Here is a 461,373-nt window from a genome sequence, read left to right on the forward strand (position 1 = left end):
TAGACCTACGGCATTGGCTTCACCGCCAACAGCCGTTGCTGAGTTTAGACCTGCATTGGCTTTATTACCAACAGCGACCGTGTCATTGGTGCCACCAGCCATAGCGGCTTCACCGACTGCGGTAGAACGAACACCGCTTGCATTGGCCAAATGACCGAAAGCTTGCGCGCGTTCGGCAGTGGCTTTTGATTGCCAACCGATAGAGGTTGAGCCTAGACCTGCGGCATTGGCTTGACCGCCGACAGCCGTAGCAGAATTAAGTCCTGCATTGGCCATATTACCGATTGCAACGGTATCATTGCTGCCGCCAGCAGTGGCTGTATTGCCAAGAGCGAGGGCAGTAGTGTTTGCGGTGGTTTGTGCATTTGACGTTTGATAGTCAGCGCCTGTTGCCATAGTCGTGCATGAAGCGGTGGCAGCGATGGCTAAAGTAAGGGCACACGTTTTGAGTGCTAAGTTTGGTAAAAAGTCCATTTTCATCATGCTAAATCCTTTTAGACAAGCCATCTTGGCTTAGTAGGGGGTTTGAGTAAAAGCTGATAGATCACAATCCTTGCAATATCAGCGTACTCTGGCATAAATAACTTGATCATATGTAGAGTCCGCAATATTAATGTAACACTAATTTTTAGCCATTATTCAAATAATGATGATGTTATATTTTTAAATATCATTTAAGCCGACGAATGAACAGTTATAATATAAAGCAATCGTAAAGGGGAATGCTGGTGTTGTACAACTTTGATGAAATAATAGACAGACGTGATACGGGGTCGTTTAAATGGCACTATACCGATGACACGATTCCGCTATGGGTCGCGGATATGGACTTTAAGGCCGCCCAGCCTATTTTAGCGGCGATTGAACAAGAAGCGCAGCATGGCATATTGGGTTACACCGTGCCGACCGAGCCGTTGTATCAAGCGATTATCGACTGGCATGGCAGTCGTTATGACTTGTGGCTGGATAAGCAGGATATCCTGTTTTCTCCGGGTGTCGTGCCAAGTTTGGTGCTGATGATGCAAGTATTTACCGAGGCAGGGGATGCGGTACTCATCAATGATCCTATCTATACGCCTTTTATGACCAAGGTTTTGGACAATAATCGTAAGCTGGTGACTTCTGTATTACAGGAGATTGAGGGGCGATACCATCTGGATTTAGCTGATATAGAAGCCAAAATTATCGAGCATAAAGTTAAGCTATATTTGTTCTGCAATCCGCATAATCCGGGCGGGCGGGTATGGACAGCGGATGAGCTTGAAGCGCTGCTTTTCATCTGCAAAAAGCACGATGTGGCGATTGTGAGTGATGAGATTCATCAAGATTTAACTTTGAGTGGTCACACCTTTATTCCTTTTTTAACCCTAGCAACAGGCTATGAGCACAAGGTGGTGAGCCTAACCTCGATGACTAAAACCTTTAATATTGCCGGTATTAAAGGCTCGATGATATTTGCTAAAGACAGCGCATTAATGAGTAAAATTAACCAGCAGCAGCGTTTAAGTGACGAACATGAGCTAAATTTATTCGCTTATACGGCGATGCGTAGTGCTTATGAGCAAGGTGGTGAGTGGTTGGCGCAGTTGCTGACTTATATCGAAGCCAATATTGACTTAACACTACAATTTTTAGCAGAGCATTTACCTAACATTAAGGTGATGCGCCCAGAAGCTTCGTATTTGATTTGGCTAGATTGTTCGGCATATGCTGAGGACGATCAAATGCTTTATGACAAATTGCGAGCCGCTAAGGTTGAGCTGAGCGCAGGTATTAAATATGGTAATGAAGGACATCTTAAAATGCGCCTAAATGTGGCGTGTCCTAAAGCGCTGCTGATAGAGGGGTTAAATCGTATGCGCATTGCCTTAATTGGAGATGATTTTAAACAGTAATATCATTTAGCTGGATATCCCGTGATGTCCTGAATGCTTTGATATAAAGGCTTTAAGCGCTCATACATTTTGAGATAAACCTCATTATAAAGACGTTTGTAGAGCTGGACATTGGCTTCGATAGGTAAGAACCCATCACCCAAATGGGTCATGGCCTGAGTTGCGGTTAAATGGTCGGGATAAACGCCAAGTCCCACCGCACAATTGATAGCAGCGCCTAAGCCTGAGGCTTCATAAGTATGCGGTCGATAAGCGGGCATACCGAAGATATCTGCCGTCAGTTGCATCGCTGAGTCACTTTGGGAACCACCGCCAGACACACGCAGATGTTTAATGGCTTTGCCTGTACGCTTCTCAATGGTATCAAAACCAAGCTTTAGCTCATAAGCCAGCCCTTCTAATATAGCTCGATAAACATGCGCTCGCGTATGTACGTCGCCAAAACCAATAAGCGCACCTTTGCCTTCAAGACCTGGATGACGAACACCGGGCGACCAGTACGGCTGCATCATCAAACCCATACAGCCTGCTGGAATGTCTTTGACTGCCTTGTCGAGTAGTTTTTCAGTATCAACACCCTGCGTTTTTGCCAGTTGCTCTTCATACTGGGCAAATTGCTCTTTAAACCAGCTAACCATCCAAAAGCCGCGATAAATCATATACTCATGATTGTAGTAATTTGGCGCGGCGGCGGTATAAGCGGGCATGTGCTTGAGTATCTCAATATAACGGCTCGACGTGGTATTGATAGTCGCAGTAGTGCCAAAGCTTAAGCAGGCGGTATCGGCGGCAAGTCCGGCGGAACCGAGTGCTTCACAAGCCTTATCACTGGCGGCAGCAATCATTGGCGTGCCTTCAAGAATACCAGTAGCAGCGGCAGCGTGAGCGGTAATATGACCAAGTAGCTGCCCAGGTGGCATAAGTCTGGGCATTTGCTCTAGTCGGCAACTGAACAGTCGCCATTTGATGTTGTTTGGCTTAAACCATGCTTGCGCTTTGTAATCGTAAGGCAGGTAGCCTAAGGGATGACCAGTAGAGTCGGCAATCTCGCCTGTGAGCTGATAGGTAAGGTACGCTGATAAATTGACATAATAGGCTGTTTTCTCCCATATCTCTGGTTCATGATGCGCAAGCCAGTTGCAACGTGCTTTTTGCTGTGCCTCTTGTACCAGCTCGCCCATACCGATGACTTTGGTGAGTGGACCTAGAAAACCTATGTCATTGTTCTCGCCGCGACGCAAATCCATCCACACAATGGCTGGACGTAGCGGTTGTTTATCCTTGTCCAAACATATCATGGTATAGCGCTGGGTGGCGAGACTGACGCCGGCAATTTGCGCTGGCGTGATATTGCAATTTTGCCACAACTGCTGACAGGCCTCGCTCAATTTTTGCCAATAGTAATCGGCATGTTGCTCGGCAAAACTAGGCTGCTCAGAAAAATACGGCTCGATAGGGACGCGTGCTTTGGCTATCTCGGTGCCGAATTGATCAAAGATGAGCGCTCTCACGCTTTGGGTGCCATTGTCGATCGCTAAGAAATAAATAGGCGCATCAAAGTTGTCGGTCATAGTCATCCTTAACTATGTGGGAATATAGGTTGAAGCTAACTTAGAGTATCAAGCGGAACGGGTATTATTTTTTTTAGCTTGCTGTGCCTACGCCGACAGAGGCTGAAAAAATTCATCCCAGTTCCGCCATATCTTTTCAACACTGAGTTTAGTATAGATAAATTAGGATATAAAAAAGCGCTAAGCCGCAGGCAGATAATAGTAGCGTTGCCATAAGGCTTGATAACGGTCAGCCTCTTGCTGCCATTTTTGCTCATCCCAGCCTAGCTCCTGCTGACATATTTGCTTGACTCGCTGACTGATTAGCGGGGTCATCGCACCATTGGGCAATATAAGACCCAAGCGCGTGCGTCGTAGTAATAAATCATCCAAATGAATAACCTGCTCATAGCGAGCAGCAAAGCGAATCTCCGCCCAAATGGTATTGCTATCAGTCACATAAGCCAAGTCATCGTCATGAGCCAGCTCTAGCAAAGTATCGAGCTGTAGGCCATAAAAACCTTTTAAGCGCTGTTGTAATGGTAGCGGCAGGGCAGTAAATTTAGGATTGGTTGAGGTTTGCTTGCTAAAAACTTGGCTGCTATATAACACATTACCTTGAGTAGCTGATTCATCGAGTTCGAGCACCTTTTGACAGACTTTTAGTACATCAAGGGCGATTAGGCGAAAGGTGGTTAATTTGCCACCGCTTACAGTGACCAGATTATTATCCAACCAGACGCTATGATCGCGTTTTTCCTTACTAGGACTGACGCGCTTACCATCATTGCCATCAGAAATCAGTGGACGCACGCCTGCCCATGAGCTGATGACATCCTTGCGGCTAATATCTACATCATCAAAAAGATCATTGGTCGCCGTCAACAGATAGTCCACCTCAGCATTGGTAATGCCGACTTCTGTATCATCTAAGGGTGGATGGTCCAAATCAGTAGTACCAAGAACGGTTCGGTTCTCCCACGGAAAGACAAAGATTGCTCTTTTATCGACAGGATGCAAAAAGGTATAGGCTTGATTGAGCGGTAGGCGCTCTTGACTGACCACCAAATGACTGCCGCGCGATGGACGAATTTGCTTATGAAAGGTTTGTTCCGTTTGCTGACTGGCTTGCATCCGTAATGTATCTGCCCAAGCGCCCGTGGCACTGACCACGACTTTGGCCCGAACGTCGTAAGTATGAGTGCTATGTTGAGGAGAGCTGTCTTTTAGAGTAGCCCCCACCACTAAGCCTTGTTCAGTGGTTATGAGTGATTCTGCTTTAAGATAGTTAATCGCGTGCGCACCATCATGAATAGCTTCGTCCAATACCCGCATCACGAGCCGTGAGTCATCGGTCACAGCATCACTAAATTGACTGGCACCCAAAAATTTATCTTGTTTAATATGAGGGTTAAGGCTAAGAAAGGCGTCTTTTTTAAAGTACTTAAAGTAGTGCTTACCCGCGAGCTTATCATATACCCTAAGTAGATTATTAAATATCCATGGCGGTGGAAACTTGCCTTTGTAATGGGGCATGACATAGTGCATCTCATTAACGAGGCCACTCGCTTCATTCAGCATGCGTTCACGCTCGCGTACGCTGTGCAGTGTCGTCTTGAAATCGCCTGAGGCAATGTAACGTAGCCCGCCATGTACCATTTTGCTTGAGCGGCTGGAGGTGCCCCAAGCGAAGTCTTTTTGCTCAATTAATAGTACTGCTAAGCCGCGTCTTGCTGCTTCGCGAGCAATACCAGCACCAGTGATCCCGCCACCGATAATGAGCATATCCCATGGTTCAGAACGAGACAGTGGTCCTAATGCTTGCTGGCGTTGTTGATATTGATTAGCTCGGTTCATAGACGACTCATTTTAATTGTTACTTAATTTCAACTATGTATGTTATCCAAATAATCTAATTCATAGTCGTTACTAAATAAAATAAATACACTATATTATAATGCGCGACTGGTATTAATTTTCCTTGCGTGCTGTGCCTACGCCGACAGAGGCTGCGAAAAATCAATGCCAGCCGCGCTGTAACGCTCTTAAACCAAACTAACTATAAACAAGGTTTTTGAATAAAGTTATTATTCAATCAAAACACCCGGATTCATACGCTGCTCAGGGTCCAGACTTTTAAGCATATCACGGGTAACCTGAATACCTAGCTTACCCTTTTCAGCAGTGAGGTAAGGGGCATGGTCACGACCGACACCATGCTGGTGCGATATTGTCGCTTTACCATTTGCCAAACTTGAGCTGGCACCATGCTTGATTTTTTGCCAGCGACTTAAGGTACTGGCGTGATCTTGTGCCGCTCTAAAGAAGTAGGTAGTATAAAGGCTAGCACCTTGCTTATAAACGTGTGAGATATGCGTAAATGCCATCACGGCTTCGCCTTCGTCTGCCAGTGCAGTTTGCACCGCTGCTTGCATCTGCTGCATTTGCTCGTCGATATTATGCCAATTGGTCGCGGTCTCAAAGGTATCCACCATGATGCCTTTTTCCCACAAAGTACCGCGCAAATATGGAAATTTAAAACGTCCATGTGACCATATCTTGCCCATCAGATTGGCAAGCTTGCCACTGATGCCACCATGCTGCTTTAATAGATTTTTGAACTGCGTCAGTGCCAGCGCATTCTGTGCTTTATCACCTGATAGGCCATAAGTAAGCATGACTTTTTGAGAATCTAGCCCGCGGGCTTTTAAATAAGTACTAATAGCTAAAAACTGACTGGGCGTCGTGCCCAAATGTAGATGAGCATCAGTCTCGACCGCATTGCTCAGGCGTAGCATCGATAGGCGGATGTTTTTTTGTACTGCTTGTCTGAGCACTTCTTTACCCGCCTCCCAATTTGGCAAAAATACCACTTTGAATAGCTCTTCTTCCGGTTGTGACAGCACGCGCATTTTGACTTCGGTAAAAATACCGGCGCGGCCTTCAGTACCCATCATCATTTCACGCAGATCAGGCCCTGCTGCTGACGCTGGAATATCAGCGATATTGAGTACACCTTGCGGCGTGACCAACGTACCACCAGCAAACATCTGCTCGATACGTCCGTAACCTAAAGACTGCTGACCGCTAGATCGTGCTGCAATCCAGCCGCCAAGCGTCGATAGCTCCCACGACTGCGGATAATGTCCCAAACAGTAACCGTGAGCATTTAATTGCGCCTCGACTGCTGGACCTTGTGTACCTGCGCCAAAAGTAGCAATTTGGCTCTCTATATCCAAGTCAATCAGCTGATCCATCCTATTCATAGCGATAGTCAATACAGGGCGTGAACCCTTTTGCGGATTGATATGACCAGCGACTGAGGTACCACCACCAAAAGGAATGACGATCAGATCGTACTCGCTTGCTAGTTTTAATAAGGTTTCGACATCAGCGGTAGATTGCGGATGCGCCACGCCATCAGGAAAGACTTCAAAGTCGCCACCATGCATGGCTATCCAATCCGGAAAGCTTTGACCACGGGCGTGTCTGAGTCTTACTTCGTTATCGACAGATACAGTATCAAGCTCAATCATAGCAGCAGGTAAGCGTGATTTTGGAACGGTTTTGAGCACCTTTTGTAAGCTGACAGAAGACAGTTTTTTGGTTTTACCAATGTGTGACTTGATCAGTTTTGCCCCATGTGGCGAGACTTTTTTATTGATACTGACATTGCCCCAGCCATTCCAGCGCGTTTGCTCTATCGGCGTGTTGGCGGGTGTAGTGACGGACGTATCTATTTTTGAGAGCGTATCTAAACTGGTATTATCAATAGGAGAGGTCGTTGAGATAGAGGCAGTTTTAGACGTTTTACGCATAAAGGATTTAATTTTGCTCATAGTAAATTTAACCTATCGATTTGTAATCACGGTTTGAGTGTCGCTACTGTGGCTATCTCATTACTGTGGCTATCTCATTGTCCATAATCAGGCAATGAGGATATTGTTCTTTATCGAATTAGCATATCACAAATGATCTGATTATTTGATATATGCTAAACATTAGTAGAATAATTTAAAAATAGACAATAATAAACGTATATCTAACCGCCACTACATTCGTGAAACTTGTTAAAATAGCGCACCAATTTATTTATTGATGGACACTACGTTATGACAACTGCTGCCAACGTTCCTACTATTAAAGAAGATCGCATCTTAATTCTCGATTTTGGCTCACAGTACAGCCAGCTTATCGCCCGCCGTGTCCGTGATTCAGGCGTATTCTGTGAGATGTTTCCTTATGATATCGACACTCAGCGCATTATCGATTTTGGCGCAAAAGGCGTTATCTTATCTGGCGGTCCTGAGAGCGTCCACGCAGATGACAGCCCACGCATCAATGATGCCGTATTTGATCTAGGCGTACCAGTATTGGGTATCTGCTATGGTATGCAAGCGATGGCAGATCGCTTCGGTGGTAAAGTTCATGCCAGTGATATCCATGAATTTGGCGCAGCAACCATCAATATCGATGGCAAATCAACGCTGACTGATGGTATCGAAGACGCAGCAGCGAAGCTAAATGTCTGGATGAGTCATGGCGATAAAGTGGTCGATGCCCCACAAGGTTTCGATATCGTCGCCAGTACGCCAAGCTGCCCGATTGCGATCATGGCAGATGATTCGCGCCATTATTATGGTTTGCAGTTCCATCCTGAAGTGACGCATACCGCCCAAGGGTCTGCATTACTTGGTCGTTTCGTCCATGAAATCTGTGGCTGCGCCGGTAGCTGGACGCCTGATAACATCATCGATATGCGTATTGAGCAACTGAAAAAGCAAATCGGTGATAAGCAAGTATTGCTAGGTCTTTCAGGTGGTGTAGATAGCTCAGTCGTCGCAGCATTGCTGCATAAAGCGATTGGCGATCAATTAACGTGCGTATTTGTGGATACTGGTCTGCTCCGTCTGCACGAAGGCGACCAAGTGATGCAAATCTTCGCTGAAAACATGGGCGTAAAAGTCATTCGTGTCGATGCTGAAGAGCTATTCTTAACCGCATTGGCTGGCGAGTCTGATCCAGAAGCCAAGCGTAAAATTATCGGTAAAACCTTTATTGATGTCTTTGCCAATAGTGCCCGCGAAGTGAGCGAGCAGAGCGATGGTAAAGTCATCGAATTCTTAGCGCAAGGGACGATTTATCCAGACGTGATTGAATCAGCGAAGTCGCATCAAGGTAAAGCGCATGTGATTAAGAGCCATCATAATGTGGGCGGTTTGCCAGATGATTTGGCGTTTGAATTGGTTGAGCCGCTACGTGATTTGTTTAAAGATGAAGTGCGTAAACTGGGTATTACCCTTGGCTTGCCTGCGAAGATGATTAACCGTCATCCGTTCCCAGGACCGGGTTTGGGCGTGCGTATCTTGGGCGAAGTCACCAAAGAATTTGCTGATATTCTGCGTTCTGCTGACGCTATCTTTATGGAAGAGTTAGAGCGTTCAGGCTGGTATGAGAAGACCGCGCAAGCATTTGCGGTCTTCCAACCGATCAAATCGGTCGGCGTGGTCGGTGATGGTCGCCGCTATGCGTGGGTGATTGCGCTACGTGCTGTTGAGACTGTAGATTTTATGACCGCACGCTTTGCGCATCTACCGTATGATTTGATCGAGACGGTATCGAATCGAATCATGAATGAAATCGCTGAAGTTTCACGCGTGACTTATGATGTGTCGAGCAAGCCACCTGCGACGATTGAGTGGGAGTAAGACTCTTAGCTAGTTGAACATAGATTTTAAAGTTAGAAAAAGGCGCTCAGGTTGAGTGCCTTTTTTATGAAAATTAGAACTACCCAATATTTAAAATATATATTATTTCTCTAATAAGGCTTATTAAATGTCTGATAAACCCTACAGTAAGTCTAGACCATCAATTCCAGCAGAATTAAGGCGCGCTATTGAGGTGGAAGCAGGTCATACCTGCGCTATAAAAGGTTGTTATGAACATACTTATCTTGAGATTCATCATATAGATCTTAATAGAGAAAATAATACTTTAGAAAATTTAATTTTATTATGTGATAAACATCATAAAATGTCTCATGCTGAAGTAATTGATAGAAAGGCATTAAGAGAGTATAAAAAACTATTAAATAACAATCATGATTCGACTATTATAGAAAAAATAGAAGAGTTGAAAGCGTTGATTAAGAATCAAAAAGCAAGTAAACCTATACCTCAGCCTACTAACTCACAACCTATAGACCCTCAAATTAGTAGATTAGCTCCTCATCGGTCAGATGTACTGCATTTCGCTCTCTATCATGTTGCAATAGCGTTTTATGAAAAACGAAATAATTTGTATTTTGAGCATCAAGTAGAGTTTATCAAAGATGAGTCACACTTAATACTTGATGCTTTACGTCAGAATGATAACTTATCAAAGGATATAATCATTGAGGTACACTACATTAGGAAGTCTTACTTAGACTCTATAATTTATAGTCAGCAGATAGAAAAGAAAATTGAAATTTATAAATTATTAACGGGGCGAGAAGCGCGAGGAGTACTATTAATTGTTGTAAGTAAGGAAAAGATGAAGACTGAAACTAATCTTCAGTATACATATAAAGGTGTAGAAGTTAGTAGTGAAGATATAACAATAGAAGTTTTCAGTTGCGATGAAATCGGTTTTCATCCAGGATCTGTGAGTGCTGCAACAATTCAATCAGACTTAGAATAACCTTCAAAAAATAAAAAAAGCAGCACCTCAAAAGAGATGCTGCCTTTTACTTATAAACCTAGTTCTTAAAACCCTAACCCCGCACATTCACCACATAACGCCCAACCGTTTGACTCGCCATAAAGCGATCTAAGTATTCCGGCGTTTGCTCAAGCGTAATCTCTTCACCATAGCTCTCTAGGTTAGGCAACTTCATATCAGTAGCAACGCGCTGCCAAATCGCTTTTTTATCCGCCAGTGGAATATAGACCGAATCGATACCCAATAACGACACCGCACGGGTGATAAAAGGTATCACTGACATCGAAAACTCAGCGCCGCTCGTCAAACCACAACTGGTCACCGCGCCGCCAGCTTTGGTTTGCTTAAGTAGGTTCGCCAAATAATCGCCGCCAATCGTATCAATAGCGTTTGCCCACAGTTCACGACCGGCAGGTTTATCTCCGACCTCGTTAATGGTATCGCGATGACGGATTTCACTTGCACCAAGCTCTTTTAGATATTCGCTCTGCTCAGGTTTGCCAGAGAAGGCGATGATGTCATAGCCTAGCTGACTTAAAATCGCGATACTGATACTACCGACGCCGCCCGTTGCGCCCGTGACCGCGACTGGACCATCTTCAGGTTTTGCACCCATTTTTTCTAGCTTTTGGATACTTAAGGCTGCAGTTAAGCCGCCAGTACCATATATCATCGCTTCTTTTAGCGTTAAAGAAGATGGGCATTCGACCGCCCAATCGGCCGGTATAGAGATCATCTGACTGAGACCGCCATCGGTATCCATGCCCAAATCATAGCCAAAGACCACGACTTCTTGGCCTGCGGTAAACGTGCCAGACTTATCACTGACCACCACGCCTGCCGCATCGATACCAGGGGTATGCGGATAGTTTTTGGTGATTCTTTTATTGCCTGATGCCGACATGGCATCTTTGAAGTTTAGTGATGAGTAATGCACTTCGATTAATAAATCGTTTTCAGGTAAGTCACTGACGCTGCGTTCTTGAATACTTTTACTAAAAGTGCCATCAGCATGTTCTTCGACGACCAAAGCTTTAAACGTTGTCTGTTTAGACATAAGGCTATTCCTAATTGGATTTTTTATATAGATATCCATTTGCGAGTAGAGAAAAATGCTCGAAACCTTAAGATATAAAATGAATCTTAAGGTTTTAACAGTACCTTACCGTTTTTTTCTGACTGCATTTTCCCGTCAACTGCTTTTAAGATATCAGCCAAATCAAAGGTCGCTTCAACGGGCAGTTTTAAATTGCCATTGTTAGCACGCTCGATCAGCTCATCAACCAAGCGTTGCTTATTCTCAACGCTCATTTCTTGACTGATTTTACTGCCCCAAAAGCCTTTAATCGTCGCTTGTTTAAAAATAATGTGGGTTGGATTTAGCACCATTGGTTTGCCTGACATGATGCCAAACGATGCTAATGTGCCACCATGACCCAGTAATGCCAGCAGATCATTACTAGACTCACCACCGATAGAATCAACCGCAGCACTGATTTTTTCATCACCAAGGATGGCTTTTACTTGATCTTTCCAGTCGTCATCTGAGGTATTGATATTATGCTTAATACCCAGTGCTTCTAATTCCTTGATAGCATCGCCACTTCTCACGACATTAATGGTGTTAATACCACGCGCGGCAGCTAGCATGGCGAGCGATTTGCCGACCGCGCCATTGGCAGCATTATGGATAACCCACTGACCGCTTTTTAGTTCTAAGAACTCAATCAGCATCAGCGCGCTCAGTGGCATTGCAATCAATTGTGCTGCCATTTCGTCATCTAAGCTGTCGGGCATCGGGAATACCATATCTTCCACAGCGACGAAATACTCTGCCCACGTCGCTTGTACACTGGCGGCTGCGACACGCTGACCGACTTTTAGATTCTTAACATCGCTGCCTACTGCATCGATGATACCGACCGCTTCACTACCACCGATGGCAGGCATTTCAGGTTTAAAGCCATATTGACCGCGAATGGTTAGTAGGTCATGGTTGTGGATAGAGGCGAGTATCGTTTTGACTCGGACTTCATTGGCTTTAGGCTCTGGAGTAGGGCGGTCGCCGATGCTGAGTACTTCCGTTGGTTTGCCAAAATGATCATAAGTTGCGCTACGCATGATAAATCCTTTTTTTAGTTTTTAGATATTTGTCTAAGAAGTGAGTTGATTTGCAACCATCAACAGTAACAACTCTGCTTACCAGTTATCAGTACTTGTTTGGTTAAGGAACGTTGTTATGTACTTATTATCGTATGACTCAATAAAACTCAATCCGACTAAGCACGTGCTCTTGTACCAGATACGCACAGATATAGGCGCTCGGCCACGCAAAGACAAAGGCCAGCACCCACGAGTGCATTAATTCCATAAAGAAGCCATCGACAAACCCTACTTTAACCAGTAATAAAGCGGATGAGATAATAAGTGACATCATCAGCGCCATCAGACCAGTAAAGATAAGACGGTAGTACTTGCGCCTTGCGCGTATTCTGATAATAGGGAAGTTTGCCATAATGTTGAATTTTCCTACATGATAATAGTGAGGCTCAATGAACGATGATGAATAGCATTATGAGGCGTCGTTATTGACTATCATAGCGTATGCTGGTGAGTGGATAAAATCGTTGTTATTAATAGTGACGTTCGTTACATTTTAATGATCGTTATTTCTTTTCTAATAATGAGAATATTCTAAATATTGGCAACTTACATTCAGCAGACTTATTGATTCATAGTGTCGACTTTGCGCCAATTGGCGAGTTACAAGCCCAAGGCAAGTGGGAAGAGCTGGGTGATGTCATGGTAAACAGTGGTAAGCGCTTACAAGCGGCTGGTGCCCAAGGTTTATTAATTGCGACCAATACCATGCATAAAGTAGCGGAGCAGGTACAAGTGGCGACGAATTTGCCACTGATACATATTGCTGATGCGACCGCAGATGCGATTAAGCAGCAAGGTTTAACCAAGATTGCCTTACTCGGTACACAATTCACCATGACTGAGGACTTTTATACACAGCGTCTGATTGATGCGGGCTTGCAGGTGCTGATACCAGATACCGATGCGCGTGCTGAAGTCCATCGCATCATCTATGATGAGCTGTGCCAAGGACAATTGCTTGCCAGCTCACGGCAATATTATACGCAAGTGATTAATGAGTTAGCGGCACAAGGCGCTGAGGGCGCGATATTAGGCTGTACCGAGATTGGATTGTTAATTAGCCAAGCAGATAGTCCAATCCCCGTGTTTGATACCACCGCTATTCATGCAGCCGCAGCGGTACAGTTTTTATTAGGTAATGAAAATTTTAGTTAAAGATAAAACCAGTTTCGGTATTTGCAGTAGTAGGTAAGTATGATGAATAATGTACTCGCCCATGCTAATGAGCAAAAGCCGCTCGACTAGGCGTTATGCGTGTATATATAAACCACGTTATTATCGTTTATTCTTTTTTATCACACGGAGTCTATGAAGATGAAGTCTTCTATGAAGTCGTCGATGCAACCTTGTGATACGGCGCAAAGGTGACAGCTTCCATACAGTCGTCGGTACAAGATCTCGAAACGACGCACTGGTGCCTGTATGCGCGCGAAACTCCTCAGACCTTTGCGCAGCTTCCTCTGCGGGCAAGTGTTTGCCTTTGCGCCATCCGCCGTACAAATATAGTCCTGCTCCCATCACGGCGGTTGCCACCATGCCTGCTGGAAAGGATAGCCAAAGGGCATCGGTTCCAAGTAGAGGATAAAGCCCGAAAGCAAATCCAAGACGCACTGGATACATCGAAATGACCATGACAATCAACGGCCAAATCACATAGCCGTTTGCACGCATGGTGCCAAACAAAACCTGCGCTATCCCAAAAAAGATAAAACCCCATGTCGCCATTAGCTGAATATGACGCCCAATCGGCACCGCTTCACTGTCACTGCCGAGGAAAAGTCCCAAGATAGTCTCATCAAAAATGGTCAGCAGTATGATAATAAAACCGGTCAATGCCAGATTAAAAATCAGTCCCCAGCGTGTGATCCCTGCGATTCTGTGCCATTGATTGGCACCGATGTTCTGTGCAACCATCGCACTGGCCGCAGCACTTAGCGCCATTGCTGGCATCTGCACGTAGGTCCAAAGCTGCTGGGTTGCGCTGTAAGCGGCTGTGGTCTGTACACCTTCGCGATTAATCAGCGATAACATTGTCAATGCTGCCGAAGAGATGACGATCATCTGTAGACCCATCGGTAACCCCTTAGAAAACATCGACTTCAGGATGTCTCGGTCTGCGCGCAAAAAGCGAAGCTCCGGCAACTTAAGCGTTAGCACAGAGCCACGCAGATACATAGTGGCTAACATGCCAATGAGCGCTAGCGTATTTGCGACAGCTGTTGCGAAAGCCGAGCCAAATATGCCCCACTCGGGAAATGGTCCTAGACCCAAAATCAGCGTCGGCGTCAAAATCAGATCAATCACGACCGATATAATGATAAACCAAAGCGGCGTCGTCGAATCACCTGTCCCGCGCAGTGCCATCATTATCAGCGTAAACGTAAGTGTGACGGGCATCGCAATAAAAATCATGCGCAGATAGGTTAGGGCAAGCTCTACAGCACTTGCCGGCGTGCCAAGCAGCTCAAGTAGTATCGGCGCAAATATCCACCCTACTGCCGACACTATTACGCTTATCGGAATAATGCTGCCCAGCGCCGTGCCCATGGTTTTCTTAACCATAGCGTTATCACGGCTGCCCATTGCCTGACCAATCAAAATAGTAGACGCCATACCGAAACCAAACACGAAGGAGATCAGTATAAACATCAAGATATTGCCGTTGGCCGTCGCTGCTAACGCTTCCTCACCCAAAAATCGACCTACCCAGACAGCATTGATCGAGCCGTTCAATGACTGTAATGCAGATGACCCAAGGGTTGGTAATGCAAATAAAAGCATGGTTTTAGGGATCGAGCCTTGGGTGAGGTCACGCCGTTTACCAATGGAGGTATCTGTTTTACTCAATGTTTATCCTTTTGCAATATGCAGGGCCAACTAAACAAAAGCGCTTATCATAAACCAGAAAGCGTCTATGGTCTTTATTAGAGCTGTAACCCCTCGGCAAACGCTATGATTATTTGCCTGTCATTTTTTTGGGCGATTGTCGAGCAATTTATAGGGGGAGGGTGGTTATTATAAGTTCTTAAACTTAAAATACTCTTGTGCTAGGATGATGCTTTTTACTTCTTACTTCATTTTTCTAGTTTTCAAAAAGGATATTTCGATGCTATTAAAACGCCTAGGCCTTGCCACTTTGTTAAGCTTTTCAGTCGTTGGTTGTACCACAGCGCCCAATACCTTGGCGATAAATACCACCCAAAAGATTATTCAGTATGAACGCTCAAAATCAGACCTTACGACTCAGTCATTTACGTTAAGCTCTGGCGATAAAATAGTCTATGCAGAAAACGGTAATGTCGCGGGCGAGCCTTTATTATTGATTCATGGCTTTGGCGGTAATAAAGACAACTTTACTCGTATCGCTCGGCAGTTAGAGAACTATAATCTGATCATTCCTGATTTGCTCGGCTTTGGTGACTCTAGTAAACCGATGGCGGCTGACTATCGCTCGGAGGCGCAAGCGACGCGCTTACACGAGCTACTGCAAGCTAAAGGCTTGGCATCTAGCATTCATGTCGGTGGCAACTCAATGGGTGGCGCTATCAGTGTGGCTTATGCTGCGAAGTACCCTAAAGAAGTCAAAAGTCTGTGGCTGATAGATAGTGCGGGCTTTTGGTCAGTGGGTGTGCCGAAATCCTTAGAAAGTGCAACTCTTGAGAACAATCCACTATTGGTCGATAAGAAGGAAGACTTTTATGCTATGTATGACTTTGTTATGTCTAAGCCGCCTTATATTCCTAAGTCTGTAAAAGCCGTATTCGCGCAAGAGCGTATCGCTAATAAAGCATTAGAATCCAAAATACTCGCGCAAATAGTTGAAGACAATGTTGAGCAGCGTGCCAAGGTTATCGCTGAATATAATATTCCAACACTAGTGGTTTGGGGTGAGGAGGATAAGGTCATCAAGCCTGAAACAGTGACGCTAATAAAAGAAATTATCCCACAATCACAAGTGATTACGATGCCAAAAATCGGTCATGTACCGATGATAGAAGCGGTGAAAGATACGGCGAATGATTATAAAGCGTTTCGTGAAGGGTTAAAGAACTAGTCATTTACATATGATATTTTAAGGCGTAAATGATCCAACGTTTGACTAGATATGAGCTGTAGTTAGTCTTCAATGAGATAAGTACAAACATTATAAGGTGCTACTGGTATCAAATTTTGTTGCTTACTGTGCTTACGCAGACAGAGGCTGCGAATAATTAATCCCAGTAGCATTGTATTCTTTTAAAACTGTATCTACTCTATTGTAGGCTGAGTTAAAAATCAGCCTACGTCGATCAAAATAACTCTCTCTTACCAGTCGCTCTAGCAGTTCAACCGTGCGCTCTTGTCTGACCAAAGTGACACCTTGTCCTGCCCATAAAGATTGATGTTCGGCATCGCGGTTTTTGGTTGCATGGGCACGCAAAAATTTGGTCATCGCATTTAATTGTGGGTAAGGCGGTAGCTCATGCGCGCTCTCAAATTGAGCAAAATCATGCAAATAATCATTTAATAAACCACGAGCCTGTTTCCCTGAGAATAATCTGGTTAAGCGCGTCTCAGAACTGCGTCCACCTTGACTGGCATCGAGTAGCGCTTGCTTATAAATGTCATTGATTCCGCATTTATCTGTGGTCAAAAATGCTGTTCCGATTTGCGCAAGCTCAGCACCAGCTGTTTGAACTGCTTTGATGTCCTTTCCGTTCATAATGCCACCAGCCGCGATTAAAGGAATATCGGTGCAGGCACGCGTTTGACTTATTAGCGTCAATAATCCCAATGGATCGTTTTCACTTTGCGGCAACCAACCACCGCGATGCCCACCCGCTTCGACCCCTTGCACGCATACCGCATCTGCGCCAATATCTGCCCATGCTTTTGCTTCCAATGGATGATTGGCAGTACCGACGACCCGTGTGCCTAGACTCTGCAAACGCTGCACCTGCTCAGCGCTGATAATGCCAAAGGTAAAACTGGCGACAGGAACGGGATTGTCATAGAGCACTTGTAGCTGCTCTGCAAAGCTTAGCGCTGGGTGCTTCGGTAGAGTAAATTCAATATTTTTCTCTTGATAGTAGTTACTTAGCCAAGCAGGGATTTCGCTATCCAAAGCACTAGATTCATACTCTGATAACACCATCAGATTGACCATAAAAGGACGATCGGTGAGCGATTTAATGGTGTTGATTTCACTATTTAAAACGTCTGGCGCCGTCATGCCAGCCCCCAATGACCCTAATCCACCAAACTTACTCACCGTCGCCGCCAGCTCAGGGGTGGTTGCTCCTGCCATCGGCGCTTGAATAATAGGGTAGGTCAAATCAAGGGTATTCAGTAAGGTCATGACAGGCTTCCTTGTTATTTTATGAAGAGGTTTGCATGACTTACTTTAGCAAAGCTGGATGGCGTGCGTGTTAGATAATGTGTATTTAGTTGCTGAATATAGAAGGTGAGGTTTGACTATAAGACTGTTGCCAATACTTATCATTCAAACTGGGAATAAGGTTAGAAATCTAGAATTTAACGCCAAAAAATAAGTCAGCTCTTAAGTTATCAAAAAGATAATTAAGAAAACTGACCCATTTTTATATACTAATTGCTTAGCTTAAACGCTTAATTCAACTGCAAAGATCCCTTAGCATTCATCAACAGCTCAACCACATCATCGCCACTGATGACCGTGAAGCGCTTATCAATGGCTGATTCTTCTACGCCACCATGTTTCATACACGCGCCGCAAACCAATACTTGACCGCCTTTTTCGATAAAGGCTTCTAGTAATTCGCCAGCAGGTTCAAAGGGATCACCAATATCGACATTATCTAAAGCGTTCGGCAATGCCAAATGCACCGCGTCCACCATCAATATGACTGATGCAGAGTGACCTTTTTTAAGCGCCACACCCGCCATAGTAAAAGCTAAGGTGATCTTGCTTGGGTTTGACTCACTATTATCAAACAGCGTACCGACATAATCCGTATTATTAACCATATTATTTTCCTTTATTAGACTGTTTCTAATTAGATAGTATTCAGTTGAGTATAAAACTCACTACTATCCTAACATTGATTATATTTATTTATATAATGTATTGTTAGCAAATAGTAGTTATAAGGTTAACTGATTGTGAATAGCTGTCTATGAAGAAGTTGATCATAACAAGCGGATTTTGACGAAGCGCTGCGATGCAAATGGTTAAATAACCAGTCCTTATTTTGAGGTAAGCCTAGCAAAAACCTAAGATTGTGGCGGCCATGGACGATCGGCATCACTGACAATCCATTCTGCCACATAGCCGCTCGGCGGTAGCTGCCAATCCGATTGATCTAAAGCTGCCAGTACTCGTGCCGTCTCGATGACCTTACCGCCTTTGGTGACGCCTGTACGTAGTAGTGCCGACGAGCAAGGCTTGCCTTTTACCCACATCGATTGCTCAATATATATCCAGCGCTCATCGAAGCCGACGATTTTGGTCTTCATGGTGACTTTTTCAAAAGCACGGATGCGTTTGCGATATTGGATGGTACTACCAGCGACGACCAAGCCCCAACGCTGCTTAAGCAGTTGCGTGCCAAGCCCGCTCCGTACTGCAAAGTCGGTACGCCCCATATCATAAAGGGTCAGCACGCGACCATTATTCATCTCTAAGAAATTATCAATATCTGTCAGACGGCAGCGAAAGGTAATCTCACTGATTTCTTTAAACGTTAAAGTATTGCCTTTTTTCACTTGCAGCGCGGCATGGGCGATGGTGCTGGCGTAACGGATAAACGGATACATAAAGCAGTCTCAAAATATTTAAAGATAAAAACGATGTTTTTTATTTTATAATTTATCTAGTTTTATTAGATGGTACGCCAATATGATTAAAGTAGGCACTCACGGTTTCAGGTATCCAGTTGATATCAAACTTTGATTTTTTACTTGGAGTTTTTACATTGCTATTGCTTGTACGATAACGCAAATAGCCAATATGACCCCCGTGTGTCGTATCTAATATAGTGACACTGTCTGAAACATCATTGGGCGTGGCAGTAAAGCCAATAAAAGGATCGTCTTTGGCGCTAATAAGCAACAGCGGGCGTGTGACATTCCTTAAGTGAGGTAGGGCAGAGGATGAATGGTAGTAATCATTATTAGAGCGGTAACCATGCCTAGGCGCAGTGAAGATATTATCAAAATCGCTAATGCGTTTTACCGCTTTGATAGAAGCAATCTCGTCTGCAGTAATTTCATTTGCCAAGGCTTTTTTAATAATCGGGTTGAGCAAATAAGGGGTATAGATACGATGACTCAAAAAGCTATGCATCGTAATAGCAGCCGATGACATATCAACTGGCGCAGATATTACCGCTGCGCCGTCGCATAGCGCCTCATCACCATATTCACCCATATACTTTGCCAAGGCATTACCGCCAAGTGACACACCAACCCCATAAATATGGGCGTAATTCTCGCGTAAGTTCTCTAACATATGATGCACCTCGCCCGTGTCACCAGCGTTATAGAACACTTTGCCATTAGCGGGAATACCACCACAACTGCGAAAGTGAGCGACGACAAAATGCCAGCCTTGCGCGTGCATTTGATACGCCAGCGCACGCGCGTAATGGCTATCACTGCTGCCTTCCATCCCATGAAAAAGTACGATTAATGGTGTTTGTTCAAGTTTGCCATTTTCTAAATCTTGGACAGGATGGGCGTCATAAAAGTCATAAGCGATATCTGTTTCGCAAAGTGAATCTTGTTTAATCACGCGTCGGTAATTTGGTGTTTTTGGCGCAAAAAACTTCGGTAAAATACTTTGCAAGTGCGGATTGGTGAGCCAAAACGGCGGTTTAAAAGGGGCAGGTGCGAATGGTTTTGTCGACTTTGAGGTTAGCATATTTTAGTCTTATTTTATGTTTGTTAAAAAATCGTCTTTGAAAATCAGTGCCTTATCATATCCAAGGTCGTCGTCAAAACCAACGGTTTTCAGTGAACGCATGATTACTCATTTAATTTTAAGACTTATCTAATACGCGTCCATCCATCGCAAGGCGTTCTTTTAAATGCTCGATATTTACCTCAGCGAGCGTCACAGTCAAGGTAACTTGCTTACTATAGGCGACATTTTCGATGCTGCCGTTTAAGCTCTCGACGACATAGCGGCACTGGGCTTCGGTGGCGAATTCTGCCAGTATTTCTACCGTGATCATAGGAACATAAGGGCTTAGTATCATCTCGTCCACTGCCGCTTGCGCTGAGCCTGCATAAGCACGGGTCAAACCGCCAGCACCGAGCTTGATACCACCAAAATAACGGACGACGATAATAATGACATTGCCGATAGATTTATGTTGCAAGACATTTAATATCGGTCGTCCCGCAGTGCCATTGGGCTCGCCATCATCGTCAAACCCTGCGCTGGTGGTGTTATTGGGATCGCCAATAATATACGCCCAACAGTGATGACGGGCATCAGCATATTGCTCACGTAGTTGTTCCACATGAAACATTGCCTGCTCACGCGAGGTCACTGGATAAGCATAGGTAATAAAGGCAGATTTTTTGATTTCTAAGCGTGCAGTGACGACACGTTTTAGCGTTTGATAGCTCATATTTCATCAGGCTTAGGTTGGATATGGTAAACTTGTCTAACTTTCACTGTTGTCCGTATTTGGCGCAGTGTAAATTTCATTTTTCATTATAGTACCACTTCTGACCATTGAAGATAGCCAACAACAGACGTGCACATGCATGCATCGTTGGTCTTTGATTGAGAGTGAGTATCCCAAAACGGATGGTAGGCAAATCGTATGCGTCTAGATAAATTTCTGAGTAAAGCCACTGAGCTGTCGCGTAAAGAATCCAAAAAAATTCTGCACGCTGGTGAAGTCACAGTAAACGAGCAAGTCATTAAAGATCCCGGTGTACATGTCGATATTGTTAATGACGATGTACAGTGGGCAGGCGAGCCATTGTCGGTCGCCACTGGCAATCGCTATATCTTACTTCACAAGCCTGAAGGCTTTGAATGTACCCTAAAGGCCAAAGAATACCCAATCGTTACTGACCTTATTGCGGTGCCAGAGCTTGGCAGTTTACGTATTGCTGGGCGTCTTGATGTTGATACAACTGGTGCATTGCTCATCAGTGATGATGGCGGCTGGCTACATCGCGTAACTAGCCCAAAGCATGAACATGCCAAAGTCTACGAGTTGACGTTAGCAGATGCTATGGATAGTGACGCTCAAGCCAATGCTACTAAGGAAGTGGCTGAAGGCATCCTTTTAGAAGGTGATCACGAAGAAACCAAGCCTGCGACCCTCGAGTTCATCGATGAAACTCATGCGCGTTTAACCTTAGAGCAAGGTAAATACCATCAAGTAAAACGTATGATGGGCTATTTCGGTAATAGAGTGGTTGAGCTACATCGTGCTAGTGTCGGTCATATTACTTTAGACGGATTGGAAAAAGGCGACAGTCGCTTCTTAACACCAGAAGAAGTAGCAAAATTTTAGAGTTATAGCCTATTAGGTTATAAAATTATGCTTTAGAAAAATTACTTCAAAATCAGCAGCCACTCAATAGTGTGCTGCTTTTTGCGTTCTGCTACTCAGCTATTTCTGTTAATTAGCATTAGCGGCTGCCTGTGTTGCCTATCTCTTAAAGCTCAGTAGCAGTTTTGCAAAATTAAGTCTTTAATACTTTGAAAAAAACCTCCTTGTGCTACAGTCAGCCTATCTTTTTTAATCTATATTTTTACATAATGTTATTTACTGCTCTTTTATTAAATAGGCATGAGTGAATAACGATCATTATTAAAAACCAGATAGGACGGTCTCTGTGAAACTCCCTGTATTAAAATCCGCAAGTTTGATTGGTGTTATGTTGTTAGCAACCACTGCTTGCGCGCAGCCGAACACTGCCGATATGACCAATAAAACAGTCAGCCAAAAAGTTAACCACAGCGCCCAAGCTGGCCAGAATACGAAAGCTATTGGTACAGTCAGTAAATCTGTTGATAGCCGTTTGCGCCAATTGCTGACCCAAGCAGGTATCAAAACGCAGATAACCTCGATTGTACCCTCTAAATTACCCAATATGTATCAAGTCAATTTGGCTGAGCAATTGCCGCTACATATTACTGAAGATGGTAAATATGTCATTCAAGGCGAGCTGCAAAAGAATCCAAGCAAGCGAGTAGTAACCAAAACGCCAGCGCGTAGCACCAGCGCGCAAATAGGTAAGCCTGTCAGTGCCAGTATCAAATCTGACATACTGGCAAATATGGGCGCGCTTAAGAACATGAGTAACAAAACACCGTTCTTTTACACTGCAGTACCGGGTGTGATTTGGGGTGCGACTTTAGAGGGCGTACCGTTCTTGTTATCAGATGACGCCCAGTACATCACCGATGGTGAGATATCAGTCATCGAAAATGGTCAGTTTACTGGGCTTGATAACCGCTTTGAAAAGCTTAAAAATCAATCTGTCCTAACCACATTGGATACTAAGCAGCTGATTACCTATCCTGCCACTAGTGCTGAAAAAGCGGTGATTTACGTAGCAACGGATGTCAATTGCCCTTATTGCCGCAGATTACATAAGCAGATGCCGATGCTTAATGCCAAAGGCGTGACGATAAAAACCATTGGTTATCCGATTTATGAAGCGTCGCCTGAGCAAATGCGCGGTATCTGGTGCCAAGGTAATGAGGATAGTCGTCGTAAAGCGCTTGATCAGGCGATGCTACATGGCAAGATGACACCAGCGCCCGCATCTTGCAAAACTGATGATGTGGCAGGCAATCGTGAAAAAGCGGCAGGTTTAGCTGTCATGGCAACTCCTGCTATTTATCGTGAAGATGGCGTATTGTTTCAAGCGAGCTTTGAGAGTCCTGAGTTTTTGGAATTCTTAGGAGTAAAATAAGTCGTTGATATTTCTATAGTGTGATATTTCTATAATAGTTATGATGGATATCATATTGAATAATGAATAAAACCCCGCCCTATAAACATAGCTCATAGGGCGGGGTTTTATTCATATAACAGTTGATGGTAGCAAGTCTATTGCGGCAAGACGATATCGACGATTTTCCAGTTAATTAAACTCTCACGCTGCATCTCTATAGTCAAAGGATAGCCTTTTACTTGTCCACTGATGGTGAAGCAATTGATACCGCAGTAACTTAATTGGGGTTTGTCACTATCTGTCCCTTGGGCTGCCTGCTGTTCAAGCTCATCAGCCTGCTTTTCCATGATTTGCTGCATCTGATTTTTGACCACAGCATTAACATCACCGCGATGAATAATCAGATTTTGAATGAGATTTTTTAAATCTACTTGATTGCTAGCGATTGCCCACGCTGCCGCCAGCTCTTTAGTGGCAGTGTTGGCTTGACCTTGGGTATTGATGACTTTTTCAATGTTTTGCGGTGTGATGGCACCAGCGACTGCTTGCATAATAAAACCATTAGCCGCCTCTTTTAGTGGCTCGCCACCAAGCTCAGCGACCAATGGGTATTTTGTCATGGTCACGGCAAATTGCTCAGTGAGCTGGTTTTGCATACTTGGGCGTACTGTCTCATAGTCGATAGCTGCCGCGATAGTCGCACCATCTTTGGCATCATAAGCCTTTTTAAGCTGATAAGCGCTGTAATAAGGCGAGCCTGCATAAATAGTAACGGCAATGACAATCAATAAAATAATCAGCTTTTTCATAAAAACGATACCTTGATACAAGCGTAATGGCGATGAGTATAAATAGGACTTTAAAGAGTAATGTTCGAGTACAGTTGGCTTAAAATAAAAGAGCATCACCTTTAGTGGTATTCATGTTTTAAACGGACTCGACTACCGCTATCTATATGGCGATAAATACTAGCATGGCTGAGCATTATGTAGGTATAAAAACCTTTGTTCATTCCTTAATGAATTCTTTTTAATATTAACTAAAGAGTCTAATTAACACTTTGTACTTCTGCCAACTTGATAAATGCTGCTGCCATCTCCATAAATAGCGCAAACTTTTAATAATTGATTTGACTAAGCAGCACCCCACTGTATTCGCTGGTAAGATTTATACGATTGTCATCACTGTTCTCTGTCTTCCGCTATGTTTCATGTGAAACATTTTTTGCGATGATGAGCAGTATTGAACGATAAAGCAACCAAGCGGTGGACTGTGAAGACGATAGGAGAGCCCATGAGTAAGCGCGATTTTTATGAAATACTAGGTGTCAGTAAGACCGCTGATAACAAAGAGATCAAGCGAGCCTACCGCAAGCTTGCCATGAAATACCATCCAGACCGTAACTCTGAAGACCCAGATGCTGAAGAAAAATTTAAAGAAGCATCGATGGCTTATGAAGTATTAAGTAGCGAAGAAAAACGCTCAGCCTATGACCGTATGGGTCATGCTGCTTTTGAAAACGGCATGGGCGGTGGTGGTTTCGGCGGTGGCGGTGGTGGGAACTTCCAAGATATCTTTGGTGATATCTTTGGCAACTTTGGTGATATCTTTGGTCAGTCACGTGGCGGCGGCGGTGGGCGTTCGCGTCGCGGCTCAGACTTACGTTATGTGATTGAGCTGACTTTAGAAGAAGCGGTACGCGGCTGCAAAAAAGAAATCAGCTTTACAGCTCCTGCGCCTTGCGATACTTGTGATGGTAAAGGCGCAAAAAATGCCTCTGATATCGTGACTTGCCAAACTTGTCATGGTCAAGGTCAAGTTCGTATGCAACAAGGCTTCTTTGCCGTTCAACAGGCCTGCCCACATTGTGGCGGTACTGGTAAACAAATTAAAAACCCTTGTTCTGACTGTCATGGTAATGGCGTCAAAGACAAGTCACGCACGCTAGAAGTTTCTATTCCAGCAGGCGTTGATGATGGTGATCGCGTCCGTTTAGCAGGCGAAGGCGAAGCGGGCGGCGCTGGCGTACAAAACGGCGACTTATATGTCGAAGTACGTGTCAAACAGCACAACGTCTTTACCCGTCAAGGTGCCGATTTGTATATGGATGTGCCAGTTAGTATCACTGATGCAGCACTCGGTAAAGAAGTTGAAATCCCAACCTTAGATGGCAAAGTGAAAATCAAGGTTGCAGAAGGCACACAAAGCGGTAAATTATTACGTGTCCGTGGTAGAGGTGTGACACCAGTACGTACGACGATGAAAGGTGATTTGATCTGCCGTGTGGTCATCGAAACACCAGTGAATCTGACTCGTGAGCAAAAAGATTTGCTACGTCAATTCCAAGATACACTGGATGGTGATAGTAAGCATCAGCAGTCACCACATAAAAAATCTTTCTTTAAAAAGATTGGCGATTTGTTTGACTAACAGTATTTTGTGTTTGAATGGATAAATGATAAAAGCTCGATAGTTTCACGTGAAACTATCGAGCTTTTTATTGGTGCTATAAAAAACCATTCATAAGCTGATATTTGCTAAACTTAGCCTAATAAATTTAAAAACCAGCGTATTAAAAATAAAGTACTTAGGATAATTATATGAGTCAGCCAGAGAATAAAAAAATGATTAATGTCGGTGTCATCGGTGCAGGTGGACGTATGGGACGTATGCTTATCGAAGCGATACAAGACAATCCACAAACGATATTAACTGCAGCGATTGAGCGTCAAGGTTCAAGTTTAGTTGGAGCTGATGCGGGTGAAGTTGCTGCGGTCGGTCGATTGGATGTGCAAATAGTTGATGATTTACAGTCAGTGATTAATAAGATTGATGTATTGATTGACTTTAGCTTGCCTGCTGCTACTGAACAAAACATGCAAGTCTGTGCTGAGCACAACGTCGCCATGGTTATCGGCACGACAGGATTTAATGAGCAGCAAGAGCAAGTATTGGCAAAAGCGAGTGAGCAAGTTGCTATCGTTTATGCGGGTAACTATTCAACAGGCGTTAATCTGTCATTAAAGTTACTAGGTATGGCTGCCAAAGCTTTTGGCACTGATGCTGATGTAGAGGTCATTGAGGCGCATCATAAGCATAAAATCGATGCGCCATCAGGTACTGCTTACATGATGGCAGAAGCTGTAGCAGAAGCACGTGGACAGAATCTAAAAGACGTCGCTGTCTATGGTCGTGAAGGACAAACTGGCGAGCGCGAAGCAGGTACGATTGGTATTCATGCGATACGTGGCGGTGAAATCATCGGCGATCATACTGTGATGTTTATTGCGGATGGCGAAGTTGTTGAAATTACCCATCGCGCGCGCGCAAGAATGACTTTTGCTGCTGGCGCTGTGCGTGCCGCTACGTGGATTGTTCAGCAATCGGCTGGACAATATAATATGCAGGATGTCTTAGGTTTGAATGACTAGGCTTTAACGAGTAAGGTTTGAATTATTAAGTTTTTTTCTCATGGTTTGGTAGCTACTGAGTATGGCTTTTGATAGCGTTTAACTATTGCTAGAGGTCAATTATGAATAAGTTTAGTGAAAATCTGATAGCGAGTCTTGGTCGAAAGCTGGCTATGATAAAAACTGTCAAAACCATAAATTATGGACGCCAGATAGCATTTATCCTAAGTTTAACTGTAGTGCCAATAGTCGTACAAGCAGCTGCTTATCAAACCTATGTCATTCATACGTATGGCAGTGATGCATTGCTACCTTCCGTTCGTCAGCAGTTAAATGCTAGTCGCGACGGCGGCACGGTATCGACTTATCAAGATAAGCTAGTGCTTCGTACCACTGCCAGCAACTATCAGGCAGTACAAAAGCTATTGGCACAGATTGACCGTCAGTCACAGGCATTGACGGTCGCTGTGCGTGTTGGCAATAATAGCAGTGCTCAGGATAATATTCAGCAAGGGCAGGTCACTATTAGTAATAGCGGTATCCAAGGCGTAGGGATTATTAACCAGAGTAATAGCCAACAACAAAATAACAACTTATACCAAATCCAAACCTTATCGGGTAGCGCGGCAAGCATCAGCACTGGTACACTCTACGCACTAGATCAAAGCTATACTGCCAATAGTTATCCAACCTATCCAGCTTACAACCGTCCAGTAGGAAGGATTGTTATCCAGCAGCAGGTCTTATTGCCAACGAGCCAAGGTATTGCGGTCACGCCAAGACTGTTACCGAATGGACAAGTCGAAGTACAATTGACCCAAGTTGAAGAAAAGCTCGTGCGCGCCAATCCTTCATACAATCGCTATGGTTATAATAGTAGCGTGCAAGGGCAAAGATTGCATAGCACCATTATTGTGCCACGTGGACAGTGGGTGACTATCGGGCAAATCTCTCAAAACAGCCAAAATCAGACCGCAGGTTATGGTGGCAACCAAAATAACAGCCTTAGCAATGATGTGCCAATATCGCTACTAGTACAGTAGCTAATGATAAATACTATAGCGAAATAAACATAAAAAAGCGCGGCACTGTTATTCACAATGCCGCGCTTTTTATAGTAACGATTATTTATCACAAATTAGTCAACATAGACCACTTCTAACGGTGGAAAACCATTGAACTCAATAGATGAGTACGAGTTGGTATAAGCACCCGTAGTTAACCAAAATATCTTGTCACCAATCTCTAGCTCTTCTGGTAGCTGATAACCTGCCTCTTCATACATAATATCAGTTGAGTCACAAGTAGGACCTGCTAATACCACCGTACCCGCGCTGGTTGAGGTTTCCATTTTAGGTGTATAAACAGGGTACTTGATGGCTTCACCTAAGGTTTCAATTAAACCTTGAAATAAACCCACATCGGTATAGACCCAACGTGTCAGATCAGTATGCGATTTACGAGAAATCAATACCACGTCACTAACCAGTACGCCTGAACCGCCAACCAATGAGCGACCGGGCTCTAAAATAATCTCTGGCATATCTTCAGCACTATAGTCATCGCTTAAGTAGCTTTGAATCTCTTCAGCATAGACTTTGATAGGATTGACTTCGCTCAGATAGTTTGCCGGAAAGCCGCCACCCAAATTAATCATTTGAAGCTTAATGCCTTCTTCGTTCTTCATCCAATCAAACATATATTTAACTTTGGCTAAAGCATCATCCCAAGCGGCAACGTCTTTTTGCTGACTGCCCACATGGAATGAGATGCCATAAGGTACCAAGCCCAATTCTTGCGCTTGAATCAATAGTTCAATCGCCATATTGGGGTGACAACCAAATTTGCGTGACAATGGCCATTCAGCGGTATCTGAACCTTGTACCAAGATACGTACAAATATTTTTGAGCCAGGTGCATGTTTTGCGATATTTTTTAAATCTGCTTCTGAGTCGGTTGCATACAAATCAACCCCTTTTTCAAAGGCGTATTTGACATGTTCAGGCTTTTTGATGGTATTACCATAAGAGATACGTGAGGGCTCAACGCCGCAGTCAAGCACGCGATCAAGCTCATAAATCGATGCACAGTCAAAGTTTGAACCAAGCTCAGCAAGCAGATTGATGACTTCAACAGCAGGGCTTGCTTTCATCGCATAATGGATTTTAGCATGAGGAAAAAAACCAACCATTTCATGATATTTTATTTTAATGCGATTAAGATCAACCACCAAAAATGGTGTTTCACGACCTTCAGCCGCTTTAGTAAATTTCTGCCAGCCGGCAGGGTCAAAATATTGGTCGATTTTAATCATAGTAAGACCTTTAATAAAAACAGTATTTAATGAGAACAAGGAATGAAGCTAACAAGGAGTGATGCTAACCAGAACTAATAATAAAAGCCAAACTCTTTACGCTAAAATCTAAGCGTTCAATCGTCGCCTTATCGCTGCGCTATGTGCAGTATCTAAAACAGACAGCGTTTAAAACGTAGCATAAGCCATGACAAAACCACTTGACGATAAACGTATGTAACAATCAGCTTATCAAAGAAATAGATTAATAGTTTGCTGGCTGTGGCTCTTTTTCCGCCACTTGCTCACCTTGTTTTTCACGTATTTTAAGGACTTTACGCACCTTATCACGCGCACGTGTCTGTTTCAAACGCGACAAATAATCGACGAAAATCACCCCATTCAGATGATCCATTTCGTGTTGGATGCAAACGGCAAGTAAGCCTTCTACTTCTTCATCAATCTTATCACCATTCTCATCTAGTGCTTCGATACGCACTTTGTTTGGACGCTCAACCTTGTCATAGACGTCTGGCACGGACAGACAACCTTCTTCATACGGCTGCTTTTCTTCAACCAATGGCGTCACTGTTGGATTGATAAACACTCTTGGGCTGTCTTTATCTTCTGATAAATCTATCACGATAAGCTGGATATGGTGATCCACTTGGCTTGCAGCCAGACCGATACCTTGCGCATCGTACATGGTCTCAATCATATCGGTGATTAAGGTTTTGATTTCAGCAGTGACTTCCTTGACAGGCGTTGCAATCGTACGCAGACGCGGGTCGGGATAGCTTAAAATAGGGAGTAACGCCATAAGGCTCACCTCAATGATAAAGATAAAAAATAGGTTTGATATTATAAGATAAATGGGGACAAAAGTAATGCTTATCAATAGCTAAAGAGAGATATCCTGACTGATAAATATAAGAAAAATATAGTAATAATGTATTGATAGAGGAATTTGAAACAATAAAAAAGGCCTTGATTGCACAAGACCTTTATTTTATGTATTCGTTATTGAAATATATTAGCTATTTAGCTGTGTCCAATTATACGCGACGTTTACTCATAATCATCTCATAGATGAACAGTAATATAATCGCACCAATTACTGAGAAGATTAGACCAGTGAACCCGCCATCAGCATTGATACCAATTAGGCCAGCAACAAAACCACCAAGCATCGCACCAACGATACCCAATACAATGGTCATAATCCAACCCATAGGATCGCTACCTGGCTTAATCGCACGTGCCAATAAACCTGCAACCAGACCAACAATAATCATCCAAATAAAGCTCATATCAATTCTCCTAAAGTGTCTATCATTTATAATGGTTTACTTATTTTGTTGAATCCATTGTAAACATTATCGAGATCGAGAAATAAGCAAAAAATGTTACCTATGTATGGGCTCTGTGAGGAAAAAGCGATATTTGCTATTTAGCAGGGGAAATAGGTAAACGGGGTGTTACAAAGGTAGTAAAGTCGCTAATGAAATGACTATATCTCTCTATAAAAGTAAAAATATTTTTTTATAGGTATAAAAAGAAATAAACAGGCGTAGCTCATTATTAATGAGCTACGCCTGTTATTCTACAGGGTTATAGAGCCAGACTAACTATTAGCTAAAGCGGTTACTAAACGCTGATGAATACCTTCAAAGCCGCCATTAGACATAATCACAATCGCATCACCAGCCTTGGCATATGTGCAAATATGAGTAATGATATCTTCTACGCTAGAGAGTACCTGTTGGCTGCCAATATCTGGATTTGCGATAGTGGCATTATTAATGACTTCTTTTAGACCCCACTCAAGTCCGGTAGGCTCATACCATAAGGTATGATCGGCGAGAGCAGCAGACTCAGCCAAGCTGTCTTGATGAATGCCCATTTTCATGGTATTACTACGTGGTTCAATAATTGCCCACAGTCGTCTATCAGCTAGCTTTTTCTTAGCACCATCCAAAGTAGTGGTAATTGCCGTTGGATGATGAGCAAAATCATCAAAGACCAAGATATCATTTACATTACCTATAAGCTCCATCCGACGTTTAATACCCGCAAATGCTGATAACGCCGCGCAAGCAGTTTTGACACTGACGCCGATGTTATAAGCCGCTGCGACAGCAACCAAGGCGTTATTCACATTGTGAATGCCGCTCATCGACCAATCGACGACTCCCGTGGCTTCTTTATCAGCAATATCAGCCGCAAAACTAACCGCAAATTGACCACCATCTGCGCTGATAAGTTCAGCTTGCCAATCGCTACTATCTTTTGCGTGGGTATTATTTTTTGCATAGGTATTATCTGTTGCATAGGTATTATGTGCCGCTGAGTCCAATACTGCTGTCCGCCAAACGGGTGTCCAAACACCTTTCGCTAACGTTTCCTCTAAGCTGGCAGTCGCTGTGGGCATAATGATTTTGCCAGTGCTTGGAATCATGCGCACCATATGATGAAATTGGGTCTGAATAGCATCAAGATCCGCAAAAATATCCGCATGATCAAATTCAAGGTTATTTAAAATAGCCGTACGCGGACGATAATGTACGAACTTTGAACGCTTATCAAAAAATGCAGAATCGTATTCATCTGCTTCGATAACGAAATAGCCAGTATTTGCCGAATCGTCATTATCAATTTTGTCAGCACCCAAATAACTGCTGTGTGCAAAGACGTGCTGCAAGTGTGCATCAGCAGTATCAACCAGTGGCACACCACCGATTAAAAACCCCGTGTCGATACCGGCATAATGCAGTATCCAAGCGAGTATGGTAGTCGTCGTGGTCTTACCATGAGTACCTGCCACTGCGATGACATGGCGAGATTGCAACACTTGCTCAGATAAAAATTGGGGTCCAGAGGTATAGCGTAGACCTGTGTCTAGCATATATTCGATGACATCCATACCGCGCTTCATGGCATTACCAACCACGACTAGATCTGGTGCTGGTTGCAGATGCTCTATAAGATAGCCTTGCTCAATGGTCACGCCCGCGTTTTCCAGTTGGGTAGACATCGGCGGATAAACGTTGGCATCTGAGCCCGTGACCGTATGTCCAAGCTCACGCGCTAGCAATGCCAGTGAGCCCATAAAAGTACCACAAATACCAAGAATATGAATATGCATAGACGTTCCGTACGAGCTTGAATAAGAGGAATGAAAATCTAACGTAAGCCAATAAAAGAGATTGCTATATTTTGGCTGAGCTAATATTTATCTTAGCAAATTACTATTTAAGCCAGTACTCTTTTATGTTGAGCCAACGACCGTAGCACAGCAGGCAAGCGCTCATTGTAAAGTAATCATGGTTCATTGACCAATAAAAAACGCCTAGTAAATAGGCGTTATCAAAATTATAAAGTAGTCGGATTTAGTGTCATCTCAAAGATGCTATATGGCGTTGCCATTCACGCATTTATTGACGTGCTAAAGCATAGTTTTCATCAGGATTTTTATACTCATCCATCATGATCAAGTGATTGTCTTGAATTTGATAGGTTTCGATATTTTTTTTCTCATAAACGATAGTAATTACATCATTGTCTTGACGATAGACACCGGATTCTATCAAAGGCGGTTGCGGCGTTTTAGCCTGATTAAAAACACTGGTTTTCAATACTGAACCGTCAGCGAATAAGTTTAGCGTGAGGTCGATACTGCCACAAGATGGGCAAGGGACAACGCCACCATAATCGCCCATCAAGGTCGCTTGCAACATACTGTCGCTATTTGCTGCTGAAATCATCGGTGAACGTGCTGAATTATCATTCGAGTTTGCTGTTGCAATAAGTGCCTGTCCTTCTTGATCACTGTCTTCATTAGCTGATGCTTTAGCACTATTGTCTTCTAAGGCAGGCTCATCATTATTCGAAACGTTACTTTGGTCGCTGTTAATCGGCGCACCTTGGGTATTTTTATTTGTAGAAGAAGAGGCACTGTCACAACTCACCAGGGCGATACAGACCGGTACGGCTAATAATAGGCGTAGACAGCGGTTGTTAAGCGAGGAAGCAGAAAATACAGGCGAAAAATTTATCATAGTATTACCACAGAGCAGATTTTTAAACAATATTGCTAATTACAACTGATGTCATTTTGACTCTAAAATCAGCGTAAAAACCACATAGAACGAAAACGACTAGAGTAACGACAATAAGCCCGCGTTGCGAGCTTGATTTCGTTAAATTATGTGATAAAAATGGAGAAACTATGAATAGCGCGCCGTGCGTTATTTATCGAGCGAGAGGCTTAGGAGTAGCAGGACGTACGATACGCCACAAGATTAGCAAATGGGTCAGTATGAGAATACTAAATAAAATCAAGGATTGTTCAGGGATGCTTAAGCCCAGAAACGTCCAGTCAATAGAGGCGCATTCACCAGAGCCCGCAAATACTTCTTTTAATACCTGTTGCATAGGCAAGGTATCAAGCCAATAATCCAAACCCGGACCACATGACGGGACTTGATCTGCTGGTAAATGCTGTAGCCAGACATGACGTCCTGCGACTATCGCCGCCCAGCCGATACCCGCTAAACTACCAAGCCAAAGTAGTAGTCTGATAACCATCGATTTTGGATGAAACAAAGCGGCGATTAAAGCAAACCCGCCCATGATCATCAGACCAATCCGCTGAAAAATACAAAGCGGACAAGGTGAAAACCCCATATAACGCTGTAAGAAAAATAGTGCAAAGCTCATGCCTATCGCGGTCATTATGACTAAAAACACTTGCAGATTGCGGTAAGTGGTTAGCTGTAGCATGGGGCAGATACTCTTATAAAGTGCTTGTTAATAAAGGACAGAAAGATATGAAAGATTAACGATACTGCTGCAAGAAATCCATGAAATCTTCTGTTTCAGCTGCTTCTATCTCCGCTTGTTGTAAGATAGATTTTTCGGCGAGCACTTCATATTTTGCTTGGGTATTTGGACTGAGCGTCTGCTGCAATAACGAGTCGCGATGCTGCTGCGCTAAAGTAAAGCCCAACTGCCATAAACTGCCCAAGCGCTTGCTATCAGAGTTCACTTGCGCTGAAATAGTTGACTCAGAGTGACCAGCTTTGCCTTGCATCAAGGCAACAGCCGCCCGATAATCATTGCCGCCATAGTGGGCATCTAGTAGTGCCGCTAACGGCTGCATACGGTTCAAATGCATTAGCATCCAGCTCTCTAATGATTGCTCGGCACCATTATTAAGGATTTGTAAATTGTCACGGCGACCTTCATTAACGACGCGCTCAAGATTGATAGCGAGCGCATCTTCTTCCTCAGGCATTAATTCAGGGGAATCACTAAGCAAGCAATAAAGCGCCATCACTTCTAAAAAGCAGGCACTAGATAAGCGGATACCGATATCGCTATAAGGGTCCAAATCAATCGCACGAAACTCAACATAAGCGATACCACGACGCTCAAGTGCTTCAGTTGGGCTTTCGCCACTCATGGCTATTTGTTTAGGACGAATAGGGCTGTAGTATTCATTTTCTATTTGTAAAATATGATTGTTGATTTGAATAGGATTGCCATTCTCATCATCTAAGCCGAGTTTCTCAAAGCTTTCGTGCGGGGTTTGAATCGCACGGCGCAGACCTTTGACATATTCAGGCAAATTGTTGTAGCGGATATCAAGGTGCTCTTGCACACTATTGGTGTAACCAAGTTTACCCATACGCAGGCTGGTAGCAGTTGGTTTATAATAGGTTGAATTATTGAACATCTCAAGGTCGTGCTCAATCCCTGAAACAAAGCACGGGCAAACACTCGGACTTGCACCCAATAAATACAGAACCAAACTGGTCAGGCGCTTAAAGTTACGAATCAGACCCAGATATTTATCGTTTTTAAACTCTGTTAATGTCAGAGATTGTGCAGTAGGCGTTTGTGTTTGCCATGCAGTGAATAAATCGTCACCAAATGATAAATTATAATGTAAACCTGCAATGGTCTGCATCCGGCGACCATAACGAACACCAAGTCCACTACGGTACAAAGTTTTCAATTTACCCGTGTTAGAGCTACCATAGTCCGCGAGCGGAATATCTTCATCATTTGATGATAGCATACAAGGCATAGACAGCGGCCACATCAGCTCATCTTCAGGCATACCTTTATAGACCAATAGATGCAGCTGACGCAGCATGTTTAGCGTCTCTTTTGGTGATGACTTGGGGTCGGTAATCAGCTCAAGTAAGCTTTCAGAGTAATCCGTCGTAATAAAAGGATGAGTCAGCTTGGAGCCGAGTTTGGCAGGGTGCGGCGTTTGGGCCAAATAACCATCAGGCGTAACACGCAATCCTTCTTTTTCGATACCACGTAACATGCCTGCTAAATGCTCGCTGGCAAACCAGTTTGGAATATCAAAATCGACAAAGCTACTCGCAAAATTACTCATAAGGATCATCTGTTGTTATTGGTTATTATTGATTAAAAAACCATCAATGGCTAATCGGAAAATAGAGAATAGTGACTTCAGTTTAGCCCAAAGACAGGCTAAAAACCACGCACGATTACAAATACGGTCAGTTTTACTGAAGGTGAATTCCACACTGTTTGGCAGAAAATCTAGCCATAAAATAGCAGTAAAGCCCTAAGAAAGTTGTGACTTTAATTGATCGTTTGTGCTTATTTTCTTGAAAGCTTTTATGGAGGGCAATTCTATTTTTATCAATAGCCAATGCACCCAAATTTTTACAGGAAAAATATCTGAAATAAAAAGCACCTACCAATCGGATAAGTGCCATAGCAAAACAATTCTTTATATAGTCATTGAATATTAAAATATACCAAAGCGAGTATTTAGATCGAGAATGACGAGCCGCAGCCACAAGTGGTCGTCGCATTAGGGTTGGTTACGATAAAGCGTGCGCCTTCCAAACCTTCGGTATAATCAACGGTAGAGCCTTGCAGGTATTGATAGCTTAATGAGTCAACGACCAAGGTCACATCGTTATTATCGAAGTTGGCATCATCTTCATTGAGCTCATTGGCGAAGTTAAAGCCATAAGAAAAGCCCGAACAGCCGCCGCCCGTCACATAGACGCGTAGCATCAAGTTGCTATCACCTTCTTCTTCACGCAGGCGACGGACTTTTTGCGCCGCACTGTCAGTCAGGTTCAGAACCGTTGGATCGACAGGTTGGCTTGAACTTGGATTAAATTGGTTGGCTGGTTGGTTCATATCTACCTCAATTGCTAAAATCAGATGTTATTATTTTCACGTATGCGAGGTCGTCTATTGATACAGGCTAAGATGACTTGCCAGTAGCTTTTCATAGCTGCTATTCATGACCTACCGGCAACTGCACTATTCTTTATGCAAGGTATCGCTATTTTTTGACAACCACTGCGATATAGACAGCATAGTAACTAGGCTTTAATTGAGAATATCAGCACTTAACTGCCTGATGTCAATAGTGTTTTGCTAGTATAACATAGTTGGGCTAATGATTAATTTGTCAAGGGTAACAGTAGCGTTTGCTATTATAACGTACTTATATATGCCCTTTGTTGTTTGTTAATACAAGGGAATTAGTAGCAGTATAAAGGTTTGAATTTAAAATACTTATTTAATTGTTTGCCTATCGGTTATGCGTTTGAAATAATAGCCGCCAGTAAACACGCCAGATAAGTGTTTTTCCTATTGCCTTATGTTTTATATTACCGCTGAGATGAAGAAATTATATGATCGAATTTAAAGACGTTGGTGTTCGCCGTGATGGTCGTGAGTTGTTTGCAGGGGCAAGCTTCCAGCTACATCCGGGCCACAAAGTTGGCTTAACGGGCAATAACGGGACCGGAAAATCGACCTTATTTGCCTTGTTATTGACACGAATGGGTACCGGCGATACCGAAGTGACCCTTGATAGGGGTGAAGTGAGTATCCCTGATAGCTGGCACGTAGCGCACATGGCGCAGGAAGTTGGCGCGACCACACAGACGGCGATTGATTATGTGCTAAGCGGTGATGAGCAGTGGTACGAGATTAATGCTACGTTAAATGATTTGAGCAGTGTCAGTGATGAGCAGATTGGTGTGCTGCATCAGCAGTTTGATGAGATTGATGGCTATCGTACGCCAACCAAAGCCGCGCAAATTATGGCGGGTCTTGGTTTTAATACCAACCAGCACGAACTGCCAGTAGAAGGTTTTTCGGGTGGTTGGCGTATGCGCTTAAACCTTGCTAAGACCTTGATGAGCCGCGCAGATTTAATGCTACTAGATGAGCCAACCAACCATTTGGATTTGGATGCTATCTTGTGGCTTGAGACGTGGATTAATGCCTTTACTGGTTTGGTCATCGTGATTTCGCATGATCAAACGTTCTTAGATAACACCGTTGGTCATATCTTGCACGTTGAGCAGCAAAAAATCACCCTTTATACCGGTAACTATCAGCAGTTTATTCGAACCCGTCATGAGCGTATGGCGCAGCAGCAACAAGCTTTTGAGAAGCAAGAAGCGACCAAAGCACATTTGGATGACTTTATTCGTCGTTTCCGTGCTAAAGCCAGTAAAGCAAAGCAAGCGCAGAGCCGTATCAAGCAGCTTGAGCGCATGGCTGAGCTGTCGCCGATGATGGCAGATAACCCGTTTTCGTTCCGCTTTTATGAGCCTGCTAATATGAGCTCGCCGCTGATTGAGCTGACTGATGCGGATATTGGCTATAGCGACATCCCCCTACTTTATAATGCAAACGTACAAGTCACTCCTGATACTCGTATTGGGCTGCTTGGAATGAATGGCGCTGGTAAATCGACCTTGATTAAAGCCTTGGTCGGTGAGCTTGGCGTATTAAAGGGCAGCTATAACGTTTCTGATACGCTAAAGCTTGGCTACTTTAACCAGCATCAAATGGACATCCTTGATCCCAAGGCAACGCCGATAGAGATGTTGCGTCGTCTGGCAGGCAAAACGTCTGATGCGATGTTACGCTCGTTTTTGGGTAGCTTTGATTTCCGTGGCGACCGTATCGATACCATAAGCGAGCTATTTTCTGGTGGTGAGCGTGCGCGCTTAACATTGGCTTTAATTGTTTGGCAACGTCCGAACGTGCTGGTACTCGATGAGCCAACCAACCATTTAGACCTACAAATGCGTCAAGCCTTGACGATTGCTTTGCAAGGGTTTGAAGGGGCAGTAGTACTAGTCTCGCATGATCGCGAGTTGATTGCCAATGTCTGTGATGAGCTATTTTTGGTACATGATGGTCAAATCGATGAGTTCGATGGTGACATCAGTGACTATGGTAAATGGCTTGCTGAAAAACGTAAACAAGAAAATTCGCAAGACAAAAATACCAGTAAGAAGAAAAGTAAAAAAGAGAGTAAGAAGTTTGTTTCACGTGAAACAGATGCTAATTCAGTAGGTAGCCAAGCAAGCAAGCAAGTGGGTAAAGATGCGCAGCGCAAGCTGGCCGCTGAACAACGCAAATTAACCGCGCCTATTCGCCGTGATATTGAAAATACAGAAAAGACCTTGGCAACAATTGATGGAAAGCTGCTGGTGTTAGAAGAAAAGCTGGCGAATACGGATCTTTATGAAGAAAGTAGTAAGGCTGATTTGATGGTATTGCTGAATGAGCAAACCGCGCTACAGCAACAACATAGTCAAAATGAAGAAAAGTTGCTACTGGCAATGACAACCTTGGAAGAAATGGAAGCCAATATCGGCTAATACCGTGAGGTTTTTATCAATTAGTTTTTAATCGAAACCAAGCGATAAAACTCAGTCATTAAAAAAGGGAAGGCTTACGCCTTCCCTTTTTTTACTTTATTGCCTTACTCTCTACGATATCGACCATCACCATAAGATAGGATTTCCATCGTAGTAGTACAAAGCTGACAGTTTATTTGACCAGCAGCAGCTTTAGATAAATCAAGGATGCGACCTCGTATAAAAGGCCCTCTATCTGTAATTTTCACAATCACACTCTGCTTTGTCTTTTTGTTGGTCACTTGTACCTTCGTACCAAACGGCAGCGTTCTATGTGCGGCTGTCAGGGAGTTCATATTGAAGATACTACCACTTGCCGTACGCTTACCGTGGAACTTGCTACCGTAGTAGCTGGTATTGCCGGCGAAAGCAGTGGCGCTCAATAGTATTGATAAAGTGATGACTAAAGACTTGATTAAATAAGACATTTAAAACCTTTTTGCTATTGAAGAAATAGACAGATATTCTTGCCTATGTTATGCATACTCCCTATGAGTACAAATAATATAAAACATCATACAAGAAATAACTTTTCACATTCTTACAGCTCTGTAAAAAAACTCTTTAGGTCAAAAACGCTGTTTTAACAGTAAGTTATGATATATATACCTATTTTGCTATATTTAGATTGCTGTCAATATAAACAATTTATTGGTCGATTCTCTCATTATAAAATCAGTTAAAAGTAAAAATTTTTCGTATTAAATAGTATGTTTCAGAGAAAAAGATCCCTTGCATACTACTATCCGCCTAGCAGAGACGATAATAATGTATAGCAAGTGCACGGTATCGCTTTTAAGTTGAATCCCCTATATTGGTAATATTTCTATAATGGTATTTGGTTTTTTTAGCGCTATCATTGTAAGTAGACTAGGGTCACAATCTGTTATATCGCCAACCTAATTTCGATTACTAGCGTTTACAATTGGCATTTCATTATTATTAATAGATCTTATTTTGAGGAACATAACATGGCAGAAAAAAACTACTATGACATTTTAGGGGTCAACAAAGACGCCTCAGACGCCGATATTAAAAAAAGATATCGTAAGCTCGTCCGTCAATATCATCCAGATGTCAGCGATGCGCCAGATGCCGATAATAAGATTGCTGAGATTAATAATGCTTATGAAACCATCAGAGATAAGGACAAGCGTGCTGAATATGATGCGATGCTAAACAATCCTTTTGCTGGTCAAGGTGGCGGTTTTGGCGGGCAAGCAGGTGCTGGTCAGGGCGGCTTCCGTTGGGAAGATATCAAAGATCAGTTTGGGGAAGGTGAGGCTTACGGCGATGGAGGTTTCCGCTTCGATGATATTTTTTCGGCATTTGGACGCGGCGCACGCGGACAAAATAGTGGTCAGTCACAGTATGGTGGCTTTGGCAACCAAGATAGCAAAGGTCAAGATCAACATGCCGAGATTACGGTTGATTTGGCTTCGGTATATAACGGTGATGACTATAGTATTAAGTTAAATGTTCCGGTGCGTCAGCCAAATGGCAGTGTGGGCTACGATAATAAGACCCTTAAAATTAAAATTCCTAAAGGCATTACGGATGGCAAGCAAATTCGATTGGCTGGACAAGGAGCGGCTGGCAGCGGTAATGGTAAAAATGGTGATTTATTTTTAAAGGTTAAAATCAGTCATGCTTCAAATATCCGTATCGAAGGCGCAGATATTTACCAAACTGTAAACATCGCCCCATGGGAGGCAGCACTGGGTGAAAAAATTCATGTTAGTACGCCAGCGGGCACGCTGGGTGTAAGTATCCCTAAAAACAGCAAGTCAGGTAGTAATTTACGTCTAAAAGGCAAAGGTATTCCTGCTAAAGAAGCAGGCGATTTATACTTAACCCTAAATATTGTCAATCCGGATATCAATAGTGAAGCGGCGACCAACGCTTATGAAGCACTAAAACAAGCCTTCACTGACACAACTATTGAGCGATAAACAAATAGATTTATAAAAGCTGTTTAATACCCTAATAGAGATGTAGACGATAACGATAAAATAAAGAAAAACGAGGATAATCGCTATGAAACACTCGCCTGAATTTAATGACATTATCATGAGCTTAGATGAGCTGATATCTGCCTGTGGTCAAGAGCGCCAGTGGGTGATCGAGCTGATTGAAGAGAACATTATCGAATATGATGTACCAGAGCGCGAGCAGTTTACTGGCTATCAGCTGACGACTGTGCGCCGTGCGTCCCGCCTAAGTCGCGACTTTGAAGCCAGCGTGCCAGCAATTGGTCTGATACTTGAGCTGCTAGATGAAATCGAGCAACTGCGCCAACTAAAACGCCAATTGAATATGCAAGCACCTGTTATTGAAGTCACGATTGATCAATTAAAATAGTTAAATGAACAGTAAAAGCCGATCATAAAAAAGAGCCCAATCATTGATTGGGCTCTTTAGTATTTAAGCATACGATTTTATAGCAAATTAACGAGCATATTTTGGATCAGCAGCAGCAGTAAATAAGACGTCTGTTGATGAGTTCAGAGCGGTTTCTGCAGAATCTTGTATGACGCCGATGATGAAGCCAATTGCGACCACTTGCATCGCAATGTCATTTGGAATACTAAATAGGCTTGCCGCTAATGGAATCAGTAGCAATGAACCACCAGCAACACCAGATGCGCCGCAGGCACTAATCGTCGCGACCAAGCTTAATAGCAGTGCTGAGGCAAACGTCACTTCGATACCGAGCGTATGAGCAGCAGCAAGCGTTAAAACGTTAATGGTGATTGCAGCGCCCGCCATATTGATGGTAGCACCCAGTGGAATGGTAACTGAATAGGTGTCTTCATGTAGACCCAATTTACGCGCAAGGTTCATATTGACAGGGATGTTTGCCGCTGATGAGCGTGTAAAGAATGCAGTGATACCAGATTCACGTAAGCAGATAAACACGAGCGGATAAGGATTTTTTCCTGTCTTAACTAAGATAATGAGCGGATTGACGACTAGCGCGATAAATAGCATACAACCGACCAATACCATTAAGATGCGTGCATAGCCAGCTAAAGCTTCAAAGCCTGTCTCAGCAACCGTATTGGCAACCAAACCCAAAATACCAAAAGGCGCTAAGGCAATAACCCATTTTACCACTTGTGAGATGGCATCAGAAAAATCCCCGACCACGGTACGAGCAGTATCACTCGCCTGACGTAAAGCAAAACCAATGATAATTGCCCATGCCAAAATACCAATATAGTTGGCTTCAGCGATAGCCTGAACGGGGTTGGCGACCAAATTCATCAGCAAGTTGGTCAACACTTCTTTTAAATTTGCTGGCGGTACTTGCTCAATGACCGCATTGACTAAAACCAGCTCGGTTGGAAATAAGAAGCTTGCCCCTACAGCAGTCAGCGCTGCTAAAAAAGTGCCAAACATATACATGATTAGCACGGGTTTAACATAGACCTCGTTGCCACTACGATGTTGGCTAATGGCTGCCATGACCAAAACGAATACCAGTATCGGCGCGACGGCTTTTAGTGCCCCCACAAATAAAGTACCCAATAATCCTAATGCAATACCAACATTTGGTGCCAACCAACCTATTAATACCCCTAATACTAAACCGATAATAATAAGCGGTACCAGTCCTATACGCTGATACATCGCAATTAATGAACGCATCTATACACCCTCAACCTTGTCAATAAATAAGATATTTATAGCGAAAACAGAAAAATAATCGGAGGATGGTAGCATTTTTTGGGATAAGCGCCTACCTTTAACCCGCATCTGACTGGGCTGATAGAGCTAAAGAAAAGGCGTTATATGTGACAAAAATAATGATTTTACCGTAACAAATAAAGCGGTTTGAAGAATTAAACTTTAAAGTGAGTCAGCTCATAGCCGAGTTGTTGGTAGCTTTTATATTTATGACGACCTTCTTGCACACTAGCTGCATCAGGTTTTATCAGCTCAAGGACGCGAGTAGGTTTCGCATTGATAGTAGCTGTCATAAAAGTGCTTACTGGATGTATAGTGGTATTAAGAACCATACCTTTAAAGTTAGCAGGCATATAATTGCTAAGAAGTACAGGCGCTAACGCTTTATGATTGATATCAGTATCAGCATTCAAAAGGCGTTGATGGGGGATAAAGCTAGTAGCCTCTTGTTCCCATAGCGCCTTATCAAGCGTCGATAGCAATTCATCATCGTCGATAAAAATTAACAATGATTGATTGCTTTTATTAAGCGCGGTTTGGGTCAGCTGACAAATAAAGCCCAAGAAATCTTGGGCTTTATTCTCAGTTAATACATAGAAGCTAACGTTCATAAACTGATTTTCATTAATTGGTTTTCATTAATAAGTTATGCCATGTTTGCACTATTTCTCAGATATTGCATAAATAACGGTACAGGACGACCAGTCGCAGCTTTGTCTTGACCTGAAATCCATGCCGTACCAGCGATGTCTAAATGCGCCCATGCTTGGCCTTCTTCTATAAAGCGCGATAAGAAACATGCGGCAGTAACAGCACCAGCACCTTTACCACCAATATTTTGAATATCAGCGATAGGCGAGTCAATCTGCGCTTGATACTCGTCATCCATCGGCATGTGCCAGATAAGATCACCTGATAAATGACTCGCGTTTTCTAAGTCGAACAATACATCTTCGTCATTACTAAAAACTGCTGAGCGGACGTGACCTAGCGCAACCACACAAGCACCAGTCAAGGTTGCGACATCGATGATGGCTTTTGGCTGATAATACTTCTGTACATAGCACAAGGTATCGCACAGTACTAAACGACCTTCAGCATCGGTATTTAATATCTCAACTGACTTACCGTTCATTGCTATGATGATATCGCCAGGACGCGTCGCCTCTCCTGATGGCATATTTTCAGCACAAGCTAGCGCACCGACGACGTTGATAGGTAGACGCGCTTCACATAATGCTTTTAGGGTACCGAGTACCGCAGCAGAACCGCCCATATCAAATTTCATCTCATCCATCGCCGCACCCGGTTTGATTGAGATACCACCTGAATCGAAGGTGACGCCTTTACCAACCAATACGATAGGCGAGTCGTCATTTGCAACTTGCACATCATCATTACTATCTTGTTTCGCGTTTTTAGCGGCTTTTTTGCTAGCAGCTTTGGTTGGTAACTTATCAGCCAATGCTTTTAAACCACCCGCTACTTTTGCGCTGTTGGTAGTGGCTTTGCTAGTATCGCCATCAGCATTGACACTAAAATTAGACTTGCCACGATATTCCATTAACACCAGCTTGCCCTCTTTGGTCGAGCCTTGCGCGACCGATAAGAAGCAGTTCATACCTAATGCTGACATCTCGTCTTCACCTAATACGGTGACTTTTAAGAGGTCAGGATAAGTGGCTGCCAATTCCTGTGCTTGCTCAGCCATATACGCTGGGAAACAGATATTCCCCGGCTCATTGGCGACATCACGGGTTAAGCTTTGACCAGTAAAGACCGCCTGTGCAAAGTTTAACGAATCCTCTAAAGATGGCTCTGCCAATAAGTAGATGTCCGTTAAAACAGGCGTTTGCTGCTCAGATTTGTACTTGTCAAAACGATAGCTTGCTGCCAGTAGGCTCAGCGCGAATTGACTAAAATGGTTTTCTTCTAAGCTATCGCCCAGCGCAACAGTGATAGAGTCAACACGCTTTTGCGTGCTCTTATAAATGGTATTGGCAATTTTTTCTAGAACGCTATGACGTAATTTATCAACATTACCCACACCGACCAATAGCAGCTGTACTGGATTTTCTTTGGTGGTTTTTTTATCGCCAGCCAGCGCATAGTCAGCAACCGTCTCACAAGCTTTGCCATTAAAGTGCGATACTTCAATCAATTGCTCAATACGGGTTTGATAATCACTTAATACCGACTCAGCTAAGATATTTTTCTTATCATCAATTAAGACGACGAGGCAAGCGGCATCTTTGCTTTTAGCTTCTTTTTTAAGAATTTTTTGTGTATGGGTTTTCGGTAAACTTTGCGTTAATTTAATATTCATATATTGTTATCCTTATTAGATGAATGCATTTTTTTAAAAGCGTGAATACAGTAAGGTGTCAAATTTAAAAAGATATCAAATTTTAACTGCTAACGCATTTGAATCGGTAGTGTATTCTAACTGCTACTTATCTTAAATAGCACGCCTATCAAGCAAGCATAGTAGTGTAGCATATCGGCATACAGTACGCAGTTAGCAAGGGTTAGGTAATGTTTCTGGAGCTATTTCTTGCATTATTTTAGCGTCAGTCATTAGTTGTTAGTCAACTTATCAGTCGCTACTAGAGCGGCAAATCTATCTTGAAGTGCAGCCATCGCACTATCATGCACAGTACTAGCCATTATGACTTGTCCTGCAACACTAGGCAGATCGCGCGTGGCACAAGCATCATGACACACGAAATTTTCAAAACCCAAATCAAAGGCTGCTCTGACGCTTGAGCTGACGCACATATGGCTCATAAAGCCTGCAAAAATAATTTGTTGCTTACCAGCCGATTTTATTAGCGCTTGCAGCTCGGTATCATAAAATGCATTAGGGTGCATTTTAACAATGGTTTTTTCGTCATTAATGGGCTGCAGGCTATTAATAATATCTACTTTTGATGATAATGGATTGAAAATTTTATCATTATCCTGCCCGTGATGAGTAACATGAAATATCGGGATAGCTTCGCTTCTAGCTCTATCGAGTAGCAGGCACGCGTTCGCAGTAGCTTTACTACCGGCATCACCTAACGGCATCGCGCCGTCAACATATTCATTCTGAAAATCAATCATGACGATAGCGCAATTTGACCAATCAATCTCATTAAATTGACCACCAGCTAATCCAAGTAAAGTAGAGGGAATAGACATTTTATGCTCCGTTAATTAGTAAACGATATAAGTGTAGATGCTAAATCTTAAATAATTTTGAATGTTAACTAACGTTAAATACTAACAACTAATGCTGATAGTATTCAGTACGTGATACGTACAGTACACAAATTCAGTTAGAAAGCATGTATGAGAGACTTACTCGTGATGTCTGAGTTAAAGCGCTTATATCTTATATAATGCGATTAGGTTTTAAATAGCGCAGTTACGTCCCCATTTAGCCCTGTTGATGAGTGAGTACTAAATGCGTTATTGGTAACGGCTAGGTAATGTTTCCAAACACATTTCCACGCTATTTTTTCTAGAAATATGCTAGCATTAGCGGTTATGTCTATCGTCTCTGGTCAAGCTTAACTGTCCTTATCAATACAGTCGCGATGAACCGCATGAACGCCAACTTCTACAACCGCTAAGAGTGCCTACTGTGATATTACGCCGCTATATGACCCAACAAGTTGCCTCAACGACCGCATTAGTCTTGGGGTTTTTAGTGGTGATGATGCTTGGCGGACGTTTGATACGCTATTTTGGTATCGCAGCTGAAGGTAATTTAGACATCGGTTTGCTGTTTACCATCATTGGTTATAACCTACCGTATTTCTTAGAGCTTATCCTGCCATTGGCGTTCTTTATTGCCCTAATGCTGGTATTTGGGCGCCTATATGTTGACCAAGAAATGGCAGTGATTAATGCCAGTGGCGTGTCGCGCGGTCGGCTTGGGCGCTTGATGACGCCATTGATTTTGGCATTGTTCGTTGGTGAGGCAGCATTATCCATCGTTGGTAAGCCATGGGGCGTGCGTTCATCTGAGAATGTCTGGCAACAGCAAGCGTTGACCAGTGCCTTTGACTTAATTCGCCCCAATCAATTTATCAGCAGTGGCAATTATCATCTGTATGTGGGCAGTTTAAGTGATGATAAAAAACAATTACAAGATGTGATATTGATTCAGTCTGAGCCTGAAAAAAAGGGCAGTGGGGCTAAAAATAATACTGCTAAAAATAGTGCCATGGATCTTGAAAATAACATCGATGTCGAAACTACCGAACAGCTTAATATTCCAGAATTGCCCACAGCGCTTGCCAATAATAATATTAGCAAAGACACGATTACGCTTGCCAAACGTGCTGAACAAGTAGATACGGGCAATAGTGGCGTAACCCAATTGGATTTGTTCCAAGGTCGCCGTTATGAAGTCGGGGCTGGTAGCTTGAAATACAATCAAGTAGGTTTTGATCGCTATCGTATTACCTTGACGGAGTCGTCTAAAGAAGTCATCACTGAAGACAATATCGAGACGCAAGCGATTGGACCGTTATGGCAAGCGGCAACAGGCAATGCGCAAGTGGGCAGTAATAATGCCATGCGTGCGGCCCAAGGCGAGCTTGGTTATCGTTTATCGTTACCATGGCTGATGATTATTGCGCCGATGCTCGCCGTACCACTAGCGCAAGTTCGTCCACGTCAAGGTCGTTGGTTACGCCTATTTCCCTCTATTTTACTGTTTGTCAGCTGCGCGCTCGGTATCATCTCGCTCAAAAATGCTGTCGGTAAAGGCAGTGTAAGCGTGTGGGCCTATGCATGGCTCATCTTAGGGTTTATGGCATTGGCACTGTATATGAATTGGGGTAGCCGCGTGCAGCACCGATTGCGCTTTCGCAAGCCAGAGAATGAGCTTTTGACGGTTACCGACAATCAAAATAGTAGCTCACAAGGAGGACAATCCTAATGAGTGCTCTATTCTCTAAATCATCGAAGCCGAATTCGCCAAATGCTAAATCGCTACTTAGCCCAAAACCGACTAACCTCAAAGTGCTTAGCCGCTACGTTAAGATAAATGCTTTATTAGCGATTATAGCTGCGGTCATAGGATTGTGGGCATTACAGCTGGTATTCTCTTATTTATCTGAGCTTGATTCGCTAGATGATAGCTATACGATGGGAGAGGCAATCAGATATATCTTTTATCGCTCGCCTTATTTTTTAGAGCAATTTACCCCAACAGGGGCATTATTGGGTGCGGTCGTTGGTTTGGGCTTGCTGGCTAATAACAGTGAGCTGGTCGTCATGCGAGCTGCTGGTATTAGCGTTTATCGAATCGTCAGTTGGGTATTGCAGCCAGCTATGATTTTTGTAGTATTAGCATTATTCATTAACCAGTTTGTGTTGCCGTATTCCAATCAATTGGCAAATGAGATTAATAGTGAGGATAACAGCTCGCTAGTGACTTCAGTACGTGGTTACTGGACAGTGCAACCACGCTTTGAGAATACAAAAGACGGCAGTGCCAAGCCGGATGGTAGTGATATCTTGTATATCGATTATGCTGATGTCAAAGGGAATATCGGTCAGGTAAAGCGTTGGCACTTAGATAATAACGGTAACTTGCAAACCGCCATTCATGCTGAAGGTGGTAAATATATCGGGCGCGAGGCGCTTGCTACCGCTAGCAGCAAACCGAGTGAGCAATATCGTTATGAGTGGCAGCTGAACAATATGACCAAACTGATGATTAATCAAGGCTTTGAAAGTAGCCAAGCCATATCGCCCACAGACACATTGAGTTTACCGTTTGCCCCTGAGTCTGTGTATTTGCTCACGCGTCAAGCTGAGGATTTATCTCTTACGCAACTTTATGAGCATCGTCTGTTTATGCGTCAACAAGGCACTCGCTCTTTAAGTCATGAGCTGGCGTTTTGGCAAAAGCTATTATCACCTTTATCAATTCTGTCACTAGTGATTGTCGCCTGCTCGTTTGTCTTTGGCTCCCTGCGTACGCACAGTCTCGGCTTGCGAATTGTCGTGGCATTATTGTTTGGGCTGCTATTTAGCTATGTACAGGATTTGGTCGGTTTTGTGTCACTAGCAACGGGCTTTTCGCCACTACTGATGGTGATACTGCCAATTATTGCCAGTGCATTGTTGGGTGGATATTTACTGAAACGGCAGATGTAACTCTCAAAATGAGGTAAATCTAAAAGTTTAGCCATAAAAAAGCACGCTAGATCCTTATGATCTAGCGTGCTTTTTATTTGTCTGATTCTAGGATTTAATCTTTGGTTGCCATGGTAATCGTATAAGTCTTGCCCTGCTTTACCTTTTCGCTATTACCAAAGACTTCGGTAAATGAGCGTTTCATAAATTGACGTAAGCCATTAATCGTCACCACGTAAAAGCGTCCACCTTTACGCATACGCGCATGAGCATCTAGGAAATAAAGGTAATGCTGCTCTTTGCCTACTTTGGCTGGTAAGTTTGACATCACAAGGCTAAAGTCTTTGTCTTTGGCCACGTGATTAAAGCCATTTGATAAATGTACATCGACATTTTTTAGACCATTCTTTTCACAATTAAGGCGTGCATATTCTACTGCCATAAAGTCTTTATCAATCAAAGTATGCTGACCATTAGGACATTCGCGCGCTGCTGCCATACCCAGAACGCCGTAGCCACAGCCCAAATCTATCGAGTCATCATCCGCCTGAAAATCCACATAATCAAGTAACATCAAGCTACCGTCATCGAGCTTTTGTGGTGAAAAAATACCCCACGTGGTCGCAAAATCAAACGGCTTGCCGAGTACGTCTTCGCGAAAATTAATATCTTCACGCCAGTATTTGGCTTTTTCTAATAGATCGCTAGGTGGTCTATGGCTCATGGATTTCTCGGATTATAGGTAAGTAAAAGGTGGTGCATTGCTCAAATGAACAGGGTGCACATTATGATGAGTATTGTAACGATAAAAGGGAAGATTTGCAGCTACGTATTAGTGGAAATTGTGATGGGCACTAAAGGAGGGGTATTTGACAGGAACCATTATCAGATTTATGTCAGGTTGAAGTTACCCATTTACGCATTTATATCGTAAATGCTATAGCATCCTTATTGAAGCTATGGAATACTAATAAAGCTAACTAATTGGTCAACTATTTATTGTAGTGTCTTCTTGATATGAAGAATTACGGTCATACTAGGAGTTGTACCAGCTTACTAAGATTAAACTCACCAAGCTTTACTTAATTAGAAAGGATGCTTAAATATGAAGTCTAAAATCAAAACGAAAATAAATCCAGCGCAAGAAACATTTATTCATATCGTGCATAGTAAGCGTATTAAGCCTCTCAAAAAACAGCCGGGTGTCAAATGTGTGGAAGCAGTAAAAACTATCGATAAAGCTTATCTGGCTGAGCTATCTGGTTGTGATGAATATGTGTCTATCGCTTTTTGTTATAAAAACTATAATGAAGAGAGCAAGCCTCGTCTTAGTGAAAATGAAAGCTGTGCTGTGATTAGTGTGGCCAAAGCCAAAGAGCTATTAAATACCACAGAGTTGGCTGAAGAAGCATTGTCTGCTGTCAGTATTATTCTGTTTAGCGCTGTATCACAGACGTTTGGTGGCTTCTTAACGGATGGGGAAACCAGTAAGCGTTATGTACTATCAAAAGGCACAGAATATGCAGGCTTGTCCTCATTATCGCTATAGCATATAAGCAAGCTTACGTTTCTACTAAGTATGAAAAAACGGCAGTATTATTATAATATTGCCGTTTTTTTACTTCAATATATAAGTTTTTATATTGGTAATAATATCTCGTAGATCAGTAAGCTAACCCCTTGGATGATGTTCAGCATGGAGTTTTTGCAATCTAGCCGTCGCCACATGGGTATATATCTGCGTCGTCGATAAATCACTATGTCCAAGCAATAACTGCACACTCCGTAAATCGGCACCGTGATTGAGTAAATGGGTAGCAAAAGCATGACGTAAGGTATGCGGTGACAGCTCTTTATCAATACTGGCAACTTTGGCGTACTTCTTTAGCAGATACCAAAAGTTTTGCCGGGTCATATAGCCACCTTGCGCAGTTAAAAACACTGCTTGGCAATTTCCTGCTTTTAAATGGGCTATCAAATCACCACGTCCATGCGTCAAATAATCTTCAAGCGCATCTGCTGCATATTCCCCTAAAGGCACTAAGCGGGTTTTATTGCCTTTCCCCGTGATTTGTAGCCAGCCTGAGTTTAGATTCACTTGTTCAAGAGACAAGTTAACCAACTCACTAACGCGCAAACCGCAAGCGTAAAGTACCTCTAACATGGCTTTATCACGTAGCCCTAGCGCAGTACTGCTATCGGGCGCGGCAAGGAGATTATCGACGTCAGCTTCTGCCAAATCTTTTGGCAGTGGACGACCAAGTTTTGGGCTTTTAATACGCTCACAAGGATTGTCTTCACGTAGGTTGCTGGCAATCATCCACAGATAAAACTGACGCAAACTTGAAAGCATGCGCGCTTGCGTACGCGGCGTTTTCCCATCTTGAGTAAGAATAGACAGGCAGTGCAGCACATCTTCGGGCTTCCAACGCGTTAATGCCGCGTGATTGGTCAATTCGCAGGAGCGCAAATCACGCACATAGGCATTACGGGTACGCGTGGCCAAACCACGAGCCAGCATTGCTTGACGAAATTCGGTTATATAAGCCTGTTCATCATCTACGGCCAGCGCTTTTGGTTGGCGCTGCTGTACGGCACGGTCGCGGCTCATAAGACATACTCAGTAGTGGTATAAGAAAATCCGAGTTAATATAGACGATATTTTTTATTTTAAACTGATTATCAATTAATAAAATTTGGCAAAGTCATTTTTACCCTTTAAGTATTAACAGCTACTAAACACCATAGAGAAGTGACTTCCGCATTACGCGCTGCAAATAGTGGATCAGTATCGTCTTGGCTTCGACCGTGTTTAGGTTGGGTATCGAGACGGTATTTTACTTCTAAACCAGCATTAGCAAACCAGCCCAATAATTCATCGCGGCTGCGCAACTGCAAATGTTCTGCCAAATCTGACAGAATCAACCAGACCTCTCCTTGTTCAGCTAAATGCTGCTTTGCGCCTTGCAAAAACCCACGCAACATCGTGCTATTGGCATCATAGACGGCGAATTCTAAGGGCGAGGTTGGCTTGGCAGGCAACCAAGGTGGATTACAGACCAGCAAATTAGCCAATGGCGCATCATTCGGATACAAGTCTGCTTGCTGCAATTGCACTGCAGGTAAATCTAAACGTGTAAGGTTGTCACTAGCGCAGGCTAATGCACGCGGATTTAAGTCCGTCGCAATCACTTGCTTCACACCGCGCTGCGCCAGAATAATAGCAAGCAAACCGGTTCCGGTACCGATATCAAAAGCAACATCATAACTTGCTGGCAACGGTGCATCGAGCAACAGCTGTACATACTCATGACGAGTCGGTGCAAAGACGCCATAATGCGGGAAAATTGATAGACCCAAATTTTCGATTGCCACGCCTTTTACACGCCACCCTGCCGCACCTAAGGCACCTTGCAGGTCACGAAATGAAATTAGACATGACTCATTCAACTCACCAAAAGCAGCGGTACAAGCAGCACTGACATCAGGGGCGCGGCGTAACTGGCTGACATAACCTGCATCAAGCTCTAATAATAATCGGCTTAATAGGCGCGAACGCTGAGATTGGACTTGGCGTTGCTGATGAAAAAGATTAGGGATGTCTTTAGAGGGTGCCAAAGTCTCATCTGTAGATTTAGCGGACTTAGCAGGTTTATTAGCTTCTTTATTAATTTTACGCTGCTCAGAACGCTCATTCGCACGGTCAATGCGTCGAGTGATGGCTTGCAGTAGTTGCCTTGCATTATTAAAGTCACCACGCCACAGCATTGACGTTCCAGCACAAGCCAAGCGATAAGCCTCATCGGCTGTCGTTTTGTCGTCGACCACAACAATACGCGCAGGCGGCACATGATTGCTTTGAGACAACCAGCGGGCATGACGTAAGGTTTCATTTTCGTGCCATTGCACGTACTGTATTTCTGTTGCTAACACGCGACCTACCTTTCAGATGTGAATGATGTATTTTTATAACGCAAAGATATTTCTGCATTATATATTGCGCTAAGCGCTCTTTTTCTTGACTAAATAACGATAGGTTGGCGCATCGTTTAGCGTTTCTTGATGGACAAGGGTATGTCCCAAGTGCCGGCAGAAATTAGGAATGTCACGCGTAGTGGCAGGATCAGTGGCTAATATCTCAATCACATCGCCGCCATCCGCTTTACGAATTGTCTTATGTAGCATCATGACTGGCTCAGGACAAATCAGTCCTTGGGTATCTAGATGATGGTGAATAGTCGTGTCTAATATTGAAGTCGTCATATTTTGTTTTATAAACCTAATAGATAAGTTTGGTAGCTGGATACTTGTTTATTACTAATCTTGTAAAGGCGTATTTTCTGCATCAGTAGGGGTAATAATTTTATTATTTTCAGTTATTTCGTCATTCTCAGGTAAGTCGGCTAGGGCTAAGAAATTAAAGAAGCGCTTAAAGCTCACCTTAAATAAAAAAGCCACACCGAGCCACGATGCCAATCCTAACCAAGCCGTATCGGCAAATAACAGCCCGCCGATCAGGATAATACTTGAGACACCAATGGTCATAATAACCATCGAGGTTTGATTGAGACGATAGCGATAGATAATAAAGGCATTATATAGCGTCAGTGGAATGGTCAGCGCCACCAAAGCATAAGGTAAGTTGTAGAATAGTTGATACAGGAGCTGATTGTCATGAAAGGCTTTGATACTAGCAATGGTGCCAAAAACCATAAAAGCGATAATAGCGGCATAAATGAGATAGACGGCTATTTGGTTGACACGTTGGGCGCCTTTGATACGCGCAATAGCAAGCGGTGCAAAACCATGTCGTGAGCTATTGTGCAAAGAGTGGTCTGAGACAGAGGTCATAATAATCAGTCATTTATTCGTTTGGATTGAGGAGGTACAGTTAATTCACTTTTAAAAGGGTACAGAACTACTGGAGTTAATTATTCGCAGCCTCTGTCTGCGTATGCACAGCAAGCAAGGAAAATTAACCCCAATAGTGATTGATAACATTTGTATTTCTTTTATGTAGAACCGACTATATCAGGTATTGATGGGACATTAAAAAGAAAGCTAATGCTCAATTAATCTGCTTTGATGGCGTCGATGGCGATACTGCTATGAGGATCAGCAAAGTAGGTCGACATTAAAATACAGGCAGAGATATCATCAATCGGAGCGCGCTCATGTTTAATCCAGCCATTTTCCCATGCTATCTCACGCGCGGCGACCGATGTTAGGCGCTCATCGCATAGAGATACGATGACAGGTAAATGCTGCTCCATGATTCTATGTGCCAGACGACGGGCAAATTTATGTGCGCGTTTTGACAGCATAGAGCTGCTACCGTCCATATTTAACGGCAGTCCGACTACTACCTTTGCCACGCCCCAAACCTTGATAATACCGAGTAGATTATCCCAATCAGGTTGCCCATTATTCATCGCTAAAATATCAAAGGCACGCGCCGTTTCTGTCAAGCTATTACCGAGTGCCATGCCCATTTTTTTAACCCCATAATCTAAGGCTAAGATAAGGTGTGGCTTAATCGCTGGCTCAGCAACGCTAGTATCAGTACTGTCTTTTATAAGAATGCTATCTACCATAATAAGGGATGTTTCCTATTTTTAGTTCTGTATTCGTTCAGCATATGAGATTAAGCATGACCGATGTCGCTACTTAAATAATCAAAATTAACCCCAATCTTATCGGCGGCCATTTGCCAACGTTCCTCAAATGGTGTATCAAACAATAAGTTTAAATCAGCAGGGCATACCAGCCAGTCGCCGTTAGCAAGCTCACGATCGAGCTGTTTTTTACCCCAGCTGGCATGACCTAAACAGAGCTGATAATGACCAACGCCTTGACCGGCTGCAATACGTTTGAGGATATCTTGGCTGGTAGTGATGCAGACATTTTCTGAAATCGCAAAAGACGATGCCCATTCTGGCTGCCCTGTATGCAGTACAAAGCCAACCTCAGGGTACATAGGTCCACCTTCTAATGCCAGATCTTCCATCACCTGTGCGTCTGTAACCTCAATATCCAGATCTTCTAGCAGTTTTCCCACGCGTGCCTGCTCTAATGGACGATTGACCATCAGACCGAGGGCACCGTGTTTATCATGACGGCAAATATAAATCAGCGCCTGCTCAAACCGTGGGTCTGACAGCTCAGGCGCCGCGATTAAAAAATGATGGGTCAAATTGGCTTTGGACATAGAAACAAATGCAACCTACTAATAAAGGTAAAATAACAGAGCTGACACCACTATATGGCGATAATGAATAAAAAATCAACTAAAGCAAGGATTTAGCAATAAAAAGGTGTTTATGGTGGTCAATCAATGATCATTTAACATCGCTCAATAAACTGCGCGCATGGTCACGAGTGACATCGGTGATAATAACACCACCAGACATACGTGCCAGTTCATCTACTTGCGCGCGCTCGGTTAAGATGACAAGCTCACTTTCAGTTTGCTCGTCATGGTGTTTTTGTACCAAGATATGCTGATGCGCTTGCGCAGCGACTTGGGCTTGGTGGGTAATGGCGAGTAATTGCTGCGTTTGCCCAAGGGCGCGCAACAGCTCACCCACCACTTGTGCCGTACCACCACTGATACCGACATCAACTTCGTCAAAGACTAGCATAGGTTTTGCCGCATTATTATCTGCATTGGTCGCTTGCAATACCTGCATCACTAGCGCCATACGTGATAGCTCACCGCCTGAAGCGATTTTGTGTAGCGGCTGCATTGGCATACCGACGTTGGCGCTGAATAATAAGTCTATATCATAACAGCCTTGTCCATTATATTGGCTGACATCGGTCTTTTTGGTAAAAACGAATTCACAACGTGCATTAGGTAGGGCAAGCGGCTGTAGTTGCTTAATCAGCTGTTTACTGACAATCGGGGCAGCTTTAGCCCGTTTTTTATTTAGCTCAGTTGCTAGTGCTATATACTCTTGCCATGCTTGCTCAATTTGTGCCGCCATTGCATCACTGCTTGGCTCGTTTTCTAATTGTTCTAATTGCGCTTCCCAGCCTTTTGCTTCATGAATCAAGTCGCTCGCTGGCAAGTTATGCTTACGTGATAGGCGATGACCTAAACTGATTAAACTGTCTAATGACTGCAAACGCTCAGGGTCAGGCAATTGCTGCTCAGCATAATCTGACAATAAGCCAGTCACTTCAGTGATTTGCTGCTGCGCCAAATGCAGCTGTTCTGAGGCTTGCTCAAAGGTTTGGCTAACGTTCATTTGATTATCGCATAGTTTAATTGCTTGCCCGAGCAAGGTCATTATATCGGGCTCATCGGTATCATTATCGAGTAAATGCAAGCCATGACTGGCCTCAATCATTAGTGCTTCAATATTGGATAATTCTTCGTGTTCTGCTTCTACTTCTGTATAATCAACGACCAATAACGGTGCGATATCTGCTAACTGGCTTTGCAACAGTTGAATACGATCTTGGCGCTGAGCTTCACGGCTAGCGAGATCGTCAGCGCGGCGTTTAAGTTGCTGATAAGCTTGATAGCTACTTGAGGTCTGCGTAGCAAGAGAAGTTATCTGTGCCATTTCATCTAGCCATTGCACTACAAATTGTGGCTTGAGTAGCGCCTGCTGAGCATGTTGACTATGAATATTGACCAGCAATGCACCCAAACTCTTAAGCTCAGCCAAACTGACAGGTGTGCCATTTAACCATGCTTTTGAGCGCCCTGTATTACTAAGTTGTCGACGAATCAATACATCTGGCTCTTCTAAAGCCCGTTCATTTTTGGCAAACCATTCAGCAATGATACTATTGTTTTCTACATCAAATTGCGCGTAGATATCCGCGTGCGCCGCGCCATGCCGGACCATTGCACTGTCTGCGCGCTCGCCGATACATAAAGACAGCGCATCGAGTAATAGTGATTTGCCAGCGCCTGTTTCACCAGTGATGACATTGAAGCCTTCAGCCACACTCAGCTCATGCTGAGCAATTAACGCAAACTGATTTAAAGTTAATGATACTAGCATCAACGCCTCTCATGACAGACAACAAACCTCAAATACGATGTAATGTCGTACAAGGAGGTTATCTCTACAATAGGTTAAATAAAGGAATGAATCGGTTCAGTTCATACTGCAACATAGATAAATGCAATTGGCAAATAGTATGGTGGCAAATAATCTTAAATACAAATATTAAAGGTAATCAATAACATCACTTAAAGCCATCATAATAAGCGGAACTTTCTTGCCGCTGTAACAAACTTTATAGATATAATGTGGTAGCATAATCTCACATAATGATAAACTCTTACCACCAGATTTTCGTGCATTCTATGACAGATCAGTTAGCTTGTAGAACATGATACAAACCTGTGTGTCAGTAACTATCAGTAATAAATGGTTATTTTTAAACCTATAAGATAAATCAATTCTATAATCAGCGCACAGCAAAGTAAAAATGATTTAGAGTCGATGGTAAAAGGTAGATATAACAACGCTTATCTAAGCATTTGCTTATCTACACATTCAATTTGGTTTTTTAGTTGGCAATAATTATTTGATAAGGAAGCCACTATGACAGCGGCGCAATTTACTAATGTAACAGTCAATGCTCAAGCCACGATATCCTATGATGGTCGTTGCTCAAGCCATACCATTATGTTCGAGGACGGTCGTCATAAAACATTAGGTGTTATCTTGCCTTGTGATAATTTGGTCGAGCATTATCACTTTAGTACCAATACATCTGAACGTATTGAAATCACTAGCGGTGAGTGCGAAGTCAAAATAAATGGGGAAGAGGAGTTCAGCTACTACCGCGCAGGACAGTCATTCGTGGTTGAAGGTAATAGCGGTTTCAATTTACGCACAGAACAGATCGTTCAGTATATCTGTCACTTAGAAGGCTAATACGCCTTAAATTGTCGTTAAATAATTGATGACGCCAAAAAGCCAATGATTCCAAAGAAATAAATCTTATCAGGTTTATTTCTTTTTTTTGCTGACATTATTTAGATGAAGCTGGTCATTAATTGCTACAATTACACATCTCTATTTTTATTGCATGTTTTTTATAACACTGTGCAATACCCACTTTATAATCAATAGGCCTATTATGGCAAAACCTACCTATTTTTATGGCATTCATGCCATTGATGCCTTGCTCGAATACCGTCCTCTTGATGGACTGAGCTTGTTTGTACAGCAAGGGCGCGAGACTGACAGTCATGTACAGTCTATTATGGCGCAAGCACGTGATAATGGCATCAGTATTCAACCAACGCAAAAAGACAAACTTACTCAGCTGTGTGGTAGCCCGCAACATCAAGGCGTAGTGCTGAACGCCCGTCCTTTAGGCTTCGCTGATGAAGGTTTGCTAGATACGCTTGCTGGTCGAGATGATTGTTTGTTACTGGTACTAGACCAAATTACGGACGCCCATAATTTTGGCGCTTGTTTGCGTACAGCAGTAGCCATGGGTGTCGATGCAGTCATTTGTCCGAAACATCATGCAGCTAGCTTGACGCCAACGGTTGCCAAAGTATCAGTCGGCGCGGCTGAAATGATGCCTATTTTTAGCGTGACCAATCTGGCACGCACGCTGACAAAAATTAAAAATGCCGGCGTTTTTGTGTTTGGTACCGCTCTTAATGCCGATGCCAAACCAATCCATGCTGCAGATCTGACTGGTAAAACGGCTATTATCATGGGTTCAGAAGGTGAGGGGATGCGTCGCCTGACAACAGAAAGCTGCGATGAGCTGGTTTATATTCCGATGTCAGGCAACGAGCATGGCAACTTGCAAAGCTTAAATGTCAGTGTGGCGACAGGTATGGCTTTGTATGAGATTAATCGGCAGCGAACTTTAGCTGCTGGGCAAGCTTAAGATAGTCTTGATGGAGCGGCTCTAATTGTACATATAGGGCCGCAAGATCACTCTCATTTAATACCACATCATCCGCATGACGATTGCGCTCTTCACGGCTAAGCTGATTGACCATAATGGCTTCAATTTTTTGCACACTTAGCGCATCACGTTGACTGGCTCGTGCAAGTTGGGTATTTTCTGTGGCATCCATCACCAAAATACGTTGACATAAATTGGCAAGCCCAGCTTCTGCCGCTTCAATCAATAACGGCGCTGACAACACCACATACGGCGAGGTACTCTCTGCCAATTGCTTTTTTGCAGCTTCGCGTATCGCGGGATGGGTAATCGCTTCAAGCTCAATTAGAGCATCAGGATAAGTAAACACATGGGTTCGTACAGCGGCGCGGTCCATATTACCATCAGCATTTAGCACCCAATCTCCAAATTTCCTCTGGATTTTGCGCAACGTTGAGCTGCCTTTGACCACCACTTCATGTGCAATGACATCTGCATCGATAATATCGATTCCCTGCTGTGCGAACCAGTCACTGGCGGCTGATTTGCCACTGCCGATACCACCCGTTAAACCCACTACCAATGTTTTACTTTTATGCTCAGGCGTTTGCGGCTGATGCGAATAAGTTGAAGGTGCTGCTACGTATTTTGACATAATGATGACTTATCTGACTGATAGAAGGATAATGACTGTAATCAATGAAAGGTTAAACATAACTATTGGGAAATGGCTACTGCTTAAGTATACATACCTAAATACCAATTAACGATATCTGAGCCGTATAACAATGCCACAATACCAGCAATGGCAATATAAGGACCAAAGGCAAAAGGCTTGCTCTCGCCTTGTTTTTTCATCAAGATAATCCCAACGATAGAGCCGAGCAATGATGATAATAGAATAATCAAGGGTAACATCATAGGTCCAAGCCACGCACCCAGTACTGCCAATAATTTAAAGTCGCCTTGTCCCATACCATGCTTTTTGGTGATTAAATAAAATATCTTGACCACTATCCATAACGATAAAAATCCCAATAACAAGCCCCATATCGACTGAGTAGGGGGCACAAACCAACCTTGTGAATTGACCGCCAGTCCTAGCCCTGCTAATGGAAAAGTCAAGCGGTCAGGCAATAACTGTGTATCAAAGTCGATACCAGTTAAGGCGATCAGTGTCCAGACTAAAACTAATGCCGACAGCCCTACCATGTTGACGCCAAAATGATAAATGACTAGTGCAGATAGCAGAGCAGTGACCAGCTCAACGATAGGATATCGAAGCCCGATAGCCGCTTTGCAATCTGAGCAACGTCCGCGTAGTAATATCCAGCTGATTAAAGGGATGTTCTCATACCATTTAATTTTATGGGTACAGTGCGGGCAGCGTGAAGCAGGATGGCTTAAGGTAATAGGTGTATCAGTGGCAACAATATTAAATAGTGGCATCGTATGCTCACGCGGCATATCTGCTTGCTCATACGTAAACTGGCTACACTCTTGTCGCCAAGCCGATACCATCATCAATGGAGTGCGATGAATTACCACGTTTAAGAAGCTACCGACGCACAGCCCTAATAGACCAAATATGACCAAAGCGATTGTCATATTTTCTTGTAGTAACTGTATAAATTGCATGAATTAGCTGTCCTTTAATTAGCTTTCAACCTACTACTGAGCCCATCTGGAAGATTGGTAAGTACATGGCAATGACCAAACCACCAACTAATACGCCAAGTACCGCCATAATAAGCGGCTCCATCAAGCTGGTCAAACCATCAACAGCGTTATCAACTTCGTTTTCATAATAGACTGCTACTTTATCGAGCATCTCTTCTAAGCTACCAGACTCTTCACCGATACCTACCATTTGAATAGCAAGACTTGGAAATAAATTGGTTGAACGTATTGAGAACTGTAATTGTTGTCCCGTAGAGACGTCATTTTTGATTTGCTGAATAGCGTTATAGAAAACTACATTATTGGCTGCACCAGCAGTAGAATCGAGCGCATCAATAAGCGGTACGCCGGCAGCAAAAGTCGTAGACAGCGTACGAGCAAAACGCGCAATCACCGCTTGGTAAGCGATATTGCCGAATATTGGGGCTTTTAATACTGCACGGTCTAAGACATCGCGAAATTTCTTTGAACGCTTCTTAGCTTCTGAAAACCCAATAATAGCGCCACCAATAAATACAATTAAGATGAACCACCATGCTTGCATCCACTCAGACATACCTACGACCATCTGGGTAAAAGCAGGTAATTCTGCCCCAAAAGAGCCAAATAAATCAGCAAACACTGGAACGACTTTAACAAGCAGAATGATGGTGACAATAATAGCAACTACAACGACTGCGATAGGATACTTCATGGCTTTTTTAATTTTAGCTTTTAACAGCTCGCTTTTCTCTTTATAAGTCGCAACTCGCTCCAGCATGGTTTCTAACGCACCTGACTGCTCGCCAGAATCAACAAGCGAGCAAAAAAGATCGTCAAAATAGCGGGGATGGCGACGTAATGCCGATGCAAAAGTACCACCAGCCTCAATATCGGCTTTGATTTGTAACACCAGATCTTTCATACTTGGATTATCGAGAGAGTCAGCGACAATCTCAAAGGACTGGGTTAATGGCACCCCAGCTTTCATCATGGTTGCCAATTGACGTGCAAAAATAGCAATATCGATAGGCTTGATAGACTTTTTAAAGGTGTATAAGGGTTTTGGCTTTTTCTTGATACCTTTAACCGTAATACCTTGTTTGCGCAACGTGGCTTTGGCAAGCTCTAAGCTACGACTGGTCGTCTCACCTTTTACCTTTTGCCCGCGACGGTTGACGCCATCATATACAAAGTCTAGCAGCATGTCGGTCTTAGCTTTTGCCATGTCCGTTCCTTCAAAAAATGGTCTGATATAGTCCAATATAGATAATGCCTGCTATAAAACGTAGTTAACCCATTGTTTTAAGCGGATATACTTTATTTTAGCGCAAAAAACCAGTGTTTATCTGTTTTATTTTTCCTACTGGCTATTATTGTTTAATAGTAATTAAACAACAAGTTTTACGGACATAATGAAATTTACTCAGAGCAATATCTGTACCAAACTTTTCAGCCAAATATACTATTCAGAAGTTACGCGCATCATTTCTTGAATACTGGTGACACCTTGTAAAACCTTTAAAACACCAGAGCGACGTAAGTCTCTAAAACCGTTTTTTAGCGCCGCATCTTTGATGTCTATCGCGTTACCATCTTCCATGATAATACGTGAAATATCTGGAGTGACTTTCATCACCTCATAAATGCCCACACGTCCTTTGTAGCCTTCACGGCACTCATTACAACCGACTGGCTCGTAGATGACATTGTCTGTATTGTCCAAATCTGCATCTGTAAAGCCAAGCTCAAGCAGACTTTGACGTGGGATACTAATAGGTTTTTTACAGTTTTTGCATAAGCGCCGTGCCAATCGTTGGGCAATGACCAAGTTCACGGAAGTGGCAATATTAAAAGAAGCGACACCCATATTGCGTAATCGCGTTAACGTTTCAGGCGCTGAATTGGTATGTAAGGTTGAAAGTACCATGTGCCCTGTCTGTGCTGCTTTAATCGCAATCTCAGCAGTTTCAAGATCACGAATCTCACCAACCATCACAATATCAGGATCTTGGCGTAAGAAAGACTTAAGGGCGGTGGAGAAAGTCAGCCCCACTTTTGGGTTGACGTTGACCTGATTAATACCTTCAAGGTTAATTTCGACAGGATCTTCAGCAGTCGAAATATTGGTCGAACCCGTGTTCAAGATATTAATACCAGTATAGAGTGAGACGGTTTTACCAGAGCCAGTAGGACCTGTGATAAGAAGCATCCCTTGCGGTTTATGTAACGCCTCCAAGAACATATCTTGTTGGTCAGGCTCATAGCCCAACGCTTCAATACCAAGCATGGCTGATGAGGGATCTAGAATACGCAAAACCAGCTTTTCACCAAACAAGGTAGGTAGGCAGCTTACCCGAAAGTCGATGGCCTTATCTTTAGATATCTTAAGCTTAATACGACCATCTTGTGGCACCCGGCGCTCTGAGATATCCATTTGTGACATCACTTTTAAACGCGCAGCAATTTTCCCCGCGAGTTGTACGGGCGGGTTGGCCATTTTTTGCATGACCCCATCAACTCGAAAGCGCACTCGATAGCTTTTTTCATAGGGCTCAAAATGTAAGTCGGACGCACCCATACGAATGGCATCTACTAGCATTTTATTAACAAACTTGACGACCGGTGCTTCCTCGACGCTATCAGAGATTTTGGTCTCGCCGTCATCTTCTTCTTGATTCTCATCAAAGCCAATATGCAAATCACTATTAGAAAAGCTATCAAAATTTTGCATGCTATCAGCATAGAAGCTTTCAATACGCCTTTTAAGCTTATCTTCTTCGACTACAACGGTTTCAATTGACAAGCGAGAGTTAAAGGCAATCGCATCAATCGCATCGATACGGGTCGGATCGCTCAGTGCCACAAATAAGCGTTGCCCACGCTTAAACATTGGCAAAGCATTAAACTTACGGACGATTTTTTCGTCGACCAAGTCTTTTGGGATGACCTCTGAGCTTAGCGCATCAAGATCAAATAAAGGATCGCCGAATGCTTGCGATAGCATTTGAGCCAATTGATAGGCATTGGCGAGCTTATGCTCTACCAGATAAGAGACCAGTCCTACTTGCTGCTGCTGCGAATCAGTCTGTGCCGCTTTCATATGCGCTTCGCTTACGATACCTTCGCTAATCAGCTGCTGTGCTAAGCCACCGTATTTACTGGTTGTGATAGACATTAAGACTTCTCCTTGCTCGATATCTGGTAGGCGATAGATTTACCTAAATAGCAGGCTATTCACCATGTTTTACTTATTGCCATTTTATCGTTGATAGTTGAGCTAATTATTAAAATAGTTATTTTAAATATGGCTTTGAGATAAAAAAATCGATTGTCTGCACTTTATCCTATATTGAGAAAATCATATAGGGATTTACGTGAGCGCAAAGGTTTTATAGAGTGTAGGGCTCGATTCGCTAATAAAAAATAATTATTCAGCAATAGTTACTAAAGCAACGGTTGAAAGGTCAGTTTTGATTTGGGGCGCACTATACTATAGCACTTGTGAAATATTTGTTATACTTGCGCGCATATTAGCCATATTGGCAGCCATATATAAGACAAGGTAGAGAAGAATGCAAGCTTGGGTAATTGGAAATTGGAAGCAGAATCCAGCAACGAGCCATGACGTAAACGCACTACTGGACGACTTATGCGCTGCTATTAGTACAACCAAGCAAATGAGCCACGATAACTCCGCGCGTTGTCAAATAATGGTAGCACCAAGCTTCATACATTTAGCAGCAGTGAATGGTCGCCTAAAAGACACCTCAATACTGTGCGCAGCTCAAGACGTTAGTGGACACAGTGCCAGTGTTGGTGCTTATACAGGTGAATGTTCAGCGCAGCAGATAGTCGATGCTGGAGCGACTTGGACAATCCTTGGTCACTCAGAGCGCCGTCAGTATCATCAAGAATCTAACGATTCTTTATTGCAAAAAATGATTCATGCGTTGTCACAAGATTTAGGCGTGGTATTTTGCATTGGTGAAAGCCAAGCGCAATATGATACCAAGCAAACGCTTGAAGTCATTGATAATCAGTTAGCAGTTATCAAAGAATTCATTACACAGCAGCCAGAACTTATTGAGGCATTACCGACTCGTCTCATTATTGCTTATGAGCCAGTATGGGCAATAGGTACAGGTAAAGTGCCAACGGTAGCAGAAGTCAGCGCCACTCATAAGCATATCAAGCGAACGTTGGCAGGATTTGCCGACTCATTGTCTAATATGACGGTTTTGTATGGCGGTAGTGTCAATGCTGATAATGCTAATAGCTTTGCTGCTGATCCTATGATTGATGGCGCTTTAGTTGGCGGTGCTTCATTGAAAGCTGACAGCTTTCTGACGATTGCCACTGCTTTTAGCCAAGCCAGTATCTAGTAGATTCTTGATAGATATAATAAAAACGTGAGTCTTTATTGTAATTGTTATTCACAAAATGTCTTTATCAGTTGGCAAAAGTGGGTTTAACAGTGCCCTTGCAATCGTGTACAATACGCCCTATTTATATCATCGATATGGCAACATTTACCGCCAATCTTTATCACTATTACACCATACGATTTGTTTTTCGTTATCAGTCGTCATTACGCGGCAAAAGAGGCCACCATGTTTACGTTTATATTAGCCCTGCATATTATCGTGGCGATTGCCATGATTGGCTTGATTTTGATACAGCATGGTAAAGGGGCAGATGCAGGGGCTTCTTTTGGTGCCGGCTCATCAGGTACAGTATTTGGTGCAGCGGGCACTGCCAACTTCTTAACACGCGCGACAGCCGTATTGACCGCCATCTTTTTTATCACTAGTATGACCCTTGCGGTCCATGCTCGTAAGCAGGCAGAAGATCAGTTTCGTCTAGATGCACCGGTTTCAGCACCACAAACGCCGCGGCCTTTGACACAAAATCCTCAGTAGCTGCTGTTACTCTACTTTTTTAAGTAGGCAGCCCTTGCTATTTGAAAGCGTTACATTTACAATGCTTTTTCTGTTTTTACAAGTCTTAGACCTTTGATGCTTACCTTACGCGTCAACTATAATGGGTATTGAGAATATAGAGAGAACAGTTAGAGTAATGCGATTGTGGTGGAATTGGTAGACACGCCATCTTGAGGGGGTGGTGGCGCAAGCTGTGGGGGTTCAAGTCCCCCCAATCGCACCAAGTTTTAAAGTTGTATCGTATTAAGTGAGTCGTTCATAAATAGCTAAGATTTTTAATTTAAATTATTTTTAAATAAAGATTGACACTACTATAAAACCTCCCTATAATACGCGTTCTAGATTGATGCGGGGTGGAGCAGTCTGGTAGCTCGTCGGGCTCATAACCCGAAGGTCGTTGGTTCAAATCCAGCCCCCGCTACCACTTTTTATACTGATGTTTTGCACACTAAATTTGTCAGTAACAATTAGCCCACCATTATGCTTGTGGGTTTTTTTGTATCTGGCGGTCTGTGTAATCGCGATATCTATCCTACTTATGCTAAGCTCTATGTCTATAGAGTGCGATACCATTTATAGAAGCTTGTCATCACATGTCATTCATGGCGCGATGATACTTAAGCACACTATCTTTTATTCCTCACTCTTTTATCGATAGTACTGCTTTATAAGTAATAAAAGCATAGCGCGGCTGAGCTTGATATTTGTTAAGCTTACCCTGATATAAACACCCGGTAGATATCATTTGTGTTTATGCTTTAAGCATAAGACAATCACTGTGGTTTAAATAACGATAGGTTCTTATTAAATAATGATGAAGAAAAACTTCAGCAGGATTTATTAAGTAAGATAGATAAGTGAATAGGAAAATATAAATAGATTATGAAGCTTTCGACCAAAGTTACAGAATTGACTAATATCATTGCCCCTGCCGTCGCGGCTTGCGATGTGGCACTATGGGGTATAGAGTTTGCACCACAGGGCAATCGCTCTTTGTTACGCATTTATATTGAGGCATTGCCAGAAGAGCAAGCTCAAAATAAACAAGTAACGATTGAAAACTGTGCAGCAGTGAATCACCAAGTGAGCGGTATTCTTGAAGTTCATGACCCGATTTCCGGTGAGTTTATTTTAGAAGTCTCTTCACCTGGTTTTGACCGTGCGTTCTTTTCAGATGAGCAAATGCATGCTTATGTCGGTCAGACAGTGAGCTTGCGTTTGATACAAGCGATTGGTGAAGGTGATAAAAAACGCCGTAAAGCAACTGGTACTCTAAACAGTATCGATGCCACCTCTTTAAAGCTGACTGCCACTGATGGTGAGCAGTTTGAGATTGCATTAAGCAATATTGATAAAGCCAATTTGATTTACGAAGATGCTTAATCTATTCGCTATTAGACACTTTTAGTGTATGAACGCGGTTAGTCTAATAGCTTAGATGACTGATGGTGAAAATATAGAGTAAGTCAAAAATTATAAAATTTAAGTCAATTAAAAAATGATAGGACAGGCATAGTATGAGTCGTGAAATCTTAACGGTAGTAGAAACTGTCAGTAACGAGAAGGGCTTAAATCCTGAAGATATCTTTGAAGCAATCGAAGATGCTTTGGTCGTCTCGACTAAGAAAAAAGTATATACCGATCAGCCGGAAGTAGAAGTGCGGGTCTCAATTGACCGTACAACAGGCGATTATGATACTTATCGTTATTGGACAGTGGTTGCAGATGAAGACCATGAAATGCCTGCTTGTCAGCTTGCGATTACTGACCTTGATCAAGAAGAATGGTCAATCGGTGATATTAAAGAAGAGCAAATTGAGTCGATCGAGTTTGGTCGTATTGCTGCCACTCAAGCCAAACAAGTTATCATCCAAAAGATTCGTGAAGCTGAGCGTAATTTAGTAGCAGATGCTTTTGAGCCACGTGTTGGCGAGATGATGTATGGCGAAGTCAAAAAACAAACCCGTGATGGTTACATCATTGACTTAGGTGATAATGCTGAGGGTTATCTGTCACGTGATCAGATGCTACCACGTGAGCAATTGCGCGCAAAATCGCGTATCAATGCCATCTTATATCATGTGAACCGTGAAAATCGCGGCGCTCAGTTGCTTCTATCACGTACTCATCCTGAAATGCTCTCGGCATTGATGCAAAAAGAAGTGCCTGAGATTGCAGAACAAATTATCGAAATCCGTAACGTCGCGCGCTTACCGGGTACTCGTGCTAAAATAGCGGTTAAGACCAACGATCATCGTATCGATCCGGTTGGTGCTTGTATTGGTATGCGTGGTACACGTATCCAAGCAGTACAGCAAGAGCTTGATGGCGAGCGTATTGATGTAGTGGTTTGGTCAGATGATCCTGCCCAATTTATCATCAGCGCTTTAGAGCCTGCAGACGTAAGCAGTATCATCCTAGATGAAGATACGCAAACGGCTGATATTATCTTTAGTACCAATGATCAGCTAGCACGTGCGATTGGCTCACAAGGTCAAAACGTACGCTTAGCTTCTGAGCTGACTGGCTATAAGCTAAATATGATGCTAGAAGAAGAGTATCAGCAGCGTCAAGCAAACGAATCTAAAGCATTCATCGAACTATTCTATGAACGCCTAGAAGTGGATAAAGACTTAGCACAAGCGCTTGTCGATATTGGTTTTACCAGTATTGAAGAAGTGGCTTATGTACCTGTCGAAACCTTCTACGATATTGAAGGATTAGATGATGAAGCGATTGATATGATCCAAGAGCGTGCGAAAGAAGTCGTTATTGCAGACGAATTGGTCAAACAACAGAACATGAAAGAGCCAAGTCAGGAACTACAAGATCTTGAAGGAATGACAGTCAGTTGGGCTTATAAAATGGCTCAAAAAGACATCATTACGGTGGATGACTTGGCAGAACAAGCCGTCTTCGACTTAGAAGATATCGAAGACTTAGATACTGAAACCGCAGGAAAACTCATCATGAAAGCTCGGGAATCTTGGTTCAATGAATAAGCGGTAACTGCATATCGCTGTCTTTTGGTGATATGCTATCGATAATAAAGTGTTGGTATGAGCAAAATTTATATCAGCCTTACCCCAATCATTTGTAGCCAACAACTGAATTGAACATATAGCAAATAATAGACAGTAGGTGATAATAAATGGCAGATAAGACCGTCAAAGAACTGGCAGATATGGTAAGCAAAACCGCAAGTGCTGTACAACAGCAACTGGTAGATGCTGGACTGCCTGCGCGTGCAGAGGGTGACTTAGTCACTGAGCTTGAGCAGGAAAAGTTGGTGACGTATTTAAAGCAAAGTCATGGACAGGAAGAAAAGCGTCGCATTAGTCTGAAGTCTAAAACGACTAGTACTGCGCGTGTGACTGGCTCTTCGGGCAAATCTAAGAGCGTCAATGTTGAAGTGCGTAAAAAGAAAGTGTTCGAGAAGCCTGATCCAGAAAAGATGGCTGAAGAATTGGCTGCACGTGAGCAAGCGATGATTGAGTCGCAAGCGCGTGCTGCTAAAGATGCTGAAGACCGTGCTGCTACTAAGAAAAAATCTGAGGAGCGTCAAGCTGCTACTTTAGCTGCGATGCGTGCAAGCCTTGGCTCTAGCAAAAAGTCAGACGACAAGAATGACGATATTTCAACGTCAGTGGTTGTGAAAAAAGGCGGCAAGACTACTATTGAAGTTAAGCCGAAAGACCAACCTAAGAAGAAAGTTACAGCGACAAAGCCAAAAGTTGAGACGGCAGTTGAGCGTAAAGCTCGTGAAGTGCGTGAAAAAGAAGAAGCTCGTTTACGCGAGATCGAAACTGAAACACGCCGTACCCAAGCTGAAGAAGCGCAAAAGCGTACGCTTGAGCAAATGCGTAAAATGGCTGGTCAATATACTGATCAGCCCGCAACTGAAGTTCGTAAAGATGAGCCATTGGCAGAAGGTTTGGTCGGTGACGCATTAGAAGAATCGTTTGAGAAAGAACGTCGTGAAATCAAGCGTGGCACCAGTACCACTAGTGCCCGTGGCCGTGGTCGTCGTAAAAATCAAGACGAGCGTGAAATTAAGAACCGCAAAAACGGTCTACGTTCAAGCCAGTCTTCACAGCATAAATTTGAAAAGCCTGTCGAAAAAATTGTTTATGATGTAGAAATCAGTGAGCAAATCACGGTTTCTGATCTTGCCCAGCGCATGGCAGTGAAAGCTCGTGAAGTGACTAAGTTACTCATGAAAATGGGTGAAATTGCTCGCGAATCAGACATGATTGATCAAGCAACCGCTAGTCTAATTGTAGAAGAGATGGGTCACAATCCAGTACCCGTCAGTGATACTAAAGTTGAAGACGATCTACAAGATGCTGTTGATGAGCGCAGCAGTAACGTACAAACGCGTCCACCAGTAGTCACTATCATGGGTCACGTTGATCATGGTAAGACGTCATTACTAGATAAAATCCGTGAAACGAAAGTGGCTACGGGCGAAGCAGGTGGTATTACTCAGCATATCGGTGCTTATCATGTGAAAACAGCACGTGGTGTTATTACTTTCCTTGATACTCCAGGTCACGCTGCCTTTAGTGCAATGCGCTCACGTGGTGCTCAAGCGACAGATATCGTTGTATTGGTCGTTGCTGCAGATGACGGCATGATGCCGCAAACTGAAGAAGCGATTGATCATGCTCGTGCTGCTGGTACGCCGCTGATTGTTGCTATCAACAAAATGGATAAGCCAAGTGCTGATCCTGATCGTGTTCTTAACGAGCTGACTGCAAAAGAAGTGGTATCGGAAGATTGGGGTGGCGATACTCCTATGGCTCGTATCTCAGCCAAGACAGGTGATGGTATTGATGAGCTGCTAGAGCTTATTAGCTTACAAGCTGAGCTAATGGAATTAGAAGCACCATTAGATGGTCCTGCTCAAGGTGTGGTTATTGAGTCAAGACTCGAAAAAGGTCGTGGTCCTGTTGTTAGTGTTCTTGTCAAAAAAGGTACATTAAAACAAGGCGATTTAGTCTTAGCTGGTGAATATTACGGTAAAGTTCGTGCGATGACTGATGAACATGGCAAACGTATTCAATCAGCTGGACCTTCTATCCCTGTAGAGATATTAGGCTTACCTGAAACGCCAGCAGCTGGTAGTGAATTCTTAGTCTTAACGGACGAGAAAAAAGCCCGTGAAGTCGCAGACTTTAGAACCAACCGTGAGCGCGAGCGTCAGCTTGAGCGTCAAAACGCGATGCGTCTAGAGAGCATGTTTGATCAGATGGAACAGGGTAATGTTTCATACCTAAATATTGTTCTAAAAACCGATGTTCGTGGTTCGCTTGAAGCACTACTTGCCGCATTGAATGAGTTATCGACGGATGAAGTTAAAGTTCGTGTGATCAGCTCAGGCGTTGGTCCTATCTCTGAGTCAGATGTGACGCTAGCAGAATCTAGTGAAGCGGTATTGCTAGGCTTCAACGTTCGTGCAGATGCTACCGCACGTCGTAAATCAGATTCTGCCAACATGGATATTCGCTATTACAGCGTTATTTATGGCTTGATTGATGATGTGAAAGCGGCAATGAGCGGTATGCTTGCGCCAGAACATCGCGAGAAAATCTTGGGTGTTGCAGACGTTCGTGAAGTATTCCGCTCTAGTAAGTTTGGTGCAGCTGCTGGTTGTATGGTGGTTGAAGGCACGATTTATCGCAACAAACCTATCCGTGTATTACGTAATGACCAAGTTATCTTTACTGGTCAATTACAGTCATTACGTCGCTACAAAGAAGACGTTAATGAAGTACGTACGGGCATGGAATGTGGTCTAGCCGTTCGCGGTTACGATGTAGAAGCTGGTGATAAAATCGAAGTCTTTGAGATTCAAGAGTTCGCACGTACTATCTAAAGTCACTGGTAAAATTAGGATGGTGCATCATGCAATCCGCTTTATTAACTGCGCATGGCATGATGGATTAGCTATCTTATAAATATTCAGCTGTACTTAGGCCTAACAGGTACATCCTGCTAGGCCTTTTTTAACAAATATTAGGCGTTAAACTTATTAATAAATGATTATATTGATCAATAAAAACAAGGTAATAACATGAACCAACGTTTACAACGTTTAGCTGATCAGATTCAGCGTGAGCTTGCTGTCCTTATCCGTGACGCGGTCAACGATCCGCGTCTGACAGGTTTCGTCACTATCTCTAGCGTTAAGGTCAGCCCAGATTTGGGCTATGCTGATGTGTATGTGACCATTATGGAGCCTGAGCTCAATGATGCCATGACCATGTCAAATCATGAAGAAAGCATCAAGGTACTAAACAAAGCGGCAGGCTTCTTGCGTACTGAGCTGAGTCATAGTTTGAAGACTCGCACAACACCGCGTTTGCGCTTTCATTATGATGAAGTGACTGCCCGTGGTAATTACATGATGGATTTAATCAGTAAAGCGGTTATTAAAACTGAAGAAAATGAGTCTGACGAGCAAGAAAACAAAGAGTAGAAGGGTAAAAGTCATTATGTCTATCGCATCTACGCAAGCGGGTAAAAAGTCTAGTAATCACCCTAACAAGATTAAAGTTTCTGGTGTTATTTTAGTCGATAAGCCTCAAGGTATGACTTCTCAGCAAGTGGTTTCAAAGGTAAAATATTTATTTAAATCGCCTAACCATGACAGCAAGAAAGCAGGTCATACCGGCACACTTGATCCAATGGCAACGGGATTATTGCCTATCTGTTTGGGTGAAGCGACCAAATTTAGCCACTATCAGCTTGATGCGGACAAATCTTATCAAGCAACCATTCTACTTGGTAGTCAAACTGATACCGGTGATGCCGATGGGCAAGTCACTGCTGAGGCACCGATTCCAGCGTTTGATGATGCGCTGTTAGACAAAGTCGCCCAGCAGTTTTTAGGTGCTCAGCAGCAAATTCCACCGATGTATTCTGCCTTAAAGAAAGATGGCAAAAAACTCTATGAATATGCTCGTGCTGGTATAGAAGTAGACCGCCCGCCAAGAGACATTGTCCTTAAAGCCATTGAGTTAAAAGCAATCGATGAGCAGAAAATCCAGTTAACAGTAACCTGTTCAAAAGGCACTTATGTGCGTGTATTGGCAGAAGATATTGCCAAAACTATGGCTACACTTGGACATTTGACGGCACTACGCCGTCTACAAGTAGGTGACTTCAAAATCGATGAGATAATTTCGCTTGCAGATTTAGAAGCATTGCCATTAGAACAACGTCAGACATATCTATTGCCAGTAGATGCCTGCATTGATATTAGTGCTGAGCTGACACTATCGTCAGAGCAGTGCGAGCGCGTACAAATGGGTCAACGCTTGAATGTTATCGATCAGTTGACTGATGATGTGCAAAGTTATATCACAACAGCTATCGATCAGCATTTAGCTGCTAACAATAACAGCGCTGCCGATAGTCAAAATATTGAAGATACTAACGATGATAACGAGCAGCAATTGGTACATGAAATACCGATAGATATTCGTCTTATCGATGAGCAGGGCGCGTTTATTGGTCTAGGGGCAGTGAGTTTAAATGGTCGATTGCAACCTAAAAAGCTGATTCAGTTGTAATTTCAACACGTAAATTTGCCTAGATTTATAACTTAAAAGCGGCAAAACTTACTAAGAGTTCACACAAATCACATATCGTCACATTTTATTGCAGGTTTCACCTATAGTGAAACCTGCTTTTTTTGTATCTTGATTAAGTCAGCTAGGGAAAGCATGACATGGATGAAAATAATAAGAAAGTACAATATAAGAGGGTGATAATAATACAAAATGGATTTACTATAAATTTCGTTGAATAAAATAATAAATTTGAGCAGTAAAACTAAATAAAAATAACAAGATATCAATTCATATAAATTAATTTTTACAATTATAAGAAAGTTATTCAATCATAAATATAATTTATAAATAAATAGGAAGTATTATGAAAACGATTGCTTTTTTACTTCATAACCACTTTGAACAAGCAGAATATGAAGAGGTTAACAACAAACTAAAAGCTAAAGGTTACATCACACTTCTAATAACGACCAATAAAGAAAAAGAAGTTCAAGGTATGCAGCAAGACGTCAACAAAGGCGATACTTTTACTGCTGATATTTTTGCAAAAGACGCAAAACCTGCTGAGTATGATGCTTTAGTTTTGCCGGGTGGTACGGTCAATGCTGATACCATGCGTGGTAACGAAAATGCACATAGGATTATTACTGCTATAAATGAGGCTGGTAAACCGCTTGCTGTTATCTGCCATGCGCCTTGGATATTAATCAATACTGGTATAGCTAAGGGTAAAACGTTAACGGCTTATCATACTTTACAACTTGATTTAGAAAATGCTGGGGCAAAATTCGTAGACGAAAGCGTGCAGATAGACGGTAATCTGATTACCTCACGCAACCCAGATGATATTAATAATTTCGTCGCAGCGATTGACAAAGCTTTAACATAAGTTCCAATCGTTTCAAATTAGAGTAATTTTTATTCATTATCTATAAGGATATAACACGATGACACAGCCTAATCCAAACGATACCAAATTTGAGCAACAACGTTCTGATTCTGCCAAAGCAGCGCTTAAAAGCCAGACGGAAGATAATCATACAGAAGACACTGAAGCTGCCGCAGAGCGTATTGTTGATAACTTGGAAACGAAGGAAGATAAATAGCTTCTTAAGTATGAATATATGAGTTAAATGTAAATAGGAGTTACTATGAGCAATTCAGTAAAAGATATGGATGAGCAAGAACAAGAGATTAATCAACTTGTAGAAGATATCAATCCTCGTGCTGATAACTCTCCTGATAGTTTAGCAGAAGCTACGACTGTGCCTTTAGCAGACGATGAGCTAGGCGGTACGGCTAGCGAAGAAGATATCCAAAAAAATAAATAAGTCTTAGATTATAAGGCTGGTATCTACATTTCATGTTTACTTTTGATGGGCACTAACAATGTAGTCAACTTACTTACCAATAATCAAATATTCTTAAAACCATAACAAATAACTGCTGTTAGCCCAGCAGTTTTTTGTTATAATTGGCGTCATATTTAAATACGGTTTAGATTATTCTAAATGGTTTTAAATGACAGTTATGACTCATTGAGCTTGTCGTACACTAGGTCAACTCTAGTAATGCAGGGTTGTCCTGAATGACGTACAGGCTATTTTATTAACTATTCTATTGCTCCTCGATACTTAAACTTCTAAGATTATCTTGGTGCTCTTAGCATTGCCGGAGAGATTTATGCTAACTAATGCCGATCGCGAACAAATCATTGCTCAATACCAACGTGGTGAAAGTGACACTGGTTCACCAGAAGTTCAAGTAGCTTTGTTAAGTGCTCGCATCAACGATCTACAAAACCATTTTAAAGCACACAAAGCGGATCACCATAGCCGCCGTGGTCTTATCCGTATGGTTAATACCCGTCGTAAACTGCTTGATTACTTAAAAGGTAAAGATCTTGGTCGCTATACCACCCTTATTAGCCAGTTGGGTCTACGTCGTTAATTTGACGACAGTAGTACAAATGGTTGCTAAAACGAGATATGCCTTAACTGGGAAGTATTTTAGATTTTTTGCGCAGCTATTTGGAACTTGCTTGTTGATATCGATAAAATAGATTTTTCTAAAAACGGTGTGGAATAGTTTCACGCCGTTTTTTTATGCTTATCAGTATGGTATGAGTTTAAGTACAGAAACAAAAGCTTATATTTAACTAATTATTAAGAAATAGATAGTAGTGCATTAGGTTGGTCAATGACCATAAATCACTGTAAAATAATGCCTTAGTCGGTTTTTGCACTGTTTATGATAGGTAAACATGCATAGGTAAAGTAGTTAAAAGCCTCCATAGATGGAGTGGTTTTGATGCTATAAAAATCCAAATGATCGTTATAGCAAACCGAATCTTAGCAGCAACCAATATGCAGGGCTAAGCGAGCTAGACAAGCCAGTAGCATAAGATAAATATTTGATAATAATAGTTTCGATAGACAGGATTTATAACTGTAAAGACAGTCGATTAGAAGCTATATACAAAGAATTTTAATGACAGATATCAGTGTTTTTTGTGCTGATATTATTTCGTCAGTCAATATTAGGAAAATTATATGACAATGTTTAATACCATTAAGCGCGAATTCCAATACGGTAACCAGCAAGTTGTTATCGAAACAGGACGTATTGCGCGTCAAGCCAACTCGATTTTAGTCCATATGGGCGGCGTTACTGTATTGGTAGCAGCGGTTGTAAAGTCTGATGCCAAAGAAGGTCAAAACTTCTTTCCATTGACCGTAAACTACCAAGAAAAAATGTATGCAGCAGGTAAAATTCCAGGTGCTTACGGCAAACGTGAAGGTCGCGCGAGCGAGTCTGAAACCTTAACCTCGCGTCTGATTGACCGCCCAATCCGTCCACTATTCCCTGAAGGCTATGTAAACGAGATTCAAATCACAGCGACGGTTGTGTCATCTGACAAAACTCAATCAGCGGATATCGCAGCACTAATCGGTGCTTCAGCAGCGTTAGCTATTTCTGATGCCCCGTTCAAAGGTCCTGTTGCTGCGGCGCGTGTTGGTTTTATCAATGGCGAATACGTACTGAACCCGACCCTTGAAGAGCTTAAAGAAAGTGATCTTGACTTGGTCGTCGCTGGTACCAAGTCTGCGGTATTGATGGTTGAGTCTGAAGCTGCAGAGCTATCAGAAGATCAAATGCTAGGTGCGGTCTTATACGGTCATCAGCAGCAGCAAATCGTTATCGATAACATTGCCTCAATGGCAGAAGAAATTGGTACTGCTAAGCAACAATATACTGCTCCTGTACGCGATCAAGCATTAGAGACCAGCATGAAAGAGCAGTTCGGTACGCAAGTATCTGACGCTTATACCGTTACTGATAAGCAAGCTCGTTATGCGAAACTTGACGAAATCAAAGACGCTGCAATCGCGGCGCTTGCTGGCGATGCTGAATCAGAAGCGTATAGCAATAATGTTGCTGAGCTTAAAGAAATCTATAACGATCTAAAATATCGTACTGTTCGTGACAATATCTTGTCAGGCAAGCCACGTATTGACGGTCGTGATTTAGAAACCGTTCGTGCCCTTGATGTACAAGTGGGCGTATTACCATTTACTCATGGTTCAGCATTGTTTACACGTGGTGAAACCCAAGCATTGGTAACGACTACCCTTGGTAATACTCGTGACGTCAATATGATTGACTCACTAGCGGGTACCATTCGTGATCATTTCATGTTGCATTATAACTTCCCGCATTTCTCAGTAGGCGAAACGGGTCGTGAAGGTATTCCTAAACGTCGTGAAATCGGTCATGGTCGTTTAGCACGCCGTGGTGTACAAGCGATGCTGCCTGATAGCGATCGCTTCCCATATGTTATCCGTGTGGTTTCTGAGATCACTGAATCAAATGGTTCATCGTCTATGGCCTCTGTTTGTGGTGCAAGTTTGGCATTGATGGACGCTGGTGTGCCAATTAAAGCACCCGTCGCTGGTATCGCTATGGGTCTGGTTAAAGAAGGCGAGCGCTTTGCTGTATTGTCTGACATCTTAGGTGATGAAGATCATCTTGGCGATATGGACTTTAAAGTAGCTGGTTCTAAAGACGGTATTACTGCTCTACAGATGGACATTAAAATCGAAGGTATTACCCCAGATATCATGGAGCAAGCGTTAAAACAAGCTCATGCTGGTCGTATCCATATCCTAGATGCGATGAACAAAGTATTGCCTGAAAGTCGTACTGAAATCAATGCTCATGCACCTAACTATGCCGTAATTGAGATCAATCCGGATAAAATCCGTGATGTTATCGGTAAAGGCGGCGCAACGATTCGTCAGCTAACGGAAGAAACTGGCGCGGTTATCGACATTGATGATGCTGGTACCATCCGTATCTTTGGTGAAAATAAAGCGGCAACCAAAGCAGCGATCGCTAAAATTGAAGCAATCACGGCAGAAGTTGAAGTAGGTAAAACTTACGAAGGTACGGTTGCTCGTATCGTTGACTTCGGAGCCTTTATTAACGTATTGCCAAATACTGATGGTCTCGTCCATATCTCGCAAATCGCAGACGAGCGCGTAGAGAATGTATCTGACTATCTAAAAGAAGGTCAAATCGTTAAAGTATTGGTTCAAGACGTTGATAATCGTGGTCGTATCAAGTTGACTATGAAAGGTATTGAGCAGAGCTAATGCTTGATATTTGATAGCGTTAATATTTAAAGAACCGCCTTGAATCACTTATTATGAGTGCTCAAGGCGGTTTTTTTATGGACGTAAAATATAACTAAAATTAGAAAATATGCTATATGGCAACGTCTTTAGGTACATGGATATCAATGCGAAGCTTAGGTAAATTTGCTAAATAATGGGCTATGAGAGGCAATATATCAATATGCCAATCTAATGGAAGCGCGTTTGTTATAAGAGACTCATTCGTCGAAGGATTGGCTTCATTGCGTGAATGGTTGTAGATAAGTGGACGGGCAAGCAGAGCAATGTGACGGATACCTTGATAGCGTATCAGCGTTGTCAGTTGTTGTCGTAAATCTACTAAAGCTGCCGTCAACCAGCGTACTCTTACTGGATGATAAGGGTGATCTGATATAACAAGGTTAGCAATATAACTGGGTTGGTTGCCATTACTACTGACACTAAGCCCAGCTTGCTCACGTATGCGTTTATGCAGCAAACAGCTACCAACCATTAAGCTACCATCACGGCACGCACGATAGTAACGTTGATAATTATCAGGATATAGGGTTTTTGCGCGAGTCAAAATAGGATCTAAAAGGAGACCAGCGCTATTAACAGGAAGTATGAGCAGCTGAGCGCTGCTATTTAGAATAGGATTATGAGTGAGTTGCAAAGATGCCATCATCAACCCCTGAATAAAAGCATACATTATTTAGCGATAACTGCTAATTAGTGTTGGTTTTAACCGCAGTATCAGCCTCTAATTGGGCAATTTGTTGCTCAAGTAATGCGATTTCTTGAGCCTTAAGTTCGGTTAATTGTTTGGTCATGGCAATCTGTTCAGCAGCGAGCTTTTCTTGTTCGGCTAAGCGCTTACGTTCATCTTCTAAACGATCAATTTCTTCTTTGGCTAAGCTGTTCGTTTTTGGTAATGGGGCTTCTAAGATGGCTTTAGCATCTGAGATATCAGAATCCGTTATGTTAGCGCTACCTTGATTTTCATCATCAATAATATTATTAACGTCATCTTCTAATGGTACAGAAGCAATCTGTGTAGGCTTATCTTGTTCGGAAGTCACCGGCAAATTTTCAGCAGAGCTCTGATTAGATTGAGGTACCGTGCCTTTCCAAACGAAATAACCGATTAACAGCACAATTAATAAAATACCAAACCACCATTTTTGACGTGGCTTAGCAGAATGGGTAGATTTTTTTGAGACTTTATGGGAGAAAGGACGCATTTTTTTGCTTTTCATACTACGTTCAATTTAGGTTAAAGATATCCTGCCATACTATAGCAAACTCGAAATAAAAAAGCCCATCTATTGATAGAAGGGCGATTAAATACAGCATTGTTTATAGCAATCATGAGATATGACTGTCTGATCGTCAAATATAAAGAATTATTCTTTGAATTTGACCGTCCCACTGGTTCCGGTAATCATAGCGTCACGAGTTAATTGGTCTTCAAGATGGTTCTTTGCGCTGATCTCATCAGGATCAGGGCGATGTTCAGTATGCCCGCATAGCGTACATTCAATATATTCATCAAGCGCTGGCACAACGATATTGACTTGTACTACCGCATCCATGACCTGACATTTCGGACAGCGAACGCCCGCTAAAAACTGCCGCTTTGGACGCGTTGATTGATAGCGCATTTAAATCACCTCGCGTGTTATTGAGGCATTGGCAGCCGTACTACTTTTAGTCTGGTCTTTAGTATCAGAAAAACCGCTATGACGTAGCAAAGCATCAATACTGGCGCTACGACCACGGAAATTTTCAAAATTCACCTTAGCTGGAAAACTACCGCCCACTGATAAAATAGTCTCACGGAAGGCTTTACCTGTGATGGGATTAAAAATGCCGTCTTCTTCAAATTTACTAAAAGCATCAGCAGACAACAGCTCTGCCCATTTATAAGAATAATAACCAGCGGCATAACCACCAGCAAAAATGTGACTAAAGCCATTGGCAAAGCGGTTGTAATCAGGCGTCTGTAAAATGGCAATATCATTACGTACGCTGTTAAGCGTAGTCAAAATACCTTCATAATTAAGCGCTGGCGTGTGCGCATGGATCAACAAATCAAACAAAGCAAATTCGATCTGACGGAGTGTTTGCAAACCACTTTGGAAGTTTTTGACTGCCAATAGCGCATCGAGTTTCTCTTTTGGTAATGGCGCGCCAGTTTCGACATGACTGCTAATAAGAGCAATACCTTCCGCGTCCCATGCCCAGTTCTCCATAAACTGGCTTGGCAGCTCGACCGCATCCCACTCAACGCCATTGACCCCAGCGACATCACCGACCGTCACTTGGGTTAATAAATGATGGAGACCATGACCAAACTCATGAAACAAGGTGACAACTTCATCATGAGTCAATAAGCTTGGCTTACCATCGAGTGCTGGGGTGAAGTTACCGACCATAAAGCACACTGGTAGCTGTTGGTGGTTTTGCTCTTCATAACTATAACGTGACTGAAAGCCACTCATCCAGGCGCCGCCGCGTTTACCACTACGGGCAAATAAATCAAAATAAAAACCGCCAAGCAAGTTATCATCAGCATCAAATAACTGATAAAAACGCACCTCATCATGCCAGCGTGATACGGATTCATTTTGCTCTTGTACTTTGATACCGTATAAACGCTCAACGATAGCGAATAACCCGCTAATCACTTTTGGTAATGGGAAATACGGGCGAATCTCTTCTTGTGATAAGCTGAACTCGCTTTGTTTGACCTTTTCGGCGATATAAGCACTGTCCCACGGCTGCAAATCTTCAATATCATAATCTTGCGCATATTTTTGCAATTGCGCCAAATCTTGCGCAGCAGTTGGCGTTGCTTGCACTGCTAAATCACGTAAAAAGGTTTCTACTTCTGCCACGCTGTCTGCCATTTTGGTCGATAGCGATACCTCTGCATAGTTATCAAAACCCAATAGTCTGGCTTTTTGTTCACGTAACTGCAAAATCTCACTCATGATATTTGCGTTATTTAGAGATTGACCTTTAGCATTAGTATGCTCATCAAACTCAGAGGCGCGAGTGACATAGGCACGATATAACGTCTCACGTAAGTTGCGATCATCGGCATGGGTCATAATGGCAAGATACACAGGAATATTTAAGCTTGCCACATAATAAGGCGTCGATAAGGTATCAATCTCTGTTTGCGTGAGCGAACCATTTGCAAGCTGGCTTGTTTTGTACTGCTCACCAGCATCGGCTATTAATGCCAAACCACTTTCAGTCAAACCTACTAACTGCCCTGTTTTAAGCGGCAACGCATAAGCTTGAGTGGCGTCTAAAACATGGTCTGAGAAAGTGGCTGATAACGTAGATAGCTTACTTTGAATAGCCGCAAATTTATCTTGCTCAGCTTTTGGTAATGCGACTCCTGATAACTCAAAGCTACGTAGCGCAAGCTCAATAGCTCGTACTCGTGCCGGCTCAAGCGCTGCGAAGAAAGCTTTATCACTGACAATCGCTTGATAACGACTAAATAGCGGCTGATGCTGCCCAACGCGCGTACCGTAAGCTGATAGCTTTGGTAACAGCTCATGATGGACATGGCGGATCTCATCATTACTCATGACACTATTCAGATGCGACAAAATGCCCCAACTTCGATCCAATGCCAAATTGATGTGGTCAAAGTTTTTTATATCAATTAGCGCTTGCTCAGCGTCTATCGAGGTAGACGTATCCTTGCTATCTGTACACACCTTCAACTCATCTAAAAACGCATTAGCCGCATCAATGGCGCTGATTACTTGCTGTTGTAAAGTGCTTGGTGCAGTATCGGCAAAATCGACAAGATGTAACTTTGAAGAAATAGAAGTCATAAAAGGTTCCGTTATAAATAATGGGTTTGACAGATAAAAGGGTTTAATTTGGCGTAATTATTCAAATCGTTCAAATGATTAACAGGCGTTACTGTTTATATTTTAAAGATATATTAAGATCAAGGTTTCTCAAAGTTAAATAGCTTGATGTGAGAGTAATAGATATGGTGTATTGATAACCATTGTTAATAATCAGCATTGTAATATTTAAATAATGGGTCTTCATTAATGAAAATACAAGCTGGAAGCTTGAGCTCTGCTAAGCTGTTAATCAAGTGACCTTTATTAAGGCTACTGTTATTAAGGTTATTGTGGCAAGCGTTGATATTATTTACAAAGCATCATCATTTGCTTGCAAATTAACCCTATAGCTTGTGTGGTCAAGTTGGTAGTGTAATAGGATAACAGGCGTTAATAGTGCTGTAGTATGAATAGCCTGTTAAGCATGCTATGTTATTAAGAGTATGCAGTCGCCTGACCGCAAAAATCTAGAATAAGTAACAGGCAAGGCGTACCAAAAGTAGTATTGGAAATTTATAGTCATAAAACAAGGAGTATTAAATGAAAGCAACTCTTAAAAGCTTACGTGAGACAAAGGCGAATCCAGCAGTCAGTATTTTTGTCAAAACGCACCGCGAACACCCTGCTAATGACAAAGACCCTATTGCCCTAAAAAACCAATTAAAAGTCGTCGAAGAACGTCTAACCAATGAGTATGACAAGCGTACGGCAACCACTATCTTAGACAATATCCATGCTAAGACCAAAGAGCTGAATCATAATCTTAATCTAGATACCTTAGCTATTTTTGCTAGTACTGACGATGTGCAAGTGATCCGTATGCCTATTGATACCACTGAGCGTGTGGTTATCTCACATCGTTTTGCGACCCGTGATTTAGTGCGTGATATGGCAAGCGCTGTGCATTATTATACTTTGGTATTGACTCGTGATAAGGCACGTTTAATTGAAGCCTCTAATGATCGCGTGATACGAGAGTTCGATCTAGACGATACTGCCCAAAATAATATGGAAAACATTCCTTTTCCTATCGACAATAATGGACTTCATACGACAAGCGATGGCGGATCAGATCGCTCAGCGAATAATGAGAGTAGTGCGTTAAAAGAGTTCTTTAACCAAGTAGATAAGAGTGTCCAAGAGCTGTGGGGCGAGCATAAAATGCCGCTAGTCGTAGTCGGTGATAGCAAAAATATTGGCTACTATAAAGATGTTTGTGACCGTCCGGATAATATCATCGCTACGGTATCAAATGCCACCAATCTAGATGAGGGTGGTGCACAGCATGTTATCAACAGTGTACAAGAAGCAGTAGAAGGTTATCGTACCTCCTTACACCAAGCGGCACTGGGCGAGATTGATAAAGCGCGCGGGGCAAACAAACTACAGACTGATTTGCAAGAAGTCTATCGCAGTGCTTTTCAGGGTATAGGCGATACCTTGTATGTCCGCCGTGGCTATATTCAACCAGCCAAAATTGATGAAAAAGCGCAAACGCTAAGTCTTGCGGATGATTCAAGTGCAGAAGGTATCACTGATGATGCTATTGGTGAAATCATTGAGCATGTCATTCATAATGGTGGTAAAGCGGTCTTTATGCCACAAGATATTATGAATGCAGACCAACCGATTGCTCTTGTCACCCGCTATTAATAGATGACATAGGCTCAGTAACGAATTAGCCATTGGTCATTGATAGCACATAGGTATAGTATGAGAGCATTGGTTCAGTATGAGCCAATGCTCTTTTTATATGTATGGTTTTATATAGTTAAAATATCTCAAAAAAGCTACAGTGCTGCTGGTATAAATTTTTTGCAGCCTCTGTCTGCGTAGGCACAGCAAGCAAGAAAAATTAATATCAGCAGTACTTGATGTATCGATATTACTTTTTCCTGACTATGGTGCCTCGATTATATTTTAAACGATTATTTTTTATTTTGAGCTGACCACATTTAAAACCCAATATCTACTCTATAAATACTGAGTTTATGACTACTACCATTATGACTAATACCACCTCTTTTGTACTCACAAGCTATAACATTCATAAAGGCATGTCGCCGATGAATCGCCAAGTCAAAGTTCAGGGTATTGCCCAAGCACTTGATATTATTGGTTCGGACATACTCTGTCTACAAGAAGTACAGGGGCAAAACCTTAAGCGCAATATTCAATACAACGAGTACCCTGACCAGTCTCAGCACGAATGGTTTGGTGAATATCTGCAACTAGAAAACAGTTATGGCAAAAATTCAGAGTACGATAACGGCCATCATGGCAATGCGGTGTTGAGCCGATTTCCACTTGATCCCAAGCACAACGTCAATATTACGGTCAATAAGCTTGAGCAGCGCGGGGTTTTGCACTGTGAAGTGCAGCCGGTAGGTTGGGAGGTGCCAGTGGTGGTTTTATGCGCCCATTTAAACCTATTTGAGCGCGATCGTATCAAGCAATATGAAGCGATTTCTAACTATGTCCGAGATGAGATTGCCCCTGACCAGCCACTAATTTTGGCCGGCGATTTTAATGACTGGAAAAAAATGTCTTGTGATAGATTGGCATCAAGCTTGGGTATGACGGAAGCTTTTAAACATTGTCACGGCAAGCTGCTGCCTACCTTTCCAGCAAAGCTACCTGTATTGAGCTTAGACCGTATCTATGTCCGTAATCTCAGAATAAAGGATGCTTGGGTACATACGGGTAAACCGTGGTCAACTCTGTCTGACCATCTGCCTTTGAGTGCAGAACTGGCGTTGCTATAGAATAAAAATTATTAATGGAATAAAGAACGCTAAACTAAAATAAACAAGGATGATAAACAATGTCTGATAAAAGCATACCAATGACTCAAAATGCCGTACTCATACGTGAGTTTGGTGAACCTGAAGTCATGATATACCAAGATGATGTTGCCGTACCTGAGTTGACAGATGCTCAAGTGCTGGTAAAAGTTGCTTACGCCGGTATCAATCCAGTCGATTATAAAACTCGTCAAGGCAAAGGCTGGGGCGCTACTAATATCCAAAAAGATAAGTTTGATCATAATCAACCAGCGATTTTGGGTTTTGATATGTCAGGCACAGTGGTTGACAGTCAAAGTACGAAATTTGCCGTTGGTGATAAAGTCGCAGCATTAACTTTTAACGGTGGATGCTATGCTGAATATGTCGCTGTTGATGCTAAAATGCTGGCACGTGTACCTGAAGCTGTCACCTTAGAGCAGGCAGGCGCATTACCTTGTATCGGACAAACGGCGCTACAGTTTGTTGAGTTTGCTGATATCAAAGAGGGCGAGCATGTAGTGATGAATGCCCCAGCAGGCGGTGTTGGTCATCTATTGATACAGCTTTTGATGAAAAAAATCGCTAAACATAATATTAAAGTTACGCTTATTTGCTCAGCAGAAAAGTATAAAAAACTGGATAGCTTGATAGATACTAGCCAGCTTACAGGCTGGATTGACTACACCAAAAATGATCCGTTCCCTGAGCTGCAAGCCGACGTCTTATTGGATTTGGTCGGTGATGAAGCGGGTGTAAGGGCGCTAGACGTTGTCAAAGAGTCTGGACGTGTATATGTACTACCAACAATTTGGGTAGATAAACTCAAAGAAGCAGGCAGTCAAAAAAATCTAAGCGTTGAAGGTTATGCGGCTCAGCGTAATGGTAAAGATATGGCACGAGTGCTACAGCTGGTAGCAGATGGTCAGCTAACTTTACGTTTGCAAAAGACTTATCCATTGTCAGAAGTCGTTACCGCCCATCATGAGCTGCAAAAAGGCGATGCTTTTGGTAAATTGGTATTGAAAGTCAGTTGAGCCGAGGTTGATTGGATAATAGATTTAGCTAATGATTAGCTTCGATTATTTGGATATATTTTCCGAAAAGTTAAGCTAATGCGTCCTGTGGTTACCTTTTTAGTCTTGGTAATACTGTGCTTCCAAAAGCTCTGGGTATCACCATGCATGACAATTAGCTGACCTGACTCAAGATAAAGCTCAACTTTATCTTGAGTTTTTTTATGCTTAAAGACAAATTTACGCGTAGCACCAAGGGATAATGAAGCAATAACTGGTTGCTCACCAAGCTCTCGTTCATCATCGGCATGATAGCCCATACCATCCTCACCAGAAGGATAATAGTTAAGTAAACAGGAATTAAAATTAACATCAATTCCAAGTATTAGTAGCTGCTGCTCAACATGTTGTTTCACATGAAACACAGTATCTGTCCAAGGTATGGTTTGACGCGTATGACCAGAGTACTGATAGTCAATATCGCTATCACCCATCCAAACGATTTGACGCGTTGTGACATGTGTCTTGCCAAATAAAGTAACGATATCTTCTTGCCAAGGTAACTCAGTCACCAAGTTATAAAATAAGGGGCTGGGATAATCGATCACAATTCCTAAGTCATTTACCTGACCGTCATAAGGCAACAGGTTGTCAGTCGGTTTGGGCGCAAAAAGGTCAGTCATAGGTCAGCTTATTTATTGCTCTGATAATGCTCATTGATAATTTGAGCGCAGATTTCTGGCGCCTCCATGGGTAATAAATGTCCATACTCTGGTAAGGAAATAATACTGCTATCAGGAACAAATTTGTGCCATTGTTTACGTACTTTTGGATTGATAAATAAGGTGGGCTTGCCAGTAATCAAAGTGTAAGGGCAGCTTAATTTCTTAAGTGCAGCATCAATATGAGGGGCACCAAAATAATTAGCTAACTCTTGTTCTGGTGAGAATAGCAGAGTATAGCTACCGTCATTATTGATGCTCAAGCTTTGTGTAGCAAAGGTTTTCAGGTTTATATCGCTAATACGCTGATATGCCCGCTGCGCACGCAGATGCTCATAATATTCTTGAGTACTTGCCCAAGTGGTTTGCTTAGTTACTGTACTTTTAAAGGGTTCTTGGCTTAGTAAAAACTGCCGCGGCAACAGATTATATATTCTTGCTTGTTTTTTGGTAAAGGTAACAGGCTCGATAAGATAGAGCTCTGAGAAAAGCTCTGGACGCTTTGCTGCCGCTATTGCAGTAGCAGTTGCACCCTGCGAATGTCCAATGCCAACAACTGGTTTATCTTGGGTTTTTTCTAAAAACTCAATCAGCATCTCAGCATCTTGCTCACGCGTTAGGCGGCGTGCTTGCGGTTTATCGTACCAATAGCCGCGTAATGCCAATGAGCTCAGCTCAAAGCTGGCTGCCAGCTCATTTAACAATGGCGTATAGGTACCAACGGTAAAGCTATTACCCCCATAAAAATGGGCAGGCGCACGTTTGTAATCAGTTTGATTGGCTGACCCTAGTTGCTGTAAGTCATAATAGCGAGCCTGTCTACCAGCAAGGTTGATGCGATTTGTATAAGCTTCCATAAAATAAACACGTCCGTGTGAGAAGTTGCTCTTAATAAAGCGCTTTTAATTAACTGTCTTCACCTAAGAAGCCACCACTTTGGCGATGCCATAATCGTGCATAGATACCATGTAGATTCAATAGTTCATCATGGCTGCCTTGCTCAATAATTTGGCCTTTATCCATCACAACCAGTCTATCAAGAGCGGCAATGGTTGATAAGCGATGGGCGATGGCAATAACTGTCTTGCCAGTCATAATATCGTTCAGGCTTTCAGTAATTGCAAATTCGATCTCAGAATCGAGCGCACTGGTGGCTTCATCTAACAGTAGAATAGGCGCGTTTTTTAGCATAACACGTGAGATGGCAATACGTTGACGCTGCCCACCCGAAAGTTTGACGCCGCGTTCACCAACTTGAGTATCCAGCCCCATGTTGCCTTTATCATCATATAAATCTTTGATAAAGTCCCATGCCTGAGCTTGTTTTGCTGCGATGATAATCTGCTCGTCAGTAGCATCAGGACGACCATAAGCAATATTTTCGCGTACGGTACGATGTAATAAAGAGGTATCTTGGGTCACCATGCCGATTTGCTGACGTAAGGACTCTTGGGTCACCTCATCAATCGCTTGACCATCAATGAGGATTTTACCTTTATCGACATCAAAGAAGCGTAAGAGTAGATTGACCAAGGTGGATTTGCCGGCACCTGAACGTCCAACCAGACCGATTTTTTCGCCGGGTTTGATGTCCAAGTAAAAATTATCGAGAAGTTTGATAGTAGACGTGGCTGATAGGTTGCCGTCGTTTAAATTTCCACCATCATTATTGTCTGCATCATCGCTGTCATTCTCATAACTGAAATCGACATGATCGAAGACGATACGACCTTCTGTGACTTTTAAAGCTGGTGCATGGGGTTTGTCAATGATGGTTTGCGGTGCAGATAAGGTACGCATACCGTCCTGTACCGTACCGATACTTTCAAACAAACTTGCCGTCTGCCACATAATCCAGCGCGTTAAACCATTCAAGCGTAGCGCCATGGCAGTTGCAGCAGCAATAGCACCGACACCAATGGCTTCTTGTTGCCATAAATACAAGCCGATACCGGCAGTACTACTGACCAAAACAACACTAATCAAATGCGTTGAAAACTCAAGATAGCTGACCCAGCGCATTTGTGCATGGACGGTACCCAAAAACTGCCCCATGGCGTTTTTGGCGTAACTGAGCTCACGGCGCGAGTGACTAAACAGCTTGACGGTCATAATATTGGCGTAAGCATCAGTAATGCGCCCCGTCATCAAGGCGCGAGCATCTGCTTGTACAATAGCCGTTTGTTTGAGTTTAGGTATGAAATACCACATTGCAAGCCAAACTAATACAAACCATGCGATAAAGGGGATCAGTAGCAAGCTGTCAAGGTTGAAGAGAATGATACCTGAAGTAATAAAATAGACAGCGACATACATAAACATGTCAGTAACTGTCATAACGGTATCACGTACTGCCAATGCCGTTTGCATCACTTTAGCAGAAACGCGACCGGAGAATTCATCTTGATAAAACTGCATCGATTGACCAAGCATACGCTGATGAAAACGCCAGCGCATCTGCATGGGGAATACCCCTTGCAAGGTTTGAAAATGGATAAATGAGGATAAGGCAATCCATAATGGGCTGACAATCATCACCGCCAGCATGAGCAGCAGCATGTCACCTTTTTCTAGCCACAGATTTTGCGGGGTATAAACCCCAAGCCAGTCAACGATATTTCCAATCCAAGCAAAGAGCATGGCTTCGTAAATACCGATACCGGCTGACAAAATCATAAATAGCAGTAGCCAGCCGCGTAAACCATTGGTGCACGCCCACAGAAACTTTAGCATACCATCACGAGGTGAGGGTAGTGGCATCGGTGTTTCAGGGAAGGCCGGCAGGCGATTTTCAAAAAAGCGAAATAGAGCGTTCATAGGCAATAGCAATACGTCAAGAAAAGCGTGAATAGACGCAATCTTGAGCAATTATATAGGTGAGTGAGTAGTGTGCTATTTTAGCAAATCTTGACCAACACGCTTACAGGCTAATTGTAATTTGAACGCATCAGACACTCATAGAACCATCTGATGATACATGGGCATAAATAGCTTGCTGCATAAGAAATATATTGTTACATTCTATGGTTTTTCTCCTTTTAAATTAACACTGATATATGCCCTCGATATAATGGATGACTAAGGTAAAGCGTTATGATGTATTTAACGATAGCAGTGCTGTGTAGCGTTGCCGTCTCTGTGTTACTTAAAATATTGCGCCAACGTGATATTGATATTCGTCAAACCATCGTTGCCGGTTATCCGGTCGCCTTTTTATTGACTTGGTTTTTATTGAAGCCAGATGTCAGTGACATGAGTGCCCTTGGCGGAGCATGGGCAATTATTATCGGCCTTGGTGTACTACTGCCTGCGGTATTTATTATACTCGGGCGCGCGATTGAGGCAGTCGGTATGGTAGCTACTGATGCCGCTCAGCGACTGTCCTTGATCATTCCTATTGTCGCCGCCTTTTTATTATTTGGTGAAGTGCTCACCGGCACACGCATTTTTGGCTTATTGCTCGGGTTTTTGGCGCTCGGGGCGCTGATTTATCGTCCGCAGCAGGGTGAGATTAGCAAACAAGCCAAACATACACCGCTATGGTTGTTTGGCGTCTGGGCAGGCTATGGCGTTATTGATATTCTATTTAAACAAGTTGCCAAGCAAGGTGCTGCCTTTCCACTGACATTATTTGTCAGTTTTGGGTTGGCAGGTCTGCTATTGTTGATTTATCTGCTCATCATGCGCGTACGCTGGCAGGGCACTGCACTTGCAGCAGGGATATTACTTGGTGCGCTAAATATGGGTAATATTTATGCTTATATTCGCGCTCATCAAGTATTGTCAGAATCGCCAAGTATCGTCTTTACTGGGATGAACGTTGGTGTAATTGCTGTTGCTACTCTTATAGGCGTTGGAGTATTTAAAGAATCACTCAACCGTATCAATATATTGGGTTTATTATTGGCGATTTGCTGTGTCGCAGTCTTGTTTTTGCCGTAGATATCTTTGGCGTAATATAGGTATGACAATAATTTTATAAATGCTTTTGCCGTTCAGTTATAGGCACATATAGCATCCTATGGTAAGGTTATCTACGAACAGTTAAACTAATATCAGCTAAAAATATCATTTGTGACACTTGACCTCAATAAATAAAATAGGATGCTCTTTCCATGGAATACCAAAAGCAATTACAACGTATCAAAAATGGTTCAGGATTTATCGCAGCCCTTGACCAAAGTGGTGGCAGCACGCCAAAAGCGTTAGAGAATTATGGGGTTATGGGCGATGCCTATGACAATGACGAAGCCATGTTTGACCAAGTGCATGAGATGCGAGCACGTATCATGACGTGCGACTGCTTTGATAATGAGCGGGTACTTGGCGCAATTTTGTTCGAAGATACCATGGAGCGCGCGGTCAATAGCAAGCCCACTGCCAACTATTTATGGGAAGACAAGCAAATCGTCCCGTTTTTAAAGGTGGATAAAGGCTTAGCAGAGCGTATGAATGGCGTGCAAGTCATGCGCCCAATGCCAAATCTAGATCTATTATTGGACAAAGCAAAAAACTATCCAGTATTTGGTACTAAAATGCGCTCCGTGATTTTTGAGCCAAGTGTTGATGGCATTGAGCTAGTCGTCCAACAGCAGTTTGACGTAGCAAAGCAAATCCTATCAAAGGGTCTAATGCCGATCGTTGAGCCAGAAATTGATATCAATAGTGAGAAAAAGCATGATTGTGAGCTGATTCTTAAAACCAGTATTTTGCACAATCTTGAGCGCTTAAATGATGAGCAACAAGTGATGCTCAAGCTGACCTTACCTGAAGAAGCCGGATTTTATCAAGAACTGATTGACCATCCAAAAGTACTTAAGGTCGTCGCATTATCGGGCGGCTATAGTCGCACGGATGCCTGTGCAAAATTGAAGCAAAACTCAGGTATGATTGCTAGCTTCTCGCGTGCCTTTACTGAAGGTTTGAGCAAGCAGCAAAGCGATCAAGAGTTTGCTGATACCATTTATACCTCGATTGATGAGATTTATCAGGCGTCGAAGGTTTAGGTTTAAATAATTTAAGTTAAAGAATAAATTATAAGTATAAAAAAAGCTTGAACCTAATTTAATTAGATTCAAGCTTTTTTGTTTTATAACTATTTACATACTAAAAAGTCGTTTGTAGGGCGATGCTCGCGCCTTGCTCATCGTAGTTATCACGCCATTCTCCGCGATAGCCCGCTGAGATCTTCATATTAGCAGTCGGACTATAGCTAAGACCGATACCAGCGATACCAATCTCGCGACCAACTTCCTGACCAACGGTCGTGAACTTGTCATTCGGCATACCAATGAAACTGGCAGTAATATCAGAATGTTGATCGCCGTTTTCAATGGCGGCTGCTAATTGACCAGTCAAAGCAAGTTTTGGCGTTAATAGTTGTGATAAACGCAGACCCGCTGTCCAGCGCATTGATTCATATTTATTTTCATCGACATTCAAGTTATAGACACCAGCACCTGTTTCTTGGTAACTATCACTTTTCGCTTGTGCGTAGTTAAATTGAGCAAATGGTGTTATATGACGCTGCTCAGTACCGACGCGATGACCAACACCCACTCCTGCTTGCAAGGTATCAACAGAGTAGTCAGAGGTAGCAACAGCATTGGTTAAGATAGATAGATTGCGTTCGCCTTTCACATCACTGCTACCAGCACCGGCATGGAAGTTTACATTCGTCGCTTCACTCGCAGCATAGTTACCGTAACCGAGAATTTGCCAGTTTTTAGCGGTCAAATCATGATCTAGATTACTGCCATCGGTATTTGCATCAGTATTGATATAAGAAACCGCAACACCTAAGTTGAGATTGCTATTAATCGGTGTATCTAACCCAACGATAGCACCATAACCTTCAGTCTCATAGCCAGTAATACCATTTTCCGCTTCATGAGTGCCGTTATTACCGATTATTTTTGCCCAAAGATTGCGCTCAAGCGTAGTTGTACGATGTTCCGTAACTGCTTCGCTAACGGCATAGTTAGTATCGGTAATGATACGATTGGTTGCACCCATAAACAATGGCTGCAATTGGTTCGCTGCTGCCGCCAGTTGAGATTGGTTAAAGTTAATGGTTGAGCTAATAAGGTCATCAGCTAAATCATTGTTGCCATTCGCTACACGATCTTGAATAGCTCTATCTAAGACGTAAGCAAGGCTTAGATCATTTCGGTTAAATTGGCTCAGTACCGATTGAGCAAAGGTGGTGTCAACAACTGGCGGTGTAACAACTGGCGGTGTAACAACTGGCGGTGTAACAACTGGCGGTGTAACAACTGGCGGTGTAACAACTGGCGGTGTAACAACTGGCGGTGTAACAACTGGCGGTGTAACAACTGGTGGTATGACAACTGGTGGTGTGACAACTGGTGGTGTGACAACTGGTGGTGTGACAACTGGTGGAACAACAACTGGTGGAACAACAACTGGGGTTATTCCCATTTTTAGATTTACAGCATTTGGATTGCTATAATCTGCATAGAAGCTTACCAGTGGGCTATTATCGCTCACAGTTCTAAATTCACCTCTGCGAGTATTTGCCTTTATGACATCTTTAATTAAATTATCTGTCTTTACTTTAGAGATATCTTCAGCATAAACATATAGGTCTCCTTCACTAATATCAATATTACCATTAACAATAAGCTTGCCATACTCATTGTTATCAATGATGCCGTTGCTATTATTATCATATACGCCAATGGTAAGTGTTTCATCTTTTGCCATTGAGTAATCACCGTTAATTTTAAGTGTACCTTCTGCCACACCTAAATCTCCAGTCCACTGCTTACTGCTCATAGAAAACTCGAGATTACCTGAGCCTGTCTTTACAAAACCGCCACCGTCCTTAAAAGAAATCTTGCCAACGTTTCCTGTAATGACTGCATTTGGATTGATGACCACATCAGTTGCAATATACTCATCAGGCTTATCAGCACTAAACACAAAAGCTTCAGTATCAAAAACGACGCCCTTATTACCTAGCTGAATAATATTGTCCTTAGTGAAATTTGCAAACAAGTTTGGTTGATCTGCTTTGATTTCAACAGTTGTACCATCTAGATAAATATCAGACTGCTTTGATGCTATATTTCGTTCTATACCTTTGACAGATAAATAGCTATCTATTCCGCTAGCCTTGAGTACACCGGAACCAGTATTACCAATTACAAGATTACCTGTTCTAAATGAGGCATTATTAATATTTAACGCCCCTTTAGCTTCTTGAGCGTTTTCACCAAAACCTCCAACGTAAGTAGTGTCGCTGATACTGACTTTACCAATACTGTCAGGCTCATTATTCACATTCAGCGTACCATTACCTTGCTGTCCTACAATCATGTTTGCACTGTTCAAACGTGATGCGCTTAGCGTGACATTTCCTACAGCGCCTTTGTTTTTTCCGATCACAATGTCATTAGAAAACGTAGATACTGAACTATCTCCTTCTAAATTCACATTCGCAACGCTATCTACACCATTAGCGATAATGATATTCTTATCAGACCGCAAACGTGAATCCGCGCTCAAAGTAACGTTAGCGACCGTACCATCGCCATTAGCGAGAATAAAATCATCTTTAGAAGATACTGAGCCATTATCTAAGTTAAGACTCCCTGAGCTACCCGTTTGATTAGCGACGATAAAATCACTATTGGACCTAACACTACCAGAAGTGGAGATTTTTAGAGCACCTTCACCTGCATCACCTATTATAATTTTGCTAGCATTAATAAATGAATGAGGTCCACTCCTGCTTGGTGTTGACACTTCAACTAGGTTATTTTTGCTACCTAATTTACTACCTACGATAAGAGCTTCTTCGATATTCACTACGCCTATATTTTTGACGGTGAAATTTCCAGTACCTTCATTTCCAACATATACGTTTTGTCTAAAAATTACATCAGCTCCGTCACCATCAATCACTACTTTACCATCACCCGTACTCTTATTCCCTATATAAGCGTCTTTGTAAATGAGAAGGGTACCAGTACCACCTGGTTCTGCATTCGGGTCATCATTTTTTAATGTGAACAAACCTTTACCAGCATCGCCAACGGTCAACGTATCATCAAGATAAAGCCGAGATTTGTCTTTAATTAAAACCTCACCATTCGCGCCTTCGTTTTGGCCAATAGTAAGTGTAAATGTGTTTAAAACCCCATCATCAACTAAGGTTAATTTACCGTTGCCATCTTTACCTACAATCGTTGGAAATTTGGCTTCTATTTCAGTACCTTTACCACTAACAATAACATCTTCCGAAATAACATAAGGGTTATCATCAATTACGTGAACCTTGCCATCATCATAGGTAACTGCCATTGCGGTTCCTGATAATCCAAGCATAGATATAGTCAGCGGGGCAAGTATAAGCTTAGTAGCAACTTGAGATTTGCCTGAGGATTTCCCGCGTGATTTAGCAAGCTCAGACACGCACTGATAAACACCTAAAGAATGATTGAAAATGACACGGTAAACATGATTCATACAGAGACCTTAAGGATAGTTATTTGTTAAGTAACACTTTATTACGTATTTAGCATTATCTTACCCTAAAATATTTTCCTGTCTATCTTTCTTTACACAATTGTTCATATTCCAAAGAGAGCCATTATCCTTCGAAATTTTCCTTTGACAAATATGATTTAGCCGCTATATCAGAAGCTTGGATAACTAATTAAATATTCACTTGTTGAATGTTATGGTCAGCAAAAAATAGATTGATTTTCGTTTTGACAAGATAGTGTTAACTTTGAATTCAAAACATAAAAACCCCTGTTAAATAAGTATTTTTTACTTAAATAGCAGGGGTTTTCTTTATATGAAAATAACGTAGTGTTAACTAATCTAAGTGCTGTCTATAAAAATCTACGCTTCTTTGCTTTTTAGTCCTTTGGCATACTCACGAACATTCTGAGTGATTTTCATTGAACAAAACTTTGGACCACACATGGAGCAAAAGTGTGCCGTCTTGTGTGCATCTTTGGGTAAGGTTTCATCATGAAATTCGCGCGCGGTATCAGGATCAAGTGCCAAATTAAACTGATCATCCCAGCGAAACTCAAAACGCGCTTTGGATAACGCGTTGTCACGTGCCTGCGCACCGGGGTGTCCTTTGGCAAGGTCAGCAGCATGAGCGGCGATTTTATAAGTGATGATGCCATCTTTGACATCTTTCTTATTCGGCAGACCCAAATGCTCTTTTGGCGTCACATAACACAGCATCGCCGTGCCAAACCAGCCAATCATCGCCGCGCCTATCGCACTAGTGATATGGTCATAACCCGGTGCGATATCGGTGGTTAAGGGTCCTAGTGTATAAAAGGGCGCATCAGCACAAACTTCAAGCTGCAAATCCATATTCTCTTTAATACGGTTCATTGCCACGTGTCCCGGACCTTCAATCATGACCTGTACGTCATGCTTCCATGCCACTTGCGTCAGCTCGCCAAGGGTACGCAGCTCACCAAACTGCGCTTCATCATTGGCATCTTGCAAGCAGCCCGGACGTAAGCCATCGCCCAAACTAAATGCCACATCATACTGTTTCATAATCTCGCAGATGTCTTCAAAATGAGTATATAAAAAGCTTTCTTTATTATGAAACATGCACCACTGTGCCATGATAGAGCCACCACGCGAGACGATACCGGTTAAGCGTCCGGCAGTTAGCGGAACGTATTCAAGCAATACGCCAGCGTGAATGGTGAAATAATCAACACCTTGCTCGGCTTGCTCAATCAAGGTGTCACGGAAAATCTCCCACGTTAAATCTTCGGCTACGCCATCGACTTTTTCTAACGCTTGATAAATCGGCACCGTACCAATCGGTACAGGTGAATTACGAATCAGCCATTCACGGGTTTCATGAATATGGTTACCAGTAGACAGATCCATGATGTTATCTGCGCCCCAACGCGTCGCCCATGTCATTTTCGAGACTTCTTCATCGATAGAAGAACCCAGCGCTGAGTTACCGATATTGGCATTAATTTTCACCAAAAAATTACGCCCGATGATCATCGGCTCAGATTCAGGATGGTTGATATTGTTAGGGATAATAGCGCGACCAGCAGCCACTTCACTGCGTACAAATTCTGGGGTGATAATCGCTGGCGTGTGCGCACCAAAAGTCTCGCCTTCGTGCTGGCGCATATCAGTCAGCTCATGCTGTTTTTGGGTTTCGCGGATAGCTATATATTCCATTTCTGGGGTAATAATGCCACGGCGAGCATAGTGCAATTGAGTAACGTTACCTACTTTCCCATCAACAGCTTTAGCACGGCGAGGCTTGTCAATATGAGCAAAGCGTAAGTTTGCAGTACTGATATCACGTGCGCGCGCCAGACCGTATGAGCTTGATAAACCAGCTAGCTGTTCGGTATCACCGCGCTCATCTATCCAACCTTCGCGTAGTTTTGGCAGACCTTTGGTCAAGTCAATCGTGGCATTGGGGTCGGTATAGACGCCTGAGGTGTCATACACATAAAACGGTGGATTTTGCTCCCACTCGGACTCGGACACGCTTTGGATAGGAGTAGGGTCTAGGGTAATCTCGCGCATTGGCACTTGAATATCAGGGCGTGAGCCTTCGATATAGACTTTGCGAGAGGCAGGCAAAATGCGATGTAGATCGCGGGCGTCTTCTTCAAAACGGGCGTCAGTTTCGCTGCGATGGGCGGGAGTTTTTAGTGCGTCTGCTTTGCTTGCTTTTACAGGGGTATGTGTGGTGGCTTGCGAGCCAATATCTGAAATAGTCATATGCTGTCCTAGCGTGTTGGTTTTTGAATAAAATCAACACCGCCAGTATCTGCGGGGCAAGCCTATCCCATATCGATAAATTCAATCACGAAACAATAATGCTATCAAAATTTATTTTGATAGCTTATCTATAAAGGATTGGTGGGCATCATTTTATTTATTGGCATACAGCAATATAAAGCGCTGCTAGATATGAACAATAATAAAAAGGCATTTCCGCGCGCCCTTTGTACGATACAACATAAGCTTAAGACTTCCCTGCGTCGGTACTAACCGCATCAGGTTCGGCGGGTGGTTTCTCAGCGACCATACGTCAACTGCATATTAAGCAGTCAATATATATCGCACCCCGAGTCTGTCAGTGTTGTGAATCTTCTTAATACTATCAAACTTCGACGACAAGTCCTAGTCATTTACCGATTTGTTAGTACCGTTTCAATATTAACTTTCTGGTGTCCAGCCCTGAGCACGCTCATAATCTTCATTATCTAAAAATTTATCACGCTGCTCAGTCAAAAATTGCTTCGCTTTTGGATCCAGCATACTAAGATGGTTTTCGTTAATCAGCATGGTTTGCTGCTCAAGCCACTCTTTCCAAGCCTTTTCAGACACGGTTTCTTGCAGTTCTTGACCTTTTTTATTCGGAAAAGGCGGATGCGGCATTTTTGGTAACTCTTGCTGATATTTGCGGCAAAAAACGGTATTGGCTTGTGGGTTAAAGGTTTCGGTCATGAATGACTCCTGTTTATAATGGCTTTTTTAATGAGGTTAATAACAAATGATATTACCTAATACTGTACCTGATTATGCTCAAAAAAACACCCGCAACAAAGGCGGGTATTTTTAATAATGAAGCGCTAATACTATTAAACAGATATTAAGCGAATAATTCCAATCGAGTACGACCACGGCTGATAGCTTGTTTAACCTGATTAGGTGCAGTGCCGCCCAAATGGTCACGTGCGGCAAGTGAGCCTTCTAAGGTCAAATACTCAAACACGTCTTCACCAATCGCATCGCTGAACTGCTGGAGTTGCGCAAGAGATAAGTCGCTTAAATCAACGCCCTCAGCAATGCCCAAAGCGACGGCATTACCGACCACTTCATGAGCATCACGGAATGCCACGCCACGGCGCACCAGATAATCCGCTAAATCAGTTGCAGTTGCATAACCTTTCATCGTGGCGGCGCGCATATTTTCTTTATTCGGCGTGATATTTGGTAGCATATCAGCAAATGCTAGTAATGAACCGGTCAAGGTATCAACACAATCAAATAGCGGTTCTTTGTCTTCTTGATTGTCTTTATTATAAGCAAGCGGCTGACTTTTCATTAGGCTAAGTAGCGTCATCAATTGACCAAATACGCGTGCGGCTTTACCACGAACCAACTCTGGTACATCAGGGTTTTTCTTTTGCGGCATGATAGATGAGCCGGTACAAAAGCGATCAGGAATCTGCACAAAGTTAAATTGCGCTGACATCCAAAGAATAATCTCTTCGCTCATGCGTGACATATGCATCATTAAAATAGATGCTGCAGAAGTAAACTCGATGGCAAAATCACGATCTGATACCGCATCTAGCGAGTTCTGGCAAATACCTTCGAAACCTAATAGCTCAGCGGTAATGGTACGGTCAATTGGAAAAGTCGTACCAGCAAGTGCCGCGCTACCAAGCGGCATTTGGTTAATGCGGCGACGGGCATCGACTAGGCGCTCGGTATCACGGTATAGCATTTCAAACCATGCCATGACATGATGACCAAAGCTGACCGGCTGCGCGGTTTGCAAATGGGTGAAACCTGGCATGATGGTATCAGTATGTTGCTCAGCCAAATCTAGCAAGCCACTTTGCAAGCGCACCAATAGCGCAATGATATTATCGGTCTCTTCGCGTAACCAAAGACGAATATCAGTCGCCACTTGGTCATTACGGCTGCGACCCGTATGCAGCTTTTTGCCTACCGCGCCCACGATATCGGTCAGGCGCGATTCGACGTTCATATGCACATCCTCTAACGCAATCGACCAGTTAAACTCACCGGCTTCGATTTCGCGTAGCACTTGATGCAAACCATCAATGATCGTTGCAACGTCATCAGCTTCCAAGATACCGCATTCTCTGAGCATGGTCGCATGGGCAATTGAGCCTTGAATATCGTGGCGGGCAAAGCGCTGGTCAAAGCCAACCGATGCGGTAAAGGCTGCCACAAAGCTGTCGGTCGCTTCACTAAAGCGTCCTCCCCACATCTGCTGACCCTGACTACTAGTAGTAGGGCTGTTCTGTGCGGCAGCGTTTGTTATAGAAGCATCTGTGCTAAACTCAGAAGCAGATGAATTTTTATTTGAATCGGGATTACTAAGGTTTGAAGAATTGGCGTTCATATCAGTCTAAGACAAGTCAAGAGAATAAGAACTCAAGTATAGCAAATGATGAGGTTGCCTTACTAGCGGAGCGCTTAGAGTTTTTTATACCCAAGCTCATGGAAATCATGAAACCTTGGCAATGGCTGCTGGTAATATTTTTTTGGTCGCTTTTTTTAGCGATTGTCGATCGTCATAGCGTTGTCAATGAAACACAATTTGCCATAAAAATGACGGCAAGATTTATCCAAACCACCTTAACACTACTGCCTTCCTTTTATCTCATTGACTATCTACGCCCTGTTTTTAAACGTATGCGTACATTGAAGGTGAGCTTATATGTTCTGTTCATCATTACTATCAGTGCCATTATCACGTTGATACTGGTTCTATTATTGATGATCAATACAGGCGCCTTTACCTTTACTCTCACTGCTTTTATTTCAACCGTTATCTTTAATACTTTAATTATTGCAGGATTTACTATTACGGGATTGCTGATCTTTTTACGTCGTTATCGTGAGATGACGGCGTTGAAGCAATCGTTTGAAAAAAAGCTTGCCGCACAAAATGATGTATTAAAAGCGCGTCTGGCACCGCATTTCTTTTTTAATACCATTAATACCTTGATGTCACTGATTGAGACCAATCCTTCTCGCGCTGCTGATTTATTACAACACGTTTCAGTATTATTTCGTGCCAGCTTTAATGGTGCGCGCGAGATCAGTTTTGCAGAAGAGGTGGCACTTTGTGAGCATTATTTGGCCATTGAGACGATTCGATTGGCAGACAAGTTGGTAGTAAGTTGGCAGCTGCCTGATGAAAATATCATGTATGACATGGTCATCACCGCTTTGAGTTTACAGAGCGTGATTGAAAAAATGCTGCTGAATGTGGTTGAGAGGAGCACTGAGACTGTATATATCGATATTCATGTCACGTGGCTGCAGCACCGTGTGGCAATCACCATTAACGTGCAATTACCTAAAAATAGTTTAATGATCCATCATGATTTGCGCCAGCATATGGATTTTCATATTCAAGCGCAGCGCTTACAAGCGTATTTTGGTCAGAGTGCAGATATCCAAAGTAAGGTGACAAGCAAACAGATTATGACCACTATCGATTATCCGCTACAGGACGTTAGCTTATAGCTTTTTTAACCGTGGCATATTTATTGCAGCATTTATTATATCGCACGAATAGTATGGACAGATGATAAGTCTGATTAAGGTAAATCTATTATCAAAAACCATTATTTCCCTATACTAAATGATAGGTTATAAGTGCTAATATATTATTAATATTTTTAAATATATGTTCAAAGTATGCCCTTGAAAGGAGCTTGCATGCGGATCGTAGTTTGTGATGATGAACCATTAGCTCGTGAACGTTTGGTTAGGATTGTTAAAGAGTCAGGTCATGAGGTGGTTGCCCAAGCAAAGACGGGTATCGAAGCCATTAGTGCCGTAAAATCTCAGCAGCCAGACATCATATTGCTAGATATTCGTATGCCTGAGATGGATGGCGTACAGTGTGCGCAAGAGCTTGCTAAGCTGCAACATCCGCCCGCAATCATCTTTGTGACGGCCTATGATCATTATGCCATTGCCGCTCTAAAAGCCAATGCTATTGGTTACTTGCTAAAGCCTGCCAATAAAGATGAGTTGCTCGAAGCCCTAGAAAAAGCCACCAATCTCAATGCTGCGCAGCTCAATGAGATTCGTAAACTTGAAAGTCCAACGTCTCGTCCAGTGCGCGAACATATTGCAGCGCGTACCCATCGCGGTGTTGAGCTGATAAAACTCAAAGACATCTACTATTTTACGGCAGATCAGAAGTACGTCAAAGTACGGCACAAGGATGGCATCGTGCTCATTGATGACACCTTAAAAGAGCTTGAGCAAGAGTTTGAAGACAAGCTGTTCCGGGTACATCGTAACGCTATCATCAATATCAAATATTTAGATTTTTTAGAGACTTTAGAGGCTGGCCAATATCAGTTACATTTTAAAGGAATTGATGAGACTTTGGCAGTGAGCCGCCGCCATTTACCAGGGCTGCGCGAAAAGATTCAAAACATCTAAGTATGCCTCACTTTGTCTTCTAAAATAATCACGCCATATCATCAAACCCTTATTTATGCTTAAATAGGGGTATTTTTTTTGCATTATTATCGTTATAAACCATTTTTATGCCCCATCTTGGTCGAAAAACTCACATTATCGTCGAGCAATGACCGTTTAGTATTAAAATTATTGAGGCCTTTTATGAGCACCATGCAGCAACCTGCTTTGACTACCTTAAATATCGCTACGCGCCAGAGCCCACTGGCATTATGGCAAGCTGAGCATATTCGTAATCGATTACTAGCTTTGTATCCTGAGATGACAATTAATCTGCTAAAAATCGTCACTAAAGGTGACAAAATTTTGGATACGCCACTGGCTAAAATTGGTGGGAAAGGTTTATTTGTTAAAGAGCTTGAGCAAGCACTGTATGACAAGCAAGCAGATATCGCGGTGCACTCACTCAAAGACGTGCCAATGGATTTACCAGAAGGGTTGACGCTAGGCGTTTATTGCAAACGTGCTTCACCAACCGACGCTTTTGTATCGAATACTTATCATAGTATCGATGAGTTGCCACAAGGGGCGGTAGTCGGTACTGCAAGTTTGCGTCGTCAGTGTCAAATCAAAGCTTATCGTCCCGATTTGCAAATTAAAACCCTACGCGGCAATGTCGGCACGCGACTAAGCAAGTTAGATGCGGGCGAGTATGATGCGATTATTTTGGCGACTAGTGGTCTAAAGCGCATTGAGCTTGATGCACGTATTCGTAGTGAGTTGGATATCAATATTTGCTTGCCAGCGGTTGGGCAAGGCGCGTTAGCGATTGAATGTCGTGAAGATGATGCTGACGTATTAAAATTATTGGCACCACTCAATGACGACAAAGCCCGTATCCGCTTAATCGCTGAGCGCGCATTAAATCGTCATCTGCAGGGCGGTTGCCAAGTACCTATCGCCGCTTATGCTGTATTACAAAAGGCAGAGGCATTGGCTGCTGATAATGATAGCAATTATAATGATAATGACAATGGTAACAACGATGCTGGCGATACCTTATGGCTGCGCGGTCGCGTTGGTCAAGAAGATGGTAGTGAGCTGCTTAAGGTGGACAAGCGCCAGACGTTGATGGGCAGTCAAGCTGAGCAAGAAGCCCAAGCAAACCAGTTGGGTATCGAAGTTGCTGAGATGTTATTACAAGCAGGTGCTGGTGAGATTTTATCAGCGATCTATCATCCTGAGTAATAGCTAGTCTGTATAACACTGGATCACCATTATCAACTCAGTCATAGAGTTATCATGGTTTAGATGACTCTATGATGGTGCTAACTCTATTTGCTTTTTTCACGGTATATTTATGTCTTGGTCATCATCTAAGTCCACGGATTCAAATCAACCAATTAATACGCCATTATTGCTGCCGCAACTTGTCATCAATACGCGCCCAGTCGAGCGTGCCGCCCCACTGACGCGACATTTACAAGCGGCAGGTATGTCGGTTGTTGATATGCCGATGTTGACACTGCAACCGCGTTTGACCACTGATAGTGATATGATACTGATGCGCCAGTGGCTAGCAGGCGAGTATCAAGCATTGGTCATCGTTAGCCCGACAGCGGCAGCCTCAGGTTTGGCTATTTGGCAGTTGCTTGAGCGTGAGCACCAAGCTAATGGCGCGACTGATAAAGCAGTAGAGGCTATAGAAGGTAGCTCTAATATTTCAGTAGCGCCAAGCCATCTGATTGCGGTTGGTGAAGCGACTGCTGCTGTGTTAAATGAGGCAAAGTTATCAAACGCCAGTTATCAAGTACTGCAGCCTGTTATTGCTAATAATGAAGGTATGCTGGCGATGCCTGAGATTGATAGCCTGCAGGCGGGGGATAAGCTACTCGTGTGGCGAGGTCTTGGTGGACGACGATTATTGGTTGATACTTTGCAAGCGCGCGGTGTGCATATCGATAGCATTGCTTGGTACGAGCGCAAAATGCCTATTGATGCCATGATGCAGTATCAGCAATGGCTACAAGATTTCAATAATCGAAATGCGACCGTTGGCATAACCGCGTCACAGCAAGGAAAACCCATTGTCATTGTAAGTAGTGGTACCGCATTTGAGCATTGGGAAAGTATCGTTCAGGCTGCCAAAACATTCGATGTAGCAGCAGAACACCAAGTAATGTCAGTCAATGCGCCACTTAAACTATCAGACTTTTCTTATGTGGTATTGGGTGAGCGCTTAGCCAATATGGTTGCTGAGCAAAATTTAAGTTATTGGCGCGTAGAGGATTTGGCACCAGAAACCATTCTCACTGCTATTAAGACAACCAGTTTATAATATTTAACATATAGTAAATTTGAGATAAAAAAGAGACGTTTAGCGTAACGTGCTACTACTCTAAAATTATTTAAACTACTTGCTCAACTGTTTACGCTTAACCTTATCAATCATGAACGGTGTGGCCTTATGCCAATGAATTCTGAATCGTTATCGAAAGATCCTTCTGCTCTTCAGCAGCGCCGGCAAGCAAATATGTTCTTGTTACGCTTGCAATGGGTGGTTATTTTATTGTTGATAGGCGTCTTACTGTGGCTATATATCAGTCAGCAGCGTTTTCAGCATACGGTCAATGAGCGCTTGCAAAGTAATGAGCAAGTTGTCAGCCGTTTAAATGAGATGGACGATCGCTTATTTGCGATGAGTCAACAAACGCTGCCAGCGACTAGTACAGCGGTCAATAGCCAAGCTCAAAACCAGCTGGATTTATTGCGTATCCAGATACAAGCTGCTGATAGGTTGTTGGCAGACAGTAATGGCAGTGCGGCGATTGATTTATTGCAAGGTCTACATTGGCAGCTTTCACAAAAAAGTAATGAGATTGCGCCCGCGCTAACGGTTGTTATTAAACAAAGCTTGGTTAAAGATATTGAGCGCTTGCAGGCGAGAAGCGCTCAGCCAAGCTCTTGGCAGCTGCAAAATCTTGCGATTCAAAATATCCAAGATTTTTTATATCGCCATGAGCGTGCTGCTAATACTGAGCTCAACAGTACGTCCCAGAAAAACACAGCGACGATACAATCTGCTGACAATAGCCGTTTAACGCGTCGGCAGCTAACGATTCATGAAGCCATCATGACCTTAAATCTAGCCAGCCAAGCCAGCAACATGCACGATCGTGATCAGTTAGTCATGTATTTAAATCAAGCACGTAAGCAGCTGCAAACGCTGATGCCTAAACAAGCAGAATCACAGGCTTCTATCGATAACAAGCAACAGTCAGACAAAAATGACTTGCCGACCAAATCCTCTCCTAAGAATATGCCAGAAGTGATCGAAGGTTTGGATAGACTGATTGTTAATGCACCAAAAACATCGCCATTATTAACCTCACAGATTTTAAATAAGCCGCAACGTTAATGCACTACGGATTTATAAGATTGTTTTAAAGTATTTAAAAATAAGAGACAGGCAGTTATGGAACTTTTCAATCAAACATCTATCATTGATAATTTGGACAATCATCGTCCTGAAGAGCTAGCGCATTATCCTATTATCCATCAGCAGCCGATTCATTGGGGTGAAATGGATGCCTTTAATCACCTAAATAATGTGGTGTACTATCGCTACGCTGAGTCAGCCCGTATTGGCTATTTACAAACGCTGGGCATGTTTGATGGCAATATGGTTACGGTATTGGCACAATCAAGCTGCCAGTATTTGCGCCCAGTGATTTTTCCTGATACCTTGTTATTAGGCGTTCGTTGCCAGCGTTTGGGTACCACCAGCATAGTAATCGAGTACAGCTATTATAGTATGGCACAAGCTGCCATCGTTGCGACCGCTGAGGCAGTGATAGTGCGCTTAGAGAGCAATGGTCAAGATAAAAAGCCATGGACGAATGAGGAGCGTGAACGACTACTAGCTCTAGAAGCAACATTCGGTCATATCCCACAACTCTAAGTATGATGCTTTGTGATTGAGCTTTGAGCAAATAAGAAAAAGGCGCATCAATCTAAGCTGATGCGCCTTTTTTATTGATCATAAGTTTTTATTAATTAAGCCTATTAATCTTGCTTTGGTGCATGGACAAAATCAACCACGTTCAAATCAAAACCTGATAAGGCATAAAACTTCATTGGTGATGACAAGAGGCGCATATCACGTACCCCTAAATGACGCAAAATCTGTGCGCCAACACCAATACTGCGATATGGTTGCTGTGTGATGGTGGATAGAGCTTCATTCAATGCCGCCTTATCCAAGGCATCACCTAAGTCAGTCGGCTCATGATTGCCAATCCAAACCAAGATACCACGCTCTGATGCACTGATCTCTTCTAATGCTGAGCGTACGCTCCAGCCGCTACGACCAGTGGTATCATTTTTGGCAGCAAACAAGTCGCGTAGAGGATGGAAACCATGGACGCGAACAGTGCTAATACCTTGGCTCACATCGCCTTTAACCAAGGCTAAATGGGTTTCAGTCGCACCGAATTCACGGAAACGATGTAAGGTAAAAGTGCCATACTCGGTCTCAAACGGATGCGAGGCAATCTCTTCGACAGTTTGCTCATTAGCAATACGGTAGTTAATCAAATCAGCAATCGTACCAATTTTTAAATCATGTTCCTTTGCAAATACTTCAAGATCATCACGGCGTGCCATTGTGCCATCCGCATTGATAATCTCTACAATCACCGCTGCTGGCTCAAGTCCGGCAAGACGTGCCAAATCACAACCTGCTTCGGTATGTCCGGCGCGGTGCAAGACGCCGCCATTCTGTGCCATGATTGGGAAAATATGCCCAGGCTGAACGATGTCTTCTGGCTTTGCTGAAGAGGAGACAGCTGCTTGAATGGTACGCGCGCGGTCAGCGGCTGAGATGCCTGTAGTCACGCCTTCAGCCGCTTCAATAGAAACGGTAAAATTGGTACTAAATTTTGCCTCATTACGGTCAGACATGAGTGGCAGTGCCAACTGCTGGCAACGTGCTTGTGACAAGGTCAAACACACTAAGCCACGTGCATGAGTAATCATAAAGTTGATATCTTCAGGGCGCACGTGGGTCGCTGCCATGATAATATCGCCTTCGTTTTCGCGGTCTTCATCATCCATCAAGATGACCATTTTACCTGCACGAATGTCTTCGATAATCTCAGGAATAGTATTTAAACTCATAGGATGTCTCAATATTTTATTATATAAATAGGTGTCAATATGGGATATAAAGCGTTATCTGCCTATTGTAGCAGTAGATGCGACAAAGCGCTGTTGTGGTCAAGCAAAACGCGCTGGATCAAATTGATCAACTGTAGACGTTATCTAATCATTGCTTATACATCATTATGAGGACATTTTAACGCTTTTCATCCCACTGTGCTGCCTCATCTCGAAACTATATAGGCCAGTCTGTCTAAAATCGTGATTAGTATCACTAATGATAACGACAATTGATAGATCAGTGCATATAATCAGTCATATTTTGAGTGATTAGTCATTACTGGCCGCTTGGTCTTTCAGCCAATCGATAAACTGCTTGCTATGCTGCTCACGCTGATTGTCCGCAAATTCATAAAAGCGCGTATCGATTAAATTGTCTGGTAAGTAGCTTTGCGCATAATAATGGTTGGGATAATCGTGAGGATAGACATAGTCCTGACCATAACCTTGATTACGCATCAGTTTGGTCACGCCATTACGTAGATGTAGCGGCACAGGAGAGGCGTCTTTTTCTGCCAAGCTCATCGCAGCATTGATAGCGTTGTAAGTGCTATTACTCTTGGCACTAGTTGCCAGATAGACCACCACTTGCCCCAAGATAATACGTGATTCTGGCATACCGATGGATTGGACACTGCGCAATGCCGCATCAGCAAGGAGTAGGGCATTAGGGTTGGCATTACCGATATCTTCACTGGCTAAAATCACCAAGCGCCGCGCGATGAAGTCGGCAGGCTCACCGCCCACTAGCATGCGCGCCATCCAATATAGTGCCGCGTCAGGATCTGAGCCGCGCACTGACTTTATCATCGCTGAGACCATATCATAGTGCTGCTCACCATCTTTATCATAGCGTACGAGTGCAGTCTGGGCGACACGAGCGACTAAGGTATCGTCGATAATGATCGGTGATTGCTTGGTATCAGCCGTTTGAATCGCTAGCTCTAATAAATTAAGGGCTTTTCGTGCATCACCATGTGCCAACTGGCTAATCGTATCTTGCGCCTGCAAATCGACCGATAGGTTTTTCAGTATATTATCTTCTAAAAGCGCCCGCTGTAATACCGCACTGATTTGCTCAGGTGTCAATGGCTCTAGGCGATACACTTGGCAACGTGATAACAGCGCATTATTGACACTAAAAGAAGGATTTTCGGTGGTCGCGCCAATCAAGGTGATATCGCCAGACTCTACTGCACCAAGTAGCGCATCTTGCTGAGCTTTATTAAACCGATGAATCTCATCAATAAAGACCACCGGCGACTCAAAACTCAATGAATCCTTAGTGTCTAATACTTCACGCAACTGCTTAACCCCAGTATTTAAAGCAGATAGTGCATGGAAGGGTCGTTCAACGGCATCCGCCAAAAGCATAGCGATGGTTGTTTTGCCAATGCCTGCTTCTCCATGCAAAATAATAGACGGCAGGTGTCCTTGCTCTACCAAGCGCCGTAATGGAGCACCTACTGCTAACAAGTGCTCTTGACCAATAATGGCATCAAGCGTGGTCGGGCGCATACGCTGGGCGAGGGGTGTATCAGCATGAAAATTAGGTGGCATAAAATTCTCTATATCTTCTGTGATTCAAGGCTTTTTATTGTAAGATTAAACAGTTATCCACAGTATTCAAAGTCAAATTACTGTTTTCCATATTTATCTTTGTAATGCTGTCCTTATTGCGATTAAGCAATTAGTCATAAATAAGGTAATAATTCATGATGTTTTTAACATTATTATAAAAGCTAGGCTAACGCAGATTCACGTTAATAAAAGTCAGCTAAATGTACAGCTTATGTCTTTAACGCTTTATTTATATCTATATTATCCCTATTAAGGTGTTAACTAACTTTACGAAAATGATAGATCACAGATAAAGGATGATAGTAGTCATGTTGCAGTCGATTTTTAAGCGTCTATTAAATCGTAGTTCGGTATCTGCTAACTTAGGAACTGCTAAACAACAAGCGCGGTCTCTTACTGAAGGTGAAATTACTCTTGCACGTTCGGTTTTTGGTGACAGCCTCAGACTTGATGACGTTCAGCTGAAAACAGCATGGTGGGTACTCAAACATTACGCTGTGAGTCCTAATGGTCATATTTATTTTCATGCATCAGATTGGATAGATGATTTCAGCCAAGCGCCATTGGGCAAACAAGGTTGGCTGATACATGAGTTGACACATGTGTGGCAGCTGCAACAAGGCTTGAAGGTGGTACGCGGTGCTATTATCGATCGTCGCTATAATTATGTACTAGAAATGGGTAAGCCTTTTTTTAAATATGGTATCGAGCAGCAGGCACGCATAGTACAAGACTATTTTGTTCGTCGTCAGCGCGGACAATACTGTCAAGATCTTGCAGGCTGTATTCCATTTTTAATGGTTTAATTAGCGACTAATCTTGAGCCTAGTAGACCATACCGCGACTGATTCTTAACCTCTATATAGCTATGTGATATTTTTGTTTTTAACACAGGAAATAAATTCAGATGTTTAAATTTTGGCTAGTAAAACATGATAATGGTGTCTATGGTAACCTTACCAATAAAGGTATTGAGTGTCCACAGCACTCAAATGCCTTACTGGCGGCGGCATTGACTGGTGTCTTATTGTTAAGCGGATGTCAGCAGCAAGCAGCAGAAGAAAATGTAGCGGATAAGCCCCAAACCAGTGAGCAAACAAGTGAAGAAGACAGCCAACCGATGGCGCAAAGTGATTCTGCTGCCGCACGTATTGAGCAGTTCCAACCTTTATATGTTACCCAGTTTCAGGCATTGCAGGGGCGTCTGCAAGCAGAGTACGAGTCTCTACAAGCTGCTGATATCGCAGACAGTGAAAACGCTTTATTAGTCGATGAGCCTACTGTTGCAACTGGCAATAATCAGCCAGCTAACAGCGATCAAGGAGCTATAGCTGCTACGCCACAACTAACACAAGATCCGGTAGCAGCTGTAAAGGATGCAGAAAATGGCAACTCTGGGACAGATACTGACACAAACGATGAAATTAACATCAGTACCGAAGTTGGTGAGCGCGATTTAACGGTATTAAAGCGTATTAGCTTAGAGCCACGTAAGCCTATGATATTAACTGAAAAGCAGATTATAGAACGCTATAAGCAAGCAATGGAAGCGCTTTATCAGCCAGTGACCACGCCACTGAATGCGCAGGATACGGATACTTTGATTAATATCGCCACTTTAGTACCACAGCTTTTTGAAGATGCAGAAATTGCTGGCAGAGTCAGTGCTAAAAGCCCTGCATTGGCACGTTTAATTATTCAGCATCAAGTTTGGGAGCAGATAGAAGCCCAGCAAGTACTAGATATGCAAAAAATGAAACAAACCCAACAACAAGAATTTGAGATGCTAATGGCGAAATTCAATGAAACGATTGAAGGGTATGATGAACAAATCGCTAAATATGAGCAAACGCTAAAAGAATTTAAGTAATCCGTTAAATTTAGCCATAAAAAAATCTCGCACATGGCGAGATTTTTTATGGCTGTTTATTTTTACAAATGCTTAATTACTATTTACGATCTTCAACTTTAACAAAATCGCGCTGCGTTTCACCAGTGTATAACTGACGTGGGCGACCGATTTTGAACGGTGCGCTGTGCATCTCTAACCAATGGCTGATCCAACCAGAAGTACGAGCTAGTGAAAAGATAACGGTAAACATTGACGTTGGGATACCGATGGCTTTAAGGATAATACCAGAGTAAAAATCAACGTTTGGATACAAGTTACGCTCAACGAAGAACGAGTCTTCTAAAGCGATTTTCTCAAGTGCCATAGCAAGCTCAAGCTTAGGATCATTGATGCCCAATGCGCCTAGTACTTCGTCACAAGTCTCTTTCATCACTTGTGCACGTGGGTCAAAGTTTTTGTAAACACGGTGACCAAAGCCCATTAGCTTCACTTCACGGCTTTTCACTTTTTCCATAAACTCAGGAACGTTTTCTACTGAACCGATTTCATCTAGCATCTCAAGTACGGCTTCGTTAGCGCCGCCATGTGATGGTCCCCAAAGGGCGGCGATACCAGCAGCGATACAAGCGTAAGGATTGGCGCCAGTAGAACCTGCTAGACGTACGGTAGACGTTGAAGCGTTTTGTTCGTGATCAGCATGCAAAGTAAAGATTTTGTCCATAGCACGCGTGATAACGTCGTTGGTTTTATAATCAACATCAGCAGGGGTTGCAAACATCATGTATAAGAAGTTTTCCGCATAATTGAAATCATTACGTGGATACATGAACGGTTCACCTTGTGAGTACTTATAACTCATTGCCGCAAGTGTAGGCATTTTAGCAATGAGGCGAATCGCGGTAATTTCACGATGTTCTTCATTGCTGATGTCTAAATCTTCATGATAAAACGCGGATAAGGCACCAACGACACCAACCATAATTGCCATTGGATGGGCGTCACGACGGAAGCCTTCAAAGAACTTACGCAATTGATCATGAACACCAGTATGCTTACGAATTTTTTCAAAGAAATCGGCTTTTTGCTCAGCGTTAGGCAGATCACCATGAATCAGTGCATAAGCCACTTCTAGATATTCTGCATTGTTTGCTAACTGGTCAATAGGATAGCCGCGATGCAATAGCTCGCCTTTACCACCATCAATGAAGGTAATTTTCGATTCGACAGGAGCAGTTGCCATAAAGCCTGGATCATAGGTCCAGTAGCCAGCTTGTTGGAAAGCAGCAACTTCGATAACTGACGGCCCTAAAGTACCTTCAGTAATAGGAAGTTGGTAGTCCTTACCATCTACGGTCAATGTGGCTTGATTATCAGCCATAATTTAATCTCCATTGTTTTAACTTGTTAGAACAAAAATAATAGTGACGCACACCCTCGCGTCATAAATAGTCAAATGGCCAAAATGAATGTGACCTATTTAATATGCAGGCTATATTAGCAGTTATTACTTAAGTTTTGAAAAGACTTTTACTTGCTAGACCACCAATAGACGTGCGCCAATAGTGCTTATCGGTTGTAAACTTTGTATCAAAATATGTCTAGTAGGTAATTTGACTGTAAACCATCTTATTTATCATAGCGTAATGATTATTATTAACCTAGATATAAAGAGACAGTTTTAACCAAGTACTCTGTTGAGATATCTTCTAATATTTACTATAAAACAGACAGAGCATCATTAGCTGATACATTCGTTTGGCTTTATAGGTCACTAAGCCTGAGTAATACTAATGAATTCATATTGCAAATAGCCAGTTTTTTGTTAATAAATCTCTAATAACCACTATTTAGGGGATAAATTTGTAATTAGGGCTCAGTCATTTTATAATTAGAGGGATTTAACTGGCACTAGCTTTGCGCAAATTGATGACTTGTCCTAATAAAGTAGGTAAGGGGCTTTGCTCCACTCATACTTTGTTACGATTGAATAATCACTTTGTAGACCAAGACCGAGCTTATCGCTTGAATATTCTTGTTAACTGTTCTATTTTTAAATAGCCTACAGTGAAGTTTACCTTAACAAAAAAGGATAACATAGAGATGACTCCATGGCGTTGTCTTTTTTTTGTTAATGGGAACCAGTAAAAATAGAATAGTTAATCGATTTATCCCGTGCTTCGTTTTGTGGTCTGTTAATATGTAGAAAGCTTATTGTTGAAAGGGTTTGTTGAGCGATAGTTGAATGCCCATAATGACCCTGTCAATCTTCGTATGCTTTCAGATTTAGCGCAAATTAAATGACGTCAGCTAGCTCTTCCTTCCTTACTTTATTCGTCTTGTGTGGTGCTCAGTGTATTTGGCAGACGATTGCTAAATCATAAGTAACTACCAGACATAACCGCAAAAAGGATGCCCGCTGTGAAAAGCAACCGACCTATTGATCTGCCCCTCAGCCAAGTGATTAGTGTTAATCGATCACCGATTGCGATTGCTTCAATCTTGCATCGTATCTCTGGCATCATTTTATTTTTACTTATTCCAGTCATGCTGTGGTTATTGCAGAATTCTTTGGCATCGCCTGAGAGTTTTGAAACTGTTTTTGACAATGTTTTAGTGCGCTTTTTGGCATGGATTTTCGTCGCCGCCATCGCTTATCACTTTGTGATGGGTATGAAGCATTTATTTGCTGATATGGGCATGAATGAAGAGCTGAAATCTGGCCGTGCCGCCTCTATGATCAGCTTTGTAATTGCAGCGATATTAATAGTCGCGTCATTTGTATGGGTGATGTTCTAATGAGAAACGATTCAGGAATCAAAAGCGCAACCAGTCTAACCGGCTCAGGCTCACGTGATTGGATAGTCCAACGTATCAGTGCGGTGGTTTTAGCAGTTTATAGTGTGGTGCTATTGGGCTTCTTTTTGACCCATGGCGATGTGAGCTACACGGAATGGTCAAATTTTATGACCAGCTTACCGATGCGTCTATTTAGCTTAGTAGCAGTTCTGGCCCTTGCGGGTCATGCATGGATTGGCATGTGGACCGTATTCACAGACTATATCACTACCGGTAAATTGGGCGCGAGCGCAGCTGGCCTACGCTTGGTCTTACAGACATTAATGATTATTGCCGTTTTTGTATTTTTATTCTGGGGCATCATGATTTTTTGGGGTAACGGCTTCGGTGTCGTTGCTGTTTAACGCTCAGATAGATATGCACATTTTAGTAAGTGGTTGAAGGCGGCTTAGATACCCAGTTATATACAATTACATCATCCATATCCGTGCTTTGAGTCGATGATTCAGCTCGGAGTGTATGACTGGTTAAGCAGTCCTTGTATTTACTTCGCAAGTATTAACAGGCATTAGGAAAACCGTAATGGCAACTAGACAAGACAATACCATTAGCAATATCAAAACCCTAAACTATGACGCGGTCATCGTTGGTGGTGGTGGTTCAGGTATGCGTGCATCATTGCACTTAGCTGAAGCCGGCATGAAGGTTGCAGTCTTAACCAAAGTATTCCCAACCCGCTCGCATACCGTTGCAGCTCAGGGTGGTATCGGTGCAAGTCTCGGTAACATGAGCAACGATAACTGGCATTTCCACTTTTATGACACCGTTAAAGGGTCAGACTGGTTGGGTGACCAAGACGCGATTGAGTACATGTGCCGTGAAGCGCCAAAAGTAGTATACGAGCTTGAGCACATGGGCATGCCGTTTGACCGTAATGAAGATGGCACAATTTATCAGCGTCCATTCGGTGGTCATACCTCAAACTATGGCGAAAAAGCCGTACAACGTGCGTGTGCTGCTGCTGACCGTACCGGTCATGCACTATTACATACCTTATATCAAAAAAACCTGCAGCAAGGTACTGAATTCTTTATCGAGTGGATTGCGCTTGATTTGATCAAAGATGAAGCTGGTAATATCAATGGCGTTATCGCGATTGAACAAGAAACTGGTACAGTTGCTGTATTCCAGTCACCAATTACTGTCCTAGCGACAGGTGGTGCTGGTCGTATCTTTGCCGCATCTACCAATGCTTACATCAATACTGGTGACGGTATTGGCATGGCAGTTCGTGCAGGTATTCCATTACAAGATATGGAGTTCTGGCAGTTCCACCCAACTGGCGTTCATGGTGCTGGCGTACTATTGACCGAAGGTTGCCGCGGTGAAGGCGCTATCTTACGTAATAAAGATGGCGAAGCCTTTATGGAGCGTTATGCGCCAACCGTAAAAGACTTGGCACCACGTGATTTAGTATCGCGCTCTATGGACCAAGAAATCAAAGAAGGCCGTGGTTGTGGTCCAAATGCTGACCATATCGTGATGGATATGACGCATTTAGGCGTTGAAACCATCATGAAGCGTCTACCATCAGTATTTGAGATTGGTAAGAACTTCGCCAACGTTGACATCACTAAAGAGCCAATTCCCGTTATCCCAACCATTCACTATATGATGGGTGGTATTCCAACCACGATTCATGGTCAAGTAATTGTTCCGGATCTAGAAGCGGGTACGGATGAAGACGGTTTATATGCTAAAGGCAACGTGGTTAAAGGTCTATATGCAATTGGCGAATGTGCGTGCGTCAGTGTTCACGGTGCCAACCGTTTAGGTACCAACTCATTGCTTGATTTATTGGTATTTGGTCGCGCTGCAGGTAAGCACATCGTTGATGAATTCCATCATGCGGATCATAACTATAAGCCACTTGATCCTCGCGTCCTTGATTACACAGTCGGTCGTTTAGACAAGCTGCAACAGTCAACTTCAGGCTACAATGCGCAAGACGTTGCCGATGAGATTCGTGCAACTATGCAAACGCATGCCAGTGTATTCCGTACACAAGCGATGATGGATGAAGGCGTTGCAAAAATCCTAGCGCTAGGCGAGAAGATTGATCAGATTCATTTGGCTGATAAATCACAAGTCTTTAACACTGCTCGTATTGAAGCCTTTGAAGTAGGCAATCTTTACGAAGTAGCAAAAGCGACGATGATATCGGCGGCCCAGCGTCATGAAAGCCGCGGCGCGCACAGTGTCTCTGACTATGATCGTCCTGAAGATGATGAATACGCACCAAACGGTCGTAACGATAATGATTGGATGAAGCATACCTTATGGTATTCTGAAGGCAATAAGATTATCTATAAGCCGGTTCGTAAAATTCCATTAACGGTTGATTATATCGAGCCAAAGGTTCGTGTCTACTAATTCAGACGCCTTGCGCCTGATGTGTATAGACAGCATAAACGTTTTATCCTTTATTCATTTATTAAAAAGGTGACCGCCAGCTACAAGCTCATGCCAGCGCCCTATTAATCAGTATTTGATCATTCTTGTCAGTACAGATTAATAGCCAGCGCGACTATGTTGCAGTCCTTGTATGCCCGCCATCACCGACGTGTGGAGTTTAGCATTATGAGCCGAGGTACTCGCACCATCGAAATCTATCGCTACGATCCTGATCTGGACGCAGCGCCGCGTATGCAAACTTATACGATTGAGCTATTAGACTCAGATCGTATGTTGCTTGACGTGTTATTACGCCTAAAGAAGGAAGATGAAACTCTTACCTTCCGTCGCTCGTGCCGTGAAGGCATCTGTGGCTCTGATGGCATGAATATTAACGGTAAAAATGGTCTAGCATGTTTGATCAACATGAATACTTTGCCAGAAAAAGTAACCGTTCGTCCGTTACCAGGTTTGCCAGTGGTTCGTGATTTGGTCGTTGATATGAACCAATTCTACGAGCAGTACGAAAAAGTACATCCATTCTTAATTAATGATCAGCCAGCGCCTGCGACTGAGCGCTTGCAGTCACCTGAGCAACGTGACAAGTTAAATGGTTTATATGAATGTATTTTATGTGCCTGCTGTTCAACCAGCTGCCCATCATTCTGGTGGAATCCTGATAAGTTCTTAGGACCATCAGCACTACTGCATGCTGATCGTTTTGTTTCTGACAGCCGTGATAGTGATACGCGCGCGCGTCTGGCTCGTTTAGACGATCCATTCAGCTTATTTCGTTGCCGCGGTATCATGAACTGCGTATCAGTATGTCCAAAAGGCTTGAATCCAACCAAAGCTATCGGTCATCTGCGTAATTTGTTGCTTGATCAAGCAGGTTAATATACCTTTTAAGCTCAATTAGCTTTATAATAGCGCTATAAAAAACACCACCTGAGATAAGGTGGTGTTTTTTATTCGTTAAAATAAGCAAAACAATAGCGTAAAGTAACCATGCTTTTTAAGTTGTCTTAGAACAATATTTGAATTTGAATCAGAATAATGATGACAAGTAAGGCCATACTAACAATACGTTGCTTATATGTAAGACAACCTGTTATCTGCTCCATCTGCCTATATAATTATAAGTAGTAATGGCTAAGCATAAAAAATGCTTGGTTATTATAAGATTATAGGGGTGAATGACGATGATAGAAGGTATATAATACTGAGGTTAAAACGGATGCATAGCAGTGATGTGTGAATATGCAGGAAGTCAATCACCTATGAATGGCTTGAAGCGATCATAGATATTCATTGTGTAAATACTTAGTATTGAACAAACAAACTATGGCTGTAAAGGTAGGCATGTTACGCTATACAGCAGTGCATAATTTGTCAAATAGCCATTGTAGAGCTACAATAGCCAAGTTATCCAGCAGAAATGGCTTGTAAATAAGCCAGCTGAACAAAAAAATTTTGAAAAAAATGCTATAAATAACGATTTAGTTATAACTGACAGCATTATATATAAATTAATGTTTTGCGACGAGCGACATAAGAAAACTGAACGTTCACAAATAATTTGAATGGTGTTCTATGTCGATTGTTGATTGTTAAAAAGCTATTTATTCAATAGCTGAGCCGCCTATATCTAACAGATTTCACAATAATAAGCACGATTCCATTCATTTATCTATCAAATAGACGATTATTATGAATAGTATAACTAAAGAAGCAGCGAGCGTAGATCAAACAGAATTGGCCGCTGATAATGCCAATTATATTGATATTCTCTACGAGCAATACCTAGAAGATCCTAATAGTGTTGGCAGCGATTGGCAAACGTATTTTGAACAATACAAATCGCCAAATGATGCGCCGCACAATGCCATTAAAGACCAGTTTTTATTATTGGCCCGTAATCAGACGGCTAATAAGGTCAGCACCGACACCAGTAGCGCGACTACTAGTCATAGCAACAATGTTGGTGACAATAAGCAAATGGGTGTACAGCAACTCATCTCAGCTTACCGTCGTCGCGGTCATCGCCGTGCGCAGTTAGATCCATTAAGTCTACACCCACGTGCGGAAGTAGAGGATTTGACCCTTGCCTATCACAATCTTTCTGACGCGGATCTAGATACAGTATTTCCGACTAATGATCTAAATATCGGTAAAAATGAAGCACCGTTACGTGAAATCATTGAAATCATGGAGCGCGTCTATTGCCGTTATATCGGCACAGAATATATGCACGTGACCACCAGCACAGAAAAGCGCTGGATGGAAAAATATCTAGAAACCAATCTAGGTCATATCTCTTTTGATACAGAAAAACGTTTGTCTATTCTTGAGCGTTTGACGGCAGCAGAAGGCTTAGAAAAATATCTTGCTCGTAAATATACGGGTGTGAAGCGTTTTGGTCTGGAAGGCGGCGAGAGCTTTATTCCAGCGATCAATGAAATCATTCAACGTGCTGGCGGTTATGGTACCAAAGAGATGGTAATTGGTATGGCTCACCGTGGGCGTTTAAACTTATTGGTAAACATCTTGGGCAAAAACCCTGCTGATTTGTTTGATGAGTTCGATGGCAAAGTTCAGCCAGAAAAGGGCTCAGGCGATGTGAAATACCACAACGGTTTTTCATCGAACGTGATGACACCAGGTGGGGAAGCGCATTTAGCGTTGGCATTTAACCCGTCACATCTTGAAATCGTTGCGCCAGTATTACAAGGCTCAGTACGTGCACGTCAAGTACGTCGTAACGATCAGCCACTTCATGAAAATAAGACGGGCAATTCAGTATTGCCAATCGTCATTCATGGTGATGCAGCGTTTGCTGGTCAAGGCGTGGTACAAGAGACATTCCAGATGTCACAAACCCGTGCGTATACGACGGGCGGCACCATCCATATTGTGATTAATAACCAAGTTGGTTTTACCACCAGCCGTCAAGAAGATGCACGCTCAACTGAATACTGTACTGATGTGGCAAAAATGGTTCATGCGCCAATTTTGCATGTTAACGGTGATGATCCTGAGTCTGTGGTATTTGCTGCGCAATTGGCGTTAGATTATCGTCATGAGTTTGACAAAGACATCATCATAGATCTCTTTTGCTATCGCCGTAACGGTCATAATGAGGCGGATGAGCCTTCAGCTACTCAGCCACTCATGTATGCAGTGATCAAAAAGCTACCGACGACTCGTACTATTTACGCGAAACAGTTAATCGAAGAAGGTTTGCTGAGTAAAGAAGATGAAACGCGTTTAGAAGATGAGTATCGTGAATCGTTAGACCGCGGTGAATATGTTGCTAACTCATTAGTAAACGAGCCTAATGAGCAGCTATTTGTCGATTGGAAACCTTATTTGGGTCACGATTTGGTTGATGATTGGGATACCAGTGTCGACATCGAAATGTTGAAAGGCTATGGTCGCCGGATGGCACAAATGCCTGAAGGTTACAAGCTACAGCGCCAAGTACAAAAAGTGGTCGAGCAGCGCTTAGCGATGCAAACTGGCGAAGAGCCCTTAAACTGGGGTGCAGCTGAGACATTGGCATACGCATCACTGGTTGATAACGATAAAGTGCTGGTACGTATTACTGGTGAAGATGTAGGGCGTGGTACGTTCTCACATCGTCATAGCGAGCTATATAATATTGAAGATGGCGGCATGTATGTGCCACTTGCTCACCTGAGTGAAGATCAAGCACGCTTTGCCACTTATAATTCATTGCTATCAGAAGAAGCGGTACTAGCTTTTGAATATGGTTATGCGACCACGGTGCCAAATGCATTGGTTGTTTGGGAAGCACAGTTCGGTGATTTTGTTAACGGTGCTCAAGTAGTTATCGATCAGTTTATCGCCAGTGGCGAGACCAAATGGCAGCGCGTTTGCGGCTTAACCATGTTATTGCCGCATGGCTTCGAAGGTCAAGGTCCTGAGCATTCATCAGCCCGTCTTGAACGCTTCTTGCAGCTATGTGCTGAAGACAACATGCAAGTCATCACACCAACGACGCCTGCACAGATTTATCATGCGCTACGTCGTCAAGCGGTTCGCCCGATTCGTAAACCGTTAATCGTGATGTCGCCAAAAAGCTTGCTACGTCATAAGCTTGCGACTTCTCAATTAGAAGAATTGGCAAATGGTAAGTTTGAAACGGTATTGCCAGAGATGGATCAGCAAAATCCGGACAACGTGACTCGTATGGTGCTATGTGGCGGTAAAGTTTATTATGACTTGCTTGAGCAGCGCCGTGCTTTAGGTCTAGACCATGTAGCAATCGTTCGTATTGAGCAGCTCTATCCTTTACCAGAAAAACGCTTAATTGCTGAAATTGAAAAATACAGTAACTTAAAAGAAATCGTTTGGACGCAAGAGGAGCCGTTGAACCAAGGCGCTTGGTATTACTTAGCACCACATATGTTCCGTATTGTTGTACCGCATCCAACCAGAGCAAAAGTGATGGAGCCAGTTGCACGTCCTGCCAGTGCAGCACCTGCAACAGGATCAGCAAAATTACACGTTAAGCAACAACAAGATTTAATCGCTGGTGGTCTTGGTATCAGTGTAGATGAGCTGTCTATTTAATAGCTTATCTAAATAACAGATTGTATGTAATCAATGAATCAGGCGATGACAGTCAGTACCCAGTAAGACAATTTAAATATCACATTTTAAATGGCACTGACTGCCTATCACGACTTAATTATAAATAGTAATATCCAAATCTAAGGAGTATATCGATGGCTGAAATTAAAGCCCCCGTTTTTCCAGAATCGGTTGCCGATGGTACAATCGTTGAATGGCATGTCACTGAAGGTCAGCAAGTAAACCGTGATGACCTATTAGCTGAAATCGAAACTGATAAAGTTGTATTAGAAGTGGTCGCGCCTGATAACGGTGTTGTAACCCGAATCGTTAAGCAAGTAGATGACACCGTATTGTCTGATGAGCTGATTGCCGAATTTGAAGCTGGTGCTAGCGCCAGTGCTGAAGCTGCTCCTGCCGTTGATCCAGATCAACCAGCTGCGCCAGTACAACCTAAGCAAGCAACAGATGGCGGTGAGCCAGTACAAGCGTCTGCTGAATCTGATCATAAAGATCAAAGCCCTGCGGTTCGTAAAGCAGCCAAAGAGTCTGGCGTAGATCCTAAAAACGTTGAAGGTAGTGGTCGCGGCGGTCGTGTGACTAAAACTGACATGTCAAACCCAACGTTGAAAGCGGATAGCTCAATCACTTCTGATAGTGGTCGTCCTGTTGCTGAAGCAGTTGGCGAGCGTACTGAAAAACGCGTACCAATGACACGTCTACGTAAAACAATCGCGAATCGTCTACTAGCTGCTTCTCAAGAAACGGCAATGTTAACGACGTTTAATGAAGTCAACATGAAACCGTTGATGGATATGCGTACTAAGTATAAAGATCAGTTCGAGAAGCGTCATGGCACACGTTTAGGCTTTATGTCTTTATTTGTAAAAGCGGCGACTGAAGCTCTAAAACGCTATCCAGCTGTGAACGCGTCATTAGACGGTGATGATATCGTTTATCATGGTTACTATGACATCGGTGTTGCCGTATCTTCTAACCGTGGTCTAGTCGTACCAGTACTGCGTGATACTGATCGCATGAGCATGGCAGATGTTGAAGCCAAGATTCGTGAATTTGGTGGTAAAGCACAAGAAGGCAAACTTGGTCTAGAAGACATGGTTGGCGGTACATTTACCATCTCAAACGGTGGTGTATTTGGTTCACTGATGTCAACACCTATCTTGAACCCACCACAAACCGCTATCTTGGGTATGCATGCCATCAATGACCGCCCTATGGCAGTTAATGGTGAAGTTAAAATCTTGCCAATGATGTATCTTGCACTGTCTTATGACCATCGTATGATTGATGGTAAAGAAGCGGTACAATTCTTAGTAACACTGAAAGAATTGGTTGAAGACCCTACTATGCTACTTTTAGATCTTTAAGTTTTTAGGCTTGTATCAGTATTGACTGGTACAAGCTTTTTAGCTTTGTATAGATTATCTTTTAATGCCTTTTAGCTTTTTCAGTTCTATCTTATGAGCAATGAGCTAAGCATACTCAGCAACTATCTTTATCGTCTTTTTAAACGCATCTATTATCTAGCATTTAGATATCGTATTGGTTATCGAATGGATAAGTCGATGGTTTACTAACGAGATAAAATTGGTTTATATGATACCTAACATTAAACTAAAATTAAAATAGGAACGTATTATGAAAGACAGTTACGATTTAGTCGTCATCGGCGGCGGACCTGGTGGTTATGAAGCAGCAATCCGTGCAGGACAGCTTGGCATGAGCGTCGCTTGTATCGAAAAACGCGTTTATAAAGGCGAGCCTGCACTTGGCGGTACTTGCTTAAACGTCGGTTGTATCCCATCAAAAGCATTGCTTGATAGCTCACATCGCTATGAAGCGACTAAGCACGACCTTAATGAGCATGGTATTACTACTGGTGACGTTGCTATCGATATCGAGCAAATGATTGCTCGTAAAGAAGGCATTGTTAAGCAGTTGACTGGCGGTGTTGCTGCGTTATTGAAAGGTAATGGGGTTGACTGGCTACAAGGCTGGGGCACATTAGAAGATGGTAAAGGTACTGATAAAAAAGTTAAATTTACCGCTCTTGCTGATGAAGCAGAAACGACTATCACTGCTAAAAACGTGATTCTTGCAGCTGGTTCAGTACCGATTGATATTCCAGTTGCCAAAACTGACGGCGATCGTATCGTTGATTCTACTGGCGCGCTTGACTTCACTGCTGTACCTAAGCGTTTAGGCGTAATCGGTGCTGGCGTAATTGGTCTTGAGCTTGGTTCAGTATGGCGTCGTCTAGGTGCAGAAGTTGTCGTATATGAAGCACTACCTAGCTTCTTGGCTGCTGCTGACAAAGATATCGCTAAAGAAGCGGGCAAAATGCTGAAAAAGCAAGGTCTTGATATCCGTGTTGATACCAAAGTGACCAATGCTGAAGTGAAAGGCGATCAAGTCATCGTTACTAGTGAAACCAAAGGCGAATCTAGTGAAGAGAGCTTTGATAAGCTGATCGTTTGTGTCGGTCGTCGCGCTTATTCTGAGAAACTACTTGGCGAAGACAGTGGTATTCAATTGACCGAACGCGGTTTGATCGATGTCAATGATCAGTGCAAAACCAATCTTGATGGCGTTTATGCAATTGGCGACTTGGTACGCGGTCCTATGCTTGCGCATAAAGCCATGGAAGAAGGCATGATGGCTGTTGAGCGTATTCATGGCGAAAAAGCTCAAGTTAACTACGACACTATTATCAACGTCATCTATACGCATCCAGAAATCGCATGGGTTGGTTTGACAGAGCAAGAAGCAGAAGCCGCCGGTTATGAAGTCAAAACAGGTTCATTTAACCTAGCTGCAAACGGTCGCGCTCTTGCTCAAAGTGAAGCTCAAGGTTCTATCAAAGTCGTTGCTGATGCCAAAACAGACCGTTTGTTAGGTATGCATGCGATTTCTGCTGGTGCAGGCGACATCGTCCATCAAGGTATGATTGCGATGGAGTTTGTATCAAGCATCGAAGATTTGCAGTTGATGACGTTTGCGCATCCAACGATCTCTGAAGCCGTCCATGAAGCAGCATTGTCTGCGGATGGTCGTGCTATTCACGCGATTCAGCGTAAAAAACGTAAATAATTTTAACGGCTAAAAATATTTGTATAAAGATATGTTAAGTGTCTTAAATGGTTATTAGATGATGGCATGACCATCGCATTGTTCGAATAGCTATTTTGAATGACTATTTTGAATGCTGCGTTGGTCTAAAATACAGTAGAGCATTCTACAATGTATGAGTTTTCATTTTTTATTAATGGTAAAAATAAAGGATTCAATCAATGAATTTACATGAGTATCAAGCAAAAGAGCTATTGAAAAGCTACGGCTTGCCAATTCAAGAAGGCATCATTGCTTACAGTGGCGACGAAGCAGCGGCAGCTTTTGACAAAACCCCAACTGATATCGCAGTCATCAAAGCGCAGGTTCATGCTGGTGGTCGCGGTAAAGCGGGCGGCGTGAAACTGGTTAAGACTCGTGAAGAAGCGAAGCAAGTGACTGATGAGCTTATCGGTAAAAACCTTGTAACGTATCAAACCGATGCCGCTGGTCAGCCAGTTAACTTCGTATTGGTTGCAGAAGATATGTATCCAGTACAAACCGAGCTATATCTTGGCGCTGTTGTTGACCGCTCTTCACGTCGCGTGACGTTTATGGCATCAACGGAAGGCGGTGTTGAGATTGAGAAAGTTGCAGAAGAAACGCCAGAGAAAATCTTTAAAGTAAATATTGATCCATTGGTTGGTTTATTGCCATTCCAAGCGCGTGAAGTCGCGTTTAAATTGGGTCTGGAAGGCAAGCAAATCAATCAATTCGTTAAATTGATGTCTGGTGCTTATCAAGCATTCGTTGAAAACGACATTGATTTACTTGAAATCAACCCATTAGCGGTTCGCGAAAATGGCGAGATCGTTTGTGTTGATGGCAAAATTGGTATTGACTCAAACGCTTTATATCGTTTGCCTAAGATTGCTGCGCTACAAGACAAATCACAAGAAAATGAGCGTGAGCTTAAAGCAGCTGAGTTTGATCTAAACTATGTTGCCCTAGAAGGCAATATCGGTTGTATGGTAAACGGTGCTGGTCTTGCAATGGCTACGATGGACATCATCAAATTGTACGGCGGCAAGCCTGCTAACTTCTTGGACGTTGGCGGCGGTGCAACTAAAGATCGTGTTGTTGAAGCATTCAAGATTATTCTTGAAGACAGCAGCGTTGAAGGTGTTCTGATCAACATCTTCGGTGGTATCGTACGTTGTGACATGATTGCAGAAGCTATTATCGCTGCGATCAAAGAAGTTGACGTCAAAGTACCAGTTGTTGTCCGTTTAGAGGGTAACAATGCTGAGCTTGGCGCACAAATTCTAGAAGAATCTGGTCTGAAATTGATCTCAGCTCAAGGTTTATCAGACGCCGCTCAAAAAATTGTTGACGCTGTTAAAGCTTAATTGCTCAAGAGTATAAGGCGTTTGCTGTTATTCTACCGACGTTAACATTTAACGTGGCAGGATAGGCAAGCGCCTACCAGACAACCGCATACAAGGATAAGATAATGAGTGTATTAATTGATAAAGACACCAAAGTATTGGTGCAAGGTTTTACCGGTAAAAATGGTACGTTCCACTCAGAACAAGCCATCGAATATGGTACAAAAGTTGTTGGCGGCGTAACCCCTGGTAAAGGCGGTCAAACGCACCTAGGTTTGCCAGTATTCAACACCATGTCTGAAGCAATGGCAGCTACTCAAGCAGATGCTTCTGTTATCTATGTACCAGCCCCTTTTGTACTAGATTCTATCATCGAAGCAATTGACGCTGGTGTGAAGCTAATTGTTGTGATCACTGAAGGCGTACCAACGCTTGATATGCTTAAAGCCAAACGCTACCTTGAAACAGCAGGCGATGTACGTCTAATCGGTCCTAACTGCCCAGGCGTTATCACCCCAGGTCAGTGCAAAATCGGCATCATGCCAGGTCATATCCATTTGCCAGGTAAAGTGGGTATTATCTCACGCTCTGGTACTTTGACTTATGAAGCCGTTGCTCAAACTACTAAACTTGGTTTTGGTCAATCAACCTGTATCGGTATCGGTGGCGATCCGATCCCTGGTATGAACCAGATTGATGCATTGAAATTGTTCCAAGAAGATCCACAAACTGAAGCAATTATCCTAATCGGTGAAATCGGTGGTACTGCTGAAGAAGAAGCAGCCGCTTATATCAAAGACCATGTCACTAAGCCAGTTGTTGGTTATATTGCTGGTGTAACTGCTCCTGAAGGTAAGCGTATGGGTCATGCCGGCGCTATCATCTCTGGCGGTCAAGGTACAGCTGAAGATAAATTTAAAGCGTTCGAAGCGGCAGGTATTGCTTACACGCGTGACCCATCAAAATTGGGCGAGAAGCTAAAAGAAGTGACAGGTTGGTAGTATCAGCAGCTAACTGACTGTTAATACTCAAATGACGTTGAAAAATAATGAAGGCACCCCTACAATGGGGTGTCTTTTTTTGTTTGAAAATTGCTTTGGATATCAATATGGAAAATTATAAAAATAAAATATTAGTGACTGGAGGCGCAGGATATATCGGTTCACATACTTGTATTGCACTGCATGAAGCAGGCTACGAGGTGGTGATATACGACAATTTATCCAATAGCAGTTTTGAGGCAGTAAATCGTGTTTCTAGCCTTATTGGGCAGCCTATCGACTTTATCGAAGGCGACATACGTGATGCTAATTCACTCAGGCAAGTATTTTCCGCGCATCAATTTTTTGGCGTGATTCATTTTGCTGGCTTAAAAGCGGTGGGCGAATCTGTAGCTAAACCCTTGATGTATTATGATAATAATGTGAGTGGTACGATTACCTTACTTAAAATTATGGCTGAATATGAGGTTAAAAAACTAGTCTTTTCTTCATCAGCTACGGTCTATGGTGATCCTGAAATTCTGCCAATTAATGAAGACTCTCCACGTTCCTGTACCAATCCTTATGGACAGAGTAAGCTTACGGTTGAGCATGTTCTAGAAGATTTAGCGCTATCAGATAACAGTTGGAGCCTTATTCCTTTGAGGTATTTTAATCCTGTTGGCGCGCACCCATCTGGACAAATTGGCGAAGATCCCAATGATATTCCAAATAATTTAATGCCATATATCTCACAAGTCGCGGTCGGCAAGCTTGCTCAATTAAGCATTTTTGGCGATGACTATGCTACGGTAGATGGTACGGGTGTGCGTGACTTTATACATGTAACTGACCTCGCACAAGGTCATGTCGCCGCGCTCAATTATCTAAAGCAGCAAAAGCAAAGCTTAGGTTTTCTTCCGATCAATTTAGGATCAGGTAAGGGAACGTCTGTATTAGAGTTAGTTAGAGCGTTTTCTGCCGTATCAGCTAAAGATATTCCTTTTCAGTTTGTTGGGCGACGAGCTGGTGATATTGCCAGTTGCTATGCTAGTGCTGATAAAGCACAAGAGTTATTAGGATGGAAGGCAAGCTTATCTATTACTGATATGTGTCAAGATACATGGCGTTGGCAAAGCATAAATCCAAATGGTTATAACTCAATATAAGTGTTATAGAAAATAAACCCTTATCCATTCTTATTAAGTATGTATTAATCCTTATGAAAAAAATTACTCACGCGGTGATACCCGTTGCAGGCTTTGGTACTCGTATGTTGCCATTGTCTAAATCCGTACCTAAAGAGCTATTGCCGCTTGGCAATCGTCCTGCCATCCATTATGTGGTGGCAGAAGCCATTGCTGCCGGTATTAAGCACATTGTCTTGGTTGGTCATGCACAAAAAAGTGCTATTGAAAATTACTTTGATCTCAATGCCGAGCTTGACAATCAATTGCGTGTTAAAGGTAAGAACGAGCTAGCAGATAGCTTAAACTGGCTACCAGATGATGTGACTATATCGATGATACGTCAGGGTATGCCATTGGGCTTAGGCCATGCGGTGCTTGCCGCACGCCCAATCATTGGTAAGCATGATTTTGCAGTACTGCTGCCAGATGTGGTGCTTGATCCTTTTAATGGTGATATGTCTGCTGACAATTTGGCGTTTATGATTGACGCTTTTTCTGAAGATAACCATTCGCAAATATTGGTCGACAAGGTCGCCGATAAAGACGTACATAAATATGGTATCGCTCAATTAAGTGAAGCGCTTATGGATGAGGGCGATATAGATGATAAAACAGATGAGAATGTCAGTTTTAAAGTGGCAGGTTTTGTAGAAAAGCCAAATCTCTCTGATGCGCCATCAAGACTCGCTGTGGTTGGTCGTTATGTCTTTAGTCATCATATTTTTGATTATCTGGCTAATACCCAAGCCTCAGTTGGCGGAGAGATCCAATTGACTGACGCTATTGATGCGCTTATCAGTGAGTATGGTGTCAATGTCACGACCATGCGTGGTAACAGTTATGATGCTGGCGATATGCGCTCTTATATGCAAGCTTTTATATATTTCGCTCAGCAGCAACTAGCCGATGAAGAGTAGTTAATGAACGATACAAAAGACAATAAAGTCTATAGCAGTGCCCGCCATTCTAAATATTGGCAGAAGCTGAAGGCATTAGCTGAGTCGAAGTGGTCATTAGCTGCCTTGTTTGCACAGGATAATACACGTACCCAACGTTTTAGTGCTCAGAGTGGGGCGCTGTATATGGACTACAGCAAGCAATGTCTAGATGATACTGTGCTAGAAAGTTTATTAAGTCTGGCAAATAGTTGTGAATTGTCTGCTCGTATTCAGTCCTTGCTACAAGGGGCGATGGTGAATACCAGTGAAGAACGTGCCGCTTTGCATACTGCACTACGATTGCCCACCACAGCAAACTTACAACTTGATACGCAAGATGTGGTTGCTGATGTCCATCAAAGTTTGGGGCAAGTTGAACGTTTATCTGAGCGTGTACGCAGTGGGACATGGCGCGGGTTTTCAGGTAAAGCGATTACAGATGTTGTTAATATCGGTGTAGGGGGTTCTGACTTAGGGCCACTGATGGCAACCACTGCCCTTGATGAGTGGGCAGATACCTGTGTTGAGGTCCATTTCGTCTCCAATATGGATGGCACGCAGCTGGATAATTTGCTAAAACATCTAAATCCTGAAACCACTTTATTTATTATCTCATCTAAATCCTTTGGTACCATTGATACCTTATCCAATGCCAAAACGGCACTATCATGGCTGCTTGCAACCGCAAAGCTGCGTGCGGGCACTGAAGACAGTGTATTACGTCGTCATTTCATCGGTATCTCGGCCAATAGTGAAAAAATGAGTGATTGGGGTATTCATCCTGAGCACCAGTTGCAGCTTTGGGAATGGGTAGGGGGTCGTTTTTCTTTATGGTCAGCGATTGGTCTTGCCATAGCTATTCGTATCGGTATGTCTGGGTTTAAAGAGCTGTTGGCAGGCGCGCATAGTATGGATGAGCATTTTGCGCAGGCGGATTTTGCAGAAAACTTGCCAGTATTATTGGGCTTAATCGCAGTTTGGAATAGCACCTTTTTGCAGGTAAATGCTCATACTGTGCTGCCTTATGATGGGCGCTTAAGCTATTTACCCAGTTATTTAACTCAGCTAGAGATGGAAAGTAATGGTAAATCGGTGACCCAGCATGGTGATCGTATTGATTATGATACCTGTCCTATTCTTTGGGGTGAAATTGGTTCCAATGCCCAACATGCTTTTTATCAGCTGCTACATCAAGGAACGCAGCAAGTCTCTTGTGATTTTATCGCTTGTGTACGTCGCTACAGTGATGAGGCAAAAAATACGCCACTACAACAGCAGCATGAACTGTCTTTAGCCAATTGTTTGGCTCAAAGCCGTGTACTGGCTTTTGGTAATGCTGCTATCGCTGAAACGGATGGTCAAATTGCTTGTGATGCTGATAAATATAAATACTACCGAGGCAACCAGCCTTCTACAACCTTGCTGATTGATGAACTTACTCCGCATAGCTTAGGGGCGTTAATCGCGCTTTATGAGCATAAGGTTTATGTCATGGCCAGTATCTGGGATATCAATCCATTTGATCAATGGGGCGTTGAGATGGGTAAGCAGATGGCAGAGACCGTTCATGATGCGATGCAGCAAGAGGGCAACGCACCATTCGATACCTCAACCAATCAGCTATTAAAACACATCAAACAGCTTTCTTGAGAGCGCTGCTATATTAATAACGACTAAAGGTACACTCATGAGCGCCGAGACTATGGATAAAAATATACCCCAATCTGAATCCAATTCGTTTAGCGATTTGGCGAAAAAATCTGCTGTCTGCGTACTTATTGGTCATAGTATTGAGGCGGTGACCAGTGCTGTCGTACTGGCAAGTCTTGGTCAGCAAGTGCATTTATACGCAGACCAAGAGATATTGGCGCAGCAGCTACATCAATATGGCTTTGAGCATCATTTGCAGGCACTATGGCAAATGTATACGCAGCAACAGCACATTATGAGTTTTGCACTGCCTGACACCGCTGATAAGCTTATACAGCTTTATGAAGTAGCGAATGATAATGATGAGAGAAAATCAGTAATCCTATATTGGTTGTTTTTAGACAGTATCGATTCGGTATGGGTAGAGGATGATTGGCTTACCGCTTTTAATCACAGTCAACAGCAGACACAACCGCTCATGATGAGTGGCATTAAGCAGCTTTGCACTATAGATGCATTGTCTCAGCGCTTAAAGCGTGCTTGGGTCTATTATCTACCGTTCGTTTTCTTAAAAGATGGCGACGCTTATAGCTCGATGTTAAATCCGTCACTATGGCTACTTGGTGAAAAAACCTCTAATAGTCGTCATCATTTGGGTATGCTACAGCCATTAATGCAGCATGCGCGTGCTACTCATTATGCCAATATTGCGACTATCGAATTTGCTCGTAGTAGCATCATGGCGATGCTAGCAACGCGGGTCAGTTTTATGAATGAGATGTCGCGCTTGGCGGATAGTCAACAAGTCGATATCCAGCAAGTCAGCCATATCATGGGGCTTGATGAGCGCGTGGGCAGTAGCTACTTGCAGGCGGGCTGGGGATTTGGTGGTAATACGCTACCGACAGAATTGCTTCAGCTACAACAATCAAGTCAAGCACAGAGCTTGGCCATGCCGCTATTGCAATCGGTTATCCATATCAACGAAGACCAAAAAGAGCTGATATTCCGCAAATTTTGGCAATATTTTGACGGTTTTATCGATAATAAAACAGTCATGATTTGGGGTGGTAGTTATAAGGCGGGCTCAGGACGGACGGCAGAGTCGGCGATTCATCCTTTATTGGCATTATTGTGGTCTTATAATATTCGTACGCTGGTTTATAGCGATAAAGCGCAAACGGAGCTTGCCGCACTTTATAAGCAGCAGTCATTACTGGAGTTGATAAACAATCCTTATCAACAGCTTGATGAGGCGCAAGCAATCTTTATTATCAGTTGGTTACCAGAAAATAGACTAGATATTGCTAAGCTTAATGAGCAAGCGATGCCCGTATTCGATGCGCAAAATGCCTTGTTACGAACGCAGATAGATGGTCTAGTCGGCGACTATATGGGGATTGGTCGCGCTAAATAAGCGCTTTCTATCAAGTATAAAATAAGCTCAGTAGACAAACAGTTGTTAGATTAAAGCTAAATAAAAGCGCCGATTAATATAAAAATTAATCGGCGCTTTTTTTATCTTTATAAGTTTAGAATGTCTTTATTTAGCATTGCAGCTATTGAAGTTAAGCAGGTACAGCACCTTTACTGGCAAGCCATTGTTGAATCTCCTGGGTCTTGGTCTGTAGTAAATCTTCATCACCGCGACTTTCAATATTTAACCGAACTAATGGTTCAGTATTTGAGGCGCGTAAGTTAAAACGCCATTCGCCAAAGTTGAGGCTTAAGCCATCAAGGGTGGATTTAGCTGGATTGTCGGTACTAAACTTCTCTTCGATAGCGCTAATAATCGCCTGCGCATCATAAGTGGTCAGATGAAAGTTCAGCTCGCCTGAGCTTGGATACGCTTTAATATAACCGCTGACCAATTCTGACAAGGTTTTACCAGTAATCGATAATAACTCAATGGTTAGCAGCCAAGGAATCATGCCGCTATCGCAGTAGAAAAAATCGCGGAAATAATGATGCGCTGACATCTCGCCGCCATACACTGCGCCAGAATCACGCATGACTTGCTTAATAAATGAGTGCCCAGATTTACTAATAACCGCTTTGCCTTTATGCTCATGAATGACTGCTTCAGTGTTATAAATTACCCGTGGATCATAAACAATCGACTCGCCCGTATATTTATTTAAAAAGGCTTGTGCCAGCATGCCAACGACATAGCTACCATCGATAAATTCGCCGTATTCATCGAATAAGAAACAGCGGTCAAAATCGCCATCAAAGGCAATCCCAAGATCGGCTTTATGTGCTAAAACAGCTTGCTGAGTGGCGGTTCTATTAGCCAAAATCATCGGGTTAGGGATGCCGTTTGGAAAGCTGCCATCAGGGGCATGATGTAATTTAATGACTTCAATCGGTGCGCCAGCTTGTGCTAACTTATCGATTAATAAATCAACCACTGGCCCTGCGCTACCATTGCCTGAATTGATAACCAGCTTAAGTGGTTTTAATTTATCCGTATCAATGAAAGTCATTACATGATCGATATAGGCGCTCTTGTCCGTCAGTAATTGTAGGTTGCCTAACGTATTGTCAGTGTTGAATTGCCCTGATTCTGCCAATGCTTGAATCTCTGCCAAGCCATCATCGGCGCTAATCGGTTTTGAGTGCTCTTTGACTAATTTTAAGCCATTATAATTAATCGGATTGTGACTTGCTGTGACTTCGATACCGCCCAACGCCTGATAATAGCTAGTAGCAAAGTAGACCTCTTCCGTTCCTGTCATACCCAAATCGATAACATCGACGCCAGCATCTAGCATGCCTTTGATAGTCGCTTGTTTTAACTGTTCACTTGAATGGCGAATATCGCTACCAATCACGATAGCTGGTTTTACGTCTTGTAAGTCAGAGGGGGCATCAGCTGTGCTATAACGCTCGAATAAAATCTGGGCAAAGGCACGGCCGATACGGTAGGCGATAGCTTCATCGAGATTGACACCAAGCTCGCCGCGGATATCGTAAGCTTTAAATGAATCAATGTTAATCGGTGCGAACTGGGTTTGAGTCGCATAGCTGGCATTATTCGTATCGGATGTGGGCATAACGATAAAATCCTTGCGTTTAAGCAGTGAGATGATAATTAAGTAGGTTACCCAATTATAAGCTAATCAGTGTTCAATGCTACACTAACGACAAAATCGTTATAAACTTAATATGGTTCTATTTAATAACCAATAAAAGTATAAGAGTGTTTTTTTATGAGTAACCCAAAAAATAAAGTTAAAGTGCCAACACCGGTACAAGGAACGCCAGAAGCAAGTGGCGAATTAGCGGATTTGTTGTCCTTAATGGCGCGGTTGCGTAGCGATTGTCCGTGGGATAAAAAGCAAAGCAATCATAGCTTAATTCCGTATGCGATTGAAGAAGCCTATGAGCTCGGCGAAGCGGTACAAAGTAATGATGATGAAGACATCAAAGGCGAGCTTGGAGATGTGCTGCTGCAAGTGGTTTTTCATTGTCAGATGTACGCTGAACAAGAGCGCTTTGATATGAGTGATGTGATTACCACTTTACAAGAAAAGCTGATTCGCCGGCATCCGCATGTGTTTGAAGCAGAAACGCTTAAAGATGAAGCAGCGGTAAAAGAACGCTGGGATGAGATTAAAGTAGAAGAGCAACAAGCCCGCGCCGTACGTGGCAAACCACAGCGTCGTTTGGACAATACCAAAGCAGGTAGTGCGCTGATGCAGGCGCAGGATGTGCAAAAACAGGCGTCAAAATTGGGTTTTGATTGGGAAGGTGTAAGTGGCGCATTTGATAAACTCGATGAAGAAATTGCCGAGCTAAAGGCCGAGATTTTAGATAAGCCAAAAGATGCTGCTAAATATAATATAAGCAAAGCCAATATCAGAGAGATTGAAAAGGAGCTTGGCGATTGCATGTTTGCGCTGGTCAATGTGGCACGCAAATTAGACCTTGATGCGGAAACAGCAACGCTGACCTGTGTACATAAATTTAAATCGCGTTTTGGCTATATTGAAGATCAACTAGCCGCTGCTGGCAAGCGCTTAGAAGATAGCAATATTAATGAAATGGACGCATTATGGGAAGCGGCTAAACAACATGAACGCACCTAGTAAGTATTTACTCGCTACCTTGCTCCCTAAATTACTCCAAAAAAGGGGTTTCTATTTAGTGGGCATACTTTCTATGATTTTTACGTCAATTAATACTGCTAATGCAGCACCGTGTTTTGATAATGCCCAAAGTGCTTATAACTACTTATTGACGCAAGAGACAGCGCAAACTCAAGCACGTATGCAGTCAATCATTAATATTAATCGAGCAACAGAAGGTGAGCTTACGTTGCTACATGGTATCGGTAGCAATAAGGCGCAAGCCATTATCCTATATCGTGAGATGTTTGGCAGTTTTAGAACGGTTGATGAATTGACAAAGGTAAAGGGTATTGGCGCAAAAACCGTTGATAAAAATCGAGGACGTTTGACCGTGCAAGATTAATCGCTGTATTTTACTTTAATTAACCCCAATATTGACAAAATAGCATGTAAGTAACTGTCTAAATACACCCACCATGGTCAAAATTTGTTAAACTAGCATGTACATCCGCCTGATTGACGCTGTGTTCGTCAGGGTGGTTAAGAATAAAGGCAAGGAGTAGATGCATGGCCGAGCGTGCCGCCAAGCAGTTAGAACTGAATAAATCTGAATTACCCAATTCTATTACCGAAGTAATCGCAACCCTAACCCGAGCTGGGTTTGACGCCTATATCGTCGGTGGTGGCGTGCGTGATACCTTGCTAGGACTGCGTCCAAAAGATTTTGACGCGGTCACTGATGCCAAGCCTCATGAGATTAAAGACGTCTTTGGTAAGCGCTGCCGTATTATCGGTCGCCGTTTTCAGTTGGCGCATGTGTACTCTGGGCGTGAGCTTATCGAAGTAGCCACCTTCCGTGGGCCACCTATTAACGATTCTAATACCAATCAAGACGGTATGATTCTGCGCGACAATGTCTGGGGTGATATCAAACAAGATTTTGCCCGTCGTGATTTTTCTATCAATGCCCTTTATTATCAGCCGCTTAAAGGCATAGTTCATGATTTTTGCGACGCGCTTGAAGATATTGACAATAAAATTATCCGTTTATTAGGCAATGCACCGATTCGTATCGAAGAAGATCCGGTCAGATTGCTACGTGCCTTGCGTTTCAAAGCAAAATTGGGTTTTGAGTTTGATAGCGAATTAGCCGCACAGTTCCATGATGGCAACTGGTCATTACTTGAACAAATCTCTCCGCACCGTCTGTATGATGAAACGCAAAAGATGTTTACCGGTGGTTATTTAGTACCATTATTACCGTTATTGTTTGATTCAGGCGCGATTGATAGTCTCATCATTTATCCGCCTTCTGAGCCAAGTGCCTTAGTTAAACAAGTCGCTATTAATACCGACAAACGTATTGCTGCTGGCAAAAGTATCAACCCAGCATTCTTTTATGCCGCTTTGCTGTGGGAGAACTACTTACATCAACTAGAAAAAGCCAAAAAGCGCAATATGCCTTTTGCGGATGCACAAATGCATGCAGCAGGCAAAGTGATTGATCGTCAACGTATCAAGACTGCCATTCCAAAATTTGCTGAACAGTTTATTCGTGATATCTGGATATTACAGCCAAAACTGGCCGCGCCGCGTAGCAAACAGATTGTACAGCTATCTGAGCATCCACGTTTTCGTGCCGGTTTTGATTTCTTATTATTGCGCGAGCAGTGCGGCGATGCAGAGCATCCACTTTCTGAATCGACTAATGATATGGGCGAGTGGTGGCAGACCTATCAAACCTTGACTGAGCAGCAGCAGGATCAAGCGATTGATGACTTTGATGAAAATATCCGCCGCGGTGCTTATAAACAAGGTCAGCGTGGTCGTGGACGCAATCGTCAAAAGCAGCAGAACTCGAACGACAATGCTAAGTTAAGTCAGTTAGATAATGACTATCAAGGTAAAGCGCTGAGTAATGGTCATGCAAAACCAGCAATGGTTAATGATGCCTCAAATGTGCCATCACGTCGTCGCCGTGCCAGTCAGCATACTTCTGCTAATAGTAAAAGTTATAGCCCACAGCAACTCACACAAGACAATAATGAGCTGGCACAGTTGCAGCAATTGTCTTTGGCGAGCAGTAATAATGGTAGCAATCAGCAGCACACGCCGAAACCTGCCCCATTGTTTGTCATAGAACAGGGCAACGTCGTACCGCCTTTGAAAAAGCAGCTATCTGGTTCAGATAAAGCACTGCCTAAAGCGACGCAAAAAGCGCCTATTCAAAAAGTGCTTGAGCAAGCAACAGTTAGTAAAAAGGCATCGGCAGATAGTCAATCGCAGCCGCAAGAAAAAGCTGTTAATAAAGCGAGTGACTTAACTAATAGATCGCATGCACCAAAAGAGTCAGTGAATACTCAGGTGTCTTCAAACAATGCTCGTAGTACTATTTATAAAGAACGCAATGCTGCTCAGTCTCCAGCACTTGTTAGTATGAATAATGAGCCGATACCGCACAAGCGCCGTCGTCGTCAGCCTACTGTGATTGAAAATAGTGATATTGTCGCAGAGGTTAGCAGTGCTAAAGAAGCAACGACATTAGACACCAGTAGTAATGAGAAATCATCTGGGAAGTACGCAAAAAAAGTGCCTAAATTAGCTGTTGGCTCTACTGATAACACCATTGCTAAAGCGCCTAAACCCGCTAAAGCATCAAGTACTAAGTCCACTAAGGCCAAACGAGACGCTAGTAATCAAAGTGCTACAAATCAAAGTTCTAACGAACGGCAAGATACTAATAAAGTAGTTAACAGTAATATGAATGCCAATAAAGGCCCTGTCCCATCGAAACGTCGCCGTCGTCAGCCAAGCGTCAATGACGTTTAACGTTGACAGCGAATATAAGAGTAAAGTGATAACGATGAACACGCGCTTTAATGATACTGATTTTGATAGCAAATCTATCGCCATTTGCTCTTGGGTCACTTGTTATGTTGGCTTGGGTAGCAATCTGGCAAATGAGCTTGGGGCGCCTGTTGAGCATTTACAGCACGCGTTTGAGATGATGCAAGAGCAAGAAAAGATACGCACTGTGCGTATTTCTTCATTTTATGCCTCGGTACCGATGGGACCGCAAGATCAGCCAGATTTTGTGAACGCCGTTGCTGGCTTTGAAACTATATTTACGCCGTTTGAGCTGCTGATATTTTGCCAACAGTTGGAGCAGCAAGCAAAACGCGCCCGCCTGCGTCATTGGGGTGAGCGTAGTCTTGATGTGGATATATTGTTATACGGCAATGAGCGGATTTCTGAGCCAACATTAACAATACCGCATGTGGGTTTGCATGAGCGTAATTTTGTTTTGATACCGTTACGAGAGCTCGCACCTGAGCTAATGATTGTAGGAAAGCCGATAATCGACTATCCCCAAAGCAGCGATTGGATAGGTTTGAAGTTGTTAGAACATGATGCGTCAAGTCATAAATAAAGAGACATTCATTTAAAGTGAATGACAGTTGATTGATATTCAGAAGTATTGAGGATGATATAACGATATGACAACGTTATCTACTTTAAATAAGTTTAAAAAAGACGGTACCAAATTTACTTGTCTGACCTGTTATGACGCCATGTTTGCGCGCATGATGGAAAAAGCGCAGATTGATACGATTTTAATCGGTGATAGCTTGGGTATGGTGGTGCAGGGTCATGATTCAACCTTGCCTGTTACCGTCGATGATATGGCTTACCACACTGCTAATATCTCCCGTAGCAATAAGCAGGCGCTTATTTTAGCGGACTTACCTTTTATGAGCTATGTGACACTGCCTGAAGCCGTTGCTAATAGCCGCAAGCTGATGCAGGCAGGCGCTCATGTGATCAAAATTGAGGGTGGTCGTGAGCTTTGCGAGTTGATTAAAACATTAGCGCAAGCAGGTACGCCAACGTGCGTGCATTTAGGCTTAACACCACAGTCGGTAAACGTTTTTGGCGGTTATAAAGTTCAGGGTCGCGGCAATGAAGCAGGTCAAAAACTCCTTGACGATGCAAAAGCTGTGGTTGACGCTGGTGCAGCGCTTTTGGTACTAGAATGCGTCCCTGCTGAGCTTGCTAAAGCGGTAACGGGAGCCGTTGCTGTGCCAGTGATTGGTATTGGGGCAGGCGCTGATACTGATGGTCAGGTATTGGTCATGCACGATATGCTCGGTATGGTTCATGGTCACGCGCCGCGTTTCATCCATGATTTTCTGACTGATGAGCGCAATACTGAGCACAGTATCGAAGGCGCATTTGCCTTGTATCAGCGGTCAGTAAAGGAAGGTAGTTTTCCAACAGAGCAGCACCAATTTAGCTAAGCAAATATAGAATTTCAGTAATTAGGTCCATCAGTAAAAGAGCCGTTAACCATGCCGACGATTCATTACCATATCTCAGACTTACGCGTTGCTCTACAGCCTTACCGAACAGCGCAGCGCATTGCCTTAGTACCTACAATGGGCAATCTACACGATGGTCATCTGGAGCTGGTAAAAATCGCCAAACAGCATGCAGATATCGTGGTGGTTAGTATTTTCGTCAATCCAACGCAGTTTGGGGTTGGTGAAGACTTTGATAGCTACCCTCGTACCTTAGATGAAGATGTCGCGAAGCTTGCCACGGTTGGCGCTGACTATGTTTTTGCTCCTGCTATTGATGAGATGTATCCGGTACTACCGCCGCCGACCACTATTCTCGCTGGGACTATTACTGAGCAACTATGTGGCAAAACCCGCCCCAATCATTTCGATGGTGTCGGTATTGTTGTCTCTAAGCTCTTCAATATCGTGCAACCTAACATAGCCGTATTTGGGCAAAAAGATTATCAGCAATTAGCCATTATTAAGCAGTTGGTTCGTGATTTGAGCTATTCAATCGATATTATTGGCGCGCCTATTATTCGTGCTACTGATGGCTTAGCGTTATCATCGCGCAATCAGTATTTAAGCGAGTCTGAGCGCCAAACAGCGCCTATCTTACAGCAGGAGCTGCAGTATTTAGCCAAACAGATTAGTGATAATAAACAGCCGTTAGAGGTGCTTTTGACAGCAGCTCATGAGCGTATTACTAGTGCGGGGTTTATGATTGATTATCTAGAAGTAAAAACAACTGAGTTGATAGCTGTTGATGATGAGAGTATCAATAACCATCAAGTCTTGGTTATTTTAGTGGCTGCATGGCTAGGTCGTGCACGCTTGCTAGACAATCGATTGGTCACGATTAATAAAGTTTGATCACACTGCTATTTATAATATTGTAATTTGCGGGATGCAATTTATAAGGATGACGGAACATGCAGGTAAATCAAGACACCCATAATGCTCAATCAAAGCTAACAGATTCTAACGAATCCACTGGTGATAAACTGAGTATATTGGTAGTGTCAGGACGTTCAGGCTCAGGGAAAACCTCGGTACTAAATATCCTTGAAGATCTGGGTTTTTATTCTATTGACAATTTGCCTTTGTCTCTTGTGCCTGAAGCGGCGCAAAAGCTGGTCTGTGATAGTGGAATTAAACGCATTGCCCTTGGGGTGGATATTCGTACGCCGCGCGCAGATTTATCTAACTTTGATGCAATCCATGACAGTTTAAAGCAGACCTATGGCGAAGAGGCGGTCACGGTGATGTATGTGACGGCGCAAGAAGAGACGCTGGTTGCACGCTTTAATGCCACGCGCCGCATCCATCCGTTGATGGTGTTAGATACCAAAGGCGTAGAAAATAACGTTTATAATTTACCAGCAGCTATTGAGAAAGAAATACAGCTTTTGCAGCCGATATTTAAGCATGCCGATATCAAGATAGATACCAGTATGCTCAATATTCATCAGCTAAAAGAGCGTCTGCGTGATTATGTGGGTGTAGATAATCAAATCGTGATTAATTTGCTGTCGTTTGGTTTCAAGTACGGCAGCCCTATCGATGCAGATTTTGTCTTTGATGTACGCATCTTACCCAATCCACATTGGAATCCGACACTGCGCTCGGCGACAGGTCTTGACGCCGAAGTGGGTGCGTTTTTTGCCGATTATCCAGAGGTTGCTGAGATGACGGGAGATATCGCTACATTCTTGAATCGTTGGTTACCTGATTTTTTACATAATAATCGTCATACGGTAACGGTTGCCATTGGCTGCACTGGTGGCAAGCACCGCTCGGTATTTATCACCAAACACTTACAAGACAGATTGCAAAATAGCTTGCCAGAAGGTTTAACCGTGACGGCGAAACACCGTGAAAAGCATCGCTGGTAGCGTTTGCTAAACCTTTTATACCTAATTTTTTTATACCTATTATTTATTTTTAAACATGGAAAGCTTTTATGATTGACTGGTCAGAACAAGATATGCGCGTCTCACGCACAGAGCTCAAAAAAGCTCATGAGCGCCTGCAACAGTTGTCGATACCGCTTGCCAGCTTATCGAAGAAACAACTTAAAGCTTTACCTGCCAGTGATTATTTTATGGCGGAATTAATGGCGCTTGCCGATATCACCAGCGCCAATGCGCGTAATCGTCAAACCAAGCGCGTTGGCAAGCTTATGATTGAAGAAAATCGCCATGAGCTGATAAAAGCATTATTTGATGCCTATTTTCCTAAAGAGCAGGTTTCTAAGATAGAGAGCTGGTATGAGCGTCTAAATATCAATGATGAAGGTACGCTTAAGCAGTTTGTCAAACAATATAAAGCCTCTGAGCAGCATAGTATGTATCAGCTATTGCTCTGGATTGAGTACGCTAAGCATACAAATGATGAGGAGTTAATGGCGGAGTCAAAAGCCGATTTGGCCAGTTATATCCGTGAAGTGGCTATTTTAACGAATCTAAAAAAATAGCGATAAGAGATATAGGCAAGCGAATTTGGTTAGTGGGTACCTATAACACACTAAAGATAGAATACTAAAATACAAAAAAGCCAATCAGTAAAGATTGGCTTTTTTAATGGATCAGAAATAGCATTTTTATATTTTTTTTAAAAACTAATGCTACTTTTTCTCTGCGCGTACTTTGTCGACTAGGAAATCAACTACTTTAGGTACGGTAGCACTTTCACCGGTTACCACGTACTTGCCTTGCACGACAACGGCTGGCACACCTGATAGCTGATAACGTTTGGCACCTGCTTGTGAGCGACCGATTTTGGTACCAACAGCAAAAGAGTTATAAAGGCTATTAAATTTCTTTTCGTTCACACCTTTTGAGGCATACCATTTGCTTAATGAAGACTGGTCAAATAACTGCTTACCATCTTTATGTACGGCATCAAATAAAGCGTCATGGGTCTTGTCTTCAAAACCCAGTAATTGCGCGGCATAAAAACCACGGGCACTGGCTTCCCAAACAGGGTTTAATGCTGCGGGTGTTTTAAAGAATGCTACATCTTTATCTTTGTTTTTTGCCCATTTTTCCATGTGTGGATTAAGGACATTACAATGCGGGCAACCATACCAAAAAAACTCACGCACAATGATAGCATCACCGCTGATTTTTTCTGGATTATCTAACACACGATAGTCTTTTCCTGCGACATAATTGGCAGCTTGTGCACCCATATTAGCAAATCCAATAGCGCAAGCCAAGCCAGTTAATGCGATGATACGTTTCATACTTATTCCTTGAAATAACGACATTCAGAAGTTTGCTTTAATAGTTATAGCTTTGATAGTCATATAAATACCAAAGCAAATAAGCAATGACAAAGTCAATAGACGACGATAGGTCGACTGAGTCGACCTACTATAGAATAGCAACTATAATAGCGTAAAATGCGGCAGTTTGTGAACCGGATTCTTAACTAATGGTTGTAATGCTGTCAGTCATTATTTAAGGTATCTTACTTATAGCCTGTTATTCTATTTTTATTGACCTTTAGAGCATCAATAAAGCAGTTCACAATCGGTGACGATGTACTTACGGCAGCTTTACGGCTCGCATGTTAATATTGAGTCTTTAGTCACATACTATAACAATAAAGGAAAAACTATGAGCCAAGCATTATTTTCTGGGCAGCCTTTGCACACTCAAGCAAATGATAGTGGCATGGCTAACGATACCATAAACGCTATCAATGTCGATCCAAGCGAAGTTGAAAAATTTAATAAACTGGCGGGTGAGTGGTGGAATAAAACCGGTGCCTTTGCTACCTTACACGAAATCAATCCGCTGCGTCTAAACTGGATAGAAGAAAATGTGAAGCGTGGCTACGTGAGTACTGATAGTCAAAAAACGGCAGAGAGGGGCTTGGCGGGTAAAAAGGTTCTTGATGTCGGTTGTGGCGGTGGTATCTTGTCAGAATCAATGGCACGTCGCGGCGCAGATGTGACAGGTATCGACCTTGGGACAGAAAATCTCAAAGCAGCAAGCCTCCATGCTGAACAAAGCAACTTACAAGATACCTTGCGCTATCAGCATATTCCGGTTGAGCAATTGGCTGCTACCCATGCTGGTCAGTTTGATGTGGTTACCTGTATGGAGATGCTAGAGCATGTACCAGATCCAGCCGCTATTGTAGATGCTTGTTTTAAGCTGTTGGCGCCAGGCGGCGTATGCGTACTATCAACGATTAACCGTAATCCAAAATCTTATTTGTTTGCTATCGTGGGTGCAGAGTACGTATTGCGCTTGCTTGATCGCGGTACGCATGATTATGCCAAGTTTATTACGCCAGCTGAGCTCGATAAAATGGCAATTGATGCAGAGTTTGCGCGCCAAGATATCATTGGACTGCACTATAATCCATTGACCAAGCGTTACTGGCTAGCTCAAAAAGTCGATGTCAACTATATGATAGCAGTACAGAAACCTCTCGCTTAATACCCTTTTATCACCTTAATTAAGAGCCTTCGTAATGAGCCAATTTGTAAAAGCGGTCTTATTTGACCTAGATGGGACATTGATAGATACTGCTGCCGACTTTGTACGTATTATTGGCAAAATGAGCCAAGAAAACGGCTGGCAAGCGCCGTCTGAGACAGAGATTCGTGAGCAAGTATCGGCAGGTGCTTCAGCGATGGTGCAGCTTATGCTACGTCATAATGAGCAAACAGACTTTAGCGAAGAGACGTTGCTTGAGTTTCGTCAGCAGTTTTTAGACGATTATGAAGCGGATATTTGTGTAGATAGTCATGTTTTTGACACGCTTGAGGACGTTTTAAGTGCCCTTGAAGAAAAAGGTGTACCGTGGGGTATAGTGACCAATAAACCGCGCTATTTGTCAGAGCTGTTATTAGAAAAAATGCAGCTAGATACGCGCTGTGCGGTTTTGGTTTGTCCTGATGATGTGTCACGCCCTAAACCTGATCCAGAGCCTATGTATGCGGCGCTAGAGAAGCTTGGTATCCCTCGCGGCGCTGCTGCAAGTGTGATTTATGTTGGCGATCATATCCGTGATATCGAAGCTGGTAATGCCGCTGGTATGCCCACGATTCTGGCCGCTTATGGTTATATTCCGCCTGAAGATCAAAACAACCTGAAGAAATGGGGCGCAGATTATATTACGGAAACCCCTGAGCAGTTGAGTAAGTTACTGCTTTCTTCTGGTAAATTCGACTATTTATAACTCCAATGAGCCACAAGATCAGCGTGTTATCAGTCAATATTTAACAACATAGCATAATGGTTAACCATCCCATTTATTAAACGATAAGTAGTGAGTAACGCCATGAGTGACAATATCAACCCATTAGCGAATCAGTCGGCAAACCATCCAGCCGATAATATAGCCAATAATATTGCAAGCCAGCAGACTGAATTGCAATCGTCTGCAACCGAATTAACCCACGGGGATATTCGTGACTTTGTACCCTCTGAAAACTGCTTAGATGGCAAGACCATTTTAGTCACAGGCGCAGGTGATGGCATTGGTCGGGTCGCTGCTTTGACCTATGCACGCTATGGCGCAACGGTGCTGCTATTAGGACGTACCAGTAGTAAGCTTGAATATGTTTATGATGAAATCGAGAGCTTTGGTGGCAAGCAGCCTGCTATGTTACCGATGAATCTAGAAGGGGCTACCTATGCAGAAATGCAAAAGCTAGAAAATTTGATTCATAGAGAAGTTGGTCAGCTTGATGGGATATTGCATAATGCTGGGATGCTTGGTCCATTGACGCCACTTGAGATGTACGATGTAGATATGTTTGCTCAAGTTATGAAGATTAACTTCACAGCGACCTTTATGCTTACCCAAGCGCTACTACCGTTACTCAAAGATGCACCGCATGGTTCTATCGTATTTACTTCTAGCAGCGTTGGTACGCATCCTCGCGCATTTTGGGGTGCTTACGCGCTGTCTAAGCAAGCGGTAGAAGGAATGAGCGATATCTTTACCCAAGAGACACAAAACACCACCAATCTGCGTTTTAACTGTATCAATCCGGGTGGTACTCGCACCAATATGCGCGCCCATGCTTATCCAGGTGAAAATCCGATGAGTCTGAAAACTCCTGAAGATATTATGGCAGGTTATGTGTGCTTGATGAGTGATGAGAGTATCGGGGTACGTGGACAAGTGGTTGAGTTACAACCCAAGGATTGAGCGACAATTTGTCTGCGCAGGTAGATTGAAATTGCTGATATTTAACCCCATCTATTTGTTATCAAAGACCTTTATGCTTAATTAAAAATACGCATAATTAATAAAAATAAATAGGATAATAATATGGCAGGTGGTTGGTCAAGAGATGGTGCTGAGCATGAGCAAATGGATGCCACCGTTAACGATGCGCTAGAGCGCGCACGCCGTGCATTACCGACAGGTAAAAGCGCAGAGTTTTGTGATGAATGTGGTAAGGCGATTCCAGAAGCTCGCCGTATCGCAGTACCGGGTGTGCAGCATTGTGTTGGCTGTCAATCTGAGCTTGAGCAAGAAGCAAAAGCTGCGGAATTGTTTAATCGTCGTGGCAGTAAAGACAGTCAGTTACGCTAATAAAACCAATGCTGCTCAATAAAAAAGCCTCCACTATCAAAATAGTGTGGGCTTTTTTATTGGTTCTATTTTTATCAACAATCTTTTTACCACTACAATAGATGGCTATGCAATCATTAACTATAGTATCAACGCCATGAGTTTACGGTCATAGGCTTCCCAATCTAGCTTAACCTCTATCGCATCTTCTTGCCCAGTACTTGTTCGCAAAATAATCTCTAGTCGGCTGTCGGCTTGTACGCTCACTGTCTTTGTGGACAAGCTATCAGGCGTAAAATTGATTTGTAGCCAGCCATTAGACGTATGCAATACGCCTTTGATGCGTTGCCAGTTTGGTAGCGTTAGCAGCCAATCCTGTAACTTATCAGCATTTAATATATAATCCGCTGGTAGTCGCCAACCTGCAACTACGATATCTTGCTGTATTTCATGATAACGATAGGGCAGCTCGATGTCTTTATCTGCCTGAATATTATTATCGTTTGTGGAAGGGTCGAATAATGACTTATTCGATAATGAATGACTCAGCGGCTGCAAGCTAATCACAGATTTTTTATGCTGAGCAATATTAACTGTCCGCTGTTGTGAGATAGTCTGGCTAGGCTTGGTCAGCTGCGTGCTTAACACTGCTGAATAGTCATTTGATGTGCTTATATCGTTAATTGTGGTCTGATCATCAGATTCTGCCCAAATAATAGTGATTTGCGCATTTAACTCTGCTACCCAATCTTGTAATGCTTGCTTATCGTCAGTACTTAATTGGGCATAGCGATTAATGACCAAGACATCGGCATCACGAATATGCGCTTGGAACCCTTCGTGAGCACGATATTTTTCTCGTTGCCACTGCAGAGCGTTAAGTACAGTTATGACCGCTTGCATTTTTAGAGCCGTCTGCCAATGCGGCGCGCTCAGCTGCCGTATAAGCTCACGTGGATGAGCAAGCCCTGTTGGCTCAATAAGCAGGCGCTGCGGATGATGGTCACTCAGAAGGCGACTAATAGCGATTTGTAGAGGTAACTGGCTGGTACAGCAAATACAGCCGCCGCTAACTTCACGAATGGCGAGATTATTTTGAGCGGAATTGCTATCTTGTGAGCTTGAAACCAAGGCTGCATCGATGCCAATCCGACCAAACTCGTTAATCAATAATGCCCAACGCTCATCAGTGGATTTATCGGCAATCAATTGATTAATAAGTGTGGTTTTGCCAGAACCCAAAAACCCTGTCACCAAAGTGCAGGGTATATTTTGATGAATAATAGAGGATTTCAATGTTGCGCCCGTTGTATGAATAGGATTACCCATTAATAGTATGATATATCAACGGACACAAGCAATACTTAGAAATTTAAAGTGATTCGCTCTTAGCTGCTTCGACTTCTGCTTCGTCAGGTACGAATACATAGCCTACGCCCCAGACAGTCTGGATATAACGTGCTTGTGAAGGATTGTCTTCAATTAAGCGGCGCAGACGTGATACTTGAACGTCAATTGAACGCTCCATCGCGCCCCATTCACGACCACGGGCAAGGTTCATCAGCTTATCACGGGTCAATGGCTCGCGTGGATGCTGAACCAATGCCTTTAGTACCGAGAATTCACCCGTCGTTAAGGTGACAACATTGCCGTCGCGTTTGAGCGTACGTGTCGATAAATCAAGTGTCCATGGACCAAATTCTACTACTTCAAGCTGATGACTTGGTGCCCCTGGTAGCTCACGATTTTGACGACGGAGTACTGCTTTGATACGTGCTAATAGCTCTTTTGGATTAAATGGCTTTGGTAGATAGTCATCCGCACCCGCTTCTAGACCCGCGATACGATCAGCGTCGCCACCTTTAGCCGTGAGCATAATAATAGGGATGTCGCCATTATCTTCGCGCAGACGCTTACAAATACTGATACCGTCTTCGCCTGGTAGCATCAAATCAAGTACCACTAATGAAAAAAGCTCACGCTGCAGCAGCTTATCCATTTGACTGCCATCGTGGGCAGTACGGACAACAAACCCATCGTCTTCTAGAAAGCGCTGTAACAAAGAGCGCAATCGTGCATCGTCATCAACGACTAGAATACGCTGAGTTAAGGTATCGGGGCTGTTATTTTCAGACATACAGGCATCCTCTTATAAAAATTATTATTAGCAAAAATTATTGTTAAAACGCACCAGTCAGTATATTTACTCTCAATAAAAACAGTGTGAATACCACTTTTACCATTTATTAGTGCAACTATTTAAGCATCATTCCATCGATTGGCAAAAAAATATAAAAATGAGAACTATTGTTCAGTACGTTGGTACACAGCAATATTTGTGCTGATGAGACTTTAGTGTATAAGATTGCAGTCATAATTGCATCACTGATAAAGGCAAATGCTGTAGGTGTTTGTTTAATAAAGCGTCAAGAGTGTGCTCATTAAACGATTTTTGCGATAAATAACACGATAAATAACGAAAAGATAAAAAGGATTTCTATTCATGCAGCTTTTGCTATAATGCAAAACTACATTTCTCAACGATTGATACGTCTATGAGTAGCACTGATACCTTAACGCCATCTCAAACCTCGACAAATGCACAGGTTTTGGATGCAACCACACACGCGAATATTCACGACAAGCTTGCTCGCGCGCTTGGCATTAAGACTGCTCAAGTCAATGCGTTTGTCAAACTGTACGATGAAGGCGCGACCGTTCCGTTTATTGCCCGTTACCGCAAAGAAAAGACGCAGAATCTCGACGATGCGCAATTGCGCGCGCTAGAGAAGTCTCTCAATTATGAACGTGATATGGCAACCCGTCGCCTTAAAATTATTGAATTACTGAGCACACAAGGCAATTTGACCGACGAGCTGCAGACACGTATTGATAATGCAACCTCAAAACTTGAGCTTGAAGACATTTACTTGCCATATCGTCCGCGTCGCCGTTCACCAGCTGCCAAAGCACGTGCTGCTGGTCTTGATATTGCTGCACAAGCAGTGTTAACGCAAAACGTGACGCCAACCGATGCATTAGCAGACTATCAAGTACAATCAAGCATTACTGATGAAAGCGGTAATGAGATTGAAGTTGATTTTAGTGATATCGAGAAGCAATTTGCTGGTGTACAAGCCATTATCGTAGATGAATGGACGCAAGCATTAGACTTGTTAGATCATTTACGTAGCAGTTTTGCCAAAACAGCCAGCATCGTATCGAGCGTTGCCAGTGAAGAAAAACGTGAAGTTGGTGAAAAATTCAAAGATTACTTTGAGCATAGCGAAAGCCTTGCACGTTTGCCAAATCATCGCTTATTAGCGATGCTACGTGGTCGTCAAGAAAACGTCTTGGGTCTAAAAATTGAAGGTGAAAATGCGCCTTTTATTGAAAAAATTATTAAGCATTTTGAGATTGATGCTAAAGCGCCAACTGAGCGTCAAGAATTTTTGACAGAAGCGGCGAGCAGCTTATGGAAAGACAAATGGCGTCCACATATCGAGCATCGTTTATTGACTGAAAAGCGTCTGACTGCAGAAGCGGCTGCGATTGATGTTTTTGCCAATAATTTACAGCATTTATTGATGTCAGCACCTGCTGGTCGCAAAGTTATTTTGGGTGTTGATCCCGGTATCCGTCATGGCGTTAAGATGGCGATTGTTGATGCTCAAGGTCATGTAATGTTAGATGCCGAAGACAAGCCTGTTATCGCAACGGTTTATCCATTTGCGCCTGATAATAAAATGACTGAAGCCAAAGTGGTTATCGATGAATTATTAAGTACTTATAATGTGGATCTAGTGGCTATCGGTAATGGTACGGCAAGCCGTGAAACAGATGCGATGATTAAAGAGATTTTGGCAGCAAATGATGCGCTAAAAGCCAAAGCAGTCATCGTGAATGAATCTGGCGCGTCAGTCTATTCTGCCAGTGAGCTTGCTACTGATGAGCTTGGTAATTTAGATGTCTCTGTACGTGGGGCAGTGTCTATTGCTCGTCGTCTACAAGACCCGTTGTCGGAGCTGGTCAAGGTAGATCCAAAAGCCATTGGTGTTGGTCAATATCAACATGATGTCAATCAAGCTCAGTTGGCAGATAGTCTTGATAAAGTCACACAAGACAGCGTTAACGCTGTTGGTGTTGATGTGAATACGGCAAGCCCCGCTATCTTGGCGCACATTGCTGGCTTAAATAAGAATGTTGCGCAGCAAATCGTTACCTATCGCAAAGAGCATGGCGCTTTTGATAGCCGCGAGTCATTGAAAAATGTGCCGCGCTTAGGTGCTAAGACCTTTGAGCAAGCCGCAGGCTTCTTACGCATACATGATGGTAGCAATCCACTTGATGCAACTGGTGTACATCCAGAAAGCTATGCGCTGGTCGACAGCTTACTTGCCCAAACAGGTAAAGCCTTGCCAGAAGTTATCGGTAATGATAGTGTGTTAAACAGCATCGATACCACAGCGCTAGCTGCTAATGATGAAAATGTTAGCGTAAAAGCGATTTTAGATGAGCTTGCTAAGCCTGCTCGTGACCCACGTCCTGAGTTTAAGACGGCTAACTTCCGTGAAGATGTGAACAGCATTAAAGATTTGAGCGAAGGCATGACACTAGAAGGGGTTGTTACCAACGTGACTGCTTTTGGTTGCTTCATCGATGTTGGCGTGCATCAAGATGGTCTGGTTCATATCTCGCAAATGGCCAATGACTTTGTCGCAGACCCGATGAACCGCGTCAAGCCCGGTGATATCGTCTCGGTCCGTGTCATCTCTATTGACGAAAAACGCGGTCGTATTGGTTTTAGTATGAAACCTGAAGCTGAAAAACCTGCACGCCCAGCAGCGAAACCTGCGACGGCAAATGTTACTAATAATGATGAGAATACCAGTCGTCCGCGTAGCAATCGTCCAGCTGGCGATAAGCGTCCGTCTAAGCCTAAGCGTCAACCTAGTAGCAGCAATAATAGCGACAGTCGCAGTAAGGCGCCTCGTGCAGAAAAAGCAGAATCGCCTAGCAAAATGGGTACTCTCGGCGCGCTATTGCAAGAAGCAGGTGTGACTAAAGTTAAGAAATAAGACGTCTTATTCTAAATAGAAACAAAAAAGGCAGCCTAATGGCTGCCTTTTTTATTAAATCAAATATATCAATGGTGCTTTTTAATCACTATATTTATTTCAAGAATCGCCTTAGTATAATTACTTAGGTATTTACTTATAGATCATCTTCTTCTGAAACTTCTGCTAAGTCTTCTTCTGCATCTAGCGCTACATCTTCAGAGATAATCTCAGTTGTTTGTAATTCTGAGTTTTGTAAAGCTTCTGCTGGCGCTTTTATTTCGGTAGTCATCGATTGTTGAGCGTTGGGCGCTTTTATCTCAGTAGTCATTGGCTGTTGACCAATATTGCTATTGACGCGTGCGCGCGAAATCGTTTGAGTTTCGCTAATCGCAAACGGCGTCATTTTGCTTGTTTTAGAAGTATTTGCATCAGTCTCATTGCCTGTGCTTTCAACTTTGGCTTCAACAGCCATCTCAGCAGTGGCGGTCGTCTTTTTAGCGGCTTTAGTATCAGATGGAGCTGCCATTGCCGGAACAGTAAGTGCCGCGCCAATCAGTAATGATAAAGCTAGAGTATGGTTTTTCATCTATTTAATCCTCAATTTATATTTTTATAATGTCAGCTAAAATGCTCGTAGAGAAAACTTTGATTAAATGCAGTCTGATATGATACTTATCTATGTAGAATACAGAATATATATATTTAAAATAACTAATATATAATCTATAGAAAAAATAAAATCATGATAATCAATAGGCGACTATCATGATTGATTCGTATAAAAATTCTGGTCAGTGCATAACGTTATCTATAGATATAAAAGGCGTTGTAAACACTAGGCGCAATAATAACAATTTAAATACTAAACATTCAGTGGTACATCCATGAAAAATCTAACAGACTCCTACTAATAAGTGATATCGTGCAATTATTGTAGTGTTATTGTTAGATAAGAACCGCACCTTGTGACCAAAATGCGGTTATTTTAATACTACTAATTGATATTATAGAAACTGCTTTTTAAGACATAGGTTTAGTTATCAATCACATCAAAGCTCAGACCAGCGTGTTTCTCTAAACGAGCAAGTAGCTTGTCGCCCATTGCTGAAGCAGGTGTCCAAAAACCACCCTTCACTTCTTCTTTGCTGATATCTTGCGCTAGACATAATGCCGCTTGCGACAACATACGTGAAGTGCTGCCATAGCCTGGATCTTTATCACCCGTTACTTTGGTAGTAATACTGTCTTTGTTAGCTATTTGCCCAAAGAGACGAATATCAAAATAGCCGTTTTCTTGCTCTTCTTTAGAAGGTCCTGAACCTGATTTGGGCAACACGTGCTTGGATAATAACTCGCGGCTTGGCGTAATCATCATAGCAGTGGCAAAGCCGAGCAAGCCTGCACTCAAGGCGTAACTCGTCAGCTTACCTTTGAGACCATCTTTCATCCACATTGCTTCATCATATTTAAATTCGCGTCCATATTCATAACCAAGCAATTGATTACTGCGATGTACAATGCGCGTATTGATACTTGCCATCACAAAAGGTGCAAGCCAGCGCTTATGTTCGCTATCGTATTCTGGTTTACTGACATTGCTCTGACGTACGTTTGGCGCATTTTTATCATCGTTCAGTAAATAAGGATTTGCCACTTGCTTACGACGAGATTTATCTTGTCCAACTTCCTCAAAGATGGTTGCCATTGAGGCAATCGTACCGCCTGATAGTCCGCCTTTCGCGGCTTTCACGCGCATATGAATGACATCACAAGCACTGTCAAACTTCGCTTCTGCTTGCTTTTGCGTAAAGTAGACGCCTAAGTCTGATGGAATAGAATCAAAGCCACACGAGTTGACGATACGGGCGCCGCTTTGTTTTGCCGCCTCTTGATACTTATTCATCATATCTTTGATAAATATTGCCTCACCAGTGAGATCAACATAATCTGTGCCATTATCAACACACGATTTGATAAGTGGTTCGCCGTATTTAAGATAAGGTCCAACGGTTGAGATAATGACTTGTGTTTGCTCGGTCATGGCATCAAGGCTTGCCGCATCATCGCTATTGGCAATGATAATATCTACTTTGCTAGTAAGTTTAGATTGCAACTCGTTGAGCTTCTCTTGATCACGACCTGCTATCGCCCAATTAATTTCAGAGCCGCTCTTATCTTTGTTAGCAGACAAAAACTCTGCCAGATAATGAGCAGTGATTTGCCCAACAAAGCTGGTTGCCCCATATAAAACCACCGCATAAGCTCGTTTTTCACTACTAGATTTTTTGTTATCACCTGATGAGTTAGTACTCTTTGATATATCCGTATTCATCGTTATCTTCCTTGTTAGTGTGCTTTGTCAAATGATTGTTATAAGAAAATGATCATTAAGTTCAATTGAGCTTAAAAAAGCATCATAAATAATATTTATAAAATCGAGCGTAAGATCTTTGAATAATTTTCTCATAGACTTAGTAGTACTTAAGTGCTTATTTACCGTTTCCACACATAAGTACTGAAAATATCTTTAAATGGTAAGATTTGCTACAAAGTTTACATAACCTATCGACATTATTACCAAAATGAACCTTTTAGATTGAAAATCATTGCTACTCTATATTCCTAAGCACTATCTACAGCATTATCTATATTTTTAAACACTAAGAGCTGTAAAAAAATAAAAAGCAAAATATCGGATGACTGAGGTTGGTAATGTAAGAGTTAGTTGGTTAGCAATTACTATAGCAACCTTATTATTTGACTTTTCAATTACTATTTTAGGAGAATTATTATGTTTCGTTGGGCTATTATTTTCGCCGTAATCGCATTGTTAGCAAGTTTCTTAGGATTTGGTGGTGTTGCTGGATTGTCTGCAAACTTCGCCTATATCTTGTTAGCATTAGCAGTCATTCTATTCATCGTGGCATTTGTTAGCCGCCGTATGTAATAGGAAAAGTATACTCGTCCTATAAAGACATTAGCCAGTTGGAAAACTGGCTAGTAAAAAAGACCTCAGATACTATCTGAAGTCTTTTTTTATGGCTAAAAAATAGCTATCTGCTAAGTGATACGTAGTAAGCACACAGCTTAATATTTATAGGCGTTTGGGCTGGACGATATGTTCCATGCGTTTTGCTAAACGAACATCGTGGCTGGTGATGCCGCCAGTATCACCAGTAGTTAGGCGAACTTCTACCACGTTATAGGCATTACTCCATTCAGGATGATGCTCTAACGCTTCAGCATGAAAAGCGGCTTGATTCATAAAGCTCATGGCTTCAACAAAATCGCCAAAGTGGTAGGTTTTTACGATCGCATTACCTTCGCGCTGCCAGCCTGGTAATTCTTCTAGCTGCAAATCGACTTGTTGATTAGATAAACTACTCATGGTGATATCCTTTATTATTATGGTAGATAGAAAAATCATTATTAACGATAAAATAGTGTGGCAACTACTGTAATTTTTATTTGCCTTCACGAATGTAATAAACGCTTATAAAAAGTCATAGGACAAAAAACCCACCTGTCACTGACATTTTATTATATATTTGGCTAAAAAAATATAATAGAAGTATCAAGAAGATAGGAGGGCAATGACGTTATTAGTGAGAGTATATAGCGCTAGTATAACGGTTAATAGAGCAAACTATCGTAGCTATTTATCGTCAAACATACTTATTCAATAGTTTGAACTATAGTAGATCTTTGTAGTCAGGATTTTTATCAATATACGAGGCAACAAACGAGCACTGCGGTACTACTTTCTTATTGTCTTCACGAGCATAGTCCAATGCATGTTTTACCAATGCCGAGCCAACCCCTCGACCACCTAACTCCTGTGGGACGATAGTATGATCATATACCAGCTTATCCTCACGCTCTTTGTAACTGATATAACCTGTCTGCCCATCGATCGAAGTCTCAAAGCGTCTCGCTGCCTCATTATGGACGATATTCATATCTGATTTTGTACCGACGTTACTCATAAAAACTCCCTATTTTCAAATATTATAATTATTTCTACTCTTGTTATTGTGCAGATTTCTAGTTTACATCTCTAGGCTGTTAGCGTAAGAGTAGATAGGGCAAATGTTAATATTTTTAACAGGCTTCTATTCTAAAGGTTCTGTTCAAGCTTAAAAACTATGCCAGTCTCGTTAATAAAAAATCAGGCATAAAACATAGCTTGGCGCACAACCTGAGGGAGAAACCTTCTAAAACCACGTAACGTCTCAGTAGCGTTGTTAGAGGCATGGTTATTACTGCTTTTGTTGGTAATGCTTCTATCATTATTTGATATCGATTGTGTGTAAGCGCGCCATTCATCGCTATTTGGTTTACTAAAATGGCGAATGCGTCCAACTACTTGCTTAAATTGATGACTAAAGTGCCCAGTATTATAGGTTAAATTGTATTTATCGCAGATGGCCTGTACGTTTGGTGCAATCTGCGCATAATGCCTAGCAGGCATATCGGGAAAGATATGGTGCTCAATCTGATGCGATAAATTACCGGTCAGAATATGAAACCATTTATTACCCTGAATGTTGCTAGAGCCGAGAATTTGGCGTACGTACCAATCACCTTTGCTCTCATTGGCATCAAGCTGGGTATAAATATGCGCCTGCTCAGTAAAGTGACCACAAAATATCACTGCCCATGTCCATAGATTGCGAACGATATTGGCAGTGATATTACCGCTTAAGGTTATCATTGCACTACTACGACCTAACGCTACAGCTGCCACTGCGGGAAAAGCAATATAATCTTTACCCGCTTGCCGGGCGATTTTACTGAATAGGGCACGAGATTTTGGCTGCATTATTTCTGCCAGCTGCGGCCTATCTGCGTATTCGTCAACACTGATTTGGATATCATGGAAAGCGACTGCCCATTCAAAGCCTAATGCCAATATCATCGTCTTAAATAAGTTATAACGATCGCTTGGCGTCCAAGGCTGTTCATCAGTCACACGAATCAAGTGATAGCCGACGTCATGGTCACGACCGACGATATTGGTAAAAGTATGATGCAAGTAGTTATGCGAATGCTGCCATAGAGGCGCAGGGCAAACGATATCCCAATCGAAATTTTGGCTGTTAAGGTGAGGGTGCTGCATCCAATCATACTGACCATGCATGACATTATGGCCAAGCTCCATATTGTTTAAAATTTTACTAAAACTCAGTAAGGATGTGCCCAGTAGCCAAACGCTAAGTTTGCTACGTTTTGATGATAATTGCCCAGAAAATGCCAGTAATGCCCGTGAAATTACCTCGCTATATACTACCGTCCCATAAACACGCTGAATATAGCGCGCATCATCGCTGCCTAGTGAGTCCATCACGCCTTGATACAGTGTATTCAATTCATTAGCGAGCGCTTCGGTTTGCACTTTTGGTAACGGCGTACCCGTTAACGTCGGATATCGCGTGGTTTTGAATGGTGCATCGATTAACGGAGTTATAGCAGAGACTGCAGATTTAGCTTTAAATATAGGGGGTAACAAGCGCATAGATAGTCCTTATCCGAAGGTGAATCAATAAATCGCAAGCATAACGTTCGGTTTAATCATCGGTGTCAGTTTTAATAAACATTACAAATAAATGTTTATGCAAGGCTGTCTTATCCTTGATAATATTTTTTAAATATCCAATATGACATCAGTCATTGGTACATTAATGCAGGTTTGAATAGACTCATAGCCATCATTACTTATCTTACCAGTTTGAATGTTTTTGACCCTTCCGCTGATCTTATTACAGCGACACAGTTGACAGATACCTTGTCTGCAGCCGTGGCTCATTCGAATACCAGCGCTCTCAGCACCTAATAGTAAGGTCGTACTACTGTTATATTGTCGTTGCCGTCCACGTAAATAGATGGTTTTTGCTTCGCTAGTAACGGCTTCTTCGTCTGCTTTATCTATAGCAGGCAAGATATGATCGAAGCTTTCTATGGCACTAAAGCTTTCTATCGTAATATTGTCACGCAGCTGCTTGTTATCTGGCAAATCAATCTCATCGCAAGCGCGGTACAAACCTGCCAATAACGCCGGCGAACCACAGGCAAATATCTGTGTATCCATCAGTGGTAATTTTAATGCTGTTAAAGTTTCTACATTTAAGTGTCGTGAGCCGGCAAGGTAAGTATGGGGGTCTCCCGTATTAATAAGATGATAAATGAACGTTGGATATTTAGTAGCTAACTGCTGCCATTGATCTTGCAATGGGGATTTATAGAAGGTTGTACGATTGTAATGTACCAGCGTTACTGGATGTCCATTTTGCAGCGCCTGCGTAATCAAACCTAGCATTGGCGTAATACCACTGCCGCTAGCGATAAACAATAGTGGCAGTGGTATAGGGGTAAGGGATAAGGATTTGCTTATTTGACTTGCTTGCTGTGCTAACACTGTATGAGCTAGAGTAAATTCGCCACTGGGTAAACTGCTATTAAATATAGTACCCAGTGCTGCACGTTTACTTAGATAATCTGATACTAGACCTTGCGGCTTAACAGCAATAGTTATCGTAGAGACAATAGTTTGCGGTTGCGACTTTTCATCAAGGCGATCTCTATCAAAGCCGTTTTTATCAAGGCTGTTATTAAGGTTATTTTGATTTCGATTAGAATTTTTATCGCCGTCCTCATGCCACCATAATGGTTGCTGCGCTAGACCAACCAATGAATAGTGGCGTTGATGATAAACACCATCAATCAGTATGCTTAAATTAATATGCTGTCCGCCATGCCAACCATTGTGTGAGCTATTACCTGAACTAAAAGCTTGCTGCTTAAAGGCGCGGTTAGGCTCAAATTGTAGCGCTATCAAGTCATTACTGAGTGTACGGCGTGCTATAAGACGCAATTTAGGCACAGTTAATGACCAAAAGGGGTGCAGCCGCGTACTGATGAAATCAATAAACACGCGTTGGATTAGTTCAGGGCGATAGCCAGTCGTCATGGAGTACCTTTTCTATCAAGCCGTTTTTACAAAGCTATTTTATTAAGATTAGCTAATATAATATCGTCTATTGATTAATTTTGCGAAATGTTTAATGCTGTTTTTTGTGGTTTTTATAAAACTGCCATGAATAAGAAAGATACATCAGTAAGCTGAATGATAATTTTAATAGAAGCTTTTATATAAAATGCGCTCAGCTTTGTGTCAAAAGGTATGAAACAAGCGGTAAAACAGCCAGTTAGCTTGCAGGGGTTGCGCCACAATGCGATAATGACAGTCAATGAATACCCCTGATTTTGAGGTGCAGCTTACTTGGTAGTATTGCTAAGTCTGTTTGTTTGCCTCTTTTATGCAGTCTATCGGAGTGTTAATGGCTCAATATATTTACACGATGAACAACGTGTCAAAACTTGTTCCACCTAAGCGTGAAATCTTAAAGAACATCAATCTATCTTTTTTCCCTGGCGCCAAAATTGGTGTTTTGGGTATCAATGGCTCAGGTAAATCAACCTTGCTACGCATCATGGCGGGCGTGGATACTGAATTTAGTGGTGAAGCTCGTGCGCAAACGGGTACCAAAATCGGTTATTTGCCGCAGGAACCGCAGCTCGATGACAGCAAAGATGTCCGTGGTAACGCCGAAGACGGTATGCGTGAGGCGTTAGATGCGCTTGCTCGTCTTGATGCCATTTATGCGGAATATGCTGAACCCGATGCTGACTTTGACAAGCTTGCTGAAGAGCAAGGTAAGATGGAAGACATCATCCAAGCATGGGATGCGCATAACTTAAATACCCAGCTTGAAAAAGCGGCTGATGCACTTCGTCTGCCACCTTGGGATGCGGATGTCAGTAAACTGTCTGGTGGTGAAAAACGCCGTGTGGCACTATGTCGTTTGCTATTATCACGCCCTGATATGTTATTACTTGACGAACCAACCAACCATTTGGACGCTGAGTCCGTGGCATGGTTAGAGCAGTTCCTGCAGAACTATAGCGGTACTATCGTTGCCATTACCCATGACCGTTATTTCTTGGATAATGTCGCTCAGTGGATTTTGGAGCTTGACCGCGGTCATGGCTATCCGTATGAAGGCAACTATACTGAGTGGCTAGAGCAAAAGAACACTCGTCTAGAGCAGCAGAATAAGCAAGAAGAATCGTTTGCTAAAGCGTTGAAAAAAGAGCTGGATTGGATTCGTAAAAACCAAAAAGGTCAACAAGCTAAGTCTAAATCTCGTGTGCAGCGTTTTGAAGAATTGAACTCACAAGAGTTCCAGAAGCGTAATGAGACCTCTGAGATTTATATTCCACCGGGTCCTCGTTTGGGTAATAAAGTCATCGAAGTCAACGATATCTCCAAGTCATTTGGTGACCGTTTACTTTATGAAAACCTTAGCTTTAACGTCCCAGCTGGTGCCATTGTTGGTATTATTGGTCCAAATGGTGCGGGTAAAACCACACTATTTAACATGATTACCGAACGCGATACACCGGATACAGGCTCAGTCGATTTGGGTGAAAGTGTCAAAGTTGCTTATGTTGGTCAGGTACGCGACAATTTAGATGACAGCAAAACAGTTTGGGAAGAAATCTCTGACGGGCTTGATATTATTACCGTTGGCGACTATACGACGCCAAGCCGCGCTTATATTGGTCGCTTTAACTTTAAAGGTTCAGACCAGCAAAAGCACGTCGGTCAATTGTCTGGTGGTGAGCGTAACCGCTTGCAGTTAGCTAAGACCTTGAAGCAAGGCGCAAACGTATTGCTCCTTGATGAACCATCAAACGATTTGGACATCGAAACCTTACGTGCGTTAGAAGATGCGATTCAGGTCTTCCCAGGTACTGTCATGGTCGTATCGCATGATCGATGGTTCCTTGACCGTATCGCGACTCATATCTTGGCGTTTGAAGATGAAGGTCCAGTTTGGTTCGATGGTAACTATTCTGAGTTTGAAACGTATCGTAAGAAAACGATGGGTGATGATGCCAATCCTAAGCGCATGAAATATAAAAAGATTTCAACTTAAGATAGCTACTCGGAAATTTCAAATGTAAAGTAATAAAAAAGACCTCTAATATTAGAGGTCTTTTTTATGAGTATTACTTCAGTAGACTGTTTACGTCTATGACCTAAAATTGTTAATTAACGCTTACGCCCAAATTTACGTTGCTTTTTATTACTAATCTCAGTAATAGCATGGGCAATCTCTTCTTCATTGAGACTGGCAACTTGATGCAAGATTTGCATCATTTCGGGTCTCAGCACATATTTTGCATGATGAGCAATATCATTGATACGTTGATCAAAGGTTAAGATACCGGTTTCTGCATCTTTTTGCAGATAATCCAAACGAGTCAATGCACCGAGGAAACTGGTGAATAGCGCACGATCAAAGAAGTCAGGAATATCATCAGCATATAACACTGATAAACGTTGACCAAGCAGATGACATAAATCAACTACTTCGTTTTCGGTTAAGTTGCCTGAGCCTTGTTGAGCGAGTAGAGCTAAGGTCATAAAGTAGCGTTCAAGACTTTGCTCAACAGGTGTAGCAAGTACTTGCAGCTGTTGGTAGCATCTGCTATTGGCTTCAGGGACGCTGAGCATGCCATCGCCCAATTCTACAATCAAACCATGAGCAATCAGACTGTCAACTTTTTTGTTCAGGGTATCCGCCAAACCATGTGCAGGATAATATAAGAATAGCTCGCTTTGCAGAAATGGATAGAGCTGCATGGCGATATTGTCTAGACGGCTACGTTCGATACGACCATTACGGGCAACTAAAGCCGCTAAGAAAGACAGGAGAATAAAGACATGAAGAATATTATTGCGGAAATAACTCAACAGTGCTGCTTGTTTACCTGCAATCTGAATGATATCGCCCAAGATATGAGGGATACGTTCAATAAGTTTTAACTTAATACCATAATCAATAATTTGCTGCGGCGACATGTCGGTAACGACCGTATCACTTGAATACGGCAGCTGTTGAGCCAAACCTTGATAAAGGGCAATTTGCTCGCGGCAAATATCTTCATCGAGCGCCGATTTTGGTGCAGATAGTAACACCAGTGACAGCAAGGATACCGGAGTAACCACTGCTGCTTTATTGATATGCTGCATGACTTTGACACCGATATTATCAACCATGGCGCTGGCTTTATCATCGAGCGGCGTATCGGTGCGATCAGCAGGTAAGCTGTTTTCTGGTACATCAAATTTGGCCATAAAATCGGTTAAATGTAGCGGTGTACCAAAACTTAAGTGCACATTACCAAAAATACGTTCAATCTTGCGACCGACTTTGAGGAGTCCAAGTAATGATTCAGACTCTTTTGGCTTACCTTTTAGCTCACCGATATAGGTGCCACCTTCCATGATGCGCTCATAGCCGATATAAGTCGGAATAAAGACCACTGGCTTGTTACTCTGACGCAATTGGCTGTGCACTGTCATTGCTAGCATACCCATTTTCGGTGGTAGCAAACGTCCTGAGCGTGAGCGCCCGCCTTCGATAAAGTATTCAATCGGCGTATTACGAGTAATAAGCGTGTGCATATACTCGCGTAAAACTGCGGTATAAAGCGCATTACCACGGAAACTACGACGTATATAAAAAGCCACTGCACCGCGTAATATTGGACCTAAAACTGGCACATCTAAGTTATCACCCGCCGCGACATAAGGAATACTCAAGCCGCGTTTATAAATGACATAAGACAGTAGTAGGTAGTCAACATGGCTACGATGACAAGGTACATAGACCAGCTCATAATCTGCTGCAAGTTCACGTACGCGCTCGAAGTGATGTACTTCTACACCATCATACAATTGCGTCCATAACCACGTTAAAAATTTATAAAAACCGCGGATGATGGCATGTGAGTAATCATTAACCATCTCATTAGCGTAGCTCTTTGCGAGTAGTCGCGCTTCTCGAGGGCTAGTACCGGTCTCTGCCGCTTCTGCCTCTATTGCATGTTTGATGGCAGGCGAGTAAACCAGTTTATCTACTAAGTTACGTCTGTCTGACAAGTCAGGACCGAGCATACTGGCGCGTTGTTTGTCCAAATAAATATTAAGCTGCTGCTGCAATGAGCGTACAAGCTCACGATTGCCATCAGCCGCAGCTACCACAGTATAATTTGGCGCTACACCGATTGTATTCTCAGTGTCGCTATCTGTAGCATCACTGGCATTCGTATCAAGAGTAGCAGATTCAAAGATAGCGGAATTTAAGTCAGTAGGCTCATCATCATCGTCTTTAAGGCTATCATTAATAAGGGTACGCAAATCTTGCGGAGGATGGAACTGTATAAACGTATCGCGTCCCATCACACCGATATTAAATAACTGCTTGGTAATGCTAGGATCTTGCCAGTTATCAGCTGTTAGCAGTTTAAATAAAGAATCCTCTTTTTCTGGCGCGCGTCCCCAGAGAATAGATACTGGTACCAAGCGCACTTTTAATTCTGGATACTGCAAAACAGCAGAGACCAGACGTGATAGGCGCGGCGATAGTTGGTTTTCTTTAGCATGGGGGTGATGTAAAAATATAATGGCAGCATTTTCTTTGATATTATGAGCACTGTCATTTACCCCAACCAATGCTGGCGGTAATTTATGTTCTTGCGTTTGCAGGTCAATCAAAATACTGTTGGAGCGCGAATAATCTTGCAGCACATAAAATCTTAACGTCTGATCATCCTGATCAAACTCAGGTAACTCACCTAAAAGCTTTGGTTTTACCGCCACATCTAGCATCTGTCCCGAGATTTTACGGTACAATTGATTAATTGGGGCATTAGTATAAGGCGTGGGTACAATAGGGCTACCATCAATTTTTGGCGTGTCTGACGGTTCAGTGGCTGGCGTATTACCACTGACCACTGGTGCTTTAAAAATCCGTTTTTTTAAGAACTTCGGTATCATAATCGGTATCAAAATTAGTCAAATGTATTGCCCTTATAATGCCATAAAAGCCATCAAAGCGATATATAGTGTCTGTAGATACTACCAATATTAATAAGCTCTGGTTATTGTGCAGTAAGATACGCGCTGCATAAGCTATTCAATAATTTGAAAAGTAAAGTATTTAGGGTAAAAATAGTTTTGTACAAGATATACTATATTGTATTTCTGCTTACTCATTAACGTCACTTAATTCAGTGAGAATATTATGACGCCAGCTATCAATCTCGCCAAACAACGTGGTCTTGATTATCGATTACATGAATATACTCATGACAGTAACGCTGCCTCTTTTGGGTTAGAAGCGGCCGAAAAGCTGGGTGTTGACGTGACACAAGTTTTTAAAACCTTGGTCGTATTGACCGATAAAGATGTGCTCGCCGTTGCTATCTTGCCAGTGGATAAAACCTTAAACTTTAAAAAAGTGGCTAAGGCGCTATCTGTTAATAAAATGCTGGCCTGCAAAAAAGTCCAAATGGCAGATCCCAAACAGGTCGAGCGTAGTACCGGCTACGTATTAGGCGGTGTCAGTCCATTGGGACAAAAAAAACGATTGCCAACTGTTATAGATGAGTCAGCGCAAACACATTCAACCATCTATGTGAGTGGTGGTCGCCGTGGTCTAGAGATTGAACTGCCGCCAGCACAATTAGCGACGACACTTACGGCTCGCTTTGCCTCTATTACCGATGATTGAGAACTGCTGATTGTCAGATACATTAGCTTTGCGAATCTATTCACTTTTCGTTTTTTACCCGTATTGTATAAGGATATAATCATGCCGCATTTAACCATTCAAGTGACACCCAATGTCAGTATTGCTCACGAAGAATCATTTCTTAAAGCGTTGAATAAGATCCTGTGGGACAGTGGACACTTTGGTAAAGCAACAGATATTAAAGCACGCATTATTCCTGTTGAAACGTTTTTAGTGGGCGTTGAAGATGATGAGCAAGTCAATGGCTTTATTTATGCACATCTAAAAATCATGAGCGGTCGTGATATAAGTATACGTAATCAGCTTGCTGAGCAATTGGTGACTACTATAGAGCAAACGCTGGGCGCTGAGCAATCAGGACGCGCATCGTTACAAGTATGCGTAGAGGTTGAAGAGATTAGTGCGGTGTATCATAAGAAAATGTTAAATGCGTAACTGAATTTATTAGTTACTTGCTAATACAGTATAAAAAAAGCGCCTAGTTATTTAACTAAGCGCTTTTTTATTTATAACAGTCTTAGACTAGCTTTTAATCAATCCTAGTCTAAGAAAGCAAAGTTATCAATGTCCATTGCTGTCATGCTGCTGCTTGGTGCAACCATGCCTTCGGCGTGACCTGAAGTACGTGGTAACAGCTTATCAAAATAGAATTCTGCCGTTTGGATTTTGGCTTTATAGAACTCTGGTGATTCTGTACCGCCATTTTCAAGCTTGTCATACGCAACCGCTGCCATACGTGCCCAGTGGTAGCCCATCATCACATAACCTGAGTACATTAAGAAATCATCAGATGCTGCTGAGATGATTTCACGGTCTTTACGTGCCATCAACATCAAGCGTACTGTCAGAGTGTTCCACTCAGCACAAAGCTTAGTCAATGCCCAAACAAACTTGCGCATGTCTTTGTCTAAGGCATACTCGCCACACCATTTCATGATGCTTGAGGTGTAATCGCGAATGATTTTACCTTTAGACTGCAAGATAACTTTACGACCTAATAGATCCAATGCTTGGATACCGGTCGTACCTTCGTACATGGTTGCGATACGAGCATCACGAGCGATAAGCTCCATGCCCCATTCTTTGATATAACCGTGACCGCCATATACTTGCTGACCGTGTTTGGCTGCTTCAATACCAAGCTCAGTTAAGAAACCTTTTAGGATAGGCGTATAGAAGCCAAGCTTATCATCCCATTTTTCAAACTCTTCATCATCGCCATTGATGATGCCTTGTGCCATTTTATCTGCATAGCGTGCTGAATGATAAATCATTGAGCGACCGCCTTCAGCAAAAGCTTTTTGGGTCAATAGCATACGGCGTACGTCAGCATGATGAATGATCGCATCAGCAACTTTTTCAGGATCTTTCGTACCCGATAAAGTACGCATTGAACGACGATCTTTGGCATATGGTAGGGCGTTTTGGAATGACAATTCAGTGTGCGCCAGACCTTGGATACCAGTACCAATACGGGCAGTGTTCATAAAGGTGAACATGGCTTTTAGACCTTTGTTCGGCTCACCAATTAAGTAACCAACGGCATCATCAAAGTTTAGGACACAAGTGGCTGATGAGCTGATGCCCATTTTGTGTTCAATAGATCCACAAGAGACGCCATTACGCTCGCCAATTTCGCCTTCAGCATTTGGCAAAAATTTCGGTACGATAAACAATGAAATACCACGGGTGCCTTCTGGCGCATCCGGTAGACGGGCTAAAACGATATGAATGATGTTTTCAGTTAAGTCATGCTCACCACTTGAGATGAAAATCTTAGTACCGCTAAGCTTATAGCTGCTGTCGTCTTGTGGAATAGCTTTTGACTTTACTTGACCCAAGTCTGTACCACATTGTGGCTCAGTTAGACACATAGTGCCTGCCCAAGAGCCTTCGACCAATTTATGTAGATACGTCTCTTTTTGCTCATCCGTACCATACTGCATAATGGTATTGATACAGCCGGTTGATAAACCAGGATACATTGCCCAAGGCCAGTTAGCCGTACCGATCATTTCAGCTTTGATAAGGTTCAATGAGGTCGGTAAGTTCATACCGCCGTATTCTTCAGGGTAAGAAATACCTTGCCAGCCACCATCAACAAACTGCTGATATGCTTCTTTAAAGCCTTTAGGCGTAGTCACCACACCATTCTCAAAATGACAACCTTCTTCATCCGCTGGCTGATATAAAGGTGCCAAAACGTTTTCGGCAAAATCTGCCATACCTTGAAGAATCATATCAACGGTTTCAGGATCTGCATTTTCGCCATTATCCAAATCTTTATAATGCGTTTGGTAGTCAAATACATCATTAATTAAAAACTTGATATCACGTAAAGGTGCTTTGTAAGTTAACATAGTCGTTCTCTTTAGTTGTTCGCTATCATAGACGGTTGACTTAGTTTTTAAGCCAGAGTTTATGGAAACGATTTTAATTATTTGGAATAAAAACAGAGAATATCTTGAGTCAATGGGTGGATATGTTAAGGCTAGCTTTTCTATTTTGGAAACTGTTAAGTTATCCTTGATAAAAAACAGTCTTTGCGCATTGATGCAGTATAAATCTTATATAGCGACAAATATATAACTAATAACTAATATTCATAGTTTATTAGTATAATTACAACATTAAGTTATTATTGTGTCAATGAGCTTTTTAACCTCATATTTTGCTAAGCCATTATCTATTATAAGAATAACCGTATGATCAAGGCGAACGGTAAGCCCATTATTCTAATGCATTTACGATATAAGGAAGGCTTTGTATGAGCGTACCAAAGTCCAAGGCAAAGCGGGTGTCTTGGCTGACAATATTATTGACTCGCCTGAAGTTTTTGATAGATGGTGAGCTTGCTCATTTGCTCACCGTCAATCAAAGCAAGAGACCGTGGCATATGCCCATTATCGCTGCCATTACCATCAGTTTCCCCGTATTTGTGGGCGCTTACTTTGAGGCTTTGCCATCAGGTATCAAGGCGTCTTTGGGGGCAATGGTCATCTTGAATTTGCCTTTAATAGGCAAACTGCCTTATCGTTTAGTGACTTTGATGGCATGGGGCTTTGCCATGTCGTTATGCTTTGCATTCGGCTTGGCAGCACAGCAAGTGCCTATTCTTAGGCTGCCAGTGTTTATGCTGATAGCCTTTGGTGTGGTTATGTTTGGACGTTATTATCGCCAGCCGCCGCCAGCTGGCTTGTTTGTAATGATGGCTGGGGCGCTAGCATTATTTATACCACTGCCATTAGAGAAAATCATGTCAGCCACTGGGCTTGTGATGCTGGGCAGTGGCTTTGCCTTAATCATGGGGTTGCTGTATTCACTATTTTTATTAGCGACGCGTCCTGCTACGCCGACACCAACTTATAGCTATGAGCCTGATACCATTAGTGAAAGCATTATTGTCGCAGGTTTTGTCAGTTTAGCGCTCTTGATTCCCTTAATGCTAAATATGTCTAATCCGTACTGGGCAGCGGTTAGCTGTTTTCTGATCATTCAGGGTATCCACTTACGGACGATGTGGATTAAGCAACTACATCGTTTACTAGGGACATTGGTAGGCGCGGGTCTGGCGAGTTGGATGCTATCTTGGGGGCTGTCGATATGGGGTATCGCTATTTCAATATTGGTTATGATGCTTTGTATTGAATCCTTGGTAGATCGTCATTATGGACTAGCCGTTGTATTTATCACACCACTGACGATATTCATTGCAGAATATGGCAGTGGGTTGCCGCTTACGTCAGCGGTCTATCAAGAGGTCACGCACACACGCTTGTTGGATACACTACTTGGCTGTATGGTGGGTCTTGGTGGCGGGGTTGTCATGCATTCAACGAATTTGCGTGTACCGCTGCGCCGTATAGAAAAATGGCTGCTAACACGATTTGGCTAGTATAAAAACGTAGATCGTTTTTTTTCATTTAGATAGATGGTAGCTGCACTCGTGCACCGTTTATTATGTTGATACGTTTTCTAATGCGGCAGTCGCTTGCGCAACATCAATAGCGCGTCCTGTCCAACGCTCAAAACTTAACGCCGCTTGCCCGATCAGCATGCCGTAACCGTCCGATGTCTGAGCGCCACGGGCGGCGAAATGTTGTAAAAATGGCAGCTCACGTCCATACATCATATCGTAAGCATATTGGCAGTTTAGCGTATCGGCTAATGGCAAGGCTTCACCTGATAGTCCTATGGATGTGGCATTGATAATGATATCAAAGTCGCCACTTAAATCAGCCGTCGCACAGGTATGAATGCTATGTTGATTTATCTTTTCGCTTGCGGTGCTAAGTTCATTGACTAAAATTTCTGTCTTGCTCACTGTACGATTGGCGATGGTCAGCGTTTCAATACCAGCCTCTATCAGCGGCAATACCACGCCGCGCGCTGCACCGCCTGCCCCAATGATTGCCACGCGTGCACCATTCAATGGCCAGCCTAAACGCTGCATGTGATTGACCAATCCTTGACCATCAGTATTGTCACCACATAACGCCTCTACGGGTGATACACCTTTTGCCAATAGTGCTTTATCTAACAATAAAGTATTGACCGCGCCAGCCACTTTGGCATGTTCAGATAAGCCGCCTCGTGCTGCACAGCATTCATATGCGACTTGTTTAAAAGGCACAGTTACATTAGCGCCCACGCCGCCACCGTGAAAAAACGCTTCTACCACTGCCGTAAAACTTGCCACATCATCTGGACAATATTGTCGCTGATAACAGATATCAAGCCCTGCTTGCGTACCAAATAACGTATGGATTTCAGGAGACTTGCTGTGGGCAATCGGATTACCAATAACAATAAAATTCTGGGTCATAAAGGCTCCACTGGCGGTACAGGGCATAAGTAAGGGTGATAGAGTAAAGGTATCAAAGCGTACTTATCATAAGGGATAACGCACCGTTTGACAAACCTGAAGCTATGGATATAACTAGCTGAGTCGGGGTAAATTTTTATGACGTTAGTGTCTTAACAAATCTGTACTCTCTGCGAGTGTTATCCGTAAGGTAAAGGGTGGTCAAGCGCTAAGCAGTTGGGTAAACTAGAGAGCATGAAAAAGTAACCATATTATTTTTCCCTGTGCTTTTTTAATGTGATTTATAAAATATTTAAACAGAAAAAGTGTATGTATAAAAATTCAGTGATAGAAAGATTTCAATAACAGACACTATTCATTATCAGCGGCATACCTAGCTGCTTGTTAATACCATTTTCAGAACTATCTTAAAGTGTGAGTAAGTTGCCCATGTGGAATAACACCCTACAGACCCTTATGGTCAGTACGATAATGGCAGTTGGCGTGTCGTTAAGCGCCTGTGATAACAATAAAAGCAGCAAAGTATCAACAGAGGAGGTAAGTGCGGATAAGCAGACCGTCTCCGATACACCAAAACCAAAAGACCCTGCGCCAAATGCTGATTTAGATGGCGCTACTGCGCAAGAGGGCACCCCAGTCAAATATGATGTCGCGTCATGGGGTCCTAAGAAAGTCGAGCCGCTTCGTGTCGATCAACTAGACGATATCAAATCAACACTTGGTAAAGTGGTCAGCACCGATGAAAATAGCTTGGATTATGCCAGTAATCCTGCGTCCAAATACCGCTTTATGAATACCGAAGCACCTTATTTAGATCTTATCGATTCTGAAAAATATCTCGAGCTTGGCTGGTACTTTGCCAATCCTACCGACTCGGATAAAGAAAAATCACTCAGTCAAGGTCATGCCAAAAAATCCTATCAACTTGCTCGTCAATTAATGGGTGATGAGGGCGGTAAGCTGGTGGCTGATATGCTAAACGGTCAAATTATCAAAAATAAAGTCATCGGTGGGCAAAAAGTAGAGCTGGCAAAATGTGAGTTTTATAGCTGTATGCTGGTTATCAATAAGTCTGCTAGCCAAAAAAATCAGTGAGCCATGCAGCCATCAAATAGCTGGGTTTGTTTAACGGCATTAGACAAGCAGACCACAGCCAGTAACGCCACATTAGACAATCGCGGATTGGCATACGCCGATGGTTTTTTTACCACCATGGGCGTTATCAATGGGCAGATACTGTGGGCGGAGTATCATCATCAGCGTCTCATCTCTCATGCGACTGCCTTGCAGCTTGATTTAGACCACTGCTCGTTATTATCTGCCTTGCAAGTGCATGCGCAGCAGCTACAACAAGGTATGCTAAAGCTTGTCATCACACGCGCCGCACAAGATATCCGTGGTTATGGCTATACGCCAAGTGAGTGTGGTAGCAAGTGTGAGACTTGGCTGAAATCCTTAGCGATGAAGGTTAGCACTACTGAGCAATTGCCTTTAGCTGATGATATTTTTGTTCCGATGCAGCCTATGAGCACTGCTGTTTGTTTATCTTCGCAAATCGCTTGTCTGCCGCCGTCTCTTGCTGGACTAAAAAGTCTAAATCGTCTTGATAATGTGTTAGCGAGTGCGGAGTTGCAGGATATCAAAGCTCGTTCATTAAACTCTAATGGATCGCAAGATATCAGTGAGGGCTTGCTACGTGATATGACTGGGTGCTGGGTTGAAGGCACGATGAGCAATATGTTTTATCAATTATCTGATTGCCGACTGGTAGAGTCGCCATCTTCAGAGATGATAAATACGGCTAATGATGATAAAAATAAGGCTGCTAAAGGCAACGCAAATTATTTGACCCAAGGTCAATGGTATACGTCATCAATGGCGCAATCGGGCGTCGCTGGGGTGATGCGGCAAGTAATCATTGATGAGTTATCTACGACGAAATATCCAGTTGTTGTGCGGTCATTACAAGATAAGGATTTGCTACATTTAAGCCAGCTTTTCTTTTGCAATGCGTTACGCGGTATTATGCCAATGACCAGTCTGATGTTATTGTCGGGTGAGGTGGTGGGTTTTTAATCTGTTTCATCCTATTCAAAAATATTAAATTTGGTGTCAATAAAGTCGTCAGGATACAAAACAACTTCTTCATTGCGATACATATCTTGCGCTTTTAACAGTGCTTCTTGCTCGTTCTCTGCATTAACTTCCACGATATTACTCAATGTTTCAACAACCTCTATCTGAAAAACTCTCCTTAATTTCTTATCTATTTTCATCATTACTATTCCCGATATACGCTTACCAAAATTTCTTTAGTATTTATATCCGCTATAGTCAAAATACTCTAAAAACGCTACGGTGCTGCGAGTATAAATTTTTTGCAGCCTCTGTCTGCGTAGGTACAGCAAGCAAGAAAAATTGATACCCGCAGTACATAATATGTCGATATTACTTTTCACTGACTATAGGTTAGCAAAGGTGCTTAAAAAGAAGTGATCGTCTTTTGTTACGTAGACTTGTGCGATAAGGAAAATCGATCAATGATAGTGTTTTGATAAGGAGAGAAATCAATGGACTACGTCTACGAAGATGAACGTATACCTTTACAAATCCGTCGACTGTTAATTTTTGATGAGATTTGCAAATTAGCAAAAAAACAACCTGATGAAATTATTCACTTATCAAGATTCACGGAATTATCGCTCGGTGTTATGTATTTGAAAGACTTTAAAAAGTTTATTGCGTTTGGCGGTGTGTTTGAGTACGCAGAAACAAGAGAGGAAGTTATCGAGCAACGTATTAGAGTTTTTCCTAACGACGAACCAGTCACGCGTGCACTAACAGTCAATTTGAAACAGTTTACTCAGCCCGCGCGCACAGCTATCCAGCTGGTTTGGTATTGGAATAACTATGTTAAAAATAGAATGCACGCTTACGTCGATTATCGTGAAGAAGTGTTTTTTCGGATTAATGATGAAATTGACTCAGACTACCCACCGCATAAGTTTCATGACCGTCTCGTTGCAACGGCACGTTTACCTTTATGGGACGATAGAGAGGAATTAATTGCAGATGTATACCGTGATAATAAAGGGCAACCGAGACCTGAACGCTTTAATGAGAAACGCTTAATATAATTTAAAATACGTAGAAATTGATCGTACCTTATTAAATATTATTGAACAGGAGATAACAAATGCGCACTGCCTATGAAGAAAAACGTATCCCACTACAAATCCGCCGATTAATGCTATTTAGTGAAATATGTCGTAAAGCAAAAAAATATCCTGATGAAGTCGTTCACTTAGCTGGTTATTCAAAGATAGCATTCAATATTGTTTACTCTAAGAAAGATAAAAAATATACAGCATTTGGTGGGGTATTTAAGTATGCACATATACGCCAAGAAGTCATAGAGCAAGGCGTAGACAAGCTACCTCATGATGAACCTGTGATGTGTGCGCTTACCGTAAAAAGACAAGCTTTTACCAAGGCTTCTCGTACGCCATTAGGACTATTAATAGGCTGGAATAAACAGGTAAAAAACAAATCCTCTAAATGTATTAAAGACAATATGGACACTTTTTTTAAAGTAAATGATGAGTTGGAAATGGATTATCCTCCGCACAAATTCTATGAACGATTGGTAGCAAGCGCTTATTTGCCACTTTGGGATGATAATCAAACTTAGTATACTTTTCGATAATGACCACGCTGAACAAACTCAATAATGCCTCTATCGCGTAGTACTTGTAATTGCTGACGGATTTTATCTTTAATGTGGTTGTTTTCAGGATATTTGAGTTTTAATAAGTCAGCAAATGCATAAACCTGATTGAGAGAGAAATTAGCCTCTAGCTTATCAATACATTGCAGTACATCTAGTGTCCAGCCGCGTGAGGCGATAGATTGTGTACGTAAAAACAAGGTTTTTTGAAATTGCTCAGTGACATTATCTCGTGGTATGACTTGCTGGTCTTTGACTAAAAATACTTTTCCTGATTCGGGCACTTTACGCAAGTCAATAGTACAGCCAACCCAGCCCGCACGTTTGGCAGTGACTGATAATGGCTTACGTTTTATGATCATATCGGGTTTAAAAAAATGCTTGGGAATGATTAAGAAGTTGTTGACGCTCAATGCTTGAGAATAGGTCAAAAAGAAAAAGCTGGGATTATTGTCACTGTTGATACGTTCAATCATGGTGTCATAAGCGCCATCATTAATAATGTTACTTAATTTTGCCTTCTTACTTTTTAGTTCGTATTCTTCTTTACAGTTTGCACAATAAAAATCAGCGACAGGTTTGCCGTTCGTAAATGCAGCCAATGGTTCGGCATTACAATTAGGACAATAACTTTGGTTGGCGACCCAATCTTCACTTAATATTCTAATGATTTGACTGGGAGATTTATAGTCTGCAGCGAGATTTTGATTAAAATTAAAGTTCATAGCCCGTTTTCTTATTAAAGGAAAGATTTAAAGTGATACATAAGCGATACGAGTATTAAGCCATATAATTCACTCTAAACATCAAGTTAATTCACAAGCTAAGCGAATGCCATTGAAAAATAGGCGTTTCAATGCTAAATTCTAGCAAACTTCTGCCTCGCGAGTTGCCATGAGCACGCCAACACCTGAAACGCCTCCTGAACGTCCTGATGACACGCTATCGAATGACCAAAAAGGTACTGCTGACGAGCGTATCGACGGGGTACCTTTGAATTCAAAACCAGTCGATGTGACAGGTGCAGAGGAAGTTCCGCCTACTGATGTCTCGCTCATAAGCGGTAATAATAAACCACGCCATTATAAAGCCGACAACCCGTCATTCTTTATGCAGCGCGGCTATCAAGTGTTGTTGGTGCTTGGCTTAATTGCCGCATTTTTCTTAGTCATGGTTTATCAGACCTTATTTGGTCGGATTGAACAGCCGCAGCAAATGGTAACGATTGAAAAGGGTCAGACCTATTACGGGTTGCTACCGCAGTGGCAACAGGAAATCCCGCTATTTTCTGCCACGATTGCCAAGCTTTATATGAAAACGCAAGTCGATGGTCCATTGCACGCAGGTATTTACCAATTACCGGAAAACCCTACCATTGCTGAAGCGCTACACGTGCTTGGGCAAGGGGTAAAAGCGGCGATGGTTAAAGTACAAATTATCGAGGGCAAAACCTCAAAAGATTTGTATCAGGCGCTACGTGATAACAAAGGTATCAAAAAAGAAGTGCTGACCGCTGACAGTACGAATGCTAGCATCGCAGAAGCGTTAGATTTGGTTGGCATATTGCCGGATGCAGTTACCAATAGTAATGATCCTATCGTCAATCACAATCTTGAGGGCTGGTTTGCCCCTGATACCTATTATTATGGGGAAGGCACTACCGATAAGAAGGTATTGACCGACTTGTACAAACGCCAACAGCAAGCGCTGACCAAGGCATGGGAAAACCGTGCGCCAAACCTCCCTTATCAGACTCCTTATGAGGCACTGGTAATGGCGTCTATTATCGAAAAAGAAACCAGTGTGGCAGCAGAGCGTCCTTTGGTCTCAGCCGTTTTTAATAATCGCTTGAACAAAAGCATGCGTATGCAGACGGATCCTACCATTATCTATGGTATGGGCAGCCGCTATGAAGGCAATATTCGCCGTAAAGACATCGATGAAAAAACAGGCTATAACACCTATCAAATCGATGGTTTGCCGCCGACACCCATTGCACTGCCGTCAGCGGCTTCTATCGAAGCAACCTTACATCCTGCCGATAGCGCAGCGCTATATTTTGTGGCGACAGGCAATGGCGGGCATAAATTTACCAATAGCCTAGCTGAGCACAATCAAGCAGTTAAAGAGTATCTCGGTGTCATGCGTGAGAAGAAAGCTCAAACGCCGCCGCAGTAACACTATTTTATGTTGCTATTTATATTGCTTTAAAAAACCATCATTTATTGAGCATTATCGTTATAAAAATAAAAGTAATGATAACGCTCAACAATGACATAAGGTCATATCATGTCAGCATCCATACAAGCGCCGCTTTCTCAAACCATCACTACGCGCATTCAAGGGCGTTTTATCAGTTTTGAGGGTACAGAAGGCGTTGGTAAAACCACGGCGATTGAGCAACTATGTGCGCGTCTGCAAGCGCGCGGCATTGATTATCTGCGCACCCGCGAGCCGGGTGGTAGTCCGTTTGCTGAACGCTTGCGCGAGATATTGTTAGACCCGAATACCGCTATCAATGATGATACAGAGTTACTACTCATGTTTGCTGCGCGCTGTGATCATATGCAGCAAGTCATTTTGCCAGCGCTGCAACGTGGTACATGGGTAATATGTGACCGCTTTACCGACTCAACAGTGGCTTATCAAGGCTTTGGACGTGCAGATGGCGATGCGATTGTCCGTGCCAAAATTGACATGCTTATCGAGCAGTTTGTGGTGCAATTACCCGAGCTTACACTGTGGCTAGATCTACCAGTATTAGAAGGCATGGCACGTGCTAATAAACGCAGTGCCGCTGACCGCTTTGAGCAGCAAGCGACGGAATTTTTTACCAGAGTACATCAAGGTTTTAGTGTCCTTGCTAGCGAGCAGCCTGAACGTATCCAGCGTATTGATGCCTCAGGCAGCGCTAATGAGGTCAGCGCACGAATATGGCAGACGATCGAAGAGAAGTTGGATATTTAATAGACATTTTCATAAAGAAATAATCTTGTTCCAGTAAAAAGCCCCAACTAACTAGTTGGGGCTTTTTATTGATAGGCATTTAATAAACACTATTTAAGCGTTGTTTATTTAGGTTTTATCTATATGACCAGTATCTCAATCATTTTTACCTATATTTTTACTTAATATAACTTCAGCAGTATTACTCTTGGCTGCTTTATCTTGGCCTGAGTCCGGTAGACGGTTGGGGTCTAGAGAGCCGTTTTTATTTTTAGGCGCACTGCCATTACCGTTACCACTGTTTTTATTACTGCTTGCTGTTTTCGGTATTATTGGCGTATTGGGATTCGCAGGCAATACTTCGGGATTGACCTGACTAGTACTGGCAGATTCAGATGTTGCTATTTTTTCGTTAGCTGCTTCATCATTTAATGCTGTTGGCATGGTTGAAGATGGATTAGACGCTAAGCTAGCATCAGCTGACACATCATTAGGTAGATTTTGTTCAGCGTCTTTGTCGTTATCTATCAAAGATGCTTCCTCTACATCACTATCATCGTCCGCCAGCTCTATTTCTTGGCGTTTTTCAGGCGCTTTAGAGTCGGACTCAAAGCTTGCGTCAGCTGCAGCGCGCGCTTGCTCTTGTTGCGGCGTCACATCGACCGGTTTTGGCTGTACGTCATCATCGACGACCAATGAAACAAGCTTGCGATCACGCGGCACCGTACCATCGAATTTGTCAGTAATTACATGTAGCTTGCCTTCTTTATCGACCGTATAAAGCGGCACAAATTGCTTATTATCGGCTTTATATTGCTCAAAGCTATAGCTGTCGGTGATATTGGTGATTTTAATACGGGCTTTCTTGGACAGCATACTGGCAAGCTTGGTATAGGTTACATCTTTGCCAAATAGCCACTGCGAATGGAAGTTTCCTTGCTTGTCATCGCGCTCGCTTTTGACTTTTTCATCGCTAAACTTTAAGCGGTACAGTTTGCGCTCACCGAACTCATGACGATAGTGAATCTCGGATAAAGTATTCAGCTCTTTATCCATACTCATAGCAAATAAACGTCCGATACCGATGAGATCCAAATGATGGTCAGCGTGGTCAGAGACAGGATTGCCAAAGTAAGTACGCAAGCCACTCATGCGCGCGCTAGCGATATTGGTATAGTTATTATGAGCAACGATGACATCAAAGCCCTGATCCTTTAGCGAGGTAGCGACCAACAAAGCGACAGGGTTTGAGCCAACGACCAAAATACCGTTGGTTTCAGGTTCACGGACACCCAAAAAGTTCCCTACCATTTTTGCGCCCAAACCCTGAATCATCACCGTACCAATAATGACCAAAAACACCAAAGGCACTAGTAGCTCAACCCCTTGAATATCATACTCTTGTAAACGAATGGCAAAGAGTGATGAGATGGCAGCAGCAACGATACCGCGCGGACCAATCCAGCTGATCATCAGCTTTTCTTTGGTCTTTAGGTTAGAGCCGATAGATGATACCCAAACCGATAGGGGGCGGGCGACAAACATTACAATCGCTAGTAGCACTAGACCTGCAAAGCCGACGCTCAATAAGCTTTCCAGCTCAACACGCGCTGCAAGAATAATAAATAAGACCGACACCAATAAGATGGTGAGCGATTCATTAAACTCTAAAATTGTATCACGTGGGAATTTTGGCCAATTAGCCAGCGCAACCCCAAGTACAGTCACCGTCAATAAACCGGATTCATGTTCCAGATGGTTGGAGATTGAAAACAACACCAGTACAAAAGCAAGGGTAAAAACATTGCGTAAAAATTCAGGAATCATATGGCGACGCATCAAAAACGCTAATGCCCACGCGCCAGCTAGCCCCATTGCTACTGCCAATACCACAATCTTAGCAAACAGCAAAATACTACTGGCTTCACCACCTGAGATAATATATTCATAGACCAATACCACCGCAATCGCGCCGATAGGGTCGATAATGATACCTTCCCACTTTAAGATATTGGAGATGGTTTTATTGGGTCGTACACTGCGCAGTAACGGCATAATGACCGTTGGACCAGTCACGCAGACCAATGCCCCAAACAACAAGGCAATAATAGGGTCGATATCAAAGAGCAAGTACGTCGACAGCGACACGATAGCGATAGTGATTAGCACACCGACGGAAACCAGCATCTGTACTACAGAGCCGTGTTGTTTAATCTCCTCAAACTCTAAGGTCAGCGATCCTTCAAATAAGATAATCGCTACGCCTAGTGAGATAAAGGGAAACATCAGTTCGCCGAGTACTAAGTCAGGATCGAAGACCCCTAATACTGGACCAACTATAATACCAATTAGTAATAAAAACAAAATGGACGGTTGCTTTAAATACCAAGCCAACCATTGGGCGGCAATGCCAATCCCAACCACGCCGGATAACAATAGGGCGGTATCCATAAATTAATCCTTTTATAATAATATAGTCATGCTGTAGAGCGATTCGAGGCTATAGCATTTAGCATAGACGGTTTTTTAGTTCATGATTCATTCACATCATTATCAAAAATCGCTATCGACGGTTACCGCAAGAGTCACAGCAAGAGTCATGTATACTATATATTAGCAAACACAGAATAATAGCAAAGATGAATACGCTTCTAGATAAAGTCGCGGAGCTTTAGAATATAAGATCTAATAGCCAGAAGTGCAAAAGATAGAAGATACGGTAAAATAATAGCCAATTTAAACAATGAAACATTAATAAGTTTCAGCGCTAACTTTTGTTTGTTTTAAATGTGTTTTACTGGTTATCATACCATGATTTTATTTTATATAACTGAGTGCTCACTGTCACCCAAAGCGTTACAAGACTCTTAAAAAGACAGACAGCATAAGTCATTTTGGTTATGAACTAGCGACTGAATGCTGCAACGATGTTGTTCACTAGCTATGGTTGGTCAGTGATTCTAATAGCTAGCATGATAGCTCGATGAAGTACTTAAGTGACGTCGCAAGTCATAATTGTATTCAGATGATTCTGAGTTTGCAGTGTGTGGTTTAGCGTATAGTGCAATTAGCATATTCAAGTTAACTTACCGTATTGAGATAGATGCTCAATAGATGACAAACTAAGCTGCAGTCAGCAAAAATACTCTATAAACTAAGATAAAAGTACTAGTTATTAATCATGAATTAAAATGCCAAGCCGTGCTATAAGTTAATAGCATAGCCACTCACAAAAATTATAAAAATCACTTGGATGAGGAATAAGATGCCAATCGACATATCTAAATCGAAAATCACCATAGCTACCATGCAGCGCTTGCTTCAACGCAGCACCTTGGCAATCGCTGTCGCTACTACCATGGTTGTTGGTATTAATCTCAACACTATGCCAAGTGCGCAAGCAGCTGTCACCACAGCGGATTTTTCAGGATTGGTACAGCAAGTCACGCCAGCGGTGGCACGCGTCAATGTGACCAAAACTGTGAGTGAGGCTGAGCTTGCAAAAGCCCAAACGGCTGAGCTGTTACGGAAATTCTTTGGTGATCGCCTACGTATCCCTGATCAAGCCGCGACGCCAGCGATTGAGCATGCATATGGCACGGGATTTTTTGTGACCGATGATGGTTATATGCTGACCAATCACCATGTAGTGGCGGGCGCAGACAAAATTACAGTGACTCTCAATGACAGAACTGAGCTGGATGCGACCTTAGTTGGCAGCGATGAGCGCTCGGATGTGGCAGTATTAAAGGTCACAGGCAAAAAATTCCCAGCGCTACCGATTGGTGATTCTAATAGCCTAAAAGTCGGTGAACCAGTACTGGCCATTGGCTCGCCATTTGGTTTCGATTATTCAGCATCAGCAGGTATTGTCAGCGCCAAATCACGTAACTTTTCGCGTGAAACCAGTGTGCCATTTATTCAAACCGATGTGGCATTGAATCCTGGTAACTCAGGCGGACCTTTATTTAACCAGCGCGGTGAAGTGATTGGCATTAACTCACGTATTTTTAGTGGCACCGGTGGTTATATGGGATTGTCGTTCTCCATCCCAATCGATGCGGCAATGGATGTTTATGAGCAGCTCAAGACCAATGGCAAGGTTGAGCGTGCTTATTTAGGTATTTATCCGCAAGATATCGATCGCAATCTCGCCGAAGCCTATAACCTAGCGCGTCCGCAAGGGGCGTTACTGACACGCGTGTCGCCTGATTCACCTGCCCAAAAAGCAGGACTAAAATCAGGGGATATTATTTTACGCTACAATGATGTCCAAATTATGGAAGCCTCTGATTTATTGAACCTGATTAATCGCGCGCGTCCCAATGATGGCTTTCGCATGCAAATCCAGCGTAATGGTAAGCAATCGCTTGTCACTGGCAAGCTGAGTGATGCCTCAAATGACATGCAATCACAAAGCCGTGGTCAGCAAAATAACGAGATAAGTCTGGGCTTAGCCTTACGTAATTTGACCCCAGAGGAACAAGCAGAGCTGGCGTCTGATAATAAAACTGGTGTCTTGGTCACAGCGATTGAACCAACTGGATTGGCAGCACGCTCAGGCATATTAGCAGGCGATATCATTACCAACCTACATCAAAAACCGATTAAAACCGTTAATGATGTTTCGAGTGCGGTGTCGGTATTGCCTAAAAAGGGAGTGGTGACGATCGAAGTTATGCGTCAAGGTATCCCCGGTATTATTGGATTACGGATAGAGTAGTTAAAGATATTGCTATTACTTGTGGCACAAAAGGACATAAGCGTTTGTTTGCTTGTATCGGCTAGCCAACGATGTGTTGACGATTGGTTAAAAGGCTTAAAAAGGTTTTATCGACCCTTGGCAATTACGCTAAACTGACGGTTTGGTTTAAAAGTTAGATTTTATCCATTTTACTGTATATTAATGGCAAATGAGAGTGAAGCAGCTGGGCAATTATTTTCAGAATGGCTTGCTTTGGCATTAATTGATTGATAGCGGTCAATCCAAAATATGCTACACTAGCAGGCGTTTTTATAGCGAGATAATCATCCTATTAATGTCAGATAAAATGGCGTCAAGGACGGTATAAGACATACGAACATTCAGTATTAACCTCGAGCAAGATCTTACCAATGATGTTTATGAGCATGCATATTATTTATAGTATCCATGCAGCTATTTGACAATGAATACTTCAAAATATGCATTGGTACTTGCAAACGACCTATCATGTGATAGCTTTAATCAAAGCTAGGATACGAGAGTAAGGCACAGTTATGAGCACAGCATACGACGATATTAAAACCCGACTACAAGGCTCAATGGTAGCTTTGATAACGCCCATGCTTCGTGACGGCACGGTCGATTATAAACGTCTGGCAGACCTCATAGATTGGCAGATTGAACAAGGCACACATTGCCTTGTCGCTGTTGGTACGACTGGCGAATCTGCAACCTTGTCAATGCAAGAGCATAGCGATGTCATTCGCTATTTTGTACAGCATGTTAAAGGTCGTGTGCCGGTGATTGCAGGTACTGGTGCGAACAATACGGTGGAAGCCATTAAGCTGACCCAAGATGCCGCAGATGCCGGTGCAGATTGTGCATTATTGGTCGCCCCTTATTATAACAAGCCGCCACAAGAAGGCTTATATCAACATTACAAAGCCATTGCTGAAGCTGTTAATATCCCGCAAATGCTGTATAACGTCCCTGGACGCACCGTCGTTGATATCGCGCAAGAAACAGTCGAGCGTTTAGCGGATATCGATAATATCGTTGCTATCAAAGACGCGACAGGTTCTGTTGCTCGCGGTGAACAATTAATAAAAGCAGTTGGCAATCGTCTTGTTGTCTTGTCTGGTGATGATGGTAGTGCCCTTGAGCTGATGAAATTTGGTGGTAAAGGGAATATCTCTGTGACTGCCAACGTCGCACCAAAAGCAATGAGTGAAACCTTTACAGCAGCCTTGCGCGGTGATTTCGATACCGCCAATCAAGTACATGATATCGTTAAACATTTACATCGTGACTTGTTTATCGAATCAAGCCCTATTCCAGCCAAGTACGCTTTGCACAAAATGGGTATGATAGATCAAGGTATTCGCCTGCCGCTGGTATGGCTAGCCGAGCAACATCACGCGACGATTGATAGTGCTTTGGTTCGTGCAAACTTATTATAAAATGATGCGTGTAAATGCTAACTCAGAGAGATAATATGATGAAAGTATCATCAATGACTGCAAAAATATTCCCTGCTGTAATGACGGTCGTGTTGGGTAGTACGTTAGTATTAAGCGGCTGCCAAGCGACAAAAGAATTTATTGGTAAGCGTGACAATGGTAGCCTAGAGTATCAGCAAAGTAAAAAGTTGGCGCCGCTACAGCTGCCAGCTGCTCAAGAGACTGCACCCTTTGTACCGCTTTACCCAACCCCTAATGCAGGCGCCAATACGCTCACATTACAGAACGAGTCTGGTAAACAGTACCAGCTACCAAAACCGCAACGCGCTGTTGCGAGTCGTACTGAATAAAGTCTTTTTTAACCTTATCTATGCCGCTGATGCTTTTATCAATACCAATGTATCTTATTGGTTTTATAAGTTATCAGCGGTCGCTGCGCGTTTTTACCACATAAGCTTGAACGAACAGGAAACCTCCTAATGCAAAAGCAAGAACTGCTCTATAAAGGCAAAGCCAAATCTGTTTATGAAACAGAAGACAACGACCTACTGATTTTACATTTCCGTGATGACACCTCAGCGCTTGATGGTAAGCGTATTGAACAGCTTGCACGCAAAGGGGTGGTTAATAATCGCTTTAACGCGTTTATTATGCAAAAGCTTGCTGACGCTGGTATCGAGACGCATTTTGAAAAGCAATTGTCTGATGATGAAGTGTTGGTCAAGCGTTTGGATATGATTCCGGTTGAATGCGTTGTGCGTAACTTTGCTGCGGGCAGTTTGGTACGTCGTTTAGGGTTGGAAGAAGGTCAGGCTTTGACGCCACCGACTTACGAGCTATTCTATAAAGATGATGCGCTTGGCGATCCGATGGTTAATGAGTCAATCTCAATTTCTCTTGGCTGGGCAAATGACGCACAGCTTGTTAAAATGAAAGAGCTGAGTCATCAAGTAAATGAAGTTTTGACAGCGCTGTTTGATGCTGGTGATTTGATACTAGTAGATTTCAAACTAGAGTTTGGTGTATTTCATGACCGTATCGTCTTAGGTGATGAGTTCTCACCAGATGGCTGCCGCATTTGGGATAAAGCCACCAAGAAGAAGCTCGATAAAGACCGTTTCCGTCAGTCATTAGGTGATGTCATCGAAGCTTATGAAGAAGTGGCAAGCCGTATCGGTGTACCACTGAGCTAAATGTAGAAAATTAAAACCGTTAAAACATAAAAAAACTGAGCCATGGCTCAGTTTTTTTTGCACTTAAATTTATTAGCTGTCTTTACGAGCGTCTTTGATTTTCTTAGCAGCAAACTCCATGGCATCTGCCGCTTTATCTGCTAATGTACCGACCACTTCTTTTGCCTTTGTAGTAGCAGTATCAGCTAAAGAAGAGTCTTTATCGCCCTTACTTTTAGCATTTTTATCTGAAGACTTACTATCTTTACTATCGTCTTTATCTGATGCTTTGTTGTCCTTGTTGTCCTTGTTGTCCTTGTTGTCCTTGTTGTCTTTGTTGTCTTTGTTGTCTGAGCTATTATTTGAATTCTTACTGTCAGAACCTTTGTCAGTATTCTGATCTTTAGTGTCATTGGCAGTGTTGTTGTCTTTTACATCATTTTTTTTGTCTTCTGTTTTATCACTACCATTTTGCTGCTTATTGCCTTGGCTATTAGAGTTACTCATTGTTATATCCTTTTAATTTAATTATGTTTTTTAGTGTGGTATATCTGGGATCAAGATTACTATCATATTGAGTTAACTGTCTGTATAACATCAGTTGCAATAAGTAATGGTGGTCGCTATCAGACAGCCTTTGATGGCTTTTTATGTTAAATTTATGCTGCTGTGATAATAGAGTGTAAATACAAACCCTTATAAAAAGGTTATGACTGATGTTAGCGTCTCAAGTTGTATCGAGTGTTTTGGAGCCATCTTGGTTTGCCCGTCCCACTTGCGTGGTGGCTGCCGACTTAATTGGCAAGGTGTTGTGTCGAGAGCTGACAGACAGCGATGGTCAACAAAAAATCTTGCGTATGCGTATCTCAGAGACAGAAGCCTATATTGGCGAGGGGGATGCTGCGTGTCATGCGCATGCAGGCACACGTACGCCGCGTACAGAGATTATGTACCATATAGGTGGTGTTTTTTATGTATACCTGACTTATGGTATTCATCATATGCTCAATTTGGTCAGTGGACCAACAGAGTCGCCAGAAGCTGTTTTAATACGTGCTGGATTTTTAATAGAGGATAGCGCTCGCTTAATGAATGAGCAATTATTAGACGTTAATAGACAACTTAATCATATCAAACAGCTGGCAGGTCCTGGCAAGCTGACCAAGGGCTTACAGATAGATAGAACGTTATACGGTAAGCCAATCACGCCTGCTTCAAAAGTTTGGGTGGAGGATGATGGTTGTCAGCCGCTAGTATCATTACGGCCCCGTATCGGCATTGATTATGCTGGCGACGCAAAAGAGTGGTTACTGCGTTATATATGGACTGATCACCCTTCTTTGTCAAAAAAGTAGAAAATTTTTTATAGTTTTAACTTAATTTTCAAGTATTTGATAAGGCGATTAATTTAATAAGGTTGCTATTTAATGAGGCTAATATTTAATGAGGCTGAGACATGTATAAACTCACCGTTTTTGTACCAGACTCAGTATTAGAGCAGGTAAAGTCGGCGCTATTTGCAGCAGGTGCTGGCAAAATTGGCGATTATGAGCAATGTTGTTGGCAAGTGCAGGGGATAGGGCAATTCATGCCACTCGTAGGTAGCACGCCACATATTGGTACACAGGACAGTTTAGAGAAAGTCGATGAATGGCGGGTAGAGATGGTGGTTGCTAAGGTTAATATTGGTGATGTCATTATCGCATTAAAGCAGGCGCATCCTTATGAAACACCTGCTTATGATGTGATTGAAGTCTTAGATTTTTGATCGCAGTTTTCAATGCTTCTTAAAACAGACTATTAGTCTTCTTTTATTTTTAAGACATTATAGCCGGGATAGCCAAGCTCGATTTTATAATCTTCACCACCGCGGTATGCTTTTACTTTTATTTTGTTGTCGCCTTTTTTGTATTTAACGTCTTCAACACGGTAACCCATACTACGGACTTTATTTGCTGCTCTTTGCTCGATAGCAGGACGGTAAATATCTTTATCAACGTTATTGATGGTTTCCTTATGTTTCTTATAGACGCTACTGTCTTTATAAATATCTTCATAAAGGTCGCCATAAGGGTTATATCCAGGTGTCGTAACACAACCTGTGGTTATCGTTAATAGCACTGCTGCCATACTGCCCGCTGCTGTGGTTTTTAGTAAAGAATTAATGTTCATAAGATGATCTCAGTAATGATATGAAAATTGCGTATGAAACGACGATAAATAGATAGTATACGATAAACAAGAAAAAGCGATAAAAAATGGCCAAATAAACCAAGGGCTGGCTTATTTGACCACGGACATCAAATACTAAATGATGCCAAAATTTGATAAATAATAAAACGAATAAATGTTATTCGGATACTATGGCTTTAACATTAATCTTTTTTAATCTTGATTACATTCAAGTTTGGATAGCCAAGTGTAATCTCATACTCTTGTGAGCCACGTTTGGCCTCAATCTCAAACACGCCACGATTGTTCTTTTGTTCAAACTCGATATCTTTGACTCGATAACCCATACCCTCAACTTTATTGATAGCACGGCGTTTAATCGCTGGATAACGTGATTCGTTTTTGATGCTATCTTCATTTTTATAATGTTTATCTTTGTATTTGCCATTATCTTTATAGTCGTTTTTATCATCCCAGACATTAGACCAAGGTTTTTTGGTCGAGCTGATCAGCCTGAGATCTGGTGAGCTATATTTTAGTTCATACGCTTGATTATTTTTCTTAGCAAGAACCGTCAGCACACGGTTACCGCGATAGTTCTCTGTTCTGACGTCCATCACGTTATAACCTTTACGGCGTAAATCCTGACGCAACTGCTGAATGGCACGGCTATTTTCAGCGTGGTTATAACCGCTATTGTCATTGTATATCGGATAATTGTCATAACCTGGACCGGCGACAGCGCAGCCAGCAGTAACGCCGACGAGTGAAAATGCAAGTGAGGCAGAAAGGACAGTTTTAAATGAGAAAGGTTTTAACGTTTTCATGATGGAATCTCCTAAGATATAAGTTGACTTAAAAAGTGCTTATATACAGTTGCAAAATTTTGTCAATATATAATGCAGAATAACGCTAACAATCATGAATAATACGCAAAATATGCTTATAAACTATGGGTGTTTGTTCTTAATTATCGTTATTCTTGAAATATTTTCTTACATACACATAGTAAGACTTAAAGCTCATTAATACGTGTCGTTGATGTTAAGAAGTTGTAAATTTTGCAAATAATTGCGTAAGCATTCGATACTTTGAGTGACTAAGGTATTGCTTAGAACAGCAAATATCGCTAACACTTAGGTGGTTTGTATTAATTTTTTCTAGCTTAAAAATAGATATTCATATTAAAAGCTATTAATATCATATGGTTAATCCTATTAACCTTCTGAATTTAAACTGATGTAAGCATATGCTTACACGCAATGACGTTTACGCGACTTAACAGTAGCTCAATAATTTGACACTATACACACACGGCATAAGGGAATGTGACTCAAGGATTGAGTTGACCGTATTAAGGATAATATTTCAACGGCTAGCATCAGGATGATAATAGCAATTGGATTAAGGACACATAACCCGTGTTGCAGGCAGATAATGCCACTAGTAGTAAAAAGGGCAGGATGCCCAACTGTCACAATATGCTCAATATCTTGCAAGGATGCAGCGATTAGAGCCGTGGTGGGTAACAAGGATAGTTAACAATAAAACCGCATAACAATTAATTGCTATGCGGTTTTATCGTATCTGAGGTTTGAGTTTTGTCCCTGATAAGTATCTGCTGATACACCGAGCATAAAAAAACCGCATTAGTTTCTAATGCGGTTTTCGTTTAAATAATCTGCCTACAAAAATTTTATCTTAACTCTTGTTACAAGCATCACTATTTACTAGTATTTATTTTCAGTACGCCATGCATCTACTTCACGCTCAGCATCATCTTTACTGTGACCATAACGCTCTTGTACTTTACCAACGAGCTTATCACGGCTACCTTCAACATGTAATAAATCGTCATCAGTAAGGTCAGCCCATTTCTGCTTTGCTGAGCCTTTTACTTGGTTCCACTCGCCTTTTAGAGTATGTTCATTCATTGCTATTTTCCTTGTTTTAGTTATTGCGTCTTTTACAGTAGCTGTTATTTAAAAGTTAAATCAACAGGTTGCATCACGCTTTAATATTCAAATTATTATTTATGATTCTTATTGCTAGTACAGTATTGCTGTTAAATAGCCTATTTCTTATATAGCGTATCTTAAATCACTTAACTACGTTACAAATAGCCAATGGCTAACTTGTGCTACTAATATATGAATTTCAAAATGCTTTGTCTGTATGGACAATGTTGATACTGTTGCTCAATTATAAAAAAAATCGTGACTGTGTTATGAGCAGTCTAGTTATGTAATCATTAGGATGTTTTGTCAGTGAGGTACGTAACTAAGGTGCATAACTACAGTGCACACATTTGACTATGAGTTACAGCATCAGCGAGATATAGTAGGTAATAGACTGTCAGTGATCACAGTCTTAAAAAGGAATTCAGTATCGATTTATTAAGAATGACAATATGAAACAGGGAGCGTGACCGTGGCGACTGAACAAACCAAATCCAAAGAGCAGACGCATTTTAGAACCTGTACTCTGTGTGAGGCAATGTGTGGTATCGAGATAAAGCACGATGGCAAAAAGGTTTTATCGATTAAAGGGGATAAGAGCGATCCATTTTCTAAAGGGTATATTTGCCCAAAAGCGACTGCCTTGCAAGATTTGCATGAGGATCCTGACCGCCTGCGTCATCCTGTTGAAAGAACGGCTAAAGGCTGGAAAGAAATTAGCTGGACTGAAGCGTTAGATAAAGTCGCAGCTGGTATTGGCGCAGTGCAAAAACAACATGGCAAAAATGCTTTTGGTGTTTATTTGGGCAATCCCAACGTACACAATCTGGGTGGCATGCTGACGATTAAGTATCTGCTAAACAGCCTCAAAACGCGCAGTCGCTTCTCTGCCACTTCAGTCGACCAACTACCGCACCATATCGTTAGCATGCATTTATTTGGGCATATGCTGCGTATTCCTGTGCCTGATGTCAACCGTACTCAGTATATGCTCATCATCGGTGGCAATCCGCTAGCGTCTAACGGCAGTATCATGACAGCACCAAACATGCGCCAAAAACTAAAAGACATTAAAGCACGTGGTGGCAAAGTCATCGTCATCGATCCAAGACGTACTGAAACCGCTGATATCGCAAGCGAGCATCACTTTATTCGTCCAGCGACTGACGTGTTGCTATTACTAGCGATGCTCAATGAGATTTATTTGCAAGGCTATGCTGATAAAGCAAGTATCAATAATAGAGCAGCAGCACTCGCGCCAGAAATAGAGCGACTGGCAGATTTTGCCAAAGACTATAGTGCAGAGTCAGTTGCTACTATTACGGGCATAGCCGCAATCGACATCAAGCGACTGGTCACAGAATTTTGTGAAGCAAAAAGCTCGGTTTGCTATGGTCGGATGGGTATATCAGTGCAGGAATTTGGTTTATTAAGCCAGTATTTGTCTATGGTTATTAATATCGTGACGGGGCGCTTAGATGAAGTAGGCGGTTTGATGTTCCCGAATGCTGCAGTCGATGTGGTGAATAATTCTGGTCCAGGGTATCTGGGTAAGCGTCATAGTCGTGTCAGCAAGCTACCTGACTTTAATGGTGAATATCCCGTGGTTGCCATGAGTGATGAGATATTGATCGAAGGTGAGGGGCAATTAAAAGGCTTTATGACGGTAGCGGGTAATCCTGTCTTGAGTACACCCAATGGCGAAAAATTAGATCAAGCCTTTGAACAGTTAGATTTTATGGTCGCCATTGATTATTTTGTTAATGAAACCAGTCGCCATGCTAATATTATTTTGCCACCAGTCTCACCGCTAGAGCGCGACCATTACGACGTTACCTTTAATAATTTTGCCGTACATAACGTCGCTAAATATTCAAAAGCGTTGTTTCGTAAAGATAAGGACGCCAAGCATGACTGGCAAATCTATCTAGAGCTGGCAAAGCGCTTGGATAAAAAAGCGTCTTTAGCAACCAAAACCGAACGGCTATTGATAAGGCGAATAGGACCGAAATTCGTACTCGATCAGGGATTACGGCGTGGACCTTATGCTGGCATGACACTGAACAAGCTCAAGAAAAATGCTCATGGTCTTGATCTAGGACCGCTCAAAACCATGCTGCCGCAAGCGTTAAAGCATAAAGATAAGCAGATTCATCTGAATGTCGATTTTTATCAAGCAGATCTTGCCCGCGTGCAAGCGATGATGCAAAATTATGATGACAGCGAGATTTTATTGATAGGTCGTCGTCATGTCCGCAGTAATAATTCGTGGCTGCATAACAGCTACCGCTTGGTCAAAGGTAAGCCGCGCTGTACGCTCATGCTGCATCCAGATACTGCTGCGCAATATGGTATTGAGGATGGTCAAGACGTGAAAGTCACCTCGCGCGTCGGTAGCGTGATTGTTGCAGCAGAAATCACTGATGAGTTGATGGCGGGGGTAGTGAGTATTCCGCATGGCTTTGGTCACGGCCGTAAAGGCGTTAAGCAAAAAATCGCCCAAGCGCATGCAGGTGTCAGTGTGAATGATCTGACAGATGATACGTTGATTGATGAGTTAAGCGGTAATGCCGCTGTAAATGGCGTCCCTGTGCAATTGGAAGCTATACATGCAGGAACTATATTCTCAGAAGCTGCTGAGTCAAACAGTTCGAACTCTTCGTCACATTCAAAAGCCGAGTCGGGTAGCACTGCATAAAATAGTTCTAGAATAAAAGTCTCTCATGTAAATAAAAAAGGCGCTTATATCAGCGCCTTTTTTGGCATTTCTACACCAACAAAATCAAAATCGACTGGCGGTGTCTCACCCTGTATCAATAAGCTAATTGCTTTAGCCGAACCACATGCATGCGTCCAGCCAAGCGTGCCATGACCAGTATTGAGCCATAAATTATCAAAAGTGGCGTCAATATTTCGACTACCATGTCGGACTTTACCCATATGCGCGCGCCCTATTAACGGTACATTTGATGGTGTCATTGGTCGTAACCCTGTCCAATATTGTACAGAGTTGGCAATGATGCCTTTAGGAAATAACTGCTGCACGCGGCGAGTGATGGCTTCACAGCGTACGGTATTCAAATCTAAGTTGTAGCCGTTAAACTCTGCTGTCCCCGCCACTCTCAATTTATCACCAAGACGCGATGTGACCAGCTTAAACTCATCATCAATGAGACTGACAAAGGGTGCTAGATGCGGGGCGCGGGGGTTGATTTGATAAGTGGCCGAGTAGCCTTTGGCAGGGAAAATAGGCAGATGCATACTAAGAGGTTTCATCAAAGTGACGCTATGGCTACCAAGCGCCAGTACATGGCTATCTGCACTAAAGGTTTGTGCATTTTCGCCATTAGGTCGAATGGTAATGCTATGTACGTGCGGACGCGCAGAGTCAGCATCCATATTAATCGCTAAGATCTCAGTATCGTATAAAAACTTAACGCCAGCCTTTATACAGTGCTTAGCTAAACGCTGAGTAAATAGATGGGCATTGCCTGATTCGTCACGGCTAGTATATGTCGCGCCTTTGAGCTTATGCGCAATGGGGTAGAGTGCTGGCTCGAGACTAACGGCATTATTGATGTCAATCACATAACGCTCGCAGCCAAGCGCTTGCATACGCTCTGTAGGCGCTATAGCAGCATCAAACTCAGCTTGATTGGTATAAAAATGCATGATACCGCGCGTTTGCTGTTCATAATCAATGCCAATATCCGTGCGTAATTGTTGTAAAGCATCGCGTGAGTACAATCCTAAACGTACCATTTGTACTAAATTTGCATCAGCACGATCTGCGCGGCACTCTTGCAAAAACTGCATCGCCCATTTAATTTGCGTCTTATCCGCACGCAATCGATAAAGCAACGGTGCATCCTCGCGAAACAACCATTTGAATGCTTTTATCGGTGCAGTAGGATTTGCCCAAGGGGTCGCATGCGAGACTGATATCTGTCCGCCATTGGCAAATGAGGTTTGCATACCTGCCGCTGACTCACGCTCAATCACGGTCACATCATAGCCTGCTTGGCGGAGATACCATGCGGTGGTCACGCCCACCACGCCTGCTCCGAGTACCGCAATATGGGTCATAGATTACTCTGCTGCGATTGATGAAATTAGATGAGAGCGTTGTTATCTGGTATTACTTAGGGCGAGCAACATCCGCTTGTAGCGCCAATGGTAAGCCCAATATGGTCAGACTACTTTCAGCCAACTGTTCTGGACGAGCCACGACCAATGCCTCAAAGCCTTCACTAGTAGTAATCGCATTGACGACTTGTACTTTATCCAGTTTTTCACCAGCGGCAGGAGTTGTACCTGAGCCTTTTAAATTTGTTCCTTTTACATAGTGCAAAAACGCTTTCGGCGCTGATTTAAAGTAAATACGGGCGATGACTTCTTGACCCAAATAACAGCCTTTATCGTAATCCATGCCGCCGCGCTGATGCAGACGCAACTCTTGTGGTTGGAATTCGCCTTGCGTTGCCGCTACTATCCAATAGTTACCAGTTGCGATACTAGACTGCATCCAAGCTTGAATATTCTTAGATGTATTGTGGTCGTCCTGATGGCTAAAAGTCGGCACTTCATCAATAACACAAGGATAAATAGGTGTCGGGGCACTAGTATCAAACTTTGAAAAGGCACCGAATTTTTTTAAATGTCCTTGGAAAGCCTCAGCGCAATCTGCACTGATGACCATGTCAAAATGCTTTTCCGCTTGTTTTTTAATCCAAATACCGAATTCTATGCGACCTTTTAAATTCCCAATGGCTGCGGCTTGATAACTGAGTCCGAGCTTAGTGACATCACAAGTTAATTGTCCTTGCAAAAATTTTTCGGCATCCTCACCTTGGATAGATAATTGGGAAAACTGTGGCAATGTCGCCGCATTGATAGATTGAGTCATTGTTATTATCCTTCTAAAAAGAGGTTTTTTATAAAGCACTAAATGTTAAGAATAAGTATCAAAAAATGATAGCCCAGATTTTTATGCCAAGATAAACAATTATAAAATCAGCTGAGGCTAAGAAGAGTACCACAAAAAACACCCTCATAAAAAACGTCATCGTTAAGATAGTTATCAAGCGTTAAATTGGGCACAGCCAGCGGTTTTCAAGCGTACAAATTGGTTAAAGAGTGCAAGTTACGGTACAATGTGAGCTCTGGAATAAACCTAATATATGATGGCTGCCGAGGGAATTATGAGCTTACCAAATTGTCCGAAATGTGATGCTGAATATACGTATGAAGATGGCGCGCTGCTGGTATGCCCGATGTGTGCTCATGAATGGACAGTGGCAGAAACCGACGTAGCACAATCTAAAGATCAAGACGCGGTCATTCGCGATGCCGTTGGTAATGAGCTGCAAGACGGCGATGCCGTGACCGTGATTAAAGATTTGAAAGTCAAAGGCTCTTCAACCGTCATCAAAGTAGGAACAAAAGCAAAAAGTATTCGTCTATTGCCAGATGCGACCGATGGTCATGATATTGATTGTAAGCTTGATGGCTATGGTCCGATGAAACTTAAATCATCGGTAGTTAAAAAAGCTTAAGCCACACACTTATTGTGAAAAAAATAATACAAATTACTGAATAGACGATCCCTAATTATAAAATCACTAAATAAAAAACGATTAAATAGAGAATAACTATGAGCACTAAAAATGAACAACTATTCGCGCAAGCACGTAAGCATATCCCTGGTGGTGTAAATTCACCTGTCCGAGCTTTTGCTGGTGTCGGTGGCACGCCAATCTTTATGCACCGTGCCAATGGTAGCAAAATCTATGATACCGAAGACAATGCTTATATTGATTATGTTGGCTCTTGGGGTCCAATGATTTTGGGTCATGCCCATCCAAAAGTTATTGATGCGGTCAAAAAAGCGGCTGATGATGGTTTGAGCTTTGGTACGCCAACGCCATTTGAGACCACCGTTGCCGATAAAATTTGCGAAATCGTCCCGAGTGTTGAGATGATTCGTATGACCAGCTCAGGCACGGAAGCGACCATGAGTGCGATTCGTTTGGCACGTGGTTATACTCAGCGTGACAAAATCGTCAAGTTTGAAGGCTGCTACCATGGTCATTCAGACAGCCTATTAGTAAAAGCAGGCTCAGGCATGCTGGATATTGGTGAGCCTACCTCAAAAGGTGTACCAGCAGATTTTGCCAAGCATACTATTACGATTCCATATAACAATCCGCAAGCGATTAAAGATTGTTTTGAAAAATGGGGTGAAGAGATTGCTTGCGTTATCTTGGAGCCGATCGCTGGTAACATGAATATGGTCATTCCAAGCCAAGAATTCCATGATACCTTGCGTGCAGAATGTACTGCCAATGGCGCAGTATTGATTTTTGATGAAGTCATGACGGGCTTTCGTGTTGGACTTGGCGGTGCGCAAGCGCATTTCGGTATCGACCCTGATTTAACCTGCTTTGGTAAAATCATCGGTGCGGGCTTACCAGTGGGTGCTTTTGGTGGCAAAAAAGAAGTCATGTCTTGCATCGCACCACTTGGCGGTGTCTATCAAGCGGGTACGTTATCCGGTAATCCGCTGGCGATGCGCGCCGGTATCGCCATGTTTGAAGACTTAACGGCAGACGGTTTCTATGACGAGCTATCAGCGAAAGTAGATCATTTGGTTGATGGTTTCCAAGCGGCTGCTGACAAGCATGGCATCAATATGCGCACCAATAAATTGGGCGGTATGTTTGGTATGTTCTTTGTCAAAGACAGTGCGACGACTGTACCTCAAAACTTTGATGACGTGACTGAGTGTGATATGGAGTTATTTAATACTTTCTTCCACGGTATGCTTGATCGCGGTATTTATCTGGCACCGTCCGCTTATGAAGCAGGCTTTATGTCTATCAAGCATAGTAACGAAGATATCGAGGCGACTATTAAAGCCGCTGATGAAATATTTGCAGAAATGGCAAAAGCGTAACACAGCAGTTTTAGGCGTTTAAAAAAACCAGCATAGTGACAAGATTACTGTGCTGGTTTTTTTATGAATAATAAAGGCAGTTGTATTTATTGCACTTTATCAAACTTACGGTCTCTCAGACTTAAATTACCTCGCATTACGTCTACATACATACGAAAATCACTAGCAAAGCTTTTTAAAGGAAATTTAAAAGAGGCGGGTTTATTTTTTTCAAAGAAAAAATGTCCGACCCAAGCGCAAGCGTATCCTGCGGCAATACCTTTAAGTAAGGGTTTTGCTGAGCGATTCTTAACAGATTTTGCCAGTCCAATTAACCCAAAGCTACTGCCTGCAAAATGCAACCTACGGCAAGCCATATTTTGATGCTCATCAAGATAAAAGTCATAAAATGACGGTTTGTCTGAGCTATCCATTTTTATCAGATTGTTCTGGCTGTCTTTTTCGGCAGTAATTTCTTTAGTTTGTGACGTTTGCGTAGGGGTGTTATTCATTGATTTGGCTTCCTTGTAGGTTATGTCTCATCTATCCGTAATGAGGCTTTTCAGTAGAATGAAATAGCTTGATACCATAAAGCTCATAGGTAAGTACTTGTTCTCTATTATAATATAGACAATAGTGGTGGTAGCAAGCCAATATTAAACAAATAATGGCTAAGGACAGAAGATGTTTTTTGTTTCACAAAGTATCTATCCTGTTTTTAGCCGCTGTTTAGCGGTTGTCTTCGCTTACTTGCCAGCGTTTGGCATAAATGTTTTAATGGCAAAACTTGCCATCATTTATGTGATTATTATCTTTTTTATATATGGTAGTCCTGACTTTAATCCAATGTACTTTCTATTTTAAAAGCCTAAACCCTTTTAATTATCTTTTGATCTGACACGGTAACGACCTTACTTATGCCCAAAGACAACCTAAAAAATCCACCACTCGCAGAAGATGAACTGATGGCAGCCATTGATATTGGTTCCAATAGTTTTCATTTAGCCATTGCTCGCCTCGATCATGGTGAAGTGCGAAAAGTGGTGTCTATGTCTGAAAAAGTTCAGTTAGCTGCAGGACTGGATGAGCATAATATTTTGGGTGCAGCAGCGGAGCAGCGCGGTTTAGACTGTCTCAGCCGCTTTGTGGCGCGTCTAGATTCGGTGCCTCCTGAGCGTATTCGTATTGTTGCGACCAACGCCTTACGCCAAGCCAAAAATGCCAATGATTTTATCAGCCGTGCCAATAAAATTTTACCCAAGCCTATTGAGATTATCGCGGGACGAGAAGAAGCGCGTTTGATTTATCTAGGAGTCTCGCATACCAATGCCAGTAGTGACAAGCGTCTGGTTATCGATATTGGTGGCGGCTCAACAGAGTTTATTATTGGTCAAGAGTTTGATCCATTATTGACTGAGAGCTTACAGATGGGCTGTGTTGCCTTTACGCAGAAGTATTTTGCTGATGGGCAAATTACCAAAGAAGCCTTTAACAACGCCATATCGGCTGCGCGCAAAGAAGTACTGGCGATCAATGGGCGCTACCAAAAAGTAGGCTGGAGCAGCGCCATTGGATCGAGTGGTACGATTAAAGCGGTACGTAACGTCCTTGTTTCAAAAGGTTGGGCAGACGAGCAAGAGCGCATCACTTATAAAGGTGTTAAAAAGTTAGAAAGATTATTGCTTAAAATTGGCAACGTTGATGACATTGATTTAGAAGGCGTCAAAGAGCACCGTAAAGCCGTATTTCCAGCAGGCGTTGCGGTATTACGAGCAGTCATGAAGGTGTTGGGCGTAGATGCTATTACTTACTCAGATGGCGCGCTACGCGAAGGTGTCATGTACGATATGCTTGGACGATTTGCCAGTGAAGACGTACGTGACCGCAGTGTATTGGCACTGATTAAGCGCTATTCAGGCGATAAAAAGCAGGCTAAGCAAGTAGTCAAAACCAGTCGACACCTTTTTGGGCAAGTGCAAACTAAACTTGGACTCAGTACGGAAGATGGCGATCTACTCAGGCGAGCTGCATTTTTACATGAGATAGGACTGGCGATTGCTCATAGTAGCTATCATAAACACAGTGCGTATTTGATGGAACATTCTGATATTCCAGGGTTTTCACAAGTCGACCAAAAACGTATGGCACAGCTGATGTTAAATCATCGCCGTAAGCTCAAAGCAGATATGTTAGAGCAGACGTGTACTATCGGCGGTGATCAGCTCGTTTATCTGTGCTTGCTGTTACGTTTGGCAGTACTGGCACATCACAGTCGCAGTGATTATGAATTACCAACATTAGAATTAAAAGTAGATGATGACAATCATTGGCAAATCATGGTTGGTGATAGCAGCGAGCACTACGCTTTCTTATTATCTGATTTGCAGACTGAAATAGAACAATTTGCCAAATGGGGCGTCAAACTAAGCGTCATTGAGGTTTAATTTTTTTATCAGCTAAAACTGTTAATAGATTACTTGATTAATGCGGTTAGAAATAACATAACAAAAGCGGTGTTGTCGGTAATGTTATGGCATATAAGATGTGCTATTATAGTTTTTATTGAGTTTACAACTGTACTTTCATTATCCTAAAGCCGATAACGATGTTATTATTAAATATAACCATATTGAACATAGCTCTATTAAGTATAACTAAGAAAGGGAAGCGTCTATGAGTACCGTCTGGGATAGCGTTCAGCTTGCACGGCATGCCAAACGTCCATTGTTTATGGACTATGTGAATCAGCTGTTTACCGAATTTGATGAGTTGCACGGCGACCGCGCTTTTGCTGATGACAAGGCAATCCTGGGTGGACTTGCGCGCCTAAACGGTATGCCAGTGATGGTCGTTGGTCAACACCGTGGTCGCAGCACACGCGAGCGTATTGAGCATAACTTTGGTATGGCAAACCCTGAGGGCTATCGAAAAATCATTCGTTTGGTCAAAATGGCTGAGCGCTTTAATATTCCGGTTATGACCTTTGTCGATACCCAAGGCGCTTATCCGGGTATTGGCGCAGAAGAGCGTGGACAAGCACAAGCCATTGCTGAAAGCATTGCTGTGTTTTCTAGTTTAAAAGTGCCTATCATCGTCACCATTATTGGTGAAGGCGGCTCAGGTGGCGCATTGGCGATTGGCGTTGGTGATAAAGTGAATATGCTACAAAATAGTATTTATTCAGTCATCTCTCCTGAAGGCTGCGCTTCTATTCTATGGAAAACTGCCGAAAAAGCGCAAGATGCCAGTGAAGCCTTAAAGTTAAATGCTATCAATCTGTATCAAATGGGCTTGATTGATGCGGTCATCGACGAAGGTGAAGGTGCTCATATTCAGCCACAGCCAGTAATGACGGCATTAAAAGCTCTATTGGTTGAGCAATTGGATGAGCTGAAAGATTTAGATACCCATACGCGTTGTGAACTACGTTATGAGAAATTCAAATCGTTTAACTCAGAAGTCATGTTGCCTTGCTAGTATGTCCTGTGTCTAAATAGTTGACAATCAGCTTTTAGCACTAGAGGCTTACGCTTAATGTTAAAATAAAAACGTGTCATGTTATGGCGCGTTTTTTTTTGTCAATTAATTCATATACTAACTAATGAGATAAGGTCAATGATGAGCAGCAGTGCAATCCTACCACATCCTATTGAGCCAATAGCTGAACTGCCGATTGACGATAATTTGGCAAAGGCATTATTGACCAGTATGGCTGAGTATGGCGAGCAGCTACAGGGTCGGCGAATTTGGCTGGCCTGTAGTGGTGGGCGTGATTCATTGGCACTGGCAGCGCTATGTGTGCAACTCTATCAGCAAGGTCGACTGCCATTTTTGCCGCAACTATTGCATGTCAACCATGGCTTGCAAGCGGATAGCGCTATTTGGGCTGCGCATGTTGCTAACTGGGCAAAGGCTCAAAAGATACCATGCACTATTTTGCAAGCACACGTAAATGGACATGATGAGCAAGCCGCACGCCAAGCACGTTATGATGTAATGCGTGCGCAACTCAATCAAGATGATGTATTACTATTAGCCCATCATGCTGATGACCAAGCTGAAACTGTGTTGATGCGATTGATTCAAGGCGCAGGAGTAAATGGTCTGTCGGGTATGCAGCCGTGGCGTGTACAAACGCAGGACGCGCATCGCATCATATTATGGCGACCTTGGCTCATTATACAGCGCGCCAGTATTAGCGCCTATGCTCAGCGCCTAAAGCTGCCTTATATTGATGATCCCACCAATGACGGCGGTGATAACGTCCGTAGTGGACTACGCCGTGACATTATGCCAGTATTAGCGAAATACAATCCTAACGTTATTGATAACATAGCACGTAGCGCGCAGCTACTAAGCGATGCGCAATTAATGGTTAATGCACAAGCGGCAAAAGATTTACAGTGGACAGAGGTAGCATCATTACAGCTATCATCTGCGCAGCGTGTGCTAAATATAGATGAACTACAAAAACTACCACTTTATCGCCAACGACAACTATTGCATTATTGGCTTGGTCAAGATGAGCCATTACCGCCTGCTAAGCAGCTTGTCGATAACGTATTGAGCCTAAGCCAACGTGATGATAATGACCATCAAACGGAACTGTTTTGGCAAGGACGCAAACAGTCATATACTATTCGCCGTTATCGTCAGCAGCTTTATCGTCTAAGTAGCGACTGGCTAGCATGGCTCAAAATCCCGCTTCTTGAACAAACGCAAACCTTACTCAATCTTACTGTGGCTGATAAAGCGGATAGTGAATCATTTTCAATGACCTTACGTAGTGATGATACATTTGCTTGGCACGTGCAGATTATGCCAAATGACGTAACGCGACTATTGGAAAGCGATAAAGATAAGATTGAGATCACTTTTGCGCCATTAAATCGCAATCAGCGTGTGCAAACCGCATTGGCGTCGCGTCCACAATCGGGCAAAAAGCTCTATCAAACCTTAGGTATTCCATCATGGATGCGTGAGAGTTTAGTAGTCGTTAGCGTGACTTTGATAAATAAAGAAAGTAGTGAAAACGAGCTTTTAGAGAACGATTGCCCGATAGAACAACCTATTTTATTATTATCACCTCTTGAAAACTGGGTGTTGGATGGTGCTAAGCGGTTAACTAATACTGTAAATAATTCTTATAGTATAGAAAGTGCTATTAGCAGCTGTTTAACCGTACCTAGCTCGTTTTGATGTTTGTTACTCAAAGCCTTGAGTAGGGTAGATCTTCATTTTTTTGATCATTTTGATATCTACTATTTGTGTATCTTTATAATCTTCTTCACTTTCTTCACCATTACAGACAAAGCCGAATTTTTTATAGAAATGAATGGCAGGCGCGTTATTCTCTAATACCCATAAATAAAAATTTGCATTGATATTAAAACTCAATATGGCTTGTAATGACCTTTTCATCAATTCGGTGCCTATACCTCGCCCATGATATTCTGATAAAACATAGAGAGTTGTAATTTCATAGCTATTATTTTTAGTAAAATACCCAATAAATCCTAAACTCTTATGATTAGCATCATAGGCTATCCAAATAATGACATCAGGATGATTAATCAATTCCTGCCACATTTTTGTTTTTTCACTAAGGTTGTTTTTATTGTTGATATAAGACTTAGGTAGCAGATTCAAGTAGGCGTCATGCCAACTTTTGCAATGGATATGAGCAATATCCGCAAAATCTTTTGAATGAGCTTTACGAATGCAAAACATGTTTTTCCCCTGTACCACTCTACCTAAATGACTTTTTAATCTAACAGGTAAGCTGTGTGATATTCGATGTTAATTTAGTATCTCAATTAAAAGGTAGTACTATTAGTTAGCGTTTGAATTTCCCGAACAGCGCCAGTAGCAGTATGGTAAACTGAGTGTCATTTTACCTATCATTATGTTAGTTTGAATACCTTTGGATTTTTGAATAGGAGACATGTATGTCAGTATTAGATAATAAGAAAATCAGCTTTATCGGTGGCGGCAATATGGCGCAGGCTTTGATTAGTGGGCTTGTCAGCTGCGGTGTCAAACCGAGTTTAATTACCGTTGCTGATCCTAGTAGTGAGGCGCGCGAGCAATTGGCTGCTAAAGGATTGAACACAGTTGATCCAACTGCTGATGCAAAAGCTGCCGTTATCGATGCTGACATTGTGGTACTGGCGGTCAAACCGCAAGTGATGAAAGCAGTGGTCAGTAGCTTTGCAGATGCCTTAGACAAGCAGCTGGTGATTTCAGTGGCAGCAGGTTTGTCGACTGAGCTTCTATCTGACATGTTGGGTGGCTATAACAACATCGTCCGTGCGATGCCAAATACCCCTGCAATGATTCAAATGGGCGCAACGGGTCTGTACGGTACTGATAATATTTCTGCTGAACAGAAGCAATTGGCAACGGCGGTCATGGAAGCATCAGGATTGGTCATGTGGGTCGATAATGAAGAACACATGCATGCGGTAACTGCTGTATCAGGGTCAGCGCCAGCGTATATGTTTTACTTCATTGAAGCTATGGTTGATGGGGCAGTGGCTCTAGGATTGGATAAAGAGCAGGCCTCCGCGCTTGCAATGCAAACCATGTTGGGCGCGGCAAAAATGGCAATGGGTAGTGAAGATGCGCCAAGCGAGCTACGTCGTAAAGTGACCTCACCAAACGGCACAACTCAAGCTGCGATTGAATCGATGCAAGCCAATGACATTGGTCGTCAAATTGGTGAAGCCATGCAAGCGTGCTACGATCGCAGCCAAGCCTTGAGTGAAGAGATGAGCAAGTAATCATCTTTATAATAGAGGTAGTATTTTATAAAATGCTGCCTCTGACTGGTTATAATAAATGCCTGATAATGACATTCGTCATCCTAAAACCTGTTAATAATGTCACATTGAGTAGCGCTTCATGAACAACATGTTATTGCAAATTTTTGATTTGGTCACCACCTTCGCCATGATGTTGGTGTTTATTCGTTTTATGCTACAGTTTGCAGGGATGGATGCCAGCAATCCTATGATTGCGCCTGCCTATAAAGCGACCCATATCGTCGATGTCTTTGGACGTATTTTTCCAACCGTTGCACAAGGTCGTATTAGTATCGCTGCCATCGTCCTGATGTTTTTGATTCGTCTGATTGATATCGCAGGAAAAGCAGCATTAACACATAAGGGTATTGCGCCAGTCCCATTGTTTTTTACTGGTACTATCAGCTTGGTTTTAGACTTTTTACGCATGTGCCGCTACTTGGTGATTGGTTCTATCATCGTTAGCTGGATTGTGGTTTTTACACAGTCTCAGCATCCGCTTATTGGTATTATTGTTAATTTAGCAGAACCTATTTTGGCACCGTTTCGTCGTATTACGCCAAACTTAGGGATGATTGACCTATCACCGATGATTGCCTTTTTTGCCTTTTACCTACTCGAAATCTTTATCGGTGGTTTGGCATCAAGCTTTATGCCAATGTTGGGTTAAGCCAGTTAAGTTAAAAAGGTTTTCGAGATAATAAAATTTCAAATAAAAAAGGCGCTCTATACAAGATAGAGTGCCTTTTTTATGTTCGTTATTTAGATAAAATTATATGATAAATACTAAGTGCTAAAAGCGCATAAAGCGGTTGGGTATCAATTGCGCTTTAGCATCCTCAGGGTGCGGTGCATCAGCGGCACGCAGCGTTTTGGTAATCCAGCTATCCGCCGCTTTTACTGCCTCGATAAGCGCATCACCCATCGCTAAGCGCCCAGCGATAAAGCTCGCTAGTGAACAGCCAGAGCCGTGAAATTCGCCTTTTAGGCGTGGCAAGATACTTTTATGTACCATCTCGCCTTTTATGTATAAATACTGCTCAATATCACCGCTATCGAAGTCGTGTGAGGTTTTGACCAGTACTGCATGAGTGCCTTGTGCACATAACTTCTGAGCACCTATATGTAAGTTTTGTTCAGCACTCAAGGCGCGCAGCTCATGAGTGTTAGGGGTAATCAAGGTGGCATAGGGTAGCAGCTGTCTAAAGGCGGCGACTAGCGTCTGCTCATCGCCTAAGCTACCACCACTGTTGGCGACCAATACTGGGTCCAATACAAAAGGAGTACCCTTAACAATAATCTCGTCAGCAAATAACTGGGTGAGCATAGTGATATTATCAGTCGTACCAAGCATACCTGACTTAATGACACTGACAGACAAGTCATTAAGTACAGCGCTGGCTTGATCTTTAACTAAATTTGCCGCGCACGCATCAAAGCCAAAGACCTGTTGCGAGTTTTGTATGGTAATAGCCGTACAAGCGATAGCAGCATGAGCGCCTGCTTGACCGATGGCTTCTATATCCGCTTGTAATCCAGCACCACCTGAGGGGTCTAAGCCTGAAAAGCACAATACGACTGGTCGCATAACACATCCTTTGATATCTTTTATAATAAGTGGTAAATACTATAGCCATCTACTGTCAAAAAAGCCATAAAGACCGATAAATCGATAATTATGCAAAAAGCATGATTAAAAGGACAGACAATGCTTGCAATTCGTTTTGGCTTTGCTATAATACTCGCCCACGGCATAAGACGTATTGTTAGCATCAATACTATGTTTAAAGAGGTATTTTTATTAAAAATACTTTAATAAGTGTCTTAAATCGTTAGGTGAAGTGGGTGAGTGGCTGAAACCAGTTCCCTGCTAAGGAACCATACGTGTAAGCGTATCGAGGGTTCGAATCCCTCCTTCACCGCCATTTATTCGTTGTTATTAGAGTAATCACGCGAAAACAGCGTTAATTATCTTCTGTTTTGTTAAAACAAAAATTAATTTGATTTTAACGAAAAAAGGTGTTGACACAAGCGAAATTATCTATATAATGACCAACCTAATTTACTGTAATTGTTATTAACAAAGCAGTAAATGATGTGTAAAGTACGCGCTTGTAGCTCAGTTGGATAGAGCACTTGGCTACGAACTAAGGGGTCGGGAGTTCGAATCTCTCCAAGCGCACCATTTTACATCATCGCCTATTTACTAAATCAATCGCCTGTCTTATGACAATTTGGCGGTTTTTTTACGTCTGCGATTTCTTTATATCCAATCGACTATCCTGAGTATAGTGTACGATAAGTGCCTGAATTACGGTACAATAGCACTATTATTCATTGCTTGCTATGAGCTGGTACCATGTCAAAGAGTTTATCTAAACGCCCGTCTAAATCCGCTGCTAAAGCCAAAAAATCTGCACCTCATACCTCTGAGGTTGAAGAGCTAGCGATTGCTAAACCCAGCACCCGCATGGCAGCGATTCTTTATGATGGTATGCTGATTTTAGCATTATTATTTTTGGTAGGGACGGTGCTGACGGTGATTGGCACCTTGTTGACGATGGAGACGGGTAACGAGTCGTCACAAGCTCAATCACTGCCAACATGGTATCAAAACGTTATTATGACACCCTCTTTTATCCTGACGTTGGTAGGGTTTTATGGGTTGTTCTGGCGTCGCGGTGGGCAGACATTAGGTATGCAGACTTGGCGGCTTAAAACCGTTAATAACAGCGGTCATCTGCTCACGTGGGGGCAATCCTTTAAGCGTGTTCTAGCAGCCAGTATCATGCCACTTATATTTGGCCTCATTGGTAGTGTCATCGGTGGCTCGCGCGCTATTTTATTGACCAGTGTCTTTCTGGGCTTTGTTTTTAATTATGCTTTTTGCCTATTCAACTCACGTGGTCTCGCAGTGCAAGATATGCTCTCGAATACCATTACCTTAAAAATGCCAAAAACGGAGAATGAAGGACTATGGCGAGTGATTAGAAACCGCAAGCAAGGAAAATAAACCGCATTATCCTTGCCATAGTCTGTCAACATGCTTTAAGCCTTACATATTGGCTGTTTGCATCAACCATAAAGTATAGCCGACAAAGAATAAGACCAAAGTCGAGCCAGAAGTGCGACTGAATGGACGCTTACTCATAAAGGCAAAAACCGCCATAGCTACCAGTAAGAGCGTGACCAGACCCATCGCCAATATATCACGTGATAAGATAATTGGGCTGACTGTGATTGGCGCTATAAGCGCTGCGAGACCAACGACGCCCAAGGTGTTAAATATATTAGAGCCGATAATATTACCCAGTGCCATGTCGTGCTCACCTTTACGTGCGGCTGATAAGCTTGCGACCAATTCAGGCAGCGAGGTTCCAATAGCAACAATAGTCAGACCGATAATCAGCTCGCTCAATCCCCAAAACGTTGCCAGCTCAACGGCGCCCCAGACGATGGCTTGCGAGCTTGCTACCAGCATTGATAAGCCAATGACTAAACTGCCTAAACCGCGCATCAAGCTAGGATGATTGTCCTCTGTACCGCTCAAATTTTCTGTAGTAGCCTCTTCATCATTTGATTTGCTTTCACGTAAACTAAGAATGATCTGAATTCCCAACACAATAACCAATGTTGCCAATAGTACCAGACCATCAGTTAGGCTTAATAGCCCGTCACGGAGCTGCCACGCTGCCAATGCAGTGATGACTACCAGTATTGGCAGATCGCGCTTGATGACACCTTTATGAATGATAATAGGGCTAATGAGTACCGTTGCACCCAAGACCAAAGCAATATTGATGATATTAGAGCCATACGCATTACCCAGTGCTAGCTCAGGGCTGCCTTCCAATGCTGCCAATGCAGACACGACCATCTCAGGGGCAGATGTGCCTACTCCTAATATGATAACGCCAATTAAGAAGCTGGGCGCATTAAACTTTTTTGCCAATGCTGTTGCAGCATCAATGAAGACATCGGCACTCCAAACAAGAATCGCAAGACCGATCAATATTGCAATAACTGCCAACCACATTTAGATAACTCCTTCGTTAGAGATAAAAAACAGATATTGGATTTTGAGCAAGCTTATGTCATATAAAAATGGCATAAAAAAAAGCTGAATCACAATCTGGATTCAGCTTCGATATAAGTACAAGTATTTTAATGGGATTTTGACAGAAATGGCAACCGTGTGACCACGTATTTACTCATAGTTTATGTAACAAGTTCTTAAATGATTTTCTTAGGCCACTTGTACTGGAATAATATTTGCGGTGTCTTTAACCGTGTTGTCTTCGTTGCAATAGACCAGTCTTGGCTGATACGTTGACGCTTCAACTTCATCAAAATGTGCATAGGCACAGATGATAACGATATCGCCTAGGTCTGCCATATGAGCCGCTGCACCGTTTAAGGAGATAATACCAGAGCCCGCTTCAGCGCGAATAGCATAGGTGCGAAAGCGTTTGCCATTGGTGACGTTATAGATGTCGATAGATTCGTTTTCACGCAGACCGGCAAGGTCTAACAAATCACCGTCGATACCGCATGAGCCTTCATAGTGAAGTTCGGCATGAGTAACACGGGCACGATGTAATTTGCACTTGAGCATATTAAGTAGCATAGATTGCTTCCTTAGTGTAACGGATATAAATGAGTCAAATCAAAACGTTAATGGGGATTAACTTGCTAAAATAAAAGGCTATTATAATTGAAACACCATTCATTCAGGTAATTTAAAACCATTAATTTGCGAACGTGCTTTTTCGATATCACCGCCTAATAGCAAAGGCAGGGCGTCAAAAGCAGCAGATAATGCACTATCAATAGCAATCTGCTCATCTGGCGCAGCTTTTGAAAGCACATGACCACTGACTTTAGACTTGTGACCCGGATGACCAATACCCACACGCAGACGATGGAAGTCGTTACCAATATGGGGGGTTATGTCACGCAGACCATTATGACCGCCATGACCACCGTCAGTTTTGAGTTTGATGCTGCCAGCGGGAATATCAAGCTCATCATGGGCGATTAACAGCTCGTCATTATCAATGCCATAAAATTTAACCATGGGCACGACCGACTGACCTGATTTATTCATAAAAGTCAGCGGCATCAATAGACGCACGTCATGCCCATGAATCTGCCCGCGTCCTGTCACTCCATGGAATTTTTTGTCGGGGGCGAGAGTGATATTAAACTGCTGAGCCAAATGAAGGACGAACCAAAATCCTGCATTATGGCGCGTAAACATATATTCCTGACCCGGATTACCAAGACCGACTATAAGCTTTATGGCCATAAAAACACCCTGCTTGACTATAATAAATGAGTGGTCAGGTCTGATTTCTCAAACCTTACTTACAAAAACAGCAGGAGATATTCATCACCTGCTATTTTTTTGACTGAACGAACCTTACATTATATAGACAACAATAAGTCGCTATATAAAACCGGTTTATTACTCGCCGTCTTTACTTTCGTCAGTACCTTGCTCAGTCGCAGGTACGTCAGCAGCATCCACTTCAGCAGCTTCGTCAACTTCTTCAACCGTTGGTGGCTGCATGTTCACGATCGTACGGTCATGACCATCTTCTAATTCAAGCTCAGCAATAACCACGCCTTCAGGAAGAGTGATGTCTGATAAACGGAACAAATCGCCAATTTCCATACCAGATACATCTATTTCTAGATATTCAGGTAACTGTGATGGTATGCAAACGATTTCGATGTCAGTTACTAGTGTTGATAGAACACCACCAGCCTTAGTACCAGGCGCTTCTTCACGACCAGAAAAATGAACAGGAACATTCATGTTGATTTTCTGACCTTTCACAACGCGCTGGAAATCAGCATGCATTGGGAAACCTTTAGCAGGATGGCGTTGCAAGTCTTTAATAACTACTTGATGCTCTTCGCCATCTACATTCAAAGTCAAGATGTGTGAGAAGAAAGCTTCAAATTCTAGTGATTTTACTAGCTCATTGATTTTGATAGAGATAGCTGTTGGCTGCTCACCACCACCATAGATGATAGCAGGAACTAGGTTCTGCTTACGTAGGCGGCGGCTCGCACCTTTACCTTGAAGCTCAGCAGAACGATCAACTGCGTTTAATGCAAAATGATTAATAGTCATGGATTTAATCCTATAAAAAAATGATGAAGTGTCTGGTCATAAAAAAGTGGATTTGCGACCAATCCACTAATACGTGATGATAGCTAGTATTTGTCGTGCGTGATAAACGCCGATAATCAAATCTAGCCATGTGCTTAACCTAATGATTGCCATGATAAAAATTATCAAGAAAATCATTATTTTAAACGTGATCAGCACTTTTAATAATACCGACTGTTTTAAATCATAAAAAACGGTCAGCACAGGCGCGCATTATACGTGATTAGCTAATAATAAGAAAGACCTACGTAAAATAGCTGGGCAAAACCCTTATGCAAGATCCTTATGAAAAACACCTATACAAACAACAGCGCAAAACTGTTAATTAAAATCATTAAACAAAAAAAGCGCCAAGTAATGAAACTTGGCGCTTTTTTCAATCTATGATAACTATTAAGCGTCAAACATCGCGCTGATAGATTCTTCGTTATTAATACGGCGTAAGCTTTCAGCCAACATTGGCGCGATGCTCACTTGACGAATCTTGCTACAAGCTTTGGCAGCATCAGACAATGGAATGGTATCAGTAACGACAATCTCATCTAATTCTGATTCACTGATGTTCTTAAGCGCATTACCAGATAATACAGGGTGGGTGATATAAGCCACTACGCGGCGTGCGCCATTTGCTTTAAGCGCTTCGGCAGCTTTACATAGCGTGCCAGCCGTATCGACCATATCATCAACGATGACACAATCACGGTCACGGACGTCACCAATAATGTGCATCACTTGCGACTCATTGGCACGGGCACGACGTTTATCAATAATCGCCATGTCAGTATCGCCCAACTGCTTAGCCATCGCACGTGCACGAACCACGCCGCCAACGTCAGGAGAGACAACCATGATGTTATCATAATCTTGTTTTTGTAGATCGTTAAGCAATACAGGCGTGCCGTAGATATTATCGACTGGGATGTCAAAGAAACCCTGAATCTGATCTGAGTGCAAATCAACGGTCATCACACGATCGATACTAACGATGTTCAACATGTCAGCAACGACTTTAGCAGAGATAGGCACACGAGCTGAACGAGGGCGACGGTCTTGACGGGCATAACCAAAATACGGCATGACTGCTGTAATACGACCAGCACTAGAGCGACGCAAAGCGTCTGCCATCATCATGATTTCCATCAAATTGTCGTTGGTCGGTGCACAAGTAGGCTGCATGATAAACACGTCTTTACCGCGCACGTGTTCTTTGATTTCTACGGCAATTTCGCCATCAGAAAAACGCGTGATGTCAGCTTTACCAAGAGGTATATGGAGATGATCGGCTACGGTTTTTGCTAATTCTGGGTGGGCATTGCCCGTAAAAATCGCCAAATAAGGCATGACAGAAGTCCTATTGATTGACTCAAGCAGCGACCGCTAAGCAGTGTCAAACTGCTCAAATTCAGAAAAGAGTGGTGAAAAAGATTGATGACTACTATTACAGTAAAAAATGGCAGGGGTAGCTGGACTCGAACCAACGGATGTCAGGATCAAAACCTGATGCCTTACCAACTTGGCTATACCCCTGTAATGTCTAGGCTGTGTACGTCGATATCTAAAAGCAACTTTTAATAAAAGTCATTATTAAAATAGCGTCACGACCTGTTCGTTATCTGATAAACGGAAAAACCGTCTAAAACATAACTTTTCCCTAACGGTGTTCATTGCGAACTATACCGAAACTGGGATAACATTGTCAATGTCAATAAGATAAGCGGCTGTCTATAAACTGCTTATAATAAGTACACATCTAATGCTTTGAGCTTAAAAATGGCAGGGGTAGCTGGACTCGAACCAACGGATGTCAGGATCAAAACCTGATGCCTTACCAACTTGGCTATACCCCTATTGAGGCGACCTATTATAATTAAATTTTCAGATTTTGCAAGTCATTTGCGCCTTTTTATAGCTTTTATTAAAAAATAGGTCAAAAATAAAACGGGTATTGAACCCATAAAACTTTTTACGCTGTATTTATAGTTCTCTTATTTTCACACTATAGCTCAAATCTAACTCATAAATTACGAACTAAATAGGCAGGACAGGGCGCCTCTTCAATCCACTTTGCCAAACGCGCTTTATCAGATATCACACCTGCATCCAATGGCAAAAACACTGTGCTGCCTGAGCCAGTCATACGAGCTGTGCCCAATGCTTGAGTCTTTAACTCTTGCAAATAGCGTAGTGCTTCATTGACGGCAGGAGCAAGGCTAGTGACCACTGGGGTAAAGACATTTTGATAAGGCGTGTTTAAATGTTGCACATAGTCATTAGTCTGGTTTTGAATGGTCTTAATTGATAGCGGGGCGATATCTCGCTGTAGCTTGGGGTGCGCAAAAAGCTCGGCAGTATTAGCGTGAGCATTAGGAGTCAATACTAAATACTGTTGCTCAGGTAAATCAATCGCTGTCAGCTCTTCGCCAATGCCCATCGCAATAGCATCTTGTCCAAAAATAAATATCGGCACATCAGCGCCAATGCTTGCGCCAATTTTTATAAGCCTATCTTGATCAAAATTAATCTGCCATATTTTATTTAAGACTAATAATGTCGTCGCGGCATTGGACGAGCCACCACCTAAGCCTGCGCCCATCGGTAAGTGCTTATCTAACCTCACTGACACTTTCGGTATATTCTTAGGTAGCGAATTTGAGTCTATGGCAGCTGTCAGTAGGGCATTAGCCGCTTTAAAGATCAAATTGTCCTCTATGCTGCTGGTTATGGTGTTGGCACCACTTAGCGTGAGTAGCTGACCACACAGGCTACTATTATCTACAGCGCTATTGTCTGCTACGCTATTAATAGTAATTATTAGTTCATCTGCTACTGAAAAATGCAAATAATCGCCCCAATCAAGCAGGCGAAACACTGTTTGCAAATTGTGATAACCATCAGCGCGCTTACCGGTAATATGCAAAAATAAATTAATCTTTGCTGGTGATAAGCATGTGATGACAGATGAATTAATAGCGTTTTTAGTCATAAATGATGGTCACAATTCTCAGGTGCAATTTTAAAACGCAAACAGCCATTTATAGAAATGGCTGTTTGCAGTAGCGATCAAATCTATTGGTGCTATTACTTTTGATGATCAATTGTCATAACAACTTTATTACCTTGCGATTGAACGGCACTGATCTTATTTGGTAATTTATCATTGCCTTTGTAGCTAAAGCTGGCACGCCATTCGCCATTTACCGAGCTAATTAGACGGTTTTGGGCATCAAGCTGCGGTGCGCTGTCTGAAGGCGCTGGGCGTCCAGAAATCCAGTAAGGCATCTGAGAGATAGGTGCTTGCCAGCCGGTGGCTTTTTTAAGCAGGGTTTCAGGGTCAGCCGCATTCAAAGTACCGGTTTTTTCGCTCACCAAAGTCGCAGATTGACCATTGTATTCGATATTGGTTTTACCAATGCCTAACGCACCAATGAGTTCAATGGCAAAGCGATCATTCTGTTGACCCCATGCATAAAATGCACTGCCGCCTTGCGCCCCTGTTGTATCACTCGCAGCCGTTGTAACACCAATCTTACCTGTAATATTAAAGCTCTCAAGTTTCTTTGGTTGCTCAGTATTTTGACCTTGAATGGTTGTGCTAGGCTGGTTGGTTGCGTTGGCGCTCTTCATAGACTGACAGCCAGAGGTAATTACCATTGCTGCTGTCATAGCGGCAAATAGGGCCAATTTATTAGGTTTATAAAAAGATCGCAGGGTATACATGATGTTTCCTCAAAAATGGACAAATTTGCAAAATTTTTGTTTCGAGAGCAGGTTAGCTTAAGTGTTATTTGTTACTCAGTTATGCGTGGCTGTTAGCTTCTTATACATGACTTGTAATAATAGGATGTCGTATTCGAGGACTTAGAAGCACTATGCCATTGCTTATTAATTATATCGTTTGTTATTAATACAATTGTATACGGTCATTGATATTGTGTTGCCCAAATGAGAAGCGCTGCTGCAAGTCGGCAAGTAAAGCGTCCACTTTTTCATTGTCGCCTAAGCCTTGATAAGCGCGTAATAGCAATGTCCCTGAGCGTAAAGTAGGGAGCACATCGTAAGGCGTTTGCAGATAGTCGATCACTTGCTGATAATTCTCGTTTGCTAGTGCATTACTTGCCAGTACATTGAGGGCTTGCAGATGCAGCTCATTGTCATAGCGAGGGTCATCGTAGCGTATTTGTATGATCGCCGTCGCCAATGCCAATCCTTGCTCAGAACCACGCTCATTGGCCAGCAATAACTGGGCGTAACTCAGCTGATAAGCAGGATTGCTGGGGTCAAGCGCTTGCAAGTGATTGAGCAAGGTACGCTTGACGATATAGTCCTCTTTGTCATCAAGGAGCTGGGCGCGTGCAAAAAGCAGCATCTCATTATCAGGGTATTTACGAGCAGCCTTAGTTAATAGGCGTAAGGCTTCTGCAGGTTCATTCTGTTGCCATAAGATATCGGCTTGTAGCACAAAGCTATCAGGAGCGAAGACGCTAAAGTCTTTACGCAGCTTTTCTAACGTTGCGATAGCGGCATCAACATTATTATTGAGTAAGTCTAATGCGACCACTTTTCGTCGAGCTTCCAATACCAAGTCCTCTTGCATGACAGCATTGAGGTAGTATTTGGCTTGCTCAAAGTTTTGCTGACGCTCGGCACTGATGCCCAGGTAATAATAAGATTGATCTAAATAAGCGGGATTTTTGGCAAGCGTATTAAGCAATTGATCGGCACTAGTATATTTTTCAATATCTAAGCTAACCAGCGCCGCTAATAAGGTAATCTCAGCATCATCGGCAAAGCGCTGATGAGCGCCTAACAACAGCTGCCACGCTTGCTCATTCTGTTTTAAATCAAGCAAATAGCGAATCTCATACAAGTATAGATTCTTACTGTCAGCATTACGCAAGCGTGCTTGGCTAAGATACTCAATGACTGCTTCTGGCGTTTCGATTTTGCGCAAGATATCTGCTTTTAAGGTAATAAAAGGCACATAATCCGGCTGGCGCTCAACTGCTCGATTGATATGAACGATGGCAATCTCAGGTTCATTAAACTGATAAAGCAAGCCAGCTTTTAAGACTGATAGCGAGGCGTTTTGTTCACTGGCGATAGGTTGCAGAGCGGCGAGTAACTCTCGCTTATCATCATCGCTGTTTGGGTAAATACCAATCAGAATTTCACTAAGGTCGGCGCGAGGATCATAGCTCAAGATGCGATTTAGAGTTTCGCCTGCCAACTCATAATCGTGCGCTCGCAGTGCCAAATGAGCAACATAAAACCAAGCAGGCACATGGTCTGGGTTTTCATCTTGCCATGCTTTGGCAAATTGTAAAGATTCTTCGACCCTGTCATTACGTAATGATAAGCTCAATGCTCTTTCAAATACGGCTGTGGCATCTTGTTTAAATGATTGCTGCTTATAGATGACCAGCGCACGCTCGGTATCATCACGATTTGCAGAAAATTCTGCATCTAATAAGGCATACAAGCTTGGTTCATTGCTTATTTTATTGAGGTCAGATGACGGAGTACTTTCGGTTATCGAAGCATCAGTTATCGAATTTTTATTAGCCATGCTTTTAGTCACTGGTGTGTGACTGTTAATAACTTGACTAGAGGCATTAATGGTTCTGGTAACGGTGGCACTACTAGTGTTAGTGGGAGAGACTTTGGGCAAAGCTATGTTTGGTGAGACAATAGCATGGTCAGCATGGGCAGGGAATCCTAGGCACAAACAAACCGCCAACGAAAACGCTAGCTTATAACGTTGGCATAGCCGCTCAATGAGAGCATGCAATAAAGCACTAAGGCTAGATTGAGCATTATGCATAGATTGTCGTCTAAATGAGGACCCAAAAAAGACCATAGCGTGCAGTATTTACCTATTCTGACCTTGTTTCTATGCCTAGTAAAAGGATTTGCAGCATAGAAGGCTGGGTTTATTTTAATCGTTTTAAAAACAGATATCTGTGAAGAATAATGATGTCAAACATTATAAGAGTAGCATGAAGGGATACACAATAGCAGCCGTGTTACTTAGGCATCAGTAATAGTGTAAATTTATTCTATTGACAGTCCTAAATAAAAGAAATACAAATGTTATCAACCCCAGTAGTTCTGTATTCTTTTAAAAGTGGATCAACTATAGTAGCACCCGAGTTTAAGGGTAACATTGTTAGCTTTAAGTAAACCTATATGCAAGTGTTCGAATGTTAAGCCAGTAATCGCAGTTGATTTGTAAGCCATGCGCCCAGATACAGACAAAATGCTGGCTTATAGAGGTGAGTATTAAATAAAGCTATCAATAATGATATAATAAACGCTTTTTATTATTTTACTTTCAAAGTTGCCTATTAAAAGCTATTTTTCAAAGATTTCTTGTCAAAAGCTGTCTTTGAAAAATAGGATTTTAATTTTTTAAAAACCGCTAAAGGTGTTTGGTTGGCGAGTGAATATCATATTTATGGTCTGTCAATAATGAGATTAGTGGTCATTGGGGTCAATCACAAAACTGCACCAGTCGCTCTACGAGAGCGCTTGGCGCTTGTCGGTGACGAGGTCAGTATCGCACTTGCACAGCTACAAGGCTTTAGCGACGGTAGTGTGATAGTCTCTACCTGCAACCGGACAGAGATTTATGCATTGGTCCCAGAAAGCATATTATCACCACACACGTTATTGCCAAATTCAGCCTCAGCAGTTGTAGAGACTTCAGTTATAGAGTCTAGTGTAACGGCTAACAATAGCGCCAACCTCTCATCGACTATCATCAGCGCTCACATCCTAAAAATTAAAACTTGGCTTGCAGGTTTTAAGCAATTATCACTGGATGAGATTGACCCTTATTTGTATGTCCATCGAGATACGCATGCCTTAACCCATTGGCTACGAGTGGCTGCAGGTCTTGACTCTATGATACTCGGTGAGCCGCAGATACTGGGGCAAATCAAGCGCGCTGTGCATATGGCGCAAGATCAAAAAGCGCTTAGCAATCAGCTAGGTTGGATTGTCGATCAGGTATTTGCAGCGGCAAAACGAGTACGTAATGAGACCCAAGTTGGCGCACAAGCCGTATCACTTAGCTATGCTGCTGCCAAACTGGTGACGCAAATCTTTGATGATTTGCCAAGTCGTACTTTGCTGGTGGTAGCTGCTGGCGAGATGAACCGCTTGGTAGCCACGCATATCGCAGGTCTTGGAGTCGGTCGCGTTATTATTTGCAACCGTAATCCTGAACGCGCAGAAGCGTTAGCGGCTGAGCTGCACAATCCCAATCGCCGGATCGAAGTCAGAACGCTGCAAGAGCTGCCACAAGTATTGGCAGAAGCCGATATTGTGAGCAGCTGTAGCGGTAGCATGGACATATTGATTGATAAAACCATGACGCTGCGGGCACTGAAAAGCCGTCGCTATCAGCCCATGCTGATGATTGACTTGGCGGTGCCGCGTGATATTGATTCGACTGTCAGCCGGATAGACGACGTTTATCTATATTCTGTCGATGACTTACAACATGTGATAGCCGGTAATATCGAACAACGCCGGCAAGCAGCAGTAGACGCTGAGCTGTTGGTCAGCCAATTGGTGGTTGAGATGGATCGCCGCTTTCAAGTACGCCAAGTAGGCAAGGATATTCAGCAATATCGCATGCGTACTCATGAGCAGGTCAACAAACTATTGCAAGCCTCTATCGCAGAGCTGCAAGGCGATAGTGCTAACCCTGAAGATATTATGATTGAGCTAACGCGGCGCTTAACGCAAAACTTGACCCATGCGCCCTCCAAGCTCATGCGTAAGGCGGCACGCGAAGGTGACAATGAATTACTCGATTTTGTGGTATCAGGTCTACAAGACGCCCATCGGAATCACTGATAGTTGCCTTTTATCATCAAAAATAAGAAATTGTATCAGTATGGTTTTAACGCAAACATAGCATTGTCAACCTGCATTATCAGTGCTAATATCGAGCTGTTATGACGATATTGAGTGATGATGCTTGATTGATGAATAGGGACTGTTTTTAGGATACTCGAGCGGTATTCGTTACAACACCAGCATATTTAACTTTTATCTATCCAATCAATCATTTTCAATCACTACTGTTATCAGTCTACTACCGCGTAGCAACGATAATGGTTTGCGTATCTTATGCGCTTTCACTCAATATCTGATGACATCAACGACGTAAAAGATACCACCGTCAACGGCAATAGCGCTAGGATAAAGTGCTACATCGTCCACCCTGCGTCATATTCTCAATTATTACTCGATATTCGTACTTAGTGAATGCTATTTATAAACGTATCTGGCTATCATATTACGTTGGTCAAAAAATCTTTGATTAAAATAATAGCTGACCTAAATTGACTAAGACAGTATCTAGATTTTGTTATCACTCATACTTAAAAAATATTACAACAGACAGGAGCGTCACATGACTGCATTACGTCAAGATATTGATCCAAACGGCTTATTAGAATATTCAGTGGTTTATACCGACCGCGCCCTTAATCATATGTCAAAAGCCTTTCAAGAGGTGATGAATGATTTGCTCAGCAACCTAAAGACCGTTTATAACGCTGAAGCAGCGGTCATCATTCCAGGTTCTGGTACTTATGGTATGGAAGCGGTCGCCCGCCAACTGACCATTGATGAAGATTGTCTTATTATTCGTAATGGTTGGTTTAGTTATCGCTGGACGCAAATTTTAGAAAAAGGCAAATTTGCCAAATCGTCTACGGTATTGACCGCTGAGCGTACGGAAGACACTGAAGCGCCAAAACCATTTGCGCCAGTAGATATCGAAACGGCCGTTGCCAAAATTAAAGCAGACAAATCTGCCGTCGTTTATGCGCCGCACGTTGAAACGTCGTCGGGCATTATCTTATCAGAAGACTACATCAAAGCATTAAGCGCGGCCGTACATAGTGTTGGCGGTTTATTGGTTATTGACTGTATCGCTTCAGGTTGTGTATGGTTAGATATGAAAAAATTGGGCATTGATGTGCTCATCAGTGCGCCGCAAAAAGGCTGGAGTAGCACACCATGTGCAGGTCTGGTTATGCTCAGTGACGCTGCTATCAAAAAGGTAGAAACCACGGAGTCTAATTGCTTTAGCCTTGATTTAAAGCAATGGTTAACCATCATGCGTGCGTACGAAAACGGCGGTCACGCTTATCATGCGACTATGCCAACCGATAGCTTGCGTCAATTCCGCGATACTATCTTGGAAGCAAAAGAGATTGGCTTTGATAAATTGTGTGATGCACAATGGGAGCTTGGTAACCGCGTCCGTAAGGTACTGGCAGATAAAGGTATTGAAAGCGTTGCTGCCAAAGGTTTTGAAGCACCAGGCGTTGTCGTATCTTATACCGACCGTGATGACATCCATAAAGGCAGTGCTTTTGCTGAAGCTGGATTGCAAATCGCTGCTGGCGTACCGCTAAAAGTCGGTGAGCCTGATAACTTCAAAACGTTCCGTTTAGGTCTATTTGGTTTGGATAAATTGACCGATATCGACGGCGCGGTAGAGCGTTTTGAAAAAGCGCTTGATGAAGTCTTAGCAAAATGATTTGAGAGGCTGACTCGTTTATTAACGACTATATTTATTAAGCCAGTCAGCCATCAAATTAAGAGATACTGAGCAATGCGTGACGCAATGTTCAGTATTTTTTTACTTTTTCATTATGTTTTATAATATAATGTATTTATATAAAGTAATATGTAGTAAGATATAAATAATAAAAAATCGTTTATAGCAGTAGTACGATATCGTTGTTAAACTCAATTGAAGATATCAAACCATTTTTAATAAAAAATCAGCTTAGGTAATCATTATGGGTATACAAATAGACTGGCAAGCTTTTACGCCAATTTCCTTAGTAGGCGGGCTGATGCTAGGCGTTGCAACGGTTATCTTGCTGTTGGGCATTGGTCGTATTGCGGGTATTAGTGGTATTTTCTCAAGTCTTCTTAAACCCAAGCGCGTCGAGATGTGGCAGGTATTATTTATTGCAGGTCTGATCCTCTCGCCATTATTATATAGCTTATTTAGACCGTTACCTGATATCGAAATCAGTACCTCGATACCGTTATTAATCGGTGCAGGGCTATTGGTTGGTTTTGGGACGCGTTTAGGTTCAGGTTGTACCAGTGGACATGGTATCTGTGGTAATGCGCGACTGTCGCCACGGTCGATGGCGGCGACAGTGACCTTTATGTTATTTGGTATTGTGACGGTTTATATTGGTCGACATCTCTTGGGCTTAATTTAAATAACACATTGCTAAGACAACGCTGAATATGATTCATAAAAGCTTATATCCACGAATGAAGTGCGAGACATAATGATGCTAAAAAATATAATTGGGTTACTGGCAGGTCTGCTATTTGGTATTGGGTTATTAATCTCAGGTATGACTGATCCTGTTAAAGTACAGGGTTTTTTGGACGTCTTCGGTGCATGGGATATTTCCCTTGCATTGGTGATGGGTGGCGGTTTAATAGTTGCCATCGTTGGTGTCCAATTGGCTAAGCGTCAACAGACCAGCTGGATTGGCACCTTAATTGAGATGCCCAGCAAAACGGTGATTAATAAAAAACTGTTAATCGGCGCGATGCTATTCGGTATCGGCTGGGGCTTGGTGGGTATTTGCCCAGGTCCTGGTATTGTGCTGCTCGGCACAGGGCAATGGCAGGCATATGTTTTTATCCCAGCGATGATCGTCGGTATGCTGGTCTACCAATGGCTGGAGCCAAAGCTTAATTAGTTGTTTGATCAATAATAAGCTTGTTTTTTTAGCTCAATAAAAGGGTCAGCCTACATTCATTAGGCTGACCTTTTTTATCAATGATGATTCAGTATTATGAATCATCATTGATAAAAGCTTACTTAGCACTAGCCGTTACTTTTGGCGTTTCGTGTGCCAATGATTTGGCCGCTTGACGCAGCTCAAACTTCTGCACTTTACCGGTGCTGGTTTTTGGAATTTCGGCAAAGATAATGTATTTAGGCATTTTAAAGCCCGCCAAATGCTGCTTGCAATGTTCCATCACATGGTCGCGCTGCAAGGTGCTGCCTTCATGAATCTCGATAAAGGCGACAGGTACTTCGCCCCATTTATCATGCGGCGCGGCGACGACCGCACAGCTTTGGATTTCGGGCATTTTATATAAGACGTTCTCGACTTCGATACTAGAGATGTTTTCACCGCCTGAGATGATAATATCTTTAAGCCTGTCCATAATTTTGATATAGCCGTCAGGATATTTGACCCCTAAATCACCGGTGCGGAACCAGCCATCAGTAAAGGCTTCTTCGGTGGCTTTACGACTTTTTAGATAACCTTTCATTACCATATTACCGCGCAGTGCCAGCTCGCCCATTTCTTCGCCATCTGCCGCAACTGGCTCAGTAGTCCCTTGTTTAAATAGCTCAAAGCCAGTCATCAAATGTGACGTTACGCCCTGACGTGATTTCTTTTGCGCACGAGTAGCGACATCCAGTTCACCCCATTCTTGCTGCTCAGCGCAGACAGTGACTGGACCATAGACTTCGGTCAGACCATAAACATGCGAGATATGAAAGCCCATTGCTTCCATGGCAGCGAGCATGGTTTCAGACGGCGGCGCACCAGCGACCCAGCCTTTGACTTCATGATTAATGGCGTCTTTATATTCAGATTTGCCGCCTGCAATCATATTGTGTACCACGGGTGCTGAGCAATAATGACTGACTTTATACTTAGCAATCAGCTGCAAAATCAAATCAGCGTCAATCTTACGCAAGCAGACGTTGACGCCCGCGCGTTCAGCAATCGTCCAAGGAAAGCACCAACCATTACAGTGAAATAGTGGCAGCGTCCATAGATACATAGGGTGCTTTGGCATATCCCAATCTAAAATGTTGGAGACAGCATTGAGCGTTGCACCGCGATGATGATAGACCACGCCTTTGGGCTTACCCGTCGTGCCAGAGGTATAGTTGAGCGCGATAGCATCCCATTCATCTAATGGTTTTTCCCAATTATCCAAACTGTCTGAGCTGGCGATTAATGCCTCGTAGCTCATTTTTCCAAAACGTTCAATATCGAGCGCTGCATCTGTCGCATGAATCACGATTAGATTTGGAAAGGTTTCATCGATAATTTCAGCATGTTCAGCAAACTCGCTGTCTAGAATCAATACTTTGGCTTCTGAATGCTGTAGACAAAAGGTCAGGGCATTGATATCGAGGCGGGTGTTCAGCGTACAAAGCACGCCACCTGACATGGGTACGCCAAAAGCGCATTCGACCATTGCTGGGGTGTTTGGCATCATGACTGCAACCGTGTCATTTTTATCAATGCCTAATTTACGCAGACCATCCGCCAGTTGTCTGCAACGATCATAAGTCTGTTGCCACGTTTGGGTGAGGTTATTATGTTCTAAGTCGTCATAGATGATAGCGGTTCTGTCAGGATAGACCTGAGCAGTACGGATGATAAAATCAATAGGGGTAAGCGGTTGATGGTTGGCAGTATTTTTGCCGAGACCGGTATGGAAGTCTGTCATGCAGATAGTCCTTTATCATATGTTTTTGTAGTCGATGACGCAGTAATGGTGCTTTGCTGTCGCCAATCAACTGTATCAGGATCTAATTATTATAGACAGTCGCAGGCAAAGTTTGGACAGGTTTTGTGGAGTTTATTTAACTATCTGCAAAAAACCTCACTAATTAATAGGATCGTTCAGCGCTGCTATTAATTAGTGTTCACTCATCAGTCGCTTGTCTGCATAGCTGATGATAATGGCGGTGTGGTACGATACCGTAACGCTAAATACTATAGCACGAGCAATATAAGCACTCTTACAAAGCATTCCTAAAAAATATTCTCATAAACCATTCATAAGGAAAATGATATGTCCGCCAGCCGTACTGCCAATTCTATTGAGACCACCAGCACTAATGCACACTACCCGCATTTATTTGAACCATTAGATTTGGGCTTTACCACGCTTAAAAACCGCATGGTGATGGGTTCGATGCATACTGGGCTTGAAGACCGTTTTTATAATTACGGCAAACTGGCGGCATATTTTGCCGAACGTGCCAAAGGCGGCGTGGCGATGATGATTACGGGCGGTATTTCGCCCAATCGTGAAGGGTGGTTACTGCCTGCTGGTGGCACCATGAATACGCGTGCTGACGTTATTAATCATCAGCGTGTGACCCGTGCTGCGCATAAGTATGACAGCAAAATAATCATGCAAATATTGCACAGTGGTCGGTACGGCTATCATCCATTTGCCGTCTCATCAAGTCCGATTAAATCGCCAATCTCACCATTTAAACCGCGTAAGATGAGTATTAAAAACATCGAACAAACGGTAAAAGATTATGCTCGTTCGGCTAAACTTGCCAAGCAAGCTGGTTATGACGGTGTGGAGATCATGGGCTCAGAAGGCTATTTGCTGAATCAGTTTTTATCCCGTCATGTGAATAAACGTACGGACGAATACGGCGGTGATATTCAAAATCGTATGAAGTTTGCGGTCGACGTGGTCAAAGCCGTACGCGAAGCTGCCGGTGAAGACTTTATTATCTTATTTCGCTTGTCAGTGATCGATTTGGTCAAAGACGGTAACGTCATGGATGAAGTCATCACTGTCGCCAAAGCGTTAGAAGAGGCTGGCGTCACCATCATGAATACCGGTATCGGCTGGCATGAAGCTCGCATTCCGACGATTGTCACTAGTGTACCGCGTGCGGCGTTTGTTGATTTCACTGCTGAAATTAAAAAACACATCAGCATCCCAATGATGGCGGCTAACCGTATCAATATGCCAGAAACGGCAGAAGACATCGTCGCCAGTGGTCAAGCAGATATGATTCAGATGGCGCGTCCATTTTTAGCCGATGCCCATTGGGTGAATAAAGCCAAAAATGGTCAGGCAGATCGTATTAATACCTGTATTGCCTGTAACCAAGCTTGCCTTGACCATACTTTTGAGAATAAACGCTCGACCTGTTTGGTCAATCCACAAGCGTGTTACGAGACTGAATTGGTTTATAAGAAAACCAAAAAACCTAAAAAGGTCGCAGTCATCGGTGGCGGTGTCGCTGGTATGTCAGCCGCTCATGTCGCCGCGCTACGTGGTCATAAGGTCACGCTATTTGAAGCAAAAGACATCTTGGGCGGGCAGTTCAATTATGCCAAAGTCATCCCGGGTAAAGAAGAATTCTTTGAGACCATTCGCTACTATATCAATGAGCTTGAGCACTTAGGCGTTGAGATTAAACTTAATACCAAAGTTGATAAAGCCATGCTAGAGAAAGCCAAATTCCATCATGTCATCGTTGCTACTGGTGTGGTGCCTAGAAGCCTCGCAGGTAAGCTGGAAGGGGCTGACTTGCCACAAGTAATGAGCTATGCTGAACTGCTCTCTGGTGAAAAATCTGTCGGTGATACCGTTGCTGTCATCGGTGCTGGTGGTATTGGTTTTGATGTTAGTGAATATTTGACCGCCAAACATGGTCAGCCGCTTGATGAGCTAGGTCCTGAATTGCTCAAAGACCCAAGCTATCGTCCAAAAGCCCAGTCTATCGAAGAGTGGCGTGAAGAATGGGGCGTCACCTCTGCAACCGACTATCAAACCGAGGGCGGACTAATCAAGCCTGAAGCCATTAAACCTATCCGCCAAGTGTACTTGATGCAGCGTACTAAAGGTCGCTTGGGTAGTGGGCTCAATAAAACCTCTGGCTGGGTACATCGTGCCCATGTCAAATCACACGGCGTCATCCAAGTATCAGGTGCGAAGTACGATAAAATCACCAATGAAGGTATTTGGATCACCAATAACCAAGGTCAAAGCCAGTTACTACGTGTCGATAGCGTCGTCGTTTGTGCTGGTCAAGAGTCGGTCGTTGAGCTGATGCCAAACGTTGGCGATGCGCCAGATGCACAATATCATCTTATCGGTGGTGCTAAGCTGGCGGCTGAGCTGGATGCTAAGCGTGCTATAAGAGATGGTGCTGAGGTTGCGGCTGCAATTTAAAGTTTGAATGGTTTAGGTGAAATATAGAAACGGTGAGATTAATTATCTTACCGTTTTTTTATATCTGCCTAACCAAGCAATTAATCACTAAAATGTGATTAATTGCCTACTATTTTTCTTGTAGAAAATCTACCTCTCCATCTCACCCAGCAACCACTCCGACACATCGTCAATCTGCGCTGCCAATTCAGGATGCGCTCTGTTTAGCTCATCAAACTTAGCTTTAATCTCATGCTTGTCGTACTTAACATCTGCCAGTAATTCTTTTAACAGATCAATCAACTCAACATTTAGGGCGTCAGAGAAGATGACCACTTCGCGTATCACTGCTTGCTTCACATCAAGGTGCAAATCAATGATACCCCAATCAAAACGCGTCTCGATATGATGGGTAAATTCAGGCGTCTTACCAAAGCGCCAATCCCAATCTGCCATTTGTTGATAGTATTTATTAAGCGTCGGCTGCTGCGCGAGACTGGCTTCATCCAATTCTTCTATCGGCGAAGTATCGCCATAATACTCACAAAACGCTTCGATAATTGCCTTGGATAAAGTCTCATGATTGATGTCTGCATTAAACTCAACCAAATTAGCAACGCGCGCACGGACGGACTTAATGCCTTTGGCTTTCAGCTTTAGCGGATGCGGATTGAGATAATCGCCCAGCTTTTGCATATTGGCATTGACTAGTAATGTGCCATGATGAAAGCTGCGATCTGCTGCATGTTTAAAGGCGCTACCTGATATCTTCTTATCACCGACTTGCATGTCGTTACGCCCAGATAAATCCGCGTCTATGCCCAACTTCTTTAGCGCATTGATAATAATGGTAAAGTTCGCTGCTTGGTCGTAATCGTCTTTGGGTGATAAAAAGGTAAAGTTGGTATTGCCTAAATCATGAAATACCGCACCACCGCCACTCTGACGTCTTGCTAAAAACACATCGTCGGCTTCCATCTTATCGATTTTGCATTCCACCCATGGGTTTTGCGAGCGCCCAATGACCACGGTCTCGCTATTGCGCCATAAGAATAACGTGTGCGAGTCTGGGTCGAGGGCTTGGAATATCCAATCTTCGGTCGCGAGGTTAAACCAAGGGTTGGTCACAGCAGACTTTAAAATGCGCAGTTTCATTGTTTGTCCTTTTGGGCAGAGATTTTTAGTTTGGCTTTTATAAATCCGTACTGTCATTGTTGCCGATGCGAGATTGGAATTCAATGGGAGTGTGGTGGGGAAGATGGTTTTAGGATTTGAATATTTAGATAGAGCGGGGTATTTTGATTAGATTCTGGAAAATATGATTTATAGCTTTTTGGAGGAATGGTTAGTTTTTGGAGCTAATCCTGCTATCCGCTTGTATCTAACTTGTCGATGGCGTGCGAACTAGTTTGTCTGGTGGCATTCCTATTGTCTCGATATGAGGAGGGAAGCAGTAAGTGTCTGGGAGACGCTTACCCCGACGTAAGAGAGAATCTATGATTTTCTGGAAAGTCATAGTCCGCATTGCTATCGTCGGCGTTAGGATACCGCTACTATTAAGGTTAAACCACGCTCCAAGTTGACAATTGATAGCATGGATTGATAGGAAGATAGTATTCCAAATCATAAAAAATATTTAAAGTGCGGCTTATATATTTAGAAAAATATCTATAATCTTATTAATTCGAGAGTCTCTATATATAATCTTTATATCGTCTGGATATGATAGAGCATAATTCCTTAATTTTATTACTGCTTCAAGAGCAACTTCTTTTTTCATGCATAAGAATGATGCTAAAAAGGCATAAATACTGAGTAATAAAAGAAAATAAGGGCTACCTATATTTTTATAAAATATTGATAAGTGTTCATAATCAAATAGAAGAACTAAAAATCCTACAATAAGTAGTACAAAAACCATATAATAAAAATAAGCTAAATATCTATTAACTAATTTTAAAATGGGGTATATTTTTCCATATTTTAAGGTTAAGTGGTGTCTGTCATAATCAATATATTTGTTCGCTTTTCTAAATGTAGTACATTCAATTTCATCATCTCTATCAGAGATATCTATTATCTTATTCCGAGCTTCTTTGCTAATATTTAGTCTGTAAACCTTATGAAATATTTCTTTTTCATAAGTGTCGACTAGTTGCTTTCTAAGTTTGTTATCAATTTTATCTGTTTCGAAAGCTTCTTTAACCTTATCAAGACTAAAGTATCTATTTTCTTGGTAAGACTTGTAGACTCTTGCTAGCTCAAAGAGGAACTTTAAAGTTCCCATTATGACTATAAATAGCCAAAAATTATCTAACAACCCTAAGTCTATACTAGGCATAGTAAATCTCTATATATTTGGAATATATTTGGTCCAACATAAGTGGGATAGCATGGGAGTATCATACATCATCGCATAGTTTAAATATTAAACATTCACTTATAAACCTCAACACCCTACCCAAAATCTTCCCTCAAAATACTTGCCATATTCCGCTCAGCAAGTCCCGTGATAAACACATATGGATTTACCCCAGCGCTACCGGGGATTAACGCGCCATCTTGCACGTAGATATTTTCGTGTCCTTTGACGCGTCCCACTCCATCAGTCGCTTTGCCAAGTACGCAGCCGCCAAGCGGGTGATAGCAGAAGTTATCGCCGAAGCCTTTGGTAAACAGTAAGCTTGATGTCGAGCCGCCATTTACTTTGGCAAGTTTTCCGATCAGCTCTTTGGCAGCATTTACTGAGTACTCATTTTGCTCGCGTTTCCAATTCAGTTTGACGGTTTTGGTGGTCTTATCATAGTAATAGTTGCCGCGTTCTGGATTGTCAGTGATGGCCAGATAGAGCGTCGTCCACGTCTCAAGTCCTAACGGTAATGGCGCGAGTTCGGCAAAGATTTTGTACTTTGAGCCGTCTCTATCGCCGTCCCACATGTTGATGCCTTTGACCGGAATGGTAGATTGAGTGGTGCCTGCAGCGTGGACGAAATTGCGACCGGTCATGATATTACCGTTTGGCCCCCAGTATTTGCCGATATGCTCGTTTAAGTTGTTTAATTTGCCTTCCGCTTGGCTTTTAAGCAGTAACTCTGAAGTGCCCGTACTGCCCGCATTTAGAAACAATTTATCGCAAGTGTAATGCTCTATTTTATCGATACCGCCTGTGGTATTTAACACATGAACTTCTAATCTAAGTTGGTCATTATCGAGCGCTTGGATACTATTGACTTTGCGTAAGGTTTTGACAGTGACATTACCCGTGGCTTCAGCGTCTTTTAGGTAGGTTAAATCCAGTGAAAACTTGCCTGCGTTATTGCCGTAAATGACTTCGCCGCCGAGTGCCGATTTATAAACCTCACCGCGCGCCTCACGTTGCATGTAATCAAAGTCATAACTGTTACCAAAGAACTCGGTTTTTAGTCCCGCTTTTTCGGCTTGGCGTTCAGCTGAACGAGTAAATTCGTAATGCTCGGACTCATTAAAAAACGATTCAGGGATTTTACTAACTTTCAGGTCTTTCATGGCACGGGGAAAATAAGTGTCGTACATCTCATCAGCATCAATCCAAGGGAACGTTTCTTCAAAGTGTGAGCGTCTGGGCTGAATGGCAATCGCGCCATTGACGATAGAGCCGCCACCATAAGCACGCCCTGCGAAGACTTTCATATCCTCATATTCGATTAAGTCTAAAACCCCAGGGTACTTTTTGATAGGTATCGGAATGGGAATAGGAGCGTTTGGCATATTGCTAAACCAGCTTGAGCGTTTATCAGCGCTAATCATTTTGCAAAAAGTATTATGTTCGGGCGTTCTATCCCAGCGCATACCCATCTCAAGTATCAATACTTTATGACCTTTTTCGCTTAATCGTAGCGCTGATACCGCGCCGCCATAGCCACTACCAACGATGATATTGGGAAAGTGTCCCGCTTGAGTAATTTTGCTTGGTAGTTTTGGCTGCTTAGCAAGCGTTTGGCAGCCACTCACCGCAGCGGAGGTGCTGATAGCGCCTAAGCTTAAACCCATGGCTTTGATCAGTTGGCGTCGTTGCATGGTGTATCCTAATTTGATATTTAAGCTAAAAAAAGCCTGTATGAAATAATATTAGCTTTCGACCGCAAAGGTGCGCTAAGCCAAGCGAGCATCATATTAGCAAACATAGGTTGCGTTATTATTTCAGTCACACGATTGCTGTAATACTTATAGACAAATCGGGCTTTCATTCATCGATTATTCTTGCCAGTTTTTAGTCAATTATTTTTATAGTAAGGCGTAAACTTGACCAAATAGGGAATTTCGCTTACTATCTTGTTTCAATGTACTAGAACGTAAATACATTAAAATATTTTTATCATTAACAATGCTAAATAATTTGGCAAAAATATTAATGCTAATACTCATTTTAAAATAATAAGGCTTAACTATGACAACGCAAAATACCGCCACTGGCTACGGTTTACATCAATCAATTTTGCCCAATGACGATGGTTTATACGGAGAGTTCGGTGGCAAAATCGGTCATCCTGAGCTGGCCAAAGCCATGGCAGAGATCGAAGTGGGCTTTCGTGAAATCATTAAAAATGATGATTTTATCGTTGAGATGAAGCGCTTGCGTGAGACCTATGTTGGTCGTCCAAGTCCTATTTATCATGCGCAGCGTTTGACGGAGCATTGCGGCGGCGCGCAGATTTATTTTAAGCGTGAAGATTTAAATCATACAGGCGCGCATAAGATTAATCACTGTTTGGGTGAAGTATTATTAGCCAAGAAATTAGGCAAAACCAAAGTAATCGCCGAAACGGGCGCGGGGCAACATGGTGTAGCATTGGCAACGGCAGCGGCATTGATGGGATTAGAATGTGAGATCCACATGGGTGTGGTCGATATTAAAAAAGAACATCCAAACGTCAGCCGTATGAAGATTTTGGGTGCCAATATCGTACCAGTCTCACGCGGCGCAGGGACGCTAAAAGAAGCAGTCGATAGCGCTTTTGAGACTTATCTTAATGAGCTTGATAGCAGTATGTTTGCGATTGGCTCGGCATTAGGTCCTGCGCCATACCCTGAAATGGTCAGCTATTTTCAGTCAGTGGTCGGACATGAAGCACGGGCGCAGTTCTTAGCGACGACGGGTAAGCTGCCTAATAAAGTGGTCGCTTGTGTTGGCGGCGGCTCTAATGCTATTGGCATGTTTAGTGGCTTTTTTGATGATAAAGATGTAGAAAAAATTGGCGTGGAACCAGCAGGCGAAGGCTTGGATACCCCTAACCATGCGGCGACGATGTCACTGGGCGTGAAAGGCGAGATTCACGGTTTTAAATGCTATGTACTGCTCGATGAAAAAGGTGAGCCAGCTCCTGTACATTCGATTGCCTCCGGTCTTGATTATCCAGGGGTTGGACCACAGCATTCGCACCTGCGAGATTTAGAGCTCGCGACCTATGAGTCAGCGACTGATGCAGAATGTTTAGAAGCGTTTATGGCATTATCACGCCTTGAGGGTATTATTCCTGCCTTAGAGTCGGCACATGCCATCGCTTATGCCATGAAAATAGCCAAAGATATGTCAGCGGCTGAGACGATTTTGGTCAATTTGTCAGGGCGTGGCGATAAAGACATCGATTTTATTTTGGATAAGGTGGATTTATAAAATAAATCTGTGATAAGTACAGAAAATACAATACCTATTGAGCGCTTAACCAGTTATCATCGAGGTTTTTTTACTGTCTAATGCTCGATAGGATCATCTCATGTCTAACCGCGACCTCGTTATTTTTATCACCTTATCCTTTATGTGGTCGCTGTCTTTCATTTTTTATCGTATTGGCGTGCCTGAATTTGGCTCATTAGCTTTTGCCAGCCTACGTGTGGTCTTGGCTGGACTGACGATGCTGGTGTTTTTAATACTAAAAAAGAAAAACAGAGTAGGCATTCGTGAAAATTGGAAAGTATTAACGTTGGTTGGGCTGTTCTCCGCAGCAGTGCCCTTTATCCTGTTTGCATTTTCAGCGCGCTCGGTAAACGCTGGCGTATTGGCAGTGCTTAATGCATCTGTGCCAATGATAAGCGGCTTTATTGCCAGTGTATTTTTTAAAGACAGACTGTCAAAAAAGCAAATTCTCGGTTTGGTCATTGGTGTGATCGGTGTGATGATTCTAATGAGCGAGAACTTATTTGGCGGGCAGGGCGCTGGGTCAGGTTCTGGGTTATTGCCGATGGGCTACGCATTACTGGCCTGTGTTGGCTACGCGCTTGGGGCAAATATCACTCGAAATTACTTGGAAAATGTCTCACCAGTAGCGATTACCGCAGGCTCGCTTATCATTGCCAGTGTGATTATGTTGCCTGTGGCGGTTTATGAGTTTCCTTATGGTAAGAGCATCAGTCTCACCGCTTGGATTTCTGTCATTTGTATCGGCGTATTTTCGACTGCCATCGCGCTGATTTTTATGAATCAGTTGATTAAAAGTATCGGTCCGGTACGAGCAACCAGTATTACTTTGGTGATTCCGATTTTTGCCATTATTTTAGGCTATTTGCTGCTTGGAGAGGCATTGGATACGCCCGCGATTATCGGCTCTATGGTGATATTATTTGGTACTTATTTGTCTTTGAATTTGTCTTTTAAAAAGATGCTCAAATCATAAAACATTGACTATTTTTAAATTTCATATAAAAAAACCTGTGTAAAATCAGGTTTTTTTTGGCGAAATAGCCCTTCTAAGCACTCCCTATTGTCGCCATCGGCACGCCAAATCGAAGAAAATCGCATTGCGATATACATCTAATAAAAATTTGGCGTCTTTTACCGCGTAGCCATTGGGATAACGTTGCCCATAATTTTCCCAAAATACCGCCCGTTTGATCAGCTCTTCAAAAGTAGTGGTAATGGGCAGCAGCGCTCCAAAAGATATCTTGATTGTCTGTTGCCATCCGCTGGATAAAGGCTTAATGAAATAATCAGCCAATCTGATTAAAGTCATTCGCTTAATATGCTAGTAAGAGGCTTTGAATAATGAGTATTATCAATACCGATATCATGCCATATTGATATTTTTGTTTGTAATTTTTCCTTGGAATTACCGTATCTACGCCCTATAAAGAACACGGCTTATGAATAGCGTGCTTAATGCGTTTTGGACGTAATATTAAGTGTGAATTATTCATCATCAACAAATTCTATAACCGTATTTTTATAACAGCAAATAAGGCTTTTTATGGCACATGATAATTTATTCGAACCCGTCAAAATGGGCACCCAAACCCTAAAAAATCGCATCATTATGGCACCTTTGACGCGCTTGCGCTCTGTCGAGCCCGGTGATGTCCCTACAGCGCTTGCTGGCGAGTACTACTCACAGCGTAGCGGTGCTGGGCTTGTCATTGCTGAAGCGACACAGGTTTCTTTTCAGGCAAAAGGCTATGCAGGCGCGCCTGGTATCCATACCGAAGATCAGACGACAGCGTGGAAAACCATTGTCGACAATGTCCATGCAAAAGGCGGCAAGATAGTAGTACAGCTCTGGCACACTGGTCTTGTAGCACACGAAAGTGTTCAGCCTGACGGTAAGGCGCCGATCTCTGCCTCCGATGTTCATGTGGGAGTACGTACTTCACTGCGCGATAGCAACAACCAAGCTATTCGAGTTGAAGCGACCACACCGCGTCCTGCGACACTGGAAGAGATAGAGCAAGTTATTGCTGATTTCGGTCTTGCGACCAAAAACGCTAAAGAGGCGGGCTTTGATGGAGTGGAAATTCATGGTGCACATGGCTATTTATTACATCAATTTTGGGCTGAGCATACCAATCAGCGCATTGATGAATATGGCGGTAGCCGTGAGAACCGTGCGCGCTTAATGCTGGCTGTGATTGATGCTTGTATCGATGCATGGGATGCGGACCATGTCGGTATTCGTATTTCACCGCTTGGTACGTTTAATAATGTGGAAGCTGGATATAACGAAGATGAAAACATTTGGCTGATTGAACAAATCAATCAACGCGCTATTATGTATTTGCATTTATCTGAGCCTGATTGGGCAGGTGGAACGCCTTATAGTGATGCGTTCCGTCAGCGTGTTCGCGATGCCTTTGATCAGACAATCATTGCTGCAGGTGGGTATACAGCGGAAAAGGCTGAAAGAAACATCAAGTCAGGCTACATCGATGCCGTGGCGTTTGGCCGTGATTATATCGCCAATCCTGATTTGGCTGAGCGTATTCGCGAAGGCGCGCCGCTAAATGAGCAACATCCGCAAAGCTTTTATGGTGGCGGCACAGAAGGCTATACCGATTATCCGTTTTTAAACCAAGCATAATGGTTTGACGGTCAATAAAAAAGCCACCTTGCTATGATTAGCAAGGTGGCTTTTTATGATTTGGTCAATATGATTTAAACTATCTCACCGCAGACAAAGCCACTTGCCCATGCCCATTGGAAGTTATAACCACCGAGCCAGCCTGTGACATCCAGCACTTCACCAATAAAATACAGACCATCTTGATAATTACTTTGCATGGTTTTTGAGGAGACTTCATCAGTCTTGACGCCGCCGCGCGTGACCTCAGCAGTGCGATAGCCTTCGGTGCCAGAAGGTTTTAGCTGCCAACCATTAAGTTTTTCACCAAGTTCAATTAAACGCTCATCTTTAATATTGGCAAGCTCTTTGTCTTTAATGTCATCCCAAAGAGTCGTTTGTAGAGCCACAAGCAATTTTTTGGGTAAGGCATTGTCTGTATAATCCGCCAATACCGTACGGATAAGCTGTCTTGGGTGTGATTTTTTATGTGCAAGCAATAGCTTGTTCATATCAATATCGGGGAGCAGATTGATACTGATGGTTTCGCCTGTATGCCAGTAGTTGGACAGCTGCAACATGGCAGGACCAGAGAGTCCGCGATGGGTAAATAGTAGTGGCAGTTTAAATGAGATGCGATCATTGCTGGCAATCACAGGGAGACTAATACCAGCAAGCGTGCGAATCAGCTCGCCAGTTTTATCAGTAAAGGTAAAGGGCACTAGGCTTGCATCAGTCGTGATAAGGCTATGACCAAATTGCTGCGCTAACTCATAGCCTAAACCGCTCGCCCCCATGGTCGGAATGGACAAGCCGCCCGTCGCCACGACCAGTGACTCACAGCGAAAGGCTGTTTGCACAGGCTTAGCGCTCTCTGGAGTCTCTTTTTTCTCTTGCTTTTCTTTTTTGCTCAGCGCTTTACTGGTTAGTAATTGAAAGTGCGACTTTTGATCGTTTTCGAGCGCTTGCACGCTGTCGACTTGAGTGTTGAGCCTGACTTGTACACCGACAGCGGCACATTCATCGAGCAGCATCGTCAAGATGTCTTGCGCCGAATCATCACAGAATAGCTGACCATGCTCGCGCTCATGGTAGGGTATTTTATGCTGCTCAACCATACCGATAAACTCCCAACTCGGATATCGACTGAGCGCTGATTTACAAAAATGCGGGTTACTACCGATAAAATGCTCAGGCTCCACAAAGTAATTGGTAAAGTTACAGCGCCCGCCACCAGACATAAGGATTTTTTTGCCGGCTTTATTAGCGTGGTCTAGTACCAATACACGGCGACCACGGCGACCGGCGGTTAATGCGCAATATAACCCTGACGCACCAGCACCAATGATGATGACATCATAATGCGAGTATTGTGAGGCAGTACGGTGCTTGTCCATGGTCGGTAGTTCCTGATTTTAAAAGTGCAAATAAGTCTTATAGAGCCTATTGTCATATAAAGAATGGCGATATCAATTATAGTGCTTGATATCAGGTTGCTATTGTCCATGTTTTATAACAGGTTACAAGGATTAAATAGCATTGTCGCAACTGCATTTTCAAAAAAGAGCGGTAAAAAATATCTGCCATAGAATCTGCACTGTTAAACATACTGATGTGCTATGCAATTGTTGCGATTAGTGGTTGATGCCTTGCAACCATTCAGCATATTTGTCAAACTGTCTTTGAGTGTCACCATTATGGAAGATGACCCTTATTGCCTGTGCCAATCCTCGCTATCAGCGATGTTTGCTACAGGTCATAATAATTAAAAAAGGATGAAGCTCATGACTCAAAAATCATTTCCCATTGCGCCTGAATTCCTCGCCGCAGCCAATATCACCGCCGAGCAGTATGCTGAACAATATAAGCAATCAATTGCATCAGCTGAGGCGACAGATGCCTTTTGGGCGGAGCGTGCCGAGCTGATTGATTGGATAAAAAAGCCCACCAAAATCAGCGACGTCAGCTACGACTTAGAAGACTTTCGCATTAAATGGTTTGAGGATGGCGAGCTGAATATTTCAGTCAACTGTCTGGATCGCCACGTCAGAAATAATCCCTATAAGCCTGCCATTATTTGGGAAGGCGATCATCCTTCCTTGCATAAAATCATATCATTTAAAGAACTGCATGAAGCCGTTTGTCGCTTAGGGAATGCCATGCGCAAGCTTGGGGTCAAAAAGGGCGACCGCGTTACCTTATATATGCCGATGATACCAGAAGCGGTGGTTGCTATGCTGGCGTGTACGCGTATTGGTGCGGTACATTCAGTGGTATTTGGCGGTTTTTCCGCTGAGAGCTTGGGTAATCGTATCATTGATAGTCAGTCTAAGCTGGTCATTACCGCTGATGAAGGTATTCGTGGTAACAAGCGTACGCCACTCAAGGCTAATGTCGATCGCGCGCTAGATATGGATGGCACTGACAGTGTCAGTAATGTCATCGTCGTCCATCGTACAGGCAATTCAGTACCGATGAGTGGTCGCCGTGATATCTGGTATCACAGCTTGGTCGATGGTGAGTCGCAGCACTGCGAACCTGAAGTGATGAATGCAGAAGACCCGCTGTTTTTATTATATACCTCAGGTTCAACAGGCAAGCCTAAAGGCGTGTTGCACACCACAGGTGGCTATATCACTTATGCGCTGTCCACGTTTCGTGATGTTTTTGATATCAAAGAGGATGACGTGTTCTGGTGTACCGCAGACGTCGGTTGGGTGACGGGTCATACCTACGCCACTTATGCACCGCTTGCTAATGGCACCACGACAGTGATGTTTGAGGGCGTGCCAGAGTATCCGACATGGGCACGCATTGGGCATATCATCGATAAACACCAAATTACCGTTTTGTATACTGCACCGACCGCTATCAGAGCTATGATGAAAGAGGGCGATACCTTTGTACGTGAATCGGATCGCTCAAGTTTGCGCTTACTTGGGACGGTTGGTGAGCCAATTAATCCTGAAGCATGGGACTGGTACTATCATGTCGTCGGTGGCAGCAAGTGTCCGGTTGTTGATACTTGGTGGCAGACAGAAACTGGCGGTATTATGCTCGCGCCAATACCGGGGACGGTCGCAATGAAGCCGGGCGCGGCGATGAATCCTCTATATGGTATCGTCCCTGAAGTCATTGATACCGATGGCGTTGCGCTTGAAGGTGCTGCAGAAGGCAATTTGGCGATTAATAGTAGCTGGCCCGGTCAGATGCGTACCATTTATCAAGACCACGCGCGCTTTTTAGCGACGTATTTTACCGAGTATCCCGGCTATTATTTTACGGGTGATGGGGTACAGCGTGATGAAGATGGTCACTATTGGATTACCGGTCGTGTCGACGATGTGCTTAATGTGTCAGGACATAGACTGGGCACCGCAGAGATTGAAAGCTCGATAGTCGCACACCCAGCGACGGCAGAGGCAGCGGTAGTAGGAATGCCGCACGACATACGTGGCATGGGAATTTGCGCTTTTGTTATCTTAAAGTCGAGTGAAACGGCAACTGAATCACTAAAATTGGAGTTAAACCGCCATGTGCGCTCTGAGATTGGTCCGATTGCCAATTTAGATGCCATCTATATGGTCAATGTTTTACCCAAAACCCGCTCTGGTAAAATCATGCGCCGTATTTTGCGTAGTCTAGCGGCAGGACAGTATGTTGGATTGGGTGATTTATCTACCCTAGCTGACAGCTCAGTCATTAACGAGCTGGTCGAAGTGGTTAAAACTGAACGGGCAAAATCACATTGATTGTTCAATATCAATAAAATTTGAATAGGGTCAATGCTTAAAAATGATTGGAAGCTGAGGTAAAAAGCCATGCTATAAAAGTAGCATGGCTTTTTACCGAAATATCATGGATATAGTCGGTCCTAAATAAAAGAAATACAAACATTATAAAGTACTACTGGGGTTAATTTTTCTTGCTTGCTGTGCCTGCGCAGACAGAGGCTGCAAATAATTAACCCTAGTAGTTCTGTACCCTTTTTTAAAATGGATTAACTATATTAGCAGGCTTTAGAGGTTCAATATTTTTTAGAATAACCCCCTTACTTTCACCTGACTACTTACTATTTTGCTAAATATTTTATAAGGTTTATTGTCATTATGACTGACTCTACTTTGCATACGACTGAACAATCCATACCAAAAATTGCGATTATTGGCGGGGGTTTGACTGGCTTATTTACGGCTACGTTATTGGAGCGCATTTTTATTGAAGCAAACGGTAAATCAGTATCACCTAAAATTACTATTTTTGAGAAATCCCGTAGCGTTGGTCGTTTAGCAACGCGATATCGCACGGACAGCGCAACGCATAAAAACTGGCAATGGGCATTTGGGGCGCAGTTTTTTACTGCCAAAAGTGCTGACTTTCAGCAGTTTATCAAACCATGGCTACAAAGTGATTTATTGCAGCCATGGTATGCCAATGTGGTGGACTTAATACCTTCTAACGATGCCGCTCAGACTGCTGATATCAAAATAAAAGAGCAATGGAGCAGTACCCAAGCACGTTATATCAGCGCGCCCAAGATGACCAGCTGGGGTCGTGCCTTGGCTGATGAACTAAAGCATACAACTATAAACTTTAAAACTCGTGTGGCGCCATTACGCAAAGAAGATTTTGTAGAACAAAATGAGGCTAATAACAAAACTAAGCTGTTTGATGAGAATGGCAACAGCCTTGGCAGCTATGATTGGGTAATTTGTACAACGCCCAATGGTCAAGCTGTAGAGCTGATGGCGGATAGCAATTTTGAAGAGCTTGCAAAAATTAGCGAAGCACAGATGCAGGCCTGTTATACCTTGATGCTTGGGTGGGATAAAGAGCAGCTTTTACCTACTGCATTAAACACGTCACCCCCTTTATGGGATGTGGCTTATGTGCAGGATTCGGTGCTCGATCGTATCTTTATTGAACATCAAAAACCTGACCATGGCAGTCTATTACCCAGTATTACTATTCATGCTCGCAACGATTGGTCGGAGCAGCATGTCGATGACGATATAGAAGCTGTAAAAGCAATCTTGCTACAAGCAGCAAAGCAAGCGTTGAGTTGGGATGAAAATAGTACGCCAAGCCAAATCGATTGTCATCGCTGGCGTTATGCCGCAACCCTTAAACAGCTTGATAATACAGAGTTTGGTATTTTAGTTGATGAGCCGCGTCAATGGATTGTCAGTGGCGACTGGTGTGGACAAGGTAACATCGAAAGCTGCTATCAGATGGCAAAACAAACCGTAGCAAAAATCTGCGCTGACTAAATCAGTTAAAAACGATGATTGAAAGTGTGTTTTTTAAAATGGTAAACAAGCTCATAACCAACACTAAAAATTAAAACATTTATCGTTATAAGAGGAGGTAGAACGCTATGTCTGGATTTGATATCGATATGGAACTGATGCAATTTCATTTTTTTCAATTAGGAATTGCCTTTATTCTTTCCTTACCGATTGCACTCAACCGCGAGATGAAAGACAACGGCGCAGGGCTTAGAACCTTTCCTTTAGTGACCATTGCTTCCTGTGCTTTTATGCTCGTTGGTATGGATATTTATGATGCGACTGGTGAGGCGAGAATCATGTATGCCATCATCACCGGCATGGGTTTTATCGGTGGCGGCGCGATATTTAAAAATGAACAAGGATCAAAAGGCACAGCAACGGCAGCAAGCCTTTGGAATACCGGCGCTATTGGTATTTCAGTCGCTTATGGGCGTTATGAAATTGCGATTATCTTGTCTGTGGTTGGTTTTTTGATCTTGCAATTCTCTGAGCCGTTTAAATCAAAAGAAAAGCTGTAGAAACCAATGAAAATATTGCGAGATGATGTATAAAGGAAAGGACACCCAGCCAATAAAATGACTAAATAGCAGACAAAAAAAGAGCCCACGGAGGAGATACCGTGGACTGAGGAAAACTTATCATGCGATCAAATGAAAAATCATAAGCCACAAATAAATTGATACAAATTTATTATTATTACTAGGTGTTGTTCTTATTATTTATATTTGGTTGAAAAGAGACAGTTCAAGAAACTCTTACATCTGCTTACAATTTTTAGTGTACAAGTGTATCGATATCATCGGCTCATGATAACCGACATTCCGCTATTTTCCTAAGCTTGCTTACATGTTATTACGTTTTAGATGGTGTATGTATGGATGTATTTAGGCATTCAACAGTATTGAGGTGTTTTTGCAAAAAATAGCGATAAGAAAGAGTAATAAAAATCAGCTATCACTCATTAAAGTGGCTAAATAAGCCACATCTAGGATAAAAATTGCTCGATTAGAAAAATATACGCTTGGCATCAACGATACCTACATAGAGGGCATGACGACTTGGCTGAAAAATGCTAAGCTATCCGTCATTATTAGGTCAATATTAAACTGGGTTTGCCATGACTGAGAGCACGCATTTGCATCCGCAGAAGCCGTCAAGTACGCAGAGTAACAAGAGTATTTTTAATTTGCCCAATAACCTGACGATTGCGCGTATCTTAATGATTCCACTATTCGTCGCCATTGCTTATTGGCCGCCTGCTATGGGGATCGGCATGCCAGCAATCTCTGACAACGTGATTGCAAAGGTTGGTATGAGTGACTTTAGCGACAGTCTATTGCGTCACTTGTTATTAACCGGCGTTTTTATTCTAGCAGCCATTACCGATTGGCTCGATGGCTATTTTGCTCGTAAGCTCAATGTGGTATCAGCCTTTGGTCGATTTTTAGACCCCGTCGCTGATAAGCTGATGGTGGCAGCCGCGCTCATTATCTTAGTGCAATGGCATCCCAATATCATCATGGCGATAGCAGCAATTGTAATTATCTCGCGTGAAATCGCCGTATCGGCATTGCGTGAATGGATGGCAGAACTGGGTAAAAGTACCAGTGTAGCGGTGTCTTATGTAGGTAAGCTCAAAACCACCTTTCAGATGATAGCGATTACGGTGCTTTTGTTAAATTGGGAATCGCTTGAAACCATCGGCTATGTATTGATGGTAGCGGCAGTGATTCTAACGTTATGGTCGATGATGATTTATCTTAAAGCTGCGTGGCCGTATTTAAAGCAAAGTGGGTAAAGGTAGCTAAATAGATAGCGGTTAAATCGTATACTTTTATTCTAAAACTATAAAGCCCAGTCAATAAAAAACGCCAGTCGCATCAACCACTGGCGTTTTTTATGATAAATTATAAAGAAACGGAAAAGGTCTCGCCCATATCTTCAGCAGTTTTGCCGTCTTGTACGGCTGCCGCTGCCATCTTAAACATATTCACCACTGTACTACCGCTAAGCCAGCATTCTGCACCATGAGGAACTACTTTAATCAATTGTACGTTTTCATCTTCCTTACCATGCTCAAAAAAGGCATTGTAAACTGGCGACCAAAGCTCATCCAATTTAGCTTTGTCTGTCGGTAATTCAGCGTTAGCACTAATAGAAACAAAGTTCTTTTCATCTTGAGTGGCATAAGTCAGCCCGATTCTTGCATCATCCTGAATATCTTTGACGACGTCTGATGTCTTATCGCCAATAAACCAGATCTCTTTATTATCAAGGTTGACTTCACTTGTGGTCATTGGCCACGCATGAATATCGCCTTTTTTATTGCTGGTACTCATCATGGCAAATTTCACGTCTTTGATGACGGCTTGGATTTTATCGAGATGCTCTTGGTTACTCATGGTGGATATCCTTTTTCATTATTGTAAATAAATTTTGAATTTATAGTTGTTAGGGAAATAATCATTAACAGGTTAATATAGACAAAGCGTTTATTTTATAAAAATTGGTTTTATAAAAACTAGCTCGTCAAGAACTGCTATCTAGAATAGCGATTTCTGCGGGGCTATTTATATAGGCTGCCCGTAAGACGATGTGAGGGTTTGTAAGGATTATAAGCTTTAGGTAAAAATTGTGACGCTGTGCCGTCAGCCTTGCTGTTTTGATAGCAAATCGTCAGTATTTGCTCAATGCTTTAGCATAATATTACCGAAGCAATTGGCAATTTATCTTGGTTTTGTCCTGCTTATTACAGGGCTTCTTGTTATAATACGCGAACCATTTACTTAGCATGGCAGAGATGCCTGTTATTGCCTATATCCTATGGAATATGCCTTTATGATGACCATCGCCGGACAACCGTTTCTTACCGATTTTCAGACGCAGCAACTCATCAGTCAGTTTCAGCAAAAAACCGAGCTAAATGTCAGCCAAATTCATACCCAGCAAGTGTATGTGTTATCACGAGAACTCAAAGGTGATGAGCATAAAAAAGCGCTAGACTTACTTGCTGTCGACAGTGGCACTGTCCTTACAGCCCCTAAAAACAATCAACTACAAGTTATCGTTGGTCCACGTTTTGGTACGATATCGCCATGGGCAAGTAAAGCGACCGATATTTTTAATAACTGTGAAATTGCCATTAATCGTGTTGAGCGTGTCATTGTCTATACGCTAACCGTCGATGGAAAAGCAGACGGCGAAGTGAATGCAACGCTACCTAAAGCCGCTGAGCAACTATTATTTGACCGCATGACGCAAAGCTTGGTTTATGATTTAAATGACGTAAATAAACTGTTTGATGATGAAAGTCCGGCATCACTCAATCATATCGACGTGATTGGACAAGGTCAGTCGGCGCTAGAATCAGCTAATAAAGAATTTGGCTTTGCGTTATCGAGTGAAGATATTGACTATCTGATGAATGCTTATGTCAATGAGCTAAAGCGTAATCCAACGGACGTTGAGCTGATGATGTTTGCACAGGCAAACTCAGAGCATTGCCGTCATAAAATATTTAACGCTGAATGGACGGTAGATGGCGCAGTTCAGCCAAAGTCACTGTTCCAAATGATTAAGAATACTTATAAAGCCAATCCTCAAGGCATCTTGTCTGCTTATAAAGACAACGCAGCAGTGATGGCAGGCTCTAAAGGGATGCGTTTTTACCCGATTCCTGTTTCTAATACTGATGATGCCGCTGACGCCAACTCAATCCATCCTTACGATTTCCATCAAGAAGAAATCGATATCTTGATGAAGGTCGAAACTCATAATCATCCAACTGCTATCGCGCCTTATGCGGGTGCAGCGACGGGTGCAGGCGGTGAGATTCGTGACGAAGGCGCAACCGGTCGTGGCGGTAAGCCAAAAGCAGGTTTAACTGGTTTCCATGTGTCACATCTTCACATTCCAGAGCTTGCGGAAAAATGGGAGCAGTCAGGTCAATTAAGTACACAGGATTATGGTACGCCAGATCGTATGGCAACCAGTCTTGAGATTATGACTGAAGCACCATTAGGCAGTGCCAACTTCTCAAACGAGTTTGGTCGTCCAAACTTATGCGGTTATTTCCGTAGTTTCCAATTGGACACTTCAGCGGCAAAAGACGGCAGCCAAATGCGCGGCTATCATAAGCCAATCATGCTTGCCGGTGGTTACGGCAATATCAAACGCAATTTGATTGAAAAAAACAGTATTCAACAAGGTGATTTATTAATAGTCCTTGGTGGTCCGGCAATGCAGATTGGTTTGGGCGGTGGCGCGGCATCTTCGGTCGATAGTGGCTCACTAGATGAAGGCTTAGACTTTGCTTCTGTACAGCGTGATAACGCTGAGATGGAGCGTCGCTGTCAAGAAGTGATGGATCGTTGCTGGGCGCTGGCGGGTAATGACGTTGATGCGAGCAACAATGGCAAAGACGGTAATCCAATTGTCTCGCTACATGATGTCGGTGCAGGTGGTCTGTCTAATGCGATGCCAGAATTGGTCAATGACCATGAGATGGGCGCGGTACTAAATCTACGTAAAATCCCGTCGCTAGAAGCTGGCATGTCGCCAATGGCTATCTGGTCAAACGAAGCGCAAGAGCGTTATGTGCTAGCGATTCGCCCAGAGAGCAAAGATCAATTCGATGCCATCTGTGCTCGTGAGCGCTGCCCGTATGCCATTTTAGGTGAAGCCACTGAAGTACGTCAGCTTGTTGTGAATGATGAATTGCTCCCAGAGCAACCAGTCGATATGCCGATGCAAGTATTGCTTGGTGGTACACCACAGATGAAGCGTAGTTTTGAGCGTCAAGAAATTACCTTACCAGCTTTAGAGTTAGGCGAAGTCAATTTAGCGGAATCAATCAAAGACGTGCTACGTCATCCGACCGTTGCTAGCAAATCATTCCTCATTAGCATTGGTGACCGCTCTATCACGGGTATGGTTGTGCGTGATCAGTTCGTTGGTCGCTATCAAGTTCCGGTTGCTGATTGCGCCGTTACGGCTTCAGGCTTGGTTGCCTTAGATGGTCACTCAATGAGCGGTGAGGCGATGAGCGTTGGCGAACGTACGCCAGTAGCTTTGATTAATCCAAAAGCATCAGCACGCCTTGCCGTTGGTGAAGCGATTACTAATATCGCTGGCGCACGTATTACTCAGTTATCTGACATTACTATGTCAGCGAACTGGATGGCAGCGTGCGGCGACGATGCAGAAGATGCAGCATTATTTGATGCCGTACATACCGTCGGTGAAGAGCTATGTCCAGCATTGGGTATCGCAATTCCAGTCGGTAAAGATTCGCTATCGATGCGTGCCAACTGGACGGACGAAGACGAGAACGGCAGCACAGACAAATCAGTCGTTTCGCCAATGAGCTTAGTTATTACTGCTTTCGCACCTGTTATTGACGTTGCAAAAACCATAACGCCTGAGCTTATTAATGGCGATAGCGCGTTTTATCGTATTGATTTATCTAAAGGCAAGCTACGTTTAGGCGGCTCAATCCTTGCGCAAACCTTAAGCCAATTAGGTAATGACTGCCCAGATTTAGCGCAGCCAAGCGACTTGGTCGATTTCTTTAACTTTATCCAAGCGGGTAACGCGCAAGGCGTCATCAGCGCTTATCACGATATCGGTGATGGCGGTTTACTGGCGACTATCGCTGAAATGCAATTTACCAGTCGTCAAGGTATCAAGCTGTCTTTGACTGATGACAACTTATTGGGTCAACTATTCAGTGAAGAGTTGGGCGCAGTTATTCAAGTATTGCCAGAAAACGTCGCCGCTTTAATGCAGATGGCAGAAGAGTTTAATGTCAGTGATATGCTGAGCCTCGTTGGTCAAAGCTCAGAAGAAGACAGTCTGCTTATCCAAACGCCAACGCTCATGGGTGATGACACCCTACGCTTTAGCCGTACTGAATTGCAGCAAGCGTGGACTCAGGTCAGCTATCAAATCGCGCGTCGCCGTGACAACCCAGCATGCGTACAGCAAGAGTATGACTTGATTAGCGACGCTAACCATAAAGGTCTTATCGCTGCACCAAACTTTGACCTCAATCAAAAGGTTGAAGAACCATACTTAAACAGCCGTGAAACTAAACCAAGAGTCGCTATCCTGCGTGAGCAAGGCGTCAACGGTCAGACAGAAATGGCAGCAGGCTTTACCCAAGCCGGGTTTGAAGCAGTCGACGTCCACATGAGCGACCTGCTAGAAGGTCGCATTAATCTACGTGACTTCGATGGTCTGGTCGCTTGTGGTGGCTTTAGTTATGGTGATGTACTGGGCGCTGGCTCTGGCTGGGCGAACTCTATCTTGTTCCATGACGAGTTGCGCATGCAGTTTGTGCGCTTCTTTGCCCGTCCTGATACCTTCTCACTTGGTGTCTGTAACGGTTGTCAGATGATGGCACAGTTAAAAGACCTCATCCCAGGCGCGGAAAACTTCCCACGCTTCATCGCTAATAAATCGGCTCGCTTTGAAGCGCGTACGGTCAACGTCAAAGTCGAGCGTACCAAATCTATCCTGTTCAAAGGCATGCAAGATAGTATTTTACCAATCGCTGTCGCGCACGGTGAAGGCTATGCCACGCTGGACAACACCGAGATCGACGGTATGGCAAAACACGGTCAGCTCGCCATGCGCTTCGTCGATAGCCAAGGTCATCCAACCGAGACCTATCCTCTCAATCCAAACGGTTCGCTCGGCGGTGTCACGGGTCTATGTAGCACCGACGGTCGCGTCACCATCATGATGCCGCACCCTGAGCGTACGCTACGTGCCTACAATCATAGCTGGAAGCCAGAAGAGTGGGACGAGGACGGCGCGTGGATGCGTATGTTCCGTAACGCTCGCGCTTGGTTGCGTTAAGATATAGGTTAAGCTGTTTTAAATCATTGTTTTAAACATAAAAAAAGGTGGGCTTCGGCTCACCTTTTTTGTATTTGGGGTTTGGGTTTTTAAGAAGTAGGGGAGCTAATCCCGCCTTACGCTTGTATCTGCCAGTCTGGGCGAGGCGGTGACACAAGTTGAGATGTTGCTGTTGCCTCGACACCACCTCAATCTCTAGCCACCGCAACTCGCCCAAACCAGCAGGATACCGCTACAGTCGGGGCTAAACCGCGCCTACCATTTAACTCAAATGCACTATTAGAAATTCATAAGTTTTCTAGTTCTCCACCTATTTCCATTTACCAACGATTCAAAGTCACCGTTCTCAAGAGCTAAGTTATCTACATGGTCAGTTACAATTATTTGAGGTGAAAATCCAAACTCTTCATTCAGAGAAATACAATAGCTATTTAGTTGATTGAAGATATTTGTAACAGATTTCATATCTTCGTCAAGCTTTTTATCTTCTAGTCCTTCAACCCTTTTAATATCTTCTGTTGAGAAGTTCTCCTTCGTGTCACGGCTAAAATTTGGGAAATAAACTTGAGTTGGTTGGTCTAAGAATAATATAGAAGGGATTAAGCAGTCTTCGCCTAAAGAGACAAAATATTTATGTAATGAAAGAAATAATGTTAAATGAGTATATAACCAATTAGCACCACTACCCATTGACCTCAAGTATATTTTTTTATTCTTATCAGTATCATCATGGTACAAGTCAAAACTATTCAAAGAGAATTTCAAATTTATTGGATCATAAGTTTTTTCGAAGTCAAACTCATTGCCGATATCATACATATATTCATTTATGGTTTTCTCCGCTTCTTCTATAAAGTTATTAATATTATATTTTTTAAGCTCGCCTGTTATAGCTTGCAAGTCTTTCCTAAGCTCTATAAGTTGCGAATCAATTTTGGTATCACTAGAAGGGTTAATTAAGTCAATAATACTAAATAGCTTGTATTTCTGATTATATATTGCTTCGGAAAAATCTTTTCTTTCTCTAATCACTTCATTAATACTTTCAAGTTCCTTCTTTTCTGCTTGTAAGCTTTTAACCTGTTTAGTAAGTTTTTCAGCGTGTCTTTCAGTATCTGCTAATAGTGTCTGAAGAGGAGCGCGCATTTTTTCTGTTAGTCTAAGTGTTTGGTTAAGTTTTTCAATCGCTGTTTTAAGCTGTATAGCCGATTTAGGTAACTCGCTATGCTTAGTCTCACATAAAGGACAGGTGGCATCAAAAACTTTAACCGCTTCTTGATCAACAAGTTTTTCTGAGGTTAGTAATTTATCCTCTTGATTTAATGAGTTTTTAATTGAAGTTATTTTATTCTTTGTATGGTTTAGTTCAACAATTTTTTCGGCATGAGATTCTGAAATAGCTACATAACGCTGATGGAATATATCTGATGAAGAGTCAAAGTTATCAGGATGCAATATGACATGAAGTCTATTTTTACTTTCTACAGGGTTAGATATAATACTTTTCAATTTAATAGGTTCTTTAGGAAACCTCATCAGTGCATACATGTTTTTCAGTTCGGGCTCTAGCTCTAGCTCTTGCTTTTCCTTGTAATAATTAAGCACTTCTTTCTCTTTTTTTAGTTTCTTTATTTCTATCTCAATAGCTTCTTTATTTTTCATCTGTAGAAAATAGTCTTGGTTTACAAATCCTAAAAAAAACTTAGTATGTTTAATAACTTGTTCACGCTTTTCTTTTTGATCAAACCGATAGAATAAAGCGTGCTTATTTGCTATTAAATTTTGATGTTGAAGTAAGAACGACATATAACTACGTATTGTTGGGCGACTCTCTTTTTGGCCTTTATAAAATGTATCTATTGTAGATTCGTCAATGCTATCTATATCTAAAAGCTCATTTCTCATATACTCCTTGAATTTACTGATAGCAAACCTATCTTCGAAAAATTCTATATTGATTATAATTTTTCTATGTTTCTCTATAGTTCTAGTATAAACCCTATTACTTTTAGGTTTTCTACCGAAAACATATATTTGATTCGAGATTGCCATACAAACATAGTAAATTTGAGCGTTGTCAGTAATTACACCTTCAGGAATAGTGTCTTCCGAGCTTCCTAAGCAATAGTCGAATATTTCGATTAACGCACTTTTACCTGTTGAAGATGCTCCTGTGACAATATTTAGTCCAGCTTTAAAATAAACTGGATGTTTTTTATCACTATCATCTATTATACCTATTTCATAAATCATTGATCTCATGGGTTCACCCTCAATCCTTTATAAATTTCAGTAATGGATAAACCACTAAATAATTTTCCTAAATTTGTAGCCTGCTTATGTATTTGTTTTTTATCGTAGTTTTCGTTAGCGATAATTCTTAAAGAAGATTCGTCAACAGTCATCCAATCATTAACTATGCAATAACTTAAGCTTTGTGCAGATAAACGTTTTAAAGCGTCAAATCGCTCTTGTAAATCATAAAATTCTTTGGGATTATCGAACTTGGTAAAAAAGGTTGAACGACTTTTGCCAGATAATCTCACCGTATCTAACTTTTTAGACAGTTCAGGATGACTACATATCGGTATAATAAGTGGAAGTAGTAATATGTTTTGCTCTACTTCTTCCAATGAGTTGTAGAATGATACAATGTGACTTCCATACTTGAAGGGGTTGTAGTAGTAGGTGTGAACGGCGTCAATCATATCCACTTAGTCTATCTCCCATTTTAACTCATCATTTTCATCATCCATAGAGTTATGAATTAAGCCGTTTTTATATGGTTTTGGAGTCATTTCACACTCTTGAACTTGTTCTGCTGGCTCGTCAATGAACTCATTATATAGAATTTTTGCACAATCTATCCTTGGGTGATTTGGATATAAAAGCGAAGCATTTTGATATTTCCTTTTAAATTTCCTTATCAAATCACTCTTATATGTTTTAGTTATTTCTCTATATTTAGGTGATCGTACTGACTCATCCAATAAGGTATTCGTAAATTCAGCGTAGTTTCCTACAGCTTCAGGAATTTCGTCATAATGCTCTATATCTTTTATCTTTTGAACGAAAAGTGATTCATTATGCTTTAATAAGTCAACGTCTGTTGCTAGTGCTCCAGTAAAGGGAGGAAAAGAAAACTTTCCTCTACTATATTTACTCGTTAAGTCTTCAAGCCTATCTTTAAAATCATGCTGATTTATGAACCAGCTATCTTTATCCATTTTTTCGTAAACCCAACCAACAATCCCTTCGAAGTATTGATCTATATTATCATCAGGAATCCCCACTAGTTTGTTAATTAGTTTCATCTTCAAACTATCTATATCATCTGCGCTGTCATTAATTAGCATCTTACCTAATATATCTTTGATTCTTGCACTATTAGAATCACTAAAGATAATTTGCTGAAATTTCAAAACACCTTTAGCGTCTTTCTTTATTTTTTCGGCACCAGTTCTTTTATCATAAATACTTCTTATGATAGCTAGTTTTTCATCAGGAGTTTTGGAGTTCCAACCATTGAGTTGGCTTGTTTTTGATGTAGGCTGAGTTGTATGAAGAATTAAAAAAGCATACTGTGTATGATCAAAATCATCTTTAAGCCAATTATTCAGTGTATTCCAAAAATTAGCGTGACCGTCAGTAAGAAAGTCCGTTTGATCGTAATGTTTACTTTCTATTTGTTCATTATTTTCTAATTCATTGCCACGTATACTTATATCACCATCACTTTCAAACCAAATTGACTGACCTTCATTCAACTCAAAACACTTTTTAATACCAAGTAAAATCTGATAGTGAAACCCTCGTAAAGTAGGTAGTACACTGTTTTTAGTTGAATTCATTATGATACCGCGTTTAAATTTAAATCATAAGTTTTAGATGAAATTAAGCTTAGCACTTAGATGTCATACTTTACAACTAATGTTTAGACTAACTTATAGTAGATGAATTTACTCAGTACATAAAATAGATAGAGCTTGCGACTTATAGAAATACTAAGGTGATAACTTGAATCAATAATGTACTGGGTCTCGTCCCTCGACACAGACCTACAATTTTTTATCGTCTACGTTTGGAATTAATATCTATAGATCTGTCCGCTCATAATCAAGATTATCTCAAATTATGCATAACTGCTATATAAATTAAATATCTGCTAATAGCATCGTCAACCATAATTTAAAAATGAGCGGAGGTATTAAAACTATTCACTCTTCAAAACCTCCTTAGCCTCAGCAATCAACTCATGAATCTTCGCGCTTTCTTTTAGTACACAAGCCTCATACGCAGAGAGCGACTCGGCTTCCTGCTCTTTTTCTTGCTCCTGTTTGGCTTTTTCTTCTAGATACTTCTGTAGCTCGTCTTGCTCATTTTGCTCGTTGTATTGAGAGTTGCTCATGGCTTATGTCTCCTAATATTTTTTATCGATTAATAAAAGTCATCACGACCAGCATACTTCTTATTGAGTGCCTTTAATATTGCATAAGTTTCTAAATCTAGCTCGCCCGTTGGCTGCTGTGGTCTAAAATGCAATTGAAAAGCATACACGACATTGCGACTGGCTTTATCCCACACGTCTGTGTCATTGATTTGATAACCGTAATCGCGAAACGCTTGCTTAATCTCAGGTATCGTTGCTGCTGCAAATGCGTCTTGATTCATAAAGAATTGCTTATCAAACTCATCATACCAAGCGCCGATACCATACTCTTTATAGAGTCGCTGCCAAGGAAATTTTGCACCGGGATCGATTTTACGCGAGGGTGCCATATCCGCATGACCGATTATATTCTTTGCTGAGATATTATATCTTTTTGCCAAGTCTTGCACCAGCTGCGCCACTTTCTTAATCTGTAATTCATTAAATTCGACATAGTGCTCATAAGGATGATAGTCGAGCGCGCCGTTTTTTAAGGCATCTCGATATTCAGGCTTAATGCCTGCATTGACAATCTCGATGCCGATAGAGGTATCGTTGAGTATCGTTCTACCGGCAAAGCCGCCGTTACCAGCATGCCAAGCGCGTTCGCCCTCGGGCACTAAGTTATAAATCTTATTATCGTTAATATCCAAGATCAGATAGTGGGCACTCACATTTCCAGTGGTCAGTGTTTTTATAGATCTGGCATTATCTGAGACGGTGTAGTGCAGGACGATGGATTTAATCCGCTCGCTTTTACCAGTGGCTTGATAGGTTTCGCTATCAACAACGAAGCGTTCAGTATTCGCTATTTGGGTGTTATTAGTGGTCACGCAGCCAATTAAAGGCAGCGTTAAGGCGCATGTTAATGCTAAAAAGATATTTTTTGCCATGAAATGCTAACCCTGTTTAATCTTCTTTGCCAAAACCTTCTTCCAGCTCTCTTCCAAACACTCAATCGCAAGCCACGGCTCGATAACCTTTGCATCAAACTTTTCTTTTGAGTGTGATAACTGCCACAGTTTCTCAAGTGTCGCAAAAGGATAGGGGCGTTCGATAAGATAAACCGGTAAATTAGCGCTAATCGTGCCATCGCGAACGACTTGAAAATACCAACCAGCGATGCCTTGTTTGCTGACCCAAGACGCAATATTTGGCACTTTGGTAAATTGTCCGATTTGGTCATTGATTTTGTAGCAGGGGCGGCGCGGCTGGACGATACGTAATTGCACGCTGTCGCCACCATTCCCATCAATGATTTCATCTTGACCATACTGAAAAACGTCACCAATACAAACTGTCGCTTCCGTCATTTCTAGCAAACCATTTACTGCTTCTGTAGTGAGGTTTTCACCCAATGTGCCAACACGCACTTTCAAGCTAAACTCTGCATTAATCTTGTCATAAGTCGCCGTCGCTAGTTGATGTACCGCTTTTAGTGGGCCGCCATGATGACGTCTATCGGCTTGCTCATCAGTTGTGAGACCCATAAAGTCGACAGCGACGGGCGCGTTAATTGGTGCTTTATCAATGGCGCTCATTTCTTCACGGGTAAATGGCATGGCTTTGCCAGCGCGAACGCAGGTGAGGGTAGCGATATGTAGCGGCAAGGTTTGGTTAAAGTCAGCAGTATTTTTTTGGCTAGAAGATGCTATTGTTTTTGAGTTTATAGGTTGTACGTTCATAGGTTGTACGTTCATAGGTTGTACGTTCATAGGTTCTAAGTTCATAGGTTCTAAGTTCATAGGTTTTCCTAATCTATAGGGATTCATTAGGGGAGAGGTTATATCGATATTGGCATTAATAATGCGTATTATCTTAGCTTAATCATTCCTCTAATGGTAAGAATTCAGCCGTTTAAAATTTAACCGTATTTTGAATTTTATTAGCACAGTAAATTTTAGACAAAAAAAGACCAGAATAGATATCTGGTCTTTTTCTTAAGCAGCTTTGGCAATAAATAAGATTATTTATTTTTATTGCGACGACCGGCTGTTTTCTTCTCACGCGGTACAGCAACCAGCTCAGCCAATTGTTCAGGCGATGACCATAGACCTTCTAGGTCATAGAACTCGCGGGCTTGTGGCGTCATCATATGCACGACAACAGCGCCCAAATCAATCAATGTCCAGTCAGAATCGATACCGCCTTCACGACCCAGTGGCATAAAGCCACCCAGTTTGGCTTCAGCGCCGACACTGTCAGCCATTGCACGTACATGGCGCTTTGAGGTACCGTCAGCGATGATGATACGCTCCATTACGTCTGTCAATGCTGCTACATCCATTACGGTGATGTTCTTAGCTTTCATATCGTCTAGCGCGGTTTGAACAAGGGTCAAACATTCTTGTAAACGTTCGTCAGTCATGGTGTTGGTCATAAATTTTAATCTCTTGAATCGTAAATATTAAAAATAAAATGGTAAATCGTCACAATGCATTCTCTAACGAGCCAGATAGAGGCAGACGTTTTTTGAGGAAAAATGATCAAAGTGGGCAAAATTAAAAGTATAAGGCGATTTTAACGGAATTGAGCAGCAGAATATAGCTGATGGGCGATAATATATTGATAAACAGCAGGATTTAGCCATTTAGCTAATGAATTGGGTGCAGTATTGCCTATGATATCATTTATTGGTTGTAAAGATGCAATTTGCATGTCAGTGCTGTGCGTTATATTTAATGATTGAGGTGCTTGCGGCAGCTGCTGATTAAGTTGCTGACGTATGTGTGTGCTTGATATTGCTGTCACAGGGCGCGGGTCGATATAAATATGACCTTGATGGCTATTTTTTACGCAAAAGCTGTTTGTTAAAGATTGGGGGTTAGCGGCTAATAATTCAGTTATAGAATCGATGGTTAAAGGTTGTAGCAGTTTTGGAAGTTGGGATGTTAGAGAGTGGTGCAACTCAGTCTTAGAGAAGTTTTTATCAATTTTGATATCAATATCTATATCGCTATCAAAATTTTCTTCACGGTCAAACACCCATAAACTGACATAATCAGTCAGTTGCAGTCCATCTTTCCAGTGTTCTAAACTACGCGCGCTGTCCATCCCCATGACAAATATCAGACTGTCATGCGGGTAGCGTGTGCGCAGTGTCTGCACACTATCGATAGTATAGACAGGCGGTGCTTGCCACAGCTCAAGCTCGTTAATGTATAAGGGCGACTGTTGCGTTGCCAGCTTTAGCATTGCCAGACGATGCTTAGGATCGGTGCTATCTTCTTTAAAAGGCGAGCGCGCATTGGGCAGCAATGATACATACAGTTCGCGCTGTTGCTGCTGTGCTATTGGTAGCAAACTTTGATAAACGGTCATCGCCATTTGTAAATGACCCTGATGCACAGGATCAAATGAGCCGCCCAAATAAGCACGGATGGCAGACTTAGAAATGTGGCCTTGATAACTATTAGAAGCATTTGACATAGATGAGTGAGTAAAAACTAATGCAGATGAGCGTTGTAGTTGATTTATTTTAAATCGACTATAGCATGTGATTATTTACTTATCCCGATTATCGATTTTATTATGTTTAATTATACCGTTTAAAAGCCATAAAAAAGCCGACCATCATTATGATAATCGGCTCAATAATACGTGTTTTGAATAAAGCTTTAAATGCTTAAATAACGTCGCTATGTGCTTGGATGGCAGTGAGGGCGATGGTATAAATAATATCATCGACCAAGGCACCACGTGACAAGTCATTGACCGGTTTGTTTAAGCCTTGCAACATCGGTCCAACACTGACCACATTGGCGCTACGTTGTACCGCTTTATAAGTCGTGTTACCGGTGTTTAGGTCTGGGAAAATAAAGACGTTTGCTTGCCCAGCAACAGGCGAATCCGGCGCTTTTTGCTTACCGACGCTCATAACAGAAGCCGCGTCATACTGTAGCGGTCCGTCGACTTTTAGATTCGGCGCACGTTCACGGACGATTTGGGTCGCACGGGTGACTTTTTCGACATCAGCGCCAGTGCCTGACGAGCCCGTAGAGTAGCTAATCATTGCCACTTTTGGATCGATGCCAAAGGCAGCAGCAGACTGCGCAGACTGAATGGCAATCTCAGCCAATTCTTCTGCATTTGGATCAGGATTAATGGCGCAGTCACCGTAGACAACCACTTGCTCAGGCAACAGCATAAAGAAGACTGACGATACAAGTGAATACTCAGGAGCCGTTTTAATCAACTGAAACGCTGGGCGGACAGTATTCGCCGTGGTATGAATCGCCCCAGAGACCAGACCATCAACTTCGTCCATCTGTAGCATGGTCGTACCTAAATAAACGGTATCTTGCAGATATTCAGCAGCCACTTCTGCGCTGGTTTTACCTTTGCGACGCTCGACTACAGCGGCGATATATTTGCTCATATCTAAGCTATCAGGATCGATGATTTCAAGCCCTTCAGGTAATACCAAATCGCGGTTTTTGGCGACTTGTTCAACATCAGCACGCTTAGCGAGTAGCACACAGTTGGCAATACCGCGGCTTTGACAAATACAGGCGGCTTCGACCGTACGCGGCTCAGAGCCTTCTGGCAGCACGATACGTTTTTTGGCGATTTGCGCTTTTTTGACCACTTGATGACGAAAAGCAGAAGGTGACAAACGCGGCTCATGATTTTGGCTAAAATACGCTTTAATCCAGCTAAGATCTAGATGCGCCGCGACATAGCGCGCCACTTCTTCAGCACGTTCGGTGTCATCACTTGGAATCTCAGCACTCATGTGTAATAGACTCTGTACCGTCTCAAAGCTGTCATCTTCGACACTCATTACAGGAATACCAGTTTTGAGTGCAGATTGCCAAAGCTCAGCGACGGTTGGACTAGGGACAACGCCGCCAGTCAATACCAATCCTGCTAGCGGAATACCATTGATACAGGCAAGACCCGCTGCCAAGAGTAAATCGTCACGGTCGCCCGGCACCACGATAAGCGTACCACGTTTGAACACTTCATCGACACGTGCAATTGAGCGTGCGGTCAAGCTGATGCGATTGATACGGCGCGATTTTGCCTCACCAACGTTGAGCCAAGTACCATCAAGTTCAGCAGCGATATCCCACGTACGCGGCACGGATAATGAGTCACTAAATGGTACGACACCAATTAAGCGGAATTGTTCGGTATTAAAGTGCGGCGATAAGCTTTGGACTTCTTGTATAAAGCCGCTATCCAAGCTCACAATCGCTTCACCAGGGGCAACGATTTGATTTTCTAAGGTGCTTTGCGTATTTGGCAAGTCATGCATACGCATCAAGATACAGCCAAGCGTACGATCACTTGCCATACCACCAAATTCACGTGCATGGACATCAAGCTTATCGGCCAAATAGGCAGGTTTACTGGTATCAGCGGTGCTAACAAAGATGATTCGGGCATCGAGTGCATGAGCAATCGCACGGTTGATCTGTGAGGCATAAGAAGTTTCAGTCGTCGGTACTAAGCCTTCGCAAATCACCACATCGTAATCATCACCAAGAGTATGGTAGTTAACAACCACTTCTTCCATTAAGTCATCAAGATTGTCATCACCAATCATACGCTCAACATGTTGACGGCTAATCGATTTGGGTGGCTTTAGTCCAAAGGCATGCATGGCTAATGCGCTTGAGCTGTCTAGACTGTTTTGCTTATCCAGCGTATCGTCTTGTAAAAACGGCTTCATAAAACCCGCTTTGATACCGTTATAATCGAAAGCACGAATCAGACCAAGCGCCGCTGACGTCACACCGATACCGCGGCTAATGGGCACAAGTAAAATAGTTTGCATAATGTATCCTACTGTTTATTATATTTTTAGAGAGATTGTCATCCTTGAGCGTATAAGAATTAACTTGTGATTCTTATCGCAGGCATATGAGTGTTATTGTAGACCTAGTTTTATTTTAGACCCAAGGCTGCACGAGTCTCTTGAGCGATACGGCATTCTTCATCAGTTGGGACAACCCATAGCTCAATACTGCTATCGTCAGCATGGAAACTGCCTTCATTGCCACCGACCAACCCAGCGTTCTTATCGGCATCTACTTTGATGCCAAAATGACGCATGACTTCTAAAATACGCGTCCGCGTGGTCACAGAGTTTTCGCCGATACCACCAGTAAAGACAATACCGGTAAAGTCAGGGAGCGCGCAGCTTAAGCTGGCAAGGTATTTACCAACACGATAGCAGAACATCTCGATAGCCAGCTTCGCGTCTTCATGACCTTCATTAGCCGCTTGCTCAATGGTACGCAAGTCATTCGATAAGCCTGAAATACCAAGTAAACCACTTTCACTATTGAGCATCTTGTCGATTTCTTCTAAGCTCATACCAAGTTGGCGCTTGAGATGAATATGTAAGCTTGGGTCAACATCACCGCTGCGCGTACCCATCATAAGACCTTCAAGCGGGGTCAGACCCATACTGGTATCAAGGCTTTTGCCGTCGTAGACAGCAGTTGCTGAACAGCCGTTGCCTAAATGCGCAGTTAACCAACCATGTGGTCCTGTTGCGCTGGTAATGTGGCTGGCGCGTTCTGATACATAAGCATGAGAGGTACCATGGAAGCCATAACGACGAATTTTGTGTTCTGAATAGAGTGCCTTTGGTAGCGGATAGCGGAAAGCAACAGGTGGCATGGTCTGATGGAAGGCAGTATCAAATACCACCACTTGCGGAATATCAGGATAGATTGCTTGTACAGCTTCGATACCCAGCGCGTTTGCCGGATTGTGTAATGGGGCGAGGACTTTTAGACGTTTGACTTCTGCTAACACATGCGCATCGACACGCACCGCTTCTGAGTACTCACGACCGCCATGTACCACTCGATGCCCAACAGCAATAAAGTGATACTGCTCAAGTAGCTCAAGGATTTTCTGTAAGGCAAGTTCATGACGACCACCAGCGATTGCAATTTCTAACTTTTCACCATTTAATGTGGTGTGTTTAATACGGGCAGTATCGAGACCTAAGTTTTCGGCAAGACCTGTGATACGAGTACCTTCATCCTCACTAATTAAGGCGTATTTGATTGAAGAGGAGCCGCAGTTCAATACTAAAGTAGGATTGGTCAGGGTCGATGCTTCAGAATGTTTGTCATCAAAAGTGGTGCTTACGCCAGCGCTCATACTCTATCCTTAGATTGTCTTTTATAAAAGGTGCCGCATCTTGACGATCACCTGTTGAATAAACGAAAACCAGCGATATTGGTGCTGGGATAGGTTGCACGGTTTGGAAACATAAACCATCATCGCGCTGATCTTCGTTATACTTGAGCCATCACTATGTCTAACATAGGTTCAATGTAAAGCAAACGCCTGCTAGCGTTGCCTTATAGCTACAAGGGTTGACTATAATGTATCATATTTTGGCAGTGACACCACGATAACTCTAAGGCTTTGATCAGCCAGTCCTTGATTGATGGTTACAGGTGTACACCGAAGACAGTAAGGGCTTATTAGATAAAATAAGTAAAAATTTGCCTTTATAAAAATTGTAAGTAAGTTTGTCTAGCTTTAGATCAATAACATTGTTTTATATTTATATTGGATTCTCTATCACTACATTTCAGCAAATTTACTACGCAAACATATTCTATAGGCGCACAGCTTTATAGAATAATGCTATGATTAAAAAATCTTCCTATTTTCCCTATTGCAGCCTTGGTTGTTTTCGCTGATAGTGATTTTTATCGCGTACACCGTTGCAAGATTACAGGTTATCTATCCTATGTTTACGACACGATATACCTCAAAACCCAAGCACTCTCAGACAGTGGGCAGCGCTATTCGCCATAATATGTATAACATCATGCTTGGCACGTCGATCACGATAGCTTCAGCGGCCTTGTTGGTTGGCTGCGGACAAAAAGGCGATTTATACCTTGTAGACGCTGGTAGTAAAGCAGTGCGAGATAGCACGGCAATATTAGATAGTGGTAGTAATCCACAAGATACCGCCTTTGCTAAGATTGACAGCGACCAACAAAATACAGAGAATTTTCAGCTGCCTGAACCGAGTAACGATCCTAACGATTACTAATAAGTAATCATGAATTATTAAAATGTAAATGTTCAAACGATTTTTGAGCAAGCCCAATACTTTATTGTTACCTTGATTATATTAGAGATATTTATATGAGTCAGTCAGTCACGACCCAAACTGAGCAAGGCCTGTACATCAATCCTGAAGCCTTAACCGCCCATTTGCCTGAACTACATTATCAAAATAATACGCTACATATGGAGCAAGTCAGTATTACCGAAGTGGTTAAACACTATGGTACGCCTTGTTATGTGTACTCAAAGCAAGCCATTTTGGATGTCTATCAAGCTTATACCGATAGCTTTGCCAGCTTAACTCACCAGATTTGCTATGCGGTAAAAGCAAACTCAAACCTTGCGGTACTTGGCGTATTGGCGCAAGCAGGCGCAGGGTTTGATATCGTTTCACGTGGCGAGCTAATCCGGGTATTGGCAGCAGGCGGCAAAGCTGAACGTGTGGTATTCTCAGGCGTCGGCAAAACCTATAGCGATATTGAATATGCGCTTAACCAAGGTATTGGTTGCTTTAATGTTGAGTCGATTAGCGAGCTGACTCTAATCAATGAAGTCGCCGCGCAGCTTGATAAATCAGCGCCGATATCACTACGTGTCAATCCTGATGTGGATGCCAAAACCCATCCGTATATTTCAACAGGTCTCAAAGACAATAAATTCGGTATTGCTCACGAGGATGCGCTGGTCGTTTATCAACAAGCCGCCAAATTGTCTCATATTGATATCGTCGGTATTGACTGTCATATCGGCTCGCAGTTGACTGAAGTTGCGCCATTCGTTGCGGCATTGGACAAAGTGATTGAGCTGGTACATAGCTTACGTAAAGCAGGTATTGAGCTGCGTCATATCGATTTGGGTGGTGGTCTGGGTGTGCGTTATATTGATGAGACACCAGTGTCTATTGATGAATTTGCCAATGCTTTATTACCAAAACTTAGTGAGCTTGGCTTGACGGTATTTTTTGAGCCGGGTCGTAGTATCGTGGCAAATGCTGGGGTATTATTGACTAAGGTTGACGTGCTCAAACCAACTGAGCATAAGAATTTTGCCATTGTTGACGCGGCAATGAACGACTTAATTCGTCCTGCTTTATATCAAGCAGAAATGGCAGTAATTCCAAACGTTTTACCTAATAATGGTATTAATACAGAAAGTACTGAGCCATGGGATATCGTTGGCGCTATTTGTGAAACGGGTGATTTCTTAGCAAAAGATCGTTTGTTGTCGCTCTCAACAGGTGATATCTTGGCGATCACGGGTGCTGGTGCTTATGGCTTTACTATGAGTAGCAACTATAATTCACGCCCGCGAGCTAGTGAAGTCATGGTAGCTGATGATCGCCACCAGCTGATTCGCAAACGCGAAACCATTGAAGCGCTATATGCAGACGAAGTATTGTGGCCAGGTTAACATCTAAGCAGCATAAAGTATCTCAAAAATCTAACCCATTATCATAATGCTAGTGGGTTTTTTTATGGCAAATTTTGATCAAACACCTGAATAATAAGTGTGGAATATAACTTGGCATTTGATAACGGTGATAGTTATGATTGTAACTGACAGCGTGCTAATATAAGACATACATAAAAATAGGATAGGATATCAGGGATATGCTAATAGAATTTACTAAGATGCATGGGTTGGGCAATGACTTTATGGTCATCGATTTGGTGACTCAGCGTTTGGACTTGACCAAGGATTTGGTGCAGTTACTGGGTGATCGTCATTTAGGTATTGGTTTTGATCAGTTGCTCGTCGTTGAGCCGCCAATGCGCCCCGACGTCGATTTTAGTTACCGTATTTTTAATACTGATGGGTCAGAGGTTGAGCAATGCGGTAATGGCGCCCGCTGTTTTGCCCGTTTTGTGCAAGCGCGCAAGTTATCCTTTAAACAGCGTCTCCGTGTTGAGACGGCAAGCGGCATTATTTCGCTGACGACCGATCGTTATGGCTGGGTAGAGGTTGATATGGGCAAGCCCAAGTTTGAGCCAAGTGAGATTCCATTTACCCCAAGAGCCATCACCAAAATCCAAAATGCTTATCATCTGGACGTGAATGGTACGCCGGTGCAGCTTTATGTTGCCAATATGGGCAATCCGCATGCGGTGATAAAAGTTGACGATGTGCTTGATGCTGACGTTGAAACCTTGGGTAAAGCCATCGAATCGCATCCAGCGTTTCCAGAACGTGTCAATGTCGGTTTTATGCAAATAATGAATCAGCGTCATATTCGTTTGCGAGTGTATGAGCGCGGTGTCGGTGAGACGCAAGCCTGTGGTACGGGCGCTTGTGCAGCCGTTGCCATCGGTATACGCGAAGGCTGGCTTGACGAAGGCGAAGATGTGCGTGCTCAGCTCTATGGCGGCAGCATGGTAATTAAATGGCAGCCGGGCTATTCGGTCATGATGACCGGACCAACCGCATTTGTGTATGAAGGTGTCTTTAGTCCAGATGGCTTGATGGCACAAGCCGGTATCAAGCCCAATCCAGAAAGTTAATAGTAAAATATAAATCACAGTTATTTTTACTGGATAAGTAATGGGGTTGTTTTCAATATGGTGATGTCTTATAAAAAATCTCAAGTGACAGACGCACGATCTGATAAACAATCCGTTTCACCGTCATGGCTATCAGCAGAATTGGCAATCACCTTAGAAGCGGATGCCGCGTTAAGTGAATTATTAGCCCCTGTGCATCGTTGGCTAAATGTCTTATCTGTGCGTAATCACTCGCCGCATACATTGACGGCCTATTTTGCTGGCTTAAACCAGTTGGCGTTATTCCTGCGAGGTAAACGCCTGACATGGACACGTTGTGATAAGCGCCAATTAGCCCAGCATATCAGCCAACGCCTTGATGAGGACAAGCTAGCCCTTGCCAGCGTTCAGCAAGAGTTATCAGCTATTCGTCATTTTTATGGCTGGCTGATAGAAGAGGATTTGGCACGTATCAATCCAACTACAGGCTATCAGCTCAAGCGCAGCCCTAGACCATTACCCTCTATCGCTGATGTGGATTTATTGACGCAATTGCTCGACCAAGAAATCCCTGATACACCTGAACAAGCACGCTTGTGGCTACGTGATAAGGCGATGTTTGAATTACTTTATAGCAGTGGTCTACGTGTCGGTGAACTAGTCGCGCTAGATATAGTAGATGTCGACTTAGCTGATCTGCGCGTACGCGTGACCGGCAAAGGTAATAAGACACGCCTAGTACCTTTAGGAATAAAAGCGGCTGAGGCCATTCGTCGTTATTTACCGCACCGTAATCTGTGGGTAGAGCAGATGGACAGTGCATTATTTATTAGTGAAAAACTGGGTACGCGTTTATCAACACGGGCCGTGCAGCAGCGTCTTAAAGTTGCTGCTACTCGTGCTGGTATTGCTCAAAACATGTATCCGCATCTATTGCGCCATTGCTTTGCATCACATATGTTGTCAGGAAGTGGCGACTTGCGCGCTGTCCAAGAGATGCTCGGACACAGCGATATCAGTACCACGCAAATTTATACCCATGTCGATTTTGCTAAATTGACCCAAGTCTATGACCGTGCCCATCCTCGAGCCACTCACGTATCCAAAGACAGCGATTCAACCCTTTAATTTTAAAAGTGTCTTTCATAGCAAATTGCTTTGATTAAAAAAACCTTTTATCAAGACGCTTTTATAAAAATTATTTTATGCCAAACGATGACAATCAAAGATAGGCATCTTTTGTCGTCCCTGATTTTGCGCTTGTCTATCTAACGTCGCTAAGACCAAAGCATAATTTTTATGGTCTTTATTCAAAGATGGGGTCAATTCGCTATCATTATAGCTGCTCATTACAGTTCCATCATAAGCGCTAATCGTCGTATGTCCCCACGTCTGACGTTTATGACCGTCTTTATACGCATGCTCACCGCCTTGTGCTGCTCCAATTACCATACATTGGCTGTCTAAAGCTCGCGCTTGCAGTAAGAGCGACCAATGGGCTTGTCCTGTTAGATACGTAAAAGCAGATGGCGCACTTAATAGTTCTGCGCCTGCTTGCCGCAGACGCTGCGCCAATGCAGGAAAGCGTAGATCAAAGCAAACCATCATACCGAGCTGATAAACATCATCATTTACTTCGAGCGCTGCCATGACCGTCTGCGTACCTGGCTCAAACGTCGCCGCTTCGTTATAACTGCCTTGCTTATCGGCGACGGTCGCAGTGAATAAGTGAATCTTGTCATAGCGTGCCACTTGTGTACCATCCGGCGCAAACAATAGGCTTACTTGGCGCAATCTACCATCAGGCACAATCATACCGTCAGGGCGATACGGGCAGGGCAGAGAGCCCGCTAGCACGTATATACCATATGTACGTGCATACTCTGCTATCGTCGCTGACAGCGCATCAAAGCGCTCTGCTGTCGCAAACTGTCTACCCATGCTACAGCAGTTTTCTGGTAGTACGACAAGCTGCGCGCCTTGTGCACGAGCATCCATAATAGCGGATTTTATATCCGACAGATTGTCTTCAATGCTTTGCTGGCTATTCATTTGGATAGCAGCAACGGTCAGCTGTATGTTATTTATATGTTCATTCATAGCAGGCTTCTCAATATTGTTAATGTTATATATCTCTTATAAAACGTTTTCAGGTTTGTCATTATTAATGGTTTATTTGAGCCTTACTCCGCAAATCATTCTATGCAACTATGCACAGGTATAAATTTTTATTAAAGTATTCTTTAGACGCTACCAGAAAGCTACGGACAGAGGTTTGTCATTCACTTATCTGGCAAGGGCATAAATTATCATAGCAAAATTGTCGCAAAAAATGCTATCGTCATGTCCTGTTAAGGGTAAACCGCTCACTAATCAGCATTACAAAGACAATATTACCAAGACTGGAGTGTAATAAACTGCCCATGAGTATGTCGTTCGGATTGGCGACCACGCTAAGCACCTCACAAAAACTGACCCCGCAAATGCAGCAAGCCATTAAATTGCTGCAGCTCTCTAGTCTTGAGCTTGCGCAGGAGGTTCAAGCGAAGCTGGACAGTAATCCATTACTAGAACGCATCGAAAACGATGAAGATGAGTACGAAAGTATGGATAAAGACGCATTAGATGAGTTTGGCGAGCCACTAACGTTAGACAGTTGGAATCAGAGTACTGCTTCTGATACGTTTTCTATCTCTCCTTCATCAAATAATGAAGAGGGCTTTGACTATGATGACAGTACTAGCGATAGCTTTACTCATGATAGTCTAGATAAATTGCAGCAAGACGGTTTTGATAAGGATGCCATCGACAGTTATACGCTTGAAGACTTTGAAGGCTCCAACTATGAAAGCCTTAACTATGGTAGCCCTAATGCAGATTATGACGGTTTTAACACCGCCAGTACTGGTTTAGGCAGCATATCAGCGCGTCCAGATTCTGAGGACTTTGATCGCTATGAGGGCAGTACCAATGCGACGATTCAAGACCATGTGCGTTGGCAGCTGAATTTTAAACGTCTCTCAGAGACAGATACTCTGATCGCTGAGTATTTGATGGATTCTATGGACGACATGGGTTTTGTACGGCTCGATATAGAGGAGTTGCTCCAGAGCTTTGATACCATTGCGAGCTTTTATCAGTGGAATGAGCGCGTTGAGCAGGATGAAGTAATGGCAGTACTGCGCATGATTCAATCCTGTGATCCGCTGGGGGTTGGCGCACGAAATCTAAGTGAATGCTTAGCGATTCAGCTATCTAAGCTCGACACTGACACGCCTTATCTAAAACAAGCCCAAGCGCTCTTATCTGCCAGTGAGTATCTGGTCAGTAATAATATCAAAGCCTTAACTGAGCGAACAGGACTTGCCGCACAGGAGATTACTCCTGCGCTTACGCTATTGCGTACTTTAAATCCTTCACCAGGATTGCTGTTTCAAAGTCGCCAACCTGATTATGTTCAGTCGCCCGATAGCTATGATATCCCTGATGTACTGGTAACGCCTATCCGTCGCCATGATGCTCATCAAAACACCAACACATCTACCCAACAAGATGGCTGGCAGGTACGTCTAAACCCTGAAACCTTGCCAAAACTACGAGTCAACCAAGAATATGCCAACCTTGTTAAGCGCGGCGATAATAGCCCTGATAATCAATATCTGCGTGAAAACCTCACCGATGCGCGCTTGTTTATTCGCAGTATCGAAGAGCGTAATCAGAACCTTTTAAAGGTCGCCACTAGCATCGTGCGCTACCAGCAATCTTTTTTGCAGTATGGCGCCACTGCTATGCAACCGCTTATTTTAAAGGTGATTGCAGACGAAGTCGATTTACATGAATCAACGGTCTCGCGCCTGACCACTAGCAAAACCATTTTGACACCGCAAGGACTGTTTTCGCTCAAGCATTTCTTTTCATCACATGTTAGCAGCAGCGATGGTGATATCTCATCAACTGCTATCAGCGCGATGATTAAGCAGCTTATCGCTGATGAAGAGCCCAAAAAGCCATTGTCTGACAGTAAAATAAAAGATTATTTGTTAGCAGAAGGTATCGATATTGCCAGAAGAACAGTCGCTAAATATCGTGAAGCAATGAATATTGGCTCATCTACACAGCGCAAACAAAAATATTAATGGTCTGAATTCAATAAGTTATCTGACGAGGTGATTAATAATCAAAATATTCTATAGGAAATATAAAAAATAAAATTTTCTGATTATATAGAAACATTAAAGAAACAACCGATTTTATTACATTTACTTACAATATAAAGCCTTGCTACTAGCGGGTTTTCATGACAAATTAGAGTCATACCAACATCAAAATCAAAGTGTCGATTTAGCAAATTTATGTAGTCAGTCATTAGGGATGAGATAAAAAAGACGATAAAAGGATACGTCGATATTTTATTAAAAGCACTGCTATTAAAGGCGTTGAGGATAAAGATACAAGATTATTTTGTGGTAAGGCAGGATGATAAGAGCAGCGATGCGACCTCATCTGTTGATTGTAAGTACTAATAAGAGGACAATAATATGAATGTTTCTATCAGTGGTCACCATATCAGTATTACCGATGCCATGGACACCGCAGTTCGCGAAAAACTTGAAAAAGTCGAGCGTCACTTTGATCAGATTCAAAGTATTCAAGTGATTCTATCACTAGATAACAGCGGTGCTAAAAAGAGCCATAAGGCTGAAGCTATCATGCGAGTCTCGGGTAAAGAGATGTTTGTGCAAGCTCTTGATGATGATATGTATAAAGCCATAAATGAGATGGCAGACAAACTTGATAGACAAGTACGCAAGTATAAAACAAAAATGGAGAGCAAAAAAACACAGGGTGCAGGGCGTGATGCTCGCTATGAAGATTTGATGACGGCTGAAGCTGAGCCTGCAGTTTAGTGATAGCTTGTTGTGTCATAAAATTTTAATAATTATTAGCCAATAAATAAATGCACAAATAGCACGGTTATTAAATTGACCAGTATTCCTGAGTAATTTGAATACGTGACATGCTCAAAAATGAGCAATTCAGCAAGCCTAAGACGCTAAGTAAAAAAAGACCTCAAACGAATAATCGTTGAGGTCTTTTTTATAATAAATTTTAAAAGGAAAGGTTTGTAAACGTTAGGTTTTACAGTGTGATTTTCTAAAATTCTATGTATCAAAAACGACTATCTATTTCAATGGTTAAAAACCTTAGCCACCGCCTACAGCCTGTACTACTTCAATAGCCATGCCTTCAACGATATGTAGCTTATCAAGCTCACTTTTAGGAATCAGTTCACCATCGACTTCTACCGCATAACGACCGTTACTAAGCCCAAGCTCATTGACAACCAATTGTACCGTTTGATGAGTCGTCTGTAACTTCTTACCATTGACACTGATATTACTCATAAACTGTGCTCCCTAATAATCCAAAATTCCTATGTAACTATCTTATTTTTACTATTAACCGTGCCTGAATGACTGATTAAATCAAAGATTTGTATTTAAATGCATGTATCAGCTGTTTGTTAAGCGTGCTGAGGATACTGCAAGCCATAACCAACCTGCAATCATCAGCACACCGCCAATAGGCGTAATGGCACCGAACCAACGTGGCGCACCAAGTGTCATGGCGTACAAACTACCCGCAAAAATAATGACACCAATTTGTAATAACCATGCGGCGGTTTGGGTTGCATAGTTTAAGCGAATAAGGATACCAACAAGTAATAATCCAAGCGAATGGACGAACCAATATAGGGTTGCTGTCTGCCACCATTCTAGCTGTTGAGTGCTGACCATGTCTTTAAGACCATGCGCGCCAAACGCGCCTAAAGCAACGGCGATAGCCATATTGATCGCCGCGATACTTATCCAATTGAACATGGTTGTACTCGTATTGTTGAATAAATGCTTACTAGGCAAAAACAGTTGTCTTATCGATAGGCAACTTATTGAATATCATCAGGCAAAATCACACTGTCGATGGTCATCGCTTCACGGATTTTATCCATGGCGTTTTTCTCGATTTGGCGTACGCGCTCAGCAGAGATAGAGTAGACCGCTGCCAACTCATGCAGTGTTGATTTTTGCTCAGATAACCAGCGCTGCTCGACAATATCACGCGAGCGATCATCCAAGGTTTCCATTGCAGCAATCAAGGCTGATGAATTATTTTCTTCCCAGTCAGATTCTTCGACGATTTCGGCAGGGTCAATGCCATCTTCTAAAAATAGCTGCGGTGCATAACGTCCATCGTCATCGTCACTTGATTGCGCCTCAAATGACGCATCATAAGAGGTCAGGCGCGACTCCATTTCCAGCACTTGCTTACGAGTAACATTTAAGTCATTGGCAATCGCATCGGCTTCTTCAAGGGTCAACTGATTGTTGGTCTTTTTTAAACTGCGTAAGTTAAAGAACAGTTTACGATGCGCCTTGGTTGTGGCAACTTTTACAATACGCCAGTTACGGATGACAAATTCATGAATCTCTGCTTTAATCCAATGCACTGCAAATGATACTAGACGCACGCCTTTATTAGGATCAAAACGTTTTACCGCCTTCATAAGTCCCAAATTACCTTCTTGGATCAAATCTGCTTGCGGTAACCCATAGCCTGAATAGCTGCGGGCAATATGAATGACAAAACGCAAATGCGACATGACCAGTAAACGCGCCGCTTCTACATCGCCTTCATCATAATAGCGATGGGCAAGCTCTTGCTCTTGCGTCGGAGTCAAGATAGGGATTTGGTGCACGGTATTAATATAAGCACCCAAATTCACCCCAGGTGCGGACAAATGCGTCGGCATGGCAGGTACCAAATCACGGGTACTGGTATCGCCAAGCGCGCTGGCATCATAAGGCGGACGCTCAGCTGCCGCTTTCAGTGCTGCATCGCGCGCTTCGTTTACTTCAGGAACAGCGCTGTCTTTTTTACGGTTATTTGCAGCGTTAGTAGTGGTATTAGCCATATTCTTGACCTTGGTTAAATAGATAAGCAAACAGTCAGATAAAAATCTTTATAGTTGTAATTGTAAAGGATAGCGACGCTTAGTTGCTATCAGTTTTGGTAATGATAAAGTGATATATTGTATCAACAGAATATTTAGATTGGCTGGCGCTAAATTCTTCACTGTCTGATACGGTGGCTTGATTAATACTAAGCAATAGCGAGTTCATGGCTTTTGTTTGTAAGCTTTGCTGACAAAAAGCCATAATGTCAGCTTGAGAATTTGGGTCAGTTGCCACAACGTACAATGACTCCCCAGAGACGATACTGCGTAAAGCGACCTTAGTTTTTAACAGTGGCATCGGGCAGGCAAGTCCGCGACCATCGACCATATCTTTGATAACAAGTACTGGTTTACTCAAATCTGTTTTATCATTTAAGTTGATGTCATCTGTTGGTAATAAGTCTAGGAGCTGCCTGAGTGATTGCTGCTCGCTCTTAGACACAGTCTCTCCCAAACATATTGGATAAGAGGCTCGTACCATGATGGATGGACTATCAGCAGACATAAAATAAACCTTTAACATGGCTAATATTAAACCTTGTGTTTCAGTCTAATGCTTAGCATTACAATATTTATGGATAATACTATCTTAATACAACATGGCGATTGTGGTGTGACGCCGACGGTTTTATAAGCAATCATTATAGCAAATTGCCTGTATTCAATTGCAGTTGAATATAGTCATCATCGCGTTTGATCAATCAGAACAACTGAGTAGTATTGATCTTCATATTTTTATATTAGACTTATCTAATAGGTTCACATAACCATGTTGCGCAATAGTGACGCTCTGCGGAGTTATTAGTAGCGATAGGCAGACGGCAATTGACCTTCAATAGACAAGCTCGTATAGTCAAAGCACGTTATGATTATGCATATAGGGTACGCACTTGGATTATTCTAAAAGACAATCAATGCTTGATAAGCCGCTAATAAATGCACGGAATAAACGTGCTATCACTCACTATGCAAGCATACAGACAGGGTTATTCTCTAAGCAGGTAAACCATCATCTGTCGCCAATGCTTGCACTAAAATTAGCACTGTCAACGATACTATTGGCCTGTACAAGCGCCGCCTATAGCAAAAGCCAAACGGTGCCATTGAGCTATGATTCATGGCAAACCACTAACACAGAAGAGCTAAGTTTGCCCAGTTTACGCGGGCAAGGGCTGAGCTTTGATGAGCAGTATCAAAATAAATTGCTTGGTGAGTGGTCGTTAAGAAACATCAATGGTCGTGTAAAGATGGAGCATGACCCTTGGATTCAAGAAACGGTCAAAGAACTAACATGGCGGCTCAATGCCCAAGCGCGCCAGCAAGCACCGCTTGGTTTGGTCATTATAGACAATCCAAGTATAAATGCGTTTGCGGCTCCAGGCGGCGTAATTGGTCTTAATACCGGCACTATATTGGCTGCAAACAGCATGGATGAGCTGGCAAGCGTTGTGGCTCATGAGGTCGCACACATCAGTCAGCGTCATTATGAAAGCGGCGCTGATGAGCGCAAAAAAGCCTTGCTGATGCAAATAGGTGGCATGCTCGCCGCGATTGCTGCATCGACCGTCGATGGTGATGCGGCAGCAGCAGTGATGATGGGTAGCCAAACCGCCACTATGAATAGTAGTATGGCGTTTAGTCGTAATAATGAACGTGATGCTGATCGGGTCGGTATGCAAATCATGAACCAAGCTGGCTATGACCCACGGGCGATGCCGCGCTTCTTTGCGACCATGAATCAAAAAAGTCAGATGAATCAAATCGCCAATCAGTTTTTGCCAAGCTTTATCCGCTCTCATCCACTGAGCAATGAGCGCTTGAGTGAATCTCAAAGCCGCGCGCAGCGTTATAATACGCTGCCGTTAAATCAACAGCAGCGCCATCAAGCTTTGTTTGATCTGCTGTATTGGCGCGTACAAAGTACCGGCAAGCATGCTTCAGAGACCGCCTTGATGACTGCGGCAAAAAACAGCGTCGGGGCAAAGCTTGCATTAATGCATTGGTATGGAGAGCAGCAGCGCTTTAAAGAAGCCGACAATGTATTTGTCGAGCTGTCCGCATTACCGGTGGCAAAGCGTCAAGTACTCGAGCCATTATTGTCCATTACTCAAAGCCAGATTTTGACGGAACAAAATAAATGGCAACAAGCTGCTGAAATATTAGAGAGTCAGCAGCGCTTGTATCCTGAGCGCCGTGACTTACGACTTTATCTGGCAGAAGCATTGACCAATAGTAATCAGCCAACCAAAGCCCAAGCATTGCTTAAGCCATTGACTGAACAGCAACCAAGCGACCGTTATGCGTGGCAAAGTTTGCAATTGGCCAATGAAAAATTGGCAAAGACCACCAATTCTGCACCGCTAAAAAGTATTGCTACTATTAATGCACTACGCTACCGCAGTCATGACCAACTATGGAGTGGAAGCTACGAGCGTGCGCTGACTTCTTTGACGCAAGCCAAAAAATTGACAGAAAATTTGCAAAATACAGCTCAAGCCAATAGCGCTCGTCCACTGCTTGCCAATATTAACGCCGAAATCAAAGCCGTAAAAACCGCCAAAGACTTTAAGCCTTAGGCGGTCTTTTGATAACTAACTGCTATAAAGCGCTATATAGAAAAAGCGTTGATTTTATCAATATGCTGTAGCGATTAACCTTGTAGCGCGTCTTTGACCAGCTTTGAGATTAAGGCAGGGTCAGCACGACCCGCAGTTTTCGTTTTTAATATACCCATCACGCTACCCATATCACGCATTGACGTTGCGCCTTGCTCGGCGATTTCTGCGTTTACCAAGGCAGTAATTTCCGCATCATCCATCTGTTTTGGCATATATTCATTGATAATATCAATCTCAAACTGCTCTTTGGTCGCCAAATCATCACGACCGTTTTCGGTAAAAATAGTCAGTGACTCATGACGCTGTTTGAGCTGTTTTTGTAATATTTCCAAAACTTCGGCATCATCAAGCTCTATTCGACGGTCAATCTCAATTTGTTTGATAACCGCTTGTACGTTACGCAGTACTTTGACCCGTTCAATCTCACGTGCTTTCATAGAGACTTTGATGGTGTCAGTTAGCGTCTGTTTAATTTGGCTCATTGTTGTTATTCCTTATGATTATAGGTAAAAATTTTGTGTAAAAAGTCTACTAATCAGAACAAGCTTTATAGTAGAAAGTGTTAGAACCAATGATAGTAATAACAAAAATTGTAGCATAAAAAACGCCACTGATATCATCGGATAACAGTGGCGTTAGTGTAGCGCTGGTACTTAGCTAATCGACTTATCGATTAGTACATACGAGTGGTACGAATAGTTTCGCGTTGTAATTTCTTTTTATAACGCTTTACTGCAGCAGCTTTTTTGCGCTTGCGTACTTGCGTTGGTTTTTCATAAAATTCACGCTTACGTACATCTGACAATACGCCAGCTTTTTCACAAGCACGTTTAAAACGACGGATAGCGATATCAACTGGTTCGTTTTCTTTAACCTTAACTGCAGGCATGAAGACTCCTCGATTAGGATGAGATATAAGGGCATTAGTTTGGCTGTGTATTAGTATTTAGCCGTAATATCTCAAGATTACTGGCATCAGCTCAAACTAGGACAATCTTGCGCAATAGCACAAGGGCGCCTATTTTAATAAAAAATCGCAATAAAGTCAAAGGCTTTTACTTATTAATCTATAACTATCATTAAGTTGCAAACTGCTGCCAGCAATAAGGGTCGTAAGTCATTTATAGCTAAACGTTCTTTAGGAAGGATGAACGGGTTATTTACTAAATAGCATCAGTATAAATAAAACCCCTACTGTCTATAACGGTTTAGGCCAAGTTTATGCTATGATAATTTGCATAATATCAATCGTTTTATGTGCACTTTATTAAGGATGTTGGAATGAAAAAATCAGTACTCAATACGGCGCTAAGTACAGCATTTATCGTCGCTCTTGGTTTTGGTGTCAGTGCTTGTAGTAGTGAGAAAGAAGGTGAAGAGTCAGATCACATTTTAGCCGTCGATCGTGTTGATGAGGCAGCAGAGATTGCTCGCGCGAATGCACCTGCAGCAGAAAAGATGGATTTCCCAGCAACAGCGCCAATGCCAGCAGCTGATGCGACAACAGATGCGACGATGAGTACTGAAGAAGGGGCTGTCGCAGTAGAGGGAACAGCAGCTGATGCAACGGTAAGCGCCGATAGTTCTGATACCGCTGTGGCGACTGCCGATACTGCCAATAGTACTGAAGTGCCGGCGACGGATTCAGCTGAACCTGCAACCAATTAATCCTGCTTGAAGGCAGTATTCAATAATGAGCGGTGTCACTAACCATCTATAGATGAGGAAACAACCATGACTGTTAAACAAGCTGTAATAAAGAAAAAATCAGTTGTTAAGTTAGCGCTGTCTGGTCTAAGTCTTAGTGTGTTATTGACACTTAGCGCCTGTAGCGGTGGTGACAACACTCCCACTGATGAGCCTGCGGTGGTTAATGAAACCGAAGCTGTGGTTGTGGAGCCAGCAGCGCCTGCTGAAGCTGAGCCTGTCGTTGAAGTAGAAACAGTTGAGGCGTCAGAAGTAAAAGCGGAAGAAGTAAGTGCTGCCGCTGCTGAGCCTGAAGTGTTGGCTGCTGATGCAGGTGCTGCATTGTATGAAAAACAATGTAAAGTCTGTCATGAAAAAGGTTTATTAGCCGCGCCATTATTCGGTAATAAAGAAGCGTGGGCACCACGAATCGCTAAAGGTATCGATACACTGCATATGCACTCTGCCAAGGGATTTAACAAAATGCCTGCGCAGGCAAGCGCTGAAGTCAGTGAGGCACAAGTTCATGCGGCTGTTGATTATATGGTTGCTGCAGCTAGCTAAATATTATTGATTGAAATTTGCTAAACTGACCGCCATTGTAAGCTTACAGTGGCGGTTTTTTATTCACGCTACAAGGCAAAATATAAAGGCACATAGATGAAAGTATTGGGTTTAGAGACCTCTTGCGATGAGACTGGTCTAGCGATTTTTGATAGCGAACAGATAACGAGCGACAATAAAGGTCTACTTGGGCAAGTATTGTATTCACAAATAGAGCTGCACGCCCTTTATGGCGGCGTGGTGCCTGAGCTTGCTAGTCGCGATCATATCCGTAAGTTAGTGCCTTTATTTAATGAACTGCTAGAGCAATGTGATATCACTAAAGATGAGATTGATGCCATCGCTTATACCAAGGGTCCGGGGCTTATCGGCGCCTTGATGACGGGTGCATTGTTTGGTCGTAGCTTGGCTTATGGATTAGATATTCCAGCGATTGGTATTCATCATATGGAAGGGCATCTATTAGCACCGCTGATGGGTGCGAATCCACCAGCGTTTCCGTTTGTCTCGCTACTGGTTTCTGGTGGGCATACGCTACTCATTGCTGCGCATGGTATTGGTCAATATGAAATCCTTGGCGAGTCCATTGATGATGCGGCAGGTGAGTGTTTTGACAAAGCGGCGAAGATGTTGGGCTTGCCATATCCGGGTGGTCCTAATATCGCTAAATTAGCGGAAAGTGGCAATTCGGACGCTTATAGTTTACCAAGACCAATGTTACATCGTGGTTTGGATTTCTCTTTTAGCGGTATGAAAACGGCAGTGCATAATCTGATTAAAGATACTAATGGTTCAGGGGGCTCTGGAAATAGCTCTGATAGCGACCCGCAAGTCCGTGCTGATATTGCCGCCAGTTTTCAGCATGCCGTCGTTGATACCTTGGTGAAAAAATGCGTTAAAGCGCTTAAGCAAGTCGATATGAGCCGATTGGTTATTGCAGGCGGTGTCAGTGCCAATAGTCATTTGCGTGAAACTCTCGAGCGGGAGCTTGCTAAGATAAATGCGACCGTACATTATGCACCTCCTGCTTTATGTACCGATAATGGTGCGATGATTGCGTATGCGGGCTACGAGCGTTTGCAAGCGGGTCAAGCAGATGATTTGGCTGTCAGCTGCGTGCCACGTTGGCCAATGACCGAGTTGCCTGCGGTATAAGCGCTAGAAAGTCGCTTGTATCCAATTTATTAAACTTTATATCACTCAAGGATAACTTATGCAGTGGCTTGCGATTGGATTAGGTGCTGCCATTGGCGCTTGCCTGCGAGGGTGGCTAGCGCGTTTTAACCCGATGCACCACTGGATTCCACTTGGGACGCTTGGTGCTAATGTTTTAGGTGGGCTATTGATAGGGCTGGCCTTGGTGTGGTTCGAACGTGTGGGCAGCGGTTTGTCTCCCAATATTAGACTGTTTGTGATAACTGGATTTTTAGGTGGACTGACGACTTTTAGTACCTTTAGCGTTGAGGTATTTACCTTTATCCATAATGGTAAACTGCTTGCGGGCTTAGGGCTAATTGGGCTACATGTGGGGCTGACGTTATTAGCAACGGCACTTGGATTTTATTTCTTTAAGTTGGTTTTATAATAATAAAAATGCAGCAATAAAAAAGCGCGATATTAGTTTTTAATACCGCTATTTTTTTAGTGATAATTACTTCTAGACAGGTTTTACGATACCTTCTAATAAACTGGCAAACCCTTGCATATAGGCAGTCTCTTGGCTCGAGGTGCGCGTTGCCGCATAGAGCTGACAGTAGACGCCGCTACCTAATGGGCGCGAAACTACCCAACCTTTTCTCTCATATTCAGCGACGACCCAGTCGGGGAGTGCTGCTACGCCGCGTTCACTAGCAACCAACTGAATCAACATAGCGGTTAGCTCGGTGGTACGCATACTTTTAAAGCTGACTTGTGCTGGCGTCATAAAATTGGCAATAATATCAAGGCGCTTGGCCTCTACTGGATAAGCAATCAAGGTTTCCTCAACCAAATCCTCGGGGCACACAAAGCGCTGCTCCGCCAAATCGTGAGTAGGTGAAAGTACCAAACGACTTTCATATTCAAATAAGGGCTGATAACTGATACCCTCTATCGGCAAATTGCTAGTGGTAATGAGCAGGTCAATATCCCCTTCCATCAATAGATGATGCGGCTCGGGCTCAAAACCGGTAGCAAAATCTAGCTCCACATCTGACCACTCACGGCGATAATGATTGAGAATGGGCATCAGCCAATCAAAACAGCTATGACATTCAGACGCTAAGCGTAATCTGCCTGCTTGACCATGGGCTAAGCGTTTTAAGTTGGCTTTGGTGCGCGTGACCTGAGGTAAAATGCTGTCAGCGAGTGCCAATACCGTCTTGCCAGCTGGCGTAAAGGTCAACGGACGCGTGCGCCGATTGACCAAACTAATATCGTAATAATTCTCTAGCTCTTTTAACTGATGCGAGACTGCAGAGGCGGTGACATGCAGCTCATCGGCAGCAGCGGCCAATGAGCCATGGGCTCGCAGCGCAGTTAGCGTATTAAGATGACGGAGCTCTAGCATAAAATGACCTAACCACTGAAGTGAAAAAGAAATAAGGTATAGCAGATAGAAGTATTACACCTGTTATACCGATAGGCGAAACTGATTAGAGCAATATTAATATTAACGTCGACGTAGCAATAACTGTGAAATCACAACCAGAATTAAGGAAGCAACCAGCAATATCGTACCAATCGCATTGACCTCGGGTTTAAGTCCCACGCGTACCATAGAATAAATACGTAGCGGCAAAATCTCATAGCTAGGGCCGGTGACAAAGGTCGATACCACCACATCATCAAGCGATAAGGTAAAGGCAAGCAACCAACCTGCCATCACCGCTGGGAAAATTACTGGAATCAAGACCGTACGCACCATCATTGATTCGCTAGCACCCAAATCTCGCGCCGCTTCCATTAAACGTTCATCCAAACTACTTAAGCGCGCAAAGACAGTAATGACCACAAAAGGCAGGCAAAAAGTTATATGAGCCAATAATAGCGAGACAAAACTGAGCTGCAGGCCGATTAATAAAAACAGTGCCAATAGCGATATCGCTAGGACAATCTCAGGTGACATCATCAGCACAAATAGCAGCCCATTTAATAAACCTTTACCGCGGAAGTCATAGCGATGCAGCGCCAGTGCGGTCAGGGTGCCGATAATGGTCGAAACTGTGGCGGCAACCAAGCCCAGCACAATAGAATGCCAAAAGGCATCAAGCATCGCCTGATTGTTAAATAGCGACTCGTACCACTTTAAACTAAAGCCGCCCCAGTTATAACCGATTTTTGACTTATTAAATGACATCACCACCAATACTATGATGGGTAGATATAATAAAGTATAAATCAGACCAAGATAGCCTTTGGCGGCGATACTGCCGATGCTAGATGGCTTGATAGAGCGTTTGGTTTTTATAGGTGAGCTATTGATTGACGAGTTATTAGATGAATTACCAGACATTAAGCCACCTCGCTAAAATCAGTCTTGCCAATACGGCGGCTACTGGCGCGATAAGCGAGTAATAATACCGCCATCGCAAGCGTTAATAGCACACTGGCGGCCGCGCCAAATGGCCAATCACGCGCATCTAAAAACTGGTTTTTGATAATATTACCAACGAGTAAATTACGTGAACCGCCCAAAATATCGGCAACATAGAACATACCCATTGCTGGTAATAGTACCAACAGCACCCCTGAGATAATACCAGGTGTGGTCAAGGGTAGTACCACGTGCCAAAAGGTTTGCGGTTTCGATGCGCCCAAATCCTGCGAGGCAAGCAGCATATCATTGCGCAAATCGCTAAAGACGGCATATAGCGGCAGCACCATAAATGGAAATAATAAATAGGTTAAACCAGCAATCACAGCGCCTTGGGTATATAAGATATCAATGGGCGCATCAATAATGCCTATGGCTAATAAGGATTTATTAATTAACCCGTTATTGGCAAATAATAATTTAAGCGCATACGTCCGTACTAGGGAGTTAGTCCAAAATGGCAATATCAGCATGAGCATTAACAAAGGCTGCCAGCGTTTGCTCACGCGTGAGACAAACCAAGCAAAAGGATAGCCGAGTAGTAGGCAGATTATCGTAGTAATGCCTGCCATCCATAATGAGTGCACGAAGACATCAAAGTAAAGCGGGTCAATCATGCGCACGTAGCTGTCTATGCTGACAGGTAGGTTGATAAAAGCTGTGCTATCACGGGTCAAAAAGCTGACGGCTATGACCAATATATTGGGTAATAGCGCAAAGATAAGAAGCCAGCCCCAAATCAGCCATAGCGTTGCGGTACGAAAAGGGCTTTTATTGCTGATGCCAGTATGTGCCATTAGTGGATATCCTCTTCTGGTAATACCCATTCCCAGCCATCGACCCACGACACTTTTACACCTTCATTAAGCTTATAGTCAAAACTTGGGTCATCTTCATCAAAGAATTCTGATGCTTTAATAATATGACCGTTCGTTAGCTCAATAATCGAGTCTAAGGTGCTGCCTTTATAATTACTTTCAATTACCCGCCCCAGTAGGCCGCCATGCTCTTTATCATTGGGATCATAAATGCGCAAATCTTCCGGACGTAGCAATAAATTGACGATATCGCCGACTTGGACATCGTTGGCAAAATCGGGTCGACGCAGATTACGCACAGGCGTTGGTCCGTCTTGAACTTGTGCTTCGCAGACTTCAACCTCAATACGACCATTGGTCACGCGACCATCACGATCTGGCTGCTCAGGATAAACACCTTTGACTTCCGCTTTAAATAAATTGGTCTCGCCAATAAACTTAGCAGTAAATAAATTGGCAGGGGTTTCGTAAATCTCAATAGGCGTACCAATTTGCTGGAATCTGCCGTCTTTCATCACTGCAATGCGGTCTGACATCGACAGCGCTTCTTCTTGATCATGGGTCACGAAGACAAAGGTAATGCCAAGCTCACGTTGCAGGCGTTTGAGCTCAGACTGCATTTGTAGACGCAGCTTATGATCGAGCGCCGATAAAGGCTCATCGAGCAATAGTAATTTAGGACGATTGATGACTGCACGTGCAATCGCAACGCGCTGCTGCTGCCCACCGGATAAATCCTGCGGGCGACGATTGGCTAAATGTTCTAGCTGTACCATCGCTAGCATCTCACGTACCCGCGTTTGAATCTCAACTTTAGGGACTTTTCGTAGCTTTAGACCATACGCCACATTTTGCGCGACAGTCATATGCGGAAATAGCGCATATTGCTGAAACACGGTATTGACCGGACGTTTATCAGCGGGCAAGCCCGCCATCTGTACGCCATCCAAATAAATCGCCCCTGCGTTTGGCTGCTCAAATCCTGCAATCAGTCGTAGTAGAGTGGTTTTACCACAGCCTGAAGGACCGAGTAAGGTAATAAACTCACCATGCTTGATATCAAGATTGATGTCTTTTAAGACCTCAGTATTATCATAGGTTTTCTTTAGACCGGTCAGTTGTAGCAATACCTTATCAGTGTTTGCTGATGCAGGAATAGTCGGCGGCGTTAAAAGTGATTCGGTCATAATGATTCCTAAATTACCGACATACATACTAAAATATCAGTGTCAGTCTGAACGCTGTATACGTTAGACATGATGATTTAGTATGTTAAAGCGATGAGTTTAACGGTGATTGGTCGCAGGCTATTATAACAAACCTTCACTATAAGTCAGCGCAAGTTCCTTGTTGGTTGGTTGACCCCTATAGTGATCTTGAAATAGCGATTAAAGATGAGTCTATGCTTTGTTAAATAGACTAAGTAGCCACCCTTAAATTAAATAATTTTTACCATTTTTTTGAATTTATTCCTATACAATTGGTTTGCGTATGATAAATATAGAGTGACTTATAAAAGTAAGAACTTAAGTGAGGTTTGCTTAAAGCACCAAACAATATCGAAGACTTAGACTCTATGACAGGATAGTTATAGCGCAATCTACTACGTTAACCAGTTAAATTATCAAGGATTTCTTATGCCTAACAATACACGCCCTAAAACAGGTCAGGAAGCACTGGAGCTGCTTAAGCAAGGTAATATACGCTATGTAGACAGCTTGACCAATACCGATCCCTGTATGCAAAGGCGTCCAGAATTAATCAAAGATCAAGACCCTTTAGCGATTATTTTGGGTTGCTCGGACGCACGGGTACCGGTTGAGATCGTTTTTGATCAAGGCTTAGGTGATTTATTTGTCATACGCGTTGCAGGTAACGTGGTAGCTCCTTCACAAATTGGTTCGATCGAATTTGCTGCCGAAAAATTCAATACTAAACTGGTCGTAGTGCTTGGACATTCGCATTGCGGCGCTGTCACCGCCTGTGTTGAAACATTAATCAATCCTGAGCAAAACTACTCGCCCAATCTACAATCTATCGTCGACCGTATCCGTCCAAGTGTCTATAATCTGCATGAACTTGCGACCGCCAATGGGCAAGATGTGGATGCAGACGAGCTGGTTGATCGCTCTATACGTGCAAATGTGCGTATGTCGGTCAGTCAATTAAAGCATGGCTCGCGTGCGTTAGAGGATTTAACCAGTAGTGGTCAGCTATTGATCGTTGGTGCCGAGTACGACTTAGAAACAGGTAAAGTGCGGTTTTTAGATGCTTAATAGTGTTCTATAAAGGCTATGCTAGAAAGACTAAGTGTTATAGTTATGATCATTTAATCTATTAGTGATTAAAAATATTTAAATATAGGAATAATCATGAGTAATAATATTTTTAATAATGACCATTCAATACAAGAGCAACCTGAAAGCAGCGTAAAGGCTGATGGCGTACAGCCTATCTCAGCGCAGACGACAGGTTATACTTTTAACCATACGATGCTGCGTGTCAAAAATCCTGTGAGGTCTTTAGCGTTTTATACTGGCGTCTTAGGTATGACGTTACTGGCAGTCAAAAAATTCCCAGCCATGGGTTTTGATTTGTACTTTTTAGCCAAACTGACTGAGAGTGAACGTGAAAACTTGCCGTCGGGTAATGATTTAGAGATTTTTGCCTTCCGTCAGCGTGGCATTTTGGAATTGACTCATAACTATGGCACCGAAACAAAAGCGGACTTTAGCTATCATGATGGCAATCAAGAACCACAAGGGTTTGGTCATATTTGTTTTAATGTACCTGATCTCAATGCAGCGGTAGCTTGGTTTGATGAAAACAATGTCGAATTCAAAAAACGTCCAGATGAAGGCAGCATGAAAAATATTGTCTTTATTAAAGATGTTGATGGATATTGGATTGAAATCGTACAATCAGATTTGATGGCTTAATTGATTCATAAGTTAAGCGAATAAAAAAGCCACCTTATTGCTTGATAGGGTGGCTTTTTATATTGCTAAAGGATTCTTATTTAGTCTTTTTCGACTTGGAAATCCGTATGGCAGGATTTACAACTGTCGCCAACAGGTTTAAAAGCTGGCATCACATCGTCAATGCTAGTTGCTGTCTGTGCAGCAGCGTTTAGCTCAGCAGTGACCTTTTGGAAATTCTCTGCTTCTGCTTTAAAGCCATCAACATTTGACCAAACCTCTGCTTTGGCATTGCCAGCGGCGTCTTTATTATTAAAATGGCTCCAAGGATTTTTAGACTCTTCTGCTAAAAATGCTGCCTGCTCTTTAAACACTGCCGCATCAAAGGTGTCCGGCTCTTTTGCCATGCCGCCCATAACCTTCATCGCATCACCGAAGTTCTTCATGATGTCCTGACGAGCTTTGACATCAGGGTCTACTGGTGTGCTACAAGCCGTCAGTCCTAAAGTGGCTGCCATCAAAGTGATAGCAAAGATAGATTTTAATGATTTTTGATTCGATACCTGAGTCATGATTCGTGCTCCTTTTTACGTTGCTAATAAAAAGGTGGCGTAGCATACGCATGCTCGTCACCTGATTAAATGGCTACTATTAAAATAAATTTTATCCAATATTTTTAATATATTTTCTTTATTAACATTCGAAAATACTGTTTTTCATGATGCTTAAATTACGTACTATCCTATATTAAACAGCAAGCAGCTTAAGTAGCATAGGGCGAAACCGTGAGTTTTTGTAAAATAGATTAAATATTCTCATAAATTGGTTTTAAATAATCGCTTTCGTTAAGCTATAGTAGATACACTTTTAAAAGAATACAGTGCTACTGGGATTAATTATTCGCAGCCTCTGTCTGCATAGGCACAGTAAGCAAGAAAAATTGATACCAGTAGTACCTTATAATCTTTGTATTTCTTTTATTCAAGACTGACTATATAAATTGCCGTCCTAAAAATTATCATTACTTATTTTGAATAGCGCTTTATTTAAAATAAAAAAAGTCAGCATGATTAGCTGACCTTTTTAACAATAAAATGATTTATATCAAAACCAATAAATACTAGTAAGTTATTATGCCAATCCCGATTATAAAGTCAACCAATCACGGGGTTTTAGGTAGAAGTCAGTCAACTCAAACTCAGGCGTGCCCTGATCTGGTTCAAAGCGATAGTGCCAACTGGCAAGCGGCGGCATACTGACCAAGATGGATTCAATACGCCCATTACTTTGCAGACCAAATAGAGTGCCGCGGTCATAAACAAGGTTGTATTCAACATAGCGACCTCGGCGATAAAGCTGAAATTCACGCTCTGCTTCGGTATAGGGCACATTTTTACGCTGCTCAAAAATTGGCAGCATACCTTCAAGGTAGCCATTACCGACCGCTTGCATAAATTTAAAGCAGGTTTCAAAATTCCAACCGCGACTTTCAGTATTGACGTCATCATAAAACAAGCCGCCGATACCGCGCTGCTCATCACGATGACGTAAATGGAAATACTCGTCGCACCATTGCTTGAAATCAGGATAAATAGTGTCGCCGAAAGGTGCACAGAGGTCATGACAGACTTGATGCCAATGCACGCAGTCAGCAAGCACAGGATAAAATGGCGTTAAATCAAAACCGCCACCAAACCACCAAATAGGGTCTTTGCCTTCTGCTTCGGCAATAAACAATCGTACATTGGCATGGCTGGTTGGCACATGAGGGTTTTTGGGATGCACAACAAGAGATACGCCCATTGCCTGTGCTTTACGACCAGCAATGTCAGGATGACGCGCAGTTGCTGAAGCAGGCAGGTTTTGGACGTGTATATGACTAAACATAACGCCGGCTTTTTCTATCACTTCGCCGTCTGCCAATACGCATGAGCGACCACCGCCACCTTCAGGGCGCTCCCAATCGTCAGGGACAAAGGTAGCGGCTTTCTGCGCATCAGTGCAGCTATCGCTTTCTTGCACTTCTAGAGCTTGGCAGATACGCGCTTGCAAATCGACTAGAAACTTACGCACGCGCATGATGTCATGATGGCTTGGTGTCGTTGTTGCATCGGTCGCCGACACATTGATATCGTTATCTATATTTGGAATGCTCATAAAATATCTGATTATTTGCTATTTATTAAGGTGTAGGGTGGTATTAAAATCTGTGTCTAATAGATGACCCATACGATCGCGCTTGGTCGCTAGATATTCAGCATTCATATCATTCACTCCAACGACCAATGGCACCCGTTCAATAACATCAATGCCATGCTCGGTTAAGTAAGCGACTTTACTAGGATTATTGGTGATAAGGCGCACAGCATCAACGCCTACATGAGCAAGCATCGGTCCGCACATATCATAGATACGTGCATCAGCAGGCAACCCCAACATAAGGTTGGCATCTAGAGTGTCGTGACCTTGATCTTGTAAGGCGTAAGCGCGGATTTTATTGGTCAGACCGATGCCGCGTCCTTCTTGACGCAGATATAAAATCGCCCCGCAGCCCGTTTTTTGTATCGCATCCATAGCGGTATTTAGCTGTGGTCCGCAATCACATTTTAAGGAGCTAAAGGCGTCACCAGTTAAGCATTCAGAATGAATTCTTATTAACGGAATAGGGCGTTCTGATAAAGCATCATCTTTTTGATTTAAGATGCTGTCGGCAATATCCGTTTGATCAAACACAGGCAGACCTACCGTCAGCATCACATGCTCTTGACCCTCATCATTTTCAAAGATATGAATATCAAACTCGCCGTGACGAGTAGGCAATTTGGCGCTAGTAATAAATTGATATGACATTAATGCCCTGCATAAGCTGATCATCGTGGCGCTAATTGTCTGACATAGCTTTATTATAATAGCTAAGTTCTTGTAAGCTAGCGGGTTTGCAAGATAGTATGCTAATTATATTTATTATAAAAACCCATAAATTATAAAAACACACAAAGTTCACAGACGACGCACGATGATTAAAGCGACAATTAAAAATAAATGCTATTATGCCATACTATTTTGACGGATACAGTGACAAGTCTTTGCCCTTACATTACTATGTCGTCACTAACGTCCGGTATGGATACAAAATAATAAGGCATAATAGCCATTATTATGACCTTTGAGGCAGCTATTAGAGCAGTCTTTAGGGTTGTCATTGAACGTTATTATCTTTATATCAAATAGCGTATTTTGGGTTATTGCAGCGATAAAAGCTGTATCACTAATTGTATAGTCGATGCCATCCCTTGTATTAGCAATGATACAAATGATGGCATGGCTATTATTAACGCCACTTAGACTATTGCTATTGCTAGACCTTGTCTAAGGTAGCATCTGGTCAGCAGATTGGTAGGTATCGTACGTTTTATGCAGCAGTCACCTCATTCCCCACAGTCTCAGTCATTATCTGCGTCAGCTGTTGATTCTGCTGTACCGCTATCAAAACTGCAACAAACGTATGCAGTGATTCCACGTGAGCGTCCACAGACGCCATTGCTCGACAGTGTGGATAGTCCTGCTGATCTCAAGACTTTTAGCAGTGCTGAGCTGATGACTTTAGCCGATGAGCTAAGGCTGTTTGTATTGTATTCAGCGGGTCAAAGCGGTGGTCATTTCGGTGCCAACTTAGGCGTGATTGAATTGACTATTGCGCTACATTATTTGCTAGACACCCCGCAAGATCAGATCGTTTGGGATGTGGGTCATCAAGCGTATGCGCACAAAGTACTGACAGGTCGCCGTGATCAGTTATGTACTATCCGCTCTAAAACTGGCTTAACGGCTTTTCCAGAACGCGCCGAATCTGTCTATGATACCTTTGGGGTTGGTCATTCATCAACGTCCATCTCAGCCGGTTTAGGCATGAGCTTAGCGCTACGCTATCAAGGGCGCGCGCAGACGGTTGCCTGTATTATCGGCGATGGGGCGATGACAGGTGGCATGGCGTTTGAAGCGATGAATGACGCGGTGCAACAAGACGCTGATTTGATGGTGATTTTGAATGACAATGACATGTCTATATCCTGCTCGATTGGTGGCTTTTCACGGCATTTAGCAATGCTTTGGGAGTCAGGGTATCAGGTTGATATCTCTGATGCAGGCGAGCCAATATTATGTCAACGCCCTGATATGCAAGCATTTGACCGACGTAAGCGTCATAAAGAGCAGCGCGATGTACCGCAACTAGAAGACAATCTATTTAAGGCGATAGGCTTTACCTATTTTGGTCCTTTTGATGGTCATAATATTCCTGAGCTACTACGTGTATTGTCGCTTGCCAAGCAAGTCAAAGGTCCAGTTTTAGTCCATATTTATACCACCAAAGGTAAAGGCTTTGCGCCTGCTGAATTAGACCCAGTCGGCTATCATGCTATTAGTAGCTTACCTGCTGAAGATAACGTACCAAAAACTGAGAAACCAGAAATAATAGCGATTAAACCTTCCTTAAAGTACTCGCAAGTATTTGGGCAGTTTTTATGTGACAAAGCGGTACAAGATAATAAGCTGCTCGCCATTACCCCAGCGATGGAAGAAGGCTCAGGGATGATCGAGTTTGCTCGTCAATTTCCAGAGCGTTTCTTTGATGTAGCGATTGCTGAGCAACACGCTGTGACGTTGGCGGGTGGCATGGCAACGCAAGGCGTGAAGCCGATTGTAGCGATTTACTCGACGTTTTTACAGCGTGGGTACGATCAGCTGATACATGATGTTGCTTTACAAAATCTTGATGTGATGTTTGCCATTGATCGCGCCGGTCTAGTTGGTGAAGATGGTGCTACGCATGCGGGGGTGTTTGATTTTGCATTTTTACGCTGCGTGCCCAATATGCTGATTGCAGCGCCAAAAGATGAAAACGAATGCTATCATTTGCTCAATACTTGTTATGAATACCAAGGTTGTACCGCAGTGCGCTATCCGCGCGGTGTTGGTACTGGCGCAACTATTATACAACCAGCCCAAATTTATAATATTGGTGAAGCGGTTATAGAATCGGTACTTGGTACAGACGATGCACCCAAGAAAATGGCATTATTGGCATTTGGTACGATGGTCGAAACGGCTGAGAAAGCCGCAGAAATGATTGCGAAATCCCCTTTATTAGCATCAAGCTGTCAGCTGCATGTGGTCAATATGCGTTGGGTGAAGCCTTTAGATACTAACTTACTTGAAACCCTAATTGAGCAAGGTGTTACTCATATAGCGACTCTAGAAGAGCATATGATCATGGGCGGTGCAGGTAGTGCGGTCAATGAATACCTATTAAATGAATCGGCTGCTTTTAAAATTCATCGTCCAGCTATCTGTAATATAGGTATCCCTGATCGGTTTGTTGCGCATGGCTCTCAAGCAGAACAGCTGGCAGATTGTGGTCTAGATGTGGAAGGTGTGTTCAATCAGCTCCAAAACTTATTATCTTAACTGATGTGGCTTAAGGTTTAAAAGACGATTAACCATCTATCTGCTACATTATAAAAATAATAAATACCCATAGTCCGTAAAAAGTTGATAAAATAGCTGTGTAAAAAATAAAGCTGTATTTTTGTGCCAAGATATCGCCTGCTTGCCGTAGGTGTGAACTATTTGACAACTTGAGCGGTGCGACTAATAACAACCATATATTGTGGTTTGCTATGTGGCTTTATTTTTCATTGATTTTATAAGTAGTGTTGGTGCTATAAGTATCTCTTACTTTACATGCTTTCTTTATTAATAAGTATCTATCGATTGGTACTTATCAATTAATATTTATCTAGTAATATCCATTTATCAAACAAGCAGGTTATTGTATGGAACCCATGGTCGTCATCGCAGCGCGTGCTGCTGAAAAAGTCGGTAAAGAAATTTTGTACGCGCATCAAAACCGTCACAAAATTGAGTTGGATATCGAGTCAAAAGGACTAGATGGTCTGGTTACTCGTATTGATCGCTTTAGTGAAGAGCTGACGATTGAGACGCTAAAAGCCAGCTATCCAAATCATTCGTATTTGGGTGAAGAGTTTGGTATGCAGGAAGGTCGCGGCGAAGATGCTGACTGGTGCTGGATTATCGATCCACTAGATGGCACTAAAAACTTCGTTCATGGCGTACCACAGTTCTGTGTGTCTATCGCCGTACAGCATAAAGGCGTGACTCAGCATGGTGTTATCTATGATCCTGTCCGTGATGAGATGTTCTCTGCTAGCCGTGGTAAAGGCGCGCGTTTAAACCAACGCCGTATCAGTGTCAGTGAGCGTAAAACGATTGATGGTGGTTTATTTACTACTGGGCATCCTCTTGAGCGTAAGCGCAATGGCGAAGTTATCTCATATGCCAAAGAGCACTACGAAAGCCTACAAAAAATCACTGAAGCGGGCGGTCAAATCCGTCGTTTAGGCTCAGCTGCTCTTGATTTATGTTATGTGGCTGCTGGTCGTTTTGATGGCTACTTTGAGATGTCAATCAAGCCTTGGGATATCGCAGCAGGCGAGCTTATTGTCACCGAAGCACGTGGCGTGGTCGTTGATCATACCGGCGCACACAATTCGATGACATCAGGCTCTATCTTTGCTTGTAATATAAAACTGCTAAAACCTTTGATGCAAGTGGTTGTGCCAGCATGGGGCGATGCGCTTTAATCGTCCCCTTTTAGATAGCTAAGTATGACAAATAAAAAGCTGGTTCCGTTACGGAGCCAGCTTTTTTGTTTTACCATTATCTTTATAGCCACTTTTATCTTCAACTGTAATACCATTGAATTCAAGCTCTTTACTAACCTTTTCAAGCAGCTGCAACTCTTCTTCTATCAGCATCAGCATATCTTGCACATGAGGTAAGGCCTTGCTACAGGCAGTAATACCAAATTCAATCTTATCCAAATAACTTGCCAGCGTAATATTCATCGCTTGCCCGTTGAAGACAATCGAGGCAGGGTATAAAGATTGTAGGCGCGCGCCATTCCAATACAATGATTTTTCGGAGCCTGGCACATTTGAGATAATCAGGTTAAAGGCTTGTTTTTTAGGAAACAAACCAGTCGCCAGATTAATCCCTTCCCATGCATAAGACACCACACTGTAGTTAATAACTTGCGCTTGATTCATACGTCTAAAACGGCGTTTTCCATTGTTCATACTGCGATGAATTAGCTTGATTCTACTCAATGGATCATCCAGATGAGTACCCAGATTGGCAAGGACAAATGACAGCTGATTGCCCGCGACACTATCGTCAGTTCGTAAAGACATGGGCACGAACGCAATCAGAGGCTTGCTAGGTAGTGCATCCATCGAAATCAAATAACGCCGGATAGCACCAGCACAAACGGCTAGTACTACATCGTTTTTGCTAATATTAATACGCTCAGCAATATCATTGAAGCGCTTGATATCATAAGATTGTGCCGCTATACGTCTCGATGCTGAGATGCGTCTGTTTAAAATACTTCTCGGCGCATCAAAGGTACTGACATAGCTGTCGTCATTATAATTTTTAAAATTATCCAGTAATTCTGTGAACACAGGCTTAATGGTAGATACTTGCTCTTTCAGGATGCGTAAAGCGGAGCGCTCTTTGGGCAATATAGCATCGATCTGATTGCGATGGCGTGCCATTAATGACCAAATAGGCAAAGTAACCGGCTCATTGGGTGATTGTGATAAGGATTTTTTGACCAAACGCATGGCAGCGATGCCATCAACCAGCGAGTGATGGATTTTGAAATACAGCGCAAAGCGCTCTGGGCTACCTTCGCTCTCTGGCTGAATGCCTTCAATCACATGGCATTCCCACAGGGGCATAGCACGGTCCAATAGACGACCATGCTCTCTTGAAACATACATCAAAAGTTCGCGCACACGGGCGGGCTTGGGTAGGGCGACATGATGCAAGTGGTGCTCAACATCAAAATTTTTGTCTTTTTTCCAAAATACCATATGCTCAAGCACTTGGTTGAACGGAAACGTTGGCGGTACATCAGAGTCTTGCATCTGCTTTACAAGCTGATGAACAAAACTGATATCCGCATCTTCTGGTAATTCAAATAAAAATAGACCTCCAACATGCATGGGTTGTTTACGCGACTCAAGAAGTAAAAACAACTGGTCGACTGCTGTAAGAAGTCGCATAATAAATCCTTTTATAATGAAAAATATAATCACCTAACCTTTAATACTACTGAAAAAAGTATCCCGTCTGTGGTGAGCTGGCAGTTGCCATTTTGCGCATCGGCATACGACCCGCCAAGAAAGCCTGACGACCTGCCCATACCGCATGCTTCATTGCTTGAGCCATCATTACAGGATTTTGCGCATTAGCAATGGCTGAATTCATCAGTACGCCATCACAGCCAAGTTCCATGGCAATCGCGGCATCAGAAGCTGTACCGACACCAGCATCAACCAATACGGGTACTTTCGCATTTTCAATAATCAAGCTTAATGTATGGCGATTGAGCAAACCAAGACCAGAGCCAATTAGACTACCAAGTGGCATAATTGCCACACAGCCCATACTCTCTAATTCTTGAGCAACGATAGGGTCGTCTGACGTATATACCATGACCTCAAAACCGTCATCAATCAACACTTTGGCAGCTTTTAGTGTTTCCATCACATTAGGGTATAAGGTTTTTTCATCCCCTAATACTTCAAGCTTAACCAGATTATGCCCACCTAATAGCTCGCGAGCAAGCTTACAAGTACGAATCGCCGTTTCTGCATCAAAACAGCCTGCTGTATTTGGCAAAATAGTGTATTTATCTGGTGAAATGACATCAAGCAAATTGGGCTCATTGCTATTTTGACCGATATTGGTACGACGAATAGCGACCGTCACTATCTCTGCTGCTGACGCGCCGATGGCGGCACCCGTTTCAGTCATATCTTTATACTTACCCGTACCGACCAATAATCGAGAAGAAAAAGTACGACTGCCTACCGTAAAAGTATCTTGCAAAAGGGGTGTCGATTGAGTGGCAGTGCTAGTGTTATCTGACATAACTGAAAATCCTAATGGCGAGTAAAACAAAATGCTATTATAACAAAATCATGCAATCTTACTTGCAGTCTTTTTGAGTTGAGCCAGTTAAGAATAATACATTTACCATGCTTTGATACAAGTTTTTTTCTGAGTTTTTCTTTATCTATTAGGTCGTTTTTATGATGCAACTGCCGTACAGTTTTGCAAAACGCCATCAGATTTTGGTTATTCTAGCCATTGATCCTGAGCTGCCACCGACATTGCTATTGACCAAGGTGACGCCGCTTTCAGCAATCAATGAAGCGGTGCGATTTTTACAGCAGCAAGGCATACGCGGTGTGCCAATATATGAAAGTGTCAGCTCGGACGATTTTGAGAAACGCATGAATGCCGCTTATGCAGGTAATACTGGCGAGTCACAGCATATCGCCGCTGGTCTTGAAGACCATCCTGATCTTGATAGCTTGGCAGATAGCGTGCCTGAAACTGAAGACTTAATGGACCAACAAGACGATGCACCTATTATCCGTCTGATTAATGCATTATTATCCGAAGCGATACGTCTAAACGCCTCAGATATCCATATTGAAACCTTTGAAAAACGCTTGGTCGTTCGCTTTCGCGTCGATGGTGAGCTTAAAGAAATCATCACACCAAAACGTCAATTAGCGCCGTTATTAGTATCGCGCATTAAAGTGATGGCAAAACTGGATATCGCTGAAAAGCGTGTGCCGCAAGATGGGCGTATTAGCTTGCGCTTAGCGGGGCGCGAGGTTGATGTGCGGGTATCGACATTGCCGTCAAGTTTTGGTGAGCGTGTGGTCATGCGCTTACTAGATAAGCAAGCAGGTCGCCTGAATATGACCTATTTGGGTCTATCTGATAATGATTATAGTGAGCTTAAGCGCTTAATCCATCGCCCGCATGGCATTATTTTAGTGACAGGACCGACAGGCTCTGGTAAAACCACCACGCTATATTCTGCATTGACTGATTTAAATGATCAAACCCGTAATATCTTGACCGCTGAAGATCCGATCGAGTTCCAGCTTGATGGTATTGGGCAAACGCAGGTTAATAACAAAGTCGATATGACCTTTGCTAAGAGCTTGCGTGCAATGTTGCGTCAAGACCCAGACGTGGTCATGGTGGGTGAGATTCGCGATTTAGAGACAGCAGAAATCGCTGTGCAAGCATCTTTAACAGGGCATTTGGTCTTATCAACCCTACATACCAACACTGCTATTGGAGCGGTTACGCGCTTGCAAGATATGGGCGTTGAGCAGTTTTTATTATCATCATCATTGATAGGCGTGGTCGCCCAGCGTCTGGTACGTACGTTATGTACACATTGTCATGATTGGCAGCTGGCTGATCCTGAACAAGCCAAATTGTTTACTGAGATTGGTATTCAATCAATGTCTGACAATATTGCAACTAACAATGCAGCTAACAATGCTGCTGATAATCTGACAGATAAAGCTATCAAGCTACCTAGAGCAGTCGGCTGTGATAAGTGTAACCAATCAGGCTTTAAAGGGCGAACAGCGATATATGAAGTGGTGCCCGTTGATGATGCGCTGCGTCGCATGATTCATAGCAATACCGCCGAGTATGAGCTAGAAGAGTACGCCCGCCAAAAGACACCATCGATTCGTGCTGATGGTTTGCGTAAGGTAATCGCGGGACGTACGACGTTAGAAGAAGTGCTACGCGTGACCAAAGAAAGCGCCCTACTTGAGGACGCTTTGATTGTTTAGAGTAATATTTTAAGAGACATTTTTATTTGACAGCGATACATTCAACTTCAACGCTGGCACCTGCCGCTAGCTCTGCGACACCAAAAGCTGAACGGACGGGATAAGGCTTTGCCAGTTCAGCTTTATAGATTTTATTGAAGTCATTAAAATCGTCCATATCGGTGAGCATCACCATACACTTAACGATATCTGACTTTTGGTAACCATATTTCAATAACGTAGTATTGATATTATCCATTGTCTGTTTGGCTTCAGCTCTAACACCGCCTTTGACCAGCTTGCCATCTTTAAAACCAATCTGACCAGACATATACAAAGTATCGCCGACACGGACTGCTTCTGAGAAAGGATAATTGCCGCCGTCACCTAAAAACACAGGGCTAGACTTAGTGATAGTTGCTGCATGATGTGTATGAGTTGAAGTTTTTTCGGGTGCCGCAGTGGCACTAACGGTAAATCCTAATGCACAGATACTGACGAGAAAAGCCTTGGATAAATTAGTAAGCTCTGTTTTAGAAGTAGCTTTAGAAATCATTTTGGACATCATTGTCTCCTTATTATAAGTTTATAAATCACTGCTATACGAAGTGCGCTATAAAAATGCTAGCGCACTACTTTACGTATTCTTAATATATTAGTTATCTTAAACAGCCTCATCATTATCAGCTGATTGATTGTCTTACTTAGTTTCTACTTTTGCGTCTGTTTCTACTACTTTGGTATGAGACTCAGTATCAGCCTCTGCCGACTTTTCATTAGCTTTGCCTTGGCGACGCGCTTCTAACTCAGACTTGGGTATCCAAGCCCATGTCATCTCGACTACGATTGGGTCGCGATCACTGTCCGACTCACGGTCATGAATGACACATGGAATAATCATTTCGCCTTTCGGAGTATTTAAAATATCTAAACGCTGCTCATCAGATAAGCTTGCGATGGCAGCCATTTGTCCTTTTTTAATCGGTCGATAGAAATTCACTGAATAAGACTTAATCAATAGTACACGATCAGCAGGTAAGTTTAAGCCTAAAATGAATCCCGTTGCCGTTTCAGCAAGCAAAGTAATGGCAACTGCATGGACGGAGCCGATATGGTTTTGCACCGCTTTGGTATTATTTAAACTGACCACCACTTGGTTTGGCTCGACCGTTTCATAGTAGATACCCGTTGTGCCCACATAAGGTACTACCTTACCAAATGCTTTCGATAAAATGCTCGAACGTGCACCAGCAGGTAAATATTTGGTGATAGATAACAATTTGGTAAATTGATTGCTGATTGGTTTAAGTGTGCTATTGGTTTTTTCGACTGCAGGTTTTGCGTTCTCAGAGACTTTGGCTGGCAGTTTATTGGTCCGTTTGATCGGGAGTTTTTTTAATAATCCTGACATACAATATTCCTCATTTAAGTGGGATTTACAATGCTAATGATACTAGGGTTAAAAGGCTCATGGCATAAATGAGTCACCGAATAGGCTTTATGCTAGCAGCTATTTTAGTTATGGTACATTAACTGCTCAGTCGCTACTATTATTACCATGTACTGCTGCGCTTACAAAATAACAGTGACGTAACGGCATCTTAGGCGTTAGTAATTTAAGCACTGATACCCTGTAGAGTGAGTAACTATAATGATAAAATGCTAGCGCTTTTTTATACTTTTTTGCTGGATGATGTTATGCCTGATATGTGTGATGATAAGCCAACCAATATTATTTATACGGGCGTCGCGGGTACTGGTAAAACCTACCGATTGCTCCAAATTGCTAAAGAATATACGGACTATCTGCCTAGAGCCAATGATGAAGATTTACTCAAGCAGTTATTGCAAGAGTTGAACTGGCGTGATGTGGTGTGTTTGATATTTTTAGATTTTCAATCGCAAAAACAGGACTTAGTAAAAGTACCTGAAATCGTCAATCATGAGTTTTTTATCGCCAAAGCATTACAAAATGCACGTGAGAAAAATTTAAGTAATACAGCGTGGTCTGTACTGCAAATGCACAGTCCAACCAGCTCACAGACGGTTGGGTATAAAAATAGAGCCAGCCAAGCGTATTTTGATAAAGACCCTAGCGGTGCGTGGTATTTACTGCCTGACAGCCTGATGCTATTAAGCGAATTGTCAGAGCAATTGTCAGAATTTCAGCAGGCGCAACGTGATAATAGTGCCAGCCAAAACCAACGCTTTAGCCAACAGCGCTTTAGTATGGTCAGTTTCCATCAGGCATATGGCTATGAAGAGTTTGTCGAGGGCATTCGCCCGGTAATGGCAGCTTCTAATCAGTCGAATAACAGCTCATCTCAAATGAGCTATGCCATTACTGATGGCGCCTTTTTAAAGCTCTGTCAGCGCGCGGCAAATGATCCTCAGCAGCGTTATGCGATGCTGATTGACGAGATTAATCGTGCCAACGTCTCACGCGTTTTTGGTGAATTGCTCAGCCTTATTGAACCTGATAAACGAGCAGGTACGCCCAATGCGATGACAGTAAGTTTGGCATACTCTGGGCGAGCGTTTAGCGTGCCTGCCAATGTTGATGTCTATGCGACCATGAATACCCAAGATCATTCGTTAGCGCCACTAGATATGGCACTGCGTCGTCGTTTTCGCTTTATTAACTGTTCGCCGCAGCCTGAGCTATTACCGATTATCAACCCGAATGAAGGATTAAAAATAGTCGACGAAGCAGAGTCCATCAATTTAGCCAAAGTATTAACGGGTTTAAATCATCGTATTAGCCAAACGTTAGGGATTGAGGCGCAAATGGGTCATGCATTTTTATTCTCCGTGCATAATCTTGAGCAGTTACAAATGGCACTTACTGAGCAAATTATTCCACAATTAGCCCAAGCAGCTGGCGGGCAAGTGGCTGTCTTGCAGTATATTTTTAGAGATGAACAGCAGCCAATATCGGCGCAATTTATTCATGATAGTCAAACGTTAATACATAACGGTATGCCCACTCAAATGGCTAGCGAGAATAGTATAGCTTCTCAGAACTCCATGTTTGCAGGACAGCAATCCTATTTTACTCAATCTATAAATGCCGGCGGTTATGCAATTAATACTGACCTTATTGCCAAGACTGGCAAGTTCACCCAGCTTGCCGTCTATCAGCGCTTATATCCATGAGGATGTTAATCTATGATAAATACGCATAAGCACACTCAAAGCTCTGAAATGAATATCATGACGGTATTTGAACATCAGCGTTTAATAGCGTCTAATTTCTTGTACGACTCTGATTTTCAGTGGCTGATAACCCAAGAGCTGTCAGTATTTAGTATTAAACGCAAGCAAGGACAGTGGCAACTCAAGGTTGGACATTATATTGGCGTTATTGTACTGCCTAGTGGCATGACTCTTGAGATACTGCCAAAATTTATCGCAAACACTGCTAGCAACTCTATTAAGCAGCCATATCAGTCAAATGAATCGCCAGTAGATACGGATATTTTACAAACCCGTCACTGGGTACAAAATATGCTGTCAGACCTAATGAATAGTAACGATAACAAATCGCCTCACAGCAAAAATTTTGGGCAATTCAGCCGCCAGTTGACAGCGCTGCCAGTCACCGCATTGCCTTTATCTGATTGGCTCAGTATGCAGCTTTTGCAGCGTTTAACGAATTATCAACCGACCAAACAGTATCAAACCCAAATCCATAACCAAGCAGCAATTCAAGGACGTTTACTCATAAAAGAGCAATTACTCCATAACAGTATGCAGCCACATAAATTCGTTTGTGAGCGCAGTGTGCTGAGCCAAGACATGCTCGGCAATCGCATGATTAAGAGCGCACTGACGCTGCTGAGGCCTTTGTTGTCTCAATCAAATCTGCTTTTACATTTACAGCCGTGGCAGCAAGTGTCTGTCCTACATCAGCATGAAATACGCCAGCTAGAGTCGATATACCTTCAAGCAAAGCGTGAACTTGCCATTCAGCCGCTGCAAGCAAAGCAATTACAAGCCGCCTTGCAACTGGTAGATTTCGCTTATTGGCTGCTTAGTCAATCAAATATGGAAATCGGTCATAGTATTAATGCACCAAAACCATTTGGTAGTAGATCTACACCGCCACGCTTATGCTTACTGATAGATATGAATCAAGCGTTTGAGCAATGGGCAAGCCAGCGTATCGCTTTGATTTTTCAACAGCAAAGCAAAGATTATCAACCACTGTTTCAAACGCAGCGTGTTTGGCTTAATGATGCCGAAGGGCAGGCGTGTTTGTCTATTCGTCCTGATTTATTGATTTATCGCCAGATGCGTTCGAATACTAAAAATAAAGAGAAGCATGATGATGCTTTACCAATAAAGAATTTAGGAGCAAATCCATCACCAGAAAAACAAGCAGGTCAATATAGTCACGTGATTGATATTAAATGGAAGCCTTTAGCGCATGCCAGCGCCATTAGTGCCAGCGACGCTTATCAACTGAGCAGCTATGCGCAGGCTTATCAAGCAGAGCAAGTCTGGCTGGTATATCCGGTGCAAGACAATCAGAGACGAGCGGTTGTACTAAAGCAAGATACTCAGGACATATACAATAGTGAAAATGCACCCTATGCTCAGTTATGGCTGATACCTTTTAATGTGCTTACAGGTACGATAAACACTGACTTGCTTCCGACATAAGATTTAGTATAATATGCGCTTAGCTCATGAGGCACTATGTTGAGTAGCGCTTGTTGTCGACGCTTAGTTTATAAGAAATAAGCCTTTTTTAAATAATTTAGCAGTTATTTCAAATTAATTAAAAATAGGTGTTGACACCATCGGCGTTTCCCCTTAATATGTGCACCTCGATAGCAAGGAACGTTAGCCAGTTAGTGGCATTGCCAACAACCAGTTAATTAACAAACTATCGTGTTAATAGAGAATTTCGGAGTGTGGCGCAGTTTGGTAGCGCATCTGGTTTGGGACCAGAGGGTCGTAGGTTCGAATCCTATCACTCCGACCATCTATTTAAGAGCCTTACAGGCTTTTTTTTATGTATAATGGTTTGGTTTCTTGTATATCAAGCGGACCAAAATATGTAAAAGTCCTCTAAGAGCGCCTGTAGCTCAGTTGGATAGAGCATCTCCCTTCTAAGGAGGTGGCCGCAGGTTCGAATCCTGCCAGGCGCACCATTTAGCCTGCATATATTGCCGAATTTTGGCAACAGTTATGGCGGTTGTAGCTCAGTTGGTAGAGCCCCGGGTTGTGATCTCGGTTGTCGTGGGTTCGAGTCCCATCAGTCGCCCCATTTTTTTGCTATATCCCTTCTGTTTATATTCTATATTAAAATCATTTAAAAAAAGCCGCTGCCATTTTTGGCATTTTTTTGTACCTGTCTATTTTATATCTTTTTGCCTCTGTGATAGTCCTAAACCTTTTAAATCGCTCATGATCTAACAGTCTACTGGCGTTTTTTATCATTTTTTATGATACATATTGTGTCGTAAGGGCTTTATAAAGGTATATTAGCGGTACTGTCAAAGAAAAATTTATCTCAGTAGCACTATATTTTTAAATAAAATTGATCCTCATATTAATGCGATTTTTTTATTAAAGTGGCGCGTTATTGAGCAGCTGTTATTGAGGAAATGGTTAATGGACGCATTAAGCGTGTTACTACAAAATGTGCATTTATTCGATACGAAATACTATCGCTTAAATGGTACAGGCAATTGGTCTTACTCACTCACTAGACAAGATACGATTGTGTTTTATTTGGTGATGTCTGGTAGCTTTTGTATTGATATGGGCAGTGGACTCAGAGAAGCGCATGCTGGCGACATTATTATGATTCCTAGCGCGCACAATCATGTCAGTTACGCGCTCAACCATCATGGTGAGAGTGCCAAACCTTTGGATGAGTTGCTTACTAATTGCACGGAACAAGTGCTTGATATTCAGGGCGATGGTGATGCCCAATCATCTTTGATACTGATTGAATGCAAGTACGATAAAGAGATGATTCGTCCTTTATTATCAGTACTACCAACGATATTGCCTGAAATTAACGATGAATCTGATGGTCGGTTCGAGGTGATTGATGTTGAGATTCGACTGCTGACGTTAGAAGCTGAGCATGAGCGGATGGGTAAGACGGCGATTATCAATCATTGGGCAAGTATTATGATGATTGAGTGTTTGCGGGTTTATATCGAAAGTTTGCCTGAAGCCACGGACAGTTGGCTAAAAGCCATGAAAGACCCGTTTTTAACCAAGGCATTGGTCGCCATGCACGAAAATCCAAGCCAAAACTGGAGCATTCATGAGCTTGCTGAAGTTGCAGGTATGTCACGCTCGAGTTTTGCGCAGCGTTTCAAAGACGTGGTTGGTATGCCGCCGTTGACCTACCTGATTGACTACCGTTTGCGTTTGGCGGCACGTTATTTGCGCTTGCAGCAAAATAGTATCAGCCGTATTAGTGAGCTAGTGGGTTATGCCTCAGACTCAACCTTTAGCCAAGCCTTTAAGCGCGTATATGGCATATCACCAAAAGCGTACCGCCAGCAATATCAAAAACAAAACCTTGCTTAGCCGCTGCTTCACACATAAATAGTCATCCAAGCTGTGTGATATTTTCTAAACTGAGTCAGTGATATAATAGCGTCTATCTGATAATAATTTTTCATCATTAGCATTTCGATCTTGCACAGCTGACAATGAGTGTAGGTTCAGGTACTATGGAATGACAATGAAGTAATAAGTCGCCTAGTTGCGACAGTGTTTTAGCGACCTATCTTTTATGCTTATATATTACGGTTTATCCAGAATATAGTATGACTTAGGTGATGTTTATTTTTGCAGCTGATGGTGTTTTATGACTGAACCGACCGCAAAACCAAGCGTAAAATCAAATGATCTACAAGATTCTTCTGCGTCTATTAATCATAAAGACAAACTTAATAGCAGAGTCAAAGCTAACAATAATCAGCATGACTCAAATCTTCAGCAGGAAAATAGCGCACAGGCAGGTATGGCTATTCGGCTTGATAAAGCAGCATTATTAGCATTATTTGTTTTGCCAAATGCGGAGGGTAGCTTGACAGAGACTAGCTCCGCTAATATAAATACTGCTAATCATACTCTGATAAACCAAAGCTCATCTATCTCTGCAAGTGACAGTAGTATTGCTACTCAGCGCGTGGCACTTTATCGGGCGCAGCATGAGCGCACGCAGCAATTATATTTGGCTTCTGCTGCTATCCGTCCGACTTACCTTGTACATACCCTCAAAACACAATTTGCCGAATACCAGCAATATTTGCTTGCACAGCAGCTTGATAAACGCGGTTTGATGGATACGGATGCCATTGAGCGCTTATGGCAGCAGCTGCATGTGGTCGATGACATTATCGAAGATATTGTACGCCATATGCCAGCTCAGCAACCTGCAGGTTGGCAGTTGACAATACAGGATGGACATAATCCATTATGCTTTGCCACCGTCGGCAAGCTAAAGCATAATAAACCTATCTTTGATCAAGGCAGTTTGAACAGCTATGTGCTCGGGCACTTTGGCGTCAGTAGCTTTACTTACGATCGTGGCTATTATATAGGACATGTGGTTGGCTATTTATTTAGCTGTTATTTTTGCGCCCATTTATCTATTACCTATGGCGTGACAGCACTTGGTCAGGATGTGGTGAGTGATTATGATTATGCCAGCCTTGAAACCCCGCACATGGTCAGATTGCTACAAGGTTTAGACGGTTATTGCAAAAAACGTATTTATCAATTGGCGGTCATTTGTGCACGTCTCAGTGTGTTTGCCAGTGATAAGCGCATTGAGCGTATGCTGATCGCTGAAGTCAATGATTTTGATAAAAAGCTACAACAACAGCATTTAGATGTTCTATTATTGCAAGGCTTGATGCCGGATAGTAACGATTCTACGCCGCTTCTTTAAGTCGTCTATTCTTTTAATAAGCCAACTTTTCAAATCTTGATCCATCCTCTTTTACTCTTGACCGTCTTAGGATATCCGCTGCTATGCCCGCTTATCATTATAAAGCGCTTGACGATCGCGGCGGCATCCAAAAAGGCTTGCTTGAAGGTGATTCTGCGCGGCAAGTACGCCAGCAGCTGCGTGATAAACAATGGACGCCCGTCGAAGTCAACGCCGTCAATGATAGGCAAAGTCAGCATAAAAGCCGCTATAAAAAACCCTCTGCTTATGAGTTGGCACTGCTTACCCGCCAGTTATCTGTATTACTTGCTGCTGGTATTCCGTTAGAGGAAACTTTGGCAGCTGTCGCCAAACAATCGCCAAAAACCCATATCAAATCTTTGATGCTTGCCGTGCGCTCGCATGTTCTAGAAGGTCTCAGTTTGGCGCGCGCTTTGCAGCAAGCGGCGAGCTTTCCGCCACTATATATCGCTACCATTGCAGCTGGAGAAAAATCTGGTCATTTGGATTTGATCTTAAATCAGCTTGCCGATTACACTGAAAATCGCTTTGCCTTACAGAAAAAAATACAAGGCGCTATGGTTTATCCAATCGTGCTGATGGTGATGGCAGTTGGCGTAATTATGGGGCTAATGAGCTTTGTAGTACCAAAAATTGTCAAAGTGTTTGAGCAGTCCGAACAAGCTCTGCCTTTAATTACCCAAATTGTCCTTAGCTTATCAAATATTATTACCCAGTGGTGGTGGCTGATGCTGCTGGTGTTGGCAGGAACGGCGTTTTTATTCTATCGCTTCGCTCAGACGCAAGCGGGCAAGCTAGCCATAGATAGTGCCGTGCTAAAATTGCCTATACTGGCACGCTTATCGAAAGGGTTGAATGCGGCGCGCTTTGCCAGTACGCTCGCGATATTGGTGCGCTCTGGTGTGCCATTGATTGAAGCGCTCCATATTGGCGCTGCGGTCACCACCAATTTGCATATTCAAAAAACCATCATTACCGCTGCATATAGAGTGACAGAGGGTTCAAGTCTGTCGAGTCAATTAGACAAATCGCCCTATTTTCCGCCGATGATGGTACAAATGATTAAAAGTGGTGAAAACTCGGGCGAGCTTGAAAACATGCTTAGCCGTGCTGCCAATATGCAAGAGGCAGAAGCCACCAATTTTATAAGTACTTTATTGTCATTACTTGAGCCTTTAATGCTGGTGTTGATGGGTGTGGTCGTTATGATTATCGTAATGGCGGTGATGCTGCCAATTGTGAATATGAATGACTTGGCTGGCTAGTTTTTATTAACCTTAAATATACGCTCCTGTTAGTAATAGTTGTTTTATCACCCGTATACTTAACGGCATTTCTGTTTCCATATTTTCTATTTTCAAATAAAGCTTCCATACTTCTGATGCTTTGGTTCATTTTTTTTACTTATATTCTAATAATTTGACTTCAAATGTGGCTACGTTTCTTAAGTTTTGCTTACTGTTGTATATTATTGACCGACCAACGCTTTTACTGTTGTCAAATCTAACCTTGCGTTATAGTAAGTATCAGTTATGAGTAACAGTCAAATGCTATTTCAAAAGGTTAGCTATCATAGATTATTAATAACACATTGATCTAAATGACAACCTGCCTTCAATGCTGGATAAAAGTAAAACCATGGTTTATAGTAATAATCGTTTCAGTGCTCCTTGACACTGTAAATATGCCTATTATGAATGTGACGATAAAGGTAACTTAAACGCCATTTTCATTATTTATATAACCTTGACGCGAAAAGCGATGCCAGAAGCGATGACTATGACTGATAATATTCGAGTAAGTACGATTTTACCAAGTAATATGGATGATACGCCAGAGTGTTTAGCAGCAGCGCAAAGTCAGAAAGCTGTTGCTTTATCAAGCACTCAGCGCGTAAGCAATCTCCAATCAGGATTTACCTTGATTGAAATCATGGTGGTGATTGTGATTTTGGCCATTCTTGCCGGTCTTGTGGTGCCAAAGGTGGTCGGACAAAGTGATAAAGCACGGGTTAAAACCACTGAAACAGCGCTATCAACAGTATCAAATGCGCTAGATATGTATAAAGTAGATAATTCGCGCTATCCAACGACGGCTCAAGGCTTAGAAGCACTCACCACGCCACCAGCGGAAGCTAAGAACTATCCTGACGGTGGTTATATTAAAGGCGGGTATCCAACGGATGGTTGGGAAAACGAGCTGCAATATGTTGCTCCAGGTAGTGAAGGTCGACCTTATGATTTATTTTCTCTAGGGGCTGATGGCGAACAGGGCGGAGAAGGGCAGGATGCTGATCTTTATGCTCAGCTATAAGCTCTAGCCTACTCAGTTATTTAGGTATTGTTTGCAAGCGATACCATGATAAATACCTTGGCGCTAAAAGCATCTTTAATGAGATTAATATATCAACCAATAAGACGTTATTGGTTGATATTTTTTATGACTATCGCTAACTATAAATATCACTAACTTTAAATTCAGATAAACGGAATCTTAACCCTGCTATTTATTAATAAAACGAGTGACTATTTTCTATTGATTGTAAAAAAACAGCTGTTCTTCTAGTAATCCGAGGTAATCATATGTCTATTGAAACATTAAAATCGAAATCAATTATCATGAATAAACAATCAACTAAAAAGCCTTATTTGCTTGCTATAACAGCCACTGCTTTGATGACTACTTTGTCAATGACGTCTGTTGCGACTCAAGCTGCAGGTCTGGGGGAATTGTTTAGTAATAATAGTGCTCAGCAATCAAAATTTTTGCCCGTTGACAAGGCGTTTCAAGTGACTAGCAGTACCAAGGCGACGGCTAAAGGCACGCAGTTATCGATCGCTTTTGATATCACACCAGGTCATTACGTGTATAAAGATAAGCTGACCTTGAGTTTTCCAAAAGGTATCAATGCGTCGCCATTTACCTTTAGCCAATCGCCGGTTTCTATTGATGATCCAACTTTTGGCAAGGTACCCGTATTTACGCAAAAAACTGTGATAGCAACGACTATGATGACGACCAAAAATGGTAAAGCGGCAAAGAATGTGCCAGTTATGATTGGCTGGCAAGGTTGTGCTAAAGCTGGACTATGCTATCCGCCAGAAAAGGTTAAAACCACGTTAAACATTGCAGTCAAACGTTAGTCATTAATAGATAGCGCAAGTAGGTTGATTTATATAGTCGTTATAACAGGTAGTCCTTTATGTCCATCAAGACAGTAAAAAGCATTTCGTCATTTAAAGCGGTATCCACCAGAAATCAGTCTTCAAAAAATTTGCCATCAGTTGTAAATAAAGTGCCAAAGAAGTCTTATTTACTGGCACTAACTATAGCGAGTAGCTCGTTATTTGTAGGATTGACTGCGACGACTATGACGACGCAGGCAGCAGGATTGGGCGATCTTTTTAGTAGCAATCAAAGCGCTGGACAATCGAAATTTCTGTCAGTGGATAAAGCCTTTCAAGTCACGAGTAGCAGTAAAGCTGTCAAAGCTGGCACTCAGTTATCGATTAATTTTGATATCACTCCAGAGCATTATGTTTACAAGAATCAGCTTAAACTCATTTTGCCTGCTGGGGTTACGGCGGCACCGTTTACTTTTAGTCAAACGCCTGTCTTAATTGATGATCCAACTTTTGGTAAAGTGCCAGTATTTGATCAAAAAAATATGGTAGCCACTACTACTCTGAGTACTAGTGGCAAGAGCATTGACAATGCAGCGATGGTAATTGGTTGGCAAGGCTGTGCCAAAGCAGGACTTTGCTACCCGCCTGAGAAAATAAAAACCACTGTCGATGTCGTTGCAAGCTCGCCGCAAGCTGGGGTTAATACGATAAGTAATGTCACTGGTGTTGCTAAAGGCGATGTCAATCAAGAGACTACTACTAATGCAAATTCGGTAGATAATAGCAATAGCGTCACAACATCAGAAGCGCCAAATGCCACAAGTATAGACAGTACTGAGACAATGAGTGCTGAAGCAGAGCAAGCGCTTGCAGAAGAAGATGAAGTCGTTGATTATGCGTTGTTGGATGATGAGGCTTTAGATGGAGAGATTGGCGCCACCAATACGATTTCTGGCGCTGATACACCGTTAGCAGATAATGTTGCTCCGACAAATAATACGCTAGCTACCGCAGATAATTTGGCTGATGGCGATCCGTTTGGCTTAACCAAGCATCCTTGGTTGGCATTAGGATTATTGTTTTTGGCAGGGCTTGGCTTAGCGCTTACGCCGTGCGTACTACCTATGTTACCTATCGTCGCAAATATTGTCGCCCGTCAGCAAAATCCAACGGTTAAAAAAGGTGTCATTTTAACGACAAGTTATGCGATTGGGGTGTCGATTGCTTACGGAATACTTGGTGCTGTCATTGCTGTATTTGGTGAGTCACTCGGCATCATCGGCTGGCTACAAAACCCAATCATCCTGATCAGTTTTGCAGTAATATTTGTTTTGTTAGCCCTTTACATGCTTGAAGTATTTACCATTCGTTTGCCGCATTTTATCAGTAGTAAGATGCAGGGCTTAAGCCAAGCAGGCGATAGTAAGCTCGGTAGCGCTGGTGGCAGTTTAGCTGCTGGATTTTTATCAGCATTGGTAGTATCACCTTGTGTTTCTGCACCATTATTTGGCGCTTTACTTGCTGTCTCAACGATTGGTAATCCGCTATTGGGTTTTGCTGCCCTATTTATGCTAGGCTTTGGCTTGTCAGCGCCACTGATTTTGATTGGTGCTACCCAAGGCAAAATTATGCCAAAAGCGGGCGAATGGATGAACTGGGTCAAGCAAGGTTTTGCCTTATTGTTATTTGCCGTGGCGTTACTATTAATAGAGCGCGTCTTTATATCGTCAGTAATGTTACTGGTATGGGCATTATGGTTTATGGTTGTGGCAACATGGGCATGGAGCTGGCGTGGTAAAGGTCGAATGCTATCGCAAGCCATCGGTTTGATAGCTGGTATTTGGGCTGCTACTTTAGTGATTGGTGCCGCACTTGGTAATGATGATAGCTTACATCCGTTAGCTTCATTAAGTGCCGCCCCTATGTTAGTGCAGTCAGCTAACGGTCAAGCTGGCGCTCAAAATAATGCGATGAATAACTCAGATGAGCATATCACTACGTTGGCAGAATTGGATGTTATCACTGCCGCCAATCCTAAAGTTTTGGTCGATTTGACCGCTGATTGGTGTATTGAATGTCGCATTATGGATAAGAATTTATTTACCAATCGTCCCGCACAAATGCAAGACTGGCAATTGGTAAGACTCGATATTACGGAAACCACAGCGGATTCTAAGGCAATTTTAGCGCGTTATAAATTATTTGGACCACCAACTTTATTGTATTACCAAGATGGTCAATTGGTACAAAAACAAGTGGGTGAGATTGGTCGTGCAGAGTTTGAGCAGACTTTGACGGCATTAAATAAATAATAGTTGTATTGGAAATCTTTTTTTATTTCTTTAGATGCCTTAATACGATTACTATAAAAAAGTCAACGTACTGTCATAGTATGTTGGCTTTTTTTATTTTTTATCAGAAGAAGGCTTGCAGAACTCGATTAGTTGTATTTCGTGCTAAATAAAGCAACATTACTTTGAGAGTGTCATTAGCAAGACACTTGTTAAAGGGTCCTTTTTTTATTCTGTACTCATTATAAGCATTTGGTTTTATGCTACTTATATCTATTTAGCGCTACATTATGCAGCAATAAAGCTAGTATAGTGTGTACGTTTTCATTACAATAAAGCAACATTGCTAAATGCGCATTATTCAGCGTAACAGCAACCCTTTATCTCCAAGTTATATTGATTTTTATGCCAGTTTAGCGTCGATGCTAATTGTTATATCAATCACCTCATATATTCTATTGACAGTAATGATCAGTTGAATAAAGGATACTTATGTTTTCCAATATTACTTCGCAGCGCCCCTCTGTAAATAAACTTGAAACGCCAAAAAAAATGATGCTCCGAACGGCTAAATGCTCTCTACATATTGCTGTTGGTATAGTGCTCACTTGTTTCACAGTACAAGCTCAGGCTGCTGATACAGCTCAGACTAAGAGCTTACAGCCTATAAATACCAGTACTGCTGTGCAAAATAGCAGTGCAGTAAGCGAAGATTTTATCGCTCAGCAGGCTGCTCTGTTCTTTGAATGTACTCAAGTACAGACCAGTTCTGCCCGTTTGGCGTGCTTTGATAAGGTTGCAGAACAAGGCAAAACGCCAAGTTATGTCACAAGTAAACAGCCAGTAGATTTGGCAAAAACGGTTATAAGTACGCTGTCAGGCAACCCTCAAGTCATACTGGCTGAAGAAACCAGTACCATTACTGCCAATGGCAATGTCATTTCTAAAAAGGTTTCGAGCAATTATCCTCAAGATATTGAAACAAACCCGCCCGCTGAGACTGAAAGCTTGGATACGGTTGGACTGACGCAAAGAGAAGCAGAAGTACTGGAAAGTGTCGGCGTGACTCAAGCAGATATTGAAAAATATACGCCGCTAAGCTTAGCATATGATCTTGATAAAAACAGTGAACGTGGTACATGGACCGTCAGACCGTATCGTCCAACTTATGTTATGCCACTGTTTTATACCTTTGATCCCAATTTAAGCCCAAGTACACCCACTCGACCTCAACCGGAAAAACCTTTTACGTCTAATGACACTCGTAATACGGATCTAAAGTTTCAACTCTCATTAAAGACTAAAGTTGCAGAAGATTTGTTTAATACCAATGCTGATTTGTGGTTTGGTTATACTCAAGAGTCGCATTGGCAAGTTTATAATGAAGACAATTCACGACCATTTCGTGCAACCGATTATCAGCCAGAAATATTTTTGACCCAGCCTGTGACAGCAAATCTGCCTTTTGGTGGACGACTGCGCATGCTCGGAGCAGGTGCTATTCACCACTCAAATGGTCAAGATGATCCATTATCGCGCTCGTGGAACCGTGCTTATGTGATGGCAGGGGCAGAGTGGGGTAAATTGTCTGTCATACCGCGATTCTGGTTACGAGTGAACAATGAAAATGACAGCAGTGAAGACAATCCAGATATCGAAGATTTCATGGGTTATGGCGATATCAAGTTCTTATATGATTTACCGAGGCAACAAAGCCTAAGTGGTACGTTGCGCTATAATCCAGGCACCAATAAAGGCGCTGCGCAAATCGATTATATTTATCCGTTATCTAAAAATGTTAATGGTTTTGTGCAGGTATTCCAAGGTTATGGCGAATCTATCGTAGATTATAACTATGAGAATACTTCTATCGGCTTTGGTATCGTACTCAATGATTGGAAAGGGCTGTAATATTAGCGCTTTAAATATCGGTGCCTATAGTGACAGCAAGTCATGCGTCACTTAGCGCCTTATCAAGCCGGACTATGGCTGGCAGAGTATATAAACTTACGCTGCCAGTTATGTGCCGTTTATCGTAGTACTCCGCAATCACAGCTTTTACAAAATCCCTCCTCGTCAAATACTCCATTATTCAGTCAAAACAGTTTATTAGCTGAAAATACATCGTATTCTTTATCAAGCAGCCATTCTTCTTTTAGCAAAATCCGAAAGCAACTCTATAGCCGTTTTAGTAGCGGATTGCTGTGCGCCCACTGCCATAGCAGTATTGCGTGGTTGCCTAAGCCATTTGAAGTTGATATTACTGCTGGCATGACGCTCACCATTCAAGCAGCAACTTACTATGACTATCCCATGCGCCAAGCTATTAGAGCCTTTAAGCATCATGAGGATATGACAAAGCTGCCATTATTGTTACATGTGATACGTCAACTACCACGACCTCATGGCTGCTATCATGATAATAGTGTGATTGTCGCTATGCCAACGACCGATGAGCGTCTCATTAAACGTGGCTTCGATCCTGTCAGTATTTTGGCCGCGCATTTATCTAAGCATTGGGACATTCCTTTATGGCAAGGTATCAAGCGTATTGATAATACGGTCAGTCAGCAAGGACTCACCCGTGATGAACGCTTGAGTAATCTAGACAATGCCTTTGCGCTAATTGAACCGCCTCCCGTTAAGCGTTTGATTTTATTTGATGATGTAGCGACGACAGGGACGAGTTTGCAGGCTTTAGCTCGCATTCTATCAATTTACCCTTCAACATCTCCTACCTTCAATAATAAATATCATCTGTACGCCTATGCATTAGCGCATGGTAGCCAGTCATAGATGCTAATAAAACATATTGGCAACTACCATTATGTTGCTAATATGTTGCTAATATTTTACTCCCACGCTATATTAACAATTAGATAGACTATAAACATATGCCTCTAATAGCCAATAGCTAGCCTGCTTTAAAGATAGAGAAGTAAAGTGTTTAAGCTGATTAGAAGACTTGTTTTATGGAACAAAAATTGCATGGCTATAGTTGACTATTTTATATTAAAGCCTGTTTAAATATTAGGTATTCACTACGACTGTAAAGCCAGTCATGCTTGAATATGCCAGCAGCTATATAGGGATCTGACGTGAAAGCATCGGCTAACAATCGACCACAGAAATTGCGTAGAAGTAGCTCAGGGTTTACTCTGATTGAGCTGATGGTAGCGATTGCTGTGCTAGCTATTATCGTTAGTATTGCTGCGCCTAGTATCAGTACTCAGCTTGCTAATCAAAGAGTTAAGTCGACGGCTGCTATTTTGCAAAACGCACTAAAAGAAGCCAGAGTTGAGAGTGTTGTACGCCGCCAAGAAATAGAGGTATCTTATGATGATAGTTCTCATAATATTATGATTAAAGTTGATGATGGTAGTAACAATGATGAAATCGCTACCTACCAATATAATGCAAAAAGTATCATCGACGGTGATGATGATATTAAGTTCAAACCTAATAAAACTGCTGACGATGAAACTTATGCTATTTGTGATAGTAATGAAGCAGCTACCCCTAGAACAATTACTGTTAGTAAACTAGGCGCTGTTAGCATTCAGCTCGGAGGATCATGTTGATGAGTCAATTTAATCAGCAGCGCGGAGTCGGATTGATAGAGGTACTTGTCGCCGTATTATTGTTATCCGTTGCAGTGTTAGGTTTTAGCGCCTTACAGCTACGGGCTATTAGCGCCACTAACGAGAGTTTAGTGCGTACTCAAGCTATGAGTATATTGCGAGGATTAGCAGAAAATATGCGTGCTAACTCAGCTAAAATAGACACGTACCAGACGATCATTAATAACCCAAGCTCAGTCACTGATATTAGCTTAAGCAGCTGTAGAGCAATAACAGACAATTGTACGGCCACACAAGTCGCTGTTAAGGAATCAAAGGCTGCTGTTACCAAACTAACAGAATATGGTATTAGTGTGATGATGACTACCTGTCCAGGAACAGCTGGATTTTCTGAAGTGAAGTGTATAGTTGCCGCTTGGGATGATACACAAGCGGCAATGGGTACTGGCGCTCAGGCTTGTGCTAATGCTGATGGAACATATAAGAGTGGTAGTACTTGTATCATTATTGAGGCGTATTAACTATGAAAAACAATCAGTTACCGCCGAACTTACATAATAAATTTCAACAGGGTTTTACCCTTATTGAGCTTATGATTTCTCTGGTATTAGGTCTATTAATATCAGCTGCTGTGATACAAGTGTTTTTAACCAGTCAACGCGTTGACCGCGTTCAGACCGCAGGTTCTGAGATTCAAGATAAAGCGGTGTTCGGCCTACAGTCTATCGAACCACAAGTACGCCTGGCTAATCTAGGTAATAATGGGGTGTCTATTAGCGATATGACGGATAAAGGCGGTATCGTACTTACTTCTAGTAAGAATAATAATGCTTCTGTCAATGTCATTACAGATGAAAGGCTAAGAACAGGATATTTAACTCGTAGTCAAGGTATGGATTCTAATGGAAATAATAATAGCAAATGGAATGGTAGTCTGACAAATACTAATGTATTTAGTGATCAGTTGACTATTCAGTATATTAATACTACGGGAAAGATATTATACGATTGTGAAGGTGAAGAAGTTGAGCCAAACGAACGTGTGATTACTCGTTATTTTGTAGTAGAAGATGATGTGAAAACTGGAAAGTTAAGAAAAAATCTGAATCTTAATTGTAACGCAGGTCGCATAGAAAATGATGACGATAATGATGATAAACTCAAAAAATTTGGTAAAAGCCAAAAAGGTCAAACTATCATCCAAGATATAGACCAGTTTAATATTCTTCTAGGAGTGCAGCAATCGGTAGGTGCCGGTAGTACGACTACATACCAGTATGCCGATATGACGGTAAATGATTATATGGCGCTATCAGATCCAAAGCCTGCTATTACTAATATCAGGATTGCCATATTAGCCCGAAGTACTTCTAACAGCCCTGATGCCAGTGCCGACGTTTTTAACATATTTGGCAGTAACCAGACGTTAAAGCCGCAAGCAGATGCGCCTAAGTATCTGCGTCGAGTCTATGATTCAAATATTCTACTACGTAACGCTCGCGTTATGCGGGTCATCAGTAGCAATAACGTTGGTGGTGGCGGTAGCGAAGGTGGTGGCGGTAGCGAAGGTGGTGGCGGTAGCGAAGGTGGTGGCGGTAGCGAAGGTGGTGGCGGTAGCGAAGGTGGTGGCGGTAGCGAAGGTGGTGGCGGTAGCGAAGGTGGTGGCGGTAGCGAAGGTGGCGGTGGCAACAATGGCAACGGCAATGGCAACGGCAACGGCAATGGCAACGGCAATGGCAACGGCAACGGCAACGGCAACGGCAATGGCAACGGCAATGGCAATGGCAATGGCAATGGCAACGGCAATGGCAATGGCAATGGCAATGGCAATGGCAATGGCAATGGCAATGGCAACGGCAATGGCAACGGCAATGGAAATGGCAATAAGGGTAAGTAAAAATATATCTCAAAATAATATTAGCGTAAAAGATCAGGGTAGGTGAGTAACCATATATTGTATTTGACTCTATTAATAAAGGCAGTAATCAGTTATGAAGACTAATCGCTCTTATCCTATAGGATTATCTCATCAGCGCGGAGCGGTATTGATTGTGGTATTGCTTTTTTTAGTATTAATTATGCTCATCGGGGTGATTGCAGTACGTAACAGCAGTACCGACTTAAAGCTCGCTACTAGCGATCAGATTAATACGGTACTGTTACAGTCCTCTGATAGTGTTAATAACAAGATAGAGATGTCGGTTAATGGTTTGACAACTGGTGATCAGTATAAGCAGATTATGGGTATCACCGGTATATTTGGATATTATTTCTTAGGCAGTAATGACGAAGACATCATTGATTTTTGTTATCGACCACGCTCTTCCTTTTTTAATATCGACAATGCCGTCATACGCCGCGGTTCTGGCAAGATTGTGAATAACACAACGGGTTATTGTGATACGACTAAATCTACTGACTATACTAGCAATCGTAATACTACGATGACACAAGTAATGATAAAAAACGTTAGTGCCACTGCTAACAATGGTGATTTTGCACACATGGCTTTAGGCTCAGACTCTGATGAAGAAACCTCAAAGAAGTATACCTTTGATATCTATTCGACTTCAGTACTGCCTGCTTATGGCAGTGCTAGAGATGAAAAAGTAAAAGAATGCTTTGAAAAAAACGCTTCAAATAATGTGGATGGCGTCACAAAATGTATGGCTGACAATAGTATTCCAAGTAAAATGCTAGTAGAACAAGTCGATGTGGCGAATATTCAAAGCAGTGATTATTGTACTTACTTTGGTAATAGTGCCAAAACAGGTAGCAGCAACGCATTATGTAGAGACAGCTAATAGCGATACAAATGCAACTAATAATCGTTTGACTAAGTTGCGATTGTTGAAAACTATAGCTGGTAATAAGCTAATATACTTATACAACCATGTCTATTATGGCCGTGCTCAGGAGATAACACCGTGAAACTTAAGACTCCCAATCGTAATCATAATCCAGTAGTGGCGGCTCATAAATTCGATGCTCAAAAAGCTGAAAGTCTGTGGTTGCGTACTTCAAGTTTGAGTGCTGTGGTATTAGGTGTGATGTGCATGAGCATAGCGCAAGCTGCTGTGAACCAACAAGGAGAGGTTAGCCGTATTGGTGATCTGAGTATCTATCAGCCTGCAGCGACCGCTCGTACCAACTTAATGATGATGATTGATACCTCAGGATCTATGGGTATCAGCTCCTTAGTGCTACCAAAAAACAATAGGTTTGGTAGTCCTGGCGATGTTGATAGCCCGTTATGCTCGCGCGTTGGAGTGGCTGAATTTAAGCAAAATAGATCAACGAGTAATATTTTTGAATGGACTTATAACCTTACTGACGCATCGACTGGAGGTAGAACTTCTATTCGTAAAAGCGTTACTATCGGCGGTGAAGTTTTTCCTTATCATGTGCGCGGTTGCAAGAAGGGTAATGTTCAAGAGCTTGATAGATTGTCACGTCTAAAAGACGCTTTACTACCTTTGCTAGCGGGTGATCAAATCAGTAATGCGGTATATATGGGACTTGGTCATTTCTCATCTAAAACTGATCTTAATATCGGTACGGCAAGCAATAAGCTAGTTGATGGCCACTCAGGACGTATTTTAGTACCCTCTGCGCCGCTCACTATTGAGCAACGTAAAAAAATTGCTAGAGCATTAATCAATTTTAAATCACTTGATACCACTACTAATGAGGATGGTACTCCCAATACTAACCTTAAACTCTCAAGTAATAGTTATCCAGATGTGAGTAAAGTATCGAGCGGCACACCTACTGCGCATGCGTATGCAGAAGCAGGTGCTTATATGATGGGTACTGGCACTGGTGTAGATAGCACTCAGGATGACATTAGAAAGATTGAGCTTATCTATGACGGTTATATGGTTAAACAAAAAGCGCCAAATTCGGATGAGCAAGTATATTTCGTTTGTATAGCGCTTGGGCCTACGGATACTTCCGCTATCGGCGCTACGGTTAAACAGTGTGTCAACAACTGGCCAGGCTATGATAGCGGTCAAAAAACAGTTGCATCAGGAACGCTCAGTAGTGGTAACGGTGTTTATCGCCCTGATGCTTTAGGTGGCTGGATAAGAATAACCGACCAAACCGAATTTAAAGCACGTTTGAGAGACGTAGCTGGCACAGCGGTAATTATGGATAATTTATGGGATACCTATAATAAATTACCAGTTGGTTGGCGCTATGGCGGCTGGTTAAAAGTGGCACAAGAGCCACTCGATATCGAGCCGATCGTTGGTACGGTCTATGATTATGGTGGTGAGATAAAGGGTTTGGTTTCTTATCGTACTAATCCATTTACCTTAAAGACGAATTTGGCAGACAATCTTGTAGGTGGTCTAAAGTACTCTGCAGCGGATACTAAAAATGCAAACAGTACTGCTTATATTAAAGGCAGCAGTAACAATACTTGTGACAGTAACGGTATCTACTTTTTGACTGATGGAGCACCGAACTCGACTAAAGATAATATGGCACAGGCTATTATAAATCAGTCCTTAACCACTACGCATGCCATCAATGCTAAACCTGTAAATAGCATTGCTACTCCCGCTTTGGTATCACCAAAGCTGCAATCTAATCTATTCGTTGGTGAGACTGGGGGTTGGGAGTATATTGGTGAATATGCCAAGCGCTTAAACGATAAGACTAAAAATCCCTCGGGTGTCGTCATTAAAACAGCGGTAGCAGGTTTTGGCTCATCATTTGCCGCTTTTGATGATACAGAGGGTAAAGCCCTTAGAAAACCTGATGGTACTTATGACTGTGATGCTGCAACCAATCTTGATGCTAAAAATGCTTGTAAATGGGGCAGTTCTGATTATGGCGATGGCGGCTTCTTCTATGCCCAAACTTCGAAAGATATCTCTGATAGTGTTAGTACGTTCATTCAACAGTTGAATAAAACGATTAATACCATCCCCGCAGGTACCATTACGGTGCCTGATGATCCGTATCAGACCAGTACGACTTTACCTTATGCTTATCTGCCCATGCTTGAGCCAAAAGTTGGCGACTCTTTAAAAGTATGGCCAGGCAACCTCAAAAAGTACGGAACCAAAAACGGCACTTTATATGGCAAAAATAACAGCCGCCTATATACGGATAGAGAAGGTGCATTGAACGATGCTGCTGCTGATTTGTGGCAGCAGTATAGTCCGGCACTAGGCAATGCCTCAGTCAATAGCGGTGGATTTTATGCTCGCCTAACGGCACCTACGTCAGGGTCAATTGCTAGTACTCGTAATGTATTTGTCGAAAATTATATTGGCTCTGCAGGTGCTGCTACTCCTGATGGCGTCGTAAAGATTGGTGTTGCTGATAGTGGCGAGCCAACCGGTTTTTCAGTGGTTAATGATCCGGTATATAGTAACGGGCGAACATCCTTACAGTCTAAGCGCCTACTCCTGAACTTCTTGGGTTATAACATTCCTTATACTAATGAAGACCAGACCTTGATTTATCAACTTAGGATGCAAAACTATCTACCTACCGAAACTATTCGTCAAGTTGGTGGTGTCGTGCATTCAAAGCCTGCCTTAGTCTCTTATAGCGCTGAAGTGAATGAAGCTGGAAATATCACTGCCAATAACCGTGATGACTATCTGTTATTTGGTTCAATGGACGGTGCTCTACATATGGTTGATGCGGCAACTGGTGAAGAGAAATGGGCACTCATTACGCAAGAGATGTTCCGAACGCAGCCAGAAGCATTGGTTAAAGGGGCCGTGGGGGAGCTAAGCTTTGGTGTCGATGCCCCATGGTTGGTCAGCGCAAAGTATCGCTACCAAGCCACCGGCACAGGTACTTCAAAAACGCGCAAAGTTTCCTTATATCAACCTGATAGTAGCAATGCGAACGATGTTACTAATACCATTAACTTCTTACCATTGGCAGCCTATGGCGGTTTCCGTATGGGTGCTGAGGGAATATATGCCTTAGATTTAGAGGATAAGAACAAACCTAAGATACTATTTAGTATTACTCCCGATGTTAGTAATCCAAACGCTGCTGTGTTACATCAAAACACGTCGGGTGTGCAAACGACGATTGCCAACACCGCTAGCAAGAGCTATGGCAATGTCGGACAAATCTGGAATACAGTCACGACCGCTCGTATCGGTGCAGGGTCAAGCACTAGCAAAGCTAAAGATGTAATAGTCTTTGGTGGTGGTTATGACATGAAGTACGAAGATCCACAGTTCGTGCCGACGACTGCTACTAGAACCAAAGGCAGCTCGCTCTATATTACAGATGCCAAGACAGGCGATAATCTTTGGTCATGGAACAATCCAGAAAATCATAGTATCGTCGCTGGTGTCACTACTCTTGATCGTAATAACGACGGCTTATTTGATCACTTATACTTCGCGGATCTGGGCGGTAACGTCTTCCGTGCTGACTTCGTTAATAGTAAAACAGAGTCCTTCAGAAATGTACGAGTAGTACGTGTGCTAAATGCCTCTAATGCGTCAGCTGCTGCAGGGGTACTGCCTTATCGCTTTTATGATCGTCCAGTAGTGAGCTTTTATAAAGACCGCCAAAGCAAGATATTTGCTCTCATTAATCTTGCTTCAGGCGATCGCAGCTCACCACTTGCTAAGCGCCGTGACGTTACTGCTACTAGTAAAGTCAAGGCTAACCGCGTTTACGGTATTATAGACACTGATGTTATTCGTTCTGATTTGTTAACAGTAGCTACATCAACCCTTACCATCAAAGACTTAAGTGATACAAATCTAGTTGAGCTAGGTGGAGACAAGTTAATCGTCGATGCAAGTACCAATTTGGCTACGGCTAAGAGCAATCTGATTGCAGAGATGGTAAATAAGACCAAGCAAGGCTGGTATTATCCACTAACAAGATTCGCAGGGTATGAGAACGTCTCCCATCTAAAGTCAGTAGGCGATTACCGTGTTATAAATAACTTTTTATACATGTCAGTGTATGATCCGAATTTCTCGTATGGTGGGGGTAGTGTCTGTAATGCGCAAACCCTTGGTGCTTCAGAGTCTCAGCTATATTGCCTACCTTATGGTGTCTGTATGGAAGATACGTCTCTTACGGGTACGGGTGGCTTCGCACCTGCTGGCAAAGGTATTCAGGAGCTAACGCTTGGTGCAGTAAATGCTGAGAACTTGGATACTACAGTACTGCTGGGCACTCGCACCTTAAGCGAACGTGCGGCAGACCCTCTTTTCGGATACGGTAATGATCCTACAAAGACCCCCATCAAATATGTTGGCACATCTAATCCTTATACCAATGCTGTCAAAGATAATGGTGATGGTACGATGGCTAGTATTTTGTTCAAAGCGCGTTTTGAGCTTAAACCAACCCAATGGTACGAGGGTAACTGATGCATAACGCTGATATCAGCTGCCTTAAGAGCCATGTTAAATATGAGGGTAAAGTCGGTAGTCATGGCTTTACTCTGATAGAGCTGATGGTCGTGGTAATGATCATTGCGATACTTGCCGCTATTGCTATACCTAGCTATCGCCAATATGTCATTAAAAATGCCGAACGTGATGTACAGGCGAAGATGCTTCAGCTAGAGCTTCAATTGGAGCGCTGGCGGGCGTCTGCATTGACATATAAAGGCTTTAGACCGCAAAAGCTAAGTATCGTCAATGGTATAACGACATCTAGCTACACTTATGACGATGGTGATAATAAAATTGTTTATGTTCCAAGCGGTAGCACTGCTAGTAATTATCGTTATAAAATTACGCTCGTCGATAGCACAACCAGTACTGATAGTGATGGTGCCGTTACGACTAGCTCATTAGTAACATTAGGAACCGATATTGATAATAATACAGGCAGGGCATGGAAGATGTTTGCTGAGCCTAGTAGTAATTACAATACAGCGCACAAGATGCTGCTAGATAGCGCTGGTTTGCAGTGCCAGACTAAAAATAATGATAGTAGTATTACAGTTACTTCTACTGATTGTGGTAATTATTCGGAGAGCTGGTAATGATAGATGCCTATTATAGAGTGAACCAAATCAATAAAAATCATCGTGGTTTTACGCTAATTGAGATGATGATAGTAGTTGCTATCATAGGTATTTTAGCAGCGATTGCTTATCCTAGTTATCAGAGCTACGTTATCAAGTCCAAACGTACCGATATGATGAGTGAGATGCAAAATATCGCTTCAATCATAGAAAGTCGAAAATTGGCACAAGGGAATTATAGTAATGCGTTAATTACTGGGTTAGACGGCGATTATCCGAAACAGGGCAGTGCTCTTTATAATGTTACATTCACTCCAGCAACGCTGACATCCAAATGGAAAATTACCGCTGAAACTATAAATAACACTCAGGTAGATGGCGATGGTGATCTAACTTTCGACTACCAGACTGTTAAATGTCGAGATAGTGTTTGCGGTACTGGTAATGAATGGAATGAATAATATGAATTATCATCTCCACTGCAATAGCGACAAAAATTGTCAGTTGTCTTTACCTTTCACTACTCATAATAGGTCTACTGACAATTTTCAGTAGGTTAAGCGTAACATAAAGTGTAGATTATTATACCAATGAAATTTATTACGCATAAATAATGAAAGTAATTGAGTACTTACAGGAAGTACCTACTATAGATGAAAATTTTGGCACGCTATATGCAACAATTATACTAAGACAAATATATTATATTGCTAAAGATAAAACGTGTTAATTACCATTTATCTTTATATACCCCAAAAGGAGTTCATATGAACACTGCTCAAAAAGGTTTTACCTTAATCGAACTAATGATTGTTGTTGCTATTATTGGTATTCTAGCGGCAATCGCTATCCCTGCTTACCAAGACTATGCTGCCAAGTCTCAAGTAGCTGCTGCGTTGTCAGAAATCAGTGGTGGTAAGACAGCTATGGAGTTATCAATGGCTGAAGGAAAGCCAGTGGCTACTGCGACCGATATTGGTCTGCAGACTACTACTGCAAACTGTTCAAATATTGCTGCTGTAGCAGCTAATAGTACAGGTGGTTCTATAACTTGCACGATGATAGGATCTTCAAAAATCCAAGGTAAAAATATTATTTTGACTCGTTCGGATGAGGCTACAACCGGTACTGGTAACTCTGCAGTAACTACCGTAGGTGGTTGGAAGTGTTCTACAACTTTAGACGTAGTTAACAAAAAACTAGCACCTAAGTCATGCCAGTAATCTTAACTAATAACTTTATATAAATAGAGGGGGGCTAGCAAAATGCTAGCCTTTTTTTTATGGTTTATTTATCATTACTTTTCTTCTTATTAGCTTTTTTGTGGCCAGCTCATTTTGAGCCTCTGCCGCTTTTTTACCAAAATGGGTTTATTTTTTTCTCATTAATATGTCTATTAATTAACTTGAAGGAAATTGTTATTGATAGACTATCCATCGTTTTTGTCGTTTTATTGTTCACTATCATGGTGCTTGAGTTTCTTGTAAGTAAGAGTTTAAGCGATGGTGCTATATATTTTCTAATAACAGTGGTTTTTACCATAGTTTCATATATTTTAGGCATCAACTATCGTCAGATTTTAGAGCAGATAAAGTTATTTATTCCTATTTTTCTGTTTACAGCAATAATACTCTTCGTCATACAGATATGTCAGTTTTACCATATAGACTCTATATTTGTAAAATACATATCTGCTACTAGCAATAGGTATTATTCAAACATTGGTCAACCAAATATTTTAGCTACTATATATGCCATTGCTATAGCCTACCTAAGTTTTAAAAAGACGCATGCTAAGTTTGTATTACTGATATCTATTTTTGTTCTAGGAGTATTTTTAACGAAATCTAGAGTTGGATATTTATCAGTTTTCTTAATTTGCTTGCTATCCACTGTTACTTTAAATCAGTTGACAATAAGAAATATTATTAAGAATACTTACCCAGTATTACTATTGATGGTAATGTTTTTTATTAATTATTTAAATAAAGACAGCCTTGTAAGCTCCAATAGATTAAATAGCCTAGATAAAGCTAGAGTTAATATTTATAAAGATGCGATAAATTTAATTATTGATAGACCTATTTTAGGGTACGGATGGGAGGCTGCGAATAGACATCTACCTGATAATAATATCATATACCATAAAAGTTTTTTGTATTCTTATCATAATATAATATTTGATTTACTACTTAGTTATGGTTTTATAATAACTTTAATTTGGATATTCTTATTTTTTAACATAGTATGGCGAAATAAAAGAAACAACGTTAAAGTATTTATTATAAGTTCCCCCTTTTTATTGCATTCCTTAGTTGAGTTTCCCTACTATTATTGGTATTTATTAATGCCTTTTGTTTTTTTAATAGGTGTCATTAATAAGTTATATCTCAATCAGGCGGTATGTATTTTATCAAGAAAGTATTTGCTGTTAATAACATTATTTTTTTTATTAATGTATAAGATTTTTTACAATGAGTATGAGTCTATATCACAAAATTACTTATCTATTTATAATAAAGAGTGTAGAGAGCTGCCTAAGAATCATTGGATATTTTTCAGGGAAAGTTCTAAACATATTGAATATTTTTGTTTAGATACTTCTAAAGTAAATGAGAAAAGAAAGATCGTATCTGATAGCTTAAGGTACACGTTATTAATAAACTATCTAGATACTTATCCTCTAAAAAACGACTATCTAAGTGAATATGCTTGTATAAAGTATAATTACTCTTGTCAATAATTTTCAAGTCATAAAGAAATAAATTTCTTGGTTTTTTATGCTCAAAGCTTATATGGCATAGTGTCTGCAATATACTTAATACAATAACAATTCGATAACACTGCTATGAAGCCTGTCAAAAGTTGTCACCCTAAATCTCAGTCTGGCTTTACATTAATAGAGCTGATGATGATTACTGCTATTATTGGTATATTAGCTTCAATCGCTACAGTTAGTTATCAGAAGAAGATTAGACAGACGCAATTAATAACTATTTACCAAGAGTCTAATCAATATCGTACGCCTTATCAGATACTAGTAGATGAAGGAGCGGGAGTGACGGGATTTTCTCCTAGCGGCCTAAATATGCCCGCACAGACAAAATATTGTCAGTTTAGCGTTACTGCACCTGCTTTAAATGGGATTACTACTAACGCAGTTAAATGTAGCATTCAAAACTTACCCTATTTACAAGAGCAATCACTCAGCCTTGATCGCGCTATTGACGGTACTTGGCAATGTCGAGCATCATTCGATATTCCAGAAGCGTATTTGCCACAAGCTTGTCAGTAAAAATATCGATAACAAAAAACCACCTAATAGCATTGCTAATAGGTGGTTTTTATTTTAATTCTATAAACTGTTTTGAATTTATAATTACTTCTCTAAGTACTGAATCTTACCTTCAACACCATCCCACTTTTCAGCTTCTGGCATCTGTCCTTTCATCTCAGTGATATTTGGCCATTTTTGTGCTAGCTCTTCATTGAGCTGAGTAAACATCTCTTGCCCTTTTGGTACTTCATCTTCTGAGAAGATCGCATTAGCAGGGCATTCAGGTTCGCATAGAGCACAATCGATGCACTCATCAGGGTCGATGACGAGGAAGTTCGGTCCTTCATAAAAGCAGTCGACAGGACAGACTTCCACACAGTCGGTGTATTTGCAAAGAATGCAGTTCTCTGTAACGACAAAGGTCATAGTACTGTCTACCTGTTATTGGATTGAGCGAAATAGAATAGATTAAAAATAAGGCACATTTTAGCGCTTTTGAGATAATTTAACAATTCCCTTTAATAACTAATGATTTCCTTCAAATGATATAGTAAATCATGTGCCTGCTTTGGCGTGAGGCTGTCAGGGTCAATAGCCTGTAGTTCATCTTGTAGGCTAAATATCTGATTTTGTTGAGGAATATCTGTATTTTTTTGTTTTTTATAAAGATTCCTGATGTTTGATTTCTCTATATTACTATCATAAGTCTGCTGGCGTTTATCCTTTACCGACTTAGCTAATTCATTTTTGTCATCATCAATACTTTCGTTATCTGGTTTTAGATTGTCTATGCTTAAGTTATCTACTAAATAACGCTTGGCATCATTAAGCACTTGAGTTGGAATACCCGCCATTTTTGCCACATGCAACCCAAAGCTAGAACTTGCTGCACCATCCTTGATTTGATGCAATAGTAGCAGTTGACCATCAACTTCGCTAGCAGCGACATGGACATTACGAATATTGGCATGATTGCTTGAATTATTTTCTATGTTGTTTTCTGTGTTATTTTGCGCCAATTTTGTCAGCTCAAAATAATGGGTGGCAAATAATGTCAGGCAGCCAATCTCTACCAATCGATTAACACAAGCATGAGCGATTGCCAAGCCATCAGTGGTGGCTGTACCGCGTCCGACTTCATCCATCAGCACCAACGATTTATTGGTCGCTTGGTTGAGAATATTAGCGGTTTCAATCATTTCCACCATAAAGGTTGATTTGCCACCTGCCAAATCATCAGCCGAACCAATACGGGTAAAGATACGGTCGATATCACCAATATGAGCGCTAGCTGCTGGCACAAAGCTGCCACAATGGGCAAGTAAAACAATCAATGCCGTTTGGCGCATATAGGTAGATTTACCGCCCATATTAGGACCGGTAATCATTAACAGTCTTTCAGGATTTTCATAACTGCCTAATGCGCAATCGTTAGCAACAAAATGACTGCTATGTTTGGCAGGATTATTTTGATGAGTATGCATAGGATTTAGTACAGCTTCTACAACAACATGACGACCTTCTTTAATATTGATACTGGTTTGGCTGTTATTATTCAAGCCATTTTCTGAGTGACTGTTTTCTAAGCTATTATCTAAGATGCTACTCTCTTTTGAGTCGTTACTCATGACTGGACGCTGCCAGTTATAAGTGATCGCAAGCTGTGCCCAATTACTGAGTACATCTACCTGGGCGATAGCAGCGCTCAGCTGTTGCAGTTCGGCTAAATGGCTACCTAATTGTATCAATAGCTCATTATACAGTTGCTTTTCTCGAGTTAACGCCAGTGTCTGTGCGCTGAGATACTCAGTCTCGACTGTTTTTAGCTCGTCAGTGATAAATCGCTCGCTACTTTTCAGCGTTTGCCGACGGATAAAATGTGCAGGGGCATTTTTTGCCTGCATTTTGGGTAATTCAAAATAAAAGCCGCTGACCTTATTAAAACCCACTTTTAGGCTGGGTAATTGGCTTTCTTGACGCGCACGCTCTACCATTTCATCCAATGTCACTTGGATATTGTCATGCAGATGAGTCAGGCGATCAAACTCTGCATCATAGCCTGCGGCTAACATGCCACCATCACGAATATGCGCCGGTGGCTCTACGATAATAGCTCGCTCAATAAGCTCGGCCACGGACTGTACGGCAGGTAACTGCGCAGGCAATTGCTGCATTAACATCGGCAACAGTCCTGCCTGCTCATGGCTGATACCCGCATTCGTCAGTAGCGTCGTAAGCTGCGCGCTACTAGCAATACCATCAGCCAATTTACGCAAGTCACGTGGTTTAGCACTCATCAGCCCGATACGGCTACTAATACGTTCAATATCACCGATAGCATTTAAGGTTTCGCGCAAGCTGGTAACTAATGAGATATTTTCCGAGCTTTGCTCAGACTGTTTATCAGGATTTAACAACCTAGTTATCGCATCTAAACGCAAATTAATACGGGCATGCTGACGCAGTGGGCGTTTCATTTGCTGCACGAGTAAGCGTCGACCCATCGGCGTTTGACAATGGTTGAGGACAGATATCAATGACGTACCATTGCTGCTAACGGGCGTAAATAGCTCAAGGTTTTGCTGACTATTGGCATCAATGATTAAATAGTCATCATTATATTCGACGATAAGCTGGTTAACTTGTGGCACATGACGCTGCTGAGTTTGCCGCGCATAATGTATTAGCGCCGCACAGCTAGACTGGGCAAGTGGTGCACCGCTAATACCAAGTCCATCAAGGCGTTGAACCTCAAACTGCTGGCAAAGGGTTGCGCTGGCATGCTCACGGTGGAAGTCATTGGCCGCAACTTCAATAATAGGGCAGTCGAGATGTTGACGTAGCCATAGCAGCCACTCTTCGCTGATATCACCATTACTGTCACTCAGCACTTCACTAATAATACATTCGCTTGGCGCAAAGCGTGCCAGCACCGTGAGCATTTGGGTTTGTAAAGATTCAATATCATCGTGATTGGCGCTGATCGTTTGCGTCGTTAAAGTCCCAGCGGCTAAATCCATTTGGCTAACGGCAGCTTGCACAGGTTGTTTGCTATTCGCTTTGGGTGTCAGAATATCAATAGCAACAACAGTCGGGGTATTATTGGGCGCAATGAGTGCATCGTCAGTAATAGTCCCTGCGGTCAGCGTTTTGACCACTTCACGGCGCATAATAGTGCCAGCAGTAGATTTGCTCTTATCTTTCTTCTGTTTATCGCCTATGGTGGGAGAGTTGGACGGGTTATTTGCATTGTCAGTGCCAGTAGCTGATTCATCGATTTGTTCACAGACAACGACGGTTTGCCCAGCAGCGATCAATCTTGCCATATAACTATCTGCAGCATGAAAAGGCACACCTGCCATCGCAATCGTATTACCTGCTTTATCTGTACCACGACGAGTAAGCGTAATATCGAGTATCTGCGCCGCACGTTTGGCATCATCAAAAAATAACTCGTAAAAATCACCCATCCGATATAACAGCAAAGCTTGAGGATAGTTAACCTTCATATTGAGATATTGCACCATCATCGGCGTATGATCTGCCAAGTGGTAGGTTGTATCGCCTATGATCAATGAGTTAGAGTCAAATGGCACAGATTTTGAAGTGGGTTTACTAAGATTGTTATTTTGAGCAGAAGGTTTAACTGGCATGCAGAATCTCTTAAGTTGTCTTTTTTATTTATTGAATAGGGGTGTTTAAATAAGTTTGGCTAGATAGAAGGCTTTAGATATAAAGGCTAATAATAATCGGTTTAAAATAAAATAGGTCAACTAAAAAGTGTGCTGGTAACAAGCAAAAAAATTGAAAAACATAGGTTTATAAGTGTTATTTTAACACGTCCTATCACCTTTTTACGTCGGCAAATATCTGCTAACTGCACTTGTATCCATCGCCGTCATAACCATATATAATGACGTCACACTTAATTGGGCGATATTTTATTGGACTGTCTTAAATTGGATAGTAACCAGCCAAATAATTAAAAAAACAGCGAGTAAAGCGTTGTCATGCGCACTAATTATCGAATATTTCCATAGGTCAAAAAATTATGTTATCAAAGATTATAGGCAGTGTCGTTGGCACCAAAAATGAGCGTGAACTTAAACGCATGCGCAAAGTGGTCAGCAAAATCAACGCATACGAGGCTGCGATACAAGCCCTGTCTGATGAGCAATTACAACAAAAAACTGAAGAATTTAAAGCAAGACACCAAGGCGGCGAAAGTCTAGATTCCTTATTACCAGAAGCGTTTGCGGTTTGTCGTGAAGCGTCTTTACGGGTTAACGGTATGCGCCACTATGACGTGCAGCTGATCGGTGGTATTACCTTGCACGAAGGTAAAATCGCTGAGATGAAAACTGGTGAGGGTAAAACCTTGATGGGTACCTTGGCCATGTACCTCAATGCCATCAGTGGCAAAGGCGTACATTTGGTGACGGTCAACGATTATTTGGCGGCACGTGATGCGGAATTAAACCGTCCCTTATTTGGCTTTTTGGGCATGACGGTTGGCGTGATTTACTCGCAGCAACCACCACAAGAAAAAGTCGATGCTTATCAAGCGGATATCACTTACGGTACCAATAACGAGTACGGTTTTGATTATTTGCGCGATAACATGGTCTTTAGTTTAAAAGAGAAAAAGCAGCGCCCGCTAAACTTCTGTATTATCGATGAAATTGACTCTATTTTAATCGATGAAGCTCGTACGCCGTTGATTATCTCAGGTCAAGCTGAAGATTCATCACGCATGTATGCGCTGATTAATACCATTATTCCCGTGCTGATTCGCTCAAAAGACGAAGAAGCCAATAAAAATAATGAAGAAGAGGATTTTTGGATTGATGAGAAAAATCGCCAGATTGAGATTAGTGAAAAAGGCTATGAGAAAATTGAGCGCTTCTTAATCCAAGTCGGTGAGCTTGGCGAAAACGAAAGTCTTTATAGCCCAAGTCGTTTGCCATTATTGGCTCACGTACAAGCGGCGATTCGTGCCCACCATGTCTTTGTCAAAAATATCCATTATATTGTCGATGATGGCGAAGTGGTTATCGTTGATGAAAACACCGGTCGTACTATGCCTGGTCGCCGCTGGTCAGAAGGTCTGCATCAAGCCGTTGAAGCCAAAGAAAATGTTGAGATTCAAGCAGAAAACCAAACCCTTGCAACCACCACATTCCAGAATTTTTTCCGTCTGTATGACAAACTGTCTGGTATGACGGGTACCGCTGATACTGAGGCAGCAGAATTTAAATCAACTTATGATTTAGACGTCATTGTGATTCCAACGCATGAGCCGATTGCTCGTGTCGATATGGATGACCAAATTTTCTTAACCAAGTTAGGAAAATATAAAGGCATTATCCGCGAGATTCAAGAGATTCAGGCAAAAGGCGCGCCAGTATTGGTCGGTACGGCAACGATTGAAGCCAGTGAAGAATTGTCCTATCTGCTCGATCAAGAAGGCGTTAAGCATAATGTGCTAAACGCTAAGCAGCATGAGCGTGAAGCTGAAATCATTGCTCAGGCAGGTAGCCCAAAATCGGTCACGATTGCTACCAATATGGCAGGTCGTGGTACCGATATTATCCTTGGCGGTAACTGGCAATCGTTTATTGAAGATATTGATGCGGTTAGCCCTGAAGAAATGGCGCGTCTAAAAGCCCAATGGCAAATCAAGCATGACCAAGTCGTTGCGGCTGGTGGTTTGCATATTATTGGTTCTGAACGTCATGAATCACGCCGTATTGATAATCAGCTGCGTGGTCGTGCGGGTCGTCAAGGTGATCCTGGGATGTCACGTTTCTTCTTATCACTTGAAGATGACTTAATGCGTATCTTCGCCGGTGACCGCGTCGTGAATATGATGCGTGCCATGGGTCTCAAAGAAGATGAAGCCATTGAACATAAAATGGTTTCAAAGTCGATTGAAAACGCCCAAGGTAAAGTAGAAAGTCGTGATTTTGATGCGCGTAAAAACCTACTGAAATACGATGATGTGGCCAATGATCAACGTAAAGTCATCTATGGTCAGCGTGATGATTTGTTGGCTGAGATGGATTTGTTAGAGGCCATTAAAATCATGCATCAAGAAGTCTATAATGCCATGATTAACCAGTTTATTCCGCCAGGCTCTATCGATGATCAGTGGAATGTCGATGGGTTAGAGGATGAGCTTGAGAACGAATTTAAGATTGCAATGCCTATCAACGATTGGCTTGATGAAGATCGCCGCCTAGATGAAGAAGGCTTACGAGCCAAGATCATCGAAACAGCACTGGATCGTTATCACAGTCGCCGTGAGCAAATGGGCGAAAAAGATGCGGCTCAGCTTGAGCGTCATTTTATGCTGCAAAGTTTAGATAAGCACTGGAAAGAGCATTTAACCCAGATGGATCAGCTGCGTAAAGGTATTCATCTGCGTGGTTATGCACAGAAAAACCCTGAGCAGGAATATAAGCGTGAATCATTTGAGCTGTTCCAGATGATGCTTGGCGCGATCAAGTCTGAAACAGTACAAGACTTATCACGTGTGCATATCCCAACCAAAGAAGAGCTAGAGGCGTTAGAAATACAGCAACGTGAAAATGCCGCTCATATGCAAATGCAGTTTGAGCATAGTGATATCGATAATATGGACGGCGGTGTGGAAAGAGCAGCAGTGCAAAGCCGCAATGTCGTTGGCGCTGCTACGGGTTCTGGCGTAGCAGGTGCTATGGCGGGCAGTAGCGATGATGCAGACCCATATGCTGGTATGAATATCAGCCGTAACGCCCCATGCCCATGTGGTTCAGCACTTAAGTATAAGCAATGTCATGGCAAAATATAAACCTAGCTAACATTCCTTGATTAAAAAGTCCTTATCGAAATAGATAGGGACTTTTTTTATGCCCTGAGGATTGATGGCTGAATAAAAATATCATCTACATTGTATTGATTACTTACAAATTCAATGTAGGCGCGCATTTGTGGACAGGCTATAGTGTTTAGCATAATTATTTGGGAGAGCATGATGAATGTAGCATTATTAAAACAGTGGCGTCACTCTTTGGTTGTTACGGCATTATTGGCAGGAGCCTTGTCTATAACAGCCTGTCAGCCAAAGCAAGAAACAGAGCCAAGTTTAGAAGAGAGTATCAGTGAAGAGCAGGCTGTGCCTATGTCTGCTGAACCTGCCGAGCCAAGTGATGTGGTCGTAGATGCCCCCGCTAGCGAAGTCGCAGATGATACCGTGGCTACGGTCAATACTGGCGTCAATCAAATAACGTACTTGTGCTCTCCTGAGCTAGAAGTCGAAGCAACTTATAAAGATACTAACCAAGTGATGCTTGTGACTGCTAAAGGGTCAGTCACTTTGACAAAAACCAATGAAGCCAGCAATCCTGAAGTATTTGAGGGCGCAACGGCTATCGATGGGACGACAGGCTTTGTACAATGGCGCGTTGCCCATAAAGATCGCGAAACAGGTGTAATGCGTGCCGCTGGCACTGACACCACTAACGTCACTACTTATGAATGTAAAAAGACTCAATAATGGCTAGAACGTTGATGGATAATTTAAAAGAAAAAAAGCAACGTTCGCGTTGCTTTTTTTCTTTTGCTTTCCACAAAATCAGAAACTCGACAGTTTATCTCTTATGAGCCGTATTTTGCTCATGTGCCAAAAACCCTTCTTCAGTAACATCGAGTTCCTCATGTTTGAGTTCGACTTCAATGCTGTCAGTATGCGTGTGTGTGGTTTTTTCAATGGCTATTTCTTGGATGACATAAGTGTCCTTAGTAATGGTTGCGATTTGACGCGATAAAACAATCTCAATAGGCACATCGCCAATCTCAACTTGTGTGCCATTGATAGTAACGACAGCTTTACTATCTAATGATGGCTCCACATGACGCAATATGTCTTTATCATCATAGTTCCCTGACAATAGATCCTGACTTTCGGCATCCTGATAATCGGTACGTACCGTGATATATTCTTCTACCAGCTCAATAGGTACTTGAATAGTTTTGGTGCGAAAATGCTTGGTGACAGTTACTTTACCAACATCCAAGCGCTCTTTATTGACTACTGGGCGCTCTTCTAATAATTCTAGATAACCACCGTTATTGTTATTAGTATCAGGTAGATTTTCTGAAATACTTTCTTGTTGATTGCTTATTATTGTTTGCTTCTGACTATGATCAGATGATAACAAGTCAGATGAGGTTAAATCATCTTGCGTGCCACTAGCGGTATTATTGGTAAAGTCAGGATAGTTGGTATTAGGATAGTTATTTTCATTATTAGCATTCATGGTTATTGTCCTTATTATTTTATATAAAAAAAGACCAGAGACGAGCTCTGGTCTTATCTACTGAGCAAATGACTCAGTGGCTAATGGCTGTCGTATAGTATTGATTTAAATAGTATATAACAATATAACAAATACTCTTTAGATTATAAAGCCATACGAATGCCTAGCCTATTACATACCACGAGCGCGGCGTACATCTTCAGCAGTGATATCATCACGAGTAAACAAATTGCCATCACGATCAATGACGTTACCATTATTATCGACATCTAGCTCTTCACGTTGAATGGTATCTACGATCGTTTCAGTATGACGCTCTGTCGTTTTACCAACATTCACTTCTTCTGTGACATAAGTCTCTTTATTAACATGAGCACGCTCAGCTTCTAGCTCAACTTCGATCGTCTCATTGCCATCGATATCACCGATACGGCGTTCAGTTGGGCGATTAACATTGGTACGTTCAATATTGGCATGCTCCTCTTCCAAGTCAACATTGACGTTACGCTCTTCAGTCACGACATGCTTACCGACTTTTACCAAACCTGCCACAATACGATCTTTATTAACAGTCAGACGTTCTTCTAATAGCTCTAACGTATTTGGTGCATCGTAATTATGGTCGGCAATTTCCATACGCTCAGCTTCTGGGATACTGTCAGCGACAAATGCCTGACGGTCTCTTTCATACTGTTCTTTATAGCTATACTGGTAATCATGGTCATAGACTTCCATCGCTTCTACCTGCGATTTGGTCAAGCTATCAAAGAATACGTCATCACCAACGATACGTGCTAAACCTGCTGGTACCAATACTTCTTTTGAGCTAAACCAGCCACCTGCATCGACGATTAAGTAACGAATGCGACCAGTCGTATCTTCTACCAATGCGCCTTCAATTTTACCGATTTTTTCTTCATTAACACCAAAAGCAGTCTTGCCAGTTGGGTCATAATAATCATCACCGATCAGATCACGGTGAGTTGCTTGGATATCTCTTAAACGAATAAGTTGGCTCATTATTATCTTCCTTTTGTATGAGTAAATTTCTTTTTATAAAATGGTTTATTGATATTCTTATATGAACTGTTATTAGATAAACGGTTCAAGCAATAGTATTTATTATAGCCAGTCGCTATCTCGACTTGTTGATATCGTAACAGGACGATTTGGCATGAGATATATAAGCAAGGTAGCAAAGTGTGCGCTTGACGTAAGGGTGTGTAATAGGCTGTAAAGAGCATAATCACTATATAACCTTTAAGTTAAGGCTTTCCTACGCTAATACGTTTAAGCAGGCGGGTGTTAATATTTTGACATAAAAAAACCGCATTGCTCAAAGCAATGCGGTTTTAGATTCTGATAATAAGCTAAAAATTTACAGCATACCGATCATTTTAAAATAGCTTAAGCCAATTCGATTGCTACTGCTACTGCTTCGCCGCCACCGATACACAGTGTAGCAACGCCTTTTTTGCCACCAGTACGCTTTAGAGAGTTAATAAGCGTCACTAGGATACGAGCGCCTGAACAGCCCACTGGATGACCAAGGGCACAAGCACCGCCTTCTATGTTTACTTTAGCATGTTCGATGTTTAGCTCATCCATTGCTGCCATCGTAACCATGGCAAATGCTTCATTGATTTCCCATAAATCGACATCAGCGACTGACCAGCCAGCACTTGCCAATACTTTTTCAATTGCGCCAACAGGGGCAATAGTGAACTCGCTTGGATGACGAGAATTAGAGGCAGTCGCGATGATACGCGCTTGATACTCTAGACCTTCTTCTTTGGCTTGTGACTCTTTCATCAATACAACAGCTGCAGCACCGTCTGAGATAGAGCTGGCGTTTGCTGCGGTGATGGTACCGTCTTTTGCAAAGGCAGGACGCAAAGTAGGGATGCGCTCAGCATTAGCAAGGGCAGGCTGCTCATCGGTATCAACCGTTTGCTCGCCTTTACGAGTTTTGAACGTAACTGGTTCAATTTCATCTTTGAAATGATTGTCTTTGATCGCTGTAAGTGCACGATTTAGCGACTCAATAGCAAAATTATCCATTTGTTCGCGCGTATAGCCTTTTTCATCCGCCATTTCTTGTGCAAATTGACCCATTAACTTACCAGTATCGGCATCTTCTAGACCGTCTAAGAACATATGATCTTTGACTTCTTTATGTCCCATGCGATAACCACCACGCGAACCTGGCATGATATAAGGCGCATTGGTCATCGACTCCATACCGCCAGCAACAGCAACCTTAAAGCTTCCAGCTTTGATACCGTCATGCGCTTGCATAACTGCTTTTAGACCTGAGCCGCACAGCTTATTGATGGTAACTGCACCCGTCGCATCAGACAAGCCAGCTTTGCGCATCGCTTGACGCGCAGGACCTTGACCCAAACCTGCGGTTAAGATACAGCCCATAATAACTTCATCAATATTATCAACATTAACGCCTGAACGCTCAACAGCTGCTTTGATAGCCGCTGCGCCCAAATCTGTGGCGCTTATGTCTGTCAATGCGCCTTGGAAGCCGCCCATTGGGGTGCGAGCGCCGTTTAAGATTACAATTGCATCATGTGACATTGTTATTTCCTTTTTTGAGTATTTTAATCCAACATATTTGATTGATTAAAGCATATTTTTACGCCAGCTCATCTAAGCGTATGCGTACTACTTTATCAGTAATGGTGTCTAACTTCTCGATTTTTTCGATGGCAAGATTCATCTGACTCTCAACCACTGGCAGCGTTAAAATAATCACTGGCACTTGCCCAAGCTTATGCGCCGGTTTTTGTAAAATAGCATCGATATTGATACCAGCATCACTCAAGATACGGGTAATATCTGCCAACACACCAGGGCTATCGTACGCATGGACACGTAGGTAATATCCGGTGATCATTTGTTCAGCACGCAATATCGGCGTATCTGACAATTTTTCAGGGATAAAGGCTAAGTGCGGTACATGATGACCATTGCTGTTTTGTTGGTCAGCATCTTTACATCCTAATACACGCACTAAATCCATCACATCTGCCATCACTGCAGAAGCCGTTGCGCCTGCACCCGCGCCGTCACCGCAATATAACGTCTGACCGAGAGGGTGAGAGTTCACCAGTACGGCATTCTTTACGCCATTAACATTAGCAAGTAGGGCGTTCTGTGGAATCAGCGTTGGGTGTACACGCAGCTCAATACCGGCGCTGTCGTCCCCGCTGCCATTTCCTGCACGGCGAACCGCAAAGCCCAAGTGCTTAATACGATAGCCAAGCTCTTCAGCGTAATTGACATCCTGCAAAGTAATACCGGTAATACCTTCACAGTAGACTTTGTCAAACTGCAATGGAATACCAAAGGCGATAGAGGCAAGTAGCGCCAGCTTGTGCGCCGCATCGATACCTTCAACGTCAAAAGTAGGGTCTGCTTCAGCATAACCAAGTGCTTGCGCCTCGTTCAGTACATCGGAAAAAGGGCGACCTTTATCGCGCATCTCTGTCATGATAAAGTTGCCCGTACCATTAATGATACCCGCTAGCCAATCAATTTTATTGGCAGCTAAACCTTCACGCATGACCTTAATAATTGGAATACCACCTGCTACGGCTGCTTCATAGGCGACATGAACATTATGCTGTTCAGCAAAAGCAAAAATCTCATTACCATGCTCAGCCAATAACGCTTTATTTGCGGTCACCACATGCTTGCCATTTTTGATGGCGTGCATAATAACGTCTTTTGCAAGGGTCGTACCGCCAATTAATTCGATAACAATATCGACATTGTCACTGGCAGCGGTTGCCATTAGATCACTGTTTTGCATAATATTGGGATTAATGTCATCACGCTGACGACGAATACCAACTTCGGTAATCACAATGTCGCGTCCGCTACGACGTTTTAGTTCATCTAAATTATCATTGATTAGATTGACCACGCCCGTTCCGACGGTGCCTAAACCAAGTATCGCTAGTTTGATGGATTTGCTCACAGGATCCTCAAGAGATTAAATAGTGGGATAAAAAACGCGGCTATGAAAGATCTTGAAACTACAAGAATCACTAACATAAATAAGCGCTTATATAGAAATTATATGGCTAAGCTTGCCTAGCGCTTTATCCTATCATACCGATAAGCAGTTGTGACGTCTACACAAACTCACTGTCGCCAAAGTCAGCAATATCAGGGAAGATGACTAGCTTGCATCAATCGCTGTTTGTGCCAATTGCGCAGCTGGTAAATAACCACCGATTTGCTGTCCAGACTCAGTAAAGATAGCTGGCGTACCGTTGACGCCAAGGCTTCTACCAAGTGCCATTTGCGATTGTACAGGGCTGTTACAGCTAGGCGCTTGTACGTTGGCGCCCGTTTTTGCCTGATCCATAGCAGCGTTACGGTCTTGACTACACCAAATAGCTTCCATTTTTGGCACCGACTCTTGGCTACGTGGCCATGCCAAATAACGTACCTCGATGCCTCGCGCATTAATATCAGCCATCTCTTCATGAAGCTTGGTGCAATAAGGGCAATCTGCATCAGTAAATGAATAAATAACCGCTTTAGTCGCGCCTGTTGCTGGATAAATAACCATATCCTTTTTGTCGACTGCTTTTAGCGCTTTTTGAGCGGTACTGGCCACCAGCGCAGCACTAATATCTACCGGTGTTTCTGCGCCAACTGCGATGATTTGCCCTTGAATAATATGCTTACCCGCCTTATCCGTGAAAAAAGAAGGCAATCCTTCAGCTGTCACCCAATAAATACCAGTCATATCGGTTGGTACAGCTGAGAGGATAGTCTCTTCAATACCAGAAGCCTTTAAATTGGCTTGCAACGACTTTACTACTTTAGCATCGCTGTCCTTAGAAACCGCAGCAGTACTCGTTTTGGCTTTGCTGCTATTGACAAGATCTGTATTGCTGGTCGCATCTGCTGAATTATTAGAGCAGCCAGCTGCAACGATAACCAGCAAGGCAGCACTCATAACACGAGTAAGAGGACTGCGAGAAAACGTATCACGGTTGAGATTGATTTTAGAAAAAGGCGCTAAGAACATAGGATGTTTCCTTTAGGCAGTCATGCCTAATCAAGATTTTGGTAGCAAAAAGGTAATGAAGATTTTTTGGAATTTTGATCTAATATGATGACTAGATCGAGCCATAAGAGGTAATAAATTTTTACAGTTTATTGATAACAAAAGATAACTAATAATCAGCCTTATATTAGCATATTTTTATAAATAACCGCGAAAGCCTGTATAACGGTCTTGTTAAATACACAATTTGTAGCTATTCGTTAAGAAAACATAAATAAAATACATTTGTGCTATTTCATATCATTTTATGTCTAGGTAGGCTACTGCTTATAACTGCGTTTTGTGACTGACCATATTTTATGACAGAGTCATCTGTTATTTGAAAATTTACTTATTGAAGCAATTTAGCTTAAGGAGCAACTATGGCAGGTGCCAGTTTATTAACCTTACTTGATGATATCAGTGTAATCTTGGATGACGTTTCGGTCATGACTAAACTTGCCGCCAAAAAAACAGCAGGGGTACTGGGTGATGATTTAGCGCTTAACGCTGAGCAAGTCTCAGGCGTCAAAGCAAACCGTGAGCTTCCCGTTGTTTGGGCGGTTGCCAAAGGCTCATTTATTAATAAGCTCATTTTGGTCCCAGCGGCGTTACTTATCAGTGCCATTTACCCGCCATTAATTACGTTTTTATTGATGTGTGGTGGGTTGTTTTTGGTTTATGAAGGTGCTGAAAAAGTCATTCACCGCTTTTGGCCACATGCTTTACCGCATGATGAAGAGCAAGAAGCTCGTCGCAAAGCCAATGCCGATGAAACAGTAGACTTGGTTGCTTTTGAAAAAGAAAAAATCAAAGGAGCAATACGTACCGATTTTATTTTATCAGCAGAAATCATTGTGATTGCACTAGGTGCCACTGCTAGCGCAACTTTACTAGAGCGCAGTTTGGTACTGTCTATTTTAGCGATTAGTATTACCGTTGGTATTTATGGTCTGGTTGCTGGTATTGTCAAGATTGATGATGTTGGTTTACATATGATGGAAAAAGAAGGCGCATTTACCCAAAAGGTCGGTAAGATTCTATTTGCTGCAGCGCCCAAATTAATGAAATTTCTATCTATCGCTGGTACCTTGGCGATGTTCTTAGTCGGTGGTGGCATCTTAGTGCATGGTATTAATTTCTTATATCATGGTGTTGAAGATATTGCCCATTTGACCGGTATCTTTGAAAGTTTCACTACCGCCTTATTGAATGGTGTCATTGGCTTTATTATTGGTGCGATCATCGTTGCACTCTTGACGGTTATTGGTAAAATACGCAACAAGGATGAATCTGCTGCTCATTAATAGCTTTGGTTATTAATCGACAATATTAAATAAGTTCTTATATTCAATCAAATAGAAAATGAAAAAAGCCCCAAAGTTGCTGACAACTTTGGGGCTTTTGCTTTTTAGACAGGGTAACTTACGATTAGCTGTCTCTATTAGAGTTATCTGAATCATCTGACTCAAGTTTTTCAGCTTGCGTCGGCTTTTTATGGTCAGCTTTTGGCTTACGGGCACGAGCCTTTGGTACTTTAGGCGTTGTTAAGTTGAACATGCCTTTTTGTGGTAGTAGTTGCTCTGCCACATTTTCAATCATGTTTTTATAACTGGCTATGGTCGTTTTTGACTTGGCTGCTTGACTGTCGTCTTTTAGAGAAGGCGCTACTATTGATTCAGCATCTTGTACAGTCTCACTTTGCTCGACAGTAACGTTTGCAACCTCAGCAGCGTCGACGTCGGTCATTTTGATTTCAGCTACATCATTTTCGACACTTCTGATACTTTCAATATCAGTGCTTTCGATATGAGCTTGCACTGTATCTACTTCTGCTAATGTTTGCTCAGCATCTAATAACTGCTTGCTTTGATCACTGACAGCCTCTGTTTGAGCTTGATTGGCCAGAGCATCGGCTTCTACTTCATGCGCATCAATATCGATGCCCGTTTGAACGGGCTCGTTATTTGCCGTATCAGTAACAGCCAATACCGCTGATTCTTTATAATCAGGATGCTGACCACGTGGATCATTGCTAGCACGTTTACTGATAGCACGAGGCTCTACTGATGTTTTACCTTGGGACGCTGCAAACTGACTGACGGCTTTTGTCATTGACTCAAAACGTGCAATGTAGTCCGCTGCTAAAGGCTGATAGCCATAGTTACTAAAGTCAAAGTCGCTATGAGCAACTGGTTTAATAGCCAATTGCTTGTCAGCGCTGTTTTTAACTGGCGTCTGCTCTAGATGCTTAGCTATAGCAGCATTAAAGCAGCTGATGACACCGTCTGTCGCTAAGCGATTTTCTGCCTCTGCTAAGGTCGCACGGATAAATTCACCAACCGTACCACGAATGGTAGGCGCGCGTTCACCAACTTGCACATCTTGCTCATTTGCGTGAGACGCTTTAGCAAATGATGCTTGCACCTGTTGAAGACGTACGACGCGTGGGTCATTACTGGCTTGACCAAACTTATTTGCCGCAACGTAGCGTTCAGCAAATAAAGCATCACGGCTAAGCTCAAGTACTGCCTGATTGCTACTATCCTCGGCAGCAACTTCGTTAGAATCCACGACCACATTTTCTTCGGCAGTATTTTCAGCAACATGAGCCTTCTGAGTGGTTTCGATTGGCGCTGCCTTTTCTACTTGTACCGCTACCACTTCTTGAGTTGATGCAGTATTCTCGGCTTCACTGTCCATGCTAATTTTTGTATTAGCTCGTTCATCTACAGCAGGTTTGTGGCCACTAATTTTATCGCCGCTTTTATCGTCTTCTTTCGAAGTAGGTTGATCCACTTTGTTGGGATTAGCGCTTTTTTCTACTTGATCGATCTGAGTAGTATTGACTTGTGCAGAGACTTTTTCAGAAGTTTCAGCTTGGACGCTACTTTGTTGTGTGTTATCAGATGCATCGCTGCTGGTATCAATCGTTTTAGCAGTTTGTTGAGCTGGTTTGTTATCGACTGACTTTTGCTTATCCGCACGCTGCTCATTATTATTCTCTGAACGCTCTTTTTCAGCATTAGTATCACTTTCAATTACTGCTTGCTTGTGAGTCGCTTGGCGTGATGCAGACTTGCTATCATCTAATGACAAATGTACCACTTCTGGTGATTTGAGCTCACTAGTAGCTTCATTAACCTGTAATACTACTTCATTAGGGTCTTGGTTGCGACGTGCATTAGACTGGTTTTTGTTGCTGTTAGCATTTTTAGGGGCTTGCTGATTGTTTTGCTTAGAGTCAGCTGCCGTTAAAGTTTCACCGCGCTCAAGCTTGCCACGTGATCCACGTTGACTGTTCGATTTGCGCTTAGTACGAGTTTGCTCTTCTACTACATTATCAGAGCTGTCAGAACGACTACTGTCGCTGACACTGGTTGCATTAACACTGGTCGGATTAGCGTTGTCTTCATTTGTATTACGATTATTGTCTTGGCGATTGTTGCGATTACGATCGCTATGACGTCTATTATCCTGCTGACGTTTATCTTGATTGTTAGCTTTGTCATCAGTGCTAGCGCTGCTGTCAGTCGTATTGCTAGTGGCACTATTCTCAGTTTCATCTGCCTGCTCTTTTCTTTGACGCGGCTTAGATGGTCTTGATTTGCGTGGTTTACGTCTTCTTCTTTCTTCAGCATCGCTGCTATCATCAGTACTACTCTCAGCAGAACGTGTCAGTTGACGATTCTGCTCATTACTACTTTGCTGATTAGTTGCTGGCTGAGGCGTTGCAGTATTTTGACTATTATTATTGTTCGCTAAAGCCGTATTATCCACTTGGCCAAACGAGCCTAGACTTTGTGCTCCGGTATTGACCAATGCTTCAATAGCTTCAGCAGCGTCTCGGCTACTAACACTTGATGTCGTTTGAGCTTGCGGTGCTTGCGCAAATAAATTAGACAACCAAGCAACTGCTTGCGGCTGTGCAGCGGCAATAGCAGTATGTTGTGGTGCTACTGGCGCTGATGGGGTTGCAACGTTTTGAGAGCTCTGAGTTTCTTGAACGCTTGGAGTCTCTTTAGTCTGTGGCGCACGCGGTGTTATCACATTGCTACTATTGTTATTACTGCGATGTTCATTACTATGACTGGTGCTATTCTGTTGCTGCTGCGTAGGCGTACTTTGCTGGGCATTAGGACGAGCCTGCGCTTGATCGCTGCTATTTTTATCCGCAGCTTGACGAGGCTGTCGAGTTGGCTGCTGCTCAGGGCGCTCTTTTTCAGCCGTTTGCCAGTCAACGTTGTAGCCAAGCTCGCTATGTTCTTGCAGCTGAGTATCGGTGATACGCTCATAGCTTGACGGGGCAAAGCCATCGCGATTAAAGTGAAGTTTAAAGTTTGGCGACTCTAAGTGCGCATGCGGCAAAATAGTGATACGCGTACCACTGTCTTGCTCAAGATAGACTAAGCTGTCGCGTTTCTCATTCAACAAAAATGCGGCGATATCAGTCGGTACTTCTGCTTGAACTTCACCTTGACGCTCTTTTAGCGCGATTTGCTCGATTTGACGCATGATAGATAATGACAATGAACGCAGGTCACGAATCATGCCATTACCATGACAGCGTGGGCAGATATAACCAGTTGATTCTTCTAATGACGGACGCAGGCGCTGACGGCTCATTTCCATCAAACCAAACTTAGAAATATCACCAAACTGAACGCGGGCACGGTCATATTTGGTAGCATCAATCAGACGTTTTTCAACTTCTTTTTGATGCTTGTTGTCATTCATATCAATGAAATCGATGACAATCAAACCGCCCATATCACGCAGGCGCAATTGACGGGCAATCTCATCGGCGGCTTCTAGATTGGTATGGTAAGCAGTTTCAGCAACGTCTGAACCTTTAGTTGATTTTGCTGAGTTGATATCGATAGACACCAAGGCTTCGGTCTGGTCAATGACGATTGAACCACCTGATGGCAGGCGCACTTCACGCTGATAGGCAGTTTCAATCTGTTTTTCGATATTAAAGCGTGAAAACATCGGCTCATAATCGGTATATTTACGCAGCTTTTCAGCCTGTTTTGGCATCACAGCATCGATAAAGCCTGCCGCTTCAATATAAGCGTTTTCGTTATCAATCCAAATCTCAGAGATATCATCACGCAGATAATCACGGACAGCACGCGTAACGACGCCCGCTTCTTGATGCACTAGGCGCGGTGATGGATATTTTTGGTTTTGTTCTTGAATGGCTTGCCAAATGTTTAGCAAATGATTTAAATCGTGCTGCAAGTCTTCTTGGGTTTTACCAATACCAGCAGTACGTATGATAACACTCATGCCTTTTGGCAGATCTAAACTGCCAAGCATACGTTTCATATCTTCACGCAATTTGCCTGAGATTTGACGCGAGATGCCACCGCCGCGAGGATTGTTTGGCATTAATACCAGATAACGACCAGCCAATGACACATAAGTTGAGAGGGCAGCGCCTTTATTGCCGCGCTCTTCTTTTTCAACTTGGACGATGAGCTCGTCACCTTCTTTAATCAGCTTTTTGATGTTCTCATCACGTGGATTTCCGCTTAAATATTCGGCAGAGATTTCACGAATCGGCAAGAAGCCTTGACGCTGTGAGCCATATTCGACAAATACCGCTTCAAGCGAGGGCTCGACACGGGTCACATGACCTTTATAGATATTAGATTTTTTTTGTTCGCGGGTACGGTTTTCGAGATCGAAATCGTATAGATGATTGCCTTTACAGAGGGCAACACGAATCTCTTCGTTTTGGGTGGCGTTGATTAAAATGCGTTTCATAATAGTATCCTATGAGTACGCATAATAACGAAAAGACAGGCTCTAGGGTAAAGTGGCAAGTACTTGCTAATAACAAAATCAGCATAAGCAGATATAAATTAACGAAAGAACATAAAGCATGGCATTAATAAAGCGCAGCAACGCGTTTCGAAAGCTTAACTTTGGACTAGTGATAGTAACTTCAATATAGAAGGTATAGGGTGTAAGTCTATGTCTATATCTTAATATAAGCAGGCTTGTTATAGCGATTAATGCATAAGCAGGTTAGTGATCGTTTATTATCAGTATTTTGAACCATATTGGTGGTCAGCGCACTTTGTCATTTCGTCATAGTGGCGGATGGTTACTGATATATAAAGGTATTACTGATACCAAAAAAGCATCGTGCTGTCACATAATCAATCAAGGTCTAGCAATCATATCGCTGTTGACTGTATAAATTACAATTCAGCGGTTATCCGTCCAGATCAAGCAATTAGTCATTCTTTATTTATCGTTCTTTTGGATATAACGTTAATAATATCTTGGGCGTCTCAAAGCGAGTTCTTGCTGCGTTAGTCATCAGCGGGGCGTACTTGGCAAACAGAATAAATGACCGGCTTATCGGCACGGTGTCTCATGTCTATTCTACTTATCGTCCTCTGTTTGACCACCAATACTCAGGCAGTTATCGAGATTTACAGGGTAATACTCGATTGCACTCTCAACGACCCATACTTGCTCAACTGCACGCGGCTAAAGGACTATTAGATAATAAATCATCAAATCAAGTCGTTATCATGCGGGTAGTGAGTAAAAGGTATATGGTTGGTTATCGCTTAATAAAAGGCTAATGCCATATTTATCAAGTCGATCCTATCTATTGTCATAATATTCTGTAAGAAATGCTTCATAAGAATAAATAGTTTTTACTAAAAAATAATTTTTTACTGATAAATATCAGTCATGTTCTTCCAATTTATTAGGTATTATAAAGTATATCTGTTGCTATAACACCCTTAAAATCAGATGAAGCGCCGAGCTTGCATAGGATGTACGAGTCAGCCGATTGTATTGACAAGTGATTAGCCAGTCATAAAATCGATATTTTCCACCTAAAACAACAATCAATTAGCAATGAATTATTGTCTCAGCCTCTGCTTAATTGGCGCTCAACATGTTAAACTATAGCAAATCTTTATGTAATTGCCTAACTAAAAATGACGAACTCAAAAATGACAAACGACGAACCTATCCACGAAGCGCCAGCTATCTTTAATAGCAAAACGCGCCCACAAAGTGCTGACGATGAGATTAGCAACTTCGGCAAGGTCAATTACCTTGAAGTCACGCGTCATCAGCACGACCAGCGCTTGGATAACTTTTTGCTTAATCGCTTAAAAGGTTTGCCAAAACCGCATATCTATAAAATGATTCGCTCAGATGAGATTCGCGTCAATAACAAGCGCTGCAAGGCTCATGACAGAGTGCAGCGTGAAGATGTGGTACGTATTGCGCCAGTGGTACTTGCCACTCGTGAAAAACCTATCATCAGCACCGAATTTGCCAAAAGCTTATTGGCGCGTGTGGTCTATGAAGATGAAGGTTTGATCGTGCTTAATAAACCATCAGGTATTGCGGTTCATGGCGGTAGTGGTCTTGCCTTTGGTGTCATTGAAGCCATGCGTGAAGTCACAGGCAAGAAGTATTTAGAGCTGGTGCATCGTATCGATAAAGATACTTCAGGTTTATTGATGATCTCTAAAAAACGCTCTGCACTTAAAGTATTGCAGCAGCATCTGGTCGACAAAACCATTCAAAAGCATTACTTATGTATTGCAAAAGGTCAGCCTGCACTTAACGAACAACGTATTGATGCGTCATTGTTGCGTTATACACTGGCAAGCGGTGAGCGCCGCGTTAAGGTAGATGCAGAAGATCCACAAACCAAAGAGAGTCAGACTGATATCGTCGTTCACGGTCGTTTCATGATTGCTGAGCAGCCTGTTAGCTTGATTGAGGCTAAGCCGCTCACCGGACGTACTCATCAAATTCGTGTACATTTGGCGCACATTGGTCATGCTATCTTGGGCGATGATAAGTACCATGTACATGATAAATCTGGCATGCATCGTCTATGCTTACATGCGTGGCGCTTAGATATACCTGGTTATGAGACTATCACTGCGCCTTTACCAGAAGAGATGCTCGACTGGATGCCAGAAGAGATTAAAGCCAATTTGCCTAAATAATTGGCTGCTTAAACAAGCTTTGATTAGATGCTATGTTAAGCATCAGCTTTAAACGTCACGATAGCTTATGAAACATAAGTCGCCGTGACGTTTTGCTATCTGCCATTTATTATGATTATTTATAAAGGTCTATCTATGAGCCAAACTACTACAATGATTCCTGCTCAGAGTTCTCAGTCAGCCAACCCGCATCATTTAGCAGATAAGAATTTAATCATATTTGATTGGGACGGTACGCTAATGGATTCGATTGGCTTGATTGTTGAGGCTATGCATATAGCAGGTGAGGCACATGGCTTCAAGACAACCGATAAGGCCGTTAAAGATATTATCGGGTTAAGTTTAATGAAGGGCATTGAGCTTTTATATCCGTATTCAAGCGATAAGCAAAAACTGTTAATTCAACAAAGTTACGCAGATTATTATATTGCTAACAGCCAGCGTACACCGTTCTTTGCGCCGATAGAAAATATGCTACAAACCTTGCAGCAGAAAAACCGCCAGCTTGCAGTTGCGACAGGTAAAAAACGTAAGGGTCTAGATCGTGTTTTGGACGCTTCAGATAGCCATCATTATTTTGTTATGACGCGCTGTGCTGATGAAGCAGGCTCCAAACCTGACCCGCAAATGCTGACGGATATTTTGCAATATACCGAACAGCAAATCTCTGATGCCGTATTTATCGGTGATAGCATTTATGATATTCAAATGGCAAACAGTCTGGGCATGACCAGTATTGCAGTTAATTATGGTACCGCCAGCAGCGACGAGCTTGCTGCACAGCAGCCCACGTATCAGGTGGACACGCCCCAAGCGTTGGCACAATTATTATGTGCTTAAATATAAATCGGCGTAAATGATAATCTGCTTAAATGGTAACAAAAAAAGGGTTTATCGATAATAACGATAAACCCTTTTTCATTGAAGGATATGAGATTTATTTGCTGTCTTCTTGAGAGCTGTCTTTTTGAAGCGCATCCTGTTCGATTGCGTCTTCTAGCTCATCACCTTCTAGCAACGCAAAAGAGGACTCGATAATTTTGTCTGCATCAAGCTGATACTCATACCAGTTGCCCATAACCCCTGCTAATTCATCTAGCCCTTCTTTTCTTAAGGCTGAAAATAGCTGAATACTACAGTTCAGACCCAGTTCTTTCAGTCTTTTACGCGTATTAAGCAATGCATTTTTAGAGGCACCATACTTTAGCTTATCTGCTTTCGTTAACAAGATATGAACGGGCAGCTCACCATCTTTTGCCCAACGTAGCATTTGCTCATCAAAGAACTTCAATGGATGACGGATATCGCTCATCAGAACCAGACCTGCAAGGCTTGAGCGCGATACCAAATACTCTTCTAGCTCAACCTGCCATTCTTTTTTCATCTCAAGCGGTACAGCGGCATAGCCATAACCTGGCAAATCCACCAAACGTCTATCAGCATCACCAACATTAAAAAAGTTAATCATCTGCGTACGACCAGGCGTTTTAGATGAGCGTGCCAATTGGCGCTGGTTGGTAAGCGCATTAATGGCAGAAGACTTACCAGCGTTTGAGCGACCAGCAAATGCCACCTCTAAGCCTATATCTGCAGGACACAGGCGAAAGGTTGGTGCTGACATCATAAATTCAGTTTGCTGAATACGCTGACGGGCTTTGGTGTTAAAAGCCGCATGCTTGGCGGCGACATCGTTGAACGGGGTACTCATAAATGACTCATTACGGTTAAAATTTAGATACTTAAATTTAGATAAAATAGTAAAAGATTTTGCAATTGCTCGGTCAATAGCACAGCATCTTTGGCTACTAATAACCAACTATCAATCTTTCATAAAATAAGGGCTTTAAATTACTGACTATTCTATACTATTAATGCGCTTAGTTATTGAAATAACGGTTATTAGCCGCATATTAATTACAGTAGAGATGTAATTGATAGGCGGCTAATAACTCATTTCTCCATTCCTTATCCAAGCGTATTAACAAAGTTAAACTATATTTATATATATTAATTTGACATATATTGTTACAATCTCTATCAGAATAGGTTTATTCACAGATGTTAAGGCACAGAAGCAATGAAGCAAACGTCTGGACGGATGAGCCAATGGAGGTGTCTTATGTTATCGATGACCATGATTTTTGCCAAAGGCAGTCGCTTTTTAGCCAGCAGTGTTAGCGCGCTTATCATTAGTGCAGCTATGATAACTGGTGCAGGGGCGGCTAGTACTGCAACGACTTATAATGAGTCCTGCGCTGCGTGTCATGACAGCGGTGCCTTGAATGCGATCAAAAAAGGCGATAGTGTCAAGTGGCAACAGCTGATACAACAAAAAGGTATGCCAGCACTTATTAGTTCGGTCAAAAACGGTATGATTCAGATGCCAGCTGGTGGGTTGTGCGAAGATTGTAGCAATGATGACTATCGTAAGCTGATTGAATATATGAGCAAATAATTAGCCAAACATCTATTAAATCTTTATTAGCTATTTGCTAAGACATATAAATAAGGCGCAAGGGTCTAGAACCTTTTGCCCTTTATAAACCAGAGATTGAGTCAGTAAGGGGGAAAACTACCCAATGCTACGATTAAGTAGGCAAATAGTAAAAAGTCTTGCTATAATAATCCAAAATAAACCCTGATATTAGTAAGTACTTTCGTGCTGCTTGTGATAAAGACGATAGAATATACGGCTTAGCGACTAAATGATGGCTTTGTGAATATAATACGTCTACATAATGCAATCACTCCAAACAATGCTTACATCGAGTTAGTAGGATTTGTATCAATGAAAAAGTTAATCGCTGCCGCCAGCTTATGTGTTGCAAGTTTCAGCGTACAAGCTGCTATCACTGTTCCTGAATATGATATTAATGCCGGCAAACAAATCGCAGAAACCGTCTGCGCTGCTTGCCATGGTGTTGATGGTGTGAGCCCTGTGCCAGCCCAGCCAAATCTTGGTGGTCAAAACGTCAAATACTTATATAAGCAATTGGTCAACTTTAAAGCAGGCTACCGTAAAAACGGTATCATGCAGTCGCAAGTAGCCAACTTGTCACAGCAAGATTTAGCCAACGTCGCAGGTTATTATTCAAGCCAAAAACCTTGGGGTGTGGCGTTTGGTAATCCTGCAACCACCCAAGAAGCCAGCAAGCTGTTTTTAGGTGGCGATAAATCGCGCGGTGTCATTGGTTGTGCAGGTTGTCATGGTCCAGATGCTGCAGGTAACGTTTGGGCAGCATTCCCACGTTTGGGTGGACAGCATGCTGAATATATTGCCACTCAGCTCAAGCTTTTCCGTGCTGCGGGTCGTGCAGATGATATCGATAGCGACGAGCAAAAGCGTGTCAATGATGCTGCAAAAGAAGGCGAGATGGGCATGATGCAGACCGTTGCTTCTAAACTGTCAGATCGTGATATCCGTATCTTGTCAGATTATGTGAGTGCTATTCACTAATATCATATAAAGTCGGTTTGCTTTATTAACATTATCGATAAGAGCGCCGCTTGTATTCGTTTTAACTGAGTTATTAAACCCCGATTTCGGGGTTTTTTTATAACTGTCAGTCCTTATATAATGGCATATTAGTAGTACTTTACTTTATAAAAATAAATCGCCTATATATCAATTTGACGATTAAAAGCTTAAAAGCTATTTATGCTTAACTAATATTACTCAATGTTACTCACCTTGAATCGCTTGGATATAAATTATGATGATTCGCTATGCTTCTTATTTTATTGCAGCGCTGTTACCATTATTGCTTTTTCGCTGGTTTGCACCGGCGTCAATAGGCGAGATTGATTTTTGGCTGTTGTGGCTATTGGCTATGGTGCTGGTCTCGCTACCGGTCATTTATGCTGAGATAGCATTGGCTTATCGTAGTGCTGAAGCACCTTTGGCGGGTATGCAAAAGCTCACTCGAGAGGCAGATGCCAGTGCCTTTTGGCGTGGCTTTGGTTGGCTTGCTGCCCTCGTAGCCATGATCATTGCAGCGCTTGTGATATCAGGTGCTAGCACTGGTATATTGACTGCACTTACAGACTTAAATAGCACACCTGAAGTGCCAAGCTTTGCGGTTGCCGCAGGCTTGATGGTCATTGCCGCATTGTTAAGTTTGTTGGGTGTGACACCTTTACCGATTGGTTTGGGATTAATGCTTATTGGATTGATATTTGGGGTAGCAAATGGTCTACCAAATATTACCTTTGCGATGACCAATATCAGCTTAGGAGAATGGGCACGAGCAGTTGCACTAGCACTTGTCAGTGTTGGCGCAGGTACAGGCTTATATTGGTTTGGTCAAAACCGTATCACTAAGCAAGTGGTAACAGCGGTGGGCGTAGACAATCACTATGCTCAAAATCCCTCTCGTGCTCATGCGTCAAGCGAATATCGAGCAACCAAGCTGGTGCTACCGATTTGGATATTACAATTATTGGTAGGGATGGTGGCTTTATTTATCAGTGGTATGACGCTACCACCAATCGGACAGCTACTGTATTCGGCAGGGGTAGTTTTTGTCGCCAGTTACTTGCTACATTATAGTACGCAGCAGCTCGCGCATAAGTTTGGACTGTTAGTCAGTTTGGTCATAACGGCTGTCATAGCGATAGTGTTGGTCGTTGCCATACCGACTATTTGGCTGGTAGGTATACTGGTTATTATTAGTAGCATTGCCGTATTATTGCTGTCTGTTTTTGCAGGATGGCAGATGAAAATCAGTCACTTGCGTAAGTCTTTAAACTTTGGCAATGAAGCTTTTTATAATTTATGGCGTGTGGCGATACGTTTGATTGTGCCCGTAGCACTCTTATTAGCCTTGATAGGTTGGGTGATGCAATGGTTAAGCTAACAGCTGATGAGATTCAGGTTAATAAACTGGATAGTGCTCAACAAGACAACGTTCAGCAAGGCACTGTTCCACAATCTATTATGATAACGGTATACTTAGCCTATGCTGAAGATGCACAGAGTCAGCATTATCTAACCTTGTCAGTAGCTGATGACACAACCTTATATGCAGCATTGAAGCAAGCTGGTTGGTTGATACAGTTTGAAGGACTAGCAACATGGTGTGCTGAGATGATAGAGGTAGCAGTGCCAACAGCCAAACGTTGGCATGTTGGCATCTATGCGCAAAAACAGCCACTTAACTATCAATTGCAGTCTTTTGATCGAATAGAGGTATATAGAAGCTTAAGCGCTGATCCTATGTCTCAGCGCAAAAGTAAATCTCGAGTCTGAGGATTAAAGCTCGCTATCGAAGCGATTATTTAGGTAAAGACTCTAAACCCTGAATGCGAGTCACTATGCCATTATTATCAAAGTATACTTTTAGATGCTGACTGGCGTTTTTAACGTCAGCGATACCTTTACGTTGACCTTCAGTCCCTGCTTGATAGTCATAAATATAGTCCCAACGGTTCGGCTCTAGGGTATCTCTAATGGCTGGACTACCAAGAAGATAAAGTACCTGATTTTGATTCATACCCACTTGTAATTTTTGTGCTTGGGTTTGAGTAATAGGCGTCCCTTGTGGCAAATCAATCTTATAAACACTCAGCAACGAGCAGCCAGACATGGTAACAGCGGCGCCCAATATGCTGGTAATAACAATCTTGCGTAATACGCTTGAAGAATGAAGCGGACGTAAATTTAGGGTCTTTATCATGGTAAGATGACTCATAAAAAATGGGTTAGGTACGGCTAAGCACAGTAGATGCTGGTCTTACCGACAATCTTGTATAAATGATACGTCATTTACTTGCAATTGCCTACCACTTACGACATTATTTACCAAATGTGCGCTTGCATCATTTATTATTAATATTTTAAATTCATATACTTATAATCATATTTTTTAGTAAAAATGTACTGGAAATATATTTGATAGTGACTGATTTTGTATGAGGATGATTTTTTACAATTAACCATTCATCACTACTAATGATTATTTACCTTATGTTTTTTGAACTTATTTGCTAAGACTTTCATAGTCAGAAGGGATATTATGGCTTCTTTTACCAATCAAGACTTACGTAGAGCGGGTCTAAAAGTAACGTTACCGCGTATCAAAATCCTAGAGCTGCTTGAGAGCGCAAAGCTGCATCATATGAGCGCAGAAGAGGTTTACAAGGCGCTAATTGAGCAAGGTGAGGATGTGGGTTTAGCGACTGTTTATCGCGTGCTGACTCAGTTTGAGCAGGCAGGTATTGTCGAGCGTCATAACTTTGAAAACAATTTATCCGTGTTTGAGATTACTCAAGAAGAGCATCACGACCATCTGGTTTGTGATAATTGCGGTAAGATTGTCGAATTTCATAATGAAGTGATTGAAGAAGAACAGCTTAAAGTAGCAGCAGAGCATGGCTTTAAGTTATCAGGTCATTCATTGGTACTATATGGTATCTGTGATGACCAAGCCTGTAAGGACAGCGTCAAGTAAGCATCAACTTATCGATGAGATAAAATTAAAAAAGCCCTTATATATGATGAGGGCTTTTTTATAACGGTTTCTTAGGCATAAAAAATAATAACTATGGTTAAAAATACATCATTAAGTAATATCTAACGATAAACTGTCTGCGCCTTCATCCAAGTTTGCCACGCCATTTTTGCTGCTGAGTTTGATTTTTAAGCGCAGATCATTAGGCGAGTCTGCATGAAGAATCGCTTCTTTATAAGTAATCTCACCGTTTTCATATAGATCAAACAGTGCTTGGTCAAATGTCTGCATACCGCTATCACGTGAGCGTGTCATGACATCTTTTATTTCGTGCACCTCACCTTTGCGGATATAGTCGCTGATCAGTTGTGAGTTTAGCAAGATTTCGATAGCAGCCCGGCGTCCTTTGCCATCAGGCGTTGGAATCAATTGCTGCGCGATAATGGCTTGTAAATTAAGCGATAAATCCATAAACAACTGATTGTGGCGACTGGTCTCAAAAAAGTGAATAATACGGTCGATTGCTTGGTTGGCATTATTGGCGTGCAACGTTGCAAATACCAAATGCCCCGTTTCAGCATATTGAATCGCGTAACTCATGACTTCACGATTGCGAATCTCACCAATCAAAATCACATCTGGCGCTTGGCGCAAGGTGTTTTTTAGACCGGCTTCAAAAGAGTGGGTATCGATACCGACTTCGCGCTGGGTAATAATACAGCCACGATGCTTATGGACAAACTCGATAGGATCTTCTATGGTAATAATATGACCATGCGAGTTTTGATTGCGGTGTCCTATCATTGCCGCAAGGGTGGTTGATTTACCCGTACCGGTTGCACCTACTAATAAAATAATACCACGCTTTTTCATTGCCAGCTCTTTTAGAGAGGGGGGCAGGCGTAGCTCCTCGACAGTAGGGATATTATTTTCGATTTTCCGTAAAATCATCCCTGCCATATCACGTTGTATAAAGGCACTGACCCTAAAACGTGCTTGTTGCGCCTGATCAGTAATCGCAAACTGGCACTCGTTGGTCTCATCAAACTCTTTTTGCTGATTGACTGTCATGACGCCTTTAACCAGCCTCATAGTCTGCTCAGCAGTTAAAGGCGTTTTACCAACCGGCAGTATTTTGCCATTAATTTTCATGGAAGGGGCGACATCAGCAGTGATAAAAAGGTCGGAGCCGTTTTTATTAATCATCAATTGTAAAAGTTTATCAATGTCCATAACGTACCTATATGTGCAAGAAAATGTGCAATAAATAGAGTGAAACCTGCTTAAATAAACTTTTTTGCGAAAAATGACAGTGAATTTAAAGGATGATTGCTCAGAAATTTGCAATTAGTACTATATTCGTTTAGAAAGAATTACTGATATCATTTACATTATAAAAATGCTTCAGGCTGTTTAGCGTAAGGTCGTGCAACGTCTTTACTAATTGTGCCTCTCGCTACAAGATTTTTAAGAGTTTGATCAAGAGTAATCATGCCATCACCAGCACCGGTTTGGATAGAAGAGTACATTTGAGCGATTTTATTTTCTCGTATTAAGTTACGAATAGCGGGCGTACCTAACATAATCTCATGAGCGGCAATTCGCCCGCCTGTTTGACGACGTAACAATGTTTGCGATATAACAGCTTGTAGTGACTCTGATAACATCGCTCGAATCATGTCTTTTTCAGCAGCAGGGAAGACGTCAATAACACGGTCAATGGTTTTGGCAGCGGAACTGGTGTGCAAAGTACCGAAAACTAAGTGACCGGTTTCAGCGGCAGTGAGCGCTAAGCGTATGGTCTCAAGATCTCGTAGCTCACCAACTAGAATAACGTCCGGATCTTCACGTAACGCCGAGCGTAATGCTGGCTCGAACCCCAAGGTATCGCGATGGACTTCACGCTGGTTAATCAAACTCTTTTTGGACTCATGAACAAATTCAATCGGGTCTTCAATGGTCAAGATATGCTCTTTACGGGTTTCATTGATATAATCAATCATGGCAGCTAGCGTAGTCGACTTACCTGAGCCGGTTGGACCAGTGACCAATACCACGCCACGTTTAAAGTCTGAAACACGCTTAAACACTTCGCCCATACCTAGATCTTCCATCGTTAGAACTTTGGAGGGAATCGTACGAAAGACGGCGCCTGCACCGCGATTTTGATTAAATGCGTTTACCCGAAAACGGGCTAGATTTGGAATCTCAAAAGAAAAATCCGTTTCAAAAAACTCTTCAAAGTCGGCACGTTGTCTATCATTCATGATGTCATAAATGAGCTGATGAACTACCTTATGGCTCATCTCTGGCATATTAATCCGAGTCATCTCACCATCAACTCGAATCATCGCAGGCATACCGGCTGAAATATGTAAATCTGAAGCCTTATGCTTGACAGTAAAACGCAGCAAGTCTTCAATGCTTAAATTTTGTTCAGCCATAATCGGATATTCCTATTAATAAATAAAGTATGCCAAAATCAACATAGAAAGCAGGCGATAAGCAAGGTTCTATGACATTGTTTGAGCCAACCTCATTAAGATAGGTTAGGCGTCACTATAATTGTTACTATTGCTAGAACTTTTAGTAGTATATGTTAAACCATGTAACAATATCATAACAAGACTGTACTGATTTAACCATCTACTACCTGCATAAAATGCAAAAATAGACTGACTGGCTTTTCGCATGCATAGTGGTAAAGCATCGATACAATCAGCTCTCTTTGATTTCGAACTCACTATATCAACAAGAGTTTTTATGAATATGTCTTCTCAGCAAGTACTTAAAAATGTCGCAATCAATCTTAGCAATAATGATGAAGCAGAAGTTCAACATCTAACTGAAAACTGGCAGCAGGTAAAGACGCAAGTGGTACAGGCATGCGAACAAACGTTGCGAGTGCCGAGCAGTGTAACTTTGCTTGCGGTGTCCAAAACCAAATCTGCTGAGATGGTGGCAACATTGGCGCGTCAAGGTCAGCATGATTTTGGTGAAAACTATCTACAAGAAGCGATTGAAAAAATACAGTTGCTACGTGAGCAAGTAGGATGTAAGCATATTGTCTGGCACTATATTGGAAGCATTCAGCGTAATAAAACCCGTGATATTGCTGAGAATTTTGATTGGGTACAAACGCTTGAGCGTGACATTATTGCCAAGCGTCTTAACGACCAACGTCCTGCTGAGCTGCCACCTTTAAATGTCTTGATCCAAATTAATATTGATAATGAAGACAGTAAGTCGGGATGTCTGCCAGAGCAGCTTCCAGAATTGTTAACAGCAATTAAAAATTATGAGCGTTTGCAATTGCGCGGATTGATGATTATTCCTGCTAAGGCAAACACAGATGCTTTTAAGCGCACCAAACAACTATTTGACGACATTAAGCGTACCCATCCTGAGCTGAGTCAATGGGATACGCTGAGTATGGGTATGAGTGATGATATGACTGATGCGATTGCTAGTGGCACGACCATGGTGCGTGTTGGCACGGCGATATTTGGTGCGCGTGCTTGATGTAATAGTGAATTCAGTATTAAAACGATACAGTAGGACTGGGATGAATTTTATGCAGCCTCTGTCAGCGTAGTCACAGCACGCCAGAAAAATTTATACCAGTACTGCGTTGGAATATAACGTATCTGTTTTATTTGAAATTGACTATAGTACACACGCTTGAGGATAAAAATTATCATAAAGCCAACCCTGACAGTACTCATAAATTACATTACGTATTAAATCACATCATCAAACTTTGTCACTAGTAGCTGAGTTATTTTAAGATTGTCAGTGGCGATAATCTCAAAACGATAATTGGCATACTCGACACAGTCTGTCTTTTTAGGAATTTTACGCAGCATATACATCATAAAACCGCTAATGGTTTCGTAATTTTGGCTATGCGGTAAATTGACCATGCCCAATGAGCGAATCACATCTTCAATGGGCGTCATGCCATCAATTAGCCAAGAGTTATCTGTACGCTGGACAATCGGTTGCTCCTCTAAGGTGACCAGCTCGCCCATCACGATGCTCATTACGTCTTTAAGCGTGATCACCCCAACCACTAATGCATACTCATTTACAATGACGGCAAAATCTGCACCCGTTGATTTAAATGTTTCCAATACTTCAAACAACGATAATGTATCGGGAATAAACAGAGCAGGTTTTAGCAACGCTTTGTCTGTTAAACACACTTCTTGCTGCTCAAGTACTGAGGCTAAAAAGCTGCGTGATTCTACATAACCGATGATATGTTCTAAGTCATCGTCATTACAGACCAAGAATTTATTATGCGGCTGCTTAATCATCACAGCAACCACTTCTTCGGTGCTGGCTTTAGTATCAAAATAGACAATATGCTCGCGCGGATTCATGACTGAGGTTACGGTTCGCTCTTGCATCTCAAAGATATTTTCGATCAAATGATGCTCTTGATGCTTAATGACGCCGGCTTCCGCACCTGCATCCATCACCGCATAAATATCCTCTGACGTCATTTCATCTTGGCGTACGGTTGACACGCCTATGAGTTTAAATAGTAAATTTGCCGCCCCATCAAATACCCAAATAATCGGCTTAAAGATAAAAATAAAGAATATCATCGGGCGTACCATCTTGACCGCGATAGGTTCAGCGTTGGACATGGCCAAACGCTTGGGCATCAAGTCTGCAAACAACACAAACACACTGGTGACTAAGATAAATGACACCACCGACGCGGCAGTCTCATTGCCAAAAAGCTGCTGTAAATATGGACTAATGGCTGACTCGCCAATGACCCCTGCTAAGATAGCCACTGCATTGAGCGCCACTTGTACCACGGTAATAAAGCTGCCGGGTTGCTCTTGCATATTGAGTACATCGAGTGCTCGTACTTCGCCTTCCTTGGCCATGACTTGCAACTTGATTTTGCGGGCGGAGGCAAGCGCCAGCTCCGAACTAGAAACGATAGCGCTTAGCGCAATTAATATAAAAATAAACACACCAGCGGTTAGCAAGCTCATGACATACTCGGATAGAAATAGATAAGGTAGATAGATTTACAGTAATGATTGAAGATAATAATTGGTAGGTTTTGAGGTAAAAGACATTTAGTTATTAACATTTAGTTAGGCACAAAAACTAAAAAAGCTGGGCAAGCACCCAGCTAATTATAAAACAATTTTATGATATTAGATAAAAACTTAAATTTATCAAGCCTTTAAGAAATGGCTCTAAAAGGTTTTTGATAAATTCAGTATCAAGGCTTAGCCTTTTATTGACCATTTATTGACGAGCGGATAACGGCGCTCACGACCAAAGGCTTTATGGCTAATCTTAGTACCAATTGGTGCCTGCGAGCGCTTGTATTCACTATTGTCGACCATTTGAATAACCTTAGCGACCAAATCAGCATCAAACCCTTTATTAATAATATCTTGATAGCCCATATCTTCATCGATATAAGACATTAAGATACCGTCTAAAACATCATAATCAGGCAAGCTGTCTTGGTCTTTTTGATCAGGACGTAGCTCAGCAGATGGTGGACGCGTAATGACGCGTTCAGGAATAACAGGCGTATCTTCTAAACGGTTACGATAGCTGGCCAATTTATAAACTTGTGATTTATACACGTCTTTTAAAACGTCAAAACCGCCTGCCATATCGCCATATAAGGTCGAATAGCCAACAGCTAGCTCTGATTTATTACCAGTCGTAATGACCAAATGCCCAAATTTATTAGACAATGCCATAAGTACCACACCGCGTGCACGTGCTTGGATGTTCTCTTCAGTGGTATCAGCAGGCGACTTGTTGAATAGTGGCGCAAGCGTATGACGGATACCTTCGACTGCATCAAAGATAGGACAAACGGTATAAGAGACATTGAGACGGCGGGCTTGAGCTTGCGCATCCTCTAAGCTGATTTGAGAGGTATATTCGTAAGGCATCATGACTGCATAGACCTTGTCAGCACCCAGTGCGTCGACCGCGATACAGAGTGTCAATGCTGAATCAATACCGCCTGATAGACCGACGATGATGCCAGTAAACCCTGAAAGATTGACATAATCGCGTAAGCCTACAACCAATGCTTGGTACATCTCTGATTCACGGCTTAATGATAAAGGTGCTTTTGCTTGTGTATCAAATTTTGCTGTTTTTACATCAAAGCTTGCCAGTAGTAATTGATTCATAAAGCGTGAGGCTTCATGTGCGACGCTGCCGTCTGCTTGAATGGCCATAGAGCCACCGTCAAATACCAAATCATCTTGACCGCCAACGGCATTAAGATAAACGATAGGTAAGTTGTTTTCACGGCTACGCTTGGTCAGCATTGTTTTGCGAGTATCTTGTTTTTCGATCTCAAATGGTGAAGCGTTTAAGCTCACAATAAGGTCAGCGCCTTGCTTTTTGAGCTCGGCAATAGGACCTTTTTCCCATAAATCTTCACAGATCAGCAGACCAATGGTGATACCTTTATAATCAAATAAGACTTGATTACGTCCTTTATCAAAATAACGGCGCTCATCAAATACGCCATAGTTTGGCAAAATTTGCTTATGATAAAAGCCCTTTTGATGACCATTATGCAAGATAGCGGCTGAGTTAAAGGTGCCATGATGATCAACATGCGGATAGCCAACAATCATCACGATATCATCGATGTCGCTTAGGGTAGACAACGCACTTTTGATACGTCCTGAAAGACTAGGACGTAGCAACAAATCTTGCGGCGGATAGCCCAATAAGGCCAGCTCTGGGAAAATAATGACATCAGCACCTTGCTCGCGTGCTTGCAGTGCTAGGGTGCGCATTTTTTCAGCATTGGCTTTGATATCGCCAACTAAAAAGTGAGATTGGGCTAGGGCAAACGTAACGCTATCTTGCGATTTTGAAGCTTGGTTGCCCTTATTGGAAGCGGTAAGGTTGGGGTTGTCAGTATCTTTTGCAGTGTCTTTTGACATTGTTATTGTTCCTATCAATAGGTTATTTAAATCTGTTATATATTTCTTGGTTTCAAATAAAACCAAATGAAAATATGTTTCCGAAAACAACTCAAAATATGTATTTAAAATCATTCACTCAAAATAAGATGCTTAAATAGTGCATCAATATCATGAGCATCAAACATATATAGGCATGAATGTCATGCAAATGTGCCCTCTCAATTTATGCAGAACTGCTCTAAAAATAATGCTAAATACCATCTAGAGTAAGATCACAGACGAGAGGTGTTTTATAGACGCTAAGGGCTTACCTCAATAAAAGTAATAAAGCCAAACCAACAGAGCGTCATTTGAAAGCGTAAATCAATCCCTTTAGTATAACATCAATTGATGTTACTAATAGAACCAGCCAGTGATTTAGCTCTCTAGATAGCAGATATAAAAGTGCTTAAAAAGCGCATATTGATGATGTTTTTGTTAAGATAATTATGTTCCATAGGTTTTGGCAATCAACCTCAATGACGATACAGGCACTAACAAATTTGCTCCCAAGAAAGTTGTAAGTAAAGGTTACAACATAGCGTTATTTATTTGGATAATCTTGTTGCATAATAGTTTTTTGCTGTTAGCCTAATTAACCTTATAAAAGCAGATATTTTATCCAAATCTGTACTGCTCAAAATCTTCGCTAATGGATGAAAATTACAAACATAATCTGTGATTTAAACAACCCATTTATAAATTTTATAGTAGAACCGTATTAGGTTTCTGCTGGTCACCCTTGGTTTGCACGCTATGATTGAAAACTGGACAAAAGAATTTATTATTCAGCGTTTGCTGGCAATCACCTTATTGGTCGTGCTGTTTGTGCTGTGTTTTCAAGTGGTGCAGTTTTTTATTGTACCGGCACTGTGGGCAGCGATTTTGGCGTATGTGACTTTTCCTATTTATAACTTTTTTCATCAAAGAGTCAGATTTAGCTCAAATTTTAGTGCAGCGATTATGACCGTCAGTATTACTTTGATGATAGGCGTGCCCTTGGTAGCCGGTATTTTTATCTTACAGCAAGAAGCGCTAAGCCTGATCAGTAATTTGGTCTATCGTATTAAAGTGGGTTATCTGGACGTGCCTGATTCTGTTAAAGATTTGCCGATAATAGGACAGCAGGTCAAAGATGTGCTTTGGCGCATCAATAAAAACCCTGAAGGGACGCTAGAGGCTTTTCGTCTTTGGGTACAGTCGCATCTGTACTACGGAAAAATTGCCTTTGACGTCGTGTTCAGCAGTCTTGCCAAACTTGGTATGGCGCTTATGACGTTGTTCTTCTTTTATCGCGATGGCACCAGTTTGGTTCGCCAAATTCGACAAGCGCTGCGTAATATTATCGGTAATCGTATCGACGGTTATATTGACTCTGTCGGTACTACCACGCGTGCGGTGGTTTACGGTATCGGTCTGACAGCATTAGCACAGGCATTGCTTGCTGGTATCGGCTATTATTTTGCCAGTGCACCGAGTCCTATTTTAATGACGATTGTAACGTTTATCATTGCTCTCATTCCATTTGGTACGCCATTTGTTTGGGGCGGTGTCTCACTTTGGTTATTGAGCCAAGGGCATACGGTTGAAGGTATCGGCTTAGCACTGTGGGGTATTTTAGTGATTAGCTGGGTTGACAACCTTATACGTCCGATTGTTATTAGCGGTGCGACCAAAATTCCTTTTATTATTATCTTTATTGGGGTGTTGGGCGGTCTGACGGCTTTTGGTTTTGTGGGTTTATTTATTGGTCCTGTGGTACTAGCAATCGGACTTGCGGTATGGCGTGAATGGATATCACAGCATAAAAATGATCTGTTTGCCCAACAAGAAGAGCTGGATCAAGGTAAAAACTTGATTAAAGTGGATCAGCCGAGCCAAGACACACTTTTATAAGCGCGTTTATAGTAAAGCAATCATCTAAAGCGCTTAAAGTCATATATAAGATTATCTATATTCAATGAGACGGTAGCGAATACTATGAAAAACAAGGTAGATACGATGAGAAATCTCACTATTGTGGCTGATAGTAATATCGCAAGCCTTGATGAGTTCTTTAATCCTGTAGCGCTGGGTCAAAATACTGAGCAACAGGTGCAGGTCATACGTGTTGCTGGTCGTGATATCAATGCACAATTAATGGCAGATGTGCAGCCTGACGTTTTGTTGATACGCTCTGTCACTTCAATAAATGAATCACTATTAAGTGATAATAATAGCGTCAAATTCGTTGGTTCTGCGACCATTGGTACTGACCATGTCGATCAAGAATATTTGGCAGAACGCAATATTACCTTTGCCAATGCCGCTGGCTGTAGCAAGCATTCAGTCGCACAATATGTAGTGACTGCTATATTAACTTTACGCCCACAGTATTGGCAGCAATCCACGAAGCCATTAACATTGGGCATCATCGGACTTGGTAATATCGGTAGTACGCTAGCTCAGTATGCCAATGATTTAGGCTGGAAAATATTGGGTTATGACCCTTTATTAGCCACATCCGATATCAATAACGCTAGTCTTGAGCAGGTATTGAGCCAAAGCGACATAGTAAGTTTACATGTCCCTTTAACGGATAAAAAAGATACGGATGCGCAAGGTGCAACTAGCAACAGCAACAGCATTAGCAATAATGTCAGCGACTATCCAACGCGTCATTTAATTAATGCAGAAACTTTGACACTGATGTCGCCGCATACTATGCTGATTAATAGTGCGCGCGGACCTGTGATTGATGCCGCTGCCCTCGAAGCCGATATCGATGCGACTGAACGCCAAGTGGTATTGGATGTGTTTGAACATGAGCCGCAGATTTCTGAGAGTTTGCTCTCTAAGCTTGCTATTGCCACTCCGCATATTGCTGGTTATACCTTAGAAGGCAAGCTGCGTGGCACGCAAATTATTTATGACGCCTTATGTGAAAAATTGGCAGTACTACCTGTATTATCGATGCATCAGTTACTACCACTCAATACTTATCTATGGTTTGAGCTAAAAGAACACCCAGACAGATTGCAAAAGTTTTATGATATTAGAAAAGACGATGCGGCATTAAGAAATAAAATAACCAACGGTAAAGTTAAAGGTTCAGATTTTGATCAATTACGCCGTGATTACCATCTGCGCCGTGAATGGCAAGCACAAACAATCAGTGTGACTATTTAATTATCTGTTTTTACGATTTATGAGGCACTGTAACCAGTCATGAGTAAAGCCAATAATCAGCCTTTATCTAATCTAAGCTATGCCCCAACGATGACCCTTGCAATGGCGCAGCAGCGTGCAAAATTAATGAGTGTCATTCGTCAGTTCTTTGCCATGCGTCAAGTATTAGAAGTGCAGACGCCGCTATTATCGCAAGCAGGCAATACCGATACCTTTTTGCAATCCGTAGCCGCACAGGTCACGTATCAAGACAAGCCTTATACTTATTATCTGCATACGTCACCTGAATTTGCCATGAAGCGTTTGCTTGCCAGCTGGCAGGTGCCCATTTATCAAATCTGTCCAGTCTTTCGAGATAATGAGATCGGGGCGCGGCACAATATTGAATTCACGATGCTTGAATGGTATCAGCCAAATTATAGTCTGGATGATCTGGCAGCAGAGCTTGGTGAGCTATTGGAAGCGCTCTATGGTCATCCGATAATCATGAGTCATTATCGCTACATTGATGCTTTTATGGATTTTGTTGGTATTCACCCGCTGACCGCCAGTCTAGCAGCATTACAAGCCGTGGCAGAAGACAAAGGTCTGATAGGATTTGATTTTAATAGTGCAGAGAGCTGCGATAGCGAACAAGACCGTCGTCAAAGCTGGCTAGATTTATTATTTAGCCATGCTGTTGAGCCAAATTTGGGTCACGATTTGCCGACGTTGATTATTGAATATCCGCCTGCAACTGCCGCTTTGGCAAAAACCGCTATTGATAAAGAAGGGAATAAAGTTGCCAAACGCTTTGAGCTGTATATCAAAGGAATCGAGATTGCCAACGCTTATGATGAGCTAGCAGACGGGCAGGCGTTAAGGGAACGGTTTGAACAGGACAATCAATTGAGAGCGCGGCATAAGTTAGTACAAATGCCTATTGATGAGCATTTAATAGCAGCGTCTGATGATTTGATACCTTGTAGCGGGATTGCTGTTGGTTTAGATAGGCTGCTGATGGTGTTGACAGATGCAACGAGCTTAGAAGAAGTTATCTCATTTCCTAGTGGTTCGGCTTAGTCGCTCTTTGATAGATTCAACATAGTCGTTCCTTATTTTACAAGCCTATACTAAGAAAGCGAGTAAGCCTTTTGACTTACTCGCTTTTTTGTCTGTCATTTTATTTATAACTAACTAGTACGGGGCGCCATTATAATTTTGCAATAGCCTCAGCAATGTTTGTCTCACCATTATGCATACTAAATACGGTGTTAATGCTATTGTCTGCATTAAGTACAGCCGCTAGCGTAGTTGCGACATCTTTGATTGAGTTCTCACCAGAATTATCATCATTGATCGTAATTTTTCCAGTAGCGGCTCGCTCTTTTAACGCTCCTGCTTGTACGATGGTGTAATCCAGACTGCTGTTATTGATTAACCACTGATCAGCATAATGCTTGCAGATATAGTATTCTTTTAAATTTTCAATAGCTGAACTGTCCCATTTACTGGTGTCTAACGAAAAGACGGTACTTAGCATGATATAGCGCTTAATGCCTTTGTCCTCTGCGGCTTGCATGGTTTTGACCGCCCCATGTAAATCTACTTCTAAGACGTCTTTGCCGCCAGACCCAGCAACGAAATACACGGCGTCGATATCTTGCTCAATTTGCTTTTGAATCGTATCTTTATTTGCGGTGATATCTAGATCTAGTTGGCTATAATTATCGTCATTGAATAATCTTTCTTCTTGACGGGTGGTACCGATCACTTGATGGTTATCTGCTAATAGTTGCTTAACCAAATCAGTACCCACTCGACCACTTGCGCCTATCACTAAAATCTTCATAATCATTCCTATTTTTATTTGCGTTATCGTCGTTTTACAAACTCATTGTTTTAAATGTTGAGTACAGCCTAACAAGAAAAATCGGCACGCTTCGTTATGAAGCGTGCCGATTGCATAGTGTTTGGTTATAGAGTGTATACGGTTTGCAAGGAAGTAAAGCGCCTATAGTGATTTTGAAATAATAGAGAGAACGTTATTTATAAAAGATTAGCGTACCAATTTATTTAGCCCATCGGCAAAGGCTTTTTTATCACGATCGCCATAAGGTTTTTGTCCGCTCATCTCTTGCAGCTCAAGCACGCCAGTACCACGCATGGTGTCCATAAAATCACGCATATTGAGCTTCTGCTTAATATTATTTTTGTCATAGACCACACCGCGTGTTGTCAGTACCATGCCACCTTTGTCCAAAATATCATTGGCCAAAGGGATGTCACTGGTAATCGCCAAATCACCCGGCTGAATCTGCTCAACAATATAATCATCGGCTTTATCAAAGCCAGAGGGCACGACAGTCATCACCAGTAGAGGCGATTTACGCAGTTTGATTGGCTGATTGGCGACAAATATCGCCATCGTTTGTGTGCGCTCAGCGGTCTTAATAATCAAGTCTTTGGCAATCAAAGGCACTGAATCTGCATCTACCCAAATCTGCATTATTTCTTAGCCTTCTCTGCTTTAGAGTTGGTTGACTCAAAATTTTGTTGCTCATTATCATCATTTGCTAAGCTTTCTCTATTTTCAGCGCCAGCCTTTACTTTAGCAGTAATTAGATCATCTTCTGCTGTTATCGGGTTATTGATGGGCGTTACCTTTTTATCAAGACCAACTTTATTAGGCAGTACGGCGACCAGCTTTGCCAATGCAGGCTCTAAGTCAGCTACATCATTGGGCATCAAGGTAATATGGGCGATTTTACGGTCATCGCGCTCCGCTTTATGATAGCTATGATAATGTACGCCATCGATATTGAGCACTTCACTGATATCAGGATATTGCCCCAAGACATTAATCATAATTGCTGGATAGACATTGTCAGTATCGCCTAGTGGCAGATTGACTACGGCACGAATATGATTCTCAAACTGGCTGGTGACAGCACCTTCAATACTCCAATGACCAGAGTTGTGCACGCGTGGCGCTATTTCGTTGGCAAGTAGAGTATCATTGCCGCGAGCATCTTTGGTCACAAATAGCTCAAGCGCCATCACCCCAACATAGCCCAAATGGTTCATGACGTTGGTAATAGCATCGGTCGCTTGTTTGAATAAATGACTGGTACCAATAGCTGGTGCTTGAGTTTTGGCTAATATACCCTGATGATGATGGTTTTCGACCAAATCATAACAGCGTACCTGACCGTTTTGACCTCGTGCGGCGATGATAGAAAGCTCACGACTAAAGTGAATAAAACCTTCAGCAATTAATGGCGCTGGCGTTTGTGTAAGCGTGCCTTTACCCGTAACTGCATCCTTTAGTTCTTGCCAAGCTGCTTTGATATCGCTGTCTTGTCTAATCACAAACTGACCTTTGCCATCATAACCGCCTCGGCTAGTTTTTAGGACGATAGGTAATCCAAGATCATTACAAGCTTGCTGTAATTCTGCCTCTGAACTAACAGACACAAAAGGTACCGTTGCGATATCAAGCGAATTAAACATCTGCTTTTCTTTTAAGCGATCTTGCGCAATATCTAGGGCAATCGTTGGCGGAAACATGCCTTGTTTGCTGCCAGATTTTGATAGATTTGCTAGTTGCTGAACGGTAGCAGTTGGGGTATTTTCAAACTCCAAAGTGAAGACGTCAGCTGCTTCAATAAAGGCATCTAATTGCTCGCTGCTAAAAACGCGTCCATATAGACTGGCCGGACAGTCAGCGCTGTCTTCCAAAAACACACATTGATAGCCCAATGGCATAGCCGCTTGTGCCAGCATCATGCCAAGCTGACCACCGCCTAAAATACCGATGGTGCGGATGGTTTGAGTAACAGGGTAAGCGTTCGCTATGGTCATGGCAGGCTCTTTGATTCAGATAAACAAGGGGTTAAATGCTTCAATATATGAAAATATAAATGCATATGGGTATAAAAGTCTAACGAGTTAAAATAGGAAAAGGTGCATTGTATGCACCTTATATTTAGTAAAACTTATCTAAAAATAAATATCAAGTAAACCCGCTTATATTTAAAATAAACGATAGAAATGGTAAATATAATAATTATTTTCCAGTCGCTTAATTTAAATACTAAGTATTAATAATACCGGGCGTTGGACTGGCAAGAATGGTGTCAGTTTGCGCTTGACGCATATTATCCAGCTTAGTCGCAATCGACTCATCATGTAATGCCAACACTTGAATCGCAAGCAGTGCCGCATTATAAGCGCCTGCTGAGCCAATAGCTAATGTGCCAACTGCCACGCCTTTGGGCATCTGAACGATAGACAGTAAGCTGTCCCAACCACTCAGCATAGAGGATTTTACGGGTACACCAAACACAGGCAGCGGCGTTTGACTGGCGCACATACCGGGCAAATGGGCTGCTCCGCCAGCGCCAGCGATAATCACTTGCAAGCCGTTGCCTTTTGCGCTTTTAGCATAATCGAATAATCTGTCAGGCGTACGATGTGCTGAAACCACTTCACATTCAAAGGCGATATCAAAGTCTGCAAGCAATTGTGCTGCTGCGCTCATGGTTGCCCAATCAGACTGCGAACCCATGATAATGCCAACTTTTGGTTGACCAACAGGGGAGGTGATAGGTGCGTTCTGATCAGTAGCGTTAACCGTCGCTGAGATAATGCTCATGCTTTGATATCCTCAAAAAGACCATCATACAAAAATTTTGCTGTATTCGTAAAGTCAAGTTTGCGCTTTAATGCCAAATCACGCGTATAAAACATCATACATCTCAAAGATAGCCAAGTATGCGAGCCTCTTAATCATGATGATATTGGATAAAACGGCTGGTCTTCAACGGTAAAGGCTGCTCACTATCGAGCTGATAACAGGTCAAATAACCGCTATCGACGGCTGCCGAATAATCGGTACAGACCACTTGTGGACTGAGCGGCTCAGGGTCACCCGTTAGCCAATAATGTCCGACAAATACAGGTTTGTGGGTTTTTAGAGTGAAGTCAATATTGTCAGCCAATACATCTTTAGGGATTTGTGCCAATGCCGATAAAGGTGCGCGCGCTACTTCATAAAGACTGCGTGTATTCAACTTATCAAGCCACCAGCGTACTCGTACGCGCGTGCGCTTAGTACCTTCTTTATCGACCATCACTAAGCCTTTAGGCAGCGGCGTTTCAACGCCTTTTAACACGCGCTCTAACGCATCAAATTCTACAGTACCTTCTCTAGAGGTCGAGATCAGCCCATGGACTGTCAGGCAATTGTTCTCTGTCAATAACGGCTGCAATATCGCCATGCTGTCGACATCCCAACAAGCATGCACAAAGCAGGCATAGTCGGTTTCAAGCCACAAAGGAATCTCATACAAGCGTCGTAGCCAATATTGATGTGTCTCTGAACCAAAGGGTACTTCTGCCAAAAACGCCTCATGCTGACGAGTATGTATCTCATTATGTGAGCGCAGATATTGACTGGTATCATCAGGATCGAGGGTGGCAAAGGCGAGAGCATTATATTCATGATTGCCCATCACTGCATCAGCAACATCGGCATCGAGCATAGCAAAAACGATTTCTAATGTCGCTACCTGCTGTGAGCCGCGATCAATCAAATCTCCAATGAATAGCGCACGATGACCGGCTGGCGGCACAAAGCACTGACCATTATGCACATAACCCAATTGCTGTAACAATCCAACCAGTTTGTCTGCATAGCCGTGAATATCGCCGATAACATCTATAATCATAATAAAGTTTCAAATCTTAAATATAAAAGGGCGTAAAAAGCGGTTTTGTGAAAATGATAGCCACTGTTATCCGTGTTTTCTTGGTTCGTTACTGCTATTTTCAGTCATTTTTTTAAAACCCAGGTGACAACAGCGCATTTAGAAAATGCGGCAGGACTTGTGGCTCTAGAACAATCGTGGCTATCACCCCAAACGCGCCGCCCCACATATGGGCCATATGATTGATGTTTGAGCCGCCGCGTTTATCAGAATAGATACTGTAAGCGACATAGGCCACTGCAAATAAGATAGCGGGAATAGGGATGATCGCAAACAGATAGATTTTTTCCCAAGGAGCAAGCAATATAAACGCAAACAATACAGCAGAGACACCGCCTGACGCGCCAAGGCTTAAATAGCTGGCACTTTGCTTGTGCTTAATATAACTTGGAATCATCGCAACAATAATAGCCAGTACATAGAAAAGCAGAAAGCCATAACCGAACAAAAACTTTTGGTATAAGCCCTCAATGGCACGACCAAAAAAGTATAAAGTGAACATATTAAAGAGCAAGTGCATGCTGTCAGCATGGATGAATCCATGAGTCACAAAGCGATCCCATTGACCATTGTTCACTGCTGGGGGATAAAAAATCAGTCGATTAAACACTGCTTTGTTTTGCCACGCCAATAGACTGACAATAACCGTAATAATAATGATAAGCGTCGTCTGGTTAAACAAAGGATAGTCCTTAGGTTGGGTCTGATAGATAGCAGTGATAAGTAAGACAATACTTATAACATAGGTTGTGTTGGTTATTGTCATCCAAATATGAATAATAAACAGCTACGTATTTATCTTAATAATAGTAGCAGCGATTATCATGCAAAAACCAATATGCGACAAAATTGTGCTTTAATGCTTGGTTATATTGAATAATATAACATCGTACGAGTGACAGTGAGTAATGCTTCGTATACTGACAGTAACGACTGATGCTATGACCAATCAAAATATATCGACTATATATGTAACATTAACGCTGACAGAGGCAGTAACTTATGAGTATCATCGATCAACTAGAGCAAACGGTGACCCCAGCTATATTGGGTAACAATGGTAGCGTCTCCCATGTCAGCTTATTGGAACAATTTTATGCGATTTTGGCATCGCGTTTGGCATTGCCACATATCTACTCACAGTTATTGCGTATTGATGCCACCGTTACCAATGACAATGTCGCACAACCGCCGTTATTTGAGCAACTTTGGCAAACCGCAAGCTTACGTCGGTTGATGATTCAAGAGCTGGCAGCGACCCATCATATTGATGAGTTTACGACGATGCAGCTACTGATGAATGCCGCGCCACTGGCCTATCAAGAGTTAAAAATACTGGCAAATGGACAATTTTTGCCAGCTTTTTTGCAAGGTGAACAAGCCTCATTGCGCCCTTATTTGCCGATATGGTCCGCACCTATCATTGGCGCGCCGCAGCATACTGATGATGAGCTGTTTCAGAGCCAGAGAGTATTGGCAGGGACTGTGATACCAACTGTTGCTTTAAATAACTATAAGCCCGCCGCTGTCGATATTATCGCTTCACCGAGTTTCACAGCAGAATCGCCGATACCAACTTTAGATGAGCGTCTCAGCACTGATTCGATTCATGTCAGTCCAGCAGAGCATCATTTGGCAGAAAATAGCAGCCTACGCCGAGAAAAAACACGTACCCGTAATCAACGCAATGATATGTTGCTATGGACATTTGTATTACTAGGGGCAGTGACCGCTATTGGACTTGTGTGGGCATTATTAATCAAGCCAAATGACACGCCGCCAGTAGAAGCTGCGGTGACAACGCCAGTTGTCGTGTCGCCTGTGATTGAACCGCCAGTACAAGTGGTAACGCCAATTGAGCTCATAGTTGGGGTGGATAACAATGGCAGTCTTTATACTTGTAGTGGGTCAGTGGGCGATGTCGCGCTACAAAGCCTATTACAACAGGCGCTCAATACTAGCTTTGGTGAGCAAGCAGGGATGTGTCAGTTAACTGTCAAAGAAGGCGTTGCAAGCAGTGTTGTCAATATGCCAATAGAGGTATTACCTAATGTGCTGACATTATTGAAAGCAGCGCCGTTTGCGCGCTTACAATTACAGAATGATCGCATCACGGTAGAGGCGCCTGATGCTATACAGCTACAGCGCTTAATGACAGATATGCGTACATTGCTGCCATCGATGATGATTGAGAGTACTGCACCACTACCATTACCTACCAACCCTAATGATATGAATAATGGTATCGTGGAGCAACAAGGTATGGCGACTAATAATTTTAATAATCAATTTGAGAATGCGTCTGCCAATAACAATGCTAACAATGTGGAATATCAAGCACCAGACGATGAGACCAACGATAGTGTGATGCCAGCACCTGTCAGAAATAATAATACTAATAATTTTAATAGCGCGCCTTCAGGTTCAAATGGCTCTATCTCTTTATCTGAAGTTGACGACATGGCAAACAATGTCATTGTGGTTGAACCTGCTCAAGTCAGAAGATAAGTCACTAACATTTTTAAAGACTATAAAACGTTAAAAAGTGTCTTATATTTTATAAGGCACTTTTTTGTTTCCAATAATAAGCAGTTTTTTAGGCAATATTTGATTGGCACTGTTTTAATATTGCAATTTAACGTTGAGCTGAATATAGATTCGCAATTTTTACTTTATAAGTATCATAGTTACGAGTAACAACTGAAATATTACTTATTGTAGCATTTGCACAACAGCGCGTTGATTGTGAACGCCTTCTTAATACTTTTATAATAACGAAAGCTGAATCTGGTCATTGCCCATTTTATAGCGTGGCTAGGTGTTATTTCAGACGATTAAATTTTAGATTACTACTGTTATAGATTAGCACTGACATAACGCGCTTTTTTTTGAGCGCGTAAACGATATAAAACAAGTCACATAAAATAATGATGAATCGAGGAAGGATGCTATGGATATTATTAGTCATTTGACACGGACAGTCAGTCCAGCGGTACTTGGAGACGATCACAATCCTGCCAAGAAAAACTTACTTGAACAGTTCTATGCTATTTTTGCGGCGCGTCTAGCAGACAATCAGACCCATGACCGTTTTGCCAATGAAACGATTGCTCGTGATGATCAAGGTTTTTATGATCGTGTATGGACAGAAGACGCACATCGCGACCAAATTGCCCGTGAGCTTGCGGGTAAGCATAACATCGATGTCACGGCTGTTCGTGGCCTAATTGCTATGGCAGCACCGCTTGCTTATCATGAAATCAAAAGTTTGGCAGGCACGACGCCTGTACCACAATTTTTGAATGATAATAGTGACAGTTATCAGCGTCATATCCCTGTATGGGCAACGGCTGTATTGCCTGTTGGCGCGATTGCTGCTGCTCCTGTTTCTACGGGTACGCGTATATCAGATACCGTGAGCACCGCGCCGCTACAGCGTGAAGAAGAAAAAGACGGCAGCTTTATGAAGGCACTATTACCTATTATTGGTTTGATTATTTTAGGTGCTTTGGCATGGGCGTTATTAAGAGGCTGCCAAGATAAGCCTGAGCCGGTCGGCAAGCCTGTTGTAACAGAGCAACAAGCAGCAGATGGTGCTGGGCAGGCAGTTGCAGCCGATATTGCACCAGCATCCTTGCGTATTACTACTGATGAAAATAGTGAGCTATATGCTTGCCGTATGGATGTGGGTAATGACACGCTACAGAGCAATGTCATGACTGCACTGACTGGCGTGTTTGGTGATGCCGCCAATAGTTGCCGTACAGATATCGATAATAACTTCTCAATCGATATGCCAGCGACTGCGCAGCTTGCCACTATTTTGCCTATTTTCAAAAATGTTCCAAATGCCAGTATGCTGGTTAAAGACGATACGATTACGGTCAATGCGGCTGATACCGCCGCTTTAACCAAATTGGTATCTGATTTACAAGCTGCTGCGCCAGCGATGACGGTCATTGCTGAAGGTCCACTCGATGAGCAAACTGAGATTGCTGCTAGCCTAGCAGCGTCTGAGGCAGCCATGGATAATTTGGGGCAAAACCCAGATCCTCGTGATGTCGCTCGCGCCTTAAGTCTACAAGTGGTCAATTTTGAAGTAGATAAAGCGGTGATTCCTGATGCCAATAAAGCGATATTGGACCGCGCTGTGAAGCTAATGGAGCAAGTGCCTGATATGACGCTGATGATTATCGGTCATACCGATAAAACAGCGGATGCTGCTTATAATATGAAACTGTCAGAAGAGCGTGCTCAGGCAATGAAGGCGTATTTGGTCGCCCAAGGTGTTGATCCTAGCAAGCTTATGACCAAAGGTATGGGTGAGACCGATCCTATAGCGGACAATACGACAGACCAAGGTCGTTTCCGTAACCGCCGTATCGAGTTTGTGGTTTATGACGAAACGACTACAGCCAATGATGGCTTAGCGATTAATAGTGATGCGCTTGATCCAGACCTAAATCCATTAGACAGCGACAACGATGATTTAATGCCAGATGCTGATGATGCTAGCCGTGGTACGGCATTGGATCCAGCTGCAACCAATTAAGCGAAGCGTTAAGATACATTGAATTAAACTATAAATCAGAAAAACCGCATCTTAATCAAGGTGCGGTTTTTGTCTTGTCTATTCTCCTATATCGAATTAACTTGATTGCCATTTATTAGATGTAACTGGTTGGGTCTTTTAACTCAAGATTAGCGGATGCCTTAGAGTCTAATTGAGTAGGAAAAAACGTCTGTGAGATATTCTCTTTTGCTTGTTGCCAATAGTCAAACTGCTGACAAGTCGATTCAAGGTTACCTTGCCAAGCGGGTATCTGTCCACACATGGTTTTGATGCGTTTTTGATTGGGATAGGGCAGATCTTGCGCCGCTTTTGCTGCTTCATGAGCCGCGACGCGATCATTACAAACCAAAGCAATATCACAGCCAGCTTCGATCGCTGCTTTGACGCGCGCACTGACATCACCCGCAGCTTTTGCCCCTGCCATAGACAAGTCATCAGAAAACAACACCCCGTCAAAATTTAGCTGCTCACGAATAATGTCTTTGAGCCAAATCTTAGAAAAACCCGCTGGTTTATTATCTACTTGCGAAAAAATCACATGTGCTGGCATCAAAGCATCAAGCCAAGGCAACGTTTGCGCAAATGGCTGCATATCACTGTTCATAATCTCATCTAAGCTACGATCATCGATGGCTTCTGCCACATGTGAGTCGGGGGCTATTGCACCGTGACCAGGGAAATGCTTACCCGTCGTTGCCATGCCAGCGGCTTTCATACCACGCATAAACTGGCTTGCCAAAGCAGTGATAGCTTGCGGCTCATGGTGGAAACTGCGATCACCGATAACTTGGCTGATACCATCTCTATCGAGCACCGGTGCAAAGCTCAAATCAATCCCGACAGCCAATACTTCAGCTGCCATTAAATAGCCACAATCATATGCACAGTCTAGAGCGCGATTGGGGTCTTGGTTAAATAACTCACCAAGTCTTCCCATCGCTGGCAGTGGCGTAAAACCGTTACGCAATCTGGCAACGCGCCCGCCTTCTTGATCAACCCCAATCAGAATGTCAGCATTGTGACAACGTATGTCGTCACATAGCGCGCGCACTTGGGCGGCATCGGTGACGTTTCTGGCGAATAATATGACCCCACCAACTTGTGCTTGTCTAATTAAGCTGACATCTTCAGCCGTCAGCGCGGTACTATCGATATCAATCATTAAAACGCCATACATTGCGTGATCCTTATGAGGTTATATATTGTTATATGCTACGGTAAACTAAAAAGTCATAAGAAATGACATCTATTATTCATCGCTATCAGGGTCTTATTATGACAGTAATTGCGAGTCCAGCATAATGTATCACGGGAATTCATTGGAAGACATTTTAATACATTGACCGATATTCGTTAAAGGGATACGTCTGGTTTATGTAGTGAGAAACTTGGTATGAGCGCGCGCAGCGTGTAAGATTGTTTATACAGTTTGAGACAGAGCTATATTCATGCCCATGCTAGTATTGATTGGTTTTTTAACGATAAAGCCAACATAATCCTTATGCAGATATAAGCTTTTAGTGCTAGCGTAACGCATGGTTTAGTGTTAAATATAAGAGAGTAAAAATAGCTAGATTTTATGGACAGCCATTTATAGATATTTTTTGATTTTGCTAAAAACAGAGCATACTTTTCACTTAAAATAATTAGGTAGATATGATGAAAAAACAACCAGCACAGTGGTTACTCAGTGCAGCGTCAGTGGGCATCGCAGGTTTAATTCTTACCCAGAGCTACGGCACTGCAGTAGCTGATACCAATACCGAAGGTTTTAAACAGACGCCTGAGCAACAGGTTACCACGCGCCAAGTAGCGGCATTGCTGGATCGCAGTCATTATCTTAATCAGCCACTGGATACAGCGACTGGTCGCGAGATTTTTTCTATGTATATCGATAGTCTCGATCCAAATCATACGTTGTTTTTGCAATCTGATGTCGATGAGTTTAAGAAAAAGTATGCCGATGAGTTCGGTGCGCGTTTAAAGCGTGGTGATTTGTCTACTGGGGTAGAGGTATTTGAGCGCTATCGTAAACGCTCAAATGAGTATTTTGTCATGGCAAAAAAGATGCTAAAAACGGATATCAATTTGACCAGCAAGGATAACATTGTCCTTGACCGTGAAAAACTCAATCATTTTAAAACCAAAAAAGAACAGCGCGACTATTGGGCAAGTCAGTTAAAGTTTCAGTTGATGAGTATTACTTTGGGTAAGGAAGACGAAAAAGCAAAAGAAAAAGTCTTTTTAGACAACCCGGATATCACGCGTGGTCAAGATTTGGTCCGTAATGATGAGCGCACGCCAAGTGAGATTTTACTAAACCGATTGTCTCGTCAGCAAGAGCAGTTTACCCGTCTCAAAGATGATGAGATTATGGAAACCATCTTAAACACGGCGATGCTGACCTACGATCCTCACAGTAATTATTACGCGCCAATTCAAGCCAATGAGCTGCAAATACAATCTAGCCTACAGTTAGAAGGCATTGGCGTATCTATCCGCCCTGACCGCAAAAACCCAGACTATACCCGTATTGTTACCTTAGTCGATGGCGGTCCGGCAGCAAAATCCGGTCAAATTAAGCCCAACGATTTAATTATTGGTATTGCCAAAGATGGCGAGACCATGACCGATGTGGTTGGTTGGTCAACGCGAGAAATCGTCAGTTTGATTCGTGGTAAACGCGGTACATCGGTGACGATTAAAGTTCGTCAGCCTAATACCCCTGATGCCAGTGCTCGTAATGTGACTGTGGTTCGAGATATTATTGCACAAGAAGAATCAGGCGTCACTCAGCGTGTCGTTGAAGTTCAGCGTCCAAATATCGATAAAACTCCAAAACGTATCGGTGTCCTTGAAATCCCAAGCTTTTATTTGAACTACCGAGCCCGCCGTAATGGTGAAGATTATCGTAGTGTCAGTATCGATACCGAAAAAGCATTGAAAGAGTTGAATAAAAAGAATATCGATGGCTTGGTCGTTGATTTGCGCAATAATCCAGGTGGCTCACTAGATGAAGTTGCCAAGATGCTTGGCTTCTTTATTAAGAGTGGTCCGCTAGTACAGATTCGTGATAATCGTGGCAATATTCAAGTCTACCGTGATGATGACGGTGGTGAGCAGCTATATGATGGTAAGGTAGTCGTTTTGACCAATCTTGCATCTGCGTCAGCAAGTGAGATTTTTGCTGCCGCTATTCAGGATTATGGACGTGGCTTGATAGTCGGTAGTACTACAACAGGTAAAGGCTCAGCGCAAATCCAATTAGACAGCTTGGCGCTTGGTTCTGCGACGTTAACGCAGCGTAAATTCTATCGTATCACCGGTGGTAGTACGCAGAATAAAGGCGTGGTCCCTGATATTGAATTGGTCAACATCTATGACGATGCAACCTTTGGCGAGCGCGCACAGAAAAAGGCGCTGCCTTGGGATACAATTAAGACTGCACCGTATAAGCCCGAAGGTAAATTCACGTCGAATACATTGGCGACTCTAAACCAACAGTCAAAAATCCGCCAACAAAAAAATCCGCAGTTCGTTTATTTATCAACGCTCAATGATATCCGTAATATGGAAGATGAGAAAAAACCAGTTGCGCTCGATATCAATAAACGCCGTGCCAAAATGCAGCTAATAGAAAAACGCTCCCTAGAGGCTGAGAACAAGCGTCAGATTGCAACTGGTGAGCGTCCTTATGCCAACTGGAATACTTATCAAGCGGCAATGGATGCAAAGTTTGAAGAGCGGAGTCAGATGAAGGCTGCTGAGCGTCCAGAGCTACCAGAAGATGAAGCTTTCATTAATGAAGCGGCTTATATTATGCTCAGTGCTGAGCCAACAAAGCTGAGCAGTCCTGAAGAAAAGCTATAAAAATTATTGTAAACTATTATTTATTCAGCTGTCCAAACTCTACGAAAAGTGCACGTAAGCATATGCTTACAAGGATTGACGTTTAGACCTCTTACTTAGTATGGGTCAATCTGCGATTATACATCTACGGCACGATTGAACTGAAAGGTTCAGAGGTACTAGGGATTGGTATCTGGAAAGTCGCATAAGGGATAGGTAGTTTGCTGATTAGGGATGATAGGGCTGGATGCCCGACCGTTATAAAATACTTCGGGATTAAGTATTGAATGACAGTAACATGGATGGTTGGTAATAAAAGCCGCATAATGCTAGTCATTATGCGGCTTTGTTACGTCTGGGCTTTGTGATATTTTAAAGGTCTTAATGTCAAGTAAATGCAAATAAAAACCTTTAAATTTGCTTATAAAAAAGGGTCAATAGAAAAATCTACTGACCCCTTGCAACAAAGGATGGGCTTCATCACTCATTGTTTAGGCATCTAGCACAATAATCTATAAGAGATTAGTGTTCAACGCCACCTGCGCCATGTACATGACCGTGGTTTAGTTCATCTTCAGTAGCAGCACGTACTTCTTGGATTTCAACATCAAAAGTCAAACGCTTGCCAGCTAGTGGATGGTTAGCATCAACAGTCACTTCTTTGTCACTGACGGCAGTCACAGTAACTAGCATCACTTGACCACCAGCTTCTGACTGAAATTGCATACCAGGCTGGATATCTTCAACGCCTTGGAAGTTGTCACGTGGTACATGTTGTACCGCTTGTTCTTGGTATTCGCCGTAACCGTCAGCAGGCTCAACAACAGCATTAACTCTTTCGCCAGCAGATTTACCTTCTAGTTGTTGCTCTAGACCTGGGATGATATTACTGTGACCATGCAAATAAGCAAGTGGTTGACCTTCTGGAGATTGGTCAAGGATATTACCTTCGTCGTCTTTTAGCGTGTAGTTGAACTTGACGGCAGTGTCTTTTGCGATAGTAGTCATAAATTATCCTAAATATGTTGATATTAAAAATTAAATACGGTTGCAATAAACCTAAAAAAGCCAATCAGCCAGCCAAATAGCCACGTCATCAGTTAATTATCATCAGTTTATTAGGGTAACTTTAGCAGTTAGCCTCTTTAATTGCGATAACTCCCATCACTTTCAAGGTTAAAACAACAAAAAATGCCAATTAATCGTGTAATTGGGCAGAATAATCCATGTTTTTAGCATATTAACCAAATACTGCTTTGCTGGTTTTAGGTTCGCCAGTTGCGTTTTTGAGCAATGACTTCTACCATAGCAATAATTATAAGGATAAAAAATATGACTTCACTCTCTCATGCTGCCGATAATCAGCCATCTAATATTAACTACCAATTCGACTTTGAGCGTTTTTTAGAGCATCTGGTTGATGTCACGCTTAGGTTTACAACAGATACAGACGCGCCAAGCTTATGGCTACCAGCATGGATACCGGGTAGTTATTTGATGCGTGAATTTGCTCGAAATATCACCGCTGTACATTACGAGATATTGGATAAAGAGTTATCGGATAACCAGATTGCGAATAACAAAAATTCTAAGTGTTATCGCGCGCAAAAAACTGATAAGCACACATGGCAATTGCCACACGCAAAAGCAGGGCAAACGATAAGCGTATATTACGAAGTATATTGTTATGATTTATCGGTGCGCACGGCTTATGTCGATCAGCAGCGCTTGTACGGCAATTTTACTTCTTTGGCATTGGCAGTTGCTGGGCAAGAGCAATCACCAATCCAAGTTAGCTTGATGGTACCCGAAGCCTTTTTTATTGATAAAAATAAAGATCAAGTATTACTAGCTTGTGGACTTAAAGCTACATACTTACAAAGCGATGAGCAATATTTATATGGTGTGCAAGCGGACAGCTATCACGAACTGATTGATTATCCGTTTGAGATTGCGATACAAGAGAAATTTGATTTTATCATTCAAGATAATCAGCATCAGACGCTGAGCCATCAATTTTTCCTCGCGGGTAAGCATAATGCCAATATGGGACGATTGCAGCAAGACCTAACTCGGATCTGCCAGACGTATCTCAATTGGTTGGGTGACGCGCCATTTAATGATTATACTTTTATGACTTATGCTAGTGGGCAAGATTATGGCGGCTTGGAGCACATCAATTCGACCAGTTTGATTACCCCACGCCGTGATTTACCTCGTATCAATGAACCAACAATGCCAAGTAGTGATTATCAGCGATTTTTAGGCTTGTGTAGTCATGAGTATTTTCATGCGTGGTGGGTCAAGACAGTTCGTCCCGATGTGATGCTAGATGTGGATTTACGCCACGAAGCTTTTACACCTTTGCTATGGGTATTTGAAGGCTTTACCTCCTATATCGACGATTTTATGCTGCAAGCCTCAGGGGTTATTGATAAGGCAAGCTATCTAAAGTTATTGGCAGAACAAATTAATCGCTATCACCAAACGCCGGGTCGCACACAGCAAAGTGTGGCAGAATCGAGCTTTGATGCGTGGATTAAGCTGTATCGCAACGATGAAAATACTGGCAATGCGGGTATCAGTTACTACAATAAAGGAGCTTTAGTGGCGTTATGTCTGGATTTAACGCTACTAGAAAAGAGCGCGGGACGTTATCGTTTATTTGATGTGGTCACAGCTTTTTATGAACAAGCGAAGCAAAATGATAATCAGCGCGTCGGGATCAGTAGTGCCGATATGGGGACTGTCATTGGGCAGTTTATGCCAGTAGCGGATTGGGAAGAGTTTGAGCGCTGCTATGTTAATGGCGTTAAAGAATTGCCTCTGAAACCGTTATTAGCCGCTAACGGTATTCAGTTACATAGCAATACCAAAGAGACCGCTGATAAACATGTACCGTGGGGCATGAGATGTACTGAAACGCCAATGGGACTTAAGGTCAGTAAGGTAGCGCGCGCGAGCGCCGCGGCAAAAGCTGGACTCTCAGCACATGATGTTATTATCGCAATTGATGGTATCAAAGCAGATAACAAACAACTAGCCCTATTCAATGATGCATCACACGACATTGAATGCCATTTGTTTCGCCGTGATGAGCTGATGACGGTTAAGGTTGCACCGAAAGTCGATACAGATGAGAGTGATGGTTTAGATAAAGTCTTTCCACATAGCATTAGCTTGCGTTTAGCAAAGGCTAATACAGATGATGAAAATAAAATAAATGAATTAAAAACAGAAAGTGCTTGGTTAGATGTGATGAAGGGTGCTCAGTCATAGTGATTTGGCTATCACACGTAGTTGAGTGCTCTACAAAGACAGTGGCTACTATAAAATTAGCAGCTATTAAAAAGCCCATACTAAACAATGATGCTTAGTATGGGCTTTGTGTTGTACGCTTAAAATTTAAGCATTAGGTTTTGTGGTTTTGGCAACCTTTACGGCTTCTTTCTGGTTTGCAGAAGTATCTTGATCGGTAGCATTGCTTGCATCTTTTTCTGCATTAACTAACGTTTTTGCAATCCACTCTTGTAACCATATAATTTCAGGCTGCTGGGCATCAATGATGTCTTGTGCCAATTTAAGCATTTCTTTATCAGTACCATATTGGAGCTGTATCATTGCCATATCTACCGCGCCGCGATGATGAGGCAGCATACCACGTGCAAATGCCATGTCTGGCACAGGGTTTGCGATGCCAGTTATCATATCGTCATGCATGGCTTGCATGCCTGCCGTATAAGCTTGTTGCATTGCTTGGGTATTGGGCTTTGGCTTGGGCGCATCAGGGTGGCTAGCAAGCCATTTATTTATAATATCAATCTCAAGCTGCTGTGAGTCAATGATGTCTTTTGCCAGCTTACGCATCGTCTCATCAGTACCGTATTTAAGCTCAATCTTTGCCATATCTACTGCACCATGATGATGCCCAAGCATACTTTTTGCAAAGGCTGTATCAGGATCGTTATAAGCCATACCTACCATCATCTCATTATGCATATCAGTCATAGACTTCGTATAGTCTTTAAATATGTCCGTCATTGGCATCTCATCTGGCGTAGTATCAGCAGTCATCATATCGTGAGCATCCATATCTTCATGACTGTCAACTTGCTCTGATACGACCGGTGCATCGTCTTGCACTGCATTCACCTCAACATCATCTGATGCTGGCTGGCAAGCACTTATTAATAGCGCAGCAGACACGCCAGTAGCAAACAAGGCAAAACGATGAAAAGCAGTCATGACATATCCTTACCATAAATTGAACAAGAAGCTTAGCAAAAAAGCATATAAAGCATATAAAGCATATAAAGCATATAACTAAATGTTAACAGATAAATCTTACTCTTTCGAGACGCTATGTTTAAGATGTCGTAATATAGTGAGCTTAAATAAAAAAATCTATCTTAAGTACGGCTTTACTTAGGTATTATGATAGCTAACCTATGACGCCAAGTTTTCGGCATTGCTCACTATTTAAATGAATGCGTACAAACTCACCAACGCCCAACTCTCCAAGCTCAAATCCTGCCACTGACCAGCGTATCAAGCGTAAGCAAGGCAGCCCTACATGTGCAGTCATACGCCTCACTTGGCGATTTTTGCCTTCATAAATAGTCAGCATTAACCATGACGTTGGGATATTTTTACGCTCACGAATAGGCGGATTACGCTCCCATAATGTAATCGGCAAGTCGACTTCATCCACCAATACTGCAGAGGCAGGCAATGTCTTACCGTCTTTCAAGACCACGCCTGACGCCAGCGCCTTTAATTGGACAGCAGTGACCATGCCTTCTACTTGCACCAAGTAAGTCTTACCTTGTTTTTGTCTGTTTTGCGCAAAACCCTTTGCAGATGGTGGCTGCGTGATGGCTTTATTAATGCGTCCATCACTGGTCAAAATCAGCAGCCCCTCTGAGGTAGCATCAAGCCGACCAGCGATACGGAGTGACTTGTCCGTGAAATATTCTGATAGAGTAGTATGGTCATTATTGCTGTCATCACGGAATTGACTTTGTACTCCGTAAGGCTTATTAAACAAAATCAGGCTAGAGCTGGACATAAAATAGCGTTTCCCAAAAATAAAATGGCGGATAGCAGGACATATACTATAAGAATTAATATACGAGTAAAGCCTAAAGGTAGAGGCGTGTTTTACCTTAAGTTTATCGTATTGTACAAACATTTATAATGCTGTCATCACCATGATAAAACAGCTAGCATAACAGAATGCCAAGGACGCTTAAAACACATAATACCTATCAAGGAGTATCACCTCATGTCATATAACAAGGTTATCGTACCAATAAACGGCGAAAAAATAACCGTAAATGCTGATTTATCCTTCAATATTCCAAATCATCCGATCATTCCCTTTATCGAAGGCGATGGCATCGGCGTTGATATCACACCTGTCATGATTGAAGTGATTGATGCGGCAGTTGAAAAAGCTTATAAAGGCAAAAAGTCCATCGTTTGGATGGAGACCTATTGCGGTGAAAAAGCGTCTAAAATTTATGACGGCGAATTTATGCCAGAAGAGACGCTTGATGTGTTGCGTGATTATGTCATCAGTATAAAAGGTCCGCTGACCACGCCAGTTGGCGGCGGTATGCGCTCGCTGAACGTAGCAATGCGACAAGAGCTTGATTTGTACGTTTGTCAGCGTCCTGTACGTTGGTTCGAAGGCGTTCCAAGTCCTGTCCAACATCCTGAGTTGACTGATATGATTATTTTCCGCGAAAACTCAGAAGATATCTATGCCGGTATCGAGTGGAAAGCAGGCAGTGAGGATGCCAAAAAAGTCATTAAGTTTTTAAAAGAAGAGATGGGTGTGACACAGATTCGCTTTTCAGAAGATTGTGGCATTGGTATCAAGCCAGTATCAAAAGAGGGCTCACAGCGTTTGATTTGTAAAGCGATTCAGCACGCCATCGACAATGACTTGCCCAATGTGACGCTTGTGCATAAAGGCAATATTATGAAGTTCACTGAAGGCGCTTTTAAAGAGTGGGGATATGAGGTTGCTACTGAGTGCTTTGGTGCTCAATTACTAGATGGTGGCCCTTGGATGACGATAACAAATCCTAAGACAGGTCATAAGATTGTGATTAAAGATGTGATTGCGGATGCGTTTTTGCAGCAAATCTTGATGCGTCCAGCTGACTACTCAGTGATTGCGACATTAAACCTAAACGGCGACTACATCTCTGACGCGCTAGCCGCGCAAGTCGGTGGTATCGGTATTGCTCCGGGTGCTAATAAAGGAGTTACTATTGCCGTATATGAGGCAACCCATGGTACAGCGCCAAAGTACGCCGGACAAAACAAAGTCAATCCAGGTTCGCTTATTTTATCAGCTGAGATGATGCTACGTGATATGGGCTGGACAGAGGCCGCTGACTTGGTCATCGAAGGTATCCAAGGTGCTATCAAAAATAAGACCGTGACCTACGATTTTGAACGCCTAATGCCGGATGCCACCTTATTAAATACCTCTGAGTTTGGTAAAGCAATCATCAAACATATGAATGGGTAAGAAAATGATGTCTTTTACAGAATGTCTTGTAAATAGTTTCTGACATAAAAATTACTCATTAATAAAAGACAAAAAACACCCCAAAATCTAGGATATTTGGGGTGTTTTGTTTACGCTAATATCACTTCTATAAATTAACTTTTATAAGATGAGTTAATTATAATGAAGCAATGGCGTTATTGAACAAAGTGCTAGGACGCATTGCTTGCTCAGCCAATGCTTCATCCGCTAGGTAATAGCCTTTAAGATCCATAGGCTTACCTTGAGCATCATTTAGCTCTTTGATAATAGCTGCTTCATTGCTTTCAAGATTTTGCGCAAGTGCGGTAAATTGCGCTTTTAGCTCGCTGTCTTGATCTTGAGCAGCGAGCTCTTGTGCCCAATACATAGCAAGATAGAAATGACTGCCACGATTGTCAAGCTCACCGGTTTTGCGTGATGGAGACTTGTCATTCAATAACAGCTTTTCAGTTGCTCTATCTAAGGTATCAGCCAATACTTGAGCTTTAGGGTTGTTGTCATTCTGTGCTAAATGCTCTAGCGATACAGTCAATGCCAAGAACTCACCCAAAGAATCCCAACGTAAGTGGTTTTCTTCAACCAATTGTTGTACATGCTTCGGTGCTGAACCGCCAGCGCCCGTTTCAAACAAACCGCCACCCTTCATTAATGGAACCACTGACAACATCTTAGCACTGGTGCCCAATTCTAAAATCGGGAATAAGTCAGTGAGATAATCACGTAAGATATTACCAGTAGCAGAAATCGTATCAAGACCACGAGCAACGCGCTCTAAGGTATAACGCATGGCACGAACTTGTGACATGGTTTCGATATGTAGACCAGTGGTATCATGATCTTTTAGATACATTTTTACCTTTTTGATCAGCTCGTTTTCGTGTGGACGATACGGGTCTAACCAAAAGATAACTGGTGTATTCGATTCGCGTGCACGGCGTACTGCAAGCTTGACCCAATCTTGGATAGGCTCATCTTTAACCTGACACATGCGCCAGATATCACCTTTTTCAACACGCTGCTCAAGCAAGATCTCATTTGTTTCTTCGTCAACAATACGAGCAATACCGTTATCGCTCGCTTCAAAAGTCTTGTCGTGTGAGCCATATTCTTCCGCTTTTTGAGCCATTAGACCGACGTTAGGGACTGTACCCATCGTTGTTGGATCAAAGTTGCCATGCCATTTACAGAAATTGATCATTTCTTGATAAATGCGGGCAAAGGTAGATTCTGGCATGACGGCTTTACAGTCATATAGTTTGCCATCAGCACCCCACATTTTGCCGCCGTTACGAATCATAGCTGGCATGGATGCATCAACGATGATGTCACTTGGCGAATGGAAGTTGGTGATGCCTTTTGATGAATCAACCATCGCCAAACGTGGGCGGTGTACTTGGCAGGCATGTAAATCACGCTCAATCTCTTCACGCAAACTGGCTGGCAACTCGGCAATTTTTTCATACAAACTTGCCATGCCGTTATTAACATTGACACCTAGCTCGTCAAATAATGCGCCATGCTTTTGGAAAGCATCTTTATAGTAGATTCTGACCGCATGACCGAAGACGATAGGGTGTGATACTTTCATCATGGTCGCTTTTACGTGCAACGAGAATAAGATACCAGCTTCACGGCAGTCTTCCATTTCACGCTCATAAAAATCAAGCAGTGATTTTTTGCTCATAAACATAAGATCGATGACTTCTTTATCAAGCAAAGCGATGCCTGTTTTGAATACATTTACAGTGCCATCGTCCGCTAAGCGTTCCATACGTACAGTACGCGCTTTATCTAAAGTGATAGATTGCTCGCCATCATAGAAGTCGCCGCTGTGCATATGTGATACATGCGTTTGTGACCATTGTTTCCATTCACCCATAGAATGCGGATGTTTGCGTGCGTAGTTTTTGACCGCTTTTGGTGCGCGGCGATCTGAGTTACCTTCACGAAGTACAGGGTTTACCGAGCTGCCTAGACTTTTGCCATAACGCAGACGAATCGATTTTTCTTCGTCAGTTTTTGGGTCATCTGGAAAATCAGGAATAGCGTAGCCTTTACCTTGTAGCTCTTTAATAGCTGCTTTCAACTGTTGAACAGAAGCACTGATATTTGGCAATTTGATGATGTTGGTGTTTGGATCTTGTGTCAGACGACCTAGCTCAGCTAAATTATCAGGAACGCGTTGCTCTTCACTTAAAAACTCAGGGAATTCAGCCAATACACGGGCAGCAACTGAGATATCACTGGTGTCAACTTCAATGCCTGCTGTGTGAGTAAATGCTTTGACAATAGGCAAGAATGATACGGTTGCAAGCGCTGGGGCTTCGTCGGTTTTTGTATAAATAATTTTTGACATTGTAGTAGAGTATTCCTTTATGTTGTCATTAATAAGGGGAGTAAGGCTTGGATCTTATTTAATCGCTTTATATAGCCTTCATACCATAATGAGTGATGGCGCTAAATTAAGCACATCAAGTGTCACTTTTGCAATCATACAAAAATATATTTAAACAGTTTGACGCATTTAAATAGTTTTGAGACTGCCTGTTGACCTTATTTTGCAAAACTATCTTTTGGAAGCTGTTTTAACCTTTATGACAAACTTACCGCCAAAAGAGGGGTTGAACGATTGGGTAACACTGCCTGACGATACATGACAGTCGATATATTATAGTTCATCAACTATAAATCCGATATGATGTCAATCTCGTATGTTGAACTAAGTATACTATTTCGCTCATATCTCATCTATATGAATTATATTAAGCTAATAATACTCTTATTCTATCAGTCATCAAGATTGATATCATCTTTTCCATGTAATTTGCCTGTTTTTAATGGCAGTTTTTATTACGTATGGCATCAAAGTTTTGTTTCTATCACACTGGTACGGCATCATTTCTTAAACAGTATCACTGATCCTATAACAGTTATATAAAATTCTTGCAAATTGTGACAGCAAAAAAATGCCAATTTGATAGGCTATATGATCAAGAAAAGTCATCAAAAAAAACAGTGTACTGATTATGAATTTACAATATGCGTTACTGAACGATATCAGTTGGCAAAGCCTAAGCGAGTGGCAAACGCCAGACACCCCTTTTATGTCATTTGCCTTTTGGCAAGCGCTTAGTGACACTGGCGCGATTGGCGAAGAGGCTGGCTGGTTACCTATTTATATATTAGTGCACCGTGTAGATGCCGATGATGATTTTGTAGTACAGCAAAATTTGTCTTCTGTAGAAGCTTCTATAAAGGTGAAGCAGCCGGTTGCCGTGATGCCCGTATTTATTAAAGGTCATCACCAAGGGGAATTTGTATTTGACCATTCATGGGCGCAAGCTTATGCGCAGTATGGTCTCGACTACTATCCGCGTTTGGTAACTAGCGCCCCTTATACGCCTATTACTGGGCAGCGCTTATGGTTGGCAGCAGGTGAGACGCTCGATGCTGACATTATAAAGACCGCTATTGCAGGGGTGGATGATATTGCGCAGCAAGTAGATGCCTCTGGCTGGCATGGGCTATTTGTCACACCTGAGATGGCTGCTATGGCTAACGCATCGCTGCCGACTGATATTGATATAGAAATGGCGCTTAAAAACCAAGCAAATGGTGTAACGGCAAAACCGATTGAGCTACCGATACTTGAGCGTCAAGGTTGCCAATTTTTATGGCAAAATAAAAATCTAACTCAAGATGATCAGCCATTTACAGATTTTGAAGCATTTTTGACCACGCTCAAAGCCAAAAAACGCAAAACCATTCGGGCTGAGCGCAGAAAAGTTGCTGAGCAAGGTATTACGTGCCAGCGAAAATGCGGTGATGACATTACCGAGTCCGACTGGAAGACTTTTTATCATTGCTATGTAATGACTTATGCGGTACGTGGGCAGCAGCCTTATTTGACCATGGATTTTTTTAAAGCATTAGCGCAACATATGGCTGAGCATTTAATGCTCGCACAAGCACTTGATGCCAACGGTGAGATTATCGCGAGCAGTCTGTTTTTATATGATAAGCCTGACAATAAAACGGCAACTTTGTACGGTCGTTATTGGGGAGCGCTTGGTGAGTATGATAGCTTGCATTTTGAGCTGTGCTATTATCAAGGTATTGAGTTTGCCATCGAGCAAGGCTTGCACTATTTCGACCCAGGAACGCAAGGCGAGCATAAGTTGATTCGTGGCTTTATTCCAACAGCTACCCACTCACTGCACCGTATTTATGATGCGCGTTTTGTGCCAGCGATTGCTGATTTTTGCCGCAAAGATCGGCTACAGATGTCGCAATATCGAGAGCAGGCATTTGAAGCTTTGCCGTTTAATATTGATAATATGCCAATGTTCGATAACAATGAATAACCTTATCTTTTAACCATCTTCTACTTAATAAAGTACATATTAGCCGTAAACTATGACCTCTCATCTTTCTTGCGTAACCAATTCATTACCTCCAACTGAGCTATTGCCTTGGCTAAATACCGAAGGCTCTCTTACTGCCTTGCTAGAGGTAAAAGCTGGGCGGCCGTTACTTGTAGAACGCAGATTTGAGGGCTATCGGTTATTGTCTTTAGCACAAAAAAAACAACTGGGTATCAAAGGGGCAGCGCTTAGTCATCCACGGCTGGCATGGGTCCGTGAGGTATATTTATACGGGAATGACGAGCTACCATGGGTACAGGCGCAAAGCCTGTTTCCGTTATCAAGTCTAAAAGGCAGTGCCAGACGTCTACAGCAACTAAAAAGCACACCCATAGGTTATGTATTGTTTAATCGCAGTCGTACCTTGCCCAATCAGCGCTGTATCAAACATACGGCAGATGGCTGGCAACGGCAGACACTTTATGATTGGTACGGTCGTTCTTTACTCATTAGTGAGACCTTTTTGCCACATTTCTGTGAAAAATAATTGGATATTTAAGTACTTCATCAGAAAATTAAAACAACCAATTAATTAGCCAACTATTTTCCACTTTATTGTTCAGATAAGTTTTTAGTGAATAAATTTTAATGAATTTACTGCTTCTATTTAGAGGATATATTGATAAGTTACTGAAAAAAATAGATTTAAATATAGAGAATTTTGCCTTGTCGTCTACTCAAAATAAGCTGATATTTTTTTGCGCTCGCAACATAAAGTTTCATGTTACACTTAAACTTTAGCGAGAATATCGATGCAAAAGAGTATCGAATTTATCCTTAAAACTGCAAGCTAATGATAAGCTCATGCCTTTTGCTTGCCTATTTCAAACTTCTTTTGCTACTCGCTTCTTTCAACGACCGTTATTACTAATAAACGTCACCACTTAGGACTTTACTATGTTTAAAGATATCTCTATCAAAGATTTTGATCCAGTACTTGCTAAAGCTATGGCTGCTGAAAGCGTTCGTCAAGAGAACCATATTGAGCTTATCGCTTCAGAAAATTACTGCTCACAAGCAGTGATGGAAGCGCAGGGTACTGATTTGACCAACAAATACGCTGAAGGCTATCCTGGTAAGCGCTATTACGGTGGTTGTGAGCATGTTGACGTCGTTGAGCAACTAGCTATTGACCGTGCAAAAGAATTGTTTGGTGCAGAATATGTGAACGTACAGCCACACTCTGGTAGCCAAGCAAACTCTGCTGTCTTTTTAGCATTGCTTGAAGCCAATGATACTGTGCTTGGCATGAGTTTAGATGCTGGTGGTCACTTAACGCATGGCGCACATATCAACTTCTCAGGTTTAAACTACAATGCAGTACAGTATGGTTTGGTCGAAGGCACTGGTCTTATCGATTATGACCAAGTTGAGAGCTTGGCAAAAGAGCATAAGCCTAAGATGATCATCGCTGGTTTTTCAGCGTATTCACAAGTAGTTGATTGGGCACGTTTCCGTGAAATCGCTGACGAAGTAGGCGCTTACTTGCTAGTGGATATGGCTCACGTTGCTGGTCTTATCGCTGGTGGCGTTTACCCAAGCCCAGTACCGTTTGCTGATGTGGTGACCACGACGACGCACAAAACCTTACGTGGCCCACGTTCAGGTATGATTCTTGCTCGTGATGAAGTACTTGCTAAAAAGCTCAATTCTGCCGTATTCCCAGGCAACCAAGGTGGTCCGTTGATGCATGTCATCGCGGCAAAAGCAGTTTGCTTTAAAGAAGCATTAGAAGAGAACTTCAAAACCTATCAGCAGCAAGTGGTTAAAAACGCTCAAGCCATGGCAAAAGTCATTCAAGATCGTGGTTATGAAATTATCTCTGGTGGCACTGAAAACCATCTGATGCTTATCAGCTTAGTTAAGCAAGAGATGACTGGTAAAGAAGCGGATAAATGGTTGGGTGACGCACACATTACGGTCAATAAAAACGCCGTACCAAACGATCCAAAATCTCCGTTTGTGACTTCTGGTATCCGTATTGGTACACCAGCGATTACCACTCGCGGCTTCAACGCAGCACAAGCAGGTGATTTGGCAGGTTGGATTTGTGATGTTCTTGACAGCCGTGGCGATGAAGCAGTAACTGCTGAAGTACGTGGCAAAGTAGAAGCGATCTGTAAAGAGCTTCCTGTATACGCTAAAAACCAGTAATTTCTAATTAATTGGTTTTATAAGTCAGAAATAAAAAAACCGCTTAGCTTTTGCTAGGCGGTTTTTTGTTTTACGACTATTTAAATTAACGTTTTAATTTATCAAATCACATAAATGGCAATTTGGTGAATATCTGCAAGATCGTCGCGTTAACGATATCAACGAAGAATGCACCAACCATAGGTACAATCAAAAATGCCTTATGTGATGGTAGGTAACGATCGGTGACCGCCTGCATATTGGCAATCGCTGTAGGAGTTGCACCCATACCGAAACCACAGTGTCCTGCTGACAAGACAGCTGCATCATAGTCTTTGCCCATGAGTTTGAAGGTCACAAAGTAAGCATAGCCAATCATTAGAACAGTTTGTGACAATAAGATGATCAATACCGGACCTGCCAAATCTGTCAATTGCCACAGCTTTAATGACAATAAAGCCATCGCTAAGAAAAGACTCAGAGAAGCGTTACCAATGACGTCAATCGCACGGTCAAACATATCAAAGTTAAATACCATGGTTAAGGTGTTACGCAAAATCACACCACCTGCTAATGCCCATACAAAGGTCGGTAACTCAAACCACGTATCCTGCGCTACCAAAGTCATGAGATCAGCAAATGCCAATGCTGCGGCAAACAGTGCCAATGATTCAATGGTAGACGATGCTGTAATCAGACGGATATTATCCGGCTTTTCAAACATCTCCTTATTACTATGAACTTCCTCTTCGCTATGCTTGGTGCTATAGAGCGACTGCTCACTTGCCAGTTTTTCGACATCACTTGGGTTTGGATTGATTGCTGTAGGCTTGAGACCAAGCTTTTTAATCAAGCGACGGGCAACAGGACCACCGATAATACCGCCTGCCACTAAACCATAAGTGGCAACTGCGATACCCAGCGTCGTCGCGCCAACGACACCATACTGCTCCTCCAAAGTAATGCCCCAAGCACCAGCAGTACCATGACCACCAGTCAAAGCGATTGAACCGGTCACCAAGCCAAGCAAAGGATCAAGCCCAAGTGCGCTTGCCATTGCAACACCAAGGATGTCTTGCAAAATGATAAAGACAGACACGATGATGGTGAAAATCAGTAAGGGTGAGCCACCTGCTTTTAACCGACCAAAATCAGCGCTAAGTCCGATAGAGGCAAAAAACATCAGCATAGTCGCTGTTTGCAGTCCTTGATGGAAATTAAAGCTATAGCCCCAAACAATATTAAGAATATAAACGACAATCGCTGCGACCAAACCGCCTGCGACTGGTTCTGGAATATTGAAATCTTCTAAAAACTTAATTCTTTTGACTAAGAAGCGTCCAAGCAAAAGTACTAATGTGGCTAATATCAGGGTGTAATAGCCGTTTAGGGTGATTTCCATATGTTAATCCTTTCTATAAATATAAATTAACCTGAATTCGGGATAAATCTGTTTTTATCTCGAATTTAGATTCTTCTTTTACTAGCGACTAAGACAAATCATCAGACGCCACGACAATCCACAGCTGTGGTTTGCCAAATTCTTTAAAAGCATCTTCTATAATACTTTTGAAGACATTAAAATCTTCGGGGTTAATATTTTTAACCGCTGTTAAATCAAGTACCAAATGCTCGATGTCACTGTCTGTTAAGCAGTCCCACGCTGCATCCCAGTTATGACCAAACCAACTTGGGAAATCGCATGCTTTTGCTAAGCTACTTAAGAGTGTTTCTTTATCTAATCGCTCTTCTATAGGTATAGCGATTGCTTGTTCAGGAGTAGTAGCAGACGTTCTGCTGCTTTTACCTTTAACAAGGTTTTGCCTAGTGCTGCTTCGATTTACATAGTAAATAGCTTGAGTCATGTTATTTCGCCTCCAGTTTTTGAAAGCTGTCGTAATGATCAAGGGTCAAATAATAAATGGTTGGTGGGTGACCGCCAGTGACAATACGCCGTGCGCCGCGATGCGAAACGGCAGGTGTGGGTACAGTATATTCGCGATAGTAGCCTTGCGACTGCTCCGGTAACTTGCCTTCGCGATTATAGAAAGTGGTTCCGTCTTTGTTAGGATAAGGGAAGGGTCCACCTTGCTTGATAAGCACAAGCGTCTGATCTATTTGCGCATCACCAGTGATAGCCGCTGCATTTGAATTACTGGCAGATTCAATATGATTTTGCGATAGAGTAGTAGATGGCGCGCTATCGGCAAAAAAACTGGATTTCAAATCAGTAAAGAAATAAACCGCAACAGCGATAATGGCAATCAAACTGAATGGAGTAGAGAAGCTGCTTTTCTTATTTTGGCTGCTACGATTATTTTTGCTAATGCGGCTTCGATTGTTTTTCTGACTAACATTATCTGAGCTACGATGCATTGAATTTGCCACTGAATTGGATGCTGGTGTCTCTAAAATACTCAATTCATCCGATGTGACTTCGGTGGCGCGCAATTGGTTTTTGTCATTGCGTTCACTATTAAAATAGACACGTTGCCCATTGCTGATAGGCTGCGCCATTCGCACGGATTTTATGTGAAAAAACACATCTTCACTCTGATTGTCGACATCGATAAAGCCATAGCCTTTATCAGAATTCCAATGCTTAATTTTACCACTTTGCATGGGCATCCTCGTCCTATCGATAGATTTTTATCACGTAAAACAATGGCTTTATGTCATACATAATATAGTTATTAATAATAAAAAAACGCCAGCAATTAAGCTGACGTTCTGTAACAATTATACTGCAGACGACATTATAGATTGTAGTGAAGACGTAATAAATTAGGTACGTGTTTCGCCATGACCATAAACGATCCACTTTTGTGAAGTTAAGCCTTCAAGTCCGACTGGTCCACGCGCATGAATCTTGTCAGTTGAGATACCAATTTCGGCACCAAGACCATATTCAAAACCATCGGCAAAACGGCTAGAGGCGTTAATCATCACGCTTGCCGAGTCGACTTCGCGAATAAATCGCTGTGACTTGGTATAGTTATCTGTAATGATAACATCGGTATGATGACTGCCATGGGTGTTGATATGCTCAATCGCCTCATCAATGCCTGATAAGATTTTAATCGCGAGGATAGGGGCGAGATATTCGGTATCCCAATCTTCAGCGGTGGCGGCTGATAAATGGCCTTTAAGGATAGTGTTATCCTTCAGAATAGCCTGCGCTTTATCATCAAGGCGTAGTTGCATCGCATTATCGGCTTCAACGATGGCTTCGGCAATTTTTGGTAACAGCTCATCAGCGATGGCTTCATCGACCAACAAGGTTTCCATGGTATTACAAGTACCATAGCGATGGGTTTTGGCATTGACACTCACGTTAATGGCAATCTTGGGATCAGCATCACTGTCGATAAAGGTATGACAGTTGCCATCTAAGTGCTTAATGACAGGCACGCGTGCATCGCGGCTGATACGCTCAATCAACCCTTTACCGCCGCGTGGTACGATAACATCAACATATTCTGTCATAGTGATAAGCTCACCGACGGCAGCACGGTCAGTGGTCTCTAGCACTTGGACACTATACTCAGACATACCAACGTTTTTTAGTCCTTCTAAAATACATCTGGCAATCGCTTGATTGGACTCAAATGCTTCCGAGCCGCCACGTAAAATGATGGCGTTACCTGACTTTAGTGCCAGTGAGGCTGCTTCCAAAGTGACATTGGGACGCGACTCATAAATCATACCGACTACACCAAGTGGCACGCGCATTTTACCCAGATGAATACCCGACGGACGATACCTCATGTCTGTAACCTCACCAATAGGATCAGGCAATGCCGCAACGTCTTTTAGACCTTGTAGCATGCCATCAAAGCGGGCGTCATTTAACTCCAAGCGATCAAGCAGCGCAGCATCTAGTTCGTTCTTTTGTCCATTGTCCATATCGACTTTATTGGCGGCTAAGATATCTTGCTTAGCGTTCTTTAATACATCGTGAATCGCCATCAGTGCAGCATTTTTGTCACCTGTATTGGCAGCAGCCAGTGCTCTGGATGCAGCGCGCGCTTCTTTACCAACATTTTGCATATAAGCGGTTACGTCTGTGGTATTGGTTTGACTCATAAATATTCTTCCTTATAGTTATAAATAGAAAACAATCAGTGTTCTTTAGCGCTCTAATGGCACTCTGCTATTTAACATAGAGGAGATTAGGTCGATAGTAAAGCCGATTTTGTGAATAGAGCTCGCTTGTCTTTATATGATAGTCATGATTGAGCATTGGATTTATGGTTACGTATTTTTAACAGAAATAGACTGCAATTACTAAGGTAGTCGCTATGAATCGTCCGTATAGTGAGCGCTAAGCAGCAAAAGATTCATTTTAGCTTTAACACATTATTTTTGAACTCGCTCGGCTACATGATAGCTATTCATAGTAGAAATTAATGATAGTAAATAAAAATATTGGAGAATAAATATGACCATTGATCAACAACAAATTCAAAAATCTGGTGCTTACAAAAACTGGTTGGGCGTTGGATTGGTTGCAGCGGCATTGACGCTAAGTGCCTGTGGTAAGAAAGAAGAGCCACCGGTAGAGACGGCGCCAGCAGTCGATGCGCAGACTTCGGTAGAAGATGAAGCCACGGGTGTGGCTACTGCCGGCAGTGCTGACGATGTTGCGGTAGCAACTGCTGACAATGATATGGCTGTCAGTAGCACGGATGATGTGGCCGTAGCAACTGCGGATGATGCAGAGGTGATGGACGGTACTGAAAGCGAAGAGCACGTCTCAAGCTACTAATGTGGCAGATAAAACAGCGCTCACGCTATTAAGATGATAAAATAAGGCCCATAATTGACTGTATATTATGGGCCTTATTTTATAAAGGTAATTTATTGCCAAACGCCTTTTCAATGCTAAGCGCCTTTTTACGTCATGTTTTCATTCATATTTATTGGAAGTCTGCTAAACCATGCTTGATACTGCAAATAATCCGACTCGACCTATCGCTTTAGATTTACAAGATATCCATAAAAGTTTCGGCTCATTGGCCGTACTGAAAGGCGTATCTCTAACTGCCTATGACGGCGATGTTATCTCTATTTTAGGCTCGTCTGGCTCAGGTAAGTCGACCCTGCTGCGCTGTATCAATTTGCTCGAAAAGCCCAATCAAGGTCGCATTATTATCGGTAAAGATGAGCTGATGCTAAAGCCAGCTAAGTCAGGCGAATTGCAAGCGGCTGATATCAAACAGCTAGAACACTTGCGCGCACGCGTGGGTTTTGTCTTTCAGAATTTCAATTTATGGCCACATAAAACGATTATTGACAATATCATTGAAGGGCCAATACAAGTCTTAAAAATAAAAAAAGACCAAGCCATTAGCGATGCTGAAAAGCTGCTCGATAAAGTCGGTTTGCTTGATAAAAAAGACGCTTATCCTGCTAATCTGTCTGGTGGTCAGCGTCAGCGTGTTGCTATTGCACGCGCGCTTGCTATGCAGCCACAGGTATTATTGTTTGATGAGCCGACATCTGCATTAGATCCTGAGCTGGTCAATGAAGTGCTTGCGGTGATGCGAGAGCTGGCAGCCGAGGGGCGCACGATGCTGATTGTGACCCATGAGATGCGTTTTGCTCGTGACGTTTCTAGTAAAGTGGTGTTTTTACACCAAGGCGTTATTGAAGAGATTGGTACGCCTGAGCAGGTCTTTGATAACCCTAAGTCTGAGCGCGTTAGAGACTTTATGGCTTCACATCGTCAAAATTAATCCATTGCTTAAATCTGGTAAAATGGCAATCTTAGCAATAATTGTTTAAAACGCTAAGATTGCACATCAGTAAGTCTATTCGTGCCTTTATTACTCAATAATCACAGTCGGTATGCAAAACGTTTGTTTTTGATATTCCACTCAGGTATTATCAAAAGACTTGTGAACGGGTATGCATAGCACTTCTCCATATACCTAAATATCTCACAGCCTGAATATCCAGTTGCCTGAATCTGAGTAACTTATCTGGCAGGGACGTCAGAGAAAATATACCAGAACGCTGTATTAAAAATTAGAGATTAAAAATCATCTTAAAAATCCATCAGAATTTAAGGAACGTATGATGTCGAATTCTCGCCTATTGTGGTCATCGATGACCGTTACTGCCGCGCTCATGTTAGGTGCTTGTAGCCAACCTGCCAATGACGCTGCTGATACCAATGCAGATGCACCGACAGCAGGAACCGCTGGCAAGACCATTCGTATTGCGACTGAAGGCGCATATCCTCCTTTTAACTATACCAATGCCGATGGCAGTTTAGCGGGTTTCGATATTGACGTTGCCAATGCTCTATGTGAGCAGATGCAAGCCAAATGTGAAATTGTCGCTCAAGATTGGGACGGTATTATTCCGGGTTTATTGGCGCAAAAATACGATGCCGTTATCGCTGGTATGTCTATTACCGCTGAACGTCAAGAAAAAGTCGATTTCAGCGAGCCTTACTTTGCCAATACGATGGTTTGGCTGACCGATACCAAAGGCAGTTTTGATCCTAAAGTCATCAAAAATCTGACGCTTGGTGGTCAACGTTCAACGACGCCGGGTGCTTATTTACAAGACAATTATGAAGGCAAAGACGGCAATACCGTTAAGCTTTATGACAATTATGACAATGCTTATTTGGACCTAAAGTCTGGTCGTAGTGATGTTGTATTGGCTGAAAAAGTATCAGCAAAATCATGGTTAGCAGACAACCCTGAAGGCTTCGGTATCGTGGGTGATGAGATTGACAATGATGACAATATTGCGATTGCTGTTCGTAAAGGCGATGCCATTAAAGAAGACTTTAATAAAGCGCTGAGTGAAATTCGCAGTAACGGTGAGCTTGCCCGTCTTGAGCAGCAAAACTTTGGTCAATAATCTGTAATCATTAGCGTCGATTGTTTATATCCTTCTTAAGTGGCGGATATATATACGGCTGGTAAATATATTAAGGAATAACCACTATGATCATTTCAATGACCTCGTCAATGACCAAAAAAGCCTTGTGGTTAGCGCCACTAAGCGCTGCCATGCTGATGCTAGCTGGCTGTAACAACAGCTCTACACCGACAGAAAGCACTGAAACAGCTGCTGCAACTGATACGCCTTTAAATATCAAAATCGCGACAGAATCAAGCTATAAACCTTTTAGTTATACCGATGCTGATGGCAAGTTAATCGGCTATGAGATTGAATTGGTTGACGCACTATGTGCGCAAATGAAAGCCAAATGCGAAGTGATCTCCCAGGATTGGGATGGCTTGATTCCAGGCTTAAATGCGCAGAAGTTTGACGCTGCCATCGCTGGTATGTCAATCACCCCTGAGCGCAAAGAAGTGGTCGAATTTAGCGAACCTTACTTTCATAGCGGCATTATCTTAATCGGTAAAAAAGGCGACGATGTTAGTGTTGACGCTCTAAAAGGTCAGCCAATTGCCTCACAGCGTTCAACTGTTGCTTCGCAATATCTACAAGATAAACATGCTGATGCTGATATCAAACTTTATGATACCCAAGACAATGCGTATCTGGATCTAACGTCAGGTCGTGTACGGGCGATGATGTCTGATAAAGTGACTGGTATTGACTGGCTAAAAACAGAAGCTGGTAAAGACTATGAAGTCAAAGGCCAAGAAATCAGCACCAATGATGATGCGATGGGTATCGCTTTCCGTAAAGGCGATCCATTGGTTGCCAAATTTAATAAAGCCTTGGCTGAGCTAAAAGACAATGGCACTTATGATCAAATCACGGGTAGCTATTTTGGTACCAGCTCAACCACTGCTGCTCAAAAAGCAGTCGCTACTAGTGATATCAAAGAAGTAGTAGTCATGGATAAAGCTAGTGTCGATGCTGATACGGTGATTGCTAAAGAAGAGCAAGCGACAGCAAACTAATACCTGTGATGACAAATATGTATTGATCCTAAGTTTTGAGGAATGCATATTTGCTAGTACTTATCAAAATTTCACGACGTAATAAACTCAAGGATGATTATGAGCAACCATCTTGTCATAGGCTCAAATTCAGTGACCAGTCAGCGGTTTTCAAAACCTATACTCGCAGTAGCAGCATTTTTAGCTTTAGTCGGTTGTAGTAACGGTCAAGATAAAGGGGCTGAAAGTACTAACTCAGACGCTAATAATACTGCGGAGACAACTGAGAAAAAAGCAGATGCGACAGAGGGTAATGTGCTGCGTATCGGTACTGAGGGTGCTTATGCGCCCTTTAACTATACCAATGCAGATGGGACGCTCGGCGGTTTTGATATCGAAATTGCCAATGCTATCTGTGCTGATATGCAAGTAACTTGTGAGATTGTGGCGCAAGATTGGGACGGTATCATCCCCGGTCTCAAGGCTGGTAAATATGATGCTATCGTCGCTGCGATGTCAGTCACCCCTGAGCGCGCTCAACAAGTAGCTTTTACGGATCCGTATTTTAGCAATGCGCTAGTGTTTTTAGCCAAAAAAGATAGCACCTTTGACCCTGCTAAGGTGACTGATATTAATGCCCACTCTATCGCCGCTCAGCGCTCCACCATCTCATCACAGTGGCTAGAAAACACTTATCCAAAAGCGGATATGAAGCTATATGATACATTAAGTAATGCGTTTTTAGATTTGGGTGCTGGTCGCGTCGATGCCATGATATCGGATAAACTGCCAGCGATTGAATGGCTCAGCTCGACGTCCGGTAGCAATTATGTGTTAAAGGGCGCGGAGATTGATATCAATGATAATTTTGCGATTGCCGTCCGTCCGAATGATGAAGCTCTACAAGCAAAAATTAATACCTCATTGAGCAATATTAAAGCCAATGGCACTTATGATAAGATCAATCAAAAATACTTTGCTGTGCCAGCAAGTGCGACACTAACAGAAGCACCAGCTGTAGATAGTGCTACACAGTAAAGGCTCAGTAGTATTACTGTTTTCACGACTGCATTCATATTGTGTTAATAAGCATGAGGACATCGCCATTATGGTGATGTCCTTTTTCTTGCGTCCTTATTTACAGTCACGCTATTATTGTAGGCATTATTAACCAACAGATTTGCTGTTCTTTAACTAAATTATCGGCCTTTTAAAGAGATAGATATCTATTTAGGCGATGCTTTTACACGTCAGTATTAACATAGCGGCGAATGAATATGATAAAATCAGCGCTCATTTCTACTGTGTCAATTATCGCGGCAATAACCGTATTAATCTAGCGTCAGTATATGACGCAAATGGCTCATATTTCTTGGGTCTAAAGTACGTTTATTAACTGTATTCAGCTATTGATGCTGATTTTTTTAACTCATATTTTGCAATTTGCTAATATAAAGAGACTGAGTGGATAATCGTGTTTGACTTACAAGGATTTGGCGCGCTTTTATTGAGCGGCGCTACCGTCACCATACAGCTTGCCATGACCAGTCTGATCATCGGCATGTTCTTAGGTTTGCTCGGTGCCACAGCAAAGCTGTCTAATATCTGGCTGCTGCGCAAAATTGCGACTGTCTATACCGCCACGATGCGCGGTATTCCTGAGCTACTATTGGTACTGTTTATCTACTATGGCGGCTCTATACTGCTAATGAGCATCCTCAAAAAGTTTGGCTATAACGACTATGTCGAGATTAGCGCTTTTTGGGGCGGCGTGATGGCACTTTCTATTGCTTTTGGTGCTTATGCGACTGAAATCTTCCGTATGTCGATTCAAGAGATTCCTATAGGACAGCGAGAAGCGGCGCAAGCGATTGGTATGCGTCCTTTTCAGACTTTTTATCGCATAACCTTACCTCAAGTATGGCAGATTGCATTGCCAGGTTTGGGTAATCTATTTTTGGTTTTGCTTAAAGATACGGCACTGGTGTCGGTCGTAGGTCTTAAAGATATCATGTATCAGTCCTCGCGCGCCGCGCAATCAACACAGCAGCCATTTACCTTTTATATGGCAGCGGCAATAATTTATTTAGGTTTGACCATGCTGATTACTGGCTTTATGATGTGGCTTGAATGGCGTGCCAATCCGGCGGCGCGTTATGCTAAAAAGCTCAGCCGTCAAACCACTCACCGTCAATCGACCATAGGATAAAGGGGAAGACACTATGGATTGGAATTGGCAGGTTATTTTTGATCATATCCCCGACTTACTCGGTGGCGCGGTATTGACCGTACAGTTGGTTTTGTTCTCGGGTATTATTGGATTATTTTTTGGTTTGGTTTTGGCGCTGTTACGTCTGTCCAAAAATTGGGTGGTACAGATACTCCCTTTTCTGTATATCTTCTTTTTCCGTGGCACGCCATTACTGGTACAGATATTTTTGATTTACTATGGTCTTGGGCAGTTCGAAGCGGTACGTAATTCGTTCTTGTGGAAGCCAGTTCTTAGCCAAGCTTACTGGTGTGCTATCATTGCCTTTACCCTAAATACCAGTGCTTATTTAGCCGAGATTATCCGCGGTGCGATTCAAAATATTCCGGTCGGTGAGCTTGAAGCTGCCGATGCAATCGGGATGTCAAAATGGCAGAAGCTGACACGTATTACGTTACCGCGTGCCTTTGGTATTGTGATTCCGGCATACAGCAACGAAGTAATCTTTATGCTGAAAGGTAGTGCGCTAGCGTCAACGATTGCTTTGATGGATATTACAGGCGTTGCCCGTACCATTAGTGCGCGTACTTATACCCTGATGGAGCTGTTCTTTGCTGCCGGTATCGTTTATCTCTTGTTGTCGTGGGTGATTCTGTTTAGCTTTAGAATGTTTGAAAAGCGCATGAATCGTCACGCAAGCTATGTGCCACCAGATGTGACTACGCATACCGTCGGCTAATGAATTATTATGAATAAAACTTATCATTAACGTTGTGATAAATAGTGCAGTATGTTTCGCTTTTTAAAATATCAATCATCTGTTGTGAGCGCCTAGTATGAGCCAATCACCATCTATATCCTTAGTCGATACAATTGCTGCCAGCGTCAAGGATGACGCGAGTATTGCCACCATTAATGATAGCGTACGAGAATCCATCGGCAAGGTCATCTGCGTGGGCCGTAACTATGCAGAACACGCGCGTGAGCTTGGCAATGAGATACCAAAATCGCCTATCTTATTTATGAAGCCAGCATCATCAGTGGTCAGTGTGCACAATGATATTGTCCGTCCAAATCCAGCGCTATATGGCGACACTCATTACGAAGCAGAGCTATGCATTCAGCTGGCAGCCGACTTATCGGCAGCAACGATTGAACAAGCAAAGCAAGCGATAGGTGGCGTGACTTTGGGGCTTGATTTGACCCTACGTGACTTGCAAAGCAAGCTCAAAGAAAAAGGTCATCCATGGGAGCGTGCTAAATGTTTCGATGGTGCTTGTGTGCTTGTCGATTGGATTGATCCGCAAGCGTTTGGTGATTTTTGCCATGTTGAATATCAGCTTTATATTAATGACGAGCTGAAGCAAGATGGTGACAGTGCCTTGATGCTATTTCCAGTGTATGAGCTACTAGCAGAGATTAGCCATGCCTTTAGCTTACAAGCAGGCGATGTGATTATGACTGGTACGCCGAGCGGCGTTGGGGTATTGCAAGCAGATGATACGCTAACATTCAAGCTTGGCACTCATGAATGGCAGGTGCAAGTTCGATAATGTCTTATCGCAGCAGTATCATATAAGTTTTTACATGCATTGGCGCTATCAAAAAATCCCAAGTTCACACTTGGGATTTTTTTGGTTTATCAGTGGTAATAGCCATTTGTCATGAGGTTATCATCACATTACTATCAAATTGGCATTTGGTTTTCAACGTACTGTCATAAACACTCAGTAGACTTAGGCATAATTCGTATTTTGGTGATTGCAATTACAAGGCTGCAATCAACTCTCTTATGCCAATCAAGCCTAACAGCAAGGTGACTGATAATGACATTATTGAATAACAAACAACCACTTGCCCATGAAGTCGTTGAAGATTCTAATCCGACCGACAATATCGATTTTCAAACCATTATTAGTCGTCGTTTAAATCGGCGTAGTATCCTAAAAGGTGGCACAGGATTAACAGCGGCGGCGTTTTTTGGCGCGCTACCTTTAGTCGGCTGTAGCGATGACGATGATAGTATTCCTGCCAAAAATAATGGCAATGATGCTGCTGTCCCTGCACAAGGTGATCTCAAACGTCCCGAAACTTTGAAGTTTACAGCAGTGGCGCATTCGACTGCCGAAACGATGAGCGTGGCAGCAGGCTATAAAGCCGAGATGATATTACCACTTGGTACGCCGCTAATATCTGGTATTGATGACTGGAAAGACAATCGAGAGCAGTCGGCTGAGTCATTCGAGTGGCGCATGGGTGATAATCATGATGGCATGTGGTTTTTTGGCAAAAAGGGCAGTACCTATGACCCCAAAGCGTCAGAGAATGGGCTGCTGGTAATGAATCATGAGTATGTAAACAGTAGTGAGCTGAGTCCGTTTGGCTATCATGTTATCCAAGATAATAATGCCGCGCCCATCTTTCAAAATCGTCGACTTGCTAGCGACGTGCGCCGTGAGGTTAATTGTCATGGGGTAGCGGTGGTCGAGATGAAACGCCGCGCTGATGGCATGGGCTATGAGATGGTGGCTGATTCGAAATATAATCGCCGTCTCACGAGTAGTAGTACAGCGCAGTTGACAGGGCCCGTTGCTGGCTCTGATTTGGTCAAAACTAAGTTTGATCCGACAGGCTTTCAGACTCGCGGCATCAATAATAACTGCGGTGCAGGTTTGTCACCTTGGGGCACTTATCTGACCACCGAAGAGAACTTTTTAGGGGTATTTGCCCGTGGGCAAGATGCTAGCCAATTAAGCGCTGGGCATAACTATGGTCGCGAACGCTACGGGGCAACGGAAAACTTCCCTGGTTGGGAATACTTATGGCATACCCCTGATGCTAAAGATGCCAAGATAAGCGACGAGTTTTCACGCTGGGATATGACCGCCGCTAGTGCTAGCGCTGCTGACGATTATAGAAATGGCTTTAATACCTTTGGCTATATCACCGAAATTGATCCTTTTGATCAAAATTCCATGCCGCAAAAGCGCACGGCACTAGGGCGTTTTGCTCATGAAAATTGTGCCTATGCCCCTGTTGAACAAGGCAAACCGGTGGTTTTTTATATGGGTGACGATGCTCGGGGTGAATATATCTATAAGTTCGTCTCCAAAGCCCCATGGTCAAATGCTGATATCGGCGGTGGATTAAAAGCAGGTGATAAGTATTTGAATGAGGGCACACTCTATGTTGCCATCTTTAATGAAAATGGCCGCGGTGAATGGAAAGCGTTGATTCACGGTCAAAATGGACTGGATGTCTCCAATACGGTCTTGCCTTTTCATGGACAAGATGAGGTGTTGGTCTTTGCTCGTGCAGCAGCAGATGTGGTCGGTGCCACCAAGATGGATCGTCCAGAGTGGGTGTCGGTCAGTCCCATAACGGGCGATGTATATGTGACATTGACCAATAATAAATATCGCGGCGTACGTGATGATCAGCCACTTTCAGCGCCCAATCCGCGCAGCTATAATACTGGCGGCAAAGCGCGTGGTAATGACAATGGTCATATTATTCGCTGGGCAGAAGCAGGGGGCGATCATGCGGCAACCAGTTTTGAATGGGATATTTATTTATTTGCTGCGCCGAGTGATTTATCAGCAGAAAACTTATCACAATTAAATGACAATAATGACTTTTCTTCCCCCGACGGCTTATACTTTGATCCACGTGGCGTCTTATGGATTCAAACAGATGACGGTGCTTATACCGATACCAGCAGCTGTATGTTGCTAGCAGCGCTACCGGGCAATATCAGCGATGGAACCCTCACTACTACGTCAGCGGGGCAACAAACCCGAGTCGGCATGCCTGCCAATAATGACAATATCAAACGTTTCTTCGTCGGTCCGGAAGGCTGTGAGGTCACAGGTATTACGATGGCCCCAGACTTTAAAACCTTATTTATTAATATTCAGCATCCGGGTAATACGTGGGGCGCTATTGCTGGAGGTAGTACACCACGCTCAGCCACCGTCATGATTACTCGCGAAGATGGTGATGTCATACTGGCAGAGTCGTTTGTCTAGTTAAACATTTGCATTAGTAATGATACGTCTTAGCAAACATAAAAATCCTAAGCCATGGCTTTGGGATTTTTGTGTTTTAGGCGGTAGTTACTAGTGTGCAATTTTTGATATTGAATAATTACATGGCTTTTTGACAATAAAGATACTTGATAGTTAAATCATTCTCTTCTGTTTATGACCATTACAGGATAGTATGGAAAATCCCTTTAACTGTTTGATATGTCAACATTATGCTCAGTCCAAAACCTTTAGAAACTATCCATGATTTATTTGCAACGACTCGGCGTCCTTCTGATGAGCAATCTGCTATCGATATAGGATTTCAAGGCGATGTCTATGAGGAACTGGATAAGCTTGACTATATTTATGTGGATGAGCTGACTGAAAAAAGCGTGAATCATAGTGATGTTCAACCATATCAACCGCTCTCATTGGTTGGTTTTTTTGAAGGATTGGCACAGCTTGCGACTATGGGTGTGGTCGAGGTGACTGACATTGTAGAAGCCATCCACCGTGAGATATTACTGCGTCCTTTAGGGCGGTTTAATAAAGGAAATGTCGAGCGCTGGCAACAGGGTATCACGGGGCGCATTTATGGTACGGTACGTCAGGCGATGCAGCTGATTGGTAATAATTTAGCCTCAGGTCTGCACCTTTATAATACTGTTTTAAAACCCAAAAAGGTCAGACTATTACCAAAGAACTTGCGGCGCATGGTCAATATCCTAAACGGAGTGATGGGCGATCATCTGATTACGCATCAAAATCCATTAGCAGTATCGATGGTGCTGTATGATACCAATAATCGGGTGCAAAGCACTGTATTGTCAGGGCGCGTTATTATTCTATGCCATGGACTTTGTTTAAGCCACTTAAGCTGGAAAGTATCTGGTGAGAATAATCTGGCAAAAGCGCTCATGTATAGCTTGCCATCAGCGACTGTCTTGTACTTAAATTATAATACAGGTCGACGTATCTCAAGTAATGGACGTAGCTTTGCTCAAGTATTGCAAGATTTGGTTGAGAATAACCCAGACATCACCCAGATTGATTTGGTCGGTCATAGTATGGGCGGTTTGGTAAGCCGTAGCGCGCTGTTTTATGGCAAAGAGCAAGGTTTTAGCTGGGTCAAAAGGGTGAGCAATCTGGTGACTTTAGGGTCACCGCATCATGGCGCAAGTTTGGAGCAGATTGGGCATTTTATCCAAGATAAAATTGCTAAATTGCCCTTTGCTGGGTCATTGGCAAAGCTTGGTGATATGCGCAGTGCGGGTATCATTGATTTGCGTTACGGTAGTATTCGAGATGCCGACTGGCAAGCGTTAGAAGGGCGTAGTGTGCTACCAGCAGATTTTCGGCATCCTACTCACTTGCCATTGCATGTGAATACCTATCTGGTAGCAGCAGTGATGGTCGAGACCCATTTTGAATTTAAGACCACAAGTTTATTGGGTGATGGGCTAGTTTCGGTAGAGTCAGCACTGGGTGAGCATACCGAAGAGCATACGCTGGCAGTACCAGAGGGACACAAAGCTATTTTTTATGGGATAAACCATATGAATTTAATCTACAGCGATAGAGTACACCAGCAAATCATTGCTTGGCTCTTGGATGATAGATTAGGCGATGCACATGAAGCAAAGTATGCGCTGAACCCGCGTATTTATTCTTATCCAGAAACCTATGAGGTTTAGCATAAGAGATACAAAATAAGCAGACTAATGCTAAAAACCCTCAAGCATCATACTTGAGGGTTTTTTTATGACTGACTATAGTGAATTCAGTATTAAAACGATACAGTAGGACTGAGATGAATTTTACGTAGCTGCTGTCAGCGTAGTCACAGCACGCCAGAAAAATTTATACCAGTACTACGTTGGAATATAACGTATCTGTTTTATTTGGAATTGACTATACTCAAATCAGTGAGATAAAAGACTACTCAGCAAAAATCGCTGCCACATCGTCTTTATTAAATTTATAAATCTCACCGCAGAATCCGCAATCCATCTCAAAGGTACCGTTTTGCTCTGCAACGATATCCAATGCTTCTGTTTCGCCGATTTGCTCGATTGCCATTTCACACTTTTCACGTGAACACGTACAACCAAACGATAGCGAGATAGGCTCAGGAGCAACGACTTTTTCTTCATGATATAAGCGATACAAAATCTCATTGGTATCAAGCGTGGTCAATTCTTCTGCTTTCAGTGTACGCGTCAATACAGACAAGCGTGTCCACAAGTCATCATCAATACCAGCATCTTCATTTTGCTCAACTTCGTATGTTTCTTGAGCGGTACGTGGCAGCATTTGCACCAAGATGCCACCCGCTTGTAAACCATCAGATGCCAAATTAATCAGCGTTGGAATCTGTGCCGATTGCTTTTGATAATGCGCCAAACAATCTGCCAAATTGTCATGGCTACGTTCAACAATACCTTGATATGGCTCGCCGCCATCCGGTTGGATATTGATAAATAATACGCCTTGACCAGTAGCGCCCAGTTCAGCAAACGCTTCTTTAGCATGCAGCATATTATTCCACGCTTGTACGTGCTCGTCAGTATCATCTTTCCAGCTGGCAAGAGCGCGGATAATACCGTTTTGATCACATTCAGCCATCGCCCAATTCAGCAAACTATCGCTATCTGATGATTGCAATTGAATCGACAAGCGACCATTGATTTTAACAGTACCAATCAGCAAACTTGCAGCCGTCAACATCTCACCGAGTAAGCGTTTTAGTGCTTCAGGATAAGGCTTTTGCGCAATGGTCGTCGCATAGCTACGCGATAAGCGCACCACATCACCGCGCACCGGAGAGTCTTCAATAAAAAAGCGTTGGCGAATGTCGTTATCTTGCATCAGATCAGTATTTTGTTCAGGAGCATTCGGAGTTTGGGTATCTTGGGTCATAGGTCATGTATAAGATTAAGAAGTTGCTAGCTTTATGGGGATAGGTTCGGATTTATCAATCGTATCTATAGTAGATACACTTTTAAAAAAATACAGTGCCACTGGGATTAATTATTCGCAGCCTCTGTCTGCGTAGGCACAGTCAGCAAGCAAAATTGATACCAGTAGCACCTTATAATTTTTGTATTTCTTTTATTTAGGACTGAATATAGTAGATTGTTGACGTAAGAAATGCCGTTTATAAAAAATGAATTTCTCTATTAGCTTTATCAAATACGTACCTATATTAATGACGTTAGAGCTTGTTTTATTTAGGGATTATTATCTTAGATAAATTAAAAACCGAAAATAGTCAGCTGAGTAAAAAAAGTTTACCCTCGTCAGTCAATTTGTTGTACAGTAACATTAAGTTGCATAGTGATAAACAACAGCAACAGCACGGATGCATAGCAATAGGGCCCATAAATGCAAATTTATAGCGTTTTTCTACGGTTTCTATCGCACTTAAATGTCATTCCAATCTTGTGGCAATGTGATAAAAGGACATATCTCATGACTTACTCTCTTTCTACCTCTATATCCAAACCATTAACGTTAGTTGCCTTTATGGCACTAGCTCTAGCAGGCTGTAACAACAATAGCCAAACCAGCAATGAGGCGACGCCAGCAGATGGAGCAACCACTGAGGCGACGGCAAATACCAACGGCACCTTAGATAAAATCAAAGAATCAGGCACCATCGTCGTCGGTCACCGTGACTCTTCCATTCCGTTCTCATACATCGCTGATGATCCAAATCAGCCGATCGGCTATGCTCATGATTTAGAGATGAAAGTGGTAGAAGCTGTCAAACAAAAGCTGAATATGCCAGATCTAAAAATCCGCTATAACCTTATTACCTCACAAACACGCATCCCATTAGTACAAAATGGTACAGTGGATTTTGAGTGTGGTTCAACAACCAATAATGAAGAGCGTCAGAAACAAGTCGCTTTCTCTAACGGCTTCTTTGAAATCGGTACGCGTTTACTGACCAAAAAAGATTCAGGTATCCAAGGTTTCGATGATTTAAAGGGTAAAACCTTGGTCACGACTGCAGGTACAACTTCAGAGCGTTATATTCGTGAATACAACGATGACAAAAAGATGGATATCAATGTCATCTCAGCAAAAGACCATGGCGAAGGTTTCTTGATGCTAGAGAACGGTCGTGCCGATGCCTTTATGATGGATGATGTATTGCTAGCAGGCGAAAAAGCCAAAGCAAAAAATCCAGATGAATGGGTCATTGTTGGTGAGCCACAATCGTTTGAGATCTATGGTTGTATGATGCGTAAAGACGATCCAGAATTTAAAGCGGTGGTCGATGAAGCATTAGCCAATGTCTTTAAGTCAGGCGAGATCAATAGCATTTATGACAAATGGTTCTTAAATCCAATTCCACCAAAAAATGTCAATCTAAAGTTTGAGATGTCAGATAACTTAAAAGCGTTGATTGCCAATCCACATGATAGCGATCAGCCAAAAGTAGCGACTGCGCAATAACGCTCCTTGTCCCTCAACATAGCATGCTTACGCGTTCAGATTGTTTGTCAAATAGTTTGATAGCAGTCTGAAAGCGTGGGCTTTTTAACCGTTGCTCGGAGAGACAATTATGAATTATAGCTGGAACTGGGGTGTGCTCTTTGAGCAGACTGGTATCGGTAGCGAGCTGTATATCCATTGGATGATTACTGGTCTTGGCTGGTTGTTATTGATTGGCAGTATTGCATGGGCAATCGCCATGGTGGTTGGTACTATTTTTGGCATCATGCGTACCTTGCCGAATAAAGGCGCACGTGCTATCGGTACTGCTTATGTGACGTTTTTCCGTAATATTCCCTTATTGGTACAATTATTTTTCTGGTTTTATATCGCTCCAGGTTGGCTCACACCATCCATACAAGAGTGGTGGTATAAAGACTTGTCTCCCAATACCTCAGCCATGCTGTCAGCCAGTATCGGTCTTGGTTTATTTACCGCAGCTCGTATTGTTGAACAAGTACGTACTGGTATCGAGTCACTACCTCAAGGGCAGATCAATGCTGCCTACGCACTTGGCTTTAGTATCCCACAAGCCTATAAAGAAGTACTGCTGCCACAAGCATTTCGGATTATCTTACCGCCGCTGAGCTCAGAGCTGACCAACTGCTTTAAAAACGCCTCAGTTGCGTCTTTGGTTGGGGTAATGGAGCTGATCAGTCAGACTAAAACCATCAGTGAATATACCCAAAACAGTCTTGAGATTTATACCTATGCGACCATTATTTATCTGGTGTTTAATCTGTCTTTAATTGCCATTATGGGGCTAATTGAACGTAAATTGCGTGTGCCTGGGCTAATTGCAGGGAGTCAAAAATGAATATGACCGAACTTGCAACTGCCTATCCCGGTTTAATGGGTGGCATGCTGACGACTTTAAAAGTATTATTTTTAGCAATCTTAGGCGGTCTCAGCTTAGGGACGGTATTGGCTTTGATGCGTTTGTCTGGTATCAAAGCGCTTGAGATACCTGCAAAGCTATACGTCAATTATTTCCGTTCTGTGCCATTGCTGCTCGTGCTGCTCTGGTTTTATTTTGCGGTACCGATGATTTATTTTTGGGTCGCTGGTAAATATCTGCAACTCGATACAGCCTTTACCTCGTGTGTAGTCGCTTTTATGATGTTTGAAGCGGCATATTTTTCAGAGGTGGTACGTGCGGGTATCCAATCTATCGGCAGTGGGCAGGTCAATGCTGCCAAAGCGCTCGGTATGACCTATGGGCAAACGATGCGCTTGATTATTTTGCCGCAGGCGTTTCGCAAGATGCTACCGCTGATTTTGCAGCAATGTATTATTTTATTCCAAGATACGACATTGGTTTTTGCGATTGGCTTGACGGATTTTTTCCGTGCCGCTTATGTACGCGGTGAGCTGATGGGTTTATTAACGCCCTATATATTAGGAGCAGGCGCTGTTTATTTTATTATCAGTTTGAGTGCCTCTATTGGCGTGCAACAAGTACAAAAGCGTTTAAGGTTCTAATGATCTTTAATAAATTCGTATCGGAACCTGTACGTTAAGAGCTATATTTAATAATGATGAAAATAATGTGGTTAGGAGCCAGTGATGAATGAGCCAGTAATGAATAATACTGACACGTATATAAATGAATTTGGCGGACTGGTCACTAACACTGGTCATGCAAGCGATGAAATCGTCATCCAAATGAGTGATGTGAGCAAATGGTATGGTGACTTTCAAGTATTGTCTGGCTGTAGTGCCCATGTGCATAAAGGCGATGTCGTCGTCGTCTGTGGTCCATCGGGCAGCGGCAAGTCGACCTTGATAAAAACGGTTAATGGACTAGAGCCTTTTCAAAAAGGCGAGATTATGGTCAGCGATATCTCCGTTGGCGCGCCAAAAACCAACTTGCCAAAATTACGTAGTAGTGTCGGTATGGTCTTTCAGCACTTTGAGCTGTTCCCGCATCTGACGATTGTTGATAATTTGACTGTCGCGCAAATCAAAGTGTTGGGACGTAAAGAAGCGGAAGCCAAGCAAAAAGCCATGGCATATCTAGACCGCGTCGGGCTAACGGTGCAAGCAGCAAAGTATCCAGCTGAGCTGTCCGGTGGGCAGCAGCAGCGTGTCGCGATTGCACGTGCGTTAGCAATGGATCCAGTGGCAATGCTCTTTGATGAGCCAACTTCAGCACTTGACCCTGAGATGATTCAAGAAGTGCTTGATGTCATGGTTGAGCTAACCCGTGAGGGCATGACGATGATTTGTGTTACCCATGAGATGGGCTTTGCCAGTCAGGTTGCCAATCGGATTATCTTTATGGATGAAGGTCATATCGTTGAAAACTGTAGCAAGGATGAGTTTTTTGAAAGCGCGAAAAGTGACCGCGCGCAAATGTTCTTATCAAAGATTCTCAATCATTAAAGCAGTCATTTAGAGTTGATTTATTTAGAGCGCCTATTAATAGGCGCTTTTTTTATTGTAAGCGACTTTATAAACGCCTACGTGAGTGAATACCTGTTTACTGATATAATGGCAGCCACTATCATAAACAGCCACTATCATAAAAACAATATAATCTCTCATCTATCATGGAGTCAGTATGAGCAAAGAAGCTACATTTCCTATTACTACAGCAACAGACGCCAAAGGTATTGTCATCATTGGTGCAGGTTTAGCCGGCTGGCACGTGATTGATGCCATTCGTGCCAAAGACAAAGATGTGTCGATTACTCTAATCACCACAGACAATGGCGATCGTTATCATAAGCCGATGCTTACCATGGCAATCAGCCAAAACAAGCAGGCATCAGACTTGGTACGCGCGACTGGCGCTGATGCGGCAGAAGCGGCACAAGTGACCTTACTTGCCAATACGCAAGTCACGGACATTGATGCTGCTGCGCAAACGGTACAGCTTATCTCAGCGCTGCGCTCAGATCCTGTTTATACCAATTATGCAACCATCAGCTATGACAAGCTGGTCTTAGCGATGGGTGCTCATCCTATTTTCCCTAAGAGTTTGCCGCAAGATTTGGTATGGCATGTCAATCATATTGAGCGTTTTGGGCAATTGCAAGAAAAGCTTGCCATTGGTAGTCAGCACGTGGCGATTGTCGGTGCGGGTATGGTAGGCACTGAGATTGCTGAGGACTTGCTCAAGGCAGGTCATGAGGTAACCTTAATTGATTTAAATAATGCGCCGCTATCACAAATGCTACCGCCAAAAGCGACAGCTCGTATTGCCAAAGCAGTGCAGTCGCAGGGTATTAATTTTTTAGGCGGTTATCAAGTATCCGATGTCATACGTAATGATGACGGCAAGCTGCAAGTTAGCTATGAGCTATTTACTCCTAACGGAGAAGATACAGATACTCAGTCATCTGAGATGTTAATCGTCGACCATGTGATTGCCAGCACGGGTCTGACCGTTGATGGTAAATTACCAACTGCAGCTGGAGTTGAGTTCAACCATCGCACTGGTATCGTAGTAGATGCACCAACACTACGAACCAATACCAATAATATTTATGCGATTGGTGATTGTATGTCTATCAATGGTGTTGCCTGCCGTTATGTAGCGCCACTACGTGCGCAAGCAGCAACGATTGCTGATGATGTATTAGGTTTAGAGCATAGCGGTTATGAGCATAAGCCACCGATGATTCGCTTAAAGAATAAAGCCATCTCAGTGATGGCAACGGGCGTGCCGCAAGCAAACGGCAACTGGCAAGTAACCACTGAAACTGAAGACGAGCTTATTATGAATTTACTCAATGATAATAATGAAGTCAGCGCGACCGTTACTATTAAGGCGCCGCCAATTATATCAGCGTAGTAATTATCAAATTGCCTGTAGTTTATGGTCTTAGCTTGTTAAACATGCATCATGTTTTTAAGTTGAAGATACTCTAAAATTTAGTGCTAAAAAAAAGCCAGCCACCTATACATAGCGTGACTGGCTTTTTTGTGTCAAATATCTGCCATATTTTTATGCTATCTTTAATAAAGCATTACTATTGGATTCTAATTAAATGATACATATTGTATTACTATTATTGACAGCATTCGATTTAAGGCGGTATAGTAGTTAACGCTAGTCGAGACCTGTTCAAGGAAGAATGAATGGGTGGCAGGCGACTAATAAGTATTATGAAAAGTAAAACGAAAGGACTCGTTATGACTCAAAATATCCATTTTGATACCATTCTAAATAATATTCCCTCTATCAATATGGGCGCATGTTCGGCAAATGCGCCATTGACTCAAAGCTATGATAAAGGTCCTGATGTGCCGCTGATTGAAGCGACCATCGGTGATTTCTTTGATGCTATCGTCTCCAAATATCCTGAACGCGAAGCGCTGGTCGTCTGCCATCAAAATATTCGCTGGACATATCAACAGCTGCAACAGCAAGTCAATCAGTTAGCGAGCAGCATGATTGAGATGGGGCTTGAGATTGGTGACCGTATCGGTATCTGGTCGCACAACAATGCTGAATGGCTTTTGATGCAATTGGCAACTGCCAAAGTTGGTATTATTTTAGTCAATATCAACCCTGCTTATCGTGTCTTTGAGCTGCAATATGCGCTAAATAAATTGGGCTGCTCGGCATTGGTGCTCATGCGCCATTTTAAAAGTAGTGACTATGCCAGCCTAATCCGTGAGATGTGTCCTGAGATTTACCACAAAAATTACACTCAGCTGGATTTGGTCGAGATTCCAACGATTGAGCGCATCATTTGGATTGATGAACCAAACAGCGATGAAGATTTTGGGTTCATGCAGAAGTTTTCTGCATGGATGGAAGAAGGTGATGCCAATGATCCGCGTATCGCCGAGCGTCAAGCTCAGCTTAAAAATACTGATGCCATTAACGTGCAGTTTACCAGTGGTACAACGGGCACACCGAAAGGCGCAACTTTAAGCCATCGTAATATATTAAATAACGGCTATTTCATCGGTGAAGCGATGAATTTCACTGAAGAGGATAGACTGTGTATTCCAGTGCCTTTATATCACTGCTTTGGTATGGTGCTTGGCAATTTAGCCATTCTCACTCATGGCGGTTGTATCGTTTATCCAAATGATGGTTTTGAACCATTATCGGTATTACAAGCAGTTGAACAGGAAAAATGTACAGGTTTACATGGCGTACCGACGATGTTTATCGCTGAGCTTGATCACCCTGAATTTAAAAATTTCGACTTATCGACCTTGCGTACTGGCATTATGGCAGGCTCTAGTTGTCCGATTGAGATCATGCGCCGTGTCATTGATGAGATGCACATGAAAGAGGTCACCATTGCTTATGGCATGACTGAAACCAGCCCAGTATCCTGTCAAACCAATGAACATACGCCACTTGATAAGCAAGTCTCGACCGTGGGACTCGTGCAGCCAGCGCTTGAAGTCAAAGTAATTGATACCGAAACAGGTGAAATTGTGCCCTTAGGCGAAACTGGCGAGTTACTCACCCGTGGTTATTCGGTCATGAAAGGCTATTGGGGCAGTCGCTTTAAAACGCGTGAGGCGATTCAAGATGGCTGGATGCACACCGGTGACTTGGCGACCATGGACGAAGATGGCTATGTCAAAATCGTCGGTCGTAGTAAAGATATGGTCATCCGTGGCGGTGAAAATATCTATCCGGTCGAAATTGAAAACTATTTATACCGTCATCCTAAAATCCGTGATGTGCAAATTGTTGGCGTTCCTGATGAAAAGTATGGTGAAGTATTGGCTGCTTGGATTATACCTAAAGAAGCTGGCAGCTTAACGGAAGAAGAAGTACGTCAATTCTGTAGTGAGCATATTGCTCATTATAAAGTGCCAGCCTATTATCGCTTTGTGACCGAATACCCAATGACCATCACTGGTAAAATTCAAAAATATAAAATTATCGAGCAAATGAGAGAAGAGTTAGGCTTATAAAACTTGAGCCGTTTTACTTCTTGTTTTATTAATAACTTGCATTGGTAAAGGCTAAACTAACCAGTAGTTAGAATAATTCGCATAAAAAGCTACTCGCATTTACGCATTAAAGAAAAGGGATATCATGAGCGCTATCATAACCAGTAAACTGAGTCCAAATGCCGCTGAATTTCAGCAGAACAGTGCTGCCATGCAAGAGGTCGTCGATGACTTATATCAGCACTTGCGTAAAGTCGCCCAAGGTGGTTCAGAGCGTGCACGCGCCAAGCATTTAGCACGTGGTAAGCTACTACCTCGTGAGCGTGTCGAGCGTTTGCTTGATGTTGGTACGCCATTTTTAGAAGTGGCTCCGATGGCGGCGCACGATATGTATGGTGAAGATATTCCAGCGGCGGGCGTGATTGCTGGTATCGGTCGTATCAATGGCATCGAGTGTATGATTGTCTGTAATGATGCTACCGTAAAAGGCGGTACTTATTATCCAATGACGGTCAAAAAACATCTACGTGCCCAAGAAATTGCCCAAGAAAACAATTTGCCTTGTGTCTACTTAGTTGATTCTGGCGGTGCAAACTTGCCCAATCAGGATGAGGTATTCCCTGATAAAGAACACTTTGGACGTATATTTTTTAATCAAGCTAATATGAGTGCCGCTGGCATTCCACAGATTGCAGTGGTCATGGGTAGCTGTACCGCTGGTGGGGCATATGTCCCAGCGATGAGCGATGAATCTATTATTGTTAAAGAACAAGGAACTATCTTTTTAGGTGGTCCGCCACTGGTGAAAGCTGCAACAGGTGAAGAAGTCACAGCAGAAGATTTGGGCGGCGGCGATGTACATACCCGTCTGTCGGGGGTGGTCGATCATTTGGCGCAAAACGATACCCATGCGTTATCAATCGCGCGTAATATCGTTAGCCACTTAAACCGTTCTGCTAAACAGATTCCAAACCAAATCAAGCCGCTTCCACCGCGCTACGATGCTAAAGAACTATACGGCGTCATTCCAACTGATAAGCGTAAGCCATTTGATATTAGAGAAATTATCACTCGTATCGTCGATGACAGTGCCTTTGATGAATTTAAGGTGCGCTTTGGCACGACATTAGTATGTGGTTTTGCTCATATCGAAGGTATGCCAGTTGGCATTATTGCCAATAATGGTATCTTATTTAGTGAATCTGCACAAAAAGGTACGCACTTTATCGAGCTGTGCTGTAAACGCAAAATTCCTTTGATATTCCTACAAAACATCACCGGCTTTATGGTTGGTCGAAAATACGAAAACGAAGGTATTGCCCGTCATGGTGCCAAGATGGTGATGGCGGTAGCGAATGCTAAAGTACCAAAATTCACCGTTATCGTTGGTGGCTCATTCGGTGCTGGTAATTACGGCATGTGTGGACGTGCGTACAGTCCGCGCTTCTTATGGATGTGGCCAAATGCGCGTATCTCTGTGATGGGCGGTGAGCAAGCGGCGTCGGTATTGGCAACGGTTAAGCGCGATAACTTTGACCGTAAAGGCGAGGCGTGGAGTGATGAAGACGAAGCGGCATTTAAAGCGCCGATTCGTGAGATGTATGAAGAGCAAGGTCATCCTTATTATGCTACCGCTCGTTTATGGGATGATGGCGTGATTGACCCTGCTGATACCCGTAATGTGTTGGCATTAGCGCTTAGCGCGGCTCATAACGCACCGATTGAAGAGACAAACTTTGGTGTCTTTAGAATGTAGCAATGAACGGTATATTGACAGTCATTTAGTGCTCATAAATACATAAAATATAGAGAAAGATATGCAACAAAATTTGAATCATTATAAAAGTCTATTGGTTGACGTTGAGCAGCACGTTGCAACGGTAACCTTGAATCGCCCTGAGATACGTAACGCCTTTAATGATGAGATGATTGCTGAGTTGACCCATGCTTTCAAGACGCTTGGCAATGATGAGCAAGTACGCGTTATCGTTTTAGCAGCGGCCGGTAAAGCGTTCTGTGCGGGTGCCGATTTGAATTGGATGCGCGCCATGGCGGATTATAGCTATGAAGAGAACCTAGCGGACGCGGACAAATTGGCACAAATGCTTAAGACTATTTATGAGTGCCCAAAACCAACGATAGCGGCGGTACAAGGGGATGTTTATGCAGGCGGCATGGGTTTGGTTGCTGTCTGTGATGTAGCTATCGCTGTAAGAATTGCCAATTTCTGTCTTAGCGAAGTACGTCTGGGCTTAGCACCAGCAACCATTAGCCCTTATGTGATACGTGCATTAGGTGCCAGAGCCTCACAGCGTTATTTTCTCAGTGCGGAAGTATTTGATAGCAAAAAAGCCCGTCAGCTTGGCTTTATCCATGAGCGCGTCAGTGAAGAGTCGCTTGATGATGCAGTTGCAGAATTTTGTGCCAAAGTAGTCAAAAACAGCCCTGAGGCTGTGAAAACCTGCAAGCGCTTATTGCATGAAGTCGCGGGCGCACCGATTACCGATGAGCTAATCGCCGATACGGTCAAAGGCATCGCTGATATCCGATCATCAGAGCAAGGTAAGGAAGGGGTGCAAGCATTTTTACAAAAGCGCCAACCTGATTGGCTAGTAGCAAAATAGCCATGTATCAATAAAAAATATTTTTGCTAAATTGCCAATGAATAATAAAACCAGTTTAGCGTAAACAGTCATACGTGAATATCATCCTACCGTTTGATTATTTATCAACGATAAAATGACAAGATACAGGGATAGTTATGTTTTCTAAAATTTTGATCGCCAACCGTGGTGAAATTGCCTGCCGTGTTGCTGCGACTGCCAAGCGTCTGGGTATAAGCACCGTCGCTGTTTATTCTGATGCTGACCGTGAGGCTAAGCACGTGTCTGTCTGCGATGAAGCTGTCTATTTGGGTGGTTCGGCTCCTAAAGACAGCTACCTAAAAGGCGATGCTATCATTGCCATTGCCAGAGAGACCGGCGCACAAGCGATTCACCCAGGTTACGGGTTTTTAAGTGAAAACGCGGATTTTGCGCAAGCCTGCCAAGATGCAGGTTTGGTCTTTATCGGGCCATCAGCTGACGCTATCCGTGCCATGGGCGGAAAATCTGAGTCCAAACGTTTGATGGAAGCGGCTGGCGTGCCACTAATACCCGGCTATCATGGTGAAAATCAAGATGCGCAATTTTTGCAGCAGCAAGCCGATAGCATTGGCTATCCTGTACTGATTAAAGCCAGTGCTGGTGGTGGTGGTAAAGGTATGCGTATCGTTGAGCAGTCCAGTGGCTTTATTGATTTATTAGAATCTTGTCGCCGTGAAGCGATTACCAGTTTCGGTAACGATCAAGTATTGGTCGAAAAATACGCATTGAAACCTCGCCATATCGAAATCCAAGTATTCGGTGATACGCATGGCAACTATGTGCATCTGTTTGAGCGTGATTGCTCGGTACAGCGTCGCCATCAAAAAGTATTAGAAGAAGCGCCGGCACCGGGTGTCGATGCGGCGATGCGTGAAGCAATGGGAACAGCGGCAATTGAAGCTGCTCGTGCGGTCAATTATTTTGGCGCAGGCACGGTTGAGTTTATCGTTGAGCAGCGCGAAGGTTCGATGAACTTTTATTTTATGGAAATGAATACCCGTCTGCAAGTTGAGCATCCGGTCAGTGAAGCTATCTCTGGCGTCGACTTGGTCGAATGGCAGCTATTGGTCGCGGCAGGTTTGCCATTGCCGAAAAAACAGGAAGAGCTGGCTATCAACGGACATGCGATTGAAGCACGTATTTGTGCTGAAAATCCTGACAATGGTTTTTTACCAGCCACAGGTACTTTATTCACTTATCAAAAGCCTGAGCATAGTACTTTCGTCATTAATAAGAACAGCACGGATGTGCGTATCGATGATGGCGTACGCGAAGGTGATGTGATTAGCCCATTCTACGACTCTATGATTGCAAAGCTTATCGTTCATGCGCCTACTCGCGAGCAAGCGTTAGCCAAGCTTGATCGTGCACTAGCCCAAACGCGCATCGTCGGTCTGCCAAATAACGTCGCATTTTTGCGCTATATTCTTAATACTGAATCGTTTAGCCAAGCCAATCTTGATACAGCTTTGATAGAACGTGAGCGTGAGCAGCTGTTTGATCAGCATCCGCTTGAGTTATCGACGCTTGCGGTTACTGCTATTGCGCAGCAGCTTGCCAATGAAGCGACAACGCAAGGGTCAGATCCTTTTAGCAAGCCTACGGGTTTCCGTGCCTTTAGCGATTATACGCGCTCGTTTAGCTTGGTTTATAATGAGCAATCTTATAGCGCTCGTATTAGCAACTGGCGTAATGCAGCTTGCTTAGACAGCAAAAAGGGCAGCGATAACCTCAGTAGCTTTACGCTTGTCATCGAAAAAGAAATCGCCAGTACAGATGTTCAAGATAATAGTAATGTGGCGGCGCAAACCTCGACAGTCTATGAAGCTCAAGTCAGCTATAGCAGTATTGACGCACACAACCATACCTTGTGGTTAGATGGTGCCCGTATCAACGCCCAAAGCTGGACAAACCATGAGACCGTCTATGTCTTTACTGATAACGGGCGTGATGAAATCACCCTTGTTGATATTATGGCGCACGTAGGCGAAGAGTCTGCAGCAGTCGGCAGTTTGAAATCACCGATGCCAGGACAGGTCGTTGCCTTTAAGGTAGCAATTGGCGATACGGTGAAGAAAGGCGAGCCATTGGCTGTTATTGAAGCGATGAAAATCGAACATACCATTACTGCACCGACAGATGGCGTGGTGGCAGAATTGCTATTTTCAGCAGGTGATTTAGTCGCTGATGGTGATGAGTTATTACGTATTGATACGGAAAGCGAATAGCTGACAGAGCCTCACAGAAAGGCGAATAATAAAAAGGATGATAAGTATGAGCCATTCGTATCCAAACCACTCGTATCCAAGTCATGTCAGAATCGTCGATGTCAGTCCGCGTGATGGACTACAAAACGAGTCAACGACCGTGCCGACTGTGGTTAAGCAAAGGCTTATCAATGACTTGATTGCCGCAGGGGTTAAAAAGCTTGAGGCTACTAGCTTTGTCTCGCCAAAGTGGGTACCGCAAATGGGTGACAATAGCGCGCTGTTAGAAGCACTTGCAGCCACACGCCACAGTGATGTGAGTTATTCGGTATTGGTGCCGAACATGCGCGGTTTTGACAATGCTATCGTCCATCGTCCTGATGAAATCGTCATTTTTGGTTCAGCCAGCGAAACCTTTAGCCAAAAGAATATTAACTGTAGTATTGATGAAAGTATCGAACGCTTTGCGCCCGTTGCGGCTGCAGCAAAAGCGCAAGGTATCAAAGTACGAGGCGTTATCTCTTGCACGGTCGGCTGTCCTTATGAAGGTGAGATTGACCCTAGCCAAGTGGCTTATGTTACTAAGCGTTTGGTTGAGATTGGTGCTGAGCAGATTGGCATTGCTGATACGATTGGTGTTGGTACGCCGCTTAAAGTACAGCGCGCGCTACAGGCTGCATTGGAATATGCTGATATCTCTATGTTATCAGGACATTTTCATGACACTTATGGTCAAGCGTTAGGTAATACCTTGGCTGCCTTACAAATGGGTGTCAGTGAATTTGATACTTCAGTCGCTGGACTCGGTGGTTGTCCATATGCCAAAGGCGCAACAGGCAATGTCGCGACCGAAGATGTGGTGTATATGCTGCATGGTATGGGTATCAGTACTGGTATTGATTTGGATAAATTGGTCGTTGCTGGTGAGCGTATCAGTGAGTTTTTAGGTCGTCCTAATGGCTCAAACGTGGCACGTGCTTTAATTAACAAACGTCAGTCTTAACTAATTTCATTAAGAATATAGTTAGTCATAAGCTAAATGAATAGATAGATAGGTTTATGGCTGGGACAAATTTTTTGAAACCTCTGGAGTGACGAAGTCGCACAGCAAGCGAGGAAAATTTGTCCCAGCTATATCATCTATTTTTAAATTGACACAGCACTAGTAAAAAATTAAACATCAAAATACAAGGAATGGTTATGAGTTTACCTGGATTGAATTTTCAGCTTGGCGAAGATATCGATGCCTTACGTGATATGGTACAACAGTTTGCGGCTAATGAAATAGCCCCACGTGCTGCCGAGATTGACAGTAGCGATGAGTTCCCAATGGATTTGTGGCAAAAGATGGGTGATATTGGTCTACATGGCATCACCGTTCCTGAAGAGTATGGTGGCTCTGACATGGGTTATGTCGCGCATATGGTCGCGATGGAAGAGATTAGCCGTGCTTCTGCCTCTGTGGCACTTAGCTATGGTGCACATTCTAATCTGTGTATCAATCAGCTCAAACGTAACGGCAGTGAAGCACAAAAACAAAAATATCTGCCAAAGCTTATCAGCGGCGAATTCATCGGTGCTCTAGCTATGAGTGAGACAGGCGCTGGCTCAGATGTGGTCAGTATGAAGCTAAAAGCCGAAGAAAAAGATGGCAGTTACGTGTTGAATGGTAGCAAAATGTGGATTACCAATGGTCCTGATGCGGACGTAATGGTAGTTTATGCTAAGACCAATCCGGAATTAGGCGCAAAAGGCATGACTGCTTTTATCGTTGAAAAAGGCATGGAAGGCTTTGGCACGGCGCAAAAGCTCGACAAACTAGGTATGCGCGGTAGTCATACTGGTGAAATGACCTTTAATAATGTTGAAGTACCTAAAGAGAATATCTTAGGCGGCTTAAACGAAGGCGTTAAAGTTTTAATGAGCGGTCTTGATTATGAGCGCGCGGTATTAGCCGCAGGTCCTATCGGTATCATGCAAGCAGTGATGGACAACGTCGTCCCTTACATTCACGACCGTAAGCAATTCGGTCAAGCCATCGGTGAGTTCCAGCTTATCCAAGGTAAAGTTGCAGACATGTATACGATACTGCAAGCAGGTCGTAGTTTCTTATATACGGTCGGGAAAAACCTCGATATGTTGGACGCGCGCGGTGCCGGTCATAGCCGTGAAGTGCGTAAAGATTGTGCTAGTGTGATTTTATGGTGTGCCGAAAAAGCCACATGGATGGCAGGTGAAGGCATTCAAATATTCGGCGGTAATGGCTATACCAACGAGTATCCACTAGGTCGTTACTGGCGCGATGCCAAGCTTTATGAGATTGGCGCGGGTACCAGTGAGATTCGCCGTATGCTAGTCGGTCGTGAGTTGTTTAATGAGACTAAGTAAAAATTACTGAGTGTTCATTAGATATGAAGTTCAAAATAAAATCGATACATTAATATCCTCCTGCTAATGGGCTAAAGGGATGAGCTGTTCGCAGGCGTAACAGAGTCTGCGAATAGCTCATCCCTTTAGCACTCTGTATTGCTCTCAAATCAAATAGACATAAAAAAGCAGGACGTTTTAAGCGTCCTGCTTTTTTAATTTCTAGCTTATAAAATTTTTTCAGTCATCATGCCTGTTTACTATGATCAAAATAGCGCGCCAAGCCATTTAATAATAAATCATCACGCAGGCGCACTGGGCGGTTGACGTGTTGGGCGATAATAGCTGCATCACCGCCAGTCATGATCACTTCAAAGTTGGGATGACGTGTGCTAATCTCGTTAATAGCACCGACGATAGATAGTAGTATCCCGCGATGTACCGCGTCTTGCGTGGTGAGACCTTGGCTGACATTATCAAAAGTACCGTTAGAGATGGTAATTTGCTTGGTCCCAGAAAATAGCGACTCGCGCTGAAGATAAATACTAGGGAAGATATAACCGCCCAAATGCTCAGCATGGTCAATCAAATCAATGGTCACTGCTGTACCACAACCTATCACACATTGACGTTTGGTTCTATCCACCGCGCCGAGCATTTGTAGCCAGCGGTCACAGCCGAGCTGCTCATCATTATAAGCGCTTTTCATCAGCGGATAATTGGCATCGACGTGGACAAATTCAAACGGAATATTAAGGCGACTGAGTGTCTCTGAGACTTTGATATTGAGATCATCACCGAGCACCGATGAAATACCGATAAAGTCAGGGGCATAACGCTCAAAGCGGTCGGTCAAACCCATGAGTAATTCGGCAGGTGCTTGCAAATGCTGCTTGGCATCATGCGAGACTATCTGTCCGATATCATCGGTCAGCCAGTATTTAAGGCGAGTATTGCCGAGATCAAGCCAGAGCATAAAATTCCCTTTAGATAGAGCGCATTAAGTAAATGCTTTAAGCGTTATCAATAACGTCGATGCGTCCGGTAAAAAGCGCAGAAATATTACCGTTATCTTGGCGTAATTGCAAACATCCATGTGTATCAATACCGCAAGCATAGCCAGTGAGTATCTCTGTTTGACCGTTGTGCTCTTGGGTAATACGTAAGCGCCGTCCTGCTAGTGCATCCATTGAGTCAAATTGCTGCAAAAAGCTGTCTAAATTATAGGTTTGACCGGTTGGTTTTTCTAACCCTAAATGCTCAAAGCGTGTCATTGCTGCCACTAATGCTTTGCTCATTTGTTGATAAAGCTCTCGTAGACTTGGCAGCGTACTTGCTGGTTTATCTGGCGCTAGCAGCTGCTCGATATCTTGTAAGCTGATGGCTTGGTAGCTCATACCTTCGCAGGTTTGGGCAGTAAGCTTGGGTATCGCTTGTACGTTTAGTCCCACACCCATCACCACGCCGACCAATTTGCCTGCTTGGGTAACGGGCTCAATTAATATACCAGCAAGTTTGCTAAATGGAGTGATTTGCGTGTCAGATACGGCTCCTTCTATTTTGGAGCACGAGTGGTAAAAGCCCAAATCATTTGCCCATTTTACCCCTATAGGTGTTAAACCTTGGTTAGCTAGTTGTGCATTTAATGTTTGAATAACAGGCATTTTTGCCAGCTCAATACCGATTATTAACGACAATAAACCGCTAATCGGCATATGTACTGGATAGTATAACGATAGATAAACATTGCCACGTGGTGATTGCCATGAGCGCCCGTGTTGTCCACGACCTGCGCTTTGGGTTTCGGCAGTCAGTAAATGCATATCATGGGCATTGAGCGTGCCATCCTGTACCGCTATGATAAGCTCGCTGTTGGTCGAGACGCTGCTAAAAAGGTGCCGATGGTTAAGCTCTGGCAAATGAGTAAGCAGGTGAGACTTAGAGTCGCAGTCAGATAAAGAGTCGAGTGGCAGCATACGTTTTTTCGCTTTGGTTAATAGAGCAAAGGTGATAAATGTGGCAAGGGAAATTTTTGATATACTGAGCGATGGTCACAAATATTCAATACAGAGTAGATAGGATAAAGGTCAATGTGAGATTTGGCAAATGCAATTAAGCGTATGATCAGTAAGTGCTAAAAAGATACAACGATAAAATAATCTAATAAAAAGACGCATGATAAAAGGCTGATTCAATGATGTTATATGTATGGTTTGTGATTGCAGGGGCGTTTGCTGGCGTCAGCGCAGGCTTGTTTGGCGTCGGTGGCGGTATGATTATCGTACCAGCATTGGTGTGGATTTTTGCGGCTTATAATTTTCCTCCTGAAGTGGTGACCCATTTGGCGATTGGCACTTCCTTGGCGACCATCGTTGTGACTTCGATCAGCTCATTAACTGCGCATAATAAACGCGGCGGTGTACGTTGGGAAGTATGGCGCAAGATGGCATTGGGCTTGGTCATCGGTAGTCTGGTTGGTGCCGGTATCGCGGACATGATTGATGGCAAAGTATTGCAAGCGATTATCGGTGTCGGTGCTTTATTGGTCGCTTTAAAGATGTTGTTCTTCTCCAATAAAGAGCAGTTGGGCAAACCATTACCGTCGGCTGGTGTACAGTTTAGCGCCGGTACGGGCATTGGTATGGCGTCCTCTATCTTTGGTATTGGCGGCGGTAGCTTGACCGTGCCATTTTTAAACTGGGCAGGGCTACCGATGAAGCAATCGGTCGGTACGTCTGCCGCTTGTGGTTTACCTATTGCATTGGCTGGCGCAGCAGGGTTTGCATGGTTTGGTCAAGATGTGGTTAATATGCCCGAAGGTACGATAGGCTTTGTCCATATCACAGGATTCTTATGTATTTCCGTTGCTAGCTTTGCGATGGCAAAGGTCGGTGCCAAACTTGCCCATGTATTGCCTGCGCTCACGCTTAAGCGAGCTTTTGGCATATTATTGTTATTTGCCGGTGGGCAGTTATTGTTAAGTGGGATTGGGTTGATTTAATTTAGGTTTAGCGAAATATTGATTAATAATGAATTGAGGGTTTAACATGGCTATTGTTGATTTATTTCATAAAAGGCAGAAGAAGCTTCGAGGTGAATATCCTAACGTTTACCAATACGATGAATTACCACGCGCGCTTAAAGTTCAAATAGTTCACTTATGGGATGAAACAATAGAAGAGGACTATTCTGGCGGTGATTGGAATCCTAGTAGCTTAAATCGTGAACATTTGAAAAAATGCTACAAGAGTCTATGCAAAGAGATAGGTGTATTTAAACTAAATGAAGAAGACAGTGATAATGAAATTTATATCACCTACTTTGAAAGTATTTCTAACTATTTTTTAAGTGAAGACAATATTGAGCAAGCTCTAAGTGTTATAGAGTTGATGATGCAAATTATTTCAAGCTTCGCTAGAGAATATAGGTATAAAGTTTCTATAAACGTTGATGAAGCTATCAATGAATTGAACCAACGTTTTCGTGAACATGGCATAGGTTATCAATACGAGAATGGTCAAATCATTAGAGTAGATTCTGAGTTTATCCATGCTGAAGCTGTTAAGCCAGCTTTACAGCTACTAAGTAATCCAATGTATAAAGGTGCACAAGAAGAATTTTTAAAAGCTCACGAACATTATCGTCATAGTCGTTACGATGCTGCTCTAACAGATTGTCTTAAAGCTTTTGAAAGTACAATGAAAATTATAATTCATAAGAGAAGTTGGGTATGTGATAACAATGCAGCTTCAAAGAAGCTTATTGATTGTTGCTTAGCTAATGAATTGATACCAAAGTTTTGGACAGATCAATTTAATTCATTAAGCAATATGCTTACTTCAAGTATAGGTACACCTCGAAACAAATTGAGTGGTCATGGTAAAGGTAATGATGACATAGAAGTTCCTGAACACCTTATTCAGTATGTTTTACACATGACAGCCTCTACCATTGTATTTTTGATCAAAGCAGATGAAAGCTTGAAATGATTACTTCCTATCAATCGCATCGAGCCCCAAACGCATCCATTTTCTTGCCAGCTCATCATGGTCAGTGAGCATATTCCACAGCGCATCTTCACTAAAGATAGAGTATTCTTTACCTGAGTATTCAATTGGCAGATCTGCTTCACGATCCGCCATCCATTGTGGATTAAGATAATAATCTTTCAACTCGTTTAGCAATGCTTCAGCTTGCAAAAACTGCTGTTGCGCTTTGAGCTGCTGGCGGTATAGTGCGCACCATTGCTCATATTTTTGCTGCAATTCTTGCGGATTATAGTTAGTCATTTTAATTCTCTTGATTTTTAGTGTTTAAATTAATGATATTGACTTTAAGCCATATTATAGCGTCCCTCATAAACCCTAAAAATTTAGCACAATTTGAGGTAGAATAGCCGCCTGTTTTCGCCATATTTACTGATTATTCATGCGTCTAAAATCTCTCAAGCTGGCAGGCTTTAAATCCTTTGCCAATCCTACCACTTTTACCTTCCGCCATGGCATCACCGCCATTGTCGGGCCAAATGGCTGCGGCAAATCCAACGTCATCGATGCCATTCGCTGGGTGCTGGGTGAGACCTCTGCCAAGCAATTACGCGGCGGGGCGATGAGTGACGTTATCTTTGCTGGTACGCAAGATAAAGCCGCCAAAAGTGCCGCCAGCGTTGAGCTGACTTTTGAGCATACGCAAGATGAGCAGACGGGTATTCGCCATGAGTTTAATTTATATCAAGAGTTATCCGTTCGCCGTCAGGTAAATTTAGAAGGGCGCTCAGATTATTTTATCAATGGCACGCGCTGCCGTCGTCGTGATGTGGTCGATGTATTCTTGGGTACGGGTCTTGGCGCGCGCAGTTATGCTGTCATCGAGCAGGGTATGATTGGGCGTATTGTTGAATCTAGCCCACTGCAGCTACGTGAATTTATCGAAGAAGCGGCAGGGGTTTCGCGCTATCAAGCGCGCCGTGAAGAGACGCAAAAGAAGTTAGAAAAAACTAAAGATAATTTGGCACGTCTGCATGATATGCAAAGCGAGCTTATTAGCCAACAAAAACGCTTGTCTAAACAAGCAGCCAGTGCTGAGCGTTATGAAGAGCTGGCGTTAACGCTTGCTGATATTAAACAACAACTTGCCATTCAACAATTATATCAAGCCAAACATAATCAGCAGCAGCAGAAAATCGCTCATGAGCGTAGTGCCACTGAGGTTGCAACCTTACAAGCCGACTATGAGACTCTAAAAGCTAAACAAGATAAGCTTGCTGCCCATATCAATCAGGAGCAGTGGCTCAAAGACGATGCCCAAAGCAGCCATTATCAACAGCAGCTAAGCTACCAACAAGCAGAGCACCAGCTCAGTGATGCAAAGTCACAGCTGACCACCATTGAGCAGCAACTTGCCAGTTTAGAGCAGCAGCGTCAGCAAGCAGTCGATGAAATTGAGCGCTTAAAATCTGATGAAGTTGATCAGCAGAAGGTGCTACAAGAGTTGCGTCCGAAGCTTATTGAATTAACGAATAGACGTGAAGCGCATAAACGCAACGAGCAACCGTTGCAGCGCGCCTACCATGACGCGCAAAATCAGCTGTCACGCCTGCAAGATAATGCGCGCTCGCTTGAACAGCAGCAAGCCATTAATAACCAAGCGCAAAAACGGCAGCAGAAAAATCATGATAAGTGGCAGCGCCGCCAGCAAAATTGGCAAAATCTCTGGCAGCAATTACAACAGTCTGTATCTCTAAATAATAGTGCTGACGAGCAAGAGCCAGCTGAGGCGAACAATTTACAGCACACATTAGACACGCAAGTGACTGAGCTAAATAAACAGCTGCAACAAATTGAGCGTCAACAAGATAGCGTTGATGAACGTCTGTCAGAGCTACAACCGCAAGCGCATGATTTACAGCAGCGTTTGAACACGCAGCAGCGCGAGTTAAGTGAATTTGAAAAGCGTCATGCCGTATTGGCAAGTGAGTACGATACCCTACACCAGATATTGCATCCTAAACCTATTCCAAAATCGCAACCGCTTGTTCATGCAAAAACTGCTGATGTAGTAAAAACCGACTTAGAAAATCAAGTGTTAAATAATTATAATGACTTAGCCATTACCACCTTGCGCGAGCAGATTGAGCTAAGCGAGAAAGGCAAACAACATGCGCAACTACTCGATAGCGTATTGGCGTTGTGGTTGGATAGTCATGTATTGATTGATACAGCATCTAATCAACAACACACCAGAGGTTTTCAAGAAGCGAAAAGTTTATGGCAAGCGCTTGAATACGATTTGGATAGTCTGTTTATTTATCAAATGGCACAAAACCAGCTTATTACTAATGAAGATAAATCGACAATAGGTAGCGGTCACAGCTTATGGTTATCTACAAAGCAAAATGAGGCAAATACAAAACCATTTATCAGTAAATTGCCAGATACTCTAAGTGATAAAGTACTACCTCTATCAGAGCTGATTAGCGCGCCGAACTTAGCGCTTTGGCAGGAATGCTATTTATATATTGCGCAACCTGAGACAAATAATAAGCAAACGTTAGAAGTGCTTGCTGAGATTTTAAAAGCATTGCCGCCAGCAGCCATTTTGCTAACTCTTGATGGCTGGCTTATCAGTCGTCAGGGGACGATTAATCTAAGCAAGTTTGCTGGCGCGCAAAATGGGCAAAATGGTAGCAATAGTCAATTTTTAACTCAGCGTTTACAGCAGCGCAGCCGTCTGCAAGTGTTAGAAGAGTTGCTTGATGAGTTTGAAGCCAAAATCCAAAATCAGCGAAAGGCTATTGCTAATAACCAGCGTAACTATGATGCACTGACGGTCAGCTTAGAAGAAACCCGTGCGCAAGCTGAGCAATTGACCCGTGACCAGCATAAATATCAGCAGCAGCTCACCACTCAACGCGCTAATGCTGAGCGCCTACAAGCAGATAGCCAACGCTTAAGCGCTGATAAAATAGCCCTTGAGCAAGAGCAGCAAGAGCTTAAGCAAGAACAACAAACGCTTAATAATGAGCTACAGGACATCCAAAGCGAAATAGCGGCGCTAACGCCACAAATCACCGATGCTCGAGCGACAACGCAGCAATTACAAGCTGAGCGCAGTGAGTTAAGTCGCACCCGTCAGGCAGACGATGATGATTGGCAAGCATTGCAGCTGCGTATCCAGCAGAGCGAGATACGTGTAGAACATGGCGTAAGCAGCCTTGGGCGTGTGACCGAGCAACACGATAAGTCACTGCAAAGCGAGAAAATTTTACAGACAAATTATGAACAGCAGCAAAATAAGCTGCCAGCCCTGCAAGCAGCCCTGCAAACAGTGCAAACGGCGCGTGATGAGCAGCAGACGTTATTAACAGGGCGCGAGACAGCATTAACGGCACTTAAGCAAGAGTATAATCAGCAGCAGGTCGAGCTAGATATCCTGCAACATACATTGCAAGCTCAGCAAAGCGCGCTTGCCCATCACTCGACCGAGTTGGCACTAAGCGCGGCGAGGTTAGAGGATGCTAGCAGCCATACGCAAGAAGCGCTAGATGTGTACTCTAATGCGAGTCATAAATATAAAGCGCAGTCGGATATATCTCAGCAGCCACAGCATCAGCAACAAGTGATGAGTGTCTCAAACTTATTGGCAGACTTTATCGCTCATGATCGCCGTGTGCGTCCAGACAAAATCGCAGAATTAGAATCTGAGCGTAATAAGCTTGAGCAGCAATTAAGCAAAATTGGCGCAGTTAATCTCGCCGCGGTGGCAGAATTGGCTGAGGTTAATGAACGTTTAGAGCCACTGGCGCAGCAGACAGCGGACATTGCTGCCAGTATGCAGACGTTGACCGAAGCGATTGCCTCTATTGACGAGACGACCAAGACACTATTTATGCAGACACTGGATGCGGTCAATAACGAGCTTGCCAGCTTATTTGCCAAAGTCTTTGGTGGCGGACAAGCAAGCTTAACGCTAAATACTGAGGATATGCCTGCTAATGCGCCAAAATCAGAACAGTGGCGGGCAGGGTTGACTTTGATGGCACAGCCAAAAGGTAAGCGTAATAGTCGATTAGCCGTGTTATCAGGCGGTGAAAAAACCCTGACAGCGCTGAGCTTAATTTTTGCGATATTTAAGCAGCATCCTGCACCATTTTGCGTGCTTGATGAGGTTGATGCGCCGCTTGATGATGCTAATGTCGCTCGTTTTACCAGTCTCATTCATGAATTAGCAGACGATTTGCAGTTTATCTTTATTAGTCATAATAAATTAACCATGCAAATTGCTGATGAATTAAAAGGTGTTACCATGCCAAGCGCAGGGATTTCTACCTTGGTCAGCGTATCGCTCGATGAAGCAGCACTTTATATTGCTGAATAGCAAAAATAGTGATAACTGACAGCGATTGTCAGTGGTATAGTTAGGGGTCAGGGCAGAAGGTCACGCAAGTGTGTCAGCCTCACGGTAAACGATGACTATATGGTGACGATGTTAATTAGCCATGCTAGACTATTGCCATTTATTCCCTCTTATGTATTCTCTCTTGTCGTAGATTAGGATTATTTCTCATGACCGCTATTCAGTTTATATTGATCGCCATTGCTGCATTGATTGTGCTTGCCGGGCTAATTATGGTCATGCGTAGCTTTAAGCGTCGCAAAAATGCAGAAGCTGCCGCGGTCAATTATGATAAAAACGGTATTCCTATCATACCGCGTCATGAGCGCAATATCGTCGACCAGCCAGATTTAGATGACACGATCGCTGGCGAAACCAGTATCACGCCTGACCGCAGTTATCTGAATGCAGTCGTTGAAGATGCACCTTTGAGCCAAGCGCGTCAGCAAGACGATGTACAGTTGATGTCTGGATACGATAATGTTAGTAGCGATGTAAACGATAGCTATAGCCAAGTAAATGATGAAGATTATGCGCGCTGGCAGGCAGAGCAGCATAACGATAATAGCGAATTTACCTCTGCTGCTGAGCAAATGAATATCGAACAAGAGCCTGATGCGTTTTCAAGCTTGGTATCGGCAACCGACAGCCTGATGCCATCTATTGATACGGCAGAAGAGCCAAGTTTCAATGATAATAGCCCGATACTTGATCAGCATTTATCAGAGCCAGTCGATGATACGCAAAATGCACCACTTATCAATGCCAAAGACAATATCAATATCACCATCTTGCCGCACCAATATCGTGACCGTCCAGCAGCGTTGATTCGCGGTCGTGATTTATTGGCATTGATCGATAAATATGGTCTGCGTTATGGCGCGATGAATATGTTCCATCGCTATGAGCAAAAAGACGGCACCGGTATGCTATGGTTTAGTATGATGGGCATCACCGATAGTGGTATCGCGCCTTTTGATCCGCATAGCGTGGCGACCAATAACTATAACGGCGTGGTGGTCTTCTTATCGTTGCCGCATCCTCAAGCGCTGCGCAGTTTCGACAGTATGATGAGCATCGCTTATATGATGGCAAGCGATTTGGACGCTGTGATGCTAGATGAAGAGAACGACCCAATCACGCCTGAATACAAGCAACAGCTACGCAACCAAGTGCGCGATTATGAAGGTTGATCGCTACCAAAGTTGATTAAAATTGATAAATAGTATCAGTATTGAAAAAGGCAAATAGCGATGACGTTATTTGCCTTTTTACTTTTGCAAACCATTCATTTCCATTAAAAGTTTATCCGAGTATCTTGCAAACTTGTTATCATATCGACATCTTGAATTGCAAAAAAAAGACGCCGACTATGACTGACCCTATCGCACCGCTTACCTCTAAAGACATCAATACTGCAAAATCTGCAGCAAACGAAGATGCTATCGTGGCTCAAATGCGCACGTTTATTGATGCCCTCAAGCAGCACAATTATGCCTATTATGTGCTCGACAATCCCATCTTAGAAGACAGCGAATACGATCAGTTGCGTCGCTCTTTATTGGAGCTTGAAGAACAGTATCCCGATTTGGTACAGCCAGACAGCCCAATCAATCAAGTCGGCGATATGCCGCTATCGGCATTTACGCAAGTCACTCATGATATTCCTATGCTGTCGCTTGGCAACGTCTTTGAATACGATGATTTGCGTGATTTTATGCGCCGTGTTAATGACCGCTTAAGCGTGGCTCAGCAAAGCCCTGAATACGAGATGGAGCTAAAGCTAGATGGCTTGGCGGTATCGCTCAAATATGCTTATGGTAAGTTTGTCCAAGCGGTGACACGCGGTGATGGACAAACGGGCGAGGATATTACCCAAAATGCCAAAACCATTCGCAATTTGCCACTTTGGCTCGCGGCTGCAAGCGAGATTCCATTATTAGAAGTGCGCGGTGAGGTGCTGATGCCAAAGGCAGGTTTTGAGCGTTTGAACCGCCTTGCTGAAGAAAAGGGTGATAAAACTTTTGCCAATCCACGCAATGCTGCCGCTGGAAGTTTAAGACAACTTGATCCCGCCATTGCCGCCAGCCGTCCGCTCGCGTTTTATTGCTATTCTGTCAATCAAGGGTTACCTGAGCATATCAAAACCCAATCAGCAGCGCTTGCATGGCTAAAAACCATTGGCTTTACCGTCAGTGCGGTCGAAGTAGTGCAAAATCCACGCGAGTCTCAAGCCTATTATGAATCGGTAAAGGAGACACGTGGCGAGCTGCCGTTTGAGATTGATGGCATGGTGATTAAGGTCAATAGCTTGGCGTTGCAGCAGCAGCTTGGTTTTTTATCGCGTGAGCCGCGCTGGGCAACCGCTTATAAATTCCCTGCCGAAACTGTCATGACACGCTTGCATACTATCGAGTGGCAAGTCGGACGCACCGGTGCCATTACGCCCGTTGGTAAACTAGAACCTGTGAAAGTCGGCGGCGTCACCGTCAGTAATGTCACGCTGCATAACTTTGGTGAGATTCAGCGATTGGATGTGCGTGCAGGCGATATGGTCAGCGTCCATCGTGCAGGGGATGTGATACCTAAAGTCACCCGCGTTTGGACAGATCAGCGTCCAGAAAACTCTGAACCCGTTAAGTTGCCATCGACTTGCCCAGTATGCGACTCGCCAGTGGTGCTGCCCAAAGATGAAGCATTGGCGCGTTGCACCGGTGGGCTATTTTGTCCCGCGCAGCAGGTCGAGGCGCTCATTCACTTTGTCTCGCGTCGGGCGATGGATATCGATGGCTTAGGCGCAAGTTGGCTGATTAGCTTTTTTGAGCACGGTTTGGTCAAGACCGTTGCCGATATCTATCAGTTGCACAATCATCAAGACGAGCTGATTACGCTTGAGAAGCTGGGCGAAAAATCAGTACAAAACATCCTCAGCGCTATCGAAGCCAGTAAGCATACGACACTCGCGCGCTTTATCTATGCGCTGGGTATTCGCGGTGTCGGTGAGACGACGGCGCAGAATTTAGCGCAGCAATTTGGTGACCTTGATAGCTTGATGGCTGCTGATATCGATAAGCTATTGCAAACGCCTGATGTCGGCGCGATCACTGCTGAACTTGCTTATAAATTCTTCCGCGCACCGCACAATATCGAAGTGATTAATTCGTTGCTTGAAGCTGGCGTGCACTGGGATAAGGTTGAGCAAGTCGCATCAGAAGGATTGCCGCTCGATGGGCAAACATGGGTCATCACCGGTGCGCTCGATAGTATGGCGCGTGATGAAGCCAAAGCTAAGCTGCAAGCACTCGGTGCAAAAGTCTCAGGCGGTATCTCGGCAAAAACCACCGCGCTGCTGGCAGGGGATAAAGCTGGCTCAAAGATGGCAAAGGCAGAGAAGTTGGGCGTGAAAGTGGTGGGTGAGGAAGAGTTTTTGAAGTTGGTTGGGGAGTAGGATAAAACATGAAATGTTATAGAAGTTTTAGTTATAATGACATTTGTTTGATAAAATAGAGCGACGTATAAATATGAATTTTTTAGAAGTTGATAAATTAATTATATTTATTTTGTTTATTGTGCCTGGGTTTATTGCAATAAAAACTTATAATTTTTTATATCCATCAAACATTAAATTTTCTGAGCAGGTAGTTGATGCTGTTTCTTATAGCTCAATAAATTATGCATTATGGATAGTACCTAGTTTTTACACGTACAAATATTACATGAATATAGGTAGTTTCTTTGTTCTTGGTGCACTAGCTGTCGTAGTATTGTTCATTTCGCCTGTTGGCTTGGCATTTTTCTGGAAATGGATAAGAGGGGTTAAGTATTTTCAGAAATTTGCTGTACATCCAATAGGAAAGCCATGGGATTACTACTTTGCCAAAAAGAAAACTGGCTGGGTAATAGTTAATATGAACAGTGGTAAAAAATTGGGTGGCTCTTATGGAGTTGATTCATTTTCGTCAAGCTACCCTCATGAAGAGCAAATTTATATAGATGAAGAATGGGTTATAAATGCAGATGGTGGTTTCGAAAGGATTGTAGAGCAAAGTGCAGGTATCATAATTTTCTTAAAAGATGCTGAGTCTGTATCATTCTATTATAGTGGAGATGAACTAAATGACGACTGAGATTAACAAAGATCGAGTTGTTAAACGTATTATCGATAAGGGTTATCAGCCGAGTGATGAGGGTTATAAACCTGAGCCTCATAGACCTGGGCATAGGCCTTCAACATCTGAAAGTAAGCCTAAAAATCCTCCTAAGAAGCGTTGATAATATATTAAATAGTACATGCGCACTATTTAATAAGAATTACACTGTAGAAGCACAACGTAATAAGACATGACAGCAACTGTCCTAGTAAACTATTTTTTGTGAAATTAGAGGGTTCTCAAATGAGTAATAAAATTAACGATGATAAAATAAAAAGCTGTTTTATTGGGGATGGCTATCAACCAAGTGATATAGGTAATAAGCCTAATGGCAGGCCTCAAACTGGGCATACACCTGAGCGTTCTGAAGCTAAACCTGTAAATCCACCTAAAAAGCGCTGATTATATTATTGAGTTAGCGTAGGGTGCGCCCAGCGCACCTAGAAAAAAACTACTCTAATTTATCTGAAAAACTCTCTGAAAAACCAATTGACTCATTACCCCAGTCTTCCGCATAAACACCTTGCTTCACATAACGATGAAAGCTCGAATATGGCCAGTCTACTACATTTTTAACTAACCCATGCTTAACAGGATTATAGTGCAAATAATCCATATGCCTTATGAAGTCTGCTTCGTCTTTTATTTCATGTTCATAAAATCGACGTTGCCAAATACCTCTTTCGCTTCTTTTAATTTTTGAACGGCTTAACACATCTATTGGTAAATGATATTGCGGACAGGCTTGGGTGGTTAATCGTTTTATCTGCGACCAACGCATACTATAATTAGCATCGTCAGTAGGCATTTTCCAAATACAGTGTAGATGGTCGGGTAGTTGTACCCATGCAATGATTTTAAAAGGATATTGTTGTTGAACTTGTTTGATGCTTTTTTTAAAGGCTTTTAAGAAGTCATCTTCACACAGTATTTTTCTTCGATCGTATGACACCAAAGTAAAAAAGTAGGTAGCACCTTTCGTGTATGAACGAATGTATTGTGACATTTATATTTACCGTATGAATTTTAATACTCTATAGGTGCGCAGGGCGCACCCTACAAATTAAATTACTCCACTACCTCTCCATGCGCCTTCGCTTCACCTTTTTTACCATCTGGCTGTATCACGATAGGCAATACCAATCCTTTCGCAAAGTCATCAGACAGCACATAATCATAGCTACTGGCAGCGACATCAGGCGTGGTATGAATGATGAGTTTCATCTCATTGCCATCGGTTAGCTCATGTGAAACATAGCTTTCACTTAGCTGATCCAACGCTTTAGATAGTGCTTCATTACTTGCCATGCTCACTGTTAGATTATGCTGAGCCGTCGTATTATCCACCTTGAAATACTCTGCATAATCACGGACATTTTGGCTATCAAGCGCAAACGGATATTGATAATTAGCGAGATCGGCTGGCTTTTCGCCGCTATCCATGACTGACCAATCTATCGTATTTGCTACCGCTGAACCCGTTGTCGATACTGATGTATCCGTTTTTTTAGCCGTAGTCTCCGCACTATTATCGCAGCCTGTCAGCGCCCACATACTGACAGTCGTAATGATGAGCATGGTTATAAGACGCTTTGGCATCGAGGTATCCTCTTTATGATAAGTTATGAGATGTTTTGATAGAGGCGCTATTTTGACAGCTTTCTGTGTGCTTCTCTAGCGAAATGCAAAAAAGGATGCTTTTCACTCTAGCAATTTCTTATTCTAGTAAGTCAGATAAGAAGACGAGTTTTCTATAAACCGTTTAACAGAGCAGGCACAAAAAAAACAGCCATCTTTCGATGACTGTTTGTGCTAATGCTAAGCTTAACAATTATAGATTTATCATTATTAATGAATGATTAAACCGAAATAACTATCTACCTACTTGGCAGTTTACTTGGTATTCTTTACCATTTGCCCATTTCATAGCGAAGATACCTTTGTCGTCTTTCATGTGCCATGCATAGACCATTTCTGGGTTTGACTCATTCACATAGCTTGCTGTATCGCCTTGAACAGCGCCATTCAAGATAATTGGCTGGTTTGCCCAGTTTACTTTAGGTAAAGTGGCGTTTAGCATTACTTGCTTCTTATTGATTGACTGCTTTGCCAAGATTTTGCTGCCATCAGTACAGGTATAAGGTGCTGGTGCCATACGGTCATAAGCGGCGTCAGTCACGCTTTCTGAAGCAGGTGTATTTGGCGTAGTAGGAGCAGTAGTCGCACAAGCGCTTAATAGGGCAAGTGCAGGTAGAGCAGTAGCAAGTTTGGTTAGGGTATTCATAGCATTCTCCAAAAGTATAAAAATCATCGTGTATTTGTTATTAACTATGCGTTAAGCATATAGCGCATATAGTATCCAAAACTCACTTTATAGAATGTTAGAAATTGTTTGTTACGTGTTCACTTGGTTACTTAAAAACTAATTACTGTAACGATTCATTCAACGATATTTTATCATTTTCTGATTTCATCATTTTTAGCAAGCAGCATAAGCAGCTTCAAGATCAAATAAAAAAGCGCCTATCAACGTGTGGCTGATAGGCGCTTATCTAATTAGGCATTAGCCAATAGATACTGTTGATCCACTGTATGACAGCGGATCATTGGTGATTTGATTACTTGGTTTTACGTGGTGGTAGACCGGTATGCTGAGTTTGGAAGTTGCCTTTACTCACATTCTTTTTGCCGCCAGTAGTTTTGCTCGAAGTACCTTTATTTGACCAGCTGTCATCTGTTTTATTGCTACGTTTCACCGAGTCATTGCCCAGACGGCTGTTTTTCTTACGCGCTGATTGATAGCTGTCTTGCGCCGCATCACGACCTTCTAAGCTGGCATTAAATGGCGGGATTAAGCAGCCGCGATTTTTACCAATCAAATCACCGCGCCCCATATCTTGCAGGGCTTTACGCAGCATTACCCAGTTTTTTGGATCATGATAGCGTAAGAAAGCTTTGTGCAATTTGCGCTGCTTACCTGATTTGACGATATCCATATCACCTTCGTCACGGCTGATTTTATGCAGTGGGTCTTTATGCGTGTGATACATGGTGGTCGCGGTTGCCATTGGGCTTGGGTAAAACGCCTGTACTTGGTCAGCGCGGTAGCCATTGCCTTTTAACCATAGCGCAAGATTCATCATATCTTCATCTTTGGTACCCGGATGGGCGGCGATAAAGTAAGGAATCAAATACTGCTCTTTGCCCGCTTCTTGGCTGTATTGCTCAAACATGGCTTTGAACTTGTCATAATTGCCCATGCCTGGTTTCATCATTTTCGACAAAACGTTTTCTTCTGAATGTTCAGGGGCAATCTTGAGATAACCACCGACATGATGGCTGACCAATTCTTTGACATATTCAGGATCTTTAATCGCCAAATCATAGCGTAGACCAGAGGCAATAAGGATTTTCTTCACGCCTTTGATATCGCGCGCTTTACGATACAACTGTGTCAAATTACTGTGATCGGTAATCAGATTTTCACAAATATCAGGATAAACGCAAGACGGTTTACGGCAATTTTTCTCAATAGTTTCATCTTTACAGTTTAGACGATACATATTGGCAGTTGGACCACCAAGATCAGAGATAACACCGGTAAAGTTTGGTGCAGTATCACGAATCGCTTCGACTTCACGTAGGATAGATTCTTCTGAGCGATTTTGGATAATGCGTCCTTCATGCTCGGTGATAGAGCAAAAAGTACAACCGCCAAAACAGCCACGCATAATGTTGACCGAAAACTTAATCATGTCATAAGCAGGGATACGCGCATCGCCATAGCTTGGATGCGGCAGACGAGCGTATGGCAAGTCAAACACGTAATCCATCTCTTCCGTCGATAAAGGAATCGGTGGCGGATTGAGCCACACATCGATAGAGGTATGTGAGTTACCGGCGCCGCTACTATGACGCTGTACCAAAGCGCGTGCATTACCCGGATTAGTCTCAAGATGCAAGATACGGCTAGCATGAGCATAAAGCACAGGGTCAGATTTGACATGCTCATAATCAGGCAGACGAATGACGGTTTTCTCACGCGGTGGCATTTTAATTTTATGCTTACGTGCTGTCATCGGTTTAGTAAAGCCACGCATTTGTACGACTTGCGTCTCTTCATCGACTTGGTCAGTATTCAAGATTTTATTGGTCACTGGTTCAGACACGAATCCTGGATATTGCCCTGACATTCCTGACATTGATTGCCCAACAGGAGAGGCGCTAGGCTTATCTTGTTCGATTGAGCATTGATCAAGATCCTCGGTCATCACATACGGGTTGATAATCGGATCAACACGACCAACGGTATCGACATCATTACTGGCAACTTCGGTCATGCCTGCTTGCCAATGACGGCGCGTCGGCGTGAGCAAGTACGCTGTACCGCGCAAATTGCTCATTTGCTCAAAGGTATAGCCTTTTGATAGACCATGTACTACATCGACGATGGCGCGCTCAGCATTGCCATATAATAAGACATCAGCACGGGCATCAAGCAAAATACTACGGCGTACTTTATCTGACCAATAATCATAATGCGCAATACGGCGCAGGCTGCCTTCGATACCGCCTAAGATAATTGGCACATCAGGATAGGCTTCACGGCAGCGCTGGCTATAGACGATAGCCGCGCGGTCAGGACGTTTGTCCGCGACATTACCCGGCGAATAAGCGTCATCACTACGGATCTTACGATCAGCCGTATAACGGTTAATCATGCTGTCCATGTTGCCCGCCGTCACGCCATAAGCGTAGACAGGTTTGCCAAGTTCCATAAAGGCATCTTTACTCTTCCAATCTGGCTGAGCAATGATACCGACGCGGAAACCTTGTGATTCTAGTAAGCGCCCGATAATCGCCATACCAAAACTTGGGTGATCGACATAAGCATCGCCCGAGATAATGATGACGTCACAGGCATCCCAGCCAAGCTCATCCATCTCTTTGCGGCTCATCGGCAAATAAGGCGCAGGCTCGTAGCAGCTTGCCCAATGTTTGTCGTAGTCGTAAAGGGGTTTGGTGCCTTGTTTAAAGGCGGTGCGGGCGATGGTATCGGCAGACATGGGATAACCTTAATCAGAAAATCAGAAAAAATGCATATATATAATAGCCATTATAGAGAACGGTAGTTGATGGCTAATTTAAAGGCGCTCATTTTAACATGAATAACGTTCATGATGTAATAAACGTATTAGCGATAAGTTATTGATAGCGCAGAATAATCTATGGATAGCAATTAGGCAAAAAGCAGCTATCAATCTAAATAAATCTTCGTACCACTCTTAGTAAAGTTCATCACAAACTGACTCTTAAAATTACGTACATTATTTTCGTAAGTGAGCAAATTGCGAGTGAACTGATGATAATCCTTCATATTTTTAGCACTCACCATAAGCATAAAGTCAGCATCGCCAGATACTTCATAACAGCTCATCACTTGCGACTGGGCATTCATCAAACGCTCAAATCGATGCTGCATAGAGTTATTGGAGCGCTCCATCTCTACCATCACCACCGCCGTCAAGCTATAACCAACCTTATGAGGGTCTACTATAGCGACTTGCTTAGTGATCACCCCATTGTCTATCAGCGCTTGCACACGACGTTGAGCCGTAGCGATAGACACATTGACGTGTTCTGCAAGGGTTTTTAAGGGCAATGTCGCATCATCTTGCATCAAATTCAAAATGGACTTGTCGGTCTTATCTAGTGGCTGATTCATAGAGTTTCGCTTTAAGGTAGAGACATTAACAGAGGATGATTACAATTCAATTACTATAGAAGTATTATCACTATAAATCATAAATTAATAAATTATTAGTAATATAGGTAACTATAAGATAAATATATTCATATTAAGATGAATATAGAGATTTTTTCACAACTACTAGCTATAAACTAAGCTTTATATATTAGAAAACAATAATAATCTCTATCAAATAGTGTTCTCACTGCTCATGCAAATAAAGGTGCTTTATGTCTACTTCAACCCTAACCAATACTGTAGTGTCGACTTTGTCACGTTTCCCAATGTCAGCAATGTGGACCAAAGGCAGCGTACAGCAGCGCAATTTAATGATGGGTGTAGCACTAGCAGTCTTATCCAACGTATTGTTTGGCGTACTGTATGCTTACAGCAGCTTTTTAGCGCCGTTATCAGGGACACAAGTGTTTATCTGGCGGATGCTAGCGATGTGGGCCGCACTGATAGGATATTTGCTTATTAGCGGGCGTTTAGGTTTGCATATGGATAAACTCAAAGCATTAGGCTCTGTTAAACAATGGGCATGGTTGCTATTGCCCACACCAATATTCTTAAGCCAGTTTTGGTTATTTATGTGGGCGCCAGTCAATGGGCAGGGCGTACAGACCGCGATGGGTTATTTTTTATTTCCATTGATGATGGTGGTGTTTGGATGCGTATTGTTCGGTGAAAAACTAAGTCGCTTACAATGGTTGGCGGTTGCTTTTGCCGCAGTTGGAGTCGGCAGTGAGATTGTACGTACGCAAAGCGTCTCGTGGGCAACGCTTTGGGTCTGCGGTACTTATCCTGTTTATTATATTTTGCGCCGTTTGCAAGGTATTGGCGCGGTAACTGGGTTATTGGTCGATTTAACGATATTTGCACCATTTGCTTTGGCGTACTTATTTTTTATTGCCCCAAGTAGTTTAAGCTTAGTCAGCGGCTCTGGGTTCTTTATTGCGATGCTGATAGGACTCGGCGTTATGAGCGTGCTGGCCATGAAAACCAACGTCGATGCCAGTCAAATGCTACCAATGAACGTTTATGGCATGATGAGTTATTTGGAGCCCGCATTACTATTTATCTTAGCAATAACCGTTTTGGGCAATCCTTTTGAATCAGCGATGATTTATAGTTATGGTCTTATTTGGGTCGGGATAGCTTGTCTGATTGTGCATGGTGTACGTCAATTACGCCGCGCCCATCAACAATCGCAAACGACAAAAATTGCACCAGTTATGTGAAAATTAATAAATAAGAGTAATCGAATAAATAAAAACGGACGATTCAACGTTATGCTGAATCGTCCGTTTTTTTAAGATTAACACCAATCTTTTGAAAGAGGGCTTTAATCTAAATCCTTCTTAAAACCACGCTGCTTATCACGTTCCCAATCACGGTCTTTAAGCGTTTTACGTTTGTCATGCTGTTTTTTACCGAGTGCTAAACCAATTTGACATTTTACCAGTGAGTTTTTCCAATAGCAGGATAATGGCACACAGGCATAGCCTTTTTGGTTGACTGCACCCATTAGCTTTTCGATTTCGCGGCGATTAAGCAGCAGCTTACGGGTACGGATACTGTCAGGGCTGACATGCGTCGAGCTGGATAGCAGCGGCTGAATATGCGCGCCAAATAGGAATGCCTCATTATTACGAAAAATAATATAAGCTTCCGTAATGGTCATTTTGCCCGCGCGAATGGCTTTAACTTCCCAACCTTGTAGCGACAGACCTGCCTCAAATGTCTCTTCAATAAAGTACTCATGACGAGCCTTTTTATTGGCACAAATTTGATTTTCCGGTTTTTTTGATTTTTTTGACATAATGTCTCCATAAGGACTGCTTAAATATATCTTGTCCCTATATTTCTAGTCTTACTAATTCCTCATCCTAACCCTTAAATGCGGGTTATTTTTTATAAATGCTAAACAGATGAGTCGAACTGGCTATTGTAACAAAGCTTCCGCTGCAAATGTAGCCGCGCTGTTAGGACAAATGTAGCAGATAAGTATTAAGTTTGGATAAAATTTGCTAGCATATAGCTTATTATTTTATCACCAACCACATTGGTCCTGCTATGAGCTCTTCTGCTACTTCTTCAAAATTGCATACCAAGATTTTATACCCTGGCACCTTTGACCCCATTACCAATGGTCATGTGGACTTAGTGACGCGCGCGACCAAATTATTTGACGAGGTGGTGATTGCAGTGGCATCTGGTCACCATAAAAAGCCGTTATTTAACTTTGAAGAGCGTGTGGCTTTGGTCGAGACCGTATTTGTTGATTTGCCGCAGGTATCCGTTATAGGCTTTGAGGGCTTGCTAGTCGATTTTATGCGCGAAAAGAATGCCACTGCTGTCTTGCGTGGTTTGCGTGCGATGTCAGATTTTGAATATGAGTTTCAACTCGCCAATATGAACCGTGAGCTTGATGAAAATTTTGAAGCCGTATTTTTGACGCCTTCACAGAATTACTCATTCATCTCGTCGACCATGATTCGCGAAATTGCTAAGCTCGGCGGTGACGTGACAAAATTTGTGCCGCCTTGTGTCTCTGAAGCTTTTATTCAAAAGCTCGGTAATAAATAGGTCGCGTATCTGTGTTAGATTGCGTATTTCTTAATAAATAGAAATGCCTGATAGAAAAAAAGGAGCAGTCTATGGCGTTGTTAATTACGGATGAATGCATCAATTGCGATGTGTGTGAGCCTGCCTGCCCAAACGAAGCCATCTCAGAGGGCGATGATATCTATGTAATCGACCCTGACTTATGTACCGAATGCGTCGGTCATTTCGATGAGCCGCAATGTGTGGTTATTTGCCCTGTCGATTGTATTCCTCATGATCCCAATCATATCGAAACCGAAAGTGATTTGATGTCTAAATACAAGCGCATTACTGGTCAATAAAATATGACAACTGTATCAACCAACGATTTTGATCAGCAACATCTCTGGCACCCGTATGCCAGCCTACCACCGACTTATCCCAATATCGTGATTGACCGTGCCGAAGGTATTTATATCATTACTGAAGATGGTACGCGCCTGATTGATGGTATGTCGTCATGGTGGGCAAGCGTGCACGGCTATAATCATCCTAAGTTAAATGCGGCGATGATTGAACAATTGGGCAAAATGGCGCACGTCATGTTTGGTGGTTTAACCCATCAGCCAGCGATAGACTTGGGCAGAAAACTGCTGTCAATTGTGCCTGCCGGACTGGATGCGATATTTTATGCCGATAGTGGCAGTATCGCGGTAGAAGTTGCGCTTAAGATGGCATTGCAATATCAAATTGCTGCCAAACGTCCGCAAAAATACCAATTTGCCTCGACCCATTCAGGTTATTACGGCGATACATGGCATGCGATGAGTGTCTGCGACCCTATTAACGGCATGCATATCTTATATGGTAAGCAATTACCGATGCAGCATTTTGTCGCAGCGCCACCAATGGGATTTAAGCGTGATTTAACCCAAAGTGAGCATGAGGCGTTAACTGAGTTTTTTGTCAAAAATAGCGACCAGCTTGCTGGATTTATCATCGAGCCGATTATCCAAGGCGCAGGCGGTATGCGCTTCTATAGTCCTCAGTATTTACAGCTCTTACGCCAATTGTGTGATGAACATAACGTGGTATTAATTGCCGATGAAATTGCCACCGGTTTCGGGCGTAGTGGCAAGTTATTTGCGTGTGAGCATGCTGCTATTAGCCCTGATATTATGACGATTGGTAAGGCACTGACCGGCGGTTATATGACTTTTGCCGCGACCCTGTCTACACGAGAAATAGCTGACACCATTAGCCAAAGTGATTACCCGTCACTGATGCATGGTCCGACCTTTATGGGCAACCCGCTGGCATGTGCCGTTGCTTGTGCGTCGATTGATTTAATACTGTCCTATGATATTGAAGCGCGTACAGCCAATATGCAATCTGTCATGGAGCAACAACTTGCACCAGCTGCGAGTTTAGAGGGTGTTAAGGAAGTGCGTTGTTTAGGTGCTGTAGCAGTAATCGAACTACACGACGCCGTTAATATGCCAGTCTTTCAATCTTTACTTATCAAACATGGTATTTGGGTTAGACCCTTTGGAAAACTGGTCTATATTATGCCGCCCTATGTGATTACCGATGATGAACTTACCACTCTTTGCCAAGCGTTATTAAAAGTGGTCAGTAGTTATTTAACGCGAAAGGATTAATGATGAGCGTACTCTTTATCTCAGGTATTGATACCGACATCGGCAAAACTTATGCAACCGGTATGATTGCTAAAGCCTTAATGGAGCAAGGCGTTAATGTCATTACCCAAAAACTGGTGCAAACGGGCGTCGCAAGAGATTTAATTAGCGGAAAAATGGGAATTGCTGACGATATTATTACTCATCGTCAGCTGATGGGCATTCCGCTACAGCCGTGTGATATTGATAGTACCACTTGCCCGTATCGTTATGAGAAACCTGCGTCACCCCATTTATCCGCCGCACTTGCCAGTGAAATTCTTAATACTGATGTGATTACAAGCGCTACAAAAATTTTGCAAGCGGATTATGAGGTAGTGCTTTTAGAAGGGGCAGGGGGCTTATTAGTGCCAATCACTGAGCAATTATTAACCTTAGATTATATTGCTAAACAAGGCTATCCGGTTATTTTGGTCACATCAGGTCGGCTTGGCAGCATCAACCATACGTTGCTTAGTTTAGAAGCCATAAAATCTCGTGGTCTAGACGTTCATAGTGTCATTTATAATCATATTCACGACAATGCTGCTCAGACGGATACAGAGATAGCCGCTAGTACGATAAAATTTTTGCAAAACTATTTAGCTGAGCATCATCCAACGGCGCATTGGTTAGCCTTACCTGTACAAGAGGATAATGGGTTTAGTAATACAGATTTTATACTCCCTCAAAACTTTGTATAAATCACCGCTAAAAATAAGCCAAAAAAACTTTCCGAAAGCAATATGAATTTTGCTATACTAGCGCGCTTGGTAGACTAGGCAATCGCCGCTGCACACTGGTAACAGACATGCAGGGGAGGAAAGTCCGGGCTACATAGGGCAGCGTGCCAGCTAACGGCTGGGCAGGGTAACTTGACGACCAGTGCAGCAGAGAGTAGACCGCCTTTAGTGTCTGACACTATCGGTAAGGGTGAAAGGGTGCGGTAAGAGCGCACCGCGTGGCTGGCAACAGTTCACGGCATGGTAAACTCCACGCGTAGCAAGACCAAATAGGCATCGGCATGGCGCGGCCCGCGTTCGATGCGGGTAGGTTGCTTGAGCGTATTAGCGATGATACGCCTAGAGGAATGATTGTCCACGACAGAACCCGGCTTATCGGTTTACCAACCTTTTTAGCAATGTTTTAAACATGTTTCTTTATTAGCTAATCTTTAAAGAAGCACAGCAGTACTTACTGGTTTGGTGTTTTAAAATTGCGCTTATTTTGAATTTAATTCAATTTTTTTGCAAAAAATGCCTTTTAAGGGTTGACGACAGTCACTCATATCGGCATAATACCGAGCCTAAAATGGCGATGTAGCTCAGCTGGTTAGAGCGCATGACTCATAATCGTGAGGTCAAGAGTTCAAGTCTCTTCATCGCCACCATTTTTAGCAAGACCTGTAACATTAAAAATGCCAATCATTATTTGATTGGTTTTTTTTTGCCTATTTTATGGCTGAAAATAAATATCTACTCATAGAATCTATATCAGATCTAACGAAGTAAATATTCTTGATTTAAAGCTTGCTTGTCTACCTTCATTTATAAAACCAAGGCTTGCTGACAAAATCCACTTACTTTATAGTGGAAAACTGCTAGAATACCCTCACGTGCCTGCGCGTAGTTATAACTAATAATCAGCGCTGTAGGCACTTCACTTGCTACAATACGGTTTGCTTAATGTAGTGATATTGGTGTATTGACCGATATTAACTATGAGTAAGTATTCTATTGTTGCCATCTGACAGCATTTATATTCGTTATTCAATCCTCCATTATTTAGTAGGCGCTTTGTGACTGCATTAGCCAATATTCGTAACTTTTCTATTATTGCCCACATTGATCATGGCAAGTCGACCCTTGCCGATCGTTTTATTCAAATGTGTGGCGCGCTGCAAGATCGTGAGATGCAGGCGCAAGTCCTCGATTCGATGGATATTGAGCGTGAGCGTGGTATCACGATCAAAGCGCAGTCGGTGACGCTGTATTATGACCATCCAAATGGTGAGCGCTATCAGCTGAATTTTATTGATACGCCTGGTCACGTGGATTTTTCTTATGAAGTCTCTCGTTCCTTAGCGGCTTGTGAAGGCGCGCTATTGGTTGTTGATGCAGCACAAGGCGTTGAAGCACAGTCGGTTGCTAATTGCTATACCGCGGTCGATCAAGGTCTTGAGGTCATGGCAGTTTTAAATAAAATTGACTTGCCACAAGTTGAGCCTGAGCGGGTGATTCAAGAGATTGAAGACATTATTGGTATTGATGCCGTTGATGCGCCGCGCGTGTCGGCAAAATCTGGTCTTGGCGTTGATAAACTGCTTGAGGCGTTGGTTGAATTTATTCCTGCGCCAACGGGTGATCGTGACGCACCGCTGCAAGCGTTGATTATTGACTCATGGTTTGATAATTATTTGGGCGTTGTATCATTAGTCCGTGTACGCCAAGGTACGATAAAAAAAGGTGATAAACTTTATATTAAATCGACCAAAGATGCGCATTTAGTCGGATCAATTGGTGTCTTTACCCCGAAGCCGTTAGATACAGGTATCTTAGAAGCGGGTGAAGTGGGCTTCATTATTGCGGGTATTAAAGACATTGCAGGCGCGCCAGTTGGTGATACGATTACTCATGCTAGTACGCCTGACGTCGATCGTATTCCTGGATTTAAACAGATTACGCCGCAAGTGTATGCTGGTATGTTTCCTGTAGAATCTACCGACTTCGAAAAATTCCGTGAAGCACTACAAAAACTGCAAATTAACGATGCGTCGCTATTTTTTGAGCCAGATACCTCAGACGCGCTAGGCTTTGGTTTCCGTTGTGGCTTCCTCGGTATGCTGCATATGGAGATTATCCAAGAGCGCCTAGAGCGTGAGTATGACTTGGATCTGATTACTACTGCACCTTCTGTTATTTATGAGATTGTGAAAAAAGATGGCAGCATTATCTATGTTGATAACCCATCAAGACTGCCTGAACCGAATAATATCGAAGAATTCCGTGAGCCGATTGCTCGTTGTCAGATTTTAGTACCGCAGGATTATCTCGGTAACGTGATGACGCTTTGTATTGAGCGCCGCGGTGTGCAAGTCGATATGCGCTTTATGGGTCGTCAAGTACAGCTGATCTTTGATATTCCGATGGGCGAAGTGGTCATGGACTTCTTTGACCGTCTAAAATCAGTGTCACGTGGTTTTGCGTCACTTGATTATAATTTTGAGCGTTATCAAGTTGATAAATTGGTTAAAGTTGACGTGCTGATTAACGGTGACAAAGTCGATGCGCTTGCTATGATTGTCCATGAAACTCAGTCGCGCTACCGTGGTAACGCACTGGTGACCAAAATGAAAGAGCTGATTCCGCGTCAAATGTTTGATGTCGCTATTCAAGCAGCAATTGGCAGCCAAATTATCGGGCGTAGTACTGTGAAAGCCATGCGTAAAGATGTCTTGGCTAAGTGTTATGGCGGTGACGTCTCACGTAAGAAAAAGCTACTGTCTAAGCAAAAAGCCGGTAAAAAACGCATGAAGCAAGTGGGTAACGTCGAGATTCCACAAGAAGCCTTCTTAGCCGTATTGCAGGTAGATTAGATTATTAATAAATAAATCATCATTGGATAAGTAGCTCGCTAATAGGCAATTAAGTATGGATTTTGATTTCAATTTGATTTTAGTGCCATTGACCATAGGTTTGGGTATTATTTGGCTATTAGATAAGCTGACACTTAAACAACGTAAAACACGGGGTCGCGGTAAAGAGAGCTTGCTGGTACGCTGGGCATATGATTTTTTCCCCGTGCTGGCGGTAGTATTAATTGTGCGCTCATTCTTAATTGAGCCGTTTAATATTCCGTCGTCCTCGATGGTGCCAACGCTATATACGGGTGACTTTATTGCCGTTAATAAGTATGCTTATGGTGTTCGTTTGCCACTGACTTATAATAAAGTAATCGATACTGGCACGCCTGAACATGGCGATGTTGCCGTTTTTCGTTATCCAGAGAACCCAAGTATTTATTATATTAAGCGCGTCATTGGTCTGCCGGGTGACACGGTTAGTTATAATCAAGGCACAATTGCGATTAATGACGTGCCTGTTGCTACTCAAGCCATTGATTTTGACGCTAATGCAGAGCTGACGTCACAGTTATATTCGTCAGGGGAAGTTGCTCCGGGTCAAATGCTGACAGAAGAGAATGCTGCTGTAATGGGTCAGCAAGAAGAAAGCGACGCAAAATATTTTAAAGAAACTCAAGGTAAGCATGAGTATGTTGTTCGCTATTTGAATGGTATGAACAGCTCGCAATATGCGCCATTTTTACAGCAACAGTCACCAGAAGTGGTGAGCTCAGAAGGCAATGAATGGCGTATTAATGTGCCTGAAGGTCAGTATTTTGTCATGGGTGATAACCGTGATCGCAGTGCAGATGGACGCTTTTGGGGCTTTGTTCCTGATGATAATTTAGCAGGAAAAGCAGTATATATTTGGATGCATAAGCCGCCAGGTCTACAGCTACCTACCTTTAAACGTAATGGTGCTATCGATTAATGACATCAATGTTCTATAGATATATTTACCGACAAACGTTTTGTGCTAATATTATGGCTATTCAATGCAATGATATCTAGCTTATAAACATTCACTAAGAAATAGTGTTTTCTAAGCTAAATACATTACAAATATAGCTATTTTTCGTTGAGAGGTATTATGGTGCAACAGTTATCTGGCTTATCTACACAGCGCGGTGCTAGTGTCACGAGTATCGTTTTTATTATCATCGCTTTGGGTGTTGCTGTTAAATTGATTGTTGCCATTGTGCCAGCACAAATTGGCGATTATCAACTGACTAAAACCTTGAGTGCGCAGCTTCAAGAGTCTAATAATAAGAAAGAGACTGCCAAGCAGTTCGTCGAGCGTGTTGATAAGCAGTTGTCTATCAATGCTGATTACGATACCAAAGCAGAGGATGTATTTACCTTTAAAGATAAAAAAACAGGTCAGTTGACTATCTATAAAAAATATGAAAAAACCAATACGCTCTTTGGAAATATTGATATTGTGAATCGCTTTGAAGGCGATATCGATCCTACAATAGCAGAGTAATCGGATTTTCTAAAATACGAGCAGCAACGATCTAACAAGCCAGTACTCTAGAAAACAGTTCTTTATGAGCTGGTTTTTTGTATTTAATATTTTTAAACGTTACTATTTAATGACTTTAAATAGTACAACAAAAGGGATAATCATAAGCCACGCATGAAACCAACTTCGCAGTATCCTCAGGCGGTTCCTAACCCACCAAAAAATAGCCTGTCTGATGACACGCTTGTTATTAGCTCAGAATTTATTCAACGCTTAGCAGTATTAACGCGCAAGTTGGGTTATGTGTTTAATGATTTAAGTCTACCTAAGCTGGCACTCACGCATCGCTCGTTTGATAGTAAAAAGAACTATGAACGCTTAGAGTTTTTGGGTGATGCATTACTAGGTATGATAGTCGGTGAAGCGCTATATCATCGTTATCCAACCCAAAATGAAGGTCGTCTGACCCGTATGCGAGCGACGCTCGTGAGGCAAGAATCCTTGGTCATTATCGCTCAAAATCTAGAGCTGTCTAATCAGCTAATATTGGGTGTGGGTGAGCGTAAAGGTGGCGGACGCAATCGTGCTTCTATATTGGCGGACGCCGTCGAATCCTTGATTGGTGCTATTTATCTAGACAGTCAAGATATGAATATCACACGAGAATGTGTATTGTCTTGGTACGGTGATTTGATTGATAATGTCAATGATCAAAAAGCCCTAAAAGATGCCAAGAGCCGTCTACAAGAATGGTTGCAGTCGAAGCAATTTGACTTACCACATTATGAGTTGATGGAAACACGCGGTAATGCCCCGCATCAAATATTTGTGGTACGCTGTCAGGTAAACATTCTTAACTGTCCTGATATTACCGAATCCGGTGAAAGCCGCCGTATTGCTGAGCAAAAAGCGGCTGAATTGATGATTAACCAACTTCATAAGCTGCCAAGTGTGGCTAAAAAACGAAGCTAATGGCTTTTGTAATATTACTCTGGTTTTATATTGCTGACTTGATATTAATGCCTTCAAGACTATCATTTCTATATTTTAAAAATGCTCATTCTTTAACGAATTAGTATTGCAACATCAAATATTCTTAACTTGATAACAGTGCTGCTATTTATGTCATATGCGCATACAGCAGTTTAACTGACGATAACCTCCACAGGATTACCCTATGAGCAATCATACTGACTTGCCATTAAATAATGAAGATAATGCCACAAATATGACCGAAAATACTGACCTAAATTTAAGTACAAACAATACAGTAGACATGAGTGAAGTAGGAATCAACGAAACAGAAAGCAATGCAGTAGATAATGATTCAGCAATCGAAGATTTCTTTTCACCAAATAATGGTGCGCTTGCTGCTGAAGGTTTCAAAACCGGCTACGTCGCCATTGTTGGTCGTCCAAATGTCGGTAAATCAACGCTGATGAACCATTTATTGGGTCAAAAGCTGTCCATCACTTCACGTAAACCACAAACGACGCGTCATCGTATCCACGGTATTTTGTCTAATGATGAGATGCAGGCAGTATTTGTTGATACCCCCGGTATTCATCGCAACGAAGTACGTGCTATCAATGAACGCATGAATAAAGCGGCCGTCTCTGCATTGGTAGATGTTGACTTAGTATTGTTTGTTGTTGATTCTGATCAATGGCGTGACGATGATTTACTGGTTCTACAAAAGCTTGGCGATACCAATTTAAATGTGGTTTTAGTGATTAATAAAGCGGATACCTTAAAAGATAAAGGCAGCGTTTTACCGTTAATGGAAACCTTTAACGACAGCTTTGATTTTGCTGATATTGTCCCCGTTTCTGCATTAAAGAATCAAAACTTAGATCGTCTGCAAGAAGTGATCGCATCACATTTACCAGTCGCTGCGCCAATTTATGATACAGAACAAATCACCGATCGCTCAGAACGTTTTTTAGCCAGTGAAATTATTCGTGAAAAAATCATGCGTAGTGCTGGTGATGAAGTACCGTACGATTTAACGGTACAAATTGACGGCTTTAAAGATGAAGCGGCTCATACTGACCCAAAAACCGGTCGTCCACGTAAAGCCTGTACCTTTATCGATGCCACTATTTATGTTGAACGTAGCGGGCAAAAAGCGATTGTGATTGGTGACAAAGGACAACGTATCAAACAAGTCGGTATGGATGCTCGTAAAGATATGGAGCAGCTGTTTGATAAAAAAATCATGTTAACGCTGTGGGTAAAAGTTAAGCGCGGTTGGTCGGATGACGAGCGAGCCTTAACCAGTTTAGGCTATTAAAAATATTAATAGCGACTCTCTTTTATATTGAGTGAACTATAGCTGAGGTAATAATCATGCGTAACGAAGCATTAATCGGTTATTTATTACATCAGCGCCCTTATCAAGAAAAGCGCGCCTTATATTATTTATTTTCTCAGCAACACGGGGTGATACATGGTATTGGTAAAAAAGGCGCGCCACTATTTATGCCTTTACAACTCTTTGCTACTGGCAAACGTGATCTCAAAACATTCAGTCAAATCAATATAGTCTCTTTTAGTTCAGTCCATACACAAGCTGTCCAAGATGATAATGCCGCAAATGTAGATATACGACATCAAGAAAGCATTACAGGTCAGCATCAATATGCAGCCTTGTATTTGAACGAGATATTGTGGCGACTATTACCTACTGAAGATCCTATGCCCATATTATGGCAGCATTATCAAAATAGCCTAGATGCGCTCAAAAAACCCCTAACCGCTGACGAGCTACGTCTGTGCTTGCGCCAGTTTGAGAGCTATCTATTTAATGAGTTGGGATTTTCACTGACGTTACATCAAGACAGCCTTGAAAACCCTATTGAGCCTGACCAGGTTTATCGATTCTTACCCGATATGGGCTTAGTGCCGACTTTGCATACAGAAGATGGCGAAAGTATGGTTGGTCATGCGGTTTTTAAAGGGAATGATATTTTGATAATGGTAGAGCAAGGGTTGTCCGTTAGTACTCTGAACGCATGGTCGCGTTTACATCGGCAGTTGATTGATCATATGCTTGATTATCAACCGCTACAAAGTCGTCTACTTTGGCACCAGCAACAGCGTTATCAACTATAAAGCGTATTTAACAATAGAATATGTTCACAACTACTTATCATCAATAAGCTATTTTTAGTAAATGATCTAACTATTAATAAAAGGATTTTTTATGACGGATACAGCGCAGATTTTGCCGACTACATTAGAGCAAAATCCACAAAATACTTCAAAAAAACCACTCTTAGGTGTCAACGTTGACCATGTGGCAACCTTACGTCAAGCACGCGGTGTGGGATATCCAAGCCCACTAGCTGCAGCACTTTTATGTGAGAAAGCAGGTGCTGACGGTATCACTATTCATTTGCGTGAAGATCGCCGTCATATTCAAGATGCCGATGTATATGAGATGGCAGGGCAGCTGACTACAAGAATGAATCTAGAGATGGCAGCAACGACTGAGATGCTAGACATAGCCTGTCAAGTCAAACCATATTGGGTATGCCTAGTGCCGGAAAAACGTGCTGAACTGACTACAGAAGGGGGGCTTGATGTGGCAGGGCAGCTAGCCTCATTGACAGATTATGTCAGTCAGTTACAAGCAGCAGGTATCAAAGTCTCTTTGTTTATCGATCCAGAAGATAAGCAGATCGAGGCAGCAGTTAATTGTAGCGCTGACGCAATCGAATTACACACAGGTTCTTATGCTGAAGCAGGTCTGGCAGGTAACACAGATAGGGTAAATGTAGAGCTTGAACGTATTAAAAATGCAGTGGTTACCGCTAAACGAGTTGATAGTAAGCTGTTGGTCAATGCTGGTCACGGTCTAACACGTGACAATGTTCATGCGATTGTCCAAATTGACGGTATATATGAGCTAAATATTGGTCATGCTTTGATAGCGGATGCGCTATTTGTGGGGATAGAGCAGGCGGTTATTATGATGAAAACAGCGATGCACCGATAGCTACGACAGTTTATTTTTAGCTTATATTGCTATTTCATTATGTACCACATCCGGTCGGATGGTTTTCGTTAGGTTTGTAAGTAATGCCTCCTGTCTGATTAAAAGAGATTTGGTACATGGTGTGATTATAGGTTGAGGTTGGACAGTATTTAATATGGCCGAAATGCCCACGAGGACTGCCACTATTGCCCCAAAATTTAGTGTAGTGACGGTTATTACCGACACGTAAATACAAAGTACTGTATTTTGGGTTCAGCGCTTGGTCTTCTAACAAATCATCAATACCAACATCAAAATTGTTATTATTATTTTTATCCGAGAATAATAATAACTTTTGAAAGCTGTCTCTATGGCAAAGACCACCCCCATTAGATAAGCAAACCAGTAAATCTTGTCTTCTAATATGACTCTCAGCTTTTGCCAAAGTCAAGGTGGTGTCTATTTGGCTTGCAATACGTCTGGCTTCCATACTTGCCAACTGAGTCAAAATATAAGGTGTGGCAATCATTAATATAATAGCTAAGATAGCAATGGTTACGATTAATTCTACTAAATTAAACCCATGCTCATTATGCCGTCTAAAATCCTTCGAGCATATTGAAAGTATTCTATAGGATATAGCCATAATGGACTGCTACCTGTATGAAAGGGATAGCTAAGATGGTTTTAAATGTTTATTGAGTTTTTAAATCTATTGTTCGTGTCATCATTTGTTTTATCAAGTTGCATTACTAATATAGTGAATAGCAAAGAAAGCTATTAAATGGAATAAGTAGAATATTGTTTGTTTCTACAATTGTAAATATAAACCAAATATATGTCTACTGTCAAAGAATGTTTCAATTCGTGAATAGATGCTTTTAATAATAGAGAAAATTAACTACTTGTATTAAAATGAGTTGCAACAATAGGTAGGAATCGTTTCATCATCTATTGCGACCTAACATACAAAAGATAAAGAGTGTAAAGTGTGTTAGCTCTCAGTAAGTTAAGCGGGCTAATGTGTTTTAGTTATGACATTATCGTGTAATAATGTGTAGCTGGTTTACGAAAAAAGTTGTAAACTGAATTGATAATCGCTAAGCTACGTCTTAATTGGTTTTGCTTTGTAATTTTAAGTTCGTAAATGATGTTTGTTTTTGAGCAATAGTTTTGCTTAATGCACTACTAAAATTATCCTTTGGAGGAAGTTTCATGAAATTAAATAAAATTGCTTTGGCTTTGTTTGCCATCACAGCAGCCCCACTAGCAGCTAACGCTGGCGTAACTATTAGCCCATTACTACTTGGTTATCATTACACTGAAGGTGCTGATGAAGAACAAGCTGCTACTATGGGCGGAATCTATAAAGAAAACGGCTTATATACTGGTGCAGCATTAGGTATTGAGCTTACTCCTTCTACTCAATTTCAAGTAGAGTATGGCGTTTCAAATACTGATGGTGCAAGTGACAATCCATTATTGACTGGTCCTTATGACGCTGAACAAGAAATGATTACTGGTAACTTCTTGATTGGTACTGAACAGTTTACTGGTTATACTGATAGTGCATTAAAGCCATATGTATTAGTTGGTGCTGGTCGTTCTAAAATTGAAATTGAAGATGCTGCTGGTAACTTCGTTACTGGTTCTAAAGATACTATTGGTAACCTAGGTCTAGGTGCTATGTACCGTATTAACGACGCTTTGAGCCTACGTGGTGAAGCTCGTGCGATTCATAACTTTGACGAAAACTGGTGGGAAGGCATGGCTTTGGCCGGTCTAGAAGTGGTACTTGGTGGTCATTTAGCACCTGCAGTAGCTGTACCACCGATGCAAGAGCCTAACGTTCAGACTCCACCAATCGTTGTTGTTGAATCTGATCTTGATTCAGACGGCGATGGCGTACCTGATAGTATCGATGCATGCCCAGGCACTCCAATGAATGTCGTTGTAGATGAGCGCGGTTGCCCAGTACCAGTAGATATTACTGATGAATTGAAAATGGAACTGCGTGTATTCTTTGATAACGATAAATCAGCTATCAAAACTCAGTACAAACCTGAAATCGCTAAAGTAGCAGAGAAGATGCGCGAGTATCCTAACTCTACCGCTCGTGTTGAAGGTCATGCTTCTAAAACTGGTCCATCAGCACGTTATAACCAACGTCTGTCTGAAGCCCGTGCTGTTGCTGTGAAATCTATGTTGACTAACGAATTTGGTATTGCTCCAAACCGTCTATCAACCGTTGGTTATGGTTATGACCAACCAATCGCTGACAACAACACTGAAGAAGGTCGTGCTATGAACCGTCGTGTTTATGCCATCATCACTGGTGACAAAACAATGACTGTTGAACAAACTAAAGATATGGTTGTTCAATAAGTAATAGCTACTAATTATGTAATGAGCTAATTAGTTACAAAAAAAGTCATCCAATGGGTGGCTTTTTTTTATTTATGTATCGAGAAAAGTAAGTTATTACATAAATTTATGATTTAATAATGCTATACTAGCCACCCAAACACTTTGTAAATTGACAAAGTGTACATTAGCATAGCTATCTGTACGATGGATTCATCACCATAAGTCTATGTTTTACTTCTATTAATTATCTAGCTGTACCTATTGTATGGTTATTTGATCATAGCGTAATACTACTTATCTGGTTAATGGCAAAAGTTTATCCAGCGGTGCTTACTGCTACTGCATTTTTTTAAGACGAAACGAGCATTTTATATGGCGAACGATATCAAACACCTGCGTAACATTGCAATTATTGCCCACGTTGATCACGGTAAAACAACTTTGGTTGATAAGCTATTACATCAGTCTGGTACTTTTGGCGACCGTGCAAATATTGCTGAGCGTGCAATGGATTCAGGTGATATTGAGCAAGAACGTGGTATTACTATTTTGGCGAAAAATACAGCCATTCGTTGGACAGATAACACTGACGGTACTGAATATCGTATTAATATTGTGGATACCCCTGGTCACGCCGATTTCGGTGGTGAAGTTGAACGTGTAATGTCTATGGTTGACTGCGTACTTCTAGTGGTTGATGCTGTTGATGGTCCAATGCCACAAACTCGTTTCGTAACGCAAAAAGCGTTCGAGCAAGGTCTAAAGCCTATTGTTGTTATCAACAAAATTGACCGTCCTGGTTCACGTCCTGATTGGGTAATGGATCAAATTTTTGATTTGTTCGATAACCTAGGTGCGACTGATGAGCAGCTTGATTTCCCAGTTGTTTATGCCTCAGCATTGAATGGTATTGCTGGTCTAGAAGCTGATGATTTAGCTGATGACATGACGCCACTGTTCAAAACTATCGTTGATGTTGTACAGGCTCCACAGGTTGATGCAGATGCACCATTCCGTATGCAAATCTCAAGTCTTGACTACAATAGTTTCGTTGGTGTTATCGGTATTGGTCGTATTCAGCGCGGTAAAGTAAAAACCAATACACAAGTAACTGTCATTGATAAAAATGGCAATACCCGTAATGGCCGTATTTTGAAAATTATGGGTTATCATGGTCTTGACCGTATTGATGTTGAAGATGCACAAGCTGGTGACATCGTTTGTATTACTGGTATTGATTCGCTTAATATCTCAGATACGATTTGTGATCCTAGTGCTGTCGAAGCATTACCAGCATTAACAGTTGATGAACCTACCGTTTCAATGAACTTTCAAGTAAACAACTCACCGTTTGCTGGTCGTGATGGTAAGTTTGTCACCTCACGTAATATTCGCGAGCGTCTTGAGCGTGAATTGATTCATAACGTAGCATTACGTGTCGAAGATACAGAATCTCCTGATAAATTTAAAGTATCAGGTCGTGGTGAGCTGCATTTATCTGTATTGATCGAAAACATGCGCCGTGAAGGTTTCGAGATGGGCGTTTCAGGTCCAGAAGTTATCGTCAAAGAAGTTGATGGTAAGCTACAAGAGCCGTATGAAAACGTTGTCTTCGATATCGAAGATGCGCATCAAGGTCCTATCATGGAGCAGGTTGGCTTGCGTAAAGGCGAGATGACCAATATGGAGCTTGATGGTAAAGGTCGTATGCGTATCGAAGCGACAATGCCTGCCCGTGGTTTGATTGGTTTTCGCTCTGAGTTCTTAACCCTGACTTCAGGTACAGGTATCATGACTTCAAGCTTTTCACATTATGGTCCACAAAAAGTTGGTGAGGTTGGTGCTCGCTCAAACGGTGTCTTGGTTTCTATGGCGAAAGGTGTTTGCTTAGGTTTTGCTTTATTTAACCTACAAAAACGCGGTAAATTATTTGCTGAGCCACAGCTTGAAGTTTACGAAGGTATGATTATTGGTCTTAACTCACGTAATGATGACATGGCAGTGAACCCGACGACTGGTAAGCAGTTAACTAACGTTCGTGCTAGTGGTACTGATGAAGCATTGACACTGACTCCAGCGGTTAAGTTTACGCTTGAGCAAGCACTTGAATTTATCCAAGATGATGAATTGGTAGAAGTAACGCCAAAAGCGATACGTATTCGTAAACGCTACTTGACTGAAAGTGAGCGTAAACGTTATGGTCGTAAGAAAGGTGCGTAATATTGAACAATAAATAGTAGTTATCCATTATTTGGTTCCGCATTAAAGATATCTAGTGAGCAGCATAGAATAGTGATATATCAACTATTCCATGCTGCTTTTTTTTGTGTTGCATTTTACATAGAATAAAAAGACAATAGTTGGATATCACTTACTAAAAAAACAAGTAATATTACGGTTATTATTAAAATCCCAAGTTGGATGCATCATTTATACGCTTATCTTATGGTCAATAAGATTTTTGAGGAGATAAATCATGAGTATGGTATCTGAGTTTAAAGAATTTGCTTTAAAAGGTAATGTGATGGATCTGGCCGTCGGTGTGATCATCGGTGGAGCATTCGCTACGATCACAAAGTCTTTAGTAGAGGACGTGATCATGCCCATTGTTGCTTTTATCGTCGGCGGCGAAATTAATTTCAAGAATATGTTTTTGATATTGGGCGATGTGCCAGAAGGTGTGGCACGAACCAATGATGCCCTCAAAGCTGCTGGCATTCCTGTATTGGCTTATGGTAGTTTCATTACCGTACTGATTAACTTTCTAATCTTGGCGTTTATTATTTTTATGATGGTAAAAATGGTCAACAGATTGCGCCGTGCAGATGAGGTAGAAGAAGCAATAGAAGAAGCAATAGAAGAGCCGTCAGAAGAAGTGCAATTGCTTCGTGAAATTAGCGCTAAGCTTGGCAATATTAATAAGTAAATATATTTTACTGACCGTCAGATTAAAAAATAAAAAAGGCTAACGTCATGTTAGCCTCTTTTTATTGGATTTTTTATAACTACTCAATAGTAGTTATGTTTAGGGTCTAACGACAACATAGTCATTGGTATTAATAATAATTTCTGATGGTTGATCAACGACGATACGCACAACGTTATTATCAACGATTTGCGATTTGTAATAGTTGTCTTCAGCAACCGTACAGCCTAAGCAGCGACTCATTGCATTCCATGGTTCAACAAAGAGCTTCTGCTGTGCTTGGTCAGCATTACCGCCAATCAAAGAGAAGGGCAAACTGACGATGTAAGCGGCTGTACCTGCTACAGCTGCTATCAACTGTAATGGCTTGCCGACAACGGTATCTACAGCCATAGTCTCATAAGAGGGACCAAAATCTGTTTCATCAATTTCTATCGCTGCCAAAGCAGGTTGCATACTTGCAAAAGCTAAGCTGGCACTTATCAATACAGTTAATAGCTTATACTTTGCGGTGCGTTTGGTGTTAGCTTGAGCAGTCATAATGATATCCTAAAACTCATAAATAGAATGATAAATGGCTGTTGCTATTTCTCCACAGAAATAGAGATATCGCGGCAACGAGAAATAGCCTATATATTACAGGTAAATAAATGGTTTGCATTATTTATGTAAGTGCAAGCACTATTAAAGCAATATGTGGATCAATAAGCAACAAAAATGCGCAGTATATAAGGATATGTTTATTAATTGCTCTATTTTAATGACAAGTAGTTAAAGAGTGGCGGACTGGTCTATTTAAGTGAATATTGGATAAAAAAATTAATATGGGAAAATCCAGATCTAATTAATTGGCTGACAAACAGGGCAGTAGACACTGGCACGTCCATTGAGCTTGATATTCTCTAAAACTGAATCACAGTGCGGACAAGTTTCACCTTGTCTACCATAGACATTCAAGGTTTGCTGGAAATAACCTGTTTGACCATCAGCAACCGTAAAATCACGTAGTGTTGAACCACCTAGCTTGATAGCTTTCTGTAAAATCGTTTTGATATGGGCGACTAAAATTACTATTTGGTCATATGATATCTTATTCGCTGGAGTAGCAGGATGGATGCCTGAGAGGTATAAGCTCTCAGTGGCATAGATATTACCAACGCCGACCACAGCTTGCTGCTCCATAATGACTGACTTGATGGCTCGTTTGATAGGCTGCTTTTTAAACGATTTGCTGCTTTGAGTCTGGATGGACTGTTCGCTACGTTGGATAAGATAATACAAATATTCTGCTGTGAACGCATCTGATAAAGGCTCAGGTCCTAAATGGTTTAGTAGCTTATCTCCGTAATCCTCAAGCCATAAGATAGAGCCAAAGCGTCTGGGGTCGTAATAATGTAGCTGAGTTTGAGTATCGTCAGCGCCGATAAAACTTATAACCAAATGGTCATGTTTGCGCTTATCGCTTGCGTGACTGTGTTGTTGCAAGCTACCTGACATGCCAAGATGAACCAGAAGCTGTCTCGGCTGTAAATTCCTAGGTTCAACAGAAGATGAGACAGTATCATCAGCTAGCGGTATAAAATTGAGGATTAAATACTTTGCCCGTCGCTCAACGCTGTCCAATGTATAATCAATCAAATCTGCTAAATTATCAGGTACCGACCAACGCAGCTTTGGTTGAAAAACTTGTACGTTGGTGACTTTTTGTCCTAATAAAGGCGTCAGACTGGTTTTTGTCGTTTCTACTTCTGGTAACTCAGGCATAATATTTTATAAAATCTCTATTAAGAATTAAATGTATTATCAGGCAACAGCGCGGCGAGCATGTAAGATACCGTGCTGCTGTTCAAGCTTAGCAAGTAACTTGGATAAATGTGCTAGCCCTGACACTTCAATATGAAACTTTAAAAAGGCAATATTATCATCATTGCTCAGAGTTTGAACTTGACGAATATTGACGTTTTCTTTATCAATGATTTGGGTTAAATCGCGTAGTAAACCCCGCCTATCATAGGCTTCTATATGAATATCAACTGGCTGATAGCGACCAGATTTAATCTTCCAAGCTGCCTTGATTTCGCGTTCAGGATCACGTTCAATCAGGCGCAGATATTCAGGGCAACCACGATTGTGGACACTGACACCGCGCGATAAAGTAATGTAGCCCGCGATAGGCTCACCGTGCACAGGGTGACAGCAGCCTGCCAAGCCAACTTCAATGTTATCCAAGCCATCGATTTGGATTTTGTAAGCATCAAGCTTACCTGAATCTCTTTTATCAATAATAGGGGCAAAATCTTCTTCAGATCTTTCAGGCTCTAGATGCAGTTGACGAGAGATATGACTGGTAAGCTGATTTAGACCAATTTCACCCGTCACCAAACCAACCACAATATCGTCGGTATTGTTGACATTAAAATGTTGCGTATAATCGTTTAAATCGATGCTGTTCGGATGTACCGATAGACGTTCAAGCTCTTTACTGAGCATCTGACGCCCGATTTCGATATTCTTATCGCGATCTTGTTTGTTAAACCATTGACGCAGTTTTGAGCGGGCACGATTGGTATGAATATAGCCTAGTGAAGCCACTAGCCAGTCGCGATTGGGCTCACGTGAAGATTTGGTAATAATCTCAACTTGCTCGCCCGTTTTGAGCTGATAGGTTAGCGGCACATAACGCTGATTGACACGCGCTGCTTGAGCACGGTTACCGACCTGCGTATGAACATAATAGGCAAAATCCAGCACAGTCGCACCTTTTGGCAACTCCGTAATATCGCCATCACGACTAAATATGTAAATACGTTCGAGTTCATCAAAATCAACCAATTGCTCTTCGTCATCATATTCAACTTCCTCTAATTCATCACCGGTTGATAAAGATGAGCGCGGCTGATTATTGATAGACAGCAGTTGACGTAAAGAGCTGATTCGCTGATTAAGGTAATTGTCCTTTTTGTTTTTGAGCCCTTCTTTGTAGTTGACATGGGCACACATGCCAAGCTCAGCTTCAAAATGCATCTCTTGAGTACGAATCTGTACTTCAAGCGATTTGTTTTCAGCGATGACCGCAGTATGGAGTGAGCGATAACCGTTAGATTTTGGATTGGTAATATAATCGTCAAATTGCTCAGGAATATAACGCCATAACCCATGTACCAATCCTAGCACGTGGTAGCAGTCTGAAGGAGTGGTCACCAATACTCGCAGCGCACGGATATCGTACAGCTGATCAAAAGACAATCCTTTAAGCTTCATTTTTCGATAAATAGAATAAATATGCTTCACGCGTCCTGAAACTTCGCCCTCAATACCAGATTCTGCTAAAGACTCGTTCAGTCTATCTTGTACGCGCTGGATATAAGACTCACGCTCGCTACGCTTTTCTGATAATAGTTTGGCAATTTCTTTATAACGATCAGGGGCAAGATAGCGAAAGGCTAAATCTTCAAGCTCCCATTTCAGCTGGGCAATGCCCAAGCGATGTGCCAATGGCGCATAAATAGTCATGACTTCACGCGCCACGCGAGCTTGCCGAACTTCATTGGAAAAGGTCAGCTCGCGCATAGCAAAAGTGCGTTCAGCAAGTTTAATCAGTACTACTCGGACATCGTTTGTCACTGAGATCAGCATGCTATAAATATTTGATAATTGATCCCGCTGATTATTTACGAAGTGATCCTCTAAGCGCTTATTGCTTTCGATAATCTCAGACAGTTGTCCCATCGCTAAGGTATCTTTAACCAAGGTTGAGATATCGATGCCAAACTTTTTTTCGATTTCGCTAAGACTAATAATGGATTTGCGCGCACTGCGATAGAGCATGGCAGCGACAAGGGCATCTTCATCTTGATAAAGGTAAGTTAAGATATCAGTCATGCCGATACCAGTCACGTAGGCGCCCGAACGCTCCGATTCACTGGTATTCATGTGATTACGGACGAATGCACAGGCAGCGCTAAGATTGGGTACTGAATCTTGCCCAATACGCTTTGCAACATTATCAAGCCAAGTAGGTACATCAATATTGATTTGATTTAAATCTAACGCTTCAAGCTCTTGCTGTGAAAACGCCTCGGATTCATCAAGAATTTTATCCCTTAAATAGTCATTTTCAAGATTTGAGTCATGACTGTAGTAGGCGTAATTAACAGAGCGATCAAAGGTAGTATGGAGTTTATGAGTGGCAAGTTGATACTTGATATCTAATGGGATTTGAGCATAGCTATTGGCAGACTGGTGCGAGCGTTGACTCGCGACCAGTTGCGCTGCCAAAGTTGCACTGTCGGCTTGCGTGGTTTGTCCATCTACCAGCGGTAATCCTTCACGAATTTTTACCATTGCCCACTCCTCTTAGCTATTTTGACTTGATAATAACGGCATCTACAATGCTAGAGCTAAACATGAGCTTGCTATCGATAAATGGTCAGTTATAAATCAATACAGCCGCTAAAAAATCCATTTTTTAGCAGCTATAAAATCAATTATAGGGATCTTGCATAGAATTATGAGCGCTTAGACTCACTATGTTTTATAAATAATAAAAACAGTGACTATTATTATCGCATGTTGCGATGACAAATCAAGCAAGGCTCTGTAATGATAGCGTTAGCCGCATATGCGAGTAACGCAGATATCATTCTTAAATTGCAGCGATTAACGCCTCTAAAAATCATAGGTTAATACTACACTCTGCCATTACATACGGTTTAAGCAGATATTTTTTCAAAGCGCGCGATGGACTCAACGTGACCAGTATGACAAAACATATCCATGACGCCAGCGTGAGTCAAACGATAACCTTGTTCAAGCAATGCTTTGGTATCGCGAGCAAGTGTAGCAGGGTTACAGGAGACATAGACAATCCGCTCGGCGTTAAACTTAGGCAAATATTGCATAATCTCCCACGCGCCAGAACGCGGTGGATCGATAAGCAGCGCATCAAACCCTTGGTTAGCCCACGGTTTGTCTGTACAGTCATGCGTCAAATCTTGGCTATAAAACTCAGTGTTATTAATGCCATTACGGCGCGCGTTATCAGCGGCGCGTGCAGTCATAGCTTCACTGCCTTCAACACCAACGACCGAGCCGGTTTCACCAACCAAGCGCGCGAGAGGCAGGCTGAAATTGCCTAAACCGCTGAATAAATCTAGAACGCGTTCACCTGCTTTTAAATCAAGCAAGTCACAAGCAAGCTTGGTCATCTGACGATTCACCGACAGATTAACTTGGGTAAAATCGGTGGGAATAAATTCAAACGTCAAATCATACTCTGGTAATTGATAATACAAACGTCCAAACTGCTCGCTTAAATCATCTGTATCCCTCAAGGCAATACGTTGGATACTATCCGCACCCTTTGATTGTAGATACAGTTGCCAATTACGTGCTGCAAAAAATACTTTTAGCTTATCTATATCGCCATCTGATAACGGTTCAAGATTACGCACAATTAGCGCGACTGGCTGATCGCCATCAGGCAGCTCTGGTAAATGCTCGCCCATTGCCAACTCAAGCTGAGCAATCTTGTCACGGCTATCTAAAGTACTAATAAGGGTTTTTAAGTTTTCAATCTCAAAGCCAATACGCGGATCTAAGATATGACACTCATTTAACTCTGCTAAGAAATTACTAGAACGCTCGCGAAAGCCGACCAAAGCAGTTTCTTTTTTGACCACATAACGTACGCCCAGTCGGGCTTTGGTACGATAGCCAAGGCGATCACCGACTACTGGCTCAAGCCAGTGATCAGGTGCCACATTGGCTTGATGAACCAACATCTCAGCAAGGACAGATTGCTTAAATGTAATTTGTGCATCTGGCTGCCAATGCTGCAAATTACAGCCACCGCAAACACCAAAATGCGGGCAGGGTGGTACCACGCGCTCAGGATTTGGATTGGCAGTGATGCTCACCGCATCGCCTTCTTCAAAGCTCGTGCGGCTATTAGTAATCTTGACCAACGCACTTTCACCTGGCAGGGCAAAGCTGACAAAGATTTTTTTGCCATGCTTGTCAGTGATATGACCGTCAGCTTCACCAAATCCATTACCGTATACCGCAACGCCGCGCCCATCATGCGATAAGCCGTCGATAGTAAAGGGGAGTGGCTCAGCATCTTTTAGACGACGACGCGTCTTTGATGATGGCTTAGATTTTTTCTTATTAGGCGGAATCGTAATGGTTTGCGTCTCATTTGCCTGTTCGGTTGCATCTACGTTGGTAAGCGTCTTTGAATCGGTGGGTTGCATAAACCTGCCTATAAAATGAAGGTGTTAAAAATAATAGCAATTTTAACATATAAAGCGACTAAGGTATTAGGCGCTCACAAAGTAAAAAAGCGGTGATTATAAAACTATAATCACCGCTTACATGTATCGTTCATCAATATATCAACTGGCTAAAATTGCTAGCTGATAAGCCAGTCATTCAAAAACGCCTGATGGCGTGGCGTGCCATCTACTTGGGTAAATTTTGTTAGATAATCACGGCTTTGCTGCTGCCAAATGGCAAAATCTGGCAAAGATAGCTGACCGGTCAAACGCAGCCAGCGCAGATATATCAGCCAAGTATTCATCACATCAGATTCACAATATATTGACAGCGTTTGCCAGTCATTATTGCTGACAAGTTCGCCGACCATACTACCATCAACATCTGTCTTACCGGGCAAGCCATATAGACTAGCAACGACATCCATCGCCTCGCGGCGACTGGCACCGTATTGGCTAAATCGATCCATCAAGTCAATATGGCGCGTATGGAAGCGATTGACATAGTTGTCAAAACGCATGTTTTTGATACGCTCACCTTCTTCAAACAACCAAGGCGCTGCCAAATCATATTGCATGGCACGATATATAAGTACAGGAATATCAAAACCTGAACCATTCCAGCTGATCAGTTTAGGCAGTTTTGCAATATCATTAAAGGCGCGAAAAAACTTGGCAAGAATCTCTTCTTCGCTAAATTTGTCTGCAGTAAGGGAAAATAATGAAAAAGTACCATCCTTAATATATAGAGCAGAGATACAGACAATGCGCTGTAATGGCAAACGCATGAAATCATGCCCGGCTTCTTGTATGCGGATGGCAGTCAACGCACTGAGCGTGTCAGCATCATTGAGCTTAGCCAATTGCGGATAGATACGGCGGGCAGCATCGGTATCTGCAACCGTTTCAATATCAAAGACCAAAATAGGGTCAGACGAAAAAGCTTGTGACATAGAGGTTTCTACCTGATTATAGGCTGATAAAGCTATATTAAATGCATTGTATACAGTTTATCTTAGTTCACGTTATCTAAGCTGGCATCAACACTATCATCAACATTGTATAAGCCGGTCGATAAATAACGATCACCACGGTCACAGACGATAAAGGCAATGACGGCATCAGGATTTGCCTTAGCAACTTGTGTGGCTGCCCATGCTGCTGCACCTGATGAGACGCCCGCAAAAATCCCTTCGGTTTTAGCAAGCTTACGCATATAAACCTCAGCGACGCGCTGATCGATATCCATAATCTCATCGACTAAGTCGGCATCAAAAATCCCTGGCATATAAGCGGCAGGCCAGCGGCGGATACCAGCGATAGCTGCATCCTCATCAGGCTGTAAACCGATGATTTGTATATCAGGGTTTTGCTCTTTTAAATATTGTGCCACGCCGGTAATGGTGCCAGTGGTACCCATAGAGCTGATAAAATGGGTAATTTTACCGTCTGTTTGCGCCCACAGCTCAGGACCTGTAGTCAGATAATGCGCCTGTTTATTATCAGGGTTATTAAACTGATCTAAGACAATACCTTTACCGTCTGTTTGCATTTGTAGCGCTATGTCGCGCGCGGCTTCTATCCCTTCTTCTACCTCAATCAGCGTCGCACCATAAGCCGTCATGGCGTCTTTACGCTCTTGGGTTGAGTTGCTTGGCATAAACAAGGTAATCGGATAGCCACGCATCGCCGCTACCATGGCTAATGCAATACCAGTATTGCCACTGGTTGCCTCAATCAACATGTCACCTGGCTTAATATCACCGCGCAGCTCCGCTTGATAAATCATATTAAAAGCAGGGCGGTCTTTGACAGAACCAGCAGGATTATTACCTTCAAGCTTGGCTAGCATGATAGCACCATTGTCAATCTGCTCTTGTTCAGGTAAGCGCTGCAATTTGACTAACGGCGTTTGACCGACGCAATCAGCAAGGTCAGTAATTTGAGTAATGAAATTGGCGTTTGACTGAGCTGTAGCGGACATAAAGTATCCTTAATAGTATCTATTTTTAAAGTAGTTTAACGCTATAGTAAAGTGCTATATATTCGGCAATACTTTGAGGTAACAGCAGCGTTTTTATTATTTGATAAGATTATGGTATTAAAGTGTTAAATAACCATGTTTTTATAAATGCGTCAATAATAAGTCAATACATCGTGACTGTCAGGTATTTATTATGGAAAATAAAAATTTGCGACATTGTATCATCTTGTTTTTGATGGCGCTTAAAGCAGATAGCTTTATCGATGATTGTCTAACAGCGGCTAATGGAATCCTGTTAAGATAATCATAAGCTATATAGTCGTTAATAGATGATACCTAAGCGGTCAGTAAAAGCATTGTAAAATGCTAGTAACAAAAACAGTAGTGGAGATGGTGCCCAGTATGGCTTACAAAAAACGTTTTGATACCAGTAGTGCTTATGGTCAGCTGGTCATATTGGTATTTTTGCCCATCTGTTTACTCGCAGCAGTGGGCGGTATCTTGGTGTTTTATGAAACCATGCGTGCCAGTAATTCAGAGCAAGCAGTGTTGGCTGAGGCAGTGCTTATCCGCTATTCACCTACGATTGCAGAGATAATACCTGAGCTGTTAGAGCAAGATGCTGCCAAGATACAGACTTCAGAAAATAATAATGAAAACGCTAATGACAATAATAAAGTCTCGCAAGCTGCGATTGCAAAGTTAGAAGGCATCCAAGATAAACTCAGACGTATGCGGGCAGAGCAACATGTTCAGCGTATCGCTATTGTCAATCAGAGCAACGACATACTTGCGACAGTTGGCTATGGTACGGAAGAGGTGTGGCCTGCAATCGATCCATCAGAGCGTTTTTTAGCGCAAAAATCCACTCCTATCGGTACCGCTTACGGCAGTATATTAGGTGAATTTGAGGGTCAAACACTGTGGTTATTAGTCGATATGGATAGTGAGCCGCTTTATATTGCGCGCTATCGTATCGCTATGGCATTGGTGATTACCGGTTTATTTACGTTATTAATTCTACTACTAAGTTTAAACATTTATTCAAAACGTTGGATTGCGCCGATTTATGAGCTGCGGCTGCAATTACAACGTACTCACGTCGATAATCTTTATCAGCCTATCCCCGTTGAGTCGAATGGTGAACTAAATCTATTACAACAAGACTTGGTGAGAACATTACGCCGTTTATATGTCAGTTTTCAAGAGCTGAAAGAACATGCGGAGCAGACCGAAGATGATTTGCGTCTTGCTTTTGATGAAATGGAGATGCAAAACATCTCTATTCGTAATGCGCGTGATGCGGCAATCTCAACCAGCCAAGCCAAATCAGCGTTTTTAGCCAATATCAGTCATGAGCTGCGTACGCCGCTCAATAGTATTGATGGTTTTATTAATTTGCTCGCGCGTCACGGTGAGCTCAATCCTGAACAAGACTTGTATGTACAAACCATCCGTAAATCGTCCGCCCACTTATTGGCATTGGTCAATGATGTGCTTGATTTCTCTAAAATCGAAGCGGGCAAGTTGGTACTAGATCGCCATGAGTTTGATCTTTATGACACTATCTATGATGTGGTCGATATGCTGTCGCCAGTGTCTGCAGAAAAAGGTCTGCGCATGGCGGTACTGTTTTACAACGATGTGCCAATGCGTATCAATGGTGATGCGCTGCGCCTCAAACAAGTACTAACCAATATCGTTGGTAATGCGATTAAATTTACTGATAGCGGTGACGTGGTGGTGCGCGTCAGCTTAGATGACTATCAAGACAATTATTTGATGATTAGCGTGCAAGACAGTGGTAAAGGCATCTCGCTGTCTGATCAAAAAATGCTCTTTCAAAGCTTTAGTCAAGGAGACCCATCCATCACGCGTCAGTATGGTGGTACAGGACTGGGACTGGTCATCTCTAAGCAATTAACACGGCTGATGGGCGGCGATATTGGTTTTTATGACAATATGCAAGAGAATATTTCCAATCAAGGCGCGACGTTTTGGTTTCGTATGCCAGCCCATGTTGATGTGGTAGAGGCAGCGACAGGACAAACCATTGAGCTGCCTGTATTGGCACCATTGGCAAGTGCGACTGATGAATTTAACGTTCTTATTTGGATTAATCATACCGCGTCTATACAAGTACTGAAAGCTAGTCTGCATCATTTGCCTATTAAGCTAACCCAAGCCAATTCTTTGCCAGGTTTGCTTGAATCGTTAAAAGAGCGTGGTAATTATTGGGACTGGGTCATCGTTGATGATGATACCCAAGACGATATGATGGCGCTGCTTAAGCAAATCCGTTTACATTATCAAGGTAAACTGGCCGTCTTTGGTTATCAAGTTGCCGCTGATCAAGCACTACTCAATCGTTACCATGCCAATATCTTGTATGAGCCATTAGACAAGAGACAGTTATATGCGATGCTAGATACGCAAAAGCGTAGTGTACCTACTGGTATGGCAGAACCACGTTGGAAAGGCGTTACCGTATTGGCAGTTGACGATCATTTGCCAAACTTACTGGTGCTTGATGCGCTGCTGAGCGAGCTTGGTATTCATGTTATTACGGCCAGTAACGGATTTGATGCGATAGAGCTAATCAGTAAACAGCAAGCGAAAAATATCAAAGCTACCAAAACTGAAAAACAAAGCCTGTCGAAAAAAACTCAAATCTCAAAAGCGGTCACGCGAGATGATGTCAGTAAATCAGCGGTTAGCACGTTACATATCGAAGACGTAACGACAGAAGAAAAGGGTAACGCACAACCTAAAGATAGGATCGATCTTATCTTTATGGATATTCAAATGCCACGTATGTCAGGGCATGAGGCGGCGCGACAAATCCGTAAGATTGAAGCAGCAGATAGTCATATTCCTATTATTGCACTGACTGCACATGGGCTAGCAGACGAGCGGGATAAATTAGTCGCTAGTGGTATCAATGATTATGTTGGTAAGCCTATTAGCCAGCCGCAGCTGCTACAAGTATTACAAAAATGGCTTGGACGTAATGCCTCGTCATCACCATTAACGGCAGAAAATGATGAGCATCCACAAGGTCTTGGCATAGCAGGTGACTTACAACTATTAGAGTCAAAAACCATTGACGCTCAAAATTCTGATGTACCAAATATGATGCTGCAACCTTCCTCATCTGCGCCTAAAAATGCAGCGCCGCCTACCTATCAAATGATTCGAAGCGAGCAGGTTCAGAGTTATAAACCTACCAAGATGAGCAATGAGAAAAGAGTAAAGCGACCTCTGTCACTGAAAAAAATCCGTGATGACTACCTGCGTGACAGTCAACCACGTGAAGACTATCGGCGTGAAAACCTGCGCGAAACGCAGCCACGCTATGAAAACCTGCGTTTTCAAGAACAAGGGCAGGCGGCATTTGGTACGCGTTCTATTCAAACGCTCGATGATAATAAAGATGAACTATCAGTCAGTACTGTGTATCTGCAAAACGACAATAACTTAAATGCTTCTGTATTTAATACCTTGGATATTCTAGATTGGCAAGATGCATTGACGCGATCAGCCAATAAGCCAGATCTTGCTGCAAAGCTAATCATTATGATGCTTGATACCATTAATGAGGAAAAACAAGCATTGACGCAAGCGTGGGAGGCACACAATCGCAGTATGCTCGCGCAAATCGCTCATCGGATATTGGGCGGCAGTCGTTATACGGGCGTGCCACAACTGCGCCAAGCCAGCCAAGATTTAGAAGATAAGTGTTTATTAAATATCCAGCATACCACGCCTGCACAGTTTGCAATGTTAGAGCCTTACTATGAGGCTTTATTAACCGCTTTGAATAATTTGCAAACGCTGGATTTGTCTGCTTATCCGCAGCTTAATTACCATCGTCTAAGTGAAAACGATATGACTTGGAAAATGATTTAAGGAAAATTTTTATGATGCTAAGAGGTAACGATATCGTGGCAGTCAGTTATTGATAAGGTAGGAGATAGGCAAGGCTGTTAATATCAGTCTATATATAAGCTATTATTTCAATTATTAAGGATGATTATGCACACTATCGCCACCTACCAGTATGAAACACTACAAGTTAGCGCGACTGATGATATTTTAACCGTGACAATCAATCGACCTGAGAAAAAAAATGCCATGAGCTTTAAAGTGGTCGAAGAGTTGATTGCGGTAGCCGGTCGCATCAGTAAAGACAAAACAATACGTGCGGTGATTTTAAATGGCGCTGAAGGAACCTTCTGCGCAGGGATTGACTTGGGCGACTTAAATCACCCCAAAAACCAAGTTTTTGCGCTATGGGAGCTGATCAAACCTTGGCAAAGCTCATTTCAGCGCGTGTGCTTAGTATGGCGTGATGTCCCAGTACCTGTCATTGCCGTACTTGAAGGATATTGCATAGGTGCAGGCTTACAGCTGGCGCTGGCATGTGATATTCGTATCAGCCATCCTGATTGTAAATTGGCTATTATGGAAGCTAAATGGGGACTAGTACCAGATATGGGCTTGACGCAATCTGGTTTTGGCGTGGTACGCGCTGATATCCTAAAAGAGCTGGCAATGACAGCCCGTATCGTTAGTGCAGAGCAGGGCAAAGAGCTAGGATTGGTCAGTCATTGCAGTGAGACGCCACTTGAGCAAGCGCAGCAACTTGCCGCTGAATTTGCTGAACGGTCACCAGATGCTGTGCTGGCAAGTAAACGCGTTATCAATGCCATGTTTGAACAATCTGCGACTACTTTATATATAGAAAAAGTCTGGCAATTAAAGATGATGTTCGGGCGCAATCGTAAACTTGCCCTTAGAAAAGCGAAGCAAGCCAGTACTGTATTTGGCAAGCGCCAGTTCCGTTAATACAGTTTAGATAGCTTATTGTTTTAAATGACTTCATCTTATTTCAAACGAACCATTGTTTTATTGATTAAAGTTTGTTTTATTAACGTGATACCTCTATTGAAATATAGGCAGACAGTGCGATATAAGACTGTCTGCTTGCGTAGCGGTTCGTCGATAAAAATAAAATAACAATCACTAGATCAAATGGTTTAACTATGTCTGCTCCAAAATCCCCCCTTCCTAATAAACCGCTTGCTGCTGACCGCGTGCGCTCTGCCGACTTACCTGTCGCATGGATTATGATTCTGGGTCTTATCGTTGCGGTAGGACCTTTATCTATTGATATGTATCTGCCAGCGTTACCATCGATGGCAGATGACTTTGGTGTGTCGACAGCCTTTATGGCAAACTCCGTACCTGCTTACTTTGTCGGATTGGTATTTGGTCAATTGTTTTATGGTCCCTTTAGTGACCGCGTTGGCCGTGTCAAGCCTTTATATATAGGCATGGTCTTATATGTGATTGCCTCTATTATTTGTGCAACCACCAACAATGAATATGTGTTGTTCGCTGGTCGTACCTTGCAAGCGCTCGGTGCTTGCGTAGGAGCAGTGGTTACCCGTGCTGCGATTCGAGACCGTCTAACCGCTAAGCAAACAGCAAAAGCGTTTTCTATCATGATTTTGGTAATGGGCTTAGCGCCGATACTAGCACCATCACTTGGCGCAGTATTTTTGCAGTATTTTAGCTGGCATTCTATCTTTTGGTTTTTGGCGGCTTTTGGCACGTTAAATTTATTACTGACCAAATTTTTCTTTTTTGAGACCCTTAGCGAAGAAAACCGCACTGTGCGTCCTGCCAAAGAGATACTCAGTCAATATTGGGATTTGCTTAGAGATCCCACCTTTAGCTATCCGGCGATTGGCGGCGGGTTATTGATGGGCGCAATGTTCGTTTATATCAGCTCAGCCTCTGAACTTATCATGGATACCTATGGTATGTCAGCCACACATTTTGGCTGGCTCTTTGGTATGAATGCCGCAGGCTTTGTGGCATTGACGCAGCTTAACCAATGGCTGACCAATCGCTTCCGTATTTTGAGTATTTTACGTTTTGGTGCGATGATGCAGGTCATCTCAGCGGGGGCTCTATTTACCCTTGGTATCGTATTTGGCACCGATGCTTGGTTGCCATTAGTCTTAGTCTGTATTTTCTTTTGTATCTCAGGTCTAGGTTTGACACAGCCCAACGCTTCAGCGATTGCGCTTGCTTTTCAAAAGCGCCGTGCTGGTATGGCCAGTGCGCTACAAGGCTCGCTTATGTTCTCAGTAGGTATCTTTGGTGGATTGTTATTAAACTTATTCCCTGTCAATCCAGTACTGAAAATCGGTATCGCGATGTTTGCACTGATGAGTCTTGGTTGCTATTTAATTTGGCAGATAGATCGTAATTTGGATTTAGATAATGCAGATTAATTAACTGACAAATTCTATTTATTAATATTCATCAGTAAAAAAGTATTCAGTACGTATTCATCGTCTGAATGCTTTTTTTTATGCTTTTTTTATTCATTGTTAATAATATCTATTTTTGGTACAAGCCTCAGTACGCTTAGCTTGATAGGTAAAAATCTTGAACCTGCTTTATATATTGTATATACATTTCTGGTTATATATAAACAATTGTTTGCCTTGATAAAACAAAGTGATTGCAATGACTGAGTTGCTCAATTATTATCTAAGGTAATTTTCTGTAATTAAGTGTTTTTTATATCTTTCTTAAACTTACAGAATTGTTTTTAA

At 42.6% G+C, this 461,373-nt stretch carries 381 protein-coding genes, 10 tRNA genes, 1 other RNA gene and 1 riboswitch (1 of these 393 cut by a window edge); of the genes, 223 read left to right on the forward strand and 169 right to left on the reverse strand.

Annotated features, from left to right (window positions below; genetic code table 11):
- Positions 1–483: the 5' portion of a hypothetical protein gene (locus H0262_RS00505; RefSeq protein WP_181209307.1), read on the reverse strand. Its footprint begins 348 nt before the window's first position; the window shows 483 of its 831 coding nt (coding positions 1–483); the start codon lies at positions 481–483; the stop codon falls past the left edge of the window.
- Between the two features lie 239 nt (positions 484–722).
- Between H0262_RS00505 and H0262_RS00510 the strand changes: the two genes are divergently transcribed.
- On the forward strand, positions 723–1,895 hold the full coding sequence (locus tag H0262_RS00510; protein WP_181209308.1) for a MalY/PatB family protein: 1,173 nt from the start codon (positions 723–725) through the stop codon (positions 1,893–1,895).
- A gap of 2 nt (positions 1,896–1,897) precedes the next feature.
- Here the strand turns inward: H0262_RS00510 and H0262_RS00515 are convergent, their stop codons facing one another.
- From H0262_RS00515 to H0262_RS00525, 3 genes are all read right to left on the reverse strand, one after another.
- Positions 1,898–3,466 (reverse strand): FGGY-family carbohydrate kinase, encoded by a 1,569-nt coding sequence (locus H0262_RS00515; RefSeq protein ID WP_181209309.1) that lies wholly within the window; start codon positions 3,464–3,466, stop codon positions 1,898–1,900.
- Between the two features lie 180 nt (positions 3,467–3,646).
- Positions 3,647–5,302 (reverse strand): glycerol-3-phosphate dehydrogenase/oxidase, encoded by a 1,656-nt coding sequence (locus H0262_RS00520; protein ID WP_181209310.1) that lies wholly within the window; start codon positions 5,300–5,302, stop codon positions 3,647–3,649.
- A gap of 230 nt (positions 5,303–5,532) precedes the next feature.
- Complete coding sequence (locus H0262_RS00525) at positions 5,533–7,284, reverse strand: FAD-binding oxidoreductase (RefSeq protein ID WP_181209311.1); 1,752 nt, start codon at positions 7,282–7,284, stop codon at positions 5,533–5,535.
- A 273-nt stretch (positions 7,285–7,557) separates the two neighbouring features.
- Here H0262_RS00525 and guaA point away from each other — a divergent pair, with 273 nt between their 5' ends.
- The gene (guaA, locus tag H0262_RS00530) at positions 7,558–9,153 is read left to right on the forward strand and encodes a glutamine-hydrolyzing GMP synthase (RefSeq protein ID WP_181209312.1); all 1,596 of its coding nucleotides are present in this window, start codon (positions 7,558–7,560) and stop codon (positions 9,151–9,153) included.
- A 127-nt stretch (positions 9,154–9,280) separates the two neighbouring features.
- Positions 9,281–10,126, forward strand: coding sequence for an HNH endonuclease (locus H0262_RS00535; protein ID WP_181209313.1), 846 nt, complete (start codon positions 9,281–9,283; stop codon positions 10,124–10,126).
- A gap of 73 nt (positions 10,127–10,199) precedes the next feature.
- Here H0262_RS00535 and H0262_RS00540 read toward each other — a convergent pair whose 3' ends face one another.
- The 3 genes from H0262_RS00540 to H0262_RS00550 all read right to left on the reverse strand — a co-directional run bounded on the left by H0262_RS00540 (position 10,200) and on the right by H0262_RS00550 (position 12,662).
- Positions 10,200–11,204: an oxidoreductase gene (locus H0262_RS00540; RefSeq protein WP_181209314.1), complete on the reverse strand. Its 1,005-nt coding sequence runs from the start codon at positions 11,202–11,204 to the stop codon at positions 10,200–10,202.
- Positions 11,205–11,290: 86 nt separating this feature from the next.
- Positions 11,291–12,268: a zinc-binding dehydrogenase gene (locus H0262_RS00545; protein WP_181209315.1), complete on the reverse strand. Its 978-nt coding sequence runs from the start codon at positions 12,266–12,268 to the stop codon at positions 11,291–11,293.
- A gap of 139 nt (positions 12,269–12,407) precedes the next feature.
- Entirely contained in the window at positions 12,408–12,662 is a 255-nt protein-coding gene (locus H0262_RS00550) for a DUF2798 domain-containing protein (RefSeq protein WP_011512396.1), read from the reverse strand.
- Between the two features lie 185 nt (positions 12,663–12,847).
- On the opposite strand from H0262_RS00550, the gene H0262_RS00555 reads away from it, so the two are divergent.
- Complete coding sequence (locus tag H0262_RS00555; RefSeq protein ID WP_310502976.1) at positions 12,848–13,465, forward strand: aspartate/glutamate racemase family protein; 618 nt, start codon at positions 12,848–12,850, stop codon at positions 13,463–13,465.
- A 120-nt stretch (positions 13,466–13,585) separates the two neighbouring features.
- Here H0262_RS00555 and H0262_RS00560 read toward each other — a convergent pair whose 3' ends face one another.
- Complete coding sequence (locus H0262_RS00560; protein ID WP_259275368.1) at positions 13,586–15,091, reverse strand: MATE family efflux transporter; 1,506 nt, start codon at positions 15,089–15,091, stop codon at positions 13,586–13,588.
- Positions 15,092–15,416: 325 nt separating this feature from the next.
- Between H0262_RS00560 and H0262_RS00565 the strand changes: the two genes are divergently transcribed.
- Positions 15,417–16,364: an alpha/beta fold hydrolase gene (locus tag H0262_RS00565; RefSeq protein ID WP_181209317.1), complete on the forward strand. Its 948-nt coding sequence runs from the start codon at positions 15,417–15,419 to the stop codon at positions 16,362–16,364.
- A gap of 132 nt (positions 16,365–16,496) precedes the next feature.
- Here the strand turns inward: H0262_RS00565 and H0262_RS00570 are convergent, their stop codons facing one another.
- The 5 genes from H0262_RS00570 to H0262_RS00590 form a co-directional block, all read right to left on the reverse strand.
- The gene (locus tag H0262_RS00570; RefSeq protein WP_259275369.1) at positions 16,497–17,648 is read right to left on the reverse strand and encodes a nitronate monooxygenase family protein; all 1,152 of its coding nucleotides are present in this window, start codon (positions 17,646–17,648) and stop codon (positions 16,497–16,499) included.
- Positions 17,649–17,917: 269 nt separating this feature from the next.
- Positions 17,918–18,295: a DsrE family protein gene (locus H0262_RS00575; RefSeq protein WP_011512403.1), complete on the reverse strand. Its 378-nt coding sequence runs from the start codon at positions 18,293–18,295 to the stop codon at positions 17,918–17,920.
- Positions 18,296–18,541: 246 nt separating this feature from the next.
- Entirely contained in the window at positions 18,542–19,084 is a 543-nt protein-coding gene (locus H0262_RS00580; protein ID WP_181209318.1) for an acyl-CoA thioesterase, read from the reverse strand.
- Positions 19,085–19,136: 52 nt separating this feature from the next.
- Complete coding sequence (locus H0262_RS00585; protein ID WP_181209319.1) at positions 19,137–20,189, reverse strand: YheT family hydrolase; 1,053 nt, start codon at positions 20,187–20,189, stop codon at positions 19,137–19,139.
- A 118-nt stretch (positions 20,190–20,307) separates the two neighbouring features.
- Positions 20,308–20,904, reverse strand: coding sequence for a YigZ family protein (locus tag H0262_RS00590; protein WP_181209320.1), 597 nt, complete (start codon positions 20,902–20,904; stop codon positions 20,308–20,310).
- Between the two features lie 198 nt (positions 20,905–21,102).
- Here H0262_RS00590 and H0262_RS00595 point away from each other — a divergent pair, with 198 nt between their 5' ends.
- Both H0262_RS00595 and H0262_RS00600 read left to right on the forward strand, forming a co-directional pair.
- Entirely contained in the window at positions 21,103–21,807 is a 705-nt protein-coding gene (locus H0262_RS00595) for a pseudouridine synthase (protein ID WP_149409081.1), read from the forward strand.
- A 325-nt stretch (positions 21,808–22,132) separates the two neighbouring features.
- On the forward strand, positions 22,133–23,218 hold the full coding sequence (locus H0262_RS00600) for a disulfide isomerase DsbC N-terminal domain-containing protein (protein WP_181209321.1): 1,086 nt from the start codon (positions 22,133–22,135) through the stop codon (positions 23,216–23,218).
- 137 nt (positions 23,219–23,355) lie between these two features.
- Here the strand turns inward: H0262_RS00600 and H0262_RS00605 are convergent, their stop codons facing one another.
- Positions 23,356–24,009 (reverse strand): DUF2939 domain-containing protein, encoded by a 654-nt coding sequence (locus H0262_RS00605; RefSeq protein ID WP_259275370.1) that lies wholly within the window; start codon positions 24,007–24,009, stop codon positions 23,356–23,358.
- A 484-nt stretch (positions 24,010–24,493) separates the two neighbouring features.
- Here H0262_RS00605 and dnaJ point away from each other — a divergent pair, with 484 nt between their 5' ends.
- From dnaJ to H0262_RS00620, 3 genes are all read left to right on the forward strand, one after another.
- Positions 24,494–25,630 carry a molecular chaperone DnaJ gene (dnaJ, locus tag H0262_RS00610; RefSeq protein ID WP_011512410.1) on the forward strand — a complete coding sequence of 379 codons (1,137 nt, stop codon included), beginning with the start codon at positions 24,494–24,496 and terminating at the stop codon, positions 25,628–25,630.
- A gap of 170 nt (positions 25,631–25,800) precedes the next feature.
- Entirely contained in the window at positions 25,801–26,631 is an 831-nt protein-coding gene (dapB, locus tag H0262_RS00615) for a 4-hydroxy-tetrahydrodipicolinate reductase (protein WP_181209323.1), read from the forward strand.
- A gap of 101 nt (positions 26,632–26,732) precedes the next feature.
- Positions 26,733–27,653: a hypothetical protein gene (locus tag H0262_RS00620; RefSeq protein ID WP_181209324.1), complete on the forward strand. Its 921-nt coding sequence runs from the start codon at positions 26,733–26,735 to the stop codon at positions 27,651–27,653.
- A gap of 95 nt (positions 27,654–27,748) precedes the next feature.
- On the opposite strand, the gene H0262_RS00625 is transcribed toward H0262_RS00620, so the two are convergent.
- The 8 genes from H0262_RS00625 to erpA form a co-directional block, all read right to left on the reverse strand.
- The gene (locus H0262_RS00625; RefSeq protein ID WP_011512413.1) at positions 27,749–28,924 is read right to left on the reverse strand and encodes a type III PLP-dependent enzyme; all 1,176 of its coding nucleotides are present in this window, start codon (positions 28,922–28,924) and stop codon (positions 27,749–27,751) included.
- A 244-nt stretch (positions 28,925–29,168) separates the two neighbouring features.
- Positions 29,169–29,723: a peptide deformylase gene (def, locus tag H0262_RS00630; protein WP_181209325.1), complete on the reverse strand. Its 555-nt coding sequence runs from the start codon at positions 29,721–29,723 to the stop codon at positions 29,169–29,171.
- A 235-nt stretch (positions 29,724–29,958) separates the two neighbouring features.
- Positions 29,959–30,213 carry a GlsB/YeaQ/YmgE family stress response membrane protein gene (locus H0262_RS00635; RefSeq protein WP_011512415.1) on the reverse strand — a complete coding sequence of 85 codons (255 nt, stop codon included), beginning with the start codon at positions 30,211–30,213 and terminating at the stop codon, positions 29,959–29,961.
- A gap of 314 nt (positions 30,214–30,527) precedes the next feature.
- Entirely contained in the window at positions 30,528–32,048 is a 1,521-nt protein-coding gene (mpl, locus tag H0262_RS00640; RefSeq protein ID WP_181209326.1) for a UDP-N-acetylmuramate:L-alanyl-gamma-D-glutamyl-meso-diaminopimelate ligase, read from the reverse strand.
- A gap of 289 nt (positions 32,049–32,337) precedes the next feature.
- Positions 32,338–32,961, reverse strand: a complete 624-nt coding sequence (locus H0262_RS00645) for a copper resistance protein NlpE N-terminal domain-containing protein (RefSeq protein WP_181209327.1) — start codon at positions 32,959–32,961, stop codon at positions 32,338–32,340.
- Positions 32,962–33,154: 193 nt separating this feature from the next.
- On the reverse strand, positions 33,155–33,685 hold the full coding sequence (locus tag H0262_RS00650) for a disulfide bond formation protein B (protein WP_011512418.1): 531 nt from the start codon (positions 33,683–33,685) through the stop codon (positions 33,155–33,157).
- Between the two features lie 55 nt (positions 33,686–33,740).
- Positions 33,741–35,324, reverse strand: coding sequence for a glutamate--cysteine ligase (gshA, locus tag H0262_RS00655; protein ID WP_409033810.1), 1,584 nt, complete (start codon positions 35,322–35,324; stop codon positions 33,741–33,743).
- A gap of 395 nt (positions 35,325–35,719) precedes the next feature.
- Entirely contained in the window at positions 35,720–36,100 is a 381-nt protein-coding gene (gene erpA, locus H0262_RS00660) for an iron-sulfur cluster insertion protein ErpA (protein WP_011279349.1), read from the reverse strand.
- A 503-nt stretch (positions 36,101–36,603) separates the two neighbouring features.
- Here erpA and H0262_RS00665 point away from each other — a divergent pair.
- Positions 36,604–38,595: an ATP-binding cassette domain-containing protein gene (locus H0262_RS00665; RefSeq protein ID WP_181209328.1), complete on the forward strand. Its 1,992-nt coding sequence runs from the start codon at positions 36,604–36,606 to the stop codon at positions 38,593–38,595.
- Between the two features lie 104 nt (positions 38,596–38,699).
- On the opposite strand, the gene H0262_RS00670 is transcribed toward H0262_RS00665, so the two are convergent.
- Positions 38,700–39,062 (reverse strand): septal ring lytic transglycosylase RlpA family protein, encoded by a 363-nt coding sequence (locus H0262_RS00670; protein WP_011512421.1) that lies wholly within the window; start codon positions 39,060–39,062, stop codon positions 38,700–38,702.
- A gap of 543 nt (positions 39,063–39,605) precedes the next feature.
- Between H0262_RS00670 and H0262_RS00675 the strand changes: the two genes are divergently transcribed.
- Entirely contained in the window at positions 39,606–40,586 is a 981-nt protein-coding gene (locus H0262_RS00675; protein WP_181209329.1) for a DnaJ C-terminal domain-containing protein, read from the forward strand.
- A gap of 85 nt (positions 40,587–40,671) precedes the next feature.
- Positions 40,672–40,995 (forward strand): chaperone modulator CbpM, encoded by a 324-nt coding sequence (locus H0262_RS00680; protein ID WP_020442445.1) that lies wholly within the window; start codon positions 40,672–40,674, stop codon positions 40,993–40,995.
- Positions 40,996–41,082: 87 nt separating this feature from the next.
- Here the strand turns inward: H0262_RS00680 and sstT are convergent, their stop codons facing one another.
- The 4 genes from sstT to H0262_RS00700 all read right to left on the reverse strand — a co-directional run bounded on the left by sstT (position 41,083) and on the right by H0262_RS00700 (position 45,507).
- Positions 41,083–42,285, reverse strand: a complete 1,203-nt coding sequence (gene sstT, locus H0262_RS00685; protein ID WP_011512424.1) for a serine/threonine transporter SstT — start codon at positions 42,283–42,285, stop codon at positions 41,083–41,085.
- 194 nt (positions 42,286–42,479) lie between these two features.
- Positions 42,480–42,935, reverse strand: a complete 456-nt coding sequence (locus H0262_RS00690; RefSeq protein WP_181209330.1) for a DNA polymerase III subunit chi — start codon at positions 42,933–42,935, stop codon at positions 42,480–42,482.
- A gap of 35 nt (positions 42,936–42,970) precedes the next feature.
- Complete coding sequence (locus H0262_RS00695; RefSeq protein ID WP_181209331.1) at positions 42,971–44,650, reverse strand: leucyl aminopeptidase; 1,680 nt, start codon at positions 44,648–44,650, stop codon at positions 42,971–42,973.
- A gap of 251 nt (positions 44,651–44,901) precedes the next feature.
- Positions 44,902–45,507: a cysteine hydrolase family protein gene (locus H0262_RS00700; protein ID WP_181209332.1), complete on the reverse strand. Its 606-nt coding sequence runs from the start codon at positions 45,505–45,507 to the stop codon at positions 44,902–44,904.
- Positions 45,508–45,970: 463 nt separating this feature from the next.
- On the opposite strand from H0262_RS00700, the gene lptF reads away from it, so the two are divergent.
- Both lptF and lptG read left to right on the forward strand, forming a co-directional pair.
- Positions 45,971–47,257, forward strand: coding sequence for an LPS export ABC transporter permease LptF (gene lptF, locus H0262_RS00705; protein ID WP_011512428.1), 1,287 nt, complete (start codon positions 45,971–45,973; stop codon positions 47,255–47,257).
- Positions 47,257–48,483 (forward strand): LPS export ABC transporter permease LptG, encoded by a 1,227-nt coding sequence (lptG, locus tag H0262_RS00710; protein ID WP_181209333.1) that lies wholly within the window; start codon positions 47,257–47,259, stop codon positions 48,481–48,483. The genes lptF and lptG overlap by 1 nt, the downstream gene beginning before the upstream one ends.
- Positions 48,484–48,577: 94 nt before the next feature.
- Here the strand turns inward: lptG and H0262_RS00715 are convergent, their stop codons facing one another.
- Positions 48,578–49,186: a class I SAM-dependent methyltransferase gene (locus H0262_RS00715; protein WP_020442451.1), complete on the reverse strand. Its 609-nt coding sequence runs from the start codon at positions 49,184–49,186 to the stop codon at positions 48,578–48,580.
- Between the two features lie 381 nt (positions 49,187–49,567).
- On the opposite strand from H0262_RS00715, the gene H0262_RS00720 reads away from it, so the two are divergent.
- Positions 49,568–50,011: a hypothetical protein gene (locus H0262_RS00720; protein WP_181209334.1), complete on the forward strand. Its 444-nt coding sequence runs from the start codon at positions 49,568–49,570 to the stop codon at positions 50,009–50,011.
- A 123-nt stretch (positions 50,012–50,134) separates the two neighbouring features.
- Here H0262_RS00720 and xerD read toward each other — a convergent pair whose 3' ends face one another.
- The 7 genes from xerD to recN all read right to left on the reverse strand — a co-directional run bounded on the left by xerD (position 50,135) and on the right by recN (position 56,480).
- Positions 50,135–51,073, reverse strand: coding sequence for a site-specific tyrosine recombinase XerD (xerD, locus tag H0262_RS00725; protein WP_181209335.1), 939 nt, complete (start codon positions 51,071–51,073; stop codon positions 50,135–50,137).
- A gap of 107 nt (positions 51,074–51,180) precedes the next feature.
- The gene (locus tag H0262_RS00730; protein WP_181209336.1) at positions 51,181–52,395 is read right to left on the reverse strand and encodes a class I SAM-dependent methyltransferase; all 1,215 of its coding nucleotides are present in this window, start codon (positions 52,393–52,395) and stop codon (positions 51,181–51,183) included.
- A 69-nt stretch (positions 52,396–52,464) separates the two neighbouring features.
- A complete protein-coding gene (gene tusA / locus H0262_RS00735; protein WP_020442453.1) occupies positions 52,465–52,725 on the reverse strand; it encodes a sulfurtransferase TusA in 261 nt (86 codons plus the stop codon).
- A 54-nt stretch (positions 52,726–52,779) separates the two neighbouring features.
- Positions 52,780–53,313 (reverse strand): hypothetical protein, encoded by a 534-nt coding sequence (locus H0262_RS00740; protein ID WP_181209337.1) that lies wholly within the window; start codon positions 53,311–53,313, stop codon positions 52,780–52,782.
- Positions 53,314–53,534: 221 nt separating this feature from the next.
- Positions 53,535–54,056, reverse strand: a complete 522-nt coding sequence (ruvX, locus tag H0262_RS00745) for a Holliday junction resolvase RuvX (protein ID WP_181209338.1) — start codon at positions 54,054–54,056, stop codon at positions 53,535–53,537.
- A 50-nt stretch (positions 54,057–54,106) separates the two neighbouring features.
- Positions 54,107–54,670 carry a YqgE/AlgH family protein gene (locus H0262_RS00750; protein ID WP_011512437.1) on the reverse strand — a complete coding sequence of 188 codons (564 nt, stop codon included), beginning with the start codon at positions 54,668–54,670 and terminating at the stop codon, positions 54,107–54,109.
- Positions 54,671–54,800: 130 nt separating this feature from the next.
- Entirely contained in the window at positions 54,801–56,480 is a 1,680-nt protein-coding gene (gene recN / locus H0262_RS00755) for a DNA repair protein RecN (protein ID WP_181209339.1), read from the reverse strand.
- A 549-nt stretch (positions 56,481–57,029) separates the two neighbouring features.
- On the opposite strand from recN, the gene H0262_RS00760 reads away from it, so the two are divergent.
- Positions 57,030–57,365, forward strand: coding sequence for a pyrimidine/purine nucleoside phosphorylase (locus H0262_RS00760; protein WP_011512439.1), 336 nt, complete (start codon positions 57,030–57,032; stop codon positions 57,363–57,365).
- A 205-nt stretch (positions 57,366–57,570) separates the two neighbouring features.
- Entirely contained in the window at positions 57,571–58,341 is a 771-nt protein-coding gene (gene rlmB / locus H0262_RS00765; RefSeq protein ID WP_181209340.1) for a 23S rRNA (guanosine(2251)-2'-O)-methyltransferase RlmB, read from the forward strand.
- Here rlmB and coaE read toward each other — a convergent pair.
- From coaE to pilB, 4 genes are all read right to left on the reverse strand, one after another.
- On the reverse strand, positions 58,304–58,996 hold the full coding sequence (coaE, locus tag H0262_RS00770; protein WP_181209341.1) for a dephospho-CoA kinase: 693 nt from the start codon (positions 58,994–58,996) through the stop codon (positions 58,304–58,306). The genes rlmB and coaE overlap by 38 nt on opposite strands.
- A gap of 83 nt (positions 58,997–59,079) precedes the next feature.
- On the reverse strand, positions 59,080–59,979 hold the full coding sequence (locus tag H0262_RS00775; RefSeq protein ID WP_181209342.1) for an A24 family peptidase: 900 nt from the start codon (positions 59,977–59,979) through the stop codon (positions 59,080–59,082).
- 25 nt (positions 59,980–60,004) lie between these two features.
- Positions 60,005–61,228, reverse strand: a complete 1,224-nt coding sequence (locus H0262_RS00780; protein WP_181209343.1) for a type II secretion system F family protein — start codon at positions 61,226–61,228, stop codon at positions 60,005–60,007.
- A gap of 237 nt (positions 61,229–61,465) precedes the next feature.
- Positions 61,466–63,178, reverse strand: a complete 1,713-nt coding sequence (gene pilB / locus H0262_RS00785) for a type IV-A pilus assembly ATPase PilB (RefSeq protein ID WP_181209344.1) — start codon at positions 63,176–63,178, stop codon at positions 61,466–61,468.
- 397 nt (positions 63,179–63,575) lie between these two features.
- On the opposite strand from pilB, the gene tpiA reads away from it, so the two are divergent.
- The 14 genes from tpiA (at position 63,576) to pnp (ending at position 77,175) form a co-directional block, all read left to right on the forward strand.
- Positions 63,576–64,385 carry a triose-phosphate isomerase gene (gene tpiA / locus H0262_RS00790; RefSeq protein ID WP_149409055.1) on the forward strand — a complete coding sequence of 270 codons (810 nt, stop codon included), beginning with the start codon at positions 63,576–63,578 and terminating at the stop codon, positions 64,383–64,385.
- 228 nt (positions 64,386–64,613) lie between these two features.
- Complete coding sequence (gene secG / locus H0262_RS00795; protein ID WP_011512446.1) at positions 64,614–64,922, forward strand: preprotein translocase subunit SecG; 309 nt, start codon at positions 64,614–64,616, stop codon at positions 64,920–64,922.
- A gap of 159 nt (positions 64,923–65,081) precedes the next feature.
- Positions 65,082–65,166: transfer RNA gene (locus tag H0262_RS00800), tRNA-Leu, on the forward strand.
- 124 nt (positions 65,167–65,290) lie between these two features.
- Positions 65,291–65,367, forward strand: a tRNA-Met gene (locus H0262_RS00805).
- A gap of 458 nt (positions 65,368–65,825) precedes the next feature.
- Positions 65,826–66,326, forward strand: a complete 501-nt coding sequence (gene rimP, locus H0262_RS00810; protein ID WP_011512447.1) for a ribosome maturation factor RimP — start codon at positions 65,826–65,828, stop codon at positions 66,324–66,326.
- Positions 66,327–66,460: 134 nt separating this feature from the next.
- Positions 66,461–67,945: a transcription termination factor NusA gene (nusA, locus tag H0262_RS00815; RefSeq protein WP_011512448.1), complete on the forward strand. Its 1,485-nt coding sequence runs from the start codon at positions 66,461–66,463 to the stop codon at positions 67,943–67,945.
- 149 nt (positions 67,946–68,094) lie between these two features.
- Positions 68,095–70,821: a translation initiation factor IF-2 gene (gene infB / locus H0262_RS00820; protein WP_011512449.1), complete on the forward strand. Its 2,727-nt coding sequence runs from the start codon at positions 68,095–68,097 to the stop codon at positions 70,819–70,821.
- A 198-nt stretch (positions 70,822–71,019) separates the two neighbouring features.
- Positions 71,020–71,424: a ribosome-binding factor A gene (locus H0262_RS00825; RefSeq protein WP_181209345.1), complete on the forward strand. Its 405-nt coding sequence runs from the start codon at positions 71,020–71,022 to the stop codon at positions 71,422–71,424.
- A gap of 16 nt (positions 71,425–71,440) precedes the next feature.
- A complete protein-coding gene (truB, locus tag H0262_RS00830; protein WP_181209346.1) occupies positions 71,441–72,520 on the forward strand; it encodes a tRNA pseudouridine(55) synthase TruB in 1,080 nt (359 codons plus the stop codon).
- Between the two features lie 364 nt (positions 72,521–72,884).
- Positions 72,885–73,409 carry a type 1 glutamine amidotransferase domain-containing protein gene (locus H0262_RS00835; RefSeq protein WP_181209347.1) on the forward strand — a complete coding sequence of 175 codons (525 nt, stop codon included), beginning with the start codon at positions 72,885–72,887 and terminating at the stop codon, positions 73,407–73,409.
- Between the two features lie 58 nt (positions 73,410–73,467).
- The gene (locus tag H0262_RS00840) at positions 73,468–73,626 is read left to right on the forward strand and encodes a hypothetical protein (RefSeq protein WP_181209348.1); all 159 of its coding nucleotides are present in this window, start codon (positions 73,468–73,470) and stop codon (positions 73,624–73,626) included.
- A gap of 45 nt (positions 73,627–73,671) precedes the next feature.
- On the forward strand, positions 73,672–73,851 hold the full coding sequence (locus H0262_RS00845; protein ID WP_133103973.1) for a hypothetical protein: 180 nt from the start codon (positions 73,672–73,674) through the stop codon (positions 73,849–73,851).
- Positions 73,852–74,203: 352 nt separating this feature from the next.
- Positions 74,204–74,470: a 30S ribosomal protein S15 gene (rpsO, locus tag H0262_RS00850; protein WP_011512454.1), complete on the forward strand. Its 267-nt coding sequence runs from the start codon at positions 74,204–74,206 to the stop codon at positions 74,468–74,470.
- Between the two features lie 602 nt (positions 74,471–75,072).
- Positions 75,073–77,175, forward strand: coding sequence for a polyribonucleotide nucleotidyltransferase (gene pnp, locus H0262_RS00855; RefSeq protein ID WP_181209349.1), 2,103 nt, complete (start codon positions 75,073–75,075; stop codon positions 77,173–77,175).
- Positions 77,176–77,287: 112 nt separating this feature from the next.
- Here pnp and H0262_RS00860 read toward each other — a convergent pair whose 3' ends face one another.
- The 4 genes from H0262_RS00860 to H0262_RS00875 all read right to left on the reverse strand — a co-directional run bounded on the left by H0262_RS00860 (position 77,288) and on the right by H0262_RS00875 (position 81,035).
- Complete coding sequence (locus H0262_RS00860; RefSeq protein WP_181209350.1) at positions 77,288–77,860, reverse strand: hypothetical protein; 573 nt, start codon at positions 77,858–77,860, stop codon at positions 77,288–77,290.
- Positions 77,861–77,903: 43 nt separating this feature from the next.
- Complete coding sequence (locus H0262_RS00865; protein ID WP_181209351.1) at positions 77,904–78,434, reverse strand: hypothetical protein; 531 nt, start codon at positions 78,432–78,434, stop codon at positions 77,904–77,906.
- Between the two features lie 147 nt (positions 78,435–78,581).
- Positions 78,582–78,839, reverse strand: a complete 258-nt coding sequence (locus H0262_RS00870) for a YheV family putative metal-binding protein (RefSeq protein WP_181209352.1) — start codon at positions 78,837–78,839, stop codon at positions 78,582–78,584.
- Positions 78,840–81,035, reverse strand: a complete 2,196-nt coding sequence (locus H0262_RS00875; protein ID WP_181209353.1) for a M3 family metallopeptidase — start codon at positions 81,033–81,035, stop codon at positions 78,840–78,842. It lies immediately after the preceding gene.
- Positions 81,036–81,596: 561 nt separating this feature from the next.
- On the opposite strand from H0262_RS00875, the gene H0262_RS00880 reads away from it, so the two are divergent.
- The 3 genes from H0262_RS00880 (at position 81,597) to H0262_RS00890 (ending at position 84,876) form a co-directional block, all read left to right on the forward strand.
- Positions 81,597–82,709: a hypothetical protein gene (locus H0262_RS00880; protein ID WP_011512460.1), complete on the forward strand. Its 1,113-nt coding sequence runs from the start codon at positions 81,597–81,599 to the stop codon at positions 82,707–82,709.
- A 353-nt stretch (positions 82,710–83,062) separates the two neighbouring features.
- Entirely contained in the window at positions 83,063–83,821 is a 759-nt protein-coding gene (locus H0262_RS00885; RefSeq protein WP_041752899.1) for an endonuclease/exonuclease/phosphatase family protein, read from the forward strand.
- A gap of 59 nt (positions 83,822–83,880) precedes the next feature.
- Entirely contained in the window at positions 83,881–84,876 is a 996-nt protein-coding gene (locus H0262_RS00890; protein WP_181209354.1) for an NADP-dependent oxidoreductase, read from the forward strand.
- Between the two features lie 35 nt (positions 84,877–84,911).
- On the opposite strand, the gene H0262_RS00895 is transcribed toward H0262_RS00890, so the two are convergent.
- From H0262_RS00895 to H0262_RS00905, 3 genes are read right to left on the reverse strand one after another with little or no spacing between them, the layout of a single operon-like run.
- A complete protein-coding gene (locus H0262_RS00895) occupies positions 84,912–85,538 on the reverse strand; it encodes an alpha-ketoglutarate-dependent dioxygenase AlkB (RefSeq protein ID WP_181209355.1) in 627 nt (208 codons plus the stop codon).
- Between the two features lie 8 nt (positions 85,539–85,546).
- On the reverse strand, positions 85,547–86,434 hold the full coding sequence (locus H0262_RS00900; RefSeq protein ID WP_181209356.1) for an alpha/beta fold hydrolase: 888 nt from the start codon (positions 86,432–86,434) through the stop codon (positions 85,547–85,549).
- Between the two features lie 49 nt (positions 86,435–86,483).
- On the reverse strand, positions 86,484–88,394 hold the full coding sequence (locus H0262_RS00905) for an ABC transporter ATP-binding protein (RefSeq protein ID WP_133103963.1): 1,911 nt from the start codon (positions 88,392–88,394) through the stop codon (positions 86,484–86,486).
- Positions 88,395–88,670: 276 nt separating this feature from the next.
- On the opposite strand from H0262_RS00905, the gene H0262_RS00910 reads away from it, so the two are divergent.
- Both H0262_RS00910 and H0262_RS00915 read left to right on the forward strand, forming a co-directional pair.
- Complete coding sequence (locus tag H0262_RS00910) at positions 88,671–89,519, forward strand: EamA/RhaT family transporter (protein WP_181209357.1); 849 nt, start codon at positions 88,671–88,673, stop codon at positions 89,517–89,519.
- Between the two features lie 173 nt (positions 89,520–89,692).
- Positions 89,693–90,583: a fructose bisphosphate aldolase gene (locus H0262_RS00915; RefSeq protein WP_181209358.1), complete on the forward strand. Its 891-nt coding sequence runs from the start codon at positions 89,693–89,695 to the stop codon at positions 90,581–90,583.
- Positions 90,584–90,683: 100 nt separating this feature from the next.
- On the opposite strand, the gene H0262_RS00920 is transcribed toward H0262_RS00915, so the two are convergent.
- From H0262_RS00920 to argH, 4 genes are all read right to left on the reverse strand, one after another.
- Positions 90,684–94,070 (reverse strand): autotransporter outer membrane beta-barrel domain-containing protein, encoded by a 3,387-nt coding sequence (locus H0262_RS00920; protein WP_181209359.1) that lies wholly within the window; start codon positions 94,068–94,070, stop codon positions 90,684–90,686.
- Between the two features lie 381 nt (positions 94,071–94,451).
- Positions 94,452–96,344: a phosphomethylpyrimidine synthase ThiC gene (thiC, locus tag H0262_RS00925; RefSeq protein WP_259275371.1), complete on the reverse strand. Its 1,893-nt coding sequence runs from the start codon at positions 96,342–96,344 to the stop codon at positions 94,452–94,454.
- A 238-nt stretch (positions 96,345–96,582) separates the two neighbouring features.
- A riboswitch (TPP riboswitch) is annotated at positions 96,583–96,706 on the reverse strand.
- A 79-nt stretch (positions 96,707–96,785) separates the two neighbouring features.
- Positions 96,786–97,076, reverse strand: coding sequence for an oxidative damage protection protein (locus tag H0262_RS00930; RefSeq protein ID WP_011512469.1), 291 nt, complete (start codon positions 97,074–97,076; stop codon positions 96,786–96,788).
- Between the two features lie 145 nt (positions 97,077–97,221).
- Positions 97,222–98,595, reverse strand: a complete 1,374-nt coding sequence (gene argH, locus H0262_RS00935; RefSeq protein ID WP_133104072.1) for an argininosuccinate lyase — start codon at positions 98,593–98,595, stop codon at positions 97,222–97,224.
- A gap of 116 nt (positions 98,596–98,711) precedes the next feature.
- Here argH and H0262_RS00940 point away from each other — a divergent pair, with 116 nt between their 5' ends.
- The 6 genes from H0262_RS00940 to H0262_RS00965 all read left to right on the forward strand — a co-directional run bounded on the left by H0262_RS00940 (position 98,712) and on the right by H0262_RS00965 (position 104,736).
- Positions 98,712–99,863, forward strand: coding sequence for a sensor histidine kinase (locus H0262_RS00940; RefSeq protein ID WP_181209360.1), 1,152 nt, complete (start codon positions 98,712–98,714; stop codon positions 99,861–99,863).
- A 195-nt stretch (positions 99,864–100,058) separates the two neighbouring features.
- Complete coding sequence (locus H0262_RS00945) at positions 100,059–100,796, forward strand: LytTR family DNA-binding domain-containing protein (protein ID WP_181209361.1); 738 nt, start codon at positions 100,059–100,061, stop codon at positions 100,794–100,796.
- Between the two features lie 183 nt (positions 100,797–100,979).
- Positions 100,980–102,023 (forward strand): hydroxymethylbilane synthase, encoded by a 1,044-nt coding sequence (gene hemC / locus H0262_RS00950; protein ID WP_181209362.1) that lies wholly within the window; start codon positions 100,980–100,982, stop codon positions 102,021–102,023.
- A 112-nt stretch (positions 102,024–102,135) separates the two neighbouring features.
- Complete coding sequence (locus H0262_RS00955) at positions 102,136–103,113, forward strand: uroporphyrinogen-III synthase (protein ID WP_011512474.1); 978 nt, start codon at positions 102,136–102,138, stop codon at positions 103,111–103,113.
- Positions 103,114–103,242: 129 nt separating this feature from the next.
- On the forward strand, positions 103,243–104,193 hold the full coding sequence (locus H0262_RS00960) for a hypothetical protein (protein WP_181209363.1): 951 nt from the start codon (positions 103,243–103,245) through the stop codon (positions 104,191–104,193).
- Between the two features lie 57 nt (positions 104,194–104,250).
- Positions 104,251–104,736, forward strand: coding sequence for a thioesterase family protein (locus H0262_RS00965; RefSeq protein WP_020442488.1), 486 nt, complete (start codon positions 104,251–104,253; stop codon positions 104,734–104,736).
- A 104-nt stretch (positions 104,737–104,840) separates the two neighbouring features.
- Here the strand turns inward: H0262_RS00965 and ribBA are convergent, their stop codons facing one another.
- Together ribBA and H0262_RS00975 are read right to left on the reverse strand one after the other, a co-directional pair.
- Positions 104,841–105,953, reverse strand: a complete 1,113-nt coding sequence (ribBA, locus tag H0262_RS00970; RefSeq protein ID WP_181209364.1) for a bifunctional 3,4-dihydroxy-2-butanone-4-phosphate synthase/GTP cyclohydrolase II — start codon at positions 105,951–105,953, stop codon at positions 104,841–104,843.
- 312 nt (positions 105,954–106,265) lie between these two features.
- On the reverse strand, positions 106,266–107,555 hold the full coding sequence (locus H0262_RS00975) for a replication-associated recombination protein A (RefSeq protein ID WP_181209365.1): 1,290 nt from the start codon (positions 107,553–107,555) through the stop codon (positions 106,266–106,268).
- Between the two features lie 329 nt (positions 107,556–107,884).
- Here H0262_RS00975 and H0262_RS00980 point away from each other — a divergent pair, with 329 nt between their 5' ends.
- Together H0262_RS00980 and H0262_RS00985 are read left to right on the forward strand one after the other, a co-directional pair.
- The gene (locus H0262_RS00980; RefSeq protein ID WP_181209366.1) at positions 107,885–108,382 is read left to right on the forward strand and encodes a type IV secretion protein Rhs; all 498 of its coding nucleotides are present in this window, start codon (positions 107,885–107,887) and stop codon (positions 108,380–108,382) included.
- Positions 108,383–108,483: 101 nt separating this feature from the next.
- A complete protein-coding gene (locus tag H0262_RS00985) occupies positions 108,484–109,446 on the forward strand; it encodes a hypothetical protein (RefSeq protein WP_181209367.1) in 963 nt (320 codons plus the stop codon).
- 79 nt (positions 109,447–109,525) lie between these two features.
- Here H0262_RS00985 and gltA read toward each other — a convergent pair whose 3' ends face one another.
- On the reverse strand, positions 109,526–110,806 hold the full coding sequence (gltA, locus tag H0262_RS00990; RefSeq protein ID WP_181209368.1) for a citrate synthase: 1,281 nt from the start codon (positions 110,804–110,806) through the stop codon (positions 109,526–109,528).
- Between the two features lie 1,031 nt (positions 110,807–111,837).
- Between gltA and sdhC the strand changes: the two genes are divergently transcribed.
- From sdhC to H0262_RS01055, 13 genes are all read left to right on the forward strand, one after another.
- The gene (gene sdhC / locus H0262_RS00995) at positions 111,838–112,224 is read left to right on the forward strand and encodes a succinate dehydrogenase, cytochrome b556 subunit (RefSeq protein WP_011512482.1); all 387 of its coding nucleotides are present in this window, start codon (positions 111,838–111,840) and stop codon (positions 112,222–112,224) included.
- Between the two features lie 17 nt (positions 112,225–112,241).
- Entirely contained in the window at positions 112,242–112,628 is a 387-nt protein-coding gene (gene sdhD / locus H0262_RS01000) for a succinate dehydrogenase, hydrophobic membrane anchor protein (protein ID WP_262880863.1), read from the forward strand.
- A 178-nt stretch (positions 112,629–112,806) separates the two neighbouring features.
- Positions 112,807–114,657 carry a succinate dehydrogenase flavoprotein subunit gene (gene sdhA, locus H0262_RS01005; RefSeq protein WP_011512484.1) on the forward strand — a complete coding sequence of 617 codons (1,851 nt, stop codon included), beginning with the start codon at positions 112,807–112,809 and terminating at the stop codon, positions 114,655–114,657.
- A gap of 207 nt (positions 114,658–114,864) precedes the next feature.
- Entirely contained in the window at positions 114,865–115,575 is a 711-nt protein-coding gene (locus H0262_RS01010; protein WP_011512485.1) for a succinate dehydrogenase iron-sulfur subunit, read from the forward strand.
- Positions 115,576–116,388: 813 nt separating this feature from the next.
- Positions 116,389–119,274 (forward strand): 2-oxoglutarate dehydrogenase E1 component, encoded by a 2,886-nt coding sequence (locus tag H0262_RS01015; RefSeq protein ID WP_181209369.1) that lies wholly within the window; start codon positions 116,389–116,391, stop codon positions 119,272–119,274.
- A 155-nt stretch (positions 119,275–119,429) separates the two neighbouring features.
- Positions 119,430–120,662, forward strand: coding sequence for a 2-oxoglutarate dehydrogenase complex dihydrolipoyllysine-residue succinyltransferase (odhB, locus tag H0262_RS01020; protein ID WP_011512487.1), 1,233 nt, complete (start codon positions 119,430–119,432; stop codon positions 120,660–120,662).
- 271 nt (positions 120,663–120,933) lie between these two features.
- Positions 120,934–122,385 carry a dihydrolipoyl dehydrogenase gene (gene lpdA, locus H0262_RS01025; protein ID WP_181209370.1) on the forward strand — a complete coding sequence of 484 codons (1,452 nt, stop codon included), beginning with the start codon at positions 120,934–120,936 and terminating at the stop codon, positions 122,383–122,385.
- Positions 122,386–122,585: 200 nt separating this feature from the next.
- Positions 122,586–123,752, forward strand: a complete 1,167-nt coding sequence (sucC, locus tag H0262_RS01030) for an ADP-forming succinate--CoA ligase subunit beta (protein ID WP_011512489.1) — start codon at positions 122,586–122,588, stop codon at positions 123,750–123,752.
- 104 nt (positions 123,753–123,856) lie between these two features.
- Entirely contained in the window at positions 123,857–124,732 is an 876-nt protein-coding gene (gene sucD / locus H0262_RS01035; protein ID WP_011512490.1) for a succinate--CoA ligase subunit alpha, read from the forward strand.
- Positions 124,733–124,839: 107 nt separating this feature from the next.
- A complete protein-coding gene (galE, locus tag H0262_RS01040) occupies positions 124,840–125,880 on the forward strand; it encodes a UDP-glucose 4-epimerase GalE (protein WP_181209371.1) in 1,041 nt (346 codons plus the stop codon).
- Between the two features lie 53 nt (positions 125,881–125,933).
- Positions 125,934–126,818, forward strand: a complete 885-nt coding sequence (locus tag H0262_RS01045) for a UTP--glucose-1-phosphate uridylyltransferase (protein WP_181209372.1) — start codon at positions 125,934–125,936, stop codon at positions 126,816–126,818.
- Positions 126,819–126,821: 3 nt separating this feature from the next.
- The gene (gene pgi, locus H0262_RS01050; protein ID WP_181209373.1) at positions 126,822–128,489 is read left to right on the forward strand and encodes a glucose-6-phosphate isomerase; all 1,668 of its coding nucleotides are present in this window, start codon (positions 126,822–126,824) and stop codon (positions 128,487–128,489) included.
- Between the two features lie 37 nt (positions 128,490–128,526).
- Complete coding sequence (locus H0262_RS01055) at positions 128,527–129,906, forward strand: UDP-glucose/GDP-mannose dehydrogenase family protein (protein ID WP_181209374.1); 1,380 nt, start codon at positions 128,527–128,529, stop codon at positions 129,904–129,906.
- Between the two features lie 151 nt (positions 129,907–130,057).
- On the opposite strand, the gene H0262_RS01060 is transcribed toward H0262_RS01055, so the two are convergent.
- On the reverse strand, positions 130,058–131,545 hold the full coding sequence (locus H0262_RS01060) for a phosphomannomutase CpsG (RefSeq protein WP_220432353.1): 1,488 nt from the start codon (positions 131,543–131,545) through the stop codon (positions 130,058–130,060).
- 156 nt (positions 131,546–131,701) lie between these two features.
- On the opposite strand from H0262_RS01060, the gene mazG reads away from it, so the two are divergent.
- The 8 genes from mazG to yjgA all read left to right on the forward strand — a co-directional run bounded on the left by mazG (position 131,702) and on the right by yjgA (position 139,378).
- Positions 131,702–132,580, forward strand: coding sequence for a nucleoside triphosphate pyrophosphohydrolase (gene mazG / locus H0262_RS01065; protein WP_181209375.1), 879 nt, complete (start codon positions 131,702–131,704; stop codon positions 132,578–132,580).
- Positions 132,581–132,653: 73 nt separating this feature from the next.
- Positions 132,654–132,965, forward strand: coding sequence for a ComEA family DNA-binding protein (locus H0262_RS01070; RefSeq protein WP_227672969.1), 312 nt, complete (start codon positions 132,654–132,656; stop codon positions 132,963–132,965).
- A 164-nt stretch (positions 132,966–133,129) separates the two neighbouring features.
- Positions 133,130–135,391, forward strand: a complete 2,262-nt coding sequence (gene pcnB / locus H0262_RS01075) for a polynucleotide adenylyltransferase PcnB (protein ID WP_181209377.1) — start codon at positions 133,130–133,132, stop codon at positions 135,389–135,391.
- A 34-nt stretch (positions 135,392–135,425) separates the two neighbouring features.
- Positions 135,426–135,992 (forward strand): 2-amino-4-hydroxy-6-hydroxymethyldihydropteridine diphosphokinase, encoded by a 567-nt coding sequence (folK, locus tag H0262_RS01080; RefSeq protein ID WP_181209378.1) that lies wholly within the window; start codon positions 135,426–135,428, stop codon positions 135,990–135,992.
- Positions 135,993–136,059: 67 nt separating this feature from the next.
- Positions 136,060–136,860 (forward strand): 3-methyl-2-oxobutanoate hydroxymethyltransferase, encoded by an 801-nt coding sequence (panB, locus tag H0262_RS01085; protein WP_181209379.1) that lies wholly within the window; start codon positions 136,060–136,062, stop codon positions 136,858–136,860.
- 51 nt (positions 136,861–136,911) lie between these two features.
- Positions 136,912–137,775, forward strand: a complete 864-nt coding sequence (gene panC / locus H0262_RS01090; RefSeq protein WP_181209380.1) for a pantoate--beta-alanine ligase — start codon at positions 136,912–136,914, stop codon at positions 137,773–137,775.
- A 59-nt stretch (positions 137,776–137,834) separates the two neighbouring features.
- Positions 137,835–138,797 carry an RNase adapter RapZ gene (rapZ, locus tag H0262_RS01095; protein WP_181209381.1) on the forward strand — a complete coding sequence of 321 codons (963 nt, stop codon included), beginning with the start codon at positions 137,835–137,837 and terminating at the stop codon, positions 138,795–138,797.
- A 68-nt stretch (positions 138,798–138,865) separates the two neighbouring features.
- Positions 138,866–139,378, forward strand: a complete 513-nt coding sequence (gene yjgA, locus H0262_RS01100) for a ribosome biogenesis factor YjgA (RefSeq protein ID WP_011512503.1) — start codon at positions 138,866–138,868, stop codon at positions 139,376–139,378.
- A gap of 150 nt (positions 139,379–139,528) precedes the next feature.
- Here yjgA and H0262_RS01105 read toward each other — a convergent pair whose 3' ends face one another.
- The gene (locus tag H0262_RS01105; protein WP_011512504.1) at positions 139,529–140,149 is read right to left on the reverse strand and encodes a thiol:disulfide interchange protein DsbA/DsbL; all 621 of its coding nucleotides are present in this window, start codon (positions 140,147–140,149) and stop codon (positions 139,529–139,531) included.
- A 376-nt stretch (positions 140,150–140,525) separates the two neighbouring features.
- Here H0262_RS01105 and ubiG point away from each other — a divergent pair, with 376 nt between their 5' ends.
- From ubiG to H0262_RS01125, 4 genes are all read left to right on the forward strand, one after another.
- Entirely contained in the window at positions 140,526–141,356 is an 831-nt protein-coding gene (gene ubiG, locus H0262_RS01110; RefSeq protein ID WP_181209382.1) for a bifunctional 2-polyprenyl-6-hydroxyphenol methylase/3-demethylubiquinol 3-O-methyltransferase UbiG, read from the forward strand.
- A 34-nt stretch (positions 141,357–141,390) separates the two neighbouring features.
- A complete protein-coding gene (locus H0262_RS01115) occupies positions 141,391–142,101 on the forward strand; it encodes an HAD family hydrolase (RefSeq protein WP_011512506.1) in 711 nt (236 codons plus the stop codon).
- A gap of 102 nt (positions 142,102–142,203) precedes the next feature.
- Positions 142,204–143,079 carry a YciK family oxidoreductase gene (locus H0262_RS01120; RefSeq protein ID WP_259275372.1) on the forward strand — a complete coding sequence of 292 codons (876 nt, stop codon included), beginning with the start codon at positions 142,204–142,206 and terminating at the stop codon, positions 143,077–143,079.
- 123 nt (positions 143,080–143,202) lie between these two features.
- Positions 143,203–143,469, forward strand: a complete 267-nt coding sequence (locus H0262_RS01125; protein WP_011512508.1) for a DksA/TraR family C4-type zinc finger protein — start codon at positions 143,203–143,205, stop codon at positions 143,467–143,469.
- A 120-nt stretch (positions 143,470–143,589) separates the two neighbouring features.
- Here H0262_RS01125 and H0262_RS01130 read toward each other — a convergent pair whose 3' ends face one another.
- Entirely contained in the window at positions 143,590–144,777 is a 1,188-nt protein-coding gene (locus H0262_RS01130) for a GTP-binding protein (RefSeq protein ID WP_181209383.1), read from the reverse strand.
- A 43-nt stretch (positions 144,778–144,820) separates the two neighbouring features.
- Positions 144,821–145,585: a two-component system response regulator OmpR gene (ompR, locus tag H0262_RS01135; RefSeq protein ID WP_011279439.1), complete on the reverse strand. Its 765-nt coding sequence runs from the start codon at positions 145,583–145,585 to the stop codon at positions 144,821–144,823.
- A 418-nt stretch (positions 145,586–146,003) separates the two neighbouring features.
- On the opposite strand from ompR, the gene H0262_RS01140 reads away from it, so the two are divergent.
- Entirely contained in the window at positions 146,004–148,526 is a 2,523-nt protein-coding gene (locus H0262_RS01140; RefSeq protein ID WP_181209384.1) for a Tex family protein, read from the forward strand.
- Between the two features lie 136 nt (positions 148,527–148,662).
- Here H0262_RS01140 and H0262_RS01145 read toward each other — a convergent pair whose 3' ends face one another.
- Together H0262_RS01145 and H0262_RS01150 are read right to left on the reverse strand one after the other, a co-directional pair.
- Complete coding sequence (locus tag H0262_RS01145) at positions 148,663–149,094, reverse strand: hypothetical protein (RefSeq protein WP_181209385.1); 432 nt, start codon at positions 149,092–149,094, stop codon at positions 148,663–148,665.
- 447 nt (positions 149,095–149,541) lie between these two features.
- Positions 149,542–150,840, reverse strand: a complete 1,299-nt coding sequence (locus tag H0262_RS01150) for a trans-acting enoyl reductase family protein (protein WP_181209386.1) — start codon at positions 150,838–150,840, stop codon at positions 149,542–149,544.
- Positions 150,841–151,299: 459 nt separating this feature from the next.
- On the opposite strand from H0262_RS01150, the gene H0262_RS01155 reads away from it, so the two are divergent.
- Positions 151,300–151,455 (forward strand): DUF1328 domain-containing protein, encoded by a 156-nt coding sequence (locus H0262_RS01155; protein WP_011512513.1) that lies wholly within the window; start codon positions 151,300–151,302, stop codon positions 151,453–151,455.
- Between the two features lie 147 nt (positions 151,456–151,602).
- Here H0262_RS01155 and H0262_RS01160 read toward each other — a convergent pair whose 3' ends face one another.
- From H0262_RS01160 to H0262_RS01175, 4 genes are all read right to left on the reverse strand, one after another.
- Positions 151,603–151,896 (reverse strand): 4a-hydroxytetrahydrobiopterin dehydratase, encoded by a 294-nt coding sequence (locus tag H0262_RS01160; protein ID WP_181209387.1) that lies wholly within the window; start codon positions 151,894–151,896, stop codon positions 151,603–151,605.
- Positions 151,897–152,200: 304 nt separating this feature from the next.
- Complete coding sequence (locus tag H0262_RS01165; protein WP_181209388.1) at positions 152,201–152,494, reverse strand: GNAT family N-acetyltransferase; 294 nt, start codon at positions 152,492–152,494, stop codon at positions 152,201–152,203.
- 182 nt (positions 152,495–152,676) lie between these two features.
- Positions 152,677–154,023 carry an acyl-CoA desaturase gene (locus tag H0262_RS01170; RefSeq protein WP_181209389.1) on the reverse strand — a complete coding sequence of 449 codons (1,347 nt, stop codon included), beginning with the start codon at positions 154,021–154,023 and terminating at the stop codon, positions 152,677–152,679.
- Between the two features lie 129 nt (positions 154,024–154,152).
- Complete coding sequence (locus tag H0262_RS01175) at positions 154,153–155,475, reverse strand: flavin reductase family protein (RefSeq protein ID WP_181209390.1); 1,323 nt, start codon at positions 155,473–155,475, stop codon at positions 154,153–154,155.
- Positions 155,476–155,845: 370 nt separating this feature from the next.
- On the opposite strand from H0262_RS01175, the gene ettA reads away from it, so the two are divergent.
- Positions 155,846–157,507, forward strand: a complete 1,662-nt coding sequence (ettA, locus tag H0262_RS01180) for an energy-dependent translational throttle protein EttA (protein WP_181209391.1) — start codon at positions 155,846–155,848, stop codon at positions 157,505–157,507.
- A 116-nt stretch (positions 157,508–157,623) separates the two neighbouring features.
- Here ettA and plsB read toward each other — a convergent pair whose 3' ends face one another.
- Positions 157,624–160,416, reverse strand: a complete 2,793-nt coding sequence (gene plsB, locus H0262_RS01185) for a glycerol-3-phosphate 1-O-acyltransferase PlsB (RefSeq protein WP_181209392.1) — start codon at positions 160,414–160,416, stop codon at positions 157,624–157,626.
- A gap of 247 nt (positions 160,417–160,663) precedes the next feature.
- Between plsB and ybaK the strand changes: the two genes are divergently transcribed.
- Entirely contained in the window at positions 160,664–161,152 is a 489-nt protein-coding gene (gene ybaK / locus H0262_RS01190) for a Cys-tRNA(Pro) deacylase (RefSeq protein ID WP_181209393.1), read from the forward strand.
- Between the two features lie 81 nt (positions 161,153–161,233).
- Positions 161,234–161,608, forward strand: a complete 375-nt coding sequence (locus H0262_RS01195) for a 5-carboxymethyl-2-hydroxymuconate Delta-isomerase (protein ID WP_181209394.1) — start codon at positions 161,234–161,236, stop codon at positions 161,606–161,608.
- A 104-nt stretch (positions 161,609–161,712) separates the two neighbouring features.
- Here the strand turns inward: H0262_RS01195 and H0262_RS01200 are convergent, their stop codons facing one another.
- Positions 161,713–163,533, reverse strand: coding sequence for an acyl-CoA dehydrogenase C-terminal domain-containing protein (locus H0262_RS01200; protein WP_181209395.1), 1,821 nt, complete (start codon positions 163,531–163,533; stop codon positions 161,713–161,715).
- Between the two features lie 407 nt (positions 163,534–163,940).
- Here H0262_RS01200 and H0262_RS01205 point away from each other — a divergent pair, with 407 nt between their 5' ends.
- On the forward strand, positions 163,941–165,068 hold the full coding sequence (locus H0262_RS01205; RefSeq protein ID WP_181209396.1) for an FUSC family protein: 1,128 nt from the start codon (positions 163,941–163,943) through the stop codon (positions 165,066–165,068).
- Positions 165,069–165,131: 63 nt separating this feature from the next.
- Here H0262_RS01205 and aroE read toward each other — a convergent pair whose 3' ends face one another.
- The gene (gene aroE, locus H0262_RS01210; protein ID WP_181209397.1) at positions 165,132–165,998 is read right to left on the reverse strand and encodes a shikimate dehydrogenase; all 867 of its coding nucleotides are present in this window, start codon (positions 165,996–165,998) and stop codon (positions 165,132–165,134) included.
- A gap of 429 nt (positions 165,999–166,427) precedes the next feature.
- Here aroE and H0262_RS01215 point away from each other — a divergent pair, with 429 nt between their 5' ends.
- Both H0262_RS01215 and H0262_RS01220 read left to right on the forward strand, forming a co-directional pair.
- Positions 166,428–167,093: a hypothetical protein gene (locus tag H0262_RS01215; RefSeq protein ID WP_181209398.1), complete on the forward strand. Its 666-nt coding sequence runs from the start codon at positions 166,428–166,430 to the stop codon at positions 167,091–167,093.
- A 3-nt stretch (positions 167,094–167,096) separates the two neighbouring features.
- On the forward strand, positions 167,097–168,074 hold the full coding sequence (locus tag H0262_RS01220) for an aminotransferase class IV (RefSeq protein WP_181209399.1): 978 nt from the start codon (positions 167,097–167,099) through the stop codon (positions 168,072–168,074).
- Between the two features lie 11 nt (positions 168,075–168,085).
- On the opposite strand, the gene H0262_RS01225 is transcribed toward H0262_RS01220, so the two are convergent.
- The gene (locus H0262_RS01225; RefSeq protein WP_259275373.1) at positions 168,086–168,277 is read right to left on the reverse strand and encodes a DpnD/PcfM family protein; all 192 of its coding nucleotides are present in this window, start codon (positions 168,275–168,277) and stop codon (positions 168,086–168,088) included.
- A gap of 291 nt (positions 168,278–168,568) precedes the next feature.
- Between H0262_RS01225 and H0262_RS01230 the strand changes: the two genes are divergently transcribed.
- On the forward strand, positions 168,569–169,135 hold the full coding sequence (locus tag H0262_RS01230) for a hypothetical protein (RefSeq protein WP_149408996.1): 567 nt from the start codon (positions 168,569–168,571) through the stop codon (positions 169,133–169,135).
- Between the two features lie 59 nt (positions 169,136–169,194).
- Positions 169,195–169,689: a hypothetical protein gene (locus H0262_RS01235; protein ID WP_149408995.1), complete on the forward strand. Its 495-nt coding sequence runs from the start codon at positions 169,195–169,197 to the stop codon at positions 169,687–169,689.
- Here the strand turns inward: H0262_RS01235 and H0262_RS01240 are convergent.
- The gene (locus tag H0262_RS01240; RefSeq protein WP_181209400.1) at positions 169,686–170,450 is read right to left on the reverse strand and encodes a DpnI domain-containing protein; all 765 of its coding nucleotides are present in this window, start codon (positions 170,448–170,450) and stop codon (positions 169,686–169,688) included. The two genes, H0262_RS01235 and H0262_RS01240, sit on opposite strands and share 4 nt — an antisense overlap.
- Positions 170,451–170,619: 169 nt before the next feature.
- Here H0262_RS01240 and mltG point away from each other — a divergent pair, with 169 nt between their 5' ends.
- Positions 170,620–171,903 carry an endolytic transglycosylase MltG gene (gene mltG, locus H0262_RS01245; protein WP_181209401.1) on the forward strand — a complete coding sequence of 428 codons (1,284 nt, stop codon included), beginning with the start codon at positions 170,620–170,622 and terminating at the stop codon, positions 171,901–171,903.
- A 111-nt stretch (positions 171,904–172,014) separates the two neighbouring features.
- Positions 172,015–172,692: a dTMP kinase gene (tmk, locus tag H0262_RS01250; RefSeq protein WP_181209402.1), complete on the forward strand. Its 678-nt coding sequence runs from the start codon at positions 172,015–172,017 to the stop codon at positions 172,690–172,692.
- A 135-nt stretch (positions 172,693–172,827) separates the two neighbouring features.
- Here tmk and H0262_RS01255 read toward each other — a convergent pair whose 3' ends face one another.
- Positions 172,828–175,122, reverse strand: a complete 2,295-nt coding sequence (locus tag H0262_RS01255) for a sodium:proton antiporter (protein WP_181209403.1) — start codon at positions 175,120–175,122, stop codon at positions 172,828–172,830.
- An 814-nt stretch (positions 175,123–175,936) separates the two neighbouring features.
- On the opposite strand from H0262_RS01255, the gene H0262_RS01260 reads away from it, so the two are divergent.
- From H0262_RS01260 to purC, 4 genes are all read left to right on the forward strand, one after another.
- The gene (locus tag H0262_RS01260; RefSeq protein ID WP_011512531.1) at positions 175,937–177,394 is read left to right on the forward strand and encodes a Do family serine endopeptidase; all 1,458 of its coding nucleotides are present in this window, start codon (positions 175,937–175,939) and stop codon (positions 177,392–177,394) included.
- A gap of 536 nt (positions 177,395–177,930) precedes the next feature.
- A complete protein-coding gene (gene dapA, locus H0262_RS01265; protein WP_020442534.1) occupies positions 177,931–178,836 on the forward strand; it encodes a 4-hydroxy-tetrahydrodipicolinate synthase in 906 nt (301 codons plus the stop codon).
- 14 nt (positions 178,837–178,850) lie between these two features.
- On the forward strand, positions 178,851–179,186 hold the full coding sequence (locus H0262_RS01270) for a hypothetical protein (protein WP_020442535.1): 336 nt from the start codon (positions 178,851–178,853) through the stop codon (positions 179,184–179,186).
- 129 nt (positions 179,187–179,315) lie between these two features.
- Positions 179,316–180,029, forward strand: a complete 714-nt coding sequence (purC, locus tag H0262_RS01275; protein ID WP_011512534.1) for a phosphoribosylaminoimidazolesuccinocarboxamide synthase — start codon at positions 179,316–179,318, stop codon at positions 180,027–180,029.
- A gap of 72 nt (positions 180,030–180,101) precedes the next feature.
- On the opposite strand, the gene H0262_RS01280 is transcribed toward purC, so the two are convergent.
- Positions 180,102–180,515 (reverse strand): hypothetical protein, encoded by a 414-nt coding sequence (locus H0262_RS01280; RefSeq protein WP_181209404.1) that lies wholly within the window; start codon positions 180,513–180,515, stop codon positions 180,102–180,104.
- A gap of 209 nt (positions 180,516–180,724) precedes the next feature.
- Between H0262_RS01280 and H0262_RS01285 the strand changes: the two genes are divergently transcribed.
- Both H0262_RS01285 and H0262_RS01290 read left to right on the forward strand, forming a co-directional pair.
- Complete coding sequence (locus tag H0262_RS01285; protein ID WP_181209405.1) at positions 180,725–181,363, forward strand: DNA-3-methyladenine glycosylase; 639 nt, start codon at positions 180,725–180,727, stop codon at positions 181,361–181,363.
- A gap of 101 nt (positions 181,364–181,464) precedes the next feature.
- A complete protein-coding gene (locus H0262_RS01290) occupies positions 181,465–181,776 on the forward strand; it encodes an NGG1p interacting factor NIF3 (protein ID WP_181209406.1) in 312 nt (103 codons plus the stop codon).
- A gap of 32 nt (positions 181,777–181,808) precedes the next feature.
- Here H0262_RS01290 and H0262_RS01295 read toward each other — a convergent pair whose 3' ends face one another.
- The 3 genes from H0262_RS01295 to H0262_RS01305 form a co-directional block, all read right to left on the reverse strand.
- On the reverse strand, positions 181,809–182,180 hold the full coding sequence (locus H0262_RS01295) for a hypothetical protein (RefSeq protein ID WP_011512538.1): 372 nt from the start codon (positions 182,178–182,180) through the stop codon (positions 181,809–181,811).
- Positions 182,181–182,383: 203 nt separating this feature from the next.
- Positions 182,384–183,007 carry a hypothetical protein gene (locus H0262_RS01300; RefSeq protein ID WP_181209407.1) on the reverse strand — a complete coding sequence of 208 codons (624 nt, stop codon included), beginning with the start codon at positions 183,005–183,007 and terminating at the stop codon, positions 182,384–182,386.
- Between the two features lie 903 nt (positions 183,008–183,910).
- Positions 183,911–184,114: a CsbD family protein gene (locus tag H0262_RS01305; protein ID WP_011512540.1), complete on the reverse strand. Its 204-nt coding sequence runs from the start codon at positions 184,112–184,114 to the stop codon at positions 183,911–183,913.
- 496 nt (positions 184,115–184,610) lie between these two features.
- On the opposite strand from H0262_RS01305, the gene H0262_RS01310 reads away from it, so the two are divergent.
- Positions 184,611–186,836: a molybdopterin oxidoreductase family protein gene (locus tag H0262_RS01310; RefSeq protein WP_181209408.1), complete on the forward strand. Its 2,226-nt coding sequence runs from the start codon at positions 184,611–184,613 to the stop codon at positions 186,834–186,836.
- Between the two features lie 44 nt (positions 186,837–186,880).
- Here H0262_RS01310 and H0262_RS01315 read toward each other — a convergent pair whose 3' ends face one another.
- Both H0262_RS01315 and H0262_RS01320 read right to left on the reverse strand, forming a co-directional pair.
- On the reverse strand, positions 186,881–188,224 hold the full coding sequence (locus H0262_RS01315) for a D-amino acid dehydrogenase (protein WP_181209409.1): 1,344 nt from the start codon (positions 188,222–188,224) through the stop codon (positions 186,881–186,883).
- A gap of 52 nt (positions 188,225–188,276) precedes the next feature.
- Positions 188,277–189,044 carry a folate-binding protein YgfZ gene (locus tag H0262_RS01320; protein ID WP_181209410.1) on the reverse strand — a complete coding sequence of 256 codons (768 nt, stop codon included), beginning with the start codon at positions 189,042–189,044 and terminating at the stop codon, positions 188,277–188,279.
- 295 nt (positions 189,045–189,339) lie between these two features.
- Between H0262_RS01320 and H0262_RS01325 the strand changes: the two genes are divergently transcribed.
- A complete protein-coding gene (locus H0262_RS01325) occupies positions 189,340–189,693 on the forward strand; it encodes a zinc ribbon domain-containing protein YjdM (protein WP_220432354.1) in 354 nt (117 codons plus the stop codon).
- Positions 189,694–189,791: 98 nt separating this feature from the next.
- Positions 189,792–191,093, forward strand: coding sequence for a glutamate-1-semialdehyde 2,1-aminomutase (gene hemL / locus H0262_RS01330; RefSeq protein ID WP_181209411.1), 1,302 nt, complete (start codon positions 189,792–189,794; stop codon positions 191,091–191,093).
- 86 nt (positions 191,094–191,179) lie between these two features.
- On the opposite strand, the gene H0262_RS01335 is transcribed toward hemL, so the two are convergent.
- Positions 191,180–191,506, reverse strand: coding sequence for a DUF962 domain-containing protein (locus tag H0262_RS01335; protein ID WP_259275382.1), 327 nt, complete (start codon positions 191,504–191,506; stop codon positions 191,180–191,182).
- 250 nt (positions 191,507–191,756) lie between these two features.
- On the opposite strand from H0262_RS01335, the gene H0262_RS01340 reads away from it, so the two are divergent.
- The 4 genes from H0262_RS01340 to tilS all read left to right on the forward strand — a co-directional run bounded on the left by H0262_RS01340 (position 191,757) and on the right by tilS (position 196,271).
- A complete protein-coding gene (locus H0262_RS01340) occupies positions 191,757–191,936 on the forward strand; it encodes a hypothetical protein (protein ID WP_181209413.1) in 180 nt (59 codons plus the stop codon).
- Positions 191,937–191,989: 53 nt separating this feature from the next.
- Positions 191,990–193,516, forward strand: coding sequence for an exopolyphosphatase (ppx, locus tag H0262_RS01345; RefSeq protein ID WP_133103900.1), 1,527 nt, complete (start codon positions 191,990–191,992; stop codon positions 193,514–193,516).
- A 229-nt stretch (positions 193,517–193,745) separates the two neighbouring features.
- Positions 193,746–194,549 (forward strand): acetyl-CoA carboxylase carboxyltransferase subunit alpha, encoded by an 804-nt coding sequence (locus tag H0262_RS01350; RefSeq protein WP_011512548.1) that lies wholly within the window; start codon positions 193,746–193,748, stop codon positions 194,547–194,549.
- Positions 194,550–194,690: 141 nt separating this feature from the next.
- Positions 194,691–196,271 (forward strand): tRNA lysidine(34) synthetase TilS, encoded by a 1,581-nt coding sequence (tilS, locus tag H0262_RS01355; protein WP_181209414.1) that lies wholly within the window; start codon positions 194,691–194,693, stop codon positions 196,269–196,271.
- Positions 196,272–196,277: 6 nt separating this feature from the next.
- Here the strand turns inward: tilS and H0262_RS01360 are convergent, their stop codons facing one another.
- Positions 196,278–196,802: a GNAT family N-acetyltransferase gene (locus H0262_RS01360; RefSeq protein WP_181209415.1), complete on the reverse strand. Its 525-nt coding sequence runs from the start codon at positions 196,800–196,802 to the stop codon at positions 196,278–196,280.
- Positions 196,803–197,020: 218 nt separating this feature from the next.
- Here H0262_RS01360 and proC point away from each other — a divergent pair, with 218 nt between their 5' ends.
- Positions 197,021–197,854, forward strand: coding sequence for a pyrroline-5-carboxylate reductase (proC, locus tag H0262_RS01365; protein WP_181209416.1), 834 nt, complete (start codon positions 197,021–197,023; stop codon positions 197,852–197,854).
- A 121-nt stretch (positions 197,855–197,975) separates the two neighbouring features.
- Entirely contained in the window at positions 197,976–198,545 is a 570-nt protein-coding gene (locus H0262_RS01370; RefSeq protein WP_011512552.1) for a YggT family protein, read from the forward strand.
- A gap of 123 nt (positions 198,546–198,668) precedes the next feature.
- Here H0262_RS01370 and H0262_RS01375 read toward each other — a convergent pair whose 3' ends face one another.
- A complete protein-coding gene (locus H0262_RS01375) occupies positions 198,669–199,463 on the reverse strand; it encodes a hydroxymethylpyrimidine/phosphomethylpyrimidine kinase (protein ID WP_181209417.1) in 795 nt (264 codons plus the stop codon).
- A 247-nt stretch (positions 199,464–199,710) separates the two neighbouring features.
- Here H0262_RS01375 and H0262_RS01380 point away from each other — a divergent pair.
- From H0262_RS01380 to H0262_RS01390, 3 genes are all read left to right on the forward strand, one after another.
- Positions 199,711–199,800, forward strand: a tRNA-Ser gene (locus H0262_RS01380).
- Positions 199,801–199,983: 183 nt separating this feature from the next.
- A tRNA-Arg gene (locus H0262_RS01385) sits at positions 199,984–200,060 on the forward strand.
- A 174-nt stretch (positions 200,061–200,234) separates the two neighbouring features.
- Positions 200,235–200,888 carry an RDD family protein gene (locus tag H0262_RS01390; protein ID WP_181209418.1) on the forward strand — a complete coding sequence of 218 codons (654 nt, stop codon included), beginning with the start codon at positions 200,235–200,237 and terminating at the stop codon, positions 200,886–200,888.
- Positions 200,889–200,930: 42 nt separating this feature from the next.
- On the opposite strand, the gene H0262_RS01395 is transcribed toward H0262_RS01390, so the two are convergent.
- The 10 genes from H0262_RS01395 to H0262_RS01440 all read right to left on the reverse strand — a co-directional run bounded on the left by H0262_RS01395 (position 200,931) and on the right by H0262_RS01440 (position 209,877).
- Positions 200,931–201,911 (reverse strand): calcium/sodium antiporter, encoded by a 981-nt coding sequence (locus H0262_RS01395; protein WP_181209419.1) that lies wholly within the window; start codon positions 201,909–201,911, stop codon positions 200,931–200,933.
- 210 nt (positions 201,912–202,121) lie between these two features.
- On the reverse strand, positions 202,122–202,502 hold the full coding sequence (gene panD, locus H0262_RS01400; RefSeq protein WP_011279481.1) for an aspartate 1-decarboxylase: 381 nt from the start codon (positions 202,500–202,502) through the stop codon (positions 202,122–202,124).
- A 99-nt stretch (positions 202,503–202,601) separates the two neighbouring features.
- Positions 202,602–203,183, reverse strand: a complete 582-nt coding sequence (pth, locus tag H0262_RS01405; RefSeq protein WP_181209420.1) for an aminoacyl-tRNA hydrolase — start codon at positions 203,181–203,183, stop codon at positions 202,602–202,604.
- 159 nt (positions 203,184–203,342) lie between these two features.
- Positions 203,343–204,017 carry a 50S ribosomal protein L25/general stress protein Ctc gene (locus tag H0262_RS01410; protein ID WP_011512557.1) on the reverse strand — a complete coding sequence of 225 codons (675 nt, stop codon included), beginning with the start codon at positions 204,015–204,017 and terminating at the stop codon, positions 203,343–203,345.
- Positions 204,018–204,449: 432 nt separating this feature from the next.
- Positions 204,450–205,397 carry a ribose-phosphate pyrophosphokinase gene (locus tag H0262_RS01415; protein WP_011512558.1) on the reverse strand — a complete coding sequence of 316 codons (948 nt, stop codon included), beginning with the start codon at positions 205,395–205,397 and terminating at the stop codon, positions 204,450–204,452.
- A gap of 110 nt (positions 205,398–205,507) precedes the next feature.
- A tRNA-Gln gene (locus H0262_RS01420) sits at positions 205,508–205,583 on the reverse strand.
- 244 nt (positions 205,584–205,827) lie between these two features.
- Positions 205,828–205,903 (reverse strand) — tRNA-Gln (locus tag H0262_RS01425).
- 167 nt (positions 205,904–206,070) lie between these two features.
- Positions 206,071–207,039, reverse strand: a complete 969-nt coding sequence (ispE, locus tag H0262_RS01430; protein ID WP_181209421.1) for a 4-(cytidine 5'-diphospho)-2-C-methyl-D-erythritol kinase — start codon at positions 207,037–207,039, stop codon at positions 206,071–206,073.
- A 95-nt stretch (positions 207,040–207,134) separates the two neighbouring features.
- On the reverse strand, positions 207,135–207,773 hold the full coding sequence (gene lolB, locus H0262_RS01435) for a lipoprotein insertase outer membrane protein LolB (RefSeq protein ID WP_181209422.1): 639 nt from the start codon (positions 207,771–207,773) through the stop codon (positions 207,135–207,137).
- Between the two features lie 184 nt (positions 207,774–207,957).
- Positions 207,958–209,877 (reverse strand): tetratricopeptide repeat protein, encoded by a 1,920-nt coding sequence (locus H0262_RS01440; RefSeq protein ID WP_259275374.1) that lies wholly within the window; start codon positions 209,875–209,877, stop codon positions 207,958–207,960.
- Between the two features lie 647 nt (positions 209,878–210,524).
- On the opposite strand from H0262_RS01440, the gene hemA reads away from it, so the two are divergent.
- The 4 genes from hemA (at position 210,525) to H0262_RS01460 (ending at position 214,816) form a co-directional block, all read left to right on the forward strand.
- Positions 210,525–211,919 (forward strand): glutamyl-tRNA reductase, encoded by a 1,395-nt coding sequence (gene hemA / locus H0262_RS01445; protein WP_181209424.1) that lies wholly within the window; start codon positions 210,525–210,527, stop codon positions 211,917–211,919.
- Positions 211,920–212,481: 562 nt separating this feature from the next.
- Positions 212,482–213,618: an aminotransferase class V-fold PLP-dependent enzyme gene (locus H0262_RS01450; protein ID WP_181209425.1), complete on the forward strand. Its 1,137-nt coding sequence runs from the start codon at positions 212,482–212,484 to the stop codon at positions 213,616–213,618.
- A 265-nt stretch (positions 213,619–213,883) separates the two neighbouring features.
- Positions 213,884–214,321: a YeeE/YedE family protein gene (locus H0262_RS01455; protein WP_011512564.1), complete on the forward strand. Its 438-nt coding sequence runs from the start codon at positions 213,884–213,886 to the stop codon at positions 214,319–214,321.
- Positions 214,322–214,393: 72 nt separating this feature from the next.
- Positions 214,394–214,816 (forward strand): DUF6691 family protein, encoded by a 423-nt coding sequence (locus H0262_RS01460; RefSeq protein ID WP_133103890.1) that lies wholly within the window; start codon positions 214,394–214,396, stop codon positions 214,814–214,816.
- Between the two features lie 118 nt (positions 214,817–214,934).
- Here the strand turns inward: H0262_RS01460 and H0262_RS01465 are convergent, their stop codons facing one another.
- Complete coding sequence (locus tag H0262_RS01465) at positions 214,935–216,599, reverse strand: AMP-binding protein (RefSeq protein WP_181209426.1); 1,665 nt, start codon at positions 216,597–216,599, stop codon at positions 214,935–214,937.
- Between the two features lie 348 nt (positions 216,600–216,947).
- Between H0262_RS01465 and H0262_RS01470 the strand changes: the two genes are divergently transcribed.
- Positions 216,948–219,083 (forward strand): NADPH-dependent 2,4-dienoyl-CoA reductase, encoded by a 2,136-nt coding sequence (locus H0262_RS01470; protein ID WP_181209427.1) that lies wholly within the window; start codon positions 216,948–216,950, stop codon positions 219,081–219,083.
- A 129-nt stretch (positions 219,084–219,212) separates the two neighbouring features.
- Here H0262_RS01470 and H0262_RS01475 read toward each other — a convergent pair whose 3' ends face one another.
- From H0262_RS01475 to H0262_RS01485, 3 genes are all read right to left on the reverse strand, one after another.
- On the reverse strand, positions 219,213–220,217 hold the full coding sequence (locus H0262_RS01475) for a lipoate--protein ligase (protein ID WP_181209428.1): 1,005 nt from the start codon (positions 220,215–220,217) through the stop codon (positions 219,213–219,215).
- A gap of 493 nt (positions 220,218–220,710) precedes the next feature.
- Positions 220,711–221,403: a hypothetical protein gene (locus tag H0262_RS01480; protein WP_181209429.1), complete on the reverse strand. Its 693-nt coding sequence runs from the start codon at positions 221,401–221,403 to the stop codon at positions 220,711–220,713.
- 116 nt (positions 221,404–221,519) lie between these two features.
- A complete protein-coding gene (locus H0262_RS01485; protein ID WP_181209430.1) occupies positions 221,520–223,118 on the reverse strand; it encodes a GMC oxidoreductase in 1,599 nt (532 codons plus the stop codon).
- A gap of 370 nt (positions 223,119–223,488) precedes the next feature.
- Between H0262_RS01485 and trpB the strand changes: the two genes are divergently transcribed.
- Both trpB and H0262_RS01495 read left to right on the forward strand, forming a co-directional pair.
- Positions 223,489–224,715 carry a tryptophan synthase subunit beta gene (trpB, locus tag H0262_RS01490; RefSeq protein ID WP_181209431.1) on the forward strand — a complete coding sequence of 409 codons (1,227 nt, stop codon included), beginning with the start codon at positions 223,489–223,491 and terminating at the stop codon, positions 224,713–224,715.
- Positions 224,716–224,815: 100 nt separating this feature from the next.
- Positions 224,816–225,712 carry a DMT family transporter gene (locus H0262_RS01495; RefSeq protein WP_181209432.1) on the forward strand — a complete coding sequence of 299 codons (897 nt, stop codon included), beginning with the start codon at positions 224,816–224,818 and terminating at the stop codon, positions 225,710–225,712.
- An 84-nt stretch (positions 225,713–225,796) separates the two neighbouring features.
- Here the strand turns inward: H0262_RS01495 and H0262_RS01500 are convergent, their stop codons facing one another.
- A complete protein-coding gene (locus tag H0262_RS01500; protein WP_181209433.1) occupies positions 225,797–226,048 on the reverse strand; it encodes a hypothetical protein in 252 nt (83 codons plus the stop codon).
- Between the two features lie 234 nt (positions 226,049–226,282).
- On the opposite strand from H0262_RS01500, the gene H0262_RS01505 reads away from it, so the two are divergent.
- Positions 226,283–227,386: an alkene reductase gene (locus tag H0262_RS01505; protein WP_181209434.1), complete on the forward strand. Its 1,104-nt coding sequence runs from the start codon at positions 226,283–226,285 to the stop codon at positions 227,384–227,386.
- A gap of 74 nt (positions 227,387–227,460) precedes the next feature.
- Here H0262_RS01505 and H0262_RS01510 read toward each other — a convergent pair whose 3' ends face one another.
- Positions 227,461–228,762, reverse strand: a complete 1,302-nt coding sequence (locus tag H0262_RS01510) for an NAD(P)/FAD-dependent oxidoreductase (protein ID WP_181209435.1) — start codon at positions 228,760–228,762, stop codon at positions 227,461–227,463.
- A gap of 222 nt (positions 228,763–228,984) precedes the next feature.
- On the opposite strand from H0262_RS01510, the gene H0262_RS01515 reads away from it, so the two are divergent.
- From H0262_RS01515 to pgsA, 5 genes are all read left to right on the forward strand, one after another.
- Entirely contained in the window at positions 228,985–229,134 is a 150-nt protein-coding gene (locus H0262_RS01515; protein ID WP_181209436.1) for a hypothetical protein, read from the forward strand.
- 15 nt (positions 229,135–229,149) lie between these two features.
- Positions 229,150–231,117, forward strand: a complete 1,968-nt coding sequence (gene acs / locus H0262_RS01520; RefSeq protein ID WP_181209437.1) for an acetate--CoA ligase — start codon at positions 229,150–229,152, stop codon at positions 231,115–231,117.
- A gap of 357 nt (positions 231,118–231,474) precedes the next feature.
- Positions 231,475–232,635, forward strand: coding sequence for an NAD(P)/FAD-dependent oxidoreductase (locus H0262_RS01525; protein WP_181209438.1), 1,161 nt, complete (start codon positions 231,475–231,477; stop codon positions 232,633–232,635).
- 107 nt (positions 232,636–232,742) lie between these two features.
- Positions 232,743–233,174: an MgtC/SapB family protein gene (locus H0262_RS01530; RefSeq protein ID WP_011512578.1), complete on the forward strand. Its 432-nt coding sequence runs from the start codon at positions 232,743–232,745 to the stop codon at positions 233,172–233,174.
- Positions 233,175–233,773: 599 nt separating this feature from the next.
- Complete coding sequence (gene pgsA / locus H0262_RS01535; protein ID WP_181209439.1) at positions 233,774–234,454, forward strand: CDP-diacylglycerol--glycerol-3-phosphate 3-phosphatidyltransferase; 681 nt, start codon at positions 233,774–233,776, stop codon at positions 234,452–234,454.
- A 109-nt stretch (positions 234,455–234,563) separates the two neighbouring features.
- On the opposite strand, the gene H0262_RS01540 is transcribed toward pgsA, so the two are convergent.
- Positions 234,564–235,058, reverse strand: coding sequence for a pyridoxamine 5'-phosphate oxidase family protein (locus H0262_RS01540; RefSeq protein ID WP_181209440.1), 495 nt, complete (start codon positions 235,056–235,058; stop codon positions 234,564–234,566).
- Positions 235,059–235,494: 436 nt separating this feature from the next.
- On the opposite strand from H0262_RS01540, the gene purL reads away from it, so the two are divergent.
- On the forward strand, positions 235,495–239,517 hold the full coding sequence (gene purL, locus H0262_RS01545) for a phosphoribosylformylglycinamidine synthase (RefSeq protein WP_181209441.1): 4,023 nt from the start codon (positions 235,495–235,497) through the stop codon (positions 239,515–239,517).
- Between the two features lie 279 nt (positions 239,518–239,796).
- Here the strand turns inward: purL and H0262_RS01550 are convergent, their stop codons facing one another.
- From H0262_RS01550 to H0262_RS01595, 10 genes are all read right to left on the reverse strand, one after another.
- Positions 239,797–241,779 (reverse strand): DUF3732 domain-containing protein, encoded by a 1,983-nt coding sequence (locus H0262_RS01550; protein WP_181209442.1) that lies wholly within the window; start codon positions 241,777–241,779, stop codon positions 239,797–239,799.
- Positions 241,776–242,225 (reverse strand): three component ABC system middle component, encoded by a 450-nt coding sequence (locus tag H0262_RS01555; RefSeq protein WP_011512583.1) that lies wholly within the window; start codon positions 242,223–242,225, stop codon positions 241,776–241,778. Before H0262_RS01555 ends, H0262_RS01550 begins: the two co-directional genes overlap by 4 nt.
- 6 nt (positions 242,226–242,231) lie before the next feature.
- A complete protein-coding gene (locus H0262_RS01560) occupies positions 242,232–243,368 on the reverse strand; it encodes a hypothetical protein (RefSeq protein ID WP_011512584.1) in 1,137 nt (378 codons plus the stop codon).
- Between the two features lie 362 nt (positions 243,369–243,730).
- On the reverse strand, positions 243,731–243,925 hold the full coding sequence (locus H0262_RS01565) for a hypothetical protein (protein ID WP_181209443.1): 195 nt from the start codon (positions 243,923–243,925) through the stop codon (positions 243,731–243,733).
- Positions 243,926–243,954: 29 nt separating this feature from the next.
- A complete protein-coding gene (locus tag H0262_RS01570; protein WP_181209444.1) occupies positions 243,955–244,839 on the reverse strand; it encodes an N-acetylmuramoyl-L-alanine amidase in 885 nt (294 codons plus the stop codon).
- A gap of 6 nt (positions 244,840–244,845) precedes the next feature.
- Complete coding sequence (locus H0262_RS01575; RefSeq protein WP_409033811.1) at positions 244,846–245,691, reverse strand: MOSC domain-containing protein; 846 nt, start codon at positions 245,689–245,691, stop codon at positions 244,846–244,848.
- 221 nt (positions 245,692–245,912) lie between these two features.
- Positions 245,913–246,326, reverse strand: coding sequence for a ribosome silencing factor (gene rsfS, locus H0262_RS01580; protein ID WP_011512587.1), 414 nt, complete (start codon positions 246,324–246,326; stop codon positions 245,913–245,915).
- Between the two features lie 140 nt (positions 246,327–246,466).
- On the reverse strand, positions 246,467–247,375 hold the full coding sequence (locus H0262_RS01585) for a nicotinate-nicotinamide nucleotide adenylyltransferase (protein WP_181209446.1): 909 nt from the start codon (positions 247,373–247,375) through the stop codon (positions 246,467–246,469).
- 196 nt (positions 247,376–247,571) lie between these two features.
- Positions 247,572–249,728 carry a phosphate acetyltransferase gene (pta, locus tag H0262_RS01590; RefSeq protein ID WP_181209447.1) on the reverse strand — a complete coding sequence of 719 codons (2,157 nt, stop codon included), beginning with the start codon at positions 249,726–249,728 and terminating at the stop codon, positions 247,572–247,574.
- Positions 249,729–249,838: 110 nt separating this feature from the next.
- The gene (locus tag H0262_RS01595) at positions 249,839–251,071 is read right to left on the reverse strand and encodes an acetate/propionate family kinase (protein ID WP_011512590.1); all 1,233 of its coding nucleotides are present in this window, start codon (positions 251,069–251,071) and stop codon (positions 249,839–249,841) included.
- 601 nt (positions 251,072–251,672) lie between these two features.
- On the opposite strand from H0262_RS01595, the gene lptM reads away from it, so the two are divergent.
- The 4 genes from lptM (at position 251,673) to H0262_RS01615 (ending at position 255,606) form a co-directional block, all read left to right on the forward strand.
- Positions 251,673–251,984 carry an LPS translocon maturation chaperone LptM gene (lptM, locus tag H0262_RS01600; protein ID WP_011512591.1) on the forward strand — a complete coding sequence of 104 codons (312 nt, stop codon included), beginning with the start codon at positions 251,673–251,675 and terminating at the stop codon, positions 251,982–251,984.
- 95 nt (positions 251,985–252,079) lie between these two features.
- On the forward strand, positions 252,080–253,411 hold the full coding sequence (gene lysA, locus H0262_RS01605) for a diaminopimelate decarboxylase (protein WP_181209448.1): 1,332 nt from the start codon (positions 252,080–252,082) through the stop codon (positions 253,409–253,411).
- Positions 253,412–253,611: 200 nt separating this feature from the next.
- Positions 253,612–254,499: a diaminopimelate epimerase gene (gene dapF, locus H0262_RS01610; protein ID WP_020442583.1), complete on the forward strand. Its 888-nt coding sequence runs from the start codon at positions 253,612–253,614 to the stop codon at positions 254,497–254,499.
- 57 nt (positions 254,500–254,556) lie between these two features.
- Positions 254,557–255,606: a tyrosine recombinase XerC gene (locus H0262_RS01615; RefSeq protein ID WP_181209449.1), complete on the forward strand. Its 1,050-nt coding sequence runs from the start codon at positions 254,557–254,559 to the stop codon at positions 255,604–255,606.
- A gap of 75 nt (positions 255,607–255,681) precedes the next feature.
- On the opposite strand, the gene H0262_RS01620 is transcribed toward H0262_RS01615, so the two are convergent.
- A complete protein-coding gene (locus tag H0262_RS01620) occupies positions 255,682–256,578 on the reverse strand; it encodes a carbon-nitrogen hydrolase family protein (protein WP_181209450.1) in 897 nt (298 codons plus the stop codon).
- Positions 256,579–256,901: 323 nt separating this feature from the next.
- Here H0262_RS01620 and rpoN point away from each other — a divergent pair, with 323 nt between their 5' ends.
- Complete coding sequence (gene rpoN / locus H0262_RS01625) at positions 256,902–258,614, forward strand: RNA polymerase factor sigma-54 (RefSeq protein ID WP_181209451.1); 1,713 nt, start codon at positions 256,902–256,904, stop codon at positions 258,612–258,614.
- Positions 258,615–259,016: 402 nt separating this feature from the next.
- Positions 259,017–259,385 (forward strand): ribosome hibernation-promoting factor, HPF/YfiA family, encoded by a 369-nt coding sequence (gene hpf / locus H0262_RS01630; protein WP_149408943.1) that lies wholly within the window; start codon positions 259,017–259,019, stop codon positions 259,383–259,385.
- A 297-nt stretch (positions 259,386–259,682) separates the two neighbouring features.
- Here the strand turns inward: hpf and thiS are convergent, their stop codons facing one another.
- The 4 genes from thiS to H0262_RS01650 all read right to left on the reverse strand — a co-directional run bounded on the left by thiS (position 259,683) and on the right by H0262_RS01650 (position 261,998).
- Positions 259,683–259,883, reverse strand: a complete 201-nt coding sequence (gene thiS, locus H0262_RS01635; protein WP_149408942.1) for a sulfur carrier protein ThiS — start codon at positions 259,881–259,883, stop codon at positions 259,683–259,685.
- Positions 259,884–259,991: 108 nt separating this feature from the next.
- A complete protein-coding gene (locus tag H0262_RS01640; protein ID WP_181209452.1) occupies positions 259,992–260,360 on the reverse strand; it encodes a DUF423 domain-containing protein in 369 nt (122 codons plus the stop codon).
- A 65-nt stretch (positions 260,361–260,425) separates the two neighbouring features.
- Positions 260,426–261,289 (reverse strand): RNA polymerase sigma factor RpoH, encoded by an 864-nt coding sequence (rpoH, locus tag H0262_RS01645; protein ID WP_011512600.1) that lies wholly within the window; start codon positions 261,287–261,289, stop codon positions 260,426–260,428.
- A 241-nt stretch (positions 261,290–261,530) separates the two neighbouring features.
- Positions 261,531–261,998, reverse strand: coding sequence for a sulfurtransferase TusA family protein (locus H0262_RS01650; protein ID WP_181209454.1), 468 nt, complete (start codon positions 261,996–261,998; stop codon positions 261,531–261,533).
- 409 nt (positions 261,999–262,407) lie between these two features.
- Between H0262_RS01650 and H0262_RS01655 the strand changes: the two genes are divergently transcribed.
- Entirely contained in the window at positions 262,408–264,069 is a 1,662-nt protein-coding gene (locus H0262_RS01655; RefSeq protein WP_181209455.1) for a M48 family metalloprotease, read from the forward strand.
- A 74-nt stretch (positions 264,070–264,143) separates the two neighbouring features.
- Here H0262_RS01655 and H0262_RS01660 read toward each other — a convergent pair whose 3' ends face one another.
- Positions 264,144–264,593 carry a GatB/YqeY domain-containing protein gene (locus H0262_RS01660; protein ID WP_011512603.1) on the reverse strand — a complete coding sequence of 150 codons (450 nt, stop codon included), beginning with the start codon at positions 264,591–264,593 and terminating at the stop codon, positions 264,144–264,146.
- A 191-nt stretch (positions 264,594–264,784) separates the two neighbouring features.
- The gene (gene rpsU, locus H0262_RS01665; RefSeq protein WP_010195908.1) at positions 264,785–265,000 is read right to left on the reverse strand and encodes a 30S ribosomal protein S21; all 216 of its coding nucleotides are present in this window, start codon (positions 264,998–265,000) and stop codon (positions 264,785–264,787) included.
- A gap of 392 nt (positions 265,001–265,392) precedes the next feature.
- Here rpsU and H0262_RS01670 point away from each other — a divergent pair, with 392 nt between their 5' ends.
- The 4 genes from H0262_RS01670 to H0262_RS01685 all read left to right on the forward strand — a co-directional run bounded on the left by H0262_RS01670 (position 265,393) and on the right by H0262_RS01685 (position 267,946).
- The gene (locus tag H0262_RS01670) at positions 265,393–265,779 is read left to right on the forward strand and encodes a hypothetical protein (protein ID WP_020442592.1); all 387 of its coding nucleotides are present in this window, start codon (positions 265,393–265,395) and stop codon (positions 265,777–265,779) included.
- Between the two features lie 66 nt (positions 265,780–265,845).
- Positions 265,846–266,361 carry a cytochrome c5 family protein gene (locus tag H0262_RS01675; protein WP_181209456.1) on the forward strand — a complete coding sequence of 172 codons (516 nt, stop codon included), beginning with the start codon at positions 265,846–265,848 and terminating at the stop codon, positions 266,359–266,361.
- Between the two features lie 96 nt (positions 266,362–266,457).
- Entirely contained in the window at positions 266,458–267,516 is a 1,059-nt protein-coding gene (tsaD, locus tag H0262_RS01680; RefSeq protein ID WP_181209457.1) for a tRNA (adenosine(37)-N6)-threonylcarbamoyltransferase complex transferase subunit TsaD, read from the forward strand.
- Positions 267,517–267,574: 58 nt separating this feature from the next.
- Positions 267,575–267,946 (forward strand): CrcB family protein, encoded by a 372-nt coding sequence (locus H0262_RS01685; protein WP_011512607.1) that lies wholly within the window; start codon positions 267,575–267,577, stop codon positions 267,944–267,946.
- 72 nt (positions 267,947–268,018) lie between these two features.
- Here the strand turns inward: H0262_RS01685 and H0262_RS01690 are convergent, their stop codons facing one another.
- The 4 genes from H0262_RS01690 to potA form a co-directional block, all read right to left on the reverse strand.
- On the reverse strand, positions 268,019–268,909 hold the full coding sequence (locus tag H0262_RS01690) for a LysR family transcriptional regulator (protein ID WP_181209458.1): 891 nt from the start codon (positions 268,907–268,909) through the stop codon (positions 268,019–268,021).
- A 102-nt stretch (positions 268,910–269,011) separates the two neighbouring features.
- Positions 269,012–269,854: a spermidine/putrescine ABC transporter permease PotC gene (gene potC / locus H0262_RS01695; protein ID WP_220432355.1), complete on the reverse strand. Its 843-nt coding sequence runs from the start codon at positions 269,852–269,854 to the stop codon at positions 269,012–269,014.
- Entirely contained in the window at positions 269,854–270,732 is an 879-nt protein-coding gene (gene potB, locus H0262_RS01700; RefSeq protein WP_181209459.1) for a spermidine/putrescine ABC transporter permease PotB, read from the reverse strand. The genes potC and potB overlap by 1 nt, the downstream gene beginning before the upstream one ends.
- Complete coding sequence (gene potA / locus H0262_RS01705) at positions 270,732–271,940, reverse strand: spermidine/putrescine ABC transporter ATP-binding protein PotA (RefSeq protein ID WP_181209460.1); 1,209 nt, start codon at positions 271,938–271,940, stop codon at positions 270,732–270,734. The genes potB and potA overlap by 1 nt, the downstream gene beginning before the upstream one ends.
- Positions 271,941–272,390: 450 nt before the next feature.
- On the opposite strand from potA, the gene H0262_RS01710 reads away from it, so the two are divergent.
- Together H0262_RS01710 and gloA are read left to right on the forward strand one after the other, a co-directional pair.
- Complete coding sequence (locus H0262_RS01710) at positions 272,391–273,029, forward strand: carbonic anhydrase (RefSeq protein WP_149408929.1); 639 nt, start codon at positions 272,391–272,393, stop codon at positions 273,027–273,029.
- A 96-nt stretch (positions 273,030–273,125) separates the two neighbouring features.
- The gene (gloA, locus tag H0262_RS01715; RefSeq protein WP_181209461.1) at positions 273,126–273,692 is read left to right on the forward strand and encodes a lactoylglutathione lyase; all 567 of its coding nucleotides are present in this window, start codon (positions 273,126–273,128) and stop codon (positions 273,690–273,692) included.
- A gap of 80 nt (positions 273,693–273,772) precedes the next feature.
- Here the strand turns inward: gloA and H0262_RS01720 are convergent, their stop codons facing one another.
- The 3 genes from H0262_RS01720 to ribA all read right to left on the reverse strand — a co-directional run bounded on the left by H0262_RS01720 (position 273,773) and on the right by ribA (position 276,521).
- Positions 273,773–274,243: a cytochrome c gene (locus tag H0262_RS01720; RefSeq protein WP_181209462.1), complete on the reverse strand. Its 471-nt coding sequence runs from the start codon at positions 274,241–274,243 to the stop codon at positions 273,773–273,775.
- 574 nt (positions 274,244–274,817) lie between these two features.
- Positions 274,818–275,828 (reverse strand): oxygen-dependent coproporphyrinogen oxidase, encoded by a 1,011-nt coding sequence (hemF, locus tag H0262_RS01725; protein WP_181209463.1) that lies wholly within the window; start codon positions 275,826–275,828, stop codon positions 274,818–274,820.
- Between the two features lie 18 nt (positions 275,829–275,846).
- Positions 275,847–276,521: a GTP cyclohydrolase II gene (gene ribA, locus H0262_RS01730; RefSeq protein WP_133103852.1), complete on the reverse strand. Its 675-nt coding sequence runs from the start codon at positions 276,519–276,521 to the stop codon at positions 275,847–275,849.
- A 564-nt stretch (positions 276,522–277,085) separates the two neighbouring features.
- Between ribA and dxs the strand changes: the two genes are divergently transcribed.
- Both dxs and H0262_RS01740 read left to right on the forward strand, forming a co-directional pair.
- Positions 277,086–279,137 carry a 1-deoxy-D-xylulose-5-phosphate synthase gene (gene dxs / locus H0262_RS01735; RefSeq protein ID WP_181209464.1) on the forward strand — a complete coding sequence of 684 codons (2,052 nt, stop codon included), beginning with the start codon at positions 277,086–277,088 and terminating at the stop codon, positions 279,135–279,137.
- Positions 279,138–279,505: 368 nt separating this feature from the next.
- On the forward strand, positions 279,506–280,333 hold the full coding sequence (locus H0262_RS01740) for an inositol monophosphatase family protein (protein WP_011512618.1): 828 nt from the start codon (positions 279,506–279,508) through the stop codon (positions 280,331–280,333).
- Between the two features lie 48 nt (positions 280,334–280,381).
- Here the strand turns inward: H0262_RS01740 and H0262_RS01745 are convergent, their stop codons facing one another.
- Together H0262_RS01745 and H0262_RS01750 are read right to left on the reverse strand one after the other, a co-directional pair.
- Positions 280,382–281,821 (reverse strand): wax ester/triacylglycerol synthase family O-acyltransferase, encoded by a 1,440-nt coding sequence (locus tag H0262_RS01745; RefSeq protein WP_020442606.1) that lies wholly within the window; start codon positions 281,819–281,821, stop codon positions 280,382–280,384.
- 46 nt (positions 281,822–281,867) lie between these two features.
- Complete coding sequence (locus tag H0262_RS01750) at positions 281,868–282,692, reverse strand: thiazole synthase (RefSeq protein ID WP_011512620.1); 825 nt, start codon at positions 282,690–282,692, stop codon at positions 281,868–281,870.
- A gap of 161 nt (positions 282,693–282,853) precedes the next feature.
- Between H0262_RS01750 and gspE the strand changes: the two genes are divergently transcribed.
- On the forward strand, positions 282,854–284,434 hold the full coding sequence (gene gspE, locus H0262_RS01755) for a type II secretion system ATPase GspE (protein WP_181209465.1): 1,581 nt from the start codon (positions 282,854–282,856) through the stop codon (positions 284,432–284,434).
- A 22-nt stretch (positions 284,435–284,456) separates the two neighbouring features.
- Here gspE and H0262_RS01760 read toward each other — a convergent pair whose 3' ends face one another.
- Both H0262_RS01760 and H0262_RS01765 read right to left on the reverse strand, forming a co-directional pair.
- Positions 284,457–284,978 carry a RidA family protein gene (locus tag H0262_RS01760; protein ID WP_181209466.1) on the reverse strand — a complete coding sequence of 174 codons (522 nt, stop codon included), beginning with the start codon at positions 284,976–284,978 and terminating at the stop codon, positions 284,457–284,459.
- 135 nt (positions 284,979–285,113) lie between these two features.
- Entirely contained in the window at positions 285,114–285,824 is a 711-nt protein-coding gene (locus H0262_RS01765) for a DUF4442 domain-containing protein (protein WP_181209467.1), read from the reverse strand.
- 287 nt (positions 285,825–286,111) lie between these two features.
- Here H0262_RS01765 and H0262_RS01770 point away from each other — a divergent pair, with 287 nt between their 5' ends.
- The 23 genes from H0262_RS01770 to H0262_RS13225 all read left to right on the forward strand — a co-directional run bounded on the left by H0262_RS01770 (position 286,112) and on the right by H0262_RS13225 (position 312,637).
- On the forward strand, positions 286,112–287,569 hold the full coding sequence (locus tag H0262_RS01770; protein ID WP_259275375.1) for an McrB family protein: 1,458 nt from the start codon (positions 286,112–286,114) through the stop codon (positions 287,567–287,569).
- A 12-nt stretch (positions 287,570–287,581) separates the two neighbouring features.
- Entirely contained in the window at positions 287,582–289,078 is a 1,497-nt protein-coding gene (locus H0262_RS01775) for an McrC family protein (protein ID WP_181209468.1), read from the forward strand.
- A 248-nt stretch (positions 289,079–289,326) separates the two neighbouring features.
- Positions 289,327–289,403, forward strand: a tRNA-Pro gene (locus tag H0262_RS01780).
- Between the two features lie 92 nt (positions 289,404–289,495).
- Positions 289,496–289,572 (forward strand) — tRNA-Arg (locus H0262_RS01785).
- A 40-nt stretch (positions 289,573–289,612) separates the two neighbouring features.
- Positions 289,613–289,688: transfer RNA gene (locus H0262_RS01790), tRNA-His, on the forward strand.
- Between the two features lie 347 nt (positions 289,689–290,035).
- Entirely contained in the window at positions 290,036–290,971 is a 936-nt protein-coding gene (locus H0262_RS01795) for an AraC family transcriptional regulator (protein WP_011512626.1), read from the forward strand.
- Positions 290,972–291,254: 283 nt separating this feature from the next.
- Positions 291,255–292,343 carry a hypothetical protein gene (locus H0262_RS01800; RefSeq protein WP_181209469.1) on the forward strand — a complete coding sequence of 363 codons (1,089 nt, stop codon included), beginning with the start codon at positions 291,255–291,257 and terminating at the stop codon, positions 292,341–292,343.
- A gap of 83 nt (positions 292,344–292,426) precedes the next feature.
- A complete protein-coding gene (gene gspF / locus H0262_RS01805; RefSeq protein WP_181209470.1) occupies positions 292,427–293,629 on the forward strand; it encodes a type II secretion system inner membrane protein GspF in 1,203 nt (400 codons plus the stop codon).
- A 514-nt stretch (positions 293,630–294,143) separates the two neighbouring features.
- Positions 294,144–294,677: a type II secretion system major pseudopilin GspG gene (gene gspG, locus H0262_RS01810; RefSeq protein ID WP_409033812.1), complete on the forward strand. Its 534-nt coding sequence runs from the start codon at positions 294,144–294,146 to the stop codon at positions 294,675–294,677.
- A 305-nt stretch (positions 294,678–294,982) separates the two neighbouring features.
- Entirely contained in the window at positions 294,983–295,507 is a 525-nt protein-coding gene (locus H0262_RS01815) for a protein-disulfide reductase DsbD N-terminal domain-containing protein (protein WP_259275376.1), read from the forward strand.
- Between the two features lie 59 nt (positions 295,508–295,566).
- Positions 295,567–297,801 carry a protein-disulfide reductase DsbD domain-containing protein gene (locus tag H0262_RS01820; protein WP_181209473.1) on the forward strand — a complete coding sequence of 745 codons (2,235 nt, stop codon included), beginning with the start codon at positions 295,567–295,569 and terminating at the stop codon, positions 297,799–297,801.
- Positions 297,802–298,272: 471 nt separating this feature from the next.
- Positions 298,273–299,691, forward strand: a complete 1,419-nt coding sequence (locus H0262_RS01825) for a phospholipase A (protein WP_181209474.1) — start codon at positions 298,273–298,275, stop codon at positions 299,689–299,691.
- A 42-nt stretch (positions 299,692–299,733) separates the two neighbouring features.
- Positions 299,734–300,576: a ComF family protein gene (locus H0262_RS01830; protein WP_181209475.1), complete on the forward strand. Its 843-nt coding sequence runs from the start codon at positions 299,734–299,736 to the stop codon at positions 300,574–300,576.
- Between the two features lie 302 nt (positions 300,577–300,878).
- Complete coding sequence (locus H0262_RS01835) at positions 300,879–301,361, forward strand: prepilin-type N-terminal cleavage/methylation domain-containing protein (RefSeq protein ID WP_181209476.1); 483 nt, start codon at positions 300,879–300,881, stop codon at positions 301,359–301,361.
- Complete coding sequence (gene pilV / locus H0262_RS01840) at positions 301,361–301,882, forward strand: type IV pilus modification protein PilV (protein ID WP_181209477.1); 522 nt, start codon at positions 301,361–301,363, stop codon at positions 301,880–301,882. The genes H0262_RS01835 and pilV overlap by 1 nt, the downstream gene beginning before the upstream one ends.
- Positions 301,883–301,884: 2 nt before the next feature.
- Positions 301,885–303,258 carry a PilW family protein gene (locus H0262_RS01845; protein WP_181209478.1) on the forward strand — a complete coding sequence of 458 codons (1,374 nt, stop codon included), beginning with the start codon at positions 301,885–301,887 and terminating at the stop codon, positions 303,256–303,258.
- Positions 303,259–303,352: 94 nt separating this feature from the next.
- Complete coding sequence (locus H0262_RS01850) at positions 303,353–304,165, forward strand: PilX N-terminal domain-containing pilus assembly protein (protein ID WP_181209479.1); 813 nt, start codon at positions 303,353–303,355, stop codon at positions 304,163–304,165.
- Between the two features lie 123 nt (positions 304,166–304,288).
- Positions 304,289–308,737, forward strand: coding sequence for a PilC/PilY family type IV pilus protein (locus H0262_RS13220; RefSeq protein ID WP_181209480.1), 4,449 nt, complete (start codon positions 304,289–304,291; stop codon positions 308,735–308,737).
- The gene (locus tag H0262_RS01860) at positions 308,737–309,360 is read left to right on the forward strand and encodes a type IV pilin protein (protein WP_181209481.1); all 624 of its coding nucleotides are present in this window, start codon (positions 308,737–308,739) and stop codon (positions 309,358–309,360) included. Before H0262_RS13220 ends, H0262_RS01860 begins: the two co-directional genes overlap by 1 nt.
- A complete protein-coding gene (locus tag H0262_RS01865; protein WP_181209482.1) occupies positions 309,360–309,803 on the forward strand; it encodes a type IV pilin protein in 444 nt (147 codons plus the stop codon). The genes H0262_RS01860 and H0262_RS01865 overlap by 1 nt, the downstream gene beginning before the upstream one ends.
- A 306-nt stretch (positions 309,804–310,109) precedes the next feature.
- A complete protein-coding gene (locus tag H0262_RS01870) occupies positions 310,110–310,565 on the forward strand; it encodes a pilin (RefSeq protein ID WP_181209483.1) in 456 nt (151 codons plus the stop codon).
- A 242-nt stretch (positions 310,566–310,807) separates the two neighbouring features.
- Complete coding sequence (locus H0262_RS13265) at positions 310,808–312,085, forward strand: O-antigen ligase family protein (protein WP_409033814.1); 1,278 nt, start codon at positions 310,808–310,810, stop codon at positions 312,083–312,085.
- A 105-nt stretch (positions 312,086–312,190) separates the two neighbouring features.
- The gene (locus H0262_RS13225) at positions 312,191–312,637 is read left to right on the forward strand and encodes a pilin (protein ID WP_181209485.1); all 447 of its coding nucleotides are present in this window, start codon (positions 312,191–312,193) and stop codon (positions 312,635–312,637) included.
- An 84-nt stretch (positions 312,638–312,721) separates the two neighbouring features.
- Here the strand turns inward: H0262_RS13225 and fdxA are convergent, their stop codons facing one another.
- A complete protein-coding gene (gene fdxA / locus H0262_RS01885) occupies positions 312,722–313,045 on the reverse strand; it encodes a ferredoxin FdxA (RefSeq protein WP_149408904.1) in 324 nt (107 codons plus the stop codon).
- A gap of 92 nt (positions 313,046–313,137) precedes the next feature.
- Complete coding sequence (gene mutS, locus H0262_RS01890) at positions 313,138–316,272, reverse strand: DNA mismatch repair protein MutS (protein ID WP_181209486.1); 3,135 nt, start codon at positions 316,270–316,272, stop codon at positions 313,138–313,140.
- A 398-nt stretch (positions 316,273–316,670) separates the two neighbouring features.
- On the opposite strand from mutS, the gene secA reads away from it, so the two are divergent.
- Together secA and H0262_RS01900 are read left to right on the forward strand one after the other, a co-directional pair.
- A complete protein-coding gene (secA, locus tag H0262_RS01895; RefSeq protein ID WP_181209487.1) occupies positions 316,671–319,451 on the forward strand; it encodes a preprotein translocase subunit SecA in 2,781 nt (926 codons plus the stop codon).
- Between the two features lie 183 nt (positions 319,452–319,634).
- Positions 319,635–320,156 (forward strand): hypothetical protein, encoded by a 522-nt coding sequence (locus H0262_RS01900; RefSeq protein WP_181209488.1) that lies wholly within the window; start codon positions 319,635–319,637, stop codon positions 320,154–320,156.
- 94 nt (positions 320,157–320,250) lie between these two features.
- Here H0262_RS01900 and H0262_RS01905 read toward each other — a convergent pair whose 3' ends face one another.
- The 5 genes from H0262_RS01905 to H0262_RS01925 all read right to left on the reverse strand — a co-directional run bounded on the left by H0262_RS01905 (position 320,251) and on the right by H0262_RS01925 (position 325,978).
- Positions 320,251–320,919, reverse strand: coding sequence for a YsnF/AvaK domain-containing protein (locus tag H0262_RS01905; protein ID WP_181209489.1), 669 nt, complete (start codon positions 320,917–320,919; stop codon positions 320,251–320,253).
- Between the two features lie 171 nt (positions 320,920–321,090).
- Positions 321,091–321,939 (reverse strand): DUF2382 domain-containing protein, encoded by an 849-nt coding sequence (locus H0262_RS01910; protein WP_133103825.1) that lies wholly within the window; start codon positions 321,937–321,939, stop codon positions 321,091–321,093.
- A 387-nt stretch (positions 321,940–322,326) separates the two neighbouring features.
- A complete protein-coding gene (locus tag H0262_RS01915; RefSeq protein ID WP_020442635.1) occupies positions 322,327–323,508 on the reverse strand; it encodes a thiolase family protein in 1,182 nt (393 codons plus the stop codon).
- A gap of 58 nt (positions 323,509–323,566) precedes the next feature.
- Positions 323,567–324,913, reverse strand: coding sequence for a homoserine dehydrogenase (locus tag H0262_RS01920; protein WP_181209490.1), 1,347 nt, complete (start codon positions 324,911–324,913; stop codon positions 323,567–323,569).
- Positions 324,914–325,117: 204 nt separating this feature from the next.
- Positions 325,118–325,978 carry a DsbC family protein gene (locus tag H0262_RS01925; protein WP_181209491.1) on the reverse strand — a complete coding sequence of 287 codons (861 nt, stop codon included), beginning with the start codon at positions 325,976–325,978 and terminating at the stop codon, positions 325,118–325,120.
- Between the two features lie 401 nt (positions 325,979–326,379).
- Between H0262_RS01925 and H0262_RS01930 the strand changes: the two genes are divergently transcribed.
- Positions 326,380–327,303: a DUF808 domain-containing protein gene (locus tag H0262_RS01930; RefSeq protein WP_181209492.1), complete on the forward strand. Its 924-nt coding sequence runs from the start codon at positions 326,380–326,382 to the stop codon at positions 327,301–327,303.
- 124 nt (positions 327,304–327,427) lie between these two features.
- On the opposite strand, the gene H0262_RS01935 is transcribed toward H0262_RS01930, so the two are convergent.
- Positions 327,428–331,768 carry an Rne/Rng family ribonuclease gene (locus tag H0262_RS01935; RefSeq protein WP_181209493.1) on the reverse strand — a complete coding sequence of 1,447 codons (4,341 nt, stop codon included), beginning with the start codon at positions 331,766–331,768 and terminating at the stop codon, positions 327,428–327,430.
- Between the two features lie 1,214 nt (positions 331,769–332,982).
- On the opposite strand from H0262_RS01935, the gene H0262_RS01940 reads away from it, so the two are divergent.
- Positions 332,983–333,999: an RluA family pseudouridine synthase gene (locus H0262_RS01940; protein WP_181209494.1), complete on the forward strand. Its 1,017-nt coding sequence runs from the start codon at positions 332,983–332,985 to the stop codon at positions 333,997–333,999.
- Between the two features lie 135 nt (positions 334,000–334,134).
- Positions 334,135–334,839 carry an HAD family hydrolase gene (locus H0262_RS01945; protein WP_181209495.1) on the forward strand — a complete coding sequence of 235 codons (705 nt, stop codon included), beginning with the start codon at positions 334,135–334,137 and terminating at the stop codon, positions 334,837–334,839.
- 97 nt (positions 334,840–334,936) lie between these two features.
- Here H0262_RS01945 and yihA read toward each other — a convergent pair whose 3' ends face one another.
- A complete protein-coding gene (yihA, locus tag H0262_RS01950; RefSeq protein WP_220432356.1) occupies positions 334,937–335,707 on the reverse strand; it encodes a ribosome biogenesis GTP-binding protein YihA/YsxC in 771 nt (256 codons plus the stop codon).
- Positions 335,708–336,118: 411 nt separating this feature from the next.
- Between yihA and H0262_RS01955 the strand changes: the two genes are divergently transcribed.
- From H0262_RS01955 to H0262_RS01970, 4 genes are all read left to right on the forward strand, one after another.
- Entirely contained in the window at positions 336,119–336,454 is a 336-nt protein-coding gene (locus H0262_RS01955; protein ID WP_181209496.1) for a cytochrome c5 family protein, read from the forward strand.
- Positions 336,455–336,787: 333 nt separating this feature from the next.
- On the forward strand, positions 336,788–337,456 hold the full coding sequence (locus H0262_RS01960; RefSeq protein ID WP_181209497.1) for a cytochrome c: 669 nt from the start codon (positions 336,788–336,790) through the stop codon (positions 337,454–337,456).
- A gap of 256 nt (positions 337,457–337,712) precedes the next feature.
- Positions 337,713–338,855: a hypothetical protein gene (locus H0262_RS01965; RefSeq protein WP_181209498.1), complete on the forward strand. Its 1,143-nt coding sequence runs from the start codon at positions 337,713–337,715 to the stop codon at positions 338,853–338,855.
- Entirely contained in the window at positions 338,843–339,247 is a 405-nt protein-coding gene (locus tag H0262_RS01970) for an RnfH family protein (RefSeq protein WP_181209499.1), read from the forward strand. Before H0262_RS01965 ends, H0262_RS01970 begins: the two co-directional genes overlap by 13 nt.
- Positions 339,248–339,272: 25 nt before the next feature.
- Here H0262_RS01970 and H0262_RS01975 read toward each other — a convergent pair whose 3' ends face one another.
- Complete coding sequence (locus tag H0262_RS01975; protein WP_181209500.1) at positions 339,273–339,689, reverse strand: outer membrane protein assembly factor BamE; 417 nt, start codon at positions 339,687–339,689, stop codon at positions 339,273–339,275.
- A gap of 324 nt (positions 339,690–340,013) precedes the next feature.
- On the opposite strand from H0262_RS01975, the gene fur reads away from it, so the two are divergent.
- Positions 340,014–340,448, forward strand: coding sequence for a ferric iron uptake transcriptional regulator (fur, locus tag H0262_RS01980; RefSeq protein ID WP_011512663.1), 435 nt, complete (start codon positions 340,014–340,016; stop codon positions 340,446–340,448).
- A 111-nt stretch (positions 340,449–340,559) separates the two neighbouring features.
- Here fur and H0262_RS01985 read toward each other — a convergent pair whose 3' ends face one another.
- Both H0262_RS01985 and H0262_RS01990 read right to left on the reverse strand, forming a co-directional pair.
- Entirely contained in the window at positions 340,560–341,681 is a 1,122-nt protein-coding gene (locus H0262_RS01985; RefSeq protein WP_133103813.1) for a PilT/PilU family type 4a pilus ATPase, read from the reverse strand.
- A gap of 158 nt (positions 341,682–341,839) precedes the next feature.
- Positions 341,840–342,892 carry a type IV pilus twitching motility protein PilT gene (locus H0262_RS01990; protein ID WP_020442648.1) on the reverse strand — a complete coding sequence of 351 codons (1,053 nt, stop codon included), beginning with the start codon at positions 342,890–342,892 and terminating at the stop codon, positions 341,840–341,842.
- Between the two features lie 319 nt (positions 342,893–343,211).
- Between H0262_RS01990 and H0262_RS01995 the strand changes: the two genes are divergently transcribed.
- Positions 343,212–343,970: a YggS family pyridoxal phosphate-dependent enzyme gene (locus H0262_RS01995; protein ID WP_181209501.1), complete on the forward strand. Its 759-nt coding sequence runs from the start codon at positions 343,212–343,214 to the stop codon at positions 343,968–343,970.
- Positions 343,971–344,188: 218 nt separating this feature from the next.
- Here the strand turns inward: H0262_RS01995 and H0262_RS02000 are convergent, their stop codons facing one another.
- Positions 344,189–345,463 carry a hemolysin family protein gene (locus H0262_RS02000; RefSeq protein WP_181209502.1) on the reverse strand — a complete coding sequence of 425 codons (1,275 nt, stop codon included), beginning with the start codon at positions 345,461–345,463 and terminating at the stop codon, positions 344,189–344,191.
- Between the two features lie 243 nt (positions 345,464–345,706).
- Entirely contained in the window at positions 345,707–347,410 is a 1,704-nt protein-coding gene (locus H0262_RS02005; RefSeq protein ID WP_149408889.1) for an NAD+ synthase, read from the reverse strand.
- Positions 347,411–348,187: 777 nt separating this feature from the next.
- Between H0262_RS02005 and H0262_RS02010 the strand changes: the two genes are divergently transcribed.
- The 3 genes from H0262_RS02010 (at position 348,188) to epmA (ending at position 351,661) form a co-directional block, all read left to right on the forward strand.
- The gene (locus H0262_RS02010) at positions 348,188–349,327 is read left to right on the forward strand and encodes an AI-2E family transporter (protein ID WP_181209503.1); all 1,140 of its coding nucleotides are present in this window, start codon (positions 348,188–348,190) and stop codon (positions 349,325–349,327) included.
- Positions 349,328–349,432: 105 nt separating this feature from the next.
- Complete coding sequence (locus H0262_RS02015; RefSeq protein ID WP_181209504.1) at positions 349,433–350,599, forward strand: 4-phosphoerythronate dehydrogenase; 1,167 nt, start codon at positions 349,433–349,435, stop codon at positions 350,597–350,599.
- A gap of 39 nt (positions 350,600–350,638) precedes the next feature.
- Complete coding sequence (gene epmA / locus H0262_RS02020) at positions 350,639–351,661, forward strand: EF-P lysine aminoacylase EpmA (protein WP_181209505.1); 1,023 nt, start codon at positions 350,639–350,641, stop codon at positions 351,659–351,661.
- Positions 351,662–351,791: 130 nt separating this feature from the next.
- Here the strand turns inward: epmA and H0262_RS02025 are convergent, their stop codons facing one another.
- From H0262_RS02025 to H0262_RS02050, 6 genes are all read right to left on the reverse strand, one after another.
- Positions 351,792–352,430: an NAD(P)H-binding protein gene (locus tag H0262_RS02025; protein WP_181209506.1), complete on the reverse strand. Its 639-nt coding sequence runs from the start codon at positions 352,428–352,430 to the stop codon at positions 351,792–351,794.
- Between the two features lie 207 nt (positions 352,431–352,637).
- On the reverse strand, positions 352,638–353,087 hold the full coding sequence (locus tag H0262_RS02030) for a YaiI/YqxD family protein (protein ID WP_011279582.1): 450 nt from the start codon (positions 353,085–353,087) through the stop codon (positions 352,638–352,640).
- Positions 353,087–354,442, reverse strand: a complete 1,356-nt coding sequence (locus H0262_RS02035; protein ID WP_181209507.1) for a 5-(carboxyamino)imidazole ribonucleotide synthase — start codon at positions 354,440–354,442, stop codon at positions 353,087–353,089. Before H0262_RS02035 ends, H0262_RS02030 begins: the two co-directional genes overlap by 1 nt.
- A 232-nt stretch (positions 354,443–354,674) precedes the next feature.
- Positions 354,675–355,235 carry a 5-(carboxyamino)imidazole ribonucleotide mutase gene (purE, locus tag H0262_RS02040; protein ID WP_181209508.1) on the reverse strand — a complete coding sequence of 187 codons (561 nt, stop codon included), beginning with the start codon at positions 355,233–355,235 and terminating at the stop codon, positions 354,675–354,677.
- A 130-nt stretch (positions 355,236–355,365) separates the two neighbouring features.
- The gene (locus tag H0262_RS02045) at positions 355,366–356,310 is read right to left on the reverse strand and encodes a metallophosphoesterase (RefSeq protein ID WP_181209509.1); all 945 of its coding nucleotides are present in this window, start codon (positions 356,308–356,310) and stop codon (positions 355,366–355,368) included.
- Between the two features lie 112 nt (positions 356,311–356,422).
- Positions 356,423–357,031: a rhomboid family intramembrane serine protease gene (locus H0262_RS02050; RefSeq protein WP_133103801.1), complete on the reverse strand. Its 609-nt coding sequence runs from the start codon at positions 357,029–357,031 to the stop codon at positions 356,423–356,425.
- Between the two features lie 320 nt (positions 357,032–357,351).
- On the opposite strand from H0262_RS02050, the gene H0262_RS02055 reads away from it, so the two are divergent.
- Both H0262_RS02055 and H0262_RS02060 read left to right on the forward strand, forming a co-directional pair.
- Complete coding sequence (locus tag H0262_RS02055; RefSeq protein ID WP_181209510.1) at positions 357,352–358,857, forward strand: hypothetical protein; 1,506 nt, start codon at positions 357,352–357,354, stop codon at positions 358,855–358,857.
- A 442-nt stretch (positions 358,858–359,299) separates the two neighbouring features.
- A complete protein-coding gene (locus H0262_RS02060) occupies positions 359,300–360,901 on the forward strand; it encodes an OmpA family protein (RefSeq protein ID WP_181209511.1) in 1,602 nt (533 codons plus the stop codon).
- Positions 360,902–361,016: 115 nt separating this feature from the next.
- On the opposite strand, the gene nagZ is transcribed toward H0262_RS02060, so the two are convergent.
- The gene (nagZ, locus tag H0262_RS02065; RefSeq protein WP_181209512.1) at positions 361,017–362,099 is read right to left on the reverse strand and encodes a beta-N-acetylhexosaminidase; all 1,083 of its coding nucleotides are present in this window, start codon (positions 362,097–362,099) and stop codon (positions 361,017–361,019) included.
- A gap of 482 nt (positions 362,100–362,581) precedes the next feature.
- Here nagZ and H0262_RS02070 point away from each other — a divergent pair, with 482 nt between their 5' ends.
- Entirely contained in the window at positions 362,582–364,792 is a 2,211-nt protein-coding gene (locus H0262_RS02070) for a carboxy terminal-processing peptidase (protein WP_181209513.1), read from the forward strand.
- Positions 364,793–365,293: 501 nt separating this feature from the next.
- Here H0262_RS02070 and H0262_RS02075 read toward each other — a convergent pair.
- Positions 365,294–365,779, reverse strand: coding sequence for a peptidylprolyl isomerase (locus tag H0262_RS02075; RefSeq protein WP_011279591.1), 486 nt, complete (start codon positions 365,777–365,779; stop codon positions 365,294–365,296).
- A 324-nt stretch (positions 365,780–366,103) separates the two neighbouring features.
- On the opposite strand from H0262_RS02075, the gene H0262_RS02080 reads away from it, so the two are divergent.
- A complete protein-coding gene (locus H0262_RS02080; RefSeq protein WP_181209514.1) occupies positions 366,104–368,050 on the forward strand; it encodes a M61 family metallopeptidase in 1,947 nt (648 codons plus the stop codon).
- A 126-nt stretch (positions 368,051–368,176) separates the two neighbouring features.
- On the opposite strand, the gene H0262_RS02085 is transcribed toward H0262_RS02080, so the two are convergent.
- Together H0262_RS02085 and H0262_RS02090 are read right to left on the reverse strand one after the other, a co-directional pair.
- Positions 368,177–369,016, reverse strand: a complete 840-nt coding sequence (locus H0262_RS02085) for a DUF305 domain-containing protein (RefSeq protein ID WP_181209515.1) — start codon at positions 369,014–369,016, stop codon at positions 368,177–368,179.
- Positions 369,017–369,212: 196 nt separating this feature from the next.
- The gene (locus H0262_RS02090) at positions 369,213–369,839 is read right to left on the reverse strand and encodes an rRNA large subunit pseudouridine synthase E (protein WP_181209516.1); all 627 of its coding nucleotides are present in this window, start codon (positions 369,837–369,839) and stop codon (positions 369,213–369,215) included.
- A 216-nt stretch (positions 369,840–370,055) separates the two neighbouring features.
- On the opposite strand from H0262_RS02090, the gene icd reads away from it, so the two are divergent.
- Entirely contained in the window at positions 370,056–371,315 is a 1,260-nt protein-coding gene (gene icd / locus H0262_RS02095) for an NADP-dependent isocitrate dehydrogenase (RefSeq protein ID WP_181209517.1), read from the forward strand.
- A gap of 157 nt (positions 371,316–371,472) precedes the next feature.
- Here icd and H0262_RS02100 read toward each other — a convergent pair whose 3' ends face one another.
- Positions 371,473–373,692, reverse strand: coding sequence for an NADP-dependent isocitrate dehydrogenase (locus H0262_RS02100; RefSeq protein ID WP_181209518.1), 2,220 nt, complete (start codon positions 373,690–373,692; stop codon positions 371,473–371,475).
- A gap of 670 nt (positions 373,693–374,362) precedes the next feature.
- Here H0262_RS02100 and H0262_RS02105 point away from each other — a divergent pair.
- From H0262_RS02105 to glyA, 3 genes are all read left to right on the forward strand, one after another.
- Complete coding sequence (locus H0262_RS02105) at positions 374,363–375,700, forward strand: GNAT family N-acetyltransferase (protein ID WP_181209519.1); 1,338 nt, start codon at positions 374,363–374,365, stop codon at positions 375,698–375,700.
- Positions 375,701–375,752: 52 nt separating this feature from the next.
- On the forward strand, positions 375,753–376,247 hold the full coding sequence (locus H0262_RS02110) for a chorismate lyase (RefSeq protein WP_181209520.1): 495 nt from the start codon (positions 375,753–375,755) through the stop codon (positions 376,245–376,247).
- Between the two features lie 410 nt (positions 376,248–376,657).
- Positions 376,658–377,914, forward strand: coding sequence for a serine hydroxymethyltransferase (glyA, locus tag H0262_RS02115; protein ID WP_181209521.1), 1,257 nt, complete (start codon positions 376,658–376,660; stop codon positions 377,912–377,914).
- 106 nt (positions 377,915–378,020) lie between these two features.
- On the opposite strand, the gene gltS is transcribed toward glyA, so the two are convergent.
- The 4 genes from gltS to H0262_RS02135 form a co-directional block, all read right to left on the reverse strand.
- The gene (gltS, locus tag H0262_RS02120; protein WP_181209522.1) at positions 378,021–379,295 is read right to left on the reverse strand and encodes a sodium/glutamate symporter; all 1,275 of its coding nucleotides are present in this window, start codon (positions 379,293–379,295) and stop codon (positions 378,021–378,023) included.
- Positions 379,296–379,383: 88 nt separating this feature from the next.
- Positions 379,384–379,758, reverse strand: coding sequence for a barstar family protein (locus tag H0262_RS02125; RefSeq protein ID WP_181209523.1), 375 nt, complete (start codon positions 379,756–379,758; stop codon positions 379,384–379,386).
- A gap of 1 nt (position 379,759) precedes the next feature.
- On the reverse strand, positions 379,760–380,521 hold the full coding sequence (locus tag H0262_RS02130; RefSeq protein WP_181209524.1) for a ribonuclease domain-containing protein: 762 nt from the start codon (positions 380,519–380,521) through the stop codon (positions 379,760–379,762).
- A 156-nt stretch (positions 380,522–380,677) separates the two neighbouring features.
- Complete coding sequence (locus H0262_RS02135) at positions 380,678–381,979, reverse strand: glutamate-5-semialdehyde dehydrogenase (RefSeq protein ID WP_181209525.1); 1,302 nt, start codon at positions 381,977–381,979, stop codon at positions 380,678–380,680.
- A gap of 355 nt (positions 381,980–382,334) precedes the next feature.
- Here H0262_RS02135 and H0262_RS02140 point away from each other — a divergent pair, with 355 nt between their 5' ends.
- From H0262_RS02140 to H0262_RS02185, 10 genes are all read left to right on the forward strand, one after another.
- Positions 382,335–382,661 carry a hypothetical protein gene (locus tag H0262_RS02140; protein ID WP_181209526.1) on the forward strand — a complete coding sequence of 109 codons (327 nt, stop codon included), beginning with the start codon at positions 382,335–382,337 and terminating at the stop codon, positions 382,659–382,661.
- A 172-nt stretch (positions 382,662–382,833) separates the two neighbouring features.
- Positions 382,834–383,631: an ABC transporter ATP-binding protein gene (locus H0262_RS02145; RefSeq protein ID WP_011512694.1), complete on the forward strand. Its 798-nt coding sequence runs from the start codon at positions 382,834–382,836 to the stop codon at positions 383,629–383,631.
- A 340-nt stretch (positions 383,632–383,971) separates the two neighbouring features.
- Positions 383,972–384,772 (forward strand): transporter substrate-binding domain-containing protein, encoded by an 801-nt coding sequence (locus tag H0262_RS02150; RefSeq protein WP_181209527.1) that lies wholly within the window; start codon positions 383,972–383,974, stop codon positions 384,770–384,772.
- An 86-nt stretch (positions 384,773–384,858) separates the two neighbouring features.
- A complete protein-coding gene (locus tag H0262_RS02155) occupies positions 384,859–385,791 on the forward strand; it encodes a transporter substrate-binding domain-containing protein (RefSeq protein ID WP_181209528.1) in 933 nt (310 codons plus the stop codon).
- Positions 385,792–385,890: 99 nt separating this feature from the next.
- Positions 385,891–386,808 (forward strand): ABC transporter substrate-binding protein, encoded by a 918-nt coding sequence (locus tag H0262_RS02160; protein ID WP_181209529.1) that lies wholly within the window; start codon positions 385,891–385,893, stop codon positions 386,806–386,808.
- A gap of 436 nt (positions 386,809–387,244) precedes the next feature.
- Complete coding sequence (locus tag H0262_RS02165; protein ID WP_020442682.1) at positions 387,245–387,979, forward strand: ABC transporter permease; 735 nt, start codon at positions 387,245–387,247, stop codon at positions 387,977–387,979.
- Positions 387,980–387,992: 13 nt separating this feature from the next.
- Entirely contained in the window at positions 387,993–388,718 is a 726-nt protein-coding gene (locus tag H0262_RS02170; RefSeq protein ID WP_181209530.1) for an ABC transporter permease, read from the forward strand.
- A 97-nt stretch (positions 388,719–388,815) separates the two neighbouring features.
- A complete protein-coding gene (locus tag H0262_RS02175; protein ID WP_220432357.1) occupies positions 388,816–389,532 on the forward strand; it encodes a fumarylacetoacetate hydrolase family protein in 717 nt (238 codons plus the stop codon).
- Between the two features lie 273 nt (positions 389,533–389,805).
- A complete protein-coding gene (locus H0262_RS02180; protein ID WP_181209531.1) occupies positions 389,806–392,007 on the forward strand; it encodes a PhoX family phosphatase in 2,202 nt (733 codons plus the stop codon).
- A gap of 230 nt (positions 392,008–392,237) precedes the next feature.
- On the forward strand, positions 392,238–393,701 hold the full coding sequence (locus H0262_RS02185) for a triacylglycerol lipase (RefSeq protein WP_181209532.1): 1,464 nt from the start codon (positions 392,238–392,240) through the stop codon (positions 393,699–393,701).
- A gap of 244 nt (positions 393,702–393,945) precedes the next feature.
- Here H0262_RS02185 and H0262_RS02190 read toward each other — a convergent pair whose 3' ends face one another.
- Positions 393,946–394,926 carry an Hsp33 family molecular chaperone HslO gene (locus tag H0262_RS02190; protein ID WP_181209533.1) on the reverse strand — a complete coding sequence of 327 codons (981 nt, stop codon included), beginning with the start codon at positions 394,924–394,926 and terminating at the stop codon, positions 393,946–393,948.
- A 552-nt stretch (positions 394,927–395,478) separates the two neighbouring features.
- Between H0262_RS02190 and H0262_RS02195 the strand changes: the two genes are divergently transcribed.
- The 11 genes from H0262_RS02195 to H0262_RS02245 all read left to right on the forward strand — a co-directional run bounded on the left by H0262_RS02195 (position 395,479) and on the right by H0262_RS02245 (position 409,624).
- Positions 395,479–396,471 carry a glutamate/aspartate ABC transporter substrate-binding protein gene (locus H0262_RS02195; RefSeq protein ID WP_149493260.1) on the forward strand — a complete coding sequence of 331 codons (993 nt, stop codon included), beginning with the start codon at positions 395,479–395,481 and terminating at the stop codon, positions 396,469–396,471.
- Between the two features lie 109 nt (positions 396,472–396,580).
- A complete protein-coding gene (locus H0262_RS02200) occupies positions 396,581–397,327 on the forward strand; it encodes an amino acid ABC transporter permease (RefSeq protein WP_011512705.1) in 747 nt (248 codons plus the stop codon).
- The gene (locus H0262_RS02205) at positions 397,324–397,992 is read left to right on the forward strand and encodes an ABC transporter permease subunit (protein ID WP_011512706.1); all 669 of its coding nucleotides are present in this window, start codon (positions 397,324–397,326) and stop codon (positions 397,990–397,992) included. Before H0262_RS02200 ends, H0262_RS02205 begins: the two co-directional genes overlap by 4 nt.
- Positions 397,993–398,175: 183 nt before the next feature.
- Complete coding sequence (locus H0262_RS02210; RefSeq protein WP_181209605.1) at positions 398,176–398,895, forward strand: amino acid ABC transporter ATP-binding protein; 720 nt, start codon at positions 398,176–398,178, stop codon at positions 398,893–398,895.
- 178 nt (positions 398,896–399,073) lie between these two features.
- Positions 399,074–400,309: an FAD-dependent oxidoreductase gene (locus tag H0262_RS02215; RefSeq protein ID WP_181209534.1), complete on the forward strand. Its 1,236-nt coding sequence runs from the start codon at positions 399,074–399,076 to the stop codon at positions 400,307–400,309.
- Between the two features lie 341 nt (positions 400,310–400,650).
- Complete coding sequence (locus tag H0262_RS02220; protein WP_181209535.1) at positions 400,651–402,405, forward strand: AMP-binding protein; 1,755 nt, start codon at positions 400,651–400,653, stop codon at positions 402,403–402,405.
- A gap of 124 nt (positions 402,406–402,529) precedes the next feature.
- Entirely contained in the window at positions 402,530–404,140 is a 1,611-nt protein-coding gene (locus tag H0262_RS02225) for a carboxyl transferase domain-containing protein (protein ID WP_181209536.1), read from the forward strand.
- Between the two features lie 61 nt (positions 404,141–404,201).
- Complete coding sequence (locus tag H0262_RS02230; RefSeq protein ID WP_181209537.1) at positions 404,202–405,008, forward strand: enoyl-CoA hydratase/isomerase family protein; 807 nt, start codon at positions 404,202–404,204, stop codon at positions 405,006–405,008.
- Between the two features lie 137 nt (positions 405,009–405,145).
- Positions 405,146–407,257 carry an acetyl/propionyl/methylcrotonyl-CoA carboxylase subunit alpha gene (locus H0262_RS02235; RefSeq protein WP_181209538.1) on the forward strand — a complete coding sequence of 704 codons (2,112 nt, stop codon included), beginning with the start codon at positions 405,146–405,148 and terminating at the stop codon, positions 407,255–407,257.
- Between the two features lie 46 nt (positions 407,258–407,303).
- Entirely contained in the window at positions 407,304–408,239 is a 936-nt protein-coding gene (locus H0262_RS02240) for a hydroxymethylglutaryl-CoA lyase (RefSeq protein WP_181209539.1), read from the forward strand.
- Between the two features lie 197 nt (positions 408,240–408,436).
- Positions 408,437–409,624 (forward strand): isovaleryl-CoA dehydrogenase, encoded by a 1,188-nt coding sequence (locus tag H0262_RS02245; RefSeq protein WP_181209540.1) that lies wholly within the window; start codon positions 408,437–408,439, stop codon positions 409,622–409,624.
- A gap of 226 nt (positions 409,625–409,850) precedes the next feature.
- Here the strand turns inward: H0262_RS02245 and H0262_RS02250 are convergent, their stop codons facing one another.
- Together H0262_RS02250 and H0262_RS02255 are read right to left on the reverse strand one after the other, a co-directional pair.
- Complete coding sequence (locus H0262_RS02250) at positions 409,851–410,579, reverse strand: pantothenate kinase (RefSeq protein ID WP_181209541.1); 729 nt, start codon at positions 410,577–410,579, stop codon at positions 409,851–409,853.
- A 37-nt stretch (positions 410,580–410,616) separates the two neighbouring features.
- Positions 410,617–411,579, reverse strand: a complete 963-nt coding sequence (locus tag H0262_RS02255; protein ID WP_181209542.1) for a biotin--[acetyl-CoA-carboxylase] ligase — start codon at positions 411,577–411,579, stop codon at positions 410,617–410,619.
- A 221-nt stretch (positions 411,580–411,800) separates the two neighbouring features.
- On the opposite strand from H0262_RS02255, the gene H0262_RS02260 reads away from it, so the two are divergent.
- Both H0262_RS02260 and H0262_RS02265 read left to right on the forward strand, forming a co-directional pair.
- A complete protein-coding gene (locus tag H0262_RS02260) occupies positions 411,801–412,604 on the forward strand; it encodes a sulfite exporter TauE/SafE family protein (protein WP_181209606.1) in 804 nt (267 codons plus the stop codon).
- A gap of 46 nt (positions 412,605–412,650) precedes the next feature.
- Positions 412,651–413,592 (forward strand): STM4504/CBY_0614 family protein, encoded by a 942-nt coding sequence (locus H0262_RS02265; protein ID WP_181209543.1) that lies wholly within the window; start codon positions 412,651–412,653, stop codon positions 413,590–413,592.
- On the opposite strand, the gene H0262_RS02270 is transcribed toward H0262_RS02265, so the two are convergent.
- The gene (locus H0262_RS02270; RefSeq protein WP_181209544.1) at positions 413,593–413,892 is read right to left on the reverse strand and encodes a DUF4298 domain-containing protein; all 300 of its coding nucleotides are present in this window, start codon (positions 413,890–413,892) and stop codon (positions 413,593–413,595) included.
- A gap of 139 nt (positions 413,893–414,031) precedes the next feature.
- Here H0262_RS02270 and H0262_RS02275 point away from each other — a divergent pair, with 139 nt between their 5' ends.
- The 5 genes from H0262_RS02275 to H0262_RS02295 all read left to right on the forward strand — a co-directional run bounded on the left by H0262_RS02275 (position 414,032) and on the right by H0262_RS02295 (position 422,550).
- On the forward strand, positions 414,032–417,979 hold the full coding sequence (locus H0262_RS02275; protein WP_181209545.1) for an AAA family ATPase: 3,948 nt from the start codon (positions 414,032–414,034) through the stop codon (positions 417,977–417,979).
- Between the two features lie 188 nt (positions 417,980–418,167).
- On the forward strand, positions 418,168–419,190 hold the full coding sequence (locus H0262_RS02280; RefSeq protein ID WP_149408849.1) for a cell division protein ZipA C-terminal FtsZ-binding domain-containing protein: 1,023 nt from the start codon (positions 418,168–418,170) through the stop codon (positions 419,188–419,190).
- A 179-nt stretch (positions 419,191–419,369) separates the two neighbouring features.
- Complete coding sequence (gene ligA, locus H0262_RS02285) at positions 419,370–421,445, forward strand: NAD-dependent DNA ligase LigA (RefSeq protein ID WP_181209546.1); 2,076 nt, start codon at positions 419,370–419,372, stop codon at positions 421,443–421,445.
- Between the two features lie 73 nt (positions 421,446–421,518).
- Entirely contained in the window at positions 421,519–422,124 is a 606-nt protein-coding gene (locus H0262_RS02290) for a DUF6338 family protein (protein ID WP_181209547.1), read from the forward strand.
- A 267-nt stretch (positions 422,125–422,391) separates the two neighbouring features.
- Positions 422,392–422,550, forward strand: coding sequence for a hypothetical protein (locus H0262_RS02295; RefSeq protein WP_181209548.1), 159 nt, complete (start codon positions 422,392–422,394; stop codon positions 422,548–422,550).
- Between the two features lie 49 nt (positions 422,551–422,599).
- Here H0262_RS02295 and H0262_RS02300 read toward each other — a convergent pair whose 3' ends face one another.
- From H0262_RS02300 to H0262_RS02320, 5 genes are all read right to left on the reverse strand, one after another.
- Positions 422,600–423,154: an REP-associated tyrosine transposase gene (locus H0262_RS02300; protein WP_181209549.1), complete on the reverse strand. Its 555-nt coding sequence runs from the start codon at positions 423,152–423,154 to the stop codon at positions 422,600–422,602.
- Between the two features lie 62 nt (positions 423,155–423,216).
- Positions 423,217–423,747, reverse strand: a complete 531-nt coding sequence (locus H0262_RS02305) for a hypothetical protein (protein ID WP_181209550.1) — start codon at positions 423,745–423,747, stop codon at positions 423,217–423,219.
- Positions 423,748–424,021: 274 nt separating this feature from the next.
- Positions 424,022–424,432, reverse strand: a complete 411-nt coding sequence (locus H0262_RS02310; protein WP_181209551.1) for a hypothetical protein — start codon at positions 424,430–424,432, stop codon at positions 424,022–424,024.
- A 334-nt stretch (positions 424,433–424,766) separates the two neighbouring features.
- Entirely contained in the window at positions 424,767–427,214 is a 2,448-nt protein-coding gene (locus H0262_RS02315) for a YgiQ family radical SAM protein (RefSeq protein WP_181209552.1), read from the reverse strand.
- Positions 427,215–427,405: 191 nt separating this feature from the next.
- Positions 427,406–427,873 (reverse strand): Lrp/AsnC family transcriptional regulator, encoded by a 468-nt coding sequence (locus tag H0262_RS02320; protein ID WP_011512726.1) that lies wholly within the window; start codon positions 427,871–427,873, stop codon positions 427,406–427,408.
- 254 nt (positions 427,874–428,127) lie between these two features.
- Here H0262_RS02320 and rarD point away from each other — a divergent pair, with 254 nt between their 5' ends.
- Positions 428,128–429,138: an EamA family transporter RarD gene (gene rarD / locus H0262_RS02325; RefSeq protein WP_181209553.1), complete on the forward strand. Its 1,011-nt coding sequence runs from the start codon at positions 428,128–428,130 to the stop codon at positions 429,136–429,138.
- 104 nt (positions 429,139–429,242) lie between these two features.
- Here rarD and smpB read toward each other — a convergent pair whose 3' ends face one another.
- The gene (smpB, locus tag H0262_RS02330) at positions 429,243–429,719 is read right to left on the reverse strand and encodes an SsrA-binding protein SmpB (RefSeq protein ID WP_011512728.1); all 477 of its coding nucleotides are present in this window, start codon (positions 429,717–429,719) and stop codon (positions 429,243–429,245) included.
- A 254-nt stretch (positions 429,720–429,973) separates the two neighbouring features.
- On the opposite strand from smpB, the gene coaD reads away from it, so the two are divergent.
- From coaD to H0262_RS02395, 13 genes are all read left to right on the forward strand, one after another.
- The gene (coaD, locus tag H0262_RS02335; RefSeq protein WP_020442709.1) at positions 429,974–430,486 is read left to right on the forward strand and encodes a pantetheine-phosphate adenylyltransferase; all 513 of its coding nucleotides are present in this window, start codon (positions 429,974–429,976) and stop codon (positions 430,484–430,486) included.
- 71 nt (positions 430,487–430,557) lie between these two features.
- Complete coding sequence (locus tag H0262_RS02340; RefSeq protein ID WP_011512730.1) at positions 430,558–430,806, forward strand: YfhL family 4Fe-4S dicluster ferredoxin; 249 nt, start codon at positions 430,558–430,560, stop codon at positions 430,804–430,806.
- A gap of 3 nt (positions 430,807–430,809) precedes the next feature.
- The gene (gene bioA / locus H0262_RS02345; protein ID WP_181209554.1) at positions 430,810–432,105 is read left to right on the forward strand and encodes an adenosylmethionine--8-amino-7-oxononanoate transaminase; all 1,296 of its coding nucleotides are present in this window, start codon (positions 430,810–430,812) and stop codon (positions 432,103–432,105) included.
- 2 nt (positions 432,106–432,107) lie between these two features.
- A complete protein-coding gene (gene bioD, locus H0262_RS02350) occupies positions 432,108–432,827 on the forward strand; it encodes a dethiobiotin synthase (RefSeq protein WP_181209555.1) in 720 nt (239 codons plus the stop codon).
- A gap of 66 nt (positions 432,828–432,893) precedes the next feature.
- An RNA gene (rnpB, locus tag H0262_RS02355) (RNase P RNA component class A) lies at positions 432,894–433,257 on the forward strand.
- A 179-nt stretch (positions 433,258–433,436) separates the two neighbouring features.
- Positions 433,437–433,513 (forward strand) — tRNA-Met (locus tag H0262_RS02360).
- Positions 433,514–433,921: 408 nt separating this feature from the next.
- Positions 433,922–435,718, forward strand: coding sequence for a translation elongation factor 4 (lepA, locus tag H0262_RS02365; RefSeq protein WP_011512733.1), 1,797 nt, complete (start codon positions 433,922–433,924; stop codon positions 435,716–435,718).
- 55 nt (positions 435,719–435,773) lie between these two features.
- Positions 435,774–436,676, forward strand: coding sequence for a signal peptidase I (gene lepB, locus H0262_RS02370; protein WP_149493154.1), 903 nt, complete (start codon positions 435,774–435,776; stop codon positions 436,674–436,676).
- Positions 436,677–436,835: 159 nt separating this feature from the next.
- Positions 436,836–437,231, forward strand: a complete 396-nt coding sequence (locus H0262_RS02375) for a DUF4845 domain-containing protein (RefSeq protein ID WP_181209556.1) — start codon at positions 436,836–436,838, stop codon at positions 437,229–437,231.
- A 153-nt stretch (positions 437,232–437,384) separates the two neighbouring features.
- The gene (rnc, locus tag H0262_RS02380) at positions 437,385–438,182 is read left to right on the forward strand and encodes a ribonuclease III (protein ID WP_181209557.1); all 798 of its coding nucleotides are present in this window, start codon (positions 437,385–437,387) and stop codon (positions 438,180–438,182) included.
- A 304-nt stretch (positions 438,183–438,486) separates the two neighbouring features.
- Complete coding sequence (era, locus tag H0262_RS02385) at positions 438,487–439,503, forward strand: GTPase Era (RefSeq protein ID WP_409033815.1); 1,017 nt, start codon at positions 438,487–438,489, stop codon at positions 439,501–439,503.
- A 56-nt stretch (positions 439,504–439,559) separates the two neighbouring features.
- Positions 439,560–440,324 (forward strand): DNA repair protein RecO, encoded by a 765-nt coding sequence (locus tag H0262_RS02390; protein WP_181209559.1) that lies wholly within the window; start codon positions 439,560–439,562, stop codon positions 440,322–440,324.
- Between the two features lie 91 nt (positions 440,325–440,415).
- Complete coding sequence (locus tag H0262_RS02395) at positions 440,416–441,210, forward strand: pyridoxine 5'-phosphate synthase (protein ID WP_181209560.1); 795 nt, start codon at positions 440,416–440,418, stop codon at positions 441,208–441,210.
- 37 nt (positions 441,211–441,247) lie between these two features.
- Here H0262_RS02395 and H0262_RS02400 read toward each other — a convergent pair whose 3' ends face one another.
- On the reverse strand, positions 441,248–441,835 hold the full coding sequence (locus H0262_RS02400) for a prepilin-type N-terminal cleavage/methylation domain-containing protein (protein ID WP_181209561.1): 588 nt from the start codon (positions 441,833–441,835) through the stop codon (positions 441,248–441,250).
- A 569-nt stretch (positions 441,836–442,404) separates the two neighbouring features.
- Between H0262_RS02400 and H0262_RS02405 the strand changes: the two genes are divergently transcribed.
- From H0262_RS02405 to mscL, 3 genes are all read left to right on the forward strand, one after another.
- A complete protein-coding gene (locus H0262_RS02405; RefSeq protein WP_181209562.1) occupies positions 442,405–443,574 on the forward strand; it encodes an OmpA family protein in 1,170 nt (389 codons plus the stop codon).
- A 354-nt stretch (positions 443,575–443,928) separates the two neighbouring features.
- A complete protein-coding gene (typA, locus tag H0262_RS02410) occupies positions 443,929–445,776 on the forward strand; it encodes a translational GTPase TypA (RefSeq protein ID WP_011512742.1) in 1,848 nt (615 codons plus the stop codon).
- Positions 445,777–446,032: 256 nt separating this feature from the next.
- Positions 446,033–446,482, forward strand: coding sequence for a large conductance mechanosensitive channel protein MscL (gene mscL, locus H0262_RS02415; protein ID WP_181209563.1), 450 nt, complete (start codon positions 446,033–446,035; stop codon positions 446,480–446,482).
- A gap of 99 nt (positions 446,483–446,581) precedes the next feature.
- On the opposite strand, the gene H0262_RS02420 is transcribed toward mscL, so the two are convergent.
- From H0262_RS02420 to cysM, 6 genes are all read right to left on the reverse strand, one after another.
- Positions 446,582–447,022, reverse strand: coding sequence for a hypothetical protein (locus H0262_RS02420; RefSeq protein WP_181209564.1), 441 nt, complete (start codon positions 447,020–447,022; stop codon positions 446,582–446,584).
- Positions 447,023–447,322: 300 nt separating this feature from the next.
- Entirely contained in the window at positions 447,323–448,246 is a 924-nt protein-coding gene (mutM, locus tag H0262_RS02425; protein ID WP_020442722.1) for a bifunctional DNA-formamidopyrimidine glycosylase/DNA-(apurinic or apyrimidinic site) lyase, read from the reverse strand.
- A gap of 39 nt (positions 448,247–448,285) precedes the next feature.
- Positions 448,286–450,826: a bifunctional (p)ppGpp synthetase/guanosine-3',5'-bis(diphosphate) 3'-pyrophosphohydrolase gene (locus H0262_RS02430; protein WP_181209565.1), complete on the reverse strand. Its 2,541-nt coding sequence runs from the start codon at positions 450,824–450,826 to the stop codon at positions 448,286–448,288.
- A gap of 368 nt (positions 450,827–451,194) precedes the next feature.
- Complete coding sequence (gene rlmD / locus H0262_RS02435) at positions 451,195–452,736, reverse strand: 23S rRNA (uracil(1939)-C(5))-methyltransferase RlmD (RefSeq protein WP_181209566.1); 1,542 nt, start codon at positions 452,734–452,736, stop codon at positions 451,195–451,197.
- Positions 452,737–452,894: 158 nt separating this feature from the next.
- Positions 452,895–453,710: a 3'-5' exonuclease gene (locus tag H0262_RS02440; RefSeq protein ID WP_181209567.1), complete on the reverse strand. Its 816-nt coding sequence runs from the start codon at positions 453,708–453,710 to the stop codon at positions 452,895–452,897.
- A gap of 62 nt (positions 453,711–453,772) precedes the next feature.
- A complete protein-coding gene (gene cysM, locus H0262_RS02445) occupies positions 453,773–454,741 on the reverse strand; it encodes a cysteine synthase CysM (protein ID WP_181209568.1) in 969 nt (322 codons plus the stop codon).
- Positions 454,742–455,143: 402 nt separating this feature from the next.
- On the opposite strand from cysM, the gene H0262_RS02450 reads away from it, so the two are divergent.
- From H0262_RS02450 to H0262_RS02460, 3 genes are all read left to right on the forward strand, one after another.
- Positions 455,144–458,650, forward strand: coding sequence for an ATP-binding protein (locus H0262_RS02450; protein ID WP_181209569.1), 3,507 nt, complete (start codon positions 455,144–455,146; stop codon positions 458,648–458,650).
- A gap of 126 nt (positions 458,651–458,776) precedes the next feature.
- Complete coding sequence (locus tag H0262_RS02455) at positions 458,777–459,589, forward strand: crotonase/enoyl-CoA hydratase family protein (protein WP_011512751.1); 813 nt, start codon at positions 458,777–458,779, stop codon at positions 459,587–459,589.
- Positions 459,590–459,786: 197 nt separating this feature from the next.
- A complete protein-coding gene (locus H0262_RS02460) occupies positions 459,787–461,046 on the forward strand; it encodes a multidrug effflux MFS transporter (protein WP_181209570.1) in 1,260 nt (419 codons plus the stop codon).
- Positions 461,047–461,373: the final 327 nt, after the last annotated feature.

Source organism: Psychrobacter sp. D2 (assembly GCF_013608135.1).
In the GTDB taxonomy this organism is placed as follows: Bacteria; Pseudomonadota; Gammaproteobacteria; order Pseudomonadales; family Moraxellaceae; genus Psychrobacter; species Psychrobacter cryohalolentis.

What these genes read in the sequence shown, in the direction of transcription:
- H0262_RS00840 (WP_181209348.1), top strand. Translation starts at nt 73,468, where the DNA reads ATGACACAGCCTAATCCAAACGATACCAAATTTGAGCAACAACGTTCT.
- H0262_RS00515 (WP_181209309.1), bottom strand. Translation starts at nt 3,466, where the DNA reads ATGACCGACAACTTTGATGCGCCTATTTATTTCTTAGCGATCGACAAT.
- H0262_RS01690 (WP_181209458.1), bottom strand. Translation starts at nt 268,909, where the DNA reads ATGCTAGAGCTCCGTCATCTTAATACGCTAACTGCGCTGCGAGCCCAT.
- argH (WP_133104072.1), bottom strand. Translation starts at nt 98,595, where the DNA reads ATGTGGGGAGGACGCTTTAGTGAAGCGACCGACAGCTTTGTGGCAGCC.
- cysM (WP_181209568.1), bottom strand. Translation starts at nt 454,741, where the DNA reads ATGTCCGCTACAGCTCAGTCAAACGCCAATTTCATTACTCAAATTACT.
- H0262_RS00870 (WP_181209352.1), bottom strand. Translation starts at nt 78,839, where the DNA reads ATGCGCTATCAATCAACGCGTCCAAAGCGGCAGTTTTTAGCGGGCGTT.
- H0262_RS00860 (WP_181209350.1), bottom strand. Translation starts at nt 77,860, where the DNA reads ATGGCATCTTTGCAACTCACTCATAATCCTATTCTAAATAGCAGCGCT.
- rpsU (WP_010195908.1), bottom strand. Translation starts at nt 265,000, where the DNA reads ATGCCTGCAGTTAAGGTTAAAGAAAACGAACCAGTTGATATCGCTATC.
- H0262_RS02300 (WP_181209549.1), bottom strand. Translation starts at nt 423,154, where the DNA reads ATGTCACAATACATTCGTTCATACACGAAAGGTGCTACCTACTTTTTT.
- acs (WP_181209437.1), top strand. Translation starts at nt 229,150, where the DNA reads ATGACTCAAAAATCATTTCCCATTGCGCCTGAATTCCTCGCCGCAGCC.
- secA (WP_181209487.1), top strand. Translation starts at nt 316,671, where the DNA reads ATGTTATCAAAGATTATAGGCAGTGTCGTTGGCACCAAAAATGAGCGT.
- H0262_RS00560 (WP_259275368.1), bottom strand. Translation starts at nt 15,091, where the DNA reads ATGCTTTTATTTGCATTACCAACCCTTGGGTCATCTGCATTACAGTCA.
- H0262_RS02265 (WP_181209543.1), top strand. Translation starts at nt 412,651, where the DNA reads ATGGCTATTGTTGATTTATTTCATAAAAGGCAGAAGAAGCTTCGAGGT.
- H0262_RS01800 (WP_181209469.1), top strand. Translation starts at nt 291,255, where the DNA reads ATGACTGAACCGACCGCAAAACCAAGCGTAAAATCAAATGATCTACAA.
- H0262_RS00775 (WP_181209342.1), bottom strand. Translation starts at nt 59,979, where the DNA reads ATGCAATTTATACAGTTACTACAAGAAAATATGACAATCGCTTTGGTC.
- H0262_RS02155 (WP_181209528.1), top strand. Translation starts at nt 384,859, where the DNA reads ATGATCATTTCAATGACCTCGTCAATGACCAAAAAAGCCTTGTGGTTA.
- mltG (WP_181209401.1), top strand. Translation starts at nt 170,620, where the DNA reads ATGAGCACGCCAACACCTGAAACGCCTCCTGAACGTCCTGATGACACG.
- H0262_RS02185 (WP_181209532.1), top strand. Translation starts at nt 392,238, where the DNA reads ATGCTCAGTCCAAAACCTTTAGAAACTATCCATGATTTATTTGCAACG.
- H0262_RS01640 (WP_181209452.1), bottom strand. Translation starts at nt 260,360, where the DNA reads ATGTTCAATTGGATAAGTATCGCGGCGATCAATATGGCTATCGCCGTT.
- plsB (WP_181209392.1), bottom strand. Translation starts at nt 160,416, where the DNA reads ATGATACCGAAGTTCTTAAAAAAACGGATTTTTAAAGCACCAGTGGTC.
- panD (WP_011279481.1), bottom strand. Translation starts at nt 202,502, where the DNA reads ATGCTACTTAATATGCTCAAGTGCAAATTACATCGTGCCCGTGTTACT.
- H0262_RS00880 (WP_011512460.1), top strand. Translation starts at nt 81,597, where the DNA reads ATGAAAGCAACTCTTAAAAGCTTACGTGAGACAAAGGCGAATCCAGCA.
- hemC (WP_181209362.1), top strand. Translation starts at nt 100,980, where the DNA reads ATGAGCACCATGCAGCAACCTGCTTTGACTACCTTAAATATCGCTACG.
- gloA (WP_181209461.1), top strand. Translation starts at nt 273,126, where the DNA reads ATGAGTAATAATATTTTTAATAATGACCATTCAATACAAGAGCAACCT.
- mazG (WP_181209375.1), top strand. Translation starts at nt 131,702, where the DNA reads ATGAGTAACCCAAAAAATAAAGTTAAAGTGCCAACACCGGTACAAGGA.
- H0262_RS01510 (WP_181209435.1), bottom strand. Translation starts at nt 228,762, where the DNA reads ATGGACAAGCACCGTACTGCCTCACAATACTCGCATTATGATGTCATC.
- gshA (WP_409033810.1), bottom strand. Translation starts at nt 35,324, where the DNA reads ATGATCCTTATGAGTAATTTTGCGAGTAGCTTTGTCGATTTTGATATT.
- H0262_RS01720 (WP_181209462.1), bottom strand. Translation starts at nt 274,243, where the DNA reads ATGACTCAGGTATCGAATCAAAAATCATTAAAATCTATCTTTGCTATC.
- H0262_RS01595 (WP_011512590.1), bottom strand. Translation starts at nt 251,071, where the DNA reads ATGAGCGCTGGCGTAAGCACCACTTTTGATGACAAACATTCTGAAGCA.
- hemL (WP_181209411.1), top strand. Translation starts at nt 189,792, where the DNA reads ATGAGCACTAAAAATGAACAACTATTCGCGCAAGCACGTAAGCATATC.
- pta (WP_181209447.1), bottom strand. Translation starts at nt 249,728, where the DNA reads ATGCAAACTATTTTACTTGTGCCCATTAGCCGCGGTATCGGTGTGACG.
- gspE (WP_181209465.1), top strand. Translation starts at nt 282,854, where the DNA reads ATGATGCAACTGCCGTACAGTTTTGCAAAACGCCATCAGATTTTGGTT.
- H0262_RS02060 (WP_181209511.1), top strand. Translation starts at nt 359,300, where the DNA reads ATGGATATTATTAGTCATTTGACACGGACAGTCAGTCCAGCGGTACTT.
- H0262_RS01685 (WP_011512607.1), top strand. Translation starts at nt 267,575, where the DNA reads ATGCAGTGGCTTGCGATTGGATTAGGTGCTGCCATTGGCGCTTGCCTG.
- H0262_RS02340 (WP_011512730.1), top strand. Translation starts at nt 430,558, where the DNA reads ATGGCGTTGTTAATTACGGATGAATGCATCAATTGCGATGTGTGTGAG.
- H0262_RS01815 (WP_259275376.1), top strand. Translation starts at nt 294,983, where the DNA reads ATGAATAAACAATCAACTAAAAAGCCTTATTTGCTTGCTATAACAGCC.
- gltS (WP_181209522.1), bottom strand. Translation starts at nt 379,295, where the DNA reads ATGGAAATCACCCTAAACGGCTATTACACCCTGATATTAGCCACATTA.
- tmk (WP_181209402.1), top strand. Translation starts at nt 172,015, where the DNA reads ATGTCAGCATCCATACAAGCGCCGCTTTCTCAAACCATCACTACGCGC.
- H0262_RS01970 (WP_181209499.1), top strand. Translation starts at nt 338,843, where the DNA reads ATGGTTAAGCTAACAGCTGATGAGATTCAGGTTAATAAACTGGATAGT.
- H0262_RS01555 (WP_011512583.1), bottom strand. Translation starts at nt 242,225, where the DNA reads ATGATTGACGCCGTTCACACCTACTACTACAACCCCTTCAAGTATGGA.
- H0262_RS02125 (WP_181209523.1), bottom strand. Translation starts at nt 379,758, where the DNA reads ATGACTCAAGCTATTTACTATGTAAATCGAAGCAGCACTAGGCAAAAC.
- H0262_RS01165 (WP_181209388.1), bottom strand. Translation starts at nt 152,494, where the DNA reads ATGAGTAACGTCGGTACAAAATCAGATATGAATATCGTCCATAATGAG.
- typA (WP_011512742.1), top strand. Translation starts at nt 443,929, where the DNA reads ATGGCGAACGATATCAAACACCTGCGTAACATTGCAATTATTGCCCAC.
- H0262_RS01935 (WP_181209493.1), bottom strand. Translation starts at nt 331,768, where the DNA reads ATGAAACGCATTTTAATCAACGCCACCCAAAACGAAGAGATTCGTGTT.
- rpoH (WP_011512600.1), bottom strand. Translation starts at nt 261,289, where the DNA reads ATGCCGACGCATTTGTCCGCACCTGGGGTGAATTTGGGTGCTTATATT.
- H0262_RS01205 (WP_181209396.1), top strand. Translation starts at nt 163,941, where the DNA reads ATGAGCGTACCAAAGTCCAAGGCAAAGCGGGTGTCTTGGCTGACAATA.
- secG (WP_011512446.1), top strand. Translation starts at nt 64,614, where the DNA reads ATGTTTACGTTTATATTAGCCCTGCATATTATCGTGGCGATTGCCATG.
- H0262_RS01550 (WP_181209442.1), bottom strand. Translation starts at nt 241,779, where the DNA reads ATGAGATCAATGATTTATGAAATAGGTATAATAGATGATAGTGATAAA.
- purC (WP_011512534.1), top strand. Translation starts at nt 179,316, where the DNA reads ATGCAAAAGCAAGAACTGCTCTATAAAGGCAAAGCCAAATCTGTTTAT.
- H0262_RS01160 (WP_181209387.1), bottom strand. Translation starts at nt 151,896, where the DNA reads ATGAGTAGTTTATCTAATCAACAAGTCGATTTGCAGCTAGAAGAATTA.
- galE (WP_181209371.1), top strand. Translation starts at nt 124,840, where the DNA reads ATGGAAAATTATAAAAATAAAATATTAGTGACTGGAGGCGCAGGATAT.
- H0262_RS02180 (WP_181209531.1), top strand. Translation starts at nt 389,806, where the DNA reads ATGACATTATTGAATAACAAACAACCACTTGCCCATGAAGTCGTTGAA.
- H0262_RS01305 (WP_011512540.1), bottom strand. Translation starts at nt 184,114, where the DNA reads ATGAATGAACATACTCTAAAAGGCGAGTGGAACCAAGTAAAAGGCTCA.
- H0262_RS01475 (WP_181209428.1), bottom strand. Translation starts at nt 220,217, where the DNA reads ATGAAACTGCGCATTTTAAAGTCTGCTGTGACCAACCCTTGGTTTAAC.
- H0262_RS00635 (WP_011512415.1), bottom strand. Translation starts at nt 30,213, where the DNA reads ATGAGCTTTATTTGGATGATTATTGTTGGTCTGGTTGCAGGTTTATTG.
- H0262_RS01820 (WP_181209473.1), top strand. Translation starts at nt 295,567, where the DNA reads ATGTCCATCAAGACAGTAAAAAGCATTTCGTCATTTAAAGCGGTATCC.
- H0262_RS01015 (WP_181209369.1), top strand. Translation starts at nt 116,389, where the DNA reads ATGAATAGTATAACTAAAGAAGCAGCGAGCGTAGATCAAACAGAATTG.
- folK (WP_181209378.1), top strand. Translation starts at nt 135,426, where the DNA reads ATGAACACGCGCTTTAATGATACTGATTTTGATAGCAAATCTATCGCC.
- ybaK (WP_181209393.1), top strand. Translation starts at nt 160,664, where the DNA reads ATGACGCCAGCTATCAATCTCGCCAAACAACGTGGTCTTGATTATCGA.
- H0262_RS02440 (WP_181209567.1), bottom strand. Translation starts at nt 453,710, where the DNA reads ATGTCACAAGCTTTTTCGTCTGACCCTATTTTGGTCTTTGATATTGAA.
- H0262_RS01825 (WP_181209474.1), top strand. Translation starts at nt 298,273, where the DNA reads ATGTTTTCCAATATTACTTCGCAGCGCCCCTCTGTAAATAAACTTGAA.
- H0262_RS02220 (WP_181209535.1), top strand. Translation starts at nt 400,651, where the DNA reads ATGACTCAAAATATCCATTTTGATACCATTCTAAATAATATTCCCTCT.
- H0262_RS01850 (WP_181209479.1), top strand. Translation starts at nt 303,353, where the DNA reads ATGAAGACTAATCGCTCTTATCCTATAGGATTATCTCATCAGCGCGGA.
- lolB (WP_181209422.1), bottom strand. Translation starts at nt 207,773, where the DNA reads ATGTATACCCTGCGATCTTTTTATAAACCTAATAAATTGGCCCTATTT.
- H0262_RS02055 (WP_181209510.1), top strand. Translation starts at nt 357,352, where the DNA reads ATGAGTATCATCGATCAACTAGAGCAAACGGTGACCCCAGCTATATTG.
- H0262_RS00875 (WP_181209353.1), bottom strand. Translation starts at nt 81,035, where the DNA reads ATGACTTCTATTTCTTCAAAGTTACATCTTGTCGATTTTGCCGATACT.
- H0262_RS02405 (WP_181209562.1), top strand. Translation starts at nt 442,405, where the DNA reads ATGAAATTAAATAAAATTGCTTTGGCTTTGTTTGCCATCACAGCAGCC.
- H0262_RS01760 (WP_181209466.1), bottom strand. Translation starts at nt 284,978, where the DNA reads ATGTCCAAAATGATTTCTAAAGCTACTTCTAAAACAGAGCTTACTAAT.
- epmA (WP_181209505.1), top strand. Translation starts at nt 350,639, where the DNA reads ATGAGTAAAGCCAATAATCAGCCTTTATCTAATCTAAGCTATGCCCCA.
- hemA (WP_181209424.1), top strand. Translation starts at nt 210,525, where the DNA reads ATGAGATTAGTGGTCATTGGGGTCAATCACAAAACTGCACCAGTCGCT.
- H0262_RS00975 (WP_181209365.1), bottom strand. Translation starts at nt 107,555, where the DNA reads ATGCCACCTAATTTTCATGCTGATACACCCCTCGCCCAGCGTATGCGC.
- rimP (WP_011512447.1), top strand. Translation starts at nt 65,826, where the DNA reads ATGAAGCTTTCGACCAAAGTTACAGAATTGACTAATATCATTGCCCCT.
- def (WP_181209325.1), bottom strand. Translation starts at nt 29,723, where the DNA reads ATGGCGTTACTCCCTATTTTAAGCTATCCCGACCCGCGTCTGCGTACG.
- bioD (WP_181209555.1), top strand. Translation starts at nt 432,108, where the DNA reads ATGAGCGTACTCTTTATCTCAGGTATTGATACCGACATCGGCAAAACT.
- H0262_RS01955 (WP_181209496.1), top strand. Translation starts at nt 336,119, where the DNA reads ATGTTATCGATGACCATGATTTTTGCCAAAGGCAGTCGCTTTTTAGCC.
- H0262_RS02315 (WP_181209552.1), bottom strand. Translation starts at nt 427,214, where the DNA reads ATGTCTGCCGATACCATCGCCCGCACCGCCTTTAAACAAGGCACCAAA.
- pilB (WP_181209344.1), bottom strand. Translation starts at nt 63,178, where the DNA reads ATGTCTATCACAACCAGTAAATACGGTGGCTTAGCACAGCAGCTGATT.
- rlmD (WP_181209566.1), bottom strand. Translation starts at nt 452,736, where the DNA reads ATGCAACCCACCGATTCAAAGACGCTTACCAACGTAGATGCAACCGAA.
- H0262_RS01985 (WP_133103813.1), bottom strand. Translation starts at nt 341,681, where the DNA reads ATGGACATTGATAAACTTTTACAATTGATGATTAATAAAAACGGCTCC.
- lptF (WP_011512428.1), top strand. Translation starts at nt 45,971, where the DNA reads ATGACCCAACAAGTTGCCTCAACGACCGCATTAGTCTTGGGGTTTTTA.
- H0262_RS01350 (WP_011512548.1), top strand. Translation starts at nt 193,746, where the DNA reads ATGAGTACCGTCTGGGATAGCGTTCAGCTTGCACGGCATGCCAAACGT.
- H0262_RS00930 (WP_011512469.1), bottom strand. Translation starts at nt 97,076, where the DNA reads ATGACCGAAACCTTTAACCCACAAGCCAATACCGTTTTTTGCCGCAAA.
- tpiA (WP_149409055.1), top strand. Translation starts at nt 63,576, where the DNA reads ATGCAAGCTTGGGTAATTGGAAATTGGAAGCAGAATCCAGCAACGAGC.
- pcnB (WP_181209377.1), top strand. Translation starts at nt 133,130, where the DNA reads ATGGCCGAGCGTGCCGCCAAGCAGTTAGAACTGAATAAATCTGAATTA.
- H0262_RS01965 (WP_181209498.1), top strand. Translation starts at nt 337,713, where the DNA reads ATGATGATTCGCTATGCTTCTTATTTTATTGCAGCGCTGTTACCATTA.
- tusA (WP_020442453.1), bottom strand. Translation starts at nt 52,725, where the DNA reads ATGACGACTTCAATATTAGACACGACTATTCACCATCATCTAGATACC.
- H0262_RS00645 (WP_181209327.1), bottom strand. Translation starts at nt 32,961, where the DNA reads ATGATAAATTTTTCGCCTGTATTTTCTGCTTCCTCGCTTAACAACCGC.
- H0262_RS00910 (WP_181209357.1), top strand. Translation starts at nt 88,671, where the DNA reads ATGATGTATTTAACGATAGCAGTGCTGTGTAGCGTTGCCGTCTCTGTG.
- H0262_RS01860 (WP_181209481.1), top strand. Translation starts at nt 308,737, where the DNA reads ATGCATAACGCTGATATCAGCTGCCTTAAGAGCCATGTTAAATATGAG.
- H0262_RS02270 (WP_181209544.1), bottom strand. Translation starts at nt 413,892, where the DNA reads ATGACTAACTATAATCCGCAAGAATTGCAGCAAAAATATGAGCAATGG.
- potC (WP_220432355.1), bottom strand. Translation starts at nt 269,854, where the DNA reads ATGTCTGGTAATTCATCTAATAACTCGTCAATCAATAGCTCACCTATA.
- H0262_RS01865 (WP_181209482.1), top strand. Translation starts at nt 309,360, where the DNA reads ATGATAGATGCCTATTATAGAGTGAACCAAATCAATAAAAATCATCGT.
- lpdA (WP_181209370.1), top strand. Translation starts at nt 120,934, where the DNA reads ATGAAAGACAGTTACGATTTAGTCGTCATCGGCGGCGGACCTGGTGGT.
- H0262_RS00675 (WP_181209329.1), top strand. Translation starts at nt 39,606, where the DNA reads ATGGCAGAAAAAAACTACTATGACATTTTAGGGGTCAACAAAGACGCC.
- H0262_RS02230 (WP_181209537.1), top strand. Translation starts at nt 404,202, where the DNA reads ATGCAACAAAATTTGAATCATTATAAAAGTCTATTGGTTGACGTTGAG.
- H0262_RS00920 (WP_181209359.1), bottom strand. Translation starts at nt 94,070, where the DNA reads ATGAATCATGTTTACCGTGTCATTTTCAATCATTCTTTAGGTGTTTAT.
- erpA (WP_011279349.1), bottom strand. Translation starts at nt 36,100, where the DNA reads ATGAACCAACCAGCCAACCAATTTAATCCAAGTTCAAGCCAACCTGTC.
- recN (WP_181209339.1), bottom strand. Translation starts at nt 56,480, where the DNA reads ATGCTAGTATCATTAACTTTAAATCAGTTTGCGTTAATTGCTCAGCAT.
- H0262_RS01150 (WP_181209386.1), bottom strand. Translation starts at nt 150,840, where the DNA reads ATGAATACGGATATATCAAAGAGTACTAACTCATCAGGTGATAACAAA.
- H0262_RS00740 (WP_181209337.1), bottom strand. Translation starts at nt 53,313, where the DNA reads ATGACCTCTGTCTCAGACCACTCTTTGCACAATAGCTCACGACATGGT.
- lptG (WP_181209333.1), top strand. Translation starts at nt 47,257, where the DNA reads ATGAGTGCTCTATTCTCTAAATCATCGAAGCCGAATTCGCCAAATGCT.
- H0262_RS02290 (WP_181209547.1), top strand. Translation starts at nt 421,519, where the DNA reads ATGAATTTTTTAGAAGTTGATAAATTAATTATATTTATTTTGTTTATT.
- ubiG (WP_181209382.1), top strand. Translation starts at nt 140,526, where the DNA reads ATGAGCCAAGCATTATTTTCTGGGCAGCCTTTGCACACTCAAGCAAAT.
- H0262_RS01130 (WP_181209383.1), bottom strand. Translation starts at nt 144,777, where the DNA reads ATGGGTAATCCTATTCATACAACGGGCGCAACATTGAAATCCTCTATT.
- H0262_RS00665 (WP_181209328.1), top strand. Translation starts at nt 36,604, where the DNA reads ATGATCGAATTTAAAGACGTTGGTGTTCGCCGTGATGGTCGTGAGTTG.
- H0262_RS00900 (WP_181209356.1), bottom strand. Translation starts at nt 86,434, where the DNA reads ATGGAAGCTTATACAAATCGCATCAACCTTGCTGGTAGACAGGCTCGC.
- yihA (WP_220432356.1), bottom strand. Translation starts at nt 335,707, where the DNA reads ATGAGTACCCCGTTCAACGATGTCGCCGCCAAGCATGCGGCTTTTAAC.
- H0262_RS00715 (WP_020442451.1), bottom strand. Translation starts at nt 49,186, where the DNA reads ATGAGCCATAGACCACCTAGCGATCTATTAGAAAAAGCCAAATACTGG.
- H0262_RS02110 (WP_181209520.1), top strand. Translation starts at nt 375,753, where the DNA reads ATGACCTCTCATCTTTCTTGCGTAACCAATTCATTACCTCCAACTGAG.
- H0262_RS01650 (WP_181209454.1), bottom strand. Translation starts at nt 261,998, where the DNA reads ATGTCTGCTGATAGTCCATCCATCATGGTACGAGCCTCTTATCCAATA.
- H0262_RS13265 (WP_409033814.1), top strand. Translation starts at nt 310,808, where the DNA reads ATGGTGCTTGAGTTTCTTGTAAGTAAGAGTTTAAGCGATGGTGCTATA.
- H0262_RS01505 (WP_181209434.1), top strand. Translation starts at nt 226,283, where the DNA reads ATGGCACATGATAATTTATTCGAACCCGTCAAAATGGGCACCCAAACC.
- H0262_RS02450 (WP_181209569.1), top strand. Translation starts at nt 455,144, where the DNA reads ATGGCTTACAAAAAACGTTTTGATACCAGTAGTGCTTATGGTCAGCTG.
- H0262_RS00580 (WP_181209318.1), bottom strand. Translation starts at nt 19,084, where the DNA reads ATGTATCCGTTTATCCGTTACGCCAGCACCATCGCCCATGCCGCGCTG.
- H0262_RS01145 (WP_181209385.1), bottom strand. Translation starts at nt 149,094, where the DNA reads ATGAAAAACCATACTCTAGCTTTATCATTACTGATTGGCGCGGCACTT.
- H0262_RS01070 (WP_227672969.1), top strand. Translation starts at nt 132,654, where the DNA reads ATGATTTTTACGTCAATTAATACTGCTAATGCAGCACCGTGTTTTGAT.
- H0262_RS01060 (WP_220432353.1), bottom strand. Translation starts at nt 131,545, where the DNA reads ATGCCCACATCCGATACGAATAATGCCAGCTATGCGACTCAAACCCAG.
- mpl (WP_181209326.1), bottom strand. Translation starts at nt 32,048, where the DNA reads ATGCATATTCATATTCTTGGTATTTGTGGTACTTTTATGGGCTCACTG.
- H0262_RS02100 (WP_181209518.1), bottom strand. Translation starts at nt 373,692, where the DNA reads ATGTCAAAAATTATTTATACAAAAACCGACGAAGCCCCAGCGCTTGCA.
- yjgA (WP_011512503.1), top strand. Translation starts at nt 138,866, where the DNA reads ATGATTGACTGGTCAGAACAAGATATGCGCGTCTCACGCACAGAGCTC.
- H0262_RS02025 (WP_181209506.1), bottom strand. Translation starts at nt 352,430, where the DNA reads ATGAAGATTTTAGTGATAGGCGCAAGTGGTCGAGTGGGTACTGATTTG.
- coaE (WP_181209341.1), bottom strand. Translation starts at nt 58,996, where the DNA reads ATGTCAAAATACGTAGCAGCACCTTCAACTTATTCGCATCAGCCGCAA.
- H0262_RS01170 (WP_181209389.1), bottom strand. Translation starts at nt 154,023, where the DNA reads ATGCGCTTGTTACCCCCTATATTTAAAGCTAAATCTGCAGTCTCTGCT.
- H0262_RS01585 (WP_181209446.1), bottom strand. Translation starts at nt 247,375, where the DNA reads ATGTCAAATGCTTCTAATAGTTATCAAGGCCACATTTCTAAGTCTGCC.
- H0262_RS02080 (WP_181209514.1), top strand. Translation starts at nt 366,104, where the DNA reads ATGACTTCACTCTCTCATGCTGCCGATAATCAGCCATCTAATATTAAC.
- H0262_RS01740 (WP_011512618.1), top strand. Translation starts at nt 279,506, where the DNA reads ATGGAACCCATGGTCGTCATCGCAGCGCGTGCTGCTGAAAAAGTCGGT.
- H0262_RS02130 (WP_181209524.1), bottom strand. Translation starts at nt 380,521, where the DNA reads ATGCCCATGCAAAGTGGTAAAATTAAGCATTGGAATTCTGATAAAGGC.
- H0262_RS02085 (WP_181209515.1), bottom strand. Translation starts at nt 369,016, where the DNA reads ATGACTGCTTTTCATCGTTTTGCCTTGTTTGCTACTGGCGTGTCTGCT.
- H0262_RS00695 (WP_181209331.1), bottom strand. Translation starts at nt 44,650, where the DNA reads ATGAATATTAAATTAACGCAAAGTTTACCGAAAACCCATACACAAAAA.
- H0262_RS02375 (WP_181209556.1), top strand. Translation starts at nt 436,836, where the DNA reads ATGGTGCAACAGTTATCTGGCTTATCTACACAGCGCGGTGCTAGTGTC.
- H0262_RS01915 (WP_020442635.1), bottom strand. Translation starts at nt 323,508, where the DNA reads ATGTCACATGATGCAATTGTAATCTTAAACGGCGCTCGCACCCCAATG.
- H0262_RS02010 (WP_181209503.1), top strand. Translation starts at nt 348,188, where the DNA reads ATGATTGAAAACTGGACAAAAGAATTTATTATTCAGCGTTTGCTGGCA.
- mutM (WP_020442722.1), bottom strand. Translation starts at nt 448,246, where the DNA reads ATGCCTGAGTTACCAGAAGTAGAAACGACAAAAACCAGTCTGACGCCT.
- truB (WP_181209346.1), top strand. Translation starts at nt 71,441, where the DNA reads ATGTCTATCGCATCTACGCAAGCGGGTAAAAAGTCTAGTAATCACCCT.
- sdhC (WP_011512482.1), top strand. Translation starts at nt 111,838, where the DNA reads ATGCCCGCTGTGAAAAGCAACCGACCTATTGATCTGCCCCTCAGCCAA.
- H0262_RS01045 (WP_181209372.1), top strand. Translation starts at nt 125,934, where the DNA reads ATGAAAAAAATTACTCACGCGGTGATACCCGTTGCAGGCTTTGGTACT.
- H0262_RS02090 (WP_181209516.1), bottom strand. Translation starts at nt 369,839, where the DNA reads ATGTCCAGCTCTAGCCTGATTTTGTTTAATAAGCCTTACGGAGTACAA.
- H0262_RS00590 (WP_181209320.1), bottom strand. Translation starts at nt 20,904, where the DNA reads ATGAGCTATCAAACGCTAAAACGTGTCGTCACTGCACGCTTAGAAATC.
- H0262_RS00565 (WP_181209317.1), top strand. Translation starts at nt 15,417, where the DNA reads ATGCTATTAAAACGCCTAGGCCTTGCCACTTTGTTAAGCTTTTCAGTC.
- H0262_RS01565 (WP_181209443.1), bottom strand. Translation starts at nt 243,925, where the DNA reads ATGAGCAACTCTCAATACAACGAGCAAAATGAGCAAGACGAGCTACAG.
- H0262_RS01290 (WP_181209406.1), top strand. Translation starts at nt 181,465, where the DNA reads ATGTATAAACTCACCGTTTTTGTACCAGACTCAGTATTAGAGCAGGTA.
- H0262_RS00585 (WP_181209319.1), bottom strand. Translation starts at nt 20,189, where the DNA reads ATGCTAACCTCAAAGTCGACAAAACCATTCGCACCTGCCCCTTTTAAA.
- H0262_RS02030 (WP_011279582.1), bottom strand. Translation starts at nt 353,087, where the DNA reads ATGCAGATTTGGGTAGATGCAGATTCAGTGCCTTTGATTGCCAAAGAC.
- rsfS (WP_011512587.1), bottom strand. Translation starts at nt 246,326, where the DNA reads ATGACCAACACCATGACTGACGAACGTTTACAAGAATGTTTGACCCTT.
- H0262_RS02255 (WP_181209542.1), bottom strand. Translation starts at nt 411,579, where the DNA reads ATGCTGCCACTCGACTCTTTATCTGACTGCGACTCTAAGTCTCACCTG.
- H0262_RS02310 (WP_181209551.1), bottom strand. Translation starts at nt 424,432, where the DNA reads ATGAATACCCTAACCAAACTTGCTACTGCTCTACCTGCACTTGCCCTA.
- H0262_RS02225 (WP_181209536.1), top strand. Translation starts at nt 402,530, where the DNA reads ATGAGCGCTATCATAACCAGTAAACTGAGTCCAAATGCCGCTGAATTT.
- H0262_RS01285 (WP_181209405.1), top strand. Translation starts at nt 180,725, where the DNA reads ATGTTAGCGTCTCAAGTTGTATCGAGTGTTTTGGAGCCATCTTGGTTT.
- H0262_RS00945 (WP_181209361.1), top strand. Translation starts at nt 100,059, where the DNA reads ATGCGGATCGTAGTTTGTGATGATGAACCATTAGCTCGTGAACGTTTG.
- gspF (WP_181209470.1), top strand. Translation starts at nt 292,427, where the DNA reads ATGCCCGCTTATCATTATAAAGCGCTTGACGATCGCGGCGGCATCCAA.
- H0262_RS02390 (WP_181209559.1), top strand. Translation starts at nt 439,560, where the DNA reads ATGCGTAACGAAGCATTAATCGGTTATTTATTACATCAGCGCCCTTAT.
- era (WP_409033815.1), top strand. Translation starts at nt 438,487, where the DNA reads ATGAGTGAAGTAGGAATCAACGAAACAGAAAGCAATGCAGTAGATAAT.
- H0262_RS00525 (WP_181209311.1), bottom strand. Translation starts at nt 7,284, where the DNA reads ATGAGCAAAATTAAATCCTTTATGCGTAAAACGTCTAAAACTGCCTCT.
- H0262_RS02170 (WP_181209530.1), top strand. Translation starts at nt 387,993, where the DNA reads ATGGATTGGAATTGGCAGGTTATTTTTGATCATATCCCCGACTTACTC.
- H0262_RS02160 (WP_181209529.1), top strand. Translation starts at nt 385,891, where the DNA reads ATGAGCAACCATCTTGTCATAGGCTCAAATTCAGTGACCAGTCAGCGG.
- thiS (WP_149408942.1), bottom strand. Translation starts at nt 259,883, where the DNA reads ATGAGTAATATCAGTGTCAATGGTAAGAAGTTACAGACGACTCATCAA.
- nagZ (WP_181209512.1), bottom strand. Translation starts at nt 362,099, where the DNA reads ATGTATGGCGTTTTAATGATTGATATCGATAGTACCGCGCTGACGGCT.
- H0262_RS02145 (WP_011512694.1), top strand. Translation starts at nt 382,834, where the DNA reads ATGCTTGATACTGCAAATAATCCGACTCGACCTATCGCTTTAGATTTA.
- H0262_RS01260 (WP_011512531.1), top strand. Translation starts at nt 175,937, where the DNA reads ATGCCAATCGACATATCTAAATCGAAAATCACCATAGCTACCATGCAG.
- H0262_RS00825 (WP_181209345.1), top strand. Translation starts at nt 71,020, where the DNA reads ATGAACCAACGTTTACAACGTTTAGCTGATCAGATTCAGCGTGAGCTT.
- H0262_RS00670 (WP_011512421.1), bottom strand. Translation starts at nt 39,062, where the DNA reads ATGTCTTATTTAATCAAGTCTTTAGTCATCACTTTATCAATACTATTG.
- H0262_RS02000 (WP_181209502.1), bottom strand. Translation starts at nt 345,463, where the DNA reads ATGAGCTTGCTAACCGCTGGTGTGTTTATTTTTATATTAATTGCGCTA.
- H0262_RS01995 (WP_181209501.1), top strand. Translation starts at nt 343,212, where the DNA reads ATGAATATGTCTTCTCAGCAAGTACTTAAAAATGTCGCAATCAATCTT.
- pnp (WP_181209349.1), top strand. Translation starts at nt 75,073, where the DNA reads ATGACAATGTTTAATACCATTAAGCGCGAATTCCAATACGGTAACCAG.
- dapB (WP_181209323.1), top strand. Translation starts at nt 25,801, where the DNA reads ATGAGTCAGCCAGAGAATAAAAAAATGATTAATGTCGGTGTCATCGGT.
- H0262_RS00780 (WP_181209343.1), bottom strand. Translation starts at nt 61,228, where the DNA reads ATGGCAAAAGCTAAGACCGACATGCTGCTAGACTTTGTATATGATGGC.
- H0262_RS01235 (WP_149408995.1), top strand. Translation starts at nt 169,195, where the DNA reads ATGCGCACTGCCTATGAAGAAAAACGTATCCCACTACAAATCCGCCGA.
- H0262_RS01315 (WP_181209409.1), bottom strand. Translation starts at nt 188,224, where the DNA reads ATGACCCATATTGCGGTACTCGGAGCAGGCGTGGTGGGCGTGACCACC.
- H0262_RS00985 (WP_181209367.1), top strand. Translation starts at nt 108,484, where the DNA reads ATGTTTAAATTTTGGCTAGTAAAACATGATAATGGTGTCTATGGTAAC.
- ompR (WP_011279439.1), bottom strand. Translation starts at nt 145,585, where the DNA reads ATGTCTGAAAATAACAGCCCCGATACCTTAACTCAGCGTATTCTAGTC.
- H0262_RS01125 (WP_011512508.1), top strand. Translation starts at nt 143,203, where the DNA reads ATGGCAGGTGGTTGGTCAAGAGATGGTGCTGAGCATGAGCAAATGGAT.
- H0262_RS01470 (WP_181209427.1), top strand. Translation starts at nt 216,948, where the DNA reads ATGTCCGCCAGCCGTACTGCCAATTCTATTGAGACCACCAGCACTAAT.
- ribBA (WP_181209364.1), bottom strand. Translation starts at nt 105,953, where the DNA reads ATGAGTTTAAATACTATTCCTGAGATTATCGAAGACATTCGTGCAGGT.
- H0262_RS01660 (WP_011512603.1), bottom strand. Translation starts at nt 264,593, where the DNA reads ATGAGCCAAATTAAACAGACGCTAACTGACACCATCAAAGTCTCTATG.
- H0262_RS02150 (WP_181209527.1), top strand. Translation starts at nt 383,972, where the DNA reads ATGATGTCGAATTCTCGCCTATTGTGGTCATCGATGACCGTTACTGCC.
- H0262_RS01515 (WP_181209436.1), top strand. Translation starts at nt 228,985, where the DNA reads ATGCAATTGTTGCGATTAGTGGTTGATGCCTTGCAACCATTCAGCATA.
- H0262_RS02395 (WP_181209560.1), top strand. Translation starts at nt 440,416, where the DNA reads ATGACGGATACAGCGCAGATTTTGCCGACTACATTAGAGCAAAATCCA.
- H0262_RS01830 (WP_181209475.1), top strand. Translation starts at nt 299,734, where the DNA reads ATGCGTCACTTAGCGCCTTATCAAGCCGGACTATGGCTGGCAGAGTAT.
- H0262_RS01870 (WP_181209483.1), top strand. Translation starts at nt 310,110, where the DNA reads ATGAACACTGCTCAAAAAGGTTTTACCTTAATCGAACTAATGATTGTT.
- H0262_RS02215 (WP_181209534.1), top strand. Translation starts at nt 399,074, where the DNA reads ATGAGCAAAGAAGCTACATTTCCTATTACTACAGCAACAGACGCCAAA.
- H0262_RS01495 (WP_181209432.1), top strand. Translation starts at nt 224,816, where the DNA reads ATGTCTAACCGCGACCTCGTTATTTTTATCACCTTATCCTTTATGTGG.
- H0262_RS00680 (WP_020442445.1), top strand. Translation starts at nt 40,672, where the DNA reads ATGAAACACTCGCCTGAATTTAATGACATTATCATGAGCTTAGATGAG.
- H0262_RS01390 (WP_181209418.1), top strand. Translation starts at nt 200,235, where the DNA reads ATGTCAAAGAGTTTATCTAAACGCCCGTCTAAATCCGCTGCTAAAGCC.
- H0262_RS00720 (WP_181209334.1), top strand. Translation starts at nt 49,568, where the DNA reads ATGAAGTCTAAAATCAAAACGAAAATAAATCCAGCGCAAGAAACATTT.
- H0262_RS01530 (WP_011512578.1), top strand. Translation starts at nt 232,743, where the DNA reads ATGTCTGGATTTGATATCGATATGGAACTGATGCAATTTCATTTTTTT.
- H0262_RS00570 (WP_259275369.1), bottom strand. Translation starts at nt 17,648, where the DNA reads ATGACCTTACTGAATACCCTTGATTTGACCTACCCTATTATTCAAGCG.
- H0262_RS02280 (WP_149408849.1), top strand. Translation starts at nt 418,168, where the DNA reads ATGACCGCTATTCAGTTTATATTGATCGCCATTGCTGCATTGATTGTG.
- H0262_RS01960 (WP_181209497.1), top strand. Translation starts at nt 336,788, where the DNA reads ATGAAAAAGTTAATCGCTGCCGCCAGCTTATGTGTTGCAAGTTTCAGC.
- sucC (WP_011512489.1), top strand. Translation starts at nt 122,586, where the DNA reads ATGAATTTACATGAGTATCAAGCAAAAGAGCTATTGAAAAGCTACGGC.
- H0262_RS02075 (WP_011279591.1), bottom strand. Translation starts at nt 365,779, where the DNA reads ATGACTACTATCGCAAAAGACACTGCCGTCAAGTTCAACTACACGCTA.
- sstT (WP_011512424.1), bottom strand. Translation starts at nt 42,285, where the DNA reads ATGCGTTCATTAATTGCGATGTATCAGCGTATAGGACTGGTACCGCTT.
- H0262_RS02015 (WP_181209504.1), top strand. Translation starts at nt 349,433, where the DNA reads ATGAGAAATCTCACTATTGTGGCTGATAGTAATATCGCAAGCCTTGAT.
- H0262_RS01440 (WP_259275374.1), bottom strand. Translation starts at nt 209,877, where the DNA reads ATGCATAATGCTCAATCTAGCCTTAGTGCTTTATTGCATGCTCTCATT.
- H0262_RS01575 (WP_409033811.1), bottom strand. Translation starts at nt 245,691, where the DNA reads ATGAACTTAGAACCTATGAACTTAGAACCTATGAACGTACAACCTATG.
- purL (WP_181209441.1), top strand. Translation starts at nt 235,495, where the DNA reads ATGATGACCATCGCCGGACAACCGTTTCTTACCGATTTTCAGACGCAG.
- coaD (WP_020442709.1), top strand. Translation starts at nt 429,974, where the DNA reads ATGAGCTCTTCTGCTACTTCTTCAAAATTGCATACCAAGATTTTATAC.
- H0262_RS01410 (WP_011512557.1), bottom strand. Translation starts at nt 204,017, where the DNA reads ATGACTATTAATCATTTTGCATTAAACGCAGTTGATCGTTCTGCTGAG.
- H0262_RS00620 (WP_181209324.1), top strand. Translation starts at nt 26,733, where the DNA reads ATGAATAAGTTTAGTGAAAATCTGATAGCGAGTCTTGGTCGAAAGCTG.
- sdhA (WP_011512484.1), top strand. Translation starts at nt 112,807, where the DNA reads ATGGCAACTAGACAAGACAATACCATTAGCAATATCAAAACCCTAAAC.
- H0262_RS01560 (WP_011512584.1), bottom strand. Translation starts at nt 243,368, where the DNA reads ATGAATTCAACTAAAAACAGTGTACTACCTACTTTACGAGGGTTTCAC.
- H0262_RS01500 (WP_181209433.1), bottom strand. Translation starts at nt 226,048, where the DNA reads ATGACTTTAATCAGATTGGCTGATTATTTCATTAAGCCTTTATCCAGC.
- H0262_RS02245 (WP_181209540.1), top strand. Translation starts at nt 408,437, where the DNA reads ATGAGTTTACCTGGATTGAATTTTCAGCTTGGCGAAGATATCGATGCC.
- pgsA (WP_181209439.1), top strand. Translation starts at nt 233,774, where the DNA reads ATGACTGAGAGCACGCATTTGCATCCGCAGAAGCCGTCAAGTACGCAG.
- glyA (WP_181209521.1), top strand. Translation starts at nt 376,658, where the DNA reads ATGTTTAAAGATATCTCTATCAAAGATTTTGATCCAGTACTTGCTAAA.
- pth (WP_181209420.1), bottom strand. Translation starts at nt 203,183, where the DNA reads ATGGCCATAAAGCTTATAGTCGGTCTTGGTAATCCGGGTCAGGAATAT.
- dapF (WP_020442583.1), top strand. Translation starts at nt 253,612, where the DNA reads ATGCTAATAGAATTTACTAAGATGCATGGGTTGGGCAATGACTTTATG.
- smpB (WP_011512728.1), bottom strand. Translation starts at nt 429,719, where the DNA reads ATGTCAAAAAAATCAAAAAAACCGGAAAATCAAATTTGTGCCAATAAA.
- H0262_RS02295 (WP_181209548.1), top strand. Translation starts at nt 422,392, where the DNA reads ATGAGTAATAAAATTAACGATGATAAAATAAAAAGCTGTTTTATTGGG.
- H0262_RS00845 (WP_133103973.1), top strand. Translation starts at nt 73,672, where the DNA reads ATGAGCAATTCAGTAAAAGATATGGATGAGCAAGAACAAGAGATTAAT.
- H0262_RS01975 (WP_181209500.1), bottom strand. Translation starts at nt 339,689, where the DNA reads ATGAGTCATCTTACCATGATAAAGACCCTAAATTTACGTCCGCTTCAT.
- H0262_RS01990 (WP_020442648.1), bottom strand. Translation starts at nt 342,892, where the DNA reads ATGGCTGAACAAAATTTAAGCATTGAAGACTTGCTGCGTTTTACTGTC.
- H0262_RS01195 (WP_181209394.1), top strand. Translation starts at nt 161,234, where the DNA reads ATGCCGCATTTAACCATTCAAGTGACACCCAATGTCAGTATTGCTCAC.
- H0262_RS01300 (WP_181209407.1), bottom strand. Translation starts at nt 183,007, where the DNA reads ATGAAAACGTTAAAACCTTTCTCATTTAAAACTGTCCTTTCTGCCTCA.
- H0262_RS00905 (WP_133103963.1), bottom strand. Translation starts at nt 88,394, where the DNA reads ATGAACGCTCTATTTCGCTTTTTTGAAAATCGCCTGCCGGCCTTCCCT.
- H0262_RS01335 (WP_259275382.1), bottom strand. Translation starts at nt 191,506, where the DNA reads ATGGATAGCTCAGACAAACCGTCATTTTATGACTTTTATCTTGATGAG.
- lptM (WP_011512591.1), top strand. Translation starts at nt 251,673, where the DNA reads ATGTTTACGACACGATATACCTCAAAACCCAAGCACTCTCAGACAGTG.
- H0262_RS02210 (WP_181209605.1), top strand. Translation starts at nt 398,176, where the DNA reads ATGAGTGATGTGAGCAAATGGTATGGTGACTTTCAAGTATTGTCTGGC.
- H0262_RS01570 (WP_181209444.1), bottom strand. Translation starts at nt 244,839, where the DNA reads ATGGCAAAAAATATCTTTTTAGCATTAACATGCGCCTTAACGCTGCCT.
- aroE (WP_181209397.1), bottom strand. Translation starts at nt 165,998, where the DNA reads ATGACCCAGAATTTTATTGTTATTGGTAATCCGATTGCCCACAGCAAG.
- H0262_RS02045 (WP_181209509.1), bottom strand. Translation starts at nt 356,310, where the DNA reads ATGATTATAGATGTTATCGGCGATATTCACGGCTATGCAGACAAACTG.
- guaA (WP_181209312.1), top strand. Translation starts at nt 7,558, where the DNA reads ATGACAACTGCTGCCAACGTTCCTACTATTAAAGAAGATCGCATCTTA.
- hemF (WP_181209463.1), bottom strand. Translation starts at nt 275,828, where the DNA reads ATGAGCATTCCAAATATAGATAACGATATCAATGTGTCGGCGACCGAT.
- H0262_RS02105 (WP_181209519.1), top strand. Translation starts at nt 374,363, where the DNA reads ATGAATTTACAATATGCGTTACTGAACGATATCAGTTGGCAAAGCCTA.
- H0262_RS01765 (WP_181209467.1), bottom strand. Translation starts at nt 285,824, where the DNA reads ATGTCAGGATTATTAAAAAAACTCCCGATCAAACGGACCAATAAACTG.
- H0262_RS01055 (WP_181209374.1), top strand. Translation starts at nt 128,527, where the DNA reads ATGAGCGCCGAGACTATGGATAAAAATATACCCCAATCTGAATCCAAT.
- H0262_RS02140 (WP_181209526.1), top strand. Translation starts at nt 382,335, where the DNA reads ATGACCATTGATCAACAACAAATTCAAAAATCTGGTGCTTACAAAAAC.
- H0262_RS01775 (WP_181209468.1), top strand. Translation starts at nt 287,582, where the DNA reads ATGATAAATACGCATAAGCACACTCAAAGCTCTGAAATGAATATCATG.
- H0262_RS00510 (WP_181209308.1), top strand. Translation starts at nt 723, where the DNA reads ATGCTGGTGTTGTACAACTTTGATGAAATAATAGACAGACGTGATACG.
- H0262_RS02400 (WP_181209561.1), bottom strand. Translation starts at nt 441,835, where the DNA reads ATGGCTATATCCTATAGAATACTTTCAATATGCTCGAAGGATTTTAGA.
- odhB (WP_011512487.1), top strand. Translation starts at nt 119,430, where the DNA reads ATGGCTGAAATTAAAGCCCCCGTTTTTCCAGAATCGGTTGCCGATGGT.
- rlmB (WP_181209340.1), top strand. Translation starts at nt 57,571, where the DNA reads ATGGCAAAACCTACCTATTTTTATGGCATTCATGCCATTGATGCCTTG.
- nusA (WP_011512448.1), top strand. Translation starts at nt 66,461, where the DNA reads ATGAGTCGTGAAATCTTAACGGTAGTAGAAACTGTCAGTAACGAGAAG.
- dxs (WP_181209464.1), top strand. Translation starts at nt 277,086, where the DNA reads ATGCAGCAGTCACCTCATTCCCCACAGTCTCAGTCATTATCTGCGTCA.
- H0262_RS00520 (WP_181209310.1), bottom strand. Translation starts at nt 5,302, where the DNA reads ATGAACCGAGCTAATCAATATCAACAACGCCAGCAAGCATTAGGACCA.
- H0262_RS00650 (WP_011512418.1), bottom strand. Translation starts at nt 33,685, where the DNA reads ATGCTACAGCTAACCACTTACCGCAATCTGCAAGTGTTTTTAGTCATA.
- H0262_RS01940 (WP_181209494.1), top strand. Translation starts at nt 332,983, where the DNA reads ATGACAAACGACGAACCTATCCACGAAGCGCCAGCTATCTTTAATAGC.
- lysA (WP_181209448.1), top strand. Translation starts at nt 252,080, where the DNA reads ATGAGTCAGTCAGTCACGACCCAAACTGAGCAAGGCCTGTACATCAAT.
- H0262_RS01930 (WP_181209492.1), top strand. Translation starts at nt 326,380, where the DNA reads ATGGCAGGTGCCAGTTTATTAACCTTACTTGATGATATCAGTGTAATC.
- H0262_RS01455 (WP_011512564.1), top strand. Translation starts at nt 213,884, where the DNA reads ATGGGTATACAAATAGACTGGCAAGCTTTTACGCCAATTTCCTTAGTA.
- H0262_RS02275 (WP_181209545.1), top strand. Translation starts at nt 414,032, where the DNA reads ATGCGTCTAAAATCTCTCAAGCTGGCAGGCTTTAAATCCTTTGCCAAT.
- ribA (WP_133103852.1), bottom strand. Translation starts at nt 276,521, where the DNA reads ATGTCATATCAATTTATTACTAGCGCCAAATTGCCTACTCGTCACGGC.
- H0262_RS01395 (WP_181209419.1), bottom strand. Translation starts at nt 201,911, where the DNA reads ATGTGGTTGGCAGTTATTGCAATATTGATCGGTCTTGCGATTCTTGTT.
- H0262_RS01845 (WP_181209478.1), top strand. Translation starts at nt 301,885, where the DNA reads ATGAAAAACAATCAGTTACCGCCGAACTTACATAATAAATTTCAACAG.
- H0262_RS01155 (WP_011512513.1), top strand. Translation starts at nt 151,300, where the DNA reads ATGTTTCGTTGGGCTATTATTTTCGCCGTAATCGCATTGTTAGCAAGT.
- H0262_RS02420 (WP_181209564.1), bottom strand. Translation starts at nt 447,022, where the DNA reads ATGACTGCTCAAGCTAACACCAAACGCACCGCAAAGTATAAGCTATTA.
- proC (WP_181209416.1), top strand. Translation starts at nt 197,021, where the DNA reads ATGTCAGTATTAGATAATAAGAAAATCAGCTTTATCGGTGGCGGCAAT.
- H0262_RS01120 (WP_259275372.1), top strand. Translation starts at nt 142,204, where the DNA reads ATGAGTGACAATATCAACCCATTAGCGAATCAGTCGGCAAACCATCCA.
- H0262_RS01945 (WP_181209495.1), top strand. Translation starts at nt 334,135, where the DNA reads ATGAGCCAAACTACTACAATGATTCCTGCTCAGAGTTCTCAGTCAGCC.
- H0262_RS02070 (WP_181209513.1), top strand. Translation starts at nt 362,582, where the DNA reads ATGAAAAAACAACCAGCACAGTGGTTACTCAGTGCAGCGTCAGTGGGC.
- sucD (WP_011512490.1), top strand. Translation starts at nt 123,857, where the DNA reads ATGAGTGTATTAATTGATAAAGACACCAAAGTATTGGTGCAAGGTTTT.
- H0262_RS02455 (WP_011512751.1), top strand. Translation starts at nt 458,777, where the DNA reads ATGCACACTATCGCCACCTACCAGTATGAAACACTACAAGTTAGCGCG.
- H0262_RS01655 (WP_181209455.1), top strand. Translation starts at nt 262,408, where the DNA reads ATGCTTGATAAGCCGCTAATAAATGCACGGAATAAACGTGCTATCACT.
- H0262_RS01615 (WP_181209449.1), top strand. Translation starts at nt 254,557, where the DNA reads ATGGTGATGTCTTATAAAAAATCTCAAGTGACAGACGCACGATCTGAT.
- thiC (WP_259275371.1), bottom strand. Translation starts at nt 96,344, where the DNA reads ATGACTATTTCAGATATTGGCTCGCAAGCCACCACACATACCCCTGTA.
- H0262_RS01905 (WP_181209489.1), bottom strand. Translation starts at nt 320,919, where the DNA reads ATGAATGCTAATAATGAAAATAACTATCCTAATACCAACTATCCTGAC.
- gltA (WP_181209368.1), bottom strand. Translation starts at nt 110,806, where the DNA reads ATGGCTGATAATCAAGCCACATTGACCGTAGATGGTAAGGACTACCAA.
- H0262_RS01460 (WP_133103890.1), top strand. Translation starts at nt 214,394, where the DNA reads ATGATGCTAAAAAATATAATTGGGTTACTGGCAGGTCTGCTATTTGGT.
- H0262_RS02135 (WP_181209525.1), bottom strand. Translation starts at nt 381,979, where the DNA reads ATGAGTCAAACCAATACCACAGACGTAACCGCTTATATGCAAAATGTT.
- H0262_RS01465 (WP_181209426.1), bottom strand. Translation starts at nt 216,599, where the DNA reads ATGACAGACTTCCATACCGGTCTCGGCAAAAATACTGCCAACCATCAA.
- H0262_RS02200 (WP_011512705.1), top strand. Translation starts at nt 396,581, where the DNA reads ATGAATTATAGCTGGAACTGGGGTGTGCTCTTTGAGCAGACTGGTATC.
- lepB (WP_149493154.1), top strand. Translation starts at nt 435,774, where the DNA reads ATGGATTTTGATTTCAATTTGATTTTAGTGCCATTGACCATAGGTTTG.
- gspG (WP_409033812.1), top strand. Translation starts at nt 294,144, where the DNA reads ATGACTGATAATATTCGAGTAAGTACGATTTTACCAAGTAATATGGAT.
- H0262_RS00955 (WP_011512474.1), top strand. Translation starts at nt 102,136, where the DNA reads ATGTCTTGGTCATCATCTAAGTCCACGGATTCAAATCAACCAATTAAT.
- hpf (WP_149408943.1), top strand. Translation starts at nt 259,017, where the DNA reads ATGAATGTTTCTATCAGTGGTCACCATATCAGTATTACCGATGCCATG.
- H0262_RS02195 (WP_149493260.1), top strand. Translation starts at nt 395,479, where the DNA reads ATGACTTACTCTCTTTCTACCTCTATATCCAAACCATTAACGTTAGTT.
- H0262_RS01925 (WP_181209491.1), bottom strand. Translation starts at nt 325,978, where the DNA reads ATGTTCTTAGCGCCTTTTTCTAAAATCAATCTCAACCGTGATACGTTT.
- dnaJ (WP_011512410.1), top strand. Translation starts at nt 24,494, where the DNA reads ATGAGTAAGCGCGATTTTTATGAAATACTAGGTGTCAGTAAGACCGCT.
- H0262_RS01105 (WP_011512504.1), bottom strand. Translation starts at nt 140,149, where the DNA reads ATGAAACGTATCATCGCATTAACTGGCTTGGCTTGCGCTATTGGATTT.
- H0262_RS00885 (WP_041752899.1), top strand. Translation starts at nt 83,063, where the DNA reads ATGACTAATACCACCTCTTTTGTACTCACAAGCTATAACATTCATAAA.
- H0262_RS01215 (WP_181209398.1), top strand. Translation starts at nt 166,428, where the DNA reads ATGTGGAATAACACCCTACAGACCCTTATGGTCAGTACGATAATGGCA.
- H0262_RS02005 (WP_149408889.1), bottom strand. Translation starts at nt 347,410, where the DNA reads ATGTCAAAAGACACTGCAAAAGATACTGACAACCCCAACCTTACCGCT.
- H0262_RS00760 (WP_011512439.1), top strand. Translation starts at nt 57,030, where the DNA reads ATGACAGCGGCGCAATTTACTAATGTAACAGTCAATGCTCAAGCCACG.
- H0262_RS01910 (WP_133103825.1), bottom strand. Translation starts at nt 321,939, where the DNA reads ATGAGCCAACTTATTCGTTTAAGAGATATCCAAGCAACTCACCGTGAT.
- H0262_RS01295 (WP_011512538.1), bottom strand. Translation starts at nt 182,180, where the DNA reads ATGAACATTAATTCTTTACTAAAAACCACAGCAGCGGGCAGTATGGCA.
- rnc (WP_181209557.1), top strand. Translation starts at nt 437,385, where the DNA reads ATGAAACCAACTTCGCAGTATCCTCAGGCGGTTCCTAACCCACCAAAA.
- H0262_RS00575 (WP_011512403.1), bottom strand. Translation starts at nt 18,295, where the DNA reads ATGGTTAATAATACGGATTATGTCGGTACGCTGTTTGATAATAGTGAG.
- pgi (WP_181209373.1), top strand. Translation starts at nt 126,822, where the DNA reads ATGAACGATACAAAAGACAATAAAGTCTATAGCAGTGCCCGCCATTCT.
- tsaD (WP_181209457.1), top strand. Translation starts at nt 266,458, where the DNA reads ATGAAAGTATTGGGTTTAGAGACCTCTTGCGATGAGACTGGTCTAGCG.
- H0262_RS00960 (WP_181209363.1), top strand. Translation starts at nt 103,243, where the DNA reads ATGCCAATGAATTCTGAATCGTTATCGAAAGATCCTTCTGCTCTTCAG.
- H0262_RS00605 (WP_259275370.1), bottom strand. Translation starts at nt 24,009, where the DNA reads ATGAAAAAGCTGATTATTTTATTGATTGTCATTGCCGTTACTATTTAT.
- H0262_RS02235 (WP_181209538.1), top strand. Translation starts at nt 405,146, where the DNA reads ATGTTTTCTAAAATTTTGATCGCCAACCGTGGTGAAATTGCCTGCCGT.
- H0262_RS01270 (WP_020442535.1), top strand. Translation starts at nt 178,851, where the DNA reads ATGCTAACTCAGAGAGATAATATGATGAAAGTATCATCAATGACTGCA.
- ettA (WP_181209391.1), top strand. Translation starts at nt 155,846, where the DNA reads ATGGCTCAATATATTTACACGATGAACAACGTGTCAAAACTTGTTCCA.
- H0262_RS01255 (WP_181209403.1), bottom strand. Translation starts at nt 175,122, where the DNA reads ATGGATACCGCCCTATTGTTATCCGGCGTGGTTGGGATTGGCATTGCC.
- H0262_RS01770 (WP_259275375.1), top strand. Translation starts at nt 286,112, where the DNA reads ATGCCTGATATGTGTGATGATAAGCCAACCAATATTATTTATACGGGC.
- H0262_RS00835 (WP_181209347.1), top strand. Translation starts at nt 72,885, where the DNA reads ATGAAAACGATTGCTTTTTTACTTCATAACCACTTTGAACAAGCAGAA.
- H0262_RS01325 (WP_220432354.1), top strand. Translation starts at nt 189,340, where the DNA reads ATGAGCTTACCAAATTGTCCGAAATGTGATGCTGAATATACGTATGAA.
- H0262_RS02430 (WP_181209565.1), bottom strand. Translation starts at nt 450,826, where the DNA reads ATGGTAAAAATTCGTGAAGGATTACCGCTGGTAGATGGACAAACCACG.
- H0262_RS01795 (WP_011512626.1), top strand. Translation starts at nt 290,036, where the DNA reads ATGGACGCATTAAGCGTGTTACTACAAAATGTGCATTTATTCGATACG.
- mutS (WP_181209486.1), bottom strand. Translation starts at nt 316,272, where the DNA reads ATGCCAGTTAAACCTTCTGCTCAAAATAACAATCTTAGTAAACCCACT.
- H0262_RS01230 (WP_149408996.1), top strand. Translation starts at nt 168,569, where the DNA reads ATGGACTACGTCTACGAAGATGAACGTATACCTTTACAAATCCGTCGA.
- H0262_RS01280 (WP_181209404.1), bottom strand. Translation starts at nt 180,515, where the DNA reads ATGAGTAACTCTAATAGCCAAGGCAATAAGCAGCAAAATGGTAGTGAT.
- trpB (WP_181209431.1), top strand. Translation starts at nt 223,489, where the DNA reads ATGACAACGCAAAATACCGCCACTGGCTACGGTTTACATCAATCAATT.
- H0262_RS01175 (WP_181209390.1), bottom strand. Translation starts at nt 155,475, where the DNA reads ATGACGACTGGCTATCGCCCTGAACTAATCCAACGCGTGTTTATTGAT.
- H0262_RS00545 (WP_181209315.1), bottom strand. Translation starts at nt 12,268, where the DNA reads ATGCGTAGCGCAACTTATGATCATTTTGGCAAACCAACGGAAGTACTC.
- H0262_RS02320 (WP_011512726.1), bottom strand. Translation starts at nt 427,873, where the DNA reads ATGAATCAGCCACTAGATAAGACCGACAAGTCCATTTTGAATTTGATG.
- H0262_RS01115 (WP_011512506.1), top strand. Translation starts at nt 141,391, where the DNA reads ATGAGCCAATTTGTAAAAGCGGTCTTATTTGACCTAGATGGGACATTG.
- H0262_RS01675 (WP_181209456.1), top strand. Translation starts at nt 265,846, where the DNA reads ATGACTGTTAAACAAGCTGTAATAAAGAAAAAATCAGTTGTTAAGTTA.
- H0262_RS00980 (WP_181209366.1), top strand. Translation starts at nt 107,885, where the DNA reads ATGTTGCAGTCGATTTTTAAGCGTCTATTAAATCGTAGTTCGGTATCT.
- pilV (WP_181209477.1), top strand. Translation starts at nt 301,361, where the DNA reads ATGAGTCAATTTAATCAGCAGCGCGGAGTCGGATTGATAGAGGTACTT.
- H0262_RS01010 (WP_011512485.1), top strand. Translation starts at nt 114,865, where the DNA reads ATGAGCCGAGGTACTCGCACCATCGAAATCTATCGCTACGATCCTGAT.
- H0262_RS02205 (WP_011512706.1), top strand. Translation starts at nt 397,324, where the DNA reads ATGAATATGACCGAACTTGCAACTGCCTATCCCGGTTTAATGGGTGGC.
- H0262_RS00700 (WP_181209332.1), bottom strand. Translation starts at nt 45,507, where the DNA reads ATGTCTATTCCCTCTACTTTACTTGGATTAGCTGGTGGTCAATTTAAT.
- H0262_RS02035 (WP_181209507.1), bottom strand. Translation starts at nt 354,442, where the DNA reads ATGACCATAGCGAACGCTTACCCTGTTACTCAAACCATCCGCACCATC.
- xerD (WP_181209335.1), bottom strand. Translation starts at nt 51,073, where the DNA reads ATGAGCCGCGACCGTGCCGTACAGCAGCGCCAACCAAAAGCGCTGGCC.
- fdxA (WP_149408904.1), bottom strand. Translation starts at nt 313,045, where the DNA reads ATGACCTTTGTCGTTACAGAGAACTGCATTCTTTGCAAATACACCGAC.
- infB (WP_011512449.1), top strand. Translation starts at nt 68,095, where the DNA reads ATGGCAGATAAGACCGTCAAAGAACTGGCAGATATGGTAAGCAAAACC.
- rpoN (WP_181209451.1), top strand. Translation starts at nt 256,902, where the DNA reads ATGAGTATGTCGTTCGGATTGGCGACCACGCTAAGCACCTCACAAAAA.
- fur (WP_011512663.1), top strand. Translation starts at nt 340,014, where the DNA reads ATGGCTTCTTTTACCAATCAAGACTTACGTAGAGCGGGTCTAAAAGTA.
- H0262_RS01480 (WP_181209429.1), bottom strand. Translation starts at nt 221,403, where the DNA reads ATGCCTAGTATAGACTTAGGGTTGTTAGATAATTTTTGGCTATTTATA.
- H0262_RS02250 (WP_181209541.1), bottom strand. Translation starts at nt 410,579, where the DNA reads ATGCTCTGGCTTGATCTCGGCAATACTCGCCTTAAATACTGGCTGACC.
- H0262_RS00750 (WP_011512437.1), bottom strand. Translation starts at nt 54,670, where the DNA reads ATGTCCAAAGCCAATTTGACCCATCATTTTTTAATCGCGGCGCCTGAG.
- H0262_RS00535 (WP_181209313.1), top strand. Translation starts at nt 9,281, where the DNA reads ATGTCTGATAAACCCTACAGTAAGTCTAGACCATCAATTCCAGCAGAA.
- H0262_RS01225 (WP_259275373.1), bottom strand. Translation starts at nt 168,277, where the DNA reads ATGATGAAAATAGATAAGAAATTAAGGAGAGTTTTTCAGATAGAGGTT.
- H0262_RS01750 (WP_011512620.1), bottom strand. Translation starts at nt 282,692, where the DNA reads ATGTCAGATAACACTAGCACTGCCACTCAATCGACACCCCTTTTGCAA.
- purE (WP_181209508.1), bottom strand. Translation starts at nt 355,235, where the DNA reads ATGAGCATTATCTCAGCGACGGTTAACGCTACTGATCAGAACGCACCT.
- H0262_RS01220 (WP_181209399.1), top strand. Translation starts at nt 167,097, where the DNA reads ATGCAGCCATCAAATAGCTGGGTTTGTTTAACGGCATTAGACAAGCAG.
- bioA (WP_181209554.1), top strand. Translation starts at nt 430,810, where the DNA reads ATGACAACTGTATCAACCAACGATTTTGATCAGCAACATCTCTGGCAC.
- ispE (WP_181209421.1), bottom strand. Translation starts at nt 207,039, where the DNA reads ATGACTAAAAACGCTATTAATTCATCTGTCATCACATGCTTATCACCA.
- potB (WP_181209459.1), bottom strand. Translation starts at nt 270,732, where the DNA reads ATGGCACATACTGGCATCAGCAATAAAAGCCCTTTTCGTACCGCAACG.
- H0262_RS13225 (WP_181209485.1), top strand. Translation starts at nt 312,191, where the DNA reads ATGAAGCCTGTCAAAAGTTGTCACCCTAAATCTCAGTCTGGCTTTACA.
- ruvX (WP_181209338.1), bottom strand. Translation starts at nt 54,056, where the DNA reads ATGGTAGATAGCATTCTTATAAAAGACAGTACTGATACTAGCGTTGCT.
- H0262_RS01620 (WP_181209450.1), bottom strand. Translation starts at nt 256,578, where the DNA reads ATGAATGAACATATAAATAACATACAGCTGACCGTTGCTGCTATCCAA.
- H0262_RS01525 (WP_181209438.1), top strand. Translation starts at nt 231,475, where the DNA reads ATGACTGACTCTACTTTGCATACGACTGAACAATCCATACCAAAAATT.
- H0262_RS02305 (WP_181209550.1), bottom strand. Translation starts at nt 423,747, where the DNA reads ATGCCAAAGCGTCTTATAACCATGCTCATCATTACGACTGTCAGTATG.
- tilS (WP_181209414.1), top strand. Translation starts at nt 194,691, where the DNA reads ATGAGCAGCAGTGCAATCCTACCACATCCTATTGAGCCAATAGCTGAA.
- H0262_RS02190 (WP_181209533.1), bottom strand. Translation starts at nt 394,926, where the DNA reads ATGACCCAAGATACCCAAACTCCGAATGCTCCTGAACAAAATACTGAT.
- H0262_RS01540 (WP_181209440.1), bottom strand. Translation starts at nt 235,058, where the DNA reads ATGAGTAACCAAGAGCATCTCGATAAAATCCAAGCCGTCATCAAAGAC.
- H0262_RS01710 (WP_149408929.1), top strand. Translation starts at nt 272,391, where the DNA reads ATGCCTAACAATACACGCCCTAAAACAGGTCAGGAAGCACTGGAGCTG.
- H0262_RS01745 (WP_020442606.1), bottom strand. Translation starts at nt 281,821, where the DNA reads ATGCGACTTCTTACAGCAGTCGACCAGTTGTTTTTACTTCTTGAGTCG.
- H0262_RS00550 (WP_011512396.1), bottom strand. Translation starts at nt 12,662, where the DNA reads ATGGCAAACTTCCCTATTATCAGAATACGCGCAAGGCGCAAGTACTAC.
- dapA (WP_020442534.1), top strand. Translation starts at nt 177,931, where the DNA reads ATGAGCACAGCATACGACGATATTAAAACCCGACTACAAGGCTCAATG.
- H0262_RS00965 (WP_020442488.1), top strand. Translation starts at nt 104,251, where the DNA reads ATGGAACTTTTCAATCAAACATCTATCATTGATAATTTGGACAATCAT.
- H0262_RS01320 (WP_181209410.1), bottom strand. Translation starts at nt 189,044, where the DNA reads ATGACTCAATCTATCAATGCGGCGACATTGCCACAGTTTTCCCAATTA.
- H0262_RS02175 (WP_220432357.1), top strand. Translation starts at nt 388,816, where the DNA reads ATGAGCCAATCACCATCTATATCCTTAGTCGATACAATTGCTGCCAGC.
- H0262_RS01670 (WP_020442592.1), top strand. Translation starts at nt 265,393, where the DNA reads ATGAAAAAATCAGTACTCAATACGGCGCTAAGTACAGCATTTATCGTC.
- rpsO (WP_011512454.1), top strand. Translation starts at nt 74,204, where the DNA reads ATGCTAACTAATGCCGATCGCGAACAAATCATTGCTCAATACCAACGT.
- icd (WP_181209517.1), top strand. Translation starts at nt 370,056, where the DNA reads ATGTCATATAACAAGGTTATCGTACCAATAAACGGCGAAAAAATAACC.
- H0262_RS00890 (WP_181209354.1), top strand. Translation starts at nt 83,881, where the DNA reads ATGTCTGATAAAAGCATACCAATGACTCAAAATGCCGTACTCATACGT.
- H0262_RS01370 (WP_011512552.1), top strand. Translation starts at nt 197,976, where the DNA reads ATGAACAACATGTTATTGCAAATTTTTGATTTGGTCACCACCTTCGCC.
- H0262_RS01340 (WP_181209413.1), top strand. Translation starts at nt 191,757, where the DNA reads ATGTTTTTTGTTTCACAAAGTATCTATCCTGTTTTTAGCCGCTGTTTA.
- H0262_RS01485 (WP_181209430.1), bottom strand. Translation starts at nt 223,118, where the DNA reads ATGCAACGACGCCAACTGATCAAAGCCATGGGTTTAAGCTTAGGCGCT.
- H0262_RS00540 (WP_181209314.1), bottom strand. Translation starts at nt 11,204, where the DNA reads ATGTCTAAACAGACAACGTTTAAAGCTTTGGTCGTCGAAGAACATGCT.
- H0262_RS01360 (WP_181209415.1), bottom strand. Translation starts at nt 196,802, where the DNA reads ATGTTTTGCATTCGTAAAGCTCATTCAAAAGATTTTGCGGATATTGCT.
- panB (WP_181209379.1), top strand. Translation starts at nt 136,060, where the DNA reads ATGACAACGTTATCTACTTTAAATAAGTTTAAAAAAGACGGTACCAAA.
- H0262_RS01900 (WP_181209488.1), top strand. Translation starts at nt 319,635, where the DNA reads ATGAATGTAGCATTATTAAAACAGTGGCGTCACTCTTTGGTTGTTACG.
- ligA (WP_181209546.1), top strand. Translation starts at nt 419,370, where the DNA reads ATGACTGACCCTATCGCACCGCTTACCTCTAAAGACATCAATACTGCA.
- H0262_RS00915 (WP_181209358.1), top strand. Translation starts at nt 89,693, where the DNA reads ATGGAATACCAAAAGCAATTACAACGTATCAAAAATGGTTCAGGATTT.
- mscL (WP_181209563.1), top strand. Translation starts at nt 446,033, where the DNA reads ATGAGTATGGTATCTGAGTTTAAAGAATTTGCTTTAAAAGGTAATGTG.
- H0262_RS02240 (WP_181209539.1), top strand. Translation starts at nt 407,304, where the DNA reads ATGAGCCATTCGTATCCAAACCACTCGTATCCAAGTCATGTCAGAATC.
- H0262_RS02460 (WP_181209570.1), top strand. Translation starts at nt 459,787, where the DNA reads ATGTCTGCTCCAAAATCCCCCCTTCCTAATAAACCGCTTGCTGCTGAC.
- H0262_RS00895 (WP_181209355.1), bottom strand. Translation starts at nt 85,538, where the DNA reads ATGACTGACCTTTTTGCGCCCAAACCGACTGACAACCTGTTGCCTTAT.
- H0262_RS01200 (WP_181209395.1), bottom strand. Translation starts at nt 163,533, where the DNA reads ATGTTAACTTACAAAGCACCTTTACGTGATATCAAGTTTTTAATTAAT.
- H0262_RS00625 (WP_011512413.1), bottom strand. Translation starts at nt 28,924, where the DNA reads ATGATTAAAATCGACCAATATTTTGACCCTGCCGGCTGGCAGAAATTT.
- H0262_RS01375 (WP_181209417.1), bottom strand. Translation starts at nt 199,463, where the DNA reads ATGCGACCAGTCGTATTGTGCTTTTCAGGCTTAGACCCCTCAGGTGGT.
- ppx (WP_133103900.1), top strand. Translation starts at nt 191,990, where the DNA reads ATGCCCAAAGACAACCTAAAAAATCCACCACTCGCAGAAGATGAACTG.
- H0262_RS01450 (WP_181209425.1), top strand. Translation starts at nt 212,482, where the DNA reads ATGACTGCATTACGTCAAGATATTGATCCAAACGGCTTATTAGAATAT.
- H0262_RS00865 (WP_181209351.1), bottom strand. Translation starts at nt 78,434, where the DNA reads ATGAAAAGCAAAAAAATGCGTCCTTTCTCCCATAAAGTCTCAAAAAAA.
- panC (WP_181209380.1), top strand. Translation starts at nt 136,912, where the DNA reads ATGCCGACGATTCATTACCATATCTCAGACTTACGCGTTGCTCTACAG.
- H0262_RS01140 (WP_181209384.1), top strand. Translation starts at nt 146,004, where the DNA reads ATGAGTAGCACTGATACCTTAACGCCATCTCAAACCTCGACAAATGCA.
- potA (WP_181209460.1), bottom strand. Translation starts at nt 271,940, where the DNA reads ATGACCGAATCACTTTTAACGCCGCCGACTATTCCTGCATCAGCAAAC.
- H0262_RS01415 (WP_011512558.1), bottom strand. Translation starts at nt 205,397, where the DNA reads ATGCCTTATTTGGCGATTTTTACGGGCAATGCCCACCCAGAATTAGCA.
- rarD (WP_181209553.1), top strand. Translation starts at nt 428,128, where the DNA reads ATGTCTACTTCAACCCTAACCAATACTGTAGTGTCGACTTTGTCACGT.
- H0262_RS00690 (WP_181209330.1), bottom strand. Translation starts at nt 42,935, where the DNA reads ATGAACGTTAGCTTCTATGTATTAACTGAGAATAAAGCCCAAGATTTC.
- H0262_RS01240 (WP_181209400.1), bottom strand. Translation starts at nt 170,450, where the DNA reads ATGAACTTTAATTTTAATCAAAATCTCGCTGCAGACTATAAATCTCCC.
- H0262_RS00595 (WP_149409081.1), top strand. Translation starts at nt 21,103, where the DNA reads ATGCGTCTAGATAAATTTCTGAGTAAAGCCACTGAGCTGTCGCGTAAA.
- rapZ (WP_181209381.1), top strand. Translation starts at nt 137,835, where the DNA reads ATGCAGGTAAATCAAGACACCCATAATGCTCAATCAAAGCTAACAGAT.
- H0262_RS02260 (WP_181209606.1), top strand. Translation starts at nt 411,801, where the DNA reads ATGTTATATGTATGGTTTGTGATTGCAGGGGCGTTTGCTGGCGTCAGC.